This is a genomic window from Desulfosporosinus burensis (genome assembly GCF_054657535.1).
In genome coordinates this window covers 1-403,415 of the sequence record NZ_BAAHYN010000005.1, presented here as the reverse complement: position 1 = coordinate 403,415, position 403,415 = coordinate 1, and the positions used below count along the sequence as shown (strand labels likewise).

General features: G+C 43.2%; 368 protein-coding genes, 10 tRNA genes, 2 other RNA genes, 7 pseudogenes and 4 riboswitches. Of the genes and pseudogenes, 304 read left to right on the top strand and 83 right to left on the bottom strand.

All coding sequences use genetic code 11. The features are described from left to right. Positions 1 to 221: 221 nt before the first annotated feature. Positions 222 to 1,058 (bottom strand): sporulation peptidase YabG, encoded by an 837-nt coding sequence (yabG, locus tag ACYQ3Q_RS11405; protein ID WP_459928653.1) that lies wholly within the window; start codon positions 1,056 to 1,058, stop codon positions 222 to 224. 179 nt (positions 1,059 to 1,237) lie between these two features. Between yabG and ACYQ3Q_RS11400 the strand changes: the two genes are divergently transcribed. Further along, positions 1,238 to 2,110 carry a glycosyltransferase family 2 protein gene (locus ACYQ3Q_RS11400; protein WP_459928652.1) on the top strand — a complete coding sequence of 291 codons (873 nt, stop codon included), beginning with the start codon at positions 1,238 to 1,240 and terminating at the stop codon, positions 2,108 to 2,110. Here ACYQ3Q_RS11400 and ACYQ3Q_RS11395 read toward each other — a convergent pair. From ACYQ3Q_RS11395 to metG, 9 genes are all read right to left on the bottom strand, one after another. Next, positions 2,094 to 2,684, bottom strand: a complete 591-nt coding sequence (locus ACYQ3Q_RS11395) for a hypothetical protein (RefSeq protein ID WP_459928651.1) — start codon at positions 2,682 to 2,684, stop codon at positions 2,094 to 2,096. The two genes, ACYQ3Q_RS11400 and ACYQ3Q_RS11395, sit on opposite strands and share 17 nt — an antisense overlap. 258 nt (positions 2,685 to 2,942) lie before the next feature. Then, on the bottom strand, positions 2,943 to 3,770 hold the full coding sequence (gene rsmA / locus ACYQ3Q_RS11390; RefSeq protein ID WP_459928650.1) for a 16S rRNA (adenine(1518)-N(6)/adenine(1519)-N(6))-dimethyltransferase RsmA: 828 nt from the start codon (positions 3,768 to 3,770) through the stop codon (positions 2,943 to 2,945). Then, positions 3,754 to 4,311 carry a ribonuclease M5 gene (gene rnmV, locus ACYQ3Q_RS11385; RefSeq protein WP_459928649.1) on the bottom strand — a complete coding sequence of 186 codons (558 nt, stop codon included), beginning with the start codon at positions 4,309 to 4,311 and terminating at the stop codon, positions 3,754 to 3,756. The genes rsmA and rnmV overlap by 17 nt, the downstream gene beginning before the upstream one ends. A gap of 116 nt (positions 4,312 to 4,427) precedes the next feature. Next, complete coding sequence (locus ACYQ3Q_RS11380; RefSeq protein WP_459928648.1) at positions 4,428 to 5,603, bottom strand: glycosyl hydrolase family 18 protein; 1,176 nt, start codon at positions 5,601 to 5,603, stop codon at positions 4,428 to 4,430. A 110-nt stretch (positions 5,604 to 5,713) separates the two neighbouring features. Then, complete coding sequence (locus ACYQ3Q_RS11375; RefSeq protein WP_459928670.1) at positions 5,714 to 6,424, bottom strand: N-acetylmuramoyl-L-alanine amidase family protein; 711 nt, start codon at positions 6,422 to 6,424, stop codon at positions 5,714 to 5,716. Between the two features lie 136 nt (positions 6,425 to 6,560). Further along, positions 6,561 to 7,733 carry a resuscitation-promoting factor gene (locus ACYQ3Q_RS11370; RefSeq protein WP_459928647.1) on the bottom strand — a complete coding sequence of 391 codons (1,173 nt, stop codon included), beginning with the start codon at positions 7,731 to 7,733 and terminating at the stop codon, positions 6,561 to 6,563. A 73-nt stretch (positions 7,734 to 7,806) separates the two neighbouring features. Further along, positions 7,807 to 8,793: a G5 and 3D domain-containing protein gene (locus ACYQ3Q_RS11365; protein WP_459928646.1), complete on the bottom strand. Its 987-nt coding sequence runs from the start codon at positions 8,791 to 8,793 to the stop codon at positions 7,807 to 7,809. A gap of 62 nt (positions 8,794 to 8,855) precedes the next feature. Continuing rightward, a complete protein-coding gene (locus ACYQ3Q_RS11360; protein WP_459928645.1) occupies positions 8,856 to 9,623 on the bottom strand; it encodes a TatD family hydrolase in 768 nt (255 codons plus the stop codon). Next, entirely contained in the window at positions 9,620 to 11,569 is a 1,950-nt protein-coding gene (metG, locus tag ACYQ3Q_RS11355; RefSeq protein ID WP_459928644.1) for a methionine--tRNA ligase, read from the bottom strand. Before metG ends, ACYQ3Q_RS11360 begins: the two co-directional genes overlap by 4 nt. A gap of 276 nt (positions 11,570 to 11,845) precedes the next feature. Between metG and ACYQ3Q_RS11350 the strand changes: the two genes are divergently transcribed. After that, positions 11,846 to 12,121, top strand: a complete 276-nt coding sequence (locus tag ACYQ3Q_RS11350) for an AbrB/MazE/SpoVT family DNA-binding domain-containing protein (protein ID WP_034141148.1) — start codon at positions 11,846 to 11,848, stop codon at positions 12,119 to 12,121. Between the two features lie 462 nt (positions 12,122 to 12,583). Here the strand turns inward: ACYQ3Q_RS11350 and rsmI are convergent, their stop codons facing one another. The 17 genes from rsmI to ACYQ3Q_RS11265 all read right to left on the bottom strand — a co-directional run bounded on the left by rsmI (position 12,584) and on the right by ACYQ3Q_RS11265 (position 30,143). Continuing rightward, positions 12,584 to 13,441, bottom strand: coding sequence for a 16S rRNA (cytidine(1402)-2'-O)-methyltransferase (rsmI, locus tag ACYQ3Q_RS11345; RefSeq protein WP_459928669.1), 858 nt, complete (start codon positions 13,439 to 13,441; stop codon positions 12,584 to 12,586). Between the two features lie 35 nt (positions 13,442 to 13,476). Then, entirely contained in the window at positions 13,477 to 13,782 is a 306-nt protein-coding gene (locus ACYQ3Q_RS11340) for an initiation-control protein YabA (protein ID WP_034141149.1), read from the bottom strand. Continuing rightward, a complete protein-coding gene (locus tag ACYQ3Q_RS11335; protein WP_459928643.1) occupies positions 13,779 to 14,594 on the bottom strand; it encodes a PSP1 domain-containing protein in 816 nt (271 codons plus the stop codon). The genes ACYQ3Q_RS11340 and ACYQ3Q_RS11335 overlap by 4 nt, the downstream gene beginning before the upstream one ends. Then, positions 14,587 to 15,465, bottom strand: coding sequence for a DNA polymerase III subunit (locus tag ACYQ3Q_RS11330; protein ID WP_459928642.1), 879 nt, complete (start codon positions 15,463 to 15,465; stop codon positions 14,587 to 14,589). The genes ACYQ3Q_RS11335 and ACYQ3Q_RS11330 overlap by 8 nt, the downstream gene beginning before the upstream one ends. A 53-nt stretch (positions 15,466 to 15,518) precedes the next feature. Then, complete coding sequence (locus tag ACYQ3Q_RS11325) at positions 15,519 to 16,943, bottom strand: aminotransferase class I/II-fold pyridoxal phosphate-dependent enzyme (RefSeq protein ID WP_459928641.1); 1,425 nt, start codon at positions 16,941 to 16,943, stop codon at positions 15,519 to 15,521. Positions 16,944 to 17,185: 242 nt separating this feature from the next. Then, positions 17,186 to 17,449, bottom strand: coding sequence for a sigma factor G inhibitor Gin (locus ACYQ3Q_RS11320; protein ID WP_459928640.1), 264 nt, complete (start codon positions 17,447 to 17,449; stop codon positions 17,186 to 17,188). Between the two features lie 28 nt (positions 17,450 to 17,477). Further along, on the bottom strand, positions 17,478 to 18,713 hold the full coding sequence (locus ACYQ3Q_RS11315) for a Ger(x)C family spore germination protein (protein ID WP_459928639.1): 1,236 nt from the start codon (positions 18,711 to 18,713) through the stop codon (positions 17,478 to 17,480). Further along, positions 18,713 to 19,804, bottom strand: a complete 1,092-nt coding sequence (locus tag ACYQ3Q_RS11310; RefSeq protein ID WP_459928638.1) for a GerAB/ArcD/ProY family transporter — start codon at positions 19,802 to 19,804, stop codon at positions 18,713 to 18,715. Before ACYQ3Q_RS11310 ends, ACYQ3Q_RS11315 begins: the two co-directional genes overlap by 1 nt. Beyond that, positions 19,695 to 20,681, bottom strand: a complete 987-nt coding sequence (locus ACYQ3Q_RS11305; protein ID WP_459928637.1) for a GerAB/ArcD/ProY family transporter — start codon at positions 20,679 to 20,681, stop codon at positions 19,695 to 19,697. Before ACYQ3Q_RS11305 ends, ACYQ3Q_RS11310 begins: the two co-directional genes overlap by 110 nt. A gap of 2 nt (positions 20,682 to 20,683) precedes the next feature. Beyond that, on the bottom strand, positions 20,684 to 22,255 hold the full coding sequence (locus ACYQ3Q_RS11300; RefSeq protein WP_459928636.1) for a spore germination protein: 1,572 nt from the start codon (positions 22,253 to 22,255) through the stop codon (positions 20,684 to 20,686). 349 nt (positions 22,256 to 22,604) lie between these two features. Then, the gene (locus ACYQ3Q_RS11295; protein ID WP_459928635.1) at positions 22,605 to 22,859 is read right to left on the bottom strand and encodes a pro-sigmaK processing inhibitor BofA family protein; all 255 of its coding nucleotides are present in this window, start codon (positions 22,857 to 22,859) and stop codon (positions 22,605 to 22,607) included. A 200-nt stretch (positions 22,860 to 23,059) separates the two neighbouring features. Next, positions 23,060 to 26,590: a pyruvate:ferredoxin (flavodoxin) oxidoreductase gene (nifJ, locus tag ACYQ3Q_RS11290; RefSeq protein ID WP_459928634.1), complete on the bottom strand. Its 3,531-nt coding sequence runs from the start codon at positions 26,588 to 26,590 to the stop codon at positions 23,060 to 23,062. A 370-nt stretch (positions 26,591 to 26,960) separates the two neighbouring features. Next, positions 26,961 to 27,557 (bottom strand): recombination mediator RecR, encoded by a 597-nt coding sequence (gene recR / locus ACYQ3Q_RS11285; protein ID WP_459928633.1) that lies wholly within the window; start codon positions 27,555 to 27,557, stop codon positions 26,961 to 26,963. 7 nt (positions 27,558 to 27,564) lie between these two features. Beyond that, positions 27,565 to 27,912 (bottom strand): YbaB/EbfC family nucleoid-associated protein, encoded by a 348-nt coding sequence (locus tag ACYQ3Q_RS11280; RefSeq protein ID WP_459928632.1) that lies wholly within the window; start codon positions 27,910 to 27,912, stop codon positions 27,565 to 27,567. Positions 27,913 to 27,969: 57 nt separating this feature from the next. Continuing rightward, entirely contained in the window at positions 27,970 to 29,643 is a 1,674-nt protein-coding gene (dnaX, locus tag ACYQ3Q_RS11275; protein ID WP_459928631.1) for a DNA polymerase III subunit gamma/tau, read from the bottom strand. A gap of 79 nt (positions 29,644 to 29,722) precedes the next feature. Beyond that, an RNA gene (gene ffs / locus ACYQ3Q_RS11270) (signal recognition particle sRNA large type) lies at positions 29,723 to 29,988 on the bottom strand. Between the two features lie 63 nt (positions 29,989 to 30,051). Continuing rightward, positions 30,052 to 30,143, bottom strand: a tRNA-Ser gene (locus ACYQ3Q_RS11265). A 234-nt stretch (positions 30,144 to 30,377) separates the two neighbouring features. On the opposite strand from ACYQ3Q_RS11265, the gene speD reads away from it, so the two are divergent. Next, entirely contained in the window at positions 30,378 to 31,154 is a 777-nt protein-coding gene (speD, locus tag ACYQ3Q_RS11260; RefSeq protein ID WP_034141217.1) for an adenosylmethionine decarboxylase, read from the top strand. A gap of 139 nt (positions 31,155 to 31,293) precedes the next feature. Here speD and spoIIR read toward each other — a convergent pair whose 3' ends face one another. From spoIIR to dnaA, 16 genes are all read right to left on the bottom strand, one after another. Then, positions 31,294 to 32,013 carry a stage II sporulation protein R gene (gene spoIIR, locus ACYQ3Q_RS11255; protein ID WP_459928630.1) on the bottom strand — a complete coding sequence of 240 codons (720 nt, stop codon included), beginning with the start codon at positions 32,011 to 32,013 and terminating at the stop codon, positions 31,294 to 31,296. Positions 32,014 to 33,332: 1,319 nt separating this feature from the next. Then, positions 33,333 to 33,686, bottom strand: coding sequence for a DinB family protein (locus ACYQ3Q_RS11250; RefSeq protein WP_459928629.1), 354 nt, complete (start codon positions 33,684 to 33,686; stop codon positions 33,333 to 33,335). A gap of 331 nt (positions 33,687 to 34,017) precedes the next feature. Further along, positions 34,018 to 34,108: transfer RNA gene (locus ACYQ3Q_RS11245), tRNA-Ser, on the bottom strand. Between the two features lie 115 nt (positions 34,109 to 34,223). Then, positions 34,224 to 34,670 (bottom strand): tRNA adenosine(34) deaminase TadA, encoded by a 447-nt coding sequence (gene tadA / locus ACYQ3Q_RS11240; RefSeq protein ID WP_459928628.1) that lies wholly within the window; start codon positions 34,668 to 34,670, stop codon positions 34,224 to 34,226. Positions 34,671 to 34,684: 14 nt separating this feature from the next. Then, a tRNA-Arg gene (locus ACYQ3Q_RS11235) sits at positions 34,685 to 34,762 on the bottom strand. A gap of 83 nt (positions 34,763 to 34,845) precedes the next feature. Further along, a tRNA-Arg gene (locus ACYQ3Q_RS11230) sits at positions 34,846 to 34,922 on the bottom strand. An 89-nt stretch (positions 34,923 to 35,011) separates the two neighbouring features. Beyond that, positions 35,012 to 35,101: transfer RNA gene (locus tag ACYQ3Q_RS11225), tRNA-Ser, on the bottom strand. Positions 35,102 to 35,205: 104 nt separating this feature from the next. Continuing rightward, positions 35,206 to 36,471 carry a serine--tRNA ligase gene (gene serS / locus ACYQ3Q_RS11220; RefSeq protein ID WP_459928627.1) on the bottom strand — a complete coding sequence of 422 codons (1,266 nt, stop codon included), beginning with the start codon at positions 36,469 to 36,471 and terminating at the stop codon, positions 35,206 to 35,208. 30 nt (positions 36,472 to 36,501) lie between these two features. Next, positions 36,502 to 37,089: a pyridoxal 5'-phosphate synthase glutaminase subunit PdxT gene (pdxT, locus tag ACYQ3Q_RS11215; protein ID WP_034141166.1), complete on the bottom strand. Its 588-nt coding sequence runs from the start codon at positions 37,087 to 37,089 to the stop codon at positions 36,502 to 36,504. Positions 37,090 to 37,091: 2 nt separating this feature from the next. Further along, positions 37,092 to 37,976, bottom strand: a complete 885-nt coding sequence (gene pdxS / locus ACYQ3Q_RS11210) for a pyridoxal 5'-phosphate synthase lyase subunit PdxS (protein WP_459928626.1) — start codon at positions 37,974 to 37,976, stop codon at positions 37,092 to 37,094. Between the two features lie 115 nt (positions 37,977 to 38,091). Continuing rightward, a complete protein-coding gene (gyrA, locus tag ACYQ3Q_RS11205) occupies positions 38,092 to 40,575 on the bottom strand; it encodes a DNA gyrase subunit A (protein ID WP_459928625.1) in 2,484 nt (827 codons plus the stop codon). 14 nt (positions 40,576 to 40,589) lie between these two features. Beyond that, a complete protein-coding gene (gyrB, locus tag ACYQ3Q_RS11200; RefSeq protein ID WP_459928624.1) occupies positions 40,590 to 42,524 on the bottom strand; it encodes a DNA topoisomerase (ATP-hydrolyzing) subunit B in 1,935 nt (644 codons plus the stop codon). A gap of 95 nt (positions 42,525 to 42,619) precedes the next feature. Further along, positions 42,620 to 42,886, bottom strand: coding sequence for an extracellular matrix regulator RemB (remB, locus tag ACYQ3Q_RS11195; protein ID WP_459928623.1), 267 nt, complete (start codon positions 42,884 to 42,886; stop codon positions 42,620 to 42,622). Continuing rightward, the gene (gene recF, locus ACYQ3Q_RS11190; RefSeq protein WP_459928622.1) at positions 42,887 to 43,978 is read right to left on the bottom strand and encodes a DNA replication/repair protein RecF; all 1,092 of its coding nucleotides are present in this window, start codon (positions 43,976 to 43,978) and stop codon (positions 42,887 to 42,889) included. 7 nt (positions 43,979 to 43,985) lie between these two features. Then, a complete protein-coding gene (dnaN, locus tag ACYQ3Q_RS11185) occupies positions 43,986 to 45,089 on the bottom strand; it encodes a DNA polymerase III subunit beta (RefSeq protein WP_459928621.1) in 1,104 nt (367 codons plus the stop codon). A gap of 568 nt (positions 45,090 to 45,657) precedes the next feature. Continuing rightward, positions 45,658 to 47,019 (bottom strand): chromosomal replication initiator protein DnaA, encoded by a 1,362-nt coding sequence (gene dnaA / locus ACYQ3Q_RS11180; RefSeq protein ID WP_459928620.1) that lies wholly within the window; start codon positions 47,017 to 47,019, stop codon positions 45,658 to 45,660. A gap of 356 nt (positions 47,020 to 47,375) precedes the next feature. Between dnaA and rpmH the strand changes: the two genes are divergently transcribed. The 13 genes from rpmH (at position 47,376) to ACYQ3Q_RS11115 (ending at position 59,301) form a co-directional block, all read left to right on the top strand. Then, complete coding sequence (gene rpmH, locus ACYQ3Q_RS11175; protein WP_007777819.1) at positions 47,376 to 47,510, top strand: 50S ribosomal protein L34; 135 nt, start codon at positions 47,376 to 47,378, stop codon at positions 47,508 to 47,510. Between the two features lie 128 nt (positions 47,511 to 47,638). Then, positions 47,639 to 47,986, top strand: coding sequence for a ribonuclease P protein component (gene rnpA / locus ACYQ3Q_RS11170; RefSeq protein ID WP_459928619.1), 348 nt, complete (start codon positions 47,639 to 47,641; stop codon positions 47,984 to 47,986). Next, complete coding sequence (gene yidD / locus ACYQ3Q_RS11165; RefSeq protein ID WP_459928618.1) at positions 47,983 to 48,189, top strand: membrane protein insertion efficiency factor YidD; 207 nt, start codon at positions 47,983 to 47,985, stop codon at positions 48,187 to 48,189. The genes rnpA and yidD overlap by 4 nt, the downstream gene beginning before the upstream one ends. 11 nt (positions 48,190 to 48,200) lie before the next feature. Further along, positions 48,201 to 48,875, top strand: a complete 675-nt coding sequence (locus ACYQ3Q_RS11160; RefSeq protein WP_459928617.1) for a YidC/Oxa1 family membrane protein insertase — start codon at positions 48,201 to 48,203, stop codon at positions 48,873 to 48,875. Between the two features lie 29 nt (positions 48,876 to 48,904). Then, positions 48,905 to 49,531, top strand: coding sequence for an RNA-binding cell elongation regulator Jag/EloR (gene jag / locus ACYQ3Q_RS11155; protein WP_459928616.1), 627 nt, complete (start codon positions 48,905 to 48,907; stop codon positions 49,529 to 49,531). A gap of 269 nt (positions 49,532 to 49,800) precedes the next feature. After that, a complete protein-coding gene (gene mnmE, locus ACYQ3Q_RS11150) occupies positions 49,801 to 51,165 on the top strand; it encodes a tRNA uridine-5-carboxymethylaminomethyl(34) synthesis GTPase MnmE (RefSeq protein WP_459928615.1) in 1,365 nt (454 codons plus the stop codon). Positions 51,166 to 51,173: 8 nt separating this feature from the next. Continuing rightward, on the top strand, positions 51,174 to 53,078 hold the full coding sequence (gene mnmG, locus ACYQ3Q_RS11145) for a tRNA uridine-5-carboxymethylaminomethyl(34) synthesis enzyme MnmG (protein ID WP_459928614.1): 1,905 nt from the start codon (positions 51,174 to 51,176) through the stop codon (positions 53,076 to 53,078). Positions 53,079 to 53,081: 3 nt separating this feature from the next. Then, positions 53,082 to 53,801, top strand: a complete 720-nt coding sequence (gene rsmG, locus ACYQ3Q_RS11140; protein WP_459928613.1) for a 16S rRNA (guanine(527)-N(7))-methyltransferase RsmG — start codon at positions 53,082 to 53,084, stop codon at positions 53,799 to 53,801. 142 nt (positions 53,802 to 53,943) lie between these two features. After that, complete coding sequence (locus ACYQ3Q_RS11135; protein WP_459928612.1) at positions 53,944 to 55,389, top strand: VanW family protein; 1,446 nt, start codon at positions 53,944 to 53,946, stop codon at positions 55,387 to 55,389. Between the two features lie 134 nt (positions 55,390 to 55,523). Further along, positions 55,524 to 56,285 (top strand): ParA family protein, encoded by a 762-nt coding sequence (locus tag ACYQ3Q_RS11130; RefSeq protein WP_459928668.1) that lies wholly within the window; start codon positions 55,524 to 55,526, stop codon positions 56,283 to 56,285. Next, positions 56,278 to 57,135, top strand: coding sequence for a ParB/RepB/Spo0J family partition protein (locus tag ACYQ3Q_RS11125; RefSeq protein ID WP_459928611.1), 858 nt, complete (start codon positions 56,278 to 56,280; stop codon positions 57,133 to 57,135). Before ACYQ3Q_RS11130 ends, ACYQ3Q_RS11125 begins: the two co-directional genes overlap by 8 nt. A gap of 905 nt (positions 57,136 to 58,040) precedes the next feature. Next, the gene (locus tag ACYQ3Q_RS11120) at positions 58,041 to 58,742 is read left to right on the top strand and encodes a DUF554 domain-containing protein (protein WP_459928610.1); all 702 of its coding nucleotides are present in this window, start codon (positions 58,041 to 58,043) and stop codon (positions 58,740 to 58,742) included. Between the two features lie 61 nt (positions 58,743 to 58,803). After that, complete coding sequence (locus ACYQ3Q_RS11115) at positions 58,804 to 59,301, top strand: DUF4446 family protein (protein WP_459928667.1); 498 nt, start codon at positions 58,804 to 58,806, stop codon at positions 59,299 to 59,301. 4 nt (positions 59,302 to 59,305) lie between these two features. On the opposite strand, the gene yyaC is transcribed toward ACYQ3Q_RS11115, so the two are convergent. Then, positions 59,306 to 59,875: a spore protease YyaC gene (yyaC, locus tag ACYQ3Q_RS11110; protein WP_459928609.1), complete on the bottom strand. Its 570-nt coding sequence runs from the start codon at positions 59,873 to 59,875 to the stop codon at positions 59,306 to 59,308. 123 nt (positions 59,876 to 59,998) lie between these two features. Here yyaC and ACYQ3Q_RS11105 point away from each other — a divergent pair, with 123 nt between their 5' ends. From ACYQ3Q_RS11105 to ACYQ3Q_RS11065, 9 genes and pseudogenes are all read left to right on the top strand, one after another. After that, complete coding sequence (locus ACYQ3Q_RS11105; protein WP_459928608.1) at positions 59,999 to 61,030, top strand: YkvI family membrane protein; 1,032 nt, start codon at positions 59,999 to 60,001, stop codon at positions 61,028 to 61,030. A gap of 397 nt (positions 61,031 to 61,427) precedes the next feature. After that, complete coding sequence (gene selB / locus ACYQ3Q_RS11100; RefSeq protein WP_459928607.1) at positions 61,428 to 63,323, top strand: selenocysteine-specific translation elongation factor; 1,896 nt, start codon at positions 61,428 to 61,430, stop codon at positions 63,321 to 63,323. Between the two features lie 291 nt (positions 63,324 to 63,614). Next, positions 63,615 to 64,775, top strand: a complete 1,161-nt coding sequence (locus ACYQ3Q_RS11095; protein WP_459928606.1) for an ABC transporter substrate-binding protein — start codon at positions 63,615 to 63,617, stop codon at positions 64,773 to 64,775. Between the two features lie 466 nt (positions 64,776 to 65,241). Continuing rightward, positions 65,242 to 66,132, top strand: a complete 891-nt coding sequence (locus ACYQ3Q_RS11090) for a branched-chain amino acid ABC transporter permease (RefSeq protein WP_459928666.1) — start codon at positions 65,242 to 65,244, stop codon at positions 66,130 to 66,132. 9 nt (positions 66,133 to 66,141) lie between these two features. Beyond that, positions 66,142 to 67,096, top strand: a pseudogene (locus ACYQ3Q_RS11085) (branched-chain amino acid ABC transporter permease). Continuing rightward, positions 67,077 to 67,847 carry an ABC transporter ATP-binding protein gene (locus ACYQ3Q_RS11080; RefSeq protein ID WP_459928605.1) on the top strand — a complete coding sequence of 257 codons (771 nt, stop codon included), beginning with the start codon at positions 67,077 to 67,079 and terminating at the stop codon, positions 67,845 to 67,847. The pseudogene ACYQ3Q_RS11085 and the gene ACYQ3Q_RS11080 overlap by 20 nt, the downstream one beginning before the upstream one ends. Beyond that, positions 67,847 to 68,551: an ABC transporter ATP-binding protein gene (locus ACYQ3Q_RS11075; RefSeq protein WP_459928604.1), complete on the top strand. Its 705-nt coding sequence runs from the start codon at positions 67,847 to 67,849 to the stop codon at positions 68,549 to 68,551. The genes ACYQ3Q_RS11080 and ACYQ3Q_RS11075 overlap by 1 nt, the downstream gene beginning before the upstream one ends. A gap of 178 nt (positions 68,552 to 68,729) precedes the next feature. Further along, positions 68,730 to 69,356, top strand: coding sequence for a CBS domain-containing protein (locus ACYQ3Q_RS11070; RefSeq protein WP_459928603.1), 627 nt, complete (start codon positions 68,730 to 68,732; stop codon positions 69,354 to 69,356). Between the two features lie 202 nt (positions 69,357 to 69,558). Continuing rightward, positions 69,559 to 69,993 (top strand): DUF2889 domain-containing protein, encoded by a 435-nt coding sequence (locus ACYQ3Q_RS11065; RefSeq protein ID WP_459928602.1) that lies wholly within the window; start codon positions 69,559 to 69,561, stop codon positions 69,991 to 69,993. Between the two features lie 27 nt (positions 69,994 to 70,020). Here ACYQ3Q_RS11065 and ACYQ3Q_RS11060 read toward each other — a convergent pair whose 3' ends face one another. Further along, complete coding sequence (locus ACYQ3Q_RS11060) at positions 70,021 to 70,158, bottom strand: hypothetical protein (protein WP_459928601.1); 138 nt, start codon at positions 70,156 to 70,158, stop codon at positions 70,021 to 70,023. Between the two features lie 169 nt (positions 70,159 to 70,327). Here ACYQ3Q_RS11060 and ACYQ3Q_RS11055 point away from each other — a divergent pair. The 24 genes from ACYQ3Q_RS11055 (at position 70,328) to ACYQ3Q_RS10940 (ending at position 89,873) form a co-directional block, all read left to right on the top strand. Next, a tRNA-Sec gene (locus ACYQ3Q_RS11055) sits at positions 70,328 to 70,425 on the top strand. A gap of 185 nt (positions 70,426 to 70,610) precedes the next feature. Continuing rightward, a complete protein-coding gene (locus ACYQ3Q_RS11050) occupies positions 70,611 to 71,348 on the top strand; it encodes a CvpA family protein (RefSeq protein ID WP_459928600.1) in 738 nt (245 codons plus the stop codon). Positions 71,349 to 71,447: 99 nt separating this feature from the next. After that, positions 71,448 to 72,308, top strand: coding sequence for a mechanosensitive ion channel family protein (locus ACYQ3Q_RS11045; RefSeq protein WP_459928599.1), 861 nt, complete (start codon positions 71,448 to 71,450; stop codon positions 72,306 to 72,308). Positions 72,309 to 72,446: 138 nt separating this feature from the next. Then, on the top strand, positions 72,447 to 72,650 hold the full coding sequence (locus ACYQ3Q_RS11040) for a DUF951 domain-containing protein (RefSeq protein ID WP_459928598.1): 204 nt from the start codon (positions 72,447 to 72,449) through the stop codon (positions 72,648 to 72,650). 154 nt (positions 72,651 to 72,804) lie between these two features. Continuing rightward, positions 72,805 to 73,905, top strand: a complete 1,101-nt coding sequence (gene ychF, locus ACYQ3Q_RS11035) for a redox-regulated ATPase YchF (RefSeq protein ID WP_459928597.1) — start codon at positions 72,805 to 72,807, stop codon at positions 73,903 to 73,905. 101 nt (positions 73,906 to 74,006) lie between these two features. Continuing rightward, complete coding sequence (gene rpsF, locus ACYQ3Q_RS11030) at positions 74,007 to 74,294, top strand: 30S ribosomal protein S6 (RefSeq protein WP_034141197.1); 288 nt, start codon at positions 74,007 to 74,009, stop codon at positions 74,292 to 74,294. Positions 74,295 to 74,312: 18 nt separating this feature from the next. Further along, positions 74,313 to 74,723 carry a single-stranded DNA-binding protein gene (locus ACYQ3Q_RS11025; RefSeq protein ID WP_459928596.1) on the top strand — a complete coding sequence of 137 codons (411 nt, stop codon included), beginning with the start codon at positions 74,313 to 74,315 and terminating at the stop codon, positions 74,721 to 74,723. A gap of 21 nt (positions 74,724 to 74,744) precedes the next feature. Then, the gene (gene rpsR, locus ACYQ3Q_RS11020; RefSeq protein WP_034141199.1) at positions 74,745 to 74,975 is read left to right on the top strand and encodes a 30S ribosomal protein S18; all 231 of its coding nucleotides are present in this window, start codon (positions 74,745 to 74,747) and stop codon (positions 74,973 to 74,975) included. A 247-nt stretch (positions 74,976 to 75,222) separates the two neighbouring features. Then, on the top strand, positions 75,223 to 75,525 hold the full coding sequence (locus ACYQ3Q_RS11015) for a MazG-like family protein (protein ID WP_459928665.1): 303 nt from the start codon (positions 75,223 to 75,225) through the stop codon (positions 75,523 to 75,525). 21 nt (positions 75,526 to 75,546) lie between these two features. Next, entirely contained in the window at positions 75,547 to 76,479 is a 933-nt protein-coding gene (locus ACYQ3Q_RS11010) for a DUF2232 domain-containing protein (protein WP_459928595.1), read from the top strand. 12 nt (positions 76,480 to 76,491) lie between these two features. After that, entirely contained in the window at positions 76,492 to 76,938 is a 447-nt protein-coding gene (rplI, locus tag ACYQ3Q_RS11005; RefSeq protein ID WP_459928594.1) for a 50S ribosomal protein L9, read from the top strand. A gap of 91 nt (positions 76,939 to 77,029) precedes the next feature. After that, positions 77,030 to 78,928: a Lon family ATP-dependent protease gene (gene lonC / locus ACYQ3Q_RS11000; RefSeq protein WP_459928593.1), complete on the top strand. Its 1,899-nt coding sequence runs from the start codon at positions 77,030 to 77,032 to the stop codon at positions 78,926 to 78,928. Between the two features lie 114 nt (positions 78,929 to 79,042). Beyond that, complete coding sequence (dnaB, locus tag ACYQ3Q_RS10995) at positions 79,043 to 80,377, top strand: replicative DNA helicase (RefSeq protein ID WP_459928592.1); 1,335 nt, start codon at positions 79,043 to 79,045, stop codon at positions 80,375 to 80,377. A 229-nt stretch (positions 80,378 to 80,606) separates the two neighbouring features. Further along, complete coding sequence (locus ACYQ3Q_RS10990) at positions 80,607 to 82,019, top strand: NAD(P)/FAD-dependent oxidoreductase (RefSeq protein WP_459928591.1); 1,413 nt, start codon at positions 80,607 to 80,609, stop codon at positions 82,017 to 82,019. Between the two features lie 100 nt (positions 82,020 to 82,119). Further along, a complete protein-coding gene (gene purB / locus ACYQ3Q_RS10985; protein ID WP_459928590.1) occupies positions 82,120 to 83,418 on the top strand; it encodes an adenylosuccinate lyase in 1,299 nt (432 codons plus the stop codon). Between the two features lie 35 nt (positions 83,419 to 83,453). Further along, complete coding sequence (locus ACYQ3Q_RS10980) at positions 83,454 to 84,737, top strand: adenylosuccinate synthase (protein WP_459928589.1); 1,284 nt, start codon at positions 83,454 to 83,456, stop codon at positions 84,735 to 84,737. Positions 84,738 to 84,815: 78 nt separating this feature from the next. Continuing rightward, positions 84,816 to 84,892 (top strand) — tRNA-Lys (locus ACYQ3Q_RS10975). Positions 84,893 to 85,142: 250 nt separating this feature from the next. Then, positions 85,143 to 85,227, top strand: a riboswitch (cyclic di-GMP riboswitch). A 144-nt stretch (positions 85,228 to 85,371) separates the two neighbouring features. Further along, positions 85,372 to 87,141, top strand: coding sequence for a methyl-accepting chemotaxis protein (locus tag ACYQ3Q_RS10970; RefSeq protein ID WP_459928588.1), 1,770 nt, complete (start codon positions 85,372 to 85,374; stop codon positions 87,139 to 87,141). A 395-nt stretch (positions 87,142 to 87,536) separates the two neighbouring features. Beyond that, positions 87,537 to 87,612: transfer RNA gene (locus ACYQ3Q_RS10965), tRNA-Glu, on the top strand. A gap of 15 nt (positions 87,613 to 87,627) precedes the next feature. Further along, positions 87,628 to 87,703: transfer RNA gene (locus tag ACYQ3Q_RS10960), tRNA-Phe, on the top strand. Between the two features lie 254 nt (positions 87,704 to 87,957). Continuing rightward, on the top strand, positions 87,958 to 88,641 hold the full coding sequence (locus ACYQ3Q_RS10955) for a PhoH family protein (protein WP_034141208.1): 684 nt from the start codon (positions 87,958 to 87,960) through the stop codon (positions 88,639 to 88,641). Between the two features lie 107 nt (positions 88,642 to 88,748). After that, positions 88,749 to 88,823: transfer RNA gene (locus ACYQ3Q_RS10950), tRNA-Gly, on the top strand. 108 nt (positions 88,824 to 88,931) lie between these two features. Then, positions 88,932 to 89,357: a CBS domain-containing protein gene (locus ACYQ3Q_RS10945; protein ID WP_459928587.1), complete on the top strand. Its 426-nt coding sequence runs from the start codon at positions 88,932 to 88,934 to the stop codon at positions 89,355 to 89,357. A gap of 339 nt (positions 89,358 to 89,696) precedes the next feature. Further along, positions 89,697 to 89,873, top strand: coding sequence for a Spo0E family sporulation regulatory protein-aspartic acid phosphatase (locus ACYQ3Q_RS10940; RefSeq protein ID WP_459928586.1), 177 nt, complete (start codon positions 89,697 to 89,699; stop codon positions 89,871 to 89,873). Between the two features lies 1 nt (position 89,874). On the opposite strand, the gene ACYQ3Q_RS10935 is transcribed toward ACYQ3Q_RS10940, so the two are convergent. Together ACYQ3Q_RS10935 and ACYQ3Q_RS10930 are read right to left on the bottom strand one after the other, a co-directional pair. Then, positions 89,875 to 91,134 (bottom strand): Nramp family divalent metal transporter, encoded by a 1,260-nt coding sequence (locus ACYQ3Q_RS10935; RefSeq protein ID WP_459928585.1) that lies wholly within the window; start codon positions 91,132 to 91,134, stop codon positions 89,875 to 89,877. Beyond that, on the bottom strand, positions 91,131 to 92,429 hold the full coding sequence (locus ACYQ3Q_RS10930; RefSeq protein WP_459928584.1) for a magnesium transporter: 1,299 nt from the start codon (positions 92,427 to 92,429) through the stop codon (positions 91,131 to 91,133). Before ACYQ3Q_RS10930 ends, ACYQ3Q_RS10935 begins: the two co-directional genes overlap by 4 nt. Before the next feature lie 516 nt (positions 92,430 to 92,945). Between ACYQ3Q_RS10930 and ACYQ3Q_RS10925 the strand changes: the two genes are divergently transcribed. The 10 genes from ACYQ3Q_RS10925 to ACYQ3Q_RS10880 all read left to right on the top strand — a co-directional run bounded on the left by ACYQ3Q_RS10925 (position 92,946) and on the right by ACYQ3Q_RS10880 (position 103,180). Further along, entirely contained in the window at positions 92,946 to 93,467 is a 522-nt protein-coding gene (locus ACYQ3Q_RS10925; RefSeq protein ID WP_459928583.1) for a hypothetical protein, read from the top strand. Continuing rightward, positions 93,418 to 93,948, top strand: a complete 531-nt coding sequence (locus tag ACYQ3Q_RS10920; protein ID WP_459928664.1) for an RNA-guided endonuclease TnpB family protein — start codon at positions 93,418 to 93,420, stop codon at positions 93,946 to 93,948. Before ACYQ3Q_RS10925 ends, ACYQ3Q_RS10920 begins: the two co-directional genes overlap by 50 nt. Positions 93,949 to 94,261: 313 nt before the next feature. After that, positions 94,262 to 94,402, top strand: a complete 141-nt coding sequence (scfA, locus tag ACYQ3Q_RS10915) for a six-cysteine ranthipeptide SCIFF (RefSeq protein ID WP_014905314.1) — start codon at positions 94,262 to 94,264, stop codon at positions 94,400 to 94,402. A gap of 108 nt (positions 94,403 to 94,510) precedes the next feature. Beyond that, the gene (gene scfB / locus ACYQ3Q_RS10910; RefSeq protein WP_459928582.1) at positions 94,511 to 96,001 is read left to right on the top strand and encodes a thioether cross-link-forming SCIFF peptide maturase; all 1,491 of its coding nucleotides are present in this window, start codon (positions 94,511 to 94,513) and stop codon (positions 95,999 to 96,001) included. 84 nt (positions 96,002 to 96,085) lie between these two features. Beyond that, on the top strand, positions 96,086 to 96,745 hold the full coding sequence (locus ACYQ3Q_RS10905; RefSeq protein ID WP_459928581.1) for a tetratricopeptide repeat protein: 660 nt from the start codon (positions 96,086 to 96,088) through the stop codon (positions 96,743 to 96,745). Positions 96,746 to 96,865: 120 nt separating this feature from the next. Next, positions 96,866 to 97,675 (top strand): MBL fold metallo-hydrolase, encoded by an 810-nt coding sequence (locus tag ACYQ3Q_RS10900; RefSeq protein WP_459928580.1) that lies wholly within the window; start codon positions 96,866 to 96,868, stop codon positions 97,673 to 97,675. 18 nt (positions 97,676 to 97,693) lie between these two features. After that, positions 97,694 to 98,845, top strand: coding sequence for a S1C family serine protease (locus ACYQ3Q_RS10895; protein WP_459928579.1), 1,152 nt, complete (start codon positions 97,694 to 97,696; stop codon positions 98,843 to 98,845). Between the two features lie 205 nt (positions 98,846 to 99,050). Beyond that, positions 99,051 to 99,611: a DUF8052 family protein gene (locus tag ACYQ3Q_RS10890; protein WP_459928578.1), complete on the top strand. Its 561-nt coding sequence runs from the start codon at positions 99,051 to 99,053 to the stop codon at positions 99,609 to 99,611. 11 nt (positions 99,612 to 99,622) lie between these two features. Further along, the gene (locus tag ACYQ3Q_RS10885; protein ID WP_459928577.1) at positions 99,623 to 101,263 is read left to right on the top strand and encodes a carbon starvation CstA family protein; all 1,641 of its coding nucleotides are present in this window, start codon (positions 99,623 to 99,625) and stop codon (positions 101,261 to 101,263) included. A 261-nt stretch (positions 101,264 to 101,524) separates the two neighbouring features. Continuing rightward, positions 101,525 to 103,180: a glutamine--tRNA ligase/YqeY domain fusion protein gene (locus ACYQ3Q_RS10880; RefSeq protein ID WP_459928576.1), complete on the top strand. Its 1,656-nt coding sequence runs from the start codon at positions 101,525 to 101,527 to the stop codon at positions 103,178 to 103,180. A gap of 170 nt (positions 103,181 to 103,350) precedes the next feature. Here ACYQ3Q_RS10880 and ACYQ3Q_RS10875 read toward each other — a convergent pair whose 3' ends face one another. Further along, the gene (locus tag ACYQ3Q_RS10875; protein ID WP_459928575.1) at positions 103,351 to 103,479 is read right to left on the bottom strand and encodes a hypothetical protein; all 129 of its coding nucleotides are present in this window, start codon (positions 103,477 to 103,479) and stop codon (positions 103,351 to 103,353) included. Positions 103,480 to 103,784: 305 nt separating this feature from the next. After that, positions 103,785 to 105,437, bottom strand: a complete 1,653-nt coding sequence (ilvD, locus tag ACYQ3Q_RS10870; RefSeq protein ID WP_459928574.1) for a dihydroxy-acid dehydratase — start codon at positions 105,435 to 105,437, stop codon at positions 103,785 to 103,787. 444 nt (positions 105,438 to 105,881) lie between these two features. Between ilvD and ACYQ3Q_RS10865 the strand changes: the two genes are divergently transcribed. Then, positions 105,882 to 106,556 (top strand): C40 family peptidase, encoded by a 675-nt coding sequence (locus ACYQ3Q_RS10865; RefSeq protein WP_459928573.1) that lies wholly within the window; start codon positions 105,882 to 105,884, stop codon positions 106,554 to 106,556. A 107-nt stretch (positions 106,557 to 106,663) separates the two neighbouring features. On the opposite strand, the gene ybaK is transcribed toward ACYQ3Q_RS10865, so the two are convergent. Beyond that, positions 106,664 to 107,146 (bottom strand): Cys-tRNA(Pro) deacylase, encoded by a 483-nt coding sequence (gene ybaK / locus ACYQ3Q_RS10860; protein WP_459928572.1) that lies wholly within the window; start codon positions 107,144 to 107,146, stop codon positions 106,664 to 106,666. A gap of 133 nt (positions 107,147 to 107,279) precedes the next feature. Here ybaK and ACYQ3Q_RS10855 point away from each other — a divergent pair, with 133 nt between their 5' ends. The 20 genes and pseudogenes from ACYQ3Q_RS10855 to pyrG all read left to right on the top strand — a co-directional run bounded on the left by ACYQ3Q_RS10855 (position 107,280) and on the right by pyrG (position 126,532). Next, a complete protein-coding gene (locus tag ACYQ3Q_RS10855) occupies positions 107,280 to 107,540 on the top strand; it encodes an MFS transporter (protein WP_459928571.1) in 261 nt (86 codons plus the stop codon). A 62-nt stretch (positions 107,541 to 107,602) separates the two neighbouring features. Further along, positions 107,603 to 107,815 carry a hypothetical protein gene (locus ACYQ3Q_RS10850; RefSeq protein WP_459928570.1) on the top strand — a complete coding sequence of 71 codons (213 nt, stop codon included), beginning with the start codon at positions 107,603 to 107,605 and terminating at the stop codon, positions 107,813 to 107,815. A 160-nt stretch (positions 107,816 to 107,975) separates the two neighbouring features. Further along, on the top strand, positions 107,976 to 109,124 hold the full coding sequence (locus tag ACYQ3Q_RS10845) for an MGDG synthase family glycosyltransferase (RefSeq protein ID WP_459928569.1): 1,149 nt from the start codon (positions 107,976 to 107,978) through the stop codon (positions 109,122 to 109,124). A 447-nt stretch (positions 109,125 to 109,571) separates the two neighbouring features. Then, the gene (locus ACYQ3Q_RS10840) at positions 109,572 to 110,141 is read left to right on the top strand and encodes a DUF1836 domain-containing protein (protein ID WP_459928568.1); all 570 of its coding nucleotides are present in this window, start codon (positions 109,572 to 109,574) and stop codon (positions 110,139 to 110,141) included. A 26-nt stretch (positions 110,142 to 110,167) separates the two neighbouring features. Beyond that, positions 110,168 to 110,662 carry an NfeD family protein gene (locus ACYQ3Q_RS10835; protein ID WP_459928567.1) on the top strand — a complete coding sequence of 165 codons (495 nt, stop codon included), beginning with the start codon at positions 110,168 to 110,170 and terminating at the stop codon, positions 110,660 to 110,662. Between the two features lie 31 nt (positions 110,663 to 110,693). Then, positions 110,694 to 111,692: a flotillin-like protein FloA gene (floA, locus tag ACYQ3Q_RS10830; protein WP_459928566.1), complete on the top strand. Its 999-nt coding sequence runs from the start codon at positions 110,694 to 110,696 to the stop codon at positions 111,690 to 111,692. Between the two features lie 8 nt (positions 111,693 to 111,700). After that, positions 111,701 to 112,222, top strand: coding sequence for a hypothetical protein (locus ACYQ3Q_RS10825; protein ID WP_459928565.1), 522 nt, complete (start codon positions 111,701 to 111,703; stop codon positions 112,220 to 112,222). Between the two features lie 168 nt (positions 112,223 to 112,390). Further along, positions 112,391 to 113,083, top strand: a complete 693-nt coding sequence (sleB, locus tag ACYQ3Q_RS10820; protein ID WP_459928564.1) for a spore cortex-lytic enzyme — start codon at positions 112,391 to 112,393, stop codon at positions 113,081 to 113,083. A 13-nt stretch (positions 113,084 to 113,096) separates the two neighbouring features. After that, complete coding sequence (locus ACYQ3Q_RS10815) at positions 113,097 to 114,458, top strand: PepSY1/2 domain-containing protein (protein WP_459928563.1); 1,362 nt, start codon at positions 113,097 to 113,099, stop codon at positions 114,456 to 114,458. A 336-nt stretch (positions 114,459 to 114,794) separates the two neighbouring features. Further along, positions 114,795 to 115,895 carry an aminotransferase class I/II-fold pyridoxal phosphate-dependent enzyme gene (locus tag ACYQ3Q_RS10810; RefSeq protein ID WP_459928562.1) on the top strand — a complete coding sequence of 367 codons (1,101 nt, stop codon included), beginning with the start codon at positions 114,795 to 114,797 and terminating at the stop codon, positions 115,893 to 115,895. A gap of 499 nt (positions 115,896 to 116,394) precedes the next feature. Continuing rightward, a complete protein-coding gene (locus ACYQ3Q_RS10805; RefSeq protein WP_459928561.1) occupies positions 116,395 to 116,832 on the top strand; it encodes a YwiB family protein in 438 nt (145 codons plus the stop codon). After that, a complete protein-coding gene (argS, locus tag ACYQ3Q_RS10800; RefSeq protein ID WP_459928560.1) occupies positions 116,829 to 118,511 on the top strand; it encodes an arginine--tRNA ligase in 1,683 nt (560 codons plus the stop codon). Before ACYQ3Q_RS10805 ends, argS begins: the two co-directional genes overlap by 4 nt. Before the next feature lie 64 nt (positions 118,512 to 118,575). Continuing rightward, entirely contained in the window at positions 118,576 to 119,016 is a 441-nt protein-coding gene (gene rpoE / locus ACYQ3Q_RS10795) for a DNA-directed RNA polymerase subunit delta (protein ID WP_459928559.1), read from the top strand. A 75-nt stretch (positions 119,017 to 119,091) separates the two neighbouring features. Next, complete coding sequence (locus tag ACYQ3Q_RS10790) at positions 119,092 to 119,826, top strand: IclR family transcriptional regulator (protein WP_459928558.1); 735 nt, start codon at positions 119,092 to 119,094, stop codon at positions 119,824 to 119,826. A 386-nt stretch (positions 119,827 to 120,212) separates the two neighbouring features. Then, positions 120,213 to 121,082, top strand: a complete 870-nt coding sequence (locus tag ACYQ3Q_RS10785; protein ID WP_459928557.1) for an FAD binding domain-containing protein — start codon at positions 120,213 to 120,215, stop codon at positions 121,080 to 121,082. Between the two features lie 16 nt (positions 121,083 to 121,098). Then, positions 121,099 to 121,623, top strand: a complete 525-nt coding sequence (locus ACYQ3Q_RS10780; protein ID WP_459928556.1) for a (2Fe-2S)-binding protein — start codon at positions 121,099 to 121,101, stop codon at positions 121,621 to 121,623. Then, positions 121,616 to 123,919 carry a 4-hydroxybenzoyl-CoA reductase subunit alpha gene (hcrA, locus tag ACYQ3Q_RS10775; RefSeq protein WP_459928555.1) on the top strand — a complete coding sequence of 768 codons (2,304 nt, stop codon included), beginning with the start codon at positions 121,616 to 121,618 and terminating at the stop codon, positions 123,917 to 123,919. Before ACYQ3Q_RS10780 ends, hcrA begins: the two co-directional genes overlap by 8 nt. A 278-nt stretch (positions 123,920 to 124,197) precedes the next feature. Then, a pseudogene (locus ACYQ3Q_RS10770) lies at positions 124,198 to 124,383 on the top strand (fumarate hydratase); the annotation flags it as partial. After that, a pseudogene (locus tag ACYQ3Q_RS10765) lies at positions 124,369 to 124,530 on the top strand (fumarate hydratase C-terminal domain-containing protein); the annotation flags it as partial. The pseudogenes ACYQ3Q_RS10770 and ACYQ3Q_RS10765, both read left to right, overlap by 15 nt. Before the next feature lie 400 nt (positions 124,531 to 124,930). Beyond that, positions 124,931 to 126,532 carry a CTP synthase gene (pyrG, locus tag ACYQ3Q_RS10760; protein WP_459928663.1) on the top strand — a complete coding sequence of 534 codons (1,602 nt, stop codon included), beginning with the start codon at positions 124,931 to 124,933 and terminating at the stop codon, positions 126,530 to 126,532. Between the two features lie 155 nt (positions 126,533 to 126,687). On the opposite strand, the gene ACYQ3Q_RS10755 is transcribed toward pyrG, so the two are convergent. After that, a complete protein-coding gene (locus tag ACYQ3Q_RS10755; RefSeq protein ID WP_459928554.1) occupies positions 126,688 to 126,900 on the bottom strand; it encodes a hypothetical protein in 213 nt (70 codons plus the stop codon). A gap of 149 nt (positions 126,901 to 127,049) precedes the next feature. On the opposite strand from ACYQ3Q_RS10755, the gene ACYQ3Q_RS10750 reads away from it, so the two are divergent. From ACYQ3Q_RS10750 to ACYQ3Q_RS10550, 41 genes are all read left to right on the top strand, one after another. Next, entirely contained in the window at positions 127,050 to 128,132 is a 1,083-nt protein-coding gene (locus tag ACYQ3Q_RS10750) for a lipid II:glycine glycyltransferase FemX (protein ID WP_459928553.1), read from the top strand. Positions 128,133 to 128,136: 4 nt separating this feature from the next. Beyond that, positions 128,137 to 129,345 carry an alanine racemase gene (alr, locus tag ACYQ3Q_RS10745; RefSeq protein WP_459928552.1) on the top strand — a complete coding sequence of 403 codons (1,209 nt, stop codon included), beginning with the start codon at positions 128,137 to 128,139 and terminating at the stop codon, positions 129,343 to 129,345. Between the two features lie 33 nt (positions 129,346 to 129,378). Then, the gene (locus ACYQ3Q_RS10740; RefSeq protein WP_459928551.1) at positions 129,379 to 129,741 is read left to right on the top strand and encodes a response regulator; all 363 of its coding nucleotides are present in this window, start codon (positions 129,379 to 129,381) and stop codon (positions 129,739 to 129,741) included. Between the two features lie 107 nt (positions 129,742 to 129,848). Further along, entirely contained in the window at positions 129,849 to 130,532 is a 684-nt protein-coding gene (locus ACYQ3Q_RS10735; RefSeq protein ID WP_459928550.1) for a hypothetical protein, read from the top strand. Further along, positions 130,523 to 131,377: a class II fructose-1,6-bisphosphate aldolase gene (locus ACYQ3Q_RS10730; RefSeq protein WP_459928549.1), complete on the top strand. Its 855-nt coding sequence runs from the start codon at positions 130,523 to 130,525 to the stop codon at positions 131,375 to 131,377. Before ACYQ3Q_RS10735 ends, ACYQ3Q_RS10730 begins: the two co-directional genes overlap by 10 nt. Positions 131,378 to 131,395: 18 nt before the next feature. Then, on the top strand, positions 131,396 to 132,034 hold the full coding sequence (fsa, locus tag ACYQ3Q_RS10725) for a fructose-6-phosphate aldolase (protein WP_459928548.1): 639 nt from the start codon (positions 131,396 to 131,398) through the stop codon (positions 132,032 to 132,034). Positions 132,035 to 132,327: 293 nt separating this feature from the next. Next, a complete protein-coding gene (gene glpX, locus ACYQ3Q_RS10720) occupies positions 132,328 to 133,299 on the top strand; it encodes a class II fructose-bisphosphatase (RefSeq protein ID WP_459928547.1) in 972 nt (323 codons plus the stop codon). Positions 133,300 to 133,432: 133 nt separating this feature from the next. After that, positions 133,433 to 133,630, top strand: coding sequence for a 50S ribosomal protein L31 (gene rpmE / locus ACYQ3Q_RS10715; protein WP_073027488.1), 198 nt, complete (start codon positions 133,433 to 133,435; stop codon positions 133,628 to 133,630). Between the two features lie 235 nt (positions 133,631 to 133,865). Beyond that, complete coding sequence (prfA, locus tag ACYQ3Q_RS10710) at positions 133,866 to 134,936, top strand: peptide chain release factor 1 (protein WP_459928546.1); 1,071 nt, start codon at positions 133,866 to 133,868, stop codon at positions 134,934 to 134,936. Between the two features lie 57 nt (positions 134,937 to 134,993). Next, on the top strand, positions 134,994 to 135,836 hold the full coding sequence (gene prmC / locus ACYQ3Q_RS10705; RefSeq protein ID WP_459928545.1) for a peptide chain release factor N(5)-glutamine methyltransferase: 843 nt from the start codon (positions 134,994 to 134,996) through the stop codon (positions 135,834 to 135,836). 5 nt (positions 135,837 to 135,841) lie between these two features. Further along, positions 135,842 to 136,888, top strand: a complete 1,047-nt coding sequence (locus tag ACYQ3Q_RS10700; protein ID WP_459928544.1) for an L-threonylcarbamoyladenylate synthase — start codon at positions 135,842 to 135,844, stop codon at positions 136,886 to 136,888. Positions 136,889 to 136,950: 62 nt separating this feature from the next. After that, positions 136,951 to 137,535, top strand: coding sequence for a manganese efflux pump MntP (locus tag ACYQ3Q_RS10695; protein WP_459928543.1), 585 nt, complete (start codon positions 136,951 to 136,953; stop codon positions 137,533 to 137,535). Positions 137,536 to 137,554: 19 nt separating this feature from the next. Beyond that, entirely contained in the window at positions 137,555 to 138,001 is a 447-nt protein-coding gene (locus ACYQ3Q_RS10690) for a low molecular weight protein arginine phosphatase (protein ID WP_459928542.1), read from the top strand. A gap of 135 nt (positions 138,002 to 138,136) precedes the next feature. Then, positions 138,137 to 138,586, top strand: a complete 450-nt coding sequence (rpiB, locus tag ACYQ3Q_RS10685) for a ribose 5-phosphate isomerase B (protein WP_459928541.1) — start codon at positions 138,137 to 138,139, stop codon at positions 138,584 to 138,586. A 27-nt stretch (positions 138,587 to 138,613) separates the two neighbouring features. Further along, positions 138,614 to 139,183, top strand: a complete 570-nt coding sequence (locus ACYQ3Q_RS10680) for a TIGR01440 family protein (RefSeq protein WP_459928540.1) — start codon at positions 138,614 to 138,616, stop codon at positions 139,181 to 139,183. A gap of 18 nt (positions 139,184 to 139,201) precedes the next feature. Next, on the top strand, positions 139,202 to 140,458 hold the full coding sequence (locus ACYQ3Q_RS10675) for a serine hydroxymethyltransferase (RefSeq protein ID WP_459928539.1): 1,257 nt from the start codon (positions 139,202 to 139,204) through the stop codon (positions 140,456 to 140,458). A 13-nt stretch (positions 140,459 to 140,471) separates the two neighbouring features. After that, positions 140,472 to 141,101 (top strand): uracil phosphoribosyltransferase, encoded by a 630-nt coding sequence (gene upp, locus ACYQ3Q_RS10670; RefSeq protein WP_034141326.1) that lies wholly within the window; start codon positions 140,472 to 140,474, stop codon positions 141,099 to 141,101. After that, positions 141,101 to 141,583, top strand: coding sequence for a deoxycytidylate deaminase (locus ACYQ3Q_RS10665; protein ID WP_459928662.1), 483 nt, complete (start codon positions 141,101 to 141,103; stop codon positions 141,581 to 141,583). Before upp ends, ACYQ3Q_RS10665 begins: the two co-directional genes overlap by 1 nt. Next, positions 141,546 to 142,694 (top strand): non-hydrolyzing UDP-N-acetylglucosamine 2-epimerase, encoded by a 1,149-nt coding sequence (gene wecB, locus ACYQ3Q_RS10660; protein WP_459928538.1) that lies wholly within the window; start codon positions 141,546 to 141,548, stop codon positions 142,692 to 142,694. Before ACYQ3Q_RS10665 ends, wecB (ACYQ3Q_RS10660) begins: the two co-directional genes overlap by 38 nt. 138 nt (positions 142,695 to 142,832) lie before the next feature. After that, complete coding sequence (locus tag ACYQ3Q_RS10655; RefSeq protein WP_459928537.1) at positions 142,833 to 143,063, top strand: AtpZ/AtpI family protein; 231 nt, start codon at positions 142,833 to 142,835, stop codon at positions 143,061 to 143,063. Then, positions 143,050 to 143,421 (top strand): hypothetical protein, encoded by a 372-nt coding sequence (locus ACYQ3Q_RS10650; RefSeq protein ID WP_459928536.1) that lies wholly within the window; start codon positions 143,050 to 143,052, stop codon positions 143,419 to 143,421. Before ACYQ3Q_RS10655 ends, ACYQ3Q_RS10650 begins: the two co-directional genes overlap by 14 nt. Further along, positions 143,414 to 144,154, top strand: coding sequence for a F0F1 ATP synthase subunit A (atpB, locus tag ACYQ3Q_RS10645; RefSeq protein ID WP_459928535.1), 741 nt, complete (start codon positions 143,414 to 143,416; stop codon positions 144,152 to 144,154). The genes ACYQ3Q_RS10650 and atpB overlap by 8 nt, the downstream gene beginning before the upstream one ends. Before the next feature lie 93 nt (positions 144,155 to 144,247). Continuing rightward, entirely contained in the window at positions 144,248 to 144,478 is a 231-nt protein-coding gene (atpE, locus tag ACYQ3Q_RS10640; RefSeq protein WP_459928534.1) for a F0F1 ATP synthase subunit C, read from the top strand. A gap of 111 nt (positions 144,479 to 144,589) precedes the next feature. Further along, the gene (gene atpF, locus ACYQ3Q_RS10635) at positions 144,590 to 145,087 is read left to right on the top strand and encodes a F0F1 ATP synthase subunit B (protein WP_459928533.1); all 498 of its coding nucleotides are present in this window, start codon (positions 144,590 to 144,592) and stop codon (positions 145,085 to 145,087) included. Further along, complete coding sequence (atpH, locus tag ACYQ3Q_RS10630; protein ID WP_459928532.1) at positions 145,084 to 145,650, top strand: ATP synthase F1 subunit delta; 567 nt, start codon at positions 145,084 to 145,086, stop codon at positions 145,648 to 145,650. Before atpF ends, atpH begins: the two co-directional genes overlap by 4 nt. A 4-nt stretch (positions 145,651 to 145,654) precedes the next feature. Further along, on the top strand, positions 145,655 to 147,163 hold the full coding sequence (atpA, locus tag ACYQ3Q_RS10625; RefSeq protein ID WP_459928531.1) for a F0F1 ATP synthase subunit alpha: 1,509 nt from the start codon (positions 145,655 to 145,657) through the stop codon (positions 147,161 to 147,163). Positions 147,164 to 147,187: 24 nt separating this feature from the next. After that, complete coding sequence (atpG, locus tag ACYQ3Q_RS10620; RefSeq protein WP_459928530.1) at positions 147,188 to 148,033, top strand: ATP synthase F1 subunit gamma; 846 nt, start codon at positions 147,188 to 147,190, stop codon at positions 148,031 to 148,033. A gap of 36 nt (positions 148,034 to 148,069) precedes the next feature. Further along, positions 148,070 to 149,467, top strand: a complete 1,398-nt coding sequence (atpD, locus tag ACYQ3Q_RS10615; RefSeq protein ID WP_459928529.1) for a F0F1 ATP synthase subunit beta — start codon at positions 148,070 to 148,072, stop codon at positions 149,465 to 149,467. Positions 149,468 to 149,470: 3 nt separating this feature from the next. Beyond that, complete coding sequence (locus ACYQ3Q_RS10610) at positions 149,471 to 149,878, top strand: F0F1 ATP synthase subunit epsilon (RefSeq protein ID WP_459928528.1); 408 nt, start codon at positions 149,471 to 149,473, stop codon at positions 149,876 to 149,878. A gap of 248 nt (positions 149,879 to 150,126) precedes the next feature. After that, positions 150,127 to 150,792, top strand: a complete 666-nt coding sequence (locus tag ACYQ3Q_RS10605) for a hypothetical protein (protein WP_459928527.1) — start codon at positions 150,127 to 150,129, stop codon at positions 150,790 to 150,792. Between the two features lie 339 nt (positions 150,793 to 151,131). Continuing rightward, positions 151,132 to 152,382, top strand: a complete 1,251-nt coding sequence (gene murA, locus ACYQ3Q_RS10600; RefSeq protein WP_459928526.1) for a UDP-N-acetylglucosamine 1-carboxyvinyltransferase — start codon at positions 151,132 to 151,134, stop codon at positions 152,380 to 152,382. A gap of 124 nt (positions 152,383 to 152,506) precedes the next feature. Then, positions 152,507 to 153,448, top strand: a complete 942-nt coding sequence (gene spoIID / locus ACYQ3Q_RS10595; RefSeq protein ID WP_459928525.1) for a stage II sporulation protein D — start codon at positions 152,507 to 152,509, stop codon at positions 153,446 to 153,448. Between the two features lie 34 nt (positions 153,449 to 153,482). Continuing rightward, complete coding sequence (locus ACYQ3Q_RS10590; protein ID WP_459928524.1) at positions 153,483 to 154,235, top strand: M23 family metallopeptidase; 753 nt, start codon at positions 153,483 to 153,485, stop codon at positions 154,233 to 154,235. A 344-nt stretch (positions 154,236 to 154,579) separates the two neighbouring features. Further along, positions 154,580 to 154,663: riboswitch (cyclic di-GMP riboswitch) on the top strand. A 642-nt stretch (positions 154,664 to 155,305) separates the two neighbouring features. After that, a riboswitch (cyclic di-GMP riboswitch) is annotated at positions 155,306 to 155,361 on the top strand. A 389-nt stretch (positions 155,362 to 155,750) separates the two neighbouring features. Beyond that, positions 155,751 to 155,835, top strand: a riboswitch (cyclic di-GMP riboswitch). A 119-nt stretch (positions 155,836 to 155,954) separates the two neighbouring features. Further along, positions 155,955 to 156,998: an HD-GYP domain-containing protein gene (locus ACYQ3Q_RS10585; protein ID WP_459928523.1), complete on the top strand. Its 1,044-nt coding sequence runs from the start codon at positions 155,955 to 155,957 to the stop codon at positions 156,996 to 156,998. Positions 156,999 to 157,026: 28 nt separating this feature from the next. Beyond that, positions 157,027 to 157,299 (top strand): STAS domain-containing protein, encoded by a 273-nt coding sequence (locus ACYQ3Q_RS10580; RefSeq protein WP_459928522.1) that lies wholly within the window; start codon positions 157,027 to 157,029, stop codon positions 157,297 to 157,299. Positions 157,300 to 157,529: 230 nt separating this feature from the next. Beyond that, positions 157,530 to 158,834, top strand: a complete 1,305-nt coding sequence (locus ACYQ3Q_RS10575; RefSeq protein WP_459928521.1) for an ATP-binding protein — start codon at positions 157,530 to 157,532, stop codon at positions 158,832 to 158,834. Positions 158,835 to 158,944: 110 nt separating this feature from the next. Beyond that, positions 158,945 to 159,202, top strand: coding sequence for a hypothetical protein (locus ACYQ3Q_RS10570; RefSeq protein ID WP_459928520.1), 258 nt, complete (start codon positions 158,945 to 158,947; stop codon positions 159,200 to 159,202). A gap of 3 nt (positions 159,203 to 159,205) precedes the next feature. Next, positions 159,206 to 161,074, top strand: a complete 1,869-nt coding sequence (locus ACYQ3Q_RS10565) for a flagellar assembly protein A (RefSeq protein WP_459928519.1) — start codon at positions 159,206 to 159,208, stop codon at positions 161,072 to 161,074. Between the two features lie 114 nt (positions 161,075 to 161,188). Further along, positions 161,189 to 162,259: an HD-GYP domain-containing protein gene (locus ACYQ3Q_RS10560; RefSeq protein ID WP_459928518.1), complete on the top strand. Its 1,071-nt coding sequence runs from the start codon at positions 161,189 to 161,191 to the stop codon at positions 162,257 to 162,259. Between the two features lie 5 nt (positions 162,260 to 162,264). Further along, positions 162,265 to 163,515, top strand: coding sequence for a SpoIIE family protein phosphatase (locus tag ACYQ3Q_RS10555; RefSeq protein WP_459928517.1), 1,251 nt, complete (start codon positions 162,265 to 162,267; stop codon positions 163,513 to 163,515). Positions 163,516 to 163,554: 39 nt separating this feature from the next. Then, entirely contained in the window at positions 163,555 to 163,878 is a 324-nt protein-coding gene (locus tag ACYQ3Q_RS10550) for an STAS domain-containing protein (RefSeq protein ID WP_459928516.1), read from the top strand. Between the two features lie 115 nt (positions 163,879 to 163,993). Here ACYQ3Q_RS10550 and ACYQ3Q_RS10545 read toward each other — a convergent pair whose 3' ends face one another. Continuing rightward, positions 163,994 to 164,158, bottom strand: a complete 165-nt coding sequence (locus ACYQ3Q_RS10545) for a hypothetical protein (RefSeq protein ID WP_459928515.1) — start codon at positions 164,156 to 164,158, stop codon at positions 163,994 to 163,996. A 38-nt stretch (positions 164,159 to 164,196) separates the two neighbouring features. Here ACYQ3Q_RS10545 and spoIIID point away from each other — a divergent pair, with 38 nt between their 5' ends. The 5 genes from spoIIID to ACYQ3Q_RS10520 all read left to right on the top strand — a co-directional run bounded on the left by spoIIID (position 164,197) and on the right by ACYQ3Q_RS10520 (position 168,472). Continuing rightward, entirely contained in the window at positions 164,197 to 164,445 is a 249-nt protein-coding gene (gene spoIIID / locus ACYQ3Q_RS10540; RefSeq protein ID WP_009619498.1) for a sporulation transcriptional regulator SpoIIID, read from the top strand. Between the two features lie 202 nt (positions 164,446 to 164,647). Further along, the gene (gene mreB / locus ACYQ3Q_RS10535; protein WP_034141285.1) at positions 164,648 to 165,643 is read left to right on the top strand and encodes a rod shape-determining protein MreB; all 996 of its coding nucleotides are present in this window, start codon (positions 164,648 to 164,650) and stop codon (positions 165,641 to 165,643) included. Positions 165,644 to 165,869: 226 nt separating this feature from the next. Next, a complete protein-coding gene (locus ACYQ3Q_RS10530; protein ID WP_459928514.1) occupies positions 165,870 to 166,595 on the top strand; it encodes a WecB/TagA/CpsF family glycosyltransferase in 726 nt (241 codons plus the stop codon). A 45-nt stretch (positions 166,596 to 166,640) separates the two neighbouring features. Beyond that, on the top strand, positions 166,641 to 167,354 hold the full coding sequence (gene sigI / locus ACYQ3Q_RS10525; RefSeq protein ID WP_459928513.1) for an RNA polymerase sigma-I factor: 714 nt from the start codon (positions 166,641 to 166,643) through the stop codon (positions 167,352 to 167,354). Beyond that, positions 167,351 to 168,472, top strand: a complete 1,122-nt coding sequence (locus ACYQ3Q_RS10520; protein WP_459928512.1) for an anti-sigma-I factor RsgI family protein — start codon at positions 167,351 to 167,353, stop codon at positions 168,470 to 168,472. Before sigI ends, ACYQ3Q_RS10520 begins: the two co-directional genes overlap by 4 nt. Positions 168,473 to 168,580: 108 nt before the next feature. Here ACYQ3Q_RS10520 and ACYQ3Q_RS10515 read toward each other — a convergent pair whose 3' ends face one another. Next, on the bottom strand, positions 168,581 to 169,690 hold the full coding sequence (locus tag ACYQ3Q_RS10515) for a glycosyltransferase (RefSeq protein WP_459928511.1): 1,110 nt from the start codon (positions 169,688 to 169,690) through the stop codon (positions 168,581 to 168,583). Between the two features lie 239 nt (positions 169,691 to 169,929). Between ACYQ3Q_RS10515 and fabZ the strand changes: the two genes are divergently transcribed. The 22 genes from fabZ to ACYQ3Q_RS10405 all read left to right on the top strand — a co-directional run bounded on the left by fabZ (position 169,930) and on the right by ACYQ3Q_RS10405 (position 195,230). Continuing rightward, positions 169,930 to 170,370, top strand: coding sequence for a 3-hydroxyacyl-ACP dehydratase FabZ (gene fabZ / locus ACYQ3Q_RS10510; RefSeq protein ID WP_459928510.1), 441 nt, complete (start codon positions 169,930 to 169,932; stop codon positions 170,368 to 170,370). Then, positions 170,367 to 172,199 carry an O-antigen ligase family protein gene (locus ACYQ3Q_RS10505; protein WP_459928509.1) on the top strand — a complete coding sequence of 611 codons (1,833 nt, stop codon included), beginning with the start codon at positions 170,367 to 170,369 and terminating at the stop codon, positions 172,197 to 172,199. The genes fabZ and ACYQ3Q_RS10505 overlap by 4 nt, the downstream gene beginning before the upstream one ends. Before the next feature lie 22 nt (positions 172,200 to 172,221). After that, positions 172,222 to 172,746, top strand: coding sequence for a hypothetical protein (locus ACYQ3Q_RS10500; protein ID WP_459928508.1), 525 nt, complete (start codon positions 172,222 to 172,224; stop codon positions 172,744 to 172,746). 88 nt (positions 172,747 to 172,834) lie between these two features. After that, positions 172,835 to 173,461, top strand: a complete 627-nt coding sequence (locus tag ACYQ3Q_RS10495) for an IS607 family transposase (RefSeq protein WP_459928507.1) — start codon at positions 172,835 to 172,837, stop codon at positions 173,459 to 173,461. Beyond that, positions 173,439 to 174,557: an RNA-guided endonuclease InsQ/TnpB family protein gene (locus ACYQ3Q_RS10490; RefSeq protein WP_459928506.1), complete on the top strand. Its 1,119-nt coding sequence runs from the start codon at positions 173,439 to 173,441 to the stop codon at positions 174,555 to 174,557. Before ACYQ3Q_RS10495 ends, ACYQ3Q_RS10490 begins: the two co-directional genes overlap by 23 nt. A gap of 165 nt (positions 174,558 to 174,722) precedes the next feature. Continuing rightward, positions 174,723 to 176,462, top strand: coding sequence for a DEAD/DEAH box helicase family protein (locus ACYQ3Q_RS10485; RefSeq protein WP_459928505.1), 1,740 nt, complete (start codon positions 174,723 to 174,725; stop codon positions 176,460 to 176,462). Continuing rightward, positions 176,449 to 177,189, top strand: a complete 741-nt coding sequence (locus ACYQ3Q_RS10480; RefSeq protein ID WP_459928504.1) for a ComFC family protein — start codon at positions 176,449 to 176,451, stop codon at positions 177,187 to 177,189. Before ACYQ3Q_RS10485 ends, ACYQ3Q_RS10480 begins: the two co-directional genes overlap by 14 nt. A 63-nt stretch (positions 177,190 to 177,252) precedes the next feature. Beyond that, positions 177,253 to 177,555: a zinc-ribbon domain containing protein gene (locus tag ACYQ3Q_RS10475; protein WP_034141294.1), complete on the top strand. Its 303-nt coding sequence runs from the start codon at positions 177,253 to 177,255 to the stop codon at positions 177,553 to 177,555. Between the two features lie 726 nt (positions 177,556 to 178,281). Beyond that, positions 178,282 to 179,085 carry a basic amino acid ABC transporter substrate-binding protein gene (locus ACYQ3Q_RS10470; protein ID WP_459928503.1) on the top strand — a complete coding sequence of 268 codons (804 nt, stop codon included), beginning with the start codon at positions 178,282 to 178,284 and terminating at the stop codon, positions 179,083 to 179,085. Positions 179,086 to 179,403: 318 nt separating this feature from the next. Continuing rightward, complete coding sequence (locus ACYQ3Q_RS10465; RefSeq protein ID WP_459928502.1) at positions 179,404 to 180,081, top strand: amino acid ABC transporter permease; 678 nt, start codon at positions 179,404 to 179,406, stop codon at positions 180,079 to 180,081. After that, positions 180,068 to 180,787, top strand: coding sequence for an amino acid ABC transporter ATP-binding protein (locus ACYQ3Q_RS10460; RefSeq protein ID WP_034141297.1), 720 nt, complete (start codon positions 180,068 to 180,070; stop codon positions 180,785 to 180,787). The genes ACYQ3Q_RS10465 and ACYQ3Q_RS10460 overlap by 14 nt, the downstream gene beginning before the upstream one ends. Positions 180,788 to 182,378: 1,591 nt before the next feature. After that, on the top strand, positions 182,379 to 182,576 hold the full coding sequence (locus ACYQ3Q_RS10455; protein ID WP_034141298.1) for a cold-shock protein: 198 nt from the start codon (positions 182,379 to 182,381) through the stop codon (positions 182,574 to 182,576). Positions 182,577 to 182,746: 170 nt separating this feature from the next. Continuing rightward, positions 182,747 to 183,274, top strand: a complete 528-nt coding sequence (hpf, locus tag ACYQ3Q_RS10450) for a ribosome hibernation-promoting factor, HPF/YfiA family (protein ID WP_034141299.1) — start codon at positions 182,747 to 182,749, stop codon at positions 183,272 to 183,274. Between the two features lie 258 nt (positions 183,275 to 183,532). Next, positions 183,533 to 186,034 (top strand): preprotein translocase subunit SecA, encoded by a 2,502-nt coding sequence (gene secA / locus ACYQ3Q_RS10445; protein ID WP_459928501.1) that lies wholly within the window; start codon positions 183,533 to 183,535, stop codon positions 186,032 to 186,034. A 155-nt stretch (positions 186,035 to 186,189) separates the two neighbouring features. Continuing rightward, positions 186,190 to 187,294 (top strand): peptide chain release factor 2 gene (gene prfB / locus ACYQ3Q_RS10440; RefSeq protein ID WP_459928661.1). Its coding sequence is split into 2 segments (ribosomal slippage): positions 186,190 to 186,258 and positions 186,260 to 187,294, totalling 1,104 coding nucleotides; the frame shifts between segments, so codons are not numbered across the junction. Positions 187,295 to 187,369: 75 nt separating this feature from the next. Then, positions 187,370 to 188,200 (top strand): transketolase, encoded by an 831-nt coding sequence (locus tag ACYQ3Q_RS10435; RefSeq protein ID WP_459928500.1) that lies wholly within the window; start codon positions 187,370 to 187,372, stop codon positions 188,198 to 188,200. Then, positions 188,193 to 189,137: a transketolase family protein gene (locus ACYQ3Q_RS10430; RefSeq protein WP_459928499.1), complete on the top strand. Its 945-nt coding sequence runs from the start codon at positions 188,193 to 188,195 to the stop codon at positions 189,135 to 189,137. The genes ACYQ3Q_RS10435 and ACYQ3Q_RS10430 overlap by 8 nt, the downstream gene beginning before the upstream one ends. A gap of 248 nt (positions 189,138 to 189,385) precedes the next feature. Then, positions 189,386 to 190,072 carry a cell division ATP-binding protein FtsE gene (gene ftsE / locus ACYQ3Q_RS10425; protein ID WP_459928498.1) on the top strand — a complete coding sequence of 229 codons (687 nt, stop codon included), beginning with the start codon at positions 189,386 to 189,388 and terminating at the stop codon, positions 190,070 to 190,072. Further along, positions 190,062 to 190,952, top strand: a complete 891-nt coding sequence (gene ftsX, locus ACYQ3Q_RS10420) for a permease-like cell division protein FtsX (protein WP_459928497.1) — start codon at positions 190,062 to 190,064, stop codon at positions 190,950 to 190,952. Before ftsE ends, ftsX begins: the two co-directional genes overlap by 11 nt. 322 nt (positions 190,953 to 191,274) lie before the next feature. Further along, positions 191,275 to 192,420 (top strand): murein hydrolase activator EnvC family protein, encoded by a 1,146-nt coding sequence (locus ACYQ3Q_RS10415; RefSeq protein ID WP_459928496.1) that lies wholly within the window; start codon positions 191,275 to 191,277, stop codon positions 192,418 to 192,420. 335 nt (positions 192,421 to 192,755) lie between these two features. Beyond that, entirely contained in the window at positions 192,756 to 193,937 is a 1,182-nt protein-coding gene (locus tag ACYQ3Q_RS10410) for a S41 family peptidase (protein ID WP_459928495.1), read from the top strand. Between the two features lie 258 nt (positions 193,938 to 194,195). Next, on the top strand, positions 194,196 to 195,230 hold the full coding sequence (locus ACYQ3Q_RS10405; protein WP_459928494.1) for a hypothetical protein: 1,035 nt from the start codon (positions 194,196 to 194,198) through the stop codon (positions 195,228 to 195,230). Positions 195,231 to 195,238: 8 nt separating this feature from the next. Here the strand turns inward: ACYQ3Q_RS10405 and ACYQ3Q_RS10400 are convergent, their stop codons facing one another. Continuing rightward, complete coding sequence (locus tag ACYQ3Q_RS10400) at positions 195,239 to 196,081, bottom strand: HDOD domain-containing protein (protein WP_459928493.1); 843 nt, start codon at positions 196,079 to 196,081, stop codon at positions 195,239 to 195,241. 251 nt (positions 196,082 to 196,332) lie between these two features. Between ACYQ3Q_RS10400 and ACYQ3Q_RS10395 the strand changes: the two genes are divergently transcribed. From ACYQ3Q_RS10395 to ACYQ3Q_RS10195, 41 genes are all read left to right on the top strand, one after another. Beyond that, entirely contained in the window at positions 196,333 to 197,679 is a 1,347-nt protein-coding gene (locus ACYQ3Q_RS10395) for a sugar ABC transporter substrate-binding protein (RefSeq protein ID WP_459928492.1), read from the top strand. Positions 197,680 to 198,111: 432 nt separating this feature from the next. Further along, a complete protein-coding gene (gene uvrB, locus ACYQ3Q_RS10390; RefSeq protein WP_459928491.1) occupies positions 198,112 to 200,163 on the top strand; it encodes an excinuclease ABC subunit UvrB in 2,052 nt (683 codons plus the stop codon). Between the two features lie 165 nt (positions 200,164 to 200,328). Further along, on the top strand, positions 200,329 to 203,145 hold the full coding sequence (gene uvrA, locus ACYQ3Q_RS10385) for an excinuclease ABC subunit UvrA (RefSeq protein WP_459928490.1): 2,817 nt from the start codon (positions 200,329 to 200,331) through the stop codon (positions 203,143 to 203,145). Between the two features lie 23 nt (positions 203,146 to 203,168). After that, complete coding sequence (locus ACYQ3Q_RS10380) at positions 203,169 to 203,990, top strand: Cof-type HAD-IIB family hydrolase (protein ID WP_459928489.1); 822 nt, start codon at positions 203,169 to 203,171, stop codon at positions 203,988 to 203,990. A gap of 167 nt (positions 203,991 to 204,157) precedes the next feature. Continuing rightward, positions 204,158 to 205,156 (top strand): alpha-hydroxy-acid oxidizing protein, encoded by a 999-nt coding sequence (locus ACYQ3Q_RS10375; protein WP_459928488.1) that lies wholly within the window; start codon positions 204,158 to 204,160, stop codon positions 205,154 to 205,156. A 347-nt stretch (positions 205,157 to 205,503) separates the two neighbouring features. Then, entirely contained in the window at positions 205,504 to 207,258 is a 1,755-nt protein-coding gene (locus ACYQ3Q_RS10370) for a B12-binding domain-containing radical SAM protein (RefSeq protein ID WP_459928487.1), read from the top strand. A 15-nt stretch (positions 207,259 to 207,273) separates the two neighbouring features. After that, positions 207,274 to 208,461 (top strand): extracellular solute-binding protein, encoded by a 1,188-nt coding sequence (locus ACYQ3Q_RS10365; RefSeq protein WP_459928486.1) that lies wholly within the window; start codon positions 207,274 to 207,276, stop codon positions 208,459 to 208,461. Between the two features lie 37 nt (positions 208,462 to 208,498). After that, a complete protein-coding gene (gene rapZ / locus ACYQ3Q_RS10360; protein ID WP_459928485.1) occupies positions 208,499 to 209,392 on the top strand; it encodes an RNase adapter RapZ in 894 nt (297 codons plus the stop codon). Next, a complete protein-coding gene (locus tag ACYQ3Q_RS10355) occupies positions 209,389 to 210,753 on the top strand; it encodes a gluconeogenesis factor YvcK family protein (protein WP_459928484.1) in 1,365 nt (454 codons plus the stop codon). The genes rapZ and ACYQ3Q_RS10355 overlap by 4 nt, the downstream gene beginning before the upstream one ends. A 127-nt stretch (positions 210,754 to 210,880) precedes the next feature. Then, the gene (whiA, locus tag ACYQ3Q_RS10350) at positions 210,881 to 211,843 is read left to right on the top strand and encodes a DNA-binding protein WhiA (protein ID WP_459928483.1); all 963 of its coding nucleotides are present in this window, start codon (positions 210,881 to 210,883) and stop codon (positions 211,841 to 211,843) included. A 32-nt stretch (positions 211,844 to 211,875) separates the two neighbouring features. Next, positions 211,876 to 213,276: an RNA polymerase factor sigma-54 gene (gene rpoN, locus ACYQ3Q_RS10345; protein ID WP_459928482.1), complete on the top strand. Its 1,401-nt coding sequence runs from the start codon at positions 211,876 to 211,878 to the stop codon at positions 213,274 to 213,276. 387 nt (positions 213,277 to 213,663) lie between these two features. Continuing rightward, positions 213,664 to 214,359: a glycerophosphodiester phosphodiesterase gene (locus ACYQ3Q_RS10340; RefSeq protein WP_459928481.1), complete on the top strand. Its 696-nt coding sequence runs from the start codon at positions 213,664 to 213,666 to the stop codon at positions 214,357 to 214,359. Between the two features lie 53 nt (positions 214,360 to 214,412). Next, entirely contained in the window at positions 214,413 to 215,000 is a 588-nt protein-coding gene (locus ACYQ3Q_RS10335; RefSeq protein WP_459928480.1) for a glycerol-3-phosphate responsive antiterminator, read from the top strand. 339 nt (positions 215,001 to 215,339) lie between these two features. After that, positions 215,340 to 216,965: an anaerobic glycerol-3-phosphate dehydrogenase subunit GlpA gene (gene glpA, locus ACYQ3Q_RS10330; RefSeq protein ID WP_459928479.1), complete on the top strand. Its 1,626-nt coding sequence runs from the start codon at positions 215,340 to 215,342 to the stop codon at positions 216,963 to 216,965. A 16-nt stretch (positions 216,966 to 216,981) separates the two neighbouring features. Further along, the gene (locus ACYQ3Q_RS10325; RefSeq protein ID WP_459928478.1) at positions 216,982 to 218,238 is read left to right on the top strand and encodes an FAD-binding protein; all 1,257 of its coding nucleotides are present in this window, start codon (positions 216,982 to 216,984) and stop codon (positions 218,236 to 218,238) included. A gap of 16 nt (positions 218,239 to 218,254) precedes the next feature. Beyond that, the gene (locus ACYQ3Q_RS10320; RefSeq protein ID WP_459928477.1) at positions 218,255 to 219,571 is read left to right on the top strand and encodes an anaerobic glycerol-3-phosphate dehydrogenase subunit C; all 1,317 of its coding nucleotides are present in this window, start codon (positions 218,255 to 218,257) and stop codon (positions 219,569 to 219,571) included. A gap of 347 nt (positions 219,572 to 219,918) precedes the next feature. After that, a complete protein-coding gene (locus tag ACYQ3Q_RS10315) occupies positions 219,919 to 220,491 on the top strand; it encodes a glycerol-3-phosphate responsive antiterminator (RefSeq protein WP_459928476.1) in 573 nt (190 codons plus the stop codon). A gap of 314 nt (positions 220,492 to 220,805) precedes the next feature. Next, positions 220,806 to 221,516 (top strand): MIP/aquaporin family protein, encoded by a 711-nt coding sequence (locus tag ACYQ3Q_RS10310; RefSeq protein WP_459928475.1) that lies wholly within the window; start codon positions 220,806 to 220,808, stop codon positions 221,514 to 221,516. Positions 221,517 to 221,629: 113 nt separating this feature from the next. Beyond that, positions 221,630 to 223,132 (top strand): glycerol kinase GlpK, encoded by a 1,503-nt coding sequence (glpK, locus tag ACYQ3Q_RS10305; protein ID WP_459928474.1) that lies wholly within the window; start codon positions 221,630 to 221,632, stop codon positions 223,130 to 223,132. A 108-nt stretch (positions 223,133 to 223,240) separates the two neighbouring features. After that, positions 223,241 to 224,848: an anaerobic glycerol-3-phosphate dehydrogenase subunit GlpA gene (glpA, locus tag ACYQ3Q_RS10300; RefSeq protein ID WP_459928473.1), complete on the top strand. Its 1,608-nt coding sequence runs from the start codon at positions 223,241 to 223,243 to the stop codon at positions 224,846 to 224,848. Then, complete coding sequence (gene glpB, locus ACYQ3Q_RS10295) at positions 224,845 to 226,110, top strand: anaerobic glycerol-3-phosphate dehydrogenase subunit GlpB (RefSeq protein ID WP_459928472.1); 1,266 nt, start codon at positions 224,845 to 224,847, stop codon at positions 226,108 to 226,110. The genes glpA (ACYQ3Q_RS10300) and glpB overlap by 4 nt, the downstream gene beginning before the upstream one ends. Beyond that, positions 226,110 to 227,324 carry an anaerobic glycerol-3-phosphate dehydrogenase subunit C gene (locus ACYQ3Q_RS10290; protein WP_459928471.1) on the top strand — a complete coding sequence of 405 codons (1,215 nt, stop codon included), beginning with the start codon at positions 226,110 to 226,112 and terminating at the stop codon, positions 227,322 to 227,324. Before glpB ends, ACYQ3Q_RS10290 begins: the two co-directional genes overlap by 1 nt. A 44-nt stretch (positions 227,325 to 227,368) precedes the next feature. Further along, on the top strand, positions 227,369 to 229,102 hold the full coding sequence (gene pyk / locus ACYQ3Q_RS10285) for a pyruvate kinase (protein ID WP_459928470.1): 1,734 nt from the start codon (positions 227,369 to 227,371) through the stop codon (positions 229,100 to 229,102). Positions 229,103 to 229,316: 214 nt separating this feature from the next. Continuing rightward, positions 229,317 to 230,501 (top strand): phosphoglycerate kinase, encoded by a 1,185-nt coding sequence (locus ACYQ3Q_RS10280; RefSeq protein WP_459928469.1) that lies wholly within the window; start codon positions 229,317 to 229,319, stop codon positions 230,499 to 230,501. Between the two features lie 483 nt (positions 230,502 to 230,984). After that, positions 230,985 to 231,770: a triose-phosphate isomerase gene (gene tpiA / locus ACYQ3Q_RS10275; RefSeq protein ID WP_459928468.1), complete on the top strand. Its 786-nt coding sequence runs from the start codon at positions 230,985 to 230,987 to the stop codon at positions 231,768 to 231,770. 2 nt (positions 231,771 to 231,772) lie between these two features. Beyond that, positions 231,773 to 233,317, top strand: coding sequence for a 2,3-bisphosphoglycerate-independent phosphoglycerate mutase (gene gpmI / locus ACYQ3Q_RS10270; protein ID WP_459928467.1), 1,545 nt, complete (start codon positions 231,773 to 231,775; stop codon positions 233,315 to 233,317). A 19-nt stretch (positions 233,318 to 233,336) separates the two neighbouring features. Further along, a complete protein-coding gene (eno, locus tag ACYQ3Q_RS10265) occupies positions 233,337 to 234,614 on the top strand; it encodes a phosphopyruvate hydratase (RefSeq protein ID WP_459928466.1) in 1,278 nt (425 codons plus the stop codon). Between the two features lie 128 nt (positions 234,615 to 234,742). Then, complete coding sequence (gene secG, locus ACYQ3Q_RS10260) at positions 234,743 to 234,967, top strand: preprotein translocase subunit SecG (protein WP_034143284.1); 225 nt, start codon at positions 234,743 to 234,745, stop codon at positions 234,965 to 234,967. Between the two features lie 318 nt (positions 234,968 to 235,285). After that, entirely contained in the window at positions 235,286 to 236,050 is a 765-nt protein-coding gene (locus tag ACYQ3Q_RS10255) for an alpha/beta hydrolase (RefSeq protein ID WP_459928465.1), read from the top strand. A gap of 41 nt (positions 236,051 to 236,091) precedes the next feature. Then, complete coding sequence (locus ACYQ3Q_RS10250; RefSeq protein WP_459928660.1) at positions 236,092 to 236,643, top strand: HDIG domain-containing metalloprotein; 552 nt, start codon at positions 236,092 to 236,094, stop codon at positions 236,641 to 236,643. A gap of 108 nt (positions 236,644 to 236,751) precedes the next feature. Next, a complete protein-coding gene (gene smpB, locus ACYQ3Q_RS10245; protein ID WP_459928464.1) occupies positions 236,752 to 237,222 on the top strand; it encodes an SsrA-binding protein SmpB in 471 nt (156 codons plus the stop codon). 173 nt (positions 237,223 to 237,395) lie between these two features. Then, positions 237,396 to 237,746: a transfer-messenger RNA gene (ssrA, locus tag ACYQ3Q_RS10240) on the top strand. A 408-nt stretch (positions 237,747 to 238,154) separates the two neighbouring features. Further along, positions 238,155 to 240,221 (top strand): sigma 54-interacting transcriptional regulator, encoded by a 2,067-nt coding sequence (locus tag ACYQ3Q_RS10235; RefSeq protein ID WP_459928463.1) that lies wholly within the window; start codon positions 238,155 to 238,157, stop codon positions 240,219 to 240,221. Positions 240,222 to 240,559: 338 nt separating this feature from the next. Then, complete coding sequence (locus tag ACYQ3Q_RS10230) at positions 240,560 to 241,363, top strand: N-acyl homoserine lactonase family protein (RefSeq protein WP_459928458.1); 804 nt, start codon at positions 240,560 to 240,562, stop codon at positions 241,361 to 241,363. A gap of 140 nt (positions 241,364 to 241,503) precedes the next feature. Beyond that, positions 241,504 to 242,952, top strand: coding sequence for a 4-hydroxyphenylacetate 3-hydroxylase family protein (locus ACYQ3Q_RS10225; RefSeq protein ID WP_459928462.1), 1,449 nt, complete (start codon positions 241,504 to 241,506; stop codon positions 242,950 to 242,952). Between the two features lie 48 nt (positions 242,953 to 243,000). Continuing rightward, positions 243,001 to 243,300 (top strand): NifU family protein, encoded by a 300-nt coding sequence (locus tag ACYQ3Q_RS10220; RefSeq protein WP_459928461.1) that lies wholly within the window; start codon positions 243,001 to 243,003, stop codon positions 243,298 to 243,300. A gap of 4 nt (positions 243,301 to 243,304) precedes the next feature. After that, complete coding sequence (locus ACYQ3Q_RS10215) at positions 243,305 to 243,619, top strand: hypothetical protein (RefSeq protein WP_459928460.1); 315 nt, start codon at positions 243,305 to 243,307, stop codon at positions 243,617 to 243,619. Beyond that, complete coding sequence (locus ACYQ3Q_RS10210) at positions 243,600 to 244,895, top strand: acetyl-CoA hydrolase/transferase family protein (RefSeq protein WP_459928459.1); 1,296 nt, start codon at positions 243,600 to 243,602, stop codon at positions 244,893 to 244,895. Before ACYQ3Q_RS10215 ends, ACYQ3Q_RS10210 begins: the two co-directional genes overlap by 20 nt. Before the next feature lie 91 nt (positions 244,896 to 244,986). After that, the gene (locus tag ACYQ3Q_RS10205; protein ID WP_459928458.1) at positions 244,987 to 245,790 is read left to right on the top strand and encodes an N-acyl homoserine lactonase family protein; all 804 of its coding nucleotides are present in this window, start codon (positions 244,987 to 244,989) and stop codon (positions 245,788 to 245,790) included. 111 nt (positions 245,791 to 245,901) lie between these two features. Next, positions 245,902 to 246,375 (top strand): DUF1097 domain-containing protein, encoded by a 474-nt coding sequence (locus ACYQ3Q_RS10200; protein WP_459928457.1) that lies wholly within the window; start codon positions 245,902 to 245,904, stop codon positions 246,373 to 246,375. Positions 246,376 to 246,561: 186 nt separating this feature from the next. Further along, a complete protein-coding gene (locus ACYQ3Q_RS10195) occupies positions 246,562 to 247,404 on the top strand; it encodes a 3-hydroxybutyryl-CoA dehydrogenase (protein WP_459928456.1) in 843 nt (280 codons plus the stop codon). Positions 247,405 to 247,675: 271 nt separating this feature from the next. Here ACYQ3Q_RS10195 and ACYQ3Q_RS10190 read toward each other — a convergent pair whose 3' ends face one another. Then, on the bottom strand, positions 247,676 to 249,430 hold the full coding sequence (locus ACYQ3Q_RS10190; RefSeq protein ID WP_459928455.1) for an IS1634 family transposase: 1,755 nt from the start codon (positions 249,428 to 249,430) through the stop codon (positions 247,676 to 247,678). A 281-nt stretch (positions 249,431 to 249,711) separates the two neighbouring features. On the opposite strand from ACYQ3Q_RS10190, the gene ACYQ3Q_RS10185 reads away from it, so the two are divergent. From ACYQ3Q_RS10185 to ACYQ3Q_RS10150, 8 genes are all read left to right on the top strand, one after another. Next, on the top strand, positions 249,712 to 250,269 hold the full coding sequence (locus ACYQ3Q_RS10185) for a methyl-accepting chemotaxis protein (RefSeq protein WP_459928454.1): 558 nt from the start codon (positions 249,712 to 249,714) through the stop codon (positions 250,267 to 250,269). Positions 250,270 to 250,557: 288 nt separating this feature from the next. Next, the gene (locus tag ACYQ3Q_RS10180) at positions 250,558 to 251,493 is read left to right on the top strand and encodes a hypothetical protein (RefSeq protein WP_459928453.1); all 936 of its coding nucleotides are present in this window, start codon (positions 250,558 to 250,560) and stop codon (positions 251,491 to 251,493) included. Positions 251,494 to 252,185: 692 nt separating this feature from the next. After that, positions 252,186 to 252,854: a site-specific integrase gene (locus ACYQ3Q_RS10175; protein ID WP_459928452.1), complete on the top strand. Its 669-nt coding sequence runs from the start codon at positions 252,186 to 252,188 to the stop codon at positions 252,852 to 252,854. After that, complete coding sequence (locus ACYQ3Q_RS10170; protein ID WP_459928451.1) at positions 252,847 to 253,833, top strand: tyrosine-type recombinase/integrase; 987 nt, start codon at positions 252,847 to 252,849, stop codon at positions 253,831 to 253,833. Before ACYQ3Q_RS10175 ends, ACYQ3Q_RS10170 begins: the two co-directional genes overlap by 8 nt. Then, entirely contained in the window at positions 253,820 to 255,142 is a 1,323-nt protein-coding gene (locus ACYQ3Q_RS10165; protein WP_459928450.1) for a tyrosine-type recombinase/integrase, read from the top strand. The genes ACYQ3Q_RS10170 and ACYQ3Q_RS10165 overlap by 14 nt, the downstream gene beginning before the upstream one ends. Continuing rightward, positions 255,127 to 255,675: a site-specific integrase gene (locus tag ACYQ3Q_RS10160; protein ID WP_459928659.1), complete on the top strand. Its 549-nt coding sequence runs from the start codon at positions 255,127 to 255,129 to the stop codon at positions 255,673 to 255,675. The genes ACYQ3Q_RS10165 and ACYQ3Q_RS10160 overlap by 16 nt, the downstream gene beginning before the upstream one ends. Next, positions 255,668 to 256,249 carry a tyrosine-type recombinase/integrase gene (locus ACYQ3Q_RS10155; RefSeq protein WP_459928449.1) on the top strand — a complete coding sequence of 194 codons (582 nt, stop codon included), beginning with the start codon at positions 255,668 to 255,670 and terminating at the stop codon, positions 256,247 to 256,249. The genes ACYQ3Q_RS10160 and ACYQ3Q_RS10155 overlap by 8 nt, the downstream gene beginning before the upstream one ends. Before the next feature lie 23 nt (positions 256,250 to 256,272). Next, entirely contained in the window at positions 256,273 to 256,551 is a 279-nt protein-coding gene (locus ACYQ3Q_RS10150) for a tyrosine-type recombinase/integrase (RefSeq protein WP_459928448.1), read from the top strand. 46 nt (positions 256,552 to 256,597) lie between these two features. On the opposite strand, the gene ACYQ3Q_RS10145 is transcribed toward ACYQ3Q_RS10150, so the two are convergent. After that, positions 256,598 to 257,119 carry a tyrosine-type recombinase/integrase gene (locus tag ACYQ3Q_RS10145; protein WP_459928447.1) on the bottom strand — a complete coding sequence of 174 codons (522 nt, stop codon included), beginning with the start codon at positions 257,117 to 257,119 and terminating at the stop codon, positions 256,598 to 256,600. Between the two features lie 156 nt (positions 257,120 to 257,275). Here ACYQ3Q_RS10145 and ACYQ3Q_RS10140 point away from each other — a divergent pair, with 156 nt between their 5' ends. Beyond that, the gene (locus ACYQ3Q_RS10140) at positions 257,276 to 259,060 is read left to right on the top strand and encodes an IS1634 family transposase (RefSeq protein WP_459928446.1); all 1,785 of its coding nucleotides are present in this window, start codon (positions 257,276 to 257,278) and stop codon (positions 259,058 to 259,060) included. Between the two features lie 61 nt (positions 259,061 to 259,121). Here ACYQ3Q_RS10140 and ACYQ3Q_RS10135 read toward each other — a convergent pair whose 3' ends face one another. The 6 genes and pseudogenes from ACYQ3Q_RS10135 to ACYQ3Q_RS10110 all read right to left on the bottom strand — a co-directional run. Continuing rightward, on the bottom strand, positions 259,122 to 259,745 hold the full coding sequence (locus tag ACYQ3Q_RS10135) for a site-specific integrase (RefSeq protein WP_459928445.1): 624 nt from the start codon (positions 259,743 to 259,745) through the stop codon (positions 259,122 to 259,124). 134 nt (positions 259,746 to 259,879) lie between these two features. Further along, positions 259,880 to 260,457, bottom strand: a pseudogene (locus ACYQ3Q_RS10130) (DDE-type integrase/transposase/recombinase); the annotation flags it as partial. 75 nt (positions 260,458 to 260,532) lie between these two features. After that, positions 260,533 to 260,685 (bottom strand): annotated as a pseudogene (locus ACYQ3Q_RS10125) (IS21 family transposase); the annotation flags it as partial. Between the two features lie 304 nt (positions 260,686 to 260,989). Next, positions 260,990 to 261,427, bottom strand: coding sequence for a transcriptional regulator (locus tag ACYQ3Q_RS10120; RefSeq protein WP_459928444.1), 438 nt, complete (start codon positions 261,425 to 261,427; stop codon positions 260,990 to 260,992). Positions 261,428 to 261,440: 13 nt separating this feature from the next. Beyond that, on the bottom strand, positions 261,441 to 261,974 hold the full coding sequence (locus tag ACYQ3Q_RS10115) for a DUF6932 family protein (RefSeq protein ID WP_459928443.1): 534 nt from the start codon (positions 261,972 to 261,974) through the stop codon (positions 261,441 to 261,443). Between the two features lie 252 nt (positions 261,975 to 262,226). Further along, positions 262,227 to 262,430: pseudogene (locus ACYQ3Q_RS10110) on the bottom strand (hypothetical protein); the annotation flags it as partial. A gap of 231 nt (positions 262,431 to 262,661) precedes the next feature. Here ACYQ3Q_RS10110 and ACYQ3Q_RS10105 point away from each other — a divergent pair. The 21 genes from ACYQ3Q_RS10105 to ACYQ3Q_RS10005 all read left to right on the top strand — a co-directional run bounded on the left by ACYQ3Q_RS10105 (position 262,662) and on the right by ACYQ3Q_RS10005 (position 282,951). After that, on the top strand, positions 262,662 to 263,345 hold the full coding sequence (locus ACYQ3Q_RS10105) for a Crp/Fnr family transcriptional regulator (protein ID WP_459928442.1): 684 nt from the start codon (positions 262,662 to 262,664) through the stop codon (positions 263,343 to 263,345). A gap of 212 nt (positions 263,346 to 263,557) precedes the next feature. Continuing rightward, the gene (gene hypB / locus ACYQ3Q_RS10100; protein WP_075366380.1) at positions 263,558 to 264,223 is read left to right on the top strand and encodes a hydrogenase nickel incorporation protein HypB; all 666 of its coding nucleotides are present in this window, start codon (positions 263,558 to 263,560) and stop codon (positions 264,221 to 264,223) included. Positions 264,224 to 264,300: 77 nt separating this feature from the next. Then, positions 264,301 to 268,113, top strand: a complete 3,813-nt coding sequence (locus tag ACYQ3Q_RS10095; protein WP_459928441.1) for a complex I subunit 5 family protein — start codon at positions 264,301 to 264,303, stop codon at positions 268,111 to 268,113. Further along, the gene (locus tag ACYQ3Q_RS10090; protein WP_459928440.1) at positions 268,106 to 269,077 is read left to right on the top strand and encodes a respiratory chain complex I subunit 1 family protein; all 972 of its coding nucleotides are present in this window, start codon (positions 268,106 to 268,108) and stop codon (positions 269,075 to 269,077) included. Before ACYQ3Q_RS10095 ends, ACYQ3Q_RS10090 begins: the two co-directional genes overlap by 8 nt. 31 nt (positions 269,078 to 269,108) lie before the next feature. Then, positions 269,109 to 269,543 (top strand): NADH-quinone oxidoreductase subunit B family protein, encoded by a 435-nt coding sequence (locus tag ACYQ3Q_RS10085; RefSeq protein WP_459928439.1) that lies wholly within the window; start codon positions 269,109 to 269,111, stop codon positions 269,541 to 269,543. 11 nt (positions 269,544 to 269,554) lie between these two features. Further along, positions 269,555 to 270,088, top strand: coding sequence for a 4Fe-4S dicluster domain-containing protein (locus ACYQ3Q_RS10080; protein WP_459928438.1), 534 nt, complete (start codon positions 269,555 to 269,557; stop codon positions 270,086 to 270,088). Next, on the top strand, positions 270,064 to 270,603 hold the full coding sequence (locus ACYQ3Q_RS10075) for an NADH-quinone oxidoreductase subunit C (protein ID WP_459928437.1): 540 nt from the start codon (positions 270,064 to 270,066) through the stop codon (positions 270,601 to 270,603). Before ACYQ3Q_RS10080 ends, ACYQ3Q_RS10075 begins: the two co-directional genes overlap by 25 nt. Next, the gene (locus ACYQ3Q_RS10070) at positions 270,596 to 271,678 is read left to right on the top strand and encodes a hydrogenase large subunit (protein WP_459928436.1); all 1,083 of its coding nucleotides are present in this window, start codon (positions 270,596 to 270,598) and stop codon (positions 271,676 to 271,678) included. The genes ACYQ3Q_RS10075 and ACYQ3Q_RS10070 overlap by 8 nt, the downstream gene beginning before the upstream one ends. 19 nt (positions 271,679 to 271,697) lie before the next feature. Beyond that, positions 271,698 to 272,039, top strand: coding sequence for a hydrogenase maturation nickel metallochaperone HypA (gene hypA / locus ACYQ3Q_RS10065; protein ID WP_459928435.1), 342 nt, complete (start codon positions 271,698 to 271,700; stop codon positions 272,037 to 272,039). Between the two features lie 23 nt (positions 272,040 to 272,062). Beyond that, positions 272,063 to 272,632: a 4Fe-4S dicluster domain-containing protein gene (locus ACYQ3Q_RS10060; protein WP_459928434.1), complete on the top strand. Its 570-nt coding sequence runs from the start codon at positions 272,063 to 272,065 to the stop codon at positions 272,630 to 272,632. Positions 272,633 to 272,646: 14 nt separating this feature from the next. After that, complete coding sequence (gene cooS / locus ACYQ3Q_RS10055; RefSeq protein ID WP_459928433.1) at positions 272,647 to 274,554, top strand: anaerobic carbon-monoxide dehydrogenase catalytic subunit; 1,908 nt, start codon at positions 272,647 to 272,649, stop codon at positions 274,552 to 274,554. Between the two features lie 95 nt (positions 274,555 to 274,649). Then, positions 274,650 to 275,435 carry an ATP-binding protein gene (locus ACYQ3Q_RS10050; RefSeq protein ID WP_459928432.1) on the top strand — a complete coding sequence of 262 codons (786 nt, stop codon included), beginning with the start codon at positions 274,650 to 274,652 and terminating at the stop codon, positions 275,433 to 275,435. 36 nt (positions 275,436 to 275,471) lie between these two features. Continuing rightward, positions 275,472 to 276,731: a hydrogenase formation protein HypD gene (gene hypD, locus ACYQ3Q_RS10045; protein ID WP_459928431.1), complete on the top strand. Its 1,260-nt coding sequence runs from the start codon at positions 275,472 to 275,474 to the stop codon at positions 276,729 to 276,731. 79 nt (positions 276,732 to 276,810) lie between these two features. After that, complete coding sequence (hypE, locus tag ACYQ3Q_RS10040) at positions 276,811 to 277,803, top strand: hydrogenase expression/formation protein HypE (protein WP_459928430.1); 993 nt, start codon at positions 276,811 to 276,813, stop codon at positions 277,801 to 277,803. A gap of 341 nt (positions 277,804 to 278,144) precedes the next feature. Beyond that, positions 278,145 to 278,468, top strand: coding sequence for an AroM family protein (locus ACYQ3Q_RS10035; RefSeq protein WP_459928658.1), 324 nt, complete (start codon positions 278,145 to 278,147; stop codon positions 278,466 to 278,468). A 16-nt stretch (positions 278,469 to 278,484) separates the two neighbouring features. Further along, on the top strand, positions 278,485 to 279,426 hold the full coding sequence (locus ACYQ3Q_RS10030; RefSeq protein ID WP_459928429.1) for an aminopeptidase: 942 nt from the start codon (positions 278,485 to 278,487) through the stop codon (positions 279,424 to 279,426). Between the two features lie 158 nt (positions 279,427 to 279,584). After that, positions 279,585 to 280,424, top strand: a complete 840-nt coding sequence (locus ACYQ3Q_RS10025) for a hypothetical protein (RefSeq protein ID WP_459928428.1) — start codon at positions 279,585 to 279,587, stop codon at positions 280,422 to 280,424. 504 nt (positions 280,425 to 280,928) lie between these two features. Continuing rightward, positions 280,929 to 281,270, top strand: a complete 342-nt coding sequence (locus ACYQ3Q_RS10020) for a zinc ribbon domain-containing protein YjdM (RefSeq protein ID WP_459928427.1) — start codon at positions 280,929 to 280,931, stop codon at positions 281,268 to 281,270. A gap of 430 nt (positions 281,271 to 281,700) precedes the next feature. Beyond that, entirely contained in the window at positions 281,701 to 281,841 is a 141-nt protein-coding gene (locus ACYQ3Q_RS10015; protein WP_459928426.1) for a hypothetical protein, read from the top strand. Between the two features lie 19 nt (positions 281,842 to 281,860). Beyond that, the gene (locus tag ACYQ3Q_RS10010) at positions 281,861 to 282,415 is read left to right on the top strand and encodes a hypothetical protein (RefSeq protein WP_459928425.1); all 555 of its coding nucleotides are present in this window, start codon (positions 281,861 to 281,863) and stop codon (positions 282,413 to 282,415) included. A gap of 14 nt (positions 282,416 to 282,429) precedes the next feature. Continuing rightward, positions 282,430 to 282,951 carry a hypothetical protein gene (locus ACYQ3Q_RS10005; RefSeq protein ID WP_459928424.1) on the top strand — a complete coding sequence of 174 codons (522 nt, stop codon included), beginning with the start codon at positions 282,430 to 282,432 and terminating at the stop codon, positions 282,949 to 282,951. Between the two features lie 139 nt (positions 282,952 to 283,090). On the opposite strand, the gene ACYQ3Q_RS10000 is transcribed toward ACYQ3Q_RS10005, so the two are convergent. Further along, positions 283,091 to 284,215 (bottom strand): RNA-guided endonuclease InsQ/TnpB family protein, encoded by a 1,125-nt coding sequence (locus ACYQ3Q_RS10000; protein WP_459928423.1) that lies wholly within the window; start codon positions 284,213 to 284,215, stop codon positions 283,091 to 283,093. Positions 284,216 to 284,364: 149 nt separating this feature from the next. On the opposite strand from ACYQ3Q_RS10000, the gene ACYQ3Q_RS09995 reads away from it, so the two are divergent. Genes ACYQ3Q_RS09995 through ACYQ3Q_RS09985 form a run of 3 tightly spaced genes read left to right on the top strand, consistent with a single transcriptional unit; the run spans position 284,365 to position 289,202 of the window. Next, positions 284,365 to 287,148, top strand: coding sequence for a hypothetical protein (locus ACYQ3Q_RS09995; RefSeq protein ID WP_459928422.1), 2,784 nt, complete (start codon positions 284,365 to 284,367; stop codon positions 287,146 to 287,148). A gap of 18 nt (positions 287,149 to 287,166) precedes the next feature. Next, on the top strand, positions 287,167 to 288,072 hold the full coding sequence (locus ACYQ3Q_RS09990) for a hypothetical protein (protein ID WP_459928421.1): 906 nt from the start codon (positions 287,167 to 287,169) through the stop codon (positions 288,070 to 288,072). 47 nt (positions 288,073 to 288,119) lie between these two features. Next, a complete protein-coding gene (locus ACYQ3Q_RS09985; protein ID WP_459928420.1) occupies positions 288,120 to 289,202 on the top strand; it encodes a LuxR C-terminal-related transcriptional regulator in 1,083 nt (360 codons plus the stop codon). A gap of 2 nt (positions 289,203 to 289,204) precedes the next feature. Here the strand turns inward: ACYQ3Q_RS09985 and ACYQ3Q_RS09980 are convergent, their stop codons facing one another. Further along, the gene (locus ACYQ3Q_RS09980; protein WP_459928419.1) at positions 289,205 to 289,897 is read right to left on the bottom strand and encodes an MBL fold metallo-hydrolase; all 693 of its coding nucleotides are present in this window, start codon (positions 289,895 to 289,897) and stop codon (positions 289,205 to 289,207) included. 312 nt (positions 289,898 to 290,209) lie between these two features. Here ACYQ3Q_RS09980 and ACYQ3Q_RS09975 point away from each other — a divergent pair, with 312 nt between their 5' ends. The 9 genes from ACYQ3Q_RS09975 to aroF all read left to right on the top strand — a co-directional run bounded on the left by ACYQ3Q_RS09975 (position 290,210) and on the right by aroF (position 298,219). After that, a complete protein-coding gene (locus ACYQ3Q_RS09975) occupies positions 290,210 to 290,332 on the top strand; it encodes a helix-turn-helix domain-containing protein (protein ID WP_459928657.1) in 123 nt (40 codons plus the stop codon). Positions 290,333 to 290,754: 422 nt separating this feature from the next. After that, positions 290,755 to 292,221, top strand: coding sequence for an anthranilate synthase component I (gene trpE, locus ACYQ3Q_RS09970; protein WP_459928418.1), 1,467 nt, complete (start codon positions 290,755 to 290,757; stop codon positions 292,219 to 292,221). Beyond that, positions 292,221 to 292,796 carry an anthranilate synthase component II gene (locus ACYQ3Q_RS09965; protein ID WP_459928417.1) on the top strand — a complete coding sequence of 192 codons (576 nt, stop codon included), beginning with the start codon at positions 292,221 to 292,223 and terminating at the stop codon, positions 292,794 to 292,796. Before trpE ends, ACYQ3Q_RS09965 begins: the two co-directional genes overlap by 1 nt. Then, positions 292,793 to 293,815 (top strand): anthranilate phosphoribosyltransferase, encoded by a 1,023-nt coding sequence (gene trpD, locus ACYQ3Q_RS09960; protein WP_459928416.1) that lies wholly within the window; start codon positions 292,793 to 292,795, stop codon positions 293,813 to 293,815. Before ACYQ3Q_RS09965 ends, trpD begins: the two co-directional genes overlap by 4 nt. After that, a complete protein-coding gene (trpC, locus tag ACYQ3Q_RS09955; RefSeq protein ID WP_459928415.1) occupies positions 293,812 to 294,618 on the top strand; it encodes an indole-3-glycerol phosphate synthase TrpC in 807 nt (268 codons plus the stop codon). The genes trpD and trpC overlap by 4 nt, the downstream gene beginning before the upstream one ends. Then, on the top strand, positions 294,618 to 295,220 hold the full coding sequence (locus ACYQ3Q_RS09950) for a phosphoribosylanthranilate isomerase (RefSeq protein ID WP_459928414.1): 603 nt from the start codon (positions 294,618 to 294,620) through the stop codon (positions 295,218 to 295,220). Before trpC ends, ACYQ3Q_RS09950 begins: the two co-directional genes overlap by 1 nt. Beyond that, on the top strand, positions 295,213 to 296,397 hold the full coding sequence (trpB, locus tag ACYQ3Q_RS09945) for a tryptophan synthase subunit beta (protein ID WP_459928413.1): 1,185 nt from the start codon (positions 295,213 to 295,215) through the stop codon (positions 296,395 to 296,397). Before ACYQ3Q_RS09950 ends, trpB begins: the two co-directional genes overlap by 8 nt. Beyond that, positions 296,390 to 297,169: a tryptophan synthase subunit alpha gene (gene trpA, locus ACYQ3Q_RS09940; protein WP_459928412.1), complete on the top strand. Its 780-nt coding sequence runs from the start codon at positions 296,390 to 296,392 to the stop codon at positions 297,167 to 297,169. Before trpB ends, trpA begins: the two co-directional genes overlap by 8 nt. A 36-nt stretch (positions 297,170 to 297,205) precedes the next feature. Further along, a complete protein-coding gene (gene aroF, locus ACYQ3Q_RS09935) occupies positions 297,206 to 298,219 on the top strand; it encodes a 3-deoxy-7-phosphoheptulonate synthase (protein WP_459928411.1) in 1,014 nt (337 codons plus the stop codon). A 574-nt stretch (positions 298,220 to 298,793) separates the two neighbouring features. Here the strand turns inward: aroF and ACYQ3Q_RS09930 are convergent. After that, complete coding sequence (locus ACYQ3Q_RS09930; RefSeq protein WP_459928410.1) at positions 298,794 to 299,021, bottom strand: hypothetical protein; 228 nt, start codon at positions 299,019 to 299,021, stop codon at positions 298,794 to 298,796. A gap of 151 nt (positions 299,022 to 299,172) precedes the next feature. Between ACYQ3Q_RS09930 and ACYQ3Q_RS09925 the strand changes: the two genes are divergently transcribed. The 14 genes from ACYQ3Q_RS09925 (at position 299,173) to ACYQ3Q_RS09860 (ending at position 319,526) form a co-directional block, all read left to right on the top strand. Further along, positions 299,173 to 299,427 carry a hypothetical protein gene (locus tag ACYQ3Q_RS09925; protein ID WP_197079326.1) on the top strand — a complete coding sequence of 85 codons (255 nt, stop codon included), beginning with the start codon at positions 299,173 to 299,175 and terminating at the stop codon, positions 299,425 to 299,427. A gap of 37 nt (positions 299,428 to 299,464) precedes the next feature. Beyond that, a complete protein-coding gene (locus ACYQ3Q_RS09920; protein WP_459928409.1) occupies positions 299,465 to 299,986 on the top strand; it encodes an OsmC family protein in 522 nt (173 codons plus the stop codon). Between the two features lie 24 nt (positions 299,987 to 300,010). Beyond that, positions 300,011 to 302,107: a sigma 54-interacting transcriptional regulator gene (locus ACYQ3Q_RS09915; RefSeq protein ID WP_459928408.1), complete on the top strand. Its 2,097-nt coding sequence runs from the start codon at positions 300,011 to 300,013 to the stop codon at positions 302,105 to 302,107. A gap of 271 nt (positions 302,108 to 302,378) precedes the next feature. Next, on the top strand, positions 302,379 to 303,434 hold the full coding sequence (locus tag ACYQ3Q_RS09910; RefSeq protein ID WP_045573560.1) for a uroporphyrinogen decarboxylase family protein: 1,056 nt from the start codon (positions 302,379 to 302,381) through the stop codon (positions 303,432 to 303,434). A 104-nt stretch (positions 303,435 to 303,538) separates the two neighbouring features. Further along, positions 303,539 to 304,177 (top strand): cobalamin B12-binding domain-containing protein, encoded by a 639-nt coding sequence (locus ACYQ3Q_RS09905; protein WP_459928407.1) that lies wholly within the window; start codon positions 303,539 to 303,541, stop codon positions 304,175 to 304,177. Positions 304,178 to 304,190: 13 nt separating this feature from the next. After that, positions 304,191 to 305,051 carry a dihydropteroate synthase gene (locus ACYQ3Q_RS09900; RefSeq protein WP_459928406.1) on the top strand — a complete coding sequence of 287 codons (861 nt, stop codon included), beginning with the start codon at positions 304,191 to 304,193 and terminating at the stop codon, positions 305,049 to 305,051. Between the two features lie 78 nt (positions 305,052 to 305,129). Next, positions 305,130 to 305,798 (top strand): DUF1638 domain-containing protein, encoded by a 669-nt coding sequence (locus tag ACYQ3Q_RS09895; protein ID WP_045573557.1) that lies wholly within the window; start codon positions 305,130 to 305,132, stop codon positions 305,796 to 305,798. A gap of 21 nt (positions 305,799 to 305,819) precedes the next feature. Then, a complete protein-coding gene (locus ACYQ3Q_RS09890) occupies positions 305,820 to 307,661 on the top strand; it encodes an ASKHA domain-containing protein (RefSeq protein ID WP_459928405.1) in 1,842 nt (613 codons plus the stop codon). A 203-nt stretch (positions 307,662 to 307,864) separates the two neighbouring features. Then, positions 307,865 to 309,499, top strand: a complete 1,635-nt coding sequence (locus tag ACYQ3Q_RS09885) for a sodium:solute symporter family protein (protein WP_459928404.1) — start codon at positions 307,865 to 307,867, stop codon at positions 309,497 to 309,499. 459 nt (positions 309,500 to 309,958) lie between these two features. Next, positions 309,959 to 310,753: a sulfite exporter TauE/SafE family protein gene (locus ACYQ3Q_RS09880; RefSeq protein ID WP_459928403.1), complete on the top strand. Its 795-nt coding sequence runs from the start codon at positions 309,959 to 309,961 to the stop codon at positions 310,751 to 310,753. 53 nt (positions 310,754 to 310,806) lie between these two features. Further along, a complete protein-coding gene (locus ACYQ3Q_RS09875; protein ID WP_459928402.1) occupies positions 310,807 to 311,715 on the top strand; it encodes a methyl-accepting chemotaxis protein in 909 nt (302 codons plus the stop codon). Positions 311,716 to 311,872: 157 nt separating this feature from the next. After that, positions 311,873 to 313,252: an ATP-binding protein gene (locus tag ACYQ3Q_RS09870; RefSeq protein WP_459928401.1), complete on the top strand. Its 1,380-nt coding sequence runs from the start codon at positions 311,873 to 311,875 to the stop codon at positions 313,250 to 313,252. A 467-nt stretch (positions 313,253 to 313,719) separates the two neighbouring features. After that, positions 313,720 to 318,030, top strand: coding sequence for a non-ribosomal peptide synthetase family protein (locus ACYQ3Q_RS09865; protein ID WP_459928400.1), 4,311 nt, complete (start codon positions 313,720 to 313,722; stop codon positions 318,028 to 318,030). 224 nt (positions 318,031 to 318,254) lie between these two features. Beyond that, positions 318,255 to 319,526, top strand: a complete 1,272-nt coding sequence (locus ACYQ3Q_RS09860; RefSeq protein WP_459928399.1) for an HD-GYP domain-containing protein — start codon at positions 318,255 to 318,257, stop codon at positions 319,524 to 319,526. Positions 319,527 to 319,631: 105 nt separating this feature from the next. Here the strand turns inward: ACYQ3Q_RS09860 and ACYQ3Q_RS09855 are convergent, their stop codons facing one another. From ACYQ3Q_RS09855 to ACYQ3Q_RS09840, 4 genes are all read right to left on the bottom strand, one after another. Next, on the bottom strand, positions 319,632 to 321,035 hold the full coding sequence (locus ACYQ3Q_RS09855; RefSeq protein ID WP_459928398.1) for an FMN-binding glutamate synthase family protein: 1,404 nt from the start codon (positions 321,033 to 321,035) through the stop codon (positions 319,632 to 319,634). 34 nt (positions 321,036 to 321,069) lie between these two features. Then, positions 321,070 to 322,458: a cbb3-type cytochrome c oxidase subunit I gene (locus tag ACYQ3Q_RS09850; RefSeq protein WP_459928397.1), complete on the bottom strand. Its 1,389-nt coding sequence runs from the start codon at positions 322,456 to 322,458 to the stop codon at positions 321,070 to 321,072. Then, positions 322,455 to 322,760 carry a c-type cytochrome gene (locus ACYQ3Q_RS09845; RefSeq protein ID WP_459928396.1) on the bottom strand — a complete coding sequence of 102 codons (306 nt, stop codon included), beginning with the start codon at positions 322,758 to 322,760 and terminating at the stop codon, positions 322,455 to 322,457. The genes ACYQ3Q_RS09850 and ACYQ3Q_RS09845 overlap by 4 nt, the downstream gene beginning before the upstream one ends. A 229-nt stretch (positions 322,761 to 322,989) precedes the next feature. After that, the gene (locus ACYQ3Q_RS09840; protein ID WP_459928395.1) at positions 322,990 to 323,493 is read right to left on the bottom strand and encodes a gamma carbonic anhydrase family protein; all 504 of its coding nucleotides are present in this window, start codon (positions 323,491 to 323,493) and stop codon (positions 322,990 to 322,992) included. A gap of 184 nt (positions 323,494 to 323,677) precedes the next feature. On the opposite strand from ACYQ3Q_RS09840, the gene hcp reads away from it, so the two are divergent. From hcp to ACYQ3Q_RS09820, 4 genes are all read left to right on the top strand, one after another. Further along, positions 323,678 to 325,321, top strand: coding sequence for a hydroxylamine reductase (gene hcp, locus ACYQ3Q_RS09835; protein ID WP_459928394.1), 1,644 nt, complete (start codon positions 323,678 to 323,680; stop codon positions 325,319 to 325,321). Positions 325,322 to 325,566: 245 nt separating this feature from the next. Next, the gene (locus ACYQ3Q_RS09830; protein ID WP_459928393.1) at positions 325,567 to 326,220 is read left to right on the top strand and encodes a hypothetical protein; all 654 of its coding nucleotides are present in this window, start codon (positions 325,567 to 325,569) and stop codon (positions 326,218 to 326,220) included. Positions 326,221 to 326,479: 259 nt separating this feature from the next. Further along, entirely contained in the window at positions 326,480 to 327,769 is a 1,290-nt protein-coding gene (locus ACYQ3Q_RS09825; protein WP_459928392.1) for an HD-GYP domain-containing protein, read from the top strand. 18 nt (positions 327,770 to 327,787) lie between these two features. Further along, positions 327,788 to 328,357 (top strand): DUF5317 domain-containing protein, encoded by a 570-nt coding sequence (locus ACYQ3Q_RS09820; protein ID WP_459928391.1) that lies wholly within the window; start codon positions 327,788 to 327,790, stop codon positions 328,355 to 328,357. 29 nt (positions 328,358 to 328,386) lie between these two features. Here ACYQ3Q_RS09820 and ACYQ3Q_RS09815 read toward each other — a convergent pair whose 3' ends face one another. Beyond that, on the bottom strand, positions 328,387 to 329,142 hold the full coding sequence (locus ACYQ3Q_RS09815; RefSeq protein ID WP_459928390.1) for a tRNA threonylcarbamoyladenosine dehydratase: 756 nt from the start codon (positions 329,140 to 329,142) through the stop codon (positions 328,387 to 328,389). Between the two features lie 225 nt (positions 329,143 to 329,367). Here ACYQ3Q_RS09815 and ACYQ3Q_RS09810 point away from each other — a divergent pair, with 225 nt between their 5' ends. Further along, a complete protein-coding gene (locus ACYQ3Q_RS09810) occupies positions 329,368 to 329,718 on the top strand; it encodes a hypothetical protein (RefSeq protein ID WP_459928389.1) in 351 nt (116 codons plus the stop codon). 50 nt (positions 329,719 to 329,768) lie between these two features. Here ACYQ3Q_RS09810 and ACYQ3Q_RS09805 read toward each other — a convergent pair whose 3' ends face one another. The 3 genes from ACYQ3Q_RS09805 to ACYQ3Q_RS09795 all read right to left on the bottom strand — a co-directional run bounded on the left by ACYQ3Q_RS09805 (position 329,769) and on the right by ACYQ3Q_RS09795 (position 334,072). Further along, entirely contained in the window at positions 329,769 to 331,511 is a 1,743-nt protein-coding gene (locus ACYQ3Q_RS09805) for an NADH-dependent [FeFe] hydrogenase, group A6 (protein WP_459928388.1), read from the bottom strand. 25 nt (positions 331,512 to 331,536) lie between these two features. After that, a complete protein-coding gene (locus ACYQ3Q_RS09800; RefSeq protein WP_459928387.1) occupies positions 331,537 to 333,420 on the bottom strand; it encodes an NADH-ubiquinone oxidoreductase-F iron-sulfur binding region domain-containing protein in 1,884 nt (627 codons plus the stop codon). 130 nt (positions 333,421 to 333,550) lie between these two features. Next, complete coding sequence (locus ACYQ3Q_RS09795) at positions 333,551 to 334,072, bottom strand: NADH-quinone oxidoreductase subunit NuoE family protein (protein WP_459928386.1); 522 nt, start codon at positions 334,070 to 334,072, stop codon at positions 333,551 to 333,553. Positions 334,073 to 334,445: 373 nt separating this feature from the next. On the opposite strand from ACYQ3Q_RS09795, the gene ACYQ3Q_RS09790 reads away from it, so the two are divergent. Next, positions 334,446 to 334,880 carry a MerR family transcriptional regulator gene (locus ACYQ3Q_RS09790; RefSeq protein WP_459928385.1) on the top strand — a complete coding sequence of 145 codons (435 nt, stop codon included), beginning with the start codon at positions 334,446 to 334,448 and terminating at the stop codon, positions 334,878 to 334,880. Positions 334,881 to 334,925: 45 nt separating this feature from the next. Beyond that, positions 334,926 to 336,164, top strand: a complete 1,239-nt coding sequence (locus ACYQ3Q_RS09785; RefSeq protein ID WP_459928384.1) for an acyl-CoA dehydrogenase family protein — start codon at positions 334,926 to 334,928, stop codon at positions 336,162 to 336,164. 236 nt (positions 336,165 to 336,400) lie between these two features. Here ACYQ3Q_RS09785 and ACYQ3Q_RS09780 read toward each other — a convergent pair whose 3' ends face one another. After that, entirely contained in the window at positions 336,401 to 336,628 is a 228-nt protein-coding gene (locus tag ACYQ3Q_RS09780) for a hypothetical protein (RefSeq protein WP_459928383.1), read from the bottom strand. Positions 336,629 to 337,061: 433 nt separating this feature from the next. Here ACYQ3Q_RS09780 and ACYQ3Q_RS09775 point away from each other — a divergent pair, with 433 nt between their 5' ends. The 7 genes from ACYQ3Q_RS09775 to ACYQ3Q_RS09745 all read left to right on the top strand — a co-directional run bounded on the left by ACYQ3Q_RS09775 (position 337,062) and on the right by ACYQ3Q_RS09745 (position 343,647). Continuing rightward, positions 337,062 to 337,517: a MarR family winged helix-turn-helix transcriptional regulator gene (locus ACYQ3Q_RS09775; protein WP_459928382.1), complete on the top strand. Its 456-nt coding sequence runs from the start codon at positions 337,062 to 337,064 to the stop codon at positions 337,515 to 337,517. Between the two features lie 759 nt (positions 337,518 to 338,276). Then, the gene (locus tag ACYQ3Q_RS09770; RefSeq protein WP_459928381.1) at positions 338,277 to 339,491 is read left to right on the top strand and encodes a DUF445 family protein; all 1,215 of its coding nucleotides are present in this window, start codon (positions 338,277 to 338,279) and stop codon (positions 339,489 to 339,491) included. Then, positions 339,488 to 340,774 carry a DUF445 domain-containing protein gene (locus ACYQ3Q_RS09765; protein WP_459928380.1) on the top strand — a complete coding sequence of 429 codons (1,287 nt, stop codon included), beginning with the start codon at positions 339,488 to 339,490 and terminating at the stop codon, positions 340,772 to 340,774. Before ACYQ3Q_RS09770 ends, ACYQ3Q_RS09765 begins: the two co-directional genes overlap by 4 nt. Positions 340,775 to 341,074: 300 nt before the next feature. Beyond that, the gene (locus ACYQ3Q_RS09760) at positions 341,075 to 342,304 is read left to right on the top strand and encodes an ammonium transporter (protein ID WP_459928379.1); all 1,230 of its coding nucleotides are present in this window, start codon (positions 341,075 to 341,077) and stop codon (positions 342,302 to 342,304) included. 138 nt (positions 342,305 to 342,442) lie between these two features. Then, positions 342,443 to 342,784 carry a P-II family nitrogen regulator gene (locus ACYQ3Q_RS09755; protein ID WP_459928378.1) on the top strand — a complete coding sequence of 114 codons (342 nt, stop codon included), beginning with the start codon at positions 342,443 to 342,445 and terminating at the stop codon, positions 342,782 to 342,784. Between the two features lie 359 nt (positions 342,785 to 343,143). Next, entirely contained in the window at positions 343,144 to 343,287 is a 144-nt protein-coding gene (locus ACYQ3Q_RS09750) for a hypothetical protein (protein WP_459928377.1), read from the top strand. 81 nt (positions 343,288 to 343,368) lie between these two features. After that, entirely contained in the window at positions 343,369 to 343,647 is a 279-nt protein-coding gene (locus ACYQ3Q_RS09745; protein WP_459928376.1) for a hypothetical protein, read from the top strand. Between the two features lie 148 nt (positions 343,648 to 343,795). Here the strand turns inward: ACYQ3Q_RS09745 and gdhA are convergent, their stop codons facing one another. The 3 genes from gdhA to ACYQ3Q_RS09730 form a co-directional block, all read right to left on the bottom strand. Continuing rightward, positions 343,796 to 345,133, bottom strand: a complete 1,338-nt coding sequence (gene gdhA, locus ACYQ3Q_RS09740; RefSeq protein WP_459928375.1) for an NADP-specific glutamate dehydrogenase — start codon at positions 345,131 to 345,133, stop codon at positions 343,796 to 343,798. A gap of 282 nt (positions 345,134 to 345,415) precedes the next feature. Continuing rightward, positions 345,416 to 345,670, bottom strand: a complete 255-nt coding sequence (locus ACYQ3Q_RS09735; RefSeq protein ID WP_459928656.1) for an ion channel — start codon at positions 345,668 to 345,670, stop codon at positions 345,416 to 345,418. Further along, on the bottom strand, positions 345,586 to 345,996 hold the full coding sequence (locus ACYQ3Q_RS09730) for a hypothetical protein (protein ID WP_459928374.1): 411 nt from the start codon (positions 345,994 to 345,996) through the stop codon (positions 345,586 to 345,588). The genes ACYQ3Q_RS09735 and ACYQ3Q_RS09730 overlap by 85 nt, the downstream gene beginning before the upstream one ends. Before the next feature lie 591 nt (positions 345,997 to 346,587). Between ACYQ3Q_RS09730 and clpP the strand changes: the two genes are divergently transcribed. The 38 genes from clpP to ACYQ3Q_RS09540 all read left to right on the top strand — a co-directional run bounded on the left by clpP (position 346,588) and on the right by ACYQ3Q_RS09540 (position 388,140). Then, positions 346,588 to 347,208: an ATP-dependent Clp endopeptidase proteolytic subunit ClpP gene (clpP, locus tag ACYQ3Q_RS09725; RefSeq protein WP_459928373.1), complete on the top strand. Its 621-nt coding sequence runs from the start codon at positions 346,588 to 346,590 to the stop codon at positions 347,206 to 347,208. Between the two features lie 255 nt (positions 347,209 to 347,463). Further along, positions 347,464 to 348,348 carry a UTP--glucose-1-phosphate uridylyltransferase GalU gene (gene galU / locus ACYQ3Q_RS09720; protein ID WP_459928372.1) on the top strand — a complete coding sequence of 295 codons (885 nt, stop codon included), beginning with the start codon at positions 347,464 to 347,466 and terminating at the stop codon, positions 348,346 to 348,348. A gap of 278 nt (positions 348,349 to 348,626) precedes the next feature. Continuing rightward, positions 348,627 to 349,370: a hypothetical protein gene (locus ACYQ3Q_RS09715; protein ID WP_459928371.1), complete on the top strand. Its 744-nt coding sequence runs from the start codon at positions 348,627 to 348,629 to the stop codon at positions 349,368 to 349,370. 515 nt (positions 349,371 to 349,885) lie between these two features. Then, the gene (locus tag ACYQ3Q_RS09710) at positions 349,886 to 350,563 is read left to right on the top strand and encodes a hypothetical protein (RefSeq protein WP_459928370.1); all 678 of its coding nucleotides are present in this window, start codon (positions 349,886 to 349,888) and stop codon (positions 350,561 to 350,563) included. 180 nt (positions 350,564 to 350,743) lie between these two features. Continuing rightward, a complete protein-coding gene (locus ACYQ3Q_RS09705) occupies positions 350,744 to 351,802 on the top strand; it encodes an acyltransferase family protein (RefSeq protein WP_459928369.1) in 1,059 nt (352 codons plus the stop codon). 176 nt (positions 351,803 to 351,978) lie between these two features. Next, positions 351,979 to 353,106 carry an acyltransferase gene (locus ACYQ3Q_RS09700; RefSeq protein WP_459928368.1) on the top strand — a complete coding sequence of 376 codons (1,128 nt, stop codon included), beginning with the start codon at positions 351,979 to 351,981 and terminating at the stop codon, positions 353,104 to 353,106. Positions 353,107 to 353,409: 303 nt separating this feature from the next. Further along, positions 353,410 to 355,284, top strand: coding sequence for a polysaccharide biosynthesis protein (locus tag ACYQ3Q_RS09695; protein WP_459928367.1), 1,875 nt, complete (start codon positions 353,410 to 353,412; stop codon positions 355,282 to 355,284). A 16-nt stretch (positions 355,285 to 355,300) separates the two neighbouring features. Next, positions 355,301 to 356,656 (top strand): nucleotide sugar dehydrogenase, encoded by a 1,356-nt coding sequence (locus ACYQ3Q_RS09690; RefSeq protein ID WP_459928366.1) that lies wholly within the window; start codon positions 355,301 to 355,303, stop codon positions 356,654 to 356,656. Positions 356,657 to 356,837: 181 nt separating this feature from the next. Next, positions 356,838 to 357,884, top strand: coding sequence for a Gfo/Idh/MocA family protein (locus ACYQ3Q_RS09685; protein ID WP_459928655.1), 1,047 nt, complete (start codon positions 356,838 to 356,840; stop codon positions 357,882 to 357,884). A gap of 548 nt (positions 357,885 to 358,432) precedes the next feature. Continuing rightward, positions 358,433 to 359,278, top strand: coding sequence for an N-acetyltransferase (locus tag ACYQ3Q_RS09680; protein ID WP_459928365.1), 846 nt, complete (start codon positions 358,433 to 358,435; stop codon positions 359,276 to 359,278). A gap of 335 nt (positions 359,279 to 359,613) precedes the next feature. Next, positions 359,614 to 360,705 (top strand): DegT/DnrJ/EryC1/StrS family aminotransferase, encoded by a 1,092-nt coding sequence (locus ACYQ3Q_RS09675; RefSeq protein WP_459928364.1) that lies wholly within the window; start codon positions 359,614 to 359,616, stop codon positions 360,703 to 360,705. Positions 360,706 to 360,723: 18 nt separating this feature from the next. After that, the gene (locus ACYQ3Q_RS09670; RefSeq protein WP_459928363.1) at positions 360,724 to 362,058 is read left to right on the top strand and encodes an O-antigen ligase family protein; all 1,335 of its coding nucleotides are present in this window, start codon (positions 360,724 to 360,726) and stop codon (positions 362,056 to 362,058) included. Next, positions 362,055 to 363,185 (top strand): glycosyltransferase family 4 protein, encoded by a 1,131-nt coding sequence (locus tag ACYQ3Q_RS09665; RefSeq protein WP_459928362.1) that lies wholly within the window; start codon positions 362,055 to 362,057, stop codon positions 363,183 to 363,185. The genes ACYQ3Q_RS09670 and ACYQ3Q_RS09665 overlap by 4 nt, the downstream gene beginning before the upstream one ends. A 1-nt stretch (position 363,186) precedes the next feature. Further along, positions 363,187 to 364,437 (top strand): glycosyltransferase, encoded by a 1,251-nt coding sequence (locus ACYQ3Q_RS09660; protein ID WP_459928361.1) that lies wholly within the window; start codon positions 363,187 to 363,189, stop codon positions 364,435 to 364,437. Between the two features lie 14 nt (positions 364,438 to 364,451). Beyond that, complete coding sequence (locus ACYQ3Q_RS09655; protein WP_459928360.1) at positions 364,452 to 365,882, top strand: flippase; 1,431 nt, start codon at positions 364,452 to 364,454, stop codon at positions 365,880 to 365,882. Positions 365,883 to 365,992: 110 nt separating this feature from the next. Next, complete coding sequence (gene wecB, locus ACYQ3Q_RS09650; RefSeq protein WP_459928359.1) at positions 365,993 to 367,060, top strand: non-hydrolyzing UDP-N-acetylglucosamine 2-epimerase; 1,068 nt, start codon at positions 365,993 to 365,995, stop codon at positions 367,058 to 367,060. 5 nt (positions 367,061 to 367,065) lie between these two features. Beyond that, entirely contained in the window at positions 367,066 to 368,868 is a 1,803-nt protein-coding gene (locus ACYQ3Q_RS09645) for a polysaccharide deacetylase family protein (RefSeq protein WP_459928358.1), read from the top strand. A gap of 1 nt (position 368,869) precedes the next feature. Next, positions 368,870 to 370,204, top strand: coding sequence for an O-antigen ligase family protein (locus tag ACYQ3Q_RS09640; protein ID WP_459928357.1), 1,335 nt, complete (start codon positions 368,870 to 368,872; stop codon positions 370,202 to 370,204). Continuing rightward, complete coding sequence (locus tag ACYQ3Q_RS09635) at positions 370,179 to 371,183, top strand: lipid II:glycine glycyltransferase FemX (RefSeq protein WP_459928356.1); 1,005 nt, start codon at positions 370,179 to 370,181, stop codon at positions 371,181 to 371,183. Before ACYQ3Q_RS09640 ends, ACYQ3Q_RS09635 begins: the two co-directional genes overlap by 26 nt. A 150-nt stretch (positions 371,184 to 371,333) precedes the next feature. Continuing rightward, positions 371,334 to 372,545, top strand: a complete 1,212-nt coding sequence (locus ACYQ3Q_RS09630; RefSeq protein WP_459928355.1) for a glycosyltransferase family 4 protein — start codon at positions 371,334 to 371,336, stop codon at positions 372,543 to 372,545. Positions 372,546 to 372,652: 107 nt separating this feature from the next. Continuing rightward, positions 372,653 to 372,874: a type II toxin-antitoxin system HicB family antitoxin gene (locus ACYQ3Q_RS09625; protein WP_459928354.1), complete on the top strand. Its 222-nt coding sequence runs from the start codon at positions 372,653 to 372,655 to the stop codon at positions 372,872 to 372,874. A 2-nt stretch (positions 372,875 to 372,876) separates the two neighbouring features. Continuing rightward, positions 372,877 to 373,101: a type II toxin-antitoxin system HicA family toxin gene (locus tag ACYQ3Q_RS09620; protein ID WP_034145648.1), complete on the top strand. Its 225-nt coding sequence runs from the start codon at positions 372,877 to 372,879 to the stop codon at positions 373,099 to 373,101. 48 nt (positions 373,102 to 373,149) lie between these two features. Then, positions 373,150 to 374,316 carry a DegT/DnrJ/EryC1/StrS family aminotransferase gene (locus ACYQ3Q_RS09615; RefSeq protein WP_459928353.1) on the top strand — a complete coding sequence of 389 codons (1,167 nt, stop codon included), beginning with the start codon at positions 373,150 to 373,152 and terminating at the stop codon, positions 374,314 to 374,316. Between the two features lie 381 nt (positions 374,317 to 374,697). Continuing rightward, positions 374,698 to 375,354, top strand: coding sequence for a sugar transferase (locus ACYQ3Q_RS09610; protein WP_459928352.1), 657 nt, complete (start codon positions 374,698 to 374,700; stop codon positions 375,352 to 375,354). 13 nt (positions 375,355 to 375,367) lie between these two features. Continuing rightward, entirely contained in the window at positions 375,368 to 376,411 is a 1,044-nt protein-coding gene (locus ACYQ3Q_RS09605) for a glycosyltransferase (protein ID WP_459928351.1), read from the top strand. A gap of 40 nt (positions 376,412 to 376,451) precedes the next feature. Continuing rightward, on the top strand, positions 376,452 to 376,691 hold the full coding sequence (gene dltC / locus ACYQ3Q_RS09600) for a D-alanine--poly(phosphoribitol) ligase subunit DltC (RefSeq protein WP_459928350.1): 240 nt from the start codon (positions 376,452 to 376,454) through the stop codon (positions 376,689 to 376,691). Beyond that, entirely contained in the window at positions 376,688 to 377,902 is a 1,215-nt protein-coding gene (gene dltD / locus ACYQ3Q_RS09595; RefSeq protein ID WP_459928349.1) for a D-alanyl-lipoteichoic acid biosynthesis protein DltD, read from the top strand. Before dltC ends, dltD begins: the two co-directional genes overlap by 4 nt. Continuing rightward, a complete protein-coding gene (dltX, locus tag ACYQ3Q_RS09590) occupies positions 377,865 to 378,032 on the top strand; it encodes a teichoic acid D-Ala incorporation-associated protein DltX (protein ID WP_459928654.1) in 168 nt (55 codons plus the stop codon). The genes dltD and dltX overlap by 38 nt, the downstream gene beginning before the upstream one ends. 20 nt (positions 378,033 to 378,052) lie before the next feature. After that, on the top strand, positions 378,053 to 379,666 hold the full coding sequence (gene dltA / locus ACYQ3Q_RS09585) for a D-alanine--poly(phosphoribitol) ligase subunit DltA (RefSeq protein ID WP_459928348.1): 1,614 nt from the start codon (positions 378,053 to 378,055) through the stop codon (positions 379,664 to 379,666). Continuing rightward, positions 379,663 to 380,835: a D-alanyl-lipoteichoic acid biosynthesis protein DltB gene (gene dltB, locus ACYQ3Q_RS09580; RefSeq protein ID WP_459928347.1), complete on the top strand. Its 1,173-nt coding sequence runs from the start codon at positions 379,663 to 379,665 to the stop codon at positions 380,833 to 380,835. The genes dltA and dltB overlap by 4 nt, the downstream gene beginning before the upstream one ends. Before the next feature lie 177 nt (positions 380,836 to 381,012). Then, complete coding sequence (locus ACYQ3Q_RS09575) at positions 381,013 to 383,346, top strand: cell wall-binding repeat-containing protein (protein ID WP_459928346.1); 2,334 nt, start codon at positions 381,013 to 381,015, stop codon at positions 383,344 to 383,346. Between the two features lie 90 nt (positions 383,347 to 383,436). Further along, positions 383,437 to 384,738, top strand: a complete 1,302-nt coding sequence (locus tag ACYQ3Q_RS09570) for an ArnT family glycosyltransferase (protein ID WP_459928345.1) — start codon at positions 383,437 to 383,439, stop codon at positions 384,736 to 384,738. 1 nt (position 384,739) lies between these two features. Further along, positions 384,740 to 385,120 (top strand): DUF2304 domain-containing protein, encoded by a 381-nt coding sequence (locus ACYQ3Q_RS09565; RefSeq protein WP_034145652.1) that lies wholly within the window; start codon positions 384,740 to 384,742, stop codon positions 385,118 to 385,120. An 11-nt stretch (positions 385,121 to 385,131) separates the two neighbouring features. Further along, positions 385,132 to 385,839 carry a glycosyltransferase family 2 protein gene (locus ACYQ3Q_RS09560; protein WP_459928344.1) on the top strand — a complete coding sequence of 236 codons (708 nt, stop codon included), beginning with the start codon at positions 385,132 to 385,134 and terminating at the stop codon, positions 385,837 to 385,839. A 618-nt stretch (positions 385,840 to 386,457) separates the two neighbouring features. Continuing rightward, positions 386,458 to 387,030, top strand: a complete 573-nt coding sequence (locus ACYQ3Q_RS09555) for a Uma2 family endonuclease (RefSeq protein WP_459928343.1) — start codon at positions 386,458 to 386,460, stop codon at positions 387,028 to 387,030. Positions 387,031 to 387,107: 77 nt separating this feature from the next. Then, positions 387,108 to 387,686, top strand: a complete 579-nt coding sequence (locus ACYQ3Q_RS09550) for a Uma2 family endonuclease (RefSeq protein ID WP_459928342.1) — start codon at positions 387,108 to 387,110, stop codon at positions 387,684 to 387,686. 130 nt (positions 387,687 to 387,816) lie between these two features. After that, positions 387,817 to 387,993: a hypothetical protein gene (locus tag ACYQ3Q_RS09545; protein ID WP_459928341.1), complete on the top strand. Its 177-nt coding sequence runs from the start codon at positions 387,817 to 387,819 to the stop codon at positions 387,991 to 387,993. 24 nt (positions 387,994 to 388,017) lie between these two features. Next, positions 388,018 to 388,140 (top strand): hypothetical protein, encoded by a 123-nt coding sequence (locus ACYQ3Q_RS09540; RefSeq protein WP_459928340.1) that lies wholly within the window; start codon positions 388,018 to 388,020, stop codon positions 388,138 to 388,140. A gap of 101 nt (positions 388,141 to 388,241) precedes the next feature. On the opposite strand, the gene ACYQ3Q_RS09535 is transcribed toward ACYQ3Q_RS09540, so the two are convergent. The 4 genes from ACYQ3Q_RS09535 to ACYQ3Q_RS09520 all read right to left on the bottom strand — a co-directional run bounded on the left by ACYQ3Q_RS09535 (position 388,242) and on the right by ACYQ3Q_RS09520 (position 391,400). Then, entirely contained in the window at positions 388,242 to 388,469 is a 228-nt protein-coding gene (locus ACYQ3Q_RS09535; RefSeq protein WP_459928339.1) for a type II toxin-antitoxin system HicB family antitoxin, read from the bottom strand. Positions 388,470 to 388,614: 145 nt separating this feature from the next. Beyond that, the gene (locus ACYQ3Q_RS09530; RefSeq protein WP_459928338.1) at positions 388,615 to 389,439 is read right to left on the bottom strand and encodes an XrtA system polysaccharide deacetylase; all 825 of its coding nucleotides are present in this window, start codon (positions 389,437 to 389,439) and stop codon (positions 388,615 to 388,617) included. A 444-nt stretch (positions 389,440 to 389,883) separates the two neighbouring features. Next, complete coding sequence (locus ACYQ3Q_RS09525) at positions 389,884 to 391,002, bottom strand: GNAT family N-acetyltransferase (RefSeq protein WP_459928337.1); 1,119 nt, start codon at positions 391,000 to 391,002, stop codon at positions 389,884 to 389,886. Positions 391,003 to 391,007: 5 nt separating this feature from the next. Next, on the bottom strand, positions 391,008 to 391,400 hold the full coding sequence (locus ACYQ3Q_RS09520) for an EamA family transporter (RefSeq protein ID WP_459928336.1): 393 nt from the start codon (positions 391,398 to 391,400) through the stop codon (positions 391,008 to 391,010). Between the two features lie 163 nt (positions 391,401 to 391,563). Between ACYQ3Q_RS09520 and ACYQ3Q_RS09515 the strand changes: the two genes are divergently transcribed. The 4 genes from ACYQ3Q_RS09515 to ACYQ3Q_RS09500 all read left to right on the top strand — a co-directional run bounded on the left by ACYQ3Q_RS09515 (position 391,564) and on the right by ACYQ3Q_RS09500 (position 394,659). Then, complete coding sequence (locus ACYQ3Q_RS09515; protein ID WP_459928335.1) at positions 391,564 to 392,781, top strand: ATP-binding protein; 1,218 nt, start codon at positions 391,564 to 391,566, stop codon at positions 392,779 to 392,781. Positions 392,782 to 393,018: 237 nt separating this feature from the next. Beyond that, positions 393,019 to 393,312, top strand: coding sequence for a UPF0175 family protein (locus ACYQ3Q_RS09510; RefSeq protein ID WP_459928334.1), 294 nt, complete (start codon positions 393,019 to 393,021; stop codon positions 393,310 to 393,312). 130 nt (positions 393,313 to 393,442) lie between these two features. Beyond that, positions 393,443 to 394,021 (top strand): Uma2 family endonuclease, encoded by a 579-nt coding sequence (locus tag ACYQ3Q_RS09505; protein WP_459928333.1) that lies wholly within the window; start codon positions 393,443 to 393,445, stop codon positions 394,019 to 394,021. Positions 394,022 to 394,512: 491 nt separating this feature from the next. Continuing rightward, entirely contained in the window at positions 394,513 to 394,659 is a 147-nt protein-coding gene (locus ACYQ3Q_RS09500) for a phage integrase N-terminal SAM-like domain-containing protein (RefSeq protein ID WP_459928332.1), read from the top strand. A gap of 49 nt (positions 394,660 to 394,708) precedes the next feature. Here ACYQ3Q_RS09500 and ACYQ3Q_RS09495 read toward each other — a convergent pair whose 3' ends face one another. Continuing rightward, positions 394,709 to 394,882: a tyrosine-type recombinase/integrase gene (locus ACYQ3Q_RS09495; RefSeq protein WP_459928331.1), complete on the bottom strand. Its 174-nt coding sequence runs from the start codon at positions 394,880 to 394,882 to the stop codon at positions 394,709 to 394,711. On the opposite strand from ACYQ3Q_RS09495, the pseudogene ACYQ3Q_RS09490 reads away from it, so the two are divergent. Further along, positions 394,808 to 395,020: pseudogene (locus ACYQ3Q_RS09490) on the top strand (transposase); the annotation flags it as partial. The gene ACYQ3Q_RS09495 and the pseudogene ACYQ3Q_RS09490 sit on opposite strands and share 75 nt — an antisense overlap. 14 nt (positions 395,021 to 395,034) lie before the next feature. On the opposite strand, the gene ACYQ3Q_RS09485 reads toward ACYQ3Q_RS09490, so the two are convergent. Beyond that, positions 395,035 to 397,083 (bottom strand): cell wall-binding repeat-containing protein, encoded by a 2,049-nt coding sequence (locus tag ACYQ3Q_RS09485; RefSeq protein ID WP_459928330.1) that lies wholly within the window; start codon positions 397,081 to 397,083, stop codon positions 395,035 to 395,037. Between the two features lie 295 nt (positions 397,084 to 397,378). Between ACYQ3Q_RS09485 and ACYQ3Q_RS09480 the strand changes: the two genes are divergently transcribed. Both ACYQ3Q_RS09480 and ACYQ3Q_RS09475 read left to right on the top strand, forming a co-directional pair. After that, the gene (locus ACYQ3Q_RS09480) at positions 397,379 to 399,865 is read left to right on the top strand and encodes a S8 family serine peptidase (RefSeq protein ID WP_459928329.1); all 2,487 of its coding nucleotides are present in this window, start codon (positions 397,379 to 397,381) and stop codon (positions 399,863 to 399,865) included. A gap of 447 nt (positions 399,866 to 400,312) precedes the next feature. Beyond that, positions 400,313 to 403,252, top strand: coding sequence for a cell wall-binding repeat-containing protein (locus tag ACYQ3Q_RS09475; protein WP_459928328.1), 2,940 nt, complete (start codon positions 400,313 to 400,315; stop codon positions 403,250 to 403,252). The last annotated feature ends 163 nt before the right edge of the window (positions 403,253 to 403,415 follow it).

Below are 403,415 nucleotides of genomic sequence, written 5' to 3'. Positions count from 1 at the left end.
TGATTACCACGTCGGTCTAAAACCTTGTCAATGTGGTCGAAATCGCTACCCCATTTAATAATTTGACCTAATTATATGCACCCATTTGTTTTTTTGGGTGTAGGTTGATTATAATTGTGTTGGGTGTAGGGTGGTTGTAACACGCAATACCGGGTTTTAGAAGGACCGTCCCCCCAACATTTCCCCCAACATTTTAAAAACCGATTTTTCCCCTAATGGCTTTAATAAGGACTTCTAGGATACCCCCGTCTCATCTGTCCCCTAGTCTCTACCCCTCCAACTCCATCCGTCCCCGTAATCGTATGCGTCAAAATGTCCTTCACCGAAACAATTTGATCTGTTGGAGTAAAAGCAATTCGCTCCACGATAAACACCGGATCAAAAGCATGGATGAGCATGCGTTTAGGTGATGAAGCAAAATTAGCTCCTGCTGAAAGAATCGCTTCATAGTTAGATTGGCAAGCCCCTGCAAAAATCACTAGTGCATCACGGTTATGCTGAAAACGTCTTGCTTCCAATACAGATTCCACAAAATAGCGTGAACTCCGATAACTATCATTACTGTGAAAATCCTTTTTTCCATAGATGAAGCCGTCGTGACCGGTCAATACTAAGATATCAGCTGGGTTTTCTTGTAATATTTTGCGAATTACTCTCGGTTGTTCAATCTCTGATTTACAAATACCCTTAGCATCAATTCCCATTTGCCGATACATTTTAATACATTGGTTTAGATAATCTTGGTCTCCGTCAAGCTGTAACACTCGTCCTGGCACCTCAAAAAATTCTCTTTTGTCATCTAAATCCATCTTCCTTTGACTGGTTAGTTTGTGTAACTTTTGATAAATCAGCTTACTATCTTCACGCTCGTAGTTCGCAACTTCACTTGGACTCTTTGCGACAAGGTCTGAGATCGGAGCATCCGCGAGTAGTCGTAAATTAATCCCTTTAAGAATCGCCGATCCTTCCCCTTTTAAATTTACCTTCAACTGATCAATGTGAAAGTAAATATCCTGTCGATGTGAGAGTCGAGCAACAACATCTCCAACCTGAAACATAGCCAGACCTCCTTTTTCATGGTTCGAAGTTCGTGGTTCGAATATCAAATCAAATACAGCTGGTGAATCTTTTTCCATAATTCGAATAGCGAATATCGACCTTCAAATATGCTATATACTATGTCGAATATAGCTAAACGGCATATAGTATAGCAAGTTAAGATAAAGGGGGTCCAATGATGTTCGGAGTAATTATTCCAGCCAAAAACGAGGAAAAGAGCATCTTGGCAGTCTTAACCACTGTATTGCGTCTTCCTATAAGCTATATAATCATTGTCCTTAATGGCTGTACGGATCGGACGTTAGAGCTTGCTCGCTCGATACCAGATACTCGGATTCATATTCTATATTTTTCAGAACCCTTAGGTATTGATATTCCGAGAGCAGTCGGAGCGCTTTATGCACGTAATTTAGGAGTTACGGGAGCACTGTTTGTCGATGGGGATATGTCCGGGGATATCTATCACAATCTTGTCCAACTCCTTACTTCCATTGAATCAGGTGTCGATGTTGCTTTAACAAATTGTTATCCCTACATTCCACATCGGCAAAAACTTGCTAATCTCGTCCTTAAATTCCGTTCGAAGCTCAATCGTGAACTAGATCTTTTTAAGACCCTAGGTCTTGCAACGCCCACACACGGTCCTCATGCCCTTTCTAAACACGCCTTAGATACCCTTCCTATCAAGGCTATCGCAATACCCCCGCTCACCCTGTATTGGGCAAAGGAGATTGGTTTTTCGATTAAAGTGGCCACCTCAATTCCTCACGAAGCTCTACACTCTCCTCGAAAACATCGACGTCATGCGCGACTGATTGGCGAAACTATCATTGGAGATTGCCTTATGGGCATAGCGCTAAGCCAAGCTATCCCTATGACTCGATTACTGGGAAAACACAACTTATTGGGCTACCATCCAGAACGGCGTTTTGATCTCCTTAGAGATTGGCAAGAATCTCTAAAATCTCAGGGCTTGTTTTATGAGCAACATGTTATCATCCCCGGAACCTCTAATTGCGCAAGTCGAGAGATCTTTAATTCCTCAGTTTAGGATTGATTTTTTGCCTTTGAAAGTATTCTAAAATAGTTTCCTTTTCATCCACCCGCACATGGACAATCGGTTGCAGTTGACCCTCCTTGATCCCGGTCCATTTCATATAAATGGTTTGAGTATAGGCTTTATTTAAGATGGGGTCTGAGTACTGTAGATCAATGACGATAAAGTGCGCCTTGATTTCAAGCTGTTTAGGGTAAATCTCTTCGCTGGGGATCGTTACAATTAAGCTCGATGAAGTTTCTTTGGGGATGTCGTTAACAATCGAGGATTCATCTTCGTAAATCGGTTTATCGTCCAATCGCTCATCAAAGATAACCGTCTTACTCGAAAGATTGACCGCTGGGTGTATTCCCACATTATTGAATTTCAACTCAAAGCTTAGTTCATTACCTAAGTCAATTTTAGGTGATTCCTTCAAAATGAAATAGGGTCGTGCGGTCTCTTGCTGTACCTTCCAAGCGGCCACTGTCAAATAGACTGTAATCAACGCCGTAAGCGCAAGCACGGTCGTTGCCATCGTCGCAATAATACTTGACCATTTAAGGAAACTATTCTTTGCTTTTCCCAACCCCAGTCAACCTCCATAATCTGCAACATTATCTTAACCGCGAACTTCTAGGATAATCATAGACTCGATTTCGAACCTCGAACCTCGAGCTTCGTTTATCAGGCAACCTTATAGTTTGGAAATTGAACGTCTTTTATGCCATCAAAGATCAAGAAATTCTTTTAGCATACCTTGATTACCCTTTTACATCTTTAACGTTCGTTACAAAAGGAGGAGTATACACCGACAAAGTGGTGTATACTCCTCAATTCCTACTATTTAGTCCTGAAAGGCTCTTGTTAAAATCTGGAACTCTTCTATGCTCAACGATTCTGCACGTCGCCCTTCCGAAATGCCTACGCTTTGCATGCGTTCGATGACTTCTTCTTTTTTAATCCCTAGTCCACCCATCAGCGAATTACTCAAGGTTTTCCTCCGCTGACTGAAAGCGGCTTTAACTATTCGAAAAAAGTCCTTTTTATCTACGTCAAATCCTGGGTAGGGGCGAAGGTCTAGTCTAAGTACGGACGAAGTAACCTTGGGCGAAGGCCAAAAAGCACTCGGTAAGACATCCGTTACTTTTGTTACTCTTGCCGAAATCTGCACCGCAATTGACAAAATACCATAGGTCTTACTCCCTGGTGGTGCTGCAATACGATCAGCTACTTCTTTCTGTATCATAATCGTCATCCCACTTAATCTATCCGCTTGCTCAAGAAAATGCATGATCAGTGGACTGGTAATATAATAAGGCAGATTCCCCACCAAATATCCTGATTGATCTCCCCAGAGATCCTTTAGATCTAGCTTTAAAGCATCCTGATGGACAATTTCTATAGGGAGCCCTTTTAGCTCTCTGCTCAGAATCCCAATTTTATGGTTATCCAACTCAACCGCCCACATCTTGGGCACTTTGGGTGCGAGGACCCGTGTTAAGACTCCTAGACCGGGCCCGATTTCTACGAGTGGAACATCCGGTTGTAACGTACTGGCTGAGACAATACAGTCAATCACTTCGTCACTCATTAAAAAAACCTGGCCCAGCGATTTATGGGCGCGTGCCCCATGTTTTATGAGTCGCTGAGTGTATTCAGATGCGCTTTCCATGCTGAACCTCCTCTATTGCCTTGAAAAGAACCTCCCGTGAAATTCCGAAACGGTTTAACCGATGAAGGAATTGTTTGGCATTCGTATCTCCGATTCCTAGCTTGCGCCCTACAGCTATCCTATATTCACTTGCCTGCTCTACGCCCGCAAGACCAGCTTGAAATAAATCCTGTATCGTAAACTTCTCACCGTTACTGGAAGTCTTATGATCTTGCTGAATAGTTTCAAAGGCACGACGGATTTCCTGTAATGCAGCATTTTCAACCCCGATATCCCCATCTTTTGTCGCTACTTTCCTAGATAAGTAAGCATGTTTAGCGTGCGGAACATAAGTCCGAATACGATTGCGAATTTGCTCTCCCACCGTGTCTGGATCTGTAAAAACAATCACTCCTTGATGGTTTGCCATTTCTGCAATATACTCTAACTTTTTCTTGGTTAGCCCATAACCATCAGTCCAGAGAAGATCCACTTCTCCAAGGGCACGGCGCACTGCATGTGCGTCATTTTTCCCTTCAACTACAATTAATTCTTTTATCATCCTTTGATTCCTCCGCTTTCAACTCCTATATCTTAACCGAGAATGTCCAAATACTCAAATTAAGGGGGCATACTTTAACGGGACGAAAGATTTTCTCTTCCGTCCCGTTAATGAGTTTATTTTTCCTCCCTGGTTTCTTTATTGGTGCCATAAGTTTTTATGAGCTGATCCCAAATAGCGGGATCCTCCATTCCTAAACGCCAAATAGCAACGCCATGCAACTTGTATTTAAGCGCATCATCCATTTTTGCTCTTAAGCTGGCGATATTCTCAAAGTAAACTTCGTGACGTATCCCATTTGCTGTATAGGTAAACTGTGGCACTTTCGCATTTGGATCGGTAACAATTTCTACGCCGTGCTTCTTAGCCCGCTCAAGTGTTTGAGCATAGGACAGATAATCTGGCATGATAGGTTTGTTCGTTCCCCAGTCAAAGGAGTATACCGGGAGACCCATCACAATTTTTTCTTTAGGTATTTTTCCCACTGCGAATTTAATAACTCGATCTACCCATCCCTCAGAGGCTACTGGTCCTTGGGTTGTTCCGAGTCCATGCTCATCATAGGTCATAAGGATGATTTGGTCAGCGGATTTTCCGATTGCAGCATAATCATAGGCACCTGACCATAGATCTGATGGATAATCTACAAATTTTGCCGGGATAGAAATGTTCAAGACTTTATCTTTCGCTTTTAATGCTTTTTTAAGCTCAGCAACAAAGGCAGAGAAATTTTCTCGATCTCCAGGAGGGGTTTTCTCAATGTCAACCGAAATTCCATCCCAATTATCTTTGGTTGTCAGGTTGACTAAGCTTGTCACTAAGTTCGACCTTTTTCCTGGGTTAGATAATACACTGTGTGCTAGATTCTCATCAAAGCCAACCGTTCCTTTTAACTTCATGTTATGCACTAAAGCATAAGCTTTGGACCCATTTTTTTGAACCTGATCTTTAATTTTTAGATCAACGTCACCTGTCTTAATAACCTTGCCGTTTGCATCAAAAGAGTACCAGAAAAACGCAACTTCATCCATTAACTTAGCATTTTTCAACGTCGTTTCTTTCGAACTAGGTACAGGCCCTTCTTGGTCAGTGTAAAATCCCATGACCACACGTTTTTCAGGTCCTAATACGGATTCTCGCGTTGCTCCTGCCTCCGCTTCAGGGAGCTTTGTGTTTTGAGCTGTTTGCTCAGGCGGAGTTTCAGGAGTATTAGGAGATTGTACATTGGTACATCCTGTCAAGGTAAGCCCTAAAATCAAGGCACTACTCATAAAAGTCAGAAACCGTTTCATGCTACACTTCAACTCCTTAATCTAGATTCGGTCACTGACTTTATTTTCCCCGCTTCAAAAGAGGTTATGTATCTAAATAATTTTAGTAATATATATCCTTCCTAAGTCAATTATGGGAGTCTTTCGAAATAGTTGGAAATTCCTTTGGCAATCGCACGTGATAATTGCTCTTGATACCAAGTTTGTTGTAACTTTGTCTGTTCTTTTGTACTGGACAAATATCCGACTTCCACAATAACAGCTGGCATTTTGGTGTTTTTTATCACGTAAAAATCACCAGGCTTGGCAACTCTACGATTCATCCCTGATATTTTAATCAATTCTTGTTGGATTAATTCAGCTAACCTTTTTCCAGATTCAGATTTATAATGGTAAAATGTTTCGGCCCCTGAATTTTGACCTTTGGCGGTTGCATTAACATGTAAACTGACAAAAACATTAGCTTTCTCCTGATTTGCCATATCAATGCGGTGATTTAGGTCAATTTTCTTCTTGGAAGTTTTACCTGTGACCCCATTAGGAACATAATCCGAATCTTCTTCCCGAGTAAGAAAAACCACTATTCCACTTGGACGAAGCATCTCCTTAACTTTATGGGCAATTTGGAGATTAATCTCTTTTTCATAAACACCCTGAGAGGAAACCGCTCCTGGATCATACCCTCCATGTCCGGGATCAAGCATCACAACGTAACGATCTTCCAGAGGGCTAACAACGGCGGTAGAACCATGCCAAAATACTGAGACTACTAACATACCCATTACACCCAAAACAAGAATTATTGCCGTTTTTTTACCTAGTATTATTTTAGGCCATCGCACCATCGTTTCCAGCACTCCCTTACTTGTGGTTCTCTTTAAGAGTATGTGCTGAGAAATAAAGTTAGACTTTCAGTTTTCTGTATTAAGTAAAGGGTGACTTCACTTTAAGAGAAGTCACCCTTTAAAACTAATTTATTTATTGAACATATACCAAAACATTGCGAACACCCCAGGACAAGGCTTCCTGCTGGGAATTCATGTAAAGGTCAATACGATTACCTCGGATAGAACCTCCAGTATCTAACGCCCGTGCAACTCCATAGCCCTCAACATATACATTCTTCCCTAGTGGGATGACCCTAGGATCGACAGCAATGATCCCCGTACGGACCGCTGCCCCTGTTGCAGTTGTGCCTCCAGGTATACAATAAGCGGTTGCTCTCATAACATAAGCTCTTTTAAACTGAATCGTGTTTCCACCCCGTGAAATAGAAGTTTGTGTACCACGAGAAACCACTTGATTAGTGGGAGACTTGACTACTCGTTGGCCAAGTATCTCTCGATCAACCTCTTTTCCATCCTCTAAGGTAAGTCGTATGGTCTGCTCTTGAGCACCATTTGAGCCACGACTGACCACTTTGTCCGGTAATCCAACGGGATAATCCGCCGGTTGGGCAACTGTCTGATAAGGAATCTCACTCGTCAAAACTTCTATTTTCTCAGAAACTCTAACAACATCCAATTGGTCATTCGGTTCTAGCATATGATCAAGTGCTAACGAGATCTTATCTTTGGTGCCGAGGGTCAGGCCTAGTTTCTTTAGTGCGTCCTCTACGGTTCGTGGTGCAATAAATTCTTCCGACTTCTTGCCATCTGCATTCACGATGATAGGAATAGCCTTATGTACCTTAATTTCCATCTGACTGGAAACCACTTCAGTCCGTAAAACATTAACTTCGTCAACGTCTTTAACTTCAATACTATATCTCTCAGCTAACTCAGTTATAGCTTCTCCCACGGTTTTAGCGGGCGTCCGTGTCATAAACATCTGGTCATCTACTGAGAACTGAACCGGTACACTTTTGGTTACTTCAACGCTTAATCCCTTTGTAACTTTTGTGTCACGTGAGGGAATTACAATATCTTCAGGATAAAATTCAAATTTCGAATAGTCAAGTGCCTGACCAACAGTCCCGAAAATTGTTGTAATCTGTATGGGCTCTCCGTCAATAGTAAGGTTAATCGTTTTCATATTGTAAAAAAGGGCCATTGTGGCAATCAAGAAAATAACAAATCCGGCAACGACAAATTGGGCAATACGAGATGTACGAACTAAGACAAAGCCTTTAGTTCGAGTAATCTGTAACATTGAATCCCTCCAAAATATGCTAATAACAACTCTATTTTAATAGATAAGTAGTCAGTTGTCAAAATAATTTCCATTATATGGAGTTAAGGATATGAATGCGCACAGGCTTTCGACCCCAATCCATACACTGACGTAGGGTACCAAAGAAAACATCAATTTTATTGCCAAGAATTGCTCCCCCCGTGTCTGCGGCTATTGCATAACCGTATCCTTCAACATAGACTTTAGTACCCATCGGAATAACTTTTGGATCGACAGCAATCAAGCCTTCCCTCGGCTTGACTCCAGTCGCGGTGTTATTTCCAGTATATGTATAAGCGGAGGCTTCAACGTCCAATGATTTACTAATCTTCAGCGTAGTTAAATCAACTTGTTCCTTTTCAGCAACAGTTTGTTTAGGAGTTTGAACAATTACTTTCTTTTTTGGAATTGGCTCTGAGTTTTGAATAATGACTTCCTTCTTAGGACTTTTAAGTTCGAGGCTAGAGACCACTTGTTGATCAACGGGTTGTCCATCGACTTCGAAGGTCTTAATTACCTGACGCAAAACGCCTTTTTCCCCTTGTTCCTCAGTTTGACTCATACCTGGAAGAAGTTTATCCGATTCAACATATTGCGTTTCAAACGGGATCTCTTGCTCTACAACTTGAACCCTGTTAGTTATCTCCTTATCTCCAGTCCCTTCACTTGGCAGTGCTTGGCTACTTATTTCTTGAGTACCTCCTGCTTGATTGTCTATGTCTTGGCTAGATAAATTCAGATCGCTTACTCCCCTGTTAGCCGTGCTCTTACTTAGTGGTCTTTGCTCGATTAAACCCCGATTAAATGCCAGCTCTGCAAGTCCCAAATTATTGATTTCTGTATTATGTTGTTCTATATTTAATTTTTTTGTACTTAATGGTTGTAAGGTCTGCAGAGAGTAGAGTTGAGAAATTTCTGGGACTTCCAACATTGAATACCGTGTACCAGCTGCAAACACTGCTAATCCGCCTAAGTACGAACTCCACTGCTTGGTTCTTCGCCAATAATCGGAATAAGTAGTAATCGGTAGCGAATACATTTTATCCCTCCTTACTAAAATCTATGATGTAATCAAAAAAAAAGAACTGTTAAATCAGTTCTTTAGACAAGTCTAAAAATGGTTTCTGCATTACGCATAGTTTGCATAGCAAGATCTTCAAAAGGCACGCCTCGGATCTCAGCTAGTTTCTTAACTATTTCTACAACATAAGTCGGTTCATTACGCTTTCCACGTCGCGGTTCTGGAGTTAAATAGGGGGAATCTGTCTCTACCAAAATTCGATCTAACGGGGCGTTTTTAGCCACCTCGACCGTATGTCGGGCATTTTTATAGGTAACTGGTCCAGCAAACGATAGATAGAATCCTAGGTTCAAGAGAACCTTTGCCATTTCCCAAGAGCCTGAGTAGCAATGAAATATTCCACCGTATTGAGGGGGATTCGACTTAACAATTTCCATAACATCCTGATGCGCATCGCGATTGTGAATAACAATAGGCAGGCCAACTTCATTAGCCAATTTAATTTGTTGGATAAATACCTTTTTTTGAATCGGGCGTGGGGACAGATCTCGATAATAATCAAGCCCAATTTCGCCCCAAGCCAACACTTTCGGTTGTTTAACCAATTTTTCTAAAAGCTTTTCCCAAGTTTCATCGTTAGCCTCTTCCGCATTGTGAGGGTGTACACCAATCGCTGCATAAATAAAATCATAGTCTTGGGCTAGCTTAACAGACCGCTCTGAAGAAGGAAGATCATAGCCTACATTCGTCAGCCGCGAAATCCCGGCTGACTTCATACGTGCAGCAACTTCAAGAAAGTCTTCCTTATAGCCAAGATCATCTAGGTGTGCGTGAGTATCCCAAATCATTTGACCCGCGCCCCTCCAGGAAGATCTTTTTTCAACGTAAGAACCTCCAAGATTTCCCCTTGCGAAGCTGCTAATATCATACCTTGGGACGTAATTCCCCTGAGCTTGGTGGGTTTCAAATTAGCGACCACGACAACATATTGATTAATAAGGTCTTCTGGTGCATAGTGCTTAGCAATACCAGAAACCACTGTGCGTACTTCTCCAGCCACTTCAATTTCTAACTTCAAAAGTTTATCCGTCTTCTCCACTTTCTCGGCACTTAAAACCTTTCCGACCCTTAAATCCAGCTTGGCAAATTCTTCAATGCTGATTTCTTCTTTAATAGGCTCAAATTCTATGGTCTGAACAGGTTCTAGGCTTTCCTTTGGAGCTTGTGCTTGGTCCACTGTTTTAATCTCCCCTACCGTTAGATATTGCGTAACATCAATTCTCGGAAAAAGTGGCTCTCCCTTTTGGACGCGCGTTCCATGATTCAGTATTCCCCATTGATCCGCTTCATTCCAGCGGATGAGGCCCTCATCATACCCTATGAGCTTGCAAATCTTCGAGGGTAATCCCGGCATAAAGGGGGCCGTTAAGATTGCCATAATTCGTATCGATTCTACAAAGGTATATAGCACCGTATCTAAGCGCTCCCGCTGCTCCTCTTGTTTAGCGAGCGCCCAGGGGGCTGTTTCGTCCACATACTTGTTACACCTTGCCACAAACCGCCAAATTTCTTCAAGCGCGCTGGCTGGATCGCAGCTATTGAGGCTTTGCTCAACAGATTTCTTTACCTCTTGACTCAATGCTTTTAATTCCCGCTCCAGTTCACTGTCTTGTCCGGGCTGAGGTACAATTCCCTCTCTGTACTTGACAACCATTGCTAAACTTCGAGATATAAAATTCCCAAAATCATTAGCCAAATCGCTGTTTAGGCGTTCGACCACGTTATCTTCGGAATACGTACCATCTGTTCCTACCTGCATTTCTCGCAATAAGAAATAACGGATAGTATCTGAGCCATATCTCTGAATCAATTCGAAAGAATCCTGTACGTTACCGCGAGACTTGGATATTTTCCCACCATCTTTGGTTAAATACCAACCATGGCCATAAATCACTTTAGGTAGTGGAATGTCTAAGGCCATCAGAATAATTGGCCAAATCACAGCGTGAAAACGCACAATATCCTTCCCCATAATGTGCACATCAGCAGGCCAATACCTCTGATAATTCTCCCCATCAGGGTACCCAAGCGCCGAAATATAATTTATCAAAGCATCCAGCCAGACATATACAACGTGTTTAGGGTCAAAGGGAACTTTAATTCCCCATTGAAATGTGGTACGCGAAACACAAAGGTCCTCTAAACCACCTTCAATAAAACGCAGCATTTCGTTGCGTCGGGAAACTGGTTGAATAAATTCCGGATGCTCTTCAATATATTGATGCAAAGCTCCTTGATACTTTGAAAGACGGAAAAAATAACTTTCTTCCTTGAGTAATTCCACGTCACGACCACAATCTGCATTAGGACATTTTCCATCAATCAGTTTGTTTTCCATCCAGAACGTTTCACAAGGGGTACAATACCACCCAGAATACTCTGATTTATAGATATCCCCTTGTTCAAAAAGTTTGGTAAAGATTTTTTGAACGACTATTTGATGACGTTGCTCCGTTGTCCGTATAAAATCATCATTCGAAATATCTAAGGCGTTCCATAGTTCTTTAAAACGTTCTACCACACCATCCACGTATAGTTTGGGGTCCATCTGATGTGCTTCGGCGGTACGAACTATTTTTTGAGCATTTTCATCGGTACCCGTTAGAAAATAAACTTGATCCCCTATCAATCTATGATAACGGGCAAGTGCATCTGCTGCAACCGTTGTATATGCAGTACCAATATGTGGACTTGAATTAGGATAAAAAATCGGAGTGGTTATGTAATATTTCACCGTTACGTCTCCTTCTCAATTTCATTAGAGTGAACTTGTTGAAACTCGCACATATAAAAGTAGGAATTGGAAAACTGGTAAGAAAAAGGCAGACTCATATTTGTCAAGTATACCCACAATTGAGATTTCGTATAATAAAAGGCCTTTTAAGTTCAAAAGACAATAATTTCAGAAAATCTTTTTAAAAAACCGGTTGACTTTATATGGAACGATTGGTATCATAAGTCTGTAGTTTCCTGTCGAATGTTGTTGTAAAGGGAGTGTGGAGGAAAAATGATGAAATCAACTGGAATCGTAAGAAAAGTAGATGAACTCGGTCGTATTGTTTTACCGATAGAGCTTAGACGCACTTTAGGTATTGACGAGAAAGACGCTCTGGAGATCTATGTGGACCAAGAAAGAATTATTCTCAAAAAGTATGAGCCTGCTTGTGTATTTTGTGGTAATGCCAGTAATAACCAAATGTTTCATGGCAAAAACGTCTGCCGAGACTGTGCAGTTGCTATGAGCGAAAATTTAGCTAGTAGTGTCGAATCCTCAAAAGCTGTTTAATAGCTAAACCATACTTAGAGAAATTTCAAAAACGGAAATGTGCATATAATTAACTTTGAAGGCCATAAAGGCCTTCTTTTTTCTATTATCCGAAAGAATAATTTCAGGTCATCATATGAGCAACTATTTATGGTCTAACGGTCCCTTTTTGCCATCACGGCGCCTTGCCATCCGGCATCTAGCCATCCATGGCGATGGTCCCTTCTCACCATCCTGCAAGAAGGCTAATTCGTGCGAAGACAGTGTCTTCGGGTTTCAGGGACACTCGGCCATCCTTGGCCAGCGCTCTAATCTCGAACATCCCTGTTCGAGTCATGGCGGCGCTCTAACCTCGAACATCCTGTTCGAGTCTTGGCTACAGGGACACTTGACCATCCATGGTCTGCGGTCCCTTCCCGCCATCACGGCGCCTTGCCATCCATGGCGGCGCTCTAATCTCGAACATCCCTGTTCGAGTCATGGCTACAGGGACACTTGACCATCCATGGTCTGCGCATCGAGGAGGGCTTGGTAGATTTGTTGCTTTTTTACTCCATGGCGCTTGGCCACTTCTTTCATGGCTTCCATTTTACTTAATCCCCGGTCAATCCCTTCCTGGACCTCGGTGCACCATTCTTCTGGGCTTCCTACCAATTTAACATGGACGTAGGGTGCTAATATGATGCAACACTCTCCCCGAGGTGTGGTTTGTTCAAAAGCCTTTATTAACTCTAAAACGGTTCCTCGATGCACTTGCTGATGTAATTTGGTTAGCTCACGTACCACCGCCGCCTCACGATCCCCAAAATGCTCTGACATCCCTTGGAGGGTAGCCACTAGACGATGAGGAGCCTCATAGAATATCTGTGTCTGTGAGAGATTTGCCAGTGGCTCTAGACTTCGTTTCCTAGCCCCCGTGGTCGTGGGCAGAAACCCGTGAAACGAAAAATGTTCCGTGGGCATTCCAGATAAGACCAAAGCTGTAAGTGCTGCATTAGGTCCGGGCAAAACATCGACTGGAATATCCTCGTTCTGACAAAGCCGGATTATTTCATTTCCGGGATCAGAAATACCCGGTAGACCAGCATCCGAAATAAGCGCAATTGTTAAACCGCTTTTAAGTTTCTCCACCAGTTCTAGAGATTTCTTCTTTTCGTTATGTTCGTGATAACTAATCATGTGGGTCGTAATCTGGTAATGCTGTAAAAGCTTACGTGAATGACGAGTATCTTCTGCAGCAATCAGATCTACTTCGCGCAACGTATCTAAAACCCTTAACGTGATATCTCCCAAATTTCCAATGGGTGTCGCGCATACATACAATGTACCTTTAGCCAACAATGCCTTCGACTCCTTGTTTCCATCCCAATACTTCGTTAATCTTTCCTTAAAAAGCCCATGCAAAATAGGCAATCCCCTTCTAACGGTTGCCCAAAATGAAGATGGCAAACGTGGAAGCCTTCTTGGTATAGGCGAACAAGATTATCATGGGCCACTCCTTGGATGTGCTCCGCATTGGCGATAACTCGTTCTGTTTCTTTCTCCGGAAGAGTCCATTCTCGCTTTAACTTAATATTTTCATTCTCTAACGCTTGAACATATGGTTTTAAGCGATTAACTTCCTCGAGTAAAGATCGTAATTTCTCTTCGACTTCGGTCAAGGCCTGGGTCAATTGGCTCATACTTTCTCACTCTTTCCTTTAGGCCTTTCCCCTTTCCTATTGCGTTGCTGTCTCCCGTCAGGTTTAGGAGAGAGAGCGCTTTCCGCGCGGGGATTCTGTTCATCGGAGCCTTCCATAAGCTTATCTGCATCTATAGTATTATGTTGTCGTGAACAATACTCTTTATCGTCAGATCTGTAACAGCCATTTTCATACTTAAGACAGCACATCAGGCGACCACAAATTCCAGAGATCTTGGTTGGATTAAGAGAGAGCTTTTGGTCCTTCGCCATCCGAATCGAGACTGGCTCAAAATCCCCTAAGAAAGAAGTACAGCAAAGGATCCTGCCACAAGAACCGACTCCCCCAAGCATTTTGGCTTCGTCGCGCACTCCTATTTGGCGTAGTTCGATGCGCGTCCTAAAGATTGCTGCTAAATCCTTCACCAATTCCCTGAAATCAACCCGCCCTTCTGCCGTGAAGGAAAAAATAATCTTATTCCCGTCAAACGTATATTCAACATCCACTAATTTCATGGGTAGATGATGTTCGGCAATCTTCTTTAAGCAGATTTGAAAGGCGTCTCTTTCTTTCGCTTTATTTTGTTCGACAAAATGTTCGTCCGTTGCTGTGGCCTTACGCATAACCTGTTTTAATGGCAAAATCACCTCTTCGTCAGGAACCTGACGAGAAGGTATAACCAATTCCCCAAATTCAATACCCCTTGCTGTTTCAACAATTACTTTATCAAATGCAGCGAGTTCAAGGTCTCCCGGGGAGAAATAATATATTTTTCCGGCGTGTTTAAAACGAACGCCCACAATCTCAATCACAGAGAGCCCCCCCTTGTTGAAATAATTCCAAAGCTAACACTTCAATCACTAATCTCGGATTTACTTGTTGTCTTAGTACATCAACGGCCTGCCCGATCGCCAAAAGGTCGAACGGTCGGATCGTCCCATTTCGAATTCCTGCTTGGGCCTGTACCGCCATTACCTGTAGATAAAGGTTGGCTTGATTCTTATCGATCGGAAAAAGAGCAAAGAGTTTAAGGAAATCTCTCTCTTGGACAGCAATCCTAAACTTTTCCAGCCATTCTTGCAGTGTAGAAATTCCGTGTTTTAAAATCTCTGTCGCCAGATTCTGATTACTTCCACTTAGCCGAAAGGCTTGAATTGCCTCATGCCTATCCCCGTCTCCTACTTCCTTTAACCAGGCTTCTTCAGAAAGATTCGGGAAATAAACAAGCTGTGCGCGGCTCTGTATCGTGGGTAAAATGCCTTCCGCATTATCAGCACTCAAAATAATAACCGTCCGCTCCGGCGGTTCCTCAATAACTTTTAACAGGGAATTTGCGGCCGGAATCGTCAAAGCTTCTGCATGCTCAATTATAGAAACTTTATAAATTCCCTCGTAATGCTTAAGATTCACCTTTTCTTGCCACTTAAGTACCTGCTCAATCCCGATGGTCGTTTTAAGAGGCTTTAGCCATAAAACTTCTGGATGATTCCCACTGAGAATCTTTCGACAAGACGAACAACTTTGACAAGGTCCGTTGGAAATCGGCTTACTACAGTTCAAAATTTGCGCTAAACGGAGAGCAACCTCCCGTTGATGAAGCGAACTTCCTCCATGGAACAGTAAGAGATGGGCTAATCGCCTTTCACTTGCCGCTTTCTCTAAGTGTTCTAACTGTCGTTTCATATCGTCACATCAACACCTTTGTCCTCGCCAATCGGGATTACTCTCTTCATCCTTTAGCCCCCCTCGACAATCCAAATTGTTTGATTCTCAAAACCGTCCCAGCCTTGCCAGCGTCCCTCTCCAGCAGTGAGTAACCTATCTAAAACTTCTTGAGTCATTTGCTCTCCCATTACGATCACTGGGATTCCGGGCGGATAGGGCGAGATCGTTTCTCCAACAATATGACCTAAGCTCTGCTTGAGGGGGATTTGATGCTTATGGGCAAAAAAAGCTTCCCGTGGAGAAAGAATCCGGCGAGGTAAAGGAAGAATCTTAGGAACCAATCTTTCTACTCCCTTTTTTCTGCCTATATTGGCAACAGAGGGAGCAAAATTAATTAAACTTTCTAACCCCTTGGTAAGGCAGCGAATATCCTCCGGTTTATTCCCAATTCCTAACATAAATAGGATATTTTCCTCATCCCATAACTCTGGTTCAATTCCAAAGCCTTCTCTGAGGTATTCTACACAACGTGGGGCTGAAATACCCAGCGGCAATGTATTAATAAGAATTTTTGACCAATCCACTGAATGAATGCCATAGGTCCCGACATCTTCTCCTGAGAGAATTCGAAAACCAGTCCCTACTTTCCTATGAAGTTCATCGACTGCTTCCCTGAGACATTCCCACCGCCCACTATCTAAGGCGAATTCTCCGGCTCGCTCCAATGAGGCAAGAAATAAATAACTTGGGCTTGAGGATTGCAGAAACTCTAGACTTTGCCTCAAGCGAGTGCGAGAGACCCTACTCCCTTGAACATGTAGCATAGCAGATTGAGTTAAAGCACTTAAAGTCTTATGAGAGCTATGTAATACTAGGTCTGCTCCAACCTTTAAGGCACTAGGAGGAAATAACGAGCCAAGGTAATGTGAGCCATGCGCTTGATCGACGAGAATAGGTGTTTCAAATTCCAAACGCGTTCTTTCATCTACCAAACAGCTTAATTGAAAGCCTGTACCGTAATAACTGGGATACGTGACATGACAGGCAGATAACCCTTGCCATGAAATCTGTTGCTTCTTCACGTCAAGTCCTAAAGGAAGATTAAAATCCGGGTGAATGATGGGCAGCAAATAATCTGGTTTTAAACCACTTAAAACCAAGGCGGACATAACGGAACGATGAGAGCTTCTTTCTACAGCAACCCTCTTATCCGCAGTATCTTCCAAAGCGAGAAACATCGCTTGATTTCCAACCGTCCCCCCGTTAACCAAAAAAAAGGTTTCCTCTGCCCCAAAAATCTCTGCCGCACGTTTTTGCGCCTTGGCAATAATCCCGTACGGTGAATGAAGCATATCAAGCCCCGGAAGCTCAGTTAAATCAAATCCCCGAAAATCAAGGCCATTAAAAAACTCCTGTCGACCTTTATGGCCAGGAGTATGGAAAGAGCAAAATCCTTGTTTATGGTAATGGCTCAATCCCGCTCCAAGATCACCCACCGAATGAAGAACCTCCATTCACCAGACTTGCTTACCAGTTGAATATAACTAACACATGGTATTCTTTATAGTTTAACATGAAATAGGTTTTTTTTCATCCCTAATACTAATCCTCTATTCAGGGAACCAAGTATTAAAGAAAATTATAAGTTCTAATAAGACATTTTAATAGTTTCCTTACTTCATTGCTGGTAAAACTAGTTTGTATCTTATTAAACAGATTATTTGTTGACCGTTCTGACTTAATAAAAAATTCCTTTTATCAAAAACATGAACTCTTGATATTCCGGTGTGCCTTGCTCTGCTGTGAACAACTCCTGTTGGCAATCCGAACAAAAAAACATTCCCTGGACTCTAAAACCATCATATAGGCCCTCTTTAGGGACCTGAGTACAACGGTAACATACAGGGAGAACCTTACCCCCGTTGACAAAAGCATTATGATCTTTAAAAACTTCTTGAGTTTCTGATGGGCTTTTTATATAGTTCTGGAACATCTTAATCATGATTATACCCCCCTAGTTACTTCTACCCCTATTCTTGCCCTTCTACCGTTGGATTAACCGCACTGCCACTTGACATCCCAGAATGATGAACCGTAACTTGCACATCCAGAGAAATCGGAAAATCTTTAATTTCCGCCTCCCAATCATCCTTTATTGTCTTCCAATATGCCGAATTTTTTTGTTCAATATGCCGTCCAATTCCCAGAAAATCAAGACCTAGCTCTCGTTGCTTTTTAAGTGAACTCTCACATTCTTTCTCAATAACCTTAGCAAAGCTCTTTTCTGCCCCTTTCGCTAATTCTACCCAATCCGTAGCCGATAGTGGTTTCTTTAGGCCCAGAACTTCATCAATTGCAATACTTGTGTTGATCTGGTATTGTAACTCTATTTTTCCGTTCTTAGCTTGTACTTTGTACTTTGTACTGGATTTTAGTACTTGCCCTCCCAACTTAACGCTGTTTTCTTCATCTGTAAGATTTACAGTGTTAATTAAGCGATGTATAACGTCATTCTCCAACCACATATATCCTTTAGTTTCTTCGTCTGTCAAAAAATCTACCAAGCGATCTCCACGCAAAACTCCCGCACCTTGTATCCGTATCTCCCCGGCCTCATCGTTTCCCTCCGCTTTATATTCGATGCCCTCCCCAGGCTTTACGCTCTCAAGCACAGGGAGAATTGGCGCCGTACTTGATGTACCCAAAATAGTAAGGTAATGCCCTAACCGTACTGTCGGGAAGCTCGATAGTTCATCCCCACCTTCAATAATATTTTTAATAGCCATAGCTGGTATTAGCTCTGACCGTAATTTTAAATTTAAAATATCTTGAGCCTTTCCATCAGCTAGAATTAGGTACATCGATCGACGAAATTCAGCAAAGCGTTGTGCAAAATCCAACATATCATTAAAACCGCTGGCTTTTGCTAACTCCTCGCCAATGATAATCACCTTAAGTGAACCCATAAAAGGTGTACGATAGGTTACTTTAGAAGTCATTTCAATAGCCTCTCTGGCGCTTGAAGCCTCCATACTAAATGTATGATCCTCAATCTCTGCACCAGTTGTACTTCCTTTTTTAGACCTTGCAAATTGAAGTGTAATGAGATAAGTACCTGGTTTCTTCCCAAGATCAAATCCTACTCCTAATAGTGGGGCCAATTCCTCCACTTCCCGTTTTCCCCAACATCCCGGTAATAACAGGAGGCAAAGAATCATGATCAAGACAAGCCCTATTTGACATTTTTCGTCTCTAATACATTTCATTAAACCCCAGCTCCTCTCTTCCAGCGCGAGACTACCCAAAGGGTAAGTATCCAAACAGATGCAAAAGGTAAAATGAGATAATCATCGACGAGTCCAATTTCCATAATTAAAGAAGGTCCTCTTTTAAACCTAAAAGCGATCCCCATAAATATGACGCCCACTGCGAAATTCCATTTTAATCCCTTCAATTTAAAGACGGTTTCTAAGCCCCAAGTCACTGTGTAAAAGAAGGCGCAGACCTTTATGACCAGGGCTCCTAACCACACCCCCAGAAATAAGGATTCAACTCCAGCTACTGTCCGACTTATTTCCACCATCTTCCCTAAGACAAGTAAACCATAGACTAAACGGATGGTCTCTGCAGGTCCAAACACTAGAATTTGAATTAAGACAACCAATGTATCCAGGAATCCTACCAAAAAAACTGCTCGCCAAACCCCTGTCTTTAACTGGCCGAGCTCTTGTTTACCAGTAGATAAAAAAGGAAGAATTCCCGCTAAGAAGAGAATATATTCCATCGCAAAGGGTACTACTTTGAGCCCCCCCCAAAAAAGCGGTTTCAATCCCTCACTTAAAATAGGCATTAGTTCTCCTTGTTCCATACGCGGTATGGAGAGACCGACATTCAGAACCAAGGCGATCACGATTAGGGGAAAGATGACTTCGGAAAAGCGCGCAAATACTTCAATTCCCGAATTAACCAAGTAAAAAACGAGTAAAAGCCCTCCTAGGTAGAACACCCCAAGGGGGGTTAGAGGCATAATTGAAGTCTCATAGATATCTCCTGCTTGGGCCAACAACAGCCCGCCAAAGTAACCCGTGATTGAAATATAAAGAACCCCAATGATTTTCCCAATCCATTTTCCAAACAGTGTTTCTGAAATTTGTAACAAATTTCTGCCTGGATACTGTTCCAAAAGCGAAATTACCATTAAGCCGTAAGGAATTGCCACAGTTAAGCCGGGTAAGACACTCATCCAGCTACCCCGTCCACCAGCTCCAACTACAATCGATGCTACAGGGAGAAACGTTGTCCCCAATAGTACGGCAGCCCCTAAGGTCATGAATTGATGTGATGAAATTCTTTCCATCGTTACCCTTCACCTCCTGATGGGGGTTCCATTCGTCGAACACCCGCGCCTTTCTTCCAAATAAGGATTCAACTCCAGTAACCGTTCGGCTTACTTCCACCATTTTTCCTAAGACAAGTAAACCATAGACCACGCGAATAGTTTCCGTTGGTCCAAAAACAAGCATTTGGATTAAGACAACTAACGTGTCTAGAATGCCCACCAAGAAAACAGTTCGCCAAACTCCAGTTTTCAATTGACGAAGCTCTTGCTTTCCGGTGGGTAGAAAAGCTAAAATTCCTGCTAGAAAGAGCATATAGGTCATCACAAAAGGGGTTACTTTAAATGCCCCTAATAAAATTGGTTTAAATCCCTCACTTAAAATAGGCAAAAGTTCCCCTTGCTCGATCCGAGGTGCAGAGAGTCCGATATTCAGAAGCAAGGCGATGACGATCAGTGGAAAGACTACTTCGGAAAAACGAGCTATCACTTCGATCCCAGAGTTCACTAGGTAGAAAACGAGTAATAATCCTCCTAGATAGAAAACTCCAAGAGGGGTTAAGGGCATAGTCGAAACCTGATAGATGTCCCCTACTTGCCCGAGTAACAAGCCACCAAGATAACCCGTTATTAGTATGAAAATGGTACCAATGATTTTACCGATCCACTTTCCCTGCAGTGTTTCTGAAATCTGCAACAAATTTTTTTGAGGATACTCTTCTAAAAGGGAAAATACCATTAAGCCGTAAGGGATTCCCACGGCAAATCCCGGCAAGACGCTCATCCATCCACCCCGACCGCCGACTCCAGTCACGATGGATGCTACGGGAAGAAAGGTTGTACCTAGGAGTACGGAAGCTCCTAAGGTCATAAATTGGTGGGGAGAAATTCTTTCCATGCTTACCTCTTCCCATTTGGTCGAGGTTCCTCGACGTCCATGAGTTGAGGACGACGCTTTAACGCCCACCATGGTGCTCGAACGAATGTATCTTGTAAAAAGGCCCGAATGCGCAGCGGGGCTATCGGGCTTAAGTAGGGAACTCCGAAAGAACGAAGGCTTAGGACGTGAATTAAGATGGCATAAAGACCCACAGCTACCCCAAAAAAACCAAGTATACCCGCCAAAACCATGAGTGGGAATCGCATGAGCCGAACCGCAAGACCCAAATCAAAGGTAGGAATAGCATAGCTAGCTACAGCTGTCAATCCGATGATAATAACCATCAGAGGGCTGACCAGACCGGCACTCACCGCTGCTTCACCGATAATAAGTGCCCCCACAATTCCGATCGTCTGTCCAATCGGTTTTGGCAAGCGGAGCCCTGCTTCCTGTAATATTTCTAAAGTGACTGTCATAGTTAAGGCCTCTAAAAGAGCGGGAAAGGGCACCCCTTGCCGACCTGCGGATATACTCATCAAGAGATCTGTCGGTATAATTTCCTGATGAAACGTCGTCACTGCAATATAGACGCTAGGGGCCACAATGGCTACAAATGCTCCTAAATACCTCACAAAGCGAGAAAGGATCGCAACCATGGCCCGTTGATAGTAGTCTTCATTCACATTTAAAAACTGTGTCAATACTGCTGGTACCACAAGCACTATGGGGGTTCCGTCGCAAATAATGCCCACTTTCCCTTCCAGAAGCTTTCCCGCCAAGACATCTGGACGCTCCGTAAAGGAGATTTGAGGAAAGGGAGAATAAGGATTATCCTCAATCATTTCCTCGATATATCCATTCCCGAGCATGCTATCCATCTTAATCGAACTCAATCTCCTTAGAACTTCGGAGACGATATCAGGATTTGCTATTTTGTCAATATAGGTAACTACAAGATCCGTATTCGTCATTTCTCCAAGTTTTAAAGAGATGATCCGTAAGGAGGGATGTTTGATCTTGCGCCGCAAAAGTGAGGTATTAGTTCGAAGCGTTTCCGAAAATCCTTCACGTGGCCCTTTGACAATCGACTCCGTAATCGGTTCAGTAACACCGCGATTAGCCCACCCCCTTGCACCAATAACAATAGCCTCCGTCAAGTCGCCGAAGAACATTACTGAATCACCCGATAAGATATTACCAACAGCATCTCCCATTTTAGATATTTTCTTAATCTCTAGGCCAGGGAGAAGACTCTGGAGAGTTTTATCCACAACATTTGCTAAGGTTACTTGTGCTAATTCTGGATTTCCAACTAAATCCACCATAAGAGGTTTGAGAATATAGTCATCGAGTAGATTCTTATCAACCAGGCCATCAACCGCCGCTAGCATACAAGGAATACGTTCTTTCCCTTGGAGAAAAAACTCCCGGAACACGACATCGCTACTTTTGGATAAGATCTCCTTTACTGTTTGTCCGGACAGAGGCTTTGTTAGATCTTCGTCAAACGTATACGAGGGAGATTTGCGGATCTGTTTTTCTCCCTTCGGACGAATGGTAAGGTCTTTGATCATTTTAATCCAACTGCGCACGTTTCTCCCTCCTTATCTAGTTTATCTTGTCCGACAACAATTTGATTATGCGCCTGCCCTTAGTTCGCTATTCTATTCAGCAGAAACAAACCCCTAGCCCTCATTTTTTCTGAGGACCACAACAATCGATATACACTAAAGGCGCTCCTTTAGTATCATGGGATTTATTGTTCATACATTGAATTAGTCAGTCTCACACCTATAGCTTATAAGACTCTTAAATAGTGACCCCTAATCTTTAATTTCTTCATACAAAAGAGTGTAAGGGGAACTACCGTTAAATAGTTCCCCTTACACTCTTTTGTATATCTTCTTTTGAATTCTAATTAACATTACCTGAAAAATAATGCTAAATGCCCAGCAACTGTAATACTGATAGTGCCATAACACCCGGAAATCCTAACAACCCGACAAGTAGGATTGTAAAGAAGTTAATAGGAACTTCTAACCCAAAGACACTTAAAAGAAAATTTATAAGCCAAAGTCCAACTATCCCACCTAAAATATGCATCATCACCTTGAGAAATACCCGAGGTTTTCCTAATGAAGAACGAACAACAAAGGCTAATAAAATTATGAAGAGTCCTAAAAAAACAAAGGTCATGGAAATCCTCCTTTGCCTAAAGCATAGTACATACTATGCACATAAGGACAAAGTAGAACCATTCTTAATCTTAATCTCAATCCCATTTCACTCATCAGTGATACTATTTAAGCGGCAAGGAGTCCTAATAGTAAAAGAGAGCAGGCTAACCTGCTCTCTTTTACATCTAAATCTTTGCTACTTTTTTAATTTCTTATCTCTTAGTCCCACTTTTGATCTGCTAAACGCTTGTAGGATTCATAGCGTACCTTAGCGTACTTTTCAGCACCAACGAAAAGTTCCTCTGCACTATCCGGGAAGGTATTCAACAGGGAAGAGTAACGAACTTCTCCCATGATGAACTCGCGGAAGGATGTGCTAGGTTCCTTAGAATCCAAGCTAAATGGATTCTTGCCTTGATCGATCAAATCTGGATTGTAGTGATAGAGATGCCAGTAACCAGAGTCAACCGCTTTCTTCTGCTCTTGGACACTCTTAGTCATCCCAGCTTTAAGACCATGGTTAATACAAGGAGCATAGGCAATAATCAAAGAAGGTCCTTTATAGGCTTCAGCCTCTTTAATAATCTTGATCGTTTGAGCCATGTTAGCACCTAAGGCAATCTGCGCAACATAAACATATCCATAACTCATTGCGATCATGCCTAGGTCTTTCTTACGAATCTTTTTACCTGCTGCGGCAAATTTGGCTACTGCTGCTCGAGGAGTAGACTTTGAGGATTGTCCTCCAGTATTGGAGTAAACCTCGGTATCCATAACGAAAATATTTACATCGTCTCCAGAAGCTAGTACATGGTCTAAGCCGCCAAATCCGATATCATAAGCCCAACCGTCCCCACCGAGGATCCATTGGGATTTTTTAATAAGGTGGTCTTTCTTAGCAAAGATTTCCGCAAGGACCTTATTGTCTCCACCATAACTTCCAAGTCCAGCAAGGATCTTTGCAGTTGCAGCTTTAGAAGCGTCAGCATCATCCCAACCCTTCAGCCACTCTTGGAATGCTTCTTTCAACTCAGCACTGATCTCCATCTCTAGCGCTTGGTTCATCAAATCCACAAGTTTCTCACGTTGTTGGCGAACGCCCAGGTACATACCATAGCCAAACTCGGCATTGTCTTCAAACAAGGAGTTAGCCCAGCTTGGTCCTTTGCCTTCTTGATTAGTGGTATATGGAATTGAAGGAGCACTGCCACCCCAGATGGAGCTGCAGCCAGTAGCATTGGAAATCATCATGCGATCGCCATATAGCTGAGTAATAAGTTTTACGTAGGCAGTCTCACCGCAGCCTGGGCAGGCACCGTTGAACTCTAGTAACGGTTGCGCAAACTGGCTACCTTTCACAGTTGTGACATCAAAGAGTTGGCTCTTATTTTTCAGGGTAACAGCATACTCCCAGTTCTTGGTCTGTTGTTCCATCTGCTCAGCCGCTGGTTTCATGATCAGAGCTTTAACCTTAGCTGGGCAAACTTCAGCACAGTTTCCACACCCAGTGCAATCCAACGCACTTACTTGAACACGGAATTGTAGACCCGTTGCTTCTTTACCAATTGCCTTCTTACCCACGAAGGTTTCAGGAGCAGTTTTTGCTTCTTCCTCGTTGATTAAGAACGGACGAATCGCTGCGTGAGGACAAACATAAGAACATTGATTACATTGGATACAATTGTCGATCTGCCATTCTGGTACGATAACACCAATCCCACGTTTTTCATAGCAAGAAGTTCCTACCGGGAAGGTTCCATCTTCACGTCCTAAGAACGTACTCACAGGAAGGCTATCTCCCTCTAGTGCATTCATCGGGCGAAGAATGTTCGTTATGAAATCCGGTTCTTCAACAGCCGCGGCAGCCTGCGCTTGAGCGTTGTCTGCATTTTCCCAAGCGGTCGGAACTTCTACCTTGACAAGGGAAGATACGCCGAGATCAATGGCCGCCGTATTCATATCTACGATGTTTTGACCCTTTTTACCATAGGTTTTTACAACGGAAGCTTTTAAATAATCAACAGCCTCTTGGACAGGAATCACGTTGGCAAGTTTAAAGAAGGCTGCTTGCATGATCATGTTAATGCGGTTACCAAGACCAATTTTTCGGGCAATTGATACTGCATCGATGATATAGAAGTTAGCTTTGGTTTTGGCTAAGGCTTGTTTCATAGTAGCAGGAAGCTTTTCAGCCAGTTCTTCTGGGGTCCACTGGCAATTCAAGACAAAGTTACCACCTTGTTTGAGCCCTTTTAAGAGGTCATATTGGTAGACATAGGTTTGGTTATGGCAAGCTATATAGTTCGTGCCTGTCACATAATAAGGGGATTTAATTTGCTTTTTGCCAAAGCGAAGATGGGAAACCGTAATTCCGCCCGATTTCTTACTGTCATATTGGAAATAAGCTTGAGCATAAAGCTTGGTGTGATCTCCAATAATCTTAATCGCTTGTTTATTAGCACCGACTGTACCATCAGCACCAAGACCCCAGAACTTACAGGAAATTGTCCCTTCTGGAGCAGTGTCAATGATTTCATCCTCTGCTAAGGATTTATTAGTAACATCATCGATAATTCCAATCGTAAAGTCATGTCTTGGGCTTTCAGATTGAAGGTTTTTATAGACAGCCAGTACTTGGGATGGGGTCGTATCTTTTGACCCTAAGCCATAACGGCCACCGACGACCACTGGTTTAATATCGCTTGAATAGAAAATATCCTTAATATCTAGATATAGAGGTTCGCCCGTAGCACCGGGTTCTTTAGTACGGTCAAGAACCGCAATCTTCTTAACAGTAGGAGGCAAGACTTTAAAGAAGTAATCACTGGAGAACGGGCGATATAAGTGAACCTTAACAACGCCAACCTTTTCCCCTTTGGCTACGAGATAGTCTATTGTCTCTTCGATCGTGTCACAGATCGAGCCCATGGCCACAATGACATACTCTGCATCCTCTGCACCATAATATTGGAAAGGATGATATTCTCGGCCAGTGAGTTTCTTGTATTCTTGCATATAATGCTCAACCATGTCTGGAATGGCATCATAAAAACGATTTGAAGCTTCCCGTCCTTGGAAGTAAACATCTGGATTTTGAGCCGTTCCACGAAGTACAGGACGTTCAGGATTCAAAGAACTATCGCGAAAGGCTTGTACTGCGTCCATATCTAAAAGTTTAGCAACTTCTTCATATTCTGGAACTTCAATTTTTTGAATTTCATGAGAGGTCCGGAATCCATCAAAGAAATGGAGGAACGGTACTCTGGATTTAACTGTCGCTAAGTGAGCAATAAAGCCAAGGTCTAAGGCTTCTTGCACATTATGAGAAGAAAGCTGTGCAAAACCCGTTGCGCGCACGGACATAACGTCCTGATGATCACCAAAGATGGATAAGGCATGAGTTGCTAAGGCCCGAGCGCTGACATGGAATACGCACGGCAAGAGCTCTCCAGCAATTTTATACATGTTAGGAATCATCAAAAGTAAGCCTTGGGAAGCCGTATAAGTCGTTGTTAAAGCCCCTGATTGAAGTGAGCCATGCACTGCGCCAGCTGCTCCAGCCTCGGATTGCATCTCAACAACTTTAACTGTTTGCCCAAAAACGTTTTTCCTTCCATGAGCAGCCCATTCGTCAACTAATTCTGCCATTGTTGATGAGGGAGTGATGGGGAAGATAGTGGCGACTTCCGTGAACGCATATGAGGCGTGCGCGGCCGCTTCGTTACCATCCATAGTTTTCATTTTGGCCATAATTTTCTCCTCCTAATCATGTGATTAATTTAATTTTAGATTTTTAAGTATAGTGACTCTATTTATGGCAACCCCACATTCTATCCCCCACCGAGATTAGGGGGAAAAGTTGGGAAAAAAGAAAGAATTTTTGTAAAATTACCATAAAAATAGACTGAGGGAACTAATTCAGGTATAAGCCCGAATAGTTCCCTTTCGATCAACCTCAGTATACCCTTTAATTGTTATACCCGTCAACAATTAAATTTATGGGTAAAATGCAATCTTCAAATTCCGAGCACCTAGGAAGTTTCAAAATTATCAGATTCTTTATTAAGATTCCCTTCTAGGGAAACCTTTTTTAATTACAGTTGTTCTGCTTTTATACCAGCTATAATTGTCGGCGACCTTCTAAAGCCCTGGCAATGGTCACCTCATCAGTATATTCTAGGTCTCCTCCTACAGGAAGACCATGGGCGATCCGAGATACTTTAATTCCCATTGGTTTTAGCAAGCGCGCTAAATACAGAGCAGTCGCTTCCCCCTCAACGGTAGGGTTCATTGCCATAACCACTTCTTTTACTCCATCTAAACGTCTTAAGAGCTGTTTAACGGTCAACTGCTCTGGGCCTATTCCATCCATTGGGGAGAGAACCCCGTGTAGCACATGATAACGTCCCTTGAATTCCTTAGTTTTCTCTAACGATACCACATCTCTTGGATGCTCAACTACACAAAGGGCGGTTTGATCTCTTTGTGGATTATGACAGAGCGCACATGGCTCTTGATCTGTAAAATTCGAACAAATAGAACACTTTTTGATATCACGATTTGCTACGACAATAGCTCGTGCTAAATCTTCAGAAACTAGGGGTTGTTGAAGTAAGTAAAATGCAAGCCGTCCAGCCGTTTTGGGGCCAATCCCCGGCAAACGTGCTAAGCTACTAATAAGATCCGCCAAGGGTTGTGGGTATTGTAAGAAATCCATAGATCACCTAGAACAATCCGGGGATCTTTAAACCGCCGGTGAGTTTACCCATTTCTTGACTAGCCATTTCCTGAGCTTTCCTTAACCCTTCATTTAATGCTGCTTTGATAAGATCTTCCAGCATTTCAACATCCTCAGGGTCAACTGCTTCAGGCTTGATTTTCAATTCGACCAATTCCATTTTCCCACTGACGATAACTTGAACCATTCCTCCGCCAGAAGAGGCATCCACTGTTTTAGTCAGAAGTTCTTCCTGAACCTTCGCCATATCCTCTTGCATCTTTTGAGCTTGCTTGAGCATTTGGCTCATATTACCACCCATGCCGCCACCGCCCATACCTTTAAAACCCGCCATTTTAAACACATCCTATCTTCGTTATTACTAGTATTATTCACTCGTAGCTCTTATTGATTACTCCCTAACCACTACCAGATCTGACCCGAACATGTCTCTGGCTTTGTTTATCAAAGCTTGCTCCTGCTTTTTCGAGTCTTGACTCGACCGTGTCTCCTTGGTCTGAAATTCGTTTTCCATAAAATTCTGCAGGGTTAGGGAAGTACCAAATAGGCGCTTAAGAACATCTTCGATGGTCTGTCGATTTTCTGACTGATTGACTTTGTCTTTATGAAAAGAACAACCTTCACGAAAGAGGATCGTCAAAGTCTTACCATCAAGTTGAACTGGTTTTCCTTCCATCAAAAAAGCCTGGGTTGACTTTTTAAGTTTTTTAACCTGTTCTAAAACATCATTCCAACGCTCTTGAATTCCCTCGATGGTCAGGCTGAGTTTAGATTCCTCGGCAGTGTTCCCTGAATCCGCGGTTATTACTTCTGCATAAGAAATTTTCTGGGCCTGGGGTGGATCCTTCGGAATCACACGACTCAATTTAGTACTGACCGGTGGCTTTTCTTCGGGTAATCCCGCCCGAACAAAACCACCGCCTTGAAGCTGTTGCTCGATTAGAGACAACCGCCTCAGTATCTCCTCCTGCCCATCCATCGCAGAAGGTTGACTATCATGAATGGTCTGGACTAATAAAAGTTCAGCAGCCAATCGAGCATTCGAAGCATACTTAAGCTGACCTTCTCCTTGTAGTAATACAGAGATCCAGCGCAACAATCGGGGAATTCCAATAGTTTCAGCCTGTTTGACCAAACGATCTTGAATGTGTGGCGCAACCATAGGGGTTTTCCCTGTAGACGCTGTCAATAACATTTGGCGGAGATAATCAAGCAACTCCCGGATAATCTGACGTGGGTCTCGCCCTTGCTGGATGCCATCGGATAAAAGGTTTAGACTTTTTCCATAATCAGAGGAGAGACATGCTTCCACTAACTGAGCGCTATAGGTCTCACCAACCATACCCAAAACCAGATACACTTCTTCTACACCGATTGGATCATCCTGAAGAAGACATTGGTCTAAAATACTCAAGGCATCCCGTAGCCCTCCTTCAGACTTCTGGGCAATGACCGCAAGGGCGTCCGAATTGACCTGCCTCTCTATAGACGTACATACTTCAAGCAAACGTTTTTGGATATTTTCTAATGAGATTCGATGGAATTCAAAACGTTGTACCCTCGAAAGGATTGTCAAAGGTATTTTTTGAACCTCTGTTGTAGCTAAAATGAAAATAACCTGCTGGGGGGGCTCTTCCAATGTCTTAAGCAGGGCATTGAACGCCTCAGAAGTTAACATATGTACTTCATCGATAATATAAACTTTATATTTCCCTTGTGTTGAGCTCAATTTTATATTTTCACGTAAATCACGAATTTCGCCAATGCCCCGATTTGATGCGGCATCGATCTCAAAAACCTCCATAGATGAACCATGGTCAATACCCGTACAAGAAGGACAATGATTACAGGGCTCCACTCCCTGTAATTCTTCGCAATTCAAAGCTTTGGCTAAGATCTTGGCAGCGGTAGTTTTACCTGTGCCTCTTGGACCACTAAATAAATAAGCGTGTGCTATCTTCTGTAGTTTAAGCGCATTAATCAATGTTTTAGTAATATGTTCTTGACCTACAATGTCTTTAAACACTCTTGGGCGCCATTCACGATAAAGCGCTAAATAAGCCATACTATCACCCTCAATAAACAGAGTGGGGAATATGTTAAAAAAAGATGGTACATTGACCACCTTTATCTTTCATAAATAGCCGTACACCCTAGATCGAACCAGCGCCTCCGAACGTTACCTTGGTCGGCATACTCAATTCAGGCAACCTTACGGCACACAAAACGCTCTCCTTAGTGCTGCTTCCGTCAAGATCTGACACGGTTCGGAGTGTTCTGTTGCGTAAGACCAAAATCTCATCGCTGCCCACCAAAGACTGCTTCACAGGCGTGGACCTTTCGCGGGAATTCCACCTTGCTAGAGCGGGCTGCAAGTTACAGGGAACCGCTACCTCCCCGTCTAGTACGGCTAAATCAATTATAGCAAAATAAAAAGCCGAAGTCGAATACTTTGGCTGGAATCATCTAAAAATGGCGGAGAGAGAGGGATTTGAACCCTCGACACCGGTTGCCCAATGTACCCGCTTTCCAGGCGGGCGCCTTCGACCACTCAGCCACCTCTCCGAGTTCGATAAACAATCTACCTATTAATATAAAATTAATGTGTTTTCTGTGTTTAGTGAACAAGAGAGATTATATCGCAAAGAAACATGCACGTCAATGGTAAATCTACTGTGAATTTATGTAATCATATATATTTCTTCGTTTATGTTGAATATTTTTGCCTTAAATATCGTAGAGTACTCTATGTATGAACTTTATTTAATCAAGTTTTTTAAACTAATTTTGGAGGATGAAATGGAAATTAAACCATTAAAAGAATTAAAATTATACGGCTTTAATAACCTAACCAAAACTTTGAGTTTCAATATGTATGATATTTGCTATGCCAAGTCTCCCGAGCACCGTCAAGCCTATATCGATTACATAGATGAAGAATACAATTCTGATCGTCTCGCTAGAATTCTTTCAGATGTAGCCAGCATTATCGGCGCCAATATCCTCAATATTGCTAAACAAGATTATAATCCTCAAGGGGCAAGTGTTACAATGCTCGTTTCTGAAGAGCAAGATGTGACAATACCGGCTAATGTGGTGGCCCATTTAGATAAAAGTCACATCACAGTTCACACCTATCCAGAAAGTCATCCCAATAAAGGGATTAGTACCTTCAGGGCAGACATTGACGTTTCAACCTGTGGGAAGATTTCCCCACTGGCAGCCCTTAACTATCTCGTGACTAATTTTTATTCAGATATTGCCATCATCGACTATCGCGTCCGAGGCTTTACACGAGATCTTGACGGTAGAAAATTTTTTATTGATCATAAAATAAATTCCATTCAAAACTACTTGGCTAAGGAAAAAAAGGAACTTTATCAAATGATCGACGTCAACGTCTATCAGGAAAACATTTTTCATACAAAAATGATCTTAAAAGACTTTGATCTCGATAGTTATCTATTTGGCACTGCAAAAAAAGAACTTTCGCCCAGTGAAAAGAAAAAGATTAAACAACGCTTAACTAAAGAAATGTCGGAGATATTCCACGGGAGGAATATACCCAGAGCTTAGGCTTAGGACTTAGACTAGCTTAGCGTTAGCCTAGCCTTAGCCCTATCCTTAGCCCTATCCTTATACCTAGTTAATCCAAGTGTCGTTCTTATACTTAGACAGTTTCCGGCTTAGTCAAAAGGACAGAATATGTGATTTTTCATATGCGATTGATTAATTCCCAGAAGTAAAAGCGAACTTTTGGCTTAGCCGTAATGAGGTGATTTTTATTCGTCTGTTCTTTCGAATCAACAGAGACTTCATTTTTAAGGGGAACCCCCGCCTTTCCATCCACTGGAACGGCTGTTGAACTCTTAATATCAATAAAACAGAGCGGTGGGAAAAGCACGCACCACCAGTTTGATCCCTTTCCTTCACCGATCACGAAGCGTAAAGCTTCATATTGACCTGCAGGGAGTACTAAGGATCCATAAGACTTAGTTGGAAAAGAAAAATGTCCATATTCTGTACGCACTGAGTAATCCTTTCCCCAATCCCTGACCACAGTACGCCCTATATCCTCCATTTCAGTGCTAAGCTGCTTAAGAATATCTCGTGATTCATCTAACGACTGAGAAACCGCTAGCCGAGGCGAAACTTCTTTTAAGATAGCATCTCGAACCGCACGCTTCAGCTCCTGATCCTGTTCGCTGTCAGAGTTAGCGAGAACATGAAATCGAATCAGTTCGTCCGGAGTTGGAGCGAATTCAATGTCATCCGTCGATTCGTTCGTTTTATAGGCATTCACAGCATTAGTACTCGCGCTAAAACCAGTACTAGTACCTGCATTACTTTCTTTAAGTGGCCCCCAATAAGCCGCGACTCCCAAAGTTGTAATCATACTTAAAAGGATGATATTAATTGATCTCCATGCTTTCATAAGTCTAATCCCGCCCTCCTGAACTTCATGCATTAGTGGTCAATTTATTTCTCTAATAGCAGTCTGTCCAAGAATGTGAAGATTTAAGCAAGGTGCTTTCTTATTTGATTGATTCATTTATTAATTTTTCATCAAATTGCAACTTCCCTCGGCTCGTTCCTCTATCCATAAAACTAAAAGGACTTCGCGTATACCATCCACGAAGACCCTAGATTGATTCTCTCTATATAATAAAATAACTCATATCAAAATAACTTCTTTTAGCTTTTAGATTAATATATAAGAGCACGTAATGATCTACCTAACACCAATATAGATCGCTTATTACCCAACTATGATCTTTCGACCATAATCAAGCAGGTCACCACCCATACTCATGATTCGTTCGACCTTACAAGATATCTACTCAGCTACATACAACCTTTCGGCTGTATATAACCGACTTTCTTACACATGCATACATCTACTGACATATGGTTGAGTAAGAAAAATCAACACCCAGCAAAATCTTAGCTCGACCCTATATGATAAGTTGGAACCATAAAACAATCTTAGAAGACTGCAGTAAAGCTTTTCCCCACCATAGAAGATCTTCCCTCCGACAATATACAAGCATTTTACTACCTGTATATCATCTTTAGCCGACCCATATACACCCCGTAAAGAGCATATATAAATCTTGGCTCAACCATCACGTACCCTTATGATCATATTATTAACCTCTTTATTAGATAATATTCTAGTAATATTTAGTAAATTAATCTTCAGTAAACAGCTATTGTTTTAAATCATAAGGCCCCGGTTCAAACGTTCCCTTTACCATTTGAACTCATAGGTAGAAGGATTAACCAATCTAGGAATTTATCCGTCTATCGTGGTATACTTTAACATAGGCTATTCTTTTACTCCTTTACCCTGTTTCTGAACAGGAATTTGCTTGCTATAAAAAAACTCTATTTTGTTCGAAAGGAGTGACCTACAATGGGAGAAAAAAGCACCAAAAAGGAGACAAAAAAACCTAAGCAAGCCAAAAAGCCGAAATAATTGCTAGCGACTTTCTCCTCCCACTATTTCCAAAATAGTAAAAGGGTCTTCGTGTATAGTTACGGAGATCCTTAATTATTAATGGGTGGAAAGAGAAAGTCAAATCTATCTGTAAGGCAGAATTAATCAACTATCATAGTTCATGTAAACGATCAAGTTAGGATCATTTTGAAGGAATCCCGGCGATGGCCTTGGCCAGTTCTTTCTTTTGTGCTAGGTTTGCCTGGCGGGAAATCATGACGGTCTAATAATTGGGTGATCCACTGGATTCTCCACTAACTCACCCTGTAGATAAACCTTGAAATTGAGTCCCCGTAGACTTCAATTCGACTTGTTTGGTCTTCTAACAATTGAATCAGCTCAGGTAACGTTGGTGGTTGTACCTTCCACTCATTAGGTTTACTGCCACGCCCAAATAAATCTGTAAACCCATCCGGCATTAACATCGGCTCTTGTGCGAAATGAAAACCAAATAGTTCTTGTACTAGATAAATATGACCGAGATTCCAGCGAATATTATTATTGAACCCTTCAGGAATTGAATCCGCTTGGCTTTCACTGAGTTCTTTCACTACATTAATGGTATCACCACGTACTGCCTTCAGTTGGTTAAATAAAAATTCTCTCAAAACCTGTTACCTCCATGTTTATTCAATAAAACACTAGGTCTACATTGTTAGAACAATCAACTCTGAATTATTAGACAACTTTAGTCTATCATAATCATTTGGTGAATTCTACTACACCCTAAACAAAGTGATCTATTTTTGCTACGACTAAATATAAACTCTAAACCTAGTGTCAACCCAATTCTCCTAAATCGCCTTCGATCCCCCCCGATTACCCTTGTGATGAACCTTTATTCTCATGTTTTATCTGGGATGCAAAATGAAGTAGCTGAAAAGATTAACAGGGGCCTTCGCGTTCACCCGCGAAGGCCCCTGTTTCTTCTTTATGTAATGGCGGAGGAGGTGGGATTCGAACCCACGGACGGCTCACACCGTCAAACGATTTCGAGTCGCTCTCGTTATGACCACTTCGATACTCCTCCATATAGAATTATATGGCTTTGATGAAAAACAAGTTCTCATCAAAGCGTCAGAAAAGCGTTTATAAAAAACACTAATTCTAGTTAAGCTTTGTAACAATTTGTCCAATAGTACATCTCAACGTAATCGTTTAAAAAAAGATTTTAAGATATCCGAGCACTCTTCTTCTAAAATCCCTGCTACGATGTCTACCTTATGATTCCATAGCGTCGTATCCAACACATTCATTACAGAGCCTGTAGCACCGCCTTTTAAATCCGCAGCACCATAAACCAATTGCTTTATGCGCGACTGAACTATTGCTCCAGCACACATCGGGCAGGGCTCTAAGGTTACATATAGGGTGGTATCCGTTAGCCGCCAACTCCCTAATGCTTCAGACGCTCGTTGGATTACTAAGATCTCAGCATGTGCTGTGGAATCGTTTCTCAATTCTTTTTCATTGAACGCTGAGGCAATCACTTGACCGTCCTTAACAATGACAGCCCCAATCGGAACTTCCCCTTGTTCATAGGCCATCTGAGCTTGTCTGAGCGCAACGCGCATCCAGTCTTGATGAAGCATAGCTACCTCTGTTTTGGTGACCCCGGGAGGAGTCGAACCTCCGCAAGACAGGGTTTAGGAAACCCCCGCTCTATCCACTGAGCTACGAGGCCATAGTAATAATGTTTAGAACAACTTAAAGAGAGTAAAAGGTTCGATATACGAATCTCGAATATCGAACCACTAACATCGATAATGGTGCGCTCGGAGGGATTCGAACCCCCGACATTCAGATTCGAAGTCTGACGCTCTATCCAGCTGAACTACAAGCGCATATAGCCATAATGGCGACCCATCAAAATAAAGAGTCTTACAAAGTCACTAAAACATTCTCTCGAACTTCGAACATCGAACTTCGAATATGGCGGAGGGGGTGGGATTCGAACCCACGGACCCCTTGCGAAGTCACCGGTTTTCAAGACCGGGTCCTTAAACCGCTCGAACACCCCTCCAAATAAAACGACCGAAGAAAAGCATAACACAAATGTCTTAGAATTTCAACTATCGTCAATTAGTATTATTTTCTATTTTGATTTTCTTTTTGTCCTACAAACCTTTATCCGATATATTCCACACCCATATATGGCTGGAGAGCTTTAGGAACTCGTACCCTACCATCTTGTTCTTGATAGTTTTCAATGATAGCTGCCACGGTACGTCCAATTGCTAATCCGCTTCCATTGAGCGTGTGGAGATACTCTGGTTTTTCCTTAGGCCCTCTCCTGAAACGAATGTTGGCTCGACGAGCTTGGAAATCTTCAAAGTTACTGCAAGAAGAAATTTCCCTATAGGTATTAAAGCTAGGCAACCATACTTCCAAATCATAGGTCTTGGCAGAGGTAAACCCAAGATCTCCTGTAGCCAAGGCCATAACTCGGTAAGGAAGTTCCAATTCTTGAAGAATGCCTTCAGCATCTCTCGTCAGCGTTTCAAGTTCTTCATAAGAATTCTCTGGAAGGGTAAATTTAACAAGCTCTACTTTGTTAAATTGGTGTTGCCGGATAAGACCCCTAGTGTCCCGACCTGCTGAACCCGCTTCAGAACGAAAACAAGCACTATAGGCACAGTGATGAATTGGGAGTTGGTTACCATCTAATATTTCTTCGCGATAAAGATTGGTGACAGGTACTTCGGCCGTAGGAATTAGGAAGTAATCTGTTCCCTCCACTTTGAAGGCGTCATCCTCAAATTTAGGAAGTTGACCCGTACCCGTCATAGAAGCACGATTTACCATGTAGGGTGGAAGTATCTCTGTATAGCCATTAGCAATATGGCGATCAAGCATCAACGATATAAGTGAACGTTCAAGCTTGGCACCTAACCCTTTACAATAGGTAAAGCGGGCCCCGGTAACTTTAGAAGCTCTGACGAAGTCGAAAATATCCAACTTTTCACCGATCTCATAATGTGGTTTTGGTTCAAAGTCAAAACTACGGGGGGTACCCCAAGAGCGAACTTGAACATTGTCTGCTTCATCTGCACCAATAGGAACGCTGGCATGAGGAATGTTAGGAATTTCATAGAGGACCTTTTCCATTTCTTGCACAATATCTGCCGATTTTTGTTCCAAGTCCCTGATTGTTTGACCAACTTCGCGCATTTCTAAAACGAGGCTTTCAGTGTCTCCCCCGCTTTTCTTAAGGCGTCCAACTTCTTCCGAAACAGAATTACGACGGGCTTTCAATGTTTCAATTTCAAAAAGAAGTTTACGCCTTTCTTCTTCTTGAATCAAAAAGTTGTCAAGGCTAATTGAAACATAGCGCTTTTGCAATGCTTCCTTAACCACATTGGGATTATTACGAACGAACTTAAGATCCAACATACATAAATCCCTCCCATGCCAGAACACAAATTAATTGGCCCAATGTTCATCGATCATGTCTAAGAAGTATTGATGGACTCGTAGATCCGGGGTAAGTTCTGGATGAAATGCACTGGCTAATAAATTTCCTTGCCGTGCAAAGACAATCTTACCTTCAAATTCAGACAATATACCGACATTCGGAGCAACTTCACGAAGGTAGGGTGCTCTGATAAATACAGCACGCAATGGGTGGGGACCCATGGCAGGCACTAAAAGGTCTGTTTCAAAACTTGCCACTTGTCTACCGAAAGCATTGCGCTCTACGACTGTATCCATTAGATTCAATCGATACTGATCACTATCAACGATCGTTTTGCTGAGTAAAATCATGCCTGCGCATGTACCAAAAATCGGAACATCTTTCGTGCCTAATTCTTTGATTCTTTCACCCATCTCATCAATCATTAATAGTTTGCCAATCGTCGTGCTTTCTCCACCAGGAATTATCAGCCCATGAATTCCATTAAGATCGCTTGACTTACGCACCTCTACAACGTCACAACCCAAGTTTTCTAAGACCTGACGGTGCTCGCGGAAAGCACCTTGCAGTGCCAAAACGCCAACACGCTTTTTCATTCTTACCAACCCCGTTCTTGCATACGCTGAGATTCTGTCAGTGTCGAAATTTCGATTCCGGACATAGGTTGTCCTAAATCTTTAGAAATTTGAGCGAGCATTTTAGGGTCGTTATAGTGAGTTGTTGCTAGAACAATTGCCTTAGCACGAGCTTTTGGATCTCCTGATTTAAAAATTCCAGAGCCCACAAAAATTCCGTCTACCCCGAGTTGCATCATCAACGCGGCATCTGCTGGTGTAGCTATGCCTCCTGCTGCAAAATTTACAACGGGTAACTTTCCATGTTCAGCAACATACAAAACTAGATCATAGGGAGCACCCATGTTTTTAGCAGCTGTCATAAGCTCTTCTTTAGGCATTAAAGTTAAAGCCCTAATTTCGCTCATAACCGTACGCATATGTCGCACAGCTTCAACAACGTTACCTGTTCCAGGTTCCCCTTTAGTACGAATCATAGCAGCCCCTTCGCCGATTCGGCGCAATGCTTCCCCTAGATTACGGCAACCACATACAAAAGGCACTTTAAAGTCATGTTTGTTGATATGATAAGTATCATCGGCAGGTGTTAATACTTCAGACTCATCTATGTAATCAGCACCTAACGCTTCTAAGATTCGGGCTTCTACAAAATGTCCGATCCGTGCTTTCGCCATAACGGGGATCGAAACCACAGCCATAATACCCTCAATGATGGAAGGGTCTGCCATCCGAGCAACTCCACCCTCAGCCCGTATATCCGAAGGAACACGCTCCAGCGCCATTACTGCGCATGCTCCAGCTTCTTCTGCAATTTTTGCCTGTTCGGGAGTTGTGACATCCATGATAACGCCACCCTTGAGCATTTCCGCAAGTCCGGTTTTTACTTTTAAAGATCCAATATCAGTCATTATAGTTCCTCCTCAAAGTTTTTTCAGGTTAGCATTGGTTGAACCTTAGTTTGCATAAAAACAGCATTTTATATGATATCCAGAAATGTTAACACCTAGCGCGAAATTTGTCAATTTAGTCCTCACCTAAGGTATCCTCAGCAAGATCATTATCTTCGATTTCTGCTTCATCTTTCATGACAACTTTGGCTATCGCAACCACACTACTTGCCCCCGTACGCATGGCCATTACCCCTTGCGCTGAACGGCCCTGTGTGGATATACTGGACACTTGAATTCGCAGCATAATGCCATTATTAGTGATGACCATCAGTTGGTCTTCCTCTTGGACAACCTTGATTCCAACCAATGTACCCGTTTTGGCATTTAATTTCATGACGATAATCCCTTTACCACCACGCCCTTGGATTCGGAACTCCTTAAGATTGGTGCGTTTAGCAAAGCCATTTTCACTCATGGTTAAGAGCTCACCTTCATCGCCAATCACATCCATGCCGACGACGGAGTCATTTTCCTCTAGCCTTATTCCTTTCACACCACGCGCTGTACGTCCCATATAACGCACATCAGATTCAGGGAAACGTATGGCAATACCATTTTTTGTAGCTAGTAGAATATCATCTAACCCTTGGGTTAACTTAACACCGATCAGTTCATCCCCTTCGTCTAGGGTTAAAGCAATTAAACCGTCACGTCGGGATGAGTCATATTCTTTCAAGGCTGTCTTTTTCATAATCCCTTTTTTTGTTGCTGTTATCAAGAAAAAGTCAGGACTAAAATCCTTGATTGCCATAACTGCTGTGATCATTTCATGCTGACTCAAATTTAAGAGATTAATGACAGCAGTCCCCTTGGCTGTTCGACTGGCTTCAGGAATCTCATGCGCTTTCAGTCGATACACTTTACCTTGGGAGGTAAAGACAAGAATATTGTGATGTGTCGTGGTGGTAAAGAGATGCTCCACAAAGTCTCTTTCTTTGGTTGCCATTCCGTGAACACCCTTACCTCCCCGGTGCTGGCTTTTGTAAGTATTCAAGGGCAATCTCTTAATATATCCATAATGGGTAACAGTGATAACCACGTCTTCTACTGCAATCAGATCTTCTATATCCATCTTACTGACATCAACGGTTATGCGCGTTCGACGTGCGTCTCCAAATTTATGATTAATATCCGTTAATTCAGCCTTTATAATATTAATAACCATCTGCTCAGACGCTAAAACGGATTTCAGATAGGTAATTGTATTCATCAGTTCGTTATACTGATTTTCTAATTTTTCACGTTCTAATCCTGTTAGTCGTTTTAATCTCATATCCACTATAGCCTGAGCTTGTCTCTCACTCAAACCAAATTTCTGGCTGAGATTGATTCTGGCATTCGCTTCATCTGAGGAAGAACGGATGGTTTCAATAACCTCATCGATATTGTCTAGAGCAATACGCAGCCCCTCAATAATATGCGCTTCTGCCTCTGCTTTATTGAGTTCGAATCGAGTTCTGCGAACGATAACTTCCTTTTGATGTTCAATAAAGTAACGAATCATATCTTTAAGAGTGAGAGTTCGCGGCTGTCCATTGACTAGAGCGAGCATATTGACACCAAACGTATCTTCCATTTGTGTATGTTTATAAAGTTGATTTAAGATGACCTGTGGATTGACATCCCGCCTTAGCTCTATTACAATTCGCATCCCCGAGCGGTCTGATTCATCTCGCAAATCTGTAATTCCATCAAGTTTTTTATCACGAACTAGATCCGCGATCTTCTCAATCATTCTTGCTTTATTAACCATAAAAGGGATTTCAGTGACAAGTATTCGCGTCTTTCCAGACTTCTCCATGCGTTCAATGGTTGCTTTTGCTCGTGTTTTGACAGACCCTCTTCCTGTCGTGTAAGCAGATCTTATCCCTTCATAACCCATGATCGTTCCACCCGTTGGAAAATCAGGGCCTTTGACATAATTCATGAGTTCGTCGATGGATAACTCGGGGTTATCTAACAAGGCCATCGTTGCTTCAACAACTTCTGATAAATTATGGGGAGGAATATTTGTTGCCATGCCAACCGCAATTCCTGATGACCCATTCACGAGTAAATTAGGAAATTTCGCTGGTAATACCGTGGGTTCCTCCTGTTTTTCATCGTAATTTGGAGTAAAATCAACGGTTTCTTTATCAATATCTGCCAACATATAGGTCGCTATTTTTGCCATACGAAGTTCTGTATAACGCATAGCAGCAGCAGAATCTCCATCAATAGAGCCAAAATTTCCATGTCCGTCAATTAGTGGATAGCGACTTGCAAAATCTTGGTCCATCCGGACAACGGCATCATAAATTGAACTATCCCCGTGAGGATGAAATTTACCCATGCAATCCCCGACAAGACGCGCAGACTTACTATAAGGCTTATTGGGAGTCAGCCCCAATTCGTGAAGGGTATATAATATTCTGCGATGTACCGGTTTAAGCCCGTCTCGGACATCGGGCAAAGCACGGCTCACGATAACACTCATCGAGTAGTCGATAAACGATTTTTGCATTTCATCCGCTATTTCGACGGGAAGGACCTTCCCTTCCAGTATTTCATCCGACATCAATGAGCACTCCTTTAAGCATCTAGATTACGTACATCTTTGGCATATCGATTTATGAAATCACGACGTGGTTCTACTCTATCTCCCATTAAGACCGTAAACATTTCTTCAGTTCTCATGGCATCTTCCATAGTCACTCGCAAAATCGTGCGTTTGGCAGGGTCCATGGTGGTTTCCCATAACTGGTCGGGATTCATTTCACCTAAGCCTTTATAACGCTGAATCTCAACTTTATCTCTCCCTATTTTCTCAAGAATCTTATTGAGTTCAATGTCAGAGTAGGCATATTGAAGATCTCTCCCTTTTTTTACCTTAAAGAGAGGGGGTTGGGCAATATAGATATAATTATTTTCAATTAGTGGTCTCATATAACGGTAGAAAAATGTTAATAAAAGGGTTCGAATATGGGCACCATCTACGTCAGCATCCGTCATAATAATCAGTTTGTGATAGCGTGCTTTAGAAATATCAAATTCATCCGAAATACCAGTACCCATCGCTGTAATCATGGCTCTTATTTCAACATTGCCCAATATTTTATCCAGTCTTGCCTTTTCAACATTGATAATTTTCCCTCGTAAAGGCAAGATTGCTTGAAACCTTCTATCCCTTCCTTGTTTTGCAGAACCACCTGCACTATCTCCCTCGACAAGATACATCTCACATAGGTCTGGTTCCTTCCAAGAACAATCTGCTAGTTTTCCGGGCAGAGAAGTACCCTCTAAGGCGCTCTTACGACGTGTTAATTCTCGTGCTTTACGAGCAGCATCCCGAGCTCGAGCTGCTTGAACGGATTTATCAATGAATTTTCTGGCAATAGAAGGGTTCTCCTCTAGAAACGTGGATAACCCTTCACCAGTAGCAGAGTCCACAATTCCCCGAATCTCACTGTTGCCAAGTTTTGTTTTAGTTTGTCCTTCAAACTGAGGATCAGGGACTTTGACAGAAATAACAGCGGTTAGTCCTTCGCGAATATCATCTCCGGACAGATTTGAGTCAGCTGCTTTAAGCATATTACTTTTACGAGCATAATCATTAATCACCCTTGTCAAAGCTGACTTAAAACCCGCCTCATGGGTTCCCCCTTCTTGGGTATTAATATTATTAGCATACGAAAATAAATTTTCGGCATAACTATCATTATATTGAATACAAACTTCTACTTGAACATTATCCTTAGTCGTTTCAATGAAAATTGGCTGGGGATGTAAGCAATCTCTGCTTTTATTTAAATAGCTTACAAAATCTTGGATCCCACCGGTGTGTAAGAACGTTTCTTTAATATTTGTTCGCTCATCCGTTAAATTAATAGTCACACTTTTATTCAAAAAGGATAATTCCCTTAACCTATGTGCCAAAATATTAAAATCATAAACAGTTTCTTCAAAAATTTCTGGGTCAGGGATAAAGGTTATCTTAGTACCAGTGTTCTCTGTTTGTCCAATGTTGGCCAATAGAGTCGTCGGTTTTCCTTGGGCATATTCTTGCTGAAAAACATGTCCCCCTTTAGAGACCTCAACGATTAACCACTTTGATAAGGCATTTACTACACTCAGACCAACACCATGAAGTCCACCGGATACCTTATAAGCACTTTCGCTTCCCCCAAATTTTCCTCCGGCATGCAATACCGTCAAAGCAACTTCGACAGCTGGTTTCCCTGTTTTAGTATGAATATCAACAGGAATCCCTCGTCCATTATCGACCACCGTAATACTGTTGTTTTCATGAATCATAACATCAATCTTATTGCAGAAACCGGCTAATGCCTCATCAATACTATTATCGACTATTTCATATACAAGATGATGAAGTCCACGGGTACTTGTGGAGCCAATGTACATACCAGGGCGTTTACGAACGGCTTCAAGTCCTTCTAGAACCTCTATTTGCCCTGCATTATAATTATCATCCGTATTCTGAACTTGTACATCATTATTTTCTTGCAAAGCCTTTTCCTCCCAAAAAATACCTTCAACCTTTTTATTGTACACCATATATTTAACTGATTCAATTTAATGTAACTAATAATTGGAAAATTTCTCTAATTATAATCATTAACTTTATCATGAAATGAACGTTTAAATAATGTTGTAGAAGAAATAGGTGAGAAAAACAGTTCATTGCTTGTAACAATTAGGGTTTTTTCATTTCCTGGTTCACAAATATAATTTATATTTTTTTTTTTATTTTTATTGAGTTTACCAATAAAATCTTGGTTTGGTTGACCTTTCTTTGTTGTATCTAAGTCAATCATTGCAACTATCTTATCTTTTTTAATGAGAATATTTCCTCCAAGATGTAGATACATCTAAGGCTCCCTCCTTATGCGTCCCTGTTCTACACGATACAGCTCGCCTAAATGGTGAGTTTCAGCACTTGTCATAGTTATTATAGTTTGGATACGTGATGACTCAATGAATTTTATTAAGTATTCTCTCCTAAAACGGTCTAATTCAGACAATACATCATCTAATAGAAGAAGAGGATATTCCCCTTTTTCCTGATTTATAATCTCTAATTCAGCTAACTTTAGACTTAAGACGATCGATCGCTGTTGTCCTTGAGAAGCAAATAGACGCGCAGGTTTATCATTTAAAAGAATTTGAAGATCATCGCGGTGTGTCCCCACTAATACCATTTGGCGTTCTATTTCTTGATCTAATTTATCATGAAGTATTTTTGGATATTCAGAAATAGCTTCGCTAATATTTTTTTTGCCCAAAGCAAGATAAAAAACCTGCATTTTTTCTTGATCAGACGTTAAATTAGCATAAATTAAGTCTGCAGCAGCTTGCAATCGTTCGGTCATGTCTGCCCGATTAAGAATTATTTTTTTACCTAACTCAATAATTTGCTCATTCCAAAGTTGTAACTGTGAATATTTATGAGATTTTTCTAAATATGTTTTTAGAAGCGCGCTTTTTTGTTGAATAACCTTGTTATAAGCATTAAGAATGCTCACGTGTCCTGGACGCATTTGGGCAATATGTAAGTCTAAAAACCTTCTTCTTTCGGAAGGCCCTCCTTTGATCATTATAAGGTCATCCGGAGAAAAGAAAACTACATTAATGGTCCCCACAAAATCTGATAAGCGTTGACAAGGCACTTGGTTAATCTTGATCATTTTCTTTTTATTTCTATAATGACTTTCTAAAGAGATTCTGTGATCTTTGGAAAAGAAGTCTCCGTACAGATGGAACTCACTTTGTTCCCAGCGCAATAGGTCTTGTTCCCTTTGTACCCTATATGACTTTCCTGTCAGAAGATAATAAATTCCTTCAACAATATTCGTTTTACCTTGACCATTATCACCTATCAAAATATTAGTACCAGGCATAAACTTTACGTTCTCATCAATATAATTACGAAAATTTTGGAGATGAAAGTTCTTAATTATCATAATTCGATTATGACGTCCTGATCGGCAATACAAGATATATATAATTACTATTGTCTAAAGGTCTCATCACTCCTGGACTAAATGGCCCTGATAATTCAAATAAAATTTGATCACTTTCAATTACTTTTAGCGCATCAATAAGAAATTTTGCATTAAAGGCAATTGTTACATCTTTACCTTCCATCTCAACGTCTATCTGCTCTGAAATTTTACCCAATTCAGACGTTTGATCTATTTTTAATTCTTTATTTTCTACGCTAATTCTAATAATATTTGCTCCGCTTTTATCACGTGTAAGTACTGAGGCTCGTTCTACTGCTTCTAAAAGTTTTTTTACATTTAAAATGACTTTTGTTTCACAACTCTGGGGAATAACTTGTTTGTAGTTAGGAAATTGTCCCTCAATAAGTCGGGATATCAAATATATTGATCCAAATTGAAATACAACTTGATTATTACCGTAGCTAATGGTTAAATTTTCATCTTCATCTCTCAATAGGCGATATATTTCTGTTAGTGTTTTTGCTGGAATAATTCCACTAAAACGTGACTCTTCTGTATTAGATATTTCAGAAATACTATACGCTAAGCGGTGTGTGTCCGTTGCTACTAATCGAATATTTGTACCTTCAATTTGTAGAAGAGTACCCGTGAATACTGGTCGATTTTCTTCAGTTGAACACGAAAATACAGTCTGTCTAATCATATTTTTAAAAGTTATGGTCGGTAAAGAAAAGGTAACCGGATCCATAAGGTCTGGCAACAAGGGGAATTCTTCCGGATCATAGCCATTTAGGACAATTTCGGACTCGTAATAACCAATGGTGATTGATTTATCCTTTTCTTCTAAAGTTATAGTTGTGTCAGGTAGTTTACGAACAATCTCGGAGAAGAGCTTTGCTGGAACTACCATTGTTCCTTCTTCTGTAACATTAGAGGGTACTTCACATCGAATACCCATTTCAAGATCAGTTGCTGCAAATTGTAAAGACTGTTGTTCGGTTGTCATCAAAATTCCTTGAAGTACTGGTAATGTGTTCTTACTTGATATAGCCTTTTGAACAGCATTTACACCTGAAAGCAATGCATCTTTGGAACAGAAGATTTTCATATCTATTGAATCCTCCTATAAATTTTTCTTCAATGTTCTAAACAGAGGTTATTAGTAATAGGATAATAAGTAGTCGTTATAGTAGTATTACTTGTCAACATGTGGATAAGTATACCTATAGCGCTAATTTACTGCTAAAAAGTATGTTGAAAAAGGTGTGGACAAACGGATTAAGGTTATCCACATGTCCACAAATAGAACTGTAAAATTTAGTTTTCAAGTATTTATAGACAAGTTATTAACATATCCTTTGATCCTACGTTCAGTTAAGACTCCCACTTCTATAAGTGGGAGTGGTGCCCCCGTACCCTGCTTCGGTGACGATAGTCTCCAGTACGATAGTCTCCAGTGGAGAGTATCGCCGAAGCAGTGATCCTAAAAGAATACTTACCGTCGTAGGATAGAGTATCGCTGAGCCGCCTTCCCAATAGAAACACTTAGCGGTGAAGGAGGTAGACTCCATCCTACGGCGCTAAAGTATTCGTCAGTAGATCTGCGCCTTCGGCATAAGTCTCCACTGGAGACTTACGTCACCGAAGTCTCGATGTTCAACTTTAGTTGAACGAGTTCACTCAGATTGAATTCGTTGAATCATCTCATTTACTTTTTTCTCGAGTAAGGGATCATTAAGGATAGCTTGTGTAATTTTATCATGAGCATGCATTACGGTCGTATGATCCCTCCCACCGAACTCTTCCCCAATTTTCGGTAAAGAAGAATCAGTAAGTTGACGAGAAAGGTACATGGCTATTTGTCGGGGAAAGGCTACTTCACGGGTTCTTTTTTTAGCTTTAAACTCATGAGGAGACATATGGAAATATCCTGCTACGGATTGTTGAATAATTTCAATTGTAATTTGCTTGGTGTTATTGGCGGGAATAATATCTTTTAATGCCTCAACTGCGACTTCAGTCGTTATAGGGAATGAACTAAGAGAAGCAAAAGCCATTACCCTTATAAGTGCACCTTCAAGCTCTCGAATGTTAGAATGAATTTTATCAGCAATGTAGACCATAACTTCGTTAGGAACCTGTAGATTCTCTAATTTAGCTTTTTTCCTTAAGATTGCTATTCGGGTCTCCAAATCAGGTGCTTGAATATCTGTGATAAGGCCCCATTCAAAACGCGAACGTAAGCGATCTTCTAAAGTGGGAATTTCTTTAGGTGGACGATCTGAAGAAATAATAATTTGTTTATTCGCTTCATGAAGTGCATTAAACGTATGAAAAAACTCTTCTTGAGTTCGTTCTTTGCCTGCTAAAAATTGAATATCATCGATCAGCAGAATATCTACGTTACGATAATGATTACGAAATTCAATGGAGTTTTCGTCTCTAATCGAGTCAATCAATTCATTCGTAAATTTTTCACTGGAAACATAAAGAACCTTTGTATTTGGGGATCGTTGTAAAACATGATGCCCAATTGCATGCATAAGATGGGTTTTTCCTAAACCAACCCCTCCATATATAAAAAGAGGATTGTAGGACTTAGCGGGTGATTCTGCAACAGCTAAAGAAGCTGCATGGGCAAAACGGTTGCTGTTACCGATAACAAATGTTTCAAAAATGTATTTTGAATTAAGGGAATTAGGCAGAGGGTCGCTAGGCTTAGGGATTATAAAGGAATCCTGTTTAGGGACTACTTTGTCTTCGGCATAAGAAACTTCGGGAGAAGGAATAATGAAACGGAGACTGACTGAATGGCCTAAGACTGATTGAACTGAAGATCTAATCAAGGAAGCATAACGACTTTCCAGCCAGTCCTTAGCAAAGTCATTAGGAACACTAATGACTAGCGTATCGCCGTCGATATGCAGAAGCCTTGTGGAGCTTAACCATGTTTCAAAGCTCGGCTTGGATAGTTCATTTTTCAGCTTTGCTAAAGTTTCCTGCCACAATAATTGGGGTGACACTGGTTGTGGTGGCATGGACGGACCTCCCTTGTCTAAAATTGGTGGAATGATGACAATAAAAAAGTTATACACAAACTTATACACATTTGTGGATAACTTAAATAAATTACGTGTTGTGAATAACAATTACACGATTTATTGTTGTCGTAAGGGGCTGTGCAAATATAATATCAAGTTTTCTCGGGGTTATCAACAGGTAGATAGTGAGTTTCTAAAAATTATTCACAGTGGATAACTTTTAAACTTTAGGTTATCCACATCTTAACAAAGTCCTTTGCTTGACAGATTAAATTTTTTTAGAGTATAATCTCTAAGTAAGTTTGATTACATGGGATGTTTTTTGGGTTTGAAATAAAGGAGGTGTCGTTAAATTGAAGAGAACTTATCAACCGAAGAATAGGCGTCATAAACGCGTTCACGGTTTTTTGAGTAGAATGAGTACGCCAACGGGGCGAAATGTTATAAAGCGCCGTCGTTTAAAAGGTCGGAAAAAATTATCAGTTTAAGGCCGCAATTGTGTGGCCTTTTTTTAAATAAATTTTTCTGACAAGCATTAATTATTTTTTAAAACGTTTAAATCAACGCAATAAGAGTTAGAATAGAGATTGAAAGGTATGTAAGCTTTGGAGGAGTTATGTTACAAAGAAAGTTCCGCTTACGCCGTAAATCGAGCTTTAAAACTATCTTTAAAGAAGGTAGAAATTACTCGGTAAAATATGTAGCAATGTACCTTATTAAAGGTCCTAAACGTTTTGGTTTTATTGCCTCTAAGAAAGTTGGAAATTCTGTTCAAAGAAATAGGGCCAGAAGACTCATGAGAGAAGTGATCCGGCTTCATATTTCGGAAATCAGAAATGATTTACAAATAATTTTTATTGCGAGGGCGAGAATCAAAGGAGTTTCCTTCATCGAAGTAGAAAGATGTATGATGAATATGCTTAAGAATGCTAATACACTAATCAAAGTGAGTAAACTTGAATGAAGATAATCTTAGTAGGATTGATTCGTCTATATCAGATACTTATTTCGCCTTTAAAAGGGCAAACATGTCGATTTTACCCCACTTGTTCAGAGTATTCTATTCAAGCATTACAAAAATACGGTCTTATTAAAGGACTTTGGAAATCAATTAAACGGATCTTTAAGTGTCATCCGTTTCATCCTGGTGGGCATGACCCAGTTTAAGGAGGGCTTTTGTGAGTATTATTGTTGAATGGATGACTTTTTTACTAAATATACTTTATAACTTATCTGCTTCTATCGGTCTTCCTAATTATGGTGTGGCGATTATTCTCTTAACTATTCTAATTAAAACTTTGATTTTCCCATTAACTTATAAACAAATGGCCTCAATGCGAAAGACCGTTGATTTACAACCTAAGATTAAAGCAATTCAAGCAAAACATAAAAATGATAAAGAAAAAGCCAATCTAGCCGTTATGGAGTTATACAAAGAACATAAAGTAAACCCCTTAGGTGGTTGTCTCCCTATACTTGTTCAATTACCTATTTTTTGGGCATTGTATAGTACATTACTTAATTTCCCTTACGATCCAGCAAATGCTGCAGCCCATTGGTTCTTAGGTTTTGATTTAATTAAAACTTACGGATTTGCACCTTCATATCATTTAGTTTTACCGATTTTTGCCGCTGCTACGACCTATTTACAGACGAAATTAACGAGTCCTAATGCAACTACGGATCCTACCCAAAAAACTATGCTTTATATGATGCCGATATTTTTCGCTTACATTAGTGCTACTGTGCCAGCGGGATTGGCCTTATATTGGGTAACTATGAACGTTGTTTCGATTTTCCAACAGCTTTTTATAAATAAGCGATTGACTAATCAAACAAAAAACGCAATATAGGAACGTGGATGGGGTGAGGAGGATCGTTCATGAGGATTGCAGAGAAAACCGGGAAAACGGTTGAAGAAGCGATTTGCGCTGGTGTTATGGAGTTAGCTGTAGATCGTGATCGTGTTAAAGTTGAAGTATTAGAGGAACCAGTTAAAAAAGGATTATTTGGGCTATTTGGGACCACTCTAGCAAGAGTGAGAGTTTTTTATGAAGATAATCCAGGAGCATTGGCTATTGAATTCATTGAAAAAATCTGTCAATCAATACAGGTTAAGGCAGATACTCAGGTCAGTAATACCGGCGAACATTGGCATATTAATATTACGGGTCCTGAGCTTGGAATTTTGATAGGACGACGCGGGGATACATTGGATGCGCTTCAATATTTAACAAATTTAGCTGTGGCCAAGAGATTATCGGAAAGAGTTCGAATTATCGTTGATGTGGAAGGGTATAGACAACGCCGTGAGGAAACACTCATCCGTCTAGCAAAAAGATTATCTGAAAAGGTTAAGAGGAATGGAACGAGAGTTGTTTTAGAGCCAATGAATGCACATGAACGGCGAATAATTCACACTTCCTTACAGGATGAAACCAGAATATCAACATTTAGTGAAGGTGATGATCCAAATCGTCGTGTTGTCATAGCACTTAAAAGAGGATAGAGGGGGAATAAACCCCCTCTTTTTTGTACAGTCAGACTACCCCATGCCGCTGCGCAGCACCACGGATGAATGTAAAAGTAATTTACAGGGCAGACCCTCATGCAGGCGCCCATGGATTGCTGCAAGCAAGGTTTCTTATAGTACCAGAAACAATTTATTAGTGTGGCGCCAACTAATACTTTCTAACTCCCATAATATAGTTGGTATGTGATGTTGATTACTTGAAAAGAATAAAGAATAGCAATTTTTATAATTGGAGATGAGTTGTTTTGCTAGATACTATCGTTGCTATGGCAACGGCCATAGGTGATGCAAGTATTCATATCATTCGTATGAGTGGACCTAAAGCGACCGAGATTATTGAAGAGTGCTTTGAACCACGCAATAAGGAGCGTTGGTTACGTGGGGAAAAGTTTACTTTGAACCGGGGTTTTTTTAGTGATAACAATCGAGTTTTAGACGAAGTACTTGTTGGGAGAATGTTGGCCCCCTCCTCCTACACGGGAGAAGATGTTTATGAAGTTAATTGTCACGGTGGCTTATTTATTGCCCAGCGAATTCTACAAGCTATTCTCCGACATGGTGCCCAATTAGCGGAGCCTGGTGAGTTCTCTAAAAGAGCTTTTTTACACGGAAAGCTTGACTTAGTTCAAGCTGAGGCAGTCATCGATTTAATAAGTTCCCGCACAGAGACATCTGCGAATTTAGCTCTATCTCAATTGAGTGGAGGACTTTCAGAGACAATTTTGGCGTTACGTGAAGAAATTTTAGAAATCCTAGCTTTTATCGAAGCAGGTATTGATTTTCCTGAAGATGATGTTGAAAGCTTAGATCGAGAGTCTCTTGAATCAATGATTAACAAAGCTCATGCAGACATAAAACTCCTTTTAGCAGGAAGTAAAACAGGTAAGATCTTGAGAGATGGGTTAATTACTGTTATTGTAGGACAGCCTAATGTCGGTAAATCAAGTTTGTTAAATGCACTTTTACATGAGGAACGAGCCATAGTGACAGATATCCCAGGCACAACCCGTGATGAGATTCGAGAATCTGTTAGTGTTGGCGGAATTCTATTACAATTGGTTGATACCGCTGGTATTTGCGAGAGTGATGATCTTGTGGAGCGTCTTGGAATAGAGAGAACTTGGAAAGCCTTAAAAACTGCTGAATTAATTCTATTAGTGGTACAGGCTAATTTGCCTCTGACTGGGGTAGAATGGCATATACTTGATAGTTACTCTGATAAGGTGATTGTACTTGTCAATAAAATTGATTTACTAGAACAAGGTCAACCTAATATTTCGAGTAACGATAAAGGTACTTGGATTCCATTTTCTGTTTTACAACTACAGGGTTTTGAAGAGCTTGAAAAGGAAATTCGTAAACGAGTTTACCAGGGTGAGGCTATTGGAACCAATGAGCCACTTCTCTCCAATGTACGGCAGATTACGTCTCTAGAACGGTGTGACAATGCTTTATCACAATCTTTAAAGAGTTTACAGCAAGGAATGCCTTGGGATATACTTTCAATTGATATACGCCAAGCTTTACAATATGCTTCGGAAATTACGGGACATAATGTTCAAGAATCACTTCTCGAAGATATTTTTTCTCGATTTTGTATCGGAAAGTAGGTCAAACATTGGAATATTTTGCTGGAAAATATGATGTTATAGTTGTTGGTGCAGGACATGCAGGTTGTGAAGCAGCACTTGCTGCGGCTAGACTTGGATCTGAGACACTCCTGCTGACTTTACATCTGGACACGATAGCCCATATGCCTTGTAATCCATCCCTTGGAGGTCCAGCTAAAGGACACTTAGTGAGGGAAATTGATGCTCTAGGTGGTCAAATGGGCATAGTTGCTGATGAGACTTCCTTACAGGTTAAAATGCTTAACACAGGGAAAGGCCCTGCCGTGCATGCCTTACGCATTCAATCCGATAAACAGGCGTATCATAGCCGGATGCGAAATATCCTTTTGTCACAACCCAGACTTACGATAATTCAAGCGTTGGTTGAAACTATTGTTGTTGAAAAAAACTCAATAGTTGGAGTTGTGACTCGAACTGGAGCTCGATTTGAATCTGCCAACGTTGTATTAACAAGTGGCACATATTTAAGGGGACGAATTATCATCGGTGCTGCTATGCACCAAGGCGGACCGAATGGACAGATGCCTGCCATGTCTCTTTCAGATTCACTTAGAGAGTGTGGAATTGAATTGGGTAGGTTTAAGACAGGTACACCCCCTCGGATTCATCGCCAGTTTGTTGATTATACAAAATTCCGCATTCAACCAGGGGATAATACCCCTTGGCGCTTTTCCTTTATGCCTACAGAGAGTCAGTTTTGGCATCAAGACCCTTCAAAGCAAGTATCCTGTTGGTTAGGATATACTGGAACCCAAACCCATGAGATTATTCGCAAAAATCTTTATCGTGCACCTATGTATTCTGGAGAGATTGAAGGTATTGGTCCTCGATATTGTCCCTCAATTGAGGACAAAGTCGTTCGTTTTGCTCAACGTGATGCTCATCAAATATTCTTAGAACCCGAGGGTTGGCAAAGTGACGAACTTTATGTGGCTGGATTATCAACCAGTATGCCTGAGGAAGTCCAGGTTCAAATATTACAGAGTATTCCTGGTTTGGAAAATGTCCGTATGTTACGGCCCGGATATGCAATTGAGTATGATTATGTTTTACCCCATCAACTTTCTCTTGGTTTAGAGGTGCGCCAGTTATCGGGGTTATTTACTGCAGGGCAATTAAATGGAACATCTGGCTATGAGGAGGCTGCAGCACAAGGATTAATTGCTGGGATTAATGCTGCACTTCGATCTTTAGGTAAAGGGACCTTTACTTTACGCCGATCAGATGCTTACCTCGGTGTCTTAATTGATGATTTAGTGACAAAAGGAGTGAAGGAACCCTATCGTCTTTTGACGTCACGAGCGGAATATAGGCTTGTTCTGCGTCAAGATAATGCTGATTTGAGATTAACAGAAATTGGAAAAGATGTAGGATTAGTTGATAATGAGCGCTGGATGCGTTTTCAGGAAAAGAAGAAGAATTACGAACATGTGAAACAGCTCTTGAAATCAACTGTTTTTTCCCCTATGCGAGAAGACTTGCAGCAAGTAATGGCTGAAGCTAAATCAACTCCGACGAGGGGCGGAATTAGTGCTCAAGATTTGATTCGAAGACCAGAAATTACCTTTTCCCATTTAGAGATGCTCATTCCTGAATTAAAGGCTTTTGATCAGGAAGTGTTAGAAGAGGTAGAGACGGAAACAAAATATTCGGGGTATATTGAAAAGCAGTGGGCTGATATCGAGAAATTTTCGAAGCTTGAAGAACGGTCACTTCCATTTGGTCTTGCTTATGGGGAAATCCGCGGATTATCAACCGAAGGTAGACAAAGGCTTTTAGAAGTCCACCCTCAAAACTTAGGGCAGGCTTCTAGAATTACGGGTGTTAGTCCTGCTGATATTTCTGTTTTACTCGTTTTTTTAGAACAACGACGTAGGGGAGGTAACAACTAACGGATGTTTGATGAGTATGCGTCTTTAATTAATGGGTTAACCTATGAGCATATTGGGTTAAAATTAACAGAAGTGCAGTTGACTCAACTCTGTAGATTCGGTGACCTTCTACTTGAATGGAACGAACGACTCAATTTAACGAGAATTATTGAACCTAAAGAAGTCATTTTAAAGCATTTTATAGATTCTATGGTTCTTTCAAAATTTATTGAAGGGAAAACGTTTGCGGATTTAGGAACTGGAGCTGGGTTTCCTGGTATTCCGCTTAAGATCCTACGCCCTGATTTAAAGGTTGTTTTAATGGATTCTTTGAAAAAACGATTAGATTTTCTCGACATTGTCATCGACGAGTTAGCTTTACAGGGTGTTAAAACTGTTCATGCCCGAATAGAAGATTTTGGCAGAGACAGTCTATTCCGAGGTTCCTTCGATACTGTTAGCTCTCGTGCGGTGGCTCGTCTTCCAGTCTTGCTAGAATATGCCCTTCCTGTTCTGAAGGTGAATGGACTCTTTTTAGCGCCAAAGGGATTACAGGCTGAGGAAGAATTGGCAGAATCTCAAAAGGCCCTAGGTGTTGTAGGTGGTAAATTTGAGGATATTATACATTTTAACTTTGGAGAAGGTGTTGAACATCGAGCTGTCATTCTGATTCGCAAGATTCAGCAAACCTCTTCACTTTATCCCCGCCAGGCTGGTACACCTGCAAAAAAACCTATTAAATGAAACTAATTGTTTAAATAGGGCGTTACTTGAGAAAGTAAGGCTCTTTTTTATACAAAATAGTAAAGGATATCTAGCATGAACGTCGAATTAAAGAACTAGTATATTATTTGGTCGATTGAGGTTGACCCTAGGGGGGGGCATTTTGAAAGTATCACAACGTCAAAGAGCTAGGAGTCATGAAGAAGTTGCTGTAAGTGAAGTTTATGAGAGAAATCAGAGTCGAGGAAAGAGCTTTCGGACTAATATAAGTAGCCTAATTAAAATAAAAGCAGTTAAAATAACTCTTGGATTGCTATTCATATTATTTGGTTCGGCAGGCCTTTACTTACTTTTCTATTCTTGGGATCATCACTTAATTGTTGAAGGAGTAAAGATTTCTGGAGTTAACGTGAGTAACTTATCTGAAAAACTTGCAAGAGAGGCAATGGACAAAGAAATTCATCGCTTAATGAATCAAACTATACAACTAGATCTCGAAGAATTTTCACATGAAGTAACCTTAGAAGAATTGGGACTCATTGTATCGGCCGATTCGGCACTTAAGCAGGCCTATGAGTATGGTAGGAGTGGTTCATTAAAGGATAAAGTTTTTAGTAAGATGTCAGCTTCTAATGGCATAGAGTTAGATTTAGAACAGGATTGGAATGAAAATAAATTAGTTGAAACGATCAACAAGAACTTTGCAGAGTATAATAAGCTTGCGACGGATGCTTCATTTATGATTACTCCTCAAAATAGAATGCTTATTAAGGGTGAACAAGTCGGAAGAATGATCAATACTGATGCATTAATTCTAAAGATCAAAGATATTAATGTCTATAAACCAGGACCTGAGATTAGAGTGGAATTCAAAGATCAAGCCCCTCTACTAACTGCGTCTCAGCTTGAGGAACAAAAAATCACTGGCTTACTCTCCACTTATACAACCAGATTTGATTCTTCACAAACTGCAAGATCTGAAAATGTACGCCTTGCTGCGAAGGCTTTAGATGGAGCGATTATTAAGCCGGACGGTACATTATCGTTCAATGAAATTGTGGGTGAAAGAACTGTTGAGGGTGGGTATTTGGACGCCTACATTATTGTCAACGGACAATTTGTGCCGGGTCTTGCTGGAGGAATATGTCAGGTATCTAGTACCTTATATAATACTGGGATACTAGCTAACCTAACTGTCACTCAGCGAAGTAATCATGATCTGGCTATTTCTTATGTCCCTCTAGGGCAGGATGCAACAGTTGCTTATCCGAATCTCGATCTTAAGTTTTTAAATAACACAGGTGGATATCTTTTAGTTCGAACTAAACTCGGTAATAACACAATAACTATAGAACTCTATGGAAAGGTCAATCCCGGTCAAGAGGTGGTTATTGCAAATACGATAGAGTCAGTTATTCCTTTTGTCGAGGAACGACTTGTTGATGAGACTCTGGCACGCGGTCAGACTCATGTTAAACAAGAAGGACAGCAAGGATATATTGTTAACACGACTCGAACAGTTAAAGTTAATGGACAAGTTATAAAAACTGAACCACTCAAAAAAAGTCGGTATCAGCCATTGCCTAAAATCACTGCAATTGGGGCATAAAACTATATATATTTAATATTTATCATAAAAAGCGTTAAAAGCGCTTTTTTTATTGAGAGGGGTTTGATAGTATCTAGAGTATGGGTATTTTTACAGTTATTTTAAGACAGGAAAAAGGGAGGTGAGCTTTATTGATGACTAAAGTGATTGCTATTGCTAATCAAAAAGGCGGTGTCGCCAAGACCACGACAGCAATAAATCTTAGTGCCTGTTTAGCAGATTTGGGTAAACGTGTTCTGCTCATTGATTTAGACCCACAGGGAAACGCTACAAGTGGAATGGGAATTGTAAAGCATAAGTTGACTTCTTGCATTTATGATGTCTTAATCAACGATATTCCTCTTGAACATGTAATTCAAAAAACATATCAGAAGAATCTTTTTGTTGTACCTGCTCGGATTGAGTTGGCAGGTGCAGAAATAGAATTAGTCTCCCAGATTTCACGTGAAGGTAAATTGAAATCCTCGACTGACAGTGTAAAACAAAATTATGACTTCGTTTTAATAGATTGTCCTCCGTCACTAGGTCTTCTCACTCTAAATGCCTTAACTGCTGCATCTGATGTTTTAATTCCTATCCAATGTGAGTACTATGCCTTAGAGGGATTGACCCTCTTAATGAGTACTTTAGATAGAGTCAGAAAACACGTTAACCCTTCTTTAAATATTATTGGAGCCCTCTTAACTATGTTCGATGCACGAACTAACTTGGCCATACAAGTGGTCGATGAGGTGAAGAAGTATTTCCCACAGAAAGTATTCCGTACTATAATTCCGCGCAATGTCCGTCTCAGTGAAGCCCCTAGTCATGGAAAGGCAATCAATACTTATGATTCTCGTTCAAGGGGTGCGGAGGTTTATAGTGACTTGGCGAAGGAGGTTTTAGAACGTGTCTAAAAAAGGACTTGGCCGTGGTCTTCAAGCACTTTTGTCTGATGAACGTGGGGACGACCCTTGCATTAAGGAAATCCTTATTTGTGATCTAAAAAGAAATCCTGATCAACCGAGAAAAGAGTTTGATCAGGATTCAATCAATGATTTAGCAGATTCACTGCGCTTACATGGTTTACTTCAGCCTATATTAGTAAGACCTGACGGTGAGCATTATTGCGTTATTGCTGGGGAGCGACGTTTAAGAGCTGCACAGATTGCGGGTTTTAGTAAAGTGGCCTGCATTGTTCAGGAATGCAGTGATCAAGAAATGGCTGAAAGAGCACTTATTGAGAATATCCAACGTGCTGATTTATCTCCCGTTGAAGAGGGTTTAGCGTATAAACGACTTATCGAGGAATATGGTATGACTCAAGATCAGATTGCCCAACGGGTTGGTAAAGCACGGACTACAGTCGCTAATTTATTAAGAGTCATACAATTACCTAAAGCGATACTTGATCTTCTAAGGGTTAACACTATTTCTCTAGGCCATGCTAAAGTCTTATTAGGAGTTAATGACCCCTCTATTCAAGTATTGATCGCTCAAAAAGCAGCTCAGGAACAGTTATCTGTACGCGAGACAGAGTTTCTTATCAATAAACTGTCTGAAAAGACAACTGATAAAGCTCAAAAGGTTAGGTCCTCTCCGGAGTACCCTCCTCTACTGCGTAATGTTGAGGATCGTCTGAGGTCTAGCTTTCAAACAAAGGTTCATGTAAAGGGAGACTTTAAACGCGGGAAGATTGAGATTCAATATTTCTCAGAGGATGAACTGAATCGACTTCTAGAATTATGGAACGTTCGTATCGATTGAATAATGTTCCACGTGGAACAACTAGCTCTATGAACTTTCATGGTTTTATGATCTCGTATTCTACTTTTAGCAAAGCAACTTCAAGATCTCCTATTTTGGTACTTGTTATCTAAGCCAGTTTATCATTTCTTACTAGTTCCTGAAAAACTAATGTTCCACGTGGAACATTTTCTAAGTAATATCGGGAAATGTAAAGTCAATATATTTTAGTGCTTTAGAGACATCAAACGTTTCTCTTGGCGACATCAAAGTAACCGAGATGGATCACCCAAGAACATATATATGTATCAGGAAGTATTCTTTAGGAGTATAATGAAAAAGTTTGTTAATTGTTTAGCAATTATTAGCTATATAAACGAACTTTAAGATCATTAAGTTACAGGCTATATGTAATACATCTTAATTTAAATGATTAAAAGGTATTGTAATAAAACTGCTATGTAGCATTCAATTAATCGGTATAAGTAGCCACTTTCTTACTTCCAGAGAATTAATTAATAACAGATGTGTATGACTCTAAAAAATATTCTTAGATAAGTAGATTATTTGGTAATGGAAATGTACTTGATGGTCGCTAAACAATAAGCCGAGTGCATTACTCATACAAAGACCTTTAAAGCCCAATATTTCCATTGTACCAGACTGTACTTTAGCAGTCTGTAATTTTTGGCAAAAGTATCCTTTGTTATTTGTGGTTTTAATGAGCACTTGTAATGACATCTGACCTTCTAAGATAGAAATGATGTTCCACGTGGAACATTTTAAACCATCGTAATAGCGATTATCGGCTGTAGAGTATTATAAACCCTAGAAAGTTAAGGCTTAATTGCGCGGAGTAATATAATCGGTTATTCTTGCACCGTTCCGAGAGCATTAAGGACTATGAAAGGTAGGTAACTGTTAAGGTGTTAGGAACTATAGTGAATACTCTAGCCATTTTATTGGGTGGAGTACTTGGTTTGTTATTCGGACAAACTTTGCCAGATAAAATTAAAAGAACAGTAATCCAAGGGATTGGATTATCAGTCTTACTGATCGGTGGCAGCATGGCACTACAAACAAAGAACCCCTTAGTCATCATTTCAAGTCTAGTATTGGGGGGTATTATGGGTGAGTGGATAGATATTGAGCTGCGTTTACAACACCTTGGTCAGTGGCTAGAACGAACGTTTTCGAAAAATGGAAAAGGTGCCGGATTTACAAAAGCATTTGTCACTGCCAGTTTAATATACTGTGTTGGCGCGATGGCTATAATGGGTTCGTTAGAAAGTGGGCTAAGTGGCAATCATAACATACTCTATGCTAAATCGATGTTAGATGGAATTTCAGCAATTGTATTTGCTTCTTCTATGGGAATTGGTGTTTTAGTATCAGCAGTTCCAGTATTTTTATACCAAGGTGCAATTACTATGGCAGCCGGGATGCTTCAGGGGATTCTTTCCCCACAAGTGATTGTTGAAATGGGTGCAACAGGCGGATTGCTTATTGTAGGAATTGGAATTAATATTTTAGAAATAAAAGAGATCAAAGTGGGTAATCTATTATTAGGGATCTTCTTGGCAGTTCCCATAACCCTTTTGTTCACTAGAATACATCTCGGTATGTAATAGCTTAGTTATGTACAATTAATAAGTTGTATGACTAGCTGAGGAGGAAAGATTATTGACAATGCTAGAAGAGTTAATTCCTTGGATTTGGTGGGGTATAAGTGGATTAGGAGTAATCCTTGTAATTTCAGTTCTGATATCCCTTTTACTGTATCGACGCATGAAACGATTTGAATCTGCCTATGTATCTTTGCAAACATTTATGGCGGGCAATCAAATGGATATATTGTTAGATGAAAGTAATCAAAAAATGCATAAGCTTGAACAAGAAATCGAAAAATGTAAGGCTAGGTTAAACCCTGTAGAATTGAAACTGCGTGCTAGTGTAGACAGAGCAGAGTTGCTCAGATTTAGAGCATTCGAAAATGTGGGAAGTGACCTGAGTTTTGCATGTGCGCTGATTAGTCAAGAGGGAAATGGAATCGTACTTAGTTCAATTCATAATCGTGAAGAGGCAAGGGTTTACGCAAAACCAATTGTAGGAGGCCATTCTGTTTATTCTCTTTCAGATGAGGAAAAAGAAGTCATAACTAAGGCCATGCAAGGCGTAAAGATTTAGTAGTTTAATTGCGTCGTACTCTGAGATAGGATTGAGTAATTAGTGAACTAATATTTTCGGACATCCGCCAAACAATGTTCAGTCGAGTATTTTGCAGAACCATATATTCCATAAACCCTCCCACATTTACAATCCCTGTTATATGCGCTTCTCCCACTTTGGGTAATTGCTTATGAACTCCTGCACCTGGTTTTAGGGGACCATCAGCTAAGGTAATACAACCTACAGAATCCATTCGTCCCAAACAGGCATCAACAGCAATTATAAATGGATTCTGGTAGGTTTGCTCAATAAAACGGATAGTCTCTTCAAGATTAATTGCATGTACGGGTTCATCCAACGTCCCATAAACATGAAGTTGTGGTAAGGTCTGTCGTGTTAAATGCGTCCCAATTAATGGGCCTAATGCATCTCCTGTTGAGCGATCAGTCCCAATACATAGTATGACAGCAGGGCGTTTCCTTGTGGATATAAAAAGATCAGATAGACGCGTTTCAAGTTTTACCTTAGCTGCGCAGTCATCAACATGGGCTTTAATTTTTTGAGTTTCAGTTAATATAGAAAATAAACTCACAAGCTGCCCCCTAACATGTAATGATCAAATCTAGTACATAGTATAATTTTTTCCAAATACTATCCTTTTTATGCATGAAATCCCTATTCAAGCCATATGCATGATGGCGAGGAGGGAGTTCAGATGCAATGGAAAACAACATTTCAGGTTGCCGCTACATACGTCGGTGCAGTCATGGGAGCTGGTTTTGCCTCTGGTCAAGAAATCCAGCAATTTTTTGTGCGGTTTGGGCATTGGGGCTTAGTGGGAATAATCCTAAGTTCAGTTCTGTTTTCTCTTCTAGGGTGGGGCACGCTAGAATTGCAGGAAAGATGGAAGGTTTCGTCCTATAACGAGTTTTTTGATCGTCTCCTCGGCCCTAAGTTGGGGCGTTGGGCTGATTGGCTGGTTAGCATCTTACTGTTCGTAGGTATGATGGCCATGATATCAGGTAGTGGTGCGTTATTTTATGAGTATTTTAGATTTTCCAAATGGTTAGGAATCTTCTTAACAGGCTTAATCATCGCCTTAGCCTTATGGTACCGTGGCGAAGGAGTATTGTGGATCAATTCTGTTCTTATACCCTTGAAATTTGTCTTTTGCCTAGGTATTACAGCTGCATCAATTCTTTTGATCTCTTCTGGAGATAATGAGCACGTTTCGATGTTGCCGCATCCTATAATCAAAAATTGGGCTCTCTCGGCAGTTCTATATGTTTCATTTAATGCAACGTTAGCAATGGTGGTATTCGCTTCTCTCGGACGAGAGATTCAGAAGACGGGTGCACGCTTAGGTGCGGTTTTAGGCGGGGTTGCACTCGGGTTATTTGCCTTTTCTATAGGAATGTCATTACTTCGGTTTCCGGACATCTGGGTTTTGGAAATTCCGATGGTTGCTATTGCAGGTAAGTTAGGAGACTGGCCTGGGTTTTTCTACGTAGTTGTACTATGGTTGGCAATGATCACAGCGGCAGTAGGAAATGGCTTTAGTCTTGTCAGTCGAATCGCGGATTCAGGAAAATTGAGTTATGGGTATGCAACAGTTATTCTCCTAATTCTACTTTTGCCATTAGCAGGGGTTAAATTCTCGCAGATTGTACAACTTATCTATCCATTGTTTGGCTACTTAGGTCTGATCTTTTTACCAACAATCGTTTATTATTGGCGTAGAGTATAGCGGAACTGCCAGTAGTGTTTTAGAAATCCTAGGGATGATACTTAAACTGGTCTTTATCTCAATCTTAAGTTTAGTTGAGTTGAACTTATCCAGGGGATAGCACCGTACCAACTGCTTACGAAGCGGGTCTCTAAGAGGCGGATCTGTCAGCGGAGGCAGATTGTATTCGAGTGGTCTATTTGCGTTACCTTAGAGAGTTTTGCTATAGTATGAATTGGAAACTTATAATAATTTAGATCGGTAGCCAAACATCTTAAATCATTACAGAGATTTTATTCACTAGGGAGATCGAGCAAGTAGACGCAGAGAATAAAGAAAGGTTCTCCTAAGGGAAATCTTAGTTCGCGAGGTTGACTAACAAATTCTGGTTAAAACCAGGTTGATAAGGGGACAAAATATGGATGAACGACACTATTTAGTAGGTACAGCAGGACATGTGGATCATGGAAAAACTGAACTTATTAGGGCTCTATCAGGCATTGAAACGGATAGGCTAAAAGAAGAGAAGCAGCGAGGGATCTCTATAGAACTGGGATTTGCTCATATGACATTACCCAGTGGGCGACAAGTTGGAATCGTTGATGTTCCAGGCCATGAACGGTTTGTACGCCAGATGCTAGCAGGGGCAAGTGGAATGGACGTTGTATTACTCGTCATTGCTGCGGATGAAGGAATTATGCCACAAACCCAAGAACATATAGACATTTTGACATTACTAGGAATACCCAGAGGGATTGTTGTGTTAAATAAAGCTGATATTGTAGATCAAGATTGGCTTGATCTGATGGAAGAGGAAGTGCGTGAAGGACTAAAAGAGACTGCTTTTAGTAAGGCAAAAATTTGTCCGGTTTCCGCACTGACTGGGGAAGGAATTGCCGTTCTCCGTCAAACGATTGATGATTTGCTCTCGGAGGTAGAGAGTAAGAAATCGATTGGTCCGGTCAGAATGCCACTAGACAGAATCTTTAGTATTCAGGGGTTTGGAACGGTTGTGACTGGAACACTTCATAGTGGAACAGTAATGCTAGGACAAGAGCTGGCAATTGAGCCCAACCATATTTTAGCGAAAATTCGATCGATCCAAGTCTATAACAATAAAACAAAGTCTGCAGGCGCTGGTCAAAGAGTGGCAGTCAATGTTGCAGGTGTAGATGTTACAGAAATAGAGCGAGGTTCAGTGCTGGTGTCGCCGAACACGTTTAAAGTTGGACAGATCTTAGATTTAAAGGTTACAAACCTCCCTTCAGCAGAGAGACCTTTAACTCAACGGCAACGAGTACGATTTCATCTCGGAACAACGGAGATCCTCGGAAGGTTACATCTTCTAGACCAGAAGGAACTGGCCCCAGGAAAAGAAGGATTTGCACAGATTCTTTTGGAAGAACAAGTTTTAGCTGCACCAGGGGATCGGTTTGTGCTGAGGTTCTATTCTCCACCCCATACGATTGCCGGTGGAAAAGTACTCGGTATAGCAGAATTCAAGCAGAAACGTTTCAAGGAAAACGTACTAGCCCAAATGAGAGTTAAAGACGAGGGAGATCCACTTGACCTATTAGAAAGAGAAATGGACGAACCTCGTACTAGAGCAGATTTAGCAACTCGCTTACATGTCAATTCTTTAGAATTGGAGGAAAGTCTGAGATCTTTAGAGGAATCAAAACGATTAGAAGTATGGTTAGAAGATGATACCCCCCTTTATTGGGGAAAGGCAGCAGCAGAGGGATGGCGTTTAAAATTAATCGACGTAGTAAAAAAACACGAAGCTGCAAACCCATTGCGTGGAGGAATTAGCAGAGAAGAATTAAAAACACGTCTTGGGATCAATTGGAAAAATAGACGTTGGCAAACAATTCTAGAGCTTGGTAGTGTTCGAGGTTTTTATCGAATTACCGGCAGTAAAGTTCAAACCAATGAAGGGGTAAAAATCCCACCCAATATCCTTAAAGATTTAGATGCCTTACGCAAAAAGTGGCAAAGTGTAACACTCATGCCCCCTGACCTCAGCACAACAGCAGAGGCCTGTGGGATTACAAAAGTACAAGCCCCAGAATATGCCCAATATTTGTGTGATATCGGAGAATGGGACCATATTGATCAATTCTATTTTAGGCATACTGATCTGAACCAGGCTCAAAATAGTCTAATCGAGTTTCTACAGAAACATAACGAGGTTGGAGTGGCTGAAGTGCGAGAAATGTGGGGTGTTTCACGTAAATATGCTGTTCCACTGCTTGAGTTTTTTGACAATCAAAAAATAACTAGGCGAATCGGCGATAAGAGAACGAAATACTAAATTCAATTAATGTAATGATACAGAATTTCCTAATTGACACAATGGTGCAACAGTTATAAAATGAAAAAGCAGAAATGGAGTTGTTTCAAAAACTGACATATAACTGTCATATAACCGACGCTCAACTGTTGTACAACTGTGCATTGGGGTCAACCGGGTATCAATGCAGGGCTTTTTTCTTGTCTGGGCCATTGTATTCTGTTTAAATCGGAGGTGTAATATAGAGAAGTTTTGGACCAATTACTAAGAACATATTTTTTAAAACTAATTTAGAAAAATGGGGGTATAAAGATGAGAAAAAGTAAGTTATTAATAGGTGTAGCGTTACTAATGTTAGGTTTGGTTTCAGGTTGTGGTAGTGCTGCAGCACCAAAAGAATCAGCAGAAATAAAAATCGGTGGTAACTTAGAGCTATCTGGTGGAGTAGCTACCTATGGACAGTCGGTTTTAAACTCAGTCAATTTAGCGTTTGAAGATCAAAACAAAAAAGGTGGAGTTTTAGGAAAACAGCTTAAATTCGTTACTGCTGATAACAAATCTGAAGCTGGAGAGTCAACTTCTGCAATTACCAAACTTATTACGCAAGATAAAGTTGTAGCTGTTCTTGGTGCTGTTACCAGTTCAAATACAAAGGCTGCAGTACCTGTTTCAGCAGATACCAAGATTCCTCTAATCACACCAACGGCTACAAATTCAGAAGTTACCATTAATAAAGATGGTTCACTCAATAAATGGGTCTTCAGAAGTTGCTTTTTAGATCCTTTCCAAGGAAAAGTTGCAGCTAATTTCGTATTGAAGACTCTTAAAGTAAATAAGGCTGCCTTATTTATTGATCAGAAAGATGATTATTCTAAGGGTTTAGCCGCGGAATTCAAAAAAGTTCTAGAAGGTGCTGGAGGAAGCATCACCGAAACTGTACAATATGTCGGCGGGGATAAAGATTTCAAATCTACACTAACTCGGATCAAAGCAAGTAACCCAGAAGTCGTATTTGTGCCAGGTTATTACAACGAAGTCGGATTGATAGTCAAGCAAGCACGAGAATTAGGAATTAAAGTTCCCTTTGTCGGAGGAGATGGCTGGGATTCCGCGAAATTACCTGAGTTAGCAGGTCCTGCAAACCTCAACGATACTTATTTTGTTAATCACATGTGGGCAGATGATCCAGCCACAAAGCCATTTGTTGAGGCTTATAAAGCAAAGTATAATGCTGAGCCAGATGCTCTAGCAGCTCTCGGATATGATGCAGCCAAAATGCTCATTGCTGCAATCGAAAAGGCCGGTAGTACTGATCCTGAAAAGTTAAGAACTGCTTTGGAAAATACTAAGGACTTTAATGGAGTAACGGGTATCATCACGGTTGATCCTGCAACTCACAACCCAGTTAAAAGTGCGGTTATCATTAAAATGGTCGATGGCAAGAAAACACTGCTAACACATGTAAATCCATAATCTGGAGACAAATGTATTGCATTGTTGCCTGGGTAAGGTATTGACTAAAACTAGTACAATAGCTAAGATAAGCATAGAGTTAATTTAAGACAGTTTTTAATAAGTATAAAGCCCCAGTCGCTACAATATAGCCTTGACTGGGGCTTTAATAGAGAAAGAGGGTTTTACTAAAGTATAGAAGTATTAACAATACACATCGTGTAGATTCTTACAACCAAGGATCTGGGTGTGGTTACAATTGGCAAAGTCGACTACTAGGCGAAATTCAAAGTCACGGAAGCATGTGTTATCAAAGGAAATAAACGCTATAAAGATACAACCTTGCAAAAGCACTAATCTTAACTAATAATAAGTTGTTTTGAGGCCGAGATTATAATTAGGCCGATTCCGTAAAAAAGAGAGGGGGGAGCAGTTTTACCCTCTCTCTTCTATGTTAGAAAGTTTTAGCAGAAAAGGGAGTGAGATCATGGAGAGTATTATTCAGCAGATATTTCAGCAAATTATTAATGGCCTGTCGTTAGGAAGTATCTACGCTCTCATTGCTTTGGGATATACGATGGTCTACGGAATTATTAAACTAATCAATTTTGCGCATGGAGAAATTATGATGGTAGGAGCGTATGCTGGATGGTTTGCGACCAGTGTCTTGCATTTGCCGTTTTTACCAGCGCTGCTTTTTGCAATGATTGTTGCTGCCATTTTGGGAGTTGTAATAGAACGTATTGCGTATAAACCCTTGCGCAACGCTACTCGTATTGCAGCTTTGATAACAGCAATCGGAGTCTCGCTATTTTTACAGTATGGGGGCATGTTAGTTGTAACTGCTCAAGTCCGTACCTATCCCCCAGTCTTTCCAGAAACCATGTATTCTGTATACGGAGTTATCTTTAAATATGGTGATATTGTTATGCTATTGACTTCCATTATACTCATGGGTCTCCTGCATTTCACGGTTCAATATACGAAAATGGGTAAGGCAATGCGGGCAGTATCGTTCGATAAAGATGCCGCCTTGTTAATGGGAATTAACACGAATAATATAATTTCCTTCACATTTGCCATTGGTTCGGCCTTAGCGGCTGCTGCCGGTGTCCTAATGGGTGTCTATTTTAATACGATCGATCCTTTAATGGGACTTGTTCCTGGTCTGAAAGCATTTGTAGCAGCAGTATTGGGGGGAATCGGGATTATCCCTGGCGCGATGGTTGGAGGCTTAATGTTGGGTCTAATTGAGTCAATTGTGAGTGGTTTAGGCGCTTCAACTTGGCGGGACGCCGTTGCATTCCTAATCTTAATACTTGTCCTAATTGTTAAACCCAGCGGTCTTTTCGGCAAAAATGTACGTGAGAAAGTGTAGGTGAGGAAAATGCGCAACTGGTTCAACCGCAAAAATCTAGTGATGTTGTTAGGGATTGTTCTTATATATGCTGTTGTTCAAGGGCTGATTATGACAGATATTATGCCTCCGTTCTATAAGTTGACGTTAATCCTCATGTGTATCTATATTATTCTTTCTACTAGTTTAAATCTGATCAACGGAATAACCGGTCAATTTTCGATTGGACATGCTGGGTTTATGGCCGTTGGTGCGTATGTTTCGGCGATTATTACAGCAATCATGCATGGGCCGTTGATTTTAGGCATTTTGGCGGGGGCGGTTGTGGCTGCCTTGGTGGGTCTCCTAGTTGGGTTACCTACGCTACGTCTTAAAGGGGACTATCTTGCTATTGCAACATTAGGGTTCGGAGAAATCGTGCGGATTGTTTTTCTAAATATGGAGTTAGTTGGTGGAGCATCCGGATTCACTTTACCGAGCACAATAACCTGGACTTGGGCTTTTGTATTGATGGTCTTGAGTGTCCTTTTAATGAAAAACTTTGTGGGCTCCACTCACGGTAGAGCTTGTATATCTATTCGGGAGAATGAGATCGCCGCTGAATCTATGGGCATCAACACCACAAAATATAAAGTTATGGCTTTTACAATGGGAGCCTTTTTTGCCGGTGTAGCTGGCGGGATTTACGCGAATTACATGTATATCATTCAACCCATGACCTTTTCCTTTTTGAAGTCGATTGATATTTTAGTTATGGTAGTCCTCGGTGGGTTGGGGAGCATTACGGGAGGTATTGCGGGAGCGATTGTTATGACCTTAGTTTCGGCACTTCTAGCGGGTGTTCCGGAATGGCGTATGGTTATAATAGCCGTACTATTGATAGGAATGATGATCTTTAGACCGACCGGATTGTTCGGTACGAAAGAATTCAGCTTGAATTTCCTGGGAAAGAAGGGTGATAAATAATGCCGCTTCTAAAAATTGATAATCTTTCTAAATCTTTTGGCGGTTTAAAAGCGGTATCAAATTTAAATATTGAGATTAATGAAGGAGAATTGGTTGGTTTAATTGGTCCTAATGGTGCAGGAAAAACCACAGTCTTCAATTTACTGACGGGTGTATATGATAAGACCGAAGGAAATTTGATGTTTCAGGGTAAAGAGGTGAGTGGACTTAAACCCTATCAGGTTACTCATCTGGGAATGGCGCGGACGTTTCAAAATATTCGCCTCTTTAGCGATTTAAGTGTCATTGATAATGTAAAAATTGCTTACCACCAACGTGCTGCGTATAGCACGACTAGTGCGTTATTAAGACTTCCTAGTTTCTACATGGGTGAAAAAGCAATACAGAAAAAAGCCATGGATTTGCTGAGAATTTTCCATCTTGAAGATAAAGCGCAAGAGATTGCGAAGAATCTACCATATGGAGAGCAACGTCGCTTAGAGATAGCCCGCGCCTTAGGAACTGAGCCGAAGCTTCTCTTATTAGATGAGCCGGCAGCCGGCATGAATCCCCAGGAGACGAATGACCTTATGAATCTTATTCGGTGGATTCGGGAGGAGTTTAAGTTAACGATCCTCTTAATTGAACATGATATGTCCTTAGTCATGGGTGTCTGTGAGCGTATATACGTTTTAGATTATGGCATGATTATTGCTCAAGGGATACCTGATGAAATAAAGAATAATCCTAAAGTCATAGAGGCTTACCTAGGAGAGGAGGTTGTCGTCTGATGCTTGTACTTGAAGATGTTAATGTTTTTTATGGTGCTATCCATGCCCTTAAAGGGATTTCCTTCCAGGTAAATCAGGGAGAGATTGTAACCCTTATTGGCTCAAATGGCGCAGGGAAAAGCACAAGTCTCAAGACGATCTCCGGATTGTTGCGCTCAAAAACGGGTAAATTAACCTTTAATGGAGAGAACTTAGCAAGCATACCTCCCCAATCCATTGTGGCCAAAGGAATATCACAGGTTCCGGAAGGTCGGCGTGTCTTTGCTAATATGACCGTCATTGAAAACTTAGAATTGGGAGCCTATTTACGTAAAGATAATGCGGGTATCAAACAAGATATTGAACGTGTTTATGGTTTGTTCCCTCGCCTTGGAGAGCGTAAAAGTCAGATTTCAGGTACACTGTCAGGCGGAGAGCAGCAAATGCTTGCCATGGGGAGGGCTCTGATGTCCAAACCTCAGCTCCTGCTTCTCGATGAACCTTCAATGGGATTAGCACCTATTTTAGTTAAACAGATCTTTTCAATTATCAAAGAGATTAATGCAAGCGGAACAACAATTTTACTAGTAGAGCAGAATGCTCATATGGCCTTATCAATCGCCAATCGGGCTTATGTATTGGAGACAGGAAAGATTGTTCTTTCAGGAGATTCAAAACAATTAGCGGCTAGCGAAGAAGTTCGAAAGGCCTACCTAGGGGGATAAGATCTCGTCCCTGAAAGGGTAGGAGGTCCGCAGACAGGGGATAAGGCATATAGTTCTGAGACAAGTGTATTAAGTAAGTAGAGCTTTGGTTGGCCATATTGGCAGCTTTTCTCCCTCCTAGCGCCAACCAAGTTTACTTTATAGGCTTAACTTTGATGGAGAAAGGGGTAAGGAAAAAATGTATGTTCGCCAATTTATGACATCTCAGGTTTTTACGGTGTCCCCGGATGAGTCGATCGCAGATACTTTAGCCCTCATGCGAGAGAAAAAGATCGACCGATTACCAGTTCTGGAAAAGGGCAAACTAGTGGGCTTTGTAACAGATGGGGATTTACGAGAGGTCTCACCTTCACCAGCAACGACTCTAAGTATTTTTGAACTTAATTACCTCATAGCCAAAACCCCAATTCGTGAAGTAGCGGTGAAAAAAGTAGTGACCTGTCACCCAGACACGCGGATTGAGGATGCAGCCTTATTAATGCGGGAACATAAAATTGGAGGATTACCAGTGCTTGATGAGGGTAAACTGGTAGGCATTATCACGGGATACGATATTTTGGATGCATTTTTAGATATCATGGGATCGCGAAGTCCTGGTGAACGTGTTGTAATTGAAGCAAAAGACAAAATCGGAGTGTTGTTAGACATCGCCACCACAATAAAGCATTTTGACATCGATGTAACTAGTTTTGCTTTCTATCATCAAAAAGATAATCATATCCAGTTTCTCGTTCATCTTAATGGAGAACAAGTAAACGACGCAAAAGTGTCGTTAGAAGAAAAAGGATATAACATTAAGAATTAATAATTAGGTTTTAACCTAACGCAAGATTACAGCGCTTTTCTGGGTTAGGGATTGTTATTTAACCTAGTTGTACTAAGTATAGGATATCGACAATAAAGAAAGTCCTGAATGATAATTCACGGACTTTCTTTATTGGTAGATTGAGTTATAATAATACAAGACAACTATAGTATTCGGTATGCTAGGAAAACGAGGGGATAAAATGTACCTTTTTAATCGATCTATATCTGTGAATGTCCGCTTAGTGGATGAGGGAACGCTAATGGTGGAGGGATTTTTTCTAGACAGTCATCATGAACTCTGTTTATCGATCAAAGTAAACTTAGTGAGCAATACCATTACTTCAGCTGATGGTGATTTTCGACGTTTTCCGCATACAGATTGTGAGTTGACAAAAGAGCGCATAAAAAAACTTATCGGCATTAACCTAAACAAAAATGTTCGTAGACAAATACAAATGGCGGTCGGACTAAAAGAGGGCTGCACACATTTAACGGACCTCGCAATTGAATGCGCTAAAGGGTTAATGCAAGCTCAATATCAGTTTCTACAGTTAACTATGCGAGAGGAAGAATTAAATAATATGGTTGAACAATACTTAGATGGAAGCTGCTTACACTATACCAAATTAAACTAAGGGAACATACTAGTTTTAATCTTGAATTTATTTAGGAGTGGCATAGGCGATTAAAATCGTTTCTGGCCCCTCAGTTTTAGAAAAATTGATTTTTGATTCTAGGGCTTGAATTTCTTGAAGTTGATCATTTGTTAAATTAGAAAATTTAATCTTAGTAGTATCCATTTAGTATTCTCCTTTCTGGGACATACCCATTTATTTAATAACAATAATGTAACATTAATATTCTGTACGATTGGTTAGCAATCTATGCACAATTTATGGGTAATAGTATATTTTGACTGTATTTACTTCCATAATTATAATGAATGTGTTAATATATTATTAATTGAATGGGGATGGATGGTGGCTGGTGCTGCTCCCGGACTTCAAATCCGCGTGTCGGGACGCAGAACGTTCCGAGGTGTGTTCGATTCTCACGCATCCCCGCCAATCTATGGATATAGTAAGTTAAGGGCGGCAGCAAGAAGCTGCCTTTTTTGATTCCCTATTAGTCGAAATCCGGCAGGATTATTGATGATAATAATCGAATAGGGATTAGAACCTGACTATGTTTAATTAAGAAACTTGTTGAACTTTTAGTATGACTCATCTGTTTTATAGGAAGAGGGGACTACATGAATCTTCTAGATGTTCTCATTCTCGGGTTTATTTTGTTAGGTGCTCTGCGAGGCTATCAAAGGGGTTTACTGACTAGCATTGTCAACTTCCTGAGTGGTATAGCTGGATTTTTAGTCGCCGTTTGGCAATACAAAGCCGCTCTTCGTTGGGTAGAGCAATATTTTCCCCTTCAACAATGGCTCGAGCCTGTAATTTTTCGAGCGGTACTCCCCTCAGTTCAGTCTAAAGCTGATACACTTCAACAACAGTTTTTAGGAAGTATCTTGGGCTCATTACCTCCGGAATTACGTAGTTTCTTTTCCTCATCGAATCTTCCAAGTCCACAAGTGCCACAAACAATAGATCAAGTAAGCCATCATTTGGCGGGGGTGCTTACTGAGCGAATTCTGAATCTGATCGCTTTTGGAGTTGTTTTTTACACCGTTGTACTTATAATTCAATTAGGATGCGCGATTTTACTTCGTCCATTTGGCAGCTGGAGAGGGTCTATAAATCGCGGAGGAGGACTACTGTTCGGTGGGTTAAGTTCTTTGATTGGCTTGTCTGTTTTGGCGGGATTGTTCTCTCCTCTCTTGAATTTGGGTGTAGGACAAAGCTATAATGTGCTGATTCAGAACTCATACTTTTATCCATATTTAGTGGGAATTTTTAATGGGTTGGATCAAATATTTTCGGCTCAACTCCGTCAAAATTTACTTGATCCTTTATCATTGGACAAAGGAGATTGGTTTTAGCACATAATTCAATCTTAGAAGAAGAAAACTACAAGAATGATCTTGCAATTTAACGATCTAAAGTAAGCGATAGATTTTCTGTAAAGGACGACTATTATTATGAATGTTACGTGGATACAGGAAAAAATCGGCTATTATGATTGGCCTGGATTAGGAATAACCGCGGTTAACACCTTGGTATATATTGTAACAATATTGATCTTTGCTCGTTTGATCTACGCTTTATTAATTTATACGTTTCGTCGTCTACTGGTTGAGAGAAAAGGGAAACATCTTCTGGATGAGCGTAAAGCGAATACGATATTTTCCCTTCTCCGAAGTATGTCCTTTTACCTGATCACTTTTACGGTATTGTTGCACAGCCTTAAACGTCTTTTTAACTTTGATACAGGGACAATCTTAGCCTCGGCCAGTGTTTTGGGAGTTGCCTTAGGATTTGGATCGCAAAGTTTGGTTAAAGATGTGATTGGCGGTTTCTTTATCCTTTTCGAAGATCAATTCTCCGTTGGTGAATATGTAAAAGCCGGGGAATTCTCTGGAATTGTCGAAGAGACTGGAATCAGGGCGACCCACCTCAGAGACTGGGGTGGTGAACTGCACATAATTCCCAATGGCAGTATAACCGCCGTTACCAATTTCAGCCGTGGTAAAATGAGGGCATTAGTTGATATTCAGATGCCTTATGATGAAGATTATGATCGAGCAATGGAAGTAATGCATTCAGTCTGTGAGAAGGTTAGTATAGAGTTCGGGGAAAAGATTATTGATGCTCCTTCTGTTCAGGGAGTAATTCAGTTCGGGGAACGAACTGCTGTCTTGCGAGTTGTTGCTTATACCCAGCCCAATGAACAGTGGAGCTTAGAACGAGAACTTCGCCGTCAAATACATAGGGAGTTTTTGAAAGAAGGAATTCGGACTCCGAACCTAAACAATTTTATTTTGACGGATCCCGTAAAGTGATCCCCCAATAAGCGAACAAACTATTGAGGTTGGGTCTAAGTAATGTACGCATGCTAAGTTCGACGTGATGAGCGATATACGGACTTCGAACTTCGCGCATCGATATTAGTCTGGATTAAGAGAGGGAGGTAGCAACCGATGATTCCATTGAAAGTAGGGGATATTGTTCGTCTGCGTAAACCGCACCCTTGTGGAAGCCTAGATTGGAAAGTAATGCGAACGGGGATGGATTTTCGGATCCAATGTTTAGGCTGTCAACATCAAGCTTGGATTCCTAGAGTCAAACTCGAACGCAATTTAAAGGAGATTTTAAATAGGGTAGATGAAAATAATCTGGATTAATGGGAGAAAATCACTTATAATCGGTGAGGTAGCTTGTCTATATAAAGTAGTGCTTAATATCTAATGATAAGAGCCTTAAAACTTGGAGAATATATTAAAAAAGTGTGAAAGGATAAGGTTAGGTTTGTCCAGGTTTTCTTAACTAGGTAACACCATGACATTACATGCAGGAATCGTTGGTTTGCCAAATGTCGGTAAATCAACGCTGTTTAATGCAATCACTCAAGCGGGTGCAGAAGCGGCAAATTATCCATTTTGCACAATTGATCCAAATGTTGGGATGGTTGAAGTGCCTGATTCCCGGTTGCAAAAACTTGCCAATATGGTAAATCCTAAAAAGATTGTTCCTGCAACCGTTGAGTTTGTTGACATTGCTGGTCTTGTCAAGGGAGCGAGCAAAGGTGAGGGGCTAGGTAACAAGTTCTTATCCCATATCCGGGAAGTGGATGCCATTGTGCATGTCGTCCGATGTTTTGAAGATGAGAACGTAATCCATGTTGAGGGTAATGTTAACCCTAAGCGAGATATCGAGACTATAGACTTAGAGCTGGTCTTGGCAGACATGGAGAGTGTGGAGAAACGGGCAGAACGCACTTCGAAACTCTTGAAGACGGGAGATAAAAAGGCCCATCTTGAAGTAGCCCTTTTGGAGCGCTTAAAGGTGGTCTTTAATCAAGGAAAAGGGGCTCGTTCGTTGACCTTTTCGGATGAGGAACAAGAGATTCTAAAGGGGTTTTCGCTTTTAACCTTGAAACCAGTGCTCTATGTTGCTAATGTCAGTGAAAATGGTCTTTCCACAGCCTCTGACAATCCTTACGTTCAACAGGTTAAAGTGATAGCGTCTGAAGAGGGTGCCGAAGTCGTCGTAGTTTGTGCGCAGATAGAGGCTGAGATTGCCGAACTTGAGCCAGATGAAAAAGAAGGATTTCTACAGGATTTAGGACTTGAGGAGTCAGGACTAGATCGTTTGATCCGGGTTGCCTTCCATTTACTGGGCCTTATGACGTTCTTTACTGCGGGCCCGATAGAGGTAAAAGCATGGACAATTTATCAAGGGACTAAGGCGCCTCGAGCAGCCGGGACAATCCATACAGATTTTGAACATGGATTTATTCGAGCTGAAGTGGTTTCGTATAAGGACTTCGTGGAATTCAACGGTATGAGCGGTGCTAAGGATAAAGGATTAGTTCGCTTGGAAGGTAAAGAGTATATTATGAATGATGGTGATATTGTCCACTTTCGTTTTAATGTTTAAAGCTTGCATTTTAAGGAACACAATGGTATAATTTTAGCTTGTTAGTATAAATATCCCTGCTCCGTTGATCGGGGCCGCTTAGTCCGAGGGGAGGTGCAAATATGAAAGCGTATGAAATACTGTATATCATCCGACCAGATCTGGATGAAGAGACAACTACTGCACTGGTAGAACGTTTAGGTGGGCTCGTAGCCAGCAATGGCGGAGAAAACTTAAAGGTAGAAAAGTGGGGCAAGCGTCGATTGGCCTATGAAATTGAAGATTACAAAGAAGGCCAGTATATCCTGATGAACTTCGATGGCGAAGGTCGTACATCCCAAGAAATTGAACGGGTTATGAAAATTTCTGATGATGTAATCCGTTTCCTAACCGTTAGAAAAGATGACTAGAAGGACGGAGGGGCGCATATGTTGAATCGTGTCGTTTTGATAGGCCGTTTAACGAAGGACCCCGAATTGCGCTACACGCCAAATGGTGTAGCGGTCGCTAATTTTACGTTAGCGATCGACCGCAATTATAAAAATGCCCAAGGAGAAAGAGATACCGACTTTATAAATTGCGTAGTTTATCGGCAGCTTGCCGAACTCTGTGCCAATTTTTTGTCGAAGGGGAAACTCGCGGCTGCAGATGGTCGAATTCAAGTACGTTCGTATACTGGACAAGACGGTCAAAAACGCTGGGTTACAGAGGTTATTGCTGAAGATGTTCGCTTCTTAAGTCCTAAAGACGGTGGAGGCGTAAGCACAGAATCAAAATCTCTAGGCGGAAATAGCTCGTTTGGACATGAAGTAAATTTGGATGATGACATCCCATTCTAATAGGGGAAGGGGAGAATTAGTATGAAACGTGAACGCGGACGTCGCCCTCGTAAGCGGGTATGTAGTTTTTGTGTCGATAAAGTTGTTTCTATGGATTACAAAGAGACACATAAAGTACGCAAGTATGTTACAGATCGTGGCAAGATATTACCACGTCGAATTTCTGGAAACTGCGCAATGCATCAGCGCCAAGTGACCTTGGCCATCAAACGTGCTCGTAGTATTGCCTTGTTACCATATAGCGTAGAGTAAAAAAAGGGAGCAAAGCTCCCTTTTTCTATTTTCCGATCCGCGGACCACTTATGGATGAAAATGAGCTATTTTTCGAAGTAGAAAGTATAAATTTTGGGCAAGGTCGTCCATGGTTAAATTTTCATAGGACGTAGGTGCAGGAGAATGGTATGGTAATCACGAACAGTAGTCTGATAGTGTAGCCAATTTTTTAAAACCAAGAGTGGAGATAAATAATAGTGTTTAGGAGGGGTCATTCCTGGAAAATATTGAAGTTGATGTCGTTAAAGGTCTAAGGGCCATTGATGAACTTAAGGTAAATTTAATTCAGGCTCAGTGGCTTATCCAACATGGGACTCTGAGTGGCTCAGAGGATGAGATGATTCAGGGTCTGGCGGATCTAGTAGGAATGAGTTATTTGTTAGCAAGGCGATTGGGGTTTGACTTTTCACGACTCGATCGCATGCTTCTCCAACGCTTAGAGGGTCTAAAAAACACCGATGAAATGAACCTTGAAAAGCAGTGGGGAGATTTTAGCTTGCTTTTGAGTTACCTTGCCCCTGAAGATTAAGCATATGGGAGATCGGAAAAAATGTTTATTAGTGATGAATTAGCTCAGGATTATTTGGCAGGGGCGATTCTATTGACATTTCCTTGGGTGGGGATTGTTTTGGGAACCTGGGGATTTCTTTGGGAAGCACTGATGTTGCTCGCAGTATTTTTAGTTGGACTACGTAAAGGGTTGCCCAGAGCGGTAGGGTTTCTCTTGATTGGCTATCTTGCGATAATTGTTTTTGGAGTATCAGCACTTAATCAATTGGGATTTGTACCTTTGGCAGGGTTGCTGGGTGTTCTTGGTTGGCAAAAGCGTTGGCCAGTACGCGTAACTTTTTTTTGGGGTGCTGCCTTAGCTGCAATTATAGGAGCGTTACCCTCTCTCTCTTATGTAATGCAAGGATTTGATGCTAAAACTGTTGGTGATCTGATTAATTCGACTGTCCAGCAATATCAAGCTTCCGGATTACTGGTAGTGATGCAACAACAAGGGATTACAGAGGAACAGATTCGTGATTTATTGCAACAAGGAATTCAATTTTATGTCTTAGTCATTCCTAGTATCGCTGCGATTATTTCTATAGTTGAGTTTGGATTTGTTTACTACATTATGAGACGATGGCTTAAGGACGAGGGAGGATGGATCCCGTTTACGCACTGGCGTCTGCCTTGGTATGCAGTCTGGGGTGCGGTATTGGGTATTGCTTGCTATCTTTTAGGGGATTACTTTGCTTGGCCGTTTTTTCGAGGGCTAGGGATTAATCTCATGGTTGTTTACGGAGCCTTAACGTTGGTTCTAGGCACAGCTGTTTATCTGCATATCTTAAAATCACCAAGAATTCCAAGATTCCTTAAATGGTTAATAATTATTTCTAGCTTTATTTATTTCTTTTTTACTATTGTCAGCATTATCATGTTTGGGCTTTTTGATCTAGTGATCAATTTCCGACGCCTACCGGAAGAACTATAAGGAGGAATTTTCATGAAGGTTATTCTACAAACAGATGTAAAGGGAACAGGTAAAAAGGGACAGATTTTAGAAGTTGCTGATGGATTTGCTCGAAATTTTCTTTTTCCTAAGAAATTAGCGATTGAAGCGACTACCGGAAATATTCAGGACGTTTCACATAAGAAAGCAGTGGAACAACGTCGCAAGGAGAAAGAGAAAGAAGATGCGATCAAATTGGGTGATAAACTTAATGCCTTGCTGATCGAAGTGAAGACGAAAACTGGAGAAGGAGGGCGCTTGTTTGGGTCAGTAACCAGTAAGGAAATTGCCGAAGCCTTAAAAAAGCAACACAATGTCGAAGTGGATAAACGTAAGTTGGAGATAAAAGAACCGATCAAGACATTGGGAAGTTTTGAGGTTTATGTAAAAGTGCATCCAGAAGTGGTAGCTAAGCTTCAGGTACATGTTTCCGGGTTATAAGTGAGTTCGGCTTCAGATAGATCTCTGCAGTTTCGCATCCTAAGGCGGCGTATTCAAACAACGTACTAAGAACCACGAAAGGGGACCCCTGATGAAAGGGATTTTAGCAAAATGGTTAAATCACAAGGACCTTAGTGAGCGGTTAGAAGACGAGGAAGAGTGGAGTCGAGAAGTTGAGGCACTCTATGTGTTGCTTTCAAATTATTATGGAACAGACAAACTAGTACTTAAGGCTAGCCGATTGGAAGCACTCAAGCTAATGCGCTCGGATGAACTCATTGAACGTGTTGTTGGTTTACGCAAAATCCTTTCAGATGATCCCACAGACCAAACGCTTCCCAATAATTCTGAGATTCCCCAGATCTTAGATGAAATCGAGGAACAGATAGCAGACCTTATTGCTCGGCGGTCTGTAGAAGAACGGTTGGAGCGTGTGGTTACAGAAAAAATGCAGGAACGGCATGAGGATTATGTCAAAGAAATAAAAAGGCATGTACTTCAGGAGTCATCTACTCCAGAAAATGCACAAACCCTCAAGAAGTTAGCTGTGCTCGAAAAAATGAAAACAGTTTCATTAAAATCATCTGCATCGGATGTCTTACGGCCAAGGACTATGGAGGAAATTGTAGGGCAGGAGAGCGCTCTGCAAGCGCTACTTGCAAAGATAGCAACACCCTATCCGCAACACATGCTGATTTATGGTCCACCCGGAGTCGGTAAAACTTCTGCTGCTCGAGTTGCTTTAGAAGTGGTCAAGAGCCATCCACATTCTCCCTTTCTCAAAGAAGCCCCGTTTATTGAGGTGGATGGTACAACGCTTCGGTGGGATCCCCGTGATGTGACCAATCCTCTTTTGGGATCAGTGCACGATCCAATATATCAAGGTGCTAAGCACGATTTAGCAGAGACCGGCATACCGGAACCAAAAATGGGGCTGGTGAGCGATGCTCACGGCGGCATTCTTTTCATAGATGAAATTGGAGAAATGGATCCCTTACTCCTAAATAAGCTGCTCAAAGTGCTTGAGGATAAGCAAGTGACCTTCGATTCGTCGTATTATGATCCTGGGGACCCTCAGGTTCCACTGTGGATAAAGAAACTTTTTGATGAAGGAGCACCTGCTGATTTTGTGCTCATTGGAGCTACGACAAGGGATCCGGCTGATCTTAGTCCGGCCCTTCGTTCACGCTGCTCTGAAGTTTTCTTTGTCCCCCTTGAGCCAAGAAATGTTCAGCACATTATTCATCAATCTGCCCAAAAGCTAGGTGTGACGTTAGAAGACAACGTCCCTGAGATAATTAGTGAATATGTGATTGAAGGACGGAAAGCAAATAGTATCTTGACAGATGCCTACGGCTTGGCAAGGTATCGAAACCCGGATCAAGAGGTCGTGAAAGTAACTTGTGCTGATGTATATGAGGTCCTGCGTTCGGCGCGACTTACGCCCTTTATTGTCCGCAAGGTCCAAGCAAGCTTTGAAGTGGGAAGGACTTTAGGACTGGGTGTATCGGGGTTTTTAGGTTCAGTATTGGAGATCGAGGCGATAACCTTTGCAGGGCGAGAGGGTAAAGGTGCAATTCGCTTTAATGAAACTGCGGGAAGTATGGCTAGAGATGCAGTATTTAATGCTACCGCGGTCATACGTGAACTAACTGGAGAAGATTTAGGTAATTACGATGTGCACGTAAATATTGTGGGTGGAGCAAAAATTGACGGGCCTTCAGCGGGACTTGCAACTACGCTGGCTATTTATAGTGCACTGAAAAAGAAACCACTTCGCCAGGATGTTGCCATAACAGGGGAGATTTCCATTCAAGGCAAGGTGAAGCCAGTCGGTGGTATTTACGAAAAGATTTTTGGCGCAAAACAGGTTGAAGTTCGCAAAGTTTTGATCCCCTTGGAAAACATGGTGGATGTACCAAGAAGTTTACAGGGTATTGAAGTGGTAGGTGTCAGTACAATCGAAGAGGCTATGAACCATGTTTTTTAATACTAATCAACCTCAGCAAAGTTTTCAGCCAATTGTGAGAAGACTCGTTGTTCAACTTTAGTTGAAAGAGTTTTACACATCTAGAGAGAGGTAAGTGCCAGAAGGAGAGAAGATATGGAACTACTGAGAGTTCCACCACAGAATTTAGAGGCCGAACAGGCTGTCCTAGGGGCGATGATGCTCGAACCAGAGTCCGGAAGTTCTGTTTTTGAAATTCTTCAACCGGAAGACTTTTATAGGGATAATCATCGTTTGATTTTTTCTGCTATTCAGGAACTCTTTGAAAAGGGAGATCCTATTGACCTTGTCAGTGTTGCCGAGATCTTGCGCCAGCAGGGCCGTCTGGAACAAGTTGGCGGAATTGCGACAATCTCTGAGATTGCTCGTTCTGTTCCTTCGGCAGCTAATGTCGATTATTATGCCAAATTGGTCACGGAAAAGGCGCTTCTGCGTCAGCTAATACGAGCGTCCAATAGTATTGTAGAACGGGGATATGAGCCTGGAGAAGAAGCGCGTAATCTTCTGGAAGAAGCAGAAAAACTGATTCTTGATCTTTCTCGAAGGCGTGTAAAAGATGGGTTTAGTCTTATTCGAGATGTTCTGCTAGAGACGTTTGAGAAAATTGAGTATCTCTATGCTCATAAAGGAAATCTTACGGGTGTTCCGACCTTTTTCACGGAATTGGACCGCATGACTTCGGGTTGGCAACCCTCTGATTTAGTGATTATTGCCGCCCGGCCATCCATGGGAAAAACGGCACTAGTTTTAAATATGGCACAAAATGCTTCAGTACGGGCGAAAGTGCCGGTTGCCGTTTTTAGCTTGGAAATGTCCAAGGAACAATTAGTGCAGCGGATGTTGTGTGGGGAAGCAATGGTAGACCAACAGCGCGTAAGGACTGGTGATTTGCTCGACGCAGATTGGCCGAAATTGACGCGCGCTGTGGGGCCTCTCTCTGATGCCCCAATTTTTATCGATGATACCGTAGGAATTTCCTTAGCAGAGCTTCGTTCGAAGGTGCGTAGATTGAAAATGGAGCACAATTTGGGGATGATTGTTATTGACTACCTTCAGTTGTTGTCAGTTGGAAAGAAGACAGAAAGCCGACAGCAGGAGGTGGCACAAATCTCGAGAACTCTTAAAGGGCTTGCCCGTGAACTTAAAGTCCCGGTCATCGCCTTGTCACAGCTTAATCGTGGAGTTGAGCAACGTCAGGATAAACGGCCTATTATGTCGGACTTATTGGAGTCGGGGGCCATTGAAGCGGATGCAGATGTGATTTCATTTATTTATCGCGATGAATATTATCATTCGGAATCTGAGAAAAAAGGGATTGCAGAGTTAATTATCGCCAAACATCGTAATGGTCCTGTAGGAACCGTGGAATTAGGCTTCCTTAAGGAGTTTACCAAATTTGTAAATCTTGATCGACAACATCAAATGGCTTAAATGTATCCCCCAGGCCTTTTAGGCTGGGGGATTTAGCTATACCTATTAGACCCTCATGCACTGTTTAAAAGTCATAAACCCTCTGAAATTGTCGAATGTTTTTTATATATTCATGAATAATGTTCGGATATTGATTGACAAGGGGAGGGAGGATTGTTAAGATAAAAGTGTTTGCGACTAGAGACTCTTTGCTAGTTAAGAACGAAGACGGCTCTAGGAGGAGATAAAGTTGAAACATGAAGTCGATGTCTTAATTATTGGAGCTGGCCCAGCCGGTATTTTTACTGCTTTAGAGCTATCAAAGCATAATCAAGAGTTGAAAATTCTTATTGTGGATAACGGGAGAACGATCGAAAAGCGAAAGTGCCCTGCCCGTGCAACGGGAGTCTGCGTTGGATGTAATCCATGCGCTATAACCAGAGGATGGTCGGGTGCAGGGGCATTTAGTGATGGGAAACTGTCCTTGAGTCCCGCGGTGGGCGGACGATTGACCGAATATATGAAAGAGGCTCAGGCACAGGAATTAATTGACTACACAGATTCTATTTACCGCCAATTCAAAGCGCAAGAAACCGTCTATGGCTTAAATAACCACCGGGTGGAAGAGATTCAATATGAGGCTTCTCGTCATAATATTCAGTTGATTCATTGTCCGATACGTCATTTGGGAACTGAGTTGGCTTATGATGTTTTGAAGGGTATGTACGAACATCTTATGACCAATACGAAGACGATTTTTTGGGAACTGGCGGAGGTTAAGAATATCTTGGCCGGTCCTGAAGGGGTCATAGGGGCGACCATTCAGCGACGGGACGAACCAGAAATTGATGAAGTGTCGGCGCGCTATGTTGTTGCTGCCCCAGGTAGAGGAGGCGCGAATTGGCTTGCTGAACAAACCATTCGTTTAGGCGTAGCGACGGAAAACAATGAGGTGGATATTGGAGTACGAGTTGAAGTTCCAAACTCGATAATGGATCATTTAACCCGGGAACTTTACGAACCGAAACTTGTCTATTATTCGGATACTTATGACTTAAAGACACGAAGCTTCTGCGTCAACCCGGGTGGTGTGGTTTCTGAGGAACATTACGACGGGGGAATAGCAGTGGTCAATGGGCATAGTTATGCCGATCCTGCGAAGAAAACAAAGAACACAAACTTCGCGCTCTTAGTCTCAACTCGTTTCACAGAGCCTTTTAATCAACCGATAGAATACGGACGTTATGTTGCCCGGCTAGCGAACATGTTAACGGGTGGTGGTGTCATGGTTCAGCGTTTGGGAGACCTTTTACAAGGACGGCGGACCACTGAAGGCCGTCTACGCCAGTCAACGACAATTCCAACTCTGCTTTCAGCTGTTCCAGGAGACCTCAGTTATGTACTGCCAGAGCGGTACTTGACTTCTTTAATAGAAACCCTCAAAGCATTTGATAAAATTGCGCCTGGTATGTACGCCAAAAACACGTTGTTATACGGAGTTGAGGTTAAGTTCTACTCCTCCAAGGTAAAAGTAAAAACGAACTTTGAAACAGAAATCCCTCGCTTATATACGATCGGGGATGGAGCAGGAATAACTCGAGGTTTAATGCAAGCTTCAGCAACCGGTGTTGTAGTGGGTCGGGATATCGTAGCTAAGTCATAAAGATTTTGCTTAACGTTCTCTCTTTGTAATAGTGCTTTTGGTAGGTTAAAAATAGTACTTGTGATATTGAAGTCTACGAAATGACAGGGGGCGAAGTTTTTTGCTCGAAAGATATACTCATCCTGAAATGGGCAAGCTATGGCAGGACGGATATGAATATGAACGTTGGTTAGAAGTTGAATTGGCCGTTGCTGAGGTTATGGCGAAACGTGGAGAAATACCTCAGTCAGCCATGGAGGAAATCCGAAAGTCGGCTAAAGTAAACCCTAGGCGGGTCTTAGAAATTGAGGCCGTAGTTCGGCACGATCTGATTGCCTTTTTACAGGCTGTTGTTGAAGAGATTGGGGAGGCTGGTAAATACCTTCATCTTGGATTGACTTCTTCAGATGTGAAGGATACCGGGTTAAGCCTTGTGTTAAGAGATTCAGGCCGGTTACTGAAGAGTGACTTGATAGCGTTGCGAGAGGCGTTAGCTAAGCGAGCGCTTGAAAGCAAATACACCGTGATGGTCGGCCGAACTCACGGCATTCACGCTGAGCCGCTAACCTTCGGATTGAAGCTCGCATTGTGGATCGCAGAAATCGATCGTCAAGAAGAACGGCTTGATCAGGCGATTGTTTCAGTGAGTGCTGGAAAGATTTCTGGAGCAGTGGGAACATATGCCAACGTATCGCCTGATGTAGAGGAGGAAGTCTGTCTTCTCTTGGGGTTAGAAACGGCTTTAGTAAGTAATCAAATATTGCAACGGGATCGACACGCGCACTTTGTGTCTACTTTAGCCTTAATCGGAGGGACACTCGAAAAGATAGCAACAGAGATTCGCAATTTACAACGTACGGATATCCTGGAGGTTGAGGAATCCTTTGCTGAGGGGCAAAAAGGGTCCTCTGCGATGCCTCACAAGCGTAATCCGATTGTGTGTGAACAGGTAGCGGGAATGTCACGGCTTCTACGTGGCAATGCGTTAGCAGCCATGGAGAATATAGCGCTTTGGCATGAACGAGATATGACCCATTCCTCTGTGGAACGGATAATTCTTCCGGATAGTTGCCTTCTCTTGGATCATATGCTCCGTCAGATGACCAAGGTTATAACGGGTCTAAAGATTCGTGAGGATCAAATGAAACGCAATCTTCAGAAAACTTTTGGACTGACCTCTTCTCAACGTGTTCTCTTGGCCTTGGTCGAACACGGATGTATGAGAGAAGAGGCTTACGCCTGGGTTCAAGAGGATGCTTTCCAGGCTTGGGATCATGGTCAAGACTTTATTGAAGTTGTGACAGAGGATACACGAATTCTAAACTATTTGACCAAAGAAAAAATTCAGGGTTTGTTTGACTTAAAATATCACCTACGACACGTTGATGATATCTTTAAGAGACTAGGACTAAGGGATTAAAAGATTATCTTTGAGAAAGTTAGGAGGAAAAATATATGGCAGCAGTTGTGTTAATTGGTTCTCAATGGGGAGATGAAGGTAAAGGTAAAATAACAGATTTTCTAGCCGAAAAAGCCAATGTTGTTGTAAGGTACCAAGGAGGAAATAATGCTGGACACACAGTTGTGGCTAACGGAGAAGAGTTTAAGCTTCACCTAATTCCTTCGGGAATCCTTTACGAGGATAAAACATGTGTCATTGGCAATGGTGTGGTGATTGATCCGCAGGTTTTGTTAGAAGAACTCAGTTATCTTGCCAAGCGAGGGATTAAGATCGGTAAGCTGCTTATTAGTAGCAACGCCCATATCATTATGCCCTATCACAGGGTACTTGATGGTTTGGAAGAAGATGCACGCGCTGAGCACAAAATCGGCACAACGAAGCGTGGAATCGGTCCAGCCTATATGGATAAAGCTTCACGGATCGGAATTCGTGTGATTGATCTGATGGATAAAGAGGAGTTCGCTGAAAAACTCAAACGAAATCTAACCGAAAAAAATAATTTGTTTGTCAAAGTCTATGGTAAGGAAGGGCTAAAGTTTGATGATATTTATGAAACATACCTTGGCTATGCTGAACAACTTCGTCCGATGGTAACGGACAGTTCTCTGGTAATCGACCAAAGCATTCAAGCGGGGGAGAAGGTGCTCTTTGAGGGTGCACAAGGCACTTTGCTAGATATTGACCATGGGACTTACCCCTATGTGACATCATCCCATCCAATAGCTGGAGGGGCTTGTATTGGTGCAGGTATTGGCCCAACTCGTATTAATCGCGTAATCGGGGTAATTAAGGCCTATACAACTCGCGTTGGAGAAGGCCCTTTCCCAACAGAACTTTTGGACGAGGTCGGAGAAGAAATTCAGAAGAATGGTCATGAGTTTGGAACCACGACTGGACGAGCGCGTCGTTGTGGTTGGTTTGATGCGGTCATTGCCCGGTATGCTGTTCGAGTGAGTGGAATTTCAGACTTTGCCATTACGAAGCTTGATGTCCTTACGGGATTTGACACCCTGAAAATCTGCGTTGGATATAGTGTCAATGGAGAAATCATCCGTGAATTTCCTCAAAGTCAAAAGATATTTAAGCAATGTCAACCAGTTTATGAAGAAATGCCCGGTTGGCAAGAAGATGTGACTCATGTACGCCAGTTTGGAGACCTTCCTGAAGCAGCCCGAAATTATATTCTTCGCATTGAAGAGCTTTCAGGTATCCCTGCTACGTTGGTTGCCATAGGTCCAGGACGCGAACAAACTATTGTTCGCGGAGAGATCTTTTAATACAACAAATCTCTAAAAGTATTGACACTTGTGCTAGACTAGTGTAATATCTAAAATCGTGGTACAAAAACATCTTTCGGGCCATTAGCTCAGTCGGCTAGAGCACCTGACTTTTAATCAGGGTGTCCCGCGTTCGAGTCGCGGATGGCCCACCATTTCAAAAAGTGTTGGTAAGTTGAAGCACTTATCAATATATAATATAAACAGCAAAGACAGTGATTTAGCACAATATGTTAAGTTGCTGTTTTTTTGTTATCTAACTTTGAGGAAGTATTAAACAGTATATTTTAGGAAAATAATAAATAATTTGCTGTAATAGATAAGAAAATGTATTCAAAATTAAGTCTATATATGTTATAGTCATTACGATATAAAGGAATAAAATATTCGTTGCATATAAGTTGCGATTGAAAAAGGCAAACTCAGTGAAAACTGAGGACGCAAAGCTTCGGGTCTTCCACGTTGGGGTGATGATAGCCGAGCCACCAATTTAGAACATTTCGCTTTCTATTTTGGGGGGCGATTTTGTTTTTTAACCGATCAGGTATACTTTCTAGACTTCAAAAGGGCAATTAGAAAACCTTTATATTATAGTGTGGCAATAAAATCTGAGTATGAGAAAGGGAGATAAAGAATGACTAAAATCAAATATCGAATCATTTTATTACTAGTAACAACGGCTTTGATTGTGGGTTCTATTCTGGGTGGGTATAACATTTATAATGTGATAGTAGCAGAAAAAGCGAACATTACACAATATCGCGATACCTTATACGAACAGTTTGATCGGACCGTTAAACTGGAGGTCCAAACTGCTTATAGTTTAGTTCAAGATATCTATGATAGGCAGAAAAAAGGCGAATATACTCCAGAAGAGGCAAAGAAAACGGCAGCGGATCTTGTAAGAAATTTACGTTACGACCAAGAAAACTATTTTTGGATAGATACGACCGATGGAACGAACGTAGTTCTACTAGGGCGAGAAGCTTCTGAAGGGAAATCACGCTATGAGGCTAAGGATAGTGAGGGTATACTTTTTGTTCAGGCGTTTATCGCGAACGGCAAACAAACAGGCGGAGGCTATACGGATTATAGATTTGCAAAGCCAAATCAAACGGAAGCATTACCTAAAAGAAGTTATACCTTATTGTTTGAGCCCTATAATTGGGTGATTGGAACGGGGAACTGGGTTGATGATATTGATGCACTCGTTTTAGCAAAGCAAATGGAACATGAAAAGAAGACTAAACAAAGCATTATTTATACGATTGTCTCTATTTTACTGGCCCTGGGAGTTTCTCTTGTGGCAGGAACCATACTTAGCAATAAAATCTCAAAACAAATTGCCCAAATGGCAACAAATGCCGATGAAATAGCCAAGGGTAATTTAAGAATTGGACAATACGAAAATAATTCTAAAGATGAAATAGGGAATCTTGGTAGAGCTTTCCGGACTATGACCGACAATTTAATTAACCTTGTTCAACAAGTGTCAGCGTCCTCAACTCAAGTTGCAGCATCATCTCAACAATTGAGCGCTGGGGCAGAACAATCCGCCCAAGCGTCACAACAAGTATCGATAGCTATCATGGAGGTTTCCGTTGGTGCAGAAAAACAACTAAATGCTGTTAATGATACATCGGCGATTGTTGAGCAGATGTCAGCGGGGATTCAGCAGATGCTGGAAAACGCCAAAATTGTAGTTAGGTCCTCGGAAAAAACGGCTTTGTCAGCGGCAGAGGGTAGCCAGGCAATCGATAAAACTATGCAACAAATGGTTAATATCGAAAGGACAGTGACAGGGTCTGCAGAAGTGGTCATGAATTTAGGCGAGCGTTCTAAAGAAATCGGACAGATCGTAGATACTATATCAGGTATAGCATCCCAGACCAACCTTCTGGCCTTAAACGCTGCCATCGAAGCTGCGCGAGCCGGTGAGCAAGGGAGAGGTTTTGCTGTTGTTGCTGATGAGGTCCGAAAGTTGGCCGAACAATCACAGGAAGCATCGAAACAGATTGAACTACTGATTAATAGCATTCAACAAGACACACAGAAAGCAGTGCTAGCGATGAACGAGGGAACACATCAGGTTAAACTAGGGACAGAGGTCGCTGGAACGGCAGGACAAGCCTTTAATGAAATATCGAGCTTAATTAATCAGGTTTCTTCACAGATCGGGGAAATTTCTGAGGAAATCCAACAAATGGCTGTGGGGAGCGAAAGAATAGTTTCATCGATTGCAGATATTTATGAGACAAGTCGAGAAATCACGACCCAAACCCAGACTGTGTCTGCGGCAACAGAGGAACAATCGGCATCCGTTGAGGAAATAGCCTCTTCGAGTCAAGTTCTAGCAACCATGGCTGATGAATTGCAAGGAACCTTAAGGAAATTTAATTTCTAACAAATCTATCAGGGATAGGAACGTTGGTCTTAATGGTCCTATCCCTTATGTCTTTTAAGATCTTTGATCATTCTCTAATTCTCACTATTTAAAGGGTAGAGTTTCCTTCGTCGCAAAGTATTGCTTCCGGGAAGGCGACTTCGGAGAAAATTGTATCCTGCAGCAATAATAAATAAAACTTGATTTACAAAGATAGATTAAAAGGTATTGACAGGGTTATAAAGATAGTGTAAAATTCATATTTGTGAGTGTCATTTTTTCAGCAGACAGTAATCGGAAGCCAGAGGCCAGACAGATTTATAAATACAACTAAGGAAGGCTCCATCGATAAGGCTTGGAGCTAGCCGAATTTTTATAAGTCTAATATCCGGCATCTGATGACTGACCACTGAAGCGGCCCGTTGGTCAAGCGGTCTAAGACACCGCCCTTTCACGGCGGTTACACGGGTTCGAATCCCGTACGGGTCACCAATAAACTTATCTTATGCCTCGGTAGCTCAGTCGGTAGAGCAGAGGACTGAAAATCCTCGTGTCGGCGGTTCGATTCCGTCCTGAGGCACCACTTATTATTTAATAAATAAGTGTAAGCACCTAATTATTGCATTTCCTAAGATATTACCTATTAAAAATTAAATATATAATTGGTTCTGTTGATTTCCTTCAAGGAAAAATCAGGACTTTTTTTGTTGTAGCTGAAGGGCTTAAAACTGTAGAATGTAAATCAATTTAAGAGAAACAATAAGAGCGTGAGATTATTGATCATTTATTGATTCTGCTTAGAGCAGTAATAAACACGACAAGGATTAGGTGAGTACTATGCCACTACCAGAGAATAACTTATTGTTTGGTTTTGAGCCAAGGTTAACCGTTGAACAACGTGAGTACGTCAATGCTATTTTTGATAATCAGTTAGTAATGGTGAATGCCAAAGCAGGTACAGGAAAAACTACTCTCGCAGTCGCTTGCGCAAAAATCATTAAGAAACCTTTAACTTATATTTTTAATCCAGTACAAGAATCTTCTATGGGGTTCAGACCTGGTACCCAATCTGAAAAAGAAAGTATTTACTATCAACCGCTTGTGGATGCTCTCTTAGAAATTAATGAAAATCCGACTCAGTGCATTTATAATGAGGAATCATTGGCTAATGAAGCAATGCGCAGAAAAGTAAGTATTAAACGAGCAATGGATGGGGTTTGGTGTTACCCTAAAAGTCCCGTCTTCCTTAGAGGGACAAATCTTAAAGACATGACGATTATTATTGATGAGTGTCAGAACTTTTCTATTCAAGAGTTAAGGAAGATTTTAACTCGTGTTCATGATTCCTGTAAAATTATTTGCATTGGACATTCGGGGCAAATTGACATCCCTGTTTCAAAAAGTGGATTCGTTCCGTATATGGAACACTTTAAAGATCAGCCCTATTGCAAGATTGTTACTTTAACGAAGAACTTCCGTGGGGAATTAGCGAATTGGGCGGATGCCTATCGAGCTCCATAAATCTAGATTGACATATTAGATCTTTGCGCTTATAATTTTCTTTGTTGGGATAAGGGTAGCCGATGGTCTTAAAGAGGCTTAATTGGGCAAAACCCTTGGTAATACATGCGGACGTGGCTCAGCGGTAGAGCATTGGCTTCCCAAGCCGAGGATCGCGAGTTCGAATCTCGTCGTCCGCTCCATTAGAAAATATTAGACATCGCAAGGGATTGCGGTGTTTTTTGTTTGAAACTGGATATAAGAAAATAAGCCCATTGTTTTGAAAATTTACGAAATGGAGCGTATTTGTAATGAATGTAGCCTTTTTCCTTATACCCAAGAAGAACATCGTCTATCTAAAAGACAATGCAACAATGCGTCAAGCGCTAGAGAGGATGGAGTACCACAGTTATTCTGCAGTCCCGCTCATTGATCGTGAGGGGAAATATGTTGGGACGATCACTGAAGGAGATTTGTTGTGGAAGCTTAAAAATACACCGGGTCTCACCTTCGAAAATACGGAGGATATTTTCCTTAGCGAAGTGGAACAACATGTTCAGAATTTGCCGGTAACAATCGATGCTCAAATAGAAGATTTGATTTCAAGAGCGGTGGTACAAAACTTTGTGCCTGTCGTGGACGATCAACAGATTTTTATAGGAATTGTACGCCGACGGGAAATGATTGAATACTGCTCGAAACTCTTGATCCAGCGAAAAGCAGAGGCCACAACATAAGACTGTGACTATTGCCATCTGGATGAGTTCAGACCCAGTGAAAATGACGATGTATCACTAACAAAGGACAACCTCATTCATAGAATAGAGTTTGTCCTTTGTTTTTTAGAAAGTCAGATTTTAAGTTAGCATAGGTGATGAAGACGGTCGCCTTCGCCGAGGGTTGGGAACCAGTCAAGATTACCTTAACTGGAATTCAGGGAAAATCAAGGGTCTTTCATGATGAAATATATTAATAAAAAACAGCTTGATTTCTTTGGAATATTATACTAATATATTCCAAGTAAGGGTGCTCTAGAGGACATCGTTAATAATATATTAGAAAAAAGAGGTGCCAAATTGAACGTTTATAGGGACTTACTGATGCTTTTAATCGAAGATGCTCGAACGAATCTTAATGATAACGCAAGACATAGAGACTTAACAGATCCGAGCATTGTTGAAATGAGTCAAAGATTAGACGGCTTATTGAATGAGTATTATTTAATTACTAATTCGATGCGTATAGCCTCTTAAACTATATTGTAAATGTAAATAGATGACTGACAAACTCCGGGAATAAGGTTGATAGAAGCAGCAGTAAGGATAGAAGCACTAAAATTAACGTGAACGTCCAGGAAATAAGATTGAAAAATTTCGAATTGACATAATCGCCCATAATACTTTTCTTACTGGCTATTAGGACCATGAAGATAAGAATGGGGGGTAAAAGGATTCCGTTAACGACTTGAGTTGTCAACATAACGTGATATAAAGACAAATCAGGCCACAAGACGATTGCTGATCCCAAGACGATGAGGACTGTATACAGACCGAAGAATACGGGGGCTTCTTTAAAGGATTTGCTGATTCCGTGTTCAAAACCAAAGGCCTCGCAGACCGCATACGCGGTACTTAAGGGCAGGACAAACGCAGCCAACATAGAGGCGCCGAGTAAACCAAAGCCGAATAGCAAACTCGCATATTCTCCAGCCAATGGTTTTAACGCGAGAGCAACATCTTTGGCAGTCTCAATCGGGATATTATTGGCGAAGAGGGTTGCTGCAGTGGAAACGATAATAAAGAAGGCAATAAATCCCGTGAAAAAGGTTCCGATTAGTACATCCCAGCGTGTGTAACGATAGTCCTTAGCCGTGATACCTTTGTCGACCACGGAAGACTGGACATAGAACTGCCCCCAGGGGGTAATCGTAGTTCCGATCACTCCGACGATCATCAGCAAAAAAGCTGGGCTACCCGAGAATGTGGGAGTAACGGATTCCATGAAGACTTGAGGCCAGGGTGGCTTGACTATAATCCCAGAGATTACATAACTGAAAAAAGTTAAACATAGAAAGAGAAGGATTTTCTCCATTCTGGCATAATCTGTCTTAACGACTAGCCACCAAATAATGAAGGCCATGACCGGTACGGAGAGATATTTACTCACACCAAAAATTTCAAAGCTTGTAGCGATCCCCGAGAACTCAGAAGCAGTCGTGCCTAGGTTAGCAATCATGAGAACGCTCATCGCAAAAAATGCCCATTTCACTCCGTAGTTTTCTCGAATTAAGTCAGAGAGTCCGCGACCAGTTACGGCACCTGTGCGCGCAGATATTTCTTGAGCTATGGCTAAAAGTACGGTGCTGATAAGCATGACGAAAATAAGTGAGTAGCCGTATTTAGCACCTGCTGCAGCGTAAGTGGCAATTCCACCAGCATCATTATCCGCAAAGGCTGTCACCATTCCTGGCCCCATGATGGTTAAAAACAGGGTAAAACGTGTTTTTAGGTTCATTCACTATGCCCTCCTTTAGCTTGGCGACGGCGGGCAATCAAGGTCGAGTAAATTTCCACGCGAGGGCGATCCGGCATTAATAATTCTAAGACATCGTCCACTGTGATGATGCCTAAGATTTGATCTTGAGAATTCACGACGGGCACCGCCAATAAACCATATTTATGGATGAGATCGGCAAGCTTTTCGTGATCGTCATACGGCGAGATCTTCAAGATTTTAGTATGCATCAAGTCTTTTAAGGTAGTTTCAGGAGAAGCAATAATCAGCTCTCGTAGTGACAGAACTCCTTCCAGAGTTTCCTGTTCATCAACCACATAGAGATAATAAATAGTTTCTGCGTCAGGGGCTAAACGTCTTAATTCGTTAATCGCTTGTTCCGCAGTAAGCCAAAACGGTAAGCCGATATATTCCGTGGTCATAAGCGAACCAGCGGTGTCTTCCTCATATTGCATTAATTCTCGTACATCTTCGGCATCCTCGGACTCCATTAAGTTTAAGAGCTCCTCGGACTTCTGAGAGGACAGCTCACTTAAAATATCAGCGGCTTCATCAGGAGGCATCTCTTCTAGGATATCAGAAGCTCTCTCCTCATCCATCTGATTAATAACTTCAACTTGGGTATCCAGTTCCATCTCAGCTAGGGCATCGATGGCCTGTTGAGAATCAAGGGCATTGAGGAAATTAGCTCGCTGTCTATAGTCCATGCTTTCAACAATGTCTGCAATATCAGCTGGATGAAGTTGGCGTAGTTGTTCTTTTTCTCGAGTGAGTTGGAGAGCTGAGGTTCGATTTTCTAAAGGTTTGATATACTGGCAGCCGACAAATTTATTCTCGACCCGGCTGAGTAAAAACTCAACCCCTAAGCGGCGAAAAAGCCCGCGTACACCGATATCCACCGCAACTAAAACAAGATATTGATGATCTTCATGAGAGACCCAAGACAGTGAGATATCATTGACTCGCACTAACCTTGAGCCTTCTAAGTCAATAATTTGTTTATCTAATAGCCATTTGCCTATAAATGTTTCTTCTTCGTGCAGCGGGCATGTCAGTTGGAGATCAAAATTGGTATCAAGACGCAGCCCATCATGATCCCAAGAAGTTACCAATCCAATAGGAATTAGGTCATGTAACCCTTTGGTGTATCGAATACCTGTAACATGGGGAGAGACACTGTCCCAGCGAATTGCAATATCCAGCAATTTCCCAACACGATGTCCTTTGGCGTCACGAATTGGTTTATTAAGCAGTTGACTGAAATAAAATTCCCCTAAAACTTTCAGGTCGGCCATTTACTTCCCTCCTTTGAGTGACGGAGTCTGGCGCCAACTGTGAAAGTGACTCCGTCCAGTATTAAATGAAGTATGATTGCACATATGATATGGGCCAGAATCCATATAACCACCTCCTTTAAGTTATCTAAAATATGGGAAATCATAAGTGGATAAAGACCTTTATATCAAATAGAAGGTCTATAAACATACGTTATGGACCTCCCTTACTCGTACTATATGCCTGGTTAATATTACAAATAATTCTGGAATTTACTGGGCATTTTTGATACTATATACATGAGTATGATAATCTCATCACGGACAACCCGTGTTTTTAAAAGTAAATTTCATATTGTTTGGGCGGTTAAATATCAGAGAAAAGTGTTGACAGCCGAAGTGGAGGCGTAGCGTGATCCAAGACGTTGCCCAAGAAAGGGGGTTTCAAGATTGCTTTGAAATATGCAGACGATTGGCTGAATTTCTGAAGAAGCAATTAGGGTTCTTACCTTGAGTGTTAGTCGAAAGGAGGGCATAATGAAGCTGGCAAAATCATGCGTGATTAACCCCGCATCCGATGTAGCACTTGTTCTTGGGCACTTAACCTATGCCGCTTGGAAACTCTGGAATGTGGCTAATTATGAACGTAAAACATGGACTGAAGAATTGGGAGTACCCTACCCTAATTGGTACGAGCAAAAAAAACGGCTCAAAGACCATTTCTGGTACAAAAACCTGCCTTCCCAATCAGCCCAAGAGTTGTTACACACCTTGGACGGAGCCTGGATGTCATTCTATAAACTCAAAGAAACTGGTGGAGTAGAAAACCCGAAACCCCCTAAATTTAAGCAGGAAAACTTTAACATGAAATATCTCAAAGATGGCTTTACGGTGCTTTCCGGAAACCGGGTAAGACTTGCCATCCCTAAACAACTCCGAGGGTATTTAAAAGAAAAATTCGACTTTAAGAACACGTTTCTTTATGTAGATGTTCCGAACCATCTACAACTTGAAGTCGAACACGTTAGAAATTTGGAATTTAAGCCGTTGGCAGGTTAAACATCTTCTTCATGCTATGACTAGGGCAATGATTAATTTGGCTGTTGAGCATGGTGTAGAAACGATCATCTTGGGTGATCTGACTGGAATTCGGAAAGAGAAAAACTTTAGTGCCAAGACAAACCAGAAGTTCCACAAGTGGCCGTTTCGGAAAGTGATGGAGCTTATCGGGTATAAGGCAGCCCTAGGCAGGATCGCTGTGTTAAAAATTACCGAAGAGTATTCGTCGCAAACGTGTTCTGTGTGCAAGCCGATACCGAGCCAAGAGAACGCCCGTAAGTCTAACCGCAAATACCGTGGGCTTTATGTGTGTAAGGATTGCGGCACAGTCATAAATGCCGATGTAAATGGTTCAATTAATATCGCCAAAAAGTATCTGGAAACCCAGAACTCAGAACTAACCCTGAGGGCTGAGCAACCAGTAGTGGTGTTGGGCACGCCAAAGATGTACCGGTTTGACGGATGTTCATTTGTCGCCTAGAATCTTGAAGCTCTCCATTTCAATGGAGAGTAGTTCACCACTGCATAGCGTAGAATTTTCTTAGCCACCCTACCTATCAGAAATTTGAATTAGTACACTTCATTATATGTAAGATGAAGCAAATTCGTCAATATTTTTGCTAATAATTTAAATTTAGGCGAATTCATAATTGTTATATCTGTTTTTCTTTTAATTAATCAAGGTGGCTAAAGGCCAATCAACCGAACGATATTAGGCTTTGCCTTTCTCGTTGTCCTTGTGTTATAATCGTGAATGAATTAGATGACGTGAGTATTGAGAGGAGGGTGTTTGGATGGCAAAACACATTCAGACCATTGTGAAGGCTAATCTGAGTTCTACCGTAAAAACTGGAGGGTGTGGCAAGTGTCAGACCTCTTGCCAATCTGCCTGTAAGACTTCTTGCACGGTTGGTAACCAAGTTTGTGTTAAATAAGGTTAATTCATTGTGTTAAACATAGGATATCAGAACCCACCCCGTAGTTGGGGTTGGGTTCTGTTTCTATTTGCTTGGGAAGAGAAGAAAGAGAGGGTCTGGATCTAGATGCTGAATTTATTAAATCATGAGGGATATTCTCTTAAGAAAAATGTTCATAGTTATTGTCAGGGGGATATTTTTATCGCTCATGACGTCAATTCCGGTTCGTTACATTTGCTTGATGAGGGGACATATCGGGTTCTAAAGGCTATTGAAAGCTTACAAGAGAAGGCTGAACTTATTATTCCTGAGGAGGTTTACCGGGTCCTAGATCAATCAGCAACGTCGCTTCTTACGAAGGAAGAACTCGCTGAGATCTTTGAGGAACTGGAAGAACTCTATAAGGAGGGGAGCCTTTTTTCAAACGAGGTAGAGGGGATCATGCCCAATTACCCTGAGAAGCCGGTCGTCAAAGCAATCTGCCTTCATGTAGCCCATGACTGCAATTTGCGCTGCAAGTATTGTTTTGCGGGAACAGGGGCCTTTGGTGGAAGTAGAACTTTGATGAATCTTGAGACGGGTAAAAAGGGTATTGATTTTGTTATAGAGTCGTCGGGGCATAGGGACCATTGTGAAGTTGATTTCTTTGGAGGAGAACCATTACTAAATTTTGGAGTCGTAAAGGACTTAGTCGAATACGGTAAAAAGGCAGCGGCGGTTCTCCATAAAACTATTAAATTTACCCTGACTACGAACGGAGTATTACTGGATGACAAAGTCCAAAGTTTTCTCGAACAAGAGGAGATCAGTGTGGTCTTGAGTCTTGATGGCCGCCCGGAAGTGCATGATCGGATGCGGCCCAATGCCGGTGGTCAGGGAAGTTACGCAAACGTTACACAACGCATCCAACAGTTTGTAAGCAAGCGGACAGATAGTTCTCCCTATGCGTTAGGAACGTATTATTACGTTCGCGGCACCTATACGCATTTCAATTTGGATTTTGATTGCGATGTTTTACACATGGCGGATATAGGGATTAAACAGATCTCAGTAGAGCCCGTCGTGGCAGGGCCGGAGGATGCTTATGCTTTTCAGGAAGGGGATCTAAATAAAATTCGGGAAGCCTATGATCGCCTTGGTGAAGAATTATTAGTGCGCCGTGCCCAAGACCAAGAATTCAATTTCTTCCATTTCAATATCGCCTTGGACCAGGGGCCTTGCTTGAATAAGCGGCTTTCTGGATGCGGAGCGGGACATGAGTATGTGGCAATTTCCCCGGAGGGAGATCTTTATCCCTGTCACCAGTTTGTGGGACAGGAAGACTATAAACTCGGGTCACTCTATGACGAAAACCCTCATCAACTAAAGGCTGAGGTGGTTAAGAGCTTTCGTTCAGCGCATATCTATTCTAAGCCGTCTTGCCGAGAGTGCTGGGCTCGCTTTACCTGTAGTGGGGGGTGCCATGCAGCGAATGTTTCCTTTACCCAAAGCCTGACAGACGTTTATACTCTGGGCTGTGAGCTTCAGAAAAAGCGTTTAGAAGTGGCGCTTTATGTAAAAATTAAAGAATCTCAACAAAACAGAAGGCTATCTCCTGTTCCGGATGTCCGCTGTTAGGTAGTTTGGAGACTAAAGGTTGGATGGTTTGAGAAGACATGTTACAATACTATTTATAAGTAGATGACCAAGGAGGCGAATTGCTTGAAGAAGAAATCACAACGTATTTTTGCAGGAATTCTTGCTGTTCTCATTAGTATTGCAATGGTTGGTTCGGGACTGCTTGTGTTCTTCTTTACTGGAGATGAGCAACCTTACGGCTCGAATGCATCTCCACTGGCTGCCAATACTAAGGCAGGATACCAAGCCCAGAAGTTGCGTATCGATGCGATGGTTGAGCAGGCCAAGAAAGACCCTGAGAATGAACTCCTGCAAACCTCGCTTGGAAATGAGTATTATAACGCAGGGGTCGCTGCTCAAGAGGTCGCCCCCACTGAAGTACAAGAGAACTTTAAACATGCAGTCGAGGTTTACCAGAATGTTTTAAAAACAAAAAAAGATGTCAATATCATGGTTGATATGGCGACATCCGCTTTTTATAGCGAAGATTATGAACTCGCGGAAAAAAGTTACCAAGAGGCGTTAAAGCTAGACCCTAATTTTCTGTTTGGCCTGATCAACTATGGTATTTTTCTATCTCAAGCAAAGCAAGATTGGGCAGGGGCCGTTAATCAGTGGCAGAAAGCTCTTCCTTTAGCTCAGAAGAGTTCGGACAAAGAGCAGATCCAAGCCATGATCAATCAGGCGCAAAGCCAACTGAAAGCTTCAGGGAACCAGGGGCTCTCCAACCCAAACCTGCCATAAATTCTCCAGCGTGCTTCTCAAGGAGGGTTTGAAATTTGTTAACAAGATGTTCACAAAAGCTTTACGCCCTCTTTGCTTTCTTTTGCTATAATTTCTTTATCATGAACGGAGGAACGGTCATTGCATTTTACAACCTTGGCGAGTGGAAGTTCCGGAAACGCAATTCTTGTCGGAGAGAATCATCGACATTTGCTGGTGGATTGTGGGATCAGTGGGAAGAGTTTGTTACATAATCTGTCCGAGTTAAACATAGCGGATTCTGAAATTGAAGGGATTGTGGTTACCCATGAACATGTAGACCATATCCGAGGAGTGGGAGTGATTGCCCGCAAACTAAAGATTCCTATCTATGCTACGAATGGTCTCTGGGAGGTCATGGGCCCTTGCTTGGGAAAGCTTGCTGAAGACCAGCGTATCAAAGTTCGAGATTCTTTTTCCTGTGCGGGACTTGAGGTCTTGCTTTATCCCACATCTCACGATAGTCGGGAAAGTTACGGATTGAAGATATTACGTCCCAAACAAAAGGAAAAAAGACATATGGCAGTTGGAATCGCTACAGACAGTGGACTAATTACTGAAGATATGCATCGTCATTTGAAAGGGTGCGATGCCTTAGTTGTCGAGGCGAACTATGATGAAGAACGGTTAAAGTATGGTCCTTATCCGGCATACCTCAAGAGACGGATCAGCGGGAAATATGGACATCTAGAAAATAAGCAATTAGCGGCAGGTCTCTTAGAGTGGGTTGCAGAGAATACCCAACGGGTTGTGTTAGCCCATCTGAGTGCAGAAAATAATACTCCGGAGATTGCCTTGACCACGGTAAAGCGTATCCTGCGAGACATGAATATCTCGAAAAAGTTCCCAGATCTAGAGATTCAGGTTGCTCCACGGTATACGCCGCATGAACTCATTCGATTAATGGAATAATAGCAATGGGAGGTAGTCATGAGCTATTACAATGACCAAAACAAAAATTCAGGGCGTAGACTCCACTTTTTTTCAACGTTTGCAATTGCATTAATTAGCGCCATCCTAGGCGGGGTCATGGCAGTGGCGTTGGTTCCGTCGATCTATGGAAATAAGCAACAAACACCCTCAACCCAAGTGGTTCTAAATGGTGGAGCAACGACTCCGACCATCGTCACCGATGGAACGACAAATTTTCCGGTCGCTCAGATTGCCAAAGCCACGGGACCAGCGGTTGTCGGAATTGCTAACTTTCGATCGACAGGAGCTTTGTTCGGCGGGGGCGGTCTAACTGAGGTAGGAAGTGGCTCAGGCTTTATTGTTGATGCAGAACATGGCTACATTGTAACGAACAATCATGTCATTGCAGGAGCGGAAAAACTTGTGGTCAGTTTGGCAGATGGACGTAATCTCGATGCCAAACTAGTGGGTGGAGATGAGCGTACAGATCTAGCTGTGGTTCAAATTTCGAATACGAAAGACTTAATTGCTACACAATTGGGGGATTCCTCAAAGCTTCAAGTCGGTGAACCAGTCGTGGCAATTGGAAATCCCGGAGGACAGGAATTTGCCCGTTCTGTGACTACGGGGGTTGTTTCGGCGACCAATAGAATCTTGAATATTCCTGGGGAAGCAAGTTTCAACCTTATCCAAACAGACGCTGCCATCAATCCAGGAAATAGCGGCGGGCCTCTTGTCAATTATCAAGGTATGGTTATTGGAATCAATTCCGCTAAGAATCAGGAACCGGGGTTTGAAGGTATGGGTTTTGCTATCCCGATATCTGATGCGTTGCCGACGATTAAACAACTGATAGAAAAAGGGTATGCCAGTCATCCAGGACTTAATGTTCAGATAGATCCTCGCTATACTGCTGAATATGCCAGTCAACGTGGTTGGCCGGCAGGGGCTTATGTATCCAGAGTAACGGCCGACGGGCCGGCTGAACGTGCGGGAATTCGAGCCGGTGACGTTTTAACGAAGATCAATGATAAGGCTATCAAGAGTTCATTGGAATTAACTCATCAGTTGTTCAAGTATAAACCGGGTGACACGGTTAAGGTTACAGTGTTCCGGGATAATAAGACTGTGGACGTTTCAGTGACCCTGGTGGAAATCAAGTCGCAATAAGTTCTCATCCAAATATAGCTAAAAGCCTGTCACTTAAGTTGTTAAGCAACCTAAGGACAGGCTTTTTTAAATATTTGAAAATTCATAATTGACTAACTATTTATTTTGGGCTTAAAATATAACTGCAGGAATATTTGGGAAATTATTCAATAACAATATTTCAGGACTAACGTTTGTTGAATAATTAAAAAGGGGAAAAAAAGAAGTGTTAAATTCTTACTTAAATATTATTGAAAATAGGTTATCTGAATATTTTAGTATTAAAAAGCATATCAACCTACATAGTCAAGTGATCGATCTGTTCGCAACTCTAGAAATTCACAATGAAAAATATTTTGTCTCTAAAAGCATCAAGCTTTGGCGGGCAGAAAATTATGAGTATGTTTTTTTAAAATCATTCAACGATCTCACTGAACAAACTTTGCAAGAATTTATTAAGTACTTACAAACTTCAATTACATATTTTGTGAAACCACATTCTGATCATATGGAAAGTTTAATAACAGGGGTAATAATTGTCGACCAAGAACCAGATTCTCAGCTCCAAGCTCAAATTAGTTCTTTTCGTTACCGTAAGAACTTCAAGTTGACTTTGGAAGGTTGGGCTGAGATCCGACTAATCCTGGTAATCCCCTCTTCTAATATAGTCATTACCAATAAAAGAGGCAAGGAGGTGAAGAAGTTTTATACTCCGGTCTTCAAGCAAACACAATTAGACAGGGGATTTAACAAACTCAAAAGAATCATTGCTTTTAAAAAAGTGTAAGGAGGTTTTTTGTGAACTCATTAGTATTAATTGTAATTGCTATTATTGCCTTTATAGTCGCTTATTTGACGTATGGTAAATGGTTAGCAGACAAATTTGGCTTGGATCCTGCGAGACCTACTCCAGCCCATACCATGGAAGATGGTGTAGACTATGTCCCGGCAAAAGCGCCGGTTTTATTAGGTCACCATTTCGCTTCGATCGCCGGAGCAGCTCCGATCGTCGGGCCGATTACAGCTGCAACCTTTGGTTGGATTCCAGCTTATCTCTGGATCGTTTTTGGTGGTATCTTTTTTGGTGCTGTGCACGACTTCGGTTCGATCGTAGCTTCAGTTAGGCATAAAGGTAAATCCATAGGCATGGTTATTAACGATACTATGGGTAAGACCGGTAAGCTGTTGTTTAACGTCTTTGCTTGGTTAACCCTTATTTTGGTCATAGCCGTTTTTGCTATTATCATTGCCAAAACTTTTGTGGCCACCCCTCAAGCTGGAACCGCTTCTGTTCTCTTCATGGTCGTTGCCCTATTTTTCGGTTATGGTGTTTATCGTAAAAACTTACCTATGTTTGTTACAACAATAATCGGCGTTGCTCTGCTTTTTGTATGTATTTGGTTGGGAATGATGTACCCTCTTAAACTCTCCTTTAATACTTGGATTACCTTGGAAATGATTTATGTCTTCATCGCTTCCGTTATTCCCGTTTGGGTTTTGCTCCAACCACGTGACTATTTAAACTCTTTTTTACTTTATGCCCTTATTGCCGGATCAGTCATTGGTCTTTTCCTGTACCACCCGACAATTCAGATGACAGCTTATGCAGGTTTTAAAGTCGGATCCAATTATTTATTTCCTGTATTATTTGTCACAATCGCTTGTGGAGCTTTGTCAGGATTTCACTCTTTAGTAGGTTCTGGCACAACTGCTAAACAATTGGACAAAGAAACTGATGCCCGGATCATTGGTTTCGGCGGTATGTTAATTGAATCATTGCTGGCCGTAGTAGCATTAATAACTGCCGTAATGTTGGCCCCGAATGTTTATAAGGAAATTATGACTAATGGTGGCGGAGCTGTTCCTGTCTTTGCTAACGGTACAGCTACTTTCTTGGCCACACTGGGGATTCCTCTGGCTACCGGCAAGGTTTTCGCATCGTTAGTAGTTTCTGCTTTCGCTCTTACCTCATTGGATACAGCCACCCGCTTAGGACGCTATATTTTCCAGGAACTCTTTGAAATGGCCAGCAGTAAAGACCCTCAAGGCGAAACTAAATCTTCCGTAAATAGTTATGTTGCTACGATAATTACCATAATCCCGGGTGCTTATCTTGCTTATAGTGGTCAAGGAATGACTATTTGGCCAATTTTCGGCGCAGCTAACCAATTGCTTGCTGCTTTGGCTCTACTCGCAGTGTCTGTCTGGCTAGTTAAAAGCGGCAAGAGCAGCTTATTTACCCAAATTCCCATGTACTTTATCTTTTCAGTTACTCTTACTGCCTTAGCGCTATTCAGCATTAATAATTTTAAAGCAGGGCATGCTTCACTCGCTATTTTGGCAGTTATTCTCTTTATTTTAGCCATTGTCTTAGTGGCTTTCGCCGTCCAATCCCTGAAGAAATCGAATAATCCTTCTCAGGCCAATGCCAAAGCATAAGGTAATACTGGTGAAAATTAATAGACTTCCTCCTACTTTTAGTGGGAGGATTTTTTTTATACTATCAGACCCCCATGCCGCTTCGCTGCACCACTGATGAATTTCTCGAATGATTCGTATCAATGGAGTCTAAGAAAAAGGCTTATGCAGATTAGTATTTTTAAAGGGTAAAGTTGAACTCTCGACATGAATGCAGTATTATTTAGAGCAAGGGTAAAATTGGCAGAAGCAGGATCATTTAGAGAGAAAGGTTGATAACGAATGGAACACAAATCCTCCTCGAATTTTCTTAAGAATATAATTAACGAGGACTTAAAATTAGGTAAGGTCGATCACATTATCACACGGTTCCCACCGGAGCCCAATGGTTATTTACATATTGGACACGCTAAATCCATCATTTTGAACTTTGAATTGGCGGATGAATTTAAGGGTAAGACCCATCTGCGCTTTGATGACACGAATCCGACCAAAGAGGACACGGAATATGTGGAATCCATCAAGGAAGACGTATTGTGGCTAGGATATGAATGGGACAACTTGTTTTTTGCCTCAGATTACTTTGAGGAAATGTACAGCCGAGCAGTGTTACTGATTAAAAAGGGTAAAGCGTATGCCTGTGATTCCACGGCAGAGGAAATACGGAAAATGCGCGGATCTTTAACGGAAGCAGGACAATCAAGTCCTTACCGCGATCGGTCAGTTGAAGAGAATCTGGCGTTATTTGAGCGCATGCGTCAAGGGGAATTCAAAGACGGACAAAAGGTCTTACGCGCTAAGATAGATATGGCTTCACCCAACATTAATATGCGGGATCCTGTCCTTTACAGGATTGCTCATGCGACCCATCATAATACCGGAGACAAGTGGTGTATCTACCCGATGTATGATTTTGCCCATCCGTTGGAAGATGCTATCGAAGGGGTCACACACTCATTTTGCACGTTGGAATTCGAGGACCATCGCCCTTTGTATGATTGGGTCATTCGGGAATGTGAGATGGAGAAGGTTCCTCACCAATATGAGTTTGCTCGTTTAAATATCACGAATACGGTTATGAGTAAGCGGAAGCTCAAGCAACTAGTTGATGAGCAGGTCGTGGATGGGTGGGATGATCCGCGGATGCCTACCATCTCAGGACTCCGGCGCAGAGGGTATACTGCAGAGGCGATGCGCAACTTCGCGCGGGAAATCGGGGTGGCTAAAGCAGATAGTGTTGTAGACAGCAAAATGCTCGAACATTTTATTCGCGAAGACTTGAAACTAAAGGCTCCAAGAACAATGGCTGTACTCGAGCCGCTAAAGGTGGTCATTACGAATTACCCAGAAGACCAGGTGGAAATGTTAGAGGCTGAAAACAACCCGGAAAATCCAGAAATGGGTACCAGGCAAATTCCCTTTTCACGCGAAGTATATATTGAGCAAGACGATTTTATGGAGAATCCTCCAGCTAAGTATCACAGGCTTTTCCCTGGAAACGAAGTTCGCCTGAAAAATGCCTATTTCATAAAATGTAATGCAGTTGTAAAAGATGAGTTCGGGAAGGTCATTGAACTTCACTGTACCTATGATCCTGAAACTAAGAGCGGGTCAGGCTTTACTGGAAGAAAAGTCAAAGGGACGATTCACTGGGTGGAAGCCTCCCAAGCTGTGCCTACTAAATTCCGTTTATACGAACCTTTGATTTTAGATCAAGACGAGGAAGATGAAACCTCGTTTATGGATCACATTAATCCTAATTCTTTAGAGATCGTTCATGGATTCGTTGAGCCGAATATCAAAGGCTCAAAGCCCCAGGAAAAATTTCAATTCTTCAGACATGGCTATTTTAACGTCGATCCTTTGAATTCAACTCAAGAGCAGCTGGTCTTTAACAGGATTGTGTCTTTGAAGAGTTCCTTTGAATTACTGAAATAAAATGCTTTACAAAAATACCCTAGCCTCAATGAAGCTAGGGTATTCTATTTTTTACTAAATATGCAGTCAAGTGCAAGTCAATGCAAGTCAAGAACCGTCCCCAACTTGCACTAAATTATTCTTTAAATGAACTAAAAAATCCTGAACATTGGTTACTAACGTAGTCACTTCTAATGATCCCCGGAGTGCTCTGGTGCCACCCCGTCGATTTCTACTGTAACAATGCGAGCATCCGGTGCGGATAGAAAAGGCTCTTGGTCAAAATCAGGTTGCTTATAGTTCGGCATTTGGAAGTTCATCCGTCGTCCTCCTTATAAAGTTTCGCTTATTTTGCCCAAATATGAAAAATAAAGTAAAACTATTTCAAGGTAGAGTAGAGTCTATCCTTCGCCGCGAAGTGTTCCTATTGGGATAGGCGGCTTCGGCGATACTCATCCTACGCCGGTAGGTATCCTTTTGGGATCGCGGCTTCGGCGAAACCCTCCACCGGAGGCTTTCGTATCTAAAGTAGTCTCGATGTTCAGCTTTAGCTGAACGAGTTCACTTTGCTTAAAGGTCAAAAAAAGTAGAGGCGGGATTCCCAGCCTCTACTTGTAAAGTATCTTTAAATCAAAACAGCGCCCTTATTTGCGGAAGTCACTAACTTGGCATACCTCGCCAGATAACCAGATTTGACCTTGGGTTCGGGTCTTACCCAAGCCTGACGGCGTTTTTCCAGCTCTTCGTCCGAAACAAGTAACTGAAGAGAACGGTTGGGGATGTTAATAGAGATGAGGTCACCAGGCTCTACGAGGGCGATAGGGCCACCTTCCATAGCTTCAGGAGAGATATGCCCGATACATGCTCCTCGAGTCGCGCCACTGAAACGACCATCTGTGAGCAAAGCAACTTTTAAGCCCATGCCTGTAATGATGGCGGTCGGATTGAGCATCTCTTTCATACCTGGCCCACCTTTAGGGCCTTCATAGCGGATCACCAAGACTTCCCCGTCATGAACCTGTTTGTTTAATAGAGCTTCGAGTACCTCTTCTTCAGAGTTAAACACGAGAGCTGGGCCTTCAAACACGAGCATATCACTTTCTACGGCACTTTCTTTAACGATCGCCGTATCCGGTGCTAGATTTCCGGTTAGAACAGCAATGCCTCCAGTCTGACGATAAGGGTTATCAATCGAATGAATGACATCTGGGCGAGTCGTCTGGGCATTTTCCAAACGATCTCTGAGCGGACCAGAAACTGTTAGCACTTCGGTATGCAGGATACCGGCCTTGTCAAGTTCTTTCATAACGGCACTAATCCCGCCGGCTTCATTAAGATCCTGAAGATGGTGTGTGCCTCCAGGGCTTAATTTGGTGATATAGGGAGTCTTAGCACTGATGGTATCAAAGAGGCTGAGTGGGAGTTCCAGGCCGGCAGCGTGAGCAATCGCTGTGAGATGTAACACCGTGTTGGAAGAGCCACCGATCCCCATATCAAGGGTTATGGCGTTTTCAAAGACTTTTTGGGTCAAGATGTCCCGAGGTTTAATATCTCTTTTCACGAGGTCGACGATTAATGATCCAGAGCGTTTAGCTAACATTTTCCGCGCGCCAGAGTTAGCTGCTGGAATGGTTCCATTGCCAGGTAAGGCGAGACCAAGAACCTCAGTTAAGCAGTTCATAGTATTGGCGGTAAATAGGCCAGCACAGGAGCCATAGCCTGGGCAGGCCGATTGTTCCATGACGTCGAGTTCTTGTGCACTGATCTTGCCACTCTCGTAAAGACCAGCCGCTTCAAACATCTGACTAACACTGATTTCCTTTCCTTGATATCGTCCGGCAAGCATAGGACCGCCACTGACGACAATACAGGGAATATTGAGACGAGCAGCAGCCATGAGCATGCCAGGGACAATTTTATCACAGTTGGGAATTAGGACCAGTCCATCTAAGGCATGTGCTTGAGCAACGGCTTCGATCGAATCTGCAATAAGTTCGCGACTAGGCAAAGAAAAATTCATACCTTTATGCCCCATAGCGATACCGTCACATATTCCAATAGCGGGAACTTCCATGGGAGTCCCGCCCCCAGCTGATACTCCCAGTTTGGCGGATTGGGCTAAATCCTTAAGATGCCCGTGACCAGGGATGATTTCGTTAAAGCCATTGACAATTCCAATCAGGGGCTTCTCCAGATCTTCAGGGGTATAGCCCATAGCATATAACAGGGCACGATGAGCTGCTTTCGTTGAACCCTTTTTGACGATATCACTGCGCAATATAATTCCTCCCCTTTATCCGGCGCTTAAAAGCAATGAGTTAGAAGCTACTCTGACTCAATTTCTATTTTAAATAACAAGCGTCCGAGTTTTATCATTATTATAGTACATAGCGCAGGGCTGTCAAGCCGCTAAAAGAATGATGAAACATGGATCTTAAGGTATATTATGGAACATATCCATAATATGGAGATGATATAAGAGATAGTGTGGGATATAGTTATATTTATAGTAATGTTCTGCGGGATGCAAGTCTCAGACATAGTGCAACCCCTTTTGTATTTGGTAATATGTGTAATCGATTACATATATTAAGCATATACACTTGTGCATGTTTTGCCGATAATTAAGTAGCTAGCACCTATAAGGTCGTTCTAGAAATAATTGTATCCCTATCTGTAGATAGGGATGAAAAATCAATTGGAAGAAAGGAAGAAGGAAAGATTGAAAAACAAAATAGTTCTTGTACTTTTTTTGGCTTTTATGACACTTTTCGTTGCTACTTCTGCTCAAGCATCGCTGGGGGATGTTCTGCTGAAGTTAGGGTCTAGCGGACCGGATGTTGTAGAGTTACAGACGAAACTTAATTACGTGGGTTTTAATGTCGGCAAAGCGGATGGTATTTTTGGTAATATGACCCAACAGGGAGTTATGACATTTCAAAAGGATAATGGTTTGACTGTGGATGGGCTTGTTGGACCCATGACTGCAAAGTCGCTTAATACAGTTTTTTTAGAAAAGCAGCGTCAGAAAAAAATCTCAGATATCCTTAGCACTTCGAAACAATATCTTGGTGTAAAGTATCAATGGGGAGGATCGACCCCTCAAACTGGTTTTGACTGCTCTGGATTTGTTTCCTATGTATTTAGTCAGAATGGAATTACTTTGCCGAGGATTTCGCGTGATCAATACACAGTAGGGTCTGGGGTGGCTTTTGAAAATCTCCAACCGGGCGATTTAGTGTTTTTCTCATTTGCTGGGAACGGTGTCGTCGATCATGACGGAATATATCTTGGTGGTGGACAATTTATCAATGCTTCGTCGTCTAAAGGGGTTACGGTCTATGCGATCGGACCTTACTGGAAATCCGTTTATGTTGGAGCGAGACGCGTATTATAAGTCGAGGAGTATTTATTAGAACGAAATAAAGAAAATCTTAGGGATTAGTCTTTGGGGAATTTTATCCGTCCTCAGACTAATCCCTTTTTTATTTAGCAAATTTATCTCTAGATAACTCGACTAGAAATTTCACCTAATTGTGCCATAGTCACTGCAATCAAATCGGTAGGGCACAGAAAGAGCTGGAGTCCACGTAATCCGGCACTGAGGGAGATTCTTTCATGCTTAGTGATGTCAGAGTCTATAAAGACAGGATAGTGTTTCTTCATTCCAATGGGGGAAACTCCACCTCGTATATACCCAGTCAGCGGTTGGACCTCTTTAAGGGAGACAACTTCAACTTTCTTATTTCTGCTAAGTATGGCTAGGGCTTTGAGTTGGAGTTCATGGTCTCCTGGGATACAGGCGACAATCACTCCGGTTTTATCCCCTCGAGCAACTAAGGTTTTATAAACTTGCTCGATGGGTAGACCTACCTTCTGGGCGACACTAATCGCAGAGAGGTCGGATTCATCAACGAGGTATTCTTTTAATTCATAAGGTATCTTGCTTTGATCAAGAATACGAGCAGCGTTTGTTTTAAGAGACATTTTATCATCCCCCTCTTCTAAACTTGATCTATAATAACTCTTTTAGGGCAGAAAAACCATAGTTACTCTCTTCTCTCAATCTTTGCAGTTTTGTTAAAAACGACCTATTTTAATTTATATCAGCATCATCATCATGCTGGGTTATAACTTTGCGTATGCCCAGTGGTCGTTTTTGCTACCGATGCAAACAATGCAAAACTTTTCTAGTGACGGTGCGAAATACTTTGGTTATATGGCTGGCTTTAACGGATTGGTTGTTATGCTTTTCACCCCTATTGTTACAAAAATAACTGAAGGGATGATAAGTATGCGTCGAATGGTCCTCGGCGGATTGCTTTATGCCCTTGGTTTTGGGATGCTGGGAGGGTTTTTACGTTCACAATCGGCGAAATAGTTTTAGCGATTAGTGTAATGCCTTTTATTGTCAATTTCACGCCAGTTTCGCATGGAGGGAGAATGAATTCCGTCATCCCTATGATGTTTGGCCTGGGGAATACCCTAGGCCCAGTAGGTATGGGGTATGCGCTCACATATGTTAATATAGACACTGGCTGGATGTTAATCGGGGTTTCAACGTTTATCTTCTCGTTATTTATGTTGAGTTTAGAAAAGTTCGAGGGGAAAAAAACTGTACCACCTATTAGTACTCAAGTTATGGACGTAAGATAGTACTAAAAATTGTGGGAGTAGGAAGTTCTTCTTTCCTTTGCTTTTCTTTTTATCCGGTTATCCCTATAATAGAAGTTAAAGCCTACAGGATAATTAAGTAAAGCCAGTTATTAACTAAGGGTAGTCAGGAAATTTATGTCGAAGAGAGGGAGGGCCAGTTTTGGAACAATTGAGGGTTCTCGTGTTCTCCGCTTCGTTCGGAAATGGGCATTTGCGGGCAGCGGAAGCTGTTATTGAAGGTATCCTAATTAAAGATCCTTCCGCAAAAATTATTCACTTAGATTTTGGGGACTTCTTAAATAAACCGATTAACACGATCATTAAAAGTGTATATAGTGAGATAATCAAGTATGTTCCCAAACTTTGGGGAAAACTCTATTATAAAACTGCTCAAGTCCAACCCAAATCGATGAGTCAACGTCTGCTGAGCAGGTTGGGGCGAAGTAATTTCCTCGAGTATATTAACGAGTTCAAACCGGATTTTATTGTCTGTACTTATCCAACGGTCTCCTCAATCCTAGCCCAACTAAGGACCGAAAACTTGCTGCAAATTCCGATTGTCACTATAATCACGGACTATACAGTGCATAGTCATTGGGTTCATCCGGGCGTCGATTGCTACATTGTCTCCTGTGAAGAGGTTAAAGAGAGTTTGTTGTCCTGGGGAATTAAAGCACATAGTATTCGTGTGACGGGAATACCAGTAAGCCTAAGTTTCGAAGCGGATTTAGATCGAGGGCACATTCTTGTTAAGTTAGGATTAAAGCACGATCTCCCTACTTTTTTAGTGATGGGAGGATCATATGGAGTTTTGAAAAGTGCAAAAAGAATCTGTAAGAAACTCGCGGATTCTTTGATTCCAGTCCAAGTAATTGTTGTCTGTGGGAAAAATGAGAAATTATATCGCTCTTTGGAAACAGTGATTGCTCAGGCTCGTAATCCAATAATACGGTTAAAATATGTTCATAATGTTGAAGAATTGATGTCAGTTTCCCATCTGATTATTACTAAAGCGGGTGGCTTAACTGTTTCCGAGGCGTTAAGGAAGCATTTGCCCTTGCTTATCTACAAGCCTATTCCAGGGCAAGAAGAAGAAAATGCTCATTTTGTACAAAGTATTGGCGCAGGACTTGTAGCAGAGAACGAATTCGAATTAGGACAGTTCTTAAGCCATTTCTTAAGGAATCCTAAGGAACTAGAAATAATGCGCCAAAAAGCATCCGTCGCTTTAATCGGTCATTCCACGGAGCGTGCTGTCGAGGATATTCTTCAAATAGTGTTAGACAATAAGAAAGAAGCAAAGTATTGATAACTCAATCTTTGCTTCTTTCTTATTGTCCGCTACTTTCCTAGAGTCCTCTCCAATAGTCTGGACGAAGTCGTTCAAGCGCCTGGTTCTCTATCACACTATCGAGGGTTTTTAAAAGGTTGGTCCGGTCATCAGGAAGCGTGGCACGGAGGGGCAGGTAGTTAGAGGCGTGATTACTTCTGAAAACACAGTGGCTAACGTCTAGCAGTTCGAGGAGGGTTCGGAGCTCGGATAGGGATTCGAAGGGAGAGAGTAGTTGAAAGGTACCGCGTTAAATTTAAAAAATCAAAAATAGGAAAAATAAAGTAAGGGCCAAACATCGCCAAAATAAAGTAATCTTGACGTTGACATGTGATCATAAAAATCATATAATAAGTTCATGGGGATTCGCTAATTTGTTTTATTTTTTAAGTAGTTTTTGCATAATAACAATAAGTGGGTGAGAGTATGAATTCAAAGCATATGCAAGCGATTCGTGATATGCTCAATCATTTGGAACCTAAACATAAAGCATTGCCTTATCTAGAGTTAGACTCTATGATGCTCGCGCAGGTGGTTGAAGTCGCTCAAAGGGTTAGTCAAAACGATATCAATCCTACTCATATTCAGAATTGGGTTAGGCGCAAATACTTACCTAATCCAAAGAAGAAAAAGTATAATCGCGAACAAGTCGCAACTATTTTTCTAATTAATGATTTACGGGATATCGTTTCATTGGAAGAGGTATCCAATTTATTAGGTTATGTCAACGAAAGCCTTTTAGATACTTCGGATGACCGAATTAATCCTACTAAACTTTATCGCTACTATAGTGAAATTTTTGATCGGTCTCAAATAGACTGGCAGAAGTCTCTTCAGGATCTAGAGAAGGAAGTCGACGAAACGCTAGCGGGAGAGGAAATAGCGGAGGCCGATCGGGAAAAAGTAGCTATCACGCTGGTTATTCTAAATCTATTGGCGAGAGCCAATTTATATAAACAGATAGTTAAGCAGTGGTTAAATAATCTAGACCATTAAATTTAGATAAGAAGGAGGAGATCGTTGTGCCGCAAAGTTTAATTATTTCGCTGATTTTGCTCGGAGTTTTTTTGTTGGCGCTGGAAATGTTCATTGTCCCTGGATTTGGGGTCAGCGGGATTCTGGGGATGGCAGCCTTAATTACGGGAATCTTTTTGGTGACAAACTCGTTGCTAGAAGGCTTGCTCTACACGGGAGGTGCGCTAATTGTTTTAGGACTCATCACCTACTGGAGTTTTCGTTCCCCTCGGACTCGACGACTGTGGCAGAAGTTCTCTTTAAGTACACGCCAAACCTTAAAGGGAGGTTATGTTGCTCCTAAAGTTCAATATGAAACGTATCTAGGGCGAACTGGGATAGCGATTACCCAGTTGCGCCCAGCCGGTACGGCTGATTTTGATGGTGAGTTTTTAGATGTTGTTACTGAAGGGGGGTATATTGGACATGGAACTGGGATTAAAATAATCGCAGTTGAAGGGACTAGGATTATTGTTAGGGAAGAAAAAACAAAAACACTATAAGGAGGTGAAGCTCGGTTACGCCGAGCATTGAATGGAAACATTAATTGTGCCGTTAGTAATACTTTTTCTTGGGTTTGTACTTTTAAGTGTGATTCTTTCGTTTATTCCTGTAGGGCTCTGGATTTCGGCATTAGCAGCAGGGGTTAACGTCGGGATCTTCAACCTGATTGGTATGCGGTTACGTCGGGTGGTTCCGTCAAAAATCGTAAATCCTTTGATTAAAGGACATAAAGCAGGTTTACCGATTACAACAGACCAACTTGAAGCCCACTATCTGGCAGGCGGAAATGTCGACAGGGTTGTCAATGCCTTAATTGCGGCTGAACGAGCAGCTATTCCGCTTCAGTTTGAACGGGCTGCAGCTATTGATCTAGCAGGCCGAGATGTTCTTCAAGCCGTCCAAATGTCGGTTAACCCTAAAGTCATTGAAACTCCGGTTGTTTCTGCCGTAGCGCAAAATGGAATTGAGCTTAGGGTTAAAGCTAAGGTCACTGTACGAGCCAATATTGATCGACTTGTCGGTGGTGCAGGCGAAGAAACAGTTATTGCCCGTGTTGGGGAAGGAATTGTCACGAGTATCGGGTCTTCAGTGTCCCATAAAGCCGTCTTAGAAAAGCCGGAGTTGATTTCTCAAACGGTGTTAGCCAAAGGGTTAGATGCGGGGACTGCGTTCGAAATCTTATCGATTGATATGGCGGATGTCGATGTCGGTAAAAACATTGGAGCGCAGCTTCAGATGGACCAAGCCGAAGCAGATAAACGCATTGCTCAAGCCAAGGCAGAGGAACGCCGCGCTATGGCTGTGGCGAAGGAACAAGAAATGAAGGCATCGGTTGAAGAGATGCGAGCCAAGGTTGTTGAAGCAGAAGCTGAAGTACCTAGAGCAATGGCTCAAGCTTTGCGTGAAGGCAAGCTAGGCGTTATGGATTATTACAACATGCAAAATATTATCTCGGACACTCAGATGAGAGGCAACATTGCCCAGACGGGTAAAGCGGATTCAGGCACTGATAGCCTAACGAAGAAGTAGGTGGGATCATGTCGGGCTTAACGGTTGTAATTATCATTTGGGTTATTTACCAGGTGGGTGTCTCCCTTATGAAGAAGGGTAAGCAACAAACTCCAAGAAATTTTCCTGACCCATTTAAACTTCCGGATGGTCGTTCTATTAAAGAGGCTATTCAGGGAGCCTCCCAAGGATCATGGCGGGAGCAGCTCAAGCAGGCCTTGGAAAATGGCCCTTACCAAGCGGGATCCTTGGAATCGAATAAACCCATGGGTTTTGAGGAAAACAAGGAATATTATGTAGAAACAGAAGGTACCCAGGGAATCGAGGGAACTCAAGGAGTCGAGGGAACCAGTGACTACGTAGGAATACTTGGAAGTAAGGCATATAAGAATGCTGAAGAGACTCCCAGTGAGGAATGGACCAGGAATCCCACAGGTTTATGTGGCGCTTCTCTTGCTCTGACGAAAAGAGAACTTGTCCAAGGGGTTATGTGGGCAGAAATTTTAGGAAAGCCGAGAGCTATGCGACCTTTCAGGGGACCACGCTTATAGAGGCTTTAAGCCGGAGGTAATTACCCTATTGAACACAAAGCGTCACGATAGAAACCGCAGGATAAATCCTGTGGTTTCTATTTATTTTTGTATATCGAGGATAATGTTGGATAATTTCCAAGAACTTTTGCCACACTAAGGATGCATTAAACAAAGTGAGGTGAGGGTATGAAAGTTCACGTTAGACCTTGGGCGTTAGTAATCGCCATCGGACTAATTGCCAGCATTGCTCTGTCCGGGTTTGCCTATGCGGCTTTAGGGGATCGGTTGCTTGGCAGGGGAAGCAAAGGCTCAGAAGTAATTGAGCTGCAAAAGAAGTTAACACAGTTGGGTTATACTCTCGGGAAAGCTGACGGAAAGTTCGGCTCCAAAACAGAGGCGGCAGTTCGACGTTTCCAAAAGGAACACGGATTAAGAGTAGATGGGTTGGCAGGAACACAAACTATTAAGGAATTGAAACGCCTTACCGGGCAGAGCACAAATGCTTCTGGAAAGGCTGTGGGTTATAAAAACACTGACACTAACCTTTTAGCTCGTACAGTCAATGCAGAGGCAAGAGGGGAACCTTATATAGGTCAGGTTGCGGTAGCTGCGGTGATTCTCAATCGAATTGCAGATCCCGCATTTCCTAAAACAATTGCTGACATTGTTTATCAGCCTAGGGCTTTTTCAAGCGTGGATGATGGACAAATTAACTTACCCCCTTCGGCATCCGCAATTCGGGCTGCCCAAGAGGCGATAAATGGATCAGATCCTTCAGGAGGAGCACTTTTCTTTTTTGCTCCTGCCAAGACGAAAAACAAATTCATTTGGTCAAGGCCTCAGATTAAACAAATTGGGAATCACATTTTTACGAAGTAGGGGGGGGACAGGCATGCACAGGAAATTTTGGATCGGTGCTTTAACACTAGCTTTTGTAATTTCATTAGGCTGGGGTGTGAGTGAATACCGTCAGGCAGAAAAATATCGTCTTGCTGACGAAAATAATAATCGACGAGCATTGACCGATTTTGCAAGTCACCTTGACCAGTTAGAGACTGATCTGGCCAAAGGAGATGTTGCCAGCAATCCAGCTCAAAAGATCCTCTACTTAAGTCAAGTGTCAAGTAAAAGTGATTCAGCCCTTAAAGACTTTGCTCAAATTCCTGCCGAGCAGGCTGGGCTGAGTTATGTAGGTCAGTTTTTAACACAATCCGGTGATTTTGCCAAGAATTTGGCACAGAGGATTGCCGGTGGGGGAACGATTTCCGCAGAGGAAGAAAAGACCTTAAGAGACATGCATGAACGGCTGATGCCAGTCAATCAAAAAGTACAAGATTTGATCACTAGAATAGATACTGAAAATTTAGTTTGGACAGATCCAGAGCCAACCCTAAGGCAACGGCTCGGTTTTGGAACACAAGTTGCAGAAGCGTCTGCAGATGGCAGTGAAACCCTTTCAAAATCAGTACGGTCCGGATTGGATCAGTTGGATGCGAGCTTGCAGAAGCTTCCGCCATTTTCGTATACTGGAGAATACGCTACACGAGTTGTAGAAAAACCCTTAGGTCTCCCAGCTGGGGAAGTAACCCGCGATCAGGCTCTAGCTAAGGCACGAGATTTTTTAAGCAAAATTGGTTATGCCAATACAACGCCAGCATTTGATGGAGAGACTCAGGGTGAGCTTGGCGGGTATAAGTGGAAGATCAATGAAGCTTATATGGAAGTAAGCCGCCAAGGTGGTGTTATAACCTTATTTCGCGATCAACGCTCTATTGAACCAAGAACTATAAGTGCCGAGGAGGCTGCCAAAAAGGCCAATGCTGCTTTACAAAGTTTAGGTTGGCAACTGGTGATCACTTCAAGTGAGGATTTCGGTTCTTATGTTCAATTTGACGCAGTCGTTGAAGAAAATGGCATAAGAATTTATCCTGATAAAGTACGTCTGATGATCGCTTTAGACAACGGTAAACTAGTTGGATTAGATACAGTACCCTATTACGCATTCCATCATTCCCGAACCTTCCCCAAGAAACTGACCATGGATCAAATCCTGCGCAAGTTGCGACCGAATTTCCAGGTCGTCGAGAGTCGCTTGGCGGTCATTGTTAAGAGTGGAAATCAAGAGATTTATTGTTATGAGTTCCGAGGTCGATATCAGGGCGAGGAATATCTCCTATACCTAAATGCTGCAACGGGTGTTGAAGAGAATATCCGAAGGATCATTAAGACACCGCGTGGGGAATATCTTAAGTAAAAAGTAAAATTAAAAAGTAAAAAGTAACGAGCGCTCCTAAAAACTAAAACATGCTGTACTAACTGTACTATACTTACAGTTAGGCACGGAATAAGCGAGAGGGAAGTGTCCCTCTCGCTCTTGAATATGAGATTATGGGAATAATCAGAGTAAAGAAGATTTGGTTGGTACCAAGGGCTGGCCAGACCCGAAAAAGGACGTTCGAGATTAGAACACCGCCATGAACCTTCCAGAAAGTTTTAATATCTGCCTAGTATAAAAAAGGAGTTTGTTCAAGTTAGCGAGAATAGGCACCTTATATTACATAATCCTGTTCAAAGAGTAGGGGGTTGTCGGATGAAAGTTACGCCATTTACCCTAGAAAGATTCTTTTCGCAAACCGAGTTTAATGCGCGTTATCATCTTGCTTCCAGTGCAATCATGGCATGGTCGTTGCGTGAGTTTCTCAGTATGGCCAATGATCCAGATTTGCAATTTAGTCTGTTTGCTACACGGTTGGGATATACTGAACCTGAGGGAATACCCGATTTGCGACGGGAAATCTCACGTCTATATGCTGTTCCTACAGATCTGAACAATATCTTCGTGACCATTGGGGCGATTGAAGCTAATTATCTCTTGCTAAGTACTTTACTGAAACCTGGCGATCGGTTTATCGTCCAAACCCCATTTTACCAACAACTGGCTCAAGTCGGCATGGACTTAGGGGCAACCGCATTATTCTGGCTGCATCACAACGATAAGGGGTTTGAACTTCAAGAGTTTGAAATTCTCTTAGAACAAAAACCAACGCTTGTCATGTTGAATACTCCTCATAATCCAACCGGGTTTGAATTCTCTCCAGGTGAAATGAGGCGAATTGCCAATTTGTGTTCTGAACGAGGAATTTTACTCATTGCTGATGAAGTCTATCGGGAACTCAGTGATACACTTCTGCCCGCAATGTGGGAATACTCTTCACAAGCAGTCAGCATCGGAAGCATGTCCAAAGCCTATGGCTTAGCGGGTCTTAGAGTAGGCTGGATAGTAGGACCTCCAGAGATCATTGAGCGCTGCGCTGATAAGCGTGATTACACGTCGCTGTGCTCACCTGTGATAGGACAACACTTAGCCCTAACAGCACTAAAGCATCGCACTAAGATTTGGGAACGCAATCGACAACTGCGCCAGAAAAATATTACGCTACTGGAAAACATGATTAAAAATAACCCTAACCTTAGATGGCAAAAACCAGAGGCAGGGGTGGTCGCTTGGATAGGCTACTCTCAGAAAATTCCCTCTGAACAATTAGCGTGGGACTTACATAAGCGAGGGGTCCTTGTAGCACCAGGAATTTTCTTCGGCGAAGAAGGTCACTTCCGCCTAGGCTTCGGAGGGAATACCAGTGAACTAGAAGCCGGCCTAGCAATCCTTGCGGATTACTTTAAGGAATTATAGATACTTCAGATGTAAGTCAAGGATGCAAGTCAAGAACCGTCCCTAACTTGCACTCTTACTTGCATTCTAACATGCATTTGTCTGCGCCCTTCCAGCAAGCGAATTTGCGTCAAAGACGCAAACAGCTCCCAGAGTGTCTGAACGTCGTTCTAACTCCCGTCGACCCAAGCTAGAGGAAGTTTCTTTGCTTAGAGAGCACGATTAGTGGAATTGCGTCAATGAGCGCAGGCGACGAGGCGTTAAGAAACGCAACGGGACTTGTCCATGGATGGACTGATGCCGCGGTGCCAAGGATGGCAAGGAGCGGCGCACATTCAGAAAGCCCAGAGGTTTTGCGTTTTAGTCTCGGCGCCAAGCGAATAGCAATGGATCACGATAGTCTCCTGTACGATAGTCTCCGGTGGAGAGTATCGCCGAAGCCGTGATCCCAAAAGAAATACTTATCGGCGTAGGATGTGCGAACGTGCAAATAAACTTCCTCTCCCGAAAGGAGCAACCTATGCGCAAAAAAGCGACCATTTATATTCACGGAAAGCAAAAATACCCCGAAGGACACGAAGACCAGCAAGAATTGAGTGCAGAAGGTATTATTTATGAACGAAACGGTGCATTCTATGTGCTATATAAAGAATCAGGAAATAATAGTATGGGACTTGAAGAAGTGACCACCTTATTAACCCTTAAAGAAGGGGCAGTTGCCTTAAATCGTAAAGGCGCGGTCGAGCTATCCCAAGAGTATAGAAAGGGTGTCCTTAATCGTAGTGTTTATACTACTTGTTACGGGAAGATTCTGCTGAGTGTTTTACCGCACTGCGTGGAGTATGACTTGACAGTCCGTGGGGGACGTATTAGTCTAGACTATGACCTTTTTGTCGATGATAAGTTGGTCAGCCATAATGAATTGTTGCTAAACATAAAGGAGGACATCCCCGAATGAGTCTCTACGAGAACATAAAAGTAAAAATAATGGATAATTTGGTACAAGCATCTAATACAGCGAAAGCCGCAGGGGAGTTAAACTTTGAAGAATTGCCCACGTTTGTCTTAGAAGAACCTAGAGAAAGACAACACGGTGATCTAGCGACAAATCTGGCGATGGTATTGGCTAAACAAGCCAAACGTTCTCCGCGGGATATAGCTAATACTCTTATTAAACATATAGACAAAACGGAGACATGGATAGAAGCGTCTGAAATTGCTGGAGCAGGATTTATTAACTTTCGCTTGAATCCGCTCTGGCTTACGGGCGTTATTGGTGAGGTATTAAAGGCCGGTAAAAACTATGGGCAAGTGGATATTGGAAAAGGCCAAAAGATACAAGTGGAATTTGTGAGCGCAAACCCTACAGGGTTGCTTCACATGGGCAATGCTCGTGGGGCAGCACTAGGAGACAGCCTTGCCTCATTACTAACAATGGCTGGGTATGAAGTCTCCCGCGAATTTTATATTAACGATGCGGGAAATCAAATACATAATTTTGCCTTATCGCTAGAGTCCAGATATTTACAACAACTAGGTCAAGACGCGGCTTTCCCAGAAGGCGGATATCATGGTGAGGATTTGATCGATACAGTAAAAGGCCTGATTGCCAAAGTAGGGGATAAGTACCTTTCTGTTGAATCGGGGTTAAGACGTGAGTTTTTAGTGAGATATGCCTTAGATGAAAAAATGCGGAATATCCGGGAAACGCTAGAGGATTTTGGGGTCAAATATGATGTTTGGTTTAACGAACAATCCTTGCATGATTCAGGGGCCGTTCGTTTAACTATGGAGGAACTCGAGAAAAAAGGATATATTTACGAAAGCGAAGGTGCACACTGGCTTAAATCCACATTATTTGGGGATGAAAAAGATGAAGTGGTCATTAGGAGCAATGGAGCACCGACCTATTTTGCTGCAGATATTGCGTACCACCGCAATAAGTTCGAGCGAGGATTTAATCGAGTCATCAATATTTGGGGAGCGGATCATCATGGACATGTTGCTCGGATGAAAGGAGCGATGACCGCCTTAGGCCATGACGCAGATAATCTGCAAGTCATTTTAATGCAACTTGTGCGCTTGATCCAAAATGGCGAAGTTGTGAAAATGTCCAAACGCTCTGGCCAGTATATTACGTTACGCGAGTTAATGGACGAAGTTGGCAAGGATGCAGCGCGTTTTTTCTTTAATCTACGAGACCCAGACTCTACCGTGGATTTTGATATGGATCTAGCAAGAGCGCAGTCGTCGGATAACCCAGTTTACTATGTGCAATATGCACATGCTAGATTATGTAGTATTCTGCGGCAAGCTGAAGAACTGGGTGATACTACAACCCCTGCCTCTGAAGAGGAATTACAAAGCTTAGACAGCACAGAAGAGCGGGATCTACTCAAGAAGATGGCTGACTTACCGAGCGAGGTCATCATAGCGGCACGTTTAATGGAACCCCATCGTTTAGCACGGTATGTACTTGACTTGGCGGGTCTTTTCCATACGTTCTATAACAGCCAGAGAGTCCTTGTTGAGGATGAAGGACTTAGAAGGGCTCGTTTAAGCTTAGTACGGGCGGTAAAACAAATTGTGAGTAATGTATTGGACGTTTTAGGCGTATCAGCACCTGAAAGAATGTAAATTAGGTTTAAATAATGTTTAAACAAACGATAAGCAGGAAATATTTAGGGGTGGGCCGAATATAGTGATATTCAAAACGACGAAGGGCGGTGGAGTTTTGACCCACTCTTTGAGCAAAAAAGACAAACCAACCGAAGCAGATATAGCTTATGAAGTACTGAAGGCTCAAGGTAACCCCATGCATTATCAAAATTTAATTGAAGTAGTACTGCAACGCTTAGGGATTTCCCAAGAGGCAATACGGATTGCGGCGGCACTTACCCAGATTAATCTTGACACACGCTTTACGTTTCTCGGGAGAGGGGAATGGGGTCTAAAAGTCTGGGAACCTTCGAAGGTTAACCGTCGGTCGCCTTCGGTAACCTTGATAAACAAAGCATCAGTCGATGAAGAAGACAAGACAGACTCAGAAGAACTAGAAGAGGATTCCTTGGACGAAGATGGATCTGACACAGACGAAATATTTGATGAAGCGGATGAGGGGCAACGCGGGGAAAAATGGTAGTCATAGTATATCTAATGGAAAGGTCTACTGGTGATGAACATGTCTCCAAAAGAGAGTAAGAGTTACAGTGCTCCAATGGTCTATAAATCGTTTGCGATTTTAAAAGAAGTTGCTAAAGCTCAAGGGACTTTAGGTGTTAGCGATATTTCGAGACAATTAAATTTTAATAAAAGCACTGTTTACGGTGTTACTCAGGCCTTTCTCGATTTAGGTGTATTACGTCAGGATGAATCAACTAAGAAATTTAGGCTGGGACCTGCTTTGATACAGCTCAGTAATCAGTCGTTAGCTTCGGTCAGTTTAAAGGATATTGCACGTTCTTTTATGATGAAATTAGCCCAGGATTTCGCTGGGACGGTATTCTTGGGCTGTTTTGATGAGTATGGGATAACAATTATTGAAAAGGTTGATAGCCCGGAAGATTTAAAGATATCGGCTCCTGTAGGGACTAGACTTCCTTTCTTTTCTGGATCAGCTGCAAAATCCTTTTTAGCAAATTTAGATGAAACGATTCAGAGAAGGATAATCACAGAAAAGGTACTACCAAAGTTCACCAATAAAACGATAAATAATATTGAAGACTATCTGGCTGATCTTAAGCAAGTACGAAAACAGGGCTATGCCACTGATTTTGAAGAATATATTCATGGCGTTAATGCTGTTAGCGTGCCGTTAGTTGATATCCGTGGCACATTATTAGGCGCGATATGGATTGTAGGATTCAGTAATTCCTTTACGAAGGACAAGATGCAACAAGCTGCAGTGGCTGCCATGGAATCCGCTAAACAAATAACCCGCATAATTGGTTAGCTAGATATTGAGCTTTAGAATTTATAAAGACAATAGAAATAACCCCGTCTTTTCAGGCGGGGTTATTTCTATTGTTTTTTAGCTCAAACAATAACTAGTTATTGTATAAAATTACTGAAACAGTTGAGAAGCAAAAGCTGCTTATTGGTAAATTCGAGGTCTGATTTCTATATGAATGGTTGATTTCGACTTTTGGGAAGAAAAATCGAACTATTCACAGGGGAAATTCGACTGTTCGTTATAAGATATAGTATTTGTTTTGCCTGCATGTTAAAATAGTATAAAGGAGAGAACGACTGTTTCCTATGGGAAACAAGACAACAATTTAACGTTTTTTATTGAGTTATGAACGAAACCTAATTTCTTAATTTTAAGGAGGGATTTGAATGTACCTACCTGATTTTGATTATTATATGCCGGATAGTCTAGCAGAGGCCTGCGAAGCGCTCGCTCGTTTTGGTTCCAATGCCAAGGTCTTATCCGGAGGGACGGACATTATTTCAAAAATGAAAAGTGGACTGCTCAGCCCTGAAATTCTGGTTTCCCTAAAGAAATTAGACGAGCTGACAAAAATTGAGTTTGTTGCAGGAAAAGGGGTCGTCATTGGGGCAAGAGCCACTCACAATGACCTCGTTAATTCTAGCCTTTTAAATGAAAAATACCTTTCCATTTCGGAGGCTGCGCATCATATGGCAGCCAACCAAATCCGAAATATCGGCACCGTCGGTGGAAATCTTTGTAATGCAGTGCCGTCCGCTGACCTACCTCCAATTTTGATCGCTTTGGGGGCGACCATTAAGCTCGTTGGAAGCAACGGCGAACGAACCATGCTCTTAGAAGAGTTCTTCCTAGGTCCGGTTAAGACGTTGATCGCCCCGGATGAGATTTTAACAGAAATCGTGATTCCTGATCAACCCACCACGGGTAGTACGTATCTTAAATTCGGGTTGCGTCGATCGGGGGCTTTAGCCGTCGTTGGCCTAGCCGTGGCCGTCACCGTAACGGGAGAAACGCTTCAAGACGTGCGTATCGCTATTGGAGCTGCTGCACCAATCCCCATGCGTGCCCGAGAAACGGAGAACTTTCTGCGCGGAAAAACCATTTGTGATGAGCTACTAGCCGAAGCAGGGGTGATTGCGGCAAGTGAAAGCAAACCCATTTCTGATCTTCGGGGTTCGGCGGAATATCGTCGTGACCTAGTCCGCGTTTTTACCAAGCGAGCGTTGCGTAAGGCAATCAATGAGGGGCATGTATAAGGAAGGAGGGGAAAGAATGTCACAGGTTATTACGGATAAAGAGGGTATAAAACATTATATGATCACCCTAAATGTCAACGGGGATGATTATACACGGGTCGTTAAAGCGAACACGATGCTGGTTAATGTCTTGCGAGATGAACTCGATCTTACTGGGACCAAAAAAGGCTGTGAACTTGGCAATTGTGGTTCATGCACGGTTCTCCTCGATGGCAAACCCGTTAATTCATGCCTGATTTTGGCCATCGAGGCAGACGGACGAACCATTACGACGATTGAAGGAATCTCTGAGAGTTCTGAGTTAGATAAAGTTCAGGAATCGTTTATTAATAATGGAGCAATCCAGTGTGGATATTGTACCCCAGGAATGGTGCTTTCGGCCAAGGCTTTGTTAACTAGAAATCCCCATCCCAACGAGCATGAAGTCCGTGAAGCGATTGCTGGTAACCTTTGCCGATGTACTGGCTTTGTGAACATTGTGAAGGCGGTTCTCAAAGCCTCAGAAGAATCGAATGAAAATGAGGTGATAAGCCATGATTGATGATTATGCAGTCATCGGCAAAAGCGTGCCTAAAATAGATGGTCGGGAAAAAGTCACTGGAGCCGCAAAATATACGGGTGACTTAAAATTTCCGAATATGTTGTTTGGGAAAATTTTAGGCAGTCCTTATGCTCATGCCAAGATCTTAAGTATTGATACGGCGGAGGCTGAAAAACTGCCGGGTGTAAAAGCCGTTATTACGCATAAGGACGTACCCACCCTTAAATATGGGATTAGTCCAGCTCGTTGGGATGAAAACATCTTTTGCAGTGACAAGGTCCGTTTTGTCGGTGACAAAGTGGCAGCTGTCGCATGCATTGATGAGGAAACCTGCTATAAGGCCTTGAAACTAATTAAAGTTGAGTACGAGGTCCTACCCGCCGTGCTTGATCCACTGCATGCGATGGACGAAGGAGCTCCGCAGGTTCACGAAGAGTATCCCCGCAATATCAATACTGAAATTCATCAAAATTTCGGTGACGTAGAGAAAGCGTTTGCTGAGGCGTACTATGTCCGAACCGATTACTTTGTAGGACAGCGCACCTACCAGTCGCCCATTGAGCCGCATTCGGCCATTTCTAGTTGGAAGGATAACAAGCTGACGATTTACTCCAGCACTCAGTCGCCCCATTATTTCCAACACTACATTGCCCGGGAGTTCGGGCTAAAAATGGGGGATGTCCGGATTATAAAGACTTACGTCGGGGGAGGCTTCGGCGGGAAACTAGAACCGACCGGCCTGGAGTTTGCCGGGGCTGTGCTCTCCAAACTAACCGGTCGTCCGGTCAAAACCTTCTATGACAGGCATGAAATGTTTGCCCATAATCGCGGCCGTCATAGGGAGTACATGGAAATGACCTCTGGGGTTGACAAAGACGGTAAACTGCTCGGCGTGTATGCCAACTTCGTGATGGACGGAGGGGCTTATACTAGCTTGGGGATCGCCAGTGCTTACTATGCCGGTGCCCTGCTGACCCTTACGTATGAATTTGAGAATTACAAATGGGATTTGCATAGGGTTTATACGAACCTGCCAGCCTGCGGGGCCCAACGGGGTCATGGAGCACCCCAACCTAAGTATGCCTTTGAAAGTCATTTAGATAACATTGCCAAGGCTATAGGCATAGATCCTTTGGATATTCGACTTCGTAACGCCCGTCGGCCCAACACGGTGACCCCGAATGAGTTCATCATTAATTCTTGTGAGTTAAAAGCGTGTCTGGAAAAAGCGGGTGAAATCTCAGGGTGGCGTGAGAAAAAAGGGAATCTACCTCAGGGAAGAGGTATTGGGATTGCCACGGGAAGTTTTGTCTCGGGTGCTGGTTATCCCATTTACCGGACCGACCTACCGCAAGCTTCTGCCATGATCAAGGTCAATGAGGACGGTAGTGCGGCGACACTCTATACCGGTGCGACAGATATTGGCCAAGGGTCAGATACAGTCCTCTGTCAGATGGCGGCAGAGGCGATGGGATACCGCTACGAAAACATGAAGATCATTGCGGCTGATACTGAAACAACGCCCCATGATTTTGGCGCCTATGCCAGCCGTCAGACCTTAATGTCGGGTACGGCTGTTAAGAGGGCAGGCGAGGAAATCAAAAAACAGGTTCTGGACATGGCCTCCACGTTGATGAACTTACCGCCTGAAGACCTAGAATGTCGAGAAGGGATTATTTTCTCGATATCTCGTCCTAAGGCTAACACGCTAACCTTTGAGGAAGTGGCCCGTCGTTTCTTTGTCCTACGGGGTCTTCTCTTAGGCCGTGGAGTCTACTCTGTTCCCCGCTTAGGGGGGACATTCAAAGGAGCCGCAGTAGGTACCTCGCCAGCTTATAGCTATTGTGCTCAGATTAGCGAGGTTCAAATCGACGAGGAAACGGGTGAAATCGATGTTCGTGAAGTGTGGGATGTCCATGATTGTGGGAAGGTGATCAACCCTATGCTTCTGCACGGGCAGGTACATGGAGCCCTGTATATGGGCATGGGAGAGTCGATCTGGGAACAGGTCTTGTTTGATGATCAGGGACGAATTCTTAACCCCAATCTCGGCGAATATAGATTACCTACCGCACTCGACATGCCTCAGATTCATTCCGAATTAGTCGACAGCTATGAGCCGGCTGGACCATGGGGGGTAAAGGAAGTCGGTGAAGGAGCAACCAATCCGACCATGGGTTGTTTCTCGAACGCCATCTTTGATGCGATGGGTGTGAGAATCAATAGTTTGCCACTCACTTATGAAAAAGTCTGGCGCGCTATGAAAGAAAAGCGTGAGGGCAAAACAGAAGCCTGAGGTCAGAAGCAGAGGTTAGAAATCAAAGGTTGAGGCGCGTAGTTCGAGTTAATTATGATGAATATATCAAAAAAAGTGGCAGCCTAAACTAAAAAAATTATACCCTAAATATGAAATCTCTTCATACATTTTTATAACACTTGCTTTTTGTTTTCTTATTTTCCGGAGAAAAGCTGGTGTTTTTTATTTTGAGCATTAATTCTCGTTGATCTTTGGCAAAGAGGGCCAAGAACCTCGGCGAATTTAGGGAGAGATATATTCCGATATTATGTAGATAAGTCGAAGACGAAATTCTTGAACGAGTAAATAAACTTGGAATTGGCCCCCAGGGTTTAGGTGGAACTCAAACAGCAATGGCAGTATTTATTGAAACCTATCCCACTCATATTGCCGGTATGCCGGTTGCTGTGAATATAAACTGTCATGCGGCACGCCATAAGTATATTGAAATGAGTGGCAGAGAGACCATAGTAACTGAGGGGAATCAGATTATTCAGACTCCCTTGACCAAGGACAAGGTTGCAGGTTTAAAGGCCGGTGATTCTGTGTTAATAAGCGGAACTATCTACACGGGAAGGGATGCGGCACACAAAAAGATAGTGGAAGCTATTTGAAATTAAAGATTTCCCAGTTGTCGTTATTGTTGATAGTCAGGGGAATAATTATTACGAGAGCGCTAAAGCCAAGTACAGAAGAGTCTAGGAAATTAGATTGGATAATAATTGAGCTAGCCGTTTGAATGCGTTTACCTTGACATCCTTGACAAGTCTAGCTAAAATAGAACAGTGAGATAAAGAAAAATAGCGAGACACCTATTGAATCGTTGCCCGAGTTGTACCTATACACCAAAACATAGTCTTTCTGACAGGAAAAATAAAAGCTAGTGCGGTTCTCGGACTAGCTTTATTTATGTGTTTTGTTGCAGAAGATAGTCTTGTAAGATAGTCTACTGCTTGAGAAATAGAGGAACTCCGTTTACATTTAAAGGTCTGAAAGGAAATGGTAAAGCGCATGACAAAATTTATTTTCGTAACGGGCGGCGTTGTGTCTTCCCTAGGAAAGGGAATTACAGCGGCATCCCTGGGTTGCCTTCTTAAAAATAGGGGTTTCAAAGTGGCAATACAAAAATTTGATCCCTATATTAATATTGACCCTGGAACAATGAGCCCATATCAACACGGTGAAGTGTTTGTTACGGATGATGGAGCGGAAACAGATCTGGATTTGGGTCACTATGAGCGCTTTATTGATGTTCCAGTTTCAAAAAACAGCAATGTTACCACCGGTAAGGTCTACTGGTCGGTCATCCGAAAGGAACGTAAGGGTGATTATCTAGGCGGGACTGTTCAAGTCATACCTCATATTACGAATGAAATCAAAGAGCGGATCTACCGTGTAGCGCGAGAAAGCCATCCAGACTTCGTGATCACTGAGATCGGCGGAACGGTGGGGGACATTGAATCCCTACCTTTTCTTGAAGCAATCCGGCAGATGAAGAATGATATTGGGCGGGAGAATGTCGTTTATATTCATGTGACCCTAGTCCCTTATTTAGCGATGTCTGGTGAATTAAAAACAAAACCGACACAGCACTCGGTTAAGGAATTACGGGGAATCGGCATTCAACCATCGATCATCGTTTGTCGTACAGAGAAAGCCCTAGCCAAGGACATGAAGGAAAAGTTAGCTTTACTATGTGATGTAGACTTAGAAGCGGTTGTTCAATGTTTGGATGCATCGACTATTTATGAAGTCCCCCTTAAACTCCAAGCAGAAGGGCTTGACGATATTGTCCTGCGCTGCGCAGGTCTAGAAGCCCCTCCGGCAGATATGGCCGAGTGGAAGGTAATGGTGGAGAGAATTAAATCTCCGACGAGGGAAATCGAGATTGCGATTGTTGGCAAATACGTGGAACTCCCTGATGCCTACCTAAGTGTGGCAGAGGCTTTACGGTCAGCAGGGACTGAGCACGGCGCTAAAGTAAAAGTTCGCTGGATTAATTCGGAAAATATTGAGGAAGAATCGGCCGAAAAGTACTTAGAAGGCGTTGATGGAATCCTTGTCCCCGGAGGATTTGGTAACCGGGGCATTGAAGGGAAAATCGAAGCAATCCGGTATGCTAGAGAACAAAAGACTCCATTTCTAGGGATTTGCCTTGGGATGCAAACAGCCATCATAGAAGTTGCGCGCAATCTCTGTGGTATGGAACGTGCAAATAGTACAGAATTTGATGCAGACACACCTTTCCCGGTCATTGATATTCTCCCAGAGCAGAAGGACATCGAAGAAAAAGGCGGCACCATGCGCTTAGGTATTTCTCCTGCGAAATTAGTTGAGGGAAGTATTGCATACGATGCATATCAGGATCAAGTTATTTACGAACGCCATCGTCATCGCTATGAGGTCAATAATCAATTCCGAACTCAACTTGAGGAAGCCGGTTTGAGGTTCTCGGGCACATCCTTAGATGGACGTCTGGTAGAAATTGCTGAGTTCCCAGATCATCCCTGGTTTGTTGCCTCCCAGTTCCATCCCGAATTCAAGTCTCGGCCGAACCGAGCACATCCACTTTTCAGAGAATTTATACGTGCTACGCTAGGGGGACTTGTGTGACACAGCGCTCAGTCATACGACGCAGAGCAAACTAACCGTGTAAGCTCCTAAAGTAAGAACGGGGTTCCCGCCAAATTCGCCATCCTTGGCTCAGTTGGCGGCTTCGCACGTCCTGTGCTCAGCCCCGTATCTGGGGTCGCTTACACGGAAGTTTGCTAGTCTGCTTTCGTAAAGACGTCGCGCTCTGTCACACTGCGTCCCGGGCTTGGAACGGTTTGGTCTGCTTTGGAGATAGTTAGAATCCGGACGCAAGTTGGGGACTGTTCTGGTATTTCCGGGTTTGATTTCACACTTGTAAAATACTGCGTCCGTCTCTGGGGTTGCTTGGAACGGGAGAAAGGTGCAAACCTTGACATCTCGATGTACATATATGTGGAAATCATGGAATTTGACCTAGAAGAGTTCTGCTAAACCTGGATTAAAGGTCTGGCATGAACTCTTCCTGTATAATAGCGAGTTACTGATTAAGGGAGCAAGACCATGGCAAGAATGGAGAGAGGAAGGGGGACTGAAGCGGATGCCCTATGTTGCAAGATGGATCAATAAAAATGAACATATGAGATTTAACGCTTTTTTAGCTAAAGACCCTAAAGGACACGTGCTCCAATCGTGGGAATGGGGAGAGATTAAGAGCAGGACTGGCTGGGTACCCTGGCGTTTGATAGTGGAAGAAAACAATGAGATCGTTGCTGCGGTCTCTATTCTTGAACGAAAAATACCGGTTGTAGGGATTCCTATTTTTTACGCTTCACGAGGGCCGATACTCAACTTAAAAAATAGTGCATTATTAGACTTAATTTTAAAGGAAATTAAAAAGTTAGCTAAGGCTCGAGGGGCTATTTTCTTAAAAATTGATCCGGATGTATCTTCTTCAGAAAAAGAACTGGAGCAGTATTTGCTTTCGAGAGGATTCAGATCTGCTGAGAGCGGCAAGGGCTTCGAGGGGGTTCAACCAAAGTATGTGTTTCGGCTAGATATTTCTCCAGATGAAGCAACCCTGCTCGCAAATATGCAACAGAAAACACGCTATAACATCCGTCTTGCCCAGAAAAAGGGGGTTCAGATCAGGCGAGGAAAACGAGAAGATTTGCCGGAATTTTATAGAGTATTGAAAGAAACGACAGAGCGTGACCGCTTTTTGGTGCGGGCTTATTCTTATTTTGAAGACCTTTATGATTCCTTGGTCCCAGCGGGCTTAGGAGAATTATTTATTGCCGAATATGAAGGGAATATTGTAGCCGGAACCTTGGCATTTGTCATAGGGGATAAGGCTTGGTACATATACGGGGCTTCCTCAAACGCTCACCGCAATGTCATGCCGAACTATTTAATTCAGTGGGAAATGATTCGGTGGGCAAAATCCCTGGGCTGTACTCTCTATGATTTTCGGGGGGTGCCCGGACATTTAACGGAAGATAATCCGCTGTATGGGCTTTATCGATTTAAGAAGGGATTTAACGGAGAGTATACAGAGTTCATTGGAGAGTGGGACCTAGTGTATCGCCCCATGGTTTATTTTCTTTGGAACCATCTAGAGCCTATCTATTCTGATCTGTTAAAGGGATTAATCGCTAAACTTCGGCGAGTGCGGAGGGGATAACGCAATGGCTGGGACTTGGATTGAAGTGGACCTAGATTCCTTAGTCGGAAATTATCAAGAAGTCATTAAGCATCTTCGTCCCGGCTCAAGATGTATGGCAGTTGTAAAATCTGATGCTTATGGCTTGGGGGCGATTGAAGTTGCGCATTCCTTACAACGTGCCGGATGTGATGCATTTGCGGTCACGAGAGTAGAAGAAGGGCTAATCTTACGTGAGCACGGAATTGAGGGACTCATTCTAGTTTTGGGACCCACCCTGAAGGAAGAATGGCCCATGGCTATCGCGGCAAAGTTACAGCTAACAATGACTGAACTAGCCTGGATTGCGGAGTTAAATGAAACGGGTTCGAAATTGGAATTGCAGCTTGATCAGCCAATCCAGATTCATCTGAAGGTAGAGACTGGATTGGGGAGAACTGGGTTCCGGTTCTCTGAACTTGAAGAGCTTTGTATTGTCTTGTCTAAATCCAATCATATTCAGGTTGTGGGAGTATATACTCATTTTTCCAGGGCTGCCCAAAGGGATAAACGCTATACTCTAGAGCAGTATGAACGCTTTAAGTCTTTCACGGCCCGTTTAGAGGAACTAGGAATTCATCCTACTTGGAAGCACGTCTGTAACAGCGCTGCGTTTCTCGACTATCCTGAATGGCATCATGATTTTGTGCGCATCGGGACTCTTTTGATCGGGCATTATCCAGGGCCAGGTTTTTCGGGAAAATTAACCTTGCGTGATCCTTGGCTTGCTAAAAGCCGGATTGTTCATCTGCGCAAAGTCACTAAAGGAACCTATGTGGGATATCAAAGTATTTATCGGACGAAGAAAGCTACACAGCTGGCGGTGATCCCTGTGGGATATGCAGATGGATTTGGGGTAGCTCCACATTTTGTCCCCCAAGGCTGGATAGATTTTAGTAAAATTATTTTCAAGAATTTTGTTGCTTTGTTTGGTATTTATCTCGGTCAGGAAAGGGTAGAGCTCCAAGGTCGGACGGTTCAAGTTGCTGGAAAAATCGGAATGCAGCTTACGGTAATTGATGTGGGGATGCAGGAATGCTCGTTGGGGGATGATGTGAGGATTCCCCTGCGTAGAACCGTAGCAAATCCACGTATTCTTAGGAAATACAGACAAGATGGACAAATATTGTCAGAGAGAATTTTAGAAGAAGGAATTTCAGTAGAACATAAAGAATATTCATTTCTTAGAGAATAAGAAACTTGCGTTATCATAAGAGGGGGTTAAGGGGTGGCAAAAGTTCTTATCGTAGACGACCAATTGGGTGTGCGTCGTCTACTCTTTGAGACCTTCAGGGAAGATCAACATGAGGTTGAAATGGCTGCCAATGGTACGGAGGCTGTTCAGTTACTTAAGACCTTTAAGCCTGACCTCATCTTAATGGACATGAAAATGCCAGGAATGAACGGGCTAGAAACATTAGGACAAATTCGTGCAATAGACCGTCAAGTTGGCGTGATTATGATGACCGCCTACGGTGATGCACAGAATATGGAACAAGCTAAGGATCTTGGGATTCTCTATTATATGAGTAAACCCTTTGATATATTTGACCTTAGAAAACGGGTAAAGGAAATATTACAAACTTCGTAGCTTTACGACAATAGTTTCGCCGCTTACTGCTCGCTTTTTTTGTTAATCAAAAGGCAGGAAATTCTTTATGCATGACGAAGTATATGCAGTAGGAAGAGGTGGGAATTATGATTCTAACAACAAACTCAACAATTGCTATGCAGTGCTCCCAATGTGGAGAGCTAGAATTTCATGCCCTCTCTCTCTTTGCATTTTCTCGACCAGGACGTAAGAATCTGCATTGCAGTTGTGGTTTTCAGTCTATGTCGGTAACCAGTCGTAACAGTCAGCAGTTCAATGTTGCTTATGATTGTGCCTACTGTGGGGAGACCCATTATTTAAGATTAAACCGACATGCCATTTGGGGGAGAGACGCTTTGCCGCTCACTTGCCCCGACGTAGGCGCTTCGGTCGGATATATAGGGCCAAAGCAGAAGGTTAACCACGCTTGTCATGAACGTGAAAAATCCATGGAATTGGCAGTAGAGCTAGGTTATGAGGAAGAGTTTGAAAATCCGGAAGTGATGCTTTGGATTTTAGATCATCTTCATCGTCTCGCAAAGCAAGGAGATTTAGGATGTGCCTGTGGAAACCATCAGTTAACCTTTGAATTGTTGCCGGATCGCATAGAACTTTATTGTGAATGCTGTGAAGCAGTAGGAGTGGTCTATGCGGACAGCTCAGATAATGTTCGTCAATTTGAAGGTATAAATTCCTTATATTTGAAGGAGAATAAAACTTGGCTTATTAACAGTCCGTTACGGGGACAACATATTTCAAGAAAAATTGAGGAGGAAAAAAAATGGCGTTAGTATCGATGATTGAATTATTAGACAGGGCTCAAAAAGAACGTTATGCAGTAGGGGCATTTAATTGCAACAATATGGAGATTGTCCAGGCTATCGTGGCTGCTGCTGAGGCTGAAAAGGCTCCCGTTATTATTCAAGCAAGTCAAGGCGCGATTAAGTATGCTGGAATTGAATATATTACCGCGTTAACAAAACTGGCGGCAGAAAAGGCAAGCGTACCTATAGCTCTGCATCTTGATCATGGAACGAGTTTCGCACAGGTTATGCAGTGTGCGCGAAACGGATTTTCTTCCGTGATGATCGATGGTTCCAAACTCGCGTTAGAAGACAACATTGCTTTGACCAACAAAGTAATCGAGGCAGTTCGACTTTTAGGGGTTTCAGTAGAGGCAGAATTGGGTAAAATAGGTGGAACGGAAGATGATATTACCGTAGACGAGCGAGAGGCGTTATTTACGGACCCGGCTGAAGCAGAGTACTTTGTTCAAGCGACAAAGGTAGATGCCTTAGCAATAGCTATCGGGACAGCTCATGGTCAATATAAAGGGATTCCGAAACTCGACTTTGAACGGCTAACAAAAATTAGAGAAAGAGTTTCAACGCCCCTTGTATTGCATGGTTCCTCCGGAGTTCCAGATGATGCACTGCGTGAAGCGATTTCACGGGGTGTCTGCAAAGTAAACATTGACACAAATATCCGCGAAGCGTTTGTATGGGCTGCTCGCCAAGTCCTTGAAGGGGACGCCAAAGAAATTGACCCGCGCAAAATGTTGGGTCCTGCTCGAGAAGCTGCAACCAAAATAATCCGCGAGAAAATTCGAATTTTTGGAAGCAACGGGAAAGCATAAAAGAAAGAAGGCAATAGAATGCAGTTTTTTTTAGACTCTGCAAATATCGGAGAAATAAAGCAAGCTTGGGATATGGGAGTTATCGCAGGCCTTACGACAAACCCCAGTTTAGTTGCTAAAGAAGGACAGGACTTCCACGAGCTTCTAAACACGATCATTGGGATTGTGGACGGCCCGATCAGTGCAGAAGTGATAGCCCTTGATCATGAAGGGATGTTACAGGAAGCACATGTGTTAGCGGGGATTCACCCAAACATTGTGATTAAGGTTCCGATGACGGAAGATGGTCTTAAAACTGTTAAAGTATTAGCGTCTGAGCAAATCAAAACGAATGTCACACTCGTATTTACAGCGAATCAAGCGTTACTAGCAGCACGGGCAGGTGCAACCTATGTAAGTCCTTTTCTAGGCCGACTAGACGACATCGGTGAAAATGGACTCAACCTGTTGGCTGATATATGTGATATTTACCAAGTACATGGTATCGAAACAAAAACTATTGCGGCTAGTATTCGGAACCCAGTCCATGTAACGGAATCCGCGAAAATCGGAGCTGATTTTGCAACGATTCCCTTTGGAGTTTTAAGACAGCTATTTCGTCATCCTTTAACAGAAGCTGGGATCGAAAAGTTTTTAGCAGACTGGAATAAAAGATAACTATACTGTTCGATTAATACTGCTAGTAAGGTTAAGGTTATAAACGACATCAAACATTGGCATCTGCTTGTCTGAAACCAGATAGATAGATGCCAATGTTTCTATCTATATCAAAAGGATTCTAGACCATTAAGGTGGTTGAAAACTCTTTTAAAGTATGTCACAATAATAGTATAGGCGATCAATGTGATAACATAATTAAGGATTACTTACATAGAAGCAACTCGTTTGTTTAAGTCAGCTAAGTAGAAATAAAGGGTAATACTATTGGTTAATTTAAGGAGGAATCGAAAATGGAAAGAGAACTAACGATGGAATTTGCTAGAGTGACAGAGGCTGCGGCGCTAGCTTCGGCCCGTTGGGTAGGGTTAGGAGATAAGATAGCCGCTGATAATGCTGCTGTTGAAGCAATGCGGGCAGTTTTTAACACAATTCACATGGATGGTACAGTGGTAATCGGCGAAGGGGAAATGGACGAGGCCCCGATGCTTTACATTGGGGAACGTGTCGGAAATGGAGACAGTCCGGAATTGGATGTTGCAGTTGATCCACTAGAGGGCACCAATAGTTGTGCGAAAGGAGTGGCAGGGGCGATTGCCGTTGTGGCGATTGCCAAGAGGGGCTGCTTACTTCACGCTCCAGATATGTATATGGATAAGATCGCGGTAGGTCCTGCTGCTGTTGGGAAGATAAGTTTAGATGCCACAGTGCGTGAAAACGTCTCGAATGTAGCTAAAGCGTTGGGGAAAGCTATGAAAGACATAACGGTCGTCATTTTGGATCGTCCACGTCATCAGAAATTGATTCAAGATGTGCGTGATTGCGGAGCGCGGGTTCGGCTTATTACCGATGGGGATGTTTCTCCGGCTGTGGCCTGTGCGTTTGAAGATACGGGAGTCGATATGATGATGGGAGTTGGCGGAGCGCCTGAAGGGGTCCTAGCAGCCGCAGCCCTGCGTTGTATGGGCGGGGAAATGCAAGGCCGCCTGTGGCCGGAAAACGAAGAAGACGTCGCCAGAGCTAAAGCCTTAGGGATTGAGGACGTCCAAAAATTATTAACGATGGATGACTTGGTAAGTACGGATGATGTCTTCTTTGCAGCGACTGGGATTACAGAAGGCCCCTTACTACGTGCTGTAACCTATACCTCTAAAGGTGCATTGACTCACACTGTTGTCATTCGAGGGAAAACGGGGACAGTTCGCTTTATTGAAGCACGTCACTGCTTTGACAAGAAGCCAGATTATGCTATGAAGGGCTGTTAAATAGGCCACCAACAAGATCCTTGACCAGCGGATACTATTTGTGCTAGAATAGTAAGAGTTGACTGGAATTTTGTCATGAGCAGGCGTGGTCAAGAAAGCTGCGCCTTGATCTAAACGGGAAAGAGGTGAAGACATGAAAGAAAAAATTCACCCGAAATACGAACAAACCACGGTGACATGTGCTTGCGGAGAAGTCATTCCTACAGGCAGCACAAGAATGAACATAAAAGTGGAAATCTGTTCGAAGTGCCATCCCTTCTATACCGGGGTACAGCGGTTTGTCGATGCAGGCGGACGGGTTGATCGGTTTAAAAAGAAATATGGGATGTAAACAACGGCCTGCGGTCGTTGCTGGTGGAAAAGCAGAGCGCAAGCTCTGCTTTTTGCGTAAATGTCAATTGCGAAGCTCGATGTTCGATGCGCGAGGCGCGAGCCAGATATAGCCCTCGTGCATCGTGCCTAGAGCCTCGAATTAAACCTTCGAGCCTCGCACCTCGCGCCTCGTGCCTCGATATAAATATAATAGATTCAGATTAAAGAACTTACGTAATTTTTGAGGTGTAAAAATGTTAGAAAAACTTTATGAGATTGAACGAAAATACGATGAATTGACGGAACTTCTTAGTGATCCGGAAATTATCAAGAATCAGAGTGAGTGGCAAAAATATGCTAAGGCACAGGCCGGCATGACAAATCTTGTCACAGCCTTTAGGGAATACCAGGGAGTAAAGCGTGAGCTTGAGGAAACGGAAACTATACTTCAGGAAAAATTAGACTCTGAAATGCGAGATATGGCGGAGCAAGAGAGAGGTCAATTGCAGATCCAAATACAGGAACTAGAAGAACAGATCCGTGTCCTGCTTTTACCCAAAGATCCCTTAGATGAGAAGAACGTCATCATGGAAATTAGAGCAGGGGCAGGAGGGGATGAAGCAGCCTTGTTTGCCGGAGATCTCTATAGAATGTATACTCGATATGCAGAAGCACAGGGCTGGAAAACGGAAGTTCTAAGTGCTAGCTATTCAGATGCGGGTGGTTATAAGGAAATCATTGTGCTTATGGAAGGGCATGGTGCCTATAGCAAATTAAAGTTTGAGAGTGGCGTGCACCGCGTTCAACGGATCCCTGCAACGGAGTCGCAAGGCAGGATTCATACCTCTACGGCGACGGTTGCAGTTCTTCCTGAAGCAGAAGAAGTGGAAGTATCCATTAATCCCAATGACCTGCGCATCGATGTTTATTGTTCTAGTGGACCGGGTGGACAGTGCGTGAATACCACCCAATCAGCAGTACGAGTTACCCATCTGCCTACAGGGATTATTGCGTCTTGCCAAGATGAAAAATCCCAACTTAAGAACAAAGAGAAAGCGTTACGCGTCTTACGGGCTAGAATATTAGAGAAAGCTCAAGAAGAGGCGAGTGGTGAACAGGCTTCTGAACGCCGAAGCCAAGTAGGCACAGGAGATCGGAGCGAGCGGATCAGAACGTTTAACTTCCCACAAGGACGGGTTACAGACCATCGCATAGGCCTTACCTTACATCGCTTGGAGACAATCTTAACAGGTGATCTGGATGAAATTATCCAAGCCTTGAATTCATCGGATCAAGCAGAACGGTTAAAGGCCGAAATCCAATAATCGAGATTCGAACTACGAACATCGAACATCGAACATCGAGTAGGGGGCTTTGTAGTTTTGAAGGTAATTGACAGTCTGCGTTGGGGCGAAGCGCGGCTCACAGAAAAAGGGATTACAAATGCTCGCTTTGATGCAGACATGTTGTTGGCTTGGGTTTTAAATGTTTCCCGACCCCAACTCTATCTGGACGGGGACCGAAATTTGTCTGAGTTAGAGGAGGCAGATTTTCGGGGGGGGATTTTCCGTCGCGCCGGGAACGAACCTCTCCAATACATCTTAAAGCGGCAGGAGTTTATGGGACTTTCTTTCTACGTCGACGAACGGGTGCTAATCCCGCGTGCGGACAGTGAGATTTTAGTCGAGAAGTGGCTCGAGGTTGTAAGACAAGAAGACGAGCGGCAAGAAAGAAAGATCAAGGTTGCGGATCTTTGTACTGGAAGCGGGGCTCTTGCTATTTCAATGGCGCATTATTATCCTAAGGCGGAAGTGGTTGGAACTGATCTTTCGTCTGACGCACTGGAAGTGGCACGACAGAATGCTCAGAGTTTGGGTGTCTCGGTGCAATGGCGTCAGGGGGACTTTTTGGAACCTATTTTAGGTCAACTTTGGGATTATATTATTACGAATCCTCCCTATGTTTCTAAGGAGGAGTATAAGCAGTGTGATCCGGAGATTTTCAGAGAACCCTCCATGGCCTTTTTAGGAGGACAAGACGGTTTAGATTATTATCGCCGTCTGGCAGAAAGTGTGCGATCTATACTAAATCCTAAGGGGAAGCTGCTAATGGAAATTGGTTGTGATCAAGCGGAGGCGGTTTGTATGCTTTTCCAGATGAGGGGTTTTGAAACACAGGTTTTCCCGGATCTGGCAGGGAGAGACCGGGTGATCATAGCGAGGTGACAAAGATGCTAACAAAACGGAGTTATATAGATAGAATCCACCCAGAAGTCGAATTGTTAAGAGAAGGGTCAGAATGGCTGCGTTCGGGAGAGCTGGTAGCTTTTCCTACTGAAACGGTCTATGGGTTAGGGGCCAATGCGCTGGATGAACTAGCCTGCGAAAAGATTTTCAGGGTAAAAGGACGGCCCCAGGATAACCCTTTGATTGTGCATGTTAGCAATCGTGCTATGGCAAACAAGCTGGTTGAAAGATGGGCACCAGAAGCTGAATTATGCGTTCAACATTTTTGGCCGGGTCCACTAACTTTAGTTATGCCCAAAACCGCTTTGGTTCCCGATGTTGTCACTGCTGGGTTGGCGAACGTAGCGGTCCGTATGCCCAGCCACCCGGTTGCCCTTGGCCTAATCGAAGAAACCGGCCTTCCCATCGCAGCGCCAAGCGCTAACCTTTCAGGCAAGCCTAGTCCGACGAGCGGCAGCCACGTCTGGCGCGATATGAAAGGCAAAATACCGCTGATTCTAGACGCTGGAGCCTGTCAAGTAGGGGTTGAATCAACGGTACTAGATGTCACTGGAGGAGTACCCACCATCCTACGTCCAGGTGGTATTTCCAGGGAAGTGTTGGAAGAGATCTTAGGTGAGGTTCGAATGAATACTCTGACGGATAATCGGGTTCCTAAAGCACCGGGTATGAAATATAGGCACTATGCTCCCCAAGGAGATATGATTGTGATGGTCGGCCTTCAAGAGCGTGTCATACAGCGGATGGGGCAAGAAATTCAAAAAGGACATGCTCGCTTAAAAAGGGTAGGAGTTCTTTGCACTCTTGAAAGTGCACCATTTTTGCATAGCCGTTTACCGGATCTTTTGTTTGTGTTGGGATCTAAATATCGATCGGAAGAAGTTGCCAGTAACTTGTTTGAGGGATTAAGATTATGTGATGAAAGAGGAGTGGACATAATCTTAGCTGAAGGAATCGAAGAGGGAGGCCTTGGAACGGCTATTATGAACCGTTTACAAAAGGCATCTGGCCATCGGATTGAATATATCTAAACACCATTCATCTAATAAAACCCTTTCCCTTGCATATACATAGAGGGAACGGAGGGAAGGGTATGAATTTAACATGGGTTGTGGCAGTAGCAATTGCCCTGGGAGCAGACGCGTTTTCATTGTCTTTAGCGATTGGTCTGGCGGGAATTCGGAAACGTATGATCGTCCACTTGTCGTTAGTGGTCGCTTTTTTCCATGTCTTTATGCCTCTTTGTGGGATGATCCTTGGCCAAGCGTTAGGAACTATTCTTGGTCGTTATGCTAATCTGATGGGCGCAATAGTCCTGATTGGATTGGGTGGGAGAATGATTTATAAGGTTTACCGTCCGAGTGAGGAGCATTTTTCATTTGGGGAAGCCAGGAAGGCTCTTTTTTATACCAAGTTATCCAGCAACGGTTCCTTAAGTGGATGGGGTATCTATGTATTAGCTACCAGTGTAAGTTTAGATGCCCTTAGCGTAGGGGTTTCGCTAGGAACAATTAGAACGGACATTTATATAACTGTTATAATAATGGGTTTGATTGCGGGGTTAATGACTGGAATGGGCTTAGTTTTGGGGCGAATGATAGGAACACGCCTAGGAGATCAGGCGGAATTGCTCGGCGGGTTGGCATTATTGCTGATCGGAGTCAAATTGTTCTTCTAAGGGAGTGGGGGATGGTCTAATGGGTATTAAACTTTTATTCATTTGTACAGGAAATACCTGCAGAAGCCCAATGGCTGAGGGATTAGCACGAGATATGTTTGGAGACATGGTTCAAATAAGTTCGGCAGGAATGTCAGCCTGGGAAGGGGAAGAAATCAATGCCCATGCCCTAGAGATTCTTAAAGAACGGAATCAAGACCTTTCACAGCACCGCGCAAGACGAATTTCTGAGGAGCTAATGGCGGATGCAGACTGGGTTATTCCAATGACCCAAGCCCAAGAGGAAAGTTTAAAGCGTCTTTTTCCTCAATATGAGACTAAGACCCGGTGCTTAGGTAATTGGGGAGATTCCCAAAAGGATATTTTGGATCCTTGGATGGGCTCGCTTAATGTTTATCGTCAGACGGCAAAGGAAATTAGTGAATTACTGAGTGTACTAAAAGAGAAGTTGAGGTTAGAGGGCTGATTCCTCAGAAAATAGCATAAGTTTGTCGAAAAATGTCTACACTAGCGGCGTGATACGTCGCTTTATTAAGTTATATTGCAGGGATTTTGCAACTATATGTAGAAATGAGAAATAGGACAAAGAGGGGGAATGAGTGTGAGAGTTGCGCTGGGAGCAGATCATGGCGGTTACGAACTTAAGGAAGCCATAAGCAAGCATTTGAAAAATCAAGGATTAGAAGTACACGATTTTGGAACCTACTCGACCGAGTCCGTAGATTATCCAAAGTATGGGTGTGCAGTAGGCTATGCTATCACAAAAGGGGAGGCAGACCTAGGGATTTTAATCTGCGGCACGGGGCAGGGGATTTCTATGGCCGCAAATAAAATTCCAGGAATTCGTTCAGCTGTCTGCTCAGAGACATATTCCGCTCGAATGGTTAGAGAACATAATAATGCCAATATCCTAGCAATGGGTGCCAGAGTAATCGGCGTCGGACTCGCCCTGGACATTGTGGATATTTTTTTGAAAACAGAGTTTTCTGGCGGCAGACATGCTAACCGAGTGGATTTAATTTGTGACATTGAACGGGGAGAAATAATCTGACGGCCTAGGGGGGAGGAATCTTTTCACATGGATAATTTCGTTGCTGGTTTGTCAGAAGAATTAGCTAAAGTATGGGAAAGCATACTGGATGCCTTTTTCCAAAAAGTAAATTTGCGTTCACAGCAAATTCTTGTTATAGGGTGTAGCACCAGTGAAGTAATGGGTCACCGAATTGGACAGGGAAGCAGTTTGGAAATTGCTGAAGTATTGCTTCCCCCTTTGCTGGAACGAGTTAACCAGCAGGGAATTTTTCTAGCGGTTCAGGGATGTGAACATCTCAACCGGGCCCTAGTTGTAGAAGAAGCCTGCGTAAATCACTATGGATTAGAAGAGGTAACAGTGCTTCCCTCCCTGAATGCTGGAGGAGCAATGACAGTCAAGGCTTGGGAAAAATTTTCGTCTCCGGTGATGATCGAACGAATCCAGGGGCATGCTGGAATTGACGTAGGAGATACATTTATCGGCATGCACTTACGACCCGTGGTAATACCCATTCGCATACACGTAAAAGAACTAGGCCAAGCGCATTTGACCCTAGCACGCACCCGCCCCCGCCTCATCGGTGGACCCCGGGCTATATATGATGAAAGCAAATAATACGTAGGAGTGAACAAAATGGATTATATTCATCAGTGGCTGGAATCTCAAGACCCCGAGATTGCAGAAGTAATTTCGCAAGAAGAGAAACGTCAAACCAATACAATCGAGTTAATAGCCTCCGAGAACTTCGTTAGCCGGGCAGTGATGGCTACCCAGGGATCTGTTCTAACGAACAAGTATGCCGAAGGATATCCAGGAAAACGGTATTATGGTGGATGTGAGTATGTTGATGTCGTCGAAAACTTAGCCCGTGAACGGGTTAAGGAAATTTTCGGTGCTGAACATGCTAATGTACAGCCTCATTCTGGATCCCAGGCCAATATGGCAGTCTATTTTGCCTATTTAAAACCAGGAGATACGGTACTGGGTATGAACTTATCTCATGGTGGACACTTAACCCATGGTAGTCCGGTCAATATTTCAGGAGTTTATTTTAATTTTGTTCCTTACGGAGTTGACCCAGAAACAGAACGAATTGATTATGATGAGGTTCGGAAATTAGCTCATGAACATAAACCGAAGATGATTGTTGCTGGAGCAAGCGCTTATCCGAGGATCATAGACTTTGGCGTAATGCGTGAAATTGCGGATGAAGTAGGCGCTTATTTAATGGTGGATATGGCGCACTTTGCTGGGCTTGTGGCTGCAGGATTACATCCATCACCTGTGCCCTATGCTGATTTTGTGACTTCAACTACTCATAAGACGTTGAGAGGACCGCGTGGTGGCTTGATTCTCTGTAAGGCTGAGTATGCCCAAGCCATTGATAAGGCAATTTTCCCAGGCATTCAGGGTGGGCCGTTGATGCATGTCATTGCGGCTAAGGCAGTAGCTTTTGGGGAAGCTCTTCAGCCAGAGTTCAAAACCTACCAAAAGAATATTGTAGATAATGCTAACGCATTGGCTCAAGCACTAACAGATCGAGGATTCCGCCTTGTTTCTGGAGGAACAGATAACCATGTGATGCTCGTTGATGTACGGACCAAACAGTTAACCGGTAAGGAAGCAGAAAATATCCTTCATGAAGTAGGTATTACTGTCAACAAAAACACGATTCCTTTTGACACCGCGAGTCCTTTTGTCACTAGTGGAATTCGGCTTGGAACCCCTGCGGTCACAACGCGCGGTATGAATAAGGACGCGATGGTGCGGATAGCAGAAGCCATGGACCTTGCCTTGACCTCTCACCATGAACCTGATAAACTGAAAAAAGCACGGGAAATCGTCAGTTCTCTATGCGCTGAGTTTCCCTTATATACTAATTTAGATTAGGAGAGCCGAAATGATGGCAAAGCTTCAAGTACTTGATCATCCCCTGATTCAACATAAACTGTCCCTTATTCGTGACGAGAAAACAGGTTCGAAGGAGTTTAGAGAACTGGTAGAAGAAGTCGCGATGTTAATGGCCTATGAGGTTACCCGTGATTTCCCACTTCAGGAAATAGAGGTAAAGACACCTGTCTCAATCGCAAAAAGCAAAGTGCTGGCTGGTCGAAAAGTCGGACTGGTTCCAATCCTGCGTGCCGGGTTAGGGATGGTCGATGGAATGCTCCGTTTAATTCCAGCAGCAAAGGTTGGGCATGTCGGTCTCTATCGAGATCCTGAGACTCTTATGCCTGTGGAATACTATTGCAAGTTACCCCCTGACATTGCAGAACGTGATCTTATCGTGATTGATCCTATGTTGGCAACGGGTGGCTCAGCGGCTGCAGCAATCACGTTTTTAAAAGATCGTGGCGCAAAGAATATAAAATTAATGTGTCTGATCGCAGCTCCAGAAGGAATTCGTGCTGTGCAAAATGCCCATGCTGATGTAGATATTTTTGTCGCAGCAGTGGATGAACGGTTGAATGACCATGGATATATTGTTCCGGGTCTCGGGGATGCTGGGGACCGGCTATTTGGCACGAAATGATGACACAAGGAAAGCGTCCTAGCTGGGATAGCTATTTTATGCAGATGGCCTTAGTGGTAGCTGGGCGCTCAACTTGCTTGCGCCGCCAAGTAGGTGCTGTCATGGTTAAGGATAAACAAATTTTAAGTACAGGTTACAATGGGAGTCCTTCGGGACTCCAACATTGTGATGAAGTCGGTTGTTTACGGCAGAGCTTAGGCGTTCCTTCGGGGGAGCGCCATGAGATCTGCCGTGCGGTGCATGCCGAACAAAATGCTTTGGTACAAGCAGCAAAGCATGGGGTCGCTATTACTGGAGCAGATCTCTATACCACTCATCAGCCTTGCGTGCTGTGCACAAAATTATTAATTAATGCTGGGATAAAGCGAGTAATCTATACTCATGCTTATCCTGATCAGCTTGCTGTCAAAATGGCCGAAGAAGCAGGACTGACATTGGTTAAATATGGGGAAGATATTCGAAGGGAGCATAAGAGTGATTAAGCGGAAAAAAGTGATGGTTGTGTTTGGAACACGCCCAGAAGCCATAAAAATGGCCCCAGTGATCCAAGCGCTTCGGCAGAAGGATAAAATTTTCTGTCAGGTTATTGTGACTGCTCAGCACCGTGAGATGTTAGATCAGGTTCTTCAATTGTTTAAAATCGTCCCTGATTTTGATCTGGACCTCATGAGGCAGGGGCAAACATTAACAGAAATCACAACCCGAGCTCTTATTGGTCTTAAAGAGGTTTTTGAGCGCGAACTCCCAGATCTTGTGCTGGTACATGGAGACACAACCACTACTTTTGTGGCGGCCCTTGCTGCTTTTTATGCACAGATCCCAGTGGGTCATGTTGAAGCCGGTCTACGGACAGGAAATAAGTATTCACCGTTTCCAGAGGAGATGAATCGAAAACTGGCAAGCGTTCTGGCAGATTATCATTTCGCCCCTACAAAAACAGCAGAAAAAAATCTTCTACTCGAAGGAATAGCGCCTGGAAAGGTTTTTGTAACCGGAAATACTGTTATTGACGCGTTGCTAGCGACTGTGAAACCGAAGTACAATTTTCTTGACCCTATCATTGAAGTGCTCCTGAAACAGGAAAAAACACGGATTATTCTTGTCACAACCCATCGCCGGGAAAATCTTGGTGAGCCTATGCGGCAAATTTATCACGCTTTAAAGAGTACACTGAATTTATTTCCCGATACCCATGTGCTTTTTCCCGTCCATAGAAACCCCCTAGTGCGGAAGGTAGTAACGGAGGTTTTGGGTTCTCATCCACGAGTTAATCTTGTAGAACCCATGGATTATGAGCCCTTTGTAAACCTGATGGCACGATCACACTTAATTCTAACAGACTCGGGAGGAATTCAAGAGGAAGCCCCGTCGCTGGGCATCCCAGTGCTCGTGGTTCGAGACACAACAGAACGACCTGAAGCAGTGGAAGCGGGAACAGTATCCCTCGTGGGTACGGAGTACGAAAGTGTCGATTTAGAGCTGAAGCGTCTTCTGAGTGACCAAGCAGCTTATCAGAGGATGGCATTGGCGAGTAATCCCTATGGTGACGGGTATGCAGCAAGCAGAATTGCTAAAATTATTGAAGAACATTGAGGGTGGACATAAAATTCTTCAATGCTGTAAAAAAAAGCACAAAGTATTACCAGAGTATGCTAATATATAAAATGTAGCGTGAATTGTAAAAATGTGTAACGCTTGCTTTACATTCATTAAGTTAGGATCGAAGTGAATATGGCAAAAAACCCAAAAACATGGCAGAAAGCGGTTGCAGTGGGTTCAAATATATCAACGTCCCTGGCTGGTTTGGTAATTGGAGGATTTTTCCTAGGTCGTTATCTAGATACCCGCTGGGGAACTGAGCCGTGGTTAATGATCCTATTAATGTTGTTAGGACTTATACTTGGAGGGAGCTACCTGGTTGTCATTTTAAAAAGGTTTGGAGCGTCAGATGATAAAGAGTAGCTTTATAGCATTATTTAGTGGTACCACTTGCGTATTGCTTGTGATAGCCGTAACAGGTCAGCAGTCTTTTCTAGGCAGTCTGCTGGGATATTGGGTTGGATTCGGCTATACTTTATGGTTTCATCATGAAACATTACGCATCTCAGACTTAGAAATCCGTCTAGCACTTAGGCGGATGCGCAGCAATCTAATCGCTCGCTTAGGGATGGTTACTCTGGTTGTTGTAGCAGTTGCTCGTTTTCAGAGGGACTGGCTTTTCAGCCTAGCAATAGGAATTGTTACAGGGGTGACAATATCCTTTATCATTGTGGCAATAAATAAAATTAATGAAGAAAGGGGTGATAAAAGAAGTGCATGAAACAGTTTTGTGGCATTTGGGAAGTATGACCTTTCATGGAAAAACCCTGATCATGACCTGGATATCGATGGCCCTTGTTATAGCGTTTTGCTACATGGGAGTCCGCAATTTAACGAGTGGTAAACCTGGTAAAATGCAAAACGTCTTGGAATATATTGTAGATTTTGTTCGTAGCATTGTATCTGACAATATGGACTATGAGAAGGGACGTCCACTGCTAAGCTATTTGGTGACGTTGATCATGTTTGTTTTCTTTTCCAATATGCTTGGCCTTATTCCCAACTTCACGTTTGGTCTATTTAACGATGTTCACTTTGCACAGTTAGGTCATATTTTTGCAAGTCCATCCATGATGTCGCCTACCGCAGATATCAACACTACAATGGCTTTAGCTTTGTTAACCATTTTCTTGGTTGTTTATTTGGGTATCAAGACAAAAGGACTCCATTATTTTCACCATTTTGTAGAGCCGCATCCAGTATTCGCGATCATTCATGCGATTGACTTACTCTCCAAGCCGATGACACTGGCCTTCCGTCTTTTCGGGAATATCTTTGCTGGTGAAATTCTACTAGGGGTTATTCTTATGCTCCCTGGGATTTGGGTTCTGCCTGGGATTTTACCTACGACGATTTGGCTAGCCTTTAGTATTTTCGTGGGAGCTATTCAATCTTATGTGTTTGTTGTACTGACGACGGCTTACGTTTCACAGGCTGTCACAGAATCCCATTAAACACATTGCTCCGTGTTAGTTTTCAGTGATGCTTGACACTCACTGAGGGAATAATACTTATTAATTTTTGGAAACAAGAAAGGAGGAAATCCCATGGACGTATCTGCTGCTGCTGCACTTGGTGCAGGGATTGCTGCTGGATTAGCAGCCCTTGGTGCATCAATTGGTAATGGTAATGTTATTAGTAAAACGGTTGAGGGCATTGCTCGCCAACCAGAGGCTAAAGCAACCTTACAAGCTACGATGTTTATTGGTGTCGGTTTGATCGAGGCTTTGCCACTCCTTACCTGGGTTGTTGCCCTGCTGCTCATGTTCACAAAGTAAGTTCGTGTGCTGGGCTTAGGAATAAGGCCCAACTTAATTCAAGGGGGAACGAGAGTTCCCCCTTGAAAAAAATCATCCCGACGTCAACAGACTCGAGAGGGGGGTAGACCATTGGGTGGGAATCCTATTCAATTTGACTATACGGTAGTGGCTACGGTCTTATCTTTCCTGTTGCTCGTTTATTTCCTTAGTAAATTAGCATGGAAACCGCTGATGAAAATGATGGAAGAACGGCGGACAAACATTGAAAACATGCTTGCTTCGGCAGAAAATGAACGTCAACAGGCTGAGAAAATAAAACGCGAGTACCAAGAAGAAATGCGTAAAGCTCGCCAGGAAGCTCAGGAAGTGATCGCTAAGGCAACAAAGGTTAGCGAAGACCGTGCGAAAGAAATTTTAACTGCTTCTCATGAAGAAGCTGAAAAGATCAAGAAATCTGCCCTTGTGGAAATCGAACGCGAACGTGACCGGGCGATCTCTGAGGTTAAAGCACAAGTCGCCGATATGTCCGTCTTAGTGGCTGAGAAAATCATTCGCCAGAAGCTTGACATGAAGGGTCAAGGAGAGCTCATTGAACAATTCATTCAAGAAGTAGGGGAAATGCAATGATAAATGGATCACTTGCTCGAAGGTATTCCCAGGCCTTGTTTGAAATCGCCTCCGAGACGTCCCTTGATTCGATTGATAGCGATCTGCGAGAACTGACAAAGTTGGTGGAAGAAAACGCAGAGGTTAAAGGGGTATTACTTCATCCGCATATTTCTCTCAGCGTCAAGAAATCGATCATGGAAAAGTTGCTGGGAGAAGAGTTTGGTGAAGTAACACGTCGTTTCTTTTACCTGTTGATTGACCGCAAAAGGGAAAACCTCTTGCCGCTCATTCAACGTGAGTTTAGTCGACTGGCGGATGAAGCGCGTCAAGTCGTAGAAGCGAAAGTAGCCAGTGCCATAGAACTGAATGCTACTCAGCTTGACGATCTTAAGAAGTCCATTAAGCGAATGACAGGGAAAGACGTCCGCATAATCAGCGAAGTTCGAGCTGAACTCATTGGGGGGGTTCTTGTCCAGGTCGGAGATCGCGTAATGGATGGAACCATCGCCCATGCTTTGAACCGAATGCGTGTGGAGTTGCGTAGAAACTCAGAGAAACCTCAGGAAGTAGGGGTGAAATAACAGGATGAACTTGCGTCCAGAAGAAATAAGTTCTATTATCAAACAACAAATCGAGAACTATGAGACGTCCGTCGATATCGTCGATGTAGGAACCGTTATCCAGGTTGGGGACGGAATTGCCCGTGTTTACGGCTTAGAAAAGGCCATGGCCGGTGAACTTTTAGAGTTTCCAAACAATGTTTACGGTATGGCGATGAACCTTGAAGAAGACAATATTGGTTGCGTTATTCTTGGATCTTTCTTAGGAATTAAAGAGGGAGACCAAGTCAAGAGAACTGGTCGAATCGTGGAAGTCCCAGTGGGCGAGGCTTTGATTGGTCGAGTTGTTAATGCTTTAGGACAACCTATTGATGGCAAAGGAGAAATTGTAACGAATAAATTTCGTCCAATTGAATCCATAGCCTCAGGCGTGGTATCTCGGAAATCCGTTCATGAACCTTTGCAAACAGGTCTTAAATCCATTGATGCCATGGTACCCATTGGTCGCGGTCAGCGTGAGTTGATCATTGGTGACCGTCAAACTGGTAAAACGGCAGTGGCCATCGATACGATTATTAACCAAAAAGGGCAAGACATTATTTGTATTTATGTTGCAGTCGGACAAAAGGCTTCTACCGTTGCCAGTGTTGTTAAAACGTTAGAAGACCACGATGCTATGAAATTTAGCATTGTCGTAGCGGCTACTGCTTCAGAACCTGCACCGATGCTCTTTATCGCACCTTATGCTGGCTGTGCAATGGGCGAGGAGTTCATGTATAATGGACAGCATGTCTTGATTGTTTACGATGACCTTTCCAAACAAGCGGTAGCCTATCGTGAACTCTCATTGCTTCTCAAACGCCCTCCCGGTCGTGAAGCATATCCTGGAGACGTATTCTATCTGCACTCTCGCTTATTGGAGCGAGCAGCAAAGTTGTCGGATGAACTTGGTGGTGGGTCGATGACTGCGCTACCAGTGATCGAGACTCAAGCAGGTGATATGTCTGCCTATATTCCTACGAATGTGATTTCCATCACAGACGGTCAGATCTTTCTCGAAGCTGACCTCTTCAACGCTGGCTTCCGACCTGCAATTAACGTTGGTATTTCCGTTTCAAGGGTAGGAGGTTCCGCTCAAATTAAAGCGATGAAGCAAGTCGCAGGACAACTTCGTTTGGACCTCGCTTCATATCGTGAGTTGGCAGCTTTTGCTCAGTTTGGATCTGACTTGGATAAAGTTACTCAAATGCGACTTACGCGTGGTCAGAGGACACTGGAAATTCTCAAGCAGGGCCAGTATTCACCTTCGCCTGTTGAAGAAGAAGTTATAGTTATCTACGCGGCAGTTAAAGGATTTATCGACGAAATTGATGTGGACAAGATTGGGAAATTTGAAGAAGAATACCTGCGCTTCATGCGCTCCGTGAAGGCTGACCTGTTAGAGAAGATTCGTACTGAAAAGGCGCTCTCTAAGGAAATGATCGCCGAGCTTGAAAAAGCGATTAATGAGTTCAAGCAGGGATTTTTAGCCTAGAATAAAAAGGAGTAGGTGAATGAGGTGGCAGGAACACAAGATATTCGTCGTCGGATTCGCAGTGTTCGCAATATGCAGCAGATCACAAAGGCGATGAAAATGGTTTCCGCGGCCAAACTCAGAAAAGCCCAACTAAAACTTAACGCTGCCCGCCCCTATGCTCGCCAATTGCAAGGGGTCTTAGAACGCCTTGCACAGGCTCCAGTGGATGTTCTTCATCCGCTCTTGAAAAAAAGGCCAGTGCAAAAGGTAGTTTATGTGCTAATAACATCGGACGGTGGTCTTTGCGGAGGGTACAATGCGAACCTCATTCGCAAGACTAGTGGGCTGATTTCTGAATCACAGCAGCCGGTTAAGTTGGTGACTGTAGGCCGCAAAGGTCGAGATTTCTTCCGACGCGGTAAAATTGAGTTTTTGGCTGAGTATACGAAACTCGGGGACAACCCGAGTTATAACCAAGCCAAAGAGATTGCCCAGGAAGTGGTTCGCCTTTATGATCAGGGCGAAGCAGATGAGGTGTATATCCTATATACCGAATTCGTCTCAGCGATGACCCAGAGGCCCTCGCAAATCAAAATCCTTCCGATCGAACAACCTGAAGGGAAACAAGGTAAACAGTACATTTTTGAACCGTCTGCTGAAGACATTCTAAACAGTCTGTTGCCGAAGTATATTGAAACGCAGATCTTTCGGACGATCTTAGAAGGAAAAGCGAGCGAGCAAGGGGCTCGAATGACGGCAATGAGTTCGGCTACGGATAATGCCAAGACTATGATTGATAAGCTGTCGCTGGCAATGAACAGAGCCCGACAAGCAGCGATCACGACAGAAATATCCGAAATCGTCTCGGGAGCAGCTTCCTTAGAATAAGCTGCCGGAAATACCCAAAAAGGAGGTTTCGCGCCTGTGAATATCGGCAAGGTTTTGCAAGTTTTGGGAGCGGTAGTTGACGTTGAGTTTAAGCCCGACCAACTGCCGGCAATATATAGCGCCATTCAGATTAAGGTTCCTGAGCAGAACCTTAACATAACCTTAGAGGTAGCTCAACATCTTGGAAATAATACGGTACGTACTGTTGCAATGTCCTCTACGGATGGGTTGCAACGGGGTATTGATGCAGTCGACACTGGGGCACCCATTACGGTACCTGTGGGCCCATCAACGCTTGGGCGCATGGTTAGTGTCTTAGGTTTGCCTATTGACAACGGAGGAGAAGTCACCTCCGACACCCATTATCCGATTCATCGACCCGCTCCAGCCTTTGCGGATCAAGAGCCTTCGACACGGATTTTGGAAACTGGAATTAAGGTCATTGACTTACTCGCTCCGTACTCTAAGGGTGGAAAAATCGGACTCTTCGGGGGTGCCGGAGTAGGCAAGACAGTACTCATCATGGAATTGATCAATAATATTGCTAAAGAACATGGTGGGCTTTCCGTCTTTGCTGGTGTTGGTGAACGTACTCGTGAAGGAAACGACCTTTGGAACGAAATGAAAGAGTCCGGCGTTATTGACAAAACGGCGATGGTGTTCGGTCAAATGAACGAGCCTCCGGGTGCTCGTCTTCGTGTAGGCTTAACGGGACTAACCATGGCGGAGTACTTCCGCGATGAGCAAGGCCAAGACGTGCTACTTTTTATTGACAACATTTTCCGATTCACACAAGCAGGCTCTGAGGTTTCAGCCTTGCTCGGTCGGATGCCATCGGCGGTTGGATATCAGCCGACCTTGGCAACGGAAATGGGTCAACTCCAAGAGCGGATTACCTCCACTCGCAAAGGATCGATCACTTCTGTACAAGCAATCTATGTGCCAGCGGATGACTTGACAGACCCCGCTCCGGCTACAGCGTTTGCGCATTTGGACGCCACGACGGTTTTATCCCGTTCAATTGCTGAAATTGGGATTTACCCAGCTGTGGACCCCTTGGATTCTTCATCACGGATTCTTTCACCGTTGGTGTTAGGAGAAGAACATTATTCTGTGGCGAGACGTGTACAGCAAATCCTCCAAAAATATAAAGAGTTGCAAGATATTATTGCAATTCTAGGTATGGATGAACTATCTGAAGAGGAAAAACTGATTGTTTTCCGGGCTCGTAAAATTCAACGTTTCTTGTCCCAACCGTTCCACGTTGCTGAAGCATTCACGGGTTCGCCTGGAAAATATGTGCCCTTGAAAGAAACGATTCGCGGCTTTAAAGAAATTGCGGATGGAAAATACGATCACTTGTCTGAGGCCGCCTTCCTTATGGTTGGACCCATCGAAGAAGTGATCGAAAAAGCCAAGACATTGGGGGAATAATCCATGGCAGGAACATTCTCACTCCAAATAGTCTCTCCTGAAGGGAACGTCTTGAAAGAAGATGTTGAGTTTGTTGTTCTTCCCGGCGGGTTAGGTGAATTAGGGATTTTACCAAATCACTCCCCTTTAATCGCGGGACTGGATGTCGGCGTCATACGCTACACAAAAAACGGTGACATCAAACGTGCTGCAATTACGGGCGGTTTTGTTGAAGTCGTTGATAACACAGCGACAGTTCTTGCGGATACGGCCGAGCTGGCTGAAGCGATTGATCTTACTCGTGCTGTAGAGGCCAAAGAACGTGCTATGAAGCGTTTGGCGGCACGGAACAATGAAATCGACCTACGTCGCGCGGAGTATGCTTTGCGTCGAGCCGCTGCCCGAATTAGTGCCTCTAGTGACAATAAATAAACAAAGTACGCTGAAGTAGATTTTTTACTAGATCTCTTTAGTTGCGTAACTGCATAACAAGAAAAGGGTCCCTAATTTGGGCCCTTTTCTTGTTTATGCCAGGGGTCTTGCTAAAGCTTGGCACCAGCAAAATCTTAGCTATTAAACTCAGGCTATCACTAAAGAAAAAAATAAGCTCAGGGTATGTTAGCTTTCTCACTATTTGGTAAAACTAAAGTTAAGCTTATAGTATGAGAAAGAGGTCTCAGATGTTTATGGGTTTAACACTGCCGCAATTCCATTTAGCCAGAAAAGGTGTATTATTAATAGTAATAGGTTGCCTTATGCTGATCGGATTTAAGTCTTGGGTTATTGAGGGAGTCTTGCAAAGCAATCAGCCAGTACAATCATTAACCACAGCAGCACCCTTGTTACTTAATAACGGAAAGGTGCAGTCACAGGAAGCCGAAGTTAGTATCATAGTCTGGTCTGAAGATGGAACTATACCCCTTGAACTATGGACACAACGTCCGATGCCAGATTGGATATGGTCTCATGAAGAACAGCAGACAAAACGTGGGAATAGCGCGGCGACGCTAACTGGACATCGGGTTATAGATAAAACTGAAGAAAGAATGTTATATACTTGGTATACTACGATCTCTCCGATTCTTGCAAAGGAAGGTGTAAAAGTCTATTTGGATGAACGGATTCCTGAGGCGATCGATATCTCAGCCTATTTATGTCAATCTAATATCCTTCCATCTCAATGGTTCCTTCTAGATAATATGGTTTCGATCGCAGGGTACCAGAGCAATATAGGTACGAGCGTCATGGCTGGACAAGACAGGATAAATATTCAACTTCTTAGCCGAGGGCAAAATACTGATGGACAGACTGTTTTAGCGATTCCGGCACTCCTAAAAGAATTCTAGAACCAGCTGGAGAAAAAAGTCGAAATTAAGCAGGAAAAATGGCCTAGCAAAGAGAATATTAACAAGTCGGAAATATAATCATAAGAGGAAATAATAAAATAAGAAACTTGGCTGGCGTCAAGCCTTCGCGAAGGGGATCCCATCTCGCCAACGGCACCTTGCCACTCTTGGCGATGGTTCCTAAAATCGCCATCACGGCGCTCCAAACTCGAACATCCTTGTTCGAGTCAGAGCTGTGTTCTAGATTCGAACATCCAATTCGAGTCTCGGTCAGCGCCTGCCAAGTTGCACTAAAGTTATACTTTCTGACTAGTACTGAACAGGGGGTGTCTTCAGAATTTGAGTAAGCTCACAATTACAGGCGGCAAACCGCTTGAAGGAACAATCACAGTGAGTGGGGCCAAGAATGCTGTCCTTCCAATTATAGCGGCAAGTTTACTCTGTGCCGAACCCATTCAACTGGATGACGCTCCAGATTTGTTAGATGTTAACATAATGAATCGAGTTATATCGGCATTAGGTGCAAAGGTAGAGCGGAAAGGCTCAACTCTTTACATCCAAGCCCAAGAGATAGATTGTATTGAGGCACCCTACGACCTTGTATCTCAAATGAGAGCGTCTATTGTTACTATGGGACCGCTACTTGCCCGTAAAGGCCATGTTCGTATTTCGCATCCAGGGGGCTGTGCCATTGGATCCCGCCCAATAAATTGGCATTTGAAAGGTTTAGAGGCTTTAGGGGCAGAGGTCAAAATGGATCATGGGTTCTTAGATGTTTCTACTAAGGGTTTAAAAGGTACTCGTATATATCTGGATTACCCTAGCGTTGGAGCTACTCAAAACATAATGATGGCAGCTTCTATGGCCCAAGGAACAACTTTGATTGAGAATGCAGCACAGGAGCCTGAGATTGTCGATTTGGCAACGTTTCTAAACGAGATGGGTGGAAAGGTGCGCGGTGCAGGTACTAGTATTATCCATATAGAAGGGGTTCGTGAATTCCATGGTACTAGTCATACAGTCATTCCTGATCGTATCGAGGCAGGAAGTTTTCTGCTCCTAGCAGCGGCAACTGGCGGAGACGTCTTAGTTCAAAATGTGATTGCGGATCATCTTAAGCCACTGATTGCCAAAATGGAGGAAGCAGGAATTCGTATGATGGAAGAAGGAGACGGAATACGGATCAGGGGAGATGGAATATACAATTCAGTCGATATTAAAACTCAGGTTCACCCCGGTTTTCCCACAGATCTTCAGGCGCCGTTTATGGCGTTTCTGACTAGAGCAAGGGGCACAGGATTAATCACGGAAACTGTTTTTGAAAACCGCTTTATGCATGTCGATGAGTTAAAACGTATGGGAGCGGATATCAAGATTGAGGGTCGGAGTGCCATTGTTCAAGGGATTCAGCGAATAAATGCAGCACCTGTCACCGCAACAGATTTACGGGCAGGAGCCGCCTTAATCCTGGCAGCCTTAACCGCGGATGGGACGACAGATATTCGAGGGATTCATCACATTGATCGAGGTTACGAGAAAGTGGAAGAGAAACTCTCGCGCCTGGGAGCCAATATTACACGCGCGGATTAGGGGTAAAATGAAAGAACAAGAATAGATTATTCTACTCTTGTTCTTTTTGTATTCTCGGTGTGCCATATTCCATAATCCTTCTGCATAGATTTAAGCAAAATGCTTGTACCGCAGGAGGGCTATTATGAAAAAAGAATGGGTCTGGCTCATTGCACTATCACTATGTATTATTTTTATAATACCCTGGAGTGTTGTACGCTGGCAAACAGAGCAGGAATTAGAGAATGATGTGAAAATACGGGTTTTGATGCCCAATGGAGGGGTTGAAGCACTCCCACTTGAGGATTATCTCATAGGCGTGGTTGCTGCAGAAATGCCTGCCGAATTTGAGGTCGAAGCCTTAAAAGCTCAAGCAATTGCAGCTCGGACCTATGCTGCAAAAAAGTTAAGCCAAAATAAACTAATCGATGCGAACCATGACGTAGACACGACGGTATTAACACAGGTATGGTTATCTGATACTCAAATGAAGAATCAGTGGGGATGGCTCAACTACTGGCGGTATCGGAGTAAATTGGAAAAGGTTGTAGCGGCTACGCGCGCGCTGGTTCTCGTATCAAAAGGGGAATATATCGATGCTCTTTACCATAGTAGTAGCGGAAGAAAGCCCACTGAACGGTCGGAAGAAGTATGGAGTTCATCCCGTGAATATTTGCAAAATGTTAGTTCGGGGGAAGAAGATCCACAACGTTATGTCAAAATAGTGACCTGGACACCTCAAGAACTTTATAAGAAACTGGGAATTAAAGATTTACCAAGAGCCTTTACTTCAGGGGATTTTCAAACTATTGGTCGAACGGCGGCCGGAAGAGTAAAAAATGTACGAGTGTTGGGAAGAGTCTATCAAACGACTCAACTCCGTACCTTACTGGGACTCTCGTCAACAGATTTAGAATGGGTTGTACAACCAGATCGCCTGACAGTCACGACGTATGGTAACGGACATGCAGTGGGAATGTCACAGTGGGGAGCCAACGATTTAGCCAAAAACAATAGAAATGTGGAGGAAATACTGGCTCATTATTACCCAGGAACAAAGCTAATGAAGTTAGGTTATATGCAGTAAACTTTCTAACTACAATAGTATTGGGGATACTGGTTTGTCTAAAAAAATATTATTGGGCAAGGCTAGTATAGAGGTGAGTCAATTGAACAGTGGTAAATTTTCCACAAGCGGGGTTTTAGTTTGGAGCTTTTTCATTCTTATAGGGAGCCTAATTGTCTACATAGGATATCGAAGTACACTGTCAGAATCTGTCCAGAATAGATCGCCAATAACCAATGAGGGAGCTCAAGCCGTGTCAGTCAATACAGTTCTGGATACAAGGACCGGTGGAGCAAACGAAATTTTGCATACTCAGACGGAAGACCGCTCAAAGAGCACGAAAGAAGATCAAGAAACACAGCAAGAACTTATGATTGTACTCGGGAAGAATAATCTCAATGAAAAAATTCTTGAACTAAGTGATTTTCAATGTCCGGTATATGGGAGCCCCTTGCGAAGAATTGGTAATTATTACTCTGAGTCTTTAGGGAATTATCTCTTTCATGCTGGTGTTGATTACGCAGTATCGGAAGGAACCGTGATCCGGGCTACGCAAGGAGGAAAGGTCACCTTTTCAGGGTCGGATCCTCTGCTAGGTCAAAAAGTAACTTTAGACTGCGGAGAAGGTTGGTTAGTCACATTCGGCGGACTAGATAACCTTCGAGTTAAAGTAGGGGAAACGGTAGAGGCTCAAGAAGCGCTAGGTCAAGTGGGATTGTATCCTGGAGCGGAGGGGGTTAGTGATCAACCACAACTTCATTATGAACTTTGGCATGGGAATGAAATTCAAAGGCCAGATCTCAATTAAAAAAATACACAGTGGTTACACGATTTGTTATCCCTGCTAAGGCAAAAAATATTCCTTATTAATCGTTAAAAAAGTGAGGTTAGAATGCTCCTGTTTTTTGTGTTCAGTGAAAGTATACCAGCCTTCGGCCTTGTTGAAATACCCCTAGAAGTATAGAATTTATTTTGGGGAAGGCATTTTGAGGCCTTCTCTTTTGGATGAGAATATATATAAACTATAGCAACTATTCAAAAAAACAAACAAACAAAAAACAAGGAAGGATTTCCTGAGATTACAAAGAATATAGCATAGCAAACAGTAGTGTGTATTGTCGTTTTGTGGAAAAACAAAAAAGAATATGCAAGCAATGACAACGGCAAACCTGGCGAAAGTAAGGGACGCAAAGCTATGGGTCGTCCAGTTCGGCTGACGATTGCCAGGTTACCCAGAGGGATCTGTCGTTGGTTGGTGGAATCCTTTCATAATATGCAGAGAGTCCCCTTTCCGGAAAAACTATTTCTACCATATTGCAGATAATAGCAGGAAAAAGCAAATTCTTGGAGAATGAAGTAGAATACACCTAGATACAAAGAAAACTTGGCTTGCGCCAAGCATTTTAGGCGCCGGCGGATCGGCGGAAGCCTAAGTTTTCACTTGTGCGCCGAGAGATTTATGCTATTCTGAATAGCCTAAATAAAACCCGGCTTGCGTTGGCGAGGCGGAAGCCGAGGTTGCACTTATGTATCCCGATGAAAGTTATGCTTTCGGATATGCTTAAAAAGTCGTGTTTGCAGGGATGTATTGTGACGTTCATAACGCGAAAGGATTGATCAGAGATGAAAACGAGTGAATGCGGAAAAAATATAGAACAGATGTTCGGGGGGGGGGGGGGGGGGGGTAATATATGTAATTACCCCCAAATATTGGAAACAAATTATTCTCGGATCGTTTGCAAAGGGTTGCATATCTATTTTACGGTTACTCATTAATATTCTTCATATAAAAATATTTAAGAGACTAAGTTTTTATAGACTGGCACAACATTGAAGTACCAGTTAGTTTTAACTTGGTCTTTTTGCTTTTGAAAAATTAATGGATAAAGGCAAACCATCCGAAAGGGTGGGACGCAAAGCCATGGGTCATCGCAAAAGGGCTAAATGTTCACCCTTTATCCCAAAGACACTCTGGTCAAGCTCAATTCAGGGGAAGTGGGTCAAGTGGTTAGCGTGACCTATAAGCATCCGGCACGTCCTCTTATAACCATTATTAGGGATAGAAATCCGCCGGGTTGAAGTGTCTTCCTACCCGATCGAGATTCAGCATAAACGGTTTTTATATTCCATCATGTATAAGTATGCCGAAAAAATTTACTTATCCCCTTCAAATGCGGGTACTTCCTTGGCCATGGATTTTATTTGAGATTTGAGATTGATCTGGTCGAATCTGCACAGGATTAATTAGATGAACTATTGGCTTTTGCGATATATAACCATAATTATGATAATTAATGTATACGGAAAACTGCATCTTTCAGGGCTGCGACAAAGGCAAACCTAACGAAAGGTAGGGACGCAAAGCTACGGGTCTTCCACGTAAGGGTGATGATCGCCGGGTTTCCGAACAGGGTTTATGTCGCCATTCCTTTTAGGAGTGGCGTTTATATTTTTGGGGGTGGTTTTTCTGAAACTTAATATACGGCCATTATCTGTCAATTGTCTTTCCCTGGGAGTGCCTACGGAATTGGATTTGTTCGATGCTCAAGGGTGTTTGCTTTTAGAAAAGGGTAAAACCGTGACGAAGGACATTATAGAGTGCGATCAAATGCGGGAAGTTTATGTAGTTACTTATGAATGGATCAATAAGAACCATTCCGACCCCCTGTTGTTTACCGGGCATCAACACCATCTAAATTTATTGAAACGCTTTTATTACGAACCTAATTTTATACGCCAGGATTATTTACATACTGCAACGACAATTGTGGCAAAGTTGATTCGTAAATCGAAGGAAAACCCCGGACTGCTCGTTGACCTTCGCGAATTAGAGTCATATGACTATTATAGCTATGTCCATTCTGTGAATGTCGCTTTACTAGCTACAATCATTGGCTTACAAATGGGTTATGGGTCGTTGATGCTCATTAATTTGGCCCTTGGTGCCCTTCTTCACGATTGGGGAAAGTTAATGATTCCCTGTAAAATACTCGATAAACCATCTGGTTTAACTGCGGGGGAATTTGAAATCATCAAACAACATCCTGGCCGCGGCGAACAAATGCTAAGGTCTGTAATTCTCTCAGAGGGAGTTTTAAAAATCGTCCGGCAACATCATGAACGTTGGAATGGACAAGGATATCCAGACTGTTTGAGCGGAGAAGCGATTTACCATGGAGCTCAAATTGTCGCTGTGGCGGATGTCTTTGATGCATTAACGGCAGATCGTCCCTACAGGGCGGGGATCCCCCCCTATCATGCGTTAGAAATGATTTTGTCTAGAGTCAATAAAAATTTCTCTTTAGATATCGTTAAAGCTTTCCGAAGTAGCTTAAACCTTTATCCCGAAAATTCCAGAGTCACTCTAAATACGGGAGAAACAGGCACTGTGATTGCTATTCCCCTTGGTCTTCCCACACGCCCGGTTGTACGGATAATCTTAGACTGGAAAGGTCATCCCGTGAAAAAGGAAAAAATCGTGGATTTGCTCCAGGATTTAAGTCTTTCGATAAATGCCGTTGATTTTAGCGTCGCTCATCTTACCCAAGATATGAGGATAAACGGGGTTTGATTCGTTTAATTGGAGAGGAGGGTTTACAGTGGTATTAAAAACAGAAAGCAAGATTATCGATGGCAAAAGACTGTTAAGCTTATCCGGTGTTTTAGATATCTCTACCGTCGAGGCTCTTCGATTAAGCTTGGACTATTTTAAGGGCCTAGACCAATTAAACATTGATCTCGGAGGAGTTAGATTTGTTGATTCGACAGGTATTGCCGGGATTATTGAATCGGTGCAGGCGCTTCGCAAACTTAAAATTAATGTATTTATTAAGAATATCCCGATTTTCATATACGAAAGCTTGATATTTTAGGTGTGCCGGAAATTTGCGGCAGAGATGTGTTTGAATCTCCGAAAGGCTTGACAACTTGATTGCTAAAGAGTAAGTATGAGGATATTTGGTCAAATAATTAGCCCAGCCGTTATCTTCGGAGATAGGATTAGAAAGGGTGGGTATTTAGAACTTGACAGTATTTAGGGAAAAGAAAGAGGTCAGCGGGTATGGGAAAAAGGCTAATGAAAGGGACTCTGAGACGAAGGATAATGTTAAGTTCAGTCTTTTCGCTTACCCTTATTTTGTTGTTGACTCTCGGTACGTATTTTTTTATTTTTTACTTTGAATTAAAGAATCGCTATGAGCTAAGAGTTACCAGCTTAGCCTCAACTGCTGCTATTCTAATGGACGGTCAGGCACATGACCGGTTACGGACCAGGGCGGACGAGGATTGTGCGGAATACCGGGAGATTCAGAAAGTTCTCCAAAATATCCAAAAAGTAAACCCGGATATAACGAATATTTATACGATGCGCATGATAGGCGAGGGGGAAAAGTGGGAATTTGTCGTTGATGTGAAAACGAAGGCTCCTTCCCATATCGGCGATGTTTACGATGCAACCGGACAAGACGCTATAAAACAGGCCTATGCTGGTGCAATTGCCGATAAAAGATTAATGATCGGCCAGTGGGGTGCTGGTTTGTACGGTTATGCGCCAATCAAAAATAGCAACGGTCAAACCGTAGGCATTGTTGGTCTTCATATTGCTGCTGAAAATATTTTTCACCAGGAACGGAAACTGGCACTCTGGGAGCTGGCCATTTTTGTTTTTTCTCTGGGCTTAACATTTTACACAACCAGTAAGCAGGTTAAAAGTTTTCCCCAGCCGCTTGAACAAATGACGGCAGGCGTAAACAGAATTAGGATGGGAAACTACGAGCACAGGATCTATATTAAAACCGGAGATGAGTTCGAAATCCTGGGGGATACCCTAAACGCAGCAAATGACATGATGACGAATTATCAGCAGATGATTGAACGGGACCTGCAAAATACCAGGATGCAAAGGGAAAAGATTTTCCATGTGTACCGCGATGTCATTTACGCGGTAACTCAAGGAAAGTTTAATCTATTGAATGAGGGAGAGTTTGAGCTTTTAAAACGTGAAGGAGTGTTTCAAGAGGAAGTCATAATCGCCGCCGTGACAGATGTGAATGCCGCCCGGGAATTGATTGCGGCTTATCTGGAAAAACGGGGGTGTTCTCAGCAACATTTGGCTCATATTGTCCTAAGTATTTCCGAAACGGTAACCAATGTCATTAAACACGCAGGGTACGGGATTATGCAAATTCGCGCGCTCGATCATGGTGTCCGGGTCAGCGTTGCTGATCAAGGTCCGGGGATGGACTTTGATAAACTGCCCAATATGATTTTTCTGCAGGGGTTTTCCACCACAGTTTCCATGGGCTATGGGTTTAGTATTATTTATAGGTTTGCAGATAAGATATATCTTTCAACATCTGAGCGGGGAACTTCTTTGGCTATGGATTTTCTGAACCTTATGGATTCATGAATCTAGCGACAAAAATATTTGATTGCAAAACCACTTTCCGGTTGTACAAGGATATTTGTTGTAAGACTGTTCAAAGTTTGATCAAATCGAAAGTGATAAAGGAAGAGCATATGAACGATAATTATAAAAGAGCGCAAGAAGACTCCAGAAGGCCGGGTTACTTGTTGAACTGCGAAAAGAACAATTATTTGGAGATTTTTGAAAACTTATCAAAACCGGTCATGGTGAATTTGATATGTGATAATGGCAAGAAGCTTGATATTAGCGAGCTGGCGGAAAAAGTCTTAGAAGACGTTAACAGACATATTGATAACGTGGAAAGTAAAGATGATTTAGCGTTTTTTGTAATAAAATATGACGGAGGTTAAATCATGGCTTTTAGAAATAAACAAACTGTTGACGATAAATCAGAACATCATCGTACAAAGTTATACCGGGGGATTCAGGAAAAAAAAGAAGTAATTCCCGACTACGTTTTCGATGGTTCCATTGAGATCAGAAACGGTAAGTTACTTTTTACCCCACCGCGGGGATTAGGTAGGTTCCCTCTGATCATGGGCGGAGACAATGTCGAAATTTATCTCAACGGAAAGAAAATAGAAACTCCTTCCTTTATTAACGATCATGATACTGTTGAGATCAAAACTCTTGATACTGCACCCTCAGTGGATCTGGAAATTAATATAATAGAAGATAAAATGAAAGCTTTTTTAGTGGTTAAGAAAAAGTTTGGTAAAAAGTATGCCCTTATTGATTGTAAGCCAATGCAGATAGTTAAGGTTTTAGCTGGATGTGTAATAGAAGAAGAACCGGCTCCGATTCGATATGAAGATGTCATGGAAGCATTACAAAACAAGGGTGTGGTTTTTGGAATTCAGGAAGACGCTATAATGAAAGCAGTTCAAGACACAGCTGGAGAATTTACTGTAGAAATCGCAACCGGTCTTTCTCCTGTTGAAAGCGTAGATGCTTCGATTATGTATAATTTTCAGGATGAAGACTGGAGCGTATCAGCAAGAAATCCCTATGGGAATGGTAAAATACATTCGGTTTCTCTTGGAGAAATTGTAGCAATTAAGAGACCGCCTGTCCCAGGCAAGCCAGGAATCGATGTTACAGAAAATCCGGTATTAGCGAAAATGCCGAAAGATGTTCCCATATTAATTAAAGATGGAGTCGAACTCATTAATGAGGGTACGGTCGCCATTGCAACAAGAAGTGGTAAGCCTGTGCTGGAGGGATACGGCAAAAAGTACTTATCTGTACGTCCTGTTTATATTGTGGAGGGTGATGTGAACCTCACGGTGGGAAACATTAAATTTAAAGGCGATGTTATTGTAAAAGGTAGTGTATACGACGGATTCTCAATCGAAGCGGGTGGGAGTATTCGGGTTTTAGGCGATGTCCTGCATGCTTCTTTGTATGCCAATGGAGATATTGTCGTCAATAAAAATGCCATTTCGTCCCGACTACAAGCAGGTGGTTTGGCCGTTCCCTACAAATGGATTTATGAGATGCTTACCCAGTTATTAAACCGGCTTGAGAATTTACTTGCGGCCATGGAGTTGCTAAAAGCTCAGCGTGCTTTTACGACAGGTGACCTCAAGGAAAACGGTGAGGGTCAACTTGTCAAGTTATTAATTGACTATAAATTTAGGGATATTCCACACTCGATTTATGAGTTAATCCAAATTGTCCTGAAGGAAGAAAATCAAGGCCTTATAGTTGATCTTTTGCAAATAACTCAGCACTTAAGTCAAAAGTTATGTAATCTCGGACCATTGCGCATACAGCATCAAAATGAAATAGAATTACTCATACAAGAATTACAGTATTCTCTAAATATTGTAGATGGGTTAGTCGTGAATGCAGCAAATATTGCCGTTAGTTATCTGCAAAACAGTGTAGCACAGGCAAGCGGTGATATCATTATTACCGGAAAAGCAAGTATTATTTCTCAGTTACATGCCGAAGGAAAGATAGTAATTAACAATGGGGTAGTCAGGGGTGGGCACCTCAGCGCACGGGAGGGAATTAAAGTTATGGAATTGGGCTCAAACAAGGATGGCGAGGTTAATATCAGTTTGCTGGACAATTGTGTTTTGGAAGCAGCTATTGCTTATCCGGGCATTGTGATCCGTCATGCAATGGATATAAAAGTAGTGCAAGAACACCGAAGATACTTACGGGCGCAAGTAAGTAAAGGACATTTAATCGTTGAAAATGCAAATGAATTTTGAACGAATATGAGGAACCAAACCTCTTCCTGGCTGGGAGGAAGCAAATAAATGTTTACCGTAAACGTAAAATAATCAAACGATAGTGTTAAATAAACTTAAAATGAGGTTATGAATATGCGTCTAATATCTGTCGAGAACTTAGAACCGGGAATGGAAATCGGCAGAACGGTTCACGGTGCAAACGGTGCAATCTTACTTGCCGCAGGTGTCGAATTAACGTCGAAATTTATTAACCGGCTAAAAGAGTTGGGTATAGCAGCGATATATATTCGTGTTGAGGCCATCGGCGACATTGAAGTCGATGATGTGGTGTCGGAAAAAACTAGGCTCGAGGCCCTAAAGGTCACCAAAGAAATGATGAGTAATATCAAATTAAATTCCAGCAGTTTTGATATCCAAATGGTGAATGACGTAGTCGATAACATTATCAATGAACTATTGGCAAATAAAGATATAGTGGTTAATGTTCTGGACATTCGAGCTATGAATGATTATACTTTTGGTCACAGTGTCAATGTAGCAATTCTTTCGATCATTACCGGTATTGCCATGGGGTACGACTACACAAAGTTGAGCAAGCTGGCAGCAGGTGCTTTGTTACATGACATTGGCAAAAGTAAGATCCCCGAGCACTTACTTAACAAAGTCGATCCTTTAAATGAGGAGGAAGAGCAACTTTTCCAAGGACATACGATTGCCGGTTTTGAGATTTTAAAAAATATTAAGGGATTTAGTCTAGCGGCTGCTCATGTTGCCCTTCAACATCATGAAAGATATGATGGTACCGGTTATCCCCGGCAGTTAAAAGGTGAAGAAATTAGTGAATTTGCCCGAATTGTCACAGTGGCCGATATTTATGATAAAATGACTACGAGTATCGTCGGACGTCCACGTTGCATGCCTTTTCAAGCACTAGAGATCATCATGGCGAATCGAGGGATATTCCTTGATCCGGAGGTTGTCGAGCATTTTATGAATATTATTGCGCTATTTCCTGTGGGTACGACTGTCTTACTAAATACCGGGGAAAAGGCGGTCGTGATTCAAACAACTAGGAAACATCCCACCCGTCCGGAAGTACGAGTTTTCATCGACAGGGATGGCAAGCTGATGACTCCTCCTTATGAATTTAATTTGGTCTACAGTTCAAATTACTTTATTACCCGGGTAATAGAGGAGGGTTAAGCTAATTGTTGAATGAATTTAGGCAAACTCAACTTTTGTATCGAGTTTGTTCCCTCCTTATCAAGGCTCAGCAGGATAATCACGAAGTATTTAACCAAATCGCTGCTCTTTTATGTCAAGAGTTAGGAGTTATAGGTTCAAGTATTTGGTTAGCCACACACCAAGGCGGGATAGGGCAGCAGAGACTGGCATTTTTTCAAGCTGGGGAAAAGCTAGGTTATTCCTTGCCGAATTTAGATTACCAAGCCGCGGCTTTAGTCATTGAACAGGGAAACGGCCTGGTTTTACATAATATTCATAACGATGGGAATTTTCATGAGGCAAGACGGAATGATCTTTGGGTGACTGCTTACCCTTTAAAGAACAAACTTCAGCTTATAGGTGTGTTTTGTATTTGGGATAATTGCAATAAACGCACACACCAGGAAAGAGAAGATCTTGTTTCGCTGGTCCAAAAAGTGGGCAGCGAACTGACAAACGGACTCTATAACTATAAGCAATATTCTCAAGCCGACCATAAAAGGATAGCGAAAGAGTTAGAAACCGCCCGTCGCATCCAATTGGATTTGATGCCAAAAGAACTGCCTGTTTTACAAGGGACCTCTTTAGGAGTTCGAACGATTCCGGCTAATGAAGTGGGCGGGGATTATTTGGATATGTTTTTGACTAATAGTAAACATCTTGGCATTGCAATTGGTGATGTGATGGGTAAAGGCATTCCTGCTGCTTTATGGATGGCCATGACCAAGGTAGCGATGCGAACAGCGGCTAAAGACGATACCCAACCACATTTCGCGGTAAGTCAAGTAAATTCAGTGCTCTTTCCTGATTTATCACGCCAAGGTATTTTCGTCACATTACTCTATGCTTTATACGATCCTTACAACAAAACACTTTTATTTTCCAATGCCGGACACCTACCGCCTCTGTTATATCGAAGCAAGACTCGAAAAGTTGAACCTTTACAACTAAAGGGAGCTTATATTGGTGGCGTGGAAAATAAGATCTACCAAATTAGTGGAGTCCGGTTACAGAAAGGGGACATAGTGCTCTTTTACACTGACGGCTTAACAGAAGCTTTGAATTCGGCGCAAAAGCAGTTAGGAATTGAAAAAGTAGCTGAATTATTGAACAGTAATGCCCTGTATGATGCTTCTCAAATAATCGATCGTTTGGTTGTAAATTTAGGACAATTCATTGGCGACTATCACCAGACTGATGACATAACTCTGGCAGTTTTAAAGGTTGAGGAATGAGTTGCTTGGAAGAAAAATAATTTACAAGGAGTGGTAAAAATGCCGTTGGAAATTGAACGTAGAATGGAAAAAGATATGATGATTCTAAAAATGAGTGGAGTTCTTGATATTTCTACAGTCGAATTATTACAGAACAGTATTAATCATTTGGGTGAGATAAATAAAGTTATCTACGATTTCGATAACATTAAGTTCGTTGACTCAACTGGTGTGGGTGGTATTGCAAGCGTAATCAGGGAGTGCCAGAAAAATAAAGTTACTATAAAGATAAATAATATTTTACCGGAGGTTTTTGAAGTATTGGATATTTTAGGTTTGCCAGAGATTTTTGGCGAAGAAACATTCGAAGTTAAACAGGTATAAATGAATCTATGCTATCAGGATCTCGATACTCAGTCAAAGAACGTCCTTAAACAAAATTACTCTAATTAGTTTGTCTTTCTCAGTTTTAACAACAGTAGAGGCTCAGGATGCTCGGTCAGGTCGGGTTCTTTGCTGCCGCTGAGAGAAAGCGATCAACCGCAACTTCACTACGATGTATGGTATGGAGATGAAGTGCAAAGGTCAGTGCCTTAAAAAACATCACAGTATTTACCAACAGAGGACATCCTTTTACGGATGTCTTTTTTGATTGAGCACGCATATAAATGTACTACACTTGTGGACGAAGGAGGGCTCTGCGTGCAAGAATATATACGCAAACGGGTGCTCGATATTGGAACTTACATATTAGAATCGAGTGCAACCGTTCGGCAAACGGCTGACGTTTTTGGTGTCAGCAAATCTACGGTTCATAAAGATGTTACAGAAAGATTACCCTTGGTAAACGAAAAGTTATCTATGGAAGTAAAGCACATTCTGGAGACCAACAAAGCCGAACGACATATTCGAGGAGGCGAGGCTACAAGAAAAAAATATCAAGAAAACTAGCTTATATGCATAATGTGAAGTAAAATGGATCATGAAGAATTTAAAAAAACTTGCCATAACTAAAGGGATTATCAAATTAATCACGAATAATTTTAGTAGTACTAACTTATAATAGCGAATCTCCCGAGAGGGAGATTATGCTATTTGTTTATAGTCTATTCAGATGGACAAGCTACAGAGGACGAAAGGGGTATCTCTACTCATGTTTGGAATGGATTTTGGGATAGATTTAGGAATAGATTTGGGGACAGCCAGTGTTTTAGTGTATGCCAAAGGAAAAGGAATTGTCTTACACGAGCCTTCGGTGATTGCAATCGACCGTAATAATAATAAGCGAATAGCCGTTGGTGAAGAAGCGAGATTAATGATCGGTCGAACACCTGGAAATATTGTGGCTGTTCGTCCAATGCGTGATGGAGTAATTGCAGATTATCAGACTACCGAACTAATGTTAAAATACTTTCTCGAAAAAGCAGGCGCGAAGCGCTGGCCATTTTACAGAACGCGGGTTGTTGTTTGTATTCCTTCTGGGGTAACAGAAGTAGAACAAAGAGCAGTAAAACAAGCAGCCTACCAGGCTGGTGCTAAAGATGTTAAAGTAGTTGAAGAACCCTATGCGGCAGCCCTGGGAGCAGGACTGGATATTTCTGGACCTACAGGAAGTATGGTCGTAGATATTGGGGGAGGAACAACCGATATTGCAGTACTTTCGCTCAACGGTATAGTGGCGAAACGCAGCCTTCGGGTCGGTGGAGATAAATTTGATGAGGCAATTAGCCGCTATATCCGACGTGAGCATAATCTCATGATAGGAGAGCGTACGGCTGAAGAAATTAAGATTGCAGTCGGCTCAGCCATTTCAGAAGGCCGCCCATGCGTGGACATTGATGTGCGAGGTCGCGATTTAATTACGGGTTTACCCAAGACGATTAAAGTCAATTCTCGAGAGTGTTATGTGGCCCTTGAGGAATCCATTGATGCGATTGTTGCTGGGGTTAAAGAAGTATTGGAGCGGACCCCACCTGAATTATCGTCGGATATTCTTGATAAAGGGATTATCATGACTGGAGGAGGGTCCTTAATGTACGGCTTCGATATCCGTTTGGCCCGTGAGACAGGATTGCCTGTGAGTATTGCTGAGGATCCGATTTCATGCGTGGCCTTAGGCACTGGCAAATTATTAAACGGAAAGTTTTAGATCAAAAAACAGGTTTAATTAACGTAAAAATATCCCGAAATGGTCCGAGGCTAGTGGCTGGATCCGAAATGAGAAATCGTATTCGGGTAAGGTCTTCTTACCTTGGACTTTATCATTCTCAGTAGCCCCAAGGAAGAGGAAATCTAACTTAGAGAGCATGTGAGAAGAATTGTCTTAAGCGCAGAGGATAGGACGTTAAGAAACTTCCTCAGAAAGGAAAGGTCTCATGAGAGTTGATATTCTCGGAATTTCCGTAGATACATATTCTATGCCAGAGACTGTGGAGAAAATTCGACAGTCGGTTGAAAATCAGGTTAAGATTCGAGTGGTGACAGCCAATCCTGAAATGATCTATGCATCTGGCTACAATCAACGGCTGAAGAGACTGATTAATTCTGCAGATGTTGTGACGGCTGATGGGATTGGTGTGGTTTGGGCCGCCCGGCGATTAGGAACTCCAGTTCAGGAAAGAGTGACCGGGATTGATTTAGTCCAGTCGATATTCCCTGTGGCCAATGACCAGGGATGGCGGCTCTTCTTTTTAGGAGGGAAACCCGGCGTGGTCGAAAAAGCGATAAAACAGGTAGTTCCAAAATACCCCGGAATGGTTGTAGAAGGGCATCACGGATACTTTAATTTGGCTGAAGAAACTCGTGTATTAGAAGAGATCCTAAGGTTTCAACCAGATGTCTTACTCGTAGGATTGGGTGCACCCCGTCAGGAATATTGGCTTGCTGAACATCCTGGATTAGCAACGGTAAGTATAGGGGTAGGCGGAAGTTTCGATGCACTGGCAGGGATCGTGATCCGTGCGCCTAAACGTCTCCGAGAACTTCATCTAGAGTGGCTGTATCGCTTGTGGAAAGAGCCCTGGCGTTGGAAACGCCAAACCGTTCTACCACGCTTTGTAATAAAAGTGTTATTACAGGGAATGCGCTCCAAGACCCCTTAAAAGAGAAAAATCATTTCGTATAGGAAATTAGGAGGAAGGAAAAAGATGCCGGAATGTGAAAAACAATGGCAGTGGCAGCGTTTGAAAGAGGACTCAGAAGCCCGAGAGGATTTCTTAGCAGAATCTCAAACGTTTATTCGTCATGTATCTAGCCAAGTGTGTTTTCGCACTCTGGAATGGGGACGAGATGACGAATTATCTGAAGCCTTAATTGCTTTTAATAATGCGATAGATTTGTTTGTAGAAGATAAAGGAGTCCCTTTTTTAGCCTATGCAAGAGTTTTGATGAAACGCAGCTTGATTGATTATTATCGTAGGCAGCGTCTGCGGCAAGCAATTTCTCTCGATCAAGAGGACATTGGGCGAGGGATCGATATTCACCTTGGTTTAGATGAGTATTACGCGCGGGAACAGAGCGGTGAGAGGGCTGCAGAAATCCAACAGTATTCCAAGGCTTTGTCAGAGTTTCAGCTAACGTTTCAAGATTTAGTCGCAGTTTCTCCAAAACACCGGGATTCCCGTGAAACTCTACTCAGAGCGGCCCGGGAATTAGCATTGGATACTGAGTTGTGGCTCCAGGTCGAACGGAAGGGGAAAGTCCCTATGCAAGCGTTAGCTTTTAAAACCCAGATTAGTCTTAAAGTATTAGAACGGGGACGAAAATATATTTTGGCGGTTGCCTTACTGATCGCAAACCAACATGACTATGTATATTTAAGAGAATATGTTCTTCAGCGGGAAGAGGAGGCGAAGGGATGAGCAAAATGAAAGCCGTGGTATTAGAAAAGTCAGGAACACATTACAGGGTTCTAGGTATGGACGGCACCTTTCGTCAGGTTAAGAGACGACTTAATGCTGAGGTGGGCGAAGAGATTGAACTGGATGTAGGAAGAGATGGGGTTAGGGGGTTAAGTGCCTGGGCGGGGATAGTCGCACTTTTCCTTATGGTATTAACTTCCCTTGTAGGGTGGAATCTCTATCAAGCGCCAACGGCAGTAGCCTTAGTCTCGGTCGACATTAATCCTAGTTTGCAATTTACGTTGGATTCTCAAGGGCGGTTATTGAAATTTAAAACACAGAATGAGGATGCTCGACAAATGCTGGGTGAGAATGATCTCAAAGGTAAACCGATTGACGAAGTATTAGAGAGAATAGTTACTCTGGCCTATAATCAGAACTATATTAACCCGGAGCAACAGTGGATTGTGGTTGGATATTCTCCTCTGACTAACAAAAGCACAGAAAAAATGCCCAAGGAACTTAATGAGATTCAAATCAGTGATTGGATCACTGAGGCCATTGAAAAAAACGGATTGACTCCTCAGGTTGCTGTCTTCACTCTAAGTCCCGAAGATGGGGAACTTGCCCAAAAGGAAGATTTGACCATAGGCGAGTTTGCTCTTTGGCAGACAGCTCAAAAGGCGGGAGTAACGACTCAACCACAGAAACTTAAAGAGACTTCAGAACGGGTGCGCATACTTGAAAATCCGCAGGTTCAAGCGTTGGTTAAAGCTGAGAAGAAGGGAATTAAGAATGGTTTACCGATAAAGCCTGGAACAGCGACGGAAAGTCCAAGGACTTTAGGGAACCCATTTGAAAAGACTCCAGGAAACCAGAAACCGAATGCGTCCCCCTCCTCTGTCGATAAACCAAATTCTATCACCAAAAAAGATAGAGAACCAGAGTCTGAGAAGGGACAGCCAACGGTAAAAGAGAGTAGAAACACCAATGATAACGACAAAAGTAACGACAAAAATAATGACGAAAATGACAAAAAAAATAATGATAACGGGAAAAATAATGCTAAAGATTTAGCCAATGAGAATGAAAAAGATATTCAAAACGATAAAAATAAAGGAAAAGAAAATAATAGATGAGCAAGTTAGCGAGAGAGAAATAGGTCAGTTCATAACAAAGCGGAGGTTGACCATCAACAGTGAGTCAGTAGATAATTGCATCATAGTGTAATTTGCCGGGCAAGTGTACTACTCAATTAAGCGAGTGTATACTTGCTCGGTTTCTCTGACCATACTATTAATAGAAAAGATGGGCCAGCGTTTTTGGCCTGAGTGGGCAAGAGACTTGGCCAAAGTAGGATTATCGAGGATAGAAGTACACGCTTTAGTAAACTCAGCGACATGGCCTGGAGGAAAAAGTAGTCCGTCTTGGCCTGCGCGAATAACTTCTGGAATACCGCCAACAGTACTTGCCACAATAGGAACCCCTGCTTGCATAGCTTCAAGAAGGACTAGTCCCATACCTTCACTAACTGAAGGCAAGACGAAAAGGTCCATGGCAGGCAGCGCTTGATGGGCTAAGGGAAGGTAGCCGGTCATGGTATAGGGAATGGCATTTCGGTTAAGCTCGGATTCTAGGTTTGCACGTAGGGGTCCATCTCCTATGAATAAAAGGTGAAGTTTTGGAAACTTCAAGCGTAGTTCAGTCGCAGTTTTAATTAAATAAATCTGACCTTTAGTAGGATGAAGGCGACCTATAGTACCGATAACCAGTGCCTCTGTCGGGATCCCCCATTCTTTGCGGAACTGTTCTCGAGAAGAAGACGGGTCAGCAAAGGAAATAGCTGCTTGGCCGTTATAGATAGTTTCCAGATTCCGACCACCTCTTAAGGCAACCTCTTTGGCTAAATATTCGGATACAGTGATAATTCCGGATGTCAGGGGGAGGGTGAGGCGATCAAGCGCTAAAGCTATTCGGGCAGACCAAGGGGAAAGATAATCGTGGGCTAGGGAGCTATGAACGGTGGTTAAAGTAGGGATTCCCAACCATTTAGCCCCTAAGCGGCCTAGAAGATTGGCCCGTGAACCGTGGGTGTGAACAAGGTGTATCCCCAGGTGTTTAACCCAGCGAACTAGAGCGGGAAGGGGAGAAAGGTCAAGGGGGAAGCGCATAGGAAAAGTTTGCGTTGGGATGTTATTTTCTATAGCCAAGTCGGAGAAGGGTCCTTGGGTTAAGCAGACAAGATATAGGTCAAAACGGGTCCGGTCGACACCCTTGATGAGGGATAAGACATGTTGCTCGGCCCCGCCGACTTCCCCACCTCCGATAATATGTAGAATTTTGTAAGTTTTTTTCATGACCTTGCCATCTTCCCTTCAAGCACAAACTTGGTTATACTGTTTGCTAGTAGGTAAATACATCAGTTCTACTAATCATAGGCAAAAAGGTACATATCTGCAAGCGATACTATAATCGTTATTCGATATTTGGTATTCGAAGTTCGGACTACTGACTATGCACCGTCACCTAATTCTGCTTTCGAACTAATAATACGAACATCGACCTCGAATTTGTATCGATTTAAGGAGGAATTTCATTGCTACAGAGTCAAGAGATCCAAGATATTATTCCTCATCGTTATCCCTTTCTTCTAGTCGATCGTATCATAGAATTAGACGAAGGAAAAAGAGCAGTGGGAATAAAAAACGTTTCCATTAATGATTCGTTCTTTCAGGGGCATTTCCCAGGACACCCCATTATGCCAGGAGTTCTAATCATTGAAGCACTGGCCCAAGTCGGAACCGTGGCTATTCTTAAGATGCCAGAATATGCTGGTTACTTAGGGTTATTTGCAGGTTTGGATGAAGTAAAGTTTAAGAAGCAAGTCATTCCAGGAGATCAGCTTCGCCTAGAAGTAGAGCTTATCAAGCTGAGAAAATCATTCGGTATCGCTAAAGGTAGGGCGTATGTCGGAGAAGAGTTGGCAGCAGAAGGGACTCTTAAATTCTTTTTAGAGCGGAAGAAACCTGCTCAGTGATCGGTTTATCGTTACAGCAAGACAGCAGAGTTAGGAGCAACACAGCACGCTTCCTAGCTCTTTTTTTAGCCTTTAGTGTTCTTAGCCATGGGCTTTACTATTCTGAGGAATGGCTTATTTTTACTTTTGCCATATCCGTTTATGTAATGATTTCTCATCTGTTCGGCAGGTTTAAGGTAGGAACAGCTACGTATTTGGCCCTTGGTCTAACAGATTCTTTGCTGTTGGGAATGCTTGTTTTTTCAGTGCTAGGAGTACTACATCCAGTCAAGGCAGCGAACGGCTTACAGGAAGCGTTGCAATGGGGAATCTTTTGGCTCGTCTATCGGTTGGGAATGCGTATTTCATCGGATGAAACAGCTAAAAATAAGTTGCTAAGTTATATAGAATGGTTGGCAATAGTGGTTGCTACCATTGGTTGGCTACCATGGGTGAGCCAAGTAGCGGGAAGATTGAGTTCTGTCTTCGGTTATCCCAATACTATGGCTGCATTCTTGGGAGCTGTTCTTTTGCTTAATCCACGCAGGAAATTAGTCCGGATTCTACTAGGAACGTCCCTATTAGCCACGGGTTCCCGTGCAGGGGTAGGATTATTTGTTGTTATTTTTATTGGTCGACTGTTTTTAATAGGGGCTAGGTCACAGAACATTTCACCCTACTCTAAATCGAGACAAGCGGTGCCTAGGCTGAAAAGACTTTTAGGATCAGCCAATTATCTCAGCGGACTGTGGGTTATCGTATTAAGTATTTCTGGGGTAGTTCTCACAATGCTCATTAATGGAGCTGCCTGGGAAAATTTAACGACTTGGAGCTTTTCCTCTTCAAGTTGGCAGGAGCGTCTGGCCTATTTTAAAGACGGGATAAGGTTGGCCTGGAAGGCGGGGGGCCTTCCCCAAGCAGGAGGGTGGTTGGCCTTTCCGACTGTTCAGCAATTTCCATATTGGACGGCTGATCCTCATTCGAGTTTTATACATATCCTCTTAAATCAAGGAGTTCTCGGTATATTAAGTGTAGGGATTTGGGGTTGTTTAACCTTGGCTCAAACTTGGAGGACTTGGAGAAAGAAGCGCATGTTGCATAAAACAGGCGCTGAATCCCAAGAAACTAAGGCTCTGGTTCGAGTATGGGCAGCCTTGCTCTTTTTGGTGTTGCATAGTTTGGTGGATGCCGATTTTTCCTTTGGCTCCCTGGGAGTTTTATTCTGGTTACTTTTAGGAAGCATTCAAAAGGCCGAGAGTTACCACCGTTCTTTCTATTCAAAACGGAATACGGCGGTCAACATGAGTAACAATGTAATGTTGCTCATGAGTGTCATCTTGTGCTTGGTCAGTGTAAGTATACTCTTAAATCCTGCACTCATAGAGAAAGAACGAACTTGGAATGCTCTTGCGGAACATTGGAGTGAACAGGACCCAGACAAGAGTATTGCACTCTGGGATAAAAGTTTGAACTGGGATCAAACTCAAAGCAACACGAGGCAAAAGCAGGCTGAGCATTTACTTCGGCAAGGAAATAGCTTACCTGGACTAGAGGCAGTGGAAGAAGTACTCAAATGGCAGCCCTATAACATAGAAGCGTATGAATGGGCTCAGTCAGTTATCTGGGACGCTGCAGAGGTGCAGCGGCACACCCGCCCAGAAACGGCGAATAGGCTCTATCGATGGGTAGAAGGAGTTCCTAAAACTATAGAAGAGAAAGTTCAGGGTCTGTCGTCAAGAGAACGTTTGCTTTGGAAGGGGCATCCAGAGTTTTTACCATCCCCACATATTATGCTCCTCGCAGAGTATGCTCGGCAAAGACAACTCACACAACCCCTTTTCATAACATAAGTTGTGGGGAGGAGGGGAGATTATGACGTTATTGATGGGCGTGATCTTGATCTTAGGGGTTCTATTATGGAGAGTAGATTCAAGTTGGGAATGGGATATTCCCCAGAAATGGCAGGCTAAAATTAGGGCATGGAAAGAAGGACTCTCCAGTCCGACCCATATCATAAATTATGATTGGGACGTGGATCCAGAAAATACGGAGCTGGAGAAACATTTGTGGCAGCTTAAGAGGGCCTACCCTCGGTTAAGAAAGAAATATATGGCTCCGATAAGGGCCGAGGTATGCGTCTATCCCAATTTCTCACCTGAACAGAATAAGATTTACATATCCTGTCTTCAGCGTCGCTTCCCAGAAATAAGTCTATATGAAAGTCCACTAGGCAGCGAAAATGCAGCGGAACACTGGGACAGGTGCACTGTTTCGGTGATAGCGGGAGTAAAGATGGATAAACGCGGGGACAGGCACCTTGTTTCGTTGATAGCAGAAGCGGAGATGAGGGAAGGACTACAGAGTCGAACGGAAATGAAAGAAAGAGAGGGGTTATAACTGTAACTAGAACTATATAAGAGTTTATAAGAATATTTTGATAATTTATATGCTATTGGTGTATTATTACCAATAGAGGTGTAGTGAATTGAACTATTATTCAATTGGTGAATTTTCCAAACTTATTGGTAAGACAGAACAAACATTAAGAAACTGGGATAAAAACGATATGTTTAAACCCCATCATATTGCCCCCAGTGGCTACCGTTATTACTCTCAAGAACAACTGAATCATTTCTTAGGCATTAAAAACACCTTACAACTAAACAGGAAAGTTATCGGTTATTGTAGAGTTTCTTCCCACAAGCAGAAAGACGATCTCATTAGGCAAGAAGATAATGTAAAGACCTATATGCTTGCTAAGGGTTATCAGTTTGAGATCGTTACGGATATAGGGAGTGGAATTAATTACAATAAAAAAGGACTAAACCACCTCATTGATTTAATAACCCATTCGGAAGTTGATAGAATAGTCGTTCTATATAAAGATAGGTTACTGAGATTCGGTTTTGAGCTAATTGAAAACCTATGCACAAAATACGGAACGACCATTGAGATCATTGATTCAACCGATAAGACGGAAGAACAAGAATGGGTAGAGGATTTAGTTCAGATCGTCACTGTGTTTAGTGGTAGGTTGCAGGGAAAAAGGGCTCATAAGGCTAAGAAGATGATCAAGGAGTTGCTTGAGAATGATATTGGGGAAGAAAGTTAGACTCAAGCCCACCGAAGAGCAGGAACACCAGTTGTGGAAATCGGCAGGAACCTCAAGGTGGGCTTATAATTGGGCATTAGACAGACAAGAGAAGAACTATGCAAGTGGTGGGAAGTTCCTCTCAGACAATGATCTAAGAAAAGAACTAACTCAATTAAAGCAAACGGAAGAGTTCTCTTGGCTTTATGATATTTCCAACAATATCACGAAACAAGCCGTTAAGGATGCCTGTGAAGCCTACAAAAAATTCTTTAATAAACTTGCAGACAAGCCCAGATTTAAGAGCAGGAAAAGGTCAAAACCATCCTTTTACAATGATAACGTAAAGTTAAAAGTGAGGAAGTTATCGGTTCTTGTCGAAAAGGTAGGTTGGATGCAAACATCTGAGCAGATTCCGATAGGTGTAAAATACACTAATCCCAGAGTTTCATTTGACGGAAAGTATTGGTATCTGTCTGTAGGAATCGAACAGGAACAAATCGTAGAACAACTGACAAGTGAAGTAATAGGTATTGATGTCGGTGTAAAGGAACTTGCAGTATGTTCTAATGGCATGACATTCAAAAACATCAATAAGTCCCAAAGTGTCAAAAAGCTAGAGAAACGACTTCGTAGGTTGCAACGTAAAGTTTCTCGTAAATATGAAATGAATAAGGAGGGAAACCGTTTCGTCAAAACCTGCAACATTATAAACGTTGAAAAGCAAATCCGTGTGCTACATCGAACGTTGAATGGGATCAGAAACAATCATATCCATCAAGCCACTAAGGCAATTGTGAAAACCAAACCTTGCAAAGTGGTTATGGAAACCTTGAATATCAAGGGTATGATGAAAAATCGACATCTATCTAAAGCTATAGCCAAACAAAAATTGTACGACTTCAAGTCAAAGCTTCAATACAAATGTGACATACAGGGCATTGAACTCGTTGAGGCAGACATTTGGTTTCCATCGAGTAAGCTGTGTTCCAGTTGTGGGGCTATAAAGCAAGACTTGAAATTGTCAGATAGAGTGTACAAATGTGATTGTGGTTTAGTGATAGATCGAGATTTCAATGCATCCATTAATCTTTCGAGATACAAATTAGTAGTCTAGTCACCTAAAAGACACTACTAATGTGTACGATTCGTTGCATCGGAATTTAAGCCCTTGGAGTGTTACATCAAACGAAAGTAGTCTTCGGACAAAATCGGACACGATGAATAGGGAAGTAAACAAAGCTTTAATAGACTTTTATAAAGTTTTGGCAACGGGGTAGTTATGCTCTTTTACCTGACGTTAAAGAAGAACGGTAACGTCAGTTCATCTCCGCTTCGAGAGTGGGACAAGCAGGATTTTGGGGCTAGCTATCTCAGTACCCCACTTCCATTAGCAGTTATCGAAGAGATTAAGAATCAAGTATTGCGGCCAAAGCCGCTTGATCTTTGGAATTTTGGTAAAAGCACGAATCTTAAGCAAGAAATTATCAAACGGCTAAACACTATATGTGGGAATTCGTTGGATTTTAATTGGGAGGAAATTGACCCTATTGCCTCGCCCCTTCAAGATCTGTTAGAGGAAGAAACTAAGGATGAGAGAGGGGTTAGGTTTAATCAACTTGTCTTAGGGCGGCAACTCTCTAATCGTGATCTTCGGGGTCTTGCTCGAGAGCTTAAGATTCAAGAGGAGAAGGTCACTGAACTTGCCCATAGGAATGTGTTACAAGGGAAGGCACAGTGGGTTTCTTCCGTCAAGCAACAAGGTAGAGGGTGGCAGTGTCAACGATGTGGACAAGAGGACGTGGAAGAGTGGCCTAGTCTTTATGGGATGGCAGCAACCTGTCGAAGTTGCGAAAGCATCGGAGTAAGCACCTCTATGGAAGTACTTTATCGAGATCAACGTTCACTCATAGAAAGCCCTCGAGAGGTCAATTTTCAGCCACATTGGGACTTAACAGAGGCTCAACGATTAGCCAGCAAACAAGCTTTGCAATTTATTCAAGAAGCCCCAGAAAAAAGGGCACTTCTCTGGGCGGCATGTGGAGCAGGAAAAACTGAAGTGTGTTTCCCGTCTGCAGCATGGGCACTAAAGCAAGGGAAGTCTGTACTTTTTGCTGCACCGAGACAAGATGTCATCTATGATATTCTCCCAAGGTTGCAGAGGGATTTCCCCGGTTATCCATTGCAAGTGTTAACAGGAAAATCCTCAATTAAATTTCAAGGTGGAGGGTTGGTACTGGCCACAACACATCAAGTTTTAAGATTTTGGCAAGCCTTTGATGTTATTTTTATGGATGAGATGGATGCCTTTCCATATCAGGGGAGCAAGGCATTGGCCTGGGGATTGAAGCACGCCTTGGGCCAAAGAGGTAAGATTCTATACTTGACGGCAACTCCATCTCCTGAAGGTTTAAATTTGATAAAGAGAGGCAAGATGCGACTCATTCAGCTGCCAGCACGGCACCATCGCAACCCACTGCCGATTCCGGTATGGCATCAAGCTCGTCACGCAATTGAGCCCAACGAAGACGGGAGAAGCAATGAATGGACATTACCAATTAGAGCATTAAGGAGAGAGGGTCCGATATTGGTATTTGTGCCTAAGATTTCTTGGGTTAGTTCTTGGATTCAAGAGTTCAGAAAAAGTTTTCCGGATTGGCTGATTGACGGCAGCTATAGTTCGGATCCAGAACGTGCCCCCAAAATAAAACGTTTGATTCAAGGTGAATTTGATCTATTTGTGAGCACAACTATCTTGGAACGTGGTATCACGTTATCTGAGATACAAGTGGTTGTGCTCGGGGCAGATCATCCGATTTTTGATGAGCGAGCCTTGGTTCAAATGGCTGGCAGAGTGGGGCGAACTCCAGAATGTCCCGGAGGAGGGGTCGTCTTTATATCTAAGCATAGTTCTCCAGCGATTAAGACAGCAATTCAGTGGATCGAGGCCCAAAATAGACGTGCAATGGAATTAGGACTCCTTGATACAGGGCAAAAGGGGGGCAGCAATGAAGGATCTTAGGGGAGCCACAACTGATGTCATCCGTTCGCTTTGGTACAGAGATGAAAGCCGTTGTGTTTTATGTAGTGAAGGACACGGGCCAATCTGCTCGACATGTACGGAGAACTATCTACATCCTGAGCTAGCTCGTTGCCGAGGGTGCGGAAAATTAATTCCGCTTGAGAAACAACAGTGTCAAGATTGTGAGGCGGGTCGTGGCCCGAAACAGCTTGATAAGGTAGTAGCTTGGGGGCATTATTACGGTGGATTAAAGGAATTCATTCAGAGCGTAAAATTTAATGCCCATCCAAAACGCATAAGGCAGATCATTGGCCCTTTTGCCGAATGGACTGTAAGTCAGCTTCCGGCTGTTGACGGTATAGTGGCAGTTCCGATGCATGCAACAAAACTAGGAGAACGTGGATTTAATCAAGCGGAGGTTATTGCATCTGCCTTACATTGGGAACTGGGGTTGCCGATTTTCCAAGGAGTCGAACGAATTGAGACGAGGGCATCTCAAGTTCTACTTTCTCGTAAAGAACGCTTGCATAACTTGGAAGGAGCCTTTGCAGTGCGTAATCCAGAGTATTATTTAGGACGAAGTGTATGGTTAGTGGACGATGTAACAACAACAGGAGCAACTCTCGAGGCAGTGGCGGAAGTACTTCGTGGTAGTGGAATTCAGGCGATTTATGGCTTGTGCCTAGCTGCTGGTCGCGAAAAAAGACTTGTGCCTACGAGTGAATAGAGTTATAATAATTCTGGATGGGCACAGCCTATTACATTTTTTTACGTAAGGGGAATATCTTTCATGGCCTTTGAAGACAAAGATCTAGTATGTAAAGACTGCGGAGTAACTTTTATTTTTACCGTCGGGGAGCAAGAATTCTACGCTGAAAAAGGTTTCGAAAATGAGCCACAACGTTGCCGTGAATGCCGTAACGTACGCAAATCCAATCGCAATTCCCAAGAAGGAAGATCACGTGAAATGTTTTCTGTCGTTTGTGCGGACTGTGGAGTAGAAACACAAGTTCCATTCCAACCGACTTCTGATCGTCCAGTATACTGCCGTGAGTGCTACCAGCACCATCGTCCGGCTCGTGAGCAATATTAATTCAAGCAACTTGAATTAGCATATTATTGAAATTGATAAGCACTGGTCGGCGTCTCGTCGGCCAGTGCTTTTTTGTGTGCCTTAAGCAGCTCTTATATGTGGGAGTTCTTTTGAAGTTAGCCTTCGGCATTAGTGATCTTTCGCCACAGATTGTTCCTTGCGCAAGTAGTGGCTTCGGCGATACTCTCCACGGAGACTATCGTATGGAATTATCTTCGCCGAAAGCTTTCGTTTCGAAGTCACGAAGTTCAGCGCTAGCTAAACGTGTTCCCTTTTTTCCTGAATATTCATCTCTATAAAGGGTTACCAACAGGGTTATCCACAATCAATTCTTGTAAAATAGGGTATTTCTTGTACTTATCCACATTATACACACTCTCCTGTGTGTAACTTTTGGGGATAAAATCGACAGAATGATAATAATGGCCGGAGTCATTGCTGTTGGCAGCTCCCTTACTACTAGAACAGTATTAGGCTTGGTTTCAGCCTACTTAGTTTAATTTCCCGGTATTGCTATTTCTCTGACCGTATTAGGTTTAAATTTTTTTGGGATGGATTAGGGATATTTTTTACGCGCGTTTGAAAAAATAACTAAACAGACATTAAAAGTGTTGTATAGATATTCGTTAGTATGTATAATCTGAATAGACAAGGATGACAAACGCATAACGCAAAATTTTGTTAGTAAGTTATTGCGGAACACATCCAAAAGAGAGGGGAATAAAAATGTTTAAACCTAAATTTCGTCTTGTAATAGCTGGATTACTTAGTTTAAGCCTCTTGACACTAGCCGGATGTGGCAGTGCACCTGCACCTGCTCCTACTCCTACTCCTGCCCCAGCTCCCGTTGAGAAGGTCCTGAAGGTCGGATCGGATATCGCTTATGCACCGTTTGAGTTTATGGATGAAAAGCAACAAGCGACGGGCTTCGATATTGAGCTTATTAAGGCTCTTGGGGCAGATATGGGATACACCAAGGTGAATATTGAGACAGCTGCTTTTGACGGCTTGCTTCCTGCCTTGCAAGCAGGAAAATATGATTGCGTGATTTCGGCCATGACAATCACAGAAAAGCGTGCTCAGAGTGTCCAATTTAGTGATAAGTATTTTAGAGCCATTCAGTATATAGCCATGAAAAAAGGGGCCAACTTTAAGAATTTGGCCGACTTAAAAGGTAAAAAGGTTGGGGTTCAACTCAGTACGACAGGACAAGAGGTCGTTGAGAAAGCCGGAATTGAGCCAAGAAAATTTGATACAACACCGGATGCAATGAACGATCTTCTGAACGGTGGAGTAGAAGCCGTTGTGGCTGATGGACCGGTTGTACTTTGGTTCCAAGCACAAAATGAAAAAGCTAATATTGTCTCCGTAGAAGCAGATGTTGAAGAAGAATTCTATGGAATTGCTATGAAGTTAGATAACAAAGAATTAGGCGATAAAATGAATGCTTCCTTAAAGAAACTCAGAGAAAACGGGAAGTATAATGAAATTTATAAGAAATGGTTTAAAGTGGATGCACCAAAATTCTAAGTAATTCATTTTGTTAGGCTAAATACTTGTAATGAAAAAAATAAGGAAGGCACTTGATGTTGTGCCTTCCTTTATTTTTTGGGCCTACTCGCAAATTTCAGGAGATATAGAAAGCTGGAATTAGAGGTCTAAGGGAGAAATTGGGGCTTGAATTAGCCAATCCTCATGTTATAATTAGAGCTTGTTGTGTATAAACAAGACAATACTAGGGAAGCGTTTTTTACTTGTATAAGTTTACAGTAAAATGTATAATTTTATGCAGATAAATAACCTTTAGACATCTTGCATACTCATTATTATGAAGAAGGAGGATTTTTTGTGGGTCAAAACTGGAAAGCAGCCATAGATAGCATCCCCATTCTAAATAAAGCCGCATTACTTACTTTGGAGCTGACAGCCGGTGCAGTCATGATTGGACTTGTTATTGGACTTTTTATGGCGTTGGCGCGTTTGTCCAAGAACAGGTTGCTACGCATAGGGGCAATCGGCTATATAGATTTTTTTAGAGGAACCCCATTACTAGTCCAAATTTTTCTAGTCTATTTTTTAGTGCCTAAACTCCTTAATTGGGAAACCTTGCCTGATGACTATCAATATATTGCTGGAGTCCTGGCGATGGGCCTAAATTCCGGTGCGTATATTGCCGAAATATTTAGGGCCGGAATTCAGTCAATTGACCGTGGGCAATCAGAAGCGGCTCGGTCGTTGGGAATGACTCATAGTCAGTCCTTACGGTATGTGATTCTACCCCAAGCGTTTAAACGGGTTATACCACCCTTGGGCAATGAGTTTATTGCCTTACTTAAAGATTCTTCTCTATTATCGATTATTGCGATCCAAGAACTTTTCTACAGCGCCAAGATTATCGCTGGGCGAACCTATCAACCTATTCCCATGTATATAGCTGCTGCCTTGTATTACCTCGTCATGACCCAATTAATTACCCAATGGGTTGCCTATATGGAGAGGAGGCTGGGTAAGAATGATCTTCGTTAAGAATTTGCATAAATACTTTGGCAAACTGGAAGTTCTTAAAGGAATAGATTGTCATATTCGGGAAAAGGAAGTTGTAGTTGTCATTGGCCCCAGTGGTTCAGGAAAAAGCACCTTCTTGCGCTGTCTCAATAAACTTGAAGAGCCAACCAGCGGAGAGATTATTGTTGACGGAATTCCTCTTAACTCTGAGGTGAATGTTAATGCAATACGGCGAGAAGTAGGCATGGTTTTCCAACGTTTTAACCTCTTCCCGCATATGACAGCAATCCAAAATATAATACTAGCTCAAGAGGTTGTACGCAAAACAAGTAAGGCAGAAGCACGCAAGATCGGGTTGGAACTTTTAGAAAAGGTTGGCTTATCTGATAAAGCCGATGAATATCCAGATCGCCTTTCAGGTGGGCAACAACAAAGGGTTGCAATCGCCCGAGCCTTAGCAATGAAGCCGAAGATTATGCTTTTTGATGAAACCACGTCCGCTCTCGATCCTGAAATGGTGGGAGAGGTTCTTGCGGTTATGAAAGATTTAGCTCGTGAAGGGATGACAATGGTCGTTGTGACTCACGAGATGGGATTTGCCCGCGAAGTCGGAGATCGGGTAATTTTTATGGATGAAGGGATAATTATGGAAGAGGGAGAGCCGAACGAGGTGTTTGAGCATCCCAAGAATCCAAGGACGCAGGCGTTTTTGAGTAAAATATTGTAAGCTTTTTGTATAAAGCGCTTTCTTGGGGTTAGGCCCGAGGAGCGCTTTTCTGCACGCGTCTGCACGTTACGCCGCTGGACGAGCTGGACGGTTCGCGAGCGCGTCCGAACCTCTGGGCAATCTGCATGTGAACCTGCGGCGCGCTGACGGGGGGCGAACCGTCGGCGCTCGTTTGGAGAAGCGGCTTCACTGAAGCATCCGCTTAGCAGAAAAGCGCTCCTTTGGGGTGGAGCTATGGGGAGTGAATGTGGTCGCTTTATAGAAAGGCGCTTTTGGGGCTGGGATAGGATAGGCCCGAGGAGCGCTTTTCTGCACGCGTCTGCACGTTACGCCGCTGGACGAGCTGGACGGTTCGCGAGCGCGTCCGAACCTCTGGGCAATCTGCATGTGAACCTGCGGCGCGCTGACGGGGGGCGAACCGTCGGCGCTCGTTTGGAGAAGCGGCTTCACTGAAGCATCCGCTTAGCAGAAAAGCGCTCCTTTGGGGTGGAGCTATGGGGAGTGAATGTGGTCGCTTTATAGAAAGGCGCTTTTGGGGCTGGGATAGGATAGGCCCGAGGAGCGCTTTTCTGCACGCGTCTGCACGTTACGCCGCTGGACGAGCTGGACGGTTCGCGAGCGCGTCCGAACCTCTGGGCAATCTGCATGTGAACCTGCGGCGCGCTGACGGGGGGCGAACCGTCGGCGCTCGTTTGGAGAAGCGGCTTCACTGAAGCATCCGCTTAGCAGAAAAGCGCTCCTTTGGGGTGGAGCTATGGGGAGTGAATGTGGTCGCTTTATAGAAAGGCGCTTTTGGGGCTGGGATAGGATAGGCCCGAGGAGCGCTTTTCTGCACGCGTCTGCACGTTACGCCGCTGGACGAGCTGGACGGTTCGCGAGCGCGTCCGAACCTCTGGGCAATCTGCATGTGAACCTGCGGCGCGCTGACGGGGGGCGAACCGTCGGCGCTCGTTTGGAGAAGCGGCTTCACTGAAGCATCCGCTTAGCAGAAAAGCGCTCCTTTGGGGTGGGGTCTAGGGAAAGTGGATGTGGTCGCTTTGTAGAAAGGCGCTTCTCGGGCTTGGCTACGGAGGAGGAGCGCTTTTCTGCACGCGTCTGCACGTTACGCCGCTTGACGAGGCTGGACGGTTCGCGAGCGCGTCCGAACCTCTGGGGAATCTGCATGTGAACCTGCGGCGCGCTACGGGGGCGCGAACCGTCGGCGCTCGTTTGGAGAAGCGGCTTCACTGAAGCATCCGCTTAGCAGAAAAGCGCTCCTTTGGGGTGGAGCTTTGGAGAAGTGGATGTGGTCGCTGTATAGAAAGGCGCTACTGGGGTTAGGCTTGTTAGGTCCGAGGAGCGCTTTTCTGCACGCGTCTGCACGTTACGCCGCTGACGGGCTGGACGGGTAGCGAGCTGAGCTGTTAAACCTCTTGTATCGAACGCCGGAACACCGAATATTGATCATCGTTTTAATTAACGTTTAAACTTTATCAATGCTGGGTATCCTCATAAAGTATGAGGTAATTCTTAAGCTTGGGTTGTATGCCTTAAGCATTAAGCATTAAGCTTTGAGCTAAGAATTTTAACATTTCAAGGAGGGTTTTTTTAAGTGGTAGGTAAAGTCAAATGGTTTAGTAAACAGAAGGGTTTCGGATTCATTGAACAAGAAAGTGGGCAAGATATTTTTGTGCACTTTCAATCGGTTATTGGAGATGGATTTCGGACGCTTGAAGAAGGACAGTCTGTTGAATTCGATGTTATTCAAGGCCCAAGAGGTGAACAAGCTTCGAATGTGATGGTTCGTTAATAGAGTTATTAAAGAATCTGCCAAAAGAGAGGATCGTTAAAAGATAAGAACGGTTCTCTCTTTTGGATGTTAGCAAAAAAATATAAGCGGTAAACATTATAAATTTGCAGGATTTTTTGTGTAAAGCGGGAATATTACTAATATAGCAACATAGAAGGGGGTTGAAATTAATGAACATTAATATTCGCGGTAAACATATCGAACTAACAGACGCCCTTAAAGAGTATGTTATGAAACGAGTAGGTAAATTAGCCAAATACTCGGATGAGTTTGTGGACGTTCAAGTCACCTTGCTTGTCGAGCGCGATCGACATCGTGTGGAGGTAACAGCCCCACTCCATGGTATGATTTTGCGCGGCGAAGAAGAAACAGAAGATATGTATTCTTCAATCGACATGGTCGTTGAAAAGTTAGAACGTCAAATTGATAAATATCGGACACGTATTAATAAACGAATGCGGTCAAAAGTACTTAAAGACCATGAACCTAAGCAATCAGCAGTGAATGATGAGCCTCGTGAAGAAGTTGTTCGAAATAAAAAGTTCCCTGCCAAGCCCATGTCGGTAGAAGAAGCGATAATGCAGATGAATCTGATTGGTCATACTTTCTTTGTGTTTACCAATTCAGAAAGTCAAGAAATGAATGTGGTCTACCTTCGTAATAATGGAGACTATGGGTTGCTTCAACCTCAGACTTAAATTTTAATTAACCTCAAGCAGGGTAAGTAACTTGGGATCGGTTGGAAAAGTTGCATTTTACAAGCGAAAGGTCCGCATTGGCGGGCCTTTCGTCACACTCTGAGAAAAATACTAAGTATAATGAGGGGAAAACTGAGTATTAATAAGGTTTTGCTTGAGAAGGTAAAATGTCCCATGAGTAAATCTCTCGGTTTGGTTGCAGTCGGTTCTCAAGGATGTTAAAATTAGTCAACATAAGGATTAAGAAAGGTGGACATAATGGGGTTTTTTGATTTGTTCGATGATAACGCGCGAGAAATTCGGAAATACCAAAAGCGCGTTGTAGTGATTAATAACTTAGAACCGACGATCCAAGCTCTGGGAGATGATGAATTACGTGGCAAGACCGCTGAATTCCGAGGACGTTTGGAACAGGGAGAAAGTTTAGACAGTCTTTTGCCTGAGGCATTTGCGGTGGTACGTGAGGCTAGCCGAAGGGTGATTAATCAGCGTCACTATGATGTACAGTTAATTGGGGGCATGGTGCTTCATGATGGCCGGATAGCTGAGATGCGGACTGGGGAAGGAAAAACCCTGGTGGCGACTTTGCCGTCCTATTTGAATGCCTTGACAGGTAAAGGGGTCCATGTTGTAACGGTCAATGATTACTTGGCTCGTCGGGATAGTGAATGGATGGGTCGGATTCACCAGTACCTCGGTCTTTCCGTAGGTCTTATAGTTCACGGCTTAAACTATGAGGAACGTAGGAACAGTTATGCCTCAGACATTACTTATGGTACAAATAACGAATTTGGCTTCGATTATTTGCGTGATAATATGGTCACAAGGCCTGAGGCTTTAGTTCAACGCAAACTAAATTATTCGATCGTGGACGAAGTGGACTCGATTCTAGTGGACGAAGCACGGACTCCGCTGATTATTTCTGGTGAGGCGGACAAGCCCACAGAACTATATTTTAGGGTTGCCATGATTATTCCGCGCTTAAAACCCGAAGAGGATTATAAAGTCATTGAAAAAGAGCGTGTTGTAACCCTTACGGAGAAAGGTGTCGGTCGGGTAGAAAGTATGCTCGGCGTGGATAACCTTTATGAAGATATTCATACTGAATTGGCTCATCACGTTAATCAAGGGTTAAAGGCGCAAACCCTCTTTAAACGAGACCGTGATTACGTCGTGAAAGACGGGGAAGTTATTATTGTCGACGAATTTACAGGTCGCTTGATGTTTGGGCGTCGTTATAGTGAAGGATTACACCAAGCGATTGAGGCCAAAGAGGGCGTTAAGATTGAAAAAGAATCCCAAACATTAGCTACGATTACCTTCCAGAATTACTTTCGGATGTATAACAAACTCTCGGGTATGACTGGAACGGCTATGACAGAAGAACCAGAGTTTCGGAAGATTTATAAGCTTGATGTTGTGGAGATCCCAACTAATCGGCCTATGTTGCGAATCGATGAGCCAGATATAATCTATCGTACAGAAGAAGGGAAGTTTTTGGCGGTCGTAGATAGTGTAATTGAACGCCATGCTAAAGGACAGCCGCTTCTTGTTGGAACCGTGTCGGTTGAGAAATCCGAACATTTGAGTACTCTTTTGTCGCGTCGTGGTGTTCCGCACCAAGTCCTTAATGCTAAATTCCATGAAAAAGAAGCTGAGATTGTTGCCCAAGCTGGACAGGGTGGCATGGTTACGATTGCAACAAACATGGCTGGACGTGGGACGGATATTATTCTAGGTGAAGGTGTTTCTGACCTCGGAGGTTTACATATTATCGGGACAGAACGACATGAATCTCGACGTATCGATAACCAATTGCGTGGTCGTGCTGGACGTCAAGGGGACCCTGGATCAACCCAATTCTTTATTTCGTTAGAAGACGACCTAATGCGTTTGTTTGGTGCGGATAATATTATGGGTATCATGGATAAATTAGGAATGGATGACTCTATACCTATTACATCAAGAATGATTTCCCGTTCTATTGAGACCGCCCAGCGTCGAGTCGAGAATCGCAACTTTGACATTCGTAAACATGTTCTAGACTATGACGATGTTATGAATCAACAACGTGAAGTAATCTATGCCCAGCGTCTTGCAGTGTTGATGGGGGAAAATCTCCACGATAATGTTATGGTTATGTTAGGAAAAGCGGTTAAAGATAGTATTACTATGTTTAGTGGGGAAAGCCAGTTCCCAGAAGAGTGGGATTTGTCAAGTATGTCCGATTATATTGAGAACTTTTTCCTGCCGGGGATCCATTTAAAGCCTGAACAATTCGTAGATCTTTCGGTGGAAGAAATTGAAGAAATGCTCATGGAGCAGGCAACAGAACTTTATAAAAAGCGAGAAGAGTCATTCGGTGCTGACCTGATGAGAGAAATTGAACGGGCAGTAATGCTGCAGGTTGTGGACAGCAAATGGATGGATCATCTTGATGCCATGGATATGTTGCGTGAGGGAATTGGTTTGCGGGCCTATGGACAGAAAAATCCACTCGTAGAATATAAGCGTGAAGGGTTTGAAATGTTCCAAGCGATGATTGATTCTATTCAAGACGATATTATTCGCTATGTAATGCGAGTGACTCCCCAAGTGCGAGAAGAAGTTGCTGAACAGCCACGCAATGTGACGGAGAACCGCTATGAGGGAGAACCCAGTAAACCTGTACACGTTGGAGACCAGATCGGCCGCAACGATCTCTGTGAGTGCGGAAGTGGGAAAAAATATAAGAAATGCTGCGGTAAAGTTAAAAAGTAATGGGCGAAAGTAAGGGTCGGCGGAACACGTCCATGTGTTCCGCTCCGCTTATGTAAGGATGCTTTCACTAAGTCAGGTAACGTTCGAATATAGGTAATCACTTTTTGGTTAAGACATTAGTGTTCGAAGTGAATAGTTTTGGAAGGGTGAATAGAGTGCTTTCTGATTGGAAAAAGGAACTGGAAATGTTAACATTAAGCTTGGCAGATTTGAGGGTTTCCCTTTGACGTTGCTCAGCGTATCGAAAAAATTAGTCTTCTAGAAGGGGAGTTTCATCGCCCTAATTTATGGGATGACCCTATCAATGCGCAAAAAATTATGCAAGAGTTAGCTTTACATCAGAGCAAAGTCAAAATTTATGAAGTGCTAGAGGGTGAGCTTGAAGAGACAGCGACTCTTTGGCAGTTGGCTATAGAGGAAGATGATGTGAGCCTTGAACCAGAGATTGAGCAAGGTGTAAGAAGACTTCAGCGGCGGTTTGAAGATTTGGAATTGGAATTACTGCTGGCCGGTCCTTATGATCGGAATAATGCTATTTTAACCCTTCATGCTGGAGCCGGGGGTACGGAAGCTCAAGATTGGGTACAAATGCTCTATCGTCTTTATATTCGCTGGGGAGAACGTCACGGATATAAAGTGGAGACGTTAGACTTTTTAAATGGCGATGAAGCAGGAATTAAGAGTGCCACACTGTCCTTCAGTGGGGAAAATGCGTACGGATATGCCAAGTCAGAAAAAGGTGTGCATCGTTTAGTACGAATTTCCCCCTTTGATGCGTCAGGACGCCGTCATACCTCGTTTGCTTCTGTAGATGTAATACCGGAAGTAACTGAGGATAACGAGATAATTATTGACACTGAAGACTTAAGGATAGATACTTATCGGTCCGGTGGAGCGGGTGGACAGCACGTCAACAAGACCGATTCTGCTATTCGGATTACACACTTGCCGTCCGGGGTCGTGGTTCAGTGTCAGAGTGAACGCTCACAGACACAAAATAAACTTGCCGCTATGCGGGTTTTACAGGCGAAGTTGCTGGAACTTAAACGCAAGGAACAAGAGGCTGAAATTTCCGAAATTCGCGGTGAGCAACAAGAGATTGCTTGGGGAAGTCAAATTCGTTCCTATGTTTTCCATCCCTACAGCCTAGTAAAAGACCACCGAACCAATGTGGAAACTGGCAACGTATCGGCAGTAATGGATGGGGAAATCGATACTTTTATTGCAGCGTTTCTTCAGAAGACAAAAACATTGTCATAATACCGCAGTAGCAAAAACTCAAACAAGTTTATTTGAGCTTATGTTATTTAAGAATGAACTAAAGGAGGGGATCGCTTGACCACAATTGAATTGAAACGAGTGGCCAATACTATTCGTCAAGACATTATTTCGATGCTTGTAACCGCAAAATCAGGGCATCCCGGTGGGAGTTTATCTGCCGCTGATATCGTAGCAACCTTATTTTTTAACGAAATGCGAATTAATCCTCAGGACCCGCGGTGGGCGGAGCGAGACCGCTTTGTCCTTTCCAAAGGACATGCAGCTCCCGTGCTTTACGCCGCACTCGCAGAGAAAGGTTATTTTCCAAAGGAGGAGCTACAGGGGCTTCGTCAAACGGGTCATATGCTACAGGGGCATCCGGATATGAAAAAGACCCCGGGTGTGGATATGTCCACAGGTTCCTTAGGGCAAGGGCTTTCGGCAGCCAATGGAATGGCTTTAGCCGGAAAGCTGGATGGCAAGGATTATCGCGTGTTTGCCTTGCTCGGGGATGGTGAAATGGCAGAGGGACAAATTTGGGAAGCTGCTATGGCGGCTGCTCACTATAAGTTGGATAATGTTACCGCTGTTTTAGATTTTAACGGCTTACAAATTGATGGAGCGACAGATAGTGTCATGTGTTCAGCTCCGCTAACAGAGAAGTGGCGGGCATTTTGTTGGCATGTGATTGAAGTTGATGGACATGATGTCGATTCTCTACGGGCAGCCTTTGCCGAGGCAAAAACAGTCAAGGGCAAGCCAACCATTATCATTGCCAAAACAGTAAAGGGCAAAGGGGTTTCCTTCATGGAAGATCAAGCTGGCTGGCACGGCAATGCTCCTTCTGTGGAACAAGGCGAACAGGCGCTTAAAGAATTACGGGAGGAGGCGGCGAACCTTGGCTAATAAAGTAGCGACACGCGAAGCGTATGGCAAGGCCCTTCAAATTTTAGGGGCAGAAAATCCTAACGTCGTCGTTTTAGATGCAGATTTGTCGAAGTCGACCAAAACGGCTGACTTTGCCAAGAAATATCCGGAGCGTTTCTTTAACATGGGGATTGCCGAGGCTAACCTCTTAGGGACGGCTGCGGGCCTTGCTGCAGCAGGTAAAATTCCCTTTGCCAGCACCTTTGCAATTTTTGCAGTTGGCCGGGCCTTTGAACAAATTCGTAATTCGATTGCCTATCCTAAGTTAAATGTGAAAATTGCGGCTACCCACTCCGGAATTACAGTCGGTGAGGACGGAGGGTCTCATCAGGCCATTGAAGATGTAGCAATTATGCGCGCGGTACCGAATATGGTGGTTTTAGTTCCTGCAGATGGAGAGGAAACTCGCCAAGTAGTTTTGGCTGCTGCCCAATATAACGGACCTGTTTACATTCGGATGGGACGCTTAGATGTTCCGTTGCTTTTCGGCGCAGAGTATCAGTTTGAGATCGGCAAGGCCAACGTCCTTAAAGAAGGGACAGACGTTGCCATCATGGCTAATGGAGTAATGGTGTCTATGGCCTTAGAAGCAGCCGCTGAGCTTGCTGATAAGGGAATAAGCGTGAGTGTTGTCAATGTGGCCTCAGTGAAACCACTAGATGAAGAAACGATTGTACAGATTGCGAAGACGACAAGAGCCGTCGTGACGGCGGAGGAACACAACATTATCGGAGGACTAGGAAGCGCAATTGCAGAGGTACTAGGGGAAAAACAGCCCACACCAATGGTGCGCGTCGGACTTAAAGACACATTTGGGGAGTCAGGGCGACCACAGGAACTCCTTGAAAAATATGGTTTAACGAAGCAGGAATTAATGAAAGCAGTGCATGAGGTCCTTGCTAAAAAGCAAATTTAATTTCCTCTCTTCTCCTCAAAACAATGATAGGGTAGATCTGATCAAGAAGGGACTAGCGTTCTGGTGTGAACTGGAAATGCTGGTCCCTTCTTGATAATTTTCTATATTCGGGATGGACTTTGATTTTTAGTCCGCCACAAAACACGCGAATGTTTAATTTTACAGACAGGAAATCCACGGCTGGTGTCGAATAAAATAAGGGTTATGGGGAAATAAGGGCGGAGCAGGCGAAAATCAAGGAGGACAGTATGATTCAATTGACAAATGTGTCCAAGATTTATCTGAACGGTGCCAGAGCCCTTGTCGATATAAACCTTAAAATAGGTAAAGGGGACTTTGTTTTTCTGGTAGGTCCCAGTGGTGCAGGCAAATCGACGCTGATCAAATTACTGTATCGCGAAGAAAGCCCGACAAGAGGGCAGGTTCAGATTAATAGCAAGAATCTGGTGCGAATGAAAGAACGAGAAGTACCCTATCTAAGACGTAGTATTGGAGTGATCTTTCAAGACTTTAAGTTATTACCCAATAAGACGGTCTTTGAAAATGTTGCTTTCGCACTTGAAGTGATTGGCGTGGCCAGGCGTGAGGTAAAAAGTCGTACCCGAGCCACGTTAGAATTAGTGGGTCTGGCAGCTAAAGAAACATCTTATCCTCATGAACTTTCTGGTGGGGAACAACAACGTGTCTGTGTAGCCCGGGCAATTATTAATAACCCTGCCCTATTAGTAGCAGATGAACCCACGGGTAACCTCGACCCTGAGACTGCGTGGGATATTATGGATCTGCTTTATAATATCAATAAGCGAGGGACAACCATAGTCATGGCTACCCATGCCAAGGCAATTGTCAATAAAATGCAAAAAAGAGTTATTGCCATAGAAAATGGAAGGGTTGCACGGGACGAGGAAAAGGGGGGATACGGCTATGACACTTAATTCCTCTCGTTACATCCTTCGCGAGACGTTCCACTCTATGAAACGCAATCCTTGGCTGAGCATTGCATCAGTCATAACCGTAATGGTTTCGCTGGTGATCCTGGGTTTCTCGATATTCTTTTTGGCCAACGCTGCAAATATGGCGCAATCCTTTGAATCAGAACTGGAAATTGCCACATTTGTGCACGACAACACAACCCCTACCCAAGTACAAGCTTTGAAAAGCCAGATTTTAGCAATGCCTGGTGTCGCTTCAGTGACCATAGTGACTAAGGAAGAGGTGCTTAAAGATTTTGGCAAAACGTTGGGCGGGACCCAAAGTAATCTTTTGGCTGATCTAGGGGGAACCAACCCTTTCCGTGATAAGCTGACGATCAAAGCAACGGATCCGCAAAATGTCATAGCTCTAGCTGAGACGGTGGCTGCTCTTCCTGAGGTAGCAAAAGTACGCTATGGACAGGGATTTATCGATCAACTCTTGAAATTTACACAATGGCTAAGATGGATTGGCCTTGCTGTGGTCGGGGCTTTTGGCATTGCAGCAACGGTCCTTATTTCGATTAACGTTAAAATGAATGTCTTTTCCCGCCGCCGCGAAATCCAGATTATGAAATTGGTGGGTGCAAGTAACAGCTTTATTCGTTGGCCCTTTCTGATCGAGGGGTTAGCATTAGGTCTTGTTGGGGGAGCAATGGCTGCCGGTATTGTCGGTATGGGGTACAATTCGATAACTATGTACGTTCAATCATCGTTAACCTTTTTACCTGTCGTTCAGAACGATATCCTTTTCCGCCAAGTATCGGTGGGACTTTTACTTGCAGGCATGGCAATGGGTGCCCTTGGAAGCGGGATTTCCTTGCAGAAGTTCCTCCGTACTTAGCGGGAGAGGAAGTTTCTTAGCCCGTTCGCACTCGTTCCATTGCTATTCGCTTGTCGCTAAGGCTAAAACTCAAAACCTCTGGGCTTTCTGCATGTGAACCGTTGAGTTTCTTCACGCCTTATCGACTGCGCTCATTGACGCAATTCCTCTCACATGCTCTCTAAGCTAAGAAACTTCCTCTGAGCTTGGGTCGACGGGGGGTGGAGCAATGCGAGAGGATATTTTTGCTGGTTGCGTTTTGGCGTAAAGGTGCTAGGTGTGCCTTGGGGCTTTAAGAGGAGGAATACCTTTTTAGTTTTCTATTTAAGAACGGAGGGGTCGTTTGTTCGGGAAGAAAGTCATACCTACTCTAGTAATAAGTCTTCTTTTGCTTGGGACGTCGGCAATGCCTTCCCGGGCCGATCAACTTGGTGAGAATCTTCAACAGCAGAAAGATATTTTAGATCAGAAAGCTGAAGCTCAGAAAAAGCTAAATAAGATATCTTATACAACCGATACTATGAAGGCTCAATTGGCTCAAATCGAAAACCTAGTTGCAACAACTCAAGCGAACTTAGCTCAGAAGCAGGTCGCCTATGTCCAAGCCCAAGAGCAAGTCGCCGCTGTGCAAATAGAGTTGGATCAAACCCAAAAGGAATTGGAAGATCGCCGGTTAGCACTGGGGAAACGTGCACGAGGAATCTATGAAAGTGGTCAGATTAGCCACTTGGAATTACTTTTTCAGTCCACCGATCTCAGCGATTTTATTACGCGAATGGAATATTTCTCAACATTAGTGTCTAACGATCGCCAGCTTTTGACTGATATTCAGTCCCAAAAAACTCAAATTGAACAAAAGACACTTGATTTACAGCGTAAAAGAGACCTAGCTGAAAAAATCCAAAATGAGGCTGTCTTAGCTAGTAAAGAGCTTGAAAACAAAAAGTCCCAACAACGTGAGGCTTTAGATCAAAGTAAGAAGGCTCAACAAGCTGCCTATGAAGAGGTTTACCGCTTGGAAGCTGAGTCTCAAGCTATGACAGAGAGAATTCGCAAATTACAGGCCTCCCAGTCAGGAAAAGTGACTGGAAATGGGTCAATTTCCACCTGGCCAGTGCCCGGGTATTATGAAATTAGTAGTCCTTTTGGCTGGCGTACTCACCCTATTACACGTAAACAAAGTATGCATACAGGAACAGATATAGTTGCTCCCACCGGAACGCAGATTCGTGCAGCAGAATCAGGGGTTGTCTTGATTGCAGGTTGGAATACAGCCTATGGAAATATGATAGTTATTGACCATGGTGGCGGAATATCAACTCTCTACGGACATGGTTCGCGCTTGGATGTCAGTGAAGGTCAATCCGTTAAAGCGGATCAAGTCATTGGGGCTGTCGGATCAACAGGGTGGAGTACAGGCGCGCACCTGCATTTCGAAGTACGGGTAAGCGGCAATCCTACCGATCCTTTGCGGTATTTTCCTAACTGACGGATAAGCAGTATTTCTACTGAGAAATAAGCATATAATAAAGCAAGTCTTATGAAAATTGCTGGCCCAAAGCGCTGGCCAGACTCGAGCAAGAACGTTTGAGGTTAGAACACTGCCATGACTCGAACAAGGACGTTCCAGATTAGAACACCGCTATGACTCGAACAAGGACGTTCCAGATTAGAACACTGCCATGACTCGAACAAGGATGTTCGAGATTAGAACACCGCCATGGATGGCAAGGTGTCGTGATGGCAAGGTGTCGTGACGGCGAGAAGAGACCTTCCAGAAAGTCATACTTTCTGACAAGTGCAAGAAGGGGAGGAGTTACTGGATTGCAGGAGTGGAACACAAAGAGAATAGCTAAACACGTCGGGATTGTATTTCTAATCTTTTCCGTATTGGTTACTACGTTAATCGGCGGGGTGGTTATTGCTAACGTAGATAATATGGGCAGATTAGTTCACGTTGTGCAGCTAATTCGCAATGATTACTTAGAAAATGTAACAACCGTTCAGCTCGTAGAAGGAGCAACAAAAGGCATAGTAGAGATACTCGGTGATCCCTATTCAACCTATATGAATGCCAAGGAGAACCAAGAACTTTTTCAAGTGCTTGAAGGGAAGTTCGGTGGAATAGGAATTGTCCTTAGTTTAAAAGATCCTAAGAAACTTGTCGTCCTACGCCCTATCAAGAATTCACCGGCCAGTAAGGCTGGTATCCAATCAGGTGATGTCGTCAGTAAGATAAATGATACTGAGACCGCAGGAATGGAGCAGGAGAAAGCAGTGGGTTTGATGCGTGGGGATCCTGGAACAAAAGTAGACTTGGCGCTATACAGGGAGAGTACTAATAAGACTTTCACGGTGAGCTTGACGAGAGAAAACATTACCGTTCCGACCGTTGATGGGCAAGCATTACCAGGACACCCGGATATAGCCTATCTCAATATTTCTCAGTTTGGCTCAGAAACTGGGAATGAGCTTAAAGAAACCTTAAACACTATGGACATTAAGAAATTCAAAGGTCTTATTCTAGATATGAGGTATAACCATGGTGGAGAGCTCAATGCCGCGGTTCAAGTTGCCAGTTACTTCATCCCAGAAGGGCCGGTTGTCTACATTGTCGACAAACAAGGCAACATCGATACGAAAATGTCCACGGTTTCTTATTTGGGAATGCCTTTAGTGGTACTAGTCAATGAAGAAAGCGCTTCAGCCGCGGAGATCGTAGCAGGAGCTATTAAGGACAAGGGAACTGCCAGTATTGTTGGAGTAAAAACCTTTGGCAAAGGGATTGTACAAACTATCTTTCCATTAGACGGAGGGACTAGTGTCAAATTAACAACCGCCAAATATTTGACACCTAATAAAGTGGATATTCATAAAAAGGGGATCGAACCAGATATTAAAGTTGAGCTAACCCAAGGGCAACAAGTGACTATTCCGCCCCTAAACACGAACTTTGATCCGCAACTTCAGAAAGCTCTTCAGACGTTACAAGGAAAACTGAAATAGTGAAAAACAAAAAGACACGCTTCTACACGGAGCGTGTCTTTAATTTTACTAGTCAAAACCTCATGCCGTCGCGGGCACTACTGATGAATGAAATAATTCTTGCATGAGAAAGTAAATTTAGAGACCAAAGGGAATCCCAAATCTTGTTGGTTCACGGCTTGAATGACGAATATCAATATCAAACCTCAGATTTGGTGACCGTCGCAAGCGTTGTTGCATAGACTACGCTGATCATAAAAAACGACGGGGGTAACCAGCATGAGAAATAAGACCGGGGTGCGACATTACTTTGCCGAAGGAATCACCACAAGGGGCTACATATCTCTATTACCTAACATGATGCCAAGTTGGCAACGGGCTTATGTGTTATTAGGAGGTCCAGGAACCGGTAAATCGACATTAATCAAGGTCATTGGTCTGGAATTGTTGGATCGAGGATATGAGATTGATTTTTTGCGCTCGGCGCGAGATCCGGATTCAATGGCAGGGTTTATCGTTCCACGCCAGGGCTTGGCGATGCTGGATGCCATGGGGGTTTCTCCGCTACGTTGGCGTGCACCAGGTGTCATCGAGAAATTCATTGATTTTAGCAGCTTTTGTAACGAATTAAACTTAGAGAAGCAGCGCACCTCGATTTTGCAGCTTGAAAATCAGCTTCAAGAGCTTCAAATGAGGTTAGAAGAGGAGTTAGCTGCAGAACTTGGGTCATTGATTGGGAATAGGTCAGGAAAAATCCCTGTGGAAAGAGAAGATCTTTCCTGGATATTAGGGAGTTCCGCGCATCTTAAAGTAAAGAAAGAGCACTCCGGACCTTGGCCGCTTGCGGAAAATGCCCTTAGACTTTTGCAAAAAAGCGTAATCAATCCTTACTTTTTGCACGGCTTAACTGCTGAAGGGTGGCTTAATCTGGCACCCTATTTTCTGGCGGATTTCGATCAAATTCGGTTGGAGGGTGATGAAACGTTAGACGCCTTAGATTGGGTTTTACGCGAGGCGCAGCAATTGGGACAAAGGATCGATATTGTTTTGCATCCTCTTAATCCTGATGAGGTGATTGGAATTGTATTTCCTGAAAGGCATTTGGCGATCTGGCAGGGCAATCCAGAAAACTTAAAAGATCAGGGCTTAGATCGACCTTTCAGCAAAAAACTAGTAGAGATCTTAGCAGCTTGGCAGACGCATAGGTCTCAGTTAAAGGGGAAATATATGGAGACTGTGAACTTTGATCAATTGGATAGCTATAGGGAAACCGTACTTAATCAAATTTTAGGCGATTTACAAAGAAAAGAATAAGCTAATCTTTAACCAAATAAGGTGGGATCGACAAGAAACTCTCCGAGGTCTGCCATAAGACGTTCAAGATCGTTTTCTTTAAGGGCTAACCCATCGAGAGCGTCTTGTTGTATAGGGTTTAAAAAGCTGTCCACACCGCCCCCAATCCCGAGTAAACTGGCTAGCCCGTTAGCAACGTGAACGACACTGGCGAGTTCCACATGACTTTGCGCCTGGGATGGGGCATGGTGGGAGGAAATAGCAGACACGAGATCTTGAGGTAAGAACCATGTTTTAGCAAGAAATCCACCAACAGTTGCATGATTAAAACCGATCACCTTTTCCTCAAGCTCTACATAAGTAAATTTTGCTTCCTTCACCTTTTCTAGAAGATAGGGACCTACTTCTTGTACGTAGATAGAGATAACTAGTTTGCCAATATCGTGAAGCAACCCTGCGGTAAAAGCAACATCTCCGAAGGGAAGTTTTCGATGTTGGCATAGACGCTTCGCTGTCATAGCAGTCAACAGGGAATGCTTCCAGAGTCCTTCCTGCTCGATCCCATACCCTAAGAGGTCGGTTTTCAGTAAGGGGGCCACTGCGGAAGCCATAGCTAACCCTTGAGTTACTTGGAAGCCAAGCATGACTATTGCTTCTTGCAGGGAAGAGATTCGTCGCGCATAACCGTAATAAGCGGAATTTGCCTGGCGCAGCATACCGGCCGTGAGAGCTGGATCTCGGCCAATAACAGTTTCAAGGTCTTTCACGGAGGTATCTGGATTTTTGGTTAAAGCAATCACGCGTAAAGCCGAAGTTGGCAGGGGGGGCAGAGCTTGAACTCGTTTTAAGATATGTTCTAACTTGATAGGCAACTGTTGACCTCCTTCACTATTTTCAATGATGCGAATTAGAACGATTTTAATTGCACTAAAGACAAATGCCCTTAAGTAAGCTTTAGAAATTCTAAAAAATATCAAACATTATAAGAATTAAGAAATAAATCCACGAACGAATAAGTAGTTATAATCATAATCATGATCTCCTTTTCCCCGCATTTTTTAAGTAAGACGAGGGGAAGCTAACTCAAAGAATTAAAATTTGAGTCCGGAAAGGAGCGTGTAACATGTCGAGGAGATTTAAATTCTTATTAATCATGATTTCACTCTGTCTTAGTTTAACCATAACTGGCTGTGGTCTACAAGACCTTTTAGGAAAAAATAAAAGTAAAACGGCGACAAAAAAAACGGAGAGTCAAACTATTATTGCTGTTTCTTTAAATGAGGATGATCCTAACAAACTGCTGATCTCAAAAGGGATCGAAGATTTTGCGAAGAAAGAAAACGCGAAAGTGAAATATATGGATGAAAAATCTGAAGCAGATCCTTTAAAGGGGGCAAAAATTTTAATTTACCAAGGGGGAGATCCAAGTGTATTACAGAAATCCCAAAAGGAAGAAATACCGATTTTAGCCTTAACCCAACTTCCTTCTGGTGTGAAGCCCGAAGGAATTATTACTCCAGATCAGGAAAAAGCGGGTGAGTTGATGGCCCAAACTCTGGTAAGTAAAGTTTCAGAGGGGCAAGTTCTGATTTTACAGGGAGATCCAAACGAGAGCGGCTCTCAAGAGCGCTTAGCTGGTAATAAAGCAGTATTAAGCAAGTATCCGAAGATTACGTTTCATACTATAGCTAGTACTCCTGGTTCCGAGTCAGTAACTCGAACAGGCTTAGTAGAGTTCCTTCAGAAGAATCCTGAAAACGTTCAGGGGATTTTGGCTCATACAGAAAAATTAGCACTTCAGGCCAGCGAAGTCTTGAAACAGTTAGATAAAAAAATAAGTCTGGTCGGAGGACAGGTTAGCCTTGCATCGATAGAGCGGATGTCAAGCGGAACTCAAATGGGAGATATTGATACGTACCCATATTTGCAGGGTGTTAATGCTTATCAATGGGCACAAAAGATAATCAAAAAGCAACCTTTAGAGGTCAGTGATTCCATTACCAGTGAGCAAGGAGAAATTCCAGCCAAGATTATTGCTGTTAAAGCCGTAACGCCTGAAAACATTTCAATTATTCAAAACAGTTACACTAAAACAATAAAAAGCGCTGAACAGGATAAGAAGGCAAAAGAGCAGGAGGATAAAAAAGAAAAGTCATCGGGACAAGCTTCTGGGGGCAAAGATAAAGAAGAAGCAGGAAAAGAGGGAGAAGCTAAGAAAGGCGGAAAGTCTGAAGAAAAGGGCTCTAGTGCTATCCCTGCTGAAGCAAAAAAGGTGACAGAACGGATAAAAACAGAAACGAACCGAGAATACCTTGATGCGGAAGGTAAAGTAATTGGCACGGAGAAAACCGTCAATGAGCAGGTAAAGACAGTGCCGTCTGAAATGATTAAGCAACAAGCAGAGCAGTCACAAGACAAAGCGAAAGATGGAGGGGATGAGGCGAAAGACAAAGAAGAGGACAAGAAGTAATAATAAAAAATAAAAAAGAGTACGAAGAAAAATTAAACTCGTTCAACAAAAGTCGAACATCGGTAGGGGAGTCTATCCCCTCCGAAGCGAGAGTACGGGGACCTCTCCCACTTTAGAAATGGGAGTCATTAATTTACTTAGCTTAAGCCGAAATGTATTTTCGGCTTTTTTTCTAGTCAAAGCCCTGTCGGCATGCGGACCACTAATGGAATGCAATTGGTCTTTTTCCTGGTTAGACCCTCATGCAGCTTTGCAGCACCATTAGACGATAAAAATTATTTCTCTGGCTGAGGCCACCTTCAAGAGAATATAAGATCAATAATTTGTATATGCAAGGGCATAGATGTAAAATAAACGGAGAAGATCTTATATTTAAAATAGGCATGAGTGTGTTCTTAATCCATAGTTTATAATCGAAAGGAAGAGCGGAGCATGGAATTTCAGATACATGCCCCCTACCAACCTGCTGGGGATCAACCCCAAGCCATTGATGATTTGACCGCCGGGTTGAATGGAGGTCAAAATCATCAGACATTGCTGGGGGTTACAGGATCAGGGAAAACTTTCACGATGGCGAATATTATTATGAAGGTGCAAAGACCAACCCTTATTCTGGCCCATAACAAAACATTGGCGGCACAGCTTTATAGTGAGTTTAAAGAGTATTTTCCAGAAAATGCCGTGGAGTATTTTGTGAGTTACTATGATTATTACCAACCGGAAGCCTATGTGCCTTCGAGTGATACCTTTATTGAAAAGGATGCTTCGATCAATGAAGAGATCGAAAAGTTGCGCCACTCAGCTACGGCGGCACTGCTGGAGCGTCGTGATGTGATTGTGGTGGCCAGTGTTTCTTGTATTTATGGTTTGGGTTCTCCGGAGGATTACAGAGACCTTGTTCTTTCATTACGTCAGGGACAAGTTGCCGATCGAAATGAGATTTTACGCAAGCTGATAGCAATCCAATATGACCGCAATGATATAGCGTTCACCCGAGGAACGTTTCGGGTTCGAGGGGACGTAGTAGAGATCTATCCAGCTGCCTCCACTGAACGAGTGATTCGAGTGGATATGTTCGGTGATGAAATCGAACACATCTACGAGATTAATATGCTTACAGGGGAGATTTTAGGGGAGCGGTACCATGTCTCTATTTTCCCTAATTCACACTATGTGACTGCACAGGAAAAGGTCATGGAAGCGGCAATAAATATTGAAAAAGAATTGGACGAACGACTAAAGGTCTTGGAATCTGAGAGTAAACTTTTAGAGATGCAACGACTTGAACAACGAACACGCTATGATTTAGAAATGCTCAGAGAAATGGGCTTTTGCAACGGGATTGAAAACTATTCTCGTCACTTGACGTTTCGTGAGCCGGGAGACACACCCTACACTTTACTAGATTATTTTCCAGAGGATTTTATCCTCTTTGTGGATGAATCCCATGTATCTCTTCCCCAAGTCAGAGGAATGTACGAAGGGGACCGTTCGCGTAAAACTACTCTAGTTGACTACGGTTTCCGCCTGCCCTCTGCCTTAGATAACCGGCCGCTGAAATTTGCCGAATTTGAACACACGATTAAGCAAAGCGTCTACGTCAGTGCTACACCTGGACCGTATGAGATGGCCCACTGCCCCACTGTCGTAGAGCAGATCATCCGACCTACAGGGTTGTTGGATCCAGAGGTTATTGTCCGTCCGACGAAAGGTCAGATTGATGATTTGCTGGGAGAAATCAAGGCGCGGATTGCAAGGGATGAACGGATTCTCGTGACAACGCTCACGAAGAAGATGGCTGAAGATCTTACGGATTACTTCAAAAATCTAGAGATTAAGGTCAAATATCTCCATTCGGATATTAAAACACTAGAACGGGTGGAAATCCTGAGGGAGCTTCGCTTAGGCGACATTGATGTTGTAGTTGGGATTAATCTTTTGCGGGAAGGCTTAGACTTACCGGAAGTTTCCTTAGTGGCAATTCTCGATGCCGATAAAGAAGGATTCCTTAGATCAGACCGTTCTCTGATTCAGACCATCGGTCGTGCCGCGCGTCATGCCCAGGGTAAGGTTATCATGTATGGAGATAAGATAACCCATTCAATGCAGAATGCCCTTGATGAGACGAACCGACGCCGTGCGATTCAAATGGCTCACAACGAAAAAATGGGGATTATTCCTCAAACGATCCGCAAAGCGGTTCATGACGTCCCAGAGGCAACGAAAGTCGCCGAAATGAAACAAGCCTATGGCAAAAAACTTCCCCCCGAAGAGCTGGCTCAACTCATTAAGAGCTTAGAAGATGAAATGCGCCTAGCAGCACGAGACCTTGATTTTGAGCGAGCCGCCGAAATCAGAGATGCCATGATCGAGCTAAAAGGAGAAGATAATAAATACAAAATGACAAGCCAACAAGGGAAGAGCAAGAAGAACACACGGTATGACCAAAAGGCACAGAAAAGATCTTCCCGAAAAGGTAAGTAAAGCGCGGGGAACGGTCCTCATGTTTTGCTTGCTTCCCCGTTGTAAATTCTCATCGACCCGAGACCAGAGGAAGTTTCTTGGCTTAGAGAGCACGATTAGTGGAATTGCGTCAAGACACTTCCTCCTCAATGAAACGAATTTCACTACCATTTTAGGAGGCAACGCATGACCCAAGAATACCTACGCGTGCGTGGAGCACGCGCTCACAACTTGAAAAACATCGACATCGATATTCCGCGGAACAAGCTAGTAGTCATCACAGGACTGTCCGGCTCCGGAAAATCCTCCCTAGCCTTCGATACAATTTATGCGGAGGGACAGCGCCGTTACGTGGAATCCCTTTCAGCCTATGCTCGGCAGTTCTTGGGACAGATGGACAAGCCAGATGTGGACTCCATCGAAGGGCTTTCCCCGGCGATTTCCATCGACCAAAAGACGACCAATCGCAACCCACGCTCGACGGTCGGTACAGCTACGGAAGTCTCCGATTACCTGCGCTTGCTTTATGCTCGAATCGGACATCCCCATTGCCCTAAGTGTGGTCGAAGTATTTCCCAGCAGACCATTCAACAAATGGTAGACCAACTGTTGAGTTTCCCTGAACGGACCAAACTGCAAATCCTAGCTCCACTCGTGAAAGGAAAAAAAGGGGAACATCATAAAACGTTTGAAGACGCCCGTAAGGCAGGGTATGTTCGGGTACGAGTAGATGGAGAGATAAGGGACCTTAGTGAAGAGATTGAGTTGGCCAAAAATAAAAAACACTCTATTGAGGTTGTGATCGACCGCATTTCTCTGAAACCAGGGAGTGCTGAGCGTTTGGCGGATTCTTTGGAAACGGCGCTTAAACTCGGCGAAGGGAATGTCATTGCCGACATTACGGATGGGGAGGAGTTGCGCTTTAGCGAAAACTTTGCCTGCCCGGATTGTGGGATTGCTCTGGAGGAGATCTCTCCGCGCCTTTTTTCCTTTAATAGTCCTTATGGAGCTTGCCCGGCCTGTACAGGCTTGGGTGCAAATCTTGTGGTAGATATTGACCTTATGATCCCGAATCGTTCCCTGTCTCTAGCAGATGGAGCCATAGCGCCTTGGGCCAAATCAACGTCCAATTATTACCCCAAAATGATGGGGGCTGTAGCCCAAAATCTTAACTTCGAGATGGATACCCCTTTGAAAGACTTGACTGAAAGTCAATGGCAGGGATTGCTCTATGGAACAGAGACCCCGATAACGTTTCAATATCAAAATATTTTTGATCAGTTAAAAACCTATCATACCAACTTCGAGGGCCTGGTTCCCTATTTTGGACGTCGCTATCGGGAGTCGACCTCAGATATGGTTCGCTCGGAAATCGAAGGATACATGAGTGAACGTCCCTGCCCTGAATGTCAGGGGAAACGTCTAAAACCAGAAGCGCTAGCGGTAAAGGTGGGTGGGATCTCGATCGATGATTTGTCCCGCCTATCAATTACAGAAGCAATCAACTTTGTGAATGCACTTATTCTGTCGCCCAAAGAAGAAACCATTGCGCAGCAAATTATCAAAGAAATCAAGGAGAGATTGGGATTCTTGATGAATGTGGGACTGGACTACCTGACCATGGCTCGAGCTGCTGGTTCGCTCTCCGGAGGGGAGGCCCAGCGGATTCGCTTGGCGACTCAGATCGGATCAAGCTTGATGGGAGTACTCTATGTTCTTGATGAACCGAGTATTGGGCTTCACCAGCGAGATAACGCCCGTTTACTTGGGACGCTGAAGCGCTTACGGGACCTCGGCAACACTCTAATCGTCGTAGAACATGATGAGGATACGATGGTTGCCGCAGACCATATTATCGATATTGGTCCCGGAGCAGGGGCTCATGGAGGGCGAGTGGTTGCCGAAGGTCGGATAGAAGAGATTAAGGCCAACAAGGAATCAATGACCGGACAGTATTTGAGCGGCATTAAACAGATTGAGGTTCCTAAAGATCGACGGCAACCGAATGGCAAGTGGCTTGAGGTCTTTGATGCTCGAGAGAACAACCTCAAGAATGTCCACGCGCGAATCCCTTTGGGATTGTTTACCTGTGTGACTGGAGTCTCAGGTTCAGGAAAGAGCACTTTAGTCAATGAAATTATATATAAGAGCTTAGCATCAAGTCTCAATCGTGCCCGGGTCCGTTCTGGGGCCTACGGGCGAATGGAAGGCTTGGAGCATCTGGAAAAGGTCATTGATATTGACCAGTCCCCAATCGGACGGACTCCCCGTTCTAATCCTGCAACGTATACCGGTGTTTTTGATTTTATTAGAGAGCTTTTTTCCATAACTCCAGAGGCAAAAATGCGGGGATACAAACAAGGCAGGTTTAGTTTTAATGTCAAAGGCGGTCGGTGTGAGGCTTGTCGTGGAGACGGGATCATTAAGATTGAGATGCATTTTCTGCCAGATGTTTATGTTCCCTGTGAAGTTTGTGAAGGAAAACGTTATAATCGGGAGACCTTGGAAGTGCGCTATAAAGGGAAAAATATTTCTCAAGTTCTCGATATGACCGTGGACGAAGCGGTGGAGTTCTTCCAAGTAGTCCAGAAGATCGCTCGGAAATTCCAGACCCTCCAAGATGTGGGGCTTGGTTATATCCGTCTGGGCCAGCCCGCAACCACCTTATCTGGGGGAGAAGCTCAGCGGATCAAGCTTGCTTCGGAGTTAAGTCGACGTAGTACGGGTAAAACAATTTATATTCTCGATGAACCCACCACAGGTTTGCACACGGCAGATATTGACAAACTCCTCCATGTGCTTCACCGTTTAGTCGATGGGGGAGATACGGTCCTCGTAATCGAGCATAATCTTGATGTTATTAAAACAGCTGACTGGCTGATTGACCTCGGTCCAGAAGGCGGAGACCGGGGTGGAGAAGTACTGGTAGCGGGGAGACCAGAGGATGTCGCTGCCTTCCCGGCATCTTATACGGGGCAGTATTTGAAACGTTATTTGGATTAGCGGATAGGGAGTTGAAAACAGTTTTGACGATTCGTTTAGTCGCAATGGATCTCGATGATACGTTGCTTAGAGATGATTGGACAATTTCCCCGCGAGTAGTAAAGGCTATACAAAAGGCTCAAGCACAAGGCGTGAAGATGACGATTGCCACAGGGCGGATGCCCATTTCTACACGCCCTTATGCGGAGCAACTCGGAGTCGATGTTCCGATCATCACTTACCATGGAGCAATGATCCAACAGGTTTTAAGTCGTGAAATCCTCTTCAGGCGCGTTATTCCGAGTGCACTCGCTGCTCAAATCGTTGAGCATGTTACGAAACTTGGCATTTATGGCCAAGTGTATCTCCAGGACCGTGTAGTTGCACCGCAACTTAATGAATGGTCTAGGGAGTACGCCAGAATCGCCAGTGTCCATATTGAGGAGGCTGACCTGTCAGTCCTACTTTCCCGGGAACCAGAAGGGGTGGAGAAGATCCTCCTTATTGCGGAGGAGTCTGTGCTCGATCAATTGACCCCTCTACTGAATCAATGTTATGGTGAAAAGGTGCATATTACAAAATCTAAGCCCCACTTCTTAGAAATCACGGATTGCTCTGTCAATAAAGGCATTGCTTTGGCTGCTTTAGCAGAACGCTTTGGAATCGCCCAGCAAGACGTTATGGCGATTGGTGATAGTTTCAATGATTTAGAAATGATTCAATATGCCGGCGTTGGAGTAGCCATGGGAAATGCCCGCCCGGAAATAAAAGAGCAAGCGGACTTTGTCACTTTCTCAAATGAGGAAGACGGGGTAGCAGAGGCAATAGAACGCTATGTATTAAGAATTGATGGTTGTGAAGTATAAACCGTGAGTTTAAAAACCTAAAAATGAACAAAGTGAGAGTTATCGATTAAGTGTAATAAGTAATAAGTAATAAGTAATATAATGTATTGCGAATTAAGGAAATCTAAATCTGCCTCGTGTCTCGAGTATAGAGTATAGAGTATCAAAATTCAGTGGAGGTTGTGAAAATGAATATACAAACCGTTCGTCAAACAGCGCGAGAAAAGCTCAAGGGATATTGTCGAGTTTGTCCAGAATGTAATGGCAAGGCCTGTGCAGGGGAAGTCCCAGGTATGGGAGGAATGGGGACGGGAGCATCGTTTAAAAACAATGTAGAAGCTTTAGCGGCCTTTCGCATCAATTTAAGAACGTTGCATAGTGCCAAACACCCTGAAACACAGATCAAACTCTTTGGTCAAGAGCTGAAAACCCCGATTCTTGGGGCGCCGATTATGGGTAACAACTTCAACATGGGTGGGGCTTTGAATGAAGAAGAATGGGCTGAAGCTATGATTCAAGGTTGCTTAACCTCAGGAACGTTAGGGTGCACGGGCGACGCACCGGACCCGGCTATGTATATTACTGGTGTTGATGTGATAGCTAAAGCTCAAGGACGGGGTATTCCGATTATAAAACCACGGGAACAGGATGAAGTTCTTAATTGTCTGCGTCGAGCTGAGGAAGCGGGAGCTCTGGCGGTGGGTATGGATGTAGATACTGCAGGCCTAGTTTCCATGAAAGTTGGTCCAAAAAGTGTAGAAGAAATGAAAGCCATCATTGCTAGTACTTCTTTGCCGTTTATCATAAAAGGAATCATGACGGTAAGCGAAGCAGAAATGGCACTTGAAGTAGGAGCTTCAGCAATTGTGGTCTCGAACCATGGGGGAAGAGTACTCGATCATACTCCAGGAACCGCTGAAGTTTTGCCAGAAATCGCTGCGGCGGTGGATGGACGAATTCCTGTGATCGTTGACGGAGGAGTGCGAACAGGTGTTGATGTCTTAAAGATGTTAGCACTCGGTGCTGATGCCGTCATGATTGGAAGACCTCTAATTATTGCCGGCTATGGCGGAGGGGCAGACGGGGTTGCCTTAGTTCTGAGGAGAATTACGAATGAATTGAAACAGGCCATGCTTCTCACAGGCTGTGCAACACTGAGTGATATTAATATTGACGTGCTATTTTGATTAAATAATAAGAGTACAGGCACAAATCGCCAATGTCATCCACTTCCTGGATTGATTAAAGTGGTTGAAAAAGCGAAATGTTCCATGTGGAAATCTAGTAAGTAAACAATTTTACTTTAGTAAGAGCTTCGTCGGATAACGAAGCTCTTACAATTATGGAGATCTTACAGTAGCACTCAATCTGCGAGCGGCAGGCTAGGAAATTCTCTATCAGAATATGCTATGATTAGCCGGAAAAACTAAGATTTATTTTGAAAAAAGAAAGTTAGTTCTCTTGTACTAACTGGCACAAGAATTGCATCGAGGGAGCTAAACCGCTATACTTAGGGAGAAGGGGGTTTTTCTAATTGCGTATTCTTTTGGTGGCCCTCAATGCCAAATATGTTCATACAAATTTAGCCCTTCGCTATTTGCGGGAAGGGATACGCCCCGATTTCCCTAACAGTTTGCTTTTGGAATTTAGCATTAACGATCGCCTTGAACGCATTGCTGGGGAAATCTATGAAGCCAAGGCCGATGTCGTTGGCTTTTCGTGTTATATTTGGAATCTGAAAGAAATCGTGGCGGTCATTAGGTATCTTCATCCCGTCTGCCCGGATGTGAAGTTTGTGATTGGGGGTCCGGAAGTTTCTTTCGGGGCCGAAGAGTTTCTCACCGAGCATCCAGAGGTAGATGCCCTTGTTCTTGGTGAAGGGGAACGCATTTTTTTAGATCTCCTTAAGACGTGGCAGGATGGGCGTGATCTTTCTGAGGTTCTAGGAATAGTTTGGAGAGATAATAAAGAAATTGTTGTCAATCCTATCTGTGCCAACCCTCTCGATTTAAATAAGCTACCGTTTCCCTATCTGGAGGACGAAGACTTTACAGGACGACTTGTCTATGTTGAAACGACTAGAGGATGTCCGTTTAACTGTCAGTATTGCTTGTCCTCAACGTTCCGAGGGGTTCGATTTTTGAAGCCGGAGAAGTTTAGGCAGGTGTTTCGGCACTTGCTGGAAAACGGTGCTCGCACCATTAAGTTTGTGGATCGCACGTTTAATGCCAATAAAAGTCATGCTCTGCGCATCTTGGACATCGTGCGGGAAGAGAGCGAGAAACACCCAGATGCCCAAAAGATACGGGTTCACTGTGAGATGGCTGGGGACCTTTTTGACGAAGAATGGCTGAATTATCTTAGAAATTATCCACGAGGATTAATCCAATTGGAAATCGGAGTTCAATCGACCTATCCACCGACACTCGAGATCGTGTCCCGCCCCCAAAACTTCGAGAAATGGAAAAAATACGTACCAGAAATTCAAACCTTCGGAGTTCCGCTTCATCTTGATTTGATCGCCGGGTTACCCGTTGAAAACTGGACAAACTTCCGAACCTCATTTAACGATGTCTATACAGTTAGACCCGATATGCTGCAGCTAGGGTTTTTAAAAGTACTTAAAGGATCTGGGCTACGTCTGCAGAGCATGCGCTATGGTCTGGTGTATACACCCGACCCACCCTATACAATTTTAGAAACCTCAGTCTTGTCCCACGACGAAATACTTCAATTACATCGCATGGAAGAAGTTCTCGATAAATATTATAATTCAGGGAAGTTTGCGTATGCCTTGCGTGAAGCGATTAAACTTTTTCCAACCCCGTTCGATTTTTACCATGGGTTTGCGGAGTTTTGGCAGCAAAACGGTTGGTTTCAACGTCAGTGGCAGGGTAAAGCCCTTTTTGATAGACTTTGGGAGTTTCTAGAGGGATTCCAAGCTCAGTCGGAGCCCCCCATTATCATCCCGTGGGATAAAATTCGAGATGCCCTGCGCTTTGATTATTATCTATGGGAACGTCCGAACGTCATACCTGATTATCTTGGTTCGGACAACAATTTGGATTGGGGAGCGCAGAAAGCAAAACAGGAAGAGATTCGGAAAGCAGGTTATTGGAAAACAGTGATTCCAGAGTTCAGTCAATTGGACCGGCGTCAGTGGATCCGCAACACCGCAGTTGCCTGTTTCACGACTGATTTATCCCCTGCCGCTCAATCCCAAAGACCATGCTGGTATCTTTTCTACTATCAACAGGGGAACGTTAAGGTTTACCAGTACAAAGGCTGAATGGAGTGCAGAACAATGACTTCCACTTATTTATGTAAAACGATCACGCGATGGTTTTGCATAGTCGTCATAGCCTTACTTGTTGCCGGGTGTGCGAGAGAACCTCAGATGGGACAACCCGGTGGACCGGCACCTGCAGTGGTGGACGTCTGGCATTCTTTGCAAGGGGCAGAAGCTCAGGCCTTACAAGTTCAGGCTCAAATGATCAATCAGACCCATTCTGAAGTGATTATCAAACTAAGTTATGTGCCAGAAACAAAATTCGTAGCCTTTTCCTATCAATCAGAGGCTGGAGGAGAAGGCCCTGAGCTATTCATCGCATCTAGGGAGATTATCCGTCAGCTTTATGAACAAGGGGCGTTGGCACCCACAGTGTACGAGGATCAAGAGGGTTTTCCTGCGGCCTCGAAAGGGTTTCGATTTGGTGGGGAGGAGTATGGACTTCCCTGGTTGACAGATATTCCTTTGCTTTACTTCAGAACAGATACAGCCGCAATTCCTGTCAATTTATCGGACTTATTCTCCGCTAAAGTTGGGGTTTCCGTTGCCACCACAGATACTTCCACACTTTTAGCATGGTGGAATGGGCAGGGTGGGAGGTTGATGAATGGAGGGGTTCCAGCCTTAGATGATCCCAGCAATGTTGTTTTTCTTCAACAACTTTTAACTTGGCAAAGTCTTAAAGCTCTGCGGATTGATCCGGCTACCCTCACCGCGTTTTCCGGCGGGCAAACCCCTTATATGATCGCTGGGGCAAGTGCAGCAAAATCGTTGACTCAACTGAATGTGCCTTGGGGTTGCATATTGCTTTCTGATTTATTAAATGGACAGGGACAATCTCTGTTAGGAACGACCCTGGGGATCGCAAATTCTGCCATTAAGACGAATGAAACGATGAGATCGGCGATTGAAACCGTGGAAAAAGCTCTGCTCACCCCAGAGGTGGAAGGGGCAATGCTGGAGGCAGGACGACTTCTTCCGGCCAATATGGGATACTACCAACGGCCAGAGGCCCAGAAAGGTGTCTTGCCGCAGGCTAAGCTGGCACTTGATAGGGCATGGGCGTTAGAAGGAAATGCTCCAGAGTGGAAGTTGATTCCGCTCCAAAATTCGGCATGGAGTAATGCCTTAGCGGGAAACGTTGCTCCCTTAGATGCTCTGGTAAGTGCACAAGAACAAGCTAGAGAAGTTTTAACGCCCTAGAGTTCGTCATAATCTTAAAAGAGTAGGAGGTTAAACTATGAATAAGAAAGGATTAGAACTCATTGTCATCACAGGTTTATCAGGAGCTGGTAGGACTCAGGCTATGCAAAGTCTTGAAGACCAAGGATTTTTTTGTGTTGATAATTTACCGCCTACTTTTCTTGTTAAATTTGCTGAGCTTTGTGCCCAGTCACGAGGAAAGGTCTCCAAAGCAGCGATAGTCTGTGATTTGCGTGGAGGAGAATTTTTCTCCTCACTTAGCGAGGCTTTAGCTAATCTTGAGAAAGAGGGCTTTCGTCTTGAAGTTCTATTTCTCGATGCCTCCGACGAAACCTTAATCCGCCGTTATAAAGAATCCCGTCGTCGCCATCCTCTGTCTCCTCATGGACGAGTATTGGATGGAATTCAAGCTGAACGCCAGCAGCTTGAGGAGTTAAGAATCCGAGCTGATAATATAATCGACACATCTGACTTAAGCGCCCAACAACTTCGTAGTCAAGTAGCGGATCTCTTTTGTAAGGCACAGGGGCTAGATCAAATGGCTGTTTCAGTGATATCCTTCGGCTTTAAGTATGGTATCCCGATGGATGCGGACCTGGTTATGGATGTGCGCTTTCTGCCGAATCCATATTATGTAGAAGCGCTGCGTCCTCTAACCGGGGAGCATACGTTGGTGAGAGACTATGTCTTTGGCAATCAAATGGCCCAAGAATTTATGGAAAAATACCTGGGCCTGCTTGAATACATCCTTCCTAATTATATCAAAGAGGGAAAAACCCACTTAGTTATCGGAATTGGCTGTACAGGAGGACAACATCGCTCCGTGGCCATTGCTGAAAGGGTGGGGCAATTTCTAACGGAACGGAATTATTCGATTAGTGTTAAACATCGGGATGCTAAGAAAAATCAAAAGGGTGGAACTGGGCGATGAAAGCTGTAAAGCGTGAGTGGTTTTCAAGATATCTAAAATGGCTCTACCCAAATCTAAGGGTTAAACGCTGGTTTATCCTAGCGGTTCTTGGAATCTTCCTTTTCGCGACGGGTTTCTCTGTTATGAATGATGGGGTAGCCATTGGCTACGCTGAGTTACAGTTCCGAGAAGTCATCTATCGTATTACCGGTAGCACGAGGCACATTGCCGTGCCGACAGGTCTTGTGATCAGCATTTTAGGAATCATCTTCATTATTATAGGTTTTAAACGAATGCTTTACTCGATTATTTCCTCCGTACTCCCTGAAAACGAAGGGAAAATTGTGGATGTGATTTACGCTCGGCAATATTTACGCAGAGGACCAAAGATTGTGGTAGTGGGTGGCGGGACGGGGCTCTCAGCCCTTCTGAGCGGACTTAAGCAATATACTTGTAATCTTACAGCCATAGTTACTGTTTCGGATGATGGTGGCAGTTCGGGAAAGCTACGGGATGAAATGGGTATACAACCCCCTGGAGATGTACGCAATTGTCTGGTGGCTTTGGCTGATACTGAAGATATTATGGATACTCTTTTTTCTTATCGCTTTGAAAGTGGAAATCTCAAGGGCCATAGCCTGGGAAACCTGCTTCTGGCTGGACTAACCGATACCTTTGGGGATTTTCAGAAAGGGATTGAACAGGTTAGCAAAGTATTTGCTCTCCGTGGGAAGGTATTCCCCTCCACGTTAGAACAAGTGGTCCTCCTGGCGGAGTTAGAGGACGGGACTCGAGTGGTAGGGGAGACCGCAGTTCGGGATACCGAGGGGAAAATTCGTAGAGTTTACCTCGAACCTAGTGACTGCATACCATTGCCGGACGCCATGAAGGCCCTTGAAGAAGCAGATCTTATTGTCCTAGGTCCGGGAAGCCTTTATACTAGCGTTCTTCCCAACTTACTGGTCAAAGGGCTCAGAGAAAAAATCCGAGCAGTGAAAGCCCCGTGTGTCTATGTATGTAATGTAATGACGGAAAAAGGTGAGACGGATGGTTATCGGGTGTCTGATCACCTTAGAGCGATTCTTGACCACTGCGGCACAGATTTCGTTGATGCAGTATTGGCTGCCAAAGGAGAAATTACTGCACCCCTTCTTAAGCGCTACGTTGAGGAAGAGGCCGTCCCGGTCATTACTGACCCTAAAGTAGTGCAGCACTTGGGCGCGAAGTATTTTGAGGCAAATTTAGTCCACGAGGGAAATGTCGTTCGCCATGATCCTGATCGATTAGCAAAAGAACTAATCCGGTTACTCTTCCGTTTGAAACCTATAGGAGAGCGCATTGCCTTAGTTGATGCCTATCTACTCACTCAGAAGCTCCGCTAAACGCGAGGCGCGAAGCACGAAGCACGAAGCACGAAGCACGAAACACGAAACACGAAGCACGAAGCACGATTTGCGATATTCGAACCTCGCGCATCGTGCCTCGAGCCTCGAGAAGGGGGCTGGGGAATTGTCTTTTAGTGCGATTACTAAAGAAGAATTAGCTCGCTTAAACGATCAGAAAGCATGTTGTGAGTTAGCCGAACTAGCGGCTTTAGTCCGAATGGACGGTACACTCCAAATTAGTGCCAACCAACAGTATACCTTGAATGTTATGACAGAAAGTGCTCCAGTGGCTCGCAAAGTCTATCGACTAGCAAAAGATGTGCTTCAACGTCCGCTGGAAATCGTGGTTCGACGTAAACTCAGACTTCGTAAGAATAACTCCTATTTAATTAAGATCTACCTTCGAGGATTGGAAGATTTAAAAAATATCGGTTTGGTTGACGAAGAAGGACAAATCTATCCGGGAATTGCTCCCAATCTGATCAAAAGGCGCTGTGATCAAAAAGCGTATTTGAGAGGAGCCTTTTTGGCGGGGGGATCAATGAATAATCCTGAAGGTACATATCACCTCGAAATTGTTAGCAATGATCCTGAGCATGCTAAAGCATTATGCCAATTGATCAATCGTTTCAAATTAGGCGCTAAAGTTAGCATGCGTAAGCATTGGTATGTGATATATCTCAAAGAAAGCGAACATATCGTGGATTTTCTTGGCTTTATGGGAGCACATCATGCCCTGTTAGAGTTTGAGAATGTTCGTGTACTCAAAGATGTTCGGAATCAAGTCAATCGCTTGGTTAATTGTGAGACCGCCAATCTTGATAAAATTGTCGATGCCGCTGTGCGCCAGTTAGAGAACATTCAATATATTCAGGAAGCAATAGGTCTGCAGTCACTACCAGATACCTTACGGGACATGGCGGAGCTTAGGCTGCAATACCCAGATGCCAGTTTGAAAGAACTTGGAGAAATATTGCGTCCGAAAGTTGGGAAGTCAGGCGTCAATCATCGCATGCGAAAAATCGATGAAGTCGCTGAACGCATCAGGGGTCAAAAAAAAGGAAAATCTAAAGTGAAAACACGATAGGATAACCTGAAATAGGAGATGGAGGTAAGAAAGTGCGGTTAGGGTATGGTTTGAGTCTAGAGCAAACTCAGAAACTTATCATGACTCCGGAATTACGTCAAGCAATTACAATCCTACAGCTGTCCGCACTTGATCTATCCACGTATGTTGAGGAACAGCTTTTGGAGAATCCTTTACTTGAAAATCTTGAAGAAAGTCCGGATAATAAGGGTGAAGCAGAGACCCCTGTGGTGGAGGAAAAATCTCCCGATGAAAAATGGGAAGTGGATTGGCAAGACTATTTCCAAGACCAAGACGATAACCGTGTTCGTCAGGAACGAGTAGTCTTGGAGGATAATCAGAGATTTGATCCGTTTACCGCAGCAGCACCTACGCTTTTGGAGTATTTACTTGAACAACTCCATGTCCAAAAAGTTACGGCCTCTTTATCCGTAGCAGAGTATATTGTTGGAAATTTAGATGATAATGGATACCTGGCCTTATCGACTAAGGATGTTGCACAGGAAATGAATGTTCCCCTTGAAACGGCTGAAGAAGCCTTGGCGCTTGTTCAGACCCTTGATCCGCTGGGAGTCGGGGCACGGAATTTGGAGGAATGTCTCCGTTTACAATTGCCACTCCTGCCAGATAATCCGCCAGAATTTGCGGAGTTTTTGAAGTATCTGGACGACTTGGCAGCTGGACGTCTGCAACGAATTGCCCATGCCCTGAAAAGCACCATAAATCGAGTTCAAGAACTAGCGGATATGGTGCGTAAATTGGACCCTAAACCAGGCTTGCGATTTTCCAGCCCGGGGGAGGTGCGCTACGTTGTCCCCGATGTAGTAATTGAAGAGATTCAAGGGGAGTTTATTATCCTCGTTAATGACATTACTGTACCCCGCCTAGGGATCAACAAAGTTTATCGCGATGCTCTTGGTCAAGACGAGGGAACCGAAACACGGAAATTTGTCGAGCAGAAGCTGAACGCAGCTGCCTGGCTGATTCGGAGTATTGAACAACGGCGTCTAACCCTTTATAAGGTAGCCAATGCCATTGTAAAGTGGCAAACGGATTTTCTCCGCCAAGGTATACGCCATCTCAGACCGCTTACCTTAAGGGATATCGCGGAAGAAATCGGAGTTCATGAATCCACTGTCAGCAGAGCGACTGCCCATAAGTATGTCCAAACCCCTCGAGGAATCTTCGAGTTCAAGTTCTTCTTTGCCAATAGTATGGGGCGAGGCAGTCAAAACGACTCGGGTATAACAACAGATGTGATCAAACTGGTTCTTAAAGATATTATACAAAGCGAAAATCCGAAGAACCCTTATTCAGATCAAAAGTTAGCGGACTTGCTAAAGGCTAGAGATATGGAGATTTCCAGGCGTACAGTTGCTAAGTACCGCGATGAGTTGGGGATTTCATCGACGTCGGTGAGGAAACGGTATTAGGGAAAGGTCGTATGGACACGCTCACTCCACCCGTTCGTAGGCCAAACTAAAGCTTCGTACTTCGATGAAAGCGGGCGGGGTACCCGGCAAATTCGGCATCCTTGCCTCAGTTGCCGGCTTCGCACGTCCTTGTGCTCAGCCCCGCTGATGAAAGCGTACGTCGCTAAGTTTGGCGACTACTCACGAAAGTCGATCGCTTAGTCCATACGACCTTTAGCTTGGGAATCGTGGGGCAAGGAATGGCGGAAAGTCGCGAAACACTCGGTCAGCCTCTACGGTCGTGGGCCAAACTATGGCCTAAGCGCATTAATGATAAAAGTGCCTAATTGCTTAGAGTACTTCGAAAACCACAAACAAATAAATTTGAGGTGTTTAAGGAGAAAGTTTATGAAGATCTTAGGCCATCGCGGAGCGGCGGGTACATCTCCAGAGAATACGTTGTTTTCCTTTGCCAAAGGCCTTGAATTTGGAGTGGATGGTTTTGAGTTCGATGTGCAATTGTCACGAGACAGAGAAGTCGTCATCTGTCATGACGAACGCGTCGACCGGACGAGTGATGGAATTGGTTGGGTTAAGGATTTTACGCTCAAGGAACTAAAGAAACTAAATTTTGGAGTTAGGTTTGGGATGTATGCTCCAATTCCGACGTTAGCGGAATTGCTGGAAATGCTGAAAGGTAGGCCTCTAATTCTTAATATAGAGATTAAGACTGGCTTGATCGAATACCCTGGAATCGTCGGTCAAGTAGCGGGTTTATTAGAAAAGTATCGAGTGACTTCCCAAAGTATAATCTCTTCTTTTGAACATAAAACGATTGTAGAAGTGATTCAGGACTACCCCCATCTGAAAACGGGCTTGCTTTATGCCTGTGGGTTGATCTCCCCTTGGCTTTATGCTCAGAATTTAGGGGCAAGTCATCTGCATCCCCACTATGCTTTTGTAACCCCAGAATTAGTACGAGAAAGTCATTTGCGGGGAATCGGTGTACATACTTGGACAGTAGATGAGGTCTGGGAGATGGAACATGTTGCGATTTCCGGTGTGGATATGGTGATTACAAATTACCCAGAGCGCTTTATTTAGAAAGTACCAAATTGAGTTGATCGAACGATAGTGTATGAAGTGGAAGGATTTATTTGACGAATAGAGTTGCTTTCAAAGAGGCTTTAAGAAAGAGTAGGATTGTGCCAGCCGTTAAACATCTGGAGGATTTAGCTGAAGTATTAAACATACCCTGGGTTTCCGTGGTTATTCTAATCGGTGGAGATATTAATGACTTAGAAGGGGTCCTAAAAGTTCGCAGTCGATACCCCCAAAAATATTTGCTGGCCCATGTGGATTTGATTGATGGGGTTGGAAAAGATGAGGCTGGAATACGTTACTTGAAACGGTTAGGGCTTGAAGGGATTGTGTCTGTAAAATCTCAGCTTTTGCGTTATGCTAAAGAAGATAAGATGTTAACGGTTCAGCGGCTGTTTCTGGTTGATTCGGAAGCGATTCGCACGGGTTTGAAAGTGATTAAAAAGGTGACACCCGATGCCATCGAAATCTTACCTGCGATTGTGCCTAAATTCGCCATCGATGAGTTCCATAAGGTGACGGATTTGAGTATTTTAGGAGGGGGTTTACTCAGAACGGAAGAGGATGTGCGTGCGGCACTGAATAACGGATTAACTGCTGTAACGGCGAGCCGAAGGAATTTGTGGAATTTTCAATTGACGTAGAGTGAAAGCTTACGTATACTTAATCTTAGTGATTAAGATAGTGACCTACATCGACCACTATACGTAGGATGCAATAGGGCTTGACCCGCAGTTTGAGGTTTCTACAGCAGAATCATCAACAATTTGATATAAAAAGGCTGAGAGAAGAAGAGAAGCCACTGGAGGAAGCGAAATTTACGGTTCCACCAGTGGCTTTTTGACGTTTTTTTAAAGCGAGTTTTAAAAAGGTATCGTAAAAGTAAAGTAAAGGTACAGAAAAATACAGAAAAGTACTGTAAATATACTGTACAGTAGAGGTACAGTAAGGAAACTTATAGTCGCAGAAAAGGAGGAGTTTTGATGTCAGACTATCAGGTTGTAATTGTCGGGGGAGGGGCAACGGGTGCTGGCATTTTACGCGACTTAAGTATGCGAGGGATTTCTGCGTTACTGCTGGAACAAGGGGATCTAGCGCACGGAACAAGCTCTCGTTTTCATGGCTTATTACACAGCGGTGCACGTTATGCTGTTAAAGACCCTGTATCAGCCGCGGAATGTATTGACGAGAATCTCATCCTGAAAAAGATCGCGGCTCATTGTATTTCCGATACTGGTGGGTGGTTTGTACAAATGCAAGAGGATGATCCAGAGTTTGTAGAGCAATGGATTCAGGGATGTACTCAGGCGCGAATTCCCATTCGAGAAATATCCCCTGCTAAGGCGTATGAGAAGGAGCCCTTAATAAGCAAAACAGTCCTGCGTGTTTTCGAAGTCCCTGATGCGACGGTGGATGGATTTAAGCTCGTTTGGGCTAACGCGAAATCCGCCAGGCGCTATGGGGGAGACTTTAAAACCTATCATCAAGTGGAACGGCTTATTCTTGAGGACAAAAGGATAGCCGGTGTGGCAGCTAGGAATCTGTTGAATAGGGAAGAGTTGATTGTGCATTGTGAGGTAGTGGTCAATGCTGCCGGGGCATGGGCTTCTCAGATTGCTGGTTCAATTGGTATTCCTTTAGACGTTATTTGTGATAAGGGAACGTTATTGGCCTTTAATCAACGGCTTTTTCAACGCGTGGTCAATCGATTGCATCCACCGGGTGATGGAGATATTTTTGTTCCCCATGAAACAATTACGATTTTGGGGACGACTTCCGAAATCGTGAATTCTCCGCAAGAAAACTCTCCCAAGCAGGATGAGGTCAGGAAGTTATTGGCGGTCGGCGAGACGATTCTCCCAAATTTACAGGAGCATCGAGTTATACGGGCTTTTGCAGGAGTAAGACCACTTCATCTAGAGGATAGCGAGGTTCCGGGTGCAGCAGAAGAAGGGCGGGAAGTCAGTCGGACCTTCGTCGTGATTGATCACGAGATTCAAGATGGGGTTCTTGGGCTGATCAGTGTTGTCGGAGGTAAGTTTACCACGTATCGGTTAATGGCTGAGAAGGTTTCGGATTGGGTGGCTCAAAAGCTGGGCAATACCACTCCTTGTCGTACTGCCGGAGAGAATTTGTCTCCAGAGATCCCAGAAACTATTCGGAAAAAGGCCTTTCAGTTTTTGCCTAGCGCGGCTGCTAAGAAAATGCTCGAACGACTGGGAGAGGATGCTAAGGACGTTTTGATGAAGATTCAGAGCGATCCACGCAAAGGGCAAATGCTCTGTGAGTGCGAAATGGTCAGTGTTGCTGAAGTTGAGAAAGTTGCTTCCGATGAAACCACGCATAATTTAGCAGACATTCGGCGCAAGACGCGCCTAGGTATGGGTACCTGCCAAGGGGCTTTCTGTACTTATCGGGCCTTGCCTTTGTTATGGCGGGAGAAAGGGAAATATGATCCACTAAGTGAGGAGTTAAAGCGCTTTATCAATCAGCGTTGGAAGGGAATCCGTCCGGTTCTTTGGGGGCAACAGTTACGTGAAACGGAATTAACGCGTGCCATATATGCCAGCATACTTGACCCGATTGACCCGAACGAGAATCAGGGATGAAGGAGGAGGGATTTCCATGTGGGATGGGATTATCGTTGGAGGAGGCCTTGCTGGTTTGTTGGCAGGAATTCGGGCCTCTGAAAGGGGAAAGCGCATCTTAATCATCTCTGAAGGGGTGGGAAGCCTAACTTACAGTTCAGGGGTCATGGATTTTGGAAATGTGGGACAGTTAGTCAAACAAGAAAAACACCCTTATTCGTTATTGGGCGAAAGGGCGGTACGCTCAGGAATGGACTACTTCCAAACGCTTTTCCCAGACTATCAGGGTAATTGGGGAGCAAGTCAACAAGTGCTTACCCCATTGGGCAAACCGAGAAATGCCGGGATTGTGCCTGAGGGTCTCAATGCGAAGGCGCTTCAAGATGCCCAGAGGATTGTGCTGGTAGTTCCTGAGGGATTGAAAGACTTTTTTCCGGAGGGAATAAAGTCTAATTTGGAAAGGTTTTATCCACGAAGTGTCGTGGTCATGTACCCCCTTCGTGTAGCAAAGTTTGAACCCTGGCATACCCTGGGGAAGTCAGTAACGGGTATGGATTATGCAAAGTATTGGAGATCGAATCAAGGAATCGAGGTATTAATTGAGTTTCTGGATCGGCTTACTCAAGAGATGGCTTCCGAATTCTATGGGACAAATGTGAGTCAAGGAGGGAGCGCAAGTCAGAAGGGTGCTGGAAATGGAAAATCGGTCGTTGTTTTTCCAGGACTGGCTACCTTGTTTTCGAAGTCGTTAAAGAAAGTTATTTCTGAAGCGCCATTTCCCGTTGTGGAGATGACGGCCTTTCCGCCTTCAGCCAGTGGGCATACCCTTTACGAGATTCTAAAACAAACGTTTCGAGCGTTAGGTGGAGAGTTAATCGTGGGGAGCGGTGTTAAGCATGTGGAGATTCACGGAAACCGCTGTCATAAAGTGATTGTGCAGAGTAAAGGTAAAGACACGGCGTTTGCCGCCCATTCCTTCATTCTCGCAACGGGTGGCATTTTTGGCGGTGGAGTTGAAGTGACACCCGAGGTTGCTCAGGAGAGGGTGTTTGGGCTCCCCTTATTTATCCCCTCTGAATGGACGAGTGCAGAATTTCTGGGTGAGCAACCCTATGCGCGGATCGGGTTAGAAGTGGATGGCGAACTCCGTCCAATTGATTTACAAAGCAACAAAGTAATCCTAGAGAATGTTCGGGTAGTTGGCCGTATGCTTGCGCATTGGGATCCGTGGGTAGAACGCTGTGGTGGTGGGGTTTCGCTGGCTTCTGGATGGTTCGCTGGAGAGAAGGTATAGAAAGGATGCCGTTAAAATGGGTTTTGCACAGGATAGGGTAAAGAATTTAGATGCATGTATTAAATGCAGTGCGTGTACCGCCCAATGCCCAGTTGCAGCGGTGTACCCACTTTTCCCGGGACCGAAAAATATTGGACCGGATGCTGAGCGTTTCCGGCTTGAGGGCTTGGAACTGGATCCTTCATGGTTTGATTATTGTTCGAATTGTAAAACTTGCGAAATCACTTGTCCGTCAGGGGTGAAAATAACTGACATGATTTTGAGGGCACGAGAAAAGGCCCTTGATCAAATAAAGACACAAGGGATTTCGGGTGGAAAACTTGAGCACGGAACCCTTCGTCACCAGCTTAGGGGGCTCGTTTTAGGTCGTGCAGAATATTTGGGACGATTAGGGACTATTTGGCCCGGTTTGACGAATGCCGTGCTTGGTGTATCGTTGGTTCGCGGATTGATGGAGCAAACCTTGGGAATTAGTCGAGATGCCCCGTTACCGGCATACTATCCGAAGTTGAAAAGTCCATCGTTAAGACGGAAAACGGGAGACGTTGCAGAAAAATCCGTTATACCAAGTAAACAAGTTGTTTATTTTCCCGGTTGTTTTGTCACCTACAACGATGCTTTGACGGGTCAGGCCGTCGTTAAAGTCTTGGAACATAACGGGTATGAAGTGATCGTTCCAGGCTTTCATTGCTGTGGAGTTCCCCTGCAAGCAAACGGCCATTTTCGTGAGGCGAGAGAAAATGCAAGAAAAAATTTAAACTTGATGCATCCGTATTTAAACGCTGGGGTACCCGTGATCACCTCATGTACGAGCTGTGGATTAGCTTTAAAGGAAGAATACCCAAAGATTGAAGCTTTGGAAGCACCGAGTGAACCGGGGGCACTAGGGTCGGAGCGCATCGGTCAGCTGACCTATGATTTATTTGAATTTCTGTGGGAACTCCATGATCAGGGAAAACTACGGGAAGATTTTCGGGAGGTTCCGATCTCGTTGGGGTATCATGCTCCATGCCATCTGAAGGCGCAAGGTATCGGGACGCCTTCTGTGCGTTTATTACGCTTGATGCCGGGAGTACATGTGACCGATCTGGATGCGGGATGCTGTGGCTTATCCGGAAGCTATGGCTTCAAACAGGAAAAATACGACTTAGCCATGCAAATTGGAAGTTCTTTGTTTGATCGAATTCAATACGGCGTGACCTGTGGGGAATTTCAAACCATAGCCACCGAATGTGGAGGATGCCAGGTGCAAATTCAGCATGGATCAGGGGTAAAAACTGAGCATCCAGTTTGGGTCGTTATGCAAGCCTACGGTTTAGACTTGAACCATTGAATGGGAGTACGTCGATAACGGAATCTTTTGGGATAGTATAAGTTTTCTCTTTTTTAACAAAATAGAAAAATCAAAAAATTATTTTTATAATCCTAAAAAATAAGCAGGAAAAAGCATAAATGCATCGAATAATGTATTGATAAGTTTCCTGATAATTTGATAATGGGTTAGGAGTAATGGAGATAACCCCTGATAGGCAGTTCCGTCTGGAAGTGCTTTATCAGGGGTTTTGTATTTTATCGGGTAAATAGATCAGAGTTATTTATGCCATAATAAGAGTACAGATTAGGGATTAAGGTAGATCTTTATGTGTTTTATTCACTATTGTGCTAGGAGGCAGCTAATAAATGGGTTTTCTGAAAAACTCCATGTTAGGGAAAAAAATCGGAGCAACTATTCGCAGGGTGGATGATATGAACGAAGCAATCCATCATCCGAATATTGGTGCTATTTTCCTCTTGGGCACAGATATCAATTTGCTGCCCTCCATAGTAAAAAAGGTCCTTCATGCCAATAAGGTATTGCTTGTTCATATTGATATGATTGAAGGTTTGGGTAAGGATAGAGCTGGAATACACTTGCTTGCTAGAATGGGTGTACCTGGGATTGTTACAACTAAGGCGAGCTTAGTCAAATGTGCTCGTGAGGAAGGTATTGTGGTTATCCAGCGTTTATTTATTTTGGATTCAGAATCTGTTAAAACAGGTATTAAGGTAGCGTCCGTTGTCAAGCCAGATGCCGTTGAGATCTTACCAGCGACTGTTCCCCACTTTGTAATTCAGGATATGAAGAAAACACTAGACATACCGATTCTCGGAGGAGGATTATTGAAAACTGAAGAGGATGTAAAGGTTGCTTTTTCAAAGGGAATAGACGCTGTCTCTACAAGTTTGCGGCATTTGTGGAATTTGAGTTTTTGATAAACAAGTTTGATGGTAGGTTAAAACAGGTAGTATTACATTAATTTGATAAGGGGTTAGGAGTAATGGAGATAACCCTTAATGAGACAGTTGTTTAACTGTTTCATTAAGGGTTTTTATAGTTATCCAGGCTGGCATAAAGGGATGCTGGCATTTATAAATAGTTTCTCGTGAATTCTACAAAGGGAACCACATTTTGTTTATGGAAAGGAGGTGAATTTTAGCGATTTGGTCAGATCTCATCATATGGAAATGCTACATTGATGCTAAGTTTCTTGATTATTAACTAGTATACAGAAAGAGGAGGAAAGAAGATGTCACCGTTTTTAGCGGAAATTATTGGGACAATGCTTTTAATCATTTTTGGAAGTGGAGTAGTAGCCGGGGTCGTATTGAATAAATCCAAGGCTCAAAATAGCGGTTGGATAGTTATTACCTGGGGTTGGGGACTGGGTGTTGCGGTTGCCGTTTATGCTGTGGGCAGTTTTAGCGGGGCTCATTTAAATCCTGCAGTGACCCTAGGTCTGGCAGTCATAGGTCAATTTCCTTGGGCTAATGTACCTTCATATATTCTGGCTCAGATGATCGGCGCGTTCTTGGGTGCAGTAATCGTCTGGTTACATTATCTGCCGCACTGGGGCGAAACTGAAGATAAAGACCTTAAATTGGCTGTTTTCAGTACAGGTCCCGCCATTCGCAATACTGCTGCTAATTTATTAAGCGAAATAATCGGTACTTTTGTTCTGCTTGTAGGCATACTGGCCATAGGTGCTAACAAACTGTCCGAAGGATTTGCACCGTTCCTCGTGGGTCTTTTAATTGTCAGCATAGGTCTTTCACTGGGCGGAACGACTGGATACGCTATCAACCCTGCGCGTGACTTAGGACCCCGGATTGCCCACTTTGTATTACCGATCAAGGGTAAAGGGGATTCGGATTGGAAGTACGCTTGGATTCCGGTAGTAGGTCCGCTTATCGGTGGGGTTTTGGGAGCATTATTTTTTGCAGAGTTCTTTATAAAGTAAGATTTATAGTTTTAACCATGAGGTAAACACCAACTTATTAAAGTCTTTGAGATCTGCTGGGAACATCGATATAATGCAGTTATGCTTAATAATTTAAGAAGGGGAGTTTAGATATGGAAAAGAAATACGTTATTGCGTTGGACCAAGGAACAACTAGCTGTCGGGCAATGTTGTTTGACAGTGAAAGTAATATAATAGGAGTAGCTCAGAAAGAGTTTACTCAGATTTTCCCTAAAGCAGGGTGGGTGGAACACGATGCAGAAGAAATCTGGAGCACTCAGTATGGCGTAATTGCCGAGTTGGTAGCGAAAACAGAACTTAATCTAGAAGAGGTTGCGGCCATTGGTATCACTAATCAGCGAGAAACAACCGTAGTTTGGGAGAAGGCAACCGGTAAACCTGTCTATAACGCTATTGTTTGGCAATGCCGGCGAACAACGGGTATTTGCGATGAATTGAAAGCTAAAGGCCTTGAAGAATCCTTCAGAACGAAAACTGGATTAGTTGTGGATGCCTATTTCTCGGGTACAAAAGTTAAGTGGATTTTAGATAATGTACCAGGCGCCCGTGAGAAGGCAGATAACGATGAACTTTTAATCGGAACTATGGATACATGGCTAATTTGGAAGCTGACAGGAGGGCGGGTTCATGTAACTGATTATTCCAATGCCTCCCGTACCCTCATGTATAATATTCGAGAATTGAAGTGGGATAAAGAATTACTGCAGGAACTTGGGGTCCCTGCCAGTATGTTGCCTGAAGTAAAGTCATCCAGCGAAGTTTATGGTTTGACTGATCCTGCACAGTTCTTGGGTTATGCTATACCCATAGCAGGGATAGCGGGCGACCAACAGGCAGCTCTGTTCGGTCAGGGCTGCTATACACCTGGTACCGCAAAAAATACCTATGGTACCGGATGTTTCATGTTGATGAATACCGGGGATAAACTTTATGATTCTAAAAATGGACTTTTGACCACGATAGCCTGGGGAATTGACGGCAAAGTTGAATATGCTCTTGAGGGAAGCATCTTTATCGCAGGAGCTGCTATCCAGTGGCTGAGGGATGGGTTGAAGATATTGGAAGCTGCGCCGGATAGTGAGTATTTTGCCGGAAAAGTTGTGGATACTGACGGAGTTTATGTGGTGCCGGCTTTTGCCGGTCTAGGAGCTCCCTATTGGGACATGAGAGCAAGAGGCGCTATCGTGGGTTTAACCAGAGGGACTACAAAGGAACACCTTATTAGGGCGACGCTGGATTCTTTGGCCTATCAGACGAAAGATGTCCTAGGGGCGATGGAAGCGGATTCAGGAATTAAACTGAAAGCCTTGAAGGTTGATGGTGGTGCAGTAGCCAATAACCTGCTTATGCAGTTCCAGGCCGATATCCTCGGAGTTTCAGTGGATAGGCCAAAGATAATCGAGACCACAGCTCTAGGGGCAGCCTTCTTGGCCGGTCTTGCAGTAGGGTTTTGGAAGAGTAAGGACGAACTGGCTATGAGATGGCAATTGGATCGTCGTTTTGAAAATTCCATGGACGATGCTCATAGAAACAAACTTTACAAAGGCTGGAAACGGGCAGTCACCCGTTCCATGGATTGGGATGTCGAGGACTAATTTGATAGAGGCTTGAGAAATGGAGAAGCCACACAGTATCAGGAAGTTATTTCCTGTATTGTGTGGCTATCTTTACTTTAAGTTTAGTATTAGTACGGAGGTAGGAAAATGTTCACAACCTATGAAACGCAGGTAGTGGTAATAGGGGGGGGGGCCACGGGGACAGGTATTCTCCGTGATCTAGCTCTGAGAGGAATACCCGCAATACTAGTAGAACAGGCGAGTTTGGCTTATGGTACCAGTTCTCGGTTTCATGGGCTCCTGCACAGCGGAGCCCGTTATGCCGTTAAAGATAATAATGCGGCCCGAGAGTGCATGGAAGAAAACAAAATACTGTGTAAGATTGCAGATAGCTGCATTGAACCTACCGGCGGTTTTTTTGTACAGGTAAAAGGGGACGATCCTGCCTATGTTGATGACTGGATTACTGCCTGTAAAAGAGCTTGTATTGATACGGAGGAAAAAGATGTCCGTGAACTGCTGAACAAAAATCCGGCTTTGTCTCAAAATGTCGTCAGGGCTTTTCACGTAGCGGACTGTACGGTCGATGGATTCCGGGTAATATGGGGAAATGTGAATTCCGCCCGTCATTACGGGGCGAGGATAATAACCCGCAGCAAAGTAACGACTGTTCTACAAAGCAATGGATATATTACTGGGGTTGAATTGACGAATCAATTTACGGGAGATAAACAACTGATTTCCTGCCAGATGGTTATCAATGCAGCTGGAGCCTGGGCTGGTGAAATTGCCGCCTTGGCCGGTCTTGATTTTAAGATGATTATGGATAAAGGCACACTTCTTGCTTTTAATCACCGGATTGTGAGCCAAGTTGTTAACCGATTGCGTCCGCCGGGAGATGGTGACATAGTTGTGCCTCACAACACTATTACAATTCTGGGCACTACATCTATTACTGTTAATGATCCCAGCTGCACCAAACCGGGTTATGAAGAAGTATTGAAACTTCTAGACATTGGTAAGGAAGTAATCCCAGAATTAGGTGCGCTTAGGTTGATTAGGGCCTTTGCCGGGGTACGGCCTCTATACCAGTCAGACGCAGCAGTGGATGGCAGAGCTGTTACCAGAAACTTCGCTTTACTGGATCACAAACAAATGCAGGGGTTAAACGGTTTTATAAGTATTGTTGGCGGAAAGTTTACAACGTATCGTCTAATGGCTGAAAAAACTGTCGATTTGGTATCCCAACGTCTGGGAGTTAACAAACCGTGCCGCACTGCCATTGAACCTCTAATGAATTCACTTCCGGATGAATTACTCATGCGCGGTAAAAAAGTTTTTGGCTTTCCAGGTGCAAAAAAGGCTGCAGAGCGCTTGGGCGACAATTTTGCCAGGGTAGTAGCGGAAGCAGAACAAAACCCAAGTAAACGAAAAATTTTTTGCGAATGTGAACAAGTAAGTTTCGCAGAAATAGACTATTTGGCACTGGATGAGGATAGCTTTACCCTTGGAGATTTGCGCAGAAAAAGCAGGATCGGCATGGGTACATGCCAAGGTACTTTTTGCGGTTACCGTACCCTAGGAGCGTTAAATCCATATCCCAAATTTGCAAACAATCACAAAGTCTTCTTGAGGGATTTTATGGAAAGACGTTGGTATGGAATAAGACCCGTATTATGGGGACAGCAATTGCGAGAAGCACAATTATCCACAGGAATATATTGCTCATTATTTGGGATGGAGAGAATGAAATGATGACTAAAAATGTGGATGTACTGATTATAGGGAGTGGCCTCTCCGGACTGATGGCTGCTGCTAAAGCGGCAGAGAAGGACAAAAAGATCCTCTTGGTAAATAAAGGTATGGGGGCGTTAGGTCTTTCGTCGGGTTGTATTGACCTATGGGGGTATAGTGTCGATGACCCGAGCCAAGTATGCCGCCATCCATTAAATGAGGTTGCCAAACTGAAGGGCATAAATCCGGAACATCCCTATAACAAGGTACAAGATGTTATAGCAGAGAGTTTAAGTTTCTTTCGGCAGATTTGTGAGCAGGGTAATAATCCTTATGTCAGTAACCAGGGAGAAAATTGGTTGTTGCCTACTGCCCTGGGTACAGTACGTCCAACTTATTTAGCTCCGACGAGCATGGCAGTTGACTCCCTGTCAAAATTGGACCGGATTTTGGTGGTAGGATTTAAGGAACTTAAGGACTTTTATCCAGAAGTGCTTGTAACGAACCTTAAGCGCTGCGGCGAATTAAACGAAGATTGTCAGTTAAAAACAGCCCTCATAAGTATGGAGGGTGATGAGCTAAATCCTAACACCTTAGCCCATCGTTTAGAGCAACCAGAGACAATGAAGAGGGTAATTAGCCAGCTAAAACCGTTAATCGAGCCAGGTGTTACGGTATTATTTCCTCCGGTATTGGGAGAACGCAGAGATTCAAACTTAGCTGCTGAGTTGGCTAAAAATTTAGGTTGTCCGGTCTATGAGGTGGCTAATATTCCCCCGGCCATGCCAGGGCAGCGCTTGCAGGAGACTTTGCTGCACTATGTCAAAGCTAGGGGAGTGGAAATCATTAACGGCTGTACAGTGACAGGCGCCGACGTTTTCGGTAAAAGGTGTCTAGGGGTAACTGCTGCAGGGAGTCATAGAGACTTCAAACTATCGGCCCAAACGTATGTGTTGGCAACAGGTTCTTTCTTTGGTGGTGGGTTAGAGGCCAAATCTGATAGAGTACAAGAGGGCATTTTTAATCTTCCGGTAAAAACAGTGGATGGAAAATGGTCAAACCGGGAGTTTTTAAACATCGAAGGACACGCTTTTAATCGATTCGGAATAGATGTAAATATGTTTTTACAACCGGTTGACAATTTCGGGCAGGTATTGATTGAAAACTTATTGATTGCCGGATCGATCCTGGCCGGGGCTAATTACCCCATTGAAAAATGTGGTAACGGAGTGGCTGTTGCTTCAGGATATAAGGCAGGAGAACTGGCAGGGAGGGCTGGCTGATGGGTTATACCAATGAATTTGCTTTGGATAACTGTTTGAAATGCTCCATTTGTGTATCTAGTTGTCCAGTAGTCAGGGTGACAGAAAAATATGCCGGACCCAAACTTAATGGTCCAGATTTGGAGCGATTTAGACTGGAGGCGGCAGAAGCTGTTCATCCTTCGGTGGGGTACTGTACCAACTGTAAAAATTGCGATGTAGCCTGTCCTTCCGGAGTGAACATCTCAGCCATGATTTCTAAGGCCAGAGGAAATCTGGTGGACAGAGAAGGAGCCCCTCTGAGGGATAAGGTGCTGGCTCACGCGGGACTGGTCGGCAAGTTGTCCAGCCTAGCGCCTGACATGGTCAATTGGGCTTGTAGTAATAAAAATCTGCGCTGGATGGGTGAGAAATTATTTGGCATAAACCGCGAAATTCCATTTCCCCGCTATGTAAAAAAGACTTTTTATGACTTGTTCAGAGCCAATAAACCAGCTCCCAGCGAACGAAAGGTAGTTTATTATCCTGGGTGTTATGTGCTCTTCAACACGCCCGAGGTTGGTATGGCTCTAGTCCAGGTACTTGCTAAAAACGGTATCGAGGTTGTCGTGGATAACTTTAGTTGCTGTGGTCTTCCTCTAATCGCTAACGGACTCTTAGAGAAGGCTAAAGTATACGCGGAGAAAAATAGTCAGAAACTGCAGAGTTATGTTGACCAAGGATTCAAAATTATAACGTCATGCCCTAGTTGTAACCTTACTCTTCGTTCGGAGTACAAAGAACTTTTTGGTCTTAACGTGACAAGCTGTTTGAGCGAGCATATTTATGATGTATTTGAGTATATGCAGCTACTAGCTGAGCAAGGGGAACTAAACACAAAGTTTATTCCCGTACCACTAAAACTGGGTTATCACCAGCCATGTCATTTGAAAGCACAAGGTTGTGGGATACCATCGATAGAAATTTTAAAGTTAATTTCAGATCTACAGGTAGAAGAGCTGGATGCTGGGTGTTGTGGACAATCAGGTAGTTATGGTTTTAAACAGGAAAAATATAGTATCAGTATGGAAATCGGTCAGGACTTAGTTCAAGCAGTAAAGAATATGGGGTCAAGACAGGTTTTAACAGAATGTGGGATGTGCCAGTTAAGAATTCAAAATAGTACCGGAGTTGAAGTGCTTCACCCTATTCAGGCAGTTGCACAGGCATACGGTCTTGGGACATCCTTAAAATAGGTCGCCAGTTCCATTGTGGACGGATATAAGGAAGGTAGCTGTCGATGAGAAGGACAAAAATTATTTGTACTATAGGGCCAGCCAGTGAAACTAGAGAAAAAGTTCAACAGCTTTTGACTGCAGGAATGAATGTCGCTCGTCTGAACTTTTCCCATGGAACCCATGAAGAACATGGTTTACGCATGGCTGTTTTAAAAGAGGAAGCCGCCAGAGCAGGAAAGCATTTAGGAATCCTGATGGATACTAAAGGTCCGGAAATCCGTACCAGTATGGTTCCTGAGAAAGGAATAATTCTCAATAACGGTGCTGTGTTTATTTTGGACACGAATCTCGCAATGGGTTCTCCAAAAAGAGTAGGAATAACTTATAAAGAGCTCTGGCAAGACGTTATTCCAGGGACTCATATTTTGATCGATGACGGACAGCTAGATTTGGAAGTTACGTCGGTACAGAAAGAAGAGATTACTACTATTGTGCGTAATGGTGGGATTCTTAAATCACAAAAGGGAGTTAATGTCCCCGGAGTTCCGATTAGATTACCAGGAGTAACGGAAAAGGACATTGAAGATATTCGTTTCGGCATTAAACAGGGAATCGATTTTATTGCGGCATCGTTTACCCGCAAAGCTTACGATGTTTTGGCGGTGCGCCAGATTGTTGAGGAAATGGGAGCAACGGTGCAAATAATTGCCAAGATAGAAAGCCAGGAGGGAATTGATAATCTGGATTCTATTCTGGAAGTTGCCGATGGGTTGATGGTTGCGCGCGGAGACTTAGGGGTTGAGGTTCCGGTTGAAGAAGTACCGGTTTACCAAAAAGAGATGATTCACAAATGCAATTTACTGGGTAAACCGGTAATTGTAGCAACACAAATGCTTGATTCCATGATTCGTCAACCTCGTCCAACAAGGGCGGAAGCCAGTGATGTGGCTAACGCAATATTGGATGGAGCCGATGCCATTATGCTATCGGGCGAAACCGCTGCCGGACAGTTTCCCGTTGAGGCTGTGCGCATGATGGATAAAATCGCTAAGCGCACGGAAACAACGATCCTAGAAATTAAGACAACCCGCCATCCCCATCTTAATGTGGCAGAGGCAATCAGCTACGCCAGCTATAGCATTGCCGGAGATCTCAATGCAGCGGCCATTTTAACCCCTACTCAATCCGGCTTAACTGCACGGATGATTTCCAAATATCGTCCCAAGGCCCTTATCGTAGCGGCTACCCCATTTCCTGAGGTAGCGCGAAAACTCGCTTTGCAGTGGGGTGTTGAATCCCTGGTGGTTCAGGAAACCCCTGGAACAGATCAATTATTGTCAGTAGCAGTGACTGCTGCACTAAACAAAGACTACATTCAAACAGGGGATACTGTCGTGATCACTGCAGGGGTTCCAGTAGGTAAAGTTGGTACAACCAATATGATTAAGGTTCAAGTTGTGGGTAGTATATTGGGGAAGGGAACAGGCATAGGGAGAAAATTTTATACGGGCACCGCCCGGAAAATCCAGTTACCCGAGCAAGCTCCATTCAATAATGGTGATATTCTTGTCGCTAGAGCAACCGATGCCAGTTTTGTACCGCTTATTGCCCGGGCCGGTGCGTTAGTCGTCGAGGAACCCGGGTTAACTTCTCATGCCGCCGTTGTAGCTTTAGAATACGGTATTCCAACTATTATAGGGCTGCCAGATACATTGAGCAAAATTCTCGAAGGGCAGACGATTACAGTCGATGCACTCACCGGGGTTATCTATGAAGGAACCGTTAGTATTCTGTAAAACTGGGTCAATTCGAGGTCAAGGCTCCATTCCAACATCCTAGTAATGAACAATTTTTTCGGGCAGGAAAAAACAGCTTGGTGTAGAATTAGTATAAGTTGGGCTAATTGAAATAATTAATGTTCGGGGGAGTAAGAAGGTACTTTCTACGGTATACTAAGGTATATTTTTCATAAACCCGAACCCTTGTCTCAAAGTGAAAGGGGATTTCTGTGTGAACAAAAAAAGCGTTAAAGATGTGGAGATACGAGGAAAACGAGTGTTGGTCAGGGTAGACTTTAATGTTCCTCTGGATAAGCAAGGTCAGATAACGGATGATACTCGAATACGGGCCGCATTACCCACGATCCTATACCTCGTGAGGGAAGGAGCACGAGTGATTCTTGCTTCTCACCTTGGGCGCCCAAAAGGGCAAGTAAATCCCAGTTACTCCCTGGCGCCTGTTGCCAAGCATTTGAGTGAACTGTTAGGACAAGACGTAGCCCTCGCCGAGGATTGCATAGGGCATCCAGCCATGAAAGCGGTTAGCACGCTACAAGATGGGCAGGTTCTTCTTCTGGAAAATGTCCGTTTCCATGCCGAAGAAGAGAAAAATAATCCAGAGTTTGCACGAGGATTAGCGTCGCTGGCAGAGCTGTTTGTGAATGATGCTTTTGGAACCGCTCATCGCGCCCATGCCTCTACAGAAGGGGTTACGCACTATATCCCTGCTGTAGCTGGTTTACTGATGCAAAAGGAAGTTGAATTTATGGGCAACGCTTTGGAACGACCGGAACGCCCCTTTGTGGCTATTATCGGCGGGGCCAAAGTGAGCGATAAGATTGGTGTTATTGAAAATCTTCTCGAGAAAGTTGACGTCTTGATCATTGGGGGTGGAATGGCAAATACTTTCTTAAAAGCTCAAGGGTTTAACATGGGAAAATCTCTTCTCGAAGCCGAAAAAGTGGAATTGGCAAAGCAACTTATCGAGAAGGCTAGATTAAAGGGAGTCCAGTTAGAATTGCCGATTGATGTAGTCGTTGCCCAAGCCTTTGAAGCAGATGCTGCTCATCGAACGGTGAATGTCTCAGAAATCCAAGACGATGAAATGGCATTAGATATTGGGGCGGCAAGTGCTGAAAGGTTTGCCACTCAGATTTCGACAGCTCGGACTGTTATTTGGAACGGTCCAATGGGTGTTTTTGAAATGGATGCTTTTGCTAAAGGAACCGAGCGGATTGCTCAGGCGGTGGCGACCTGTGGGGGGACCACGATTGTGGGAGGTGGAGATTCTGTAGCAGCCGTGGAGAAAATGAACGTTGCGGATCGCATGACCCATATTTCAACGGGGGGTGGCGCTTCTCTTGAGTTTTTAGAGGGGAAAGTTTTGCCTGGGGTTGCGGCGTTGAACGAGGCGTAAGGCCGAGAGAACCGAGGACCGAGGACCGAAGTGAGGCCCGAGGAGCGCTTTTCTGCCAAGCGTCGGCACGTTACGCCGCTGACGAGCTGGACGGTTCGCGAGCGCGTCCGAACCTCAGGGATGGATGCATGTGCCGCCGCTCCTTGCCATCCCTGGCACCGCGGCATCAGTCCATCCATGGACAAGCCCTACGGCGCGCTACGGGACGCGAACCGTCGGGCGCTCGTCTGGACGAGCGGCTTCACTAATGCGCTCCGCTTTGCAGAAAAGCGCTCCTTCTGGGTGGGTTTCGAGGGAAATGGGTGTTTAAGCTTTTTAGAAAGGTCTTCTTGGGCTTGGTGACGACGGGGGAACGTCGAACCTAGGGTAAATGTGAGGCACAAAGCAGGTTCTAGGCTCGAAGTAAAAGGTTAGAGAGGTATGAGTGTCGCGCATTGCGCATTGAACCTCGCGCCTCGAATAAGAAAGTGGAGGGTAAATAGAATGGCAAATCGACGGCCGGTCATCGCCGGCAATTGGAAAATGTTTAAAACTGTGAGTGAAGCAGAAGACTATGCAGTGAAGTTCTTAGAAGAGGTAAAGGATGTTACTGACCTCGATATTATTTTATGTGCGCCGTTTACGGCCCTTTATCCCCTAAAAAATGAACTGGAAGAAAGCATTGTACATATAGGTGCCCAAAACATGGCTTGGGCGGACCAAGGGGCCTATACTGGTGAAATCTCAGCTCAAATGCTGCTTGATGTTGCGTGTACATATGTGATACTTGGCCACTCTGAACGTCGGGAGATGTTTGGAGAAACGGATGAAGAGATTGCCAAGAAAGTACGGAAAGCGTTAGCTGCAGGATTAACCCCCATCGTTTGTTGTGGAGAGAATTTGAACGTTCGAGAAGAAGGGAAAGCAGTAGAGAGGGTCCAAGGGCAGGTTTCTCGCGCGCTAGTGGGCTTATCGACCGAAGATTTAAGCAAAATTATTGTCGCCTATGAACCCATCTGGGCAATTGGTACCGGGAAAACAGCCTCCAGCAAAGATGCCCAAGAAATGTGTGCCTCGATTCGAGCCACCCTGACAGGCCTCATGGGACTTGCTGCCGAGAAAGTGCCCATTCTCTATGGTGGAAGTGTTAAGGCAGATAATATTGCCGAGCTCATGACAGAGCCGGATGTTGACGGTGCACTCGTTGGTGGGGCAAGCTTAGATCCTTTAAGTTTTGCCAAGCTCATCCTCAACGCTGCTCCCCATGCAGCACGTGTGGAAGGAATATAGCGATGAACGTTGCCAAACCACTTCTCCTCATGATTCTGGATGGCTGGGGCCATCGTGATGCAATCGAAGGAAACGCCATCGCCCAAGCAAATTTGCCAAACTTTCGACGCTTGGAAAAAACATACCCCCACACATTCCTCCAGGCATCAGGGGAAGCAGTGGGATTGCCAGACGGTCAAATGGGCAATTCTGAAGTTGGGCATCTTAACATGGGTGCCGGGCGGGTAGTCTATCAGGAATTAACCCGAATCTATAAAGCGATTAAGGATGGAACCTTATTTGTAAATCCCGTCATAATCGAAGCGATGGATAATGCTCGCCTTCATAATAAGGCTTTTCACCTTGTGGGCTTACTCTCTGATGGAGGAGTTCATTCTCATATAGATCACTTGTTTGCCCTTCTGGACATGGCAAAGGAACAAGGATTAGAAGAAGTGTATATCCATGTCATTCTCGATGGTCGCGACGTCTTGCCGCAGAGCGGCAAACTTTATATCACTCAACTGGAACAAAAAATTAGGGAACTGGGGATCGGCAAAATTGCCTCTGTAAGTGGTCGTTACTACGTGATGGACCGAGATCAACGCTGGGATCGCTTAGAAAAGGGCTACGAGGCCTTGGCTTTGGGCGAAGGAAAAAGCGCAGCCAGTGCCTTAGCAGCGCTGGAGAGTTCCTATGATCAGCGTGTGACGGATGAATTCGTGATTCCAACGGTGATTGTGGATGAGGACGAAGAACCAGTGGGTCCCATTCAAGAGGGTGACAGTGTACTCTTCTTTAACTTTCGTTCAGATCGGGCGCGGCAAATCGCTCATGCCTTCGTAGACGAAGAGGTTACAGGGTTTGAATGCCCCATCCACCCGCGAGTTCACTTTGTGTGTATGACTCAGTACGAGGATACAATCTGCGCACCAGTCGCGTTCCCGCAACAAAACCTGAAAAATACCTTGGGAGAAGTCCTTTCGCAACATGGGTTAAAACAGTTGCGGATTGCAGAAACTGAAAAATACGCGCATGTGACCTTCTTTTTTAACGGTGGGATTGAAGAAGCTAATCCAAATGAGGAACGAATCCTTATTCCTTCCCCAAAAGTCGCGACTTATAACCATCAGCCTGAGATGAGTGCCCCAGAATTGACCCAAACTCTCCTAGAAGAACTAAGGAAAAATACCTATGATGTGATCATCCTTAACTTTGCTAATCCGGATATGGTTGGGCATACGGGTGTCTTCGAGGCAACCGTCAAAGCGGTGGAGACGGTGGACCAATGTTTGGGTGAGATAGTTGAGGAACTTCAAAAAATGAATGGGACCCTCCTCGTTACAGCTGATCATGGGAATGCCGAGGAAAAGATAGATCCGAAGACCGAGCTTCCTCTGACTGCCCACTCCACAAATTGGATTCCTTTCATTCTCGTTGATGATAGGCTTAAAGGGCAGAAGTTGCGTGAGGGTGGTGCTCTGTGCGATGTTGCGCCCACTCTTCTTGAATTACTTAATATTCCAAAACCAGAGGAAATGACCGGAAAATCGTTAATCATTACTTAAAATAAAGGGGGAAATTTTAATGAGCTTTATTACAGATGTCTATGCACGCGAGATCCTGGATTCCCGAGGGAACCCAACAGTAGAAGTTGATGTTGTTCTTACAGATGGAACCATAGGTCGTGCAGCTGTCCCTTCAGGTGCTTCTACTGGCGCTTTTGAAGCGGTTGAACTTCGGGACGGAGATAAAACCCGCTATATGGGCAAAGGGGTCTTGAAAGCTGTAGAAAATGTCAACCTTTTAATTAGCCCAGAAGTAGAGGGACTGAATCCGTATGACCAACCGGGTTTAGATCATTTGTTGAAGGAAATCGATGGCACGGACAATAAGGGGAAACTCGGAGCCAATGCGATTCTTGGGGTATCCATGGCGACAGCGAAAGCCGCTGCGGAATCCTTGGGCTTACCTCTTTATCAATATTTAGGTGGGGTAAATGCCAAAGAACTTCCAGTCCCTATGATGAATATTTTAAACGGCGGTCAACATGCTGATAACAATGTGGATATTCAAGAATTTATGATCATGCCAGTTGGGGCGTCCAGTTTTTCAGAAGCGTTACGCATGGGAACAGAGGTATACCACAGTCTGAAGGCCGTCTTGAAGGAAAAATCTCTCGCTACAGCAATCGGAGATGAAGGTGGTTTTGCACCTAGCTTAGAATCTAACGAAGATGCGCTCTTGTGTATCGTTGACGCCATTCAAAGGGCAGGATATCAACCTGGGGAAGACATTGGATTGGCCCTAGATGTAGCCGCCACTGAACTTTATGAAAATGGAATGTATAACTTAGCAGGAGAAGGAGTTAAGAAGACCTCGGACGAAATGATTGATTTCTATGAGGGATTGATCAAGCGTTATCCCATTGTCTCTATAGAAGATGGCTTGGATGAAGAGGACTGGGAAGGCTGGCGCAAGATGACTGAACGTTTGGGAGATCGTGTACAGCTTGTCGGGGATGATCTGTTTGTGACGAACCCAGAACGTTTGGCGCGCGGAATCAAGGAGAAATGTGGTAACTCGATTCTTATCAAGCTTAACCAGATCGGGACCTTAACCGAGACTCTTGATGCCATCGAAATGGCCAAACGGGCAGGTTATACGTCAGTCGTCTCACATCGATCCGGCGAGACCGAAGACGTCACCTTAGCCCATGTTGCAGTTGCAGTCAATGCAGGCATGATCAAAACAGGTGCTCCAGCCCGGACCGAACGGGTTGCCAAATACAACGAATTGCTGCGCATAGAGGAAGAACTTGGGGATAGCGCAGTTTATCGTGGCCGAAAAGCGTTAGCTAGATAGGACTGGTAGATAGCCCAAGCTTCAGGGATTTATTGAGTTTTAAGGGCACTTGTGCTAAAATAAAACTATTGATAATTTACAAGGTTGTAGTGATATATGACAATGGGTTATCTTAGGGGGTGAGTTATTTGCAAATTGCTTTAGTAATTCTTTTAATCCTTAGTTCATTAGGTCTGATTGCGGCTGTATTACTTCAGTCTGGAAGAAGTGCAGGATTATCTGGAGCTATTACTGGCGCTGGCGAGTCTATCTTTGGTAAAAAGAAAGGTATGGATGAATTATTCGCCAAACTCACGGGGGTTTTAGCGGGTGTCTTTTTGCTGAGTTCCTTGGGTCTAGCTATGATTGCTTAGTAAGAGAGTTCGAGTGCTTCTTCAACTTATAGTATATTGTAAATAGATGATAGATTACTGCTCTTACTCTACTTTTACGCTAATAAAGCCAAATCAAGGAGGGGCACTTCATACGAGGTGCCCTTCTGTGCTATTCTTTGTGGGATTCAATACTTCTCTGGATAAAATGTAAAGTGCAGACACTCTTCAATGAGAGTAGACCGCTCCTTCGCTAAAGTAGTCTCAATGGTCGTTTTAGCTGGACGATTTCGCTTAATTACTGGCTACATAATAATCGAATTTCGAATATCGTAAATCGATTAAGAGGAGGATGTTCGAGTGGAACCAAAAAGACGCTTGGTGGAACCCTTTCATTTCTCGGGGAATCGTGTTGGGTGTTTGCTTATTCATGGATTTTCAGGAGCTCCTTCAGAGATGCGCTGGCTGGGCGAACGTCTGGCTAAGTTTGGTTGGACGGTCCGTGGAATACGTCTTTCGGGGCACGGAACGACTCCAGAACAGATGGCAAAGACGCGCTGGGAAGACTGGGCTAAAGACGCTGAAGCCGGGGTAAGAGAGCTTAGAGAGACGTGCGACACTGTAATCGGGGTGGGTCTATCTATGGGGGGATTGCTAACACTTCATTTGGCGACGCTTGGTTTGATTGACGGGATTGTTACTATGAATGCACCCATGGTGCTTGCCGATCGGAGAACCCGTTATGCTGCGCTTGTAAGACCCTTTGTAAAGTTTGTGGGAAAATCAACAACCTCTACGACCGGGACTGCATCAGGCCTTGAGCGTTTCGTCTATGACCGGATTCCGGTGGATGGCTTAATCTCCCTTAACCGAGGGATTCGTCAGGTGCGCAGCAAACTTTCTGCGATTACCTGCCCAGCCTTACTGATGCAAAGCAGAAAAGATTTTACAGTAAACCCGGTTAGTATTCAAATTATTAAGAAGCAAATCCAGCACGTTAACCCGATTCTCCACTATTGGGAAAACTCCGGGCATATCCTAACGCTTGGACGGGAGCGAGAAGAGGTTGCGTTAAAGGTCCATGAATTTCTCCTGCAGTTCATGCCGCAGGAGTCAATATCCTAGTCTAGCAAGTATTTAATCAAGTGAGAGGAAGCTGTGTAATGATGACACGGGAAGAAGCTTATTCAGAGTTAATCAAGTATGTGGACAATAAGAACTTATTAAAACATATGCTTTCAACAGAAATAGTCCTGATTCGTTTAGCTAAGCATTTTGATCAGGATCCAGATCTATGGGGAATGGCAGGCCTTCTGCATGACATCGATTATGAAGATACCAAAGAGCAGCCGGAGGTCCACTCTTTAAAGGGCGCAGAAATATTAGAAAGTATGGGGTTGCCACAAGAACTTGTCTATGCCGTAAAGGTTCACAACCAGCGGCATGGTTTACCGCGTATCTCCCTATTAGATAAAGCCCTTTATGCGACTGACCCGATGACAGGTCTTATCGTCGCGGGAGCTCTGATTCGACCGGACAAAAAGCTCTCAGGAGTAGATGTTCCGTTCCTACGCAAAAAGTTTGATCAAAAAGCCTTTGCCAAAGGAGCAGATCGTCAACAAATTCTCACCTGTAGTGAATTAGGCCTTTCGTTGGAGGAATTTCTAGGATATGGGCTTGAAGCAATGCAGGGAATTTCTTTAGAGTTGGAACTTTAATTTAGTGGGAAGTTGAATTAGAAGTGGTCAGGCAAAGTATCTAAGCACAGCTTGGTGTGAATAGGTAATTTATGGTATAATTACATACTTAGTGAAAGGAGGAGTCGTATGCCTTCGGAGGGAATTAAAATTGTTTCCGATAATCGTAAAGCGTTCCACGATTATTATATTGAAGATAGAGTCGAGGCTGGAATCGTTCTTACCGGGACTGAAATAAAATCGATCCGTAACGGGAAGATCAACCTGAAAGATAGTTATGCCCGTGTAACCAATGGCGAAGTATGGGTTCATCAAATGCATATCAGCCCTTATGAGCAGGGTAATCGGTTTAATCATGATCCACTACGGCCGCGTAAATTATTATTGCACCGTTCAGAAATAAATAAGTTAATCGGGAAAGTACAGCTTCAAGGCTTGACCCTTATTCCGACTAAGATGTATTTAAAAAAAGGGATGGCTAAGGTAGAATTAGCGGTCGGTCAAGGGAAGAAAAATTACGATAAGCGTCAGTCTCTAGCCGAAAAAGAAGGTAAACGCGATATTGAGCGAGCACTTAGAGAGCGGAATAAAAACTACTAAAACGGATAAAGTCATAAAATTTATTTATTTAGGGTTTTATATATTACCGCTCAGAAGAACTAATAAAGAACAATGGTTTTATCGATTTTCCACTAAAATGCAGAGATACCATGGATATTCACCTATTCTTTATACGCAAATGTGGTATACTATGTGTGTAGAAACTTTTACATGGGGGCGTTCTAGACTCGCTCGGGGAAGCGGTGGCAAAGGTTGCGCGTCGAGATTCCACCTGGTCTCGTTAAACGGTGGACCTAATAGTTAACGAAAATAATTACGCTCTAGCTGCTTAAGTGCCGCTAGCATCCTGCCTTCAGAACCTACGATGAAGAACCAGGGTGTCAATTAAGTAGGACGCTCTAATGTCAATGCTCGGAGACATTAGCTAAGATTATCGAGCTAGCCTGAACTGAATCCTGGCCTTTAGGAGTCAAGACTGGCGAAATTTAAATTAAAGGACACACGCGTAGACGCTTTTGTGGCAGCTCTTCGATACAGGGGTGCAAATCCCCTCGCCTCCACCAAAATATGGTAAATATAGAATATGATGTTTTTATATACGAAACCGTTAAATTGCTTGGCAAGTGTTATTACTTTTTCGAATAAGTATGTACTTAACATAATTAATATTAGTAAGAAAAGGCGTTCCGACGGAGGAACGCTTTTTTCTTTCCGCTGAGTAGATCTAAAAGGCTACTGGAAAAAATATCGGCGAACCTCTTATACCTCCAGATTCCGAGAGGGGCGATACGAACACTGACTAAATAAGCAATGGTAGGAGTAAGGATATAGTGATATGATGATTATATATGCGAATTGCCTCATTGATACGTTCGACTAAATCACCTCGCTATTGACTAAATCCCACATATTCTGTCTAATGTTTGCATAGAGCGGGTAAATTTTTTCATTAAGCTAAAGGAGTTGCTAAAATGAAAGCTTTTGACATAATGCACAAGGTAAATCCACTGCCATTACGATGTAATATTGCAGAAGCTAATGATATTTTACAACAGAGCAAGACGGACTTTCTTCCGGTTGTAGATGAAGAAAAATACGTTGGTATACTTTCAAAGGATTCTTTACTAAAAGCAATCTTAAAAGGGTTAACTCATGATGCTAGTATTAAGGGTTGCCTTGATCAAAATATACCGTGTGTACAGTTTGACACTGAATTAGAAATGATGCCTATTTACAGTGACGGTGTAGTGGTATCAAATTGTGATAACCAGGTTATAGGTATAATTAGAAATATTGATTTTTTTCGGGCGTTCCGTTCGGACATTGATGACCTCCAAGACCGTATGTATGCAGTGATTGAATCGGCCCATAATGGTATACTTGCAGTTGACCTAAACGGAAACATTATTCTTGCTAATCGAGTGGTTGCTGAGATTCTTGAAATCTCTGTAGATCAACTGATGGGTCGTCAGGTGACTGAATATATTCCAAACTCTTTAATGCCAAAGATTTTAATCACGGGAAAATCTCTCTACGGTGAAAAATTTCTGCTTAATACGACACCCATATTGGCAAACTATTCTGCTGTTATAAAAAATGGTGCCATTTCAGGCGCTGTCTGTGTGTTTCAAGACTTATCGAGTATGGATGCTATCCATAATGAACTTGACTCTGTAAAAAAGCTTACCAGAGAATTAGAAGCCATCATTGATTCTTCTTACGATGGCATATATATAACCGATGGCAATTGCCGTACTCTGAATTGCAACGAAGCTTATCAGCGAGTAACCGGAATTTCTACCAGTGAAGTCATAGGAAAAACGATGCAAGAATTAGTTAAAGCGGGAGTATTTGACCAGTCGGTATCTATTCTGGTCATGGAAAAAAAGAAGAGTATTACTATTACCCAAACAATAAAAAAGACCGCTAAGAAATTATTGGTAACCGGCAACCCCATATTTGACGAAAACGGTGACTTATTCCGGATTGTAACCAATGTACGCGATGTGACAGAACTTTATAATTTGCAAAGTCAACTCCAAAAATCAGAGGAACAAACCTTATTGTATGAAACGGAATTAAGACATTTACGTTCACAACAGGCTATGGATACGGGCATTATTTACCGCAGCACATGTATGAGCAAGATTATTGAATTAAGTCTTAAACTAGCTAACGTCGATTCTACTGTCTTAATTACCGGGGAATCCGGCACTGGAAAAGAATTATTAGCAAAGTTGATTCACAAACATGGAAAAGGTATCAACAAACCCTTTATTAAGATTAATTGTGCAGCCATACCTGAACAGCTCTTAGAATCAGAGTTGTTCGGCTATGATTCAGGGGCCTTTACGGGCGCGAAAAAAGAGGGAAAACCGGGTTTGTTTGAATTAGCTCACAACGGTACTCTGTTTCTTGATGAGGTAGCCGAAATGCCGATTCTGCTCCAGTCCAAGCTCTTGAGGGTGCTTCAAGAGAGACAAATCGTAAGAGTAGGTGGAACAAAACCATTGGATGTTAATGTAAGGATCATCGCTGCTACCAACCGCGATCTTCCCAAGATGGTCAAAGAGGGTAATTTCAGGGAAGATCTATACTATCGTCTGATGGTTATACCTATTGAACTACCGCCCTTACGGGAGCGAAAAGAAGATATTCCGCTTTTGGTGAAACACTTCGTCGATATATTAAATAATCGCTATAGTTACAAATACCATGCTTCAGCTCAGTTACTCAATGTATTATCTGATTATCCCTGGCCTGGAAATATTCGCGAACTCTCAAACATCATTGAACGTTTAATGATTACGACAAGTGAAGATGAGTTATCTGTAGATCTGTTACCAGAAACTATTTATCGAAAAGACGTATTTCCGGAATATGGTACACAGCTTCAAGATGCAGCTGCCCAAGCAGAAGCATATCTCATTGCTAAGACCTATGAAGAATGGAAATCATGGGCTAAAGTGGCTGAAATACTGGGAGTGAACAAAAGTACCATATATCGTAAAGCTTTAAAACATGGATTGCTAAAGTAGGAGACGCAATATTGCAACTTTGTCGCAATATTGCGAAAAGAGCTTGTTGTGCGATTGAAGACCGTATTCAGAAAATTTAGAATGCAATTCTGCGACAATTTCATGACTAATGAATCCAAATAACTCCTCAATAGAGGGGTTATTTTATTTGGCATCGTTATTGCAATATTCTTGGATATCTCGAAACTCATATTTAGCCTAAGGGGGTGTATATTAACACTTCATCATTAATTAAGCTCCAAACTCAAACCCATCTTTCAGTGATTACTAAACTTCTGGCTATTTAAGTAGAAAGTGAGTTCTCTGAAAAATTAATCTCAAAAAAGGAGGAAGAGAGAATGAAAGTATATGTGCTTAATAATGGGTGGCTGGAATGCGATGAGAACTGGATGGTTGCTCAAACGGTGCTCGGTTCGTTGAGCAATAAGACACCCCAAGTCAATTGGATCAAGATACCTGTCTATGCGGTCTTAATTGATCATCCCCAAGGTAAAATATTATACGATTTAGGGTGTCACCCCGATGCCATGAAGGGATACTGGCCAGCCGGGTTGCAAGGTGTTTTCCCTTACTATTTCGAAGAATCCCAAGACTTTGCTACCCAACTTGCTCTGACTGGAACAAAACCGGAAGACATCAAAACGGTCGTCTTATCCCATCTCCATCTAGATCATGCAGGTAATATGCACTTATTTGAGCATGCAGATGTATACGTCCACCAAAAAGATTTTGAATATGGACAAACCCTCGTTCATCTAAGTCCAGACCCCGCAGCTCATGGTGCCTATGTAAAAGCTGATCTAGAAGTACCTGTGAAACAATATCATCTGGTTGATAAGGATATGGAATTAGTCCCTGGAGTCGAACTTATTACTTTGCCGGGTCATACACCGGGGATATTAGGTTTGGTTGTCCACCTAGAAAATGAAGGTACCCTGATTTTCCCTCAAGATGCAGTGTATGATCATCGGAATTATGGACCACCCGCCAAAGGGTCAGGGATCGTATACGACAGCATCGCCTTTTTTAACTCCATTGAAAAGGTACGTAATTATGCCGAGAAATACAACGCTAAAGTAATGTTTTCCCATGATATGGACTTCTTCAAGACGATGAAAGTTGCCCCTGAGTTTTATGAGTAACATTGCATGGCGAAATTTATCTATTAACCAAACTAAATCGATCATAGGACCTGATTTGCATCGCGGTAAGGAGTTACCTCACTAAATTATACTAACTGCGACGCAACAAGTTTAAATAAACTTTTGGAGGCTAAAACTTTATGAAAACTGCAGCACAATATGAAGAGAGTCTACGAGGACTCAATTTCAAGGTTTATCTACAGGGCGAGTTAGTGGAGAATCCAGTGGATCACCCCATTATTAGACCGTCTATGAATTCTGTCAAAGCTACGTATGCCTTAGCCGAAGATCCACAATACGAGGAATTAATGACAGCTACTTCAAACCTTTCAGGAGAGAAGATCAACCGTTTTTGTCACCTCCATCAAAGCACTGAGGATCTTGTAAAAAAAGTAAAAATGCAACGCCTTTTAGGACAAAAGACTGCAGCTTGCTTTCAGCGCTGTGTCGGGATGGACGCGATCAATGCCGTTGACAGTGTTACGTTTGAAATGGATCAAAAATTAGGAACGACTTACCATGAACGATTTGTTAAGTTTCTAACAAAAATGCAAGAAGAGGATTGGACAGTTGACGGAGCTATGACCGACCCTAAAGGCGATCGTGGGCTAGCACCCAGCCAACAGGAAGACCCCGATCTTTATGTACACGTTGTAGAAAAAAGGGATGATGGCATTGTAGTCAGTGGCGCCAAAGCGCACCAAACCGGAGCGCTTAATTCTCACTGGATCTTGGTAATGCCCACGATAGCGATGGGAAAGAATGACGCCGACTACGCGGTAAGTTTCGTGGCCCCAGCGGATGCGGAGGGAATCATTTACATTTACGGTCGGCAGTCCTGCGATACTCGTAAATTAGAAGGTGGCAACATTGACGTCGGAAACAAACAATTTGGTGGTCATGAAGCCTTGATGGTTTTTGATAAAGTGTTTATTCCTTGGGAAAATGTTTTCATGTGTGGAGAATATGAGTTTAGCAGTTCTTTAGTAGAAAGGTTTGCTGGATATCATCGTCAGAGCTATGGCGGTTGCAAGGTGGGCGTTGGAGATGTCTTGATTGGAGCAGTGGCTTTGGCAGCAGATTACAACGGCGCCGCTAAGGCCTCGCATATTAAGGATAAACTAATTGAAATGGTCCACCTCAACGAAACGTTATATTCTTGCGGCATTGCTTGCTCAGCAGAAGGGTATAAAACTGCATCGGGCACCTATTTGATTGATCTACTTTTAGCCAATGTTTGTAAGCAGAATGTGACTCGTTTTCCCTATGAAATCGCTCGTTTGGCTGAGGATATTGCTGGGGGTTTGATGGTAACCATGCCTTCCGAAAAGGATTTGAATCATCCCGAGATTGGTAAAGTGGTTGAAAAATACTTTAAGGGTGTTGCTTCTGTACCGACTGAACATCGTATGCGTATTTTGAGATTGGTAGAAAACCTCACACTTGGCACTGCTGCAGTCGGTTACAGAACAGAATCTATGCATGGCGCAGGTTCGCCTCAAGCACAGAGAATCATGATTTCCCGCCAAGCAAACCTAGCACAAAAGAAAGAATTGGCCAAGGCCATCGCTGGAATTTCAACAAAATAGCTGAATTCTTGACTGATCTTTTAGTCAGGGTTCAATGGGGATGTTTGTATGAACGAAATTATCGATAGCAAAGATGTCGTCGATATCATCGACAAAAAAATACGTCCAGCACTTAATGCCCATAATGGAGATATCAGCCAAGTTCGAGTGACGCCTGAAGGTTTTGTTAAAGTGAGATTGACTGGGGCATGTTCTACATGCCCCAGCGCTAAAGAAACTTTGACTGAGTTTATTGAAACAGTGATTAAAGCTGAATACCCTCAAATTAAAGGTGTAATATCCGATTGTGAGACAAGTGATGATTTAATTTCTGAGGCTTTAGGAATTCTGAGGAAGGGTTCACAGTAGAACTATGCTTGATAGACGGGTAAGCATTAATTTTTGTGGTGGTTGTAATCCAAGGATTAACCGAGGAAACGTTGCCGGTGAAGTGAAAGACCTTCTGACGTCTTATGGTTATCTGATATCTTTTAACAGCTTTGACGTGAATCTTGTCATCTATTTAAGCGGATGTACGTCAAACTGTGCTCAAAAGTATAGCAAGTGTGATATTCCTAGCGTCGTCGTTGCTGCTTTAACAGTCGATACTGAGATATGCGACGAAAGCATGATTGTCGCTGAAATTGTAAAAAGAGTGAGGAGTTTTTATGAACAATTGGAAAGATAATTATCTTGAAAAGCTTGTAACTCCAGAACAGGCAGTCTTGCACATTAAGTCTGGTGATCGGGTTGTAATAGGCCATGCTTGCGGAGAACCACCTGCTTTGATTGAGGCATTAGTCAATAGGGCACCTGACCTTACTGCTGTTGAAATTGTGCATATGGTAGCTATGGGACCTGCAAAATACGCTCAACCTGGAATGGAGAAGAGTTTTCGGCATAATGCACTTTTTATTGGGGCATCAACCCGTAAAGCTTTTGAGGAAAAGAGGGCAGATTTTACTCCTTGTTTTTTTTCCGAGATTCCACGCTTGTTTAAAAGCAACATCCTACCGGTCGATGTCGTCTTGATTCAAGTAACACCTCCTGACGAACAAGGATATTGTAGTTTTGGAATTTCTGTTGATTATACTCAGGCTGCCACAGAATGTGCCAAGTTTGTCATTGCTCAGGTGAATAGTTCTATGCCGAGAACAGGAGGAGCCAAAATCCATCTGGACAAAATTGACTTCATTATCGAAAAGGACGAACCATTAATTGAGTTAAAGCCGTCAAAAATTGGAGAAGTGGAAAAAGCCATTGGCGAAAATGTAGCAAAGTTGGTTGAGGATGGTGCCACTCTTCAATTAGGAATAGGGGCAATACCGGATGCCGTCTTGTTATTCTTAAAGGATAAAAAAGATCTGGGGATTCATTCTGAGATGTTTTCAGACGGTGTTGTAGTATTAGCAGAGGCAGGAGTTATTACTAACCAGAAGAAAACCTTGAATCCAGGTAAATTTATTGCAACGTTTCTAATGGGAACACGAAAATTATATGACTTTGTAAATAATAATCCTACCGTCGAGCTTCATCCAGTCGATTATGTTAATGACCCCTACGTAATCGGAAAACACGGAAATATGATATCAATTAATTCAGCCTTACAGGTGGATCTCATGGGTCAGGTAAATGCGGAAATGATTGGTTCAAGGCAATTTAGTGCCGTTGGAGGACAAGTTGACTATGTCCGTGGTACAAGCCGGTCCCTCAACGGTAAATCCATCATCGCCTTGCCGTCCCTGGCTTCAGGTGGCAAGATTTCGCGCATTACTTGTGAGTTAGACCGAGGGGCTGCGGTGACTACCTCTCGTAATGATGTTCATTACGTTGTAACCGAGTATGGTGCAGTAAATTTAAGAGGTAAAAGTCTTCGCCAGCGAGCTGAGGCCTTAATAAGTATTGCTCATCCGGATTTTCGCGTTAGTTTGATGGATGAAGCTAAAGAAAAAGGAATTCTCTAAGAAACAAAGGAGGTGAACATTTAAACGGCTATTAAAAGCTGTCAACGGGTAATTTAACCAACCTATCATTAACTGAATGGAGGAAGAGAGAATGAAAGTATATGTGCTTAATAATGGGTGGCTGGAATGCGATGAGAACTGGATGGTTGCTCAAACGGTGCTCGGTTCGTTGAGCAATAAGACACCCCAAGTCAATTGGATCAAGATACCTGTCTATGCGGTCTTAATTGATCATCCCCAAGGTAAAATATTATACGATTTAGGGTGTCACCCCGATGCCATGAAGGGATACTGGCCAGCCGGGTTGCAAGGTGTTTTCCCTTACTATTTCGAAGAATCCCAAGACTTTGCTACCCAACTTGCTCTGACTGGAACAAAACCGGAAGACATCAAAACGGTCGTCTTATCCCATCTCCATCTAGATCATGCAGGTAATATGCACTTATTTGAGCATGCAGATGTATACGTCCACCAAAAAGATTTTGAATATGGACAAACCCTCGTTCATCTAAGTCCAGACCCCGCAGCTCATGGTGCCTATGTAAAAGCTGATCTAGAAGTACCTGTGAAACAATATCATCTGGTTGATAAGGATATGGAATTAGTCCCTGGAGTCGAACTTATTACTTTGCCGGGTCATACACCGGGGATATTAGGTTTGGTTGTCCACCTAGAAAATGAAGGTACCCTGATTTTCCCTCAAGATGCAGTGTATGATCATCGGAATTATGGACCACCCGCCAAAGGGTCAGGGATCGTATACGACAGCATCGCCTTTTTTAACTCCATTGAAAAGGTACGTAATTATGCCGAGAAATACAACGCTAAAGTAATGTTTTCCCATGATATGGACTTCTTCAAGACGATGAAAGTTGCCCCTGAGTTTTATGAGTAAACAGTGGTAAAACTTCTTTCGGTTTAGACAGGAGCCGGACACTTTTAAATCGGCTCCTGATAATTAACCTGATTGGCTGAAGACACTCTATCAATTGAAGGAGGAAAATATATGGCAATTCCACTATGGTTAACGGTAGGACTCCTTGCGGGATTATGGATGCCCGTTTCAGGGGTGTTGGCAGTAGCACCATGGCCCCTCTTTATTGCTTGGGCAGCATTCTTTGCAGCAGGAGCAGATGTAAATGCTATGAAAAAAGTTTATCCCAGTTTACTGCTAGGAGTCGCTTGTGGTTATTTGACTGTATTCATTGGAGCTATACAATTAGCTCCGGTACTAGGAACTATAGGAGTCCCGTTATTCGTGGGTTTTTTTGCAGCACTTTTAGTTATTATGGGCAGGTTTAGTATTTTTGCCCTAACTCCGGCAGCATTCTTTGGTTTCGCAGTCTATTTCGGAACAGGAACGGATCTCAAAGCGACTCTAATCGGTTTAATGCTTGGTCCGGTCGTGGGTTATATCTCTGTAAAAGCAACTACTATTTTCAATCTCAAACAGAATTCCCCAACGGCTATGAATGAGTAACGAGACCGGCAAATGACCTGAACTTCAAACCCTTGAACTGATAGTTTATATTGTATACTTTGGATGAGTCTTGCGCGAAACACAACGATATGGCGATCATCTACTCTATAGAAGAGGCAAATGCCTTCTGAGTAGGGTAGTCGCCATATCTTTATTCTGTAATTCGTAAAATAAGGAGGAGTAAGAGTGAAGACAATCATGGTCATCGGGGCAGGACAAATGGGGGGAGGAATCGCCCAAGTTGCTGCCCAAGCAGGTTACTCTGTCATTTTAAATGACATTAAGGATGAATTTGTCGTACGGGGTTTCGATATTATCCAGAAAAATCTCAGTCGTAGTGTCGAAAAAGGGAAACTTATGGCTGAAGATCGAGAAGCTATTTTAGGTCGCATAATAAAATCGACTTCCCTGCAAGACGCAGTAGTAGCAGACTTAGTCATCGAAGCCGCTGTGGAAAATATGGTCACAAAATCCCAAGTTTTCTCCCAACTCGACATTATTTGCCCAGAGCACACGATACTTTCGAGCAATACATCATCATTACCCATCACTGAGATAGCGGCATTCACCAAACGTCCGGATCGAGTGATTGGCATGCACTTTATGAATCCCGTTCCAGTGATGAAGCTCGTTGAAGTTATTCGTGGCCTAGTCACCAGTGATGAAGTATATAAAACGATTGAAAGTCTCAGCCTTAAAATGGGTAAAACACCCGTGGAAGTTAATGATGCCCCTGGATTTGTCGCTAACCGGATCTTAATCCCTATGCTCAATGAAGCGGTGTATACGCTATCTGAGGGTATTGCCACAGTTGAAGCGATTGATAATGTTATGAAGTTAGGCATGAACCACCCTATGGGTCCGTTAGCATTAGCTGATCTGATTGGTCTGGACACCGTTCTATCAATCATGGAAGTCCTCCATGAAGGATTAGGTGATAAATATCGTCCGTGTCCCTTACTACGTAAGTACGTTAAAGCTGGTTGGTTCGGAAGAAAAACCGGTCGTGGTTTTTATAAATATGAATGAGACTAATCTCGTTAATTCCCAGCGTGGTCCAGAAAACTCTTCCCAAGTAGCCGAAAGGGTTTCAACTGTATTCGATAAGCCATGATAGGAATTTTTTAGACAATAAAATATGCTTCTGATTCTTACGAATAATCAAGCAATCAGTATTGATAATGAAAGGATGAGGAGTACATGGACAAAATAAATTATAAGGATCCCAAGTTTGGCGTAAGAATTTTCCAGTACCAAGCGTAGCAAGGGTTTGAACCCTACTACAATAGAATTTTTGGGACTACAGCCTATTTTCCAAGGATTTTGTGATCTGTTTTAACATCTTTGGTTTCAATATGTTGTCACAATTGAAAAGTTTTGTCCATTCTCTTTGTTTCTCTGTCATTTCTGTTACTGTAAGAGAACAACCAGGCGAGCCCTTAATACCTACTTGATTTAACTGGCAACTTTGCAGTTGATCTAATACGTTTATGGGGGATATTGAATATCCAGCCCTCTTAAGAATGACCTCCATTGTATTTAGTAATAGGTAGGCTAAAATGCAAACAGTGACATGCGCCTTGACACGCTCTGGACGAGTTAAATGAATCGGTCTCAGGGCCAACTGAGACTTCATTTCCCGAAATGCCTCTTCTATTTTGTTCTTTTCTCTATATCTTTGAATGATTTCCGTTTGGGGAATCGTCGTATCATTAGTAATGAAGCAAGTCATACCATCCAAGCGTCTATTTTCCGTTTCTCCAGTCTTATTTATGATCGCTGATAACTCGAAAGAATGGGCTATGCGTATCGAACCATCTTTTTTAGTCACCTTTACCTCGATCGGTGTAACGGTTACCTTCAACAAGGACTTGAGTTTTCGTCTGGAGATTATTTTTTGCACCTCTCGCTCGATCGATTCCTTCTGGCGAGATTTCTTGGCACCCGCCAATTTGGTGTTTTGTTCGTTAATCCATGCTATGGTTTTGGCGATCCGTCTCTCTCGTGTTGCAATGTCTTCAAAAAATCGGGTCACGTCAAAGGAAAAGATGAACCTTCGTTTTCCAATGCTGTCTTCTCGGGTATAAAAGAACTGATGATCGTCGGTGGACACAAATTCATGAAGTGCGAGGATTTGTTCATAATCCTCTTTGGAGACAGGCTCTGGAACAAACTTTTGAAAAAATGGATGACAGGCCATTTCATCCTTATCCATAGCGGACAGATAGGTCAACCCCTGTGCTTCGAGTAATTCAAGATGATCACTAGAGACCATTCCGCGATCAAACACGAGATGACACGTTTTTAAACCGAAACGCGCTTTAAGATCGTTAACAACACTAGGTAAGGTGGTGATGTCCTGAGTATTTCCTTCAAGCACTTTCCAATAAAAGGGCGAACCCTGTGGAGTAACCATAAGAGCGATGACAATTTGCTCTAGGTCGGGTCGATGGTCACGGGAATACCCCAGTTTAGCAATTACGCAATGGCTACCTTCCATATACGTCGATGTAATGTCATAGAAAAATCCATCTCCAACAGTAGGATCAAGACGCTGAAGTTGAGTATAGAGATGAGTTTGTAATGCGTTTTCCTGTTTATTAAGAGAATCCAATTCCCGATAGACAGCGTAATCATCCGGTAAATGGGGAGACTCCAACACGGCGGGTAATACAGTACTCTGCATCCATTCCACAACGTGGATTTTACTGAGTGGTTCAATGCAGCGATTAAGTACCATCGCCTCGATCAATAAACCATCTCGGAAAAAGTGCTGTAACTGAAATGTTTCCCAAAGGGAATGCAACAGAATAATGGGTAAAAACAACCAATGCTTTGTGACTACGATATCGGATGTTTTGGCTAACACTAGGTCAGGATCCTGCTGTGCTTTAAGGATTAATCTCATACGTTCGGCATCGACTTCAGACAAAACGCCGAGGTTTTGGATAAGGCGGTGCTTAGGTTTCCCGTCTTTATCACGATAAGAAGCGACGATTTTATAGTAATTGTAGGTTTTACCCTCTTGTTTAATGCTTACCTTTTTAAGAAACATTGTAGCCCTCCATTCCAAACTGTTAGGACTACAATAATTATACCATACAACACGCTTATTTCATAGAAGTATTGGTATATTTTATCCGTTTATTTAGGACTACAATATCAGAACTAATGCCCTGGAAGCCTTGGTATATAAGGTCTTGGAAAAATATGTCGCCAAACTTAGGAAGGATATTTCACGAATATTGCCTGCTAATATTAGTGATTATTCAGAATTGGATTATGTTGCAACCACAGCCTTTGCCATTCACGCTATTTTTAATCAAAAACAGGTAGTTGCAAGTAGCTGATCTGGAAAAATATCTTGTTTACATTCCTGGAGAACAAATTGATCATAAACTGAAAGCTGGTGATAGGCTCATTCCAGATTCAGTTATGCATTTGGCCATTAGTAACAAAAAACGAGTGAGTGTTAAAAAGGACGCTTCCTTATTTGGTTTTCCGTATATTGGAATTGCTTGTCCTATTTTTAGTAACACAGGAAGTGTGCTCGGTGGCTTAATTATTTGTGAGAATATCCAACATCATGAGGACTTAGCATTAACTTCTAAAAATCTAACACAAATTACAGGGCAAATTGTGGATACCGTAAAATCCTTGGAAAACGTCAATACTACATTACTAACTTCTGGTAAAAAACTGTCAACCCAGTCAACAAGTGCCTTGGAAAAAGTCAAATCAATTGATGAGATATTGCATTTTATTAAAGGAATATCCAATCAGACCAATATAATTGGATTAAATGCATCGATTGAAGCAGCGAGAGTTGGAGAAAGAGGAAGAGGATTCGCAGTTGTTTCTGGCGAAATCCGAAAACTAGCCACAGAAGTTTAAATTCAGTAAATATGATCACGAATACTTTGAATAATATCCGCTCTTCCACTGAAAAAGTAAACTTTACGTAAAAGATGCAAATCATTGAACATTCCATGGCCGCCAAATGGATATTGGGTAAAAGTCAAAGCAGGAAAGCCTGTCGCTGATCGACCTCCTCTCCCACCGTATAATGAAACAATACTCAGTTACGAGAGTCATAGTCACGCCAAATTCCTTGAATGATGCATTCAAGGTGGTTATTAATGACGCCATTTCCTCACTATCCTGCCATACACCGGAATGTGATTGGGTATACTTGAATTGTTCGACCTTGAGGAATTGACTGTTGAGCAATTAGAAAATATGCACGATTTTGACTTGCTGGCTCCAGGTTCATTGGAGATTTTTGCAAATTGGTGCAATGGTTTGACAGTACCGGGACGGATACAAGATTACGATGAGCTAATCTCCAAACACAAATCGGAAATACAGTATCGAATAGAAAGAGATAAGGAGTACCCCTTTAGGGGTGAGGGCATTAAGCTATGGAATCCGTTAGAAAAGGTAAAGGACCGCGACAATGAACCAATAATTCCAATTAACGTTTCAAACAGCCAGCGCAACCGTGCTTATAGAATCGTTGATACTTTTTTAAAGGCGTTTAGGGAGTTAAAGGGCAGTACCTCAGTTGATCGTAGGGATAAAGACAATATCAATATAACGCTATTGGGTACCACCATATCTTTTGACTTATGTGAGTGCAAATCGAAGCGGCGATACCTTGCTGATCAAAAGACAGAGTTTAAGCCGCTATATGAAATGGTTTTTGACGGAAGGCTTCAAATCAATTGGCGAATATACAAAGGAAGACATTATTATGATTCCGAAAATACGCCATCAGATTACTTGTCATACATTGATGTTGTTAATAATCGGTTGGAAAATCAAATTCCAATGATGATTACTGAGTTGTACAAACGATGCTGCGATAATGAAATATCTGCTCATCTTGACCACAAAAAGTGGGTTTTAGAGTATGATCGGGAGAAAGAAGAAAAACAGGCCAAAGAGTTAAGGGAAGAGCAGCAGATACGTGAACAAAAAAGGCAAGCGCATAGAAATTCTCTCATTAATGATATTTCAGTTCATGCAAATAATTGGTTCAAGCACGAACAACTTTCTAGGTATGCTGATGAACGTGCGCCACGAAAGCGCATTCAAGAGACAGGAACTGTCACTTGAATTTGCGCTGTGCTGTATAAGAGATGAAGGAAGGCCCTTCGGAGCCGCCATACAGGTGGAGGCTTCAAACCACCTTAAGCTGCTGTGGACAAAAGCCATGGTAGTGAGCGTTAAGGAAAAGGCGAGGCAAGACCTCGTCAGGTAAGTGCTATGGAGACGAATGCAAATAAAGCGCTGATAAAGTGTCGAAAGCGTAGGAACGTCATCAAAACCAGGGGGGAGTCATTAACCTGGGATAAGTCTGGAGGACACCTGTTTACTGTCCAGACGGTGGCCGGCATGAAGGCGACGTGAACTTAGCATAGGCTCTTATGGGGAACGTGGGAACCTACGACTTCGATGCTAAGGGAGAAATCCAAGTGGGAGATCCACAAGGGTGAGAGTACCGATGCGAAGTATAGGGGCGGAACAGTTGGTATGCTTCCCAGACCACATTTTTGGAGATTTCAAACGACTTTGTCTTGTTCATACAGTTCCTCCCATGTTTGGTTGACTGATTTTCAAAACTGGATAACACAGCCCCTTCGCTCCACTCTCATTACAAGAGCTTCCTCACTACTACAAGGGTCAAAGCGAAGCAGGGAGCAGCTGGAGTTGATCACCAGTCCATCGAAGAATTCGAGAAAAATTTAAAGGATAATCTGTACAAGATATGGAATAGGATGTCCTCCGGGAGTTACTTTCCACCTCCGGTGAAAGCAGTAGAAATACCGAAGAAAAATGGAGGTCAAAGAATACTTGGAGCCGTATTTTCATGCAGACTCCTACGACGCATCCCATCTGTCTGGACGAAAGAAGAATTGGACGCACTGATAGGCGCCATTGACCGTGGAAATCCAAAGGGGAAACGGGACTATGCCATTATTCTTCTCGCTTGCGTGTTAGGTCTTAGGGTTAATGACATCAAAAACCTTACTTTTGGTTGTTTCCACTGGGAAGAAAATAAACTGATATTCGCCCAGTCAAAAACAAGGGAAACAGTCAACCTACCAATTCCTTCTGAAGTGGGATGGGCTGTCATCGATTATCTGAAATATGGCAGGCCAAAAATAGATTCACCGGTTGTATTTGTGAGGCATATGGCCCCATTTCTACCTTTTTCAGAAAGTGATCATCTGCATCAGTTAATCCGTGCTTATATGCGGATTGCCCATCTGCCGACCTTGAAAAAGCACCGGGGCATGCATTCGCTCCGCCATACGGCGGCTTCAAGAATGCTTGAGCATGACACCCCTCTTGCTGTTATATCAGATATACTGGGTCATGCAAACACGGACTCCACGGCTGTTTATTTGAAAGTGGATGTCAATAAGCTGAAGGAATGCTGTTTAGGTACTCCGGAGGTGGATGTGTATGAGTAATTACCTTTTTAAAGGACCATTTGCAGAGCATATTGAAAACCATGTCTCTCTGAAGAAAGCAATCGGCTACAAATATGAGGCAGAAGCAAGGCATCTATTGCGTTTTTCTTCCTTTACTGAACAAAAATATCCCGAAGCAACAATGCTTACAAAGGAAATAGTGTTAGATTGGTGCTCAAAAAAAAGTTATGAGGCACAAGCCAATCAGTGTACGAGGGCTTCGATCCTGCGGCAACTTGCCATATATATGGACGGTATAGAGATTGGCGCATGCGTCCTACCGAAAGGCTATTACCCCACGGAAGAACAATATGTGCCTCATATCTATACGGAAAATGAACTGCAGCGTTTCTTCCATGAAACAGATCAATGCCACTATGTCAGTGAATGTCCATATCGCCACCTCATCATGCCAGTATTCTTTCGTATGGTTTATTCCTGTGGCCTTCGTTCCTCAGAAGCAAGACTCCTGAAAGTATCAGATGTGAATCTTGAAACAGGCATACTGTCCATTCATCATTCAAAGAAAGATAACAGCCGCTTAGTTCCGATGTCAGACGAACTTACAGAACGATGCCGGAATTATTCTGCGAATGTGCATATGTTCTTAAAAGAAACTGATTGGTTCTTCCCAGGATTAAATGGAAAACCAATGACTTTAGGGAACGTTTACCACAATTTCAGGCGTTTTTTATGGAAAGTTGGCATTTCTCACGGCGGGAGGGGAAAAGGACCGAGAGTCCAAGATTTTCGACATGCATACGCGTGTCACTGCCTAAAAAAATGGGTTATACAAGGAAAAGACCTTGCAGCATATCTTCCAGTACTGAAAACATATATGGGGCATGATTCCTTTGAGGAAACAGCGTATTACCTTAGGCTGACTGCTGATGTTTTTCCGGACATATCTATCAAGTTGGAAGGATGTTATCCGGACATCATTCCAAGACTGGAAGGTAGTGCCGATGAAACCGACTGATTTTGCTACCTACCTTACGGAATTCCTGTCCATGTATCTGCCAGGGCAGAAAAATGCAAGCAGAAATACAATAGCGTCCTACCGTGATACCTTTAAATTGTTAATTCGTTATTGTCAGGAACAGAGGGACATCCCTGTCGAAAAGCTGAAGATGAGCATGCTGACAAATGGGCTGATTACCGACTTTTTGGAATGGATTGAAAAAGGTCGCAAGTGCAGCATTGCAACTCGGAATCAGAGGCTTGCAGCCATACATTCCTTTTACCGGTATGCACAGTACGAAGAACCGTCAGGAATACTTCATTTCCAAAAGGTAATTGCCATACCAATTAAGAAGACATCCAAACCATCGATACCACATCTGACGCCTGAGGCAATGAAACTTTTATTATCACAGCCTGGCAAGATGACATTAAAGGGCAGACGAGATCTAACACTGTTAAGCGTCCTTTACGATTCCGGATGCAGGGTGCAGGAATTAGCCGACCTCAAAGTGCGTGATGTTGTACTCAATAATCCAGCAGTACTTATCCTTACAGGAAAAGGTAATAAGGTGCGAAGGGTTCCATTGATGAAAAACACTATGACTTTGTTGGAGCATTATATTCAGGAGAATTCCCTTGAACAAGAAATTACTGAAAGAATCCTTACTGATTTAAAAGAACAGGATTATGCCGAGTACACTGTTGGTCTATATCGGCAATGTTACAATGGCCTTCAAAAGTATTTGGAGGAAGAAAGAATTGAATACTATTCTGCCGATATTGGCCTTGATTATATCAGGCGTAAATTTGGCATCAGCATTGAAGGACTGTATGGAAAACATCCCTCCAATGTCCGTTCCACAATTAGAGCACTTCAAGTTTTGTGGGATTACTCGGAATACGGAACCATGGTCATCAAAGTTAGGCCAGGTAGAAAACCATTTGAATGTCCTAGCGGTTTTAAAGAAGGTTATGAATCTTTTCAGAAAATCTGCAGGAATAGAAACTATACCCCTATGGGCAAGAATTCGATTTTTAGTATTCTTAAGAAATTCATTATTTTTATGGATGATTCCGGAGCTGCTTCTGCTGATGAAATGACAGCTGAGCTTATTATACAATTTCTTATTTCCTATAGTGCTAACAGCACTCGTTATATTGCAACCATCGTATCCATCCTGAGAAATTACATAGCCGTTCTTCGTGAGGAAGGATATCTGGACAAAGATTTGGCGGTCTGTCTTCCTAAAATCAGAATCATGCGCAACGGTTTTATTCCTTCCGTATGGAAGCAGGAAGATGTTCATAAATTACAGGTTGCATAGACAGGGATAATCCCGAGGGGAAACGTGATTATGCCATTCTCCTTATGGTTACACGCCTAGGACTTCGAGTGGGTGATATGCGTGGGTTGAAGCTCTCTAATATCAACTGGAACAGAAAAATAATTTCTATTATTATGCAGAAAACAAAGCAACCATTGGAACTGCCACTTCTTGATGATGTGGGCTGGGCGGTGATTGATTATCTGAAAAATGGCCGTCCAAAGACTATTTCCGATTGTGTATTCATTCGCCATAAAGCACCCTATGAAGGCTTTGCTGACCACAACTGCCTCAGCAGAATGGTTGCAAGAAGGATGCATAAGGCAGGAATTGATATGAAAGGACAGAAACATGGTCTTCATTCCTTACGTAGCACCCTGGCAAGGGTAATGCTGGAGAATGGTGCTCCCCTCCCAGTAATCTCGGAAGCGCTCGGGCATCAGAATATCCAAACAACGAGCATTTATCTGAAAATTGATATAGAAGGACTTAGGAACTGTATCATAGATCCGGAGGATTTGTTCCATGAATAAATACCAGTGGAAAAGCCCTTTGGGCGAGAAAATGCAGGAATTTCTTACAATAAAAAGGATGACAGGATTCAAATACGAACGCGAAGGCAGGTTATTGGAAAAGTTCGACGAATACTGTTTTGCCAACAGTTATGACAGTAAAACAAAAGAGCTCCTGACAGGCTATCTAGAAGCGCATAAAAAGAATAACTGGGGGGTTGCACTTGGAGAAGCACCTCTATTCTTTAATCAACGCCATCAGCCGTTAAGCAGATGGGGGATATCCTATATCCTTGATAAATACGTTTGCTCTGCACAAAAAGATAACCATTTCTCAATAGATTTTCCTATAACGCCCCACGTGCTCCGGCACGCCAAAGCTATGGGAATGCTCAAAGCCGGGATTCACCTCATTTATATCCGGGATTTCCTGGGGCATTCAAATGTAGTCACTACTGAGGTGTACGCTAGGTCAGACACTGAAATGAAACGAAAAGCATTGGAGCAATCCTACAAGGAACTATATACAGAGGAAATGCCAAAATGGGAAGATGATAAAAATCTGATGGAATGGTTACATAATCTGTGTAAATAGTACCATATAATATGGGGAGTGTTTTGGCAAAGAATCCTTTAAAACGGTTACTTATTGCACCAACTCCCCATATTCGGCATAGCAAAAGCATGCATTTGCTTCAATCAGGAGTTAACTTAATATATATCCGGGATTTCCTTGGTCATAGTGATTGTTCAACAACAGAAATATATGCCCGGGCAGACAGCGAGATGAAACGCAAAGCTATTGAAAATGCATATCCGGATTTAGTGCCTGACGGACTGCCAAACTGGGAAGAAGACGGTAACTTAATGAGATGGTTAAATTCACTTTGTGAGTAAAAGATTATGGGGAGTGTTTTCACATAAATTAAGCTGATTTAGAAGATTATTGTGTTATACTCCCCATAATCTGAGGCTCTACATAATGGCGCAATGCATGGGGTCCATGCTTTTTCCCGTCCTGAATCTCGATTCCAGCCCTTCGCAAATGATGCGTGACAATACTATGGAGGGTTGGCGCTTCCAATTTCTCAATAGGCGGGACAAGACGCAAAAATAGGGCGTTTTTCTGAATATCTGGTCTTGCAAACTTTATGTAATCGATGATTGCAGTACCGACATCTTCAAGCAAAGGCAGTACAATCGGTTCATCTGTTTTCTCCTGCACAAGTTCGATGGTATTTGTTTCCCATTTCAGGTTCTGAAAACTCAAGTCACAGATATCTTGTGCACGCAATCCCAGTCTTGCCGCCAGAAGGATTATGGCATAATCTCGCTTACCTTTTGGATTTCCTCTGTCAACGGATGCCAGCAACTTTTCCACATCTGCTTTCGGATAGGCCGACGGGACTTTCGAACGACTACGATACCCGTCCCGGGGAACTATATATCCCGAGTTTGGCGACATATTTTTCCAAACCCTTATATATCAATGCTTCCAGGGTACCCGCCCTAATATTGTAGTCCTAAATAAGCGGATAAAATATACCAATAATCCTATTAATTAAGCGTGTTTCATGGTATACTTTGTGTAGTCCCAACATCTTAGAATTGGAGGGCTACAATGTTTCTCAAAAAAGTTACCATTAAACAAGAAGGAAAAACCTACAATTACTATAAAATCGTCGCTTCTTATAGAGATAAAGACGGGAAACCTAAGCACCGCCTCATCCAGAACCTTGGTGTCTTGTCTGAAGATGATGCAGAACGAATGAGGTTAATCCTTAAAGCACAACAGGATTCAGAACTCGTTTTAGCCAAACGTTCCGATATTGTAGTCACAAAGCATTGGCTGTTTCTACCCATCATTCTGTTACATTCCCTCTGGGAAACATTTCAGTTACAGAAGTTTTTCCAAGATGGCTTATTGGTAGAGGCTATGGTACTTAATCGCTGTATTGAACCGCTCAGTAAAATTCACGTTGTGGAATGGATGAAGAGTACTGTGTTACCATCAGTGTTTGGAGCTCCCAGCTTACCGGATGATTACGCCGTATACCGGGAATTGGATTCCCTTAACAAACAGGAAAACGCTTTACAAACCCATCTCTATACTCAGCTTCAACGTCTTGATCCTACTGTTGGAGAAGGATTTTTCTATGACATAACTTCTACTTATATGGAAGGCAGTCAATGCGTGATTGCTAAACTGGGGTATTCCCGTGACCATCGACCAGATTTGGAGCAAATCGTCATTGCTCTTATGGTTACCCCACAGGGTTCACCGTTTTACTGGAAGGTACTTGAAGGAAATACTCAGGACATCACCACCTTACCCAGTGTCGTTAACGATCTTAAACAGCGATTCGGTTTAAAAACGTGTCATCTTGTTTTTGATCGTGGGATGGTATCAAATGATCACCTGGATTTACTTGAAACACAGGGACTTACCTATCTGTCTGCTATGGATAAGGATGAAATGGCCTGCCATCCGTTATTCCAAGAGTTTGTTCCGGAGCCTGCATCAAAAGAGGATTACGAACAGATCCTAGCTCTTCATGAATTCGTACCAACCGACGATAATCAGTTCTTTTATACCCGAGAAGGACGGATTGGAAAACGACGATTCATCTTCTCATTTGACGTTACCCGTTTTTTTGAAGATATTGCTACACGAGAAAGACGAATTACTATAACCATGACTTGGATTGCCGAACAAAACGTAAAATTGGCTGTAGCTAAGAAATCCCGTCAAAAGGAAACCGTCGAACGAGAGGTTCAAAAAATAATCTCCCAACGAAAACTCAAGTCATTGGTGAAGGTCACTGTTACGCCCATCGAGGTAAAAGTACCTAAAAAAGACGGCTCGGTGCGTCTAGCCCATTCTTTCCAGTTATCTGCGATAATTGATAAGACTGGGGAAACGAAAATGAGACGATTGGATGGTATGACTTGCTTCATTACTAATGATGTGACGATTCCACAAACTGAAATTATTCAGAGATACCGGGAAAAGAATAAAATTGAAGAGGCATTTCGGGAAATGAATAAAATTGAAGAGGCATTTCGGGAAATGAAGTCTCAATTAGCCTTGAGACCGATTCACTTGACTCGTCCCGAGGGAGTCAAGTCCCATGTCACAGTTTGCATATTGGCCTACTTATTGATAAATACGATGGAAGTCATGCTTAAAAGGACTGGTAATTCAATATCCCCAATAGACGTTTTGAAACAAGTGAAAAGCTGCCAGTTAAATCAAGTAGGCATCAAAGGCTCATCTGGCTATTCATTCACAGTAACAGAAATGACGGAGGAACAGATAAAATGGACAAAACTCTTCAACTGTGAACATCTATTGAAACCTAAGGTATTAAAACAGATAACAAAATCCTTGGAAAATACGTTGTAGTGACAAAAATACTATCAATGTATGCCTTCAAAGCCTTGCTACGTAAGGTGCTGGAAAATTCTTACGCCAAACTTGGGTTATATGAGAAATCCTTTGATACAATATTTTTCTGATAAAGGTAACGAAAGAACGTTCTCAGTGCGCAGAGGGTGCAGTGGATAACGGCGGGTGAATAATTCAAAAAAGTGTTAGAAAATCCTAACACCAAAGCATTATCCATCTCCGTAATATCTCTTAAATTATTATGGTTCAAGTAATCTGAAAATCGATCCAAGTATATAGCATAGGATTGTAGAGTGTCGTTCGAAATACCCTCATGCCGTTTAAAATCGATGTAGCCTTGAAAAACATCCTGAAACTGCGGATGGTATGTATGTATTTTGCGCTTAGCTTTTGACAATACGATCTCATGGAGTTGGTAATCCGTAAGAAGATTCACTGCCCTTACATGAATAGCCTTTCTGGTAGGTAGTTTCTTGAAAACTGCGATACCATATGCTTGCTGTAAAAAATCCAAACCTGTTTTGGCATCTAGGATTACTTCTTCTTTCTGCACCATGTAACTCTTTAGCTGGTTCCATGTTGGAATAAACACATTGAGTCGTTGATCTGAATACTGGGCTTTCTTAAGTTCCGATGTTACTTTCGAAATCAGCTCTGAGATCCCTAAATGTTGATTATGCATAATTACCTCCAATCGTTTTATAGACATAAAATGCCCAATATTTGATTGGATGATAATGGAAAGTAAATCATCTGATATCCTGCCTATTATGCGGTAATTTTGAATCAACTTTCCATTACGAGTAGCTTTCCATTACCTTTCGATTCTGGGGAATATGGCTTCGCGAACAATAAACGAATGCCCAGTTTAGAGCAGGTTCGCCCCATCCACTTAGTGCGGTACAGTTTTCCATTGTCGAAATAGGCTGCCTCCGGAAGTGCATTTTGTTGGATAGACTTTCTAAAGCAGTCTTCCACAATAGCCTGATCAAGCGTTGGATAAAACTCCCCATGCAGGACATAACGTGTTGCATCGTCAATAAACAAAACGAAATACACTTGTTTGAGGGTGCCGTTCGGGCCGATCGGAAGAAAAGGACCATATTTTATGTCGGATTGCCATAATTGATTGCGGTGTCGTTTCTGGAACCTTCGAGCCGCAGCTCCGTCATTCGTATACATCCGCATAGTCCGAGAGCTATAACCCCAGTGAACCCTTCTTTTCGATACTGCGTCAAATACCGACGCAGTGTACGCTCGGACAAACCTGATTGCTCACAAAGGACAACTTTAAGTTGACGGGCTTTGGCTGGGTCCAACCCGTCTGCTAGTAACGGTGACAAAAGTTGTACCCTCCGAGCAGCAATCTCTTCCGCTTTCTTCTGATCTTTCATGGCTAATGCCTCCATTTCGTAGGATTAGCATGATTCTATCTCAGATGAAGTCGGACATGAATGCAGAACGGGTCTGTACCCAGCCACGGTTCTATAAGAACATCCGAATCCATCCTTATACTTATCTTGCAACCTGTCAAACACTCGCTGGGCAGTGTGTCGCTGCTTACGTTTTGCTTTTTTGTCTTCGGTCAGCCAACTATCAATATCTGGTTTGTATTGATCAAGCCAGTATCAGTTGCTTGTTTTCAAAAGAGGATTTACAGTCCAGCAACGTTTTTGTAAGAAAAGGATTCCTGTGGGATATGGATAAACATTCCTTGTCTAATCCGTTAATTATATAGTCCATAATTACTTATGATTAAAAATGGGGTATGTGTCCACAATAATATGGGCAATACCCCTTGGTTGTACAAAATATAATTTTTTGAGCCAATTCGAACGAGCAAAATCACAGGCGCGTCGGGTCGCGTCGTAATCTCTAGACTTTAATTGGGAATCTAAAAGGAAGGGGAACTGTAGATCATTATTGTTATGCTCCTAATTTTCCATCAATCTCAATGTTAATAGTAGCTTTCATCCCCATTGATTCCATTACCGTTTCGATTTTCTCTGTAGTAGCTCCGTAGTATTCGTGTCTTTCGTCTCTAGACACTTGAGACTCACTAACTCCTAGCTTATTAGCTAATTCAGCTTGTGTCATCCCTAAATATATTCTATATGCAATAAGGGTTTTCCCGATATCAGTGAATTTATATATCGGATTAAATGAACCACGTTTTATTTTTTCGTAATACTCTACTTCTGCTTTTAATTGTTCATGAAATGAGAATAGAGGTTGTATCGCCAATTTAATTTGTTCGGAATTTAACCCCATTTCTTCAAAACGTTTTTTTTCACTTATAATAAATTCTAGATCTTGTTTTAATTTTTCAACAGCTCTTTGATATGCTGGTTCATTTTTAATCATACTTTTCCACTCCTTATTTAATTATTTGAATAATACCTTTTGGTAAGAATGTGTCACGGGTTTTTCTAAATGCTGCTGAAAACATCTGTTCATTTCCGTTTTCATCAAAAATTCCACAACATTGGCCTACATGGGGATATAATTCCACTTTATAACGGTGCCACATAGGTAATTGCGGTTTCGCAGAATTACGATCATAAATTCTACTGCCCCAGTCCCAAGTCCACACCTTATAGGGGTCTATTTTGTTTAATTCTCTTACTATATCTGGGAGTGTATGAGGATTAGCAACAAAGTAACCATCAATGTCACTAGGACTTGCCTTATCTTCGACAAAGGAACCATCAATAAAGATTTCATTGATTCCTACCGTATATAGTTGACTTACTAGAATACCTAAATTATTGACTAACATTAAACGTTTCTGATGATTCCATGGAGAACCATCTTCAGGTCCACGTACTAATAACGAATCTTTTAATTGTTCTATAGTCATTGGGTAATCTTGAGGCGATAGGAATCCATCATCATTGAATTGTAGTGACATTTTATTACTCTCCCCATAGACAACGTAGGCTATACATATAACTTAACAAATATATTAACTTGATATATTTGTTAAGTTAATTATATGCAATAACCCTCTTTTTGTCAACGGACAGTTAATGAAATGGGATTTATAAAAACAAATGCTAAGTTCATAAAACCAATTTTTTGTCGTAGCTTTTGCTGAAAAATAGAGTGAGGTGAGACTACTATTTAAAATAATTGTGAGTATTGAGAAAATGAAGCCAATCATTTACAATCCAGCAGCCTTTCTGTAAGTGCCTTTTTCTTTCCAATTGGCCAAGATTAGCCTTACATCATCGAAACCTGCTTCAGTCATGATATCCCTAAACTTTGTTGGAAGAATACAAATTGTACTTGGAAAGGTATCGCGTCTACCCCAGCACTCCAAGCTAAGTTCCTCGCAATTATTAGAGAATCGTGATTTGTAGCGTGTGTAGTATTCTAAAGCAGTTGTTTATCCTCGCGTAGAGAAACAGTGGTTTAGAGGGGTGCGAATCTTCAGTTAGAATTTAAATTATATCAAAGACCATAACACCGTACAGAATTTAACCAACTATCGCTTAAGTATAGGCTGAGTATTGCTTAGGGGCGTCGTTGACAATCCTTGCGCAATGTCATATGATCTACATATTAAATTCAAGGTTATGAAAAGGGGATTAAAATAGTGAAGTCTAGGCTACCTGAAATTAACCTTGATGAATTGCTTAAAATTCCTCTTCTTAAGGTCTTAAGCGAACAACATTCACTCACACTGAATCAATCTGCCCACGAACGTTCATTCCGCAAAAAAGAATGTATTTTTACCCCGGAAAAGCAAGAAGATTTTATTTTAATTGTCATTAAGGGCAAAGTTAGAATTTATCTCGATTATCCTGACGGTAAGGAGTTCACGATTGCCTTCTTAGAACCCGGGGATGTCTATAGTAGCCATTCGGGCACTTTTGCTGAAGCAATGGAAGAAACGATCGTCTGGACTATTGACATTAAAGCCTTTCGCAGCTTTATGCTTCAAGATCCGGTTGTCTTAATCAGCATGATCAAAGTCTTAGGAGAAAGCTTGGCAAACACCCTAGGAATTATTGAAAACCTCGTTTTTCGCGATGTGGGTGAACGTTTAGCGAGTTTTTTGTTACAAGCTGCTAGGGAAAAAGGCCAGACTTCTGAACACGGTACCCTCGTAAACTTAGGGTTAACAGTTGAAGAAATAGCTTCAGCAGTGGGAACATCCCGTCAAACGGCCTCTACCTTTCTCAACCGCTGGCAGAAAGCAGAAATCCTAATTCTTAGCCGTAAATCTATTATCATAAGGGATATTCAATCCTTACAAAATTGTATGGAAGAAAACTAAAAGAATTGTAAAAGAAATAAGAAAACCATCAGAATCCTGACGGCTTTCTTATTTCTTTTATTTTATAATTTGTATAGTGGAACTGTTAAAAGTCCAATTACAAAAGCAATCGCTCAATTTAAGACCAGCTAATAAAAGTCAAGAGTTTGAAGAGCTCTAGGTGAAGGATAGCTCCTAATTGAACATTACCAAGGAGAGGAGATCGCGGCGGAATGACTATTAAAGTTGAATTAGGAACGCCACTACTAGCACGCAATGAGCAGGCGGCGCAAGAAATCCGTACGTTATGCCAAGCAAACAATATTTATTTATTAAATATTATGAGTTCCCCAGGGGCGGGAAAAACGACACTTTTGGAGGCATCTTTAAAATGGTTTAAACTACAGCTAAGAGTTGCTGTTATCGAGGGTGATATTGCGACAACCCGTGATGCAGATCGGATTTCGGCGCAGGGGATTCCTGCGGTTCAGCTTAATACGAATGGTGCCTGCCATCTGGATGCCCGGATGATTTACCAAGCCCTGGATAGTCTGGACCTTGCAAACCTAGACTTGATTATTGTGGAAAACGTGGGTAATTTGGTCTGCCCAGCTGAGTTTGACCTTGGGGAAGATTTGCGCGTCGTGGTCTTAAGTACCACGGAAGGTAATGATAAAATTCTTAAATATCCTTTGATGTTTCAGGAAGCAGGAATGTTGGTTTTGAACAAGATGGATCTTCTTCCTTATACCGATTTTAGCGTTCAAGAATTAGAGCATGATGTTAAGGGTCTTAATCACGGTCTGGAGATTTTTTACGTTTCGGCATCCAAAGATCGGGGCGTTGAGGATTGGACCCGGCGTATAGTAGAGCGTGTCGTACTAAGGGAGCGTCATTAAGCAGACATAAACAAATTCGTCCGGTGGTAAAATCAGAACATACATTAAGGGTTAGCGAAAGGAAGGAGGGTTAACGGGTGAGCTTAGGTAATTTTGTGAATAGTTACACAATCACAAGCTTAACAGTGATAGGTGTACTGATACTATTGGTGGGTAAGGTTTATGCAGCCTCACGCCTTCATCGGATTAGGGAATTTATTATTCTATCCGCAGTGGCAGAAATGGGTCTTGTATTTGTGGGTCTTGGTTTAGGAGACAGTAATGGAATAGTAGGGGCAGGTTTTCATTTCCTGTATCAATTGATTGTCAGGTTTTTAATGTATTTGGCGGCAATGCAGTTGATTAGGTTAGGGAATTCACCCAACACTAAGGATTTAACAGGTTTGGGTAGTAAGCAGTTCTTTGTGGCTACTATTTTTGGTTTCAGTTTGTTTTCGGCCATGGGGATCTCGCCATTTAAAGGCTCCATGAGTAAACTTTTGATTATTTATTCCGCAGTGAGCACTGAGCATTACCTTCTAGCTGTTCTAGTTGTATTGGCAAGTTTAATAGAAGCAGGATGCTTCTTAAAGATTTTTCACATGCTTTGCCTGGGTGAGAGTTCAGAGCAACAACAAACATCACGCCCAACCAAGCTGCTGTTATTGGGAACCGGTCTGCTAACTGTGTTGCTTACTTTATTTCAAGAGCCAATCATGCACTTGATGGCTAACAACGTACTAAGTTTAATTTATGATATTAACTTTGAAACCCTGGCTAAACTGGAATCACACTGGTCGTGGTTGGTTTTGATCCCCTATTTAGGTGGTTTTATTGTCTATATCCTTGGTAAGACTTCTGCTTCATTAAGAAATATAGTGGCTGTAGTTATTTCCGTAGTAAGTGTTGTGCTGGTGTGGCAAACGAATGACCTTGATGGGCTATCTAGGCTTTTTGCCCTACTCATGACTTTTGTATGTTTATTAGTAACCCTTTATTCAACGGCGTACTTTAAAAATAAGCGCTTTTCGGACAGATATTTCTTCTTCCTGATGATTATGCAGGCTAGTCTAATTGGTATAACAACCACTAACCACTTGGGTAACTTTTATGCGTTCTGGGAATTAATGACCTGCTCCTCCTACTTTTTAGTTATTCATGAGCAAACCAAAGAAGCCTTGGAGGCCGGCTATAAATACTTTATGATGTGTACCGCTGGAGCCTATGCATTGCTGATTGCGGCTTTTGCCCTGCAGATTCAGGTGGGTAGCATTAGCTTAAATGTAATTGCCAAAAATGCTGATAAGTTACCTCCAACCTTAGTATTAGCTTTGGCGTTAGGCTTCTTACTAGGTTTTGGCATCAAAATAGGCTTAGTACCGGTGCATAGCTGGTTGCCGGCGGCTCACCCGGTAGCTCCTTCCTCCATCTCGGCTCCCATGTCCGGGATACTGACTAAGATAGGCATTTACGGGGTTTTAAAGCTGATCTTTATGGTGTTTGGAGTGGCATTACTCTCCAAAACTGACCTAGTGGGAGACTTCAAATTTGGTTCCTTAATGGCTTTCTTGGGCGCTGCAACTTTGTTGTATGGTGACTTAAAAGCCATACAACAGACAGACGTAAAAAAAATGCTAGCCTATTCTACCATGGCTCAAGTTGGGGAAATTGTAATTGCCTTGGGGAGTGCCAATTACTTGAGTCTGGTGGGTGGTTTGAGTCACGTTTTAAATCATGCCGTCATGAAAAACTTACTATTTTTAGCCATTGGTTCGATGATATTCCGGGTGAAGAGCCAGGAAATCAGCAAACTAAAAGGGATCGGCAAGCAGATGCCCGTAACCTCCTTGTGTTTTAGCATCGGGATCCTGGGCATTATGGGGTTACCGCCTTTTGCCGGTTTTGTGAGCAAATTCATGATGCTGTATGGTTTGATTGAAACCGGGCAGTGGCTATACGCCGGTGTGATTCTTTTAGGTGGCTTTATCGGATGCTTTTATTATTTGCGCTTGATCAAAACCATGTATTTTGAAGACTATGATGGCCCAGCCGTTTCCGAAAGTCCGAAGGCCATGTTGCTTCCCTCGGCAGGTTTAGCTGTCCTGGTAGTTTTTAATGGTTTATTCCCGCAATATGCCTTAAGCCTAATTAAACCTGCAGCTGATACCGTGGCTTGGGCTAGCCATATGCCGACAACTTCCATACCCAACCTAACGATAACCTGGCCTTTAGCGGTGGTAATCCCGATGGTCGGTGGAGCATTAGCTTATTTGGCGGGGAGATACAGTCCGAAATGGGGCGGTTGGTTTGGAGTAGCAACTTTGGTAACTACAACTATCAGCTTACTGGTTTCTAATGGCAATGCCTCAGTATTGTCGGTAAGCTTTGCCTTATTAATTGCTTTTGTTGGTGTGTTAAACCTTCTCTATTCAGTGGGGTATATGGACCACAGCCATGCCCAAAACCGGTTTTACTTCTTTTTCCTGACCATGATTGGTGGATTGATCGGGGTTGCCTTAAGTAAAGACTTATTCAGCTTTTTTGGTTTCTGGGAAATCATGAGCAGCTGGGCCTTATATTTTACCATTGTGCATGAAGAAACCAGGGAGGCCCTCCGGGAAGGATTTAAATATTTCATTTTTAACTATGCAGGAGCAACCCTGATGTTCTTTGGAGTTCTAATCCTTAGTGTTGCCACAGGAACCTTCGAGTTTAGTTTACTGGGGGAGCGGGCGGCCACTATGTCACCGGCTCAGTTGACCGTGGCCCTTCTGTTGATCACTGCTGGCTTTCTCATGAAAGCAGCCATGCTGCCTTTTCGCATCGATTACCAGATGCACCCACCCGCAGCGCCTACTCCGGTGAGTGGATATATCTCCTCAGTTCTTTTAAAGAGTGCCCCCTTTGGGATTATGAAACTGCTTTATGCCACGATTGGTGTATCCTTAATCGCTAAATTGAGCGGCATGCTGGGGATTGAAATAAGGGAAGCCATGGCTTGGGTTGGTGGATTAACGATACTTTGGGCCGTAGCCATGGCCTTGCTCCAAAGTGATATGAAGAAGCTTCTGATTTACCACACCGTGAGCCAGATGGGTTACATTGTTTTAGGTGTTAGTTTAGGAACGGCTTTAGGCGTCGCCGGAGGGCTTTTGCACATGGTCAATCACATGTTCTTTAAAAACCTCCTGTTCCTGGGTGCAGGGGCCATCATTTACCGTACCGGGTTCAAGAGTTTAGATGAGGTTGGGGGACTGGCTAAGAAAATGCCCGTCACTACTCTGGTTTTTGCTATCGGTGCTTTCTCCATTGCCGGAATCCCTCCCTTTAGTGGTTTTGTCTCCAAATGGTTGATTTACCAGGCTGCCATGGAGCAGGGAGAAACTAGTCTGGCACTCATCTCTTTAATCGCCAGTGTTTTAACCATGGCATCTTTTGTAAAATTCTTGCACTCGGCCTTTTTCGGGCAGTTACCTGAGAAGTTGAGCCAGGTTCGGGAAGTTCCCGCTACTATGTTAGCGCCGATGGTTGTTTTAGCCGGCTTATGTATATTATTTGGGGCAGTACCCGGTTTGCCCTTAAGCTTTATTGCCAAAATTCAAAGGGAGATTGGACAACCGGCAATCGATCCCAATCTATTTAACCTGTATTCAGCTAATGGATTGTGGTCTTTGGGTATCTTGGTAATCCTCTTAGTGGTAGGAGGGTTAATCAGTATGGCGGTTTATTCAGCTTATAGCCGGAAGGTCAGATACACTGAAGTTTATACGTGCGGGAATGTTGATTTAAAACCAGAAGAGTTGCAAGTTTCTTCCCATCACCTCTATGAAACACCTAAACAATTGATAAAAAGCGAGTTAGTCGGTTTGAAACGCTTATTTGGCCAGGATAGGGGGCAGGGGGATGCTTAAAGATACGTTAATACTCATTTTTAATACGGTAGTCTTTCCAGGCGGGCTCTTTGCCCTGATCATAGGGCTGGTGCTATTGGGGATTGATCGCAAGGTAGCAGCCCGGCTGCAGCGCCGGGTAGGCCCCCCGCTATATCAACCTTTTATTGATATGGTGAAGCTTTGCTATAAAGAATTGATGATCCCAAGAACTGCCCACAAAACAGCTTTTCAGCTGGCTCCTATCTTGGGATTCGTGGGAATGTTCGCAACCGCCGTGTTAATACCCATTCCGGGGGTGTATAACGGGTTGAGTCAGGTGAACAATCTATTGATTCTGCTCTATTTGTTGGCCATTCCAGCATTGGCCTTGATGCTTGCTGGCTCAGCATCTTCTTCCCCCTTTGGAGCAATCGGATTTTCGCGGGAAATGATGATGATGATGGCTTATGAAATTCCACTAGTTATCGTATTTCTAACTCTGGCCTTAAAAGTAGGTGTATTGCAAGGAATTACAGTCAGCTTTTCACTGAGTGAAATAGTCAATTATCAGTTGGGCAATGGTTCCCTAATCGGTGATTTGACCCTATTGCCCGCGGTAATGGCACTCTTATGCTATATACCTGGAACCATCGGGGTGGTACCATTTGATATTCCAGAAGCCGAAACGGAAATAGTTGAAGGACCTATTCTTGAGTATTCGGGGATTGGACTGGCCTTTTTCAAAGCTATGAACGCAATGAAGCTATATATTGTTTTAGCTATTGCTGTAGCATTGTTTTTTCCCGCAATACTGCCCTTTGGCAAGTTTGGCAACCTGTTGTGGTTTGTATTTAAAATCTGTTTACTCATGATTTTTGCTATTACTTTGGTACGAACATCTACAGGCAGGTTACGGATTGATCAAGCTTTTAAGTTTTACCTGTTTTTTCCTACTGGGCTTGCTGCTATCAGTTTAATATTGACGCTTACAGGTCGGGCTTAGGCACAATTTCTGGAGGGAGGAGGCGACTAGGGTGTATAAGTCAATTTTACAAAAGATCGTCCAAAAATCGCCGTGGCTTTATCGAATCAATGCCGGTTCCTGTAATGGTTGCGATGTGGAATTACTCACAACAGCTTGCATTCCCCGTTACGACTTAGAAAGACTGGGATGTAAGTATTGTGGTAGCCCAAAGCATGCCGATATCGTGTTAATTACCGGTCCCTTAACGGCTCGGATTAAAGAAAAAGTTTTACGGGTTTATGACGAGATTCCCAATCCCAAAGTTGTGGTGGCAATAGGGATTTGCCCTATATCGGGCGGGGTTTTCCGCGATAGCTATGCTGTAGAAGGGCCTTTGGATCAATATATACCCGTAGATGTAAATGTACCTGGTTGTCCACCCCGGCCCCAGGCCATAATTGATGGTATTCTAGAGGCCGTGGAAATCTGGAAACAGCGCGTGTAGGGGAGGATTTCATGTCGTTTTTAAAAATTATTTTGCGTAACCTTCGTCAGGGACCTGCTACCGACCCGTATCCCTTTGGGGATACCTTTACCCCTGACGGTTTAAGAGGAAAGATCAAGTATAATCCGCAGGCTTGTGTGGCCTGTAGGATGTGTGAGCATGTTTGTGCCGGTGGAGCCATTCGAATTACTGAGGCTGAGGATAAAAGCGGGTTGAATTTTATCCTTTGGCATAATACCTGCGCCTTTTGCGGTTTGTGTCAACATTATTGCCCGACCAAAGCCATTCGCCTGACGACAGATTTTCATACAGCCCACAGACAAGCAGATAAATATAACTATGTTGAAACTGGGTTTATTAAATATGTGGCCTGTCGGCGGTGTGGCCAACCCATGGTGCCGGTTGTAAAGGAATTACTATCGAGAGTTTACGGAGATCTAGAAGGTCCGACTAAAGCTTTTGAAAACCTATGTGAAGGCTGTCGTCGTCAAATCTCAACGGAAAGCGGGGTAAATAAGCGTTGGACGGAAGAATCAAAGAGATAGATACTCAGATGTATAAAACCTTTGGCTCTGATGTGAGCATGATTTGGGAAGAAGACACCAAGAAGGCGATTTGGGGGCACTGTTATCTACCTGATCCGGAAATGATTCACCAAGTAGCTCTATTAGTAGCTGCCTTTAGAGGTAGGGTAATTACAATTACGCCTTATTTACACGGTGAGGAGGATACTCCAAAGAAATTAAGTATAGCGTATCACTTTGATATTCGTGGTGTAACCATCACCAGTACAATCACTCTCAAGGATGGATTGCATAAAGTGAAGTCCATAACGCCTGTTTTAAAAAGTGCTGATTGGAACGAACGAGAAATGCAGGAAATGTATCACGTCACAGTTGAAGGGCATCCAAATCCCCAAAGGTTGTTTTTAGACGACAGCATTAACCTAACAGAAGATACTATGGTGCCGTTGTCCATGGCTATGAGCGGAGCTACCAGCACAACCTTATGGGAAAAGGTCATGGGTTCTCCAAAAGAAGGGATGGGTAAGGATGAGTAGTTATACTGTGCCCATAGGTCCGATCCATGTGGTGTTAGAAGAGCCAATTTATTTTAAATTGGCAGTGGAAGGCGAGACGGTAAAGGGTGTCGACATTACTGCCGGTCACGTACACCGGGGGATGGAGTTTTTGACCATGCAGCGCAATATCTATCAAAATATTACGCTGACTGAAAGACTTTGTTCCCTGTGTTCCAATAATCATCCCTTCACTTACTGTATGGCTTTAGAAAAAATCGCCCGGATTGAGGTGCCGGTGCGAGCAGAATTCTTGCGAGTGGTCGCCGATGAAATTAAAAGAATTGCTTCCAACCTGTTTAATGCTGGGATGCTGGCTCATATCATAGGATTTGATTCGTTATTCATGCACATCATGCAAATCCGGGAGATTATGCAAGACGTCAAAGAAACCCTGTATGGTAATCGCATGGATCTGGCGGCCAATTGTATTGGTGGTGTTAGATACGATCTAACGGCAGAGCGAGTTAAATATTTAACGACCAATCTACAAAAGCTCAAAAAGCCTCTGAAGGAAATCATTAAATTGTTCATGACTAATAAGTTAATCCGGTTACGTACCGAAGGGGTTGGGGTCTTGCCTCGAGATAAAGCCATAGAGTATGGAGTTGTCGGCCCGGTAGCCAGGGGCTCGGATGTAGCTTATGATGTCCGCAAAGAAAACCCTTATGCCGCATATAACTACTTGGACTTTGATGTAATTACCGAAACAAGCAGTGATGTGCATGCTCGGGCCTTGGTACGACTCAAAGAGATTGGCCAAAGCATCAGTATTATTGAGCAAGCTGTCAAATTAATGCCAGAAGGCCCCACCTGTCCAGATCATTTACCCGTTATTCCCGCCGGTGAAGCAGTTGCCAAGTCAGAAGCCCCCCGTGGCGAATTACTTTATTTTGTCAAAACCAACAGTTCCGATATTCCCGAGCGCATCAAATGGAGAGTCCCCACCTACATGAACTGGGAAGCGTTGCAGGTTATGATGCCAGGATGTAAGCTGGCCGATATCCCGGTAATAGTAGGGAGCATTGACCCATGTATTTCGTGCACTGAAAGGTAGCTGAAGGGAGCGATTGATTGTGCATGAATTAGCTCTCGTAGATAGTATTTTTCAAATTATAAATATTAAAATCAAGGAATTAAAGCTAGAAAAAATCAGTCAGGTGAAGTTGGTGATTGGGGAAATGAAGGCAGTAGAAGAAATGACTTTATCTGCCTGTTTTGAGGTTTTTGCCAAAGATACTATTGCTGAAGGAGCACAGCTGATTTTTGAAAGAGTACCTCTGCGCGGCAAGTGCCGGCAGTGTGGACAAACTTTCAAAGTAAAAAATTATAGATTTATCTGCCCTGAGTGTAGTGACAATGCGGTGGAGGTGATTTCCGGGAAGGAGTTTTATATTGACAGTTTGTTAGCGGAATGAGCATTTAAAGGAGGTGGCGCCTAATGGCAAATCTAAAAGAAAATAATTTTATTTACGCTGACCCTAATAAATGTCTGGGCTGCAAGAGTTGTGAAATTGCCTGTGCCTTGGCCTATGCCGGTTGTGATTTAGAGACAGCAGTAGCCAAACAAATGCAATTGAAGCCCAGAAACATTGTAGTACAGGTCGAAGCTACCGTGGTACCCATCCAGTGTCGCCAATGCGAGGATGCTCCCTGTGCCCATGTTTGTCCTGTCGGTGCGTTGTGCCAGGAAGATGGTTTAGTTAAGCTAAATCGTGAAAATTGTGTAGGATGCAAAATATGTGCTATGGTTTGTCCTTTTGGATCTATAGTAATGACAACTGAAACGGTACAAAAAACTGAAGGAAAAAGAACTAACAAGGCTAGAGCCCTGAAATGTGATCTTTGCTTCAGTCGGCATGAAAAAGTTACCGAGGCCTGTGCCTGCGTGCAAGCTTGCCCTACACAGGCTCTGGCCTTAGTGGATTATGAAAGTTACCGGCAAATGGTTTTAGCAGCTAGAGTTCAAGAAATAGCCAAATCAAGGGCTATCGGGTCAATTAGGACGTAAGGAGGAGAAAATTTATGAACTTTAAATTTTCAATTGATAGAGCAGTTCAACAACTTTTACCTGTTGCAGAAAAAAATAAAATACAAACGGTTTGGGATAGATTTAAAGCTCAACAACCCCAGTGCGGTTTTGGAAAGCTAGGTGTGTGCTGCAGGATTTGTTGGAAAGGCCCCTGCCGGGTAGATCCCTTCGGTAATGGTCCCCAGCGGGGAGTATGTGGAGCAGATGCACATACCATTGTGGCGCGCAATCTGATTAGAGGTATAGCAGCCGGAGCGGCATCACACTCCGATCATGGCCGTCATATTGCCATGGCTCTATTTGAAGTAGGCGAGGGGCATGCATCGGCCTACAAAATAAAGGATGAAGCCAAATTACAGCAAGTGGCTAAACGTCTCGGTATCAAAACCGATGGTAAGAACTTGCAACAAATAGCTAAGGAAGTGGCTAAAGTTAGCTTAGATGACTTCTCACGGCAAAACGCCAAAGTGCCTTGTCAGTGGGCAGTGTCTACCATGACCAAAGAACGTGCCGAAAAGTTAAGTAATCTCGGTGTCATGCCCCATAATATCGATGCTGCTGTAGCAGAGATTATGAGCAGAACCCATGTGGGTTGTGATGCTGATCCGGTTAATATCCTATTGGGAGGTTTAAAAGGTGCCCTGGCGGATTATACCGGAATGTATTTGTCAACCGAATTATCGGATGTCTTATTTGGTACACCTCAACCGTCGGTAACCTCAGCCAATTTGGGAGTTATCAAAGAAAATGCTATTAACATCGCGGTACACGGTCATAATCCCCTGCTCAGTGAGATAGTCTGTGATGCTGCACTATTACTAAATGATGCCGCTAAAAAGGCTGGGGCCGCTGAAGGTTTTAACATTGTAGGTATTTGTTGTACGGGTACTGAGGTGATGATGAGGCACGGAGTACCTCTGGCTACTAATTATCTCTCTCAGGAGATGCCGATTTTAACAGGGGCCCTGGATGCTATGGTGGTGGATGTCCAATGTATCATGCCCTCCTTGGGAATAATCAAAGAGTGTTTCCACACTGAATTAATCACTACCATGCCCACCACCAAAATTCCTGGCGCCACTCATGTGGAATTTACCGAAGAGAAGGCCATGGATGCAGCTAAGCAGATTTTGGAACTTGCCATAGAAGCCTACCAACGTAGAGATCCAAAACGAATTAACATTCCTCAATACAAGGAGACAGCGGTAGTCGGCTTTAGTGCTGAGGCTATCATTGGTGCATTAAGCAAGCTTAACCCTGAAGACCCCTTAAAACCGTTACTGGACAACATTGTGAATGGAAATATACAGGGGATTGCCCTGTTCGCTGGTTGTAATAGTACCAATGTGGTGCAGGACCAAAACTTCATAGAAATAGCCAAACGGTTGGCGGCTAATAATGTTCTGTTATTAGCAACCGGTTGTGGTGCCGGTGCTTTCTCCAAACATGGCCTGATGACTCAGGAGGCTACGCAAAAGTATGCCGGCGAAGGTTTGAAAGCAGTTCTAACTGCCATAGGGGAAGCGAATGGGCTCAATGGTCCGTTACCGCTAGTATTGCATATGGGATCCTGTGTTGATAATACACGGGCCATTTCCGTCGCTGTGGCCGTGGCCCAAAAGCTGGGAGTCGACCTGAACAAATTGCCGCTAGTAGTATCAGCATCGGAGACAATGTCAGAAAAAGCAATGGCTATCGGAACCTGGGCAGTTTCTTTAGGATTAACGACTCATTTAGGTACTATCCCCCAAGTAACCGGGTCAAAAGTGGTAACGGAAATTCTCACTGATAAACTGAAAGACCTTGTGGGCGGATACTTCCTAGTAGAGACAGACCCGGAAAAGGCTGCAGAAAAATTACTGTCTGTCATTAAGGAAAAACGTAAGGGTTTAAACATTTAATCTAGAAAAGAAGGCATCGTAAGAGTATAAATCTTAAATCTGTGAAGCAAGATATTTAGGAAGAAATTAAATGAGGAAGAGATTGGGTATATAGCATGAAAATCGCGATTACGGGTAAGGGTGGCGTAGGTAAAACAACATTGGCGGGGATTTTGGCTCGGCAGTTTGCTTCATCCGGATATCGGGTTTTAGCCATTGATGCTGATCCCGATGCTAATCTAGCTTCTTCTATCGGTATCCCAGAGAATATCTTCAAAGAAATAACACCTGTTTCTAAAATGAAAGAGCTAGCTAAAGAACGAACAGGTGCCGAGGACGGATACGGCTCACTATTTATCTTAAACCCAAAAGTGGATGACATCCCCGAGATGTTTTGGGTAGAACATGAAGGTGTTCGGCTCTTGGTCATGGGTACTGTTGAACAAGGGGGAACGGGTTGTGTTTGTCCGGAGCATACTATACTCAAACGCTTGATGCAACACCTGCTTGTGCAAAGAGAAGAAGTAGTAATCATGGACATGGAGGCGGGCATTGAACATTTAGGTAGAGGAACAGCCGGCAGGGTTGAGGCCTTAATTGTGGTTGTGGAACCTGGTTTAAGGAGTATCCAGACAGCTAAGCACATTCAACAATTAGCCAAAGATTTGGGTATCCGACAGGTGTTTGTAGTGGGTAATAAGGTTACCGGAGATTCTGATGTGAAATTTATTAAAGAAAATATCCCCGAACTAACTGTATTAGGTATTATGTCGAAGAGTAAGGAGATAGCTGAGTCAGATGTGTTAGGGGTTTCCGCTTTTGATTTGGGTGGACCTGTCATGCAAGAAGTTGGCTACATTAGAGATAAATTAATCCAAAATTTGAGAGCTGCAAGTTATTAATAATATGTTCTGATTTTATAAAGTAGGTGACTAAAGGTGTGTGTTGCAGCGATTGGCCAAGTGATGGAGATTAAAGGGACAAGAGCGCTATGTAGTTTTCGCGGTGCCATGAAGGAGACCTCCATTGTCCTGGTTCCTAAAGTGGAAGTTGGACATTATGTGGTGGTACATGCCGGATTCGCTACGGAAATCTTGAAAGACTTGCCTGGTTACTATCGGAATACAGTTGCCACGGATGCCTACGCAAGACAATTGCTGGACGCCATTGCAACAAAATGCATTGAGCTACAGGGACGTCCGATACGGATTATGAATTTTTGTGGGTCTCATGAGCATACTATCACTCAATTTGGTTTACGAGGATTGTTACCGGACAATATTAATTTGGTGAGCGGGCCAGGTTGTCCCGTTTGTGTTACGCCCATTAGTGAAATTTACTTGGCTATGGAAGTGTGTCAAAAGTATGATGTAATTCTAACTGTTTATGGTGATATGTTAACTATCCCCACACCCCGGGGTTCATTAGAACAATGGAGAGCAGAGGGTGCCAATATTAGATTGGTCAGTGATATAAATCAGGCCTTGCAATTAGCTAGGCAAGTAAAACAACAAGTAGTTCACTTTGCTATTGGATTTGAAACCACCGCACCCAGTACGGGTGCTGCGATCATGGAAGCAACCGATATGACCAATTTCTCAATTATTTCGTCCCATAGACTAACTCTACCGGCGATGGAATATGTACTGAGTACGAGTAGTATTGATGCTGTAATTTGTCCCGGAAACGTAGCCATGGTTACAGGTTCCGAACCCTTTGAAAAAATCCTTGAAAAATATCGATTACCTTTGATTATTACCGGCTTTGAACCTATAGATGTCATAGAAGCGGTGCTAAAGGTAGTATGTCAGTTACGCGAAAATGCCAGTTCATTAGAAAACCAGTATTCCAGGGTCGTAAGGAATACTGGAAACCCAACCGCCAAACAGATACTGGCTCAAGTTTTCCAAGCGGAAAATGCTCCCTGGCGGGGTCTGCCAACATTGCCGGAGTCCCGTCTGGTTTTAAAGAATATTTATGAAAAGTTTAATGCAGAAAGTAAGTTTGGTCTACAAAAGTCTCAAGTTGTGCCTGAAACAGAGGAAACTTGCTGCTGTGCTGAAGTTTTACGAGGAGAAAAGCAACCAAAAGATTGTCCTTATTTTGATAAGGAGTGTACACCGGAAAAACCTAAAGGTCCCTGTATGACTACTACAGAAGGTGCCTGCAAAATACGATATGCTAGTTATCCTAGGTAACAAAAGGTTAGAGAGAAGTCCTATAAATTAAAGGGTCTTGTGCAGCTTATCATCAATACGCACAAAGGAGTGTGGATTAATGGAACGCATTATGTTGGCCCATGGAAGCGGTGGGCGGCTTAGTCATGAATTAGTTCGTACTCTTTTCCAAAAATACTTAGGAAATCCTTACCTCGATCAGATGAATGATGCTACTTTATTGCCAGGTAGAGAGCAATTGGCAGTCACAACTGATTCTTTCGTGGTTTCACCTTTGTTTTTTCGCGGAGGAAATATCGGCAAGCTTGCAGTATGTGGTACGGTCAACGACCTAGCTGTTAGTGGAGCGATCCCGAAGTTTTTAACGCTCGCACTTATTTTAGAAGAAGGCTTACCCATGGATGAGTTGGAACGGATTATTGAGAGTGTTGCTGAGACAGCCACCGAAGCAGGCGTCGCGATTGTCTGTGGGGATACGAAAGTTGTGGAACGCGGGAGTGCGGACAAAATTTTCATAAATACGACTGGGATTGGGTATATTACAGATCGTTTAGTTGGTCCAGAGCAGATTCGGCCAGGTGATGAGATCCTCATTACTGGAACGATTGGGGATCATGGGATTACGATTTTATCTGAGCGAGAAGGGCTTGAATTTCAAACCCCGGTTGTGAGCGATTGTGCGCCTTTAAATGGACTTATCGACGCCTTTTATTTGCCAGGAGTTAAATGCATGAGAGACCCTACCCGTGGAGGTGTAGCGACAACACTCAATGAATTGGCTGGGCAGGCTGGAGTAAGTATGCTCTTAGTAGAAGAACAATTTCCACTTTCTCCTAGCGTAGAAGGTGCTTGTGAGATGTTAGGTCTGGAGCCCCTATACTTAGCGAACGAAGGAAAAGTATTGGTCATCGTGGCCCCGGAAGTGGCGGATGAAGTTCTCCTGAACATGCAAGCACACCCACTGGGGCGCAATGCTGCTCGTATCGGGCAAGTTCAAGAAGGAAAGTTTGGGCTCGTTCTATTAGAAACCCCTCTCGGGGGAAAACGGGTTGTTGGCATGCTTGAAGGGGAACACCTTCCCCGTATTTGTTGAGAAAGAGTAGATTCGAAAACTAATTTCCATGGGCAAATATGGGAGGCGGATCCTGTTTTGGGGGCAGAACTTGGCTTCCAACTGTAATACCTATCTTTAGATCTTCTCCTTCAGCTACTTGCAGATAATTTTTCCCGTCGGTCACACATAATAACATGTCAGGAGGAAGTGCCTCAATAATATAAGGCAAGAGGCTATTAGTGCACTAATAGCCTCTTGCCCTTTTAATGTTTCAAAACATACACGCTGAAACGGGTAGTGTGACCGTGAATCTGCATCATACAAGTAAAATGGTCAAATATGAATAGCGACAAAATGCATGACATGACCGTAGTCAGACTCTGCTGCATGCAGTAGTTCCGAACTTGGCCCCCCGTGGTAAAATAGGAGTTATTAATCCGGATCAAGATCAGATTCGTCAGTGCTTGGAAATTTGGGGTAAAAGCGTACCCACAGTAGAGGCCGTAGTTGGCTCCCCGTATGGGGATATACAACATGTTATGGCTGCTGCCGAAGAGCTGAGTAACAAAGACGTCGATATCATCGTGATGGACTGTATTGGCTATACGGTTCAAATGAAAGATATAGTGAGTAAAATTACAGGTAAACCCGTGATACTTGCTAGAACTCTGGTGGCGCGTATCATCCGAGAAATGTTAGATTGATTTGAGGTGATGGATCATGAGTCTGGAACACGGTAGCAAAGTGGTTCTGAAGGACTGTTTAGATGTGAGGCGCGGGGAAAAGGTGCTTATTGTAACCGATGACCTGAAAGTAGACATTGGTCGGGCACTTTATGAAGGGGCTCGTGATTTAGGTGCCGAAGCCCTGATGATCGTCATGCAACCTAGGAAAATTAGTGGGGAGGAGCCCCCTGCTCCTGTGTCCAAAGCTATGGAAGAGGCTGACGTGGTGATATGTCCGACGGAAAGCTCTCTTACGCATACCCAAGCCAAGATTAACGCAGTGAAAAATGGAGCAAGGGTGGCGACAATGCCGGGAATTACTCCGGAGATGTTTGCACAGGGGGCCATAACGGCGGATTATCAAGAGGTAGAAAAACTTACTCTTAAGATTACAGACTTACTGACAAAGGGTGAAACCGCAAGGATTGTTAAGAATGGCTACGTTTTAACCCTGAGTATGAGGGGTAGAAACGGCATTGCTAGTACGGGAATATATAACAAGCCAGGAATGTCGGGAAACTTGCCTTCGGGGGAAGCATATATTGCTCCAGTCGAGGGAACGGCCCAAGGAGAAATGATGATAGATGGTAGTATGGTCGGAATTGGGAAATTAGAGGAGCCACTCTATGTCAAGATAGAAAACGGAAATTTAGTGGAAGTTAAAGGGAAAAACGCCGATGCGGTTCAGATCCTGCTGGAGAACGAGCGTAATAGCAATGTTGGAGAGTTAGGGATCGGTACCAATAGCAAGGCCCAACTGTGTGGGATCATCTTGGAGGATGAGAAGGTCTATGGGACTGTTCATATAGCTTTTGGCACCAATACTTCTTTTGGCGGTACCGTCAAGGCGGATTGCCATCTTGATGGGGTTATATTAAAACCTGACCTGTTTATTGACGATGTCCTAGTAGTGAGGGATGGTAAAATTCTTATCTAAAATTCTGTTTTTGTAAAGATAAGATTAAAAAACGGTTGCAACTGGCAAGTCCTCCTCGTAATCAAGGAGGATTTGTCGGTTAACCGTTTTATAATAAGTAGGAACTTTTATGACTAAGGATCGTGATCTAAGGTTATTCAAACGGAGGGGGCTTCAGTATGGAAATTAGGATTCAAGTAACCTTAACAGTTTCCGAAGGAAAAAGGGTAATTGCCCGTGCGATTGCTTCTTTACCGGAAGTTCGGAAAGCACTCGAGCAGGGGAAAATTCTGCTTAAAGGTGGAACAACAGTTTCGGCTGTTGCCGAGGAATTAGCTGGACGGCCACTAAAAATATCTGGTCGGATCTCGCCTCGGGGCACTCGAGGTACCCTTAACAAAACTCTTCAAGGTCATTGTCTGCTCCTAATGGATGGAAAGAGTGAAATCGCAGATCATAATTTGAAAGAAGTAGTAGAAACCCTCAAGCTTGGGGATGTGGTAGTGATTGGAGCGAATGCCATAGACCTTGATGGTAACGCGGCCATGTGTATTGGCGCCCCCTTAGGAGGTGTGCCCGGTGAAGCCTTGGGAGGGATGATGGGTTATGGGGCAAAAGTCCTCATTGCAGCAGGGCTCGAGAAGTTAATACCTGGGCGAATCTCGGCTGCCATAAGGGCCGCTGGACGTAATGCCATGACGCAGTCCCAAGGTATGGCTGTCGGAATGGTTCCGCTTATTGGTCAAGTTTTTACAGAAACGGATGCCTTGGAAGCACTTGCCGAAGTAGCTTGTACTGTGATTGCCAAAGGGGGAATAGATGGAGCGGAAGGTTCAACGACCCTAGTTGTAGTAGGAGAGGGGTCAGAAGTTTCCAAGGTTGTCACTCTGATCAATGAACTAAGAAATAGTCAAGTGAGCGGAATCCCTGAAAGTTTGGAAGAATGTCAACCCGGTACCGCGAGCTGTGGAAACCATAAGAGTTGCATATACAAAAGTGGCAAAAAATTAGAACATTGATATCGGCGTGTTAAACCCAAGAAAACAGTCGTTTGCACCTGAAGAGAATACACTCCGAGCAAAACCGCTTTCAATTCTTTATTGGAGCTATTTCTAAGACTTTACTTTTTACTACTACAGTACTACTACAACGATGATTTTGCTTGATATTCTATGAAGGTCAGTAAAGGTTAGAGATCATGAAACCATTACTACATAAGGCTTTGTGGTATTGGTTAAGGCTCATTAAATGATACGTCTGCAAACTCGTAATGAGTAGGTCTCATTATTCCGCTTCAATAGTATTTCTTCTTTTATCTGAGTTGCGTCTATACTTGGTTAATAATTTTGTACATTTCAAACGGTACGGTTCGCCTCCACCAATCAAACCCTCGAAATTAGGTGGAGATACATAATGAAAGCCTTGAGGTACATTGATTTGTACGCCTCAAGGCTTTTTTTGATTTCCAGAGGGACATCTACATTTAGACCGTCACCAATAAAATGAATGGAGGAAATTAATTAATGGTTGATTTGCCAAATTGCCCAAAGTGTAATTCCGGATACACTTACGAAGATGGAAATGGTTTCGTTTGCCCAGAATGTGGTCATGAGTGGACTTTAGAATCAAACACCGAGAGCAATGAAGATAACAAGATTATTAAAGATGCCAATGGAAATGTCTTAAACGATGGTGATACTGTAACAGTTATCAAAGACCTTAAAGTAAAAGGAAGCAAATTAGTCTTAAAAGTAGGTACAAAAGTAAGAAATATACGTTTAGTTGATGGAGACCATGAGATTGATTGCAAAATTGACGGTTTTGGAGCTATGAGCTTAAAATCTGAATTTGTTAAGAAGATATAAATGGGTAGTGTAAAATAGTGATCGAGCTCGGCATGATTGGTTTATAAATGAGGATACCATTTATAATTCAGCAGACTTTCTGTAAGTCTTAGATAGATTGGTTATTTTAACGGATGTCTTAAATGAGTAGATGTTATTTTTCTGCTCAAAAGAGAAGGCCACTTTAAAGGTTACTTTAAGGTGGCCTTTATAGTGGATAACTTTATCAACTTAAGTATAATCATGGGCGGCCTCGGATTTGGCGTCCTATTACTATTTGAAGTGGGGCAAACCCTGGCACGACGCAGATAAATTCGCGCCGGGGATCTGTTTCGTCAAAGTTCAAAAATAAAATGATTGTATTTTCAAATAATCACCCGATCGGGTGATTATTTGAAAAATAAAAATTCTCTACAATGGTAATGTAACTAGTCTTTTAAGGGACATGCCATTGAACGCTGAAGCTAAAAGTAATCTGGCTATGGTAGGTAAAACGGATGATGGGAAACCGATTATCAGTTTGTATCTTGCCAACAAGGGATTGGGCAATCTGGGCCAGGTTGCCTGCTTAATCAAATGGGTAGAACGCTAATAATAAGGAGGCATATCCGATGGAAAAAACAAAAACTTCCATGCTAAAAACCATCTTCGGCATGATGATAAATCCGTCTGGCATTTTAAAGAGCGCCATGCTCAGTACAAAATGGTACTTTTCATTGATTGTATCCGGTCTTGCCTTTGGACTGTTTTTTATTCAGACCGGGCTTGACCTTTATAAAACCGGTCAAAAAGGCGTGGATTTCCTACTGCTGTCGGCAGGGGTGGGAATTCTATACGGGGTTTTGCTTATACCCTTACTTGGATTTCTGATGGCAGTAATTCTGAAAATATCCAAAAGTGATAAAAAAATAGGGCAAATTATTTCGCTTTTCTGCCTTAGCTATAGCGGAGCCCTGATCTACGGTACTCTTGGAATCGTATTTTCACTTGCGCTGGGTTGGAAAACCTCGATAGCCTTTGGCGTATCTGGAGTTTTGTGGGCAATTGGTCCTACCATTGTAACAATTCGTGAGATGACTGGTGGTAAAAACACAATGAGCATCCCTATTGCAACAATTATCAGTGGTGCGATATTAGTAAGCTGGTCGTTCTTTGGAAATCTTTAGGGGGTGGAAGACAAATGAAGAGCTTTGTAAGATTTTTATGCTTTGCCAGCTTTGGTATCTGTACCTTTTATAGTGTCTTAGAGCCAACAAATCTATACCGTTTGGGTTTTGGTTTACTGTTTGGAATAGTTTTCGGATGGCTTTTCAAGTTGTTTTTAAACGGCTTTTTAGGCCTATTTAACCCTAAAATCAAAAAAGAGCATGGAAAGGCGGTAATAAAAAACGCTACCGATACGAGTATGGGCTTTATGCTGCCGTTTGTCTTTATGTTGCTTATCGCAACGTTCTACTTAGACTGGTCTCACACATCGGCATTTATTTCGGCAGGTATTATGGCAGTCGGCACGGCTTCGGCTATAGAGATTGGAAAGCTGATCGGGAAAAGCTCTATTAAAATCACTATTGTCACATCGGCAGTATGCCTTTTATTCTCCTTTACATGGATACTATCCACTGCTTTTCTCATAAAGGTACCGCCATTTATTGAGGGCGGTGCGGGGATTATTAAAACTCTACTGTCAAAGGGAGGCGTGTGATGGTCAACTGCCAACTACCCTGAAGGGATAGTGGCTTGTGACTAACCAGTAGTACGAACGATTGATTAGATCTCCTACCTTTTAGCACCTTTTCAGGCGTGTTGTCACATTGGAGGATGGTTGACAGCATCCTAACTAGTCAAGGAACTTGCTTAACTAGCTCTGCGTGAACGTACTCTATTCCGATATTACGCAGATTCATGGCTCCTATACGATCATCATTGGAAGTATAGGCACAGTTCTTACAGGTGAAACGATGATTCTTTTTATCTCGATTCGCTTTCTCAGTATGACCGCATTGAGGACATTTTTGGCTAGTATATCTTGGATCTACGGCGATGGTAAGCGATTGGTTTAGTACTGCTTTATATTCAATCATTTGACGTAATTGGTAAAACCCCCAAGATACAAAAACGTAACGATTCTCGAGTTTTACTTTTTCCGTAGCGTTTCTAATCCCTGTTAAGTCCTCCAACACCAGTAGTGAGTTTTGACCAGCAGAGTCAACGAGTGCCTTTGATACTTGATGATTCACATCAGTCATCCAACGGTTTTCTCGCTGACCTACCAACCTCAATCTTCTTCTTGATGACGGTGTTTGTCTTTGCTGTAATTCTTTTCGTGATTTAGAGTATTTGGCTCGTTTATGTTTAATGTGCCGACCACGATAAAACTCTGTGTGATTAGAAGAGTCATAACTTGTAGCTAGGAAATTGATTCCAAGATCAATACCAATGACATTTTTAATGTCTTGGATGGGAGAATCAGCCACCTCTTTAGTTGTTGGTATATGCAAGAAGAATTTATCATGCTTAAACACCAGTTTGGCTGTTCCAAACTTCCAAGATCCATCGAAATACTGATCCATTCCGTCTTGTTTAAAGGGTACTTTAACACGACCCTCTAAAGTATTAACAGAGAATAGACCTCTGACCAAAGAATAGTCTCGATTCCATACTAAGTCATACTCAGGTTTTTTAAAAACAGCCTTATTGAATTCATGGTTATTTGATTTCGCAGATTTGTATTTTGCTATAACAGTCTTCATTGCACTTTGTGCCATCTGCGATTTCAAGCCATAATCACGTCTCAAAATCTCGTAAGTTAATTTGTGTAGTTTGGGTTGAGACAGTTCTTTTCTAGAAAATACTATGTCAGATATATAGTTTAGGCTTTTCTTCACAACAGACAACGTATCGTTTAGTTGCAATGATTGTGCTATATCTGGAAGTATTTGAATTTTAGCTGTCATTGTAATTTGCATTTTATCACCTCATTTCCATTTATATATTATATTGCGATATTCACTATAATGTAAATAACTGTTATCTAGTGATAAAATAGTAAACGTAAAGGAGGTTGGCGATTCCTCCACTAGCCTGAAGGCGTAGTGGTTTCCTCGCCAAACGCATTATGAAAAAAGCAGTAGTGTTTATTGCAGCATGTATCGTGCTATTAAGTAACTTCCTCTTGCCGATACCCGCCCTGGCAGCGGGAGAGAGCACACAGCCGCCACTTCCGATGGAAAAGGTGTTGGGGAAAACCGGTAAATGGTATAACGAATACGTAAATTATGATAATCAAGATAACCTCGTGATTGGCTTTTTAGATAAGGAATTTTCTACATCAAAGCGTACGGTGGTAAGTGTAGGGGAGTCATCGGTGCTGACAGCCATGTATATACCTTTTATCGATGGCCTAAGTGAAAAAAAGGATCTTAAGCTTATCGACGAAAGAGGGAATGTCTACAGTGGCTTTTCGGTCTCGTCTACGGATAAGCTTCTCATCTTTGAGCCGTTAGGGCATATGGTTTTGAAAAAAAGCAGCTATTCCATCTCCTTTGAGGATGGTCAAATGCTCCCTAACGCTGTCCTCTTAAAAGGCTACAATACCGCGGCTTTTGATAGATATGAAAAAAAATTGCTGGCGTGGTACGCTGAAAATCATTCAGAGCAAAATGATTTAGAGAAAGAAATGGGTAATATTAGTTCGACTGAAGAAAAAACTGATATTCCATCCGCTCCGGCTTTATCCGACGCAGAGAAAAAGCCTGCTAAATTTCAGCTTGACAGTGACTATGTGATCAACGAAATAAGGCTGAATACCTATAATAAGGGTGATGGAGCACTCCCCGGATATGTAACGATTTACGATGGAGCCGGAAAAATTGCCGCATCAGGGAAGGCCTATGGCGCTGAGTTTGGAGGTGCGCAAAATGGTATGTGGATTTATGCACCTAATGTTATTCTAAAGGCAGGGATTTATTCTATTAAGATGACCGAGCCGGATGCACTTTCCTATGAGGAAGATGGTACACCCATGTTTTATGTCAGTGCAGTCGTTCCCATTCCGGTGCGCTATGATTTCACAGGGACATATAATATCAAGTTAGATACTTATAAAAGAAGCACACTCAAAGGGAACGTCAACAGCGGCAAAAGCGAATTTTCTCTCAAGGATTTTGAGCTAACGATACTGGATTGTGACGGGTACATTGAACTTATCGGTCAATACGAGGGTATGCCCTTTTCTCAAATCTGCGAAATCACTGAGGAAACGGAAACGCGATTGGCGGGAAAATTTAACTTTAATATGGATTTATCCAAGCTTCCGTACAAGGCTCGAATTGGTGCCGATGCGAAGATTGTTCTTGAATATTCAGGGAATAAGGCTGTCGTTTCCATTAACGGAAGCGGTTTTTATAAACGAGAGGCAAACGAAAGTAAGGGTGCCGATGACAACACCTATGCCATTATTTCAAGGGGAGAATTAAAGCACAAGGAGCTTTCTCCTTTTGTGATGACAGCCCTTGCAAAACCGCAGAATATCGGCAATATTCCAGGACCGGATAAGGGAACTCAGGCGGCTGTAGGTATGCTGTTTCCTCCCCTTGCCGGGGTTGTGGTAACTGTGGTGATGGAGCTTTTGAATAGAAAACCAAAGGCAGCAGCACCTAGAGTAAACAGAGATAAAAACTGGTATAAAAACAAGTATCCTGATAAAACAGATGAACAGATCGCTATGATTATGCTTGCCGATGCCATGAGCAATACCGATAATCCCGATGAAGGCGACGCCATTTCGGTGGGAGATAATGAGGTCTCGGGAACAGATGATAGTGGTGGACAAGAATATGAATCCGACGAAACTGAACAGGATGATCAGGGCTATAGCGAAAGTGAATATACGCCAGACGAGCCGGAATTTGTGCCGGAGAACGAACCGACAACGAGTCTTGAGAGCACACCCGAACCAACGGTGCCGACACCTGTAGAATCAAGGGATATCACCGACCCTGTAACAGGAAATACCACCACCTATGTCAAAGACCCTGCCTCAGGAGAGTGGTATAACCCAGAAACCGGCTATGCCTATAGTGAGGATGCCTACAAAGAAGCCCAAAACAGTGCCGCTGCAAGGGACGATTATCAAACCCAGGCACGAGTAGATAACGCCGCACCGGATGAGAACATGAAGGCTGGCATGGATGGGATTAAGCAGAAGGAGCAACAAGAAGAGGCCATGCATCTGCTTCAAAAGAAATATGGCACAGACGACATGGAGGAAATAAAGCGTGTTGTTGAGAAACAGCAAAATCGGGATATGGAAAACTTCAAGGAATGGCAAAAATATGCAGACCGCTTGGAGACAGCCGAAACAGTTACTCAGATCGCGGGTATGGGGGCGGATACAGCGATTGATTTAATGGGCACAGCACATCCGGGCATTAAAAATGGCTACAAAATAATCAAGAATATGGCAGGAACAGCAGCAAGTGACTATGCTGCTGGCAAAGGCATAGGTCTTGGCACGATAGCGGAGGGTGCAATTAAAAGTGCTACCGATGTTGGAAGCGATTATATTGATGTCACTGCAAAATATGGTGTCCTGAAAAAGGCAGGAGCGGCTATTGTGGGCGAAACAGCAGCTGTCACTACAGGTGCGGCTTTGCGTGGGGAAGATGTGGCCAAGGCGGCGCAGGGCGGCTTAGTGGACGGCATATTAAATGCAGGGGTTGGGGCGGTTACAGATGGTATAACTGCAAAATGTCCTCCGCTTAATTTACCAGAAAAAGGACTTGCAATCGGAAGTGCGATAAAGGCAATAGGAGGCACAACCCACGGCGGAGCTCAGAAGATGGGAAGTGCTGCCATCAAGGAATTCATTATTAAGCCCTATACAGACCAATTAAAATAGAATAGGGAGGGTAATAATATGGAGTTTTTAATAAGTGAGTTAAAGGTCTTAAAGCAGCAATTTACAGCAGCAAGCTCAATTGGTATTTTCACTGGAATAGATAAAAATAATTCCAAAGATAGTATGAATTCCTTGGAAAAAAGAGGAGTCTTGCAAAATGGAGTGCTATCTAAAGATGCTAAGAGACTTCTGGATATAGCCGCCAATCCCGATGTATCGTGTAGATTTATTTTACAGGAAAGCGATCTTTTAGTGGAAAAGTACACCTACCGCAAAGGGTCTGACCTTGTTCTTGTCGAAAATGCAGGCGGAGTGCTAAAAATTAGCAAAGGGTCAGACTTAGATAAAATTATGATGAATATTGGAAATTTTACAGGATTAACAAGTTTTAAGCGAGCTAATTTTGAAATAGCGTTGTCTAAAGATGAGATTTATGTACTGCTTTCCATGTTTGATATTTATCGTGAAAAAACAATGCTGTCCTATTGTCAACAACAAAGCGAACCTGGCGCCACTTTTGCGGAAATTCGTTCTCACCTTGATACGCCAAACGAAACAGGGCTTGTGGCCATGATACAGGCTAATTACAGGTGGGAAATACCGTCTAACGAAACCACAAAAGCACTAATTTTTCGCTTGGTAGCAAAAAATGTGGTGGCTTTTAACAATAACTATACCCTTGCAAAGGATTATGCTGTATTTGGGTCGAATTTTTTAACATACCAGCTTATAACAACCGTTGAAGTTTTACAGATGCTAAAGGGCGGCCAAACTGCCTTATCTGGAATTTTGTATGTCAGCGCAGGTCTTAAGGATAATCTTCTATTCATTATGGGAGGCGATGAAATTGAGCTTTCCACAGTAAGCAGTTCGTATGCGCTAAAAGTGTTTGAGGGTTTTCTGAAGTGTCCAAGCATAGTATAGTTATACTTAGTCGTATTACTTTTTAACTGAATAAAGGAGTGTGGGGTGTGGACAACAAAACCGTTCGAAGGCTGAACGATTTCACAGCCAAAGCATATGAATGCGTATCATTTGCGGAATTTTTAAAGCTTGCCATTATGCAACTGCATGAATTTGTTTCGTATGATAGCGGCATGTTTTTTTGCGCAATCAGTCGAGATTGCAGTTATTTTAAGCCCTATAAGGGGGGCAATATCGGCACGTATGCTCAAAAAGATAAATTTTCGATGTTTGATGAATATGAAAAAGCCGCGGAGAAAAACAGTAGCGGTAAGGAAGCATATGTGTATAAGGCGGTAGACTACCAAAAAGGATTAATCACCATTGAAGAGCCTAGAAGCGATTTTATTGAGTTTCAAAAAGACTTTTACATTGTCTGCCTGCGGATCATCTACATGGATCAGTTTATGGGAGAAATCTACCTTCACCGCAGCAAAAGCATTCCGGATTTTTCAGATGAAGATTTGTTTATGCTACGGCTGATGCAACCCCATGTATCCATGGTTTTTCACATCATACATACCCTTAACGCGGTGAAATTTTTGGAGACATCGGGTAATGAAGCTAACAATACCATGGGTATCTGTGTTTTTGATGAAGGAATGAGCTTAACCGGCGGCAATGTGACGGGCTACGATATGCTGAAAATCACTTCTGCATATGGCTCCAGCGTGCTGTATCATGTGAAAGAGCTTTGTTCCGATATGGTCGAATCCCTGCAAAAGAAAGAAATCGACACCCAGTTTTCCTCGGTTTATTATTTGAAGACAAGCTTAGGTGAACTTATCATTTCCGTTTTGGCAAATAAACTCAAGGAACTGAGAGTTAAATTTGTGGTTATTCTGCAATACGCAGATAGCAACTCTCTTCTCTCCGACTACCAGTTTAAATTCACAAAACGGGAGGCCGACATCATCGACGCTTTGGTGCAGGGTAAAAACAACCCGCAGATTGCAAAGCAACTGAATATTACCGAAAATACTGTTAAAACACATATTAAAAACATCTATAAAAAAACCGGTGCCAATAACCGGACGGAGCTTGCTTATGTTTTGATGCTTGAACACCAAAAAGACGGTGACAAATCATAATCTCAGCGCCATTTTTCGACAGCAAAGGGTTTTCCATGAGCAGGGCATACATATCGTATGCTCTGCTTAATGATCTTTAGCCTGCTTTCCTGATAACTTTTTTCGCTGTAGTATATGACGGGATGGTAGGGCGCGCCTGTAAAAGACAGGAAATTCCGGGTTGCATCACCGACAAAAGCAGTATCTTTCACAATGACGGAAAGGCTGTCCTCTGTATGGCCAGGTGTTAATAGAATATTTCCCGAAAAACCCATATTTAGCAAGAAGTTATCATCATCATTCCTGATAATTATATCTTGTGGTCTTATGTAAAAAGGCTCAAAGCTGTCGGAATCCTTTTGAATTCCTAAATAAAGTCCCATCATAAGCTCAAGAATTTTATTGGCGTAGCGCTCGTTGGGATGACGAATATTATGCCCACCTTGAAGATATCGTGAACATAGTTCGCTCATGATCACACATATATCGGGGTTTTCTGCCATTAAAAATGGCAACAAACCACAATGGTCGTTGTGATGGTGGGTCAACACAAGGTATTTAATCTGGGAAGCTTTAAGGCCTAAGCGCGCAAGCTTTTTGGTGAAGGTCTTTTTATCCCCTCGCCCTCCGCAGTCAATAAGCAAAAAGTCGTCTAAGCCTTTGATTAAATAGCAGTTGGTTATAGAAAGTTGTATCAAATCATATATTGGTTGCAAGAAAGCACCTTCTTAATTCATTTTACGAAGATCAAGCTTCCATTCCAAGACAATTATATCATTATTCTAAGGCAATCATTCAATTATTGCTAATTAAAGTATTCAACCACCATGCCATACTAGCGTTGACTACCTGCTATCCCTTCAATACTCCTGGCTATTCTCCGGACTATTCTCCGGACTATTCTCCGGACCGCTATATTGTCTCCGCAATTTGAGTAATTAGTAAATAAACCGCTTGAACATTTTGCCGTCTAAGTCTTCGAATAATTGCCAACACAGACGAAGACTGCAAGTTTTGAACAACTGGAGGTGGGAAACGTTGGATCTTTTACAGATCCCTCATATTTTAATCGTGTCTTCGTACAGCAAATGAATATGACCCCGAAGGCATACAGAAGAAAACATCTGTGTGACAGCGAGGATAAGGGCTGAGTCGTTGATACTATTCCTAACGGTCATCCAGATGAAGGTATGTATTTTATTTCGGAATTTTCACACATCATTCATAATAGTTGACAAACAATATTAATACGCGTATGATAAGAACTAATTTAATAGCTACAAAAAACCATTGATGTGGAGATAAAAACAAATCGTGCACTTTCAGAGAGCCGGAGTTGCTGTGAACCGGTAGGACGCAGAATGTTAAATGGACCACGGAGGGCGCGGTGAAAGGCTTTAGCCGAGTATTTCGCGACGTGAAGGCATACGTCAGTTGCCAGGAATATGTTAGTATTCTGATAAGCGTGCGGATTTTCCGCAAAGCAAGGTGGCACCGCGGGTATTTGTTTTTTCAAACCCGTCCTTGACTATATAGTCTTGGGCGGGTTTTTTGCGCTCAAAGGAGGGTAATTATGTATAGACCGAGCCTAAACGAAGCCAGAGAAATAGCGGCACATTATAAGCTGATTCCAGTCAGCCGTGAGATTTTTTCGGATGTCAGGACACCGATGGAGGTGTTGAAAATCCTCAAAAACGTCAGCCGGCACTGTTTTATGCTGGAAAGTCTTGAGAGTCCCGAAAAATGGGGACGCTACACATTTTTGGGGTTTGACCCAAAGCTGGAACTGACTTGTACAAACGGAGTCATCAACATCAATTCTGGCACAGAAATTACTGTGAACACTCAACATCCCCGTGAGTTTATCCAACAGATTCTTGACGAGAACAAAAGTCCCCGGTTCGATTATTTACCGCCCTTCACTGGCGGTCTTGTAGGTTATTTCTCGTATGATTACATTAAGTACAATGAACCGTCGCTAAAGCTGGACGCTGAGGATCAGGAAGGTTTTAAGGACGTAGACCTAATGCTCTTTGACAAGGTGATCGCCTTTGACCATCTGAAACAGAAAATCATTCTTATGGCCAATGTAAAAACCGAAGAACTGGATTCGGGCTATAACAAGGCCGTCATGGAAATTGAAAGCATAGTAAAGCTCATTAAACACGGTGCTTATCAAGAGCCACAAGCCGCTAAAATCACCTCTGAATTCCGTCCTTTGTTTAAGGAAAACGAGTATTGCGCTATGGTGAACAAGGCGAAGCATTATATTCGTGAAGGGGATATATTCCAGGTTGTGCTGTCCAACCGTTTTGAAGCGGATTTTGAAGGCAGCCTTCTCAATGCCTACCGTGTTCTGAGAACCTTAAACCCGTCGCCCTACATGTTTTATATCTCCAGCGACGATATCGAAATCGCCGGTGCTTCCCCTGAAACCCTAGTAAAGCTTCAAGATGGCAACCTCTCCACGTTCCCACTGGCAGGCACAAAACCAAGAGGTAAGACTGATGAGGAGGATCGTCAGAATGAACAGGATTTACTCTCCGACCCTAAAGAATTGGCCGAACACAATATGCTGGTGGATTTGGGTAGAAATGATCTAGGTAGAATCAGCAAATTCGGAACGGTAAACGTAGAAAACTATTTGTCCATCGAGCGTTTCTCTCATGTGATGCACATCGGATCTACGGTTCGAGGGGAGATACGGGACGATAAAAACGCCTTAGATGCCTTAGACGCCGTGTTGCCTGCAGGAACTCTCTCCGGCGCACCCAAAATTCGAGCCTGTGAGATTATCAACGAACTTGAAAACAATAAGCGAGGCATTTACGGTGGCGCGATCGGGTACATTGATTTTACGGGTAATCTGGATACCTGCATTGCAATCCGTATTGCCTTTAAGAAAAACGGCAAGGTTTTTGTTCGCTCTGGCGCTGGTATCGTTGCCGACAGCGTGCCGGAAAACGAGTATCAGGAATGTATCAACAAAGCCCAAGCGGTTATGAAAGCACTGAAACTGTCTGAGGAGGTTATCGACTGATGATTCTCTTAATCGATAATTACGATAGTTTTTCCTATAACCTATATCAATTGATCGGTTCCATCAAGCCTGATATTAAGGTCATCCGTAACGATGAGCTGAGTATACCAGAAATAGAGGCTTTGGCTCCTGAGGCAATAATCCTCTCCCCTGGCCCTGGAAGACCGGCCGATGCGGGAGTATGTGTCGAAAGTTCAAGACATTTTGCAGGTAAAATCCCCGTGTTCGGAGTCTGCCTTGGACATCAGTCCATTTGCGAGGCATTTGGGGCCACTGTGTCCTATGCCGGGGAGCTAATGCATGGTAAACAGTCAAAAATAAAGATTGATACCGACTGCCCACTATTTGCCGGATTGCCCGAAATTATCAAAGGTGCGCGGTATCATTCGCTGGCCGCAATCGAAGATACCATGCCCACAGAACTCAAGGTAATCGCCCGCACGGACGACGGGGAGATCATGGCCGTTAAACACAGAGATTATGAAGTTTATGGAGTTCAGTTTCATCCAGAGTCGATCCTAACACCACAGGGCAGAATCATCTTGGAGAATTTCTTAGGAGGGGATCAAGCATGATAGTTGAAGCAATATATAAGGTCATTAAAGGAGAAGACCTAGAGTTTGATGCTGCAAAGGCGGTTATGGGGGAAATGATGGACGGGACCGCCACGCATGCCCAAATGGGCGCTTTTCTCGCGGCACTGCGGATGAAGGGTGAGAGTATCGATGAAATCACCGGCAGCGCTATGGCAATGCGCGAAAAGGCCATACCCCTCAATCAAGAAGTTCATGATGTCATGGATATTGTAGGCACCGGTGGTGACGAGGTAGGAACCTTTAACATCTCCACGACAACTGCCTTTGTCGTTGCGGCCGGCGGTGTTCCTGTAGCGAAGCATGGCAACCGCAGTGTATCTAGTAAAAGCGGCGCGGCGGATGTCTTGGAAAAGTTGGGAATTAATATAGCCATTGCCGCTGAGCAGAGCCGGGAAATTTTAGAGGAGATCAATCTTTGTTTTATGTTTGCCCAAACCTATCACAGCTCAATGAAACACTGTGCTCCCGTGCGCCGGGAAATGGGTGTCCGCACAATCTTTAATATCTTAGGACCTCTGGCCAACCCCGCCGGGGCAAATATGCAGTTGATGGGCGTCTATGACGAAAACCTTGTGGAGCCTTTGGCCAGGGTGCTCTCGAATCTCGGTGTCAAGCATGGCATGGTGGTTCATGGCTGCGACGGTTTAGACGAAGCAACTCTTACGACTAGGACTAAGGTCTGCGAACTAGAAAAAGGTGTTTTACGCAGTTATTACATCGACCCGCAGGAGCTGGGTTTAAAACTTTGTACCTTAGCTGAGCTGATCGGGGGCGACGCAGAGGAAAACGCTAAAATTACCCGCAACATTTTAAACGGCACTGAGCAAGGTGCCAAGCGTGATATTGTCGTACTCAATGCAGCACTGTGTCTGTATCTGGCCGGTAAGGCAGCGACCATTAAGAGCGCGATACCTCTTGCTAAGGACCTCATTGACAGCGGCGCAGCTATCAAGAAACTTGAAGAATTCGTGAGACTTTCCAACGAGGTGAAGGGATGATTTTGGAAAAAATAGCAACCCGAACCGTTGAGCGGGTTGCTGAATTGAAACAAATAAAACCGCTAGAGTACGTCATCTCAGAGGCAAAAACCTTAGACCTAAATACCGGATTTCCCTTTGAAAAGGCTCTAAGAGCAGAGGGCTTATCGTTTATCTGTGAGTTAAAAAAGGCTTCACCCTCGCAAGGAATCATTGCTCAGGATTTTCCCTATTTGCAGATTGCTCAGGAATATGTTGCGGCGGGTGCTGCGGCAATTTCAGTTCTTACAGAGCCCTATTGGTTTCATGGACAAGATCGGTACCTTAGAGAAATCAGTCAAAAAGTGGAGATTCCCATCTTGCGTAAGGATTTTATCGTGGACGACTATCAAATTTATGAGTCGAAGATCATCGGTGCCTCGGCGATTCTTCTGATTTGTGCCCTACTGAACACCGATACCTTGAAAGACTATCTGGATATCGCCCACAGCTTAGGCCTGTCTGTCCTTGTGGAAGCGCATACGGAGGAGGAGGTTAGATCAGCTTTGGCTGCGGGGGCCAGAATGATCGGGGTCAATAATCGCAACCTGAAGACCTTTGAGGTTGATATTACTACCAGCATAAGGCTTCGCGGCTTGGTTACTGAAGAGATCCTCTTCATCTCGGAAAGCGGAATAAAATCCCCTGAGGATGTGGCAAGGCTGAAAGCGAATAAGACTGATGCCGTTCTGATCGGGGAAAGCTTAATGCGCAGCGCTAATAAAAAAGAACAGCTGGCCATCTTGAGAGGTGAACGTGGCATCCCAAGAGGTGAACGGGTTTAATGAAGATAAAAATTTGCGGATTGTTCCGGGACTGCGACATCGACTATGTTAACGAGGCCATGCCCGATTTTATTGGGTTTGTTTTCGCTAAAAGCCGTCGTCAAGTCAGTACAGAATGGGCAGAAGCCATGCGTCCTAGACTCAGGTCAGAGATCACACCGGTTGGCGTATTTGTCAATGAGTCGTTGGCGAAGGTGGCTAAACTATTAAAGGATAACATCATCGAAATGGCCCAACTGCATGGGGAGGAGAATGAAAATTATATCCAAGCCTTAAAAACACTGACCAACAAGCCCATCATCAAGGCCGTCCGCGTTTTATCCCGCGAGGATATAGAGGCAGCCCAGCATACCTTGGCAGACTATCTGCTCCTCGACAACGGGGCTGGTGGAACGGGTGAGAGTTTCGATTGGAGTCTAGTCCGTCAGGTGAAGAAACAGGAACCCTTTTTTCTGGCTGGTGGGTTAAAGGCAGACAATATTGAACAGGCAATCGCAGCGACAAGTCCTTATGCTGTAGACTTGAGCAGCGGAGTGGAAACGGACGGTATGAAGGATAGAGATAAAATTTTAGAAATAGTTAGGAGAATGCGAAATGGCTAAAGGCAGATACGGCATTCACGGAGGCCAATACATTCCAGAGACCCTGATGAATGAAATCATTAACCTGGAAAAATCCTATGAGCACTTTAAACACGATCCGGACTTCAACGCGGAGCTGAACAAATTGCTGTCTGAATATGCTGGCAGACCATCTTTGCTCTACTATGCGGAGAAAATGACCAAGGATTTAGGGGGCGCTAAAATCTACTTAAAGCGTGAGGACCTAAACCATACCGGCTCACACAAAATCAATAATGTGCTAGGACAGGTTCTGATGGCTAAGAAAATGGGCAAAACACGCGTCATTGCCGAAACAGGTGCCGGTCAGCACGGTGTTGCTACGGCCACTGCGGCGGCGCTTCTTGGTTTAGAATGTGAGATTTTCATGGGCAAGGAAGATACGGACAGACAGGCTCTAAACGTCTACCGTATGCAGCTTTTAGGCGCCAAAGTTCATCCGGTTACGAGCGGCACCATGACTTTAAAGGATGCGGTGAACGAAACGATGCGGGAATGGACGGCCCGTGTTCATGACACCCATTATGTTTTGGGTTCTGTGATGGGTCCCCACCCATTTCCGATGATGGTCCGCGATTTTCAGAGTGTGATTAGTCAAGAAGCGAGAGAACAGATCCTAAAACTTGAGGGTAGACTCCCCGATGCTGTGGTTGCCTGCGTAGGGGGTGGCAGCAATGCGATCGGAATGTTTTATCACTTCATCGGTGATCAAACCGTTAAGTTAATTGGCTGCGAGGCAGCGGGACACGGTCTTCATACGGAAAAACATGCCGCTACCATTGCTAAAGGAAGACTAGGCGTATTCCATGGCATGAAGTCGTATTTCTGCCAGGATGACTTTGGGCAAATTTCTCCGGTCTATTCCATCTCTGCCGGTCTTGACTATCCTGGGATTGGACCAGAACATGCCAACCTTCACGACACAGGCCGGGCAGAGTATGTGCCCATAAGGGATGACGAGTCAGTCGAAGCCTTCGAATATTTGGCACGAACAGAGGGCATTATCAGCGCCATTGAGAGCGCCCATGCTATTGCTCATGTGCAGAAAATTGCCGGGACAATGAGCAAGGACCAAATCATAATCGTGTGTCTGTCAGGACGCGGGGATAAGGACGTTGCCGCCATCGCACGCTACAAGGGGGTAAGTATCGATGAGTAAAATCGCACAGGCTTTTAAAAATGGCAAGGCGTTTATTGGATTTATCACGGGCGGAGATCCTTCCATGGAAAAGAGCGAGGAGTTTATCATGGAAATGGTCCGGGGTGGCGCGGATTTGGTGGAAATCGGCATTCCGTTCTCAGATCCGATGGCCGAAGGTTTGGTCATTCAAGAGGCGAATATCCGCGCGCTGTCTGCGGGTGCAACCGTTGATAAGATTTTTGACCTGGTGGCCTCTGTGCGCCAAAAGACCGAAGTTCCCCTCGTTTTTATGACCTACTTAAACCCCGTGTTTAACTACGGGTACCCCCGTTTTTTCGCCCGCTGTGCTGAGTTGGGTGTTGACGGCATCATCATTCCTGATTTGCCTTTTGAAGAAAAGGGTGAACTGGCTGACGTTGCCGCAGGGTTTGGAGTAGACGTTATCTCCTTAATCGCGCCCACATCGGAACAGCGTATTGAGCAGATTGCGAAGGAGGCAACCGGCTTTATCTACGTGGTTTCCTCTATGGGCGTTACGGGGATGAGAAGTGAGATAAAAACCGACTTGCCGGCGATATTAGAGGTCGTCAGGGGTTCCAGTTCTATTCCCACCGCCGTTGGCTTCGGGATTAACACACCTAAACAGGCCGGAGAAATCGCAAAAATCGCGGATGGCGTGATTGTTGGGAGCGCAATCGTTAAAATTATCGAAAAGCATGGTGAAAATGCTGGCTCGTATATTTATGACTATGTCAGAAGCATGAAAAGCGCTGTATGGGAACTGGATTGATCGGTGAACTAAATTGACAGAAGGAGTGAGGGCATAATGGTGTTTGTCTTAAAACCAAACGTAACGAGGGATCAGATTGATGCCTTCATTCATAAGTTTGAATCCGACGGTTTTTCCACAATCCTTAGCACCGGGACAGAGCATACCGTGGTCTGTCTGATCGGCAACACAGCTAAAGTGGATGTGGATCATATTGCCAATACTAACGACATCGTTGAATATGGCAAACGCGTAACCGAGCCCTATAAGGCGGTTAACAGAATCGTTCACCCTGAAAATACCACTGTCAAGATGGGCAATGTCTGCATTGGCGAGGGATACTTTACGGTCATCGCTGGCCCCTGCTCGGTGGAAAGTGAGGAGCAAATCCTGGAGATTGCCAAATCCGTGCAACGCAGCGGTGCAAGCATCATGCGCGGCGGCGTATTCAAACCGCGCACCTCGCCCTACGCCTTTCAGGGCTTGCAAGAAGAAGGCTTGAAAATGCTTGTGGCGGCAAAAAAGGCGACTGGGCTTCCCATTATCACAGAAATCATGAATCAAACTCAGATCCCTCTGCTGGACGAAGTGGATATTATCCAGATCGGGGCTAGGAATATGCAGAATTTTGACTTGCTTAAAGAAGTAGGCAAATGTAGAAAACCGATTCTCCTGAAACGAGGCCTAGCCAACACGATCGAAGAGCTGCTAATGAGTGCAGAGTATATTATGTCCGAGGGCAATGAACAAGTCATTCTTTGTGAACGGGGTATCCGCACCTTTGAGACGATGACGAGAAATACCTTGGATTTATCCGCAATTCCGCTGCTCAAGCAGAAGTCACACCTTCCGGTGATCGTGGATCCCAGTCATGCGGCTGGAATACGCAGCCTCGTTGCGCCGCTTGCTAAAGCAGCCCTGGCTGTAGGGGCAGATGGGTTAATGATTGAAGCCCATAATGACCCTTCTAGGGCACTGTGCGACGGGGCCCAGTCTTTGGATTTAAAGCAGTTTGAAGAACTAATGGTCGATTTAAGGAAAAGAGCCTTATTTGAAGGTAAAAAGATGTAAGCTTATGTCACAAAATCTTCTGCGGAAAATGTAACCAAAGATTACCATTAAGTGCATAAGTCCTGTGAAGTAATGGAACGATTATACAGACCTTCACCAATATCAGTTACGTGGTTTCCAAATGGAGGTCAACGATTTAAATTCCAGTAGCCTTTCTGTAAATGAGTAGATGTTGTTTTTCTGCTCAAAAGAAAAGACCACCTTGAATGTTACTTCAAGGTGGTCTTTGTAAACGATGACTTTATCCACATAGCTGTCGATGAATTTTTGCATTCCGGGATGTTTTTTCAGTTACAAATTGCTTAAACATCGAGAACATATTCCATCCATGCGATTCGGATTGCTGCCCTAGGGGACCTTTTGCAAGACCGCTATCATGGACAGGAACAACTGAGTGATTTATACATCGGTAAGTGGGGAAGTTTTGATCATTAAAAAGGAGTTAGTGATGCCCACAATCTTTAGACGTGGAGAGTGCTGTTTTTTCAATTGTTGTCGAGGTTGAAAGGCAGGAACAGTTATAGAACACGTCGAAGGAGGTCAAGGGCTGCGACGACTATGAAATCTGGATTAATTAAGAGGGGATGTTATCTTTGGTTGGCTCTGAAAGAGGTAAGCGTTTTTTGAATATAAATATGGATGAGCGCAGATTGTCCATTGTTGTATTTTCGTTATTTTTTTCATGGCTGCTGGCGTTTCCTTTTGAGGGACAGGTTTTATATGCTCTTGCCCATCGATATAATTTAGACCCCCATACGATGATCTTCAAGTCAATCATCGCCCATTTTGTAGCCAGTTTCATTTTGCTTTGTTCGTTGCCATCTAAGAGTCCGAGGATTATAATTAGGAAATTAACGTATTTCTCAGATAAGAGGAGATGTTATGAAAGTTAAGCAGGTTATGCTAGAGAATCCTCAGACCCTTCATTACAGTAAAACGTTCGATTGGTGATCATGTCTGAACAGGATGCTATTTTCTCGGACCAGTTGCCAGCGTCATTATTTGCCCAAGTAGCCTCGAGCCCCCTCCGAGTATCTATCGATAAGATCGTTCCGTTAAAGCAGGCTCGGGAGATTGTGGAAACTGAGTTAATTGTAAAGGCCTTGAAGGAGTATCACAGTTTGCGTCGTACGGGAGAAATCCTAGGAGTAGCCCATTCTACATTATTACGTAAAGCGAGGGCATTGAGGATTTCTTACACGGACTAAAGAAACATAGTAATTTTAAAAAAGGAGAGATTATTTTATGTCACAAGTAAACATTACCTGGGAAGGAAATATGAAATTTGTAGGTACCGATGATAGTGGCTTTAAAATACCTATGGACGCGTCAGCGATTTATGGCGGGAAAAATGAAGGCGTAAGACCGATGGAATTAATGTTAATGTCTCTTGGCGGGTGTACAGGTATCGAGTTAGGTCATATTCTCAATAAAATGAGAGTCGTGTACGATCGTTTAGACGTTGAAGTTAATGGGAATAGAGTGGAAGAACACCCCAAGGTGTTTAGCGATATTCATGTGGTATATCGGTTAAGCGGGGAGAACATTTCGGTAGAAAAGGTGAATAAAGCTCTACAAATGGCTGAGCAGGTCTATTGTTCAGCGTCGAATATGCTAAAAAAAGTAGCGGAAATCTCCTATTCTATTGAAATTAATGGTAGGGCCTATAAATATGATGTGTGTGGAAGCAGTGGAAAAGAGTCCGGACAAGAATTCGGGAGTTTAGAGCACACGGTGCTCCAGAGTGGAAGGACTGGTATAGGATAAAAAACTTACAAGGAGGAAGTTACAATGAAGGTTAAAAATGTAATGGTTTGTAACCCTTACACAGTTAGATCTGATCAAAGTCTTGCTGATGCAAGCAGAATTTATCTAGACCACGATGTTAATTGTGCGCCTGTTGTGGGGGTGAACGATGACATTGTGGGGATCATTACAATTTATAAGGTATTGGGATGTTTTCTATCTGGTTGTTCCCCAACAGCAAAAGTAGAGGAATTCATGGATGATCCGCCTGCAATAGTGGAAGAAAATTCTGACTTTGATAAAATAGCAAACACTTGCACTCAGGATATGGAACGCATGCTTGTTTTGGATCAAAATAAGAAATTAACGGGAATTCTGTCCCGATTAGAGCTAATTAAAAAGGTTACTTTGGCTTGGGAAGAAACTAGAAATGAACTGAGAGTTGTGTTGCAGTCAGTTAGTCATGCAATTATCGCTTTTGATAAAACGGGTTTTGTATACCTTTTTAATAAAGGAGCAGAGATTCTCTTAGGGGTTAGTAGTCAGGAGGCAACTGAACAGTGTGATGAAAGAATTCTACCTCAGTGGATATGGAAGCAAGTTATTGCTGACGGTCAAGCGCGGATTGGCTTTAGATTGGAGGTTAACAACAAGCGGGTAATAGGGAATGCAACGCCTATATATGTAAATGGCGACATAACAGGTACGGTTGTCGTATTGCAAGATTTATCGGAAATGGATAACTTAACTCTAGAATTATCGAGGGTCAGGGAACTGAGAGATGAGTTGGATAATATTATCGAGTGTTCCTATGACGGAATGCTAGTTGTTAATCCTGAAAGAGTAGTCCAAAGGGTTAATAAGAGCGCTTTGCAGCTTTTTGACCTGACAGATTGTAGCAAGAATTGTTTATTAAGTGATATTGAATCAGAAGTTGCTGGTTGCTTGGACGAAATGGCTATTAATATTATAAAGCAGAAGAAAACCCTCACCAAAGGTTACACGAAGGGCGATGGACAGGAGATCATTATTACAGGTAATCCTCGTTTTGCTCCGGATGGAAAGGTAATACAGGTTATATTTAATATGAGGGATATGACTGAATTGCAACGTCTTAAGTTTCAAGTAGAACAAGCGAAGGAAGAGAAATTACGTTATTCAGTCGAGTTATTAGAGCTAAGAGGAAAGTTATTAAAAGAAGATTTAATAACCAAGAGTCCTGCGATGGAGCCAGTCTTAGAGTTAATGGTGCGTGTATCGCAAGTTGAATCGACTGTTCTCATTACCGGAGAATCCGGGGTGGGTAAGGAAGTTGCCGCTAAGCGGATTCACAGGCTAAGCGGAAAGGAGAATGGTCCGTTTATCACTATTAACTGTGGAGCAATACCGGAAAACCTCATGGAATCTGAACTTTTTGGATATGAAAAAGGTGCCTTTACAGGAGCTAGTAAAGAGGGGAAAATAGGCTTAATGGAAGCGGCCAATGGTGGGAACGTTTTCCTTGATGAGATCGGAGAACTTCCTTTGAATTTACAAGTTAAGCTTTTAAGAGTTATTCAGGAAAAGGTTATTTATCGTATTGGTGGCATAAAACCTATTAACCTTGATTTGCGCATTATCGCAGCTACTAATCGTAAACTGGAGGAAATGGTAAAGAAAAAAACCTTTCGCGAGGATTTATTCTATCGTTTGAATGTTGTACAAATTAAAATTCCTCCTTTACGCGAGCGTAGAGAGGATATTTTACCTTTAAGTGAATATTTTTTGAGCAAGTATTGTACTAAATACAGCAAACAAAAAAAAATTACTCAACAAGTTTATAAAATTTTTGAGAGCTATTATTGGCCAGGAAATATCCGAGAATTGGAAAATATTATAGAAAGAGCGGTCATTCTAAGCCAAGGTAACTCAATAGAGATTAACCACCTACCGGAAAATTTGAATGTCGGGAATATTGGAAAGGCTGAGGTTGAAGTAACTGTTAGAGGAATTATCTCATTAAACGAGGGCGTTCAGATGATGGAAAAGGAATTGTTTCGAAAAGCACTAGCAACGGAGAAGAGTAGTAGAAAAATTGCTTTACTTTTAGGGATAACTCATACTACTGTGTTGAGGAAAGGAAAACAATATGAGCTGCTATAATAGTGGCACTGCGAAGTTCCAGTTGGAACCTCGGCGTTCCAACTGGAAAAAAGGAGTTTTTTGGTGAATCCTTAATGTCATTTAAAATAAATAAAGGATGAATGGAACAGAAATGTTACGTTCATCCTTTATAATTTTCAGAAAAGTGCCTTTTATCAGATGTTTAAGGATTGGCATAAGTTTTGCGTATAAAATAAGAATAGGTCTTCAAGCTTTTCCAATTAATTGCTAGATTCAAGAAAATTTGATGAAAGAAGGGAGCTTATTAAACATGACCAAAAATATGGAGCACATTCGGGTTAGCGTCGGTTTTTATCCCAACTGGTGGCATAAGAATTATGGTATTTCTTACGGTAAACAGTACTACTATGACCCTGACTACCGCATTGAGGTCGCAATGAAGCAACAAAAGTTACTATATGAGCGCTTTGGAGATCTAGGGCTAGGAAACCCTGATCCCCAACCAAATCCTTTTGTCGATTATGGTATGGCTTTGGTACCTGAATTGTTCGGGTGTGAAACCACGTTCTTCGATGATGCTTTGCCGTGGGCTATTCCGGCTAACATGTCCGAAGAAACAATAAATAATCTCGTTGTACCCGATATACTGAACACTCATCCCATGACTGAAATCATCAGACAAATGGATTATTTAGAGAAAAAATACGGGCGGGTTACAGGAAATATTAATACATGTGGTATTCAGAACTTGGCCTTAAAACTGCGCGGTGATGAACTGTACATGGATTTTTATGAGAATCCAGATGTGGCACACAAGGTAATGAATCTTTGCTTGGAAACAATTATTCCATTAGCCAATTATGTTAAAAGCCGTACTGGTACATTAGCATCATCCGTTACCCCTATGGCTCCACCAGAAATGTATATTACTCCGAATTGTACTACAGCGCAAATCTCTAATGAATCCTATGAGGAATTTATTTTGCCATATGAAATGAAGCTTGCGAATGCGTTACAACCTTTTGGTATTCACCATTGCGGATCTGTTGATAATGTAATAGAAGGCTACAGTAAAATCAAAAATATGCAATTTATTGAAGTGGGGCCTTTGACTGACCTGCGTCGGGTGAGAGAACTGATGCCTACTGTCTTTATAAATGCTAGGATTTGCCCTGTCCGTATGCTCCAATGTACAGCTGAAGAAATTGAGCAAGATGTCAAACGTCTCATCGACACTGGCGGTCCTTACGAATTGCTCTCCATTGATGCAGTAGGTCTTGATTATGGGACACCGGATGAAAATGTTCGCGTTATGATAAATACTGCAAAAAGTTACAGTGCAGCAAAGATTGCCGAAGGGAAATAGTCTCTGTATTAGGAGTTCTCACCCTTTGCAGTCGAGTGATGGTTGTTAGTTTTTCACATCAAGTACACACAACTAAGAGATATTTTGAATGAGGGGGAAGCATGATGTCCGTATTAGAAGATATTAAAAATTCGATTATTACTTACAAGCCTGCAAAAACTAAAGAGTTTTGCCAACAAGCAATAGATGAAGGAATCGACCCACAGGTGATTTTAAGTGAGGGCTTAATCGCTGGCATGGCTGTTATTGGCGAGAAATTTAAGTTAAATAAGATTTACGTACCGGAAGTACTAATTTCCGCTCGATGCACTCATGCGGGACTAGATATACTAAAGCCCATTTTAGCTGCAGCAAAGGCAGTGGCATTAGGTAAAATTGTACTGGGGACAGTCAAGGATGACCTTCATGATATCGGCAAAAACCTTGTTGCTATGATGTTTGAGGGTGCAGGGTTTGAAGTAATAAACTTAGGGGTTAACGTTGACCCGGAGAAGTTTGTCGAGGCAATCAAAGAACATCAACCCAATATTATAGCGATGTCGAGCCTAATAACTTCTACTTTGCCTAATGTTGAGGGGACCATTAAAGCGATTATAGATGCCGGTCTCCGTGATCAAGTTAAGATTATGGTGGGTGGAGCACCAGTAACTGAAGAGTGGGTCCTGCAAATTGGCGGTGACGGGTTCGGTAAAGATGCTACTGCGGCGGTTGATGCAGCAAAGAAATTGATTGGTGTAGCTTAAAGGAGGAAAAATAATGTTTCATACCGAGGTTCGCAGCAAGAACACAATAGTCACCATCGGTAGGGATTTGCCTGCAGTTATTATTGGTGAACGGATCAATCCCACAGGGAAAAAGAAATTTGGTCAAGCGCTTTTGGCGAAAGACTATGATTATGTAAGACGCGAGGCAATCGCTCAGGTCGAGCAGGGCGCAGATATGTTAGACGTAAATGTAGGAGTCGCGGGCATTGATGAGGTTGATATGTTACCGGAAGTCATCAAAATAGTGTCTGAAACCGTTAATGTACCTCTGTGTATAGATTCGGCTAATCCGGTTGCCCTGGCAGCAGCGCTAAAAGTATATGAAGGGAAAGCCTTAGTTAACTCAGTAACGGGTGAGGAAAAATCTCTTGAGAGTGTTCTGCCTGTGATTAAGGAATATGGGGCAGCGGTTGTTGGTTTACTCATGGATGACACTGGTATTCCCAATGATCCTGAAAAAAGATTAGCGATCGCCATGAAAATTGTCGAACGTGCAGAAAAGCTAGGAATCGAACGCTCCAATATTATAATCGATTGCTTGACTATGACTGTGAGTTCAGACCATAATGCTGCCACTATTACCCTGAAAACCATTGAAAGGATCGTAGAGGAACTAGGTACTAATATTATTTTGGGAATTAGCAATGTTTCATTTGGTTTACCAGATCGAAATAGTATTACTAAAACGATGATTGCTATGGCCTTAAGGGCTGGTTTAACCTGCATAATTATGGATCCGACGGCAGAGGGTATGCGGCGAACGGTTAAAACCTCTGATCTTCTCTTAGGACGAGATGAGTGGTCTATGAACTACTTGGCAGAATACCGACAGTACTCTGAACCACAAGCCTAGCTAGAAACCTTGCTCACTTGGGGTAAAAAGCCTAATGAAATTTATATATTTCTTACTAAAGAAAGAGCGGAACGTCAAATGCAAAAAGTAAAAATCATTGCATGTGAAGTTTTTAAAGAAGAATTCCTTAGGGGTTTAAAAATACCCAGAGAGAACTGTATCTTTTTACCCCAAGAATTGCATCGTACCCCTGATCTACTAAATGTTGAATTGCAAAAGCAGATAGATCTCCTTGATGAACAAGGAGATCTAGACTGTATCTATTTAGGTTACGGTTGGTGTGGCAATGGTGTTGCGGCCCTAAAGTCCAGCCGGAGCAAAATTGTCATCCCCAATAGTGAGGATTGCATATCTGTTTTACTTGGTCTTCGTCATTTCGGTAAATGTCAGATTAATAGAACCACAAGTTATTTTCTCAGCTCGGGGTGGATTGCCTTTGGGAGCGATGGATGGAAAGAATATCAACGTTGTTTGGAGTTATTTGATCATGAAACAGCCTATTGGGCTACCAAAGAAATGATTAAGAACTATGAAACGTTTATTTTGATCAATAATGATATGGCCAGCTATCTTGCGGACAAGGTTTATGTCCAAAAGATTAGTGAGTTCTTTGACTTGAACTATGAAGAAGTTGAGGGATCAATAGATTGGTTGGCTAGCTTGTTTGAGGATATAGAATCAAACTCCAAGATAATTGTTGAACCAGGTATCTCGATTCAAAGTAGCATGTTTACCTGCGGAACCTAATTACCCATTGGAGGTGCGAAAGTGCAAAGTTTTAAAATTAAATTTCTACCTCAAAACTTAGAAGTTTTTGTTCCAGCAGGTACCAGTGTGGTTGAAGCAGCAGACTTAGCGAGGGTTGACATTGAGCCCACCCCTTGCGGACGGCGTGGAACATGTGGTAAATGCTTAATCCTTTGCCATGATTATTCGGGAATCCCGACAATCGTTGAAAAGGAAAAGATTATCGCTGCTAAGTTGGACCAAGGCTGGAGATTAGCATGTCAAACGCTTATTGTACAAGATATGGTTATTGAAGTGCCCGGTCAATCAGCAGGTAAGCTAATTAAAGCCTTGTTATCACGGCCCAAAAGTGTCATAGAAATTCAACCAACGATTATTAAGCACTTTCTTAAAGTCCCCCCACCAACTATGACAGATCAACGGGCTGATTGGGATAGAGTTGCAGAGCTGTTACCTGATCCTCAACAAGAATTGGACTTAACCTTGTTGAGGAAACTTCCAGAATTAATGAGGAAAAACAACTTTGAAATTACTGTCGTGACTTACAGAGGAAAAGTGATTTCAGTCGAAGCAGGAGACACAACAACTGTAGGTTATGGCTGTGCTATAGACATTGGAACAACAACGGTAATATGTAGTTTGCATGATCTGTTTAATGGACAAGAAATCACAGCTGCATCAGCGTTCAATCCACAGAGAACCTATGGAGCCGATGTGCTTTCTCGTATCGACTTTTCTCTAACGGGCAATAACTTGAAAAAATTACAAAACTTAATTATCGATCAAGTTAATGTCTTAATCGAAGAAGTAATATCACAAGCGGGTATAAATAGGTCGGATATTTATTTACTTAGTGTCGTCGGAAATACAACTATGCAGCACTTGTTTCTTGGACTTCCTTCTAGGTATATTGCCACACCACCCTTCGTCGGAACTCTTTATACAGGACTTAGTTTTGATTCCACAGATTTAGGTATCAAAATCAATGACAGAGGCAAAGTAGCCTTTTTACCCAATGTGGCAGGGTATGTAGGAGCTGATATTGTGGCAGGAGTACTGGCTACGGGTGCTTATAAGTATGATGCTCCATGCGTTTTAATAGATGTTGGAACCAATGCCGAAATTGTCTTAGCGGCTCAAGGCTCTTTATATGCGTGTTCAGCTGCTGCAGGACCAGCTTTTGAAGGAGCGAACATTTGCTACGGCATGCGTGCGGAAACGGGAGCAATCGATCGGGTTTGGCTGGAAGATGGGAAGCTGCACTATCATGTTATCGGAGAGGTTCCAGCATTGGGCTTATGCGGGTCGGGTTTAGTGGATGTAATTGCCGAGTTGCTAAGTATTGGAATTATCGATTTTAGCGGACGTCTATTAACCCGTGAGGAAGCAATCCCGATCGTGGGGGATACTTTGGCGGAAAGTTTGCGAGAAAATGACGATGGTGACGAATTTGTCATAGTTGAAAATAGTGAATTTCAAAAAGTAAGTCTCACACAAAGGGATATTCGCCAAGTCCAGTTAGCTAAAGGTGCCATACTGGCCGGAATTCGAATTATGATCAAGGAAATGGGCATAAAGATTGAAGATATTGAGCTGTTTAACTTAGCAGGTTCCTTTGGCAATGTACTTAATAAAAAGAATGCTCAGGTAGTGGGTCTAATCCCGGCCACTATATCTCTGAGCAAAGTAGAATATGCAGGTAATTCAGCACATGTCGGGGCACAAATTAATCTATTGCGTGCAGATACCGAAGAGATCGTGAATTCCGTAGTTAAAAATATTAAATATATTGAGCTTTCGGATCGAAGTGATTTTACGGAAGAGTTTACAAATGCAATGTTTTTCGGTGAATGTGAAGGATAGAGGTAAAAAACAAGGGAAGTAAAAATGAAAGGAGGTGAAGGCTCTCACCTAAAGAGAATACAGTACCCGATTGCGAGAAACGAGGTTTATCTTAAATTTTCAAAATTGTGTCTTGACAAGCGGGGACATTTCAAATCCCATCCACAGCGGAATAATTCCCAAGGAGATTTATTACGTATTATTAATGTGAAGGAGGAGCACTGATGAATTCATTCGGAGCATGGATTGTAGGATTGTGGCTAACCTATACGGCTGTCCTTATTGTACTAAGCAGATATGCCAAAAAGAAAGCCGAATCCGGTGCGGGTGGTGATAGTTTTTGGGTCGGAGGCCGCAGCTTTAAACCTTGGATGGTCTTCGTATGTATTACGGGTTTATTTTCTGGATCTTCGTTTATTTCTGTTTTAGAATTATCCTACAAAGTGGGTATTTCGGCGGCCTGGTATGGCGTGGCTGAAATGGTTCATGTCTTAATCATTGCGCTATTATTAATTGTCAATCTCCGTAGACTGAAAATGGTTACTGTTTCCGGATTAATAGGGGATAAATTCGGGCGCCTAGCACTGGGTGTGAGCGGTGCGATTACAGCCTTTACCTTTCCCATGTGGTCGGTAGCAACCGCCCTTGCTTTTGCTTCTGCTCTTCACGTATTTACCTCGTTAACACTTCCCTTTTCCATCGCGATTACAAGTATCACGCTTCTGATTTTTCTGCAATCAGGTGGGATGTGGTCAATTGTTGTTACTCAAACGGCAAATAGTTTTGCTTTTGCAGCAATGTTTATCGTCGGGTGTATTGCCTTCTTTATAGAACCTGGTTTCGACGGATTAGCCCTGTTAGCAACCGCCAAACCTGCCATGTTTTCCCCGACAAATGCAGGGTTGCAAGTGATCATTGCTTGGTTCGCTACATTTTTGATCAATGTGTTTGTAGCCCAAGCAGCATTTCAGATGGCCTTATCCTGTCGTACTCCTGAGGAAGGAAGAAAAGGCTTATTAATGGCCTTTGGAGCAAATATTTTCTTCGTTGTTTTCGGTGTTTTGTTCGGTTTGTCAGCCGCTGCAGTTGTGCCAGGCGGAGCTCGTGGTATGATTGCTATACCACAATATTTGGCTCAAGTATTACCAGCTCCATTAGTAGGTGTGTTTTTCCTTGGAATTTGGGCCGCAGCGTTGGGATGGGGTGCCCCCTGCCAATTTTCTGGTGCGACAAGCCTTGGGCGTGACGTAATGGGTGCAATTAACCCGTCCTTAAGTGATGAACGCAAAGTTAAGTACACAAAGTATGCACTGGTTGCGCTAACCTTAGAGATGATTTTATTAGGGCTAATGCGTAGCGAAAACGCTTCCTGGTGGAATGTTTTAGCATGGACGTTACGGAACGGGTCGACATTCGCTCCAGTGGTTGTGGCCTTGGCTTGGCCTCTGGCAACACGTCGTGGAGCAATAGCTGCTCTGCTCGGAGGATTTATTTCTGGTTTGTCTTGGTACGCCCTAGGTGGTTGGGACCCAGTTAAGTTTTTCTTTAATATTCATCCTGTGTTTATCGGTATGACCTTTAATATCTTATTTATGGTGGTAGTTTCAATGGTGGACAATGCCGGACAGTGGAAAATTAAATTTGATCAGTCATCCGGCAGAAAGACTTTAGGGCTTGTCTCTACGGCAGCCATGATTTTACTGGGGTTCACAGCATTAACCCAATTTAGCTGGCTCTTCCAGAAAGGGTTGATCGGATTAAACCTCTTCCTCATTGTAGCTGCCATTTTTGTGAATGTAATAATCTATGTGGTACCTAAAAAATCAGAGGTTACATCGACCGGGAAAGAAGTTGCTTAAGCCTTAAAACGTTGAATATGACCTTTAGGTTTAAGCCACATAAGCTGGCAATGCTTCAAACGTTGCCAGCTTATGTACATATGAACAGCAGAGTAGTCAATAAACAAGTGAGTAAAAAGGTAACAAAAGTTACTAAAACGTAACAAGCGTAAGAAGGTTTAATAAATAAACTTTACGGCCAAAGCTCGATCATCATCACCTCTAATAAAGGCCCTGATCATATTTATTACTGTGGTGTCCATCTGGGTGTTCTTAATGAGTTTTGTAAACGTCACTGAGAATAAGCAATTAGCCGGGGCTAAATAGTCACCAACTGATGTAAAGATATAAAGATCGACGAAGTTCTTTTTATAGGTTAGAAAGGCTCTTGCAACTATTGTAAGAGCCTTTCCTTGAGAATTATTATACGTTTTTTCAAGAAGAAGCTATTAAAATATCATTAGAGTAGAGGTGTTTAACGTGTTAATTTATTTGCTAGTACTACTAATACTAGGATTGACGGGCGGATTTTTCTCAGGTTTATTGGGTTTGGGTGGGGCTATATTAATGGTGCCTTTGCTGCTTTATGTACCCCCATTACTCCATCTTCCAGCCTTGGACATGAAAAGTGTAGCGGCCGTCAGTACCATACAGGTCTTTGCCAGTGCAACATCCGGTGTTATAGCCCATCGAAAAAGGGGAGCAGTCAGCATACCCGTTTTGTTGGCTATGGGTATCCCGGCTGCTACTGCCGGTTTTCTGGGAGCTCTCTTTTCAAAATATGTCGAGGCACATTTCTTGTTAGCAATTTTTGCTGGTAGTTCTACCTTAGCTACTTTATTAATGTTAATACCCAAAAAAGAACATGATACTGACCAAAGTCAGGAAGAGTTAAATGTCGATAAAGTTCAGTTTAATCGTGTACTGGCGGCTTTATTAGCTACAATAATCGGTTTTATTGGGGGGATGATAGGTGCGACGGGGGCTTTTATCTTTGTTCCAGTTTGTATTTATATTCTAAAAATACCTATGCGTATTACCATTGGTTCAACTTTGGGTATAGTTTTAATGACGGCCTTTACAAGTGCCGTGGGTAAGATTGCCAGTGGACAGATGCTTTGGCTGGTTGCGGCGGCATTGGTGTTAGGATCTGTACCAGCTGCACAATTAGGTTCACGGGTGTCACATCGAACTCCGGTAAAACTGCTGTACTGGATTATGACACTAATTATTGCTTTATCATCTTTAAAAATATGGTTAGATGTAATTCATTAATACGGGAAGAAATCACCACGAACTTCTATTCTATGTGAAAGAGAGGAACTATAGTGGAGAATAGAGCTACAGATAAGTATGAGAGACATATACGGTACACGAAAGAGACTTTAAAAATCTGGGAAGGCAAGATTGATTGGCGTTTACAGTATTTGATTAGCCTGGCGCCTTTGTTAAGACAGTTAACAGTGGAAGACCTGGGAATAGCCATCGCAGATAGAGAAAAATTTTTAATTTATCTGGCAGGAGACAAGCTAGATATTAAGATCAAACCAGGCGATACTATTCCGCCTCAATTGCCAATTCAAGAGGCTATGAAAGAGGCAAGGCGAGTTCTAAAAGTAGTGGATAAAGAATCATTCGGTATTCCATATATAGCCATATCTATCCCGATTCTTGGAGACGAAGGGAAGGTTATAGGTGGTATAGCGGTACAACAGTCTATGGAACACAAAGAAAATTTACGGGCTATGTCCCGGCAAATTTCTCAAACACTCTCTACGCTCACTGCAACTATCCAAGAACTTACAGCCCAGGGTGAAGAGCTTAGTGCAACAAGTCAACAATTTGCAGCTATTGCCCAAACATCGCAAGAAGGTGTTAAGGAAACAGACAAGATTGTACAGACAGTCAAAAGTATCAGCGATCGTAGTAAAATATTGGGGATAAATTCAGCCATAGAAGCTGCACGGGCAGGTGCGGAAGGCAAGGGATTTTCGATCGTAGCTCTGGAAATAAGAAAGCTTGCAGAGCAAAGTGCAAGTTCTATTACAGAGATTAAAGTTATCATAGAGGAATTTTCTCAAGCTATCGCTCAAATTGCAACATCGGCAACGGAATTAGATCAGGTTGCAGGTCAACAAGCCGCTCATTTATCACAGTTTACAACAGCTATAGAGAATTTATCTGAGTTAAGTATAGACCTTGCGAATATGGCAGAAGCGCTTTCTAGAGAAAACTAACTAGCTTATTCGGAACACGGAGAGGTAACGAACCGTGGTGCACCCGGACGAAAAAGCCACGGCGGCCCACGTTGGTAACAATAATACTAAAAGAAGGAAAATCATTGCTTTGTGTTGAATTTTATTCGGAAAAGAGTTTGGATAGGAGCAACAACGCATGGGATTCTTTCAATTGCAGCATGTGACAGATTACTACGATAATGCTATCGAGGGGATTCTAACGATGGATAATTTTAATCGAACCAGAAAATTATCCATCGTTTTGTTCATGTGCAACTTTATACTGCTATTTATTGACTATATCAATAACGTCAAGGGTCTCTGGATTATTACCGATGGTTATAAGTATTTATTCTATTCTCATGTCGTTTTAGGTTTGGGAACCCTACTTTTTATTTTGAGTTCCTGCAGAATTATTGCCCAGTCCCCAAAAGAAGTAACTTTAGCTCATAACTTCTTTGGAATCCTATTTGCTCTCTTTTTGCTAAACCATGCAGCTATAACATCGGGTTGGATCGATCAAAAAATTCATAGTCAACTTACGGTTTACGTTATAACCTGCATTATTATCGCTGTTATGTGTAACTACAAGCCGAAGGTTGCAGTACTGTTATATGGATTATCCTGGGTTACTTTTATGATTTCCGTAGCAATTAGTCAAGAGGATCCCGCTCTTCGCCAGGCGCACTATATAAACGCATCTGTTTTATTGATAGTATCATATTTTCTCTCCATAGTACTTTATCAATTTAGACGACAGGATTTGCTGCATAAACATTATTTAGAGGATTTAGTCACAGAGCGAACAAAAGAATTACAAACAGCTAATGATTTACTTTCAAGAGAAATATTGGAGAACAAACGAGCTGAGAAAGAGATGGCGAAACTAGATAGGTTGAACTTAATCGGTGAAATGGCAGCTAGTATTAGTCATGAAGTCCGAAATCCAATGACAACAGTAAAAGGTTTTTTGCAATTACTTAGAAACAAACAAGAGTCAAAGGATAAGGAATATTTTGACCTAATGATAGAAGAACTTGATCGTGCAAATTGCATTCTCTCAGAGTTTCTTTCCATTAGTAAAAACAAACCAACTATGTTTGAACTGCACAGTATAAATGACATAGTCACTTCCACCTTGCCGCTCGTCCAAGCAGACGCCCAAGCCAATGATAAATTATTAACGGTTGAACTTAATAATGTGCCGGATTTACAGCTCGACATTCAGGAAATACGCCAACTGTTATTAAATCTTGTTCGTAATGGGTTAGAAGCAATGTCTAGTGGCGGACATTTAAGAATAAAGACGTTTTTTACTAACGGTGAGGTAGCCTTAGTCGTATCGGATGAAGGTAATGGAATTGAACAGGGTATTTTAGAAAAGTTAGGCACACCATTCTTTACAACCAAAGAACAAGGTACGGGTTTAGGATTAGCCGTGTGTTACGGTATAATTTCACGCCACAAAGGAAGGATAAGTGTTGAAACTAGCCCTACAGGTTCTACATTTTATGTATACTTTGAATTAAGTAATTAGGGAGCGGTGGCAAGGGTTGCGCGTCGAGATTCCACCTGGTCTCGTTAAAGGTGGACCTAATAATTAACAAAAAATAGTTATGTCCTAGTTAACACCTGCTTTTCTCTACTTGATTCAGAGAAAAGCAGGCTTTTTTAGTTATAGAATATTAGTGAATTATTTTTCATCTAGGTTTGAGACTCCTCATCTATAAGTGGGTGTTCCATGTTTTGCTCGGTAGGGGTAGAATCCTCTTTTTGTCGCTAAGTATTCCTTTTGGGATTAGCGGCTCGGCGAAACCAATCCTCCGCGCAATAGTATCGTTAATGGCTGTGGGCTTTTGAAGAGAGAGGATCTATTGAATTATATGTCGAATATTTAAGAGGTTAACTTTATTGAAGTCGTATGAATGAAGCAATTCCTGGAAAATACTTCAAATATTATAAGAGTTTTAGATAATTGGGTTTTAAGTAAGGAGGATAATGAATATGTACAAGTTATATCCGTTAACAAATGCCCAGAAATCTATCTGGGTGGCAGATAATTTATACGCTGGTACGAGCCAAGCTGTTTCATCAACGACTGCGATAATCCGTGAAGTAATCGACTTCACTTTAATGAATGAAGCCATAAATATAGTGATTAAACACAACGATGCTCTTCGTATTAGATTGGTTAATCAGAATGGTACGCTACAACAATTTTTTTGTGACTTTGTCAAAAAGCAGTTTGATGTTTTAGATTTTAGCTATGATCATGGCGAAAAAGATTATAAACAATGGGAAAAGAAAATGGTTCAGACCCCATTCAACTTAGTCAACTCAGAGCTTTTTTATTTTGCCTTGATTAAGCTAAGTGAGAAGAAAAATATCTGTTTCTTCAAATTCCATCATACGATTATCGACGCCTGGGGAACCGCTCTAGTAATAAGAAAGATGCTGAAAGAATATTGGCAACTGAAGCACAATAGCCTTTCAGAAAATGATGATGATGAGAAACTTTCCTTTGTTCATCATATCAATGATGAACTTCAATATATGGCTACCCCACGCTTCGAAAAGCATAAGGAATTTTGGTCAGGTGTTTTTGGGACAGTTCCTGAGTTTACATCGTTTACTGATAATAAAGGGATTACCAGCTTAGTCGGAAAAAGGAAAAGTTATATTCTATCCGAGTTAATAAGTTCTAAATTGAATAGTTTTTGCGAGCTAAATAAAGTGTCGGCGTTTAGTGTCTTCTATGCGCTGCTTGCATTATACCTGTCTAAAAGAAGTAATAAGAAAGACATAGCGATTGAAACTCCTATCTTGAATAGATCGGGCAAGACGGAAAAAAACACAGTGGGTATGTTTATGCATAATATACCCGTTAGAATTTATGTTGAGCCAAGCCTTGACTTTCTAGCCTTTGTTAACGAGGCTTTCCGAGAGTTAAAGAAATTCATGAGACATCAACGCTATCCATATAGCAGCATATTAAAAGATTTTCGTGAAAAACAACAATTCTCTGGAACCCTTGTGGATGTTACCTTAAATTATCACAATCTCAAGCTAGATTCGGTAATTGAATATGAGGCAATCTGGAATTATCCCGGAGCACAGTCCAACTCGCTGTCAATATGTGTGAGTGACAGGGCTGATACCGGCTTGCCAGAATTGGATTATGACTACTTACTTGAAGTCTTCAGTGAGAAAGATATCGATCAAATGCATAACAATCTATGCAATCTGTTAACCGACGCCCTAGAAAACCCAAGCAAAAGGCTATATGAACTACAAATGTTATCCCAGGACGAGCTGAATAAGCTCTTACTAGGGTTCAATCAGACAGAATTAGCATATGAAGCTAAATCTGTGTCTGAGCTATTCGAAGATCAGGTTATAAAATCATTAGATGGTACGGCAATAGTCTTTGGAGACCAGAGATTAACTTATCGGGAACTTAATGAAAAGGCTAATCAGCTGGCCCGTTATATCCGAGGTAAAGGGATGTCTCGAAATTCGATTGTCGGGTTGCTGATCGACAGATCTGTGGAAATGGTAGTAGGTATTCTGGGGATTCTTAAGGCTGGCGCGGCCTATTTACCTATTGATCCGGCTTACCCTAGGGAAAGAATTACCTATATGCTTAACCAAAGTAATACTCGCTTAACTCTTACGGATAAAAATGACCCCCATATTTTTACCCTTGAGAATTGTGAGTTTGCCAACATTTCGTTAAGTAATATCGCTCTCTATAATAGTGATACGGACAACTTGGAAAAGGATATAAACCATAATACCGATGACTTAGCCTATGTGCTTTTTACTTCGGGTTCGACAGGTAAACCCAAAGGGGTAATGGTTCACCATAGGGCTTTATGTAATCTGATTAACAGCGTAGCACGGAATCTAAACTTTGAGAGTCAAACGATTGTTTCGTTAACAACGATCTCTTTTGATATTTTCTTCAGTGACACGATTTTGCCCTTGACCAAAGGGATGAAGGTTATAATTGCCAATACGGAAGAGCAAACAATTGCCAAGTATCTCTTTGCCCTGATTAACCAACACCAAGTTAAAGTTCTGCAAGCCACACCGTCAAGAATGAAGCTGATTTTAAGTGAGGAACAAGGTCGGGAGTGCTTGAATGATTTAACCCACATCTTAATTACAGGGGAGAGTTTTCCTGCGCCATTATTACCCCAACTGAAATCCGTTACTCAAGCAGAAATTTATAATTTATATGGTCCAACAGAAACGACGGTATGGTCAACAATGACCAATGTTACCCATTCCGACAAGATAACGATCGGAAAACCGATCGCCAACACCCAAATATATATCCTTGACGATCATTTATCCCCAGTAACTATAGGGTCAGTAGGTGAAATTTTCATTGTCGGGGATGGAGTTTCTTTGGGCTACTTAGCTAACCCCGAATTGACCAAAGAACGTTTCTTAGCTAATCCCTATATAGCGGGTCATACAATGTACCGAACGGGGGATTTGGGACGATGGTTAAAAAACGGTGATATAGAATGCTTGGGTCGAACTGATAACCAAATAAAGATCAGGGGATTAAGAATAGAGATGGAAGAAATCGAAGTCTGCCTGTTAGAACATACCGCGGTTAAAGAAGCAGTCGTAATGGTTAGAGAAGATAAAGCGGGCAAGAAACATCTATGTGCCTACTTAACTGGTGAGAAAAGGCCAAGCAATGAAAATTTAAGATCTCATATATTAAAGTATCTGCCAAATTATATGGTTCCTGCTTGTTTTATCTGGCTCGATGCTATACCGCTGACTCCGAATGGCAAGATCAACCGCCAAGTTTTACCTTTACCAAACGAACTAGAATTTGGACAGTTAACACATGCTTATCTTGCTCCCAGAAATGATGTGGAATGGAAACTGGCCATGTTGTGGGCTGAAGCGCTTGAAGTAGAACGAGTTGGAATTGATGACAACCTATTTGCGTTGGGGGGAGATTCATTAACAATCCTAGAAATTATGTCTGGTGCCTTATCTTACGAATGGAAACTTAACGCTCAGGATTTCTATGAATGCCCAACCATTAGGCTGCTGTCCTCAAAAATCACGGGGTGTATCCAAGAAGATAATGAAAATGAAGAAGAGATTCTTCTCTCTGGCAGGGTATGGCCTACGGAAGTGATTATAAAGCCAGTGGATACAGGTAATGTCCTCTTGACGGGTGCGACGGGCTTCTTAGGAATACACCTCCTTTGGGAGTTACTGGTTCAAACAAATAACGGAATCTATTGCCTGGTACGGGGGAATCAGGCTAAAGCAAAATTGGATAAACTGCTAAGCTTTTATTTTCCCTCACTTTCTGTAACCTTGAAAAACAGGATTATTGTGGTTAACGGGGATATTTCCTTTGAACAATTTGGGTTAAATGATAACTCTTATCAAGATCTGGCCCAAAAGGTACAGACAGTCATTCATAGCGGCGCATTGGTCAAACACTATGGTAATTATCCTGAGTTTGAGACGAATAACGTTCAAGGAACTAGGGAAGTCATTAATTTTTGTCTAAAATTTAATAAGAAACTTAATCATATTTCAACGATTAGTATATCAGGAGATTTTGTTGTCGACCTAAGTAAAGGCAAGGCCGTTTTTTCAGAAAAAGATTTTTATTTAGGACAGGATTATAAAACCAATGTCTATGTACGAAGCAAATTTGCTGCAGAGAACCAGGTGTTTCAGGCTGAAACTGAAGGTTTGCGCTTTACTATCTTTAGGATTGGGGTCTTAACCGGGCGTTACCGGGATGGTAAATTTCAGCACAACATCGCTCAAAATGCCTTTTATCGTAAAGTAAAGTCCCTTGTGGCTTTAAAAGTTGTCCCGGAAAGTTTCTTGGATCAAAGTATTGAGTTTACACCGGTAGACTATTGTGCTAAAGGGATTGTGAATATTATCCAGGTCAATCAGGCTCACGGTCTGGTGTTTCACATGTTCAATCATCAAGAGATTAAGGCAATTGAGCTCCTTAGTTATTTAAGAGAGCTGAATATGTCTGTTCAAACCCTCTCTAACCAGGAATTTGATGTTTATATTAGGCAGCTTTCCCAAACAAAAGAAGGAAAGGAAACCCTGAGTGGTCTCGTTTCCGATCTAAGTGTCAATAAGAGATTGAATTATAGTAACGTCATCACGGTTGATTCTACGTTTACGATTAATTATTTGGTTCAAACTGGTTTTGTTTGGCCAGAGATAGATGTGGTATATCTCTCTAAGATTATAAGCTATATGCGTGAAGTCGGCTTTATTAATAATTCAATAAGTTCTTAAATAGTATACATTTGGATAAAAAGGAAGTTATTAAATACATTAATCTCTATTGAAGTTTGTTAATCTGACATGTAAAATAAAAAAGTAAGTAGTATTTTGCTAAAAAGTAATGTTTTTGTAGAATTATGTTTATTAGAGGGCGAGGTTCTTATTTATTTTGAAAAGCTATGGTGCTAAGGATGTCCATTAAGAATAAACTATTATCCTTGATTTTAACGAAAAGTATGTATACTTATATTCCCGATAACGAAAAAAGTGAATTCAATTTAGAACTTATTAATTTGAATTTTGAACGGTCAAGAAAGTTAAATCTTATCATTTTTATTTTTACATTAATCCTACTTCCCATTGATATCCTAAATAAACAAAAAGGGCTATGGATGCCTGGGTCTAAGTATCTCTTTTATACACATATATTAATGATCATTATACCGCTGTTATTAATACTTTTTTTTCGTATAAGCAAAGGCCTTAAGACTAAAGATATCCGGAAGAAACGGTTATTTGTTATATTATTTGCTTATTTTATTACCTTGAATTGTACCTTTACATCAATTATTGATCAGCACATTCACGGTGAGATTACGGTCTTTATTATTGGGGCATTTGCAATTGCTATAATGAATAATTTCAAGCCACTAACTAGCCTAGGGATCTACTTAAGTAATTTTGTGGTATTTCAAATAGGAATCACATCTGTTCAAAATAACCCTGCGATTCTCAGGGCGCATTACGTTAATGGTACAATAATTGCTGTGGTGGCCTGGTTTCTCTCTATTATTCTTTACTACGGCAAGGTCAAAGATTTTCAGAGCAGAAAAACCATCGAAGATCAAAAAGGCGAATTGGAAAAAGCTAATCAACAACTGACGGAGACCAATCATAAGCTTCATCAATCACTCACCGCACTGGACGAATCTCAAAACATTATTTTCACCCTTGCCCTCGCACTTGAATCAAAAGATGAGTATTTACATGGACATTCAAAACGAGTGACCGATTATGCTTTAGAGCTGGGAAGGTTTCTGAATCTAAGTGAAATTGATCAAATTAATTTATACCGCGCAGCAATTTTGCACGACATTGGGAAAATTGGCATTCCTGATGCGATTTTGAATAAGCCAAGCGCTTTAGTAAGCGAAGAATGGTCAATCATGAAATCTCACCCAGAGCGGGGGGAAGCTATTTGTTCTAAGCTGAACTTTGCCAGAGAGATTTTGCCGATCATTAGGCATCATCATGAACGTTACGACGGAAAAGGCTACCCAGACGGCTTAAGTGGTGAAGACATCCCATTTATTGCTCGTCTCATTAGTATCGCCGACACGGTCGATGCAATTACTTCCAGTCGCCCTTATCGTTTAGCAGGAACGTTTGAACAGGTATTAGAAGAATTGCAAAAAAGTGCCGGCACTCAATTTGATCCTGTTTTAGTAGCGGCCTTTATTTCTTTATATAACAGTAAAAAACTAACTAATCGAGCATACGTAAGCTAAGCCCTATCCAGGAGGTTAGAAACAAGAAGCACGTTGAAATTCTTGTCAAAAAACCTGTGCTAATAGGGCTGTTTTTAATTTTTAAGTGAAGGGTTACTTAACATATTAGTAGACACGCTTCACTCCGGTAACTTCGGCGCTCAAAGAATCCAAGGCGACAAGGTCCTCAGCGTTAAGCTCTTTCAACGCTGTCTTACCAAGAGCACGCATACCTTCTTCCATCTCCAAAACCATAGAGGTCAGGGCATTAACAACACTTGTGGCTGCCTGATCGATATCAAGTTTACTCTTGGCAGGAGAATCGTAAAACACTAAGGTAGTAGGAGGTTCCCAGGGTATTACTTTGCTGATTTGGTTATGGGTAAGGGCAAGAAGTGGAACGGTAGCCATATAGATGGCATCCGCTCCTAGAGCAATAGCTTTAAGACACTCCCCAGGAGTAAAATATCCCCCTGCTACGATCAAGCTTACCCTGTCACGCACCCTCTGGTTGTTTAGAAAACGCACGGCTCGAATCAAAGCGAAGAGACTGGGTATACCAAAATCATCTTGTTTAATTGGGGTTGTCGCATGGGAACCGCCCTGCGCACCATCAATGATCACTGCATCAAAACCCAAATTAATTGCGGCCGCTAAGTCATCCTCTAGATGTCCGGTGGCCATCAGTTTTAAGGCAATAGGGATACCGTTAGACCGTTTACGCAGACTTTTCATGAAACCTGGCCAATCGCTTTGTTTTTGAACTCCAGGAGGTGCTGGAAAGGAAATGGCCATCTCATCAGGGGCCAATCCTGAGAGTTCTTGAGCTCGACCTTCAAATTCTACGGCCTCTATTGTGACAGCACCCATATCGGCGCCTTGCCCCATTTGAACCTCTAACATATCAGCAGAGTCAATCTGTTCTTGAGTTCTTGCCCCCCAGGCCCAACGGGAAATTTGTAAGGTGAATTTTCCCGCTTCCATGCGTTCTTCTGGTAAAAAAGGACCTTCTCCGGAACACGTGGAAGTCTGCAGGGTTTTAGCTGCTCTGGCCAAAGCTCTTTTTGCTTCCTCGCTAAGTGCGATTCCATAGGCCATTGCACCTATCATAATGGGAATATTGATAATCATCGGCTTGTTGGCTTTTGGACCAATGGTCACCTGCATGTTCAGCTTGGTACTTTCAGGCAAAGAAAGCCTCGTCATTAACTGGGGAGCAAACATGAGGTTGTCAAACCCGGGAAAATGCTTAGGGGAACCGAGTGGTCGTGTGATGATTTTCCCGTTTTCCGCTCGAAAACCGTTTTCCAGGATGTTTAACACCGAAATACGTTTCCCAGCTGGCCACAATTCCATAAGGTTCTGGGTGTATTTATCAGAAAGCAGTTTGGAGGAAAAATCGCTGATCTGCTGACCTATTAGATAACGCAAAATTGGTTTGATGAGGAGTACCAGCACTAAGAGCACCTGAAGGGCTAGTAATAGGATTAGTAAAAACAACCAGAACGAACTCGTGATGGTAATTTGCATGTCTAGACCTCATAACGTTAAGTTTCATGCTTTGCTATTGTTTAGGCTTCGTTGCCTGCCAGGCCTTAAAGATAAACCAAAACAGTAATAGGTCACCGAGAGTAAACATTGCCCCACCTAATGCTCGAACCCATAAATAGGAGTTAAGGAGCAGATGTACCTCCATAAAATCCATACCTATGATTCGCCAGAGATAAGTCTGCACGAAGCCAGCAACCAGCAGGGCAAAGGACATGGACATTAGGCCGCCATTGAGTAAGATTACAGCGATAACTCCACCTCTATACCCTTTAAGTGTAGGTTCACTACCCTGGCTGAGGACGTAATAACACCCAGCCAAAACAACAAAACCGAGGCTGCCAAACAAGGCCAAATGGGCATGACCAGAGGTAACATACGTTCCATGCATATACAGGTTGACCCAAGGGACCGTAATGAACAGGCCTAAGAGGGAAGCACCGGTTATATGATAAAATAGACTGCTGAGCAGCAACCATAAGGTAAGCTTTTCCCTCTTACTCTTTACTTTTTTGGACTTTAAGCCCCTATAGGTCATATGAACCAACATGCCTACGGGTATGACTTCTACGACGCTGACCAACGAACCAATAACTAACCAGACAGCGGGAAACCCGATCCAGTAATAATGATGTCCGGTACTGTATAAACCGCCGACGACAGCCAAAGCGGCCTCCAGATAAAGCCACTTTTCCACTTGAGTACGCGGGGCTAGACCAGAAACAATCAAATACGTGGCAATAAAACCGGCGGATGTTAGCTCGAAAGCCATTTCTTCCCATAAGTGAACGATCCAGAACTTGGTGGCTTCATCGCTAATCGGATTACTATAGGTTAAGGTATTCGGCAGCAATAGTAACAACAAAAAGACAATTCCCACCGTCATTGTCGCGGTAGCCGGTGTTATATTCCGCTTATCCGTCAGCAAAGTTCGGATAAGGTTATAGGAGGCTAGGGCCAACGCAAAACAAATTCCAACATAAAAGATGGGCATCCCTTCAAGATATTCTCGACCATTACCAATCCGCAGGGCTAGGGTTCCAAAGATTGATAAGCTAAAAAGCATGACGATCCAGTACTGCCAACGGGCCAAACGGGTGGAATAGATCTCCCGATTAAGTTCAGCAGTCGTAAAAAAGTAAACCATACCCATAGTACCGATTAGGGGCCATAGGCCAGCCAAACCCAGATGGATGGCTCTAGCGAACTCAAAGGGAATCGGTGAAGGTAAATCGGGTATCACCAATTCCAAGGCACCCATCAAGGCCACTACACTTTGCAGGGCAAATAAGCTTACGGCCGAAAGGCAATACCTTCGGCTAATCTTTTGGGCTATAAATTGCTGCTTTTTAGCCGCGGATTTATTAACCTTACCTGTATAAGAAAACCGTTTGAACAGCTTCATGAGTCCTTCTCCAGGTTTTCTTGCTGAGGAGGCCAACCCAAAGTAGGTATGGTGTGAAGAAACTCTAAGTATCGCACTAGATTATCGGCATCCGCCTGGTCGAGGGCTGGGTGACGGGTATACCTATTGGGCCGCATCACTGGCGGCTCCACCAGATAGTTAATAAGATATGAAGAGTTTTTTTTATCAGTAATATGAGTTAAATCATCCGCTTCATAACCACCGTGTCCAAAGAGGGTGTGGCAGCTTACGCAATTATGCCTTTGCCAGACGACTTTGCCTGCTACAGCCGACTCAGGCATGGGAGTCGGAAGTCTGGCTGATATAAGGGTAATCGCCACAAATAATACCAAGGAAAAGGTGCTTAATAACAAGAAGGTTCGCAACTTCAAGAGGCTTCATTCCAATTCTAGCAGGATAGTTTCATGGTAGTGTTTACCAAAGCTAGAAAACTATACAGTATTATGGAAGAAGCCGCAAAAAGCATGAAAGTATGTTGCTTCGGCACTATTTCGGATTTGATACCATAAACTAGACTTTCTGAGCGTCTCGGGCCTTGCCTACATATCGCTCCGCTGTCATGTGCATGGCTTTGATCTCCGTCTCAGTGAGTTCTCTCACGACTCGCGCAGGGACTCCCATTAGCATTACGCGCGGGGGATAGGTTTTATTTCCAGGCACAAGGGTCCCCGCGGCAATAGATGTTTCTGCGTTGATGATGGTACCGTCAAGAACGATTGCGCCCATACCGACGAGAGATCCCCGACCAATCTGACATCCGTGCAGAATAGCGGAATGCCCGATTGTGACATAGTCTTCGATGGTTACCGGCTGATTCTCGTTTACATGGATAACAACCAAGTCCTGAATGTTCGTACAGTTTCCAATTTTAATTTTAGAAAGGTCCCCTCGAATGACTGAGTTATACCAAACACTGGATTGTTCACCTATTTCTACGTCACCCGTTATTTTACAGCCCTCGGCAATAAAAACACTTTTGGCGAGTTTAGGTTCTTTAGCTAGTTCATCATGCAAATTATTCTACCCCCGATAGTTTTGATCGTTAAGATGTCAATGATTCATTATACTATAATCTGGTGTGATTTTTCTCACACTTAAAGAATCCTCAAAATCACAGTACTTTAAGCGTATTTGATTTAAACTAACCTTAGTCAACTTGAATAAACAAAATTCAAATAAAAATTAGGGGGAAACAAAAATGAGTATGTTTTGTTATCAGTGTCAAGAAACTGCCAAAGGAACCGGTTGTACAATTAAAGGGGTCTGTGGAAAAAACGAAAATGTAGCCAATCTGCAAGACCTACTGATCTACACATTAAAAGGGATCTCCATTTATGCGGTTCAAGCACGTGCTATGAGTATTGTTCGACCAGATGTCGATAAATTCATTATGGAAAGCCTCTTTAGCACAATTACAAATGCTAATTTCGATAGAAGTCGTTTCGTTGATAGAATCCAAGAAGGGCTCACCCTACGCGAAGGACTCAAGCAAGAAATTCTTCAAGCAGGCGGTACGATTCCAGCAGTCTTACCTGATGCAGCCACTTGGTCAGCTCCTGCAGAGGAGTTTGAGAAAAAAGCAGTCGTTGTCGGTATCTTGGCCACAGAAAACGAAGATGTTCGTTCACTCAGAGAATTGCTGACCTACGGTTTAAAAGGGATAGCCGCGTATGCTGAACATGCGTATACTTTAGAGCACAAAGAAGCAGGCATCTTTGCCTTTATCGAAAAAGCTTTGGCAGCCACCCTTGATGACACTCTCGCAGCAGGTGACCTCGTTGCTCTAGTCTTAGAAGCAGGGAAATATGGTGTTGACGTAATGGCACTCTTAGATACGGCCAATACCACCACTTACGGTAATCCTGAGCTTACTAAAGTCAATATCGGTGTTCGAAACAACTCAGCCATTCTGATCAGTGGTCATGATCTAAAAGACCTCGAAGAATTGCTCATCCAAACTCAAGGCACTGGAGTCGATGTCTATACCCATGGTGAAATGCTTCCTGCCCATTACTATCCCTCCTTCAAGAAATATGACAATTTCGTGGGCAACTACGGAAATGCCTGGTATAAACAAGATAAAGAATTCGATTCCTTTAACGGTCCAATTTTCTTGACCACCAACTGTCTTGTTCCCCCGAAAGATTCCTACAAAGATCGCGTCTACACGACGGGTGTTGTCGGATTCGAAGGAGTTAAGCACATCGCTGATCGTCAAGATGGCAAGGCCAAAGACTTCTCCACACTGATCGCTCACGCTAAGAGTTGCCCAGCACCAACGGAAATTGAAACAGGAGAAATCATCGGAGGATTCGCCCATAATCAAGTTATGGCCCTGGCTGACAAAGTTGTAGATGCTGTGAAATCAGGAGCTATTAAGCGCTTCTTCGTCATGGCTGGCTGTGACGGCCGCATGAAGAGCCGTGATTATTATACCGATTTTGCCAAAGCCTTACCCCAAGACACCGTGATCCTTACGGCAGGATGTGCCAAATATAAATACAATAAACTAAACCTTGGGGACATCGGCGGCATTCCAAGAGTTCTCGATGCAGGACAATGTAATGACTCCTATTCCTTAGCCGTCATCGCCTTAAAACTTAAAGAAGTCTTCGGCTTAGAGGATATCAACCAACTTCCAATCTCGTATAACATCGCTTGGTACGAGCAAAAAGCAGTCATTGTTTTACTGGCCCTTCTCCACTTAGGCGTAAAAAACATTCACTTAGGACCGACACTTCCAGGCTTCTTGTCTCCGAATGTGGTCAAAGTCTTAGTAGAAAACTTCGGCATTGCCGGCATCTCCACCGTTGAAGATGATGTCAAAATGTTCATGGCGTAACAATTCAGAAAAAAGCTTAAGACTTAATAATTTCTGTGGGCTGCCTTTCAGTTGAGGCAGCCTATTTTTGTTGCTATGCGAGCTGAAATAGACTAAAAAATAATATAGATTAAGAATAACAAAGAGAATCTGAGAGTTTATATAATAATTACCAAACCATAGGGAGGATTACATCATTAAACGTCGAAAACAATGCAAGACGAATAAAGTAAGGGTATTTATTAATAATACCGAGGAGTGTTTTCATGTCAGAGATGATTTGTCCAACTCAAGATTGGGAGCAGGCCATAAAGCAGATTAAATCGGTTATAGCTGCTCGAATTAAGGTTAATAATCAAGGGGAAATCGAAGAGGTTCACATTCTATCGGGTTCAGGACGAGCACCGAAGCAAATCGTGAGGGATGTCGAATCAATCTTGGTGGCCCAATTTAATTTACAAATTGACCATAAGAAAATTAGTGTTGCCCAAGTAGAAGATGATGAGGAAGTAACCTTAGCCATGGTGGAGTCAAAGCGACCCAAATTAGTCGGGGTTACCCTTAGAACAGTTAATGGAATGGCAGAAGTTAAGGTGGAATTGCTAACAGGAGACAAGCTTATAGAAGGAGTGGCCCAGGGCCCCTCCTCATCACATAACAAGTTGCGACTTTTTGTTAAGGCTACACTTAATGCACTCAATCCCCTGACCCCGGATACTCTGCTCTTCGTCACAGACGATGTTGGAATTACCCAGCTAGCTAAGCAACAGATTGCCTTAGTATCTATAACCTTGATTGCCCCGACCGGAGAACAATCTCTGACAGGATGTGCTTTGGTCAGAAACGATGATCGGGAAGCTGTGGTTAAGGCAACACTTGATGCCGTTAATCGAAAACTAAAGTTTCTCAGGAACGATTAATTTACTAACTTTGGCCGACATACTTACGATTAGATTTTAATACTCTGTTTTAATTCCCTACTAGCGAAGCGGAAAAAACAGCGGAACGAATAAGAGCGAAGCGGATAAACTGTACCTTTGATAAAAAGATAAAGGAGGTTTTCCGCATGAGCAAATTATTTAAAGCTATTACTGTTCTCGTCACTCTCGTTCTCGCCGGTGGCGCAGCCTATAAGATCTAATTGTAAAGTAGTCGGCCAAACTATATAAGGGGTGGCTAATGGAAAGTTTACCAAAGAAGTTCAAACTATTTTTCACAGTAGTAACTGCATCTGCTACAGTGGTTTTAGGATGGAATATCCTTCATACGGATTGGAGTATAACCCTATTTGTTCATCTCTTAATCTTTGGGATTCTCGCGATCGCTAGTGAATCCTTACCGGTCGCCCTACCGAAAGGGGGGTATGTAACGGTTAGTTATGCTATTTTTCTTTCTTCGCTGATCTTGTTTCCCTTAGGAGTGACGTTGACGGCGGTGGCTTTATCGGGCCTGATCATTATTGGTAAGGCTGGCATAGAGCAACCCCTCTATAAACGAGTGTTTAATGCTTCGCAATACGTTTTGTCCTTAGCAGCCGCGTACGGTGCTATGAACTTTTTTGATCCTTCTTCGTTTCAATTTGATTGGAAATCGCTGCTGCACTATTTGATTGCCGCCTCTGTTTTTATGGTTATGAATATAACCATTGTCTCAATCGCCTTAGGAATGATGTTCAATAAATCCCCTTGGTCAATATGGCTTTGTAATATTCGTTGGTCTGTTCCTAACTTCATGGCACTTGTTCCGCTTGGATTCTTATTAGCTTTACTTTACGATAAGTACGGCCCGCTGGGTGTTATCCTACTCTTTATTCCTCTTTTAGCTTCTCGCCATGCTTTCCAACTCTACATTGACATGCGAGAAAATTACCTCAATACGGTTGAAGCCTTAGTTCAGGCACTGGAGGCGAAAGACACGTACACTAGTGGACATTCTGCAAGAGTAGGAAAACTAGCAGTTGCTATGGCAGAAGGACTCGAAATGAATGATGATAAGATAGAGTCTCTTAAATACGCTGCAGTGTTGCATGACGTAGGAAAGATCGGGGTAAGCGAAATAATTCTGAATAAAGAGGGAAAACTGTTGGATTCAGAATGGGAATCTATCCGCAGTCATCCGGTCATGGGGCAAACGATTATCAAAAGCATTAAATTCTTGTTTGATATAGGACAAGTTGTACGCCATCACCACGAGCGTTTTGATGGGAATGGCTATCCGGATGGAATCAAAGGGACAGAAATCCCACTGGAATCCCGGATCATAGCCGTAGCAGATACATATGATGCAATTACATCTGATCGGAGTTATCGTAAAGGCAGTACACATGACGAGGCCATTGCAGAGCTTAGAAAAGTCGCTGGATCTCAATTGGATCCAGCGATGGTAGAAATATTTTGTAAAGTGGTCACAAGTGAAATGACAGAGCGAACGGTCAGTGCTGACCAAGGACAAATTGCTTTAAACGTTTAGTTGCATAAGAGGTGAAGAATGCTTATAGAAACGCTGATCCTAGCATTATTAATTAGTATGTTAAGTGGGGGGAAAATCAGTCGCCTAAGTGAGCTCGTCCTTCGGGGATTTTGGTTGGTCCCCTTGGCTCTCTTGATACAGAGTGGTGTCTATTGGGCAGCTGTTCGAGGAATTGGGTTAGGCCCAAGTTGGGCTGGTCCAGTGCTTGATACAGGGTCCTATTTTTTATTACTAATATTTACAGTTCTTAATAGATCATTACCTGGAGTGCGTTGGATCTCCTTGGGAATTCTGCTTAACACCCTCGTAATTGGGTTGAACGGAGGAGTAATGCCAGTCGATCCGTCTTTTCTTCCTGAGGCCAGTCGTAATGCGTTACTAGAGGGGCAGGGAACTCACGGATTGATGACTTCATCGACCCAGCTGAGCTTCTTAGCAGATCGCTTTTACCTAGATCTCTTGGGATTTAGAAAACAAGTATTTAGTGTTGGGGATATTCTGATTGATATAGGCATTTTTCTCTTAATTTTTAAGACGCAAAAAAAGGCTCCAGACATTGAGCCTTTCCGACATAGAAAAACAACTTGATCAAAGCCAAAGGTGCCCGTTTTTTCGTTTTAGGAGTTCTTTAATAAATCTCGAATAACTTCCCCAGCGATAAGGAGTCCGACAACGGAAGGAACAAAGGAGATGCTCCCAGGAATTTGGCGTTTTATAGCACAGTGGGCATCCCCACTAGGACAAATGCAATTAGTCTTACAATCTGCGTCAGCGGTAATTGGGTTAAGTGGAAGGTCCGGACTAAACACAACCTTAATCCCTTTGGAGATTCCTTCTTTGCGTAGTAGTTTGCGCATAGCCTTTGCCAGCGGATCTCCGCTCGTTTTAGAGATGTCTGTAACTTTGTAATTTTCTGCAGTAAGGCGATTGCCGGCCCCCATACTGGAGATAAAGGGGATTTTGCGCAGTAAACATTCTTTGGCTAAATTTACTTTGCTCGAAACAGTATCTATAGCATCAACGACATAGTCTAGCTTTCTATCAAGAAAGTGGTCTGCATCAGCTGCTGTATAGAACCTCTTGATCGTTTCGACATTGGCTTTCGGATTGATCTCTAGAATTCGGCGTTTCATGACCTCAACTTTCGCCATACCCACAGTGGAGTGAAGGGCGTGTAATTGGCGGTTAATATTCGTAAGACAAATATCGTCATAGTCAACTAGGATTAAATGACCGATGCCCGCGCGGGCCAGGGCTTCCGCAGTGAAAGAACCAACCCCTCCAATTCCAAAGATCATGACCGTGCTCTGGCGGAGCTTTTCTAAACCACTGCTTCCTATAAGGAGTTCAGTTCTTGAGAATTCGTGTTGCATGATGCCCTCCGCTTATAGATTTTAGTTTGTTTAGTTTATCATACCCAAAGAATAAAGGCTAAGCAACAGACCAAAAGGACAAGAGTCCTTCTCCTGTCTTCTGTCAGCGCAGTTGTCGAGCTGAAGTTGTGAATAATGTCGAAAAGTAAGGATAAATTTCTCAAGACAATTGGGTTAGATATGGTATAATTACACTATCAGTATTTATAAGGGTGTGATTAATCAGTGGATGCTGATATTAAAGAAATGTTCGGGATGATCCTTGGTAAGTTAGACTCTATCGATAAGAGAGTAGACTCTATCGATAAGAGAGTAGACTCTATCGATAAGAGAGTAACAAAGAATTCTATTGAGATTGAATCTATTCAGTCTGTTATTAAAACGATTGCAGAAGTTCAAAAGGCTCATATGGATCAAAACGAACGAGACCATGAAAATATAATAGAACTTATTAATAAGCAGAACGGGTTACACTCTGCTATTCTGAAAAATCTATCCTCGGATGTTCGAGGATTAGAAGAACATCAAAAAATGCAAGATCAAGAACTTTCGGAAATAAAAAGAAGAATAGGTTAACCAAGAAAAACTACCCATCAACACGATGGGTAGTTTTTTCGTTAAAATCACTACACTTTCCTGCGCTTTGTAAAGCTGGTGTGGAGCAATTGATGCGCCTTTTCTCCATAAGGTTCGCCCATGAAGTCTTTATACAGAGCGAGGACTGCTGGATTTTCATGCGACTTCCGCAAAGGCTTGGAGCGGTCTTCTTGATAAATGGCGTTAGCACGGGCTTTAAGAATTTCTATATTGCCATGGTGATAGGGTTGTCCTCCTCCACCGATGCACCCACCAGGGCAAGCCATGATCTCAATCGCGTCATAATGGGCATCCCCGGCTTGAATTTTTTCAAGAATAGTTCGGGCATTACCCAGACCATGGGTGACCGCAATCCGAAAATCGCGTCCACCGATCGGGATCACGGCTTCTTTAAGCCCATCCATTCCTCGAAGGGACTCAAACTCCACCTTCTGCAGTGGTTGACCAGTCAACCACTCATAGGCGGTCCGCAGAGCCGCTTCGATCACACCGCCTGTTGTTCCGAACACGACAGCAGCGCCTGTAGATTCCCCTAAGGGGTGGTCAAAGTCTTCGTCTTTAAGGTGATCAAAATGAATGCCGGCTTCCCTGATCATGCGTGATAGTTCTCGCGTCGTAATCACGATATCTACATCTGGGGTGACCGGGTTTTGCCCCAGTTCTGGACGTGCTGCTTCATATTTTTTGGCAATGCAAGGCATAATTGAGACAACGGTTATTTTCTTAGGATCGATCCCATAGGTCTCTGCATAATAGCTTTTGGACAAGACTCCTAACATTTCATGGGGGGACTTACAGGTTGAGGGGATGTCCAATAAATCTGGAAATTGATGTTCAAAGAATTTGACCCAAGCAGGGCAACAACTGGTCAGAATTGGCAGACGCCCACCGTGTTTGATGCGGTGAATCATTTCGGTGGCTTCCTCCATAATCGTCACGTCAGCCCCGAACTCCGTATCAAAGACACGGTCAAACCCAAGTCGTCGGAGAGCGGCAACCATTTTGCCCGTGACAATCGTCCCTGGTTCCAACCCGAATCCTTCCCCGAGGGCGACCCGTACGGCGGGTGCCGTTTCGACAATAACGTAGCGGGTCGGATCGTTAAGCGCTTTCCAAACCTTGTCGACTTGATCTAGTTCCATCAAAGCACCCGTTGGGCAGACCGCTACACATTGTCCACAAAATGTACAAGAGGTCTCATGTTGAGGTAAATCGAAGGCCGTTTTAACTACCGTTTCGAAACCGCGTCCCACAGCAGAGTAAACGCCAACCGTCTGAACATCATTGCACATTGTTTCACAGCGGCGGCAGCGAATACATTTATTCGGGTCACGAATAATAGCTAAACTGGATTTGTCAATTTCAAACTCAGATTCTTCTCCTTCATAGGTAATATTCCGCACGCCTAGATCAGCAGCAAGAGATTGGAGGTCACAGTCTAGGTTTTTGGCACAGGTTAAACACGATTTAGGATGGTCAGAAAGTAGAAGTTCAACCATGGTCCGTCTGCCCTGAATGGCACGCAGAGTATCTGTTTTAACGACCATGCCACTGAAGATTGGAGTTGAACAGGCGGGGGCTAAATTTCGTCGACCCTCGACTTCAACCACACAGACCCGGCAGGAAGCAATGTGATTATTCATTCTCATCTCATGTAGGTTGAGGTAGCATAAGGTCGGAATGTCGATGTTTATAGTTCGAGCTGCGTCCAAGATGGACATTCCTTCCGGAACAGTAAGGGATATGTCGTTGATCGTTAGTTGTATATCCATAACGGAGTCCTCCTTCAGGGGTAACTTAATGGCGGATGATAGCACCGAAACGGCATTTTTCCATGCATGCCCCGCATTTGAGGCAACGCTCTTCGTCGATGATGTGAGGCTCCTTGGCGGAGCCTGTAATGCAGTTAGCTGGGCAGTGTTTAGTACAAAGAGTACACCCTTTGCATTTGTCAGTAATCGTATACTTCAGAAGGCTCTTACAAACTCCAGCCGGACAGGATTTATCGACGATATGGGTTAGGTATTCGTCCCTGAAGTACTCCAAAGTGGAAAGAATGGGATTGGGAGCACTTTGTCCAAGCCCGCAAAGAGAGGTATCCTTAATAATCTTGCTCAGTTTCTCCAAACTATCTAAATCATCTAAGGTCCCTTTGCCTTCCGTAATTTTTGTCAGGGTTTCATGAAGACGTTTTGTACCCACTCGACAGGCGGTGCACCGACCGCAGGATTCGTCCACTGTGAATTCGAGAAAGAACTTGGCGATATTAACCATACAATCGCTATCATCCATGACAATCAGCCCCCCAGAGCCCATCATGGAGCCGATGAAGATTAAGGATTCATAATCGATAGGGGTATCCAAATATTTTGTGGGGATACATCCGCCAGAGGGTCCGCCAGTTTGGGCGGCTTTAAACATTTTATGGTGTTTTATCCCTCCACCAATGTCAAAAATAATTTGTCGGAGAGTTGTTCCCATTGGGACTTCTACTAGGCCAACATTGTTGACTTTCCCAGCTAAGGCAAAAACCTTGGTTCCCTTACTTTTTTCCGTCCCAATACTAGCAAACCAATCGGCTCCCCTTAAAATAATGGGGGGGATATTCGCGAATGTTTCCACATTATTGACACAGGTGGGCTTGCCCCATAGTCCCTGTTGAGCAGGGAAGGGTGGTTTGACCGAAGGCTCCCCGCGAGTGCCTTCGATGGAATGAATCAGAGCTGTTTCTTCTCCGCACACAAAGGCCCCGGCCCCGTATTTGATTTCAACATCAAAGCAAAAATCACTGCCTAAAATTCCTTCCCCAAGCAATCCATACTCCCTAGCTTGGGTAATGGCGATTTCTAAACGATGAATAGCTAAAGGGTATTCCGCACGGATATAGATAAACCCATGGGTTGACCCGATTGCTGAGCCTGCAATGAGCATAGCTTCTAAGACACTGTGAGGGTCGCCTTCAAGGATGGAGCGGTCCATAAAAGCGCCTGGATCCCCTTCGTCGGCATTACAAATAATATAGCGTTGTTTCGCCTCCCCTTGACGCGTTAATTCCCACTTTATGCCGGTGGGAAATCCTCCACCGCCTCGCCCACGGAGGCCACTTTTCTTAACCTCGTCAATAACCGAGTCCGGAGTCATCTTAAAAAGGACTTTGGCTAAGGCCTGATAACCATCAGCTGCGATATATTCGCGAATGTCTTCAGGGGCAATATAGCTACAGTTGCGGAGGGCAATTCGAAGTTGATTGTGATAGAAGGGGAGGTCAGAGGCAAAACGCTTTTCTGTGTTGGGATCAACATAGAGAAGGCGTTCAAGCTCTTTCCCTTGGATGAAGTGTTCTTCAACGATATCCGCTACATCGTTGGTGGAAACTTCTACATAGAGAATATTATCGGGGTGGATTTCAAGAATTGGTCCTTTTTCACAGAACCCAAAACAACCTGTTTGGAGCACTTCAACTTGATCAGATAAACCGCGCCGATCTAGTTCCCCTTTAAGAAGTTTAGCTATCTCAGGACTTTCTGAAGCATGGCAGCCGGTTCCGCCGCAAAGCATAATATGCCGAGGTTTGCCTTGGGCGTCCATAGTCGTGATTGGGTTAGATACACGCCGGTTTTCGAGAAGAGCTAGGCTTTGCGCTTTTAATGCATTCAGCGCAGCGGTGTCTTTGAGTTTCATATACTTTCCTTCCTTTTGTTCGAGGCGCGAGGTTCGAGGTTCGTGGTTCGAAGTCTGAGGACCGACTTTCAAGTATCGCGCCTCAAATAGTTTCAAGTATCGTGCATTGCGCCTCGCATAGGTTCGAGGTTCAAATATCGCACTTCGTTCCTCGTACCTCGCGCATCGCTTCCGGGCGATACTTAGCAAGGACCTGGTTCACATCCTCGGTACTTTCCAGACGTCCATGGACTTTTCCATCCATCGTCATGACAGGAGCTAGGCCACAAGCTCCAATACAACGTACAGACTCCAGAGAAAAGAGATGATCCGCCGTGGTTTGTCCAGTTTTAATACCTAGCTGACTCTCGATTTCCTGTTGTAACTTTTCAGACCCTCGCACAAAACAAGCAGTACCCATGCAAACGTTCGCTACGTGTTGTCCACGGGGCTTCATGGTAAAGAACGAATAAAAACTCACTACGCCATAGACCTTGGCCGAGGGAATGTCCAATTTCTGAGCAATATGCCACTGCACCTTATCGGGCAAGTAGCCAAAGAGTTCTTGAGCATGATGGAGAATTAAAATAAGGTTTTCTTTTTTGTAGGGCAGGCCATCGATATAGTCATCCAACTGTTGATAGGGATCTTTAATCAAGGGGTTATTACACATGGGAGTCCTCCTTCAGTAAGTTATGTATGTCCGGCTATTCACAGCTCTAGACATTTCCTTTCTCAATGCGGAAGGTAATTAACACGCTGAGACCTAGATTTAATATAGTTAAGCCGTAGGAGAAGGTTAAGACTCTACCTGAAAGGGTTTGCTTTATAGTTCCCAATTTTCCAAGATTTACGTATAGGTTTGGCAGGATTTTGGAACGGAACCTTTAGAAAAATATCTATTTTCGACATTAAAGCTCTTGACGTTTACGTAAACTGGTGTCAGAATATTTGTAATAGCAAACCAGGTACGCATAAAAATTTGATAGGAATTGTTGTCCAAGAACGTTGCTTATACGTGATTATTCTGAAAGGAAGTGCATTTTTTGGTTGCGGAACAGCCGCTCGTAAGTATTTCCAATTTAGCCCAAGAATTACTAATTACAACGAGGACCATTCGTTATTATGAGGAAATGGGCTTGCTAACCCCATTACACCACGAGAAAATGAGCCAGAGATTATATGGTCCACGTGAGAGAGCTCGCTTGACGTTAATTCTTCGGGGTAAAAGATTGGGTTTTTCTCTGGCCGAAATTAAGGAAATGCTTGATCTCTATGATATTGATCGCACAGAAGGTCTCCAACTGGAACGTACAGTAGCCTACGGGGAAAAGCGTCTCAAGGAGCTGGAAGAAAAGATCCAAGAACTCATCCTTTTGAAAGAGGAGTTACTGGACTATCATCAGCAGTTTACAGAGTTATTGCGGAAACGGAATCAGGAACATCAATCTAAAGAAGGTGACCCTAGCAACGATAGTTAGACAACTAATGGATAAGGAATTACCATGAACAAGGAGGAGAGAAAGATGTTCGATTTTCTTTTGACAGATGCCCAAAAGGAACTTCAGAAAGAAGCGATCGCCTTCGTAAAAGAGAAAGTACCCAAGCAGTTAATCCTAGATATGGATGCCGAGAAAGTAGTTTATCCTGGCGAATACATTAAAGACCTTGGGGAAGCAAACCTTTTAGGTTTGCGTTTTGACCCACAGTATGGAGGGCGAGGGTTAAACTGGGTTGACGAAATAGGGGTCTTGGAGGAGATCGGGGTCTTAGGTACTAGTCTGGCCTGCCTTTACTCGCTACCTTCCATTGTTGGGGAAGCGCTCGCTCGTTTTGGTTCGGAAGACTTAAAACAGCGTTATCTAAAACCCACCTTAGAAGGGAAACTCTTCACAGCTGAAGCATTGACTGAACCCCGGGGCGGTTCAGACTTCTTTGGCGCAACCACTGTAGCGGTACGAGATGGAGAGGATTTTATCCTAAACGGTCAAAAGCGTTTTGTGGTCGGTGCTGAGGGTGCGGATTATTTTATGGTGTATGCCAAAACTAATCCAGAAGGCAAATCTCATGAAAGCATGAGTGCCTTTATCGTTGACAGGGGTCCAGGCGTTGAGGTCGGGCATGTTTACGGACTTATGGGCACCCGGGGTGGTGGCGCAGGAAGAGTTGTTTTCAAGGATGTGCGAATTCCGAGCAGAAATCTCTTGGGCCAAGAAAATGGAGCAACAGAAATTTTCTATCAGATGATGATCCCGGAAAGACTGACTAGTGCGGCTGGAGCCTTAGGTATGGCTCGGGCGGCCTTGGAAGTAGCGGCAGTATACAGTACCAAACGTAAGGCTTTTAATCATACCATCAAGGATTTTCAAGGAGTTAGTTTTAAGGTTGCTGACTCTATCACTCGCTTAGATGCCGCAAGAGCCTTGGTCTATGCAGCAGCTCGAGCTATTGACTCGGGTGTACCAGCAGCTCAGGGCAGACGTTTAGTCTCTGAAGCTAAGAAATTTGCTACTACTTCGGCTTGGGCTGTGGTCAACGATGCCATGCAGATCATGGGGGGGATCGGCTATACTAATGTCTATCCTGTCGAAAGGCTCTTGCGGGATACACGTTTGATCATGATTTGGACGGGTACGAACGAAGTAATGGATCTGATCATTCAGCACGAATATTACAAGGAGTTAAAAACCCAGATGGCCAACCACCGATCAATTGAAGAGGATGCCCTAAACGCACATTTGACGGAGGAGAAAATCTACGAATAACCGCCAATGAAGCATACGGCATCACTAATAATGAAGGCCAAAGACTCAGGCATATGTTTACGAGCCTGAGTCTTTTTGCGCATATTTGTAAGGGTTAACTGTATCAAAGAAGAGAATAGGTGAATACTAATTGACATAAACTATTTATGGGAATTATAATAAGGCTATCAAGAGACAGTCCGCTGTTCAAGCGGATTTTATTTACAACGTTCACTCCGTAAGCTGCGTAGACCAAACTAACGCTCAAAGCCGTCCGCTCCGACGAGTTCCCGGCAATTAGCATCCGCTGGCCAAGGATGGCCGAGTGTCGCCGGAACCAAGGATGGTGGGAGGCGACCTTGCCTCAGTTGCCGGTTGGAAACGTCCTGTTTCCAACTCGTCTCCGCTGCCTGCTTTTCGCGAAGTTTGGTAAGCAACTCGCTTAAGTCGTTCTCTTTTGTAAATAAAATCCACGTGATGCTCATGAGAATAAAGAAAACTTGGCTAGCGCCAAGCCTTCAGGCGCCGGCGATAGCCTTAGTTGCTTATACTTTCTGACTAGTACGAGAAACTTACAAGCCTGCTTTCGAAGAGACCCGTAATCTTAGCCCGGAGAGTTGCGATTACGGCAAGCGAGCCCTCTACGTGAGCAGATAACCAAACTTAGGCCAACCTGCTCTTTCATGGCGGGGCGGGATCCAAGGATGGATCACGCGCCAACTGAGACACGGTCGCCTCCCACCATCCATGGTTCCGACGACACTCGGCCGTCCATGGCCAACGGATGTCGAATTTGGCGGAACCCCGCCCACTTGCATCCAGCAGGTTAGCCTTTAGTTTGGTCTGCGAGCGTAGGGGCGGAACGGCTGTAACGCAACTCTCCGCAGCTGTATCGCAGACGTTAGGAGTGATATACCCATGACCAAGGAAAAAGAAGCTGCTCTCATGGAAGAGACAGACCAATTGTTTAGGGCAGTTTGGAAAAAGTATCAATATTTTTTGATGCCTGAAGACAGTGACTTATCTATGCATCAGATGATGTTCTTAAGGTATCTGGAACGTCGCGTTATCTGTACGCCGTCTGATATTGCCCAACAGTTTGGGATTACGTTGGGGGCAGTAACTGGCTTTGTAGATCGTCTATATAAGTTAGGTCTTATCACGCGAACGCGAAGCGAAGAAGATCGCCGCGTGGTGATAATTCAACTTTCCCCTCAAGGTATTGAACCCTTAAAGGCCTTTGAAGAGGAAAGAAAGACTAAGTTTGCCCGCATATTTAAGAAGCTAGATTTCCCTCAAGTTGCAGAACTGAACAAGGTTTTGCAACAGTTAAACCTTGTGCTGGACGATTTAGCTAGCTCAGATAAGAAATAACAGAGGCATTAATCAGTTAGAGAAATACCCACTACAGACAGGAGTTTTTTGGGGTGGCAAAAAGGTTTATGGGCCCAAAGGTAATCTTGTATATAGTATTGGCAGCAGGAAGCAAGATAGGCTCAAACACTAAGATACTGGTACAAGAATGAAAAATAGACTAAAATAAGGAGGAAGTGTCTTAGCATCCTTCGGCGATACTCTATCCTTCGCCGCGAAGTGTTCCTTTCGGGATCAGCGGCTTCGGCGATACTCTCCACTGGAGACTATCGTACTGGAGACTATCGTACTGGAGACTATCGTACTGGAGACTATCGTGTTCCATTGCTATTCGCTTGTCGCTCAACCTAAACCGCAAAACTTCTGGGCTTTCTGGTCGAATGCTATGCCGTCACGGCGCCTTGCCGTCACGACACCTTGCCATCCATGGCGGTGTTCTAATCTCAACCATCCTTGGTTGAGTCATGGCGGCGCTCTAATCTCGAACGTCCTGTTCGAGTCTTGGCGCATTCGACACTTGGCACGTCCTGTGCCGGCGCATGTGAACAGTTGTGGTTCTTAACGGTTGATCGACTGCGCTCATTGACGCAATTCCACTCACATGCTCTCTAAGCTAAGAAACTCCCTCTGGCTTTTGGGGTCGACGGGGGTTTGGAAGCGAATGGATGAGTGTGGCGCTGGCGTCTTTGAAGAAATGCGCTGGGTGTGGAGATGGATGTAGATGTAGATATTCATTAATGTTTGTAGGTGGGAAGAATAATGACGAAAATAAATAACACCCAGAGTGCCAATCTCACACTGGGAGGAATAACTCTAGGGTTTTTAGTTAGTTATCCGTTCCATGGCAGTTTCATCGGCGGGCTTATCTCAAGCGGATGTAGTGCTGGGATGATCGGAGGGCTTGCTGACTGGTTTGCCGTGACGGCTCTTTTTCGACGTCCGTTAGGAATTCGACCAGGCAAAGTAGTGCGTACGGAGATTATTCCCCAGAACCGAGAACGGATTTTTACAGCCTTGGCAGATATGGTACAGCATGAATTACTATCAAAAGACGTACTCCGGCGTAAACTATCCGTCTGGGATTTTTCAGAGGTGCTGATTCGAATCATCGCAGAGCCAGACGTTCGAAAGACCATCTATCATCTATTCGCTATTCTTGAGAAAGACTTAAGGAACCAACTTGAGACAGAAGGAAGTAATCCTAAATTTCAAGGCTTGCTTCAAGAAAACCTAAGTAGTTTGAATCTTGCCCAGACTCTAGCGGAAGTCCTCGAATTTTCTCTGGAACATAGCAATGTCGATCAGGTATTAAAAATCATTTGCCAGACAGCCGATCAGTATTTGGATCAACCTGTGATAAAGGTTGCTCTAATAACTATGATTGAAGCGGCTTTAGCAAGGTATGGTGAAGATAATCCTGCCCGAAAAATGGTTGGAAAGTTCCTCCCCTCACCCTATGTTTTGGCGCAAGGTCTTCAGGATAAAGTTAAACTCTTATTACAGGATGGCACTGTTGAGTCTTGGCTTAAGGCTTCCTTACAGAGCTTTGTGTTAGAACTTAAGACAAAGCCATCGTTACAAAACGATCTAAACCGCACAATTTATAAAGTATTAAATAAGACAGGGACAAGCACTCCCAATTCATCCTTGACCCACTCCATACTCAGGCGTTTTCTAAATGAGTTAGGGGACAATTGGGATCGTTACTTAGGGAAATTTGAACAGAATAAAGAACTTAGGATCAAAGTGGATGAACGGGTTAAACAAATTCTCGAGATCCAGATTGGATTTCACCATCATGCCATCGGGCGCCTAGTTCGTGAAGGTCTAGACCCTTTGACGGATGACAAACTCGTCAAGCTGATTGAGGAAAAAGCCGGTAATGATTTGCAAATGATTCGAATCAACGGGTCGGTAGTCGGCGGTTTGGTCGGAATGATAATTTATGTGCTTGGGGTGGTGTTTCGCTCATGAATTATCATAAAAAAGCAAATATCACCTTAGCGGCAGTCTTTTTATTTTTTGTGGGAGCAGCGGGGTTAGAATACTATTACCCCAATAGTTTCGGAATTAGTCTGATCTTTTTCGTTTCGGAAGCAGCATTAGTAGGTGGGATTGCCGATTGGTTTGCGGTAACAGCGATTTTCAGAAAACCGCTTGGTTGGGGTTACCACACGGCCCTAATCCCGAGAAATAGAGAAAAGGTAATTGAAGCGGTCGCCTCCATGGTGCAAAAAGAACTTTTAAGTATGGATATGATCCGTATGAAAATTGAAGGAATTCCCTTTATAGAAACACTTCTTAAGTACGTCGAAAAGGAAGGCGGGTCCAATTATCTTACAGAAAAGTTAACGTTCTATATCCGGGGCTATGTGGAAAAACAGAATTCAAAGCATCTTGCCCATAAACTAGCAGAGTTTCTTCGTGAGTATGCGAAGACCTGGAACTTGGCGTCGAGGATTCAAGATATGAGCGAGTGGGCTTTGGAGCAAGGTTATGTCGATCTAGGTATTGATCGCTTAACGGAAGGATTGTGGGATAAAGCTTCAGAAGGGGAAACCCGGCAAGTTATTATTCGTTACCTTGAGGGAATTAAAGAAGAAAAAGTAGCGAACGGTGGAGCGATATTTCGAACAATGCTGGGCTTTATTGAAATGTCAGATGGTTTGAATCTTGAGGAAGCGGCCGAAGCATTACAAATAGAGTTGCTATTAACCTTACGCAATTTGAAAGACCCTAAACATCCACTGCGTATCAGCCTGAAGGATACCTTCGAAGCTAAAATAGCCGAATTAGAGCGAGATATTGAGTTTAAGACACAAATTGAGCAGTGGAAAGAGGACGTCTTGGCAGAGGCTTTGTTTGAGAGATTCTTAGAATCAGTGATACAAGCGATATTCGGAGCGTCCGAGCTGAATGCGCTGCATCGTGCACTGCACCCCTTCATTAATCAGCATTGGGTAAACGTCCAGGAAAATAAGGTGCTTCAGAAAACGATCAATGCCTTCATTGCGGACACCTTATGTAGAGTAATTAAGAATGAACATGACTTGATCGGAAATATAGTCAGAGAGACCTTAGCAACCTACACTGACCAGGACCTTAATCAATTTATAGAAGACAAGGCAGGTAACGACCTGCAATGGATTAGGATTAATGGCTCAATGATCGGTGGAGTCGTGGGGCTCATCTTATTTTTATTTTTGAAGTTCATCTATGATCCTATCTTGAGTAGTTTAATGAACAATATCCAATAAACCCGCTAAGTCAAACATCGTATATCGATGTACAGTTAGTTTCAGATTCTCCGACTAAGACTTTCCGCTTCAAATTCCGACTCTCTGGTTTCTGACCTCTGACCTCTGAAAGAGTATACAGGATTCATGAAAGAATAGTATTGTAAAACATTCCTTCTTCATGCTAGAATATCAAACATAAGGTGTGCACAACCGATTACCCATGGGTAAGTAAATATTGAAGGCAAAGCAATGGCGCTTTGAGGATACTCGTAATGAGTAACTCAAAGCGCCTTTTCTTTATAACGAGGAGGAATGATGATGGATACGGGAGATACAGGATTTATTATGATTTCGACAGCACTGGTGTTTCTTATGACACCCGGTTTAGCACTTTTTTATGGTGGTATGGTCCGTAAAAAGAATGTTCTCAGTACCTTGATGCATAGTTGGATCATTATGGGTATCATGTCTTTGCAGTGGATTTTGGTGGGATATACTTTGGCCTTTGGGACAGACTATCACGGTTTAATTGGCGGCTTAGACTGGCTGGGGTTAAATGGAGTTGGTATGGAGCCTAACCCAGATTACGCAGCTACCATCCCTGCACTTTCATTTATGGCCTTCCAGATGATGTTTGCAATCATCACTCCCGCTTTAATAAGCGGTTCTATCGCAGAACGGATGCGTTTTCCAGCCTTCATAGCATTCATACTTTTGTGGGCGACCTTTGTTTACGATCCTTTGGCCCATTGGGTCTGGGGTGTGGGTGGTTTCTTAAGGACTCTCGGCGCGTTAGACTTTGCTGGAGGAAACGTGGTGCACATTAGTTCGGGATACTCTGCCTTGATAGCGGCCTTAGTGCTCGGAAAACGCAAAGGGTTAGGTAAAGACTCCATGGCGCCGCATCACGTTCCAATGACTGTTTTAGGAGCAGGCCTCCTATGGTTTGGCTGGTTTGGGTTTAATGCAGGCAGTGCCTTGGGTGCCAACGGCTTAGCGGCTATGGCCTTTGTAAATACAAATACCGCAGCGGCTGCAGCGGCTGTTGCCTGGGCAGTTGTGGAACGTCTCCATAGAGGAAAATCCACCATGCTTGGCGCAGCCAGCGGCGCAGTGGCCGGTTTAGTAGCTATAACCCCGGGTGCAGGCTTTGTAACTCCGCTCTCCTCCATATTCATTGGCTTGGTCGGTGGAGCAATTTGTTATCTAGCAATTAGTATTATTAAAGCAAAGTTTGGATACGACGATGCCTTAGATGCCTTTGGATGTCATGGAATAGGTGGTACATGGGGAGCTTTGGCAACCGGGATTTTCGCTACCACAACTATTAATCCGGCTGGTGCAGACGGCTTGTTCTACGGGAATGCGTCACTCTTGGGAATCCAGGCGATGAGTGTTGGAATTACAGTAGTATTTACGGTGGCAGCAACATTTGTCATCATGAAGGGGATTGCCCTCGTCATGAAGCTTCGTGTCAATGAGGAGCAGGAATCCACAGGTTTGGATTTATCATTACACGGTGAAACTGCTTACTCTGAATTCGTCTAATAGGCAAGTTGTGCAAGTTGGGGACGGTTTGTGACTTGCACTCAGAATATAAGGCAAGAACTTGGCCGTAAGGACAGCGTCAAAAAGGATAGTAAAGAGTGAGTTAAGTTAACTCAAATTGCTTAGGAGTGATGTATGATGAAGAAAATTGAGGCGATCATCCGACCCGGAAAGCTAGATAATGTAAAAGATGCCTTGGGAAATCAGGGAGTTAATGGTTTGACCGTCACCCAAGTAATCGGGTGCGGTAAACAAAAAGGGAATACACAGATTTATCGGGGTGTGGAATATAACGTTCATCTAATCCCCAAGGTGAAGATTGAAATCGTTGTATTAGATCAATATGTAGAAGAGGTTATTCAAATTATTAAGAAAGAAGCACGAACTGGTGAAATCGGAGACGGCAAGATTTTTGTAACTGCTGTAGAAAATGCGTACACTATAAGAACCGGAGACAGTGGAGAAAAATCGTTATTATGAAAATGCTTTCTCAGGTGGGGTAATTACAATCATATTTATATTGTCAATGAACGTAAAAAAATACGAGACAAAAAGTCCGTTTGCCCATTGGCATGCGGACTTTTTGTCTATGTATAATAATCGAATTTATACCAAATTATGGAACAAAAACAACTCGACTACGTATAATGTATCAAAGAATGAAAGGGGGATTCAAAATGGCATTCGGAGCAGGCGGACTTGAAGGAGCTCATGGTGGCATTGGCGCTGGTATTGCGGCCGTAGTAGTAATAATTTTGCTCCTTATCGCAATGGGAATTGTATTCTAAATCCTTTATAGCATAAGCCAAGAATTAAAATTTTGAAGGAGGTATAAGAATATGTACGGATATGGTTATGGTGCTGCTTGCGGTTGCCGCGTAGCTGCCGTTGCCCCCGTTGCTTGTGGTACGGGTGTAGGCGTAGGTGTAGGGATTATTGCAATCGCAATATTAATCTTGATTGCTTTGGGAGTTATCTTCTAAAAAACATCTGAAAGATGAGGCTTCCTATTATTGGGAAGCCTATTATTGTTTAGCCCGTGTATTTAAGGAGGTGGATGAAGTATGTCGATTGGAGGACCTAACCTATTTAAGAATCAAAATATCCCAAACCTTATGCAAAGCTTGGGACAAAACCCATTTCCTATGAGAGGTCTCGAACGCTTTATGCAGAGACGAGGAATCAAATTCCCAGAATTCCCTCAAGGAGGAACTTTTCAGGGACTGAATTCAAATGGGCAGGCAGGAAGTTTATCAGATACTTTGAACGCACAAGTAGCGCCGGAGAAAAGTGGAGGAATAAAAGCATTCCTTAGCAGATTCAGCAGTAAATTTACCAAATAATATTGCATTGAACGGTGGAATTCTTTATTTAAACGATATTAAGTGATGCTCAGAATTATGAAAGCAAGATTTAAGTTTAAAACGAGGCACCCTGGTAATTCAACCAAGGTGCCTTTCCTTCTATCTGCATATCTTATTAACCCTTATTTTAATAAGCAATTCCTTGAGAATACATGGCAGTTGCGACCTTGATAAAGCCAGCGATATTTGCACCAACTACGAGATTGTCTTCTTGACCGTATTCTTTCGCGGCTTCACTGGCGCTTTTATAAATGTTGATCATAATGTCTTTAAGTTTGGCATCAACTTCTTCAAAAGACCATGAATATCTCATGCTATTTTGAGACATTTCGAGGGCTGAAGTTGCAACTCCACCGGCGTTAGCTGCTTTAGCAGGGCCGAAGATTACTTTTTTATCAATAAAGAGATCAACCGCTTCAGGAGTAGAAGGCATATTCGCTCCTTCACCGACAGCGTAGCAGCCATTAGCGATTAAAGTCTGAGCAGCTTGTCCGTCTAATTCGTTTTGTGTAGCACATGGGAGAGCAATATCGCACTTAACGCTCCAGATGTCAGCACACCCATCGGTGTAAGTTGCACTTGGGTGAGAGTCGATATATTTGCTGATTCTGAGTCGATCAATTTCTTTGATTTGTTTAACGGTATCAAGGTTTATACCTTCAGGATCAAAGATATAACCATTAGAATCACTCATTGCTACAACTTTTCCGCCTAAATGGGCAACCTTTTCAGCTGCATAAATAGATACATTGCCTGATCCAGAAATGCTAACAGTCGCACCTTTAAAGGATTTGCCTTTAGCATTGAGTGCTTCTTCCATAAAATAGCAAAGTCCATAACCGGTGGCTTCAGTTCGCACTAAGCTTCCACCCCAGGTTAATCCTTTACCAGTAAGAACTCCGGTGAATTCATTACGGAGTCTTTTGTACATTCCATAAAGATAACCTATTTCACGCCCACCGACACCGATGTCACCTGCGGGGACGTCTGTATCTGCTCCAATATGTTTAGCTAACTCAAACATAAAGCTCTGGCAGAATCTCATGATTTCTCCGTCAGATTTACCCTTCGGATCAAAATCACATCCACCTTTAGCGCCACCAATAGGGAGACCTGTCAGCGAATTTTTAAAGATTTGTTCAAAGCCAAGGAACTTAATGATACCAATATAAACGGATGGGTGGAATCTTAAACCGCCTTTGTAAGGACCAATAGCGCTATTAAATTGTACTCTGAAACCACGGTTCACTTGAACTTTTCCACTATCATCAACCCAGGATACTCTGAAAACAATTTGCCTTTCTGGCTCAACAATTCGGCTGAATATTCCAGCCTCTACCCATTCAGGATGTTTCTGAGCAACTGGATCAATAGATTCTAAGACTTCTTTTACCGCTTGGTGAAATTCGGTTTCGTTTGGGTTTCTTTTCACAACTTGTTCCATTACATCCGCTAAAATTTTCATCTTTAAATTACCCCTTTGTAATTAATAGATTTTTATTTCGCCTTTTATCTTATATCTATTTTTGTCCAATTATAAGTAGCTATATGAATGAATTCATAATACATGATGAGCCCATCGCTAAGTAATAGACAAGGGGGAAGTTGTTCTGAACTATCCCCTTTGATCCATACATCACAGACTCCCACTTCCCTAACCGAGAGTTCCATGCTCAAATTCGGTAGTAGGCTCCTTCTTCGCTGCGAAGTGTTCTTTAGATGCCTAGCTTTAGCTGAACGAATTCTACTAATTTTTCTGAGCAAGAAGAAGCTGGATTGTTGTAGCCATGGTAAACAGGTTAAAGGCTGTCTCTATGGCGACCAAAGCACGCGCCGTCACACCATTCGGCAGGATATCGCCTAAGCCCGCTGTTGCAATCGATGTTGTACTTAAATATAAAAACGAGAAGAGTTGAGTCAAAAAATTATCTCCCACTTCCCCTTTAAAACTAGATGGAGAAAATCGGTAGAGGAGAAGGTAATTTGCGCCAAAAAGTAAGATGATCGAGACAATGGCCCCCCGATTGGAAGGAATAGATGATCATAGGGAGGGCGGGAGTCCTTCAAGATTTTACCAATTGCGAAAGAAGCAGCCACTGCAGCACCTGCACAATAACCCACAATAGCTAACTTAAGGAAAGTACCCCCAGAACATTCGCTAAAGTTATTCTTTCGTGAGACCCCTACTTCTTCAAGTGGGAGCGAGACCCCGTATTCTGCTTCAGTGGGAGTAGACTCCCCCTGACCCGCGAAGTGTTCATTTTGGGATAGAGCGGCTCGGCGAAACCATCCACAGGAAGCTTTCGTCACCGGAGACTCGATGTTCAACTTTCGTTGAACAAGTTCATTTTTTTCACCTGAAAAAAGGCTTAAGAATAACGCTCCGGCTGCCCCAAAAAGTGCCGGAGATAATAGTTCCTAATAGTCTAGTTTGAGTGTCTTATTAATAGGATGGATAAGGAGGAACATGCTTCTTAGATTGTTCCACGTTTAAATCGACCACCTTTCCGTGGATGATTAATACCAGTATATTCCACATTAAAGATTAGGTTAAAGAAGAATAGTCTGCAAAGAATTCTAATAGAAACATTAATAAGTACCCATGGTAACGCTCTAATCTCGAACATCCCCTCCTTCGAGCAATAGCCAGCGCATTGTAATTAAGGTGACGAAACAGGACGTGTTTAGTGTTGAATGCGTATTGGATGGCGTTGCATTCGACTGGCCGCCTTCGCTAATGCTGATAGAATGTTAATACGTGCGAAGACAGTGTCTTCGGGGGCCAGCCAAGATTTCTTTAATAAAGTTCAAGAAACCATTTGACCTTAACTGACCTTTGTACTAAAATAAAGTTAATCGGCAAGAATATAATAAGTAAATTGAAGTAATCTGAATAAAAGAGAATAGGGGGAATTGTGAATGGGTTATCTCGTCCCAATGGTAGTAGAACAAACGAATCGTGGGGAGCGCTCCTACGATATATACTCCCGTCTATTAAAAGACCGAATTATTTTCCTCGGTGGTGGGATCGATGATGATGTGTCCAATCTTGTCGTGGCACAAATGCTCTTCCTTGAAGCAGAAGATCCCGAAAAGGATATAAATCTTTATATCAACAGCCCTGGAGGTTCGATCACAGCTGGTATGGCTATCTATGACACTATGCAGTACATTCGCTCAGATGTCCGTACCATTTGCATCGGTATGGCGGCCAGTATGGGTGCTTTTCTGCTGGCGAGCGGTGCGAAAGGGAAACGGGTCGCGCTTCCCAACTCGGAAGTCTTGATACATCAGCCGTTAATCGGCGGACATGGTCTCTCTGGACAAGCGACTGAGATTGAAATTCACGCTAGGCAATTGCTGCGGACCAAAGCGAAGATGAATAGAATCCTCGCGGAAAGAACTGGGCAGCCTATTGAAAAGATTGAAAAAGATACTGAACGGGATTATTATATGACGGCAGAAGAAGCCAAAGAATATGGAGTCGTTGATCAAGTCTTAGAAAAAGCCAATCCTGCTGAAGAAAAAAATAAGGTATAAGTAGTAATTACTATATTTAAAACGCAAAAGTGATAATATTGCTCTTGCGTTTTATTTTATTTGAGGGTAGCGGCGAAGGTAGTAAGATACCTTCGCTTTTGAATAATTTTACATTTTACTTCAATAAATGGAAGGGATTTAAACCCCTATGTCGAAAACATTTACAGAGGCAATACGAATTAATTGGCTTACTGTTATATATAATTAAGAGGCAAATGAACTTAAAAATTGAATAAAACAAAGGAGAGTTAAAAGATGCGAAAAATTCGAAAAGCAGTAATTCCGGCAGCCGGGCTGGGAACCCGTTTTTTGCCAGCAACTAAGGCTCAACCGAAAGAGATGCTGCCTATTGTCGATAAACCAACCATTCAATACATAGTGGAAGAGGCTATTAAATCTGGAATTGAAGATATAGTTATTGTTACAGGGCGGAACAAGCGGGCTATAGAAGACCACTTCGACCGCTCAATGGAATTAGAAGCCTATTTAGAAAAGAACGCCAAAGATGAACTCTTGGATTTGGTACAGGATATCGCTCAGTTGGCGGAGATTTATTACGTCAGGCAAAAAGAGGCGTTGGGTTTGGGACATGCAATCTATAGCGCTCGGAAGTTCATTGGAAATGAACCGTTTGCAGTTCTCTTGGGAGATGATGTTATCCACTCCGAAGTGCCTGCACTACGTCAAATGATGAATCAATACGAACGTTACGGAGCAAGTATCGTTGGGGTTCAGGAGGTTCCGCTCGAGGATATCTCTAAATATGGGATTGTGGACGGCGAAAAATTTGCGGATCGGCTTTATCGTTCCAAGGATATGGTGGAGAAACCACGTTCGGAAGATGCTCCCAAGACACACTTAGCTATTATGGGGCGATATATCCTAAATCCTGAGATTTTTAATATTTTAAGTGTCCTTCCAGCAGGCAAAGGTGGGGAGATACAACTTACCGATGGAATTAAGGAGCTTGGTCGATATCAGGAAATTCTTGCTTATGAATTTGAAGGTCGGCGGTATGACGTCGGTGACAAATTGGGTTTTGTGGAAGCAACGATTGATTATGCACTGCGCCGAGAAGATCTTTCAGAGGAACTTATGAACTACCTTCGAACCCTGGTTCGCAAATTTGACCTTGTATAAAGGAAACAAGAATTCCCTCCATTGTTAAGACTGTTAACAATGAGAGGGAATTTTTCATCATAACAAATTGTTCGTTAGATTCGCCTAAAGCGCAAATTATTCTGGATAATGCTGCCTGATCCTCGCGAATTTAAACGATGAGGAGCTATCTATTAGTTTTCAGGAAAATAGAGAACGGAAAATGGGCTACGCACTACAGCAAAAACGACAACCTTTTCTCCCAATAATTGGTAATATACTAACGTACCATAATAATGAATGAAGGAGGGAAGAGACCAATGATACCAATCGACAAAAAGAGGATAGTGACCTTAGCGGGAACTTTAGTTCTAGCGGGTGCTGTTGTTGCTGCTGGGGTTTATGGTCCCAGTGTCTGGAAGGTTTTCAGACAACAAAGCGCTATCACTGACCAACTAGTCATTCAGACTCCAGCAGTTAATGGCGCTAATGGCAGCAACGGAACAGTTTTGCCAGAGGGAACTGCCCCACCTGCAACATCGGGTGTTGCCCAAACAATTACAGTACCGACAGCACCCCTTACACTCAACGCGCCTCCCCAAGGCGATGTCGGATCAAAGAACAAATATCGCGAACCGGATACCAAACTGATCAATTTGGCACCTTCGGTTACAATGTTCTTCGGTGAGGCGGCCTTAAGCAATGATGCTAAAACGTTAGTCTTCGGTTCTGCATGGAACATCCACCAATATGTAGACGGTTATCTTTATGGACCGGCAGCGGGCCCGCAAATGAATGAACAAGATATTAAAAAGTACATTGTATTCCACAAAGCATTGTTGGACAAGCAGTACAAGAATGAAGCGAGCGCTGCCAAAGCTGTGACCTTTACTACTTACTTCGATATTCTCCTTAACAGTGGAATTGACGCCTTCGATTCGAAAGATAAAACGAGGATTGAACAATTCCATCAAGGAATTCATGACCTTGATTCCCAGCTTATGCGTCATGATGCAAATTCCAAGATCTACGGAGCGACGCCATTTGCAACCAAACGAAATTAATTCAGGCAACATACAAGGCAATTGAAGCAGGAATGAGATATTGTTTAGTAATAGTAGCTTATGCGATAATAAATATGCTGAATGTTTCCAAGGTGCAGATGGCTTATGAGTAGAAAATGGATAAATGCATAGACTCAAACAATCTAAATTTAACATAAAAATTATTAATGAATAAGTTCTTTTAATAAAACATTGAAATTGCTTGCAAGCTGATCAGAAAATTTAGGGAGGGATTGTTAATATTAATAGACTAATAGAATAGAAGCTTTAGGAATATAGTGGTTGAATTGAATAGGCAACTAAACTCAGTATACTGTGACCTTGTTTTACAAGGTTGAACGCTGAAGTTAAGGGCTGAATAAAACTAAATATCCACACAAGGCTTGCCTAGATCAGACAGGCCTTGTGTCTTTTTTGTCCGCTCAATTCCTGATAAATATAACAGATCATGTCTAAGATCTCTTTAGCCTGGTAAAAATAGTAATAAAATCCATTTGAAGGAGATTTTGGTCTTTATGCGTAAAATGAATTACTTATTTGGAGCCTTGGCATTAGGTCTTGGTATACTGGTCGGGACAGTAGGTGTATCTTTAATCACGAATTCGAGTTCTCCAACGTCTTTTATCTCTAAACTGCGTGGCGAAGATAAAATACAAACAGTTTCCGGAGTGGTAAATAATCCAGTTCAAACCCCTCCAATCCAAAGCACCCCAACGGATGGTCCATTTGAAAATCACGTAGTAAATAATCTGAACGAACCAGAAAAAGATGATACTTCTAGCTCGCATAATGGAGAATCCCTTTTGGCCCAACAAGTCATTACGGACTACAAGCAGAATATTGGAATTTTCTTTGGGGCCTGGAAATCAACAGATATGGCCACCTTCCGACAAAAGCTAGCTAAAGCTTATACGGGGGATTTGTTTGAAAAACATGCACGGCGAGCAGAAGAATATTTAGTTCAAAGTATTGGAATCGACGTCAGTGAAATAAACTTTGATCAAGTAGATGTGGAAAGTTTAGGTGAAAACACAGCCACCCTTCGCGTCGATTATCGTTACACGGCAAGAGATTATAACTTGACGGATAGAACAGCAGTTGGGGAAGAGCATGAACAGATCGTGCAGGTTCGAGTTAATCTAGTGAAACAAAATAACCGCTGGTTGATTACGGGTGAGAGCACAATCCAGTAAGTTCCAAAGGACTATCGTCAAAAATAAAGTGACAGATAGTCTTTTTTTATGCGCTGGCCATTGCTCGAACAAGAATGTTTTCGAGATAAGAGTACCTTGATGGTCATAGCCAAGTTTCCTTTAGTAAAAAACCATGGTGTATGATACTATGGTTCAGAGAGGAAAGAGGGGGATTGGATCGTGGGTGCCGTCAATGATTTGAAATCAGAACGGATTGAATGGGTTGATATCTTAAAAGGTCTAGGGATTCTGTCAGTAGTTTGGGGGCATTCAGGAAGTAAAAATGCATTTTATATGTTCTGGTTTCACATGCCACTGTTTTTCTTTATTAGTGGTTATTTATATCGATTAAAACCGCAACAAACAGCGCTGGCCTATGCCAAGAAAAAAGCACAACATTTATTAGTTCCTTATCTTTTTTACTTAACACTTTTGACACTGACGATGATGGGTTTAGGCCTATGGAAAGGTCAAACGATAGGGTATTTTTTACAGGGTCATTGGAAAGCATTTTTATTAGGTGGGAGCCTCTTGGAAGGTGTTTACGCAACGTTTTGGTTCACAACATGTTTGTTTAGTGTGCAAATAGCCTATGATTATTTATGCCGAAAGGTCCCTTCGGTGTTCTATAAAGGAATATTTTTAGTAGGGTGCTTTTTATTGGCCTATTGGGAATCCCGCCATTGGGTGGATAGTTTTGTTCCTTGGAATGTAGATGTTGGATTATATGCTCTTGTTTTCTATGCCTTAGGTCATTTAATTAAACAATATCAAATATTGGATAATTTACTCCTCCGAAATATGATTTTTGGATTATCCTTTATGGTTCTATTAGGCTTTATTTATCTTTATTCTCATCAGATCCTTGATTATGGGTTAGATATGAAGCATCGACAATACTATTACTTTGGGACCAATCTAATCCTGCCTCTGGTTTTCACATTATTACTTATTAAAATTAGTATGATTTTTACTCACTGGCCACTTATCAAGAACTCCCTAGTTCGCCTTGGGAGAGCGGCCATGGTAATCATGTATTTACACATAGCGTCAGTTTATCTAGTTCGCCAGTTTATCGCAATTACGCCAATCCGCTTCCTTGTAGTGGGAATTATTATCCCATTGCTTATTTATATAATAGCAAAACATGTTCCATACGGAAAATTTTTAGCGCTCGGAGAGGTTGAAGAAGGTTTTAGACCGAAGTTTCCCGAATTTTCAACTAAGAAGTACTACTAAATTACTGATTAAGTACTAAAAATACTAAAGTACGTTACTCTAAGTTGATAAATTCCGACAGTCGTCTGCATAGATCCCTGACCCCAACCCGGATCTTCCTGCATCAGACATATAGTTAGTACAGAATCCCAAAGAATATTAAGTTTGAAACGCAAAGAAGGGAATTGTGGATTGACATGATTAAGGGTAGGAGTAGTCAAACAACAACCCAAACAATTGAGGAAATTAATTATCTCAGAGGATTTGGTGTTGTGGCCGTTATTGCTATCCATACAACAGGTTATTTTACAGAAGTTCCGCAGTTTAATACGTTAGTGTTACTTAATTTATGGATCGATATCTTCTCCCAGTTTGCAGTGCCCTTATTTATCTTGATCTCAGGCTTTGTTTTAGCGAAGAAATATCGCGATAACTTTTCTTTGCTAGAGTTCTATAAAAAGAGGGTACGATCGGTTATTCCACAATACATCCTATTTTCTTTATTATATACAGTATTTAATAAAGGTGCTGTTATACAGAGTAACTCACTAAGTTCAAATTTCAAGCTTCTATTCACAAGTCTCTTAAAAGCTGATGCATCCTATCATCTTTGGTTCTTTCTAATAATTATTCAATTTTATCTTTTCTATCCGATCATCATTAAGGTCTATGATTTTTTTGGACGAAGAGATAAGACAGAACTGTTGGTCACCTTATTGTTGATTATCCAGACGATGTATATGGTAGGTATATACACCCCTTACTTGACGGTCATTAAGATTAACTTTATAGGTTATATTTTTTATTTTGGAATCGGAATTTACATATCCGATCATTATGATTTCTTAAAAAGTCGATTCAGTCGCCTAACTCCCCTTTTGCTGACATTATCGTTGGCGTTAACCATCGCAGCTAGTTTTTTTATCATCATCGGGTTGACAACAGGGTATCGCTATAATACTATTCCGGCCTATTTCTTTATAGGGGCAGAACTGATCTATCCAATTTTTAGGGTTATTACCTTTTTGTTTTTATATAATCTCGCCAGAGATCTTGTAACGAAAAGGAGTGTCCTTGCGAAACTTGTACATAATATAGGGGTATACTCTTTCGGGATATACTTAATACACATCTTTTTTAATCAATCGATGATTAAACTACTTAAGAACCATAATATTCAATATGACGATTGGATATTCTATCCAATCGTGCTCGTGATGACCTTAATATTTAGCTATGTAAGTGTAAGATTGATTAGTTTTTTACCCTATAGTTATTTTATTATAGGTTACCAAGCTAAGAAGAAGACTTCGCTTAGAACCTAAATCAAAGCCTGCCAGCAAGCGTTGGTGAACGGTTGCTAGTTGTAAAACCAAGTTAGTTGTAGTAAACTTTAGAGCGATATAGGAAACTTACTTCAGGTGGAGTTAACTCCACCTGAAGTTTAGCTGAACTTATCCAGGGGCTTAGCGCCACTTATCTCCCACTTTGTTGGGGACATTCCTGTCCCGAAGAACAGCTTTTACTTCAGCAGGTGTGTCCCCTTTCCTCAAAAGTGGGAGTCTTAGTGGCGGTTAGCCATCGGATAAAGTTTACTGGCTGGTTTACTCAAGAAGGGGCTGAGTTAATTGTCATTTCGCAGACGAACGATGATCTTAATGCTGATTGATGCTATGTTGATCAACTTGGCAGCCTTCGGCAGTTTTTATTTGCGCTTCGAAGAAGGTATACCCTTAGATTATTACCAAACCTATTATCACACAGCCATTGGTGCGACAATTTTATATCTTGCGGTGTTCTACGTCTTTGGGTTATATAATCGTCTTTGGCAGTACGCAAGTACGGGGGAACTACTCTCCATTGTTTATGCAGTGACCGTTGGAACAGGTGGGACAGTGGCGGTAGTTTATTTTTATGGTTTATCGAATGCTGCCACTCTCTCTTATATTAGGATGCCACATACCGCTGCGCTGCTTCTTTGGTTAGCCATGGTATTTTTAATTGGCGGTTCGAGGTTTATATGGCGGATCTTACAGGAAAATGCTTTTGAACGACACGTCCCAGGCTCGCAAAAACAGGTACTTATTGTTGGGGCTGGCGATGCCGGGGTATTAGCTGCGCGAGAATTAAAAAATCGCAATTATCGGGATGGACGTCCTGTCGCTTTTATTGATGATAATCATTCAAAACAGAAGCTGCAAGTGCTTGGAATTCCAGTCTTGGGCACGCGCAAGGATATTGCCCGAATCGTAAAAGGGCATAACGTCGATGAAGTGATTATTGCCATGCCATCAGCTTCAGGAGAATCTGTTCGTGAAATTGTGCAAATTTGTGAAAAGTTAGGGGTCGAGCTTAAAATCATGCCCGGCGTCTATGATATTATCAGTGGGGATATCAATGTCAATCCGATTCGGCAGGTGCAAGTGGAGGATTTACTGGGACGTGACCCTGTTTCTGTTGATTTAGAGGAAGTAGCGGGCTATGTCACAGGAGAGACAGTGTTCATCACAGGTGCAGGAGGCTCGATAGGCTCGGAAATCTGCCGCCAGATTGCTAGGTTTAATCCAGGAAAACTTGTCTTACTAGGACATGGAGAGAACACTATTTTTGATATTGAACAGGAGTTGCGTGCTGAACGCCCTGGAATCGACTATATAACAGAAATATTAGATATTAAAGATCGGGAGAAGGTCTTCTTGATTTTTAATAGATACAAGCCTGGCGTCGTATTCCACGCTGCAGCCCACAAGCATGTTCCCTTGATGGAAAGAAATCCCGAAGAGGCTATGAAGAATAATGTGATCGGTACACAAAATCTGGCAGAGGCAGCCGATAAAATCAATGTAAAAACCTTTGTTTCTATTTCCACCGACAAAGCGGTCAACCCCACAAGTGTCATGGGGGCAACCAAACGAACGGCAGAAATGATCATCCAAAGCTTGGATCTTCGCTCAAACACAAAGTTTGTGGCAGTTCGGTTCGGAAATGTCCTAGGAAGTCGAGGGAGTGTCATTCCTACGTTTAAGCGACAAATTGCTCAGGGCGGTCCGGTTACTGTGACCCATCCTGATATGGTGAGATATTTCATGACGATTCCAGAAGCTGCTCAATTAGTCATTCAGGCAGGGGCTATGGCCTTGGGTGGGGAAATTTTCATTCTGGATATGGGTAAACCCGTTAAAATCGTCGATTTAGCAAAAGACTTGATTCGACTCTCGGGCTTCGAACCCGATGTTGATATGAAAATTCAATTTTCAGGGATTCGCCCAGGAGAAAAGCTCTTTGAAGAGTTATTGACCGCTGAAGAAGGGGTTACTTCAACAAAGCATAGTCGGATTTTCGTCGCTAAACCAAACCATATTAACGTTAAACTTTTAGAAGAGCTTACACATAAAGTCCGAGAGCGAGGTAGTTATCTAACGCGAGATGAAGTCATTGAATTGTTACAGACTGTCATTCCAAACTTCCGTAAAAAGGCGGCCAAAGTAGTAGTCAACCAATAAGGAGGAAATCAAGAAGATGATGACCGTGAAGAACGTCATAACTAGCAATGATGTTGTAGCAAAAACATTAAAAGAAAAAATTCTAAAGCATGATGCACGCATAGGGGTTATCGGTTTAGGGTATGTCGGGCTTCCTTTGGCTGTAGAAAAAGGAAAAGTCGGATTTCCAGTCATAGGTTTTGACATTAACTCAGCACGTGTTGACCAAGTGAATGCGGCAGACAACTATATCGGAGATGTCAAGGATGAGGACCTTAAGGATATTATTCAGAGTGGTATCTTTGTAGCTACTACGGATTTCTCTCGTCTGACTGAATGCGACGTAATAATTATTTGTGTCCCCACACCTTTAACAATCACCCGTGATCCAGATATATCGTACATTCAGTCATCGACAGATGTGATTGCTAAATATCTGCGCCCAGGGCAGTTGATTACGTTAGAAAGCACGACTTATCCCGGGACCACGGAGGAAGTCATTCTTCCCTCCCTAGAAAAGAAGGGACTTAAAGTCGGCAAGGATTTTTTCCTCGCTTTCTCACCAGAACGCGTCGATCCAGGAAATAAACGCTTTAGCACGAAAAATACCTCAAAAGTAGTGGGGGGGATGACCCCGATCTGCTTAGAGATAGCGTATGCACTTTATATCCAAACTATCTCGAATGTGGTGCCCGTCTCTTCGCCTGCCGCTGCGGAGTTAACGAAAGTCTTTGAAAATACTTATCGGGCTGTAAACATCGCTATGGTCAACGAATTGATGATGCTTTGTGACCGGATGGGAATCGATATTTGGGAAGTCGTAGAAGCTGCCGGTACAAAACCCTTTGGCATTCAGACGTTCTATCCTGGACCTGGAGTAGGTGGTCACTGTATTCCAATCGATCCGTTTTATCTTACCTGGAAAGCGCGTGAATACGATTTTCATACCCGCTTCATTGAGCTTGCGGGAGAAATCAATGTGGAAGTTTCTTACTTTGTGATTAATAAAGTGGTTCGAGCCTTGAATGAAGTCAATAAGAGTTTGAAGGATGCGGAAATCTTTGTCCTTGGTGTAGCCTACAAAAAAGATATTGACGATATGAGAGAATCACCCGCTTTGAAAATCATTGAACTCTTGCGCAAGCAGGGGGCAAAGATTACCTATCATGACCCATTTATTCCGGTCATTGAGCCGCATGGCGGGAGCACACTCCACATGAAGAGCGTGCCTTTGACGGATGAAGTCTTAGCTAACGCAGACTGTGTATTGATCTTGACCGACCATAGCACAGTGGATTATGATCGAATTGTTGATAAGGCTAAACTTGTGGTGGATACACGGAACGCTACAAAAGGCGTCTTGGAAAATCGTGAGAAGATCGTTAAAATCTAATACAAATTAGTCGGCGATTGTAGCCTATAGCAACTCAGGTTTAAGGGGAATCGGCAGATTCCCCTTAAACCTATACTTGTCGAACAGAAATCAAATTGCGGCGTGAGGAAATCCATAACTAATTGGGAAATCTAAATAGTGAACTACAAATCTAAATCAAAGAAAAGAGTGGTTTGAATTGATGAATGGAGAAAAGAAAATGCGGTTTGCAATCATTGGGTGCGGGCGGATTGCCCCAAAACATGCGGAATCCATATTGGCAATTCCTGAAGCAGAACTTGTTGCAGTTTGCGATATAGTACCAGAGCTTGCCCAAAACTTTGCCGATAAATACGGAGCAGAGCCCTATACCGATTATATGGAAATGTTAAAGAACGCAGATATTGATGTCGTCACCATCGCTACTTCAAGTGGGATCCATGCTGAAATCGGAATTGCTGCGGCTGAAGCAGGGAAGCATGTTTTAGTCGAAAAGCCCATGGCCATGACCCTGAAAACCGCTGACGCCATGATTGCTGCCTGCCGCAAAGCCGGTGTTAAACTCGGTGTTATTCATCAGAATCGTTTTAATGATTCGGTGAAACTTCTGCGCAGGGCTGTGGAGGATGGCCGTTTCGGCAAATTAACCCATGGACAAGCTACCGTCCGCTGGAATCGTAATGACAACTATTATACCCAAGCACCTTGGCGTGGAACGAAGCTCCATGATGGTGGAGTCTTAATGAATCAGTCGATCCATAACATCGATCTTTTACAGTGGACATTCGGTCCAGTAGAGTCGGTTTTTGGATATACAGCGACCTTTATGCGCAAAATTGAAATGGAAGACATGGGAGCAGCTGTTATCAAGTTTAAGAGCGGCGCCATCGGACTGATTGAGGCTGCCTCAACCATCTATCCCACGAACATTGAAGAGACCCTTAATGTTTTCGGTGAGACCGGTTCCGTCATCGTCGGCGGAATCGCAGTCAATAGAATCGAAGTCTGGGAATTCCCGGACAGTGTAGAAGAGAAAAAAGAGATCTTCGAAAGTCAAGAAGGGGATCCTCCGAACGTGTACGGCTTTGGACATAGAGAGCTAATTTTAGATTTAATACATGCAATTCGAGAAGATCGGGAACCTGCCATAGCAGGAGAAGAAGGACGGAAGGCTTTAGAGATTATCTTGGCGATTTATAAGTGCCAGGAGACGAAGGAGCCGGTTGTGTTTCCGATGGAGGCAGAGTAAGATAGGAATCCGAGGCCGAGGGATTTTGATTTACAACGTTCACTCCGTAAGCTGCGTAGACCAAACTAACGCTCAAAGCCGTCCGCTCCGACGAGTTCCCGGCAATTCGCCATCCTTGGCTCAGTTGCCGGTTGGAAACATCCTTGTTTCCAACTCGTCTCCGCTGCCTGCTTTTCGCGAAGTTTGGTAAGCTACTCGCTTAAGTCGTTCTCTTTTGTAAATCAAAATCCACGTAATGCTTACAAGAACGAGAACTTGTAAGTATACCTTCGAAGAGACCCTTAATCTTGGTCCGTCTCGTAATCTCAGCTTAGAGAGTTGCTTTACAGCAAGTGTGAGCCCTCTACGTGAGCAGCTTACCAAACTTAGGCTAACCTGCACTTGCATCAGCGGGGCTGGATCCAAGGATGGATCCAGCGCCAACTGAGACAGGAGTCGAATTTGGCGGAACCCCGCCACTTGCATCAGCAGGGTTGCCTTTAGTTTGGTCTGCGAGCGTAGGGGCGGAGCGGCTGTAACGCAACTCTCTCACGAAAGGAGCAAAGATAATGACTCATCATCAAATCCCCTCCAGTACAACCGTACCAGAAAGTGTAACGATCGGACCGTTTTGCGTGCTCGGAGAAAATGTCGTGCTCGGAGAAAATGTGGTCTTGGGCGTCGGCTGTGTCCTTAGCGACGGCGCTAGGATTGGGTCTGGCAGTGAGCTGGGAAACTATGTTAGTATTGGTGAACGAGCGGAAATTGGCCCTCGGACCCGCATAGGGGATCACACTACAATTTACCCTCAGGCCTTGCTTGGAGAGGACGGCTTTATCGGCAGTAACTCTTCGATCGGTCGTTTGCCGAAGGCTGCAGCTACCAGCACCGTCAAAGCTCAGGCGGACTTGCCTCCTCTTCGGATGGGAAATGGGTTCACGGTTGGATGTTCTGCCGTCCTCTATGCAGGGACGAGCTATGCGGACGCGGCCTTTGTCGGAGATGGAGCTGTGGTGCGAGAGAGATGTTTGATCGGGCAGAACGTAGTCATCGGTAGCGGAGTGGCAGTAGAAAATGATACAAAAATTGGCTCATTCACAAAGATCCAGACGGGTTCGTATATCACAGCCTATATGGAGATTGAAGAACGAGTGTTTATTGCTCCCATGGTTACAACGACCAATGATAACTATATGGGGCGTACGGAAAAACGTTTCAAATCAATCAAGGGTGCGACAATTCAGCGCGGGGCCCGTATCGGTGGAGGGGCCATCCTTTTGCCAGGCGTGAGAGTTGCTCCAGAGACCTTTGTTGCCGCAGGCGCACTGGTTACCAAAGACACCACAGAAAAACGTGTCCTAAAAGGGTTCCCAGCCAAAGATGTTCGGGAGGTTCCTGAAGAGGAGCTACTATAGGGTCACTGAGGCGGTTCGTGGGTCCTGCAAGTATGCAAGTTGGGGATGATTCCCAACTTGCATGCAGGAAAAATTCGTTCCTCGCGATGGAAGCAAGAAAACTGTCCCCTCGCTTCCTAAGTCGCAAGACAGGAAGATTCTTGTCTTAAAGAGCACAGAGAGATTGCGTAAATGAACGCAGGCCAAAAGTGAGTGAGATTGAATACAACTCGAGAAAGCAAATCAAGAACCGTCCCCAAACTTGCAAAGGCGCTGACCCACAACGAACACCTATCGCCGTAGGATGTTAAGAAACTTCCTCCCCTAATAAATCTGTAGAGAAAGGGAAGATTAATATGAGTATTCCACTTTTAGATCTGAAGGCTCAATACCTAACGATAAAAGAAGAAATTGATCAGGCCGTCCTTAACGTGCTGGACTCATCGGTCTTTATTCTCGGTCCGGAAATGAAAGCCTTAGAAAAGGAAATTGCTGCTTACTGTGGTACGCAGGAAGCTGTGGCGGTGGCTAATGGTACGGATGCTTTAGTGTTAACCCTTAAAGCCTTTGGCATTGGCCCTGGGGATGAAGTGATCACCACGACCTTTACGTTCTTTGCCTCGGCGGAAACCATTGCTCAGGTTGGAGCCACTCCCGTATTCGTAGATATTGATCCAGTCACCCTGAATATGGACCTAACTCAGCTGGAGAAGAAAATAACCTCTCAGACCAAAGCGATTATTCCGGTACATATTTTCGGTCAGATGGTAGATGTTGAGAGGATCATGGAAATTGCTGCCCGTCACGATCTAAAAGTTATTGAAGACGCTGCTCAAGCGATTGGGGCAGAGTATCGGGGCAAAAGAGCGGGTTCTATCGGACATGCTGCAACCTTCAGTTTTTTCCCTACTAAAAATTTAGGGGCTTACGGAGATGCAGGAATGATCGTTACGAATGATAAGGACTTAGCCTCACAACTGCGGATGCTCCGTTTTCATGGTTGCAAAACAAAGTACTATCATGAAGAAATTGGCTACAATAGCCGTCTTGATGAGATGCAAGCTGCTATATTAAGAGTTAAGCTGCGTTATTTAGACGTTTGGAATGAAGGACGCCGAGAAAGGGCCAAGCTCTATGATGAACTTCTTGCCGACACAGGGATTCAGATACCGGGTCGAGATCCGCAAGCATTGCCTATCTATCATTTATATGTCCTCCGTACCGAAGAGCGTAGTGCTCTTATGGAGCGCCTGAAGTCTGGTGGAGTAGCCAATGCTATCTATTATCCCGTGCCTCTCCACTTACAAAAGGCTTTTCGGGACCTGGGATATAAAGTAGGGGATTTCCCAGTAACGGAAAAAGCGTGTGAACAAGCACTTGCGATACCATGTTATCCGGAATTGAGCCTTGAACAACAATATGAGATTGCCAACATCATTAAAGGTTAACAGCTAAGGAGGTAACAAATGTTTTGGAACACAGGGATTACTCGTGCGAACATCAATAAATTATATCTCCTTATCGGGATAATGTTATCCGCTATGCTTCTTCCCTCGCTAGAAGTCCGTCCGAGTTTGCCGCGTGTTCGTTTGGATGATGCGCTAATCTTTGGGGCATTTGCTGTCAATCTGCTCTTGCGCTTAACACGTCGTACCAGTAATTACTCGTATGATTATGGGTCGGAGCATGAGGGAGAGAGAAGTGGTATAAGAACAGTAACTATAGTATTTTTACTATTCTTAGCGTCTATCATAATTTCGAATCTTTATGCCGTGCTGTTCTTAAACGGGTCCTTCGGCATACGGGATGTCATGGAAGGGGTTACACTCCTCAAGTATTATTTGATAATTACGCTAGCAGTTTCCCTGAGGTTACAAGGCGCTGAATTCGAGGCCCTCCGCAACACGTTTCTCGTAGGGTTGGGTTTTATACTGTTACTTTCGTGGGGGCAATTTCTGAATCTGGCCAATGTCAATGAGTGGCTAACCCCTTTCTTTGCCCAGGCCCACTTGGATAACCTTGTGAATGCTAATCCACCTCGCGTTTTAGGAACGTTTGATAACCCGAATGTTATGGGCATTACGTCAGTTCTGACGATGACATTATTTGTGACCTGGTTTTATTTCCGGAGAAATGAGCGCCTCCAGTCAGTGATTCTTTTTTTGGCGATTGGCTTAACCTTGAAACTAACCTTTATGACCATTTCTCGAACAGCTCTCTTAGCGACGGCAACGGTACTCGTCTTTCTAAGTGTCTGGGCCACGTTTAAATTCAACTGGAAAAAGGGTGTCCTCTTTAAAATCCTAGTATTACTGCTCCTCACGTTAACCTTGTTTTTCACCTCTCCCAGGGACTTTGTGTCTCGAATGAATGAGGCAACCAATCTTGAAAAGAGTACCTCGGCCCAAGGGCACCTCATGAGAGCGGGAGATGCCATTGAATTTATCAAGCAATCCCCTATCTTAGGTTGGGGTACAGCTAAGGATACGATGACCACGCTTGTAGATAATGAATATGCTTTGGTGACCCGACGCTATGGGGTTATCGGTTTAGCTATATATCTCTGGTTATTTCTCCGACCTGTTAAAGCAGCCCTGAGGAAGATAAGATCCTTTAATTTTTACGGATTTGAGCCAGGGATAAAGGAAAATAAAATCCTACTGGCCATTGCCTTTGTAGCATCAACACTGGCGATATTTGTCTATAATATTACGGCAGGGGCCTTCTATAACCTGCAATTGATGACTCTGGTTGCTCTATTTATGGGCATAATCTACAGAACAGAAGAGGAAAGAGATTGAAAGTCTGTATCTTAACGACAGCACATTCTCCCTATGATGAGCGCATTTTTCATAAGGAAGCCAAAAGTTTAGTCGAAGCGGGCTACGAAGTTGTCGTTATAGCCCCTTATGAGAAATCCGAACAAAAGGAAGGCGTTCGCATTCAGGCAGTGCCTCCTCTTTCCTCTCGGATGGATCGAATTTGGCGTCTGAAAGCTCTCTACAAGCTCGCGCTTCAGGAAAAGGCTGACATCTATCATTTTCATGATCCAGATTTAATTCCTGTGGCCTTAAGGCTTAGTCGTAAGCATCGGAAGCCGGTTGTTTATGATGTCCATGAATATTATGGGGATAGTCTTCTGACGCGTTATTGGGTGCCTAAGCCATTCAGAAAGCTTGTGGCGCAGGCTGTGGATCAGTTCGAAAAATGGTCGGCACGATCCTTTGCCGCGGTCATTACAGTTAATAGCCACATGGCTGAGCTTTTCCAGCGAGTTAACCCTGAAGGAGAGATCCTACATAACTATCCGCTTCAGCGTCAGTTTGATTTTCCGCGTCCTGTAAACGTAAAACCACCGGTCATCTTATATCTCGGGGGAATTAACCGAGAGCGGGGTCTGGAAGTCATCTTACGTGCTATGACAAGTGTGAGAGAAAAACATCCTAAAGCAATTTGTGAACTTGTTGGTCCTGTAGATTCTGCGGATTTAGGTCCGGAATTTTCGGATCTCAATCCTTGGTTGAAACAGGGAAATGTAAGATTGAGGGGTAAAGTTCCCTATGAGCAGGTTCCTGAAATCTTGGCCCAAAGTTCTATTGCTCTTGTTCCTTTACTTCCCACTCTTAATTATCAAAAGGCAATCCCTGTTAAACTGCTTGAGTATATGGCAGCAGGTCTTCCCGTGATTGGCTCACGCTTTGGCTATATCGAAGAGATTATTGACAAGAACCAATGCGGTTTATTAACAAAACCTGGAGATCCGGAAAGTTTAGCTAAGGATATTTGTACCTTCTTAGAGGACCCCCAAAAAGCCTTGGACTTCGGGCAAAAGGGTTGGGATGCTTTTCACCGGGAATATACTTGGGAAAAAGAACAAAGCAAACTCTTAGAACTCTATCAGCGAATCCTTACAAAGGCGGATCATTAAGATGCGCGTTTTAATGCTTTCTCACATGTACCCAAATTCAGTTAGCCCACTAGGTGGAATTTTTGTTCGCCAGCAGGCTAGAGCTTTGGCGCGTCTTGGGGTAGAAGTGAACGTTGTAGCTCCAGTGCCTTGGATGCCAACATTCATGGCTGGACGAGGAAAATGGGGAGGTTATCCATGGGTTCCCTTTGAGGAGCAACCCGATGGATTCCCAGTATTCCACCCCCGTGTTCTAGAATTCCCCAGATCTCTATTTTTTGAGTACTACCCCCAGACTTATGCTTATGGGCTACAAAGAGTTTTTACGGACCAAATCGGACGAGGCGTGGATATTATTCATGCCCATGTCGCTCACCCCGATGGTGCTGCGGCTCTGAGCTTCGGATTGAAGTTTAATATCCCAGTGGTCGTTACAATCCATGGTCAAGATTTCGCGTACACCTTGAAACGAAGTCGAACTTGTGCTAAGAGTGTCCGAACAACGCTCAAAGGCGCAGCGGCAGTTATCCTAGTCAGCCAAAAACTCAGAAGCCAATATGCACTAGAAACTTGGGCGGAGCAACTTGAGAAATATAGAATTATCTATAATGGCGTGGATTTACAAGACGTGGTTCAGCCATTAGAACTGCAGGGTCTAGATCTGCAGGGATCAGAACTTCAAGGAACCTATTCGGAGCAGGGGTTAGAGCAGGGACTAAGGACGTCACGACGTCGTCTGCTTACGGTCGGGTTCCTGCGCCCGGATAAAGGGCATGCTGTGGTCATAAAGGCACTGCCAGAACTGATTCGCGAATTCCCAGACTTAGAATACCGAATTGTGGGAGACGGGTCAGAACGGGCTGAACTGATAGCTCTAACTAAGGAATTAGGATTACACAGCCATGTCGTGTTCTTGGGAAGTCTGCCCCATCATGAGGCCATGCAGGAAATGGCCCAGTGTGAAGTCTTTATCTTGCCGAGTTGGAACGAAGCCTTTGGGGTCGTATATTTAGAGGCGATGGCTCACGGCAAGCCGATTATTGGCACTACTGGAGAAGGGATCTCAGAGGTCCTTGCCCAAGAATCAGTGGGCAAGGCTGTTCCGCCAAGGGATATTTCGGCTCTTACTGAGGCAATCCGGGAATTCCTTAGGAATCCAAGCCAAGCCAAGGGGATGGGAACTCGTGGCAAAGATTTGGTCAGTCGCCAATTTACTTGGGAATACAATGCCCAGAAAACCTTAAAGGTCTATGAGGAGATCATGACTCGATAGAAGGGAGGACTCCGGTGGAACTTCGTTTAGTCCTTAAGAATGCTGCCGCATTAAGTGTGGCTAGTGTGCTTTCCAAAGCGATTTCCGCTGTAGTGGGAATCTCAGTCGCTCGTTATCTGGGACCAGAAATATTCGGGGAGTACAATGCTGCCCTCGCCTTTGTCAGTACGTTTATCCTCTTTGCGGATTTTGGATTAAGTAACTATATGGTTCAAGAGGGTTCTCGAGATGAAGGTGTTTTACCACTTTATCTAGGAAATACACTCTTATTTAAGGTGATTACGTCGCTGACTATCTATGCGCTTATGCTGGCTTTAATGTTTCCAGCGGGCTATAACGAGTCAATTCGAGGGATGATCATTGTTCTTGGTCTAGCCAGTGGGTTGAATGCCTTAGACGCAACCGTCTATAACTACTTTCAAGCAAAACAACAAATGTATTTCGCAGCCCTGTATCAGTTCGCTTCAACGTTTCTCATTGGTGCTATAACAATTTTGGTTGTGGTTAAGCAGGGCAATGTACTGCTGATCACCGTTGCTCAATTAATAACTGCAGTTTTAATTTCCTTTTTTTTATATGTCCATCTACGGCGTCATATCCGACTTGAGTTTGACCTCTCCCGCCTAGTGGGTATGCTCAAGGCTGGCTTTCCTTACGGGATTGCAGTGATATTTTTATTTGTTTATTTCCAGATCAATATATTCTTGCTTTCCTTAATGCGTCCTCCAGTGGAGGTTGGGATTTATTCGGCAGCCTATCGCTTAATTGCAATTCTCTTGTTTATACCCGGGATTTTAACGAGTGTACTTTACCCAATTCTATTCCAGCTCGGGGTGGAAAGTAAGGAAAAACATCGAGGAACGATCGAAAAGATTTTTAAAGTCTTAAGTGCGGTTGGAATTCCCGGGAGTGTTCTACTGTTTGTTTTAGCAGATCCTTTGTTAAGCTGGCTTTATAACGGCCGTTTTCCAGAGTCCGTTCCGATCATGATGATTCTAAGTTGGTTTTTTGCTCTGGAATGCCTGAGTTTCTCCCTGGGAGATGTGTTGACAACGACAGATCGGCAGTGGACCCGTGCTAAGATTCAGGGTAGTGCCGCTTTTATAAATATCGTGATTAATCTATATGCAATTCCTCGCTATGGAATATATGGAGCGAGCGTAGCGACACTGATCACCGAATTGTATGTCTACGTTGCGTTTTACTGGGTTGTTCGGCGTTACGTTTATAAACTCCAAACCTTCAAACAACTTCCCATCGTTCTCTTAGCCTCACTGGCTATGGGTCTCACTGCCTATTTCCTTCGTCATCTTCACCCTTTGGCATCAGCGGCCATTGCCGGAACCCTATATTTAATAATCCTGGTCAGTCTCGATCATGATTTTCGGCGCATTGGTGGGTTTCTCGTCCGCCAAGTGACAAGTCGGTTAAAACCGAGGAGTTAAGATCAACGGGAACGAAAGGGAAGGGACGAGGGGTCGCATAAAATCGTGAAGATGGGTTGTGTTGAATAGCTAGGCAAATGAACTAATTCAATATACAAGGAGCAAGAAGCATGAAAGTGATTACTGTCCTGGGTGCAAGACCTCAATTCATAAAAGCCGCGCCGCTTTCAGAGGCTTTACGGAAAAACCACGAGGAAAAAATCGTCCATACGGGTCAACATTACGATTACCAAATGTCGGATGTGTTCTTCGAAGAATTAGGAATTCCCAAGCCCGATTACTTTCTAGGGGTTGGTTCAAAACAGCATGGTGCTCAAACGGGAGAAATGTTAACTGGGGTAGAAGAGATACTCCTGAAGGAAAAGCCCGATTGGGTGCTCGTCTATGGAGACACAAATTCTACCTTGGCAGGTGCTTTGGCCGCAGCAAAGCTGCATATTCCGCTTGCTCATGTAGAAGCGGGGTTGAGAAGTTATAATCGTCAGATGCCAGAAGAAGTGAACCGAGTGCTGACAGATCATGTCTCAACTCTAATGTTTTGCCCGACTGATCAGGCCGTGAAAAACCTTAGTCAGGAAGGCCTAACTCAAGGAGTAGTACGGACTGGAGATGTTATGGCGGATGCCCTTTACTATCATGCTCGGCGGGCGGAGGAACGAAGTCTTCAGAAGAACCTTCGTTATCCGAAGAAATCCTACCTTTTAGCCACCGTGCATCGGGCCGAAAATACGGATGATCCGAGCCGGCTTCAAGGGATTATGCAGGCTTTTACCCAAATCGAGGGACAGATTGTGCTCCCTCTACATCCACGAACAAAGAAACTCCTCAAAGATCACCATCTGACGATACCTAAGAACGTTGATGTTATAGAGCCTGTGGGATATTTAGAAATGATTTTTTTAGAAAAAGAGGCGGAACTCATTCTGACAGACTCTGGAGGTGTCCAGAAAGAAGCGTATCTTTGGCAAGTTCCATGTGTGACTCTAAGAGATGAAACTGAATGGGTAGAGACCGTGAATACGGGTTGGAATACCCTTACGGGCGCCAATCCGGAGGAGATTGTGGGAGCTGTCATGAATTACCGCAACAAACCCTTGCCGCCTTATCTAGAAAATCTTTATGGTAACGGTCGGGCCAGTGCAGAGATCGTGGCGGCCATGGAAGCGAAAAGAGGGTGAGCTTCTTGAGCGAAGCAGCACAAGACAAGATCTGTGGGTCAACATCAGGACAAGTGGGATTTTTCGTCTCAGAACCGCTGAAGCTGGTTTATCGAGAGATCGCGGGTCTTTTAGGAGTGCCCTATGATACGAATTTGAGCATTGCCTGCGGAGCAATTGAGAATTGCGAAGCAGTCCTGGATTATAAGCCAGTTTCGAACTGTGAGGCTTTTTCGAACGCCAAGGGCATTCTAAACAATGAGATGTTCTTGAACCACGAGGCAATTATTGTAGATGGAGTTTCTCTCACTCATTTGAGTTCTCTAATATCGTACCATGGGGGAGAAGATAAAAGTAAACCTCTGATTTTGGTCTGTGGACCGATACGTGGGGAAAATCCAGGCTTCCGACTGAAAACCTTTTCTTTCAACCTAGGTCAAGAGGGGACTCGCCTGCTTATGGAAGGTCGAGAGCATACAGAAAAGGACGTTGGTGAGCCTACCCTTGATCTAATGCTTGAGGAAATTCGTGAGGTTTTACGACTGGAAGTCAGAAATTACATAGAACTCCCACCCATCCCTTGGGGTTATTCTTATGCCATGACGTTAACCCATGACATCGATATCTTAAGCCTTAAAGAAATGCCCATTGCCCGTACTTTTTTAGGGTATTTCTACCGCAGTTCTGTTCTGAACTGGAAACGCTGGCGAGCTGGAAAGGTACACACATCTGAACATTTCCGCACGATTTGGGAAATGTTCAGAACGTGGGCAGCGAAGCTAGGAATAGGGAAGGATGTCTGGCATCGGGCCCTACCTCAGCTTCTTGAGCTTGAGAAACGACTGGGGGTCCGATCAAGTCTGTATTTTATGCCCTATCCAGAGAAGCCAGGTATTCTTCCGGAACCATTAAGGAAAGATTGCGGTAAAGACAAAGATAAGCGCCTTAATATAGATGAGGATAAGAATAAGAATTATGAAAATGCACCGCCAAACAGGGCGTCATTTTATGATGTGACCACTCATAAAGAATTACTTAACAGCTTAGAAGAAGGTGGATGGGAAGCAGGGGTCCATGGTATTGATGCTTGGCATGACGTACCTGCGGCTCGGGCTGAACATAGCCGTATCGCCGATCTAACCGGTCAGGATGGGATTGGAGTTCGCATGCACTGGCTTTACTTTCAGTCGCCAGCTTCATTTAAGGCGCTGGAAGAAGGCGGATTTCAGTATGACGCTACTTTTGGATATAATGAAGTTGTCGGCTTCCGTGCAGGGACCCTGCAACCCTATCATCCGCTAAATTGTCAGACACTCTGGGAGCTTCCGCTCCATATCCAAGACGGCGCCCTTTTGGGAGAGGAGCACCTTGACTTAAATCGGGAGGATGCCTTTCACAAGGCAAAACCGATTTTGGACTGGGCAAAGCGCTTGGGTGGAGCAGTAAGTTTACTCTGGCATAATCAGAGTTTTACCGCTCCCCGTTATTGGGGAGAAGTTTATGAACGCTTGATTGAACAGGGCAGGGCAGATGGTGCCTGGATCGCCGTACCGAGAGATGTTCTCCGTTGGTTTACTTTAAGACGTCAGTGTGAGGTCGAACTTAAGATCCAAGGGACACAATGGCAGATTTCGTGTACTTTCCCCAATCACGATCAAAGCTCGGACCAAAACCAAGAGCTTAGACCTACGATCCCGCCCGTTCGAATTCGCCTACATCTCGACCCTCATAGGGTTCGGTCGGCTTCCGTTCTGTATGAGAGGGGAGAAGGTTATATCGACTTTCCAGTCCGAACCTTAGTTACACTTGAAGTGGAAGGAGAGAGCTAACATGGGGCTTCTCATCTTAAAATGGCTGTTTTTCTTGGCTAGTGTAGCTACAGTACTCTATTGGGGCTGGAAAAAGCCAGCAGTCTTAATTTGGTTACTAGCAGGGGCGATCGCTTTAGAGATTTCTATTGAGTGGTTTCCTCCCTTGGGACCTCTAGGATCTCAGATAAATAGTCTCGCTCGTCTTCTAACCGTTGGTATCATTGGGGCGGCCTTTAGGTGTCTTTGGATAGAACCAGAAAAACGCCGAGAACTAAAAGTAATCCTAACTCATTACTTAACACGCGCGCTTATGATTTATATTGCAGTTGGTGCCTTGAGCCTCCTTTATTCCGTCGATCGAAGTAATACAGTCGTTGAGCTTGTACGATTGTTGACTTTATTTTCCCTTTATCTTAGCATTGGCCTGCTTACAGAACGCCAACACATCCTCTGGCCTTTTCGAGTTGTACATTGGGTTGGGGTGGCGTTGGTCCCACTGGCCCTTTATGAAGGAGTGACACGCCATTTTATCTGGCGGGGATACCTGGCTGAGGGCATGATTGCCCGTGTTAACGCCACCTTTGTGGATCCGAATATTTTTGCTCGATATCTAATTTTAGCGATTGTAGCAAATTTAATTCTCCAATACCTTAATACTGAAGTGCGGAAACGGATAATTTATATGGGATCCCTCTTGGGTTTGCTGGGGGGGTTAGCCATCACACTCTCCCGCAGCGGGCTTCTTACTTTGGCGATGATCTTAGTACTTATGCTCCTGCTGATTCCACGGAAAAAGATGATTTTGCCCATTGGGTTCTTGGGACTCATCGGAGCTGTGATTTTGGCTATGCGCCCCACCATTTGGCAGCGCCTGCTGACATTTCGGGAAGGATTTGGCGCTTTAGATGCCCAGCGGCAATATCTCTGGAAAGCGGCCTGGGCAATGTTCACAGATCATCCGATCGTTGGAGTAGGATTAGGTGGCTTTCAGAAGATGTTTTTAACTCAATACCTACACTTGAAAACAGTGATCCCAGATGTTGAGGGGGCAACCCTCTCGCATACTACCCTGCTCACGATTGCAGCAGAACTGGGATTAATAGGACTGGCTGCCCTGACCTGGGTTTGGTTAGCTTTGGTGCGGGTACTTTGGCGATTACGCAAGGGTAGGCTCGACCGGTATATCACCGGTGTGGGTTGTTTCCTATGGATTACAACAGTTTTCATCAGCTCACAAGCCGAAGCCCGTTTTTTTGAAGATCCTCTAATCTGGATCAGCATGGGAATGCTGTTTAGTATCGCCGATAACGTTGGGAGTGAGAAAAAACGTGGGCCTAAAATTACAGTCGGTTGAGCGCGAAGCTTGGCAGGATTTTCAGAAGAGCATGCCTTTGGGGTCACTTTTCCACCGTTGGGAATGGCAAGAAATCATAGAAGTGGGATTTGGTTTACGGGTTAACCGCCTAGGTTTATTTGACGAAAAGGGAGTAATGAAGGGCTTGCTCCCGTTGGTCGAGCGAAAAATGAGCCTGCTCAAATTAGCAGGCAGTCCACTTTCAGGTGCGGCCACCCCTCACAGCGGTCCATTAGGCGATGTCTCCATGGCCGATGTATTATCAGCCCTCGAGGAGTACGCCTCAAAAAACCGTTTAGACTATCTTGAACTCGGTCTTCCGGAAGTAATGGGCAAAGAAGACCTTGAACAAAAGGGATATACTGTGGAGCAACTCACCACCTTAGATTTGCCGATTCCCAACGAGTTGGAACCCCTTTGGGCGGGGCTGGAAGTGCGATGCCGCAATGCCATTCGCAAAGCCGAGAAATCTGGGGTCGAGGTAGTTGAAGCACAAACCCTTGAAGAGTGGCTGGATCTGTATTATGATCTCTCCTGTGGGGTCTACCATCGTCAGGAGAAGGAACCCCCCTTTAGCAGGGAATACTTCACGTCCCTTTGGCAGAACCTATATCCGAGTGGAGATTTGGTGGTTTTACTTGCTCGTTATGAAGGCAAGATTATAGCAGGGGGAATCTTTCCTCGGGACCGTAATGTTGGGTATTACCTAGACGGAGTATCCAATCGAGAGTACAATAAAGTCGTACCGAATAATATTATTCAGTGGGAGTACTTAAAACGAGCTCAGGCTATGGGGATTCAACTTTATGATATGGTAGGGGCCAATATCCCGAGTATTGCTAAGTTCAAAAAGAGTTTTGGCAGCACAGAGCGATATTATATTTACGCTTACCGGAACCGGACCATCGCGGCACGTGTTGGACGAACGGTATATGCCAAACACGGTGAAACGATTAAAAAATTCCTTAATCGATCCTAGTTGGGACAAAACCTAATAAGGATCTTATGTCGTGATTATTATAGGATATGACTTGATTGAGAGAGCAAAGATATTGTAGGAAATATTTAATAAAGTATGATCTGGAAAGTTTTAAGGTAAAAAAAGTAGGTTTGAAGGAGTAAGGTCTAATTGCGCATCTTAATGCTGACACAATACTTTCCACCAGAGTCTGGTGCTGCACAGGTTCGACTCAAGGAAGTCGCTAAAGGGTTGCAATCAAATGGGCATCAGGTAACAGTCGTTACTGCATTTCCTAATCATCCCAGTGGCGTGATCCCACCGCAATACCGAGGACGTTGGCGGATGAAGGATGAGGTGGAGGGAATTCCAGTTTGGCGGACTTGGATTTATCCCGTGCAACGAGGACGATTCTGGAAGCGCTTGCTTAATTATTTTTCCTTTGTTGGCTCCTCATTCTGGGGCCTAAGCAAAGCAGGAAAACAAGATATTCTATTTTTTGAGTCTCCACCGCTTTTTCTCGGAATCACGGCCTTAATCTATGGGTGGCTTACTCGGACTCGTATTATTATGAATATTTCGGATCTCTGGCCAGAATCAGCCGTTGCCTTAGGACTCGTAAACAGCCAATGGATGATTAAGGCGGCAGAGGGGCTTGAGAGACTACTTTATCGTAAAGCCTGGAAAATATCTTGCCAAACAGAAGGGATTCGTGACTCGTTGGTGAAGCGAGGCGTGCCCCAGGAAAAAGTCACCTTTCTACCGAACGGGGTGAATCTGGATCTATTTGCACCTCGTGAACGAGATCAGGAAATGGCTCAGAAGCTGGGCTTTAAAGAGGAAGATTTTGTCTTGATCTACGCCGGCACAATGGGCTATGCCCAAGGTCTTGAATCCGTCATTCGAACTGCGGAATTACTTAAAGAAGAAGCAAACGTCCGATTCCTATTTGTGGGCGACGGTACAGAGAAACCGATGCTCGAAGCGCTCGTACAGGAAAAGGGACTATCCAAGGTCAGTTTTGTTGATTTTCAACCAGTTCAGGAAATGCCGAGGTACTTCTCCTTGTCCTCAGCAAGTATTGTACCCTTGAAGAAAAATAAGCTCTTTGAGGGAGCGCGCCCTTCGAAGATGTTCCCGGCACTTGGTTCAGCGGTTCCGGTGATCTATTCTGGGGAAGGGGAGGCGGTTGAACTGATCCTTTCTTCAGGTGGCGGTGTGATTGTAGAACCAGAAAACAGTGAAGATTTAGCGCGAGCGATTATCGAACTAAAGCAGAACCCTAACCGCCTGGAGATGGGCAGAACAGGGCGACGATTTGTTGAAGAAAACTATACTTGGTCAGAAATTATCCAGCGCTGGCTCAGAGAACTGGGGATATAATCGATGCACGATGCACGATGCACGATGCACGATGTCGGAAGTCAGAAGCCGGAGGTCGGATTAGGTCAGATAAGTTCAGAGCAAATCCACTAAAGGAGGTTTTCTTTATGCAAAGAAGGTTTAAGGTGATTCTTGAGAAGAATGAAAGTGGAGGCTTTACAGTTACAGTTCCTTCTCTTCCTGGTTGCGTCACGCAGGGCAGCGACCGAAGAGAAGCACTCGAACATGTTCAGGAGGCAATTGAGGGTTTTCTCGAAGCATTGGTGATCGAAGGATTACCTATCCCCTCAACTGATATAGAAATGGACGAAGTGCAGGTGAGTTACTGATTATGGTCAGAATACCCAGAGTTGAGGGGAAAGATGTTGTAGCTGCGCTTAAGAGGGCGGACTTTAGGATCTCACATATACGAGGAAGTCACCATTACCTTCGACGATCCGGTGGAAGTCTAGTTTGTGTGCCGGTTCATGCTGGAGCGATTGTGGATATAAAGACATTAAAGAGTATTTTGGAACAGGCAGATCTAACGATAAACGAGTTAATAGAATTGCTTTAGGTGTCTGATGATGAAAATTAGGCGCATCAAAATGGAGGAATACGCAAAATGTGTACACGTCAAGAGTTCTTACCCTACAATGTCCCCTTGATTGAGGATGACGATATCGCTGGGGTTGTGGACAGTTTAAAATCAGGATGGATTGCAAAGGGTCCCAAAACCATGGAGTTTGAACAGAGGTTCGCTGAGTATGTGGGGGCTAAATATGCCGTTGCAGTGAACTCTTGTACTGCCGCATTACATCTTTCCCTTGTGGCGGCTGGCCTCGGGGAGGGGGACGAAGTCTTGACCACTCCGATGACTTTTGCTGCTTCAGCCAATGTGGTCATCCATACAGGGGCTAAGCCGATATTTGTGGATATTGATCCTATTACCATGAATATTGATCCGAAGAAAATTCGAGAAAAAATCTCGACTCGGACTAAAGCAATCATCCCTGTCCATATAGCAGGTCAGTCTTGTGAAATGGATGAAATCATGGCGATTGCCCGAGAACATAACCTTTTTGTACTAGAGGACGCAGCCCATGCGGTTTACACTCAATATAAAGGGAAAATGATTGGATCGATCGGAAATGCCACAGCATTTTCATTCTACGCGACTAAGAATCTAGTTACCGGTGAAGGCGGAATGATCACGACGGATGATGAAGCTCTGTATAATCAAATTCGCATCATGAGTACACACGGCATGAGCAGGAATGCTTGGAATCGCTATGCTGAAGCCGGTTCATGGTATTACGAAATTCTTTCTCCAGGCTATAAGGACAATATGTCCGATATTATGGCAGGGCTAGGAATAGCTCAACTTAGTAAGCTTGAACGAATGCAAGGAATACGGCAGGAAATTGCGGACTATTATAATACGGAGTTTGGAAAGATGCCAGAGCTGGAAGCGCCTGTTGAACTGGATTATGCGAGACATGCCTGGCACTTGTATATCATTAAGTTGAATCTGGATAAACTATCCATAGATCGTGGAGCCTTTATCGAACAACTCAAAGAGGAAAATATTGGAACGAGTGTTCACTTTATTCCGGTTCACATGCATCCATATTATCGGGACACGTATGGATATAAAGAGGGAGATTTTCCTATTGCAGAGGGCGTTTTTGAGCGGATAATTTCCTTGCCCCTGTATCCGAGGATGACGATGCAAGACGCGAGGGATGTTGTGGAGGCGGTAAGGCGAGTAGTGGAGCGTTTCCGGAAGTAAGTACGAACGGGGGAGAGGCTTTGTTTGCAACCGTTCATTCCATGCGTTTCGCAGGCCAAACTAACGCCTCAACCTCTGGCTCCGGCGGGATACCCGGCAACTCGACACGACGGCCATGACTCGAACAGGACGTTCGAGGTTAGAGCGCCGCCATGGATGGCAAGGCGCCGTGATGGCCTAGTGTCACCGGAGCCATGGATGGTGGGAGGGGACGCCCTGTCTCGGCTGCCGGCGGACCACGTCCTGTGCTCCGTCCCGCCTACGCCCGAGTTTGAGGCGAAGTTTGGCTAGCTGCTTACGCAAGTCATTCACTTTTTGCAAACAAAGCCTCTTGGGCTTTGCTGGAGAAACGCTTAAGTAGGCTTGAAAGGGGATATATAGATGGGTCAGAGTCCTTCGGTGTCCGCGAAAAGCAGAAAACTTGAATATTCCGGTTGGCAACTAGCGGCGAAACGTTTGCTGGATTTTGTTGCGGCCTTAACCCTCCTCGTGCTAGTATCTCCACTCTGGCTTTTTGTTGTTCTCTGGATTCGATCCGACTCCTCTGGACCAGCGATCTTTAAGCAGACTAGAGTCGGGCAGAGGGGCAAACTCTATACGATTTATAAGTTCCGTACTATGGTGCAGAACGCAGAGGCCATGATGAAAGATAAACTAGAGAACGTTAACGATCTGGAGAATTTTGTTTTTCAGGAGAAAGAGGACCCACGTATTACGTGCAGTGGTCATTTCCTCAGAAAAACAAGTCTAGACGAGCTCCCTCAACTTATTAATATATTGATCGGAAATATGAGCTTAGTCGGCCCCCGTCCTGAGGTTCCGGAAATAGCCAAGCTCTATACGCGTGAGCAGCGTCAGCGTCTTAATGTCCTCCCCGGTGTCACAGGATTAGCCCAAGTAAATGGGCGAAGTGAGCTGACTCTTGGGGAAACTTTAGCATACGACTTAGACTATGTTCGTACTTGGAGTTTTTGGCAAGATATAAAAATCCTGTGGAAAACAATCTTTGTAGTTTTCGCAGGGAAAGGCGCATTTTAACGGTATAGACGTTTTGAAACCTATTGTTTCCGTGATTATTCCCACCTATAATGTTCAAGATTATATTGGACAAGCCCTTCGATCAGCCTTAGATCAAACGGTCCAAGATATTGAGGTAATCGTCGTTGATGATGCTTCAACGGATAAGACAGTGCAAATCATCAAGGCGATTAAAGATCCGAGGATTCAATTAACCATCTGCAAGAAGAATTCCGGCCCGTCGCATTCCCGCAACGCAGCCATCCAAAACGCGCAAGGGGAATGGATAGCTCTCCTTGATGGGGATGACTGGTGGGAGAAAAACAGGCTGGAGAGAATGCTTAAAGTAGCTATGCTGCATAAAGCAGATATAGTGGCCGATGATATTCAAAATTACGTTGAGGGTGAGAAGAATCCTTGGAATGAAACGCACCTGGGAAAGTTGAAGGGTTCGTTTCACACGTGGAATCCATCTGCGGTTGACGTGGTTGAATATGACCTCGGACCGTTAAAACCCATATTCCGGCGGGATTACCTTAAGCAAAAGGGACTAAGCTATCAAGAAGAAATTACCTATGGGGAGGACTTCGTTCTTCTCTTAGAATGCCTTCTGTATGGAGCAAATATGGTTATTACTTCGGAGCCCCTATATGTACGTCGGGCTTGGGCCAACTCCTTGACCGCGCACAAACAAAGATCAACGGAATGCTTAATTCAACTCACTCAATCTTTATTAACCAAGCTGAAGGCCAAGGATCATGAATATCCACTGATAGAAAAATGTCCAGAAGTGATCCAAGCCTTAGAAAATCGCCTGCAACGACAAACCGATTCCTACTTATATCATCAACTAACGGAACCCTTCAAAAAAGGTAACGCCCTTCAAGCAGCATGTAAGATGTTAGGGCTAATGGTTCGTAAGCCACGGAGCATGGTAATTATGGCGGAAAAAGTCCCTGCCATTATCGATTACCGCGTACTCAGGCATCTGAGACGGCCAACTGAAATCGAAGATGGAATAATGGTTCACGGCATTCAGGACGATATAAAACACGAGGCATCGGAGGACCGACCATAATGATCTGTCCCCAACTTGCACGTAAAGAGGAGGAGAAGACGTGGTCAGAGAAAAAATCCTGGACATACTTACCGATATTTCTGGGACGGATGAAATAAAAAGGAACCCAGACTTGGAATTGTTCAAGAACGGATGGCTGGATTCCTTTGGAATCATCGAGCTGTTCGTGGCTATTCAAGAGCAGCTCGATATAGAAGTAGCACCCACAGAAATGGAACGGGAGGAGTGGGACACTGCCAATAAAATTATTGCCTATCTTGAGGAGCGTCGGAATAAATGATTGTTCGGCGTTTAGGTCCGATGCTTATAGCTGTGCTCCTCTTTTCATTGACGATTTTAGGAATGGGTCAGCTAACTAGTCAGATTGTTGGACATTTCTGGCTCCCGCAAGGGGTTACTCAAACCCTCGGTGGCTCACAAACAGAGGTGGTCTTCCAGGGGACGATCGTACAGGAAAAAGCCATAGCCTCGCCGGATATCCTTCCGGTTTATGGGTCTTCGGAGTTTTCTTCTTATTCGGAATTTCATCCATCGCGTATTTTTGAGGGAAAACCTACTGGGTTTGCCCCTTTTCTCGTTGGGAGAGGTGGAACCCAAGACATCGTTCATGCCTTAAACATGGCGGCTCTTGGAGGTTCACTAAAAGACAAGAAGCTCGCTATCATACTTTCTCCTCAGTGGTTTTATCCGGAAGGAATAGCTCCAGGGTATTTTAACCAAAATTTTTCTCCACTCCATACCTATCGGATGCTTTATAGCGCTACCTTGTCCAAATCGACCAAGAAGCTATTAATGGAACGTCTCCTGACCTTTCAAAACACCTTTAATGAACACCCAACTCTCCAAGCTCTGCTTAGTCAGCAGATTGCACCAGAGCGAAGGTCGAGTTTCCGCAGTGTGAGCTTAGAAGTTATGGGAAGGTTAGAAATGGCTGGGCTGGAAGTTAAAGATGCGCTTAAAACCATTCGTGTTACCAGGCAGCTTAATCCAGAGTATGTTGCCAGAAACGTTACTTCAACTGCACCCGCTCTTCCAGCTTGGTCAGTCCTGAAAGACAAAGCTACCGGGCAGGGAAAAGCAGCCACTCAAAATAACCGCTTTGGTATCTTGGATGCCTATTATTCGGAACACATCAAAAATAAACTCACCGAGAATCAGGGTTCAGCTTCAAAAGCAGCCTTATACCCGTCTCCAGAATATCAGGATCTCGAACTTTTAATGCAAATTCTCCAGGAAACGAAAGCGAAACCGATGTTCTTTATTGTGCCTGTCAATGGCGCTTGGTACGATTATACGGGTTTTCCGTTAGCGGAACGACAGGCGTATTATGCTCGGATTGAGAAGATGGTCCGGGACAAGGGTTTTCAGGTTGAGAATTTTGGAGAGCATGAATATGATCAGTACTTTCTCCAAGATGTCATGCACATAGGCTGGAAAGGGTGGGTGTACGTTGATGAATCGTTGGATCGCTTCTATCGCGAAGGGACCTAATGCATTGAAGCCCACGCTGAGTTGGCTGGTTCGAATTGCTTATTACTACCTTATTCTAATGGGTTTATTCATTCTTTATGTCGTACAAAAACAACAGACTGCAGCTCCGTTTATTTATAATAACTTTTAACAAATGGGGAAGGTATTTTTATGCTAATTGAAAAAATTCAGGAATGGGCTGTCAAATGTCCCGAACGGGTGGCCCACTATCATAACAATACTGCTTTAAGCTATGCTGCTTTAGAAAAGTGCTCTAATTCTGCGGCACTATGGCTTCAAGAACTGAATAAGTCACAGGGGATCGAACGCCAGACTCCTGTCGTCGTGTATGGACATAAAGAAAACGAGATGCTGGTGTTATTTCTGGCCTGCATCAAAGCAGGCCATCCCTATATTCCGGTGGATACGTCTGTACCCACCGAGCGTTTGCGGCAAATTATCGAAGCTTCTGGTGCGCGAGTTCTCCTATCTCCGCAGAATGTCGCTGAAGAGATTAAGTCCTGTGGAGCCATTGTCGAGGAATTGATTTCCCTGAACTCGCTAAACTCCCTAGATTCCCAAAGCAGTATCTTAAATCAATTTGAGGGAATGGTCCCGCCCTCCACTTGGCAGGTACAGCTGGATGAAGTGTACTACATAATCTATACCTCGGGCAGTACTGGCGTGCCTAAAGGGGTCCAAATTACGTTGCGTGCCCTAGAAAGTTTTCTTAATTGGGTTAACCCGACCTACCAGCCGGAGGAAAGAAACGAAATTTTTCTCAATCAGGCCCCGTTTTCATTCGATCTGTCCGTCATGGAACTCTACATGTCTCTTAGCATGGGAGGGACTCTTTGGAGTGTGACCAAGGACCAAATGGCTAATCCTAAGGAATTGTTTGCTTCTTTTAGAGCCTCTGGAATCAGTTACTGGGTATCAACCCCTTCGTTTGCTGAAGTATGTCTGATGGACCGCAGTTTTAATGATACTCTTCTTCCAAACGTCAAGAGATTTCTCTTCTGTGGGGAAATTCTCACGCATGACTGTGCCACCAAACTTCTTCAACGCTTTCCACGAGCTAAAGTGGAAAATCTTTATGGGCCAACCGAGGCCACGGTAGCAGCAACCACGCTTACCATCACTCAGGAAATACTAGATTCGTTCAATCCCCTTCCGGTAGGCTACGTGAAATCAGAGGCTCAAATCTTAATCTGTGATACGGATCAACTGACGGCAAATCTAGCCGACGGTAGGACTTTGCCCAGCAGACCAGAAGCTCTAGCAGATGGGAAACTAGGAGAGATCATTATAGCAGGACCAAATGTCAGTGTCGGGTACCTGAACAATCCGGAGCAGACCAGAAAAGCATTTTTCACCTGGCAAGAAGCAGATGGTCTGACATGGCGTGCCTACCGAACAGGGGATGCTGGGCTTTTGAAGGAAGGACTGCTCTTCTATCAGGGACGTTTGGATTTTCAAGTCAAACTCCATGGCTACCGCATTGAACTTGGGGAAATCGAGGAAAACCTGCGAAGGATCCCCATGGTGGATAATGCGGTTGTTTTACCCATTGAACGTCGGGGCAAGGTGGATTATTTGCAAGCCTTCATCACGGTGGGTACGCCCGTGGCGGATGAATATGAAGCTATTCTTGCTTTACGGGAGTCTTTGCGCGGACATTTACCGGAGTACATGATCCCGAGACGATTTAAATTTATCGAGAAGATGCCGATGACCCCAAACGGTAAGGTGGATCGCCGTGCTTTATTAGGAGGGCAAAAATGACCCCTTATGAGGATTTTACCTTCTTTTTCTATTTGCTGATCCCGCTAGTTCCTGCCGTACTGCTCGGCATGCTCGGATTATCAGGCAGGGTTCGGGCGGCTTGGGTCTTGCTATCCACGTTAGGGATGCTTTTCTTCATCGCGCGTCCGCAAAGTGTTCTTTATCAGATCATAGCTTACCTCCTCTTTGAATGGATCCTTATCCGGTTTTATCTCACCTACCGAACGAAGGAAAATGGTAAAAATCAAGCGGGCATCTTTTACTTAATGACTGTTTTATCCATTCTTCCGCTGGTGGTTGTTAAACTCAATCCTAGTTTTATTGCCTTGGGTTTTTGGCAATCTGTGATCGGTTTCTTGGGGATCTCCTATTTAACCTTTCGTACGGTCGGCATCATTATGGAAATCCGCGACGGTTTGATTAAAGAGGTTCGGTTCTTAGATTATGTCAGTTTTGTCCTATTTTTCCCCACCCTTGCCTCGGGCCCAATCGATCGCTACCGACGGTTTAGATCGGATCTTTATCAACCACTCACCCGGCATGAATACGGAGAGTTGGCCACTAGAGGTTTAGATTACTTATTCCGCGGCTTTCTTTATAAATACATCCTGGCCTATCTGATCAATAAGTTTTGGCTGGCTCCTTTGACCCAGGACGTTGGCTTGCTGCCCACGTTTCAATACATGTACGTCTATAGTTTTTATCTCTTTTTCGATTTTGCGGGCTACAGTGCGTTCGCGATCGGAGTCAGTTACCTATTGGGTATCAAGACTCCAGAAAACTTTAATAAACCCTTCCTTGCCAAAAATATCAAGGATTTTTGGAACCGCTGGCATATGTCTCTTTCGTTTTGGTTCAGAGATTATGTCTATATGCGCTTTGTCCTTGATTCCACTAAGAAAAAGCGCTTTAAAAATCGATACACAACTTCATATATAGGTTACTTCCTGCTTTTCGGCATTATGGGACTATGGCACGGCACCGAGCTTCAATATATCCTCTATGGACTCTATCATGCAGCACTTATGATTAGTTTTGATTTCTTGGAACGTCAAAATAAAACTAGGAAGTTCTGGGGAAAAGGAGCGCTGTGGGATCTGCTCGCCATGATAGTTACTTTGCATTTTGTCATGTTCGGATTTTTGATTTTCTCAGGCAGGTTAGTGTAGCAGCACTATCAAATGAGTCCCCTAGTTCACCATTTAAGGTTGACTAGAGGACTTTTTTTCCATACGCGGAGATTGCAGGTGATAAGGTCTGCTTTTTGGGCAGGAACAATCTCCTTTCATGTCGAATAAAGAAAGTGTCGTCTATGACTTTCGCACAGATAGGAAGGGGAAGAAAGTATGAGAGCGTACTCATTCAGAAAAATAATATCAGTACTGATTATAGGACTTTTTTTTATGCAGTTAATCCCGGCAAAATCGGTTTCAGCCGCAGTTGATCAAACAGCTTACTACCAGGATATCGGCAAAAAACTAGAATTTTGGGCGAATAAATATAACATTCCACCAGTACTCCTGAAATCCATAGCCTGGATGGAGAGCGGTTGGAAGCAATACGAATTGGATGCAACGACGAAACAACCATTAACGGATAAGCCATTAATAGGACGCGATGGTATAGGAATTGGGATCATGCAAATCTCCTCCTATGGTCCCAATGACACCGAGGAAATCAATAAACTGAAATATGATATCGATTATAATATTGAAGTGGGTTGCCAGATGCTCAATCAAAAGTGGCGTGCTTACCCAAAAGTTGGGGACGGGGACCGAAACGTTCTTGAAAACTGGTATTTTGCTGTGTGGGGCTACAATAGTTGGGCAATAAGGAATAATCCGAATGTCATTACGGGTAAATCCGCCTACCAAGATTCAGTGTTTAATCTCATGGGACAGAAGTACAATAGCGCAATAACCTTCATCCCTGGCGCTACACAATTCCCTAAATCCATGCTGCCCCCAGTGAATCCTCCTTACTTCTCCAGTCGCTGGAGCACGCCGACTCCGACTCATTTAGGAGATTTAGTGATCGATCCTGCTTCATTGATTTCATCCGGTGGGGGGGCTGGTGCACAGGCTGCTAACGGAGATTACTGGTACAAATATGCACGTTGGGGTTCATATTATGCGTTAGGATTTTATGTTACCGCCTATAATAGTCCGACGGTCACCGATAAATCGATCATCTCCCAGAAAATTCTGAGTGCCTATGCGAATTTGTTAGCTGAAGCAGATGCTTTGATACTTGAGGGGAAGGACTCTTCGTACGCGACCGCGGCAAAATACTATTGGACGATTTTGCAAGGCCCAAATTTAGATGCCAGCATCTCAAAACGTGCTAACCAAGGACATCTAAGTGCCCTAAGCAAAGTTATTATAGAAGCAGATAAGCTGGTCCTTGAAGGTTCAGGTCCCTCCAACCTGATCGCTGCCCAAGATTATGGAATGGTTCTGCAGGGGTCAGATCTGGAGGCAGGCCTCGCGGCAAAGGCAAAAACGGGTCTCCTTAACTCTTATATTAAACTCTTAGCTGAAGCAGACAAATTAGCCCTTGAAGGGACAACCACTTCAAAGGCGAGTGCAAATAAATATTATTTGACGGTTCTAGAGGGTCCAATTCTCGATGCTAGTCTCACAGAACGGGCTAAGACCGGCAACGAACTCACGCGTAGCGCTGGTACGGACCCAAGTCCTATCTACGATCCAAGCCGAGGCACGATCCCCGAGCCGATACCGAATCCTCAGCCTCAACCAGGGCCCTTCAGCCTTGAACGTCTCTTTGGCACTCGTGCAGAAGAGACAGCAATCAAAATATCTCAACAAGGGTGGGCAGACAATTCCTCCCCCATCGTGCTCCTTGCTCGGGTTGATCGCTTTCAAGATGCCTTAGCGGCTGCCCCATTAGCAAAAAAATTAAAGGCACCTTTACTGTTAACTTCACCTTATCAGCTCGATAAGGCCGTCTTACAAGAAATAAAACGGCTGGGGGCTGGAGATAAAGTCTATGTCATTGGTGGAGAGGGCGCCATAACCAAGAAGGTCTCGGACTCACTTTCAGTAGAAAAAATAGCATATGAGCGTATCTTCGGAGCTTCAGCGGCCGATACGGCAGCAGCCATAGCCCGGAAGATTGGGTCGAGTAAACAGGTGATCCTCGCATCCAGTACAAGTTTTCCAGACGCTTTATCTGCTTCTGCCCCTGCAGCTGCTCTAGGAATTCCTATCCTTTTAACGGAACAAGGCACGTTACCCACTGCCACTAGACAAATACTAAAAGACTTTGAAGTGACCGAAACCATCATCGTAGGAGGAAAGTTTGCGATCTCTACGGCGTTTGATGCTAAGGGAGGTCCCCTAGAAAGCTATGGACCCCTTCGCTTGGCTGGGGAGACAAAATATGATACGATGTTGCAAATTGTAAAATATTTCAACCAGAATCCCCAATCGATTGTCCTTGCTACTGGGGAGAACTTCCCAGATGGCCTATCTGGTGGTGCCTTTGCAGCCTTGAGTGGGAGCCCAATGATCCTTATCCCTAAAGGAGAGCTGAGTTCGGATACTCACTCTTACTTGAAAAGTTTATCTGGAAAGATCACTAAAGCCTATATATTAGGCGGAACAGGGGTAATTCCAAGTACTAATGAGAAGCTTATAAGTGATATGTTAAATCAGTAAAAATCCTAAATCACAGAGGATGGACATCATTGGCTAAAAGTATAAAAACACTGGAATTCGAACCTCGTACATCGAAAAGGGTGGACGTCATTGGATAAACATTATAATTGGATTACAGGACTCTTGTTTTTGATTGCCTTAGGCATAGAGCTGCTCTATATTAAATCATATAGTGTGAGTTACTTAATTTCCCCTGATGGATTTACCTATTCTAATATTGCCGAAAACTTCCTCCAAGGTCATGGGCTCGTGAATTCGGGAAATTTTGCCCAGGTGGATGATGGTGGTGCAGTACGAGCGGTCGCCCAAACGCGCGAGTACGTGGTTGGACCAATCTATCCCTTGCTCCTGGCCTTGATCTATGGGATCTTCGGCTTTAAAAGCTATGGCATGGTCATCCTTGTTCTGCACGCTACGTTTGGAGCGGCCAGTGCAGTGCTCGCGTATAAGACTGGTGAACTATTGTTTGGCAAGCGGTATGCCTTGATCCCCTATGCTCTGACCCTCGGCTACCCTTTGTTTGCATTCTGGGGGATGTATGTCCTTACAGAGATTACCTACGTTTTTACAATCACACTTTTCCTTTATGTTTTAACTCTCTATGCTAAAGAGGCCAAACAGCCAAAACTCAGAACCCTCTTGAGCTTAGGGGCGGTGATCGGGATTTCCAATCTTGTTCGCCCTATACTGTTGCTTTTTTTCCCGGTTCTGGGGCTATGGATTTTATGGATGCATCGTGGCCGTTTAAAAATAGCCATCAGAGACTTTGCTATTATCGTTATGATGACCATTATAGTCATGAGTCCTTGGTGGATACGCAACGGTATAAAGTATCATCAGTTTATTGCAGTATCAAATTATGGTTCCTATGAATTTTACTTAGGGAACAATCCCTTGACAATGACGAATCAATACTTTACGTTTACTCAACCGAGTTATGACCCAGCAGTAAAGGCCCGGATCGAAAAACTACCCATCCTGGAACAAGAAAAGGAATATAAGCAATTGGCAGTCGCTTATATCCTTCAGCATCCCATTAAGTTTCTGCAGCGCACTCTAACCAAAGAAATTAACCTATTCTGGCAACCAGTTACCCCTGCTGATGGCGATTCTTACAAAATGCAGGGAGATCAATGGGATAAATGGTATCTCAGCTTGGGACTCTTCGGAGTATTCATCAGTCTTTTCCAATTTAGAAAGTATAGTTTTCTGTTGCTTTTTACAGCCTATTATAGTTTTATCGTGAGTATGATCACGGTTGTATCCGGGGCTCGCTATCGGTTACCCGTGATGCCTGCGTTGATCCTCTTCGCATCCTTAGTAGTAGTGATGGCCCTTAAAGGAATAGGGGGGCTGGCCAGAGTGAGTCCGCGAATAGGTGGGGGGAGCTAAATTGTCACGCGTTCAAATTCTCGTTTTTATAGCAAGCATGCTGGTAACTGGTTTTATCGTTGAACAAGTCCGTCGGCGGCGCTTGGCGGTAGAATACTCTTTGATTTGGATTGTTGCAGGTCTGGGTATGATCGGTCTTTCCCTCTGGAAAAATGGGGTGGAGTACTTGGCCGACCTGATGGGGATTTATTATGCCCCATCTGCGATCTTCGTGATTTTTGGAGTTCTGGTGTTTGTCTTGTGTGTTCATTTTTCCTTGGAAATTTCCAAATTAAGTTCGAACAATCGGGTCTTAATACAACGGATCGCTTTACTCGAGGATGACTTAAAACGTTTGGAAGAAAACCCGGCCAGCCTAGAAATAAGCCGTAAGGACGTGTAGGACGAAACGAAATGAAAAGAATTATAGCAATTGTTCCTGCTTTGAATGAAGTAGATAATATCGGGTCTGTAGTCCGAAACCTGAAAATAGCATCCCCTTGGCTCGATGTCCTGGTCATTGATGATGGGTCCACCGATCAGACCGCCGAGGTTGCTCGTGCTCAGGGTGCGAAGGTGATCTCCTTGCCAGTTAACCTTGGAATTGGAGGTGCAGTTCAGACAGGGTTTCTTTATGCTGTGAAGAATTCCTATGACGTAGCCATACAAGTTGATGGAGATGGACAGCACAGAGCTGAAGAAATTAAGAAATTAGTCGACCCTGTACTGATGGGGGAAGCTGATGTAACCATCGGATCTAGATTTTTAATGAAAACCTCGTATAAATCCGCCTGGCCACGGCGCTTAGGGATCTATCTGTTAAGTAAAACGATCCAGTCTGTTGTACGTAAGGTTTATACGGATCCTACCTCGGGATTTCGCGCCTATAATCAAAAGGCCTTGCGGATTGTGTCTGCCCATTATTCCACAGATTATCCGGAGCCTGATGCTATTGTTACCTTGCTTAAGAACGGGTTAAGGGTAATAGAGATTTCAGTTGAAATGGATGCACGGTTGTCGGGGAGTTCGTCGATTACGCCGTTTAAGAGCGGGTATTATATGTTTAAGGTGAGTTTGGCAATTATTCTTAACTCGATGATGAGTAGGATTTGGGAGGATTAGAGGAGCTTTTTGTACACGCCGGTTACGACGGGGGGAGGAGCGCTTTTCTGCTGTGTTAACCCGTGCGAAGACGGTGTCTTCGTTCTGCACGCGTCTGCACGTTACGCCGCTGACGAGCGGACGGTTCGCGAGCGCGTCCGAACCTCAGGGCTGGATGCATGTGCGCCGCTCCTTGCCATCCTTGGCACCGCGGCATCAGTCCATCCATGGACAAGTCCCTGCGGCGCGCTGACGGGGGGCGCGAACCGTCGGGCGCTCGTTTGGACAAGCGGCTGCACTAAAGCATCCGCTTAGCAGAAAAGCGCTCCTTCTGGGTAGAGGTAAGGGGAAGATCTTCGCGTTAGAAAGGCACTCCTTGGGCTGAGGACTGATGTGGATAAAACACGAGATCTTAGGAGGTAACCTTACGATCTCGTGTTTTCTTTTACCTATTTGTTTGGGTTTTTTTAAATTAGAGGGGCTCTTTCTCAGTTTCCATAAATAGGGTATAATGTATTTGAGGATGTGATTTAAAGACATGAGTAGAGTCGACGGAATTCACTTTTCACTTTTTACTTTTGAATGCAACAGAATTTGATGTTGATCTTGAACCGCAACTTAAGCGAGGAGGTAAGATATGTGCCATTATCAAATCAAGTAAGAAAATACACGTATGCGGACTACTTAACATATCCGGATGATGAACGATGGGAAATTATTGATGGAGTACCCTATATGCAATCAGCTCCAACTTGGCAGCATCAAAGCATATCTAGAGAATTAATGTTGCAGTTTGGCGAGTACTTGCGCAATAGTCAATGTCAGGTGTTTGCTGCACCGTTTGATTTACGGCTGTCAGATGCGGAAGTAGCCGATGAAGATGTTACTAATGTTTATCAACCAGATTTAGTAGTAATCTGCGATAAGAGTAAATTAAAGGGAACGGGCTATTTTGGAATACCTAACTTGGTTATTGAAATATTATCTCCCTCTACAGCGAGAACCGACAGACTCTTAAAATTTAATATGTATGAAAAATTTGGGGTTAAAGAGTATTGGATAGTAGAGCCTGACATGAAGCTTGTGAGTGTATTCATATTGCAGGATAATAACCGATATGGGAGGCCTGAATTGTATACTGAAACAAGTAATGTTGAAGTTTCGACTTTCCCTGACCTCGTCATTGATTTGAGTATAGTTTTTGATATTTAGGTAGTCAAATATTACCGCTTTCATTGGATTAACTTAGAGCACATGCTTACGATAGCTTGTTAATGGAGGTGTATAGAGTGTCATTACCAGCGCAAAAGGATAATAATCGATATACCTACGCAGAGTATCTAAAGTGGTCTGAGGACGAACGGTGGGAACTGATTGATGGAGTTGCTTATAACATCGCAGCGCCGTCTCGACGGCATCAGGAAGTTTCAGGTGAATTGTTCTATCAGATTCGTGGTTATCTTGCCGATAAGCCTTGTAAAATTTATTCAGCACCGTTCGACGTGCGGTTGGGAGAACCAGGGGAAGAAGACGAGCAAATAACCCATGTGGTCCAGCCAGACATCTCGATTGTTTGTGACGAGTCAAAATTAGACGAAAAAGGTTGTTTTGGTAGTCCGGACTTAATTATCGAAGTTATCTCGCCAAAATCTATTAGTCTTGATTTTGTAAAAAAGTTAGCTCTCTATGAGAAGTATAAAGTCAAAGAGTACTGGATTGTTCACCCCATTGATAATACAGTCATGGTTTTCATATTAGGAGAAGACTATCAATACGGGAAACCAGGCATTTTTACAGAGGACTCCCATTTGAAGAGCAATTTCTTCGCGGACGTTACAATTGATTTGAAGCAAGTCTTCGGAATATAATGATAGTCTCTATCTCGTTTTAGGCACAAATAGTTCAATCAAACTTGTAAAAAGAGAAAAGACGAATGATTTCACCTTATAGTCGTGATATAATCGAGCATATAAATTAAGATAGAAAGGGTGTGATAGGATGGAAGATAAAATCCTTCAGGCAATTGATGGTCTATCAAAGCAGATTAATACGTTATCAGAAAAAGTAGACTATCAAGGGAATCAAATTAAAACATTATCAGAAAAGATGGACAACCAAGGGAATCAAATTAAAGAAAATACACAGATATTAAAGGCGTTAGAACATTTAGCATAGGTCAATAAAGCGGAACACGATAAGATGTCGTTTGATATAGCAGAGATAAGTGGAGAAATTAAAGCCTTTGGAAAAAGTTTATCAAATATTGAACTAATTACAGCGAATAATTGGGGCGACATTGTAAGGCTTAAATCTATAAGATAAGAGATACTTTAACAGAAGTGAGATCGTAGGAGGGGAGCCTACGATCTCACTTCTGTTGTAAGTGTTAATTCTTCCGGATTGCCTCATATTCTTCATCATCCTTAAATAACCAACTCAAATTGTTTAGCTTCGATAAAGTTAGGATTAAAGACCTGAATTCCGTCTTTTGCATGAACTTCTAAACACAATTTGATTGCTTCATCAATATTTGCCATTATTTCAGCGATCGTATCCCCTTGGGTATGACAACCTTTTAATTCCGGCACCGTTGCTATATATCCACTATCTTCGTCTTTCTCAATGAGCACTGTAAAATTATACTTTTTCAAAAGGATTACCTCCTTCAAAATGTAAGGCCTGCTTAGAGATGTATCAATAATATTATAGCTAAAATAAAGATAAATTACCACAAAATACCTAAATGTATATTTGAAGTTTTTTCCCGTCAATGGCGATGCTGCACATCGGTCTAATTTAAAGTCCATAAAACTCCTCTATCGAAGTAAACTTAAACTTTTTCAACACGCGTTTCAACTTCTGCTCGCACCCGTTAACCCCGTAATAATGGATGAGACTTTCTTTTTTACTGAGGGTGAGCCGAGGCTGATCAGGGTCGATCTCGCGGGGGTGGAGGTAGACAATAGCTGGTTGACCCTCTTTATTGACTGTTTTGATGCACTGTGCAATTACAGGATAGGGAAGGGCACGAAAATAAAAGCCACCAGCAAAAGGTATATTCTTATTGAAAATTCGAACCGTCGAGGAAGGTACTTCTAGGAGGTTGAGTGTCCTACCGTTGGATTCAGGGTGATAATTAAAACGAGGTGAGGTAGGCAAACCATAGAGGTATGTTTCGATCGGAAAGACGCTAGCATCGTAGACAAACCCTAGGTCTTCTATAATGTCCCAGGCCCAGAGGGATTTTGTTGTGATGGACCAAGATGGTGCACGGTATCCTTTGACGGTCTTGCCGATGATATCTTCAACGCGTTTCTTCGCTTGGCTAACATCTTCTCTAAAAGTACTCGGTGTTTGTTGGTAAATAAGTTGATGAGCATATCCGTGGGAGGCAATCTCGTGGCCAGCTGCTGCTATATCTTGAATCAGTTGGGGGTGTTTTTCGGCAACGTAGCCTAGTACGAAGAAGGTAGCCTTAGCTTTATGTTCCGCAAATAAGGTTAGAAGACGCTCCGTATTTTGAACGATACGTACTTCGTAGGTTTTTTGGGCATCGAAAACGTTATCGTGATAGTTAGCATGAAACCACTCTTCTAAGTCGACGGTTAAAATATTCTCCAAAGCTTAACCCTGCTTTCGTACAGATGAGCTAATAGATAACCTAAATATTATTTCTCTGAAAAAATAATGAATTATAATTTTATCTGGGTCTAAGAATCCTTCTATAAAAATTGGTGTTTCATATCCTGCTTTGGTAGAGGTAGATTTCCAATGGGCGAAAGTGTTCCTTTGGGACTAGCCCTTAACATTAGTCTATCCTTCGCCATGAAGTCTTCCTGTGGAGAATAGGCGGCTCGGTGAAACCCATCATTCAGCGCGACCCATTCATTAAGGGCTGTGCGCTTTTGGCGATAATCTATCTTATGCCGGTAGGTATTACTTTAGGGATCACGTCATGGCTTCGGCGATAATCTCCACTGGAGACTATCGTACCGGAGACTATCGTACCGAACACTATCGTCACCGACGTCTCAATGTTCAGCTTTAGCTGAACGAGTTCACTTGTTAAATAGCATCGTAATCACCCATAGTTAAGAACCAGTGATTTCGTTGAAGGAAAGGGTCCTGGACACCGTCTCCATGGTCCTCTTTCTCAGGGCTCCCTACGCCTCCCCCTTGGAGGCGCAGCCTACGGTAAATTACCGGGAACGGTTGTGGCTCCAAGGCTTTAGGACAGGTAAAAAAGCCATTTCCTTTGAGAAGGCGAGATTCTTCCGTGTGGGGCATCATGAGAGACCCTGCCATATCCATGTTGTTATCGACAAAGAAACGTAGGAGACGATTGATGAGAACGTTCCCTGCGTCGGGAAGGCTTGGATCGACTAGAAAGTCGACGATCATACCAGAAGACAAACCCTCCACTTCGGTGGTTCGTCCTACTATATAACCGATAAGCTCAGAACCATTTTTTTTGCGAATTCCGTAAAGCTGATAGTCCCGATAGGGATTTTCAAAATAGCGCCAACGGATATAGTCTGCATCGCGGATTCCGATGATGGGGTATTTGTCTTGTATTTTAGCCCAGAAAACATTCATTTCAGAGAGATTGAAGGCAGTGAGCGGATAGACCTCATAGCGCTCATCTGAGCGGTCTTTGACCTTATAAAAAGGCTGGAAGGGAAGAGCGAAAGAAGCAAGCAGAGCGGACCCGACTTTGTGTTTGACCAAGGCTCTAAGGTTCAAGGGACGGAGTAACAGAGGGACGCAACCTATGTCCGTAAACCCCAGCTTTTTCGTAAATCCAGGGTAGGAATTCGGATTGGGAAACCCATAGCAAAAGTCCGATCCTTGCTCAGCACATTCACGATAAGCGGTTTTGGCTAAACCTGTGAAAATTCCTTGTCCAGTATAGATTTGGCGAGTGAGGGTGTTTAGAGAGAGGATTGCGTTCACCGTTTTATCAAACGCTTTAAAACGCATCGGAATCACAACATATTGACCGGCCAACTGACCCGTTTCCACATCTCGGGCTAATTGGATCATCGCTGGGCCGGCAGGGTTGGCTTCATACTGCCATTTCAAGTATCCGATGTCAGAAATCCAGGATTCCCCGTAATACTCTCGTGTCATTGCGATGGTTTCCGGTAGATTTTCCGGCAAATACTGAACAGCTTTCCACATCATAATTCCTACTTCCGTGTGATAATAATAACACCGAGGCAAATCACTAAGACCCCGAGGATTTTTGTCAGCGTAAGCTGTTCCTTAAATATAGTCGTACCAATAATGAGGGCAAAAATAAAGGCCGTACTCTGAATAGGGTAAACATAGCTTAACTCACCTTTATTAAGAATATAAATCCAAAGAACGGACGCAAAGGCATACACCGTGAGGCCGGCAATCACATAGGGGCTTAGAAAAAGGCGAAGGAGTTGACCGAGACTATGAATCTCTTTCCCTGTTGCCCCTAATTTCCAAAGGGTTTGACCCGTTACCATGAGCATAGAGTTAAGGATTGTTAGGAGAACTAACAAAATGGCCACCTCGTACTTCCTTACATTGAGCTTTCTGATATTATACAATGTTGGGTGGACAAAGCAAAGGTGAATCCCCTTACTTCTCCCGGCACTACTAGAATATATTCCCTCTGATAAAAGTATATTTATACTTTTATAGGTTATAACCATAAAAACTTGTTTATAGTAGGCATATATTAGGGTATAATTCTTATAGGGGGTGGTTAAGATGATTAAAAGAGAACTCTATTTAGAGCAACTACGACCATTTATTGATAAACCTTTGATTAAGGTGTTGACTGGTATTAGACGAAGCGGTAAATCTGCAATTTTAATGATGCTGCAAGAGGAATTGACACAGCGTGGAACCAGCGCTGAGAACATCGTATATATCAACTTTGAGTCGATGGAGTATTCAGATATTGATAATGCAAAAAGTTTATATTCATTTATAAAATCAAAAATTACGACTAAGCTTAAATATTACATTCTGTTAGACGAAATTCAAGAGGTGAAGAGTTGGGAAAAGGCGGTCAATTCCTTCTTAGTGGATTTTAATGCTGACATCTATATTACAGGCTCAAATTCAAAATTATTATCCTCCGAGCTTGCCACCTATATTGCTGGAAGATATATTGAAATCAATGTGACGTCTTTATCCTTTAAAGAGAATCTGCAGTTTAAAAAGATTCTTACCGGAACAGATATTACAGATATTCAAAAGGAATTTATCCGATTTATACGGCTAGGTGGGTTCCCAATTCTTCATACGGCCGGCTATTCTCATGAGGATGCCTATAAAATCATCAAGGATATTTATGCTTCCGCAATCTTGCGGGATATTGTTCAGCGCAATCGCATAAGAAATATTGAGCTATTGGAGAAGATTGTGAAATACGTTTTTGAAAACATCGGAAATATGTTTTCGGCAAAGAAGGTAGCTGATTATTTCAAAAATCAGCAAAGAAAGGTTGATATAGAAACAGTTTATAACTATCTAGATGCTCTTGAAGGTGCATTTATCATCTACCGTGTTCCGAGATATGATTTAAGGGGCAAAGAGGTCTTGCAAACCAACGAGAAATACTTTATTGGTGACCAAGGTTTGAAATATGCGGTGATGGGATATAAGGATAGAGATATATCGGGAATTCTTGAAAACATCGTTTTCTTAGAACTCAAACGCAAAGGATACCAAGTGTATGTTGGGAAGTTTGATGAAAAGGAAATAGACTTCGTGGCAGTGAAAAAAGAACAAAAGGTATATGTTCAGGTAGCCTATAAATTAGCGGAAGAATCAACTGTAGAAAGGGAATTTGGGGCATTGCTTGGCATACGAGACCATTATCCAAAATATGTTGTTACAATGGAGGATTTTTGGCAAGACAACATAGAGGGTATCAAGCATAAAAATCTTGCAGAGTTTTTGCTGATGGATGAATACTGATAAAGAAAGCCGCTCACTGATTACTTAGTCAGTGAACGGCTTTCTTTTTTGTGCATTAATCGAAGTAAACTCGTTCCTCGTAAGGGTAATTCATGAATTGCCCTTACGAGACCACGAAAGAAGAATTACGCCTCGATGGAAGCAGGAGAACCGTCCCCATGCGTTGACTGTAGTTGAGCTTCGTGGAAATACATGGTATAATATACCAATATATATTAGTTCCTGAGAGGAGAGGAAATGTTGGGTGAAACTATAAAAATAGAATTTGAATTGCCACAAGAGTTATTCTTTAATAATCGAAACATTACGCAAACACTAATTAAAGCTGAGACTTTAAAACGGCTGACTGCTACCTTTTATGCTGACGGTAGTCTATCTTTAGGCAAGGCCTCTCAATTAGCAAATGTATCAAAGCAAGAATTCTTGGATTTTTTAGCAACTCACAATATACCCCTTAACTACGACATCCATGAGTTAGAGAAAGATTTATCCACAATGAAGGAGTTCGTAAAAAATGAAAATTGTCTCTAACTCAACTCCTCTTATTGCTTTGTCAAGGATTGATACCAATGTTATCCTTGATGCAGTAATGCGGACCAGGCAAAGCAAGTGCTTTTGAAGCTTTTCAACCTATTTGAAGTCCTTGAAGGAGCGTGTTTTTATGGCATTACCACAAGAAGAAAGACAGTACACGTATGCAGACTATCTATCATGGCCGGAAGATGAAAGAATAGAAATTATAGATGGTGTTCCCTATATGCATGCAACCCCGTCACCGGAGCATCAATTAATTTCTGGTGAATTGTTCAGGCAGTTTGCAAATTACTTGCAAGGTAAATCTTGCAAGGTCTACCATGCACCATTTTCTGTTAGGTTAACTAGGGGTGACGAAAAGAAAGATGAAGACATTAAAAAAGTTTTCGAACCTGACATAACCATTGTATGTGACCAATCCAAAATTGACAAAAAAGGATGCAATGGTGCGCCTGACTTAATAATTGAAATTATTTCTCCATCTTCGATTAAACATGACAGAGTTACAAAGTTTAATCAATATGCGAAGGCTGGAGTTATAGAATATTGGATTGTGGAGCCTGAAGCTAAGCTTACAAGTGTATTCTTATTACAAAGCGATGGTAGGTATGGCAGACTAGAAATATATACTGAGGATGAAAAAATAACTGTATCAATATTTCCAGATTTAATAGTAGACTTGAGTACGGTATTTCCTGGTCAGTGAATCTAAAGGGACTATGCACGACTTAGAATTGTCCTGGACAATTGATCAGAATTTAATAAAAGCCGCTCACTGATACTAAGTCAGTGAACGGCTTTATTGTTTTCCAATGGAAGCAACAGAAGAACGAAATCGCTCCGCGATGGCTCTCCTAAAAAAATAAAATACATTGAAACATACAAAAGTATGCCCTTTTTGTGTTATTGTTTAATCGCCAAACCAAACAAGCACAGAAAGAAGCATACTTTTCATGATTATATCATACCTAGGAAAACAAATATATACACTACTTAACATGACCAGACCTCCTCCTACTTCCTGATGTGATTGTCGAGTAGAACAAACCATCAAACATCAGGAGGTATTTCATGAATCACTATGAACAAGAGATTAATCTATACTTTGAACTCAAAGGGACACCAGAGTCTTCGAGAGAATCGTATTTTCGAAGGATACAAGGCTTTGTAACGTATATATTGGACCAGCATAAATGAGTGGAAGACATTACCGAACGAGATATCCAACAATACATTCTTTATCTGAAGAAGAAACGGGGTCTTTCGGCAGGAAGCATTAATAACTACATTTCTGCCGTTAAGCTTTTCTATACAACTTTGGCTTGCTGGGGAGATGGAGTATAGGTCTGTTTGTACTGAGAATAGAACCGGAGGAAAACGTCTTGTACCGAAATCATGGCTTATCCCCATGACGAGTATCAAGGGGGCTCTTGATACCCATAAGGCTCTTTGAGGTCATGTGAAGGTAGGTCAAGGTCGTTTGAAGTCTCTTATGGCCAAGCATCTGTTGGATAAATACAGGATCAACGCCATCCTCCAAGGCATGGGTTGCACAACAATGCCGCAATGTCAGTGTTATAAGAAAAACTGGTACAGCTACACGAAAAAGACCTTTTCGGGTCCATTGGCCGTTGTTCAATACTTGGGAAGATACACGCATCGGATTGCCCTATCCAACAATCGGATCGTCTCAATGGATGAGCATGTTTCCCCTTGCTTCTATCGTAGATGTTGCCTTAAGATCGGGTAGACCACGCTGGAGGTTTCTGGGTTCAGCGTCCAGTATAGAGACCACGCTCCGACTCCGGCCAGCCCGTACTGACTGAGCAACCCCATTTTGGCATTCCAGCTCTGGGCGTCATCATAATAAACGGTGTGTGGACCTTTAGCATCCGTGTAACTAAAATAAGGAATCTGTGATGCATCTCGTTGGACTGGGCTCTTATACTGTGCTATAAGCTCCGTCATTCCGCGATCTTTATCCTCAGAAGACCCATTAAAGCTATGGAGCCCACGGGCCTGGCGGATATAGGGAGCAGCAGGTTTTCCCGTGGCGGTCCAGTCTACCCCGTAGTAAGGAATACCGAGCAGGACCTTATGCATGTCAACCCCTTGTGCACGTGCATAGTTCAAGACCTTTCTGCTCCAGTCCAGCGGAGCAATGGGGCCAGGGGCTCCGTGGCTGTAGTCATAGGTCATGATGTGCAAGTAATCAACATATTGGACAAGGGCAGGGTAGTCAAATTCTTCGAGCCAACCTTCTGAACCCGTTCGAGGCATAACGGCTTGGACCACCAACTTATTTAAGGGGTGAAGTTCGGCATAAAGTTCTTTCATGAACTGAGTGAGATGCGGCCCAGTGGAATTACTCATAAATTCAAAATCAATCACAATGCCGTCTGCATTAATGCTATCAATCCGTTCCATAAGCTCACTAATCAGTCTAGTTCGAGCGGCTTTTGAAGCCATGACAGTGTCAGCGGCTTTGGAGCTGGCCCAAGAGGATTGAATGACTGGAAGGACTTTTAAATTGCGAGAATGCACGGAGGCTGTGAACTTGGCATAATCGCTCGACGTGGCATCCCACCCTCCGGTAACATTACCATCGGCAGTATCATCCAGGTAATACCAGCTCGGGGCAATAATATCTGCGTAATCTGTAGCCGGTGAGGGAATTGACTGGACCTGACTAAGCATTCCTTTTGTTCCAGTAAAAGCGCCCTGTGTATATTGAAGGGAAATTCTAGGTTGAGAGACCCCGGTGCGAATAATACTCTCTAATTTGTAATTAATCACTCCCCACCCCCCAAAAATCATAAAGTCCGAACCAGAGGTTCGTTTTTGATTGAGATAAGCAGTAGTCGAGTTGCCTAATTGTTGACTAGGAAGCAAGAGAATCGGTGCGTTGCTCTTCCCCGCAAGTGCAGCACCGGCTAAGGCATCAGGGAAATTTTCACCGGTTGCGACATAGACAGAAGAGGTATCAAAGGGTAATTGATTTAAAACCACCGTATTCGTTTCATATTGATCGTATCCAGCGTAACGTGCAGCCACTTTAACAGGGTTAGGCAATTTACTAAGTTGATCTTCAATGGTGTCTTTAATCACAGCCTTGCCGCCAATCAAGGTCACTTGTGAAATTCCAAGTTCACCGAGGATCTCAGCCGTTTCCGGCGGCAGCACATCGGATCGCGTGAGGAGGATTGGTATACCTTTGGCGGCTGCATAAGAGGAGATACTTAAGGCATCCGGAAAACGCTCGCCATTGACTAAAAAGGCCTGCTTAGAACTCGGGTCTGCCACCCTGGCAATGGCTGCAGCCGTCCCATATTGATCCCAGCCAAACAGGCGCTTCGGTAAGATCCCTTGGTCTTTAAGCGACTGTTCAATCCCCTCGTTTAAAGCAGCTGTTCCACCGAGTAGATAGACTTCTTGCGTACCGAGGCGTATAAGCTCAGCTGAAACGACAGGATTCAAGCGATCCGACTCAGTTAGCAAAAGGGGACCCTTGACTTTTGGAGCAAGGACGGTTCCCGTCAAGGCATCGGGAAAATTCCGGCCGGTCGCCAGTACGACGATAGGAGCATTATCCCAGCCTTGCTTAGAAATCTCCACAGCGGTATCATACAGTGTATTCCCGAAAATGCGTTCAGTGACGGATTCAGTGGGTGCAGCTTGCACTAAAAGCGGGTGAAAAACTGCTGTACTGGCTAGAGTAATCATGAAACTGCATAAAAGACCCACGGTTTTCTTCGTGAAAAAGTTCATTTGCCTCACCTCTTTTTATGTGTTAAATCTAAGTCTAGAGTCTTTAGGGGAAGCACAAAGCAAACTGAGCGCATAGCTATTATTCGATCGATTAAGGCAAAATCCTTTCTTTATTACAGAGAAATAGGTTAGCCAATATATAACAACATAAAAAACAAGGTCTAACAAAGGAATGAATCATAAATTGTCGAATAAAAGAAAATCGATATTATTATAGGAAAGAGATGTGATAGAGGTGCTTCGAAGATATAGGATAAAACGGAGATTTGCACTTTTAACAATAGGCATTGTAACTATGATGCTTATTAATTTAGGGACAATCCCACTGTCTGCTATTGGGCAGCCCGGGAAATTCCAAGAGCAGATAAGTCAATCAGAATCCCAACAAGTCGTTCTCTCTTTAGAAGTGGGGACCAACGTCGATCAGGTGGCGGAAGACCTCGGGATAGAGGTTGTACGCCGAGGACCCTTAAACTATGCTACCGTCGAGGTAGCGGGAAATAGAAATCTGCAAGAAGTCATTGAGGCTTTAAAAATTACGCCCGGGATCTTAGGGGCCGAGGAAAACTATCGCCGGACAATACAAAACCAAACAGGAACTGTACCGAGGGATCCTCTTTTCCGAGAACAATGGTCTTTGGTCAATGGGAATGTCCTAGGCGCTTGGGAAATGGGGGCGACGGGGCAAGGGGTGACGATTGCCGTTGTCGATACGGGTGTCGCTCTCACACATCCGGACTTAATCAATAATTTGGTTCCCGGGTATAATGCGATCACAGGAAGCGAGGTAGCAGGGGCTAACCAAGATAACAATGGACACGGAACCCAAGTCTCAGGAGTCGCGGCTGCCGAACGAAATCGTGTGGGTATTATCGGAGTAGCTTATCAGGCCAAGATTATGCCGATCAAGGCCATGAACTCTAAAGGGATTGGATATGACGATGCGATTGCCGACGGAATTATCTGGGCGGCAGATCATGGGGCCAAGATTATTAATTTAAGCCTAGGTTCGGAAAATGGTTCCTTCGCCTCGGATATTTTAAGACAAGCCGTCAGCTATGCCTCTAATAAAGGGAGCCTGCTGATCGCGGCGAGTGGAAATTATGACTCTGAGTCGCAAGCAAATCCCGGTGTGAGCTATCCCGCCTCAGATCCTCTCGTCCTAGCAGTCACAGCGACCGATAAAGCAGGCCAAGTAACAAATTACTCAGCTATAGGCCCCGAAGTCGATTTAGCAGCACCAGGAGATTCGATCCCGACGGCTGGTTGGAGTCAAACGAGTGGACCTGGTTACGTCTATGCGAGCGGAACCTCCATGGCGGCTCCGTTTGTGGCAGGTGAAGCGGCCTTAATCTGGAGTCAACACCTAGATTGGACAAGGGAGCAAGTGTTCCAGGCTCTTATACAAGGGCCCCATGATTTAGGCATATCGGGCAGGGACAATCAGTCTGGGTATGGGCTTGTCGATGCAAAACTTGCCTTGACCCTTGCTAAACAAACATTCGACACAGTGACATCTCCAGCAGCGATTAATGGAACAGGTGCAATTGTCCAAGCGGCATCAGGGTCTACCCAGATCAGCTTAACCATTCCACCGCAAGCGTTTGACAAACCAACGGATGTTACGGTGAAACCAACGGCAATTCCCACCAATTTACCGAACAGTGCCACCGTTTTAACTCCAACGTTTCTGGTTGACTGGGGCAGTGTGACACCCCAGAAAATGCTTTCTCTAATCTGGAACGATCCCCTGCTTGGAGTTGACCCTGGTGCAACCCTTTATCGCTGGAGCGGCTCGCGCTGGATCTCCTTAGGTGGAGAAATCATCAGTGGCGAAGCAAGGCTTGGCCTTTATACCCCGGGAATCTATGTAATAGGAACAGACAAAGTAATAGAAGCACAAAGCAATCGCTTTGCTGGAATTACGGCTGAAGGGACAGCAGTGCAGATCTCCCAAGCTACCTTTACAACTGGAGCAGACACCGTTATTTTAGCCCAAGTCAATCAATTCCCTGATGCTTTGGCGGGAGCACCACTCGCCTATAAACTTCAAGCCCCGATCTTACTTTCGCAAAGCTCAGGGCTCACGGAGGAGGTTCGAACAGAGCTGCAACGACTGGCCCCGAAGACGATCTATCTATTAGGGGGTACGGCAGCACTGTCTTCGACGATCGAATCTGAACTTCGACAGAAGTATGAGGTAAAACGTCTCTACGGTTATACGGCAGCAGGAACCGCTCGGGCGATTGCCATGGAACTAGGGACTAAAGGAAAGGCTGTCATCGCCAGCGTGCGACACTTTCAGGATGTCTTAGTCATCTCCTCGTGGGCAGCAAGGCAAGGGGTACCGATTCTACTAACCGAACCAAAAGATTTATCCGCTGATGCGCAAACCGCTTTAGACAGCCTAAATGTAACCGAGACCCTAGTGATCGGAGGAACAGCTGTGGTCGGGTCTAAGGTCATGGACCGCCTCCCTAATCCTCGTCGGATTAGCGGATTGACCGCTTACGACACCGCGGCCGCCGTCTTGCAAGCGTTCCCTCCGACAACCGCCAAGCTGGAATTTGCGACCGGAGAGAATTACCCTGACGCCTTAACGGGGGCTGTTCGGGCAGCATTTTATGGATCAAGGGTGGTCTTAGTCCCAACAAAGACAGCTATTCCTTTAAGTTTAGAAACACTTTTAAAGTCTTGGACCGGAAAGCATATTGAGGTTTTTGGGGGAACGGCCGCGTTACCAGAAGAGATTGTACAGACCTTAAAAATATGGGTTGAGTAACACAGGGTAATACTTACAATAAAGGGAGTTATGATTTGAGTATATTTTAGCTTAGAGGCTGGAAAACTAATAGGTTTTAGTGTACACTAATCTAGTAACGATGAAAACTTGTCCGAAAAAACAAAGAAAACTATAAAAAATATCGGACAACAAGCAGGAATATTGGCTATGATGAAGAATAGATATAGCTAATATAGACCTTTTTTGTGGTTTCTTCATTTTTTACGCGTTCTAAATGGTACGCTACAGGAGGGATGACCTACATCCTTGGGGGGACGCTCCCGGTTTATCCTGTAGAATGCTTTTAGATATTGCGCAATGTCTAAAGATTGTGCTACACATTTTAAGGGGGTGAGGGGCGACTAAAGACGTCCTGTGAAAAAAAGGAGATAGTTCAATCCCACAGACAAACAGAGATCCAAAAGACGAGAGGAGATATATTACTACATGAAAAAAACTAAAAAAGCCTTAGCCACCCTAGCTATCGCAGGCATGGCACTGTCAATGGTACCTTTTAATGCATTTGCTACAACTACAGTCCCAACTCGCTTAGCAGGTAATACTGCGGCACAAACTGCAGTAGCAATCGCTGACCAAACAGGTTGGACAGGTACAGCAATTCTTGCCTCCTCAGTATCTTATGCTATGGTTGATGCTTTAACTGCTGGACCCCTTGCTTCCTACTTGAAAGCTCCTATCCTTCTTACAGACGGTGGTAACACACTTGACGCTGACACCAAAGCTGAACTCACAAAACTTGCTGTTAAGACAGTATATGTAACCAGCGGAACTGCCGTTATCAAACAAAGTGTTCTTGATGAATTAGCAGCCATGGGAATTACAGTTGTTCCCCTCGGCGGAGTTGACAAATTCGAGACATCAGTGAATATTGCTGAGAAAATGGTTGGAGTTACTAAGGTTGCAGTAGCTACCGGAGCACAAGTTCAAGATGCACTCTCTATTGCTTCAATTGCCTCTGCGGCCAATCAACCAATCCTCTTAACTAACAAAGACGCACTTCCTGCAAGCGTAGCTGCTTACTTAGCTGCTAATCCTGGTATCACAGCCAGTGATGTTATCGGTGGTACGGGCGTCATCAGTGATGCAGTAAAAGCAACACTTCCAAGCGCAACTCGCCATGCTGGAAACACAGCTTATGACACAAATAACCAAGTCATCCAAGACTTCGCATCTTCCCTGACATTTAGCAGTGTCTTCGTGGCTAACGGCTCAACTGGTATTGATGCTCTCGCTGGTGCACCGCTTGCAGCTAAAACTAAGTCCGCTATTGTTCTCACAGACGGAGCAGCTACTGCTGCAGCTACTTTTGTAAATAGCAAACTAACTGCTAGTAGCGTTGTTACTGCTCTCGGTGGTACAGCGGTTGTTCCTGCTAGTACGCTTGCTGGAGTTGCTTATCAAGCACCTGCAACATTGGCAGTTACATCGGTAAGTGCTATTAACGCAAAAGAAATTCTTGTTTCTTTCAATAAGGTAGTCAATGAAACTTCTGCTGAGACAGTTTCTTACTATGAGTTCAAGTCCTCTGATGCTGCCACCCAGGCTGCAGGTATTGCAGAAGTTGTACTCCAAGATGACAAAAAGAGTGCAATCGTTAGACTTACAAGTGCAATGGCTAACGGTGACTCCTACAAAGTTAATATTGAAGACGTAATTGATGAAGCAACTTACCAAACAGTTACAAAATATAGCGATTCTTTCAAAATCTTTACTGATAGTGTAGTTCCTGCTGTTGTTAAGGCTGAACTACGTAGCAATAACAAAGTAAGAATTACTTTCAATGAGCCAGTTATTCAAGCTGGTGCTTCTATCAAGGTTGACGGCGTAACAGTTGCAGTCGACTCTGTTTCTACTACAACAGGTAAATACTACATGGAATCTGCTGTTATCAGTGGAGACTTTATAAAAGCTGGCGACCATAGTGTAGTAGTTTACAATGTAACAGATGCTCAAAGAGCAAGTGCTAAAACGCTTGTTATGGGAACTGCATCTTACACTGTAGGCACCGACACAACTGCACCTTATGTAGTTGGTCTAGCTGCTAAAGATTCTGATACCTTTAAGATTATCTTCAGTGAAAACGTACAAACTCTTACTGATACTGAAGTAGTAGTTAAGAAGGGCGCATATGTATTCCCTGGAGCAAGAGTTGGCGGATATAGTGTAGACCCTGATGATACATCTGGTAATACAGTTCTTGTTGACATTACTCCTGCTGATGTAGATAACCCATTGTATGCTGATGGCGAGAATAATGTAACGATTTCTGTTCAAGTTAAAGGATATAAAGACGCTGCAGTACTCTTAGGCACTGAGTACAACGGTAGTGTGACTTTAACTAAAGATGCTTCTGCTCCATATGTTGTTTCTGAAGCATTAAACGTTACACGTACCGATGCTGGTCCACTTTACTACCTCGTAGTTAAATTCAACGAAACTATTGGTACTGTAGATGCTAGTAAATTTACTGTAGTAAAAGATGGTGTCTATGTAACTGTAGCTGGTGTAGCTGTGAATGGTAGTGACAGCAAAAAGGTAGATATCCAGATTGGATCTGCTTTAACTGATGGAAATTACACTGTAACACTTGATGCTGGTGCAGTTAAAGACACTTCAAGCAACAAAAATGCTGCTGCTACAACAACTGCTTCACACAAAGCCGTTTCTGGTACTGCTTTAGTTGTTGCAGTTAGTCCAGACGCTGTCCTTGATGCTAATGAAGTTCTTGTCGCAAACAACGTAGTCAGAATTAACTACGGTGAAAAAATGACATCAACAGCAATCGACCTTGCTAACTATACCTTAGATGGTGCTGCAATGCCCGCTGGAACTTCAATCGGCTTTGAAGATGCTGGAAAGACTACAGTTAAAATGACGTTGCCTTCTGGTACTGTTGCAGTAGATGGCACCAAGCTATTCTCAATTAGCAAGAACGTTACTTCTGATGCTGGTAAGGTTGTAATGACATCCGCTGAAGCTCAAATTCAACTTGTAACTGCTGGATTTGTAGACAATGTTAAGCCTGTACTTGCATCAGCTAAACTAGTTGTAGCTGATGGTGCTACTACTACTAGTACAATCACTGTTAAGTTCAACGAAGGTTTAGCAGCAATTGCCGCATCTAATGCTAATATTTACGATGACTTCATCATTAAAGTTGCTGGTGTAAAAGTGGCTGCAAATGACAATGTTGCTGTAAATGCAGGTGACAAAGAAATCACATTGACATTGGCAAGTGCTATCAACGTAAATCAAACAGTTACCGTTCAAATTGCTTCAAGTGCTGATGTAACTATCGATGTCTCAGATGACTCTTCACTTCTCAACAAAGTAACTGAAGGTACGATTGTAACAGCTACTAAGTAATTTGTGCGTGAGAGAAGAGACAAATTCTTTTCTCCCGTGGTTTCGACTAACGTGGTAATAGAGAGCCGATTCGCCTTCGGGTGGGTCGGCTCTCGTCCTTTCTTCAGGCTGAAACTCGATATAAAACTTTGTATGCGCTTAATATAAGCGTGCATGGTCAACA

Coding starts and splice junctions, on each gene's coding strand:
- yabG (WP_459928653.1), bottom strand. CDS start 1,058: ATGTTTCAGGTTGGAGATGTTGTTGCTCGACTCTCACATCGACAGGAT.
- ACYQ3Q_RS11400 (WP_459928652.1), top strand. CDS start 1,238: ATGTTCGGAGTAATTATTCCAGCCAAAAACGAGGAAAAGAGCATCTTG.
- rsmA (WP_459928650.1), bottom strand. CDS start 3,770: ATGGAAAGCGCATCTGAATACACTCAGCGACTCATAAAACATGGGGCA.
- rnmV (WP_459928649.1), bottom strand. CDS start 4,311: ATGATAAAAGAATTAATTGTAGTTGAAGGGAAAAATGACGCACATGCA.
- ACYQ3Q_RS11380 (WP_459928648.1), bottom strand. CDS start 5,603: ATGAAACGGTTTCTGACTTTTATGAGTAGTGCCTTGATTTTAGGGCTT.
- ACYQ3Q_RS11370 (WP_459928647.1), bottom strand. CDS start 7,733: ATGTTACAGATTACTCGAACTAAAGGCTTTGTCTTAGTTCGTACATCT.
- ACYQ3Q_RS11365 (WP_459928646.1), bottom strand. CDS start 8,793: ATGTATTCGCTACCGATTACTACTTATTCCGATTATTGGCGAAGAACC.
- ACYQ3Q_RS11360 (WP_459928645.1), bottom strand. CDS start 9,623: ATGATTTGGGATACTCACGCACACCTAGATGATCTTGGCTATAAGGAA.
- ACYQ3Q_RS11350 (WP_034141148.1), top strand. CDS start 11,846: ATGAAATCAACTGGAATCGTAAGAAAAGTAGATGAACTCGGTCGTATT.
- ACYQ3Q_RS11340 (WP_034141149.1), bottom strand. CDS start 13,782: ATGAGCCAATTGACCCAGGCCTTGACCGAAGTCGAAGAGAAATTACGA.
- ACYQ3Q_RS11330 (WP_459928642.1), bottom strand. CDS start 15,465: ATGAAACGACAGTTAGAACACTTAGAGAAAGCGGCAAGTGAAAGGCGA.
- ACYQ3Q_RS11320 (WP_459928640.1), bottom strand. CDS start 17,449: ATGATTAAGATGTTCCAGAACTATATAAAAAGCCCATCAGAAACTCAA.
- ACYQ3Q_RS11315 (WP_459928639.1), bottom strand. CDS start 18,713: ATGAAATGTATTAGAGACGAAAAATGTCAAATAGGGCTTGTCTTGATC.
- ACYQ3Q_RS11310 (WP_459928638.1), bottom strand. CDS start 19,804: ATGGAAAGAATTTCATCACATCAATTCATGACCTTAGGGGCTGCCGTA.
- ACYQ3Q_RS11305 (WP_459928637.1), bottom strand. CDS start 20,681: ATGGAAAGAATTTCTCCCCACCAATTTATGACCTTAGGAGCTTCCGTA.
- ACYQ3Q_RS11295 (WP_459928635.1), bottom strand. CDS start 22,859: ATGACCTTTGTTTTTTTAGGACTCTTCATAATTTTATTAGCCTTTGTT.
- nifJ (WP_459928634.1), bottom strand. CDS start 26,590: ATGGCCAAAATGAAAACTATGGATGGTAACGAAGCGGCCGCGCACGCC.
- recR (WP_459928633.1), bottom strand. CDS start 27,557: ATGGATTTCTTACAATACCCACAACCCTTGGCGGATCTTATTAGTAGC.
- ACYQ3Q_RS11280 (WP_459928632.1), bottom strand. CDS start 27,912: ATGGCGGGTTTTAAAGGTATGGGCGGTGGCGGCATGGGTGGTAATATG.
- dnaX (WP_459928631.1), bottom strand. CDS start 29,643: ATGGCTTATTTAGCGCTTTATCGTGAATGGCGCCCAAGAGTGTTTAAA.
- speD (WP_034141217.1), top strand. CDS start 30,378: ATGGAAATTAAACCATTAAAAGAATTAAAATTATACGGCTTTAATAAC.
- spoIIR (WP_459928630.1), bottom strand. CDS start 32,013: ATGAAAGCATGGAGATCAATTAATATCATCCTTTTAAGTATGATTACA.
- tadA (WP_459928628.1), bottom strand. CDS start 34,670: ATGCTTCATCAAGACTGGATGCGCGTTGCGCTCAGACAAGCTCAGATG.
- serS (WP_459928627.1), bottom strand. CDS start 36,471: ATGTTGGATCTTAAGTTCGTTCGTAATAATCCCAATGTGGTTAAGGAA.
- pdxT (WP_034141166.1), bottom strand. CDS start 37,089: ATGAAAAAGCGTGTTGGCGTTTTGGCACTGCAAGGTGCTTTCCGCGAG.
- pdxS (WP_459928626.1), bottom strand. CDS start 37,976: ATGACTGATATTGGATCTTTAAAAGTAAAAACCGGACTTGCGGAAATG.
- gyrA (WP_459928625.1), bottom strand. CDS start 40,575: ATGTCGGATGAAATACTGGAAGGGAAGGTCCTTCCCGTCGAAATAGCG.
- remB (WP_459928623.1), bottom strand. CDS start 42,886: ATGTATCTACATCTTGGAGGAAATATTCTCATTAAAAAAGATAAGATA.
- recF (WP_459928622.1), bottom strand. CDS start 43,978: ATGATAATTAAGAACTTTCATCTCCAAAATTTTCGTAATTATATTGAT.
- dnaN (WP_459928621.1), bottom strand. CDS start 45,089: ATGAAAATCTTCTGTTCCAAAGATGCATTGCTTTCAGGTGTAAATGCT.
- dnaA (WP_459928620.1), bottom strand. CDS start 47,019: ATGCCACCACAACCAGTGTCACCCCAATTATTGTGGCAGGAAACTTTA.
- rnpA (WP_459928619.1), top strand. CDS start 47,639: ATGTTACAAAGAAAGTTCCGCTTACGCCGTAAATCGAGCTTTAAAACT.
- yidD (WP_459928618.1), top strand. CDS start 47,983: ATGAAGATAATCTTAGTAGGATTGATTCGTCTATATCAGATACTTATT.
- jag (WP_459928616.1), top strand. CDS start 48,905: ATGAGGATTGCAGAGAAAACCGGGAAAACGGTTGAAGAAGCGATTTGC.
- rsmG (WP_459928613.1), top strand. CDS start 53,082: ATGTTTGATGAGTATGCGTCTTTAATTAATGGGTTAACCTATGAGCAT.
- ACYQ3Q_RS11130 (WP_459928668.1), top strand. CDS start 55,524: ATGACTAAAGTGATTGCTATTGCTAATCAAAAAGGCGGTGTCGCCAAG.
- ACYQ3Q_RS11115 (WP_459928667.1), top strand. CDS start 58,804: ATGCTAGAAGAGTTAATTCCTTGGATTTGGTGGGGTATAAGTGGATTA.
- ACYQ3Q_RS11105 (WP_459928608.1), top strand. CDS start 59,999: ATGCAATGGAAAACAACATTTCAGGTTGCCGCTACATACGTCGGTGCA.
- selB (WP_459928607.1), top strand. CDS start 61,428: ATGGATGAACGACACTATTTAGTAGGTACAGCAGGACATGTGGATCAT.
- ACYQ3Q_RS11095 (WP_459928606.1), top strand. CDS start 63,615: ATGAGAAAAAGTAAGTTATTAATAGGTGTAGCGTTACTAATGTTAGGT.
- ACYQ3Q_RS11090 (WP_459928666.1), top strand. CDS start 65,242: ATGGAGAGTATTATTCAGCAGATATTTCAGCAAATTATTAATGGCCTG.
- ACYQ3Q_RS11080 (WP_459928605.1), top strand. CDS start 67,077: ATGCCGCTTCTAAAAATTGATAATCTTTCTAAATCTTTTGGCGGTTTA.
- ACYQ3Q_RS11075 (WP_459928604.1), top strand. CDS start 67,847: ATGCTTGTACTTGAAGATGTTAATGTTTTTTATGGTGCTATCCATGCC.
- ACYQ3Q_RS11070 (WP_459928603.1), top strand. CDS start 68,730: ATGTATGTTCGCCAATTTATGACATCTCAGGTTTTTACGGTGTCCCCG.
- ACYQ3Q_RS11065 (WP_459928602.1), top strand. CDS start 69,559: ATGTACCTTTTTAATCGATCTATATCTGTGAATGTCCGCTTAGTGGAT.
- ACYQ3Q_RS11060 (WP_459928601.1), bottom strand. CDS start 70,158: ATGGATACTACTAAGATTAAATTTTCTAATTTAACAAATGATCAACTT.
- ACYQ3Q_RS11050 (WP_459928600.1), top strand. CDS start 70,611: ATGAATCTTCTAGATGTTCTCATTCTCGGGTTTATTTTGTTAGGTGCT.
- ACYQ3Q_RS11045 (WP_459928599.1), top strand. CDS start 71,448: ATGAATGTTACGTGGATACAGGAAAAAATCGGCTATTATGATTGGCCT.
- ACYQ3Q_RS11040 (WP_459928598.1), top strand. CDS start 72,447: ATGATTCCATTGAAAGTAGGGGATATTGTTCGTCTGCGTAAACCGCAC.
- ychF (WP_459928597.1), top strand. CDS start 72,805: ATGACATTACATGCAGGAATCGTTGGTTTGCCAAATGTCGGTAAATCA.
- rpsF (WP_034141197.1), top strand. CDS start 74,007: ATGAAAGCGTATGAAATACTGTATATCATCCGACCAGATCTGGATGAA.
- ACYQ3Q_RS11025 (WP_459928596.1), top strand. CDS start 74,313: ATGTTGAATCGTGTCGTTTTGATAGGCCGTTTAACGAAGGACCCCGAA.
- rpsR (WP_034141199.1), top strand. CDS start 74,745: ATGAAACGTGAACGCGGACGTCGCCCTCGTAAGCGGGTATGTAGTTTT.
- ACYQ3Q_RS11010 (WP_459928595.1), top strand. CDS start 75,547: ATGTTTATTAGTGATGAATTAGCTCAGGATTATTTGGCAGGGGCGATT.
- rplI (WP_459928594.1), top strand. CDS start 76,492: ATGAAGGTTATTCTACAAACAGATGTAAAGGGAACAGGTAAAAAGGGA.
- lonC (WP_459928593.1), top strand. CDS start 77,030: ATGAAAGGGATTTTAGCAAAATGGTTAAATCACAAGGACCTTAGTGAG.
- dnaB (WP_459928592.1), top strand. CDS start 79,043: ATGGAACTACTGAGAGTTCCACCACAGAATTTAGAGGCCGAACAGGCT.
- ACYQ3Q_RS10980 (WP_459928589.1), top strand. CDS start 83,454: ATGGCAGCAGTTGTGTTAATTGGTTCTCAATGGGGAGATGAAGGTAAA.
- ACYQ3Q_RS10970 (WP_459928588.1), top strand. CDS start 85,372: ATGACTAAAATCAAATATCGAATCATTTTATTACTAGTAACAACGGCT.
- ACYQ3Q_RS10955 (WP_034141208.1), top strand. CDS start 87,958: ATGCCACTACCAGAGAATAACTTATTGTTTGGTTTTGAGCCAAGGTTA.
- ACYQ3Q_RS10945 (WP_459928587.1), top strand. CDS start 88,932: ATGAATGTAGCCTTTTTCCTTATACCCAAGAAGAACATCGTCTATCTA.
- ACYQ3Q_RS10935 (WP_459928585.1), bottom strand. CDS start 91,134: ATGAACCTAAAAACACGTTTTACCCTGTTTTTAACCATCATGGGGCCA.
- ACYQ3Q_RS10930 (WP_459928584.1), bottom strand. CDS start 92,429: ATGGCCGACCTGAAAGTTTTAGGGGAATTTTATTTCAGTCAACTGCTT.
- ACYQ3Q_RS10925 (WP_459928583.1), top strand. CDS start 92,946: ATGAAGCTGGCAAAATCATGCGTGATTAACCCCGCATCCGATGTAGCA.
- scfA (WP_014905314.1), top strand. CDS start 94,262: ATGGCAAAACACATTCAGACCATTGTGAAGGCTAATCTGAGTTCTACC.
- scfB (WP_459928582.1), top strand. CDS start 94,511: ATGCTGAATTTATTAAATCATGAGGGATATTCTCTTAAGAAAAATGTT.
- ACYQ3Q_RS10895 (WP_459928579.1), top strand. CDS start 97,694: ATGAGCTATTACAATGACCAAAACAAAAATTCAGGGCGTAGACTCCAC.
- ACYQ3Q_RS10880 (WP_459928576.1), top strand. CDS start 101,525: ATGGAACACAAATCCTCCTCGAATTTTCTTAAGAATATAATTAACGAG.
- ACYQ3Q_RS10875 (WP_459928575.1), bottom strand. CDS start 103,479: ATGAACTTCCAAATGCCGAACTATAAGCAACCTGATTTTGACCAAGAG.
- ybaK (WP_459928572.1), bottom strand. CDS start 107,146: ATGTCTCTTAAAACAAACGCTGCTCGTATTCTTGATCAAAGCAAGATA.
- ACYQ3Q_RS10855 (WP_459928571.1), top strand. CDS start 107,280: ATGCTGGGTTATAACTTTGCGTATGCCCAGTGGTCGTTTTTGCTACCG.
- ACYQ3Q_RS10850 (WP_459928570.1), top strand. CDS start 107,603: ATGAATTCCGTCATCCCTATGATGTTTGGCCTGGGGAATACCCTAGGC.
- ACYQ3Q_RS10840 (WP_459928568.1), top strand. CDS start 109,572: ATGAATTCAAAGCATATGCAAGCGATTCGTGATATGCTCAATCATTTG.
- floA (WP_459928566.1), top strand. CDS start 110,694: ATGGAAACATTAATTGTGCCGTTAGTAATACTTTTTCTTGGGTTTGTA.
- ACYQ3Q_RS10825 (WP_459928565.1), top strand. CDS start 111,701: ATGTCGGGCTTAACGGTTGTAATTATCATTTGGGTTATTTACCAGGTG.
- sleB (WP_459928564.1), top strand. CDS start 112,391: ATGAAAGTTCACGTTAGACCTTGGGCGTTAGTAATCGCCATCGGACTA.
- ACYQ3Q_RS10815 (WP_459928563.1), top strand. CDS start 113,097: ATGCACAGGAAATTTTGGATCGGTGCTTTAACACTAGCTTTTGTAATT.
- ACYQ3Q_RS10810 (WP_459928562.1), top strand. CDS start 114,795: ATGAAAGTTACGCCATTTACCCTAGAAAGATTCTTTTCGCAAACCGAG.
- ACYQ3Q_RS10805 (WP_459928561.1), top strand. CDS start 116,395: ATGCGCAAAAAAGCGACCATTTATATTCACGGAAAGCAAAAATACCCC.
- argS (WP_459928560.1), top strand. CDS start 116,829: ATGAGTCTCTACGAGAACATAAAAGTAAAAATAATGGATAATTTGGTA.
- ACYQ3Q_RS10790 (WP_459928558.1), top strand. CDS start 119,092: ATGGTCTATAAATCGTTTGCGATTTTAAAAGAAGTTGCTAAAGCTCAA.
- ACYQ3Q_RS10785 (WP_459928557.1), top strand. CDS start 120,213: ATGTACCTACCTGATTTTGATTATTATATGCCGGATAGTCTAGCAGAG.
- ACYQ3Q_RS10780 (WP_459928556.1), top strand. CDS start 121,099: ATGTCACAGGTTATTACGGATAAAGAGGGTATAAAACATTATATGATC.
- hcrA (WP_459928555.1), top strand. CDS start 121,616: ATGATTGATGATTATGCAGTCATCGGCAAAAGCGTGCCTAAAATAGAT.
- pyrG (WP_459928663.1), top strand. CDS start 124,931: ATGACAAAATTTATTTTCGTAACGGGCGGCGTTGTGTCTTCCCTAGGA.
- ACYQ3Q_RS10755 (WP_459928554.1), bottom strand. CDS start 126,900: ATGTACATCGAGATGTCAAGGTTTGCACCTTTCTCCCGTTCCAAGCAA.
- ACYQ3Q_RS10750 (WP_459928553.1), top strand. CDS start 127,050: ATGCCCTATGTTGCAAGATGGATCAATAAAAATGAACATATGAGATTT.
- alr (WP_459928552.1), top strand. CDS start 128,137: ATGGCTGGGACTTGGATTGAAGTGGACCTAGATTCCTTAGTCGGAAAT.
- ACYQ3Q_RS10735 (WP_459928550.1), top strand. CDS start 129,849: ATGATTCTAACAACAAACTCAACAATTGCTATGCAGTGCTCCCAATGT.
- ACYQ3Q_RS10730 (WP_459928549.1), top strand. CDS start 130,523: ATGGCGTTAGTATCGATGATTGAATTATTAGACAGGGCTCAAAAAGAA.
- fsa (WP_459928548.1), top strand. CDS start 131,396: ATGCAGTTTTTTTTAGACTCTGCAAATATCGGAGAAATAAAGCAAGCT.
- glpX (WP_459928547.1), top strand. CDS start 132,328: ATGGAAAGAGAACTAACGATGGAATTTGCTAGAGTGACAGAGGCTGCG.
- rpmE (WP_073027488.1), top strand. CDS start 133,433: ATGAAAGAAAAAATTCACCCGAAATACGAACAAACCACGGTGACATGT.
- prfA (WP_459928546.1), top strand. CDS start 133,866: ATGTTAGAAAAACTTTATGAGATTGAACGAAAATACGATGAATTGACG.
- ACYQ3Q_RS10700 (WP_459928544.1), top strand. CDS start 135,842: ATGCTAACAAAACGGAGTTATATAGATAGAATCCACCCAGAAGTCGAA.
- ACYQ3Q_RS10695 (WP_459928543.1), top strand. CDS start 136,951: ATGAATTTAACATGGGTTGTGGCAGTAGCAATTGCCCTGGGAGCAGAC.
- ACYQ3Q_RS10690 (WP_459928542.1), top strand. CDS start 137,555: ATGGGTATTAAACTTTTATTCATTTGTACAGGAAATACCTGCAGAAGC.
- ACYQ3Q_RS10680 (WP_459928540.1), top strand. CDS start 138,614: ATGGATAATTTCGTTGCTGGTTTGTCAGAAGAATTAGCTAAAGTATGG.
- ACYQ3Q_RS10675 (WP_459928539.1), top strand. CDS start 139,202: ATGGATTATATTCATCAGTGGCTGGAATCTCAAGACCCCGAGATTGCA.
- upp (WP_034141326.1), top strand. CDS start 140,472: ATGGCAAAGCTTCAAGTACTTGATCATCCCCTGATTCAACATAAACTG.
- ACYQ3Q_RS10665 (WP_459928662.1), top strand. CDS start 141,101: ATGACACAAGGAAAGCGTCCTAGCTGGGATAGCTATTTTATGCAGATG.
- wecB (WP_459928538.1), top strand. CDS start 141,546: ATGGGGAAGATATTCGAAGGGAGCATAAGAGTGATTAAGCGGAAAAAA.
- ACYQ3Q_RS10655 (WP_459928537.1), top strand. CDS start 142,833: ATGGCAAAAAACCCAAAAACATGGCAGAAAGCGGTTGCAGTGGGTTCA.
- ACYQ3Q_RS10650 (WP_459928536.1), top strand. CDS start 143,050: ATGATAAAGAGTAGCTTTATAGCATTATTTAGTGGTACCACTTGCGTA.
- atpE (WP_459928534.1), top strand. CDS start 144,248: ATGGACGTATCTGCTGCTGCTGCACTTGGTGCAGGGATTGCTGCTGGA.
- atpH (WP_459928532.1), top strand. CDS start 145,084: ATGATAAATGGATCACTTGCTCGAAGGTATTCCCAGGCCTTGTTTGAA.
- atpA (WP_459928531.1), top strand. CDS start 145,655: ATGAACTTGCGTCCAGAAGAAATAAGTTCTATTATCAAACAACAAATC.
- ACYQ3Q_RS10610 (WP_459928528.1), top strand. CDS start 149,471: ATGGCAGGAACATTCTCACTCCAAATAGTCTCTCCTGAAGGGAACGTC.
- ACYQ3Q_RS10605 (WP_459928527.1), top strand. CDS start 150,127: ATGTTTATGGGTTTAACACTGCCGCAATTCCATTTAGCCAGAAAAGGT.
- spoIID (WP_459928525.1), top strand. CDS start 152,507: ATGAAAAAAGAATGGGTCTGGCTCATTGCACTATCACTATGTATTATT.
- ACYQ3Q_RS10575 (WP_459928521.1), top strand. CDS start 157,530: ATGTTAAGTTCAGTCTTTTCGCTTACCCTTATTTTGTTGTTGACTCTC.
- ACYQ3Q_RS10570 (WP_459928520.1), top strand. CDS start 158,945: ATGAACGATAATTATAAAAGAGCGCAAGAAGACTCCAGAAGGCCGGGT.
- ACYQ3Q_RS10565 (WP_459928519.1), top strand. CDS start 159,206: ATGGCTTTTAGAAATAAACAAACTGTTGACGATAAATCAGAACATCAT.
- ACYQ3Q_RS10560 (WP_459928518.1), top strand. CDS start 161,189: ATGCGTCTAATATCTGTCGAGAACTTAGAACCGGGAATGGAAATCGGC.
- ACYQ3Q_RS10550 (WP_459928516.1), top strand. CDS start 163,555: ATGCCGTTGGAAATTGAACGTAGAATGGAAAAAGATATGATGATTCTA.
- ACYQ3Q_RS10545 (WP_459928515.1), bottom strand. CDS start 164,158: ATGCGTGCTCAATCAAAAAAGACATCCGTAAAAGGATGTCCTCTGTTG.
- mreB (WP_034141285.1), top strand. CDS start 164,648: ATGTTTGGAATGGATTTTGGGATAGATTTAGGAATAGATTTGGGGACA.
- ACYQ3Q_RS10530 (WP_459928514.1), top strand. CDS start 165,870: ATGAGAGTTGATATTCTCGGAATTTCCGTAGATACATATTCTATGCCA.
- sigI (WP_459928513.1), top strand. CDS start 166,641: ATGCCGGAATGTGAAAAACAATGGCAGTGGCAGCGTTTGAAAGAGGAC.
- ACYQ3Q_RS10520 (WP_459928512.1), top strand. CDS start 167,351: ATGAGCAAAATGAAAGCCGTGGTATTAGAAAAGTCAGGAACACATTAC.
- ACYQ3Q_RS10515 (WP_459928511.1), bottom strand. CDS start 169,690: ATGAAAAAAACTTACAAAATTCTACATATTATCGGAGGTGGGGAAGTC.
- ACYQ3Q_RS10500 (WP_459928508.1), top strand. CDS start 172,222: ATGACGTTATTGATGGGCGTGATCTTGATCTTAGGGGTTCTATTATGG.
- ACYQ3Q_RS10490 (WP_459928506.1), top strand. CDS start 173,439: ATGATATTGGGGAAGAAAGTTAGACTCAAGCCCACCGAAGAGCAGGAA.
- ACYQ3Q_RS10485 (WP_459928505.1), top strand. CDS start 174,723: ATGCTCTTTTACCTGACGTTAAAGAAGAACGGTAACGTCAGTTCATCT.
- ACYQ3Q_RS10480 (WP_459928504.1), top strand. CDS start 176,449: ATGAAGGATCTTAGGGGAGCCACAACTGATGTCATCCGTTCGCTTTGG.
- ACYQ3Q_RS10475 (WP_034141294.1), top strand. CDS start 177,253: ATGGCCTTTGAAGACAAAGATCTAGTATGTAAAGACTGCGGAGTAACT.
- ACYQ3Q_RS10470 (WP_459928503.1), top strand. CDS start 178,282: ATGTTTAAACCTAAATTTCGTCTTGTAATAGCTGGATTACTTAGTTTA.
- ACYQ3Q_RS10460 (WP_034141297.1), top strand. CDS start 180,068: ATGATCTTCGTTAAGAATTTGCATAAATACTTTGGCAAACTGGAAGTT.
- hpf (WP_034141299.1), top strand. CDS start 182,747: ATGAACATTAATATTCGCGGTAAACATATCGAACTAACAGACGCCCTT.
- secA (WP_459928501.1), top strand. CDS start 183,533: ATGGGGTTTTTTGATTTGTTCGATGATAACGCGCGAGAAATTCGGAAA.
- ftsE (WP_459928498.1), top strand. CDS start 189,386: ATGATTCAATTGACAAATGTGTCCAAGATTTATCTGAACGGTGCCAGA.
- ftsX (WP_459928497.1), top strand. CDS start 190,062: ATGACACTTAATTCCTCTCGTTACATCCTTCGCGAGACGTTCCACTCT.
- ACYQ3Q_RS10405 (WP_459928494.1), top strand. CDS start 194,196: ATGAGAAATAAGACCGGGGTGCGACATTACTTTGCCGAAGGAATCACC.
- ACYQ3Q_RS10395 (WP_459928492.1), top strand. CDS start 196,333: ATGTCGAGGAGATTTAAATTCTTATTAATCATGATTTCACTCTGTCTT.
- uvrB (WP_459928491.1), top strand. CDS start 198,112: ATGGAATTTCAGATACATGCCCCCTACCAACCTGCTGGGGATCAACCC.
- uvrA (WP_459928490.1), top strand. CDS start 200,329: ATGACCCAAGAATACCTACGCGTGCGTGGAGCACGCGCTCACAACTTG.
- ACYQ3Q_RS10375 (WP_459928488.1), top strand. CDS start 204,158: ATGAATATACAAACCGTTCGTCAAACAGCGCGAGAAAAGCTCAAGGGA.
- ACYQ3Q_RS10365 (WP_459928486.1), top strand. CDS start 207,274: ATGACTTCCACTTATTTATGTAAAACGATCACGCGATGGTTTTGCATA.
- rapZ (WP_459928485.1), top strand. CDS start 208,499: ATGAATAAGAAAGGATTAGAACTCATTGTCATCACAGGTTTATCAGGA.
- ACYQ3Q_RS10355 (WP_459928484.1), top strand. CDS start 209,389: ATGAAAGCTGTAAAGCGTGAGTGGTTTTCAAGATATCTAAAATGGCTC.
- ACYQ3Q_RS10340 (WP_459928481.1), top strand. CDS start 213,664: ATGAAGATCTTAGGCCATCGCGGAGCGGCGGGTACATCTCCAGAGAAT.
- glpA (WP_459928479.1), top strand. CDS start 215,340: ATGTCAGACTATCAGGTTGTAATTGTCGGGGGAGGGGCAACGGGTGCT.
- ACYQ3Q_RS10325 (WP_459928478.1), top strand. CDS start 216,982: ATGTGGGATGGGATTATCGTTGGAGGAGGCCTTGCTGGTTTGTTGGCA.
- ACYQ3Q_RS10320 (WP_459928477.1), top strand. CDS start 218,255: ATGGGTTTTGCACAGGATAGGGTAAAGAATTTAGATGCATGTATTAAA.
- ACYQ3Q_RS10315 (WP_459928476.1), top strand. CDS start 219,919: ATGGGTTTTCTGAAAAACTCCATGTTAGGGAAAAAAATCGGAGCAACT.
- ACYQ3Q_RS10310 (WP_459928475.1), top strand. CDS start 220,806: ATGTCACCGTTTTTAGCGGAAATTATTGGGACAATGCTTTTAATCATT.
- glpK (WP_459928474.1), top strand. CDS start 221,630: ATGGAAAAGAAATACGTTATTGCGTTGGACCAAGGAACAACTAGCTGT.
- glpA (WP_459928473.1), top strand. CDS start 223,241: ATGTTCACAACCTATGAAACGCAGGTAGTGGTAATAGGGGGGGGGGCC.
- glpB (WP_459928472.1), top strand. CDS start 224,845: ATGATGACTAAAAATGTGGATGTACTGATTATAGGGAGTGGCCTCTCC.
- ACYQ3Q_RS10290 (WP_459928471.1), top strand. CDS start 226,110: ATGGGTTATACCAATGAATTTGCTTTGGATAACTGTTTGAAATGCTCC.
- pyk (WP_459928470.1), top strand. CDS start 227,369: ATGAGAAGGACAAAAATTATTTGTACTATAGGGCCAGCCAGTGAAACT.
- tpiA (WP_459928468.1), top strand. CDS start 230,985: ATGGCAAATCGACGGCCGGTCATCGCCGGCAATTGGAAAATGTTTAAA.
- gpmI (WP_459928467.1), top strand. CDS start 231,773: ATGAACGTTGCCAAACCACTTCTCCTCATGATTCTGGATGGCTGGGGC.
- eno (WP_459928466.1), top strand. CDS start 233,337: ATGAGCTTTATTACAGATGTCTATGCACGCGAGATCCTGGATTCCCGA.
- ACYQ3Q_RS10250 (WP_459928660.1), top strand. CDS start 236,092: ATGACACGGGAAGAAGCTTATTCAGAGTTAATCAAGTATGTGGACAAT.
- smpB (WP_459928464.1), top strand. CDS start 236,752: ATGCCTTCGGAGGGAATTAAAATTGTTTCCGATAATCGTAAAGCGTTC.
- ACYQ3Q_RS10235 (WP_459928463.1), top strand. CDS start 238,155: ATGAAAGCTTTTGACATAATGCACAAGGTAAATCCACTGCCATTACGA.
- ACYQ3Q_RS10230 (WP_459928458.1), top strand. CDS start 240,560: ATGAAAGTATATGTGCTTAATAATGGGTGGCTGGAATGCGATGAGAAC.
- ACYQ3Q_RS10225 (WP_459928462.1), top strand. CDS start 241,504: ATGAAAACTGCAGCACAATATGAAGAGAGTCTACGAGGACTCAATTTC.
- ACYQ3Q_RS10220 (WP_459928461.1), top strand. CDS start 243,001: ATGAACGAAATTATCGATAGCAAAGATGTCGTCGATATCATCGACAAA.
- ACYQ3Q_RS10215 (WP_459928460.1), top strand. CDS start 243,305: ATGCTTGATAGACGGGTAAGCATTAATTTTTGTGGTGGTTGTAATCCA.
- ACYQ3Q_RS10210 (WP_459928459.1), top strand. CDS start 243,600: ATGAACAATTGGAAAGATAATTATCTTGAAAAGCTTGTAACTCCAGAA.
- ACYQ3Q_RS10205 (WP_459928458.1), top strand. CDS start 244,987: ATGAAAGTATATGTGCTTAATAATGGGTGGCTGGAATGCGATGAGAAC.
- ACYQ3Q_RS10200 (WP_459928457.1), top strand. CDS start 245,902: ATGGCAATTCCACTATGGTTAACGGTAGGACTCCTTGCGGGATTATGG.
- ACYQ3Q_RS10190 (WP_459928455.1), bottom strand. CDS start 249,430: ATGTTTCTTAAAAAGGTAAGCATTAAACAAGAGGGTAAAACCTACAAT.
- ACYQ3Q_RS10170 (WP_459928451.1), top strand. CDS start 252,847: ATGAGTAATTACCTTTTTAAAGGACCATTTGCAGAGCATATTGAAAAC.
- ACYQ3Q_RS10165 (WP_459928450.1), top strand. CDS start 253,820: ATGAAACCGACTGATTTTGCTACCTACCTTACGGAATTCCTGTCCATG.
- ACYQ3Q_RS10155 (WP_459928449.1), top strand. CDS start 255,668: ATGAATAAATACCAGTGGAAAAGCCCTTTGGGCGAGAAAATGCAGGAA.
- ACYQ3Q_RS10145 (WP_459928447.1), bottom strand. CDS start 257,119: ATGTCGCCAAACTCGGGATATATAGTTCCCCGGGACGGGTATCGTAGT.
- ACYQ3Q_RS10140 (WP_459928446.1), top strand. CDS start 257,276: ATGTTTCTCAAAAAAGTTACCATTAAACAAGAAGGAAAAACCTACAAT.
- ACYQ3Q_RS10135 (WP_459928445.1), bottom strand. CDS start 259,745: ATGCATAATCAACATTTAGGGATCTCAGAGCTGATTTCGAAAGTAACA.
- ACYQ3Q_RS10120 (WP_459928444.1), bottom strand. CDS start 261,427: ATGATTAAAAATGAACCAGCATATCAAAGAGCTGTTGAAAAATTAAAA.
- ACYQ3Q_RS10115 (WP_459928443.1), bottom strand. CDS start 261,974: ATGTCACTACAATTCAATGATGATGGATTCCTATCGCCTCAAGATTAC.
- hypB (WP_075366380.1), top strand. CDS start 263,558: ATGACTATTAAAGTTGAATTAGGAACGCCACTACTAGCACGCAATGAG.
- ACYQ3Q_RS10090 (WP_459928440.1), top strand. CDS start 268,106: ATGCTTAAAGATACGTTAATACTCATTTTTAATACGGTAGTCTTTCCA.
- ACYQ3Q_RS10080 (WP_459928438.1), top strand. CDS start 269,555: ATGTCGTTTTTAAAAATTATTTTGCGTAACCTTCGTCAGGGACCTGCT.
- ACYQ3Q_RS10070 (WP_459928436.1), top strand. CDS start 270,596: ATGAGTAGTTATACTGTGCCCATAGGTCCGATCCATGTGGTGTTAGAA.
- ACYQ3Q_RS10060 (WP_459928434.1), top strand. CDS start 272,063: ATGGCAAATCTAAAAGAAAATAATTTTATTTACGCTGACCCTAATAAA.
- cooS (WP_459928433.1), top strand. CDS start 272,647: ATGAACTTTAAATTTTCAATTGATAGAGCAGTTCAACAACTTTTACCT.
- ACYQ3Q_RS10050 (WP_459928432.1), top strand. CDS start 274,650: ATGAAAATCGCGATTACGGGTAAGGGTGGCGTAGGTAAAACAACATTG.
- hypE (WP_459928430.1), top strand. CDS start 276,811: ATGGAACGCATTATGTTGGCCCATGGAAGCGGTGGGCGGCTTAGTCAT.
- ACYQ3Q_RS10030 (WP_459928429.1), top strand. CDS start 278,485: ATGAGTCTGGAACACGGTAGCAAAGTGGTTCTGAAGGACTGTTTAGAT.
- ACYQ3Q_RS10025 (WP_459928428.1), top strand. CDS start 279,585: ATGGAAATTAGGATTCAAGTAACCTTAACAGTTTCCGAAGGAAAAAGG.
- ACYQ3Q_RS10020 (WP_459928427.1), top strand. CDS start 280,929: ATGGTTGATTTGCCAAATTGCCCAAAGTGTAATTCCGGATACACTTAC.
- ACYQ3Q_RS10010 (WP_459928425.1), top strand. CDS start 281,861: ATGGAAAAAACAAAAACTTCCATGCTAAAAACCATCTTCGGCATGATG.
- ACYQ3Q_RS10005 (WP_459928424.1), top strand. CDS start 282,430: ATGAAGAGCTTTGTAAGATTTTTATGCTTTGCCAGCTTTGGTATCTGT.
- ACYQ3Q_RS10000 (WP_459928423.1), bottom strand. CDS start 284,215: ATGCAAATTACAATGACAGCTAAAATTCAAATACTTCCAGATATAGCA.
- ACYQ3Q_RS09995 (WP_459928422.1), top strand. CDS start 284,365: ATGAAAAAAGCAGTAGTGTTTATTGCAGCATGTATCGTGCTATTAAGT.
- ACYQ3Q_RS09990 (WP_459928421.1), top strand. CDS start 287,167: ATGGAGTTTTTAATAAGTGAGTTAAAGGTCTTAAAGCAGCAATTTACA.
- trpE (WP_459928418.1), top strand. CDS start 290,755: ATGTATAGACCGAGCCTAAACGAAGCCAGAGAAATAGCGGCACATTAT.
- ACYQ3Q_RS09965 (WP_459928417.1), top strand. CDS start 292,221: ATGATTCTCTTAATCGATAATTACGATAGTTTTTCCTATAACCTATAT.
- trpD (WP_459928416.1), top strand. CDS start 292,793: ATGATAGTTGAAGCAATATATAAGGTCATTAAAGGAGAAGACCTAGAG.
- trpC (WP_459928415.1), top strand. CDS start 293,812: ATGATTTTGGAAAAAATAGCAACCCGAACCGTTGAGCGGGTTGCTGAA.
- ACYQ3Q_RS09950 (WP_459928414.1), top strand. CDS start 294,618: ATGAAGATAAAAATTTGCGGATTGTTCCGGGACTGCGACATCGACTAT.
- trpB (WP_459928413.1), top strand. CDS start 295,213: ATGGCTAAAGGCAGATACGGCATTCACGGAGGCCAATACATTCCAGAG.
- trpA (WP_459928412.1), top strand. CDS start 296,390: ATGAGTAAAATCGCACAGGCTTTTAAAAATGGCAAGGCGTTTATTGGA.
- aroF (WP_459928411.1), top strand. CDS start 297,206: ATGGTGTTTGTCTTAAAACCAAACGTAACGAGGGATCAGATTGATGCC.
- ACYQ3Q_RS09930 (WP_459928410.1), bottom strand. CDS start 299,021: ATGAAACTGGCTACAAAATGGGCGATGATTGACTTGAAGATCATCGTA.
- ACYQ3Q_RS09925 (WP_197079326.1), top strand. CDS start 299,173: ATGTCTGAACAGGATGCTATTTTCTCGGACCAGTTGCCAGCGTCATTA.
- ACYQ3Q_RS09920 (WP_459928409.1), top strand. CDS start 299,465: ATGTCACAAGTAAACATTACCTGGGAAGGAAATATGAAATTTGTAGGT.
- ACYQ3Q_RS09915 (WP_459928408.1), top strand. CDS start 300,011: ATGAAGGTTAAAAATGTAATGGTTTGTAACCCTTACACAGTTAGATCT.
- ACYQ3Q_RS09910 (WP_045573560.1), top strand. CDS start 302,379: ATGACCAAAAATATGGAGCACATTCGGGTTAGCGTCGGTTTTTATCCC.
- ACYQ3Q_RS09905 (WP_459928407.1), top strand. CDS start 303,539: ATGTCCGTATTAGAAGATATTAAAAATTCGATTATTACTTACAAGCCT.
- ACYQ3Q_RS09900 (WP_459928406.1), top strand. CDS start 304,191: ATGTTTCATACCGAGGTTCGCAGCAAGAACACAATAGTCACCATCGGT.
- ACYQ3Q_RS09895 (WP_045573557.1), top strand. CDS start 305,130: ATGCAAAAAGTAAAAATCATTGCATGTGAAGTTTTTAAAGAAGAATTC.
- ACYQ3Q_RS09885 (WP_459928404.1), top strand. CDS start 307,865: ATGAATTCATTCGGAGCATGGATTGTAGGATTGTGGCTAACCTATACG.
- ACYQ3Q_RS09870 (WP_459928401.1), top strand. CDS start 311,873: ATGGGATTCTTTCAATTGCAGCATGTGACAGATTACTACGATAATGCT.
- ACYQ3Q_RS09865 (WP_459928400.1), top strand. CDS start 313,720: ATGTACAAGTTATATCCGTTAACAAATGCCCAGAAATCTATCTGGGTG.
- ACYQ3Q_RS09860 (WP_459928399.1), top strand. CDS start 318,255: ATGTATACTTATATTCCCGATAACGAAAAAAGTGAATTCAATTTAGAA.
- ACYQ3Q_RS09855 (WP_459928398.1), bottom strand. CDS start 321,035: ATGCAAATTACCATCACGAGTTCGTTCTGGTTGTTTTTACTAATCCTA.
- ACYQ3Q_RS09850 (WP_459928397.1), bottom strand. CDS start 322,458: ATGAAGCTGTTCAAACGGTTTTCTTATACAGGTAAGGTTAATAAATCC.
- ACYQ3Q_RS09845 (WP_459928396.1), bottom strand. CDS start 322,760: ATGCCTGAGTCGGCTGTAGCAGGCAAAGTCGTCTGGCAAAGGCATAAT.
- hcp (WP_459928394.1), top strand. CDS start 323,678: ATGAGTATGTTTTGTTATCAGTGTCAAGAAACTGCCAAAGGAACCGGT.
- ACYQ3Q_RS09830 (WP_459928393.1), top strand. CDS start 325,567: ATGTCAGAGATGATTTGTCCAACTCAAGATTGGGAGCAGGCCATAAAG.
- ACYQ3Q_RS09825 (WP_459928392.1), top strand. CDS start 326,480: ATGGAAAGTTTACCAAAGAAGTTCAAACTATTTTTCACAGTAGTAACT.
- ACYQ3Q_RS09820 (WP_459928391.1), top strand. CDS start 327,788: ATGCTTATAGAAACGCTGATCCTAGCATTATTAATTAGTATGTTAAGT.
- ACYQ3Q_RS09815 (WP_459928390.1), bottom strand. CDS start 329,142: ATGCAACACGAATTCTCAAGAACTGAACTCCTTATAGGAAGCAGTGGT.
- ACYQ3Q_RS09805 (WP_459928388.1), bottom strand. CDS start 331,511: ATGGATATACAACTAACGATCAACGACATATCCCTTACTGTTCCGGAA.
- ACYQ3Q_RS09800 (WP_459928387.1), bottom strand. CDS start 333,420: ATGAAACTCAAAGACACCGCTGCGCTGAATGCATTAAAAGCGCAAAGC.
- ACYQ3Q_RS09795 (WP_459928386.1), bottom strand. CDS start 334,072: ATGTGTAATAACCCCTTGATTAAAGATCCCTATCAACAGTTGGATGAC.
- ACYQ3Q_RS09785 (WP_459928384.1), top strand. CDS start 334,926: ATGTTCGATTTTCTTTTGACAGATGCCCAAAAGGAACTTCAGAAAGAA.
- ACYQ3Q_RS09780 (WP_459928383.1), bottom strand. CDS start 336,628: ATGAGCATCACGTGGATTTTATTTACAAAAGAGAACGACTTAAGCGAG.
- ACYQ3Q_RS09775 (WP_459928382.1), top strand. CDS start 337,062: ATGACCAAGGAAAAAGAAGCTGCTCTCATGGAAGAGACAGACCAATTG.
- ACYQ3Q_RS09770 (WP_459928381.1), top strand. CDS start 338,277: ATGACGAAAATAAATAACACCCAGAGTGCCAATCTCACACTGGGAGGA.
- ACYQ3Q_RS09765 (WP_459928380.1), top strand. CDS start 339,488: ATGAATTATCATAAAAAAGCAAATATCACCTTAGCGGCAGTCTTTTTA.
- ACYQ3Q_RS09760 (WP_459928379.1), top strand. CDS start 341,075: ATGGATACGGGAGATACAGGATTTATTATGATTTCGACAGCACTGGTG.
- ACYQ3Q_RS09755 (WP_459928378.1), top strand. CDS start 342,443: ATGAAGAAAATTGAGGCGATCATCCGACCCGGAAAGCTAGATAATGTA.
- ACYQ3Q_RS09750 (WP_459928377.1), top strand. CDS start 343,144: ATGTACGGATATGGTTATGGTGCTGCTTGCGGTTGCCGCGTAGCTGCC.
- ACYQ3Q_RS09745 (WP_459928376.1), top strand. CDS start 343,369: ATGTCGATTGGAGGACCTAACCTATTTAAGAATCAAAATATCCCAAAC.
- gdhA (WP_459928375.1), bottom strand. CDS start 345,133: ATGAAAATTTTAGCGGATGTAATGGAACAAGTTGTGAAAAGAAACCCA.
- clpP (WP_459928373.1), top strand. CDS start 346,588: ATGGGTTATCTCGTCCCAATGGTAGTAGAACAAACGAATCGTGGGGAG.
- galU (WP_459928372.1), top strand. CDS start 347,464: ATGCGAAAAATTCGAAAAGCAGTAATTCCGGCAGCCGGGCTGGGAACC.
- ACYQ3Q_RS09715 (WP_459928371.1), top strand. CDS start 348,627: ATGATACCAATCGACAAAAAGAGGATAGTGACCTTAGCGGGAACTTTA.
- ACYQ3Q_RS09710 (WP_459928370.1), top strand. CDS start 349,886: ATGCGTAAAATGAATTACTTATTTGGAGCCTTGGCATTAGGTCTTGGT.
- ACYQ3Q_RS09700 (WP_459928368.1), top strand. CDS start 351,979: ATGATTAAGGGTAGGAGTAGTCAAACAACAACCCAAACAATTGAGGAA.
- ACYQ3Q_RS09690 (WP_459928366.1), top strand. CDS start 355,301: ATGATGACCGTGAAGAACGTCATAACTAGCAATGATGTTGTAGCAAAA.
- ACYQ3Q_RS09685 (WP_459928655.1), top strand. CDS start 356,838: ATGAATGGAGAAAAGAAAATGCGGTTTGCAATCATTGGGTGCGGGCGG.
- ACYQ3Q_RS09680 (WP_459928365.1), top strand. CDS start 358,433: ATGACTCATCATCAAATCCCCTCCAGTACAACCGTACCAGAAAGTGTA.
- ACYQ3Q_RS09675 (WP_459928364.1), top strand. CDS start 359,614: ATGAGTATTCCACTTTTAGATCTGAAGGCTCAATACCTAACGATAAAA.
- ACYQ3Q_RS09670 (WP_459928363.1), top strand. CDS start 360,724: ATGTTTTGGAACACAGGGATTACTCGTGCGAACATCAATAAATTATAT.
- ACYQ3Q_RS09660 (WP_459928361.1), top strand. CDS start 363,187: ATGCGCGTTTTAATGCTTTCTCACATGTACCCAAATTCAGTTAGCCCA.
- wecB (WP_459928359.1), top strand. CDS start 365,993: ATGAAAGTGATTACTGTCCTGGGTGCAAGACCTCAATTCATAAAAGCC.
- ACYQ3Q_RS09640 (WP_459928357.1), top strand. CDS start 368,870: ATGGGGCTTCTCATCTTAAAATGGCTGTTTTTCTTGGCTAGTGTAGCT.
- ACYQ3Q_RS09625 (WP_459928354.1), top strand. CDS start 372,653: ATGCAAAGAAGGTTTAAGGTGATTCTTGAGAAGAATGAAAGTGGAGGC.
- ACYQ3Q_RS09620 (WP_034145648.1), top strand. CDS start 372,877: ATGGTCAGAATACCCAGAGTTGAGGGGAAAGATGTTGTAGCTGCGCTT.
- ACYQ3Q_RS09615 (WP_459928353.1), top strand. CDS start 373,150: ATGTGTACACGTCAAGAGTTCTTACCCTACAATGTCCCCTTGATTGAG.
- ACYQ3Q_RS09610 (WP_459928352.1), top strand. CDS start 374,698: ATGGGTCAGAGTCCTTCGGTGTCCGCGAAAAGCAGAAAACTTGAATAT.
- dltD (WP_459928349.1), top strand. CDS start 376,688: ATGATTGTTCGGCGTTTAGGTCCGATGCTTATAGCTGTGCTCCTCTTT.
- dltX (WP_459928654.1), top strand. CDS start 377,865: ATGAATCGTTGGATCGCTTCTATCGCGAAGGGACCTAATGCATTGAAG.
- dltA (WP_459928348.1), top strand. CDS start 378,053: ATGCTAATTGAAAAAATTCAGGAATGGGCTGTCAAATGTCCCGAACGG.
- dltB (WP_459928347.1), top strand. CDS start 379,663: ATGACCCCTTATGAGGATTTTACCTTCTTTTTCTATTTGCTGATCCCG.
- ACYQ3Q_RS09575 (WP_459928346.1), top strand. CDS start 381,013: ATGAGAGCGTACTCATTCAGAAAAATAATATCAGTACTGATTATAGGA.
- ACYQ3Q_RS09560 (WP_459928344.1), top strand. CDS start 385,132: ATGAAAAGAATTATAGCAATTGTTCCTGCTTTGAATGAAGTAGATAAT.
- ACYQ3Q_RS09545 (WP_459928341.1), top strand. CDS start 387,817: ATGGAAGATAAAATCCTTCAGGCAATTGATGGTCTATCAAAGCAGATT.
- ACYQ3Q_RS09540 (WP_459928340.1), top strand. CDS start 388,018: ATGTCGTTTGATATAGCAGAGATAAGTGGAGAAATTAAAGCCTTTGGA.
- ACYQ3Q_RS09525 (WP_459928337.1), bottom strand. CDS start 391,002: ATGATGTGGAAAGCTGTTCAGTATTTGCCGGAAAATCTACCGGAAACC.
- ACYQ3Q_RS09515 (WP_459928335.1), top strand. CDS start 391,564: ATGATTAAAAGAGAACTCTATTTAGAGCAACTACGACCATTTATTGAT.
- ACYQ3Q_RS09510 (WP_459928334.1), top strand. CDS start 393,019: ATGTTGGGTGAAACTATAAAAATAGAATTTGAATTGCCACAAGAGTTA.
- ACYQ3Q_RS09505 (WP_459928333.1), top strand. CDS start 393,443: ATGGCATTACCACAAGAAGAAAGACAGTACACGTATGCAGACTATCTA.
- ACYQ3Q_RS09485 (WP_459928330.1), bottom strand. CDS start 397,083: ATGAACTTTTTCACGAAGAAAACCGTGGGTCTTTTATGCAGTTTCATG.
- ACYQ3Q_RS09480 (WP_459928329.1), top strand. CDS start 397,379: ATGATGCTTATTAATTTAGGGACAATCCCACTGTCTGCTATTGGGCAG.
- ACYQ3Q_RS09475 (WP_459928328.1), top strand. CDS start 400,313: ATGAAAAAAACTAAAAAAGCCTTAGCCACCCTAGCTATCGCAGGCATG.